Below are 461,373 nucleotides of genomic sequence, written 5' to 3'. Positions count from 1 at the left end.
TCTGTAAAAGGGATATTGGCTGTAGTCTGTAAAATAAACTTATCCGCAATAGTAGGAGTGGAATTGAAATTGGCAACACTGGTTACCGGTGAAGAAGCTGCCGGTTTATTTCCTGTGAAAGTTTCTGAATAAATATCAACACCAAGTGTAGCATTGATCTGGTTTCCATAAAATTTCAAAGGAGTAATATTGACTCCCACCGGGCTTACTTTCAGCCATGTATTATATTCTTCTGATATATTGAAAGGCTGCAGAAATGTATTCCAGGCCATTAAGGCATATTGCTGGAAATTCAGCTGTGTAGCCATTTGTTGATCTATAGTCTTGCAGAATTTTTCCTGCTGCTCTCTTAAGCTTTTTTCAACAATAGAGGTAATGGGAATCTGTATTCTTCCGTAATCTAGAACGGGTTTTGTTACCCACCTGAAGCCATTGGGCTGTGTATTGGTAGTAATGGTCCAGTTATTCTTAAAAGTAACGGTCGTATTGAATGACATTACAGTTTCGAAAGTAGTATTCTGATAAGTATATACTCCCAAAGTTCCGATTCCTTTTTCTGCCCATATTTTTAAAGGAACTTCAATCAGTAAATTTTGACTGGTTCCGCCAACAAGACGGATAGGTCTGGTTTTCCATACTTTTACTTTAAACTGATCATTGTTATTGTCAGTATAAGAGTCATCCTGATAAACAAGGTCTTTCACAGAAGCATTGATCATATTGCTCAGTTCAGAAAGAGGAATCGTCACAGGCATTGTAATACTGGATTTTATCTTTGGAAAATTATAGGCCGCCAGCTGATTATCAACACTGGTCTGACCAAAAGCGCTGATACCTGTTACTAAAAATAATATTTTAACGAATTTCAATTTGAATGTTTTTTAATGAACGAAAATAAGAATTTTAATTTTCCGGTTTAAAGCTCTTTTCCAGCTCAATGCTGGCACCTGTCATTTCTCCCTGCATAGGTGGAGCTGTTTTGGTGATTTTTAATTTAATATAATCAATCTGTGGAAAGCTGTTGTGAATTCTTGTGATGATTCTTCCGGCAACATGTTCCAGTAATTTGGATTTTATTTTCATTTCCTTATGAAGAATATCGTTGATGTCTGCATAGCTTATGGTGTCAAGCAAATCGTCAGATTCTGCTGCTTTCCACAGATCAGTATGAAGTTCTACATTCAGAATATAATACGTCCCGATAATATTTTCCTCAGGAAGTACACCATGGTACGCATATATTCGTACATCTTCAAGATATATTTTGCTCATTGCCTCATATTTTATGAAGCAAAAATCGTCTTAATTCTTCAAACTCTGAATTTATTTCTACAGTTTTTTTCTCCTTTTTCATGAGATGATTCAACGATTCAGGAATTTCAATCTGAGTATGAATGGCTTTTTCCACTGCATCTGGGAATTTTACCGGATGTGCAGTCCCCAGAATAAATCCTTTTTGACCAGGATTTTCTTGAAGATACTTTTCCATTGCAGCAAATGCAACAGCACTGTGGGGCTCCAGAACATATCCGTAATTCTTATGGACTTCTGTGATGGTATTCATTGTTTTGTCGTCATCAATGGAATACGCAGATATTTTATTCTTTAAAGCTTCAAACTGATGTCCGAAAAGTTCTAAAATCCTTACAAAATTGCTTGGATCTCCCACATCCATAGCATTAGATAAGGTAGCAACTGCTTTTTGCGGTTGGTAATTTTGGGTTTTAAAATAATCAGGAATTACCTGATTGGCATTACAGGCAGCAATAAAGTGGCTGGCAGGAAGACCTCTGAAATGAGCCAAAAGTCCGGCACAGATATTTCCGAAATTTCCACTCGGAACACAGATTACCGGTTGTTCATTATGATGTTGAATCCATTGTTTCAATGCTATTAAATAGTAAATCTGCTGGGGAAGCCATCTCGCAACATTGATAGAATTGGCTGAGGTCAGAAATAACTGACCATTGATTTCTTCATCTGAAAAAGCCTGTTTTACAAGGTTCTGGCAGTCGTCAAAACTGCCCTTTACCTCCAATGCGGAAATATTTTCTCCTAATGTGGTCAACTGTTTCTCCTGAACCGGGCTTACCCTGTTTTTAGGGTACAGAATTACTACATTAATTTGCGGAATTTTATAAAACCCATGGGCAACAGCGCCTCCGGTATCTCCGGAAGTGGCTACAAGAACAGTGACTTTCTTCTGCTGATCTTTCAGAAAATAGGACAGACAGCGGCTCATGAACCTCGCACCGATATCTTTAAAGGCAAGGGTAGGACCATGAAACAATTCCAATATGGAAATCTGTTCATTGATTTTTACCAGAGGGATTTCAAAACTGACGGTTTCAGCTACAATTTCCCTTAGTATCTCTGAAGGAATTTCATCTCCCACAAAATCTTTCATGCATTGGTACGCAATTTCTTCATGAGAATAATGATGAAGATTTTGAATAAATTCTTCATTAAGCTGTGGGATGTTTTCAGGGAAAAACAAGCCTTTCTCTTTTCCCTGACCTTTTATTGTTGCCTCTCTGAAATCATTTTTTTCCAGAGAATCTTTTAAGTTGTAATATTTCATTTCTGTTTTTTATAATTAAAATTCTTCAACGGTTTGAATTCCTGTTGGATTTATTTTTGAAACGTATATAAGATTTTCTATTTCAATTTCATCATACACAGATTTCATCATCTGAGCTATTTTTTCTGCCGTTTCTTTTTGTTCAGACAGCATAAAAATAGAAGGTCCTGAACCGGATATTCCTCCTCCCAAAGCACCTAATTGTAAGCTTTTTGCTTTGATTTCGTCAAATTTCGGAATCAGAATACTACGGATGGGTTCTATAATGACATCGTTAAGACTTCTGCCAATCAATGGAAAATCATTTTTCTGAATTCCTGCTACAAGGCCAGCTATATTTCCCCATTGTTCTACAGCACTTTTTAAACTAATATTTTTCTTTAAAATCTGTCTTGCATCTGAAGTTTTGACTTCCACCTGCGGATGTACTGCTGTTACAAATAAATCAGGACTGTTCAGCGGAATGATATCAATGGGATTGGTAGATTTTACCAGGGTAATTCCTCCATAGATACACGGAGCAATATTGTCTGCGTGACGTACTCCTGAAGCCAGCTCTTCTCCGAACATGGCAAAATAGACCATTTCTTCTTTTGATAATTTGTTTCCTAATAATATATTGGCTCCAAAGGCGGCTCCGGCGGCACTTGCCGCACTGGAGCCGAGCCCGCTTCCAGGTTTTATATGCTTACGGATAATCACTTCAAAGCCATTCTTCAGATTAAAATATTCCTGAATTTTTAATAGGACAACACCTGCAACATTTTTGGAAGCTTCTTCAGGAAGTCCAAAAGAGTCAATATGCTTTATAATGATTTCAGGAGTTTCCAGTAATTTAAATTCCATTTCATCATAGGGATCATGGACAGCCATTCCCAGAATGTCAAATCCGCAAACCAGATTGGCCACAGTAGCAGGGACTTTTAATTTTACTTTTTTCATAACTGTATTTTAAATAGAACGAATAATATCTGCAAAAACTCCGCTTGCTGTTACATCAGCTCCGGCCCCGGCTCCTTTTACGACCAAAGGCTGCTCGGAATATCTGAGGGTTTTAAAAATGACAATATTGTCTTTACCATAAAGATGAAACAGATCACTATCGGGAGCGATATGCTGTAAACCTACTTTTGCTTTTCCATCTTCAAATTTTGCAACGTATTTTAAAATTTTGCCTTCATTTTTAGCATTATTCAATAAGTTTTTAAAATGATCTTCATATGCTGTTAGCTTTTCATAAAAATCGCCAACGCTTCCCTGCATACATTCTTCAGGAAGAAAACCCATATTTTCAATTTCTTCAAATTGAAGTGGATATCCGGATTCTCTTGCCAGAATTAAAATTTTTCTTGCTACATCAGTTCCAGACAAATCGAGTCTTGGATCCGGTTCTGTATATCCTTCTTTCTGAGCCTGAGCTACTACTTCAGAGAATGTTCTGCTGCCATCATACTCATTAAAGACAAAATTCAGTGTTCCACTTAAAACGGCCTGAATGGATTGAATTTGATCTCCGCTTTTGATGAGGTCGTTGATGGTTCCTATCACTGGAAGTCCTGCTCCTACATTGGTTTCAAAATAGAAATTACAATTGTGATTCCTTGCTGCATTCTTTAAGGTTTTATACTTTTTAAAATCCGAAGAAGCCGCAATTTTATTACAAGCCACGATATTCACGCTTCTTTTTAATAAACTTTCATAAACTTCAGGTACATCAGGACTTGCAGTTACATCCACAAAAACAGAGTTTCTCAAGTTCCGGCGGATGATCTCTTCAGCAAATTCCCGTGCTGAAGATTTTTCTCCCTGCTGATTCCAGATAAGATAGTCTTCCTGTGATATTCCTTTATCTGAAAATATCATTTGACGGCTGTTGGAAATCCCTGCAATTCTCAGATTGATCAAGAAGTTTTCTTTTAAAAAAGCATTCTGGTCATAAATCTGTTGGATCAGTTTTGTTCCTACATTTCCGGTTCCACAGATATAGAGATGTATTTGCTTAATTTCAGATTCAAAAAATTCCTCGTGAAGTACATTTACTGCTTTTTTACTGTCCTTTTCCGAAATAACGATACTGATATTTCTTTCCGAAGATCCCTGCGCAATCGCTCTTATATTGATTCCGTTATTACCCAGACATCCAAACATTTTCGCGCTTACACCACTTCTGCTTTTCATACTTTCTCCAACTAAGGCTACAATAGAAAGTTCTGTTTCAATGTTTACAGGATATACTCTTTTCAGATTAATATCATCGGCAAAAGAAGAATTAATTGCATTTTCAGCGCGTAATGCTTCTTTCTCATCAATCGCAATGGTGATAGAATGTTCTGAAGATCCTTGGGTAATAAGGATTACATTTATTTTTTCATGACTTAAACATTGGAAAAGGTTTGCTGAAATCCCCGGAATTCCTACCATACCGCTTCCTTCCAATGTAAGCAGAGCAATATTATTCATATTTGAAATTCCTACTGCAATCTGCTTTTCGTTGTCTGAAGATTTCAGTTGGTGAGAAATTAAAGTTCCCTGTGCTTCAGGATCAAAAGTATTCTTGATGATCAGATCTATATTTTTTACCATGACAGGCTGAATGGAAGGCGGATAAAGCACTTTTGCCCCGAAATGAGAAAGTTCCATGGCTTCATGATAAGAAATTTCTGAAATAGGTTTCGCATTGGAAGCCAAACGTGGATCAGCAGTCATCATTCCGCTTACATCTGTCCAGATCTGGAGCTCTTCTGCATGAATAGAGGCTGCCACAATGGAGGCTGTGTAATCAGAACCGCCTCTTCCTAATGTTGTTGCGTTGTTTTTTTCATCATGGGCTACAAAACCCGGACCTATAATAATACGGCTCTGATTTTCATTCAGAAAATGAATAATATTCTTTTCGGTGGCAGCGAAATCTACTTTTGCGTTAGTGAAATTGCTGTCTGTTCTGATCAGTTCTGCGGAATTCATCCACACACAGTCTAGCCCTTCATGCTGAAGCCTTGCTGCAATAATTTTTGAAGACAGAAACTCTCCGTAAGAAGAAATTTTGTCTTTGATTCTGTTGGTAAGTTCACCAAGTACAGCGATTCCGTTGTAAAGATCTTCGATATCGTTAAAATATTTTTTAACAAAACTCAGCAGGGAACTTTGTTCTGTGATGGGGAAAAGATCTTTGACCAGACTGATATGTTTTTCTTCAAGATTCTGAATAATCTGAATATAATTTTCATCTTTAACGGAAGCATATTCTGCTGCTCTGATCAGTTGGTCAGTAACGCCATGAAGTGCTGATACAATAACAACTATTTTGCTTTTTAAAGATTCATCTTTTATGATTTTTTCTACCAAAAGGATATTTTGAGAGTGGGCGACTGATGTTCCGCCGAATTTTAAAACTTTCATCAATTATTTATTTGAAGTTGGATATAACGAAGTGGCTACTCTTTAAAAAAAGAGCACGGGTACCGGAAATAATATGTGAAAATTTACCCCGTTATGGGGTAGTTGTTGTAGTTGTGAATGTAGAAACAGAAGATATGCCTGAAATAGGTAATTTCAGGGCAGAAATATCAGATATGTTTCTTAATAAATTCATTGTAACAGAGCAAATGTACAATTTATTTTGAAACAGCCAAGCTTTTAACATAATAAAATATATTTCCTTTTTTAGAGATATATTTGTTGTAATTGATTAAAAATGTTACATTTATAACATTAACTAATAACGAAATAATCATGAAAAATCTAAAGAAATTGAACCGCCAAAACCTGAAATCTATCAGTGGAGGAAATGTAAACAATTGTTTTGAGAATTGTCCTGCCGGACCATACGGACCGGGTGAACCAAGATCATGTGCTGATTATCATGCTTTACCAGAATGTTGTAAAGGGAGAGTACTGGTAAGCATTGACTGCTTTGATCGTCCTTGAGTTTAAATAACGCAAACACAAAGAATATTCTTTATTTCTAATATTAAAATTAAGCGCTATGAAAACAATTAAGAAATTATCACGCGAAGAAAAGAAAAGCATCACCGGTGGGTTTACCGATATCCAGATTGAAGCCTGCGGTGGTGAGCAATTTGTATGTTTCCGCGGAGGGGGAAAATGGGGATGCTGGCTGAAACCGGGAGGAACCTGTTATGCACCAATGCTGTAAGTATTATTGCTTAGAAGATCAAATGAAAAAAAAACTTAATTTAAAAATTAAAACTACATGAGAAACTCTAAAAAATTAAACAGAGAAAATTTAAGATCGATTATTGGAGGTACGGGAGACAGTTGTGCTGTTGACCTTGATTGCGGACCGAAAGGATGTGCGGTATGTACAGATTTTAAAGGCCGTAAAGTTTGTCTTTACCTTTTCCCTTATGATCCATCAGTTCCGGGTAGCTGTCCAATTCTTGAAGCTCAGTAAAAAATATCAAAATCAAAATTTAATTTAAAACTACTATGAAAAATTTAAAGAAATTAAACAGAAAAGAACTTGAACAATTAAATGGAGCAGCAGGTCCGTCAAGATGTGCAGGATGCCCACAAAATGCTACATTCGGAGACGGTCCTGAATATCAGTATCCATGTTCTGCCTATCAAGGGCTGCCTGATTATTGTAAGATGTGTGTTCTGGTAAGTATGGAATGTGTGGATGGAGGAGTGTCTTAAGATTTTAAAAGTATGAAAACAATTAAAAGATTAAGCAGAAGAGATCTGGAACTAGTGAATGGAGCGGCTATTTCCAGATGTGACGGTTGCCCTACCCATCTTGTTTTTGGTCCGGGTTCATCCAATGATCCTTCATGTGAGGCCTATTGGAATCTGTCCGAAAACTGCAGAATGTGTGTTGTGGTAAGCATGGATTGCTTTGTTACAATTACTGCAGACTAAAATAAAAAAGCACTGTGAAAACAGTGCTTTAATTTTATTAACAATTATCTGGAATGTACATTCCTCTTGGTACACAGATCAATTCTCCATTGCATCCTGAACCACAGGTTTCGTGTATTTCGCAATTTAAGTTGCAGATACCACCGCCTCCGTTTACATTTTTAAGACTTCTTCGGTCTAATTTTTTTAGATTTTTCATATTTATTATTAGTTTGAATTCTAAATATAATAAATATTGAATAATAAAAAAAATTATTTTATGCTTTTAGAAAGGTCAAGCATGGCTTCAATAGGTTTCAATGCTTTTAACCTTAATTCTTCGTCGATAAGAATTTCAGGAAGTTCATATTTCATACATAAATACAGCTTTTCCATTGTATTACGTTTCATATAGAAACATTCCGAGCAGTTACAGCTTTCATCAAAAACCAATGCGGGAATCAATTCCTTGTGAGGAGCACGTTTTCTCATCTCGTGAAGAATTCCTTCTTCTGTAGCAATGATGAATTTCTGACAGTCATCTTTTTCTACATAATTCAACAGGGCAGAAGTAGAGCCAATAAAGTGTGCCAGTTTCAAAACAGCTTCTTCACTTTCTGGGTGTGCAATCAGCTTAGCATCTGGGTTATCTGCCAGCTGCTGAGCAATTCTTTCCATAGAAAATGCTTCGTGTACTATACAGCTTCCATCCCAAAGGATCATGTTACGGCCTGTTTTCTTAGATAAATATCTTCCCAGATTTTTGTCTGGTGCGAAGATAATCGGTCTGTCTTTCGGAAGTGCTTCTATTACGGTTTCAGCATTTGAACTGGTTACGATGATATCACTTTCTGCTTTAGTTTCTGCATTACAATTGATGTAAGTTGCAATTAAAGCATTCGGGTGCTGTTCACGCATTTTTCTTAACCCTTCTCCGGAACAACCGTCTGCCAGAGAGCACCCGGCCATGGTATCAGGAAGAACTACTTTTTTAGTTGGGTTCAGAATTTTAGCTGCTTCCGCCATGAAATGTACACCGCAGAATACAATCATGTCTGCATTCGTTTCTTTTGCCTGTCTTGCCAGCTGTAAGGAATCCCCCAGGAAATCAGCAATATCCTGAATCTCTCCCGGCTGGTAGTAATGGGCAAGAATAACAGCATTTTTTTCCTCTTTAAGTTTAAGTATGGCTTTTACCAATTCTTCTCCCTGAGGAATAGCTATATCTTTTATATCCAGAAATCCTCTGACAGGAATTGCAGATTTAGCTTTTTCTAATGTTTCGGTACTCATATCAACCTCAATTTTTTATTATCAGAAGCTAGAGGTTAGAAATTAGAAGTTAGATTTTGAGTGTAGTATTTTACTCCCATCCTCCTGCTTCCATCTTCCAGCCATTAATTACTGATAAAACTTTTTATTAAACTTTCTATTTCTTTTTTAGCTACATCAAGATCGGTATTAATAACGATCTTATCAAACTCGCTGGCGTAGGACATTTCTTCTTCTGCCTTTGCTACACGGGTTTTTATGGTTTCTGCATCATCTGTATTTCTTGAAATCAATCTTCGTTCCAATTCTTCAATGGAAGGGGGTTCTATAAAAATAGACAGGGCCTTTTCACCGAAATATTTTTTTAACGAAATACCTCCTTTTACATCTACATCAAAAATAACTACTTTTCCCTGATTCCAGATTTTTTCTACTTCAGATTTTAAAGTACCGTAATATTTATCAGTATATACTTCTTCATATTCTACAAAAGCACCTTCAGAAATTTTCTGTCTGAATTCATCAGGTGTCAGAAAATGATAATCTACTGCATGAACTTCACTTCCTCTGGGCTGTCTTGTGGTACATGAGATTGAAAAATTCAGTTCCGGAAATATTTCCAGTGAATGCTTTACCAATGTAGTTTTTCCGCTCCCTGATGGTGCTGAAAATATAATTACTTTATCCATTTTTTACAATTTCGGGTTACGGGTTTCGGGTTCTTTTCTTAGAAATGACAACCACGTATCTCGTTCTGCGTACCTACAATACGTTTAACGTTTGTTCTTTAATTTTTTCAAGGTCATCTTTCATCATCACTACCAGTTTCTGAATTTCTGCGTGATTAGCTTTAGACCCTAATGTATTAATCTCTCTTCCGATTTCCTGAGAAATAAAGCCCAGTTTTTTTCCGTTGAAAGATTCATTATCCATTACTTCTTTATAATATTTCAAGTGCTGGGTAAGTCTTACCTTTTCTTCAGAGATATCAAGCTTTTCAGTGAAATAGGCCATTTCCTGGTAAAAACGTGTTTCATCCACATTTTCAAATTCTTTCAAAGATTTCTGATAACGTTCTTTCACGCTTACAATTCTTTCTTCCTCAAAAGGAATCACTTCTCCAAGATATTTGTCAATATTCTGAATATTCCTGTTTAATTCTTCATGTAGAATGCTGCCTTCAGTTCTTCTGAATTCTTCAAATCTGTCCACGGCATTGTTAACAATCTTAGCCAAAGCTTCCCATTCGCCTTCCGTTAATTCATCAGGTCTTGACGAGATGGCATCAGGAAGTCTTACCGCCATTTTAAGGTATTCGAAATTGGGTCCGTCAGAAGCTATGTTTTTAAGTTCATTGATATAAGAGTCAATTAAGTTTTTATTAATTTTTACATCATTGGACTCTTCAAGATTCTCAATATTAACGTAGCAGTCTACTTTTCCACGGATAATTCTATCGTTAAGAATTTTTCTGATTTCAAATTCTTTTTCTTTATAACGTAAAGGAATTTTAATATTCAAATCAAAGCTCTTGCTGTTCAGAGATTTAATATCTATAGTAATTTTTTTTCCTTCAAAAACATCTTCGGCTCTACCGAATCCGGTCATTGATAAAATCATAGTTTTTTATTGTTCTACAAAGATAAACATTTAAGTCTATAGTTTTGCTAATGTTGAATGGCTGGAAGATGGAGGCGGGAAGCGGGAAGATTGTTGTGAATATAAATTATATCTAATTTTAACTTCCAGTCTCAGGCTTCCATCTTCCAACAAATTAAATAAACTCATTTTCGTAAATTAGCACGGTGAAAAAGAAAAATTTGATTTCTGTAGTAGGACCCACCGGAATTGGCAAAACGAGACTGGCAATTGATTTGGCTCAACATTTCAATACGGAGATTATTTCCTGTGATTCCCGTCAGTTTTTTAAGGAAATGAAAATAGGAACTGCTGCACCCTCAGAAGAAGAATTAGCCGGAGCACCTCATCATTTTATCGGAAATCTTTCAGTGGAAGAATATTATTCTATCGGCCAATACGAAGAAGATGCCCTTCAAAAACTCAACGAACTTTTTGCAACTCATGATACCGTCATTCTTGTCGGTGGAAGTATGATGTATGAAAAAGCAGTGATAGAAGGATTGCATGATCTGCCTGAAGCCAATACTGAAAATCAGGAAAAGCTTCAGACAATTATGGAGCAGGAGGGTATAGAAAAACTTCAGGAAATTCTACAGGAACTCGATCCTGAATATTTCAGTGTGGTGGATATTCACAATCACCGCAGGCTGTTGAGAGCCATTGATATTATCTGGCAAACAGATAAAAAGTATTCTGAACATATTTCGGTTTCCCAAAATGGCAGAGATTTTAATGTCATCAGAATAGGAATAGAAGCTCCAAGAGAGGAACTGTATGACAGAATCAACCGGAGGGTGGATATTATGATGGAAAACGGATTGCTGGATGAGGTAAAAGGTCTTGAGAAATTCAAAGAACTGACTGCTTTAAATACGGTAGGATATGCTGAGCTTTTTAAATATTTTGACGGAGAGTGGGATCTTGATTTTGCAGTTTCAGAAATTAAAAAGAACAGCCGCAGATATGCAAAACGTCAGCTGACATGGTACAGAAAGGCGGATGATATTCATTATTTACAATTGGGATATTCTGAAAAAGATTTTAAAGACTTGCTTCAATGGATAGCGGAGCAGTTTCAGAAATAAATAAATTTTACCTGAATTATTTTAAACCATGAAGGAGCTATTAAGATGTTAAGAATATTATGAAAGCTTCGCCTTATGAAGTATTGTCTTAAAAATCTATTTGATTTTTTTAATTAAGCTTAACAACTTAAATGTTCTTAATGGTTCAATGATTATTTATTTCATCAATAAAATCATAAAAAATGCGGCTCTAAAAAGAACCGCATCTTAAAACAAATATAATTTAATTTACTACTTCCAACCGCCGCCTAAAGCTCTGTATAAATCTACAATGCTGCTTAATCTCTGTCTTTTAATGGAAGCCAGATTCAACTCTGCCTGTAGGGAATTTCCCTGTGCTGTAATCACCTCCAGGTAATTGGCTGAACCTCCTTTGTAAAGAAGCTGTGCACTTTTAATTCCGTCTTTTAAAGTCGTTGCCTGTTCGGTAGCTTTTTGTTCCTGAGCTTTTAAGTTTTCATTAGATACCAAAGCATCTGAAACCTCACCTACAGCATTTAATACTGACTGGCGGAATGCCAGCACATTTTTCTCTCTTTGAATTTTAGCTACTTCCAGATCTGTTTTCAACTGTCTTTTCTGAAAAATAGGTTGGGTAAGTCCTCCCAGAACAGACCCGAATAACGAAGCCGGAATCTGAAACCAGTTATCAAACTTGAATGAATTTACCCCTCCATTAGCCGTAATTTTCAATGCCGGATACATATTGGCCTGAGCAATCCCAACGATAGCGTTCGATTCCAGTAAAACAAGTTCCTGCTGACGAACGTCCGGTCTTCTGCTTACCATGGCTGCAGGAAGCCCTGCAGTGATATTCTGAGGTAAGGAAGTATCAGACATTTCAATTGTTCTGTTTACTTTATTAGGCAGTTCTCCCACCAAAATGCTCAATGCATTTTCCTGAATAGCAATATTTTGTTCCAGTTGAGTAATCAGAAGTTCTGTTGCCTGTTTCTGTGCTGCGGCCTGCTGTACTCCTAAAGAGGTATTATCACCACTTTCCCACATTTTTTGTGTGATCATTAAGGTATTGCTGCTTAGCTCCAGATTAGATTTTGCAATAGCCAATTGTCTGTCAAGCATCAAGAGGTTATAATATCCCTGAGCAATAGCTGCTACTACCTGAGTCTGAACTGCTTTTGAACCTTCATAAGTATGAAGATACTGCATTCTTGAAACTTCCTGCTGGTTTTTAATTTTTCCCCAGATGTCAGCTTCCCATGAAAGGTTGAATGCTGCATTATAATCTTCAACATGGCTTGATCCTAGAAATAAATTTAAGCTTTGTCCGTTCATGCTGTTTTTGGAAGGTTTTGAGATCTGTCCGCTTACTCCGAAACCAACATCAGGATATTGCATATATTTTGCCTGTTTCAGCTTTTCCTGTGAAGCAGCAACCTGCTTTAGGGCAATCTGAAGGTCATAGTTATTTTTAATTCCTTTTTCAATCAATCCCTGTAAAATAGGGTCGCTGAAAAACTGTTTCCACTCCAGATTGGCTATACTGGCTGTGTCGGCAGTTGCTGTGTACTGGAATTTTTCCGGAAGAGGAAGCTCAGGCTCCGTGTATGCCAGTTTGGATACACATGAAACAGAGCCTATGGCCAGTACAAATGTTAGAATAATATTTTTTACTCTTTTCATAGTTTTTAAACTTTTATTGAATACAAAACTTAGAGAGGTTTCTGTGGATGCAAAAATTGTCTTTAGTAGGAGAAAATAGTTAGCTTTTTTAAACCATTAAGAACAGGCAGGAGAATAGTTAATCCTTTGTAGTCTTAAAATTTTCTCTAAGTTTTTGTAATTCATTTTTTTTATTAGTGAGTAGCAGCTAAAAGTTCTTCCTCCATTTGTTTTTTCAGAAGTCTTTTCTGTTTTCTGCTTGGCATTTTTTCATGCAGGTACTGGAAGATCACATACATTACCGGAATAATAAAAATCCCGAATATTACCCCTGTAAGCATTCCCCCTACGGTACTATATCCGATAGAATGATTTCCTTTTGAAGAGGCACCTTGTGTCCATACCAACGGAAGCATCCCCACGATGAATGCAAAAGAGGTCATTAAGATTGGTCTTAAACGTAATCTTGATGCCTGAAGTGCAGACTCAATCAAAGTTTTACCTGCTTTTCTTCTTTGTACGGCAAATTCTACAATCAGTATGGCATTCTTCGCCAATAGTCCTACAAGCATGATCAATCCTACCTGAACGTAAATGTTGTTATCAATTCCTGCCAGTCCTGTGAAGGCAAATACTCCGAAAATTCCTGTAGGAATGGTAAGAATAATGGCAAAAGGAAGTATATAACTTTCATATTGTGCAGCCAGTAAGAAGTAAACAAACAAGATACTTAAAAAGAAAATAAACGCAGTTTGTCCGCTTGTTTTAATTTCTTCACGGGTAATCCCTGTCCACTCATATCCATATCCTCTTGGTAATGACTGCTGAGCAACTTCTTCTACTGCTTTGATGGCATCTCCGGTACTGTAACCAGGTTTGGGAGTTCCATTTATTGTTACTGCATTGAAAAGGTTATTTCTTGTTACCGTTTCAGGACCGAAAGATCTTTTTAACGTCACCAGAGTTTTTGCAGGAACCATTTCTCCTGATTTATTTTTTACATAAATTCCTTCCAGTGAATTGACATCTGTACGGTAAGGAATGTCTGCCTGAGCCATTACTCTATAATATTTTCCGAATCTGTTGAAATCCGATACAAAGCTACTTCCGAAGTAGATCTGCATCGTCTGCATCAGTTCTGTTACAGAAACACCCAGCTGGTTGGCTTTATCAGTATCCACATCAATGGTGTACTGAGGATTTCCGGCAGCGTAAGTTGTAAAGGCGAAAGCAATTTCAGGTCTTTTCATCAACTCTCCAATGAATTGTTGAGTAGTTGTTCCCAACTGTTCAAAAGAACCATTTGTTTTATCCTGAAGCATGAATTCAAATCCGGAAACGTTACCGAAACCTTGTACAGTAGGGAAGTTGAAGAAGAATGCATTCGCATCTTTCACCTGGCTTACCTTACCTGTTAATGTTGCTGCAATCTGATCAGGATCTTTCATTTCACCACGCTTATCGTAATCTTTAAGCTTGATGAAGCCAGCAGAATATGGAGAAGCATTCGCATTACTGATGAAATTCATTCCATCTGCTACCCAAAGGTGGTTGGTTGCCTTTTCACCGTTGATAATTTTATCAATTTGTGCTGTCGCTCTGTGTGTTCTTTCAAGTGAACTTCCCGGAGGAGTATTCACTGCATACAATACGAATCCCTGGTCTTCTGTAGGAATAAATCCTGACGGTGCTTTTTTAATCAGGAAGATACTTGCCGCTGTAATGACTACAAGTCCTCCTATAGCAACCCATTTATTTTTAATTAAAAACTTAAGGCTGTAGATGTATTTTCTGGTCATGCTGTTGAAGCTTGCATTAAATGCATTGAAAAATCTCGCTCCAAAACCTGTTTTATGACCGTGTTCTCCATGTTCTCCCTGAGGATCATTTAAGAACATTGCACACAACGCCGGACTTAATGTCAATGCGTTTACTGCTGAAATTAAAATAGCAATTGCTAATGTAAATGCAAACTGTCTGTAGAAAACTCCAGCAGGTCCCTGCATGAAACCAACCGGAATAAACACGGCACACATTACGAGTGTAATGGAAATAATGGCCCCTGAGATTTCACTCATAGAGTTCATCGTAGCATGTTCTACAGGCATTCCTGTTTGTTCCATTTTAGAATGGACGGCTTCTACCACTACAATGGCATCATCCACTACAATACCAATGGCCAGAACCAATGCAAACAGCGTAAGCATATTGATACTGAAACCAAAGAGCTGAAGAAAGAAGAATGTTCCGATGATCGCAACTGGCACTGCAATAGCTGGAATTAATGTAGATCTGAAATCCTGAAGGAAAATATATACTACAATAAATACCAGAATGAAGGCAATAACTAAAGTTTCCACAACCTGATGGATTGATGCATCCAGGAAGTCTTTGGAATTATACATGATAATAGGCTTTACTCCTTTTGGAAGAGTAGTTTCCATTACTTTCACCTGCTGTTCAATTTCAGTCAGGATTTCATTCGCATTGGAACCTGCAGTCTGTAAAATAGCGAATCCGGCAACCGGTTTTCCGTCTACTCTGTTGGTGGCAGTATAAGTATAAGAACCGAATTCTACTCTTGCTACATCTTTTAATCGTAAGAAAGAACCGTCACTATTGGCTTTAATAGCAATGTTTTCATAGTCTTCATTCTTATTCAGTTTTCCTTTATACTTAAGGATATATTCGTAAGTTTCCTTACTTCCCTGTCCAAGACGGCCCGGAGCAGCTTCAAGGTTATGATCTTTAATAGCTGCTAAAACTTCCTGAGGAGAAAGATTGTTTGATGCCAGACGATCCGGTTTAAGCCAGATTCTCATAGAATAATCCCTTGTTCCGAATACCTGTGCCTGTGCTACTCCCGGGATACGCTGTATCTGAGGAATAACATTAATCTTCAGATAGTTTTGAAGGAATAATTCGTCATATTGCTTTTCATTTTCACTGGTCAATCCCATGAACATGATCATACTGTTCTGTACTTTCTGTGTTGAAATCCCGGCCTGTACTACCTCCTGAGGCAGCTGGCTCATAGCCTTCGATACACGGTTTTGTACGTTTACTGCTGCATTATCAGCATCAGCACCCTGTTTGAAGAAGACACTCAGTGTCATTGTACCGTCGTTACTGGAATTTGAGGTCATGTAAGTCATGTTCTCAACTCCGTTCACGGCCTCCTCAATAGGAGTGGCTACCGAACGTGCTACAACCTCTGCGTTAGCTCCCGGATAGAATGCTGTTACCTGCACACTCGGTGGGGCGATGTCCGGAAAGAGAGCAATCGGTAAATTAAAGAGAGACAGAGCTCCCAATAATAAGAGTATTATGGAGATGACCGTTGAAAGGACCGGTCTTTCTATAAATTGTTTTAACATAAGAAGTTTATTTTTTTAAGTCTTCTGTATTCGGAAAGGACTATAATGGTTTTGCTTTTAATAAGCTGTCAGAAGAAATGTTTTTCGGTCTGATAGATGCACCATCTTTCAAGCTTCCAATCCCTGTGAATACGATTTTTTCCCCAGGTGCAAGCCCTTCAGAAATAAAATAATAGCTATCCGTTTTTCCAGATATTTTGATTGGTCTACCGGTTACCTTCTGATCTTTACCCATTACATATACGTAAGTTTTATCCTGAATTTCGAAAGTGGATTCCTGTGGGATTACTACGGCATTCGATATCAGTTGCGGCATACGTACTCTTCCCGTGTTTCCGGTTCTTAAAGCTCCGTTGGCATTAGGGAATACAGCACGTACACTGATGGCTCCGGTAGTTTTATCAAACTGTCCGTCTACGATGCTCAGTCTTCCTTTTTCAGGATAAGTACTGTTGTCAGCAATTACCAATTCTACCATCGGCATATTTTTCAGTTTTTCTTCCAAAGTAGCACCAGGATACTTATTCTGAAAAGCGATAAAGTCTAGTTCACTCAAAGAGAAATAAGCATAAATTTCACTGATATCAGATAATAATGTCAATGGATTTGCGTCTGTTCTTGAGATCAGACTTCCTTTTTTGTATGGGATTCTTCCGATATAACCGCTTACAGGAGCTGTAATGGTTGTGAATCCTACATTGATTCTTGCGCTTCCTACAGAGGCTCTGGCTTGTGAAGCAGCAGCAACAGCGGCTTCATAATTGGCTTTTGCTGTTTTTAATTGTACATCAGAAACTACTTTGGCAGCAACCAATGGCTGAAGTCTGTCTACTTCTACTCTTGCCTTTTGTATATTTGCATTAGCAGCCTGTAGGTTAGCCTGAGCCATATTCATTTGTTCACCATAGCTTCTGGAGTCTATTTTAAATAATGGCTGTCCGGCTCTTACGTAAGCCCCTTCCTCTACATAGATTCTATCAAGATAACCATCTACCTGAGATCTTATTTCAACATTATTTTTCCCTTCTAAGGCAGTAGGGAATTCCTGATATGTAGTAGCGGGTGATGTGAGAACGGTATAAACCGGAAGTTCTGGAGCTGGCGGTGCGGCATTGGATCCTTCTGCAGCCTTGGTACAGCTCTGTAAAAGAATTATACTTGCAATAAGTACAATAAACCTTGTTTTTCCAGGTATTTTCATTGTGGTTTAATTTTTTTAATGAAGTGTTAGATTTAAATAAAGTTCTTTTTAATAAATGCTGTTTTTTTTCCTAACGGTGTTAATGGTTAGTTCAAAAAAAATTACAGAATTTTTAATGTTCGATGAAGTCGATTGTTTCCATAATTGAAAATTGTTTTTAATGTATTTAAGTGTATAATGATGGTGTAAGGTGTGTTAATTTTACTAACAGTGTTAATTGATGAGCAAAAAATGACTACATTTAACAACTGAATGATATGAATTGCTTCATAAATGGTTTTCATTTTTAATCAGGAATCACGGAATCATCTAAATTAATTCGGCGTTAAGTTTCCTAACGGTGTTAATTTTTAATTCAAAAAAAAATTACAAAGACTTAACAAAAGCCGAAACAGTTTCGTCCAATGTCGTCTTGTTCATTGTGGAAGGGATATCAGCAGTACGCATCATCATAATAGAGATCATTCCGTGAACGGCAGAAAACAGAGCATGAGACATATGACAGGCATTGTCCGGATTGGATCCGTTTTTCTTAATAATCTCATAGGTACATTCATAGATCAGTTCCTGGAATGATGAGAATTCTTTTTTCATCTGCCCTTTTCCACAGCATTGCATTCCAAGACCAAACATAAGCTGGTAATATTCCTTGTTTTTAAAAGCAAAGTTCCAGTATGCATCCACAATTGCAATGAGTTGCTCTTCCGGAGTGTCATGTTTTTGCTGAGCTTTTAATAATTCTATGTGTAACTTATGAAAGCCATCTAAAGAAATTTCAAATAGAATAGCTTCTTTATTTTCAAAATAATCATATACTACAGGTGCACTATACTCAATAGCATCAGCTATCTTACGCATAGACAGTGAACCCCAGCCTTCGGTTTTAGCCAAAGTAAAAGCAGCCTGCAAAATATTTGCACGGATGGATTCTTTTTCTCGTTGACGGCGTTCATGTAGACCCATGATATTTATTTACTAACAGCGTTAGCAAAACTACAAACTTTTTAATATAACTTCCAAAGGATATTATGAGTTTTATAGGTTTGCCGACTATTTAAAGGAAAATAAATCAAAGGCTGGAAGCTGGAAGAGTGGGGGCTGGAAGTTGTTTCGCGTTAAAAAAATACCATTAATAGAATTTGACTATAACTATTTTTGAGGTCTAAAAATCTTCCCTCCTCCAGCTTCCAGCTTCCTTCCTCTACTAAAAATAAAATGTCTGTTTCAGAACTCAGCCCAATTAATAAAAGAAATATCTATCTTTGCGGTAAAGAAAAAAGGATATGAATACTCCCTCAAATATGCTGGCATTAGGAACAAAAGCACCGTTTTTTGAACTTCCTAACCCGTCAAAAACGAATGAACTTCAGTCGTTGGACGAACTGAAAGGAGAAAAAGGAACTTTGGTGATCTTCATGTGCAACCACTGTCCGTTTGTTCTTCATGTGATCGACAAGATCAATGAATTATACGAAGATTATAACGAGCGTGGAATTGAATTCATTGCCATCAATGCTAATGATATTGAAAAATATCCGGCAGATTCTCCTGAAAAAATGATTGAATTTCAGATTGAAAGAAATTTTGATTTCCCTTATTTATTTGATGAAAGCCAGGCTGTAGCTAAAGCTTATGAGGCTGCTTGTACACCGGATTTTTATTTTTTTGATGATAAACTGGATCTTGTGTACAGAGGTCAGATGGATGATTCAAGACCTGGAAATAATAAAGATGTTACAGGTGAGGATCTGATTATTGCTTTTGAAAATCTTTTGGCTGGAGAAGCTCAGGAAGACATTCAAAGACCTAGCATGGGATGCAATATTAAATGGAAATAAATAATGATTAGTTGCTAGCTATTTAGTTATTGGTTTTTACTTATAATATAAAATATAAGCTGTTCTATTTAATTAGGACAGCTTTTTAATTTAAAGAATGTGAATTTTATTTACATTCAGGAAGTGATAATAGGTTGTTTTTTTCAGTACTATCTGCTTCCGTTTTTAGGTATTGGGTACCAGTACGGGTTTCAGCTGTAATAACTTTTACAGAATTTCCTTTATTATCTGTAACATAAGCTAAACCATTTTTATCCTTTATCCAAGAATAAATTTGTAGTCTGGTACTTTTCCCTGTTTCTCCTTTTTCGTTTATCCATCCTAAATGTGTAATTGCTAAATTAGGATTTTCATGATTTCCATTGTCTTTGTTGATGCAAGTAATTCTAATTGCCATGGTTTGTTATTTTAAATTGTTTTACGAAAGTAATTTATGTAAGTTGTTTAGCCTTACGGGTTTCCATAAACAGATCATTGATTAACAAAAAATTAAAAACTTGCCTTACTTTTAGTCTCCTTTTCAACCTTCAGATCTACATTGACTTTATTATGAGAATTATTCTTAATAAATTCTGAAGGCGTTTTCCCGGTATATTTTTTAAACATCCTATTGAAGTAGGTCACATTATTAAAACCGCATTGATAGCTGCATTCTGAAATAGACCTGTCCTGTGCCATCAGCAGGCAAGCCTTGTTGATTCTGTATCTATTTACAAATTCTGTAAAAGTGATCTGGGTTGCTTTTTTAAAAAAATTGCAGAAGGCAGGCAAAGTAAGATTGGCCAGCTTTGCAACGTCTTCAATATCAATTTCCTTGTCGTAATGATGTTCTACATACGTGAAGATATTTTCAAGACGGGTTTTATTTTTTGAAATAATGGTGTAGGGCATGATTTCTTTGTTCAGAAGATCATAATCCTCACATTTCGAAAGCTCAAAAAGAATTTCAAGCAACAGCAAATATCTCTTATATCCTTCCGACTCCAGCATAAGCTTCAGTTTGGGAAGCATTATTTTTTTTACTTTATGATGAAAATGAATCCCGTATTTTGAAAGTTCCAACAGGTTTTTGATAGATCTGGCTTCTACTTCCTGCTGAGGAAACTGCAGGATTTCTTCTTTGAACTGAAGTACAATTTCTTCATGCGGATCAATAGAATTCAGTCCAAATCCGGAGTGGGGAATATTGGACCCGATTAAAACCAGATCTCCATTCGTATAATTACTTTTATGATAGCCTACATGGCGGGTTCCGTTCCCGGAGATGACACATACCAGTTCAATTTCGGGATGATAATGATACTCCCATTTGAATTCTGAAATAGGGGAGTTGTTATGAATCGTGCGGAACGAGCTCTTTTCATTAGGGATGACCCTTTCAAAAGTAACTTTCATTTAATTAATCATATTTATTTACTAAAAATACTAATTATATTAATATAGTTCAAATATTGATTTACTGTGTTAAATTATCGTTAACACAAATGCTTCTATCTTAGCCAACAAGAAATAACCTGAATGAAAAATCTTAACATCAAGGCCGTTTTATTTTTAAACTATTTTGTCTTCGCAATTCTTCTGAATTCTGTAGGAACAGTCATTCTACAGGTACAGCAGAATTTTGGGATTTCAAAATCTTCGGCCAGTGTTTTGGAGGGGTTCAAAGATCTTCCCATTGCAATTTGCTCATTCATTCTGGCTTCATTTCTTCCCAAAATAGGGATCAAAAAATCAATGTTGATTGCCTTATTTCTGGTAAGCTGTATGTGTTTTGTAATGCCATTTACCAATACCTTTTGGGTTTTTAAATTATTATTTGCCACGGTGGGTGTTTCCTTTGCTTTAATCAAAATATCAGTTTTTACTTCTATTGGATTGGTTACGAATACAGACAAGGAACATTCCAGTTTTATGGGATTTCTGGAAGGATTTTTCATGATCGGGGTATTGGCAGGAAATGTTTTATTCAGCTTATATATTGATGATCATAATCCGGAATCTACCCGATGGCTGGATGTATATTGGGTTCTTGGAGGGCTTTCCACTTTATCTTTTTTGTTCTTATTCTTTTCAAAGCTGAACGAGCAGGAAGCGAAAAGTGAGAAAACAGACCTCTTGGGGGATTTAAAAAATAGTGTAAGCTTATTTAGCTATAAAAAAGTATTGTGCTTTTTATTATGCGCTTTCCTTTTTGTATTGGTAGAGCAGAGTTTTCAAACATGGACACCTACTTTTTATAAGGAAATTTTAAAAGTACCTACATCAATGAGTATCCAGGCGGGAGCAGTTTTGGCGGGGGCTTTTGCTTTAGGAAGATTTTTATCGGGATTCTTCTCTAAGAAATTCAGCTGGATCTATGTTGTTTCTTTTTGTGTGATTGGTTTTGCTATTAGTTTACTGTTGGTTTTACCTCTTACCCATAATATTCATATAGACACGAATACCAGTTGGATGAATGCTCCTTTGGTCGTCTATTTATTTCCTTTGATGGGAGGTTTGCTGGCACCTATTTATCCAAGTATTAATTCTGTAATTCTGGCATCTATTCCGAAATATTTACACAGTGCCATGTCAGGATTAATAGTTGTTTTCTCAGCAATTGGAGGAACTATAGGTTCTATCATTACTGGTTTTGTGTTTCAGGAATTCAGTGGGCAGCAGGCATTTTATCTTTCCCTGATTCCACTTTCCTTATTGATCACATCCGCGATTTTCATGAATAAATTAAAAATTAATCCTAAAAAATAACAATGAGTAATCAGCTTTACATAAACGAAATTCAAAGTCTGTTTGATGATGTGCAGAGATCTGAAATTTTTGAAGATCAGAAAATGATGACGGATGCAGTTCCTCTGTTTCCTATTGCAAAGATTAATGAGGATTATGAAAAATCAAAAAATACAGAAGGTTTTGATCTGAAAGATTTTGTGATGGCTCATTTTGATTTTTTAGGAGCAAGAGTTTCCGTTCAGAGAGAAGAGCATCTTCCAATCGGAGAGCATATTGAAAAGTTATGGGATGAACTTACCCGTACGGCTTATGAAGAAAAGGGAACACTTTTAAAATTACCAAAACCTTATATAGTTCCTGGAGGTCGTTTTAATGAGTTTTTCTATTGGGATAGTTATTTTATTATGCTTGGATTAAAAGCTTCAGACAGAATAGAAATGATGAAAAATATTGTTGAAAACTGCTCTTATCTGATTAAAAATGTAGGATTTGTTCCGAATGCGAGCAGAACACATTTCTTAAGTAGATCGCAGCCCCCTTATTTTTCATTAATGCTGGACCTCCTTTTTGAAACGATGCATAATGAAGGAATTTATACACAATACCACGAAACTTTGGAAAAAGAATATGCTTTCTGGATGGATGGCGAAGAATGGCTTGAAAACGGATCCAGTGTAAAAAGAGTGGTTAAAACAACAGACGGAGATATTCTGAACCGTTATTACGATGCAGAAAATTCACCACGCCCTGAAAGTTATCTGATCGACATTGAAGATCATGAGACCACTTCAGGAGATGAATTTTACAGAAATATAAGAAGTGCCTGTGAATCGGGCTGGGATTTTTCCAGCAGATGGTTCGCAGACGGAGAAAATATACAGACTATAGAAACACTGAATCTTGCACAAGTAGATCTGAATTGCCTCTTGTGGCATCTGGAAATGACTTTGGCAAAATCTTCAGCGCTTCAGAATCTGAGTGACAAAGAAAATTATTTTTCAGAAAGAGCAGCAAACCGAAGACAGATGATCAACAAATATTTCTGGGATAGAAATACTAACAATTATAAAGATTATCACACTAAAAAAAACACAAAAACACCGTCTGAACATATTGCTGCTCTTTACCCTTTATTCCTTGGAATTGCAGATCAGGAACAGGCAGAGGCGGTTGCTAAAGCTATAGGTGAAAAATTTCTTTACAAGGGAGGGTTGGTCACAACAACTAAAAACTCAGGTCAGCAATGGGATCTTCCCAATGCATGGGCCCCGTATCAGTGGCTGGGCTTTAAAGCAATGAAAAATTATGGCTTTGATAAACTGGCTGAGGAGATAAAAAATAATTGGTGTTCCAATGTAGAAAGAGTCTACAAGAATACCGGAAAACTAATGGAAAAATACAATGCATTAGACACAGAAACAATAGCAGGCGGCGGGGAGTACCCTAATCAGGATGGATTCGGTTGGACCAATGGAGTGTATTTACAATTACAACAAAACTGAAACTAACAATAAAAATAAGGCTATGAAAAAAAAATCAATCTTTTTAATCGCCGCAACAGCTACGTTATATTTTAATAATGCTTATGCCCAGGAAACTCCGCAGGATTCTGCAAAAGTTTCCTCTATCGATCAGATTGTTATCACAGGAAATTCAAATCCGAAGAAAAAAATAGAATCCAGCACAGCGATTTCCACATTCAGTTCCAAAGAAATCCAGAAGCAGAACCCGATTAGTGCCGCTGCTTTATTACAAAGAGTTCCCGGATTTGCGGTGGAAACTTCAGGAGGTGAAGTAGGAAATAACCTTTTTGCAAGAGGTATTCCTTCCGCAGGAGCTTATGAATTTGTGCAGGTACAGGAAGATGGTCTTCCGGTTTTTGAAGACGGAGCCCTTCAGTTTGCCAATGCGGATAACTTTTTTCGTGTAGACAATTCGGTAAACCGTATGGAAGCTTTGAGAGGGGGATCGGGATCTATTTTTGCAACCAATTCTCCCGGTGGTTTGATCAACTTTATTACCAGAGAAGGAACCAATGATTTCAGAGGTACGGCAAAATTGGAGACAAGTACATATGGATTAATGCGTACCGATGTGAATGTAGGGGGAGCTTTGGTTCAGGATAAATTGTTTTTCAATGTCGGAGGTTTTTACAGAACAGATGACGGGATCAGGAAAACAGGTTTCAAAGCTAATAATGGCGGACAAATCAGAATGAACCTGAAATACGTCTTTGATAAAGGCTACGTAAAAGTATATTACAAAAAACTGGATGACAGAAATACATTCTTCCTTCCTATTCCTTTGGTACAAAACGGTAACAAGCTGAAAGGATTCCAGAATTTTGATCCTAATTACGGAACATATAGTTACAGAGCAATCAGCCAGCTGAATATCCCACAGGCCGGAGGTGGATTTTTCAACAGAAATCTTGAAGACGGAATTCATCCGAAAGTAGATGTATTAGGAACAGAGTTTAAATATGATCTTGGAAATAATTTCACAGTTTTAAACAAAACCAGATACACAGATATCAATATGAATTATACAGGAATTTTTCCTGCAGGGCCACCCAAGGTAGCTTCTAAATATGCTACTGATGCTGTGAAAGACGGAGGACTTGGAATGAGCAACTATCAGTATTCTCTGGTAAGCAACGGAGCTGTTGTCAATCCTGAGAACGTACAGAAATTAGGATTCTGGGCCATCGACAAGCAAATGAATAACTTTGTGAATGATTTACAGTTCAATTATAAATTTGACAAAGGAAATGTTACAGCTGGTTTTTATAAATCCAACTGGAAATCTCAGCAATACTGGAACTGGAGCAATATTCTGGCCACTGCTACAGACAGACCTGAGCTTTTGAACCTAGTAAACCCTTCTATGAGTCCGTCTGATGATGGATACTCTAAAACCTACAATGGAGTAATGGATATGACATTCTTACAGAGAAGAACCCAGACTCAGGGAAGTTTGAATGATCTGTATGTAAACCTGGATTATAATATTACCGATGCTTTAAGTGTGAATGGAGGTCTTCGTTACAGCCACGATTATTACAAAGGAAATTTTGTCAATACAACAACTTCCAATTTAAATAATTCAGGGTTAACCACTGATGGAACTCACGGTTTCAATACAACAACCGCTGATGACAATATGAGTGTATTGGGAAATAAATATACCTACTGGAACTATAATGTGGATAAAGTTTCTTTTACATTAGCAGCGAATTATAAGATCAATAGAGAAAACGCAGTATACGCCCGTTTTTCCAATGGTTTCAGATCTCCTAACGAAGAAGCTTACTACAATTATTTCTCCAATCCAACCCCTGATAAACCTTTAAAATCAGTAACAACAAACCAATTGGAGGTTGGATATAAATATTACTCGCGTACTTTTGATGTAGCAGTGATTCCGTTCTATTCTACATTGAAAAACCTGTCATTTACAGATGTTTTCTCTGATGGGAAATCTGAAAATACCTTTGCCAATACACAAAACTATGGAGTTGAGGTGGAAGGTTTCGCCCGCTTATTTAATAATATTTTAGAAGTAACATTCAACGGAACCATTCAGAGTCCAAAATATAAAAACCTTGAGGCTGGAAGCGTTCTTGAAGGAAATGTGGTCAGAAGAATGCCTAAATTTTTCTTCAATATTTCCCCGGCAGTTAATATTACAAAAGCGTGGAGAACATATGTAAGCATGAATTACTACGGAAAACGTTTTCAGGATGAGAAGAATGTGCAGACATTGCCTTCATTCACCGAATTTGGAGCAGGAATGTCTTACCAATTAGGGAGAATACGTTTTGCAGTAGATGGAACCAATATCTTTAATACAATAGGAATCACAGAAGGTGACCCAAGAGCGGGTTCTCCAAACGGAGATGGAATCATTATGGCGAGACCTATTATGGGAGCTGCGGCCAGAGCGTCAATCACTTTGGATTTCTAAATTCTATTTCTTTATAACAGCAAAACCGTCAGTATTTTCAGACGGTTTTGTATTTTTTATATTCTCTCATATGTTAAGAAGTATCTGGCATACCTAAGTTTGAATCCAAACATTTACAGAACTCTCAAACTCTCTTACTTCAAAAACGGATTATACTGCTTTTCAAAACCAATCGAGGTAGGATTTCCATGTCCTGAGAAAACCTGTGTATCATGATCCAGGATGAAAAGCTTTGATTTGATACCATCAATCAGCTGTTCATAATTTCCTTTATATAAATCTGTTCTTCCGATGCTGCCTTCAAAAAGAACATCTCCTGAGATCATGAATTTCTGATTTTCATGGTGATAGACTACACTTCCCGGAGAGTGTCCCGGAACATGGTAAATTTTAAATTTTTCACCATCCAGATTCAGTTCATCCCCTTCTTTTATATATTCCACATCTACTTTTACAGGATCTACCTGCATTCCGAATCTCATCCCGCTTGCCTGCAGCATATTCAGAACTTCCTGATCTTCCTGATGCATCGTAACAGGTACTTTGAATGTATCAAAAGCCCATTGAAGCCCCAATACATGATCAATATGTGCGTGGGTAAGAAGAATTTTCTGAATTTTCAGTCCGTTTTCTGAAATAAAACTATCAATAGCCTGGGTTTCCTGCCCTTTCATATTTCCGGGATCAATTAACCATGCGTTTTTATTCTCGTTATAAATGATGTAAGTGTTTTCGCTCGCAAAGTTGAATACGAAACCTTGAATCTGAAGCATATCTGAATATTTTTTATTCAAAAATACGATATTATTAAGAAAATGGCTATTTTTCGTTATCTTCGTCATAATGAAAACTTTGCGAATACTCTTACTTTCTTTGAGCGGACTGGTTTTTGGACAAAATATCCAAAGTGTTCAGCTGTTCAACCCTCAGACCAATGATGAAACCCCGGTTATCAAGATTGGTGAACAGTTGGTTCTGGGCTTTGATGATCTTACAAATGGCAGTCAGATCTATAGATATACATTCAAACATTATGACAGAAACTGGAATGATGATAATCTGTTTTTTACAGAATTTGCTGCAGGAAGTATGAATGCGCTTCTGGATCAGTTTCAGTATTCTTTCAATACTTTACAGGCTTATACTCACTATAAACTTGTTTTTCCGAATGATAAAATCCAGCTGAAAATTTCAGGGAATTATGAACTGATTGTTTACAAAGATTCTGCAGATCAGCCTCTTTTCAAAAAAAGATTTTATCTGGTTGAAGATGCAACATCTCTAGGTTTAAATATTTCAAGATTTGCAGATGCAAAAAATCCTAACCTTAACCAAAGGGTAGAAGTGAATGTTACTCCGAAAGGAGGAGATATTTCTTCCAATGTCAATTCAATCACTATGAATGTGATGCAGAATAACAACCCAAATATGGTTATCTCTAATCTGAAACCAAGCAGTGTTTTAGGAAATCAGGTGCTTTTCCAACAGATGAATCTTACATTTCCTGGAGATAATGAGTTTTATTATTTCGATAATAAAAATATGAATATGGCCGCCGATATGGTACGTGTTACCGAAATAAAAGATGATGTTAACCAGACGTATCTGCATCCGGTATGGGCATTTCCTTTAAATTACCAATATCAGCCGGATGTCAACGGAGCATGGTATTACAGAAGAAATGATTTAGGTAGAGAAAGAGATGCAGAAAGAGAAGCTGACTATTCATGGGTACATTTCTACCTGGAGTCGGATCCGGTAGATAAAGAGATTTATGTATTGGGTGGATTTAATAATTTTAAGCCAGGCAAAGAAAATCAGATGCAGTATGATGCAGCTACCAAGCAGTATGTGGCTAGAATATTCCTGAAACAAGGGTTTTATAATTATGTCTTGGTGACAAAAGATGGAAACGGATTGAACTTCGGTGAAGTAAATGGTAATTTCTGGCAGACGGAAAATCTTTACCAGGCATTTCTTTATTATGCACCTTTCGGAAGAAATTATGATGGTTTGATGGGATATGGTGAATTCAGAACACCAATTGCCAATAAAAGATAAATCAGACTTGATATCTTCTGCATAAAAATATACCTATTATTTGGGACTGTCTCTTAAGATGGTCCTTATTTTTTTGCAATTTTGAAAATATCAGACTTTAAAATATCAAATTAGGATTAATTTTTTTTGATTATAATGCACTGCATAGTGAAAAAAAATAATTCACAAAATTTTGATTTTAATTAAATATTTTAATTTAAAAATTATATTGCAGAAAAATTATATTTAAATATTTTTCTTTGTTTTAAAATCATTATTATGTTTTATTTACTGATTAATAATATCTATTGAATTTTATTCATGGTTTATGTTGTTTTATTGAAGAAAGTTTATAAATTCGTCAACACAATCAACCAAATATTATTATGAATACGAAATTTATCTTAGTGGCAAGCGTTGCTGCCTGCTCTTTTGTTTTTGCACAAAACACACCATCCAAATTGATTCCGGGTAAAATCGGATTACATGCAGACTTTATGCGATTTGAAAAAAATGCACCTAGTTTCGAGGGAAGTCTTGTTTTATTTGACGAAGCGTCTCAGAGACTTTCTCCGGGGCAAGCTCGTAAACTGGGCTTGGAAAAAGATGCATTAGGCTTTGAAACTCAAAGATTTCAGCAGACCGTAAATGATATTCCTGTAGAATACGGAATGATGGCAGTACAGACAAAAGACGGTAAAATAGTAGGACAGTCAGGAAAATGGGTTCTTAAAGTTCCGAAAGGACTTGACAAAAATGCCAGCCTTGCTGAAAATGCTGCTTTACAGAGTGCTTTGGCATTTGTGGGAGCGGAATCCTATAAATGGAAAAATAAAGAAGAGGAAGATTTTCTTAAAAAAGAAACAGGTGATCCCAATGCAAGCTATGCTCCTAAAGGTGAATTAGTTTATTATTCAGATCCTGATGATGACAGGCTGAATGATTTAAGGCTAGCCTATAAATTTAATATCTATGCTGAAAAACCATTAAGCAGACAATATGTTTTTGTAGATGCAAAGAACGGAAAAGTATTGGGAGTAGATGCTATTATTCATGAGGTGAACAGCCCGGGGACGGCAACTACAGGATATAGCGGAACCCGTAATATAACTACAGATTCTTATAACGGAAGCTATCGTTTAAGAGAAACAGGAAGAAATGGGGGAACAGCCGTGGAAACTTATAACCTAAAAAAAGGAACCAGTTATGCTTCTGCTGTAGATTTTACAGATACAGACAATAACTGGAATAATGTCAATACCAATAAAGATCAATATGCTACAGATGCCCATTGGGGAGCAGAAATGACAGTGGATTATTTTTATACAAAATATGGACGTAAGAGTATTGATAATAATAATTTCGCTATTAAATCTTATGTTCATTATTCTACCAACTACTTTAATGCATTTTGGGATGGCTCCAGAATGACTTATGGTGATGGCAGCTCTACAACAAACGGCGGGAAACCTTTAACAGCAATAGACGTTTGTGGTCATGAAATTACGCACGGTCTAACTTCCAAAACGGCTAATCTTGCTTATCAGAGAGAATCAGGAGCTTTAAATGAAGGGTTCTCAGATATCTTCGGAAATACGATTGAACGCTGGGCAAGACCTACCCAGGCAAGCTGGACATTGGGAGAAGATTTCAATTATGTAATCAGAAACATGGCTAATCCTAATGCTTACAGCCAGCCTGATACTTACATGGGAACTTACTGGAAAACAACTACAACTTCAGGTTGTGTAACTCCAAGTCAATCTAATGATTATTGTGGGGTTCATACCAATTCAGGAGTACTTAATTTCTGGTATTATTTGTTAGTAACCGGAGGATCAGGTACGAATGATAAAGGATTTGCTTATAATGTTTCAGGAATCGGACTTGATAAGGCAGGTGCTATTGCTTACAGAACATTGACAACTTATCTGACTTCATCATCCAATTATGCAAACGCAAGAACCTATTCTCTACAGGCAGCAGCAGATCTGTATGGAGCTGGAAGCAATGAAGTAACACAGGTTACCAATGCATGGAATGCTGTAGGTGTAGGTGGCGGAACTTCAGCAGCAGGAAAAGTAGCTGCAACAGAAACACCACTTTATACTATAAGCCCAAATCCTGCAACTGACAGATTCACTGTAAACTTTGAAGGTAAAGCTGGAAAAGGAATTGTAGAACTGGTAAGTCTGACTGGTAAAAAAGAAATTTCAGAAAAGGTTGAGATGACAGATGGTATCAATAAGCTGAACATCCAATTGCCTTCCAATATGCTTCCAGGAGTATATGTGGTAACAGTAAACGGACAGAAAGCCGGAAACCTTATTAAAAAGTAAACACCAAATTTTTAATATATTCAACAAAAAGGCCGCAAGTTAATTCTTGTGGCCTTTTGTATATTTTGAGTAAAGTAAACTATACCAGATAAAAATCATTCAGTTTTTCTTCACAAAGTATTTTTACTACATCAATCCATCGGTCTTCATCATTCAGACAGGGAATATAATGGAAATTCTCTCCACCTCCGTGCATGAACTGTTCTTTTCCTTCTACAGAAATTTCTTCCAGAGTCTCAAGACAGTCAGAAACGAAAGCCGGGCACACAATGGCCAGGTTTTTTATTCCTTTTTTACCAATTGTTTCCAGTGTTTCATCGGTATATGGTTCAATCCATTTATCTTTTCCTAATCTTGACTGGAAAGAAACAATAGTTTTTTCTTTAGGCAGATTCAATTTATCAATGACAAGCTGTGTTGTTTTATAACATTGATGACGGTAGCAGAACTGATGACTTGGATTGTCTTCTCGGGAACAACAGTCATTAAGATTACAGGTCTTGGTAGGGTCTGTCTTATAAATATGTCTTTCCGGAACACCATGGTAAGAAAACTGCAGGGCATCAAAATTTTCAGGAAGTTTCTCTTTAATACTCTCTGCCAGGCAGTTGATATAAATATCCCTGTTATAGAAAGGCTGAATATAATTGATCTTTACTTTTGGAAATTTCTTCTTTCTAACTTCTTCTGCTTTTTCAATCACCGTTTCCGTTGTACTCATGGCATATTGAGGATATAAAGGAAAAAGAACGATTTCAGTGATTCCCTGATCTACCAGTTTCTGAATACCAGTTTCAATACTCGGTTCAGCATATCTCATTCCGATTTCCACCGGTACATCTACTACCTTTTGCAGTTTTTTCTGAATCTGTTCAGTAATAACAATCAGTGGAGAACCCTTATCTGTCCAGACTGTTTTATAGGCTTCAGCAGATTTTGCAGGTCTTGTTTTCAGGATGATTCCCTGTACAAGAAGAGCACGGAAGATCCAGCGGTAATCAATCACTCTTTCGTCCATCAAAAATTCATCAAGATATTCCTTTACGTCGTTTACGGAGGTTGATCTCGGCGATCCGAGGTTGACCAGTAAAATTCCTTTCTTATTCAATATTCTAATTTTTAATTATGAAACAGAGGTTGTAAAATCTGCTGCTAATTTTAATACTTTAGCAAAGGTATTACTTTCAAGTAAGCCATTGCTGTCAAATTTGCCTTTTATCCCTTTTATTAATGCCTGATGTTTATCATCCACTGCTGCGCCAAGAGTTTTTAAAATTAATAATAACTCTTCATGGCCCTTTTCTCCACTGGCTGAAGCAGTAATCACGGCTACAGGCTTTTCAGAAAACACGGTTGTAGAAACACACCATTCCAGCATATTTTTTAATCTGCCAGGAATGCTGAAAATATATTCGGGAGTAGAAAATATAACTCCTGATGAATTTTTAATATCTTCCCTCATCTTCAAGACCTCTTCAGGAGTATTCTCATCCGTTAAGGCAGTATCAAAATGAGGAAGAACAGAAAGATTATCATACATCTGAAAATCTGTATTTTCCATCTTTTCCAGAACCTGTTCCATCAGTCTCTGATTGCTGGAATTCTCTGAAGCACTTCCAATAATGACTACAATTTTCTTTCCCTGGGGCATTTCAGTTATTATTATCCGTTTACAGCTTCCACTCTTTCTACTAAATCAGGAACGAATTGTTTTAAAATATTTTCAATTCCGTTTTTCAAAGTAGCTGTAGAACTTGGGCAGCCTGAACAAGCCCCCTGTAGAAGCATTTTTGCGGTTTTGCTCTCCTGGTCATATTCCATCAATGAAATCTTTCCACCATCATTTTCCACTGCAGGAGCCACATATTCATTTAAAATGTCAGAAATTTTCTGCTCATCTTCCGTATAATCTCTGTTGATAATCTTTTCAACAGGATTTTCGTGTTTCTGTGGTTCTATTTTAGAGATTTCACCTCCGTTTTGAAGATACTCGGCAATAAGTGCACGAACAGTCATCATCACCTGGTGCCATTCTACAGAATTATCTCTGGTAACAGCTACAAAATTATCAGAAATGAAAACTTCTTTTGTAAATTCAAATTCTTTAAAGATTGCCTGTGCCAAAGGAACTTCCTCAGCAGCTTCAATAGATTTTACTTCCACAAAACCATCCATCAGTAACTTGCTTGATACAAATTTCATTACATTAGGATTCGGAGTCATTTCAGCATAGATCTGATACATTTCTTTTTTCTTTTGAAGGTAAATTCTTGGGTTGGCCAATAATTCATCCTCAATCACATTTTTCAGACTTTCAGCTACATGTTCCCATTCTATGGTATCCTGTTTTGCCACAGCTACAAAATTAGCCGTTATGAAAATTCTTTCCACAAATGGATAATTGAAAAGCTCCTGTGCCAAAGGAATTTCTGAAATATCTGAATTTCTGTCCAACTCTAAAGACCCCGGAATGAGATTGTAATCTGCAACAAATTTCATTACTTTCGGGTTTTCGGTAGGTTCTATAAGTACGGTACGCATTTTTTCGTTAAATTTGAGATACAAAAATACGCATTAGAAGTTAGAAGCTGAAAATTGAGAGTTAGATTTTTGCTATCACTGTAATTTAGAAGTTAGATACCAGAGATTGTAAGGCAGAAAATCATCATTTTCAATTGGGCATATTTTCAAATTTTCAAATTAATATTATGGCACTTATAAAAGAACTTTTAGGAAAAGCACCACAGATTGGAGAGAACACTTTTTTAGCAGAAACTGCTACCATTATTGGTGATGTTACGATGGGAAGAGACTGCAGCGTTTGGTATAATGCTGTGATCAGAGGCGATGTTCACTATATAAAAATGGGTGATAAGGTAAATGTTCAGGATAACGCAATGCTTCATTGTACCTATCAGAAACATCCGCTGAATATCGGAAATAATGTTTCTATTGGACATAACGCAATCGTTCATGGGTGTACCATTAAAGATAATGTTCTGATCGGGATGGGTGCTATTGTAATGGATGACTGTTTGGTGGAAGAAAATTCTATTGTAGGAGCAGGTTCTGTAGTAACTCAGGGAACTCATATCAAATCAGGAGAAGTCTGGGGTGGAGTTCCTGCAAAAAAGATCAAAGATATTAATGCTCAGTTACTGGAAGGAGAAGTAAACAGAATTGCAGATAACTATGTAAAATACTCATCGTGGTATAAGGAGAATGTAAAAGATCATCAATTCTAGCCTGTCAAGTGAATAGTCAATTTGCCGTGCTTGTCAATTTTTTTAATACAAAATTTACCATTCACTTGCGAAGCAAAATTCACTATTGACCCACTTTAAATGAATATAAAAGCTCCGTCCTGAGACAGAGCTTTTTTCGATTTGATATAGAACCTTTGTTTTATAGTTAATTAATGTCTGGAGTGATCAGTCTGATCTTTCCCTGAATACATTTTAAAGATGTAGGAGGTGTGATCATTACACAATCAGACATGATATTATATTTTTCATTAAAAGTTTTTACTTTTTCTGTATAATCGTTTACCCTCTGTAAGAAAGCAGTTTCTATTTTTTTTGGATAAGCAATATACTGCTGAGGTCCGCCACAGGATTTTGCTCCCATAGGAGCAAATGCCCATTCACTGGCATCTGTACATTTTTCTCCGGACACTTCAGACTCAATAGAAGCTTTTAATTTATCAAGCTGTGCCTGCTCATACTTCTGGCTGTCTTCATCAGGAGGTCTGTCTGCGATATCAACAGGAAGATTGGTATTTGCATTTTTGGATGTGTTACAGGAAACCAAAGTTAATGTAGTACATAATACTATTATCGGGAAACGTAAGAATAATTTTTTCACAATAAACTTTTTTCTTTTTAAGAATTTTCAAAACTTATGCCAAGGTAAGAAATTCAATTCATTTCCGTATTTTTGACAACGATGAACAATCATTTTTTTGACTTAATAGAATATACAAACAGAAGTGTTTTTCTGACCGGGAAAGCCGGAACAGGTAAAACGACGTTTCTCAATGATTTTGTAAGACGTACAAAGAAAAAACATATTGTAGTAGCTCCCACAGGAATTGCTGCAATCAATGCGGGAGGAGTTACAATTCACTCCATGTTTGGACTGCCGTTGAGAACTTTTCTTCCTACAACGGAAAGAATAGACACCAGTTTGGCTAATAATATTGCCGATCTGATGCCCCATTTCAAATACCGTAAAGATAAACTGAAACTTCTGAGAGAAGTTGAGATCATTATCATTGATGAGGTTTCAATGTTGAGGGCTGATGTTCTGGATATGATGGATTTTTCTTTAAGATTTATCAGAAGGAATAATCAAAGGTTCGGTGGTGTGCAGATGCTGTTCATTGGGGATTTGTTTCAACTGCCGCCTGTGGTAAGGGATGAGCATATTCTGAAAATGTATTACAATTCACCTTTCTTTTTTGACAGCCATGCCATCAAGGAAATCCCGATTGTTACCATTGAACTGACAAAAGTTTACAGACAGTCTGATCAGGAATTTCTTGCAATACTGAATGCTATCCGTGACGGTGATGTGGATAATATAGATTTTAACTACCTCAACGAAAGATACGATCCTGATTTTGATATGGGGAAAGAATCTTACGTATACCTGTGTTCTCACAACAAAATGGCTGATGAAATCAACCTGGAAAAACTGGCGGAGATAAAAGTAGACCCTCAAACTTATGAAGCTAAACTTGTAGGTGATTTTAAAGAAAACCAGTTTCCAAACGAACAGTTTTTAGAATTGAAAATTGGAGCTCAGATCATGTTTATCCGAAATGATATTTCCGGAGAAAAGAAATATTTCAACGGAAAATTGGGAGAGATCATTGGATTGGATGAAAATGAAATTCGTGTTGTTCTGGACGAAAGTGAAACGGAAATTGTGGTTAAAAGAGAAACCTGGGAACAGAAAAAATATTTCCTTGATACCGATAAAAATATCCAGGAAGAAGTATTGGGAAGTTTTGAACAATTTCCTATTAAGCTCGCTTGGGCTGTTACGATCCATAAAAGTCAGGGACTTACGTTTGATAAAGTAATTATTGATGCCGGAAAAAGTTTTACTGCCGGGCAGGTATATGTGGCTTTATCCCGTTGCAGAACATTGGAAGGAATTGTTTTAAAATCAAAAATTACCCCTGAAGTTATTTTCAAGGATAACAGGATTTTGCATTTTCATAGCGATACTATTGCCAATGACAACGTAGAAGCTATTCTGAATCAGGAAAAATATGACTACAGCATCAGAAAAGTACTTCGTACTCTTGATTGTACATGGTTTTTAAAAGAAGTAGAAGAGTGGAACAACCTGTCTATTGTGACCAAGAATATAGATCATGCCAAGACTAAACAGCTTTATCTTCAGTTGAAACATGAAGTGGTAAATCTTGGAAAAATCTTTGAAAAACTGGAACGAATCATTTTCCAGAAAATCAATAATTTTATTGAAAAGAAAGAAGACTGGTCCGAAATTGAAAGTAAAGCAAAGGGAGCAGTTAATTTCTTCTTTACAGAAACCAGAAATAAAATTTTCGATCCTTTGAAAGAGTTTTATGCTGAAATAAAAGGAGCGAAAGGCTTAAAGCAATATAACGAGGAATTCAAAAACTGGCTGGAAGATATTGAAGAATACCTGAATAGCTTAAGAGATATTTATCTTTTGGAAACTAAACTTTTAGATGAAAAAAATGATAAAGAAATCAATCTGAAAATAACTAAAGTTCCGTCTCAGGTTTTAACCTTTCAGTTGTTTGAGCAAGGAAAGACCATAGGAGAAATTGCTTTGGAAAGAGGTTTGGTGAAAGAAACGGTTATTGGCCATCTTGCCAAATTTGCAGAACAGGGATTGCTGGATATCTCAAGAGTGATTACTTCAGATAAGATCAAAGCTTTTGAAGATGAGTTTTACAAAAATCCTCATGAAACGCTGACTGAGTGGAAAAGCGCACTGCCTAGTCATTTTGAATTTAATGAAATCAGGATTCTGATCAATCATTATAATTATAAAAAAGAAAAGAACTCATAAGAGTTCTTTTTTTGATTGATAGGTAGTTCTTAAAATTAAGGATACATGGCATTGATGGTATTGATATCTCCGGTAGTAAATCCGGTTCTGTTATAAGTGAAATTGCTGTTATCAGCTCTGGTAATCGTTGGTAAACCATTTTTAGAATAAGAGGTCGGCCAATACATCATCACAGAATTAATATTAAACGGACCGATATCTGTTCCGGAATTATAAATATTGAAATTATAAGATTGTCCGTTTTGAATATTGTTCCACAGGATTTTTACATATTGATCTCTGTCTTTACGCGTATGCTCATGGTAAAGTCCTACTGTATGCCCCATTTCATGAATTACTGATCCTACAGAGATATATTGATCTAAAGAAACTGTCTGTTTTCCACCCTGATAGCCGATGTGAGCCCAGCCGTCTGATCCTGATGAACTTCCGAAAATAAATTCTACATAGTTAGACTGATTCGTGCGGTAAATCCATTGAGTATTGGTTTTATTGTTATACTCGCTGATTGCAGAATTGATTTTATTGACGTTGATAGAACCCATATTGCTGGCAATGGTGTAATAAATTTTACCACTTGGCCATCTTGAATAGCTGGCGCCGCCTTTATTAACTTCGTTACCTTCTGATAATTGTTTGTCGGTAAGAACAATATCTCCCTGGAAAAAATTCATTCCGTTTTTTCTTTCATAGGTGATTTCCTGGCCGTTCAATTGTCCTTTTTTTACATTCTCTGCGTTGAATGCATTGGTTTGAGCTTCAGAAGTAATTTCTTCATTGTTTTTACTGCAGGATGCTAAAGTTGCAGCAATAAGAAAACTTATAAAGACAGTTTTTCCTGTCAGCATCTGCTTGTAAAACAGGCTGTTTGTTTTTTTGTTCATATTAAAGTTTTTAAAAATTTGGTATACGAATATAATGAATATGTCTCTTTTTATTGAATTATTTTTGTTAAAATATACTTATTCGTATTGTTTATTTTAAAAATCACTTAAACGAAAACCTGTAAAATAAAAAAGGGTTCTGAAAATGTTCAAAACCCTTTTATTTTTATTCGTTTAGCATATCTTGATTGACTCTGTAACCAACGATTTTTATGTCCCCTTCTTTGTTCTTTTCTAAAGTAAAAGATTCTTCTGTTTTCTTAGTCCCTCTTTTTACATTGTACACAAAGAAGTATTGACTTCGTGCATTACTTCCCTTCACAACCATTGTTTCCCATTTGGCAAGATTATATTCTTCAACAGGACCAATCGCATTGACTGTATTCATAAGTTTTACAAGTTTTTCTTTATCGGTCACCTCAAAAAACTTTTCACCAAATAACTTATAAATATCATCCGGATTTTTTCCATAACGAAGTTCCCAATAAAATTTTATGGGAATTTTTTCACCATCTGTTTTGTCAGACTCTCTGTCTTTATAAAATTGATTGTAAGAACAGCTTATTAAAAGGAATGATAAAAGGAGCAAATAAATATTCTTCATTAAACTTTGGTATCTAAAATTAATTTTCTTCGGTTGTTATCATAAAAAGTAGCATGATAACTTTCGTCTCTGAATTCAGTTTCTGTATTTTCTATTTCATTAAATAAGTTTTTGTCTGTCTGGGAAAATTCAACAATTTCAAAATATTTTTCATCAATATAGTTGAAGTCTACAAGTTCCAGATAATCATTAATGGAACTTTTATCAATCATAATTTTTCCACCACCAAACTGGTGCCTGTTCTGACCATTTTTCTTAACGCCGGACACCCAATATTCTTCTCCCGTTTCTATATCAAAATGATTAGCATTGATTCCTGGCCTTTTGAGCTTTTTGAGTGCCTTGTTATCGAAATAAACAGTTTGCCCTGATTTTGAAAATTCAACAAAACCAATCCATGCCGGACCGTGATGTCCAGAGGATTTGTTTTCGATATACATTATTTTTGCTTTCATGGTTTTTTATGTTACGCAATTTACTCAAAAATCGTATAAATAAAATCAGATAAAGAAAAATTGAAATGCAATAGTTTTTCCCTGAATTAAGCGATCGGTTTTATTAATTACAAAAAGTAACTAATGCAGTTTTTATGTTTTAAATTTGTATGGTTTTTTGAGACCAACGAAAAATAAACATCTCAATATGAAAAATTTTGAAATTTCTGTTTTAGATCTTGCCCCCGTAAAGCAGGATAAAAGCATTCATGATACTTTTCAGGACAGCTTATCATTAGCTAATCACGCTGAAAATTTAAATTATAAAAGATTCTGGCTGGCCGAGCATCACAATATGGAAAGTATAGCAAGTTCTGCAACTTCAGTTTTAATTGGGTTTATTGCCAACGGAACGAAGAAAATCAGAGTAGGGTCAGGAGGAATTATGCTTCCCAACCACAGTTCTCTGATTATAGCAGAGCAGTTCGGTACTTTAGAATCACTTTTCCCGGGAAGAATAGATCTTGGTGTAGGAAGGGCACCTGGAACTGACGGATTGACGGCTCAGGCCTTGGGAAGAAATCCAGCTATTATTAATGAACAGTTTCCAAGACAGATTCTGGAACTTCAGCGTTATTTTTCTAAGGAAAATTCAGATGCTATGGTTCGTGCTATTCCCGGAGAAGGACTGGATATTCCAATCTATATTCTGGGATCAAGTACAGATAGCGCATGGCTTGCTGCGGAACTGGGTTTACCCTATGCGTTTGCAGGACATTTTGCTCCGGAACAGATGGAAATGGCTTTTAAAATATACAGAGAGCATTTTGAACCTTCACAATATCTGGATAAACCTTATGTCATTGCCTGTGTAAATGGTGTGGCAGCAGAAACTTTGGAGGAGGCTCACAAAATCTCTACGACTTTATTCCAGGCCTTCATCAACATCGTAAGAAATGACAGAAAACCTTTTGCACCACCTGTTGATGATATGGACGAAATCTGGTCACCAATGGAAAAATCCATGGTTTTACAAAAACTCAGATATACTTTTATCGGAGATCAGGCAGAAATTCAGGAAAAGCTTAAAAATTTCCAGGAAAAATTCCAGGTGGATGAACTGATGATCAACTCTCATATCTATGACCATCAGAAACGATTGAGATCTTACGAAATTTTCAGAGAGGCAGTTTACTCTTTATCCAAAGCGTAATAAACCCTTTATAATTAATTGGAAGATGCTTATTTTTATGAGTATCTTTGCAAAAATAAAAAGTAAAAATGTCCGATATTAAATTAAATACTATTCCAGAGGCTATAGAAGACCTTAAAAATGGTAAAATAATCATAGTAGTAGATGATGAAGACAGAGAAAATGAAGGAGATTTTCTTTGTGCAGCAGAGTTGACAACACCGGAAATTATCAATTTTATGGCTCTTCACGGAAGAGGGCTTATTTGTATGCCACTTCCTGAAAAAAGATGTGATGAGCTTGGACTTGAAGTGATGGTAAGCAGAAGCAGCGATCCTAAAGAAACAGCTTTTACGGTATCAGTTGACCTTTTAGGAAACGGAACATCTACAGGAATTTCTGCAGGAGACAGAGCAAAAACGATTTTAGCACTGATGGATGAAAAATCCAAACCTACAGACTTTATGAGACCTGGGCACATTTTCCCGCTTCGTGCAAGAAAAGGTGGAGTATTGAAAAGAGCCGGACATACTGAAGCTGCTATTGACCTTACCCATTTATCAGGTTTGAAAGAAGGAGGAGTGATCTGTGAGATCATGAATGAAGATGGTACCATGTCCCGTCTTCCTGAACTTCATGCATTTGCTCAAAAGCATGATATGAAGATTGTTTCCATTGAAGATCTGATCCATTATCAGCTTAAAAAAGGAAACCTGGTTGAAAGACTTGAAGAGAAGAAGGTAAAAACGCACTACGGCGATTTTGATTTTTATGCTTTCAGAGAAACTTCCAATGACCAGATCCACTTTGCCCTGACAAAAGGAGCATGGACAGTAGACGAGCCGGTTTTGGTGAGAGTACAGTCTTCAGATTCTTATTTTGATGTATTGACAAGATTGAACAACGGAGAAAAGCCATTATTGGAAAAAGTAACCGGTATGGTAAATGAAGCAGGAAAAGGAGCTATTATCTTCATCAATAACGTTTCTAATTCTGAAAATACACTGAGAAAACTTCAGCAGTTCCTGAACTATCAGGATGGTCAGGAGCAGCATCCTACTTTAGCATACAATTACAGAGACTACGGAATTGGAACACAGATCTTAAAGAATTTAGGAATCAACAAGTTCAAAGTAATCACTCAAAACCCTAATATTAAGCCTCAGGTTGGAGGATATGATGTAGAGGTTACTGAGATGGTACAACTATAATTAATGAATAGTCAAGGATAATTTTGACTGTTTACAAAATAAAAAAGGTTTAGAATTTTCTAAACCTTTTTTATTTATGATGATGTAAATTCTTTAGTTTAATGAGATTCCCTCAAAATTTCGGAAACCATTCAGAAAATCTTTCACAGTCATTCTTTTCTTACCTTCTAATTGAAGCTCCAGCGGGTAATACACTCCGTCCTGAGTATAAATTTTAAACTCATTCTTTGAAATATCTAAAGTTCCTGCAGGTTTCCCATGATCAGAAAGTTCAAATTTACCTCCGAATATTTTTAATCCTTTTTCTTCGTTTTCAATTTTTAAAGTAGTGAAGGCTGCAGGGTAAGGAGACATTCCCAGAATAAACTGATGAACGGTTTTTGAAGATTGATCCCACTTGATTCTGGTATCCTCCTTGAAAATTTTATAAGCATTTTTAGGGTGTTCTACCTGTGGCTGAGGTTTTTCTTCAATGGCATTTTCAGCCAGGCCATCTAATGTTTTAACCACTAGTCCAGCACCCACTTCCATAAGTCTGTCGTGAAGACTTCCTGCATTTTCATCAGGTAAGATTTCTAATTCCTGCTGAAGAAGAATATTTCCTTCGTCAATTTTTTCATTAATAAAAAAAGTAGTCGCACCTGATTTTTTTTCACCGTTGATTACTGCATAATTGATAGGTGCAGCTCCTCTGTAATCCGGTAGTAAAGAGGCATGAAGATTGAAGGTACCCATTTTAGGCATTTCAAAAAGAACTTTAGGCATCATTCTGAAAGCTACCACTACAAAAACATCAGCATCCAGTTTTCTAAGTTCTTCTAAGAACTCTGGATTTCTCAATTTTTCCGGCTGAAAAACAGGAATATTGTTTTCTTCCGCATAGATTTTTACAGGGGATTGATGTATTTTCTGCCCACGTCCACTTGCTTTATCAGCTACAGTTACAACGCCTACCACCTGATGGTGAGATTGATGGATTGCCTCCAAAGAAGTTTTTGCAAACTCAGGAGTCCCTAAAAAAACGACTTTCAATGATTTCATACTGCAAAGATAAGTTTTTGATCTGAGAGTCGGAAGGTGTTAGAGTTTGAGGATCGGAGAGCTTTTAGAGATAAGATTAGTGCATTTATTTTTTTATCTAAAAATCCCTTCTTGCCAGACTATGCTTATTATTACTTATTGCTCATTATTAATGATTCAACTCATACGTTCTGAAGTTCAGCATTCTTACCTTTCCGGAATCTAAAAGGAAAATAAGGTTTTCTAAGATATTTTCTTTAGAATGATAACTCAGCTGTATAGAAAGCTCTTCAATCGTTGCCGGTTTTTTAGCTAATAAATTAACGATCTGCTGAGAAATATTCTTACCAAACATAGACTGTTTATTTTTTTCACAAACAGAACACTGGCCACAGTTTTTTGATTTTTTTTCACCAAAATAAGATAGGATAAGTTTCATTTTACAGTATTCATTATTCTCTACATAAAATTTCATCTCTTCCCATTTCTGGATTTTATTTCTCTGAATATGTTCAAATAATTTCCAATAAGCACTATTCACTGCTCTCTCATCACGGGGTTTCAGGAATTTAATACTGGAAAGTGCACCATCAATATATTCAAGATAATTCTTTTGCTGTAGTTCCTTAAGACGTTCTTTGATCAAAGGGACACTGACATTGATTTTATTGCTTACCTGCTGCTCACTGAACATTACTTTGTGGGTGGTGATACCGGATACCGTACGGAAAAGAAGCTCCATGAAATAAGCATCTTTTTGTGGCAACTGATCTATTTCATCAGCTTTGATAAAAAGTTCGAGCGAAGACAGGCTTTTATTTTCATTGTAATAGATAATTTCCTGGTTGTGCAGAAAATTGAGTATGTTGTTGATTTTAGCTTTCGATAGTTTTGTAAAATTCTGTATACCAAGAGTATTGAGCTGAAATGTTTTTTCAGGAAGTTCAAATTCTGCTACCTGAAAAATAGAGTAGAGGTAGCTGATGATTTTTAAAAATTCTGCTTTGTTGGGAATTTGATTTTTTAAGATCTGATCAAAATTCAGGAGTTCCTGTTTATTCCAAAGCATGAAGGCAAAACTGTCTTTTCCATCTCTTCCGGCTCTTCCGATTTCCTGATAATAGTTTTCCAGAGAGGCGGCGGGGGAATAGTGGATTACAAATCGTACATTATCTTTATCTATACCCATTCCAAAGGCATTGGTAGAAATAAGGACATGATTGTCACTGTTGTTCCAAAGATTCTGTCTGGCGTTTTTTTCTTTGGTTGTTAAGCCTGCATGAAAATAATCTACATTTTTCAGTTGATTTTTTTTCAAAAATTCTGTCAGCAGTTCAGCTTCTTTTCTGGTTCTTACATATACGATTCCGGAATCGTTACTATATTTTAAAATATCAAAAACACGTTGGAATTTATCAGATACTTCATCTGTAAATATTTTGATATTCTCTCTCTTAAAACTTTTTTGGAAAACAAAAGGTTTCCTCAGTTCCAGTTTATTTTTGATTTCTTCCAGAACTTTTGGTGTTGCAGTTGCAGTCAGGGCAAGGCAGGGTATCTCAGGATTGTTACTTCTGAATCCTTTAATATTCTGATAACTTGGCCGGAAATCCTGTCCCCATTCTGAGATACAGTGAGCTTCATCAACTGCAATAAAGGATAACTGAATTTCCTGCATGTTCTGAATAAACTGAGTATTGGTAAGTCTTTCAGGAGAAACATAGAGTAATTTGGTAAGGCCTTCTTTGCAGCGGTCATAAATTGTTTCAGCATCATATTCATCCAGTTCAGAAGAAAGATACTCTGCTTCTATACCACGGGATTTAAGCTGGTTTACCTGATCTTTCATCAATGCAAGTAATGGAGAAACTACCAGGCAGGTTCCTTCTTTCAATAAAGCAGGCAACTGATAGCATAGCGATTTTCCTGCTCCTGTGGGTAACAGAACCAAGGTGTCTTTTTCATTAACGACAGCATTAATAATTTCTTCCTGAGCATCTCTGAATTCGGTATAACCCCAGAAATACTTTAGAGTATCATATTTGAGTTTTTGAAAATCCTGCGGCGAAATCATGTTGTAAAAATAAGGAAAGTATTATGACAAAAAAAGTCACGCCAAGCGTGACTTTCATATAATATAAATAAGTTTATTATTTAGCTTCGAAGTATACTCTTCTGTTGGCTCTGTTTTTCCATTCAGGGCACTTCGTTGCTGGTTCACACTCAGGGTATTTAAGGTCTTTTTCACCTCTTCCAATTGCCTGTAGTTTATCTGCTTGAACACCGTTTTTGATCAGATAGCTCTTAACGTTGTTTGCTCTTCTTTCAGATAGTTTTTGGTTGTAAGCGTCAGAAGCTCTAGTATCAGTAGCTCCGATTACACTATAAGAACCATTTGAAGAATTAATATAGTTTACAGCATTATTTAAGATTGGAGTGTTTGAAGGTAAAATTCTGTCAGAATTTAAATCAAATTCAATTCCTTCCAATTTAGTTTCTGTTTCTACTACAGGTCCTGTTGTTGCTACAGGACATCCGTTGTTTTCAACAGGTCCAGGAACAGTTACACACTTGTCGTAAAGGTCAATTACACCATCAAGGTCTGTATCAAGAGCAACTCCGGCACCATCCACTCTTGCTCCTGCAGGAGTGTCAAGTTGTCTGTCCCAATCATCACATACCCCGTCGTTATCAGCATCTCCTTTTTTACATACTTCGATATCCTGGTTTTTATTAGCCAGTACATCCAGTTTGTAATAGATTTCCTGAAGCGGATCATGCCACATTAGGTGAGATTCGTGTTTTCCTAATTTTACGGAAACCCCTAAAGTTGCATTGAAGAAGTTGTCAGAAACCTGCTCAGAACGCTTGTTGATAGCGCTGTAAGCATCACCGCCACCATCAAATTCATCATCACCGGTTACTACGTACATTAATCTACCTTCAATATCGATTCTTCTGTTCACTTTAAACTTCAGACCTGTACCAGCCTGCATGAACATAGATCCTAATTGGAAAGGCTTAACTTCTGTCATCAACCTCTGTTTGTTGCTTCCGTCTTTCTGGTATGCTCTGTAAGCGATAGTACCGATACCTGCATATCCATGAAGAGCCCATCTGTAAGGAGAATGATTATCAACTCTTCTTAATAAATTAGAAAAGTTAATGTCTCCTAAGATTGAGATAGCATCATACTGAGTTCTAGCTCCCACTGCTGTTGCATCAGGTGCTGCATTTTTAGTATTGAACCATCCTTGTCTGGTTTCACCTTTGTCATACTGTAGATTGATTCCGAAAGCATGAGTAATTGCTTTATCAATACTTAGATAGGCTGAATATCCAAAAAGGTTCTTACCGTTACCATTTTTGATTGAAGTCAAATCTGCTGACTGAAGAAGTGGAACTCCAACCCCTGCAGAGATAGACCAATCGTTAAATCTTTTAGATTGGCTGGTGAAAGGGGAAACATTAGCAGATCCCGAAGAAAATGTATTAGGGTATTCTCCTTTTGAAACTGCCGTTGAGTCTTGTGCATAAGTGGCAGAAGGAATTGCCAGAGCAAATGCTACAATTGCTAAACTTAATTTCATAGTGTTATTTTTTTAAGTTAAGTTATTTTAAATGATTTTTTACGCCAAAAAGCGATTTTTTGTTATTTTTTTTCAAATCAAACTAGTTGATTTTTAATGTGTTTCATACTACTATCCTGAAAATAATGATAAAGGTATGTAAAATAATTCGTAGTAGAAAAAAAATAAACCGAAAAGAAATAATTCTTTTCGGTTTTGGTGTATTATAAAAATTATTTCTTCTTTTTCTTAGCAGGTACTTTTTTTACTGCTTTTTTTACAGGCGCATCTTCATAGTCTTTCTTTTTGATGGAATCCCATTCTGACGTTTCTATAAATCTTACCGTAACTTTTCTATCTGCCATTCTTTCAGCATCTGAAGCAGATGCAGGAATAGTTGCTTCAGCAGAACCTACACCTCTTGATTTCAGTACATTTTCATTGATCCCTCTGGTTTCCAGAGCTCCTACAACAGCGGCGGCTCTTTCTTTAGACAGTCTTAAGTTGTAAGCTGCATTTCCTTTGATATCGGTATGTCCTGTTAACAAATAGTTACCTCCATTTTCTTTAATAATTGAAGCAGCCAGATCCAATTTTTCATTAGATTCAGGTCTGATAGTCGCTTTATTAAAATTGAAGTAAATATCTTTAAGGGTTTTCTCTATTTCTACAGCAGTTTCTTTATTGTCTTTTTTAACGATAGGACATCCGTTGTTTTCAACAGGTCCTGGAACCGTTACACATTTGTCGTAAAGATCGATTACACCATCAAGGTCAGCATCAAGCGCAACTCCGGCACCGTCCACTCTTGCTCCTGCGGGAGTGTCAAGCTGTCTGTCCCAATCGTCGCATACCCCGTCATTATCAGCATCTCCTTTTTTACATACTTCGATATCCTGATTTTTATTAGCCAGCACATCCAGTTTGTAATAGATCTCCTGAAGTGGGTCATGCCACATTAGGTGAGACTCATGTTTTCCTAATTTGAAAGAAAGACCTAAAGTTGCATTGAAGAAGTTGTCAGAAACCTGCTCAGAACGCTTATTGATAGCACTGTAAGCATCACCGCCGCCATCAAATTCGTCGTCACCAGTTACAACATACATTAATCTTCCTTCAATATCAATTCTTCTGTTCACTTTAAACTTCAGACCTGTACCAGCCTGCATGAACATAGAACCTAATTGGAAAGGTTTAACTTCTGTCATTAAGGCCTGCTTTCCGTTACCAGCTTTCTGGTATGCTCTGTACGCGATTGTACCAATACCAGCATATCCATGAAGAGCCCATCTGTAAGGAGAGTGGTTGTCAACTCTTCTTAATAGATTAGAGAAGTTGATGTCTCCTAAGATTGAAATTGCATCATACTGGGTTCTTGCTCCAACTGCTGATGCATCAGGTGCTGCATTTTTAGTATTGAACCATCCTTGTCTGGTTTCACCTTTGTCATATTGTAAATTGATTCCGAAAGCATGAGTAATTGCTTTATCAATACTTACATAGGCTGAATATCCAAAAAGGTTTTTACCGTTACCATTTTTGATTGAAGTCAAATCTGCTGACTGAAGAAGTGGAACTCCAGCTCCTACTGAAACAGACCAATCGTTGAATCTTTTAGACTGGTTGGTAAATGGGGAAACATTAGCAGATCCCGAAGAAAATGTATTAGGGTATTCTCCTTTTGAAACTGCCGTTGAGTCTTGTGCATAAGTAGCAGAAGGAATTGCCAAAGCAAATGCTACAATTGCTAAACTTAATTTCATCGTGTATTATTATTTGATTTCTTTTGAAAAAGAATTTTTAGACTTGTTAATTATTTGTTTGGACATCCGTTATTTTCAACAGGTCCTGGTACAGTTACACACTTATCATAAAGGTCAATAACTCCGTCAAGGTCCATATCTAAAGCAACTCCGGCACCATCTACTCTTGCTCCTGCAGGAGTGTCAAGCTGTCTGTCCCAATCATCACATACTCCATCATTATCAGCATCTCCTTTTTCGCAAACAACAAGATCTGTTGATGCATTTTCAAGAACACTGGTTCTGTAGTAAGCTTCCTGAAGTGGGTCATGCCATGCAAGGTGAGATAGCTGCTTTCCTAATTTGAAAGATAATCCTAAACTTACTGTCCAGGCATTATCTGATCTTCTTGAATTTAGCATGTTATATTTTGAACCTGGTGTAGAAGGATCATAATCATTAGGATCTGCCCATCCGCCACCATCGAACTCATCATCACCACTGATGATGTACATAGTTCTTGCTTCAACGTCAATAAGTTTTGAAACATTATATTTTATTCCTACACCTCCCTGATAAAAGATAGAATTGATATCGATATCCTGTTTAATGAATAAAGGGGCTCTTCTTGGAGTAGTGCTCCATCTGAATTCATCATTATCATGTAATGATGTTCTGAATCCTTGAACTCCAATTCCCATATATCCATGGAAAGCCCATCTGTATGGAGAATGGTTGTCTACTCTTCTGAATAAGTTTGAGAAGTTGATATCCCCTAATAAAGAGATGTTGTCAAATTGTGTTGTTGCAGTAGCTACTCCTGATTTTACACCTGCAGCACCGGGAAGCTGGGCTGTCTGTTTCGTTTCTCCTCTCATATACATAAGGCTTAGCCCGAATGCATGTGTGATTTGTTTGTCAACGCTTACATACGCATTGTAACCCCAATTAGTCTTATCCTTGCGGATAGATTTTAAATCGGAGTGAACCATAAATGCAGGACCTCCTCCGACAGAAATAGACCAGTCTCTGAAACGTCTGGCTTTATTGTCAAAGGGTTGTACATTAGCGGAGCCTGAGGAGAATGTATTAGGGTACTCTGTGGAAGAGTTTACTGTAGTGCTGCTATTCTGTGCGAAAGCTGCAATTGGCAATGTAGTAGCCAATAATAATAAACCTAATTTCATACAATATGTTTTATGTTTTAAATAAAATCTTTTAATAATACTCTGGAAAAATCCCTTTCAAAAAGATGTTTTTTATGAGGGATTTCTAATCTTTCTGATTGAAAATTTAATTCATTATACTTAATGATATCAATGTCTATTATCCTGTCAGTATAGCCTCCGGATACTTTTGAATCATTAATTCTTCCCATCTCAACTTCTATATTCTTAATACAATCAAGCAGTTGAATTGGTGAAAGATGTGTGAATATTATTGCTGCAATATTACAAAAAATATTGGAACTGGCAAATTCTACAGGCTCAGACATTAAATATTCGCTGATTTGTGAAATGTGATTTCCAGCATCTTTTAGCTTCTTTAATGCAAGCTCCACATTTTTTTTTTGCTCTCCTAAGTTACTTCCTAGTAACAAAACGACCTTATGTTGCGACATATTGGAAAATTGATTGATTTATGAGAAGTTTCTTCAAAAATGTTTTGGCAAATATAGTAGCAATTGTCATACTTTGCGCTTTATTTTTCATCTTTTTCATCATGATGCTTGTGTTCAGTTCTATGGGAAATGATAAGTCGGTGGCGGTGAAAAAGAACTCGGTTCTTACGATTAATTTAAAAACAAATATAATCGATAGTCCTACTGAAGAACAGATGGGATTGTTTGGTATAGGTGCCCAAAATAAAAGTGTTCTTTTATATGATGCATTGGAAGCTATCAATAAAGCAAAGACCGATGATAATATTAAAGGAATCAGTATTGAGGCAGATGATCTGAATGCAGGGCTGACTCAGATTGATGATCTTAGAAATGCTATTGAAGATTTTAAGAAGAGTGGAAAATTTGTGTATGCTTACGGAAACGGAGTATCACAATCAGCTTACTATCTGGGATCGGTGGCGGATAAATATTATCTGCATCCGGCTGGAGGTATTGAATTGAAGGGTCTTTCTACTGAAGTTACTTTCTTTAAGGATTTTGCTGATAAATATGGTATTGGAATTGAAGTGATCCGTCACGGTAAATTCAAATCTGCTGTAGAACCTTTTCTACGAAATGATATTTCTCCGGAAAATAAAGAGCAGCTAAGTACTCTTCTGAATGATCTTTGGAAAAATACTTCCAACAAAATGGCTGCTTCAAGAAAAATTGATACTGCTCAGTTCAGAACAATTACAGACAGCTTATACGGAATGATTCCTGAACAAAGCTTAAAATATAAACTTACAGATAAACTTATTCAGAAATCAGAATATGAAGATCTTCTTAAGACAAAACTGAATGTAAAAGAAAAAGAAAAGCTGAATAAGGTTTCTTTGACAAGCTATATCAGTTCTTATGCTGACGAAGATAAATCAGGTGAAAAAGTTGCAGTATTGTATGCTTCAGGGTCCATCAACAACGGAGATGAATATAATGACATCCATTCTGAGAAATATGTGAAGTATATTAAAAAACTACAGGATGATGATAAAGTGAAGGCAGTTGTTTTCAGAATTAACTCTCCTGGGGGAAGTGCCAATGCTTCGGATGAGATTTTATTTGAATTGCAGCAGCTGAAAAAGAAAAAGCCATTGGTGGTTTCTTTCGGTGATTATGCGGCTTCAGGAGGATATTATGTTGCCATGGCAGCTGATAAAATTTATTCAGAACCTAATACACTTACCGGCTCTATCGGAGTATTTGGGGTAATGCCTTATTATAAAGATATTGCAAGCAAAAACGGAATTCGTGCGGATATTGTTTCTACGAATGCCAACTCTATGTATTATTCAGGATTAAATGGAGTGACTCCTTATGGGGTGAATATGATGACAAGAAGTGTGGAAGGTACTTATAAGAGATTTGTACATTTTGTGACTCAGAACAGAAAGAAAACTTTTGAGCAGATTGATAATGTTGGAGGAGGTAGAGTATGGAGCGGAGTTCGTGCTAAAGAAATTGGTTTAGTAGACGAAATTGGTACATTGAATGATGCTGTGAAATTTGCTGCTCAGAAAGCAGGATTGAAATCTTACCAGGTAGATGCTTTTCCTAAGAGAATGTCACCGTTTGAGCAAATCTTCAAGGATCTGAATGAAGAAGATGTTTCTGCCAGAATTATTAAGAACAAGATTGGTAAATCCAACTATGAGATTCTACAGCAGATTACAGATAAAAAACTACAGTCTGAGGTAAAGATGGAAATGCCTTACCAGATCAGAATCAACAACTAACTAAATTTATATTGTATACAAAAATCCCGGATCTGAAATTTCAGATCCGGGATTTTATTTTTTATAAGCACTTATTAGCTCTTTTTGGTAGCCATTCCGTAAATCCAGAGGATGATTAAAGCTCCTCCGATTGAAAGAATCCAGCTTCTTGGATTCCAGAAGGAAGTGACATCTCCCCAATGTAGAACGTAAACTCCTATAGCTCCTCCTATAAATGCTCCCAGAATCCCCAGGATAATAGTGATTAGCCATCCTCCTCCCTGAGTTCCAGGCATGATCATTTTAGCGATTGCACCTGCAATAAGACCGAATAAGATCCATGTTAGTATTCCCATAGTTGCAAATTTTTTTAATTGTTAATATTTAAAATTGATTTGTTGCTAATATAAGGGAAAACATGATATAAATCATCTTTTCTTGAAGAATGAGTCTACAAATTCCGTACCATTAAAAAGCTGTAAATCCTGCATTTTTTCGCCTACACCGATATATTTAACCGGAATCTGGAACTGGTCAGAGATACCAATTACAACACCTCCTTTTGCTGTTCCGTCTAGTTTTGTAACGGCTAAAGCATTTACTTCCGTTGCTGCTGTAAACTGTTTTGCCTGTTCGAATGCATTCTGCCCGGTAGAACCGTCCAGAACCAGCAGGATCTCGTGAGGAGCATCAGGAATAACTTTTTGCATTACTCTTTTGATCTTAGAAAGTTCGTTCATCAGGTTGATCTTGTTGTGAAGTCTTCCTGCCGTATCAATGATTACAACGTCTGCGTTTTGTGCTACAGCACTTTGTACGGTATCAAATGCTACGGAAGCAGGATCAGATCCCATTTCCTGTTTTACGATAGGAACACCCACTCTTTCGCTCCAGATTACAAGCTGATCTACTGCAGCAGCTCTGAAGGTGTCAGCAGCTCCAAGAACTACTTTTTTGCCCTCTGATTTGAACTGATGAGCCAGTTTTCCTATTGTCGTTGTTTTTCCCACTCCATTCACTCCTACAACCATGATAACATAAGGTTTTTTGGAGATGTCAATATTTCCTGTATTGGCATGAGGATTTTCAAGCAGTAGCCCTGAGATCTCATCACGAAGAATTTTATCCAGTTCGTTTACGCTTACATATTTGTCTCTGGCAACACGTTCTTCAATTCTTCCTATGATTTTTATGGTGGTAGAGGCGCCTACATCGGATGCAATTAGTATTTCTTCCAGATCATCCAGTACTTCATCATCTACTTTGCTTTTACCGACTACGGCTTTCGTCATTTTTTCAAAGAATCCCTGGCTGGATTTTTCCAACCCTTTGTCTAAGGTTTCTTTTTCTTCCTTTTTGAAAATATTTTTAAACCAACTCATAGTTTTAGTTTATTCTTATTTATTTTTAATCACTGCTGTGGCTTCTACTTCTATAAGCACATCATCTCTGAAAAGCCTGCTCACTTCCACAAGGCTGCTTACAGGAGGGTTCTGAAGGTTGACATACAAATCCCTGACTTTTCTAAAATCAGGTGTTTTTTTGATATCTGTCGTAAAGATTCCCAGTTTGATAATATCTTTTCCTGTTCCTCCATATTCTTTCAGGATGCTTTCAATATTTTTGAAAACCTGATGCGTCTGCTCTTCTATAGTATTTCCCACAAGATTACCTTCCGGATCCAGAGGTACCTGCCCGGATAATAAAATCATTTTGGAACTCCCGCAGTCAATACTTACTGACTGTGACAGACCTTTTATGCTGAAGACTTTTGGCGAACTTTTATATTCTACAGGACTCATTGTTTTCTGACTGAATGAAAATAGAAAAGTTGCTGTGCAGGCCAGAACAAGTATCTTTTTCATACTTTACTGATTAATAATCTGGTGCACAAAGATAACAAAAAAACTACCCAAAATATGAGTAGTTTTTTATATTGTAAACAAAGTACTGATTATTTTTTCAAATAACCGTCTACTTCGTCAGCATTCATTACTTTTTCTTCGAAAACGTAAGCTCCTGATTTAGAAGACTTAACCATTTTCACCACTTTCGTCATTTTCTTAGACTGACCGCTTTGTAGGGTTGCTACTACTTTCTTTGCCATGGTAAGTTATTATTTATAAATTACTTAATTTCTTTGTGAAGGGTAGATCTCTTAAGAACAGGATTGTATTTTTTCAATTCCAATCTCTCTGTAGTGTTCTTTTTATTTTTTGTAGAAATGTATCTAGACATTCCTGGCATACCGCTTTCTTTGTGCTCTGTACATTCAAGGATTACTTGAACTCTATTTCCTTTTTTTGCCATGATTTATTAATTCTTTTTAATCAATCCGTTTCTAGTAGCTCTTTCAATAGCTTCCTCGATTCCAATCTTGTTAATCACTCTCAATCCATGAGCTGATACTTTCAGTGTTACGTGCTTATCTTGCTCTGGAAGGTAAAACTTCTTCTCTAATAAGTTAATTTCAAAACGACGCTTCGTTTTGTTATTAGCGTGAGAAACGTTGTTACCAACCATTGCACGCTTTCCTGTTATTTGGCAAATTCTTGACATATCTCGATGTTCTTATTTGTATAATATTTGAGAGTGCAAAATAACGAAGAATTTTTTAGATAGGCAAATCTTTTAGAAAATATTTGCAAATAAGTGACTGATTAATAATCATGAATTTTTAAAATAGTAGAATCCTTTGGATACAGCAGATAATCAGTGCTGATATATTTCATGCAGGCTTTTTTTCAGGCAAAGAATTTAATATTCTATCTTTGTTTTTAATTAATCTAAATAAAAACAAGTATGAAGAGGATTTATATTTTATGGTCTATGTTGCCCGTCAGTCTGATGGCTCAGAATTTTACTGAGGTACAGACCAGCATGAATAATTTTTATTATTCTGCGGCAGATATTGCAGATATAGACAACAATGGAACAATGGATATTGTGCTCAATGGAGCAATAGATTCTGATGGCGACGGAAATGTAGATAGTACTTATAATGAAGTGTATCAGAATAATGGAACTACATTATTACCCTATGCAGGACTAGGAGCTGATGTAACCCATCTTGGAGATATTAAATTCATTGATTATAATAATGACGGGCTGATGGATATTATTTCCACAGGGCTTAGCTATATGGATGTTGTGAATTATAGACAATACAGATTCAAAAATACAGGAACAGGGTTTGTAAAAGAGGCTGAACTTCCCGGGAAAATTTATGGATCAGTAGAGGTTTTTGATTTTAATCACGATGGAAAATCGGATTATGCTATCAACGGAACTCAATATGGCCATGGAGGAGGTTTCGGAAATACATTGGATTATTATAAAAATACGGGTGCCGGCTTTGATACAACAGAAAACTGGATTGACGGAACTCAAAACGGCAGTTTTAAGGTAGTAGATCTTAATAATGACAACCTTTTGGACCTTGTGATTATAGGGTCAGATATTAATGGAGTTCCGGTTTCTAAAGTATATATGAATCAGGCAGGAGTTCTTACTCATACACAGGATCTTGCTTCTGTAGCTGTGGGAAAAATAGATTTTGCAGATTTCAATGCGGATGGTTTTCAGGACCTTGTTGTAATCGGGAGAGATGGAAACGATGACGGATATTTTGCGGTTCTGATGAACGATGGCACAGGTAATCTGACTCCTCAAACGATTACTGGAACTGATATTTCAGATGTTTCGTTGAGTGTTGGTGACCTTAATAATGATGGTTATTATGACTTCATTATTTCGGGGAATGAAAACTATAATGCTGTTGTGAAAACGTATATTTATGATGTTTCCAATAATAAGTTTAATGAAGGAGCATTATCGGGTGTAACTGCACTGGGAGGTCCGGGGCTGATCAATCTATTTGATTTTAATAATGATCGTCATCTGGATATTTTATTGGGTGGATTCGACTGGGCCGCTTCTGATCTGCCTTCACTGACTAAAGTTTTTAAAAATAATTCTACAGCGGCAAACGCAAAGCCTGCAGCGCCTACTCAATTGAATCTGACTAAAAACGGAAACCGATTTAATTTTACATGGAGCGGTGCTTCAGATGACAAAACCCCGGTGAATGCATTACGTTATGAAATTACGGTAGGATCTACACAGGGAGCTCATGATATTGCCAGATATGTGGTGACAACACCATCATGGTTTCTGGATCTTGATCCGGCCATTCAGAATGTGTACTGGAGTGTGAAATCTATTGATGCTTCAAAAGTATATTCTGATGCTTCTACACAAAGTGTGCTGGGAACAGCAGAAATCAAATCTGATAAAAAAATTGTTATCTATCCGAATCCTGTATCAGATAAAGTCTATATCAAAGGAGAAAAGGTTTCAGAAGCTGAAATGTATTCTATGGATGGGAAGAGGTTGAATATCAGTGTGAATGGAGATCAGTCTATTGATGTATCTCATTTGCCTCAAGGAGTGTATCTATTAAAACTGAAGATAAAAAACGAAATAACCACACGGAAGCTTACGATTAAATAATTGAATCAATTCTATCTTCTATCAATGAGAAAAGCCAGACGTCCAGCTGGCTTTTCTCTTTTTTTATAGAATGAAAATCTGCGTAATCTGTAAGAAAATATAATGTTTGTAAATCCTGCAAATTGTGTGTTATTTGTGCAGAAATTTGTGTTTAAAAACAATTATGCTTTCTTCATTTTCTTTTTAAACCATTCAATCAGAAAATAAAACAGTAAAAAGCCTAATGCAAATATTGAAAACCTTGAAAGAATATCTCCTGCTCTGGTATAGAATGTCATGGTGTCATATAGGTTCACTTTCGCAAATAAAGCTGTTTTATCTCCATAGAAAGTATCAGCAGTCACTTCTCCTTTTGCATTGATATGTGCTGAAATTCCACTGTTAGCCGCACGGGCAATCTCTCTTCTGGTTTCAATGGCTCTTAACTTAGCGTAAGATAAAAGCTGTTTGTGGCCTTCTGTAACACCCCACCAGGAGTCATTGGTCATAATGGCTAAGAAATTAGCTCCTTTTTTTACATAGTCTGTTACAAACTCACCATAGATACTTTCATAGCAGATAATAGGTGCCAGTTTTCCTTTGTTGTAAGGGTTTGAAAAAGCAACTCTTTCTTTATCTGTACCCAACGAGGCTACAGTACCTCCCAGATTAAGCATAGCATCTCCTAAAAGCGGTTTTAAAACATTCATATAAGGAAATATTTCAACACCCGGTACCAGTTTCCCTTTGTGGTAAGCCTGTACTTTTTGATTAGGTACCAATTGAATGGCTGTATTATAGCTGCTCACCCAAACACCGCTATTGATCTGATACGCTTCTTTAGGTAAGTCAGCAGGGTTATAAAAAAAACGGTGTGAAGAAATTCCTGTCGCAAAAACAGATCCAGGGTGATTGGTTAAAAATCCTTTGATATTGTTGAGAAGTAAGCTCTTTTCAAAAGCTGTTTCAGAAATAGATCCTCTGCCGGGAAGGGCTGTTTCCGGAGCAATATAATAATCAATTTTGCCTGTTGAATTTTTTTCAGCAAGCGCTAATAGATCCTGTTCTATTGTCAGACTGTCTTTCGAATATTTTTCGGCATAAGGGTCAAGATCCGGCTGGAGCATCAGAATACTGACCTGTCCGGTTGCTTTTTCATCAAAATTATTGTATTTGATCACTGAAATAATCATTGGAAGAACAATAAGAGCTCCAACGATAGCTGAGTTTTTAATCAAATCTTTTCTCTTTCTTCCGGCTTCCCAGGTTCTTACTGTATAAAAAATCAGAACATTGATTAGAAGTATCCAGAAGCTTCCTCCGGTAGCTCCTAAAGTGTCATACCACTGGATCAGTTTTGGATAATCTGCGAATACATTCCCAAGGTTCAGCCACGGCCACGTAAGCTCCCATCCCAAATGAAATTTTTCAAAACTCATCCAGATCGCGATCAGGAATCCCAATCCCCAATAGGTTCCCTGAGCATTTTTGTACCAGTGATAACATTGGAATACTAAAGAATATAAAAGAGAATTGACCAATACCGGGAATACAACGGCCATCAGAGAATGGCTTCCGTCAGGATTTTTTGAGCCATACAGCCATCCTGTGGTTACAACATTCCATATCACAAAACATAGATAAGATAATCCGAAGACAATCCAGCTTTTCCTTTTGTAATCTGAAAATTTTGAAACTCCATGCTCCATCATCAGAAGAGGAACAAGGGCAAAAAATATAAAAAACGGAACTCCATAAGTTGGCCATGAAACCGACAGCAGCATTGCTGAAATAAGTGTAAGTAGAACGTATTTCATTAAATTATTTTAATACACAAATTTAATGTTTTTGAAATGAATATATTAGCAGTTCAATGTTAAAGAAAATATATAAAATCATTATTATTCCGTATACTTTGTTTTTGCTTTACCTGATGTTTTTGGGAATGGGCAGATTTCAGTATGAAGAAAATCTTATTACTTTAGAACCTGTTTTTTCTACAATAAAATTTATCCAGGGGCCCAATAAGATGATAGATATTGTGATGATTGTCTTAGGAAATATTATAATGTTTATTCCTTTTGGGTTTTTGGGCTGGATTTTTCCCGACCTTAAAAAACTAAGGCCATTGCTGTTTAGTTTTATCTCATGTATCGTTATTGTTGAAGCACTGCAATACTTTACAAGAATGGGAATATTTGAGGTAGACGATATCATCCTGAATACTTTTGGAGTGTATCTGGGATGGGAGTTTTGCAGAATGTTTGAAAAAAGATTTATTTATTAAGTTCTTTAGCGCGTTTTTCGGCATTCAGAATTCCTTGTTTCAGAATTTCTTTGAAATTGTTTTCTTCAAATGTTTTTAAAGCGGCTTCTGTAGTTCCGCCTTTAGAAGCAACATCTTTAATCAGTTCCTCAAGATTTTTGTCTGAATTATTAATTAAATGATAAGCTCCCAGCATCGTCTGTTTTACAAAAAGCTTGGAGAGGTTTTCTTCAATTCCCATTTCAATCCCAGCCTTAATCATTGCATCAATGATGTAATAGAAATAAGCGGGACCACTTCCTGAAAGTGCCGTAACACCATCCAGAAGTTCTTCTTCCTCCAGATAAACTGATCTTCCGGTGCTGTTCAGTAATCTTTCTATATTGATTAATTGACTGAAAGAAATCCCGCTGGCTGCAGTATAACCGGTAATTCCCATTCCCAGAAGGGTAGGAGAGTTCGGCATTGCTCTTACAACAAGCGGATGATGCAGTAATTTCTGAATTTTTTCAATATTAATTCCGGCCATAATGGATAAAACCATCTGGTTTTCTTTTAATGTAAACTGAATATTTTGGGCAACCGACTGAAAATCCTGAGGTTTTACAGCAATGATAATCAAATCAGCATCGAGTTCCTTAACTTCTTCAAAGGTGGAAATTTTAGATTTTGGGAATTCTTCAGTTAATTTAGATATTTTTTCCTGACTTCTGATAATGAGATGCAGATGTTCAGGTTTGATCAGTTCATATTTTAAAAATGATTTTGAGAAAGAAAGCCCCATATTTCCAGCTCCAAGAATAGCTATTTTCATTGCAGATTGTAAATTTTAAGCTAAAATAATGATTTTTTGGAATGTAGGAATAACTATAACTTGTAACTAGCTATTGTTGGAAAATGCAAAGGCGCGAGAAAATTGAAAATTTTCAGCAAGAACGAAGTGTCATAAAAGCCTGTAACACAAAATTTATGCAGCATTGAATTTTATTGCAGATAAAATCTTTGCGTATTAAAGTATAATGTATGTCAAAAAAATTAAGTCCTTGCGTTTACCAACCTATACATTTACGTCATATTCCCGGAAAATCAGTAATAAAAAAGGCTGTATTCCAATCGAATCAGCCTTTATATATTTTTAGATTAAATAATATTCACTTCCCGTTCAAGTTCTATCCCGAATTTTTCTTTCACTGAGTTGATGATTTCAGTAGAAAAATCAAAAATTTCTTTTCCAGTAGCATTTCCGGTAGCATTGATGATCACCAGAGACTGTAGTTTGTGTGAAGCTACATTTCCGATCTGCTTTCCTTTCCAGCCACATTGTTCAATCAGCCATCCGGCAGGAACTTTTACCATATCACCACTAGGGTAACCCTGGATGTTTTCAAACTTTTGTTTTAAATTTTCAAATTGGACTAAGGGGATAGTCGGGTTTTTGAAAAAGCTTCCGGCGTTTCCAATTACTTTAGGATCCGGCAGTTTGCTTTGTCTTATATTGATAACCGCTTTCGAAATATCCTGAATATTTGGATTTTCAATGCCAAGATTTTCCAGTTCAGATTTAATAGCACCATATTCTGTTTTGATGGCGTGGTCTTTGCGGGTAAGTTTAAAAGTGACCTCCAGAATAACATATCTGCCTTTTCCTTCCTGTTTGAAGATAGAATCTCTGTAACCGAATCTGCATTGTTCAAGATTGAAAGTTGTAAGCTCAAGATTTTCCAGATTCAATACCTGGCAGCTGACAAAAATATCTTTGATTTCCGTTCCGTAAGCTCCAATATTCTGCATAGGAGAAGTTCCTACATTTCCGGGAATTAAAGAAAGGTTTTCCAGTCCGCCAAAATTCTTTTGCAGGCAGTACATCACAAATTCATGCCAGTTTTCACCTGCTTTTGCTGTTACCAATACTTCATTTTTATTGGTGTTTTCTTCGGAAATTCCTTTTAAATTAAGTCTGATAGCAAGACCGTCAAAATCTTTTGTCAGAAGAATATTGCTCCCGCCTCCTAAAAACAGAAGCTGAAGAGACTGGGTCTTCGAGAAAATGAGTGCTTCTTTTAATTCATCAATAGTATTGACTTCAGTAAAATAGCGGGCTTTGGCTTCAACACCAAATGTGTTATAAGGTTTTAGTGAAAAATTTTCCTGCATGTTTTTATTGGTATTCTTTGGGAAGAATTTTGTCTAGTTGTTCTTTAAGTTGTTGTAACTGCTTGTAATGTAAAGTGTCCACATAAACATTCACATAGATATGCGATTTTTTCGGAGTCCGGATCTGGAAAGTCTCATCTGTTCCATCTACTGATTGCTGGCTGGGAGAACTTTTTATATGGTCGAGATCTACAATCCTGACCGATGATGTAAGCTGTTTCCATGTTTTGGAATTGATGGCAGACACCCATTTTTTATGGGTTTGATTGGCTGTCATTCCTTTTTCTGCAGAAACGGAATCTTTTGTGACTTTAATAATTCTGTAATTTCCAAGATGTCCTCCGATATCGGATACACTGATGAAAGTAATCTCGTGTGGATTTTTATAAGAAATAGTCTGTTCCGTTTTTTTGGAATCACAGGAGAAAAATGCCGACAGCAAAAGAATCGAAAACAGTATTTTCAGATATATTTTTTTTGTTGTCGGCATAGGATATATTTTACAGGCTGAATTCTTCTCTGTACTTCTTTAAAGCTTCTTTAAGAATTTCAGCACTTCTTTTTAAATCTTCTTCTTTCAGAACGTAGGCAATTCTTACCTGTTTCTTTCCTAATTCCGGATCACTGTAGAATCCTCCTGCAGGAGCTACCATGATGGTTTCGTTGTTAAGAGAATATTTTTCAAGCAGCCACTGTGCAAATTTTTCAGTATCATCTACCGGAAGTTCAGCAACACAGTAGAAAGCTCCTCTTGGTTTTGGGCAGATTACCCCTGGGATAGCATTCAAAAGGTCTACCAATACGTTTCTTCTGTGGGTGTATTCTTCTCTTACAGCTCTGATGTAAGCACCATCATTCTGGTGGGCAGCTGTTGCGGCAATCTGTCCTAAAAGAACCGGGCTCAATCTCGCCTGTGCAAAAAGCATGGCAGCATTACGGATTTTGCTGGAACGGGTAACCATACATCCGATTCTTACTCCACACATAGAATAACGCTTGGATTCTGAATCAATGATGATGCAGTTTTCAGCTAATTCAGGGAAATCAAACATTGAGATCTGCTGTTTTCCGTCATATACATATTCTCTGTATACTTCATCAGAAATGATTACAATATCATATTTCAAAGCAATGTCTGCAAGCTTCTGAAGCTCCTCACGGGTATACAGATATCCGGTAGGGTTTCCTGGGTTACAGATGATGATTGCTCTTGTTTTGTCTGTGATTTTTTTCTCGAATTCTTCAATAGGAGGCAAAGCAAAGCCAGTATCAATAGTAGAAGATACGGCTACTACATTCACATCAAATGTGCTGGTGAAACCATTGTAGTTGGCATAGTAAGGCTCAGGAATAATCACCTCGTCACCTTCGTCACATAAAGTAGAAATAGCAAAGTTCAGGGCTTCAGAACCTCCATTGGTAACAATGAAATTATCAGGGGTAAGATCTGAAAAACCTAATGAATGATAATATTCTGTAAGGGCTTTTCTGTATTCTATATTTCCTTCAGAAAGCGCATATTCCAATACTTTTAAATCGATGTTTTTTAAAGCATTTAAAGCTGTTTCCGGAGTTTCAATATCAGGCTGTCCGATATTAAGATGGTATACTTTTATTCCTTTCTGTTTTGCTTGTAATGCAAAGGGAACCAGTTTTCTTACCGGCGATGGCGGCATATGCAGCGCTCTGTTTGAAATATTCGGCATTGTTCAAAAAATTTGTATGACAAAAATAGGATTTAATTTCTCAATAATAAAATTAAGGATCAATTAGAAGTGGGTCAATATTTTTTTAATTCTAATAATTTTCATGATTTAAAATGTTGATATTTTGCTTGTTTTTGTTTTATCTTGATTTTTATTTAAAAAAAATCTTTTTGTATTGTTATTTTTACTAAATTTCGCCTCAAATGTGATTAAAATGGTAATAAATTTATTTTCTAGAGTGGTACCCGCTATCGCTCTCTTTTCAGCCAGTGTAATAATGGCTCAGAATTATCAAACTATGCCGGTTTCTTCAGGCTTTACAGCTGATGTGATTGCCAACGGGATAGGTTCTTCAACAATTACTACAAATAATGACGTAGACGGAGTTTCTTACGCTTTTGTAGCTAAAGATTTTCAGCTTACATCCACAAGTGCTGCTATTACGTATGGTATTCCTGTTGACGGAATTATTAATTCTGTAGTGGCAACAACTCCCGGATTGAAATTTCAGTTAGCAGATTTGAATGCTAACAATTCTTTGAGACTGGCTGCAACCAGTGATAATGGAACTTTGGCATTTACAACACCAAAGGCAGCGACCAAACTGTATATGCTTGCTGTAAGTGGAAGTGGTACTTCTACGGTAAGTGTAGTGGTAAATTTTACAGATGGCAGTTCACAGACGTTTTCAAGTATTAGTCTTGCAGACTGGTATAATGGATCTAATTTTGCCATTCAGGGAATAGGAAGGATTAAAAAGCCGGGAGCTACTCCTGCTGTAGGTGACGATGTTCCTTCTCCTGAGGGCGGAACCAATCCAAGATTATATCAGGCTGAACTGGCAATAGATGCAGCCAATCAGGCAAAACTAGTACAAAGTGTAACAGTAACCAAAGTAAGTGGCTCAGGGATACCCAATATTTTTGCTTTTTCAGCAGATGGCTATTCAGATTGTACGCCTCCTACCTTACAGGCAGTTTCAGGGATAACGGCTAATTCTGCATTAGTTTCATGGACAACTCCTACCAATGCTGTAAGTTATGATGTGTATCACAGTACTTCAAATACAATACCTGCAAGTACCGTAACACCTACTTATCCGGGAGTAACAGGTACAAGTACAACTATTGGAGGTCTTAATTCCAATACAACGTATTATTATTGGGTAAGAAGCAATTGCAGCACTGCAACAGGCCAAAGTGTATGGTCTTTTGCCGGTACGTTTAAAACAGCCTGCTCTACTTTCACTGTTCCATATACAGAAAACTTTGATACTACAAGTGTAGGATCTAATACAAATAATAATGCACCAAGCTGTTGGGCCTATTTAGAAAGTACGTCATTTGCAGGGTATGGATATGTAACAACAACGAATAACTATTCAGCACCTAATGCTTATTATTTATATAACTCTACTGCTACTACTGGCAGCCAAATGTTAGTTTCTCCTCCAACTGTAAACCTTTCAGATGGTACTAAACGGGTGAGATTTTACGCAAGATCCGGATCAAATGGGTATACATTATTAGTGGGTACTTTATCAAACCCTGCAGATCCTGCTTCTTTTACACCCATTGGTTCTCCTATTGCATTGACGACTACACACACAATATATACTGTTAATATTCCTGCGGGATCTGATTTGCAGTTAGCATTTAAGCATGGTTTAGGAGGTACAGGCCGTGGACTTTATATTGATAATATTACAGTTCAGAATATCCCTTCTTGTCTGGAGCCTACAGCAGTTACATCATCAAACGTAGCATCGAACACAGCAACGATCGGTTGGACGGAACCATCTCCAGTTCCTGCAGGCGGGTACGAAGTTTATTACAGCACAAGCAATACTGCACCTGATGCTTCTACTGTTTTAAACGCTACAAACTCTGCAACTTCTACAACAGTTTCTGCACCGTTAAGCGGACTGCAGCCCTCTACAACATATTATACATGGGTAAGATCTAGCTGTAGCGCATCTGATAAGAGCATCTGGAGTACTTCTACATCATTTACAACTCTTTGTGTTCCAATAACTACATTGCCTTGGAGTGAAAATTTTGATGCGATGGCAACTATAGGTTCTGCAATCATTCCGAACTGTTGGAAACAAACTCCGGGAGGAAGTTCATCTACCTATAACTTTACATCAGCAAATGCTTCCCAGCAAGCTTATAATGATCCTAAATCTGCTCCAAATTATGTGACGATCTATTATCCATATAGCAATGCAGCTTATTTATGGACACCTACATTTACTCTAACTGCAGGAAGTTCGTATGATTTTACATTCTATTGGGTAGGAGATGGCTATTCTGGTTGGCAGAATGAAGTATTGGTAAACAACGGACAAACAGCGATCGGAGCAACTAGCTTATCAACATTTATTACTGCTGATCAAACAGCTGCAGGGGGAGGTAACAGTGCTAATTATACTAAAGTTACCGTTACCTATATCCCAACGGCTACTGGTAACTATTCATTTGGAATTAAAGCTTTGAATACAACAACGGATCCATACTATATGGGATTTGATGACTTCTCTCTTACACAGTCTAATTTAGCTACTGCTGAAACATCTGTTAAGAAAAAAGAAGTGAATGTATATCCTAATCCTTTCAAAGATGTTCTGCATGTTGCTGATATCAAAAATGTTAAATCTGTAACAGTTACAGATGTAGCGGGAAGAGTAGTGAAAACTATTGACAATCCAACTACAGAACTTCAGTTAGGTGAATTAAATGCTGGTTTATACTTAGTGACGATGAACTTTAAAGATGGTTCAAAATCAACAGTAAAAGCCATTAAAAAATAAAAATTTTTTGAGTTAATAATTTCTGTAGGCAGTTGCATTCGTGTGGCTGCCTTTTTTATGATTTGTCTGAATAATAATCTGAAATACCAGGAAGTAAACCTCAATTTGGATAATTTTATAAAATAATCGTATTTTAGAAAAAATTAAAAAATGCAGATTCATTCAGTTTCTATAGAAGATTATATCTCAAAAATTCCTGAAGAAAGACAGGAAGCGTTTAAAAAACTTTTTGATACAGTGAATGACAATCTTCCTAAAGGTTTTGAAGAAGCCACGAATTATGGAATGATAGGCTGGGTGGTTCCATTGGCAACATTTCCTGCCGGATATCATTGTGCTCCCGGAACACCGCTGCCATTTATTAATCTTGCTTCCCAGAAGAATTTTATAGCACTTTATCATATGGGACTTTATTCAAAGCCTGAACTTCTCGACTGGTTTGTTGGGGAATATCCAAAATATTCCAAAAAGAAACTGGATATGGGTAAATCCTGTATCCGTTTCAAAAAAGTGGATGATATTCCTTTTGAACTGATTGCTGAACTGAGCCAGAAAATGACTCCTGATGATTGGATCGGAATTTACGAATCTCAGTATAAGAAATAAAAAAAGCTCTGAAATCTATCTGATTTCAGAGCTTTTTTTATGCTGGGAGCTGGAAGAATTGAAGCAGGAAGTAATATTTGTGTTTTTAGAATTACTAGGTGTCATTTGATAGGTATTTAATATTAAAAAGGTTAATAAAATGATCATATATTTACTCTTCAACTTCCAGAAACCTCCATCTCCCAGCTTCCCTCTTCCAACTAAAAATGAATATCCCAGATCCCTGCTTTCCTTTCAAGCTCAATTAAAGCAACTGCATTATCTGCAAGAGCCTGATAGTAATCTTTTCTTACATTGTTATAAGTTCTCTGGGCATTCAGAACTTCAAGGATAGAGCTTTCACCTCTTTTATAGCTGTATGTAATCCCTTCCAGAATGCTTTGTGCTTCTGACAGCATTCCATTATGGAATTGTCTGAGTTGTTTTTGTGTCGCTGTATATTGCTGATAAGCCTGCATTACTTCCGCCTTTATGCCTTGTTCAATCTGTTTGTATTCAACCTTAGCCTGGGAATGCACCATTTCTGCTATTTTCAATCCTGCATTTCTTCTGTTGGAAAATTTCAGAGGAATGCTAATACCCATTTTTACAGCATTTACGGTTGGGGAAGGGGCGATTTCATTGGTGGCTTCTGTGTGCCGTTCTGCTCCGGCGCTGATACCTAAATCTATCATACGATTGGCTTTTTCCAAATTGATCTGACTTTTGGCAACTTCTGTATTTTGTTTGGCTGCCAGTAAATCTGCTCTCTCGTTCAATGCCTGAAGAATCAGATCATCAATACTGAAATCCCTGTTAAAGGCATTGAAATCTCCTGCAACATCTCTTCCTGTTATTTTACTGTCTCCAAGAAATACTGATAAACTGGTGAGAGACTGTTCTTCTGCACTTTCAGCCTGATATACTTCATTAAGCAAAGAAGCTGCTTCCAACTTACTCTGTTTGGACGTGACTAATGATATAGTCCCCAATTTGTAGCGGATACTGTCGGATTTTGCCAACTGCTGCATATTTTTATAAGAATCCTGCTGTACTTCAAGCAAAGCTTTGGATTTTAGAGCATCAATATATCCTAAACTGGCATCTGCACGGAGATTCCTGAAAAAATCCTGTAATTGTATTTTGTTCAACTCTGATTGGTTTCTGGCGAGATTAACCCTGGCTTTTCTTTTGCCGCCAAGCTCAAGCGTCCAGCTGATGGAAGCACCGTAGACATACCCCATATCTTTACGCACTCCGTTGTTGGTGGTTTCCATTTCCAGTTGAGGATCAGGAAACATATTGGCAGTCTGGATGGAAGCTTCAGCTATACTTACATTGTATTTCTGAGAGGCGTACCCAAGATTTTTATTTCCGACAAGGCTCAGGTATTCTTCAAATTGTAAAAGTTCTTTTTCCTGTGCCTTCATACCTGTTATATTCAACAATACTACAGATAATATGATAATATGAACTTTAATTTTCATCTGATTCCAAATTTTGTTTTTCGTTGCGATATTCAGCCATAAAATAAATAGCCGGCAGCACGAATAGTGTTAAAATAGTAGAGAACATCAGTCCATAGACAATTACTGTTGCCAGTGGACGTTGTACATCCGAACCGATTCCTGTGGCCAATGATGCTGGGAATAATCCTATTACGGCAACCGTTGCGGTCATTAGAACAGGTCTGAAACGGTCTTTTGCACCTTTGATGGCAGCCTGTTTCAGCTCATATCCTTTTTTACGCAGATCATTGATATGAGAAATCATAATGACTCCGTTCTGGATAGCAACTCCGAAGAGTGCAATAAATCCTACTGCAGAAGACACATTCAGAGACATTCCTCTTATATTGAGTGCCAGCATTCCACCAAATAAAGCCAGTGGAACAATAGACATCAGAACCAAAGCCTGTCTGAAATCTCCGAATGCACCATACAATAACAGAAACATAATTGCCAATGCCAGCGGAACAATAAATGCTAACCTTGAATAAGCCCTGTTTTGATTTTCAAACTGTCCACCCCATTTGATCTGATACTTCTCATGATCGTATTTGATGTCTTTTTCAATTTTATCCTGTGCATTTTTTAGGAAAGAAGAAAGATCAGTACCTCTTAAATTCAGTTTTACGGTAAGATGGCGTTTGTTCATTTCTCTGGTAATGGTACTTTCACCGGTACTCAATTTTACTTCTGCAACCTGAGATAGAGGAATTTTCGCTCCGGAAGCTGAGGTCAGCATCAGATTTCCGATTTTATCAGGAGTGTCTCGGCTGTCTTCTGTATAGCGGCATGAAATGTCATACACTTTATTGCCGATAAAGATCTGGGAAATAGCTTTTCCTCCTAATGCCACTTCAATAAGGTCAGCTACATCTGCTACATTCAGTCCATACTGAGCGATTTTGTCTCTGTCTGCAATAATCTGCAGCTGAGGTAATGGAGGCTCCTGATCAATGGCAAGGTCTGCTGAACCCGGAATTGTGTTTAAAGTAGACAATATATTTTCGGCAATTCTTCTTGTCTCTTTAAAATCTTCTCCATAAACCTTAACTACCAATTCACTGTGAGCTCCTGAGATTTTATCCATTACCCCGTCAATCATTGGCTGTGAAAAACCTACGGTGAATCCTGGCATATCTTTATAATCTGCAACGAGTTCTTTGATGAGGTCTGCTTTTGTTTTTCCTGCCGGCCATTCGCTGTAAGGCTTTATTCCGACAGAAACTTCAAAGTGGGAAGCTGTCCATGGATCTGTACCGTCATCGTTCCGTCCTGCCTGTATCATCATATAAGTAATTTCAGGACGTTTCAAGGTACGGGCACGCAGTGTATCACTCATTTCTTTTGATTTGGCTAAAGAAATTCCCGGTGGCAGCTGTACCTGAAGCCATATAGAACCTTCATCCAGCTCGGGAAGGAAATCTTTTCCTACATTATAAGAGAGAATCCCGGTAGAAACTAAGACAATCATAATAGGAATAATAACTCTTTTAGGTGTCTGCATTATTTTTTCAATGCTCTTTCCATAGGCTGTGCTTAGTTTTTCAAGCCATTTATTGTGATAGATCTTCTGTGGTTTGCGATAGATCACATAAGCCAATCCAGGGATCAGAAGCAATGCTACAGCGAGGGCTCCCAATAGAGCGTATCCTACAGTAAAAGCCATGGGGGTAAATAATTTTTTCTCTACTCTTTCAAAAGCAAACAATGGCAGATAAGCGGTAATAATGATAATGGTTGAAAAGAAAATAGGCTTTGCCACTTCAATCACTCTCTGGGTAATCGTTTTTTCTTCTAGTGCTTCTTCCGAATTTTCTTCTCTTTTCTTCAGAATGGTTTCCAGCATGACGATGGCTCCGTCTACAATGATTCCAAAATCAATGGCTCCCAATGAAAGAAGGTTGGCCGGAATATTCGTAAAATGCATTAATATAAAAGCAAATAACAATGAAAGCGGAATGGTAATAGCCACTAATAATGCTCCCCGCCAGCTTCCAAGAAATACAATCAGTACAATAATAACCAATACAATTCCTTCGGTAAGGGTATGAGAAACTGTAGTAAGAGTTGTTTTTACAAGGTCTGTTCTGTCCAAAAAAGGATGGATTTTTACTCCGGTAGGAAGCGTTTCGTTATTCAGCTCTTCTATAGCTTCATGAACTCCTTCCAGCACTTGTGAAGGATTTTGTCCTCTTAATAAAAGTACAATTCCTTCTACACTTTCAGAATAATTACGTTTTCGGTCTGTGTAGCCGAGAATTCCTTTTCTTTCCAGGTTTCCGTATTTCAATGTTCCTACGTCATTCAAAAAAACAGGAACGCCATTTTGGGTTTTGACTACAATTTTTCCAAGATCGTTTAAGTCTTTTACCAAACCTATTCCGCGGATGACATAAGCGAGGTTTCCGCGGGGAAGCATACTCCCTCCGGCACTCATATTGTTTTTGGAGATCGTTTCTGTAACTTCTGACAGGGAAAGTCCATATTGTTCAAGTTTATGCGGATCCAGCTCGATCTGAAACTGCGTCGTAATTCCCCCGAAATTGGTAACATCAGCAATTCCCGAAACCTGTTTGATTCGTGGAATAATCACAAATTTTTGTAAATCTGTAAGTTCCCGGAGGCTGTGGTTGTTACTTTCGATAATATAACGATAGACTTCGCCAATGGGAGAGGTAAGAGGATCTAATCCGGGTTGTGCACCATAAGGAAGTTCCGCATCCGTCAGTCTTTCCTGAATTCGCTGTCTTGCCCAGTAATCGTCTATCCCATCATCGAAAACCATTGTAATAATGGACAGTCCGAAGGTACTTTTGCTTCGCATCACATGCATTCCCGGAAGTCCGTTCAGAGATCTCTCCAAAGGAATGGTGATTTGCTGTTCCACTTCTTCAGCGGCCAGTCCCGGGACCTGTGTTACCACCTGTGAGGTTACATCAGCAATGTCAGGATAAGCTTCTATGGATAGTCTGGTCCAGGAATAATATCCGAAGAATCCCAGTAAAAGAAAGAGAGCAAGCATGAGCCATCTCTTCTGTATAGAGATTGTTAATAATTTCTTCATAGTTCTTGATTTGTGTACAAAGTAAAAAGTAGGATGTACTAAGTATTGACTTTAAATAATACCAGGCATTTCACTCTCTTTACTATGTACATTTTAGATTATTTTGCATCCAGCATATAAATTCCTCCTTCAGTCATGATGGTCTCTCCGGGTTTTAAGCCGGAAATGATTCTTACTGTTTTCTGATCGGTTTCTCCCGTTGTCACAGAACGCTTTGTATATTGGCTCCTGCCTGTTTTTACCCATACATACTGGGAATTGTCCTGTTGCATCAATGCGGTTACGGGAAGCATAACAGTTTTTTCAGGAGTTGTTGAGAAGTTAACTGTAGCGTACATGCCCGGTTTTAATTTTCTGTCCGGATTATCGCATTCAATAAGAACTTTAATACTTCGGGTATCTTCGTCTACAATTTCATTGATGTGATATACTTTTCCGGTAATATTTCTGTCCGGATATGCACTTACTTTTACAGAAACCTGATCTCCGGGATGAACAAAGCGGATGTCTTTTTCCTTTACGTCACCGGAAATCCATACTTTGGATAATTCTGCAATGATCATTACCGGATCAGCATCTCCTTTCAGATATTGGCCGTTTACAATTTTGTTGGTAATGATTTCTCCGCTGATGGGAGCTCTTACAATAAGAGGACTTCCTATACTTCCGCCTTTACTGTTATAGACTTTCAAGGCAGAAGAAGCATTGGAGAGGGATGTTTTTTTATTTTTAAAATCGGTTTCCGCTTCATCCAGCTCCTTTTGAATACCAACCCCATGTTTTACGAGATCCTGCTGGCGTCTGTAGTTTTTGTCGGCAAGCTGTACATCATTCAGGGCGTCCGTATAATCCTTTTGAACCGAAAAATAATCTGAAGAAAGGATTTCAAAAAGAGGACTTCCGGCAGAAACATTTTGGCCAAGCTGAATAAATGATTTTGTAATTCTTCCGGAAAAAGGACTGGCAATTTCTGCATAATGATTAGGAATAGCCTGAATAGTTCCTGCTGAAATGACACCATCACTGTGTTCCTGCTCGGTTACAACCTGGGTTTTAATTTTCTTGAAAACGGGATTGTTTTCCGGAACGGTGACCTTGTTGCCATTTATCATTATTTCCGGTTCTTTGTTTTGTTGAGATGTATTGTCTTTACAGGAGGCTGCAAAGAGAATAATACTACTTAAGATTATCTTTTTCATGATCTTAATACAATTGAGTGCTATTGCTGATTTTTATTTTTTCGTTGTTGTTTTTCTTGGTACTGAACCGTTTTTTGCTCCTTGCTTCTTTCTGAGAAGATAATGAGGGTCTCAGGAATATATTGGTAGTGACAATGAAAAGAACTGTGATGAGGGCTTCTAAAGGATATCCCAAAGCACATAATGCACCTATGGCTGCAGAGCACCATAATGTGGCTGCCGTATTCAATCCTCTTACGGTAAGACCGTCTTTCATGATAACGCCGCCGCCCAGGAAACCGATTCCGCTGACAATATAAGAGGTGATTCTTCCGGCTGCATCGCCACCGATTCTGATGGCAATTAACACAAATGCTGCAGACCCGATACAAACCAAAGTGTTGGTTCTGAGACCTGCATTTTTTTGTCGCCACTGTCTCTCGAAACCTATACCGGCTCCCAGACAGAATGCAGTCAGTAAACGAAGGGTAAATTCAAATGTATTCATAACTTTTCCTGTTTTTTATAAAGCTTTTCAGCTGTACGGGAAAAGTGAGTACAACTAAAGCTTTTAAGATTGATAATTACTGTAAGGATCTGAGTCCATATGCTTTATTTTTTTTACAGTGCAAAAGTAGAAATGCCTGCCTTTTTTTACCGTTAGAAAAGCTTTAGAATGTTATTAGAAAATCATTAGAGAAAATATCTTCCTTTTTTTAAGCTGATGTTACAAGAAATATTATTCTTTAGATCCTATTAATAAGTGTCAACTGTACCCATTGTAAGAGATAAAATTTCAATACATTTGGAGCAGGTTTTTGTATGATGAATTTTACGATTTATCATACAAAATAAGAGTTTGTTTAGTCCCGGAAACTTCCTTCCAAAATCTTTTGAATTATATATTTTAGAAATGAAAAAATCAAACTTAGCGATACCAGCTACGCTTTTAGCGATTATCTGTGTGCAGGGAGGAGCCTCCATTGCAAAACAGCTATTTCCCGCTATCGGAGCTATAGGTACGGTTACTTTAAGAATTGTACTTTCTGCTGTTTTGCTTACTTTGATTAACCGTCCGAAATTTTTACAATTTAACAGACAGAAATGGAAATATTGTGCGATATACGGAATAGGTTTGGCAGCAATGAATCTTATTTTCTATATGGCGATTCAAAGAATTCCGCTAGGGCTGGCGGTTACTGTAGAGTTTGCGGGACCTTTATTTCTTGCATTGGCATTGTCCCGTAAACTGTTGGATGTCGTATGGGCATTATTGGCATGTGTGGGAATCCTGTTGATTGTTCCGTGGCAGAATGATCATGTTGATTTGATAGGGCTTGGACTTGCCTTTCTGGCAGGTATGTTCTGGGCTGTTTATATCATAATGGGTGGAAAGGTTTCGAAAATAATGGATGGAAAAGATGCCGTAACTACCGGGATGATATTTGCGAGTATGGTGATTATTCCTTTTACAATATGGGATGGCGCGGTTTTCAATCTTACCCCGACTATTTTTGTGAAAGGGTTGGGTGTAGCTATTCTATCGAGTGCTTTGCCATTTTCGTTAGAGATAATGGCTTTGAAAAAACTTCCTGCAAAAACTTTCAGTATTCTGATGAGCCTGGAACCTGCATTTGCTGCGCTTTCAGGATTGGTTTTTCTTGCTGAAGAATTATCTTTTTTACAGTGGATTTCTATTGCCTGTGTAATTGCGGCCAGTATTGGAACTACTGTTTTCAATAAGAAATCTCTTTCTCATGAGTAAAGAATGAGAAGTTAAATGATATCAAATATGACAGTAAAAACAGTCTCATTATGATCTGATACCACTGTGATTTTTGCGTGGTGAAGGAGAATAATTTTCTCAGTAAGGAAAAGACCTATTCCGTGTCCTTTCTCCTGTCTGGATGTTTCGCTTCTGTAAAAAGGTTTGAAAATATGTTCCAAATCTTTTTTAGGAATTATGTTTCCTGTATTGGCAAAACTAATCAAAAGAATCTTGGAATTGGTTCTGACATCTATAGAACAAATGTGTTCTGGCGAATATTTACAGGCATTATCAATAAGATTGTTAAAGGCCACCTGCAAAAGATATTCGTTCCCCTGGATGATAAGCTGATGCTCTTCCACGGAATCTTCTATGTTCAGAGAAACTTTATATCCTGAATTTTCCTTTGTGATTTTGGTGTAAGATTCCAAAAGAACTTCGTCAAGACGAACTTCGGAAAAGCTGATCTCGTTAGAATCATAGCTTGCTTTGGCGAGGTCCATTAAGCTATTGGAAAGCTTTACCATATTTCGTGCATCTTCCAGTGCATATTGGATGGTTTCCTGATATTCTGCTTTGGTTTTATCTTTTTCAGAAGCCAGTTCCAGTTCAGTAATAATGGCAGATAGAGGCGTTCTCAGTTCGTGTGAAATATTGGATACAAAATGTTTTTGTGAATCAAAAGAGTTCTCAAGTCTTTCCAGCATTCCATTGAAGCTCCGGGCAAGTTCATTAAGCTCATCTTTTTCCTTCGTTGTTTTCAGACGTAACTGTAATTTCCCGGCTGTGATTTTTTTAATCTGAGTGACCATTTCACTCAATGGGTTTAATGCTTTTTTGGAAAGAAATATTCCTGCCAGGTAAATCAATATTAAAATACTGAAGAACGAGATAATGCTGATGGTGAGAAGATGAGTGAGATATTCATATCCATATTGATCGTAAGCTGCAGCAGTTACCGCGTAAGTTTTTCCCTCATAATGATATACCATTCCGATCACCTGCAAATCGTTTAAAAAGAAATTGATTCTCTTTTCCCGGAATATCTGCGAAAGCATTTCCGGGGTTTCCTTTACATAATCTACTTTGGCATCGTCATGATAGACCAGTTGTTTATTAGCATCATAAATGGCGACCTGAACTTCATTAAGTGTTCTGGTATTGTTTTTATAAAGCTTGTGCATTTCCTGCTCCGGCAGTGAACTTCGGAAAAATAAATCTGCTTTGGCAATCGCTTCGTTCTGAAGTTCGCTGTAAAAAGACTTTTCTCTTGCTTCTTTGGATGAATAATAAATCGAAATGCTGTAAGCACTTAAAAGCATTGCAGTGATTAAGGTAAAAAGCAGCGTAAGTCTGGTTCTTATTTTCATCCGGATATTTTTTAGTTCATCTTAACGATTACTGTACAATGCCTGATTCGTAGTCTTTCTTCAGAATAAATCCCATACCGGCTTTGGTGTGGATAAGTTTGGCTTCAAAATCTTTATCAATCTTTTTTCGGAGATAATTAATGTATACATCAATAAAATTGGTTCCCGTGTCAAAGTGGGTTTCCCATACTTTCTCCGCAATTTCACTTCGGGAAAGAACTTTTTCAGAATTTTCCAGCATGAATTTTAAGAGATTAAATTCTTTCGGAGTCAGCTTTATCGGAGTATGATCCCTGCTCACTGTTTTCTGCTCCAGATTCATTTCAATTCCTTCATATTTAAGAACGGAAACTTTTTGCAGTCTCTGTTGTGAAAAACGTTTCAGGAGTACTCTAATCCTTGCTGTCAGCTCGCGCATTTCAAAGGGTTTGGTGAGATAATCATCAGCCCCGGCATCAAATCCTTCCAGTTTGTCATCAGTAGTTCCCAGCGCGGTCAGCATGATTACAGGAAGATTTGGTTGTAATGCTTTGATTTCATTACAAAATTCAAGGCCGTTTTTTTTAGGCAGGACAATATCTGTGACTATCAGATCAAAATCTTTCTGCAAAGCCAGTTTCAAACCTGTGATTCCGTCATAAGCTATAGTTACCTCAAATTCAGCTTCCTGAAATCCTTTTGCAATCAGTTTTGAAAGCCTGTCATCGTCTTCAACTAATAAAATATGTGGCATAAGAATCTTGAAAATGTTTGGGTTGGTGTGAAGAATAGATCAATATCTCCACAAATGTAATGAATTCTATTTTGTAATTTTGGCACTGAAAGTATAATAGAATGTCTGAATTTAAAATATTTTTTAGCAAAAGAATCAAAGAAATTATTGTTGTAGGAATTTTGTCCTTTTTAATGATTTTATTGGTTCAGTGTAATCACGCTTATCCAAGTAATGTACAATTCAAAAACGGAGATCTTCTTTTTGTTACGGCCAAAGAATCCGGGCTTTCCGGAGCGATCAATAATGTCACTCAAAAACAAAAGGCAGCTTCATTTGATCATATAGGAATTTTGGAAAAAAAAGGTAACCGTATATTTGTTCTACATGCTGCTCCCAAAGGCGGTTCTCAGAAACAGAATCTAAAAGACTTTATCAAAGATCAGAAAGAAGATGGGCAGGAAGTAATTGTTTACCGATTAAAACCGGAATATCAGAAAGCAATTCCTGAAGCAGTTAAAAAAGCAAATTCTATGCTTGGAAAGCCTTACAACTTCAATTATATTCTGGATGAAAATTCATATTACTGTTCTGATTTTGTAGAAAGAGCTTTTCGGGCAGAAAATATTTTCAAATTGGAACCCATGACGTTTATTGATCCAAAAACAGGTAAAACAAATACATTCTGGGAAGAATTTTATACCAAGAAAAATCTCAAAGTCCCTGAAGGAGCGCCTGGTTGTAATCCTAATGGACTTGCTGGTTCTGAGAAATTGGACAGAATAAATAAACTTTAAAAGAGAGAGAAGCTGATAAGGCTTCTTTTTTTATGTTAAATTTTAAAAAATATTAGTCCACTAATTTGGTGGACTAATATTTTTTTATATTTTTGTCACAGATTTAAGTGCAGAACGCAATATGATCTGATAATGTTTAACCCAAAAATGTTTAGCAATGATTACACCTAATCCCGGCCTGCAGGTTTTGCAAAATAAAATAAACCTGCCTAAAAAAGAATTGTTACTGGAAATAGAGTTGAATGGCAAAATGAAATTTGAACATTTGATGAATACGATCTATAATCAATTAGGCATCTGTCATAAAGTGTTATCTGCTAACGTAGAGTATGTGAACGGATATAGTTTTGGTTCAGTACAGTTATATATTAATGTCAATTCAGATGATTTTCAGCAGCTTGAAATCTATCTGAATAAAAATAAACTTATCAATACGACGGTAGAATATACCTGCAGAACATATTTTTAAGTGAGATTCATATAGTTTTAATTACCCAAAGTGTCTGGTTCTTTTACCGGGCACTTTTTATTTTGCATTAAAAGCAGATGATAAGAAATAATCAAATAAAAAAAGCGCTTAGAATACTCTGAACGCTTTTGTATTAAATAGAATAATTTTAAATTCTTTCGATATCGGCACCAATTGCTCTAAGTCTTCCATCGATATTCTCATATCCTCTGTCGATTTGCTCGATATTGTGGATAATAGATTTTCCTTCTGCTGAAAGTGCTGCAATAAGAAGAGCATTTCCGGCTCTAATATCCGGAGAAACCATCGTTGTACCTCTTAGCGGAGCTTCCTGGTTCAATCCGATTACAGTAGCTCTGTGTGGATCACATAAAATGATCTGAGCTCCCATGTCAATTAATTTATCAACAAAGAATAATCTGGATTCAAACATTTTCTGATGAACCAGAATACTTCCTTTCGCCTGAGTGGCAACCACTAAAATAATAGATAATAAATCCGGGGTAAATCCTGGCCAGGGAGCATCCGAAATAGTAAGGATAGACCCGTCAATAAATTTCTGGATTTTATAATGTTCCTGAGCAGGAATATAGATATCATCACCACTTTGCTCAAGTTCGATTCCTAATTTTCTGAATGTATTCGGGATGACACCAAGCTGGTTCCAGTTTACATTTTTGATGGTGATTTCAGATTTTGTCATTGCCGCAAGACCAATCCACGATCCTATTTCTACCATATCCGGAAGCATTGTATGCTCAGTTCCTCTCAGATAATCTACTCCTTCAATGGTAAGAAGGTTTGATCCGATTCCTGAGATATTGGCTCCCATTCTGTTCAGCATTTTGCATAATTGCTGAAGATAAGGTTCGCAGGCCGCGTTGTAGATTCTTGTTTTTCCTTTTGCCAAAGCTGCTGCCATTACAATGTTGGCTGTTCCGGTTACAGAAGCTTCTTCCAATAAGATGAATTTTCCTCTCAGTTCTTTAGCTTTTAAAGAATAGAAATATTCCTCTTCATCATAATTGAATTCAGCACCGAGTTCAACAAGCCCCTGGAAGTGGGTATCCAGTCTTCTTCTTCCGATTTTGTCGCCTCCCGGAGTCGGCATATAAGCTTCTCCGTAACGGGCAAGCATTGGGCCCATAAGCATAATAGATCCACGTAATTTTGCTCCGTCTTTTTTGAACTCGTTAGATTTTATGTAATCAAAATTTACCTGATCAGCCTTGAAAGTATAATCTCCCTGTCCGTTTTTAGTAATTTTTACTCCAAAATCTCCAAGAATTTCAATCAGTCTGTTAACATCGTGAATATCAGGGATATTTTTGATTCTTACCTCTTCGTCCGTAAGGAGTACCGCACATAAAATTTGTAGAGCCTCATTCTTGGCTCCTTGTGGAGTTATTTCGCCCTGCAGTTTTTTTCCTCCTCTTATTTGAAATGTTCCACTCATTATTTTCTGTTTTTATGATTGTTATTGTGCCTCCTCTTGTTAGGCTGGTTGCTGTTGCTGTTTTTATTACTGTTGCTATTCCTGTTGTTATTGTTATTATTCCTGTTGTTGTTACTGGTGTAATAGATTTTACTTTTTTCGAGAGAATCTATTCCGGTAAGATCAAGCCTGTTTTCAGACAGTTCTTTCAAGTGGCGGAAAATAACATCATCCGTCACATGTTCTTTATTATAGACATTATAAGATTTCTTCATATTGTTGGCAATTACCTCGATAAGGGCTTCTTTTTCATCACCCGTTTCAAGTTCAATTGCTTTTTCTATCAATTGAAGAATACTTTTTCCGTAAAACTTAAAGTCACCTTGAAGTTTTGGATATTCCATTCTTTTAGGTTTTTCTGCCAATTGTTCCGGAGTAGGGAACGGATATGGAGATTCTACATCCAGATCGTGATTAGCAAGAATAAAAAGATGGTCCCAAAGTTTATGTTTATAATTTTCCTCGTCGCGAAGTTGTGGGTTTCTCTGACCCATAAAATCGATGATTGCCATAGCCATTTCATTCCTTTCCTCTTTGGTAGGAAGTTCTTTGCAACGCTCAACCAACTGTTGTATAATTCTGCCGTATTCCGGCATATGAAGCTGAGTTTTTTGGGTATTGTATTCCATAGTATGCAAATATATGGATTAAAAGAAAAATTGTTTCGAGAATCTGAAAAATTTATGATTTTTTAATGAAAACTTTAAATGACTTTCTTCTTGATTTATTATTGAAAATTAAAATATTTCCCCTTCATTTGAATTTGTTTTCAATAAAATTGTATCTTGTTTAATAGATTGATAATTAATTTTTACGATGAAAAAAACATATTTTTTCCTTTCCCTATTGGCTTTAGCACTAGTTAGCTCTTGTCAGAACAGAGATGAATTGATTACGGAAACTTCCAGACAGGAAGAGGTTCATAACAAAACTGTGAATGTAACTCAGCATGACGGCCGGCCGTTCAGTACCGGAAATGATTCCGGGTCTATGCAGGGTAAGTTTATAGCGGGGCCAGGTGGAGGTGTACTGATGCAGGGCTTTTACTGGGATGTTCCTGAAGGAGGCAACTGGTGGAATACCGTTAAAGATAAATTAACCGCATGGTCTGATGCCGGAATTGGTGCCGTATGGCTGCCTCCTGCTTCAAAAGCGCAGAACGGGGCTTACTCTATGGGATATGATCCTACGGATTATTATGATTTTGGAAATTTTAATCAGAATGGAAGTGTGGAAACCCGCTTTGGATCAAGAACTGAACTTGAAGCATTGATTACAAAAGCGCATGCAGAAAGTATGCAGGTGTACGCAGATATTGTGATTAATCATAATAGTGGAGGACAATCTGAAGCTAATCCTTTTACCGGAACCAATACATGGACGGATTTTTCAGGTGTTGCTTCAGGAAAATTTCAGAGAAACTATAATGATTTTTATAAAAATGCCTACGGAAATAATGATGAAGGGGCTTTTGGCGGATTTCCGGATCTGTCTCATGCCAACCCTCATGTTCAGGACTGGCTTTGGGGAAGAGATGATTCTGTTGCAAAATATTATAAGAATGTGATGAAATTTGATGGCTGGAGGTTTGATTACGTTAAAGGTTTCGGACCTTGGGTTGTCAATACCTGGAATTCTAAAGTAGGTGGATTCTCTGTTGGTGAATTATGGGATTCCAACGTTAATACATTGGAATGGTGGGCAAATAATGCCAACAGTTCAGTATTTGATTTTGCCGCTTATTATAAAATGGATGAAGCTTTTGATAATGGGAATTTAAACGTTCTGAATGATGATATGATGTGGAAAAGAAATCCATACAAAGCAGTCACTTTTGTAGCCAATCATGACACGGATATTATTAACAACAAAATGCCTGCATATGCCTACATCTTAACCCATGAAGGATATCCTACCATTTTTTACAGAGATTATGAAGAATGGCTGAACAAAGAAAGGTTGAATAACCTGATCTGGATTCATAACAATAAAGCGACCGGAACAACTTCTATTCTTTATACTGATAATGATGAATATATTGCAAGACGTAACGGATACAATGGCAATCCCGGACTGGTTGTTTATATCAATACATCATCAAGCTGGCAGGAAAGATGGGTGGAAACCAATTGGAGCAGCCAGCAGATCAAAGATTTCACCGGACACTCAGGCTGGTATCCTACAACTCAGGGAGATAAATGGGTGAAAATCCAATGTCCTCCAAATTCTTATTCTGTGTGGTCACTGAATTTATAAATAATGGGTAATAAGGTAATAAGCGGGTGATAAAATTATTTTTTTATAATCAATCATTCATTCCAGCTTGTTTTGCTTATCCATCAGGCTTGCCATTCCGTAGGAATCTCTACAATCCATCATTTTTAATGTCAAATAGTATGAGTTTCTTACGGAGTGGTATTTTATATAAGTTGAAGAAAATTATGTGTAAGATAAATTACATCTGAATAAACTTTTTCTTCTGATGCTGGTCCGGTAAATAACACTTCTGATTAGCCAGTTTCATTCTGTTTCTGGAAATAATATCGTATACTTTATCGCTTAAAAAAGCAGGCATAATTTTTCCAATAAAGGAAAGTTTATAAACTCCTCCCAGTAAGTTAGCGATTTCCAGTACTGCCCTTGATTTGATCTGGTAGTATCTCCCTGGCTTCCATAGATACATGGTATTGAATACATCAGTTTCCAGGCCTCTTTCGGATAAAAATTGTTGCCCGAAATCAGACTGAAGAGAAGCGAACATGAATTGGTCTTTCTTGTCACGCTCCAAAATCCACTGCACCCAGAAATTACAGACACCGCAATCTCCGTCAAAAAATACAATATGTTTATTTTCCCAGTTTTCCACGACTTTATTTATTAAACATAATTCTTCTTTCTGTGTCTTCTTTTACTTTTTTGAAATAGTGGATAAGCTCTGCACGCTGTTCATCCGAGAGTTTGGCATTCTGATGTCCTATATAATAAGATTCAAGCGGCATTTCTTTTTTTTCAACCATTTCTATACATTCCTCCAGCTTATGAAGTTGTCTTTTAGACTCATATACTGCAAAGGTAGAAAAATTAAGATGTTTCCTGCCTTCATTAATATGATTTTTTACCCACCATGAAGCAGGGGAAATATTAGTATACCATGGATATGCTGTTTCATTGGAATGACAATCGTAACAAGACGTTCTAATGGTTCTGGCAATTTTTTCCGGAGTGTTTTTAATTTTCAGAAAATCCATGCCGGGTGTAGGAGGTGGATTTGTTTTGTCGATAGGAAAAAACTGAATGATGATAAAAGCAACAAGAATGATAACAATTATTTTTTTCATAGCAGATGTTTCATGTTTGGTAATGATAAAGGTAGTTAATTTATTTTTAGTGAGTTTAAGTTGGAAGCCGGAAGTTGGAAGCTGGAGGTACTTTTAGTAGTTCTTTGAATAGTGTGTTTTTTCATATTTTTTTAGGAATTGTTAATTTATTTTTCATGATGCTATTAAACTTGCTTCTCCTAGTTTCCTTCTTCCTTTTCCTACAAATTCTTACGTTGAGTAATTCTAAATTGAGTGGTATACTGCCGTTTTTATTTAAGTTAATTTGAAAAATTACTAACTTAATACCACAATTATGTCTTAGCTTTTTATGCTGTTGAAAAAGTTTGTTTATAGTTTTTAACTATCGTTGAAATAAAAATTAATAGATTGTATTTATCAATCAAACGTTGTAGGTTTGTCATATCATATAGCAGAAAATTTAAACTGTATTAATCAATATAAAAATAAAATAAACGACAATGGAAAAAGATTTGAATGACATCAGTAAATGCCCGTTTCATAACGGAACAATGAAGAAGAATGTAGCAGGTGGCGGAACCCAGAATTCTGATTGGTGGCCGGATCAGCTTAGAGTAGATCTTCTGCGCCAGCATTCTTCCCTTTCTGATCCTATGGACAAGGATTTCGACTATGCCAAAGCATTTGAAAGCCTTGATCTGGAGGCAGTAAAAAAAGATCTTCATGCATTAATGACAGATTCTCAGGACTGGTGGCCAGCAGACTTTGGTCATTACGGTCCACTATTTATCCGTATGGCCTGGCACAGTGCCGGAACGTATCGTGTAGGTGACGGAAGAGGTGGAGCAGGAGCTGGACAGCAGCGTTTTGCACCGTTAAACAGCTGGCCGGATAACGTAAGCCTTGATAAAGCAAGAAGATTATTATGGCCGATCAAACAAAAATATGGGAGAAACATTTCATGGGCAGACCTTTTGATTCTTACAGGAAATATTGCTCTTGAATCAATGGGGTTCAAAACATTCGGATTTGCAGGAGGACGTGCAGATGTTTGGGAACCGGATTCTGATGTCTATTGGGGATCAGAAAAAACATGGCTTGGAGGTGATTTACGTTATGCTCATGGTTCAGAAGGAGTAGTAGAAGGAAATTCAGCAGTTCTTCCTACCGATGATAATGCAGACGGAGATATTCATTCAAGAAACCTTGAAAATCCATTGGCAGCTGTACAAATGGGACTTATATATGTAAACCCAGAAGGTCCGGACGGAAATCCAGATCCTATTGCTGCCGCTAAAGATATCCGTGATACTTTCGGCCGTATGGCAATGAACGACGAAGAAACGGTTGCTTTGATTGCCGGAGGACATACCTTTGGTAAAACCCACGGAGCTGGCCCTGCAGATCATGTAGGCAAAGAACCTGAAGGAGCAGGAATTGAACTGCAGGGATTAGGATGGGCAAGCAGTTATAAATCCGGAAGCGGAAAAGATGCTATTTCCAGTGGTCTGGAAGTGACCTGGACAGAAACTCCGACTCAATGGAGTAATTATTTCTTTAAAAACCTTTTTGAAAATGAATGGGAATTAACAAAAAGCCCTGCCGGAGCCCACCAATGGGTAGCAAAGGATGGAGCTGATATTATTCCCGATGCATTCGATTCTTCTAAAAAGCATAAACCAACAATGCTTACAACAGACCTTTCATTGAGACTGGATCCTGTTTATGAAAAAATTTCAAGACATTTTTACGAAAATCCTGATGCGTTTGCCGATGCTTTTGCAAGAGCATGGTTTAAATTGACACACAGAGATATGGGACCACGTGCCCGTTATTTGGGACCGGATGTCCCACAGGAAGAACTGATCTGGCAGGATCCTATTCCTGAAGTAAATCATGAGTTGGTTGACGGAAATGATGTGGAGGCATTGAAATCAAAAATTTTAAATTCAGGATTAAGTAATGCTGAACTTATATCTACAGCTTGGGCTTCTGCTTCTACTTTTAGAGGAAGTGATAAACGTGGTGGAGCCAACGGAGCCAGAATAAGATTAGAGCCTCAAAGAAACTGGGAAGTGAACAATCCTTCACAGCTGAATAAAGTATTAGGAGTATTGGAAGGAATTCAGAAAGAATTCAACGATTCTCAAAATGGAGGTAAGAAAATCTCTTTAGCCGATTTGATTGTTTTGGCAGGTAATGCTGCAGTAGAAGTTGCTGCAAGAAATGCCGGACAGGATGTTAAAGTTCCTTTTGCCCCAGGAAGAATGGACGCTTCTCAGGAACAGACAGATGTAGAATCTATGGGATATCTTGAGCCTATTGCCGATGGATTCCGTAATTATCTGAAAAGAAGATTTACAGTATCTACAGAATCTTTACTGATAGATAAAGCCCAATTGTTGAGTCTTACAGCTCCGGAACTGACTGTATTAGTAGGAGGTATGCGTGCTTTGGATACAAACTTTGATGGTTCAAAACATGGTGTGTTTACCACCCGTCCGGGAGTTCTTACCAATGATTTCTTCGTAAATCTTTTAGATATGGGCACCCAATGGAAAGCAATGTCAGACGATAAACAACTTTACATGGGAACAGATCGTTCAACCGGTCAGCCAAAATGGACGGCAACCCGAGCTGATCTTGTTTTCGGCTCCAATTCTGAATTGAGAGCGATAGCTGAGGTATATGGAAGTGCAGATGCACAGGGTAAATTTGTAAAAGACTTTGTGGCAGCATGGACGAAGGTGATGAATCTGGACAGGTTTGATCTGGTTTAATAAATAAAAAATGAAAATAAAAACGGGCTGTCTTCCCAAAGACAGCCCGTTTTTTTATACTTATCGGTGATTTTGAAGGGTCAATAGAAACCTTGTTTATTTTATTGACCTCGTTTTAATGTAATAATTTCTTCTACTAATAGTGGATCATGTTTCTTGCCATAGCAATGAAATCCTGATCTTCTGGTCTTATTGAAATGAATTCTATATCATAATCTCTGTTTTCTTCTTCCCCAGTCATTATAAAACTGGATCCTGAATTAAAGTCTCTTCCTTCAATATAGGATTTCCATGGAGATTGGGTTGCTTTATTACATATTTCCATGATATTTTTTAATTCTAAATCTGTCATTTACTTAGTTTTAGTCGGATTTTTAATTAATTGTTGGATTAAATAATTTTTGGCCTGCTATGCCATTATTCCTGTTCTGGGTTAAATTTACAATTTAAGAATTATCATGAAGATTATAAAAGCAAAAACCATCCTTAAAAAAGGATGGTTTGTAGACTCACAGGATATAACATCTTACATTTGTTTACATTTTATTAAATAAATTTTATGCCTTGTATTGCTGGTTAATAGGTGGTTAAATTTTATTGGATGCAAATAAATTTAATTGCATTCAAAATTTACAGTGACCAAAATAGTGACCAAACTTGAAATATTCGTATATTTGTTATGCAGATATTTTTATTTTATGGCACAGTATAACAACGAAACAGGAAGCGTAAATTTCAGACTGAAAGAACCAAAAGCAGAAATCTCCCGAATAATGGGAAGATATTCGTTTAAGGGTTTACAGGCGGATTTTTCCACAGGTTTAAAAGTTGCTCCGAGCAGTTGGGATAGCGAGACTAAAACAGTGACTTCGGGAACAGATAAAAGAGAAATCAACCAAAAGTTAAGTAAATTCAAAACTTCCATTGTGGATGGTCATAAAAATTTCAATGAACATTACAACCGTGTACCAACAAAAGAAGAACTAAAGACAATTGTTGATAATGCAGTAGAGGGGAAAGAACTCAACACGGTACAAAAGAATAAGAAATCTTTTGATGATGTTTTTCAGGACTTCACGAAATTGATTGAGCTAAAAAACACCCGTGCTATTGCATCAGGACAAAAGCCAATGCACAAAACCTATATATCATCTTTTAACGTGATGTACAAAGATTTAAAAGATTTTGCAACTGATAACAGTATATTTTTAGATATTGATAAATTTGATGAAACACAGTGTTTGGAGTTCCAAAATTGGCTTATTGCTACGGAGAGGGTAAAAGAGCTAAGTACACTCAGAACACGGATCAAAAGACTGTCACAGGTGCTAAAACGTGCATTTGAAAAAGCTTACACACAAAACAGAAGTTACTTGCAGGACGAATTTAGCGTTAAAGTTCCTCCGAGTTTCCATACGGTGCTAACTGAGCCTGAAATCAAAATATTGTATGAGCATGATTTTTCTAATTCTCCGAGATTAGAAAGAGTTCGAGATTTGTTTGTTCTCGGCTGTCATTGCTCACTCAGGTTTGGAGATATTACACGAATTGAAAACGGACATATTGACATTAGCTCAGGAACTATAAGTATATTGTTAAATAAAGGTTCTCGTGTTGATAAGTACAAAACTGTAAATTTTCCAACCTTTGGATTTACGGAAGCTATTTTAAATAAGTATAACAATGATATTCAGGGTATTGCGATTTCTAATCAAAACACAAATGAGTACCTGAAGGAATTGTTTAGAGAAATTCCATACTTCAACGAAAAGGTAATAACCCGTGAACGTCCAACTAATGAGGGAGTTGTATTTGAAACAATCAATTTTGCGGATAAGGTAGCGTTTCACGATTCTAGGAGGAGCTTTTGTACTAACCGATATATTGAGGGTTGGGACTTATTGGAAATATGGCAGTATACAGGGCATACGGATGAATCTGTTTTCAAAACGTACTTCAAACCGACCTTTGAACACGAACAGGTAAGACAGGAGAGTATCAAGGCAAGAAACGAAAAATTACAAAGAGTTGATTTACAAGCAAAACAGATTGAAGATTTGCATAAAAGAATGCTAAAAATGCAGGAGCTTTATGAGAGTGGAAACATGGAGCAGTTGGCTGAAATCATTAATATTAACAAAAATGTTTCTTAAAGCCCGAAAATTAAAATTTTGGCACGGTATTTGATTTTGACTCAAAAGTTTTAAATCTGAAAAATAAGATATATCACTTGATAGTGATTAATGAGTAAGTAAGATGCGAAACGAGCGAAGTTGTTCTTTAAGATTATTTCAAGTAATTATATAAGTCTTCATTGGAGCGACCATACCTAGCGAAATGCTAAAGATTAGGGGAGCAGGAATTTCATTCAGAAGGATAATTACGCCAAAGATTGTATAATATAGTTTTTGAAGGTTGCGGGAAGCACTCCGAACTAAAATAACAGGCGCAGATTTATATTTCTATGGAGAAATTATATTTTATAACGAAATAATTATATTTAAACGTAACTAAAAAGACCAATTATTTTAAAGAATATCAAGGGGGAATCACCTATTAAAAAACGATATTGGCAAAAATCGAAAGTACCTAGAAAATAGGGACGTGGGATGCACACATTATAACGCAATTTCGGAAATTCAGGGAGAAGTTATATCCTGTCAATAAGTCGGAAGCGGTCAACACATACTGCACAAGGGGTTGCACCTTATAAAAAACGTATTCTGCGCTATGTCAGGGAATACTTATGCCTAAACAACAAAATTTTAACAACTATTAACAAACAAATATACAGACTCAACTCAAAAAGTTGGGTCTTTTTTTATGTCCGAATAACAACATCAGGAAATCTCGAAAGGGGTTTCCTTTTTTTATGCCTGTATGTCAGGTAATTGAACAAATAAATTAACAATATAAAAAACATACATTATGAACAGTAACAACAACAGTGACAACAGACCACTATTCCAACTTACAAAAGAAGAACTTATGCAGGATTTTGAGCAAATAGTTCGTAAAGTAGTCAACCAAATGCAGGTTGAGCAAGTTTCAAAAGATGAAAAAGAGTTTTACACCCGTAAAGAAACATCTGAACATTTAAATGTTAGCTATTCAACATTGCATAATTGGAATAAAAGCGGAGTTTTAACTCCTATTAAAATGGGTGCAAAAGTGTTTTACTCTAAAAGTGATGTTTCAGCCCGTTTAAACCCTTAAATTCTTTGTTTTACAGTATAGTAATAAAATCCCTTGTTAATCTATTTAAGCTCCTTAAAACCTGTTTTAAGAGTGTATTATAATGATTATGGATAAAAAACATCTTTTTCTTATTATATCGCACAACTCTGCGTACGCATGCCGTAAAAGCCTTATAAACGCCCAAAAAATCAACTAAAACATTCCGTATAACAAAATCTGAATGCATTGCTAAAATAGCCGTGTACAGCCCTTGTTATGTCCTTTTTATAACATTATTATGAGTGAATATTATGTATTAATACCCAAAAATCTAAATTTAGAACAAAGATTGTCTAAATTCCCGCCTGATTTTGAACTGAGCAAAGATTATTGTCATTATTTTATCTCCGAACTGATTAAAGAATCATGTAACCAAGATACAGACGAATTCGGCAGTTTTGAATCTATAATAGAGCATTATATTCCACGATGTGCAGGAATTAATCAATCTATTTACAGAAATTCTAAACAGCACATAGATTATCTTTATCAGGATTTCGGGGGTGAGGGGCGGATGCTTTGGAAACGAAATTACGATTCTGGTAGTTGCTATGCATATCATCTGCCTAAACATTACTGGGGTGATGGAGAATTGAAGCTGTATTCTATTACTGAAAAAACTTTTGCTGGTAAGGTCAAGAAGATTAATGAACCTCAGATTGACAATACAGTGCGAAAACGCTTTGATTTTACACGAGGGTATTTTGATGTTTCCCGCTTTGAATTAGACGCAGAATCAGCCTTAAATGAGCTTTATTTGGATTATTTGCAGACGGGAGACTATAACAAGTATCTTTTGAATGCTCAAAGAGTAGTAGATTTTAAAAATGGATGTTTTAACTTCTATAACAAGCCTGAAACGGACGGTAGATTACATACCGCTATAACATCATTTTCTAAAATATGCAGGAAGTATTTGAAATATGATGGTGAGAATCTGGCGGAAGTCGATTTGTCGTCCTCAATTCCATTCTTCTTGTCCTATATACTCTCTATTCCTACTACCTGCGGGGAGACTAAGGCGGGGATACTATGCACACAGCTATGTAGTCAGGATATACTCTATCATTATATGATAGTAGAATCTTTGGTAAAGCCTTCTGACAGGGAGATAGCGGATTTCAAGGAACTTGTGCTGAACAACCGACTTTATGAGCATTTTATGGACGGCTTTATGAACCTTCCAACCTTTGAATCAAGTTTTGAAATTATGTTTAGTAGGCAATTTGATGGCGATGAAGGCGACCTAAGAAAATATACTAAAAACAAATTTTTAGCTATGCTTTTTGCGCATCCTAAATATTACATTCAGGAACAAACTGTATTTTACAATCATTTTCCTAAAATATATGAGCTTACTAAAAAGTTCAAACGAGTGAAATTTGAGGGGGTTCTGCCGTCTGAAAGACATAAAAGACTTTCATATTTGCTGTTTCAATTAGAATCTCATTTTATGGTTCACACTATTGCTCGGGAGATAAACAATACTTTTAAAAGAAAGATTCCGTTTTTTACATTGCATGATTGCCTAGTCGTAAAAGAATCAGATTTAGACCAAGTTTATGAATTGATGCATGAAATATTTATTCGTGAGATTGGCTATGCTCCAAATATGACTAAAAAGATTTGGAATTAGAATAAACTCTTAGATGTTACTTGAATTATAAATGATATTCTTATATCCTGTTGTGTAGCTGATTTTGTGTTTAATAAACTTTTTTATTTTAGCTGATTTTACATGAATTTATGATAATGATGAGTACCTGAAATTTTAGGCGAATTCGTAGTTGAAATTATGTATATTAAATACCTCTTCTTAGTTTGGGAATTTTTCTCTCATCATCTGCTTTGGGATATTCATCAATAGAGATTTTAAGAAGAGGTATATTTAGATTATGGTGCTAATTGAATATAGCTCATTTTTGTTCTTCCAAGACTGTCAGAAGAATGTAGACGAGCAGTACCACCAGTACCACCAGTTGTACCATATGTAAAACGAGCTCCTAAATAATAAGTAGTAGGTCCAGTTACTGTTACTGTCATAGTTCCCATATTACCTCCTGAAATAGCTGTAGTTGAATTTATTGTTGGAGGTACTTGATAACCGCACACAAAAACAGCTGAATTAACTACCAGATTTCCAGGGCTTGGTGCTGTGGTCAACCACGCGACAACGGATGCTGTTGATGAAACAGTACTTGCTGTGAGATTAATCTGAGCATAAAGCTGATATTTAATTTCATAAGTTCCAGCAGCAGGTAAAGTAATATTTAATATGTTAAAGTTTTCCTGAAAAGGTAGTGGACCAGTTGGAATGAGATCATAGTTTCCATTAAGAACAGATTCTCCTGTTAAAGGAGTAAATTGTGTTTTAATAACATTTCCTGAAGCGTCTACACCTAAAATTGCCCCATTAGAAACAGGACTTGCAGAAGTAAGATTCGTGAATTTCAATCCTGAAACATTGTTAGTGCCTGAATTTAGCTCTAATTTTGAAGTCGGATTAGTAGTTCCTACTCCTACATCTCCATTACTTGTTACAGCAAAGTCATTTAATTGCTGAGCTGTATTAGGAACTCCTGTTGTGGGATTGTCTTTTTGTCCATCAACATGGAACATGGTTTGCGGATTTGGGGTGTTAATTCCTATTTGAGCAAATGTAGAATTTGCAAAAAAGAAAAATAAAATAATAAATGTAATTTTTTTCATGACTTAAATATGTTTAATATAATGCAAAATTAAAGTAAATATATTAAACAATTATGTTTTATTTTGAGTGTAATTTTAATAAATATGTTGTTTGTAATGTAAATTATTCAAAATAAATCATAAATCATAATTTAGAGAATTTTATTCCAATTCAGCATTATATTTTTAAGTTTGCTATTATAAAAGAATTTCTTGAACATGGTGAAATTTAAACATTCTCAAACATTTTTTGTTACTTATATAAAACTGCGCTACGTTTAATAAATATTAATTAATAATGTAGTTTGGGTGATTTATTTAAATAATTAATGTCAATTGTTTAAATATTCGTAATTTTATATAACATTAACATACACATGAAACAACTGAAAATAATTTATTACCATGAAACATTTACTTTTACTAACCGTTTTAGGGCTGATTGCCCTTACAGTAACAGCATGTAGACAGCCTGGCAAGGTGAAAGCCTTTACAGCTGAAAACTCGGTGAATACTGATAATATTGTTAAAAATGTTTATACTGATGATGAATTTGGGGAAGATAATATGGAAGTTACGATTAATCACAGTAAAAATACAGCAACTATTCATCTGGAAGGACAAACGTATCAACTTAAAAAAAGTAGTGATTTACCTAATTACACAGCTGAAAATGATGAATATAGATATACTGATATCAATGGTGAGATAACTCTTTTAAGAAAAGATTTTGATATGGTTGTTTTTCATCATGAGCGAGAGCCTGAAAGGCAAAAATCCAGTCATTTCACTTCTCAGTAATAACTATAGCTTTCCTTCTCGACAGTTCAAAATATTATCTTCACAAATCCTGTATACCATGTATTTACAATCTGTGGAGAAATCTAAACAGGTTTCATCCGTGAAATTTGCAGGATTAGCTTTGTACTCTTTCAAAAATCTTTCAAAATCCTCTGCTTTTGAAGGTGCTATAACAATCTCAAAGTACTTAAAAGTCAATAAGTCTTCTAAACTTTTCAGAATTTCTTTTTTGTGATTTACTGCCTGTTGATAATTCATAGTTTTGCTTTTAGTCATACTAATTTACAAAAATATATGGCTTATCATTATACATAAATCAATATTTTAATTATATATCGAGAATATTTTTAATTATATCTTGTAAATATTAATTATAATGTTTAAATTTGAAATACCCGATTAGAAATTAATATTGTTTATTTATTACCACAAGGAATTGTGGTAATTTTTTTAGTTAGATATTACTTATGAGAATTACTCTGATAGTTTTTCAACTCAATGTTGAAATTGTAATGAGTCTTAAAAATGTATAATAATCAGGTGTAAAATTTTATAGTAAATATCGAATTAGTATTATTTTTTTTTATTGGAATAATGAAATTCATGTGTTTTTCTGGCAAAATCTGAAAAATTGATATTTTGATTTGAATTTAAATAATAAATCGCATACTTTTGAAAAGAATTTAATTTTTTTTTCATCATTTGTGTTTTTAGGTCTCTCCTTTTGCGGGAAGACCTTTTTTTCTTATTAGGTTAGGATTTAAAATAAAGGAGGAATTTAAATTATGTTTTTCGACTTCTCATCTTCATCCTATATTACCATATAAAAAAGACTTTCTTTTAAGACAGCCCCCTAAAAAATATAAAGTTAGTTGTTTTTATTTTTTTTGAATTGAGCGGTAATAATTTGCAATATTGACTGCTACAGAGATTACAAGCCCTTTAATAAATGATAAAAGCAGTATTTTGTTTACATTACTCTTAGTATAGTCATTATCATTATAAAAATTAATATCCATAACAAATATAATAACAGTTAATGTTGAAGCAGCTAATAATATAATCCCTATCTTTTTACACTCATTTTTATTTTCAAAGTTAATTAATACAGTTGAAAAAACTTTACCTTTTTTGTTAAAAATAGTAAAACCACATATAATTTCTCCATATACCTCCTGATGGAGAAGTTTGAAAATATTGAATATAGAATTAAGAGAATCCGCGGGAAATAAAAAACAGTAAATCATCTAGCTAGTATTTGACCTAAGAAAGTATAACCTAGATACCACGGATTTGCTTGTAAGGAAGTTTCAGAGTTTGATTGGGGGTAGTAGAGGTGAGGGGTGATTGAGGGTGAAAAAGGACAAAATCAGTCTATATATTAAGAGTAATTTGTACTGTAAGATAAAAAATAACCTTGACCGTTTGGTTTGCGGTCAAGGCTGATTGTTTGAAAGTTATTGGATTAAATTTGTGATAATTCAATATATTAATATCATATTTTCTTTCTGTTCATGAGAACAATTATTAATAATATTACAAAAGAAATTGTTACTGATTTCAATAAAATTTTATTGAAGGTTTCTAAATTAATAGAAGGGTTATCTTCAAATTCTAAATATATATTTAAAAATAATCCTACAAAAGACATAGAAAGAAAAGCCGAAATTAAAATAATAACCTTTTGTTTTGTATTCATCGTTAAATTGATTTTATTAATCTGGCCAGATTGATGATAAAGCTCCTCCCGCTGCTACTGCAATAAAATATGTAGCTGGGGCAGCAGGACCAGAAGTAAAAGCTGCACCTATTGCCCATCCAATACTAGCTTGAGCAATACCATTACCATCTTTTTTAACCCACTTTGGAGTGGCTCTACTAGTACTTGAAGTTGTGTTTTCAGTTTCAACATACCAATAATGTGCTGAAGACTTACTAGTAGCAACAAATATTCTCAAAACTTGTTTATCAAAATCATCTTTAATCGATTCAATATTATTAGTATTGTTATTAAGAATGTTTATTACTGATTCATAACTAAAGCCAGAGTCAAGTTGATTATTAATATTTAAATATAATTCTTTGGCCTCAGTAGTATTAAGCTGATTTATAACGGTTGATATGTTTTTTTCGACATCACTATTCTCGTCAACAAATTTAAATACTTCATCTTTAGTATATGTGTCAAGACCAACTTCAGTATCACTTAAAGACTTGTAGATGTCTTCTTTAGATTCATAAAAATTTGTTTTAGAAACCTCAGATAACCTTCTTAAAATATTGTTGTGTTCATCTCCTAGCTTATTGGCGTCTAGGGTAAGGATTCTTTGAGTTTTATCATATCCCTCTCTAGCATAAATCTTAGAGTTACTGCTATTTGCGACATTTGGGGTTAGGCTTGATTCATTTTCAGTTCCTGTACAAGAATATAGGATACCAACAATTAGAAGCAAAAAGATAGAAAGTAAATTAATTTTTCTTGTCATAATGTAATATTTTTAATTGTTCAATTTGTGAGTAAAATATATAAAAAATTAAGCTCTGTAATGTTCTGAGTTTAATGTTATTTATAACTATTCAAGATTTTAAATCTTAAAGAGAAATTTTATAAAATTATGATTGGCTTGTTCAAAATACGCAAATAATTACCAAACCTTAAATTATTTGCTAGAATACTCTAGGATTTTCATGCTTATGTGTTTTTTTGACCAATTTAAAAATTTTGTGGATTAAATCAAAATTTATTTCTTTGTTTATTGATATTGCAAAGATATAGACTCAAAGCGACAAAACTTGACGTATTATATTTACATTTTTACCAAATCAAACCAAGTTCCGTTACTGTTATCTTTCCATTGTATGTGGGTTGCTGATACTTTCCTGAACTCAAAACTCTGTGTTGTGGTTGTGATGTTATATTTAACAGTAAAGTTATACTGCGCATTACTGTTAACGGTTTCGTCAACACTTCCACCGTTCGGACTTGATTTGATTGTTCCCGTCATACTCTGTTCGCTTACACCTGTTACAAGTAGTATAAAATCATCTGTTGTAAATTTGTATAGCTTGTTTGAGGTTGTTCCATTAGTCACGCCCCAAGTTCCCTGAATCCACGTGGGAGGGTGAAAATATTGAGTTGTTGAAGGGTTTGTTTGCTGTGTGTTGTTATCATCGTCATTGTTGCTCGAGCAATTTACGGTTACTAATAGAGTTGTTAACGATAATGCTAGGAATAATTGTTTTTTCATAATTGAAATTTTGATGTTAATTATAGTTTTGGTTATTTCTTTTCTGTTCCTCAACCCACATTTCATGCTCCATTTGTAACTGTCGAGCTTGTTCGTGTTCTTCGGGTGTAATGCTCTTCCATTCTCTGATAATCTGCTCCTTTTCTTCTTTGGTCAAGGTTTTTGGATTATTAGATACTGTGGTGTTATGGATTTTAGAGATTCGTTCCTTTTCCTGACTTGCTTCTGCGTAACTGTCAAATCTCATCATGTACCTTTCAAGAATGTTTTTGTCAAACAGATAGGCGTTGCACTTTGCCTGTGTATCGTCTAAAATCATGTATTCCTCATCAGTGCTAATAGTGTAGGGTGTGTTAAATATCCCTGTTACTATGACAGATTCTTTACCGAAATATTTGTCTTTTACCTTGAAGACTACAAATGAGTGTTTTACGGCTGTTTCGGGCGTGTTTTGAGGGATTGGTATATTTGGGTTGTTTAAGGCTGTTTTTGTGGTGTCTGTAACTGTTTTAGAGGTTGTGATTGGTTCTTGTTTAGTTTTGTCACAACTGATACCTAATATTGGCAGAATCAGAATCAAAACCTTTAGACGGTATCTTTTAAAAAACAGTGCGATGAGTGTGTATGCTAACCAAAACAACAGGAGATATTTGTAATCGCTAAAAACAGATTTTGCGTATAACACGCCTTTATTAGAGTAGCTCTTGAACTCAGAATCAAACAGTAGCTCACTACACATCATTCCATTTGTCGGTAAATCTATCTTTGTTCCAAAAGGCGTTGTTTGATACAATGCACCTACGGGTGTTATTCGGGTGTCGTATGTTCCGCTCAAAACAATCTTGTGTCCATAATCTATGGCGGGTTTACCAAGATTGGGGATGAATGAGAATGTACTAAAATGCTCGACTGCAAAAACTGATAAAAATGCCAATACAAAACCTGTCAGCACTGATTTTGGGATGTTTTTGTCAACCTGAATAGTTTTCTTTTCCATCGTACTATTGGTTTTTAAGTTGTGCAATCATTTCTAAAAATATCTCAAAGTAATCCGAGTTTTTCATGAATGTTTCTCGAGACATACCGTTGTAGATATTCTTACGATACATTTCGTAATGGGCTTCTGTACCGTATCTATGGTCTGCATAAGCTGAATTGATGCAAACCTGTCTCAGGCTGTTTTCGTCATAAACTTTTGATATGACTAGCGGTAAGACTTCCGTACCGTCTTTGAGTGTGATTTTATCAAGCCCGTAGCTTTTGAGTTCCTGATACTTGTTGAGATAATCTGTTTTAGAAAGATTGTTACAATCAAATTTTTCCTGAGAAAATGCGCTCACTGCCACGAGCAACATAGTAGAAATAAAGACTTTTTTCATAGTGATTTGTCAGCTCACTAATCCCGCAAAGTGAAAGGTTATTAATGCAGAAAGCACGGGATTAAACCATACTTGCTAAAGGAGGCTCTGACAAAGCCAAACAACACAAATAGGAATAACCCGTGCCCCTATAGCACGAGTCATAAACTATTTATTCTGTATTGTTTTTTTTGAAACTGTCAGATTTCCTTTAACAAAATAAAAGCTATGCTTCTGTTTTTTTCGATAAAATTGTAGCTACAAAAATATGAAATTTTACGAATCTTTTGGCTTTGCTTCAAAAACCTGTGAAATTTTTTTCAGTATTAAAGATTTTATCTTGGTTTTAGGTATGGTAAGCAATCTCTATGGTTTTATCAGAGGTTAAAAAATCAGTGATTTGAAAAGGTGTGATTTTGTCAATATATTATCTCTCTATTTACCCCAAATGCTCTACCGATCTTTGTAAATAATTATGAGTAGATGTGTTAACGGATAGTACCAATACACTATTAATATTTACCTCCCCTAATAATACGCTTCTAACTAATCTAAACTAATATTTCGGGAATCAATGGGGTGAACCCTTATCTGTTTTAAGAACTTCTGGGTTTATTGTTATAAGGTTGGCTGGCTGGCTGGGCAATATATATGCTCCCATTTACCCCACCGTATCAAATTTTCAATGTAAAAACGCCCCCCTGTACCCAATCTCAAAATTTTGAATATGTATCGGGTCTGTACCTACTATAACGTTTTGGGTATGGGTTATCTGACTTTTTTCGTAACGTCCCCTATGTTCGGATTTTGTTTTTCTCAGACTGTTTTTGTTTTCCTGCGCTCTGAGTGGTTAAAAAGTTTTTAACAACGGTTGATATTTTGGTTAAAAAGTGCTTGTAAAGCTGGTGGTTATCATGTTTTTGTCGTATATTTATACTGCTTATTTGAGCGACTTACTACCTTGTTTCTATGTGTACAAGGTTTCAGAAAAAACAAAAATGCCTAGAAGTATTGGCGTACTGCTAGGCGACATCAATAAATTTTAAATCTGACTTAAAATTATCGACTATGACAAAGTTAACAAATTGTCTTGATACGGCAAGTATCTATGTAGGAACGTACGCAAAGTACAACAACGGCTCATTATTTGGGAAATGGTTAAACCTTTCGGATTATTCCGACTATGATTCACTGCTCACCGCAATGTATGAGTTACACAGTGACGAATCCGACCCTGAATTTATGTTTCAGGACTATGAATGTCCTTTTCTTGAAAAAATGGGTTTGTTAAGTGAATGTCACATATCTAAAGATATTTACGAAATAATAGAACAAATCAACGATTCAGGTCATGACCTAGAAGTTTACGAAGCGTGTTTAGATTGTTTAGGTAAAATTGAGTTTCAAAGCCTTTATGAGTATGTAAACAATTTTTATTACGGCGAGTTTGAAAGTGATGAAGATTTTGTACAATGGCTTTACGAAGATGATACGTTTAATATTCCTAATTGGGTTGTGATTGATTGGAGCGCAACCGCACGGAGCATAATGTATGATTATTTTGAATCAGATGGACATTATTTCCGAGCTTAAAAATACAATCAGATTCAAATAAGTTCAATGATGTACACTCAAGGAGTTTTTTACAAAAACAGTGACCAAAATCGTGACCAAGTGACCGAAAGTGACCAAAATAAAAAAGCAACTTGCTGTAAATTAGCGAGTTGCTTTTGTTTGGTTGTAGACCCACAGGGATTCGAACCCCGACTGACGGTACCAAAAACCGGAGTGCTACCGTTACACTATAGGTCTGTTTCGATGATGCGAAATTATAGAATTTATTTTAAATATAAAAATCAAAATTAAAGATTAATTAACATAATAAGAATATAAAACGCTTTACTTATTGATATCCAAATAATTATTTTTTAATAAAAAATTAAAAAAAAGTCTGCTTCTACCCCATAAACAGCAGATTTATGAATATTGTCTGCTCAATTTGAAGAGTAAGGTTTATGCTAATTTATCCGATGGATAATAACTTCCAGCCTCCTTCTTCCAGCTTCCATCCTTAAAAGCCTCGTTAAATAATAAAATCTTATCTTTGCAAAAAATTGGGCTCCAAAAGTTGGAGTAACCCATTAATAACATATCCTGAGCATAAGCAGAAGGATTATTAAACATTTTTTATGTCAAATATTGTCGCAATCGTTGGACGTCCCAACGTAGGAAAATCCACGCTTTTTAATCGTTTATTAGAAAGAAGAGAAGCTATTGTAGATTCTACAGCTGGTGTTACCAGAGACCGTCACTACGGAAAATCTGACTGGAATGGAGTAGATTTTACTGTAATTGATACCGGAGGTTATGATGTAGGTACGGATGATATCTTTGAAGAAGAAATTCGTAAGCAGGTACAATTAGCCGTAGAAGAAGCTACTTCCATTATCTTTATGATGAATGTGGAGGAGGGACTTACTGATACAGATTACGAAATTTACAGATTACTAAGAAGATCCAATAAACCAATTTATATTGTTATCAATAAAGTAGATTCTGCCAAAGAAGAACTTCCGGCAACAGAATTCTACCAGTTAGGAATTGATAAATATTACACTCTTTCTTCCGCTACCGGTTCAGGAACAGGAGAAATCTTAGATGATATCGTTAGAGACTTCCCAACAACAGAATATAAAGATCCTTTTGAAGGATTACCTAAAATCACTATTGCGGGTCGTCCAAACGTAGGGAAATCTACGATGACAAATGCTTTACTGGATGTTGAAAGAAATATTGTAACTGATATTGCAGGAACTACAAGAGACAGTATCCAGACTTTATATAATAAATTCGGGCACGAGTTTGTATTGGTAGATACTGCAGGGATGAGAAGAAAATCTAAGGTAAGTGAAGATCTTGAATTCTATTCTGTAATGAGATCTATCCGTTCTATCGAGTATTCTGACGTAGTAATCATTATGGTAGATGCTACACAAGGTTGGGAATCTCAGGATATGAATATCTTTGGATTGGCTCAGAAAAACAGAAAAGGAATTGTAATCCTTGTTAATAAATGGGATTTGATCGAAGACAAGCAGACCAACACAATGCGTGATTTCGAAAAATCAATCAAAGACAAAATCGGTCAGTTCCAGGATATTCCAATCTTATTTGTTTCGGCTTTAACGAAGCAGAGAATCTTAAAAGCTGTAGAAGTAGCAATGGAGGTTTATGAAGACCGTAAGAAGAAGATCAAAACTTCAAAACTGAATGAAGTAATGCTTCCAATCTTCGAAAATACACCGCCACCAGCATTGAAAGGAAAATATATCAAGATCAAATATTGTGTGCAGCTTCCAACGCCGTCACCACAGTTTGTATTCTTCTGTAACCTTCCACAGTATGTAAAGGAACCTTATAAAAGATTTACTGAAAACCAGTTGAGAAAAGAATTCGGATTTACCGGAGTTCCGATTGAAGTGTATTTCAGACAAAAATAATAAGAACAATGTTCAAGAAAAATCCGGTAAGTTTGCTTGCCGGATTTTTTTTGATTTTAAATTAAAAACCTAGCGCTCATCCCTAAAATCAGACTTTTTATCATTAAATAATTATAATATATTGCATAGGTTTATTTTCATTAATATGCTTTATTTCTCCTCTGGCCCAATCTTTCAATTCGTTTTTTAGTTGTAATTTTGCAGGAATTAATATCAATTAACTGAAATTAAAAATAAAATTTTCATGCTTACTATTTTATCGCAAAACTTTTCTCTTGTCAATGAATGGATTAACGAACTTAGAAACGTTGACATTCAGCATGACCGAATGAGATTCAGAAGAAATATGGAAAGAATCGGAGAGATTGCCGCTTTTGAAATCAGTAAAGGACTGGAGTACAGAGAAGTTGAAATTCAAACTCCTTTAGATACAATAAAAAGCAGGGAAATTGCTGTACAGCCGGTTATTACCACTATTTTAAGAGCCGGAGTTCCATTGTTTGAAGGAATTCTGAACTATCTAGACAGGGCTGACTGCGGTTTTGTAGCTGCCTACAGAAAACACGATGCAAACGATTATTTCTCAATCAAACAGGATTATCTGACCTGCCCAAGCATCGAAGGCAGACCTTTGATTGTGGCAGACCCGATGCTGGCAACAGGAGCTTCTTTAATTGAAGCAATTAAAGACCTTTTAACCAATGGAAATCCAACCCAGCTTCATATTGTTGCAGCAATTGCTTCAAAACAAGGTGTTGAAACCATTCAGAATGCTTACCCCGAAGCTCACATCTGGGTAGGAGCGATAGATGAAGAATTAACATCAAAAGGTTATATTACTCCTGGTTTAGGAGATGCCGGAGATCTTAGTTACGGAGAAAAACTTCAAAGATAATTTAAGAAAGATTCCAAAAATCTTTTATTAAATTCAACAATAGACTTGGTCGTACTTTATCCAGTGGATGTTTTGTATCCGGAAGTACGGCCAATTTTGCATTCGGAAGACTTCTGTAAACTCTTGAACTCTCTTCAATAGTTACCATATTATCTTTATCTCCTACCATGATCTGAATAGGAATATTAATCATCGCAAGATTATTTTCCAACGGAGGATTTTTACCTAAATCAATCATCAGATCAGCAATAGCAGGAAGAAGCTGCTTCCATTTTGATCCGTGCTGTGATTCTAAAAGTAGGGCATACTGCGGAATTTTCTCAAGAATGATATCAGGATTAAGCATTTTACTTTCTTTGAAAGCCTGCTCCTCAGTCCAGTCAAACTTTGTTCCTAAAGTTATAATCGAGTTTACATTTTCAGGGCTTTTCATCGCATAACAAAGCGCTGTGTAACCTCCCATGCTGTGCCCGAAAATCGAAACATCTCTTAAGTTATTCACTTCGCAGTATTCTGATAATTCCTGAGTATACTTTTCAATACTAATACCCTCTGCCGGAAGTTCCTGGTTTCCATGTCCTGAAAACAAAGGAGTGTGTACCGTAAAATACTGGGAAAGAATGTTCAGATAAGGTGTGAAAATGTCGCTGTGACCTAAAGCTCCGTGTAATAAAAGCAGATTTGGCATAGTTGTTTAGTTTCCGGAAAATTAGGAAAAAGAATTGAACGATGAAAATAGATTGGGGAGGAGAGTTGGAGGACTTCAGAGTTTTGAGAGTATTTTTAAATATGATTTCCGTACCACACACCCCGAATTCCACCATCCCGAAACTGATCCCTCGCACCCCGTATCTCGAAAATCGCATCTCAATCAGATATCCACTGCCATCACCAAAACGCTCACTTTATTATTTCCTGCATTTAAAATCTCCCAGGCAACTGATGAAACTGTATTTCCTGTGGTGAAAACATCGTCAATCAGAAGAATATGCTTTCCTGTTACAGGTTGGGTGACGGAAAATGTATTAATAGATTCCAACCTATGTTTCTTATCTTTTAAAGCCTGAGCTTTTGAATAGTAATTTCGTTTAATTAATTGATGATCGAAAGGGATATTGTAAAATGAAGATAAAGTTTCAGTGAATAAATGGAGTTGATTATATCCGCGTTCCTTAAATTTCTTTGGATGAAGAGGTATGCTTACCAGTAAATCAGGTTTTTCGTGATCGAAATCCAGACGTTCTGTTGTCCAGTCTGCAATGATCTTTCCTGTTTTTTCCCGGCCTTTGTATTTCAGTTCATGGATAATCTTTCGGCTTAAGCTCTCCTCTTCAAATTGCAGTAAGGCAAAGGTGTTTTCAACAGGGAAAAACAAACTGCATTTTTCCTTAATCGGATTATTTTCAAAGTAGGAATAGTGGGTAAAATAAATCTGGCTAAAACAAAGATCACACACCAAAAGTTCAGGATCAATGATTCTGTTGCAGTGGATGCAACGGTTGGGAAATAATAAATCTAATATCATGACTGTGTTTTGCACTAAGATAGGAAATAAAAGTCAATGATGAATTTTGCTTCGTAAGTGAATAGTCAATATTGCAAAAAATTCATAAGCGAATAATTTAGAACAGTATAAAAATTGACAAGCGAAGCGAATGGACGATTCACCATTCACCTTTTTAACTCTCAAACCTCTTCCTTATTTTTTCAACAGAACTTTTCATGCTTAGATTGAAATGTTCCTTTTCCAGCCTTACCGGCGGTGCCTGTCTTACTTCGCAATCTGCAATGCTGCAGGATTCACAGGTAACTCCAACATTGATGGTTTTCAGAGAAGGAGATTTTATAAAACTTATTTTTTTGATTGTCTGTGAATTCAATAAAATGCCAAGGCAGTAACTTCTGTTGCTTCCATCTGAAAAAGGATTTTTTTGCGATGTGGAAATAACAAGATAGCTTATTCCCTGATCTTTATAATGAGATATTTGAGCATCAGTAAGGGTTTCATTTTCTTTTAAATGATCAAGATTTTTCACGGCAATCCATCTTCTGCAGTAGTGTTCGTTGGTTGCGTTGGCATGGGGAGCCTGCTGATGGTTCAGATGAAGTTCTTTTAAAATCTGAATCTTATCTGAATTTTTCTTTTTTACCAGACACAGATAGAATAAGTCCTTAATTCCCATTTCAGACGAAAGAATATTGGTCAGTCGGTAATAGAATGTTTCGGGGGAACGGGTAAAACTGTTGATAAGATTTTCAAAATTTACAGATTCCCATGTGTTGTGCTGGAAAAATTCTGATGTCTTTTCAATGACAGGCTCTTTTGAAATTAACAGAGCGCCTGCAAAATATGAAGCGTAAAAGTTGTTGAGAATTTCTTCAAAACTTCCGAAATCAAGCCATGAATACGTGTTGGGACGATTTTTTAATTCCAGTACATTAAAGCCGATTTCTTTAGCCAGAATAAATGTTTTCTGGTCTTTTTCCAGTTTTTGGTTCAGTAGTAATAGTTTTCTCTCCGGAATATAAAGCGAACGAAGGTTGTCCAGAGTCCCGTATTTTTCAAAATCTTCAGATTGAATCGTGTAACTGAATTTTTCTGCAAGAATTTTTTCCAGAATCTCAGACTTTAAATTTTTGCCGGGTTGTACCTGGTTTTCCAGAATAAACAGATTTACTTTTTCTTCAATTTCCGGAAAATAATTGTCATACAATTCCTGAAATGACCTTAATACAGCAAAATAAAATCTTTCTTTTCCAAGATTATAATTCTGAGAAATTTCTATCAGTGCATTGATGAAAGCCGTCACTTTCTTGGGAGCATCACTTATGATGCTGATAAGGTTGTTTTTGCTGATCCCGAACAGCTCCAATGGAACTTCCTTGAAAAAATCAGACTGCAGAATTTCATTGAAAGGCGCCAGGCTTTTATCAAGTTTGGTAGAAACCAGATCATCAAAAGTACAGCTTAGAGCTTCAGAAAGCTGAATAATCTTATCATGTTTGGGATATTTTTTTCCGTTTTCAATTTCGTTAAGGTAAGATTTTGATAATCCTGTCTTTACAGCAAGATCCTGCAGAGACCAGTTTTTCTTTTGTCTCTGCTGTTTCAGTTTTAGTCCGAAAACTGTTTTGATAAAGTCACTTTCTGAATTCATTACTCAAATATAAATAATTAGATGCGATTATTCGCATAATAATTTTTAAATAAATTTAGCGAACGTTCGCTATTTGTGAATATTTTTATTTATGTTTGTAATATCAAATCACAAAATCAATATGTTATGGAAACCAAGACTCAATTAGAAATAAAAGCTCAGAAGCAGTTTGAAGCAGTTTTTACTCCGGGTTTGGCAGATTTTCTGATTGCTCTTCATCAGAATTTCAATCACAAAAGACTTGAACTTTTAAAAGAGAGAAAAAATACACAGCAGAATTTTGATCATGGAAATCTTCCTGAATTTTTAAAAGAAACAGAAGAGATCCGAAATGGAAATTGGGTGTGTGCACCTTTGCCGGAAGATTTGTCAGACAGAAGAGTAGAAATTACAGGACCTGTAGACCGCAAGATGATTATCAATGCCTTGAATTCCGGAGCTTCTACGTTTATGGCAGATTTTGAAGACAGCAGCTCGCCGGTATGGGAAAACTGTATTCAGGGGCAGATTAATCTTTCTGATGCTATTAACCGTACTATTGATTTTGTAAACGAGACAGGAAAAGTCTATACGCTTAATGAAAAGCCTGCCGTTTTGCTGGTTCGTCCCCGCGGACTTCATCTTCCGGAAAAACATATTGAAATTAATGGTGAGAAAGCTTCCGGTTCACTGATTGATTTTGGACTGTATTTTTTCAGAAATGCCAAGTCGCTTTTAGAAAAGGAAAGTGGCCCTTATTTCTATCTTCCGAAACTGGAACATTATAAAGAAGCCCGCTGGTGGAATAATGTTTTTGTTTTTGCACAAAATTATCTGGGAATTCAACAGGGTACAATTAAAGCTACGGTTTTAATAGAAACCATTACAGCATCATTTCAGATTGATGAAATTTTATTTGAATTAAAAGAACACAGTGCGGGACTGAACTGTGGCAGATGGGATTATATTTTTTCCTATATCAAAAAATTCAGAAACCTTCCTGAGTTTATTGTACCGGACAGAGATCAGGTGACCATGACTTCTCCGTTTATGAGTGCTTATTCAAAAAGAGTCATTGAAATATGTCATAGAAGAAATGTACATGCGATAGGCGGAATGGCGGCTCAAATTCCGGTAAAGGACAATGATGAAGCTAATAACCTAGCTTTTGAAAAAGTAAGAAACGATAAGGAACGGGAAGTAAAAAACGGTCACGACGGAACCTGGGTAGCACATCCCTCATTAGTTTCGGTGGCAAAAGAAATTTTTGATCAGTATATGCCTTCCAGAAACCAGATCGACAAAAAATTTGAGTATCATATTACAGAAAGTAATCTGCTGGAAATTCCCAAAGGTGATATTACCGAAAAGGGAGTCAGAAAAAATATCAACGTAGGAATTCTTTATCTTGAAAGCTGGCTGATGGGAACTGGTGCTGCTGCCATTTATAACCTGATGGAAGATGCGGCTACTGCAGAGATATCAAGAACACAGATCTGGCAATGGCTGAAAAATGAAGCGGTGTTAAGTGATGACAGAACACTTACCCGCAATATGATTTTACAGTGGGAAAGCGAAGAAATGGACAATATTGAAAAGTATGTAGGAGAATCCCGTTTCAAAAACGGAAAATTCAATCTTGCCAAAGAACTTTTCAATGAATTGATCTTTTCAGAGAATTTTGAAGAATTTCTGACCCTTAAAGCGTATCCTTTTATTTAGGAGAATATTGGTTGCTAGTTTTATAGTTGCTGGTTGAAAATAAAATGATTGAATAACAACTAACAATGGAACTAGCATCCAGTAACAAAATTACTCTCAAAACCTAATCTAACAAAATCCAAATATTATGAAAACAAGACAAGAACAAATCCAGGCTATAGAACAAGACTGGCTGACAAACCCACGCTGGAACGGTGTAAAAAGACCATATACAGCAGAAGAAGTTTTGAAACTTCGTGGTTCTTATACCATAGAGTACACGATTGCTACGGAAATGTCAAAAAAATTCTGGAATAAATTAAATAACCAGGATTATGTGGCAGGACTTGGAGCTCTTACAGGTAATCAGGCAGTACAGGAAGTGGATGCCGGACTGGAAGCTATTTATCTTTCAGGATGGCAGGTGGCTGCAGATGCCAATTTATCAGGAGAAATGTATCCGGATCAGTCACTGTATCCTGCCAATTCAGTGCCTTCTGTAGTAAAAAAAATTAATAATGCCTTATTGAGGGCAGATCAGGTACAATCTGTGAGCGGAACCGGAGATAAAGAATATCTGGTACCCATTATTGCGGATGCAGAAGCTGGTTTTGGAGGTAACCTGAATGCTTTTGAACTGATGAAGCAGATGATAGAAGCGGGAGCTGCTGCTGTACACTTTGAAGATCAACTTTCATCCGCAAAAAAATGTGGGCATTTAGGTGGAAAAGTATTGGTGCCAACGCAGGAGGCGGTCAACAAACTGATTGCTGCACGTCTGGCTGCCGATGTACTGGGGGTTCCGAGTCTTATTATTGCAAGAACAGATGCGGATGCTGCAGATTTACTGACATCTGATATTGATGACAGAGATAAAAAATTCGTAACAGGAGAGAGAACTACTGAAGGATTTTATGTAGTAAGAAACGGTGTAGAACAGGGAATCGACAGAGGTTTGTCCTATGCACCATATGCAGATCTGATCTGGATGGAAACCTCAAATCCGGATTTGGAGCAGGCAAGAAGATTTGCAGAAGGAATTCATGCGAAATTTCCTGGGAAAATGCTTGCTTATAACTGTTCCCCTTCATTCAACTGGGCTGCAAGGCTGAGTGTGGAAGAGATGTCTACTTTCCGTGAAGAGCTGGCAAAAATGGGGTACAAGTTTCAGTTTATTACATTGGCTGGTTTCCATGCTTTGAATACGGCAATGTTTGAATTAGCCTTAGCCTATAAAGAAAGAGGAATGGCTGGATACTCAGAACTGCAGGAGCGTGAGTTTGCTCTGCAGCAGAAAGGATTCAGAGCGGTGAAGCATCAGTCTTTTGTAGGGACTGGGTATTTTGATGAAATACAGAATGTTGTTACAAACGGTTCTTCAGCTACTGTAGCAATGAAAGATTCTACAGAAACCGCACAATTCCATTAGTCATTTTTTTCATATTTTTTTGATGTTGAACCTTCCTTTTTAGGGAGGTTTTTCTTTGTTTAAAACGTTGTAAGCCCGTTTTTAGTTCATTCAAATCATAAAGTAGCAAAGGAGTAAATGTCATATGATAAGTAATTAAAATTTGAATTATATTTGGGGACGAAAAAATATTATTAAAAATGAATTTAATTAAAGTACTTTTTATTACATTAGGATTAACGCTTACTGCAAATGCTGCCAATGCTCAACAGAAGATTGGAAGTGTGAACACAGAAGATGTTTTTGCAAGTTTATCTGAAGTAAAAACTATAGGAACTACTATTGATAATCTGACTAAAACAAAACAGACTGAAATTGAAAAGCTGATCAATGATTATCAGACTAAATTGAAAGCGGCACAGGATAAAGAAAAAACTTTAAGTGAGGCTAATAAAGAAGCAGTAACTAAAGAACTGATTGCAGCACAAACAGAATTACAGGGTTTAGGTAAAAAAATAGAAGAAACAAGAGCGCAGGCTGCTAAAGATATTTCTGCTAAGCAAAATGAAATGCTTACTCCACTGCAAAAGAAAGTAAGAGATGTTATTTTTGCTGTAGCTAAAGAGAAAAACCTGAGCTATGTATTTGATACAGCAGCACAGGAATCTAATAACCTGCTTTATACTGACGGAAGTGAGGATATTACTGCAATTGTAAAAAGTAAATTAGGTGCTACGGCAACTGCTGCTAAGCCTGCAGGGAAAGCTAAATAAAAATTTCAATACTGAATATTGAACGGAATCAGAGATCATCTGATTCCGTTTTTTTTATTTAGAAAATAGAAGTTCTGTTTTAAAATGATAAATTTGAGTAAACTTTCATGAGCATGAATTTAATGTACGAAAAACAGATAAAGGTAACGGAAGAGCATATTGATCAGAACAATCATGTAAATAATGTACAATATGTACATTGGGTGGAAGAAGTGGCAGCAGAACACTGGGATCTTCTGAAACATCAAACCGAGTATGTAAATGATGCCTGGATGCTTCTGGATCACCATATCCAATATAAAAAACAGGTTTATCTGAATGATATGATCACAGTAAGAACCTATCCCATGACTCCTGAAGGAGCTAAACAGCCAAGAAAAGTCGAATTTTATTGCAATGATGAACTTGTGGTAGATTCAAGTACACTTTGGATTCTCTTCGATCCGGAAACAAAAAAGATCAAACGACTGGGAAGTGACTGGCTGGAGAAGTTTTTTTAGACAGGTAAAATAATTAAAATCAGAGTAGAAAATAGAACTTTTATTTTAATCTACAACATTCAATAAAAAACTAAATAACATGAAATTCTTTTATTTACTGGCTTTGCTGTTTCTTGGCATGGCAGGGTATGGTCAGGAAAATCCTTACTGGTTTACGGATGATATTAAGAGAAAGGTGGCAGACTCTACTCAAAGTCAATCATGGAGAAGCCAGATGGGGGCAACATATTACTCGATAAGCGGGCAATATAAACCAGCACTGGAAAGCTGGGATCAGACTTTCGGAAGAGTGAAAAAGCTAAATGCTGCCGATAGTCTGAAATTCACAAAATTAATTCCAGTCAATGCAAAAGAGTATATTCTGAAAAAAGCGGCCAATGAGAAAATAATCATCATCAATGAAGCTCATCACAATGCCAGCCATAGAACTTTTGCCACTTCTTTACTTCAGGGTTTATATGACAGAGGTTACAGATACTTAGGAATAGAAACATTAGCGAATGATTCTTTAAATACAGATAAATATGCCACTCTCACCAGCGGATATTATTCCAAAGAACCGGAATTTGGAAATTTTATTTACAATGCTCTGAAAATTGGATTCAGGCTTTTCTCCTACGAAGCAGAAGGAAACAATAAAGAAAGAGAAATTGGAGAAGCCAAAAATATTTTCAATTTTATGCAGCAGAATAAAGAGGGAAAATATCTGATTTATTGTGGTTATCAGCATGCTTATGAAGGAATCCATAAATCCTGGGAAAAAACGATGGCTGGACGACTTTCAGACTTAACAGGTGTCAATCCGTTTACAATTGACCAGACTCAGTTTTCAGAAAAAAGCTCCCTGAAGTATAACGAACCACTTTGAGATTGATAAACAATACCGTGCCTGTTGTTTTGAAAAGTGAAAACCAAATGATCTATAATGGTGAAGACAAAGAATTGTATACGGATATTAAAATCATTCACCCCGTTACAAAATACATTAAAGACAGACCAGATTGGATGCTGAAGGAAACCCGAAAGTTTTATAAAATTCCGGTTTCTAAAGTTTCAACATATCCGGTTATGGTTTTTGCTTACCGAAAAGGTGAATTTGAGCAAAAAGGAATTCCCGCAGATATCATTGAAATCAATACCTCTAAGGACAATCGTTTTTTAATCCTTGATAAGGGAAATTATGATATTGTTATTAAAGATAAAGAGTACAAAGTCATTAATAGATTCGAGAAAAGGATAAAATAAAGTTCAGCTGGAAATGTGTTGAATAAAAAATGAGTCAATGAAAAATAAGTTGAGAAAAATCATCATTAATAATAGTGAATATTTATATTCTGTAACAGACCAATTTCATGCTGAAACAGAAACCAATACTTTGACTGTGAAGGTTTTTTTAAGAGGGCAAAAGCAAACACCTTTAATCATCAAATTTATGACTGTTGATGATTATATGATGGGACAGCCTTTAAAATCAGGTGTTAAGTTGGTGAATAAAATTACAGGTTCAGAAGATGAGGTAAATCTCAATAAGCCACGATACATCAGGCGGTTTATTTTATTTGGATTAAAAAAAGGATGGTCGGGCTCCAATTCAATAGAAATACAAAGCGGACTTGATTATTTGAATGAATTAGGTTTTGAAACAGACAAATTGGTTCCCGGGAAATAACAGATTTTCTTCTCTTTATGTAATATAATAAGACCTACAATTGTTTTAATAGAGAAACATCAAACAAACATTACCATGAAACCATCTATTGTAACGATACTTTTTTTAGGCTTTTTCTTTACCGGTCATAGCCAGACAGCAGACCAGTCAAAAGCAATTGATAACTATATAAAAAAGGTTATTCAAATTAATGAGATACCAGGAATGGCCGTAGGAATCGTTAAGAATAATAAGGTAATTTTCCAGAAATACTATGGAACAGAAACCTTAGAGACTAATAAAAAAGTAGATGGCAATTCTATGTTCAGGATTTATTCTACTACAAAGTTGATGTCAAATGTTGGACTCTTTCAGCTTGTAGAGCAGGGGAAAGTATCTTTAGAAGATAAAATATCAAAATATATTGATAATGTACCGGCAGAGTGGCAAAATGTTCAGGTAAAAAATCTTTTATCTCATTCCTCAGGATTGCCAGACTGGATTCGTTTCAGTGATATTGCAGCAGATGCTACCAATGCTGAAGTGATTAGTCGATTATCAAAAGAAAAAATGGAATTTGAAACCGGAAGTGATTATAGGTACAATCAGACCAACTACATGCTGATTACGATGATCATTGAGAAAATAACAGGAGAGAAATTTGAAGATTATATCCTGAAGAATCAGTTTTCAGATTCTAAAAATCAGGTGGTGTTTTCATCCAATTCCATTGAGAAAATTCCTAACAGAATTGTAAAATATATCTACAACAAGAATACACATCAATACGATAAATCTACATTTGTAGAAGGAAGAAGGGCGCATTCAGCCAATGGTCTGGCCATTGCATTGCCTGCTTTCTTACAGTGGAGCATTCATTTGAGTAAGAATGATTTTCTAAAACCTGCCACACAGGAATTGATGTGGAAACCGTTTGAATACAAAAATAAAGACATCATCTTCACTCATGGTTGGGATATGGGAAATTTTAATAATATAAAGTCCTATCATTTTTCAGGTGGAAATGTAAGTGGCTATAAAATTTTTCCGGATAATAATATTGCTATTATATTGATGTATAATGGATATAAAGAGTTTCCGGTTTATTACCCAATGATTAATCAGATTGCAGGTATTATGGATAAACGTTTGCTGAATCCATACATGGTGGCAGAAGAATATACAAAGTCTGAACCTCTTGTTCATCCTGACCTAAAAAAAGAAATCTACGGCTACCGAACAGAAAAGGACAATATTATTTTTTCTTACCAATTTCCTGACAAACGAAGTGTAGAATATATCAAAAGTATTTCAGTTACAGGCTCATTTAATGATTGGAATCCTGATAGTCAGGCATATTATATGAATCTGAAAAAGAATAATACTTTTGAGTTGGTATTGCCAAAATCTCAGTTTGAAAAAGGAAAAAACCATCAATTCAAATTTGTTATGAATAAAAATGGCTGGCTTTCTGTACCTTACAATGCAATCAATGTTGATGGCTCACCGGATAATAATTTAACCTTTAAGATCGACTAAAAGTATATATTAATATCGCTGTAATAGAAACAGTCTTTTCTGTGTTAAGCGGTTTTATCATATCTTTGCAGTATGATACGTATTACAAAAATTTTTACATTTGAAACAGCTCATGTACTTTACAACTACGATGGGAAGTGTAAAAATATGCATGGACATTCCTATAAGCTGTTTGTGACAGTGAAAGGAAAACCGATCAATGATATTGAAAATCCTAAAAATGGAATGGTGGTAGATTTCGGAGATATCAAAAGTATCGTAAATTCCGAAATTGTAGATGTATGGGACCATGCGGTTCTTGTAAATGCTCTGTCTCCACACAAAGAATTGGGGGATGACCTGGAACAGAAAGGGCATAAAGTAATCTATTGCAGTTTCCAGCCAACCTGTGAAAACATGTTGTATGCTATTGCTGCTAAAATCAAATCAAAACTTCCTGAAGGAATTTCTTTAGCCTATCTTAAACTTCATGAGACAGAAAATTCTTATGGAGAATGGTTTGCAGAAGATAATCAATAATTTACCCCAAAACTCAGAAGGTGTTAAAAACGATAATTAATTTAGAACCTGGAAAAAAAGTATATTTCGCTTCAGATCAGCATTTTGGAGCACCCACTCCAAGTGAGAGCAAAGTGCGTGAAGAAAAATTTATACGTTGGTTGGATGAGATCAAAGAAGATGCTCAGGTTTTGTTTTTAATGGGTGATCTTTTTGACTTCTGGCATGAATGGAAACATGTGGTTCCCAAAGGATATATCAGGGTACTCGGAAAAATTGCAGAACTTAAAGACAGAGGAATTCATATCTATTTCTTTGTCGGAAACCATGATCTGTGGATGAAAGATTATCTTGAAGAGGAAATTGGCTGTACGGTATTTTATCAGAAACAATATTTCGAAATGGGTGGAAAGCAGTTTTTGCTGGCCCATGGAGACGGGCTGGGACCTGGTGACAAAGGATATAAAAGAATGAAAAAATTATTCACAAATCCGGTAGCACAATGGTTCTTCAAATGGCTTCACCCTGATATTGCAATGAAAATTGCATTATACCTTTCCCAAAAAAATAAAATGATCTCCGGAGAAGAAGACAAAGCATTTCTGGGAGAAGATAAAGAATTCCTGATCATTTATTCTAAAGAAAAGCTGAAGACTGAGAAGATAGACTATTTTATTTATGGACACAGACACCTGCCAATGGTACTTGATCTGGAACAGAATTCAAAGTATATCAACCTCGGAGACTGGATTTCCTATTTTACTTACGGGGTCTTTGAGAAAGATTTTGAACTGAAGACTTTTGAAAAATAAAGCAAAAAAATTACCCCTAAAAAGAGGTAACTTTCGAACGGGTTGAAACCCACTCTTGTTTTTAATCCATATTCCGTTCAGGTATGTGCAAGAAGCTTACCAAAAATAGAATTAGTAGATTAAAAAAATATTAAATGTCAATATTTTATTTTTATAATTGCTTTATACAGAAGTGGTAAGGTGTTTAAAAAGTTATGGAATTAAAAAATATATTCAATATACAGACTGAACAGGATTTCCTGAATGCATCATTGAAAACATTCCGTTATCAATATGAAAATGTTGAAATATACAGGAAGTTCATCGACTTTCTGAATGTTAATCCTGATGAGGTAGATAGTTTGGTGAAGATTCCGTTTTTACCTATTGAGATGTTCAAAAACCATCAGATTCTGGATAAAAATATAAGAACCGATCTGTTTTTTCAGAGTTCAGGAACAACACAGATGAATCTGTCAAAACATTTCATTGCAGATCCGGAACTTTATGAAGAAAGTATTTATAAAAGTTTTGAACAGTTTATTGGTAAGCCGGAAGATTTTATTTTTCTGGGCTTACTTCCAAGTTATCTGGAAAAACAGAATTCATCATTAATTTATATGGTAGATTATCTGATGAAGAAATCTGCCAAACCGGAAAACGGATATTTCCTTTATAACCATTCTGATCTTTTTGGGTTATTGAATAAACTTCAGGATAAAAAAGTCATTCTTTTCGGGGTTTCCTTTGCTCTTCTTGATTTTCTGGATTACTGTCATTCTGAAAGAAGCGGAGAATCTCTGGATTTTCTTGAAAATTTAGTAGTGATTGAAACCGGAGGAATGAAAGGCAGAAAAGAAGAAATGACCAAAGATGAATTGCTGAAAATCTTACAGGACGGCCTTAAGACAGATAAGATCTACTCAGAATACTCCATGACAGAGTTGCTTTCACAGGCGTACTCCCTTGGAAATAATGAATATAAATGCCCGAACTGGATGAGAATTATGGTTCGGAATGCAGAAGATCCTCTGGCCTATGAAAAAGAAGGAAGAACCGGAGCTATTAATATCATCGATCTGGCCAATACTCATTCCTGTTCTTTTATTGCGACACAGGATTTAGGTAAAATTGTAGGGGATAAATTTCAGGTATTGGGAAGAATAGATCATTCTGATATCAGAGGATGCAGTCTGTTAGTAAGCTAAAAGACTTAACGTAAAAGACAATTGTGAATAGCCAATTTATTACGCTTATCAATTTTGTATTTGTATGCCGGTATTATCATAAATACATTGTACAATTATATTCATGCTCAAAATAGAAGAACTTATACATGCCTATATCCATTCCCATTGCGATTTTGAAAAAGAAATTGTACTGACCAATTATTTTCAGGCCGATTGGGAAGCAGATATTCTGATCATAGATTCAGAAGGGGGAAGTCATGAAATCGAGATTAAGTTTTCGAAAAGTGATTTTAAAAATGATTTCAAAAAATCATATCTCAATAAAGATACCGGCGAAAAATTTCTGAAGCACGATAAAATTTCCTGCGGTGATTATATGTGTAATTCTTTTAGCTTTTTGCTTCCGATGGGAATGGTAGATCCTGCCCTTATCCCCGAACATTGCGGAATCATTGAGTTTTACCATAATGCAGACACCTGGAAAACCGAATTTTATCTGATCCGTCCACCCAAAAAACTTCACGAAGATTCTTACTGGAAGCTGAATGACAAAGACCTTTTTATAAGAAAAATGGCGCTCAATCTGCTTCAACGTAAAATGGAGATCAAAGGAAAACATGAAGAACTTATATTCAAGAACCCTTTTGATATCAAAAAACTGAAATAAAACCAGAAGAATCTGGTAAATAGAATAATATATTTTTAAGGCAAAGCTCTGTTTCCTATATTCAGATTTTGAGAAAGCAGAGAAGGATTCAATAAAATTGATTCTTACCAAGCAGCAGTATAGAGCTCAATCAACGACGCAGTCGTTATCACTTTGCTCCCCCTGAATAAAAAAACTCCTTCATAAAACCTTTGCGTTTCTAAAAAATTAAAAAATAATTTATTTCAAAATCAGAAAATAAAAAAATCCTGCCGCCTGACAGGATTTTATCATTGAATGTTATTTTAAAAATTAATCTGCAACTTCGGCAGTATCTCTCTGAAGTAAGAACTTGTAGATCAAACCTCCTACAACTCCTCCTAAAATAGGAGCTACCCAGAACAGCCAAAGCTGTGACATGGCAATTCCTCCCATAAAGACAGCCTGTGAAAGTGATCTTGCAGGGTTTACTGAAGTATTTGTAATAGGAATAGAAATCAGGTGAATCAAAGTAAGAGCAAGACCGATAGCAAGACCGGCAAATTTACCGTTGGCCCATTTATCTGTAGCTCCCATGATTACAATAAGGAAAAAGGCAGTTAATAAAAACTCAGCCAGAAACGCGGCTCCCATGCTGAAAGCTTTTCCGTTGTAAACGGCCTCTCCGTAAAAGTTCGTGGCAAAATCTCCGGGTTTTGAGAACTCTACTGCTCCCGCACCGTTTAGAATTGTATACAGACATCCTGCTGCTACAATGGCTCCCAGACACTGGGCTACGATGTAAGGAATAAGGTCTTTGGCAGGAAATCTTCCCCCTGCTAAAAGTCCAAAAGAAACTGCCGGATTAAAGTGCCCTCCTGAAATATGGCCTACAGCGTAAGCCATCGTAAGAACAGTAAGACCAAATGCCAAAGCAACTCCTAAAAGTCCGATGCCAATGTCGGGAACGCCAGCTGCGAAAACAGCGCTTCCACACCCTCCGAAAACAAGCCAAAATGTGCCGAAAAATTCAGCGAAAAGTTTTTTTATCATGTTGTTTATTATTTATGTATCTCAAATGTAAAATTTAAATCTTAAAGTAAAAAGTTAAAACTGAAAAAAAAACTCAAAAAAGAGTGAACAAAAAATTATAAAATTGATAATTTGGTGTAAAGTTTGTTTGGGATTTATTTATAGAGTATTATAGTCGGTTTTGAAAGATATAACATAAATGTTTTATCTTTCATTTGTAATTTAAAAGGATGGTGAATGAGAAAGTTTTTTTGTGTGGTCTTTGTACCCTTTATTTATAGTTTACATTATTCGCAGGCAGCAAAAAAGGCTTTTCCCTGCTATGATCTTACTACTGTATTGAAGGTTGAACCTACACCGCTTTACAAATCCCATCTTGATGCCTCAAAGAGTTTTGGAATACAGCTGCTGAAAGATTCCAAAACTGTTCAAAAATATATCAATAAAGGTAAATTCCATAAAATAAAAAAATCCGGTAAAGGATATCAGGTTCAGAGACTTGATTACAGCAGGGCTTATATGGTATCCAAGGCCAAAACTACCCTTGAGAAAATAGGTTCAAAGTTCAGTAAAGATACAAAAGGCGGTACCTTTACCGTTTCATCTATTACCAGAACTCTTGAAGACCAGTGCAGGCTGAGAAGAGTAAATTCTAACGCCTCACTAGGGATTAGTTCTCACAATTATGGTAACTCTTTTGACATTTCTTACGTAAGATTCAACAACGTTTTGAAGTACAATCCGAAAATGGAAATAGCTCTGGAGAAAGTTTTAAAGCATTATCAGAATGCCGGTAGAATATATTACATTAAAGAAAGACAACAGAGCTGTTATCATATTACAGTGAAAAATTATTAATTAAAATCTTACTTGCATAGCATGTTTAGTTTATATATTTTTATAGAACTAAAAACTATGCTTATGTCAACATTAAACATTGTAGACTATATGCTGCCTGTAGAAGAATGCAGAGCAGCGTCAAACGAATGGAAAGCGCACTTCTCTGACTTTTCTAAAATTCAAAAGCTGATTCCTACCAACTATGTTTTTAATATTTCCAGTGAGCACCTTGAGTGGATGAAGGGGTTCAAGGACTATAAAGACTTTTGTGCAGCAGTAGGAGTTTATAGAGATCGTCTGATTCTTATTTTTTATCCTATGAATAATGAAGGGGTAAAAATAGACGTCAAAGAATATCCGTACAGCTTCCTTACCGAACTTGACAGAGACTTGAGACTACAGGAGATTCAGGAATACACTGTTGTTAGAAATGCTGTCCTTTCTAAAAACCTCGAGAGCACGGAGAAGAATTCTAATATGGGATTCCCTGTTTCCAATGCACCGATTCTTGAGCAGGATATAGCTGTATCAGCTATAGAGCGTTGGAGAAATGAAGGTATGGAGTGGTTTTATAAAGAATGCAGAGAAAATGAGGGTATTGGAATTTTCAGAAAATTCTATGTTCCTACAGCAGATCTTTGCCTTACAGATGATGGTTTAGCAGGCATTACTTGTTCTTTTGGCCTTAAATACAATGATATCTATGGAAAGATGCTGGTAACTCTTATTTTTATCTCTTTCCGTGAAAATCTTAGAAATGCTGAACTGGGAGCAGATACCATTTCCAATACATATGACTGGGCAAAACCGTGTCCTCCTATCTGCCGTATTCCGGATGTAGATGTTGGAAGTGAATTTTAAAATGATAAACTGAGGAATGGCTGGACTTTATAAGGCAATTTTATTCCTGAATTATGCACTGCTTCTATCTGTTATACTGCTGGGAGCAGTAAAATACCGCATATTAAACCAAAAAGAAAAGCCGTATTTTCATTGTATTGCTTTTCTTTTTTTTATTGAACTGCTGAATCTTACGTTGCCATATATCTTCAGACTTAATGATACGTCATTTCTTTATCCCTTTTACATCGCAGGAGAATTTTTTTTGCTGACTGGTTTATTTATCAAAAAACTGGATTGGCCGAAATATACTCTAGGGCTTACAGGCTTGCTGGCGGGAGGTTTTATGATTTCGAAATATGGGTTTGATTATCCGTCTAATGCAGATATTGCAAAAGTAGTTTCCAATATTGTTATTATCTGCCTTTCCGGTTTTACCCTGCTCCGTGAGATTAAAAATACCTCTGCACAGAATCGTTTTATTCTGGTAGATGCCAGTATTTTTTTCTACTATTCCGTTTCGGTATTTATTTTTATCATCCAGCATCAGATTGCAAACCTGTCGGAAAATGATTATTATATTATTCTCAGTGCCAATAATATTCTTTCGAGTATTTTGTACTGCTCATTTTTATATACTTTTATCAGATTAAAGAAGTAACTTTAAATATCAATCTGCTGATCCTTATAATTGTTACCATAACAGTTATAGTATCCTTTATTCTGCTTGCCTACAGAGCTTTTATAACCAGAATTATTAAAGAGAAAAACGTGCAGCATGAGGCTGAAGTTCTTCATCAGAAAAAATTAGTGCTGGAAAACATCAAAGCGCAGGAAGAAGAAAGGAAGAGAATTGCAGTAATGATTCATGATGACATCGGAAACCGCCTCAATATTCTTTCTTTATGGTTGAATAACCTTGATACCCAAGGTGATGATCTGATTAAAAAAAATATCTACGGCCAGATGTCTTCCCTGATTGATGCTGCCAGAAGCATTTCTCATTCATTGTACCCTGTAAATCTGGAATCGGTAGGAATGGTTTTATACGTTGAAGAATTAATAGCCAACCTTTCCCATAAAATTAATATATCCCTGCAGGTGATGCCGGGATATGAAAAGAAAGATCTTTTCGTAGAAGTGCAGCTGTATCGGATTATTCAGGAATTTACCACCAATGTGATCAAGCATTCAGATGCAACAGATCTTTGGATCTATATTAAAGATTATCCTGAAAATATGGCTGTTATTATTTCTGATAACGGACAGGGTTTTGAATATGAAGAAGTGAAAAAAGGAATGGGAATAAAAAATATAGAATCCCGTATCAAATCAATGAATGCAACACACAAATGGAAAAAAACTTTTTCAAATAAAGGAAGTCGTTTAATTATAAAAATTCCAAAATATCATGAGTTCCCAAATCAAACTAGCACTGATTGATGATGAACAGCTGATCCTCGAAGGGGTAAGAATGTTGCTGTCCAATGAAAAAAATATATCGGTATGCCTTACCGCAGATAACGGCCCTGATTTTATAGAAGACCTCGGAAAACTTTCAGAAAATGAATTTCCTGATATTGCTCTTGTAGATGTTCAGATGAAACCTATGAACGGCTTTGAGCTGGTAGAAATCCTGAAGGAAAAATATCCCGAACTCAAAATCATTATCCTTTCATCCCATTATAAAACCTCTATCTTAGGATACATGGTCAAGCTGGGAGTATCGGCATTTCTTCCCAAAAATTCAAATAAAAAAACATTTATAGATGCCATCACAATGGTTGATAAAAATGGAGTTTTCTTCACTGCAGAAGACCATCAGATGCTGTTTACCTATATGAACGGTTCTGCCAAGAAAAATTCTCTTTTTGAAACAGAAGATGAGTTGTCTGAAAGAGAAAAAGATGTGGTAAAACTGATCTGTCAGGAGTTTACCAATAATGAAATAGGAGAAAAACTCTTTATCAGTCCAAGAACCGTAGAAAGCCACAGACAGCGTATTTTGGAGAAGATAGGAGCCAAAAATACTGTGGGAATAGTAATTTATGCTATTATAAACAATATTTATTCTCTTGAAAAAATGTAATCTGATTCCGTAGAAATACGGAATTTTTTAATTGGTACTTTTCACTCTACCTAACCTTGTTTTTCTTCTGTTATTTTGGAATGTCTCTTTTGGGGATGTTATTTGAAAAAAACACAAACAAGATCTGTAATAAAAAATTAAAGTAAAAACATGAATGATAGTAGAGTGATTTCTGTCGGGATTTTCTTTGACGGTACAGGAAACAATGGGGTCAATATTCTTTCACCGGATAAACCGCTGAACAACAATGAAAGTTATTATGGTACCTTCACCAATATCTATAAATTATACAGTTTATTTATTGGAGATGAAAAAATATATATCGAAGGAATTGGAACCGTAACGGGCAGTGAAGATAATAATTTTGCTATGGCAACATGTGCAAACCCACCGTATGGGAATGGATATTCTTCCGATGATAAACTTCAGAAAGCAGGGGATTTTGTAGAGCGGATTATTCATGATCAGACAAAAGAATATCATTTTTATATCTATGGATTCGGGAGAGGAGGAATGTTGGCAAGAACTTTCTGCAATCAGCTTTTAGCTCATTATTCTTCGGAAAATTTCAGAATAAGATTTTTAGGAGCTTTTGATACGGTAGAATCCAAACCTTTTAATAATTATAATCTGAATATTCCTGCCCAGGTAGAGAGTGCTTTGCATATCTGTGCAGTCAATGAGAGTCGGTTTTTCTTTCCGCTTACCGGTTTTTTTGAAAACTCAAAAATAATGGAGGATCAAAAATTGGAAAATACATCTTCTGTTTGGAAAGAAATCTTTGTGCCGGGTGATCATGCTGATATCGGAGGAGGATATCTTGAAGGGCCGCAGTCTGTTTATATTTCTACAGACTTCATTCATATTGATGATCTGCATCACTATGTTTCAGATATCAGGAATGAAAAAACCAATGCTGAAGGTAATAAAATCTGGGATGCTCTGCTTTCCGGATACGAAATTGAGACCGCCAATGGTCTTTCACAGGCATATGTGTGCCGGGATAAGGTATATAATGATCTTTCAAAAGTTTATGGAAAACTGATGCTGGAAGAAACTAATGCTAAAGTATCCATTTTCAGTACAGATAATGATGCATATTTTGGAACAGATTATAATAAGCATCCTTTTCTCAGTCGTTTTTATATCAAAATAAAAGAATATATAAAAGATCTTTCTGCGGGTAAAAAACCAATCTATGATTTTTGGAAATTTGCGGATTATACCCATATTTCAGCAAATTTCGGATTATATAGCAATAGCTTTCTGAAAAAATCCCAGCGGGAAATTAATATTGAATTGATTAATAACGGATTAAATGTTTCCAGCAGTACTTCTGTTGACCAGACCAGCCGGACAAGGCTTTCCGTTGATCTTCATCTGCCGGAAGACAGTTTTGTTGCAGATTTTCTTTACGGAACCAGTGTTCCTAATAATGACATATGGGATCGTTCCATTTTAAAAACACAGACAGCTATTACATTAAATGAAATTAAGAATTAGTGCCAACACTTCTCAGTTTTAAATTTAGGTTAGGGGACATCACTCAGGTGTCTCCTTTTTTTTTATAAGCTGTTTACGATCAATGAGTATAATTACTGAATCCTGAATTTAGTATAATATACTGTAGTTTTTGGATTTTAATTCTCGTTATTTTGAATTGTTCATTTCACGAAACTTCAACATCATAACGTGAACAAAGGCGTATTCTGAAAAGCCTAATATCAAAAGAGTAAGAACACCAAAGATTAAAACAATGGAAAAGACACTCATTCAAAAATTATGGACTACAATATTCTCAATTAATTTTGATTTTACCTCAAAGTATCAACAAGAGATTCTAAGATATCTGCAGATGAATAATTATAAATTGGTAGGATATAAAGGAGCATCAGGTCCCAATCAGATTTCTTCAGGGGTACCAGCTTGGTTTTCAATTTATTATACTGAGATGTTTGGGTATGAAGAAATTGATTGTGAACCAAAATATAAAGTATATGTTTATAATAAAGGGGTTATTGATATCAATACAACCATTCAAATGCAGGCAATATCGGCTGAAATTCCATTAGGTACAGCAGTAACTTTCCATCAGGATGGTTCTTTTTCTACCACTACAGGGGCCCCGGCGGAAGCTATCACTGTAAAAAATGAAAGAGGAGTTGGTACGTCAGATATTACAATAGGATTAGCTGCAGCAATAAAAGGAAGATTTCAGCCTTTCTGTGCTTTTACATGTGCTCCACAAGGAGAAGTGATCATGAAACCTAATGACAATATAGTTCTATTTGCTGTCCAGAAAGGTATTGTTCCAGGATCTGTTACTTGTTATACAGCAGGATCTGGATGTAATTTTATATTCAGTGCGCAGAATGATGTTTACGATTTGCAGATGATCCCGGGAACTTATGGTATTGAAAATGCACCAGGAAAAGCACCTGTAAAATCTATACTTCCGGGGACATTATTAGTAGAGCTTCTCAATATCTTATAAAAGAATCCCGGAAAATTATTTCAAATTAAATCACCAAAAACAAATAATTATGAAAGTTTCAGAATGGCTCAAAAAAGCAAATAAACTTTTAGACACTTGTGAATACCAAATCAGTATTAAAAATGGAAGTAAACCCATCACAATGTCTGAAGCTAAGACCTTGAACGAATTGCAGGTTGCAATAGGATCTAACCATGGGATCAAACAAGTGAAATATAAAGAAGCTGAAGCAACCCTTGTAGAAATGATTGCTATGGTAGAAGCAGGGCAGAAAACTCCACCGCTTACGCCTGGATAAATGTCTTACAAAATCAAGTACATTAAAGGAAAGAGCTGTCTGTTTTGGGCAGCTTTTTTTATTTCTGGGCTATTCATTTCTTTTTCCGTATTTTTGCACCCGAAAATTCATTATTCATTACTAATTATTAATTAAGATGCTTTCGGTTCAAAGTTTAGGATTACACCATTCAGGAAATTATTTATTTCAAAATGTCAATTTCACCATCAAAAAAGATGATAAAGTTGGTCTCGTAGGAAAAAATGGAGCGGGGAAATCCACTTTATTGAAAATGCTGTCCGGAGAAATTAATTTCTACGAAGGAGAGGTTGTGATGGAAGGAAGCGTTACCATTGGTTTCCTGAAGCAGGATCTTGATTTCGTAAAAGGAAGAACCGTTTGGGCTGAAACGATGCAGGCTTTTGAGCAGATTAATGCATGGAAGAATGAGCTTGAAGAAGTGAATCATCAGATGACCGTCCGAACAGATTACGAAAGTGACTCCTATACGGATTTGATTAACAAAATGACTGAACTGAATGACCTTTTGATGAACCATGATGCCTACAATCTTGAAGGTGATATGGAGAAAGTTTTGTTTGGTTTAGGATTTAAAGCAGATGATTTCCAAAAAATTACCGATGAATTTTCCGGAGGATGGAGAATGAGAATTGAATTGGCAAAATTACTTCTTCAGAAGAATGATATTATGCTTCTCGATGAGCCTACCAACCACCTGGATATGGAATCCATCATCTGGCTTGAAAACTTCCTGAAAGATTATCCGGGAGCTATTGTTCTTGTAAGTCACGATAAACAGTTTATGACTGCGGTTTGTAACCGTACTTTTGATATCAACAATAGAAAAGTTGACGACTATAAAGCCAACTATTCGAAATATCTGGTAATGAGAGAAGATCGCCGTGAAAAACTGATTCAGGCTAAAAAGAATCAGGATGCGGAGATCAAGCAGATGGAAGACAACATTAATAAGTTCCGTGCAAGTGCTACTAAAGCATCTTTTGCACAGTCACTTATTAAGAAATTAGATAAAATAGAACGTATCGAAGTTGATAATGAAGACGTTTCAAAATTCAATATCCGTTTCGTACAGTCTATGGTTCCTGGAAAGATCATCTTTGAAGCGGATCATTTAGGAAAAGCTTACGGACAAAAGCAGATTTTTGATGATGTAGACTTTATCGTTCAGAGAGGAGACAGAATTGCTCTTTTAGGGCAGAACGGACAGGGAAAAACAACTTTAGCTAAAATTTTAGCAGGAGATATTAAAGATTATTCCGGAACATGGAATCTTGGACATAATGTAAACATCGGATATTTTGCTCAGAATCAGGAAGAGGTTTTAACACCTAATAAAACGGTTCTGGAAGAAGCAGAAGATGCTGCAACAGAAGAGACAAGACCAAGAGTAAGAGACTTATTAGGATCTTTCCTTTTCCAGGGAGACGCTGTTACTAAGAAAACAAAAGTACTTTCCGGAGGAGAGAGAAACCGTCTGGCACTTTGTAAACTGTTGCTTCGTCCTTTCAACACATTGATCATGGACGAACCTACCAACCACTTGGATATCCAGTCTAAGGAGATTATCAAGCTGGCGTTGCAGAATTTTGAAGGAACTTTAATTGTAATCTCGCACGACAGGGAATTCCTTCAGGGACTTTGTGATAAGATCTACGAATTCCGTGATGGGAAAATGAAAGAATTCCTTGGAGATATCAACGAATATCTTGAATACAGACAGAAAGAAACTATCAGAGAGATTTCTGCAGAAAAGGCTAAACTTCACAGCGAAGTTAAGGTAGAACCTAAGAAAGTAGAAGAAAAACCTGTAGTAAGCAGCAGCCCATCTTCAAATATCGTTAGTAAAGAACAGAAAAATATACAGAATAAAATCAAAAAAGTAGAAGAGAGAATTTCTGAGCTTGAAATAAAAGTAGAGGAAATGGAAACTTCTTTTGCCAAAGAAAATCCTTCAGATGAAACCTTAGAGAAATACAATAAGGCTAAGGAAGAGCTGGATACAGCTTTGCAGGAGTGGGAATATCTTGGTACCCAACTTGATTAAATAAAATAGAAATGCTTCATCAACTAAAAATTGTGAAGCATTTTTTTTGTAACAAAACCCTTTTCATTTGTACCTATTATCAATAAGTCTAAGTAATTTAATAAAAGTTTAAGGAAACAATTAAATTATTTTCATAATTTTGAACTATGATTTTTAAAGAAAGCAGAAACCTAAAGAGTTTTATCTCCAAGCTATTGTTTGGAGTATATTTCCTCGCGCTGCTTTCTCAGAGCTTTCACCATCACGATGCTGTAGATTATTTTAAGGCTTTCAATCTTAAAAAAGTAGAGAATACGGTGACGAAAGCAGTTACTAAAGAGAAAGCTGGCGACTGTCTGGCCTGCCACTTTTTGGTTACCGGACATACATTAGCTCCTGAAGAATTCAGTTTTACTGTTGAGCATTACAGCCACGAGGTAAAACAAATCATCGCCATCCAGGAGAAAATCTGGTCTCAGACCAAATTCACGTTTCAGCTTCGGGGACCACCCGCAATTTCTTAATTTATAGATTCTATAGGGTTTAAAGTTTGACTTTAAGTTCAATGTTGAATGCTTCAAATTATTTGATGTTTAAAGTTTAGGGTTGTTGAAAAACAGCTGATAGGTGTAGTTGATATTTAAATAATGTTCAATTACTAACTACTAATTTCTAACCTCTAACTTCTCATTAGACATTTACAATTAAACAAACCCGTCCCACAAATTTTAACGAAAAATGTACCCTGATGAAAAGGGTACGCAATCAATCTATTTACAATGAAATTGATATATTGCCTGCTGCTGATCTTTTGCGGATCAGCATTTACAAGTGCACAAAAAACTTATACTGTAGAGGGAACCGTTCAGGATTTCCACGATAAAACATTGCTGGAAAATGCCGTGATTAAAGTCGGAAACTTTACAGCCAAAACAAACAAGAAAGGTCAATTTTCTTTTGACAAAATTCCTGCAGGAAAGTATACACTCATTGCTCAGCACCCTGATTGTGATGATTATACTGAAAATATAGGAGTTGATCAGGATGTTCATTTGGTGATCACGCTGGAGCATCACGTCAAAGATATCGAAACAGTGACCGTTCATGGAAGCCATAAGAACAATGGAAGCATGGTGGTGAAAACTATTGACAAAGCAATGATTTCAAGAAATGTCACCGAAAACTTAGGAAATTTACTAACGAATATTTCCGGTGTTAACGTTCTTAAGACAGGGAATAATATCGCAAAGCCTATTATCCACGGGCTTTATGGAAGTAGAGTTTCCATTCTTAATGATGGGGTAAAGCTGGCCGAACAGGAATGGGGAGTAGAGCATGCTCCCAATGTGGATGTCAATAATTTTGAACATATTGATGTGATCAAAGGAGCATCTGCCCTAAAGTACGGAAGTGGTGCAGTAGGTGGAGTAGTTGTTTTGCAGCCTCAGGTTTTGCCTAAGAAAGACACCATCATGGGAAATGTTTCTCTTTCCGGAATTTCTAACGGGAGAGGAGCTGATCTTAATGTAAAGCTGGCAAAAACCTGGGAGAATGGCTGGGCTATAAAAACCAATGGAAGTTATAAAAAACTGGGGGATCTTGAAGCTCCGGATTATGGCTTGATGAATACAGGACTCGAAAGCTCAGGATTTAATTTCGGAGTACAGAAAATGACATTTGAAAAAGGTTTTTCATTTGATTATTATCTGACTAAAAGCACAGTTGGAATTCTTAGAAGCTCTCACGTAGGGAACTCTGAAGATTTACGCACTGCTCTTACCTCTCCGGAACCCATTTATCAAAGAGATTTTAGTTATGATATTGATAATCCTAAACAGGAAATTGAGCATCATATTGCTAAAGTTTCGGCTTACAAAAGGTTTGAAAATTTTGGAAAAATAACGGCTACTTACAGTTTTCAGTACAATCATAGAAAAGAATATGATATCAGACGTACAGAAGCACTGAGCAAAAAGCCGGCACTGGATCTTGAACTGATTACCAATGATCTGAATGTAAATCACCTGATAGAAAGAGGAAACTGGAATCTTGAAACAGGGATTAATGCAGGGTATCAAAACAACTATTCCAATACGCAGACCGAGGCAAGGCGTCTTGTCCCGAATTATGACAGATATTATGCAGGAATTTATTCTGTATTAAAATATAAAATTGCTCCCCAATTGGATCTTGAACTGGGAGGCAGATATGATTATGATCATTATGATGTAACAAAATGGTATGATCTGAGCGACTGGAATAAGACCTATGCAGCAGATTATTCAAATTTTGTAGTAAGAATAAACCAAAACAGAATTCTTACCAATCCATCATTAACATATAATAATTTTTCAGTAAACGGCGGAATTGTTTATCATCCATCCGAATATTTTAACCTGAAATTTAATTATGCCAGAGTTTCCAGATCTCCGAATATTGCTGAGCTTTTTGCTGACGGACTTCACCACTCTGCAGCCATTATTGAAAGAGGAGATATGAGGATGAAAAGTGAAACAGGAAATCAGTTTAATTTAGTTGCAGATGTAAAAGCAAATGTTTTAAAAGGATTGAATATTTCCGTAAACCCATACTTCTTTTACACTCAGAATTTCATTAATCAGATTCCTACGGGATATCAGAATACCCAGTGGGGTGGAGCTTTTGTAGTATACAGTTATCAGCAGATCAATGCAAAAATGTATGGACTAGATATTGATGCTCAGCTTAAAATAACAGATAATCTAACCTATAAAGGAAGTGGATCTTATGTTTATGGGCAGGATACAACTCATGATGTGCCACTTATTCTTATGATGCCTCCGAATTTTAATAATTCATTGGAATTCAATAAAAAAGAATGGAAAAACTTCTATTTCACAGTAAGTAACAATACTTATCTGAAACAGACAAGATTTCCAACTTATAACGTTCCTATCAGATTATTCGATTCTGACGGAAATCCTTACAATGAAGAAGTAGATATCTCTACACCTCCAAACGGATATTCGCTTTGGAACCTTCAGACAGGGGTGAATCTGTCTAAAAACTTCGGAATTGATTTCTCAGTCCGAAATGTTTTCAATACGTCTTACAGAGATTATCTGAACAGACTTCGTTTCTTTTCCAACGAGATGGGAAGAAACTTTATTTTAACTCTTAAATATCAATTTTAATTACTTAAAATCAAAAAAATGAAAAATATTTTTAAAAATACAACACTTATATTAGGACTTTTATTCTTAGCTGTTTCTTTAAGCTTAACTTCATGTAACAGAAGCGATGATGAAGCAGACGATCTTCCTCAGGAAGAACTTTCAGACGTTCTCTTAAGAGTAACAGATGTCGCTACAGGAACTCCTGTGGTGTATGATTATCAGGTGAATAGCACAACGAATCCTAATGTTAAACTGATCAACGGCCATACTTATAATGTGGAAGTTATTTTTAAGAATGGTGATGAAGATGCTACTGAGGAAATTAAAGAGGCAAAAGATGCGCATTTCCTGGTATATAACTTTCCCAACTCAGATATTACTTTAACACGTACAGATGATTTCACAAGAGGAGATGGAAACCGTGTTGGATTGAAAACAAAATGGGTGGTAAATACTGCTGTAAAAAATGCATCTGCCCCTAGTCAGCTGGTTCTTACATTATTCCATGAATCAACATCAGTTTCCGAAGCTTCTGCTGTGAGTGGAAACGGAGTGATTTACGGAACTCATACAGGAGGTGAAACTGATGCACAAGCCAATTATAATATTATTAATTAATATACCTTTAATCTTGTTTGAACCACCGGAATTCTCCGGTGGTTTTTTATTTAACAATATTTGGCGTTATAAGTTGATTTTAAATGGGTGATTTTCATAAAAAATTCATATTTTTGCAACCTAAAATTTTAATCAATAATGAAGGTTACCGCACAAAACCATGATGACGTAAGTGCATTGCTTACAGTAACATTGGAAAAATCTGACTACAAAGAAAAAGTAGAGAAGCAGTTGATTAATTATGCTAAAAATGCGCAAGTTCCTGGATTCAGAAAAGGGAAAGTGCCTTTGAGTATGGTTAAAAAACAATATGAAGCAGGTATTGCATTCGAAGAAATCAACAGACAAGTTTCTGATGCTTTAAACAACTATGTTAATGAAAACAAATTAAGATTAGTTGGTCAGCCTGTTCCTCAGCCAGTAAACGAATTAGATTACAATGCTGATCAATTAGAAGTTGCTTTCGAAGTAGGATATGAGCCTGAATTCACTATAGATTTAGCTAAATATGAAGCGCCTCACTACAAAGTAGAAGCTTCTGACAAAGAAATCAGCAAGAGTATTGAAAACATGCAGAAGCGTTTCGCTGAGCAGGTTCCTCAAGATAAAATCACTAAAGATTCTTACATTGCTTTAGAAGTTTCTCAGGTTGTGGAAGAAGATGCTGAAGGAGAGCACCACCACCACCCAAAAAATCTTACCATTACAGCTGAAAACAAAGAAGCTTTCAAATTGGTAAAAGGTTTGAAAATGGAAGGTTCTGTAAAAGTAACGAAAGAAACTCTTGCAGGTGACGAAGAATTAGCTAAAGAATTAGGATTCAGCAAAGAAGAAGTTGAGCACCTGCACCACAATGAACTAGAAGTAAAAGTAAAAGACTTCTATTCATTAAACTTAGCTGAGCTTAACCAGGATCTATTCGACAAAGTATACGGAGAAGGAAACATCAAGACTGAAGAAGAGCTTAAAGATAAAGTGAAAACTGAATTAGACGAGTACTTCCAGCAAAATGCTGATGTTCACTTTGTGAATAAAGTATTAGAACAGGTAACTGATAAAGAAGAAGTAAAACTTCCTGAAACGTTCCTTGTGAAATGGTTATTATTCTCTAACCAGAACATCCAGTCTGAAGCTCAGGCTCAGGAAATTCTTGAAGCTGAGAAAAACCAGTTGAAATACCAGATCATCGAAGGTAAATTGATGACTGAAAATGAAATCAACCTTGACTATGCTGATGTATTGGCTCAGGCTGAGCAGTTAGTTAAGAACCAATTGGCAATCTACGGAATCCACCACCTTGGTGATGAAGAAATCCAAAAATATGCTGTTGAAATGTTGAAAGATCAGGAGCAGGTAAGACAAATTTCTTCTGAAGTAGCTATGGCTAAATTGAAAGATGTAATTCTTGAAAAAGCGAGCAAAAAAGAAACTAAAATTTCTCACGACGAATTTTTAGAAGAACTTAAGAAATAATTATACTCAGATATAAATATTTGAAAACCGTCAATTTTTTTGACGGTTTTTTTATTTCTGCTCCGGTATGTATGTCCGCCAATATTCATATATTTACTCTTTAAACTTTATTATAAATATGAAAAAGATCATCATTCCATTTTTCTGTGCTGTACTTTTTTCAGTACCGGCAGCCGCTCAGAAGAAAGGGGCTGCATCTGTTAAAACAGAAGCTGTAAAATCCAAACTGACCCCTAAAGAAGTTGTTGACAATTATTTCAAAGCATTAGGAGGAAAAGATAAATTGGAAGCTGTAAAATCTACCATTACTGATAACACGGTTTCCGTGCAGGGAATGGAAATTCAAATGACTACTAAGAAATTAGGAAATAAATTCAAATCTGTACAATCGCTGATGGGGAAAGAAATGGTTCAGCTTTTTGACGGCGAGAAAGGATACTTTGATCAGATGGGAAATAAAACAGATATTCCTGCAGACAAAATTGGTGAGCTGAAAAAAGGAAAACCAATTGATGCTTTAGCTTTTGATGCTTCTAATTTTCAAAATGTATCAACAGAAAAATTAGACGGAAAAGACTATAATGTATTGTCTTCAGACAAAGGCAAGTTTTATTTCGATGCAGGAACCGGACTTTTGTATAAAACAAATGCAGGAGAAGGAAATGCAACGATCAAAAGCTATATGACAGTAGATGGACTACAGTTCCCTGCTGAAGTAGATGCTGAAGGTGGAGGTCAGAAAATGACGATTAAAACTAACAAAGTGGTAATCAACTCTGGAGTTACAGATGCTGATTTTAAATAAAAAATCACTTTTTAAGATAAAAAAACCGGGAAATTCCCGGTTTTTTTAGTATATGAATAAATTTAACTCAAATTTAACTATAAAATGGATTTTATAATTTCCTTACTTTGTGAATAAATGGTAGTTTTAACCCGTAAATAAAATCAAATACCATGAAAAAAGTCTTATCTTCATTAGCGGTCATCTTTTTGATGTCGGCGAATACCTTTGGACAAAATATCCCTGTGGATCCTTCTGTAAGAATAGGTACCCTTTCCAACGGAATGAAGTACTACATCAAAAAAAACACTTTACCGGAGAAAAAAGTAGATTTCCGTCTGGCAATCAATGCCGGATCTATTCTTGAAGATGAAAATCAAAGAGGATTGGCTCACTTTATGGAGCACATGAACTTCAACGGAACCAAAAATTTTCCAGATAATAAATTAGTAGACTTTTTACAGTCCATCGGCGTAAAGTTTGGTCAGCACCTTAATGCTTACACAAGCTTTGACGAAACGGTTTATATGCTTCCTGTTCCATTGGATAAACCAGGAAATCTGGATGCCGGACTGAAAGTTATGGAGGACTGGGCATTCAACGCAACGCTTTCTGATGAACAGATCAATAAAGAGAGAGGAGTGGTATTGGAAGAGTTAAGGCTGGGTCTTGGAGCAGATAAGAGAATGATGGATAAATATCTGCCGAAGTTTTTATACAAATCCCAGTATGCAGACAGACTTCCGATAGGTAAAAAAGAAGTATTGGAGAACTTCAAACCGGATGTTATCAGAAAATTCCATCAGGACTGGTACAGACCGGATCTGATGGCGATCATCGTTGTAGGAGATATCAATGTGGATGAAATTGAAAAAAAGATTAAGGATAACTTCAGCAAATATAAAAATCCTTCAAAACCCAGAGAAAGAAAATCTTTTGATCTTCCGAATCATAAAGAAACACTGGTGGCAATTGAAACAGATCCTGATGCTACCAATTCTATGGTACAGTTTATCATGAAAGATGCTGATGCCTACAAGCCGGATGTGACGGTAGAACAGTACAATCAGAGTCTTGTAGAAAATCTTTCAACCACGATGCTGAATAACAGACTGAGAGAACTGATCAACTCTACAAATCCACCTTTCACTTTCGGATCAGTATATCACGGAGGAACATATGCAAGAAGCAAGGAAGCGTTTCAGGGATTTGCCATGGTGAAAGAAGGAAATCAGCTGAATGCCTTGAAAGTTTTATTGGAAGAGGTTGAAAGAGCAAAAAGATTTGGATTTACACAGTCTGAACTTGACAGAGCGAAATCTCAGGTGCTTTCTAATCTTGAAAGATCTTATAACAATAAAGATAAGACAGAAAGTGATATGCTGGTAGGTGAGTATGTAAGAAACTTCCTAGAGCAGGAACCAATACCTGGAATTGCATGGGAATATGAAGATACCAAGTCTTTCTTACCATCTGTTACCCTTGCGCAGACCAACGAAATCATCAAGAAAATGGTGAAAGATGACAGCAGGGTTATTGTAATCACAGGTCCTAAAAAAGATAATATCACCATGCCTACAGAAGCAATGGTTGTGAATACATTCGATGCTGTAAAGATGGCTGATTTAAAACCTTATGAAGAAAAGGCTACCATCAAAAATTTAGTAAAACCTTTCAAATCTGAAGGGAAAATTGCTAAAACAGAAACTGATGCCAAACTGGGAACAACAACCTGGACTTTAAGCAACGGTGCTAAAGTGACTTTCAAGAAAACTGACTTTAAAGATGACGAAATTGTATTTACTGCAAGAAGCTTAGGAGGAAGCTCTCTTATTCCGGATGCAGATTACAATAAGACACAGTTTGCTTTCTCTGCATTAACAGAAGCAGGAGTGGGCGGATTCTCTAAAGCAGATCTTACCAACTATCTTGCCGGTAAACAAGTGAATGTAAATCCAATGGTAACATCTCTTTTTGAAGGGGTTTCCGGAAGAACAAGCCAGAAAGATTTAGGAACAGCAATGGAGCTTATGTATGCTTATTTTACAAGCTTAAATTACAATCCGGCTTCCTTCAATGCATATAAAGAAAAACAGTCTGCAATGCTGAATAACCTGTTGTCTAACCCTCAGGCTTATTTCTCTAATGAGCATGCAAAATTTATGAACCAGAAGAATCCTAGATTTATTGGAGTATTCCCAATGGAAAAAGACTGGGCGAATACAGACTATAAAAAAGCATATGATATCTATAAAGATAAATTTGCCAACGCCGGAAACTTCCAGTTTTATTTCGTAGGAAATATTGACGAAGCGAAGTTTAAAAATGAAGTCCTTCAGTATATTGCAAGTTTACCATCATCAGGAAAAGCTACAATGTTCAAAGATACCGGATACAGAACAATCACCGGAGATTATACAAAAGTATATAAAAAAGGAAAAGATCCTAAGAGTATGGTATCTATCTCGTATAGTGGAGAAGCTCCTTACAACGAAAAAGAAGCTTTAGCGTTATCTGCTCTGGGAGAAGTAGCTACCATCAAGGTTATCGAAAAATTGAGAGAAGATGAAAGCGGTATCTACGGTGGTGGTGCAAGAGGAGGTATGAACAGAATTCCTTACGGTACTTACAGCTTCGGAATTAACTTCCCTTGTGGTCCGGAAAATGTAGACAAACTGACTAAAAGTGCTATTGCTGAACTTCAGAAGCTGATTGATAACGGTCCTGAGCAGAAAGATCTGGATAAGTATAAAGAAGGAGAATACAATGATAATAAAACAGAACTTAAAGATAATATGTTCTGGATGAATGCCATTGCCAAAAACCAGTTAGACGGAAGTGATAAATATGACATCCTGAATTACCAGGAGAAAGTAAAAGCACTTACAGTGAAAGATCTTCAGGATGTTGCTAAAAAATACCTTACAAAAGGTAGAATTGTAGCGACTTTGATGCCGGAAGATGGTTGGGAAAAGGCTAAAAAGGATGAAACTAAAAAAGCAGAAGTAACTGTAAAAGCAGGAGCAACTAATTAATCATACTTTTTACTTACAATAAGAAAACCGCAGAGAAATCTGCGGTTTTTGTTATTTAATTCAAATCCTGATCGGTTAAGAACCATATTCTTTTTTCCATTCTTCAGCGGCTTCACTTAGAACATTGTAAAACTCTTCTCCGTATTTTCTTGTCAATGGAGTTTTTAAAAACTTATAAACAGGAACCTGAAGTTCTTTTCCAAGTGTACACGCATCACTGCATACATTCCATTCATGATAATTCAAAGCAGTGAATGCAGAATATTCTGTAACACGAATAGGGTACAGATGGCAGGAAATTGGTTTTTGCCAGTCTACAGCACCATCTTCATAGGCTTTTTCAATACCACATTTGGTAATTCCTTTTTCGTCGAACGTTACATAAGCACATTCGCGGTTCTCCACCATAGGAGTAACATACATTCCGTCGTGCGGATCAGTAGTCCATGTTCCCTGTTCTTCAAGGGCTTTAATACCTTCCTGGGTAAGGTAAGGTTTTATTTTGTCAAAAATACTGTCCAATATCTCAAGCTCGTTTTTATCCAACGGAGCTCCTACATCTCCTTCCACACAACATGCACCTTTACATTTCGTAAGGTTGCAAACAAATTCTTCGGAAAAAATTTCCTCGGAAATCAATTTATCGTCTATCTGAATCATAATTTTTTAAAATAAATCAAAAACTGTACCTGCTTTAAAGGTCAGTAAGCTAATAATAATAAGCCATACACTGGCTTCACGCATCCAGTATTTAGGCAAAAATCGCATCATTCTGCTTAGGATAATACTTGAAGGAAATGCCAAAAGCAGCAGATATTCATAGCTCTTATTCATATACAGGATGATGGAAACAAGCTGCGCCATCGAAAAGACCAACAGGAAAGTATATTTATACCTGCTTATCGGGCTTTTCTTATTATAGTTTTTAAAATGGTCATATACTGCATAAATAAGCATCAGAACCACAGGAATCAATGGCAGAAGTTCCGTATAATCCATTACCGGCTTCATCTTTCCAAACGGAAAATAATCTATATTCCAGGATGTGAACTGAACGAAATACATCACAGAAAAATAGCTGAAAGCAATCAGTACGATCCCCAGCAGAAATCTGAAAAGATTCAACGTGATTTTGGCTGAGGTAGCAATTACGTGAATGATCACAAAAACAGCCGTTGGCCAGGTGGTAGGAAGAAAAATAAAGTTCAATGCCACAATAGATCCTACCAATACATACGACTTCTTTCTGATGTCTTCATCCGCACTTGTCAGAAGAAGGATAAGAAAGGAGTTTGTAAGCAGCGAAACAGCAATCCCTATATCCAGATTTCCGGGATACAGCCCGAAAATAAAAAAAGTATATAGAAATAATGGAAGATGTGTCTGATAATTAAGGGCAATACTGTGAAAACAAAAATATCCCAAAGCAATTCCCAGAAAAGTTATTCCGGCAACAATGGCTTCATAAGTATTGAAATTCAGTATGTTAAATATTATGACTACTAAAAGAAGAAAACCAATATAAACAGGAATTGAAAAAATATTGCTTTCTTTTGAAAGTAATTTAAACATTTTTTATAAATTTGTACAAAGTTAATTTAAAAAAGGAAAATAATGACGTCTTTCTTTCTATTCTTAAGTAAAGTTTTCAAATGGACTTTCGGTTTCTTTGATACTTTCGGTAATGTTTTAAACTGGATTTTATTTGCAGTTTGCTGTGTATTATTTACTTATTGGTGCTATGTGCTTGTAGTAACACTAGGTGGAGACAAAGACAAAGACTATTATTCTCCAACGGAAGGTAAGAATCCTTACTACGATCCGAATATCTACAAAAAAGAAGGTTAATTAATTGGTTATATAGTAAAAAACCGATCAAACAATATGCTTTGATCGGTTTTTTTATTACTAACGATTAAAATTTCTTTTTCTTAGTCGTGAATTGGAAGTACCAGAACAGGAATACTGGAACTTTTCGTAATTCCTTTGGTTAAACTTCCCACGAATACATCATAAATTCCGCTTCTGCCATGTGATCCCATCACAATATAATCTGCATTTTTTGCCTTTGCATATTCCAGAATAATATCTTTGGCGAGTCCTTGTTTTAAAAGGTGCTCACAGTCGATATCATGAGCGATGATTCTTTGCTCAATTTTATTAAGCTGCACCAACTCTTCTCTGATTTCATTGGCTTCCACTTCCGGAAAATATTGAAATCCCATATCGCCGATGGCAAAGCCAATATCTGATGGCGCTACATGGATAAGGTAAATTCTGCCGTTAAGCTGTTTTGCAAATTTTATGGCACCGTCTACCAATTGGTCTGTCTTGTCCCCAAAATCTACGGGTAATACAATATTTATCATAACCTTTAATTTTGTTACCTAAAGATATGAAAAATTTGTCAAATTCTGTGTTAAATACTTATAATATTCGGATGTCAAGAATTTTTTCATCTTCAAGATAAGCTTCCAGAATGTCATTTTCCTCTACCTTTCCAACTCCTTTTGGAGTTCCTGTGAAGATAAGATCACCTACTCTTAACGTAAAATACTGAGAAGCAAAAGCAATGATATCATCAAAATTAAACATCATGTCTTTTGTATTGCCATCCTGTACCTTCTCTTTGTTCTTTAATAATGAAAACTGAAGGCCGTCAAGATTAAGGCTGTCTTTTTTGAAGAAATTGCTTACCACTGCAGAACCGTCAAAACCTTTAGCAAGCTCCCATGGAAGTCCTTTTGATTTTAGCTCACTCTGAAGGTCTCTGGCTGTGAAATCTATTCCCAGACCTATTTCTTCATAATGTTTGTTTGCCGCTTCTTTCCGGATATACTTTCCTCCCTTGGAAATTTTTAATACGACTTCAAGTTCGTAGTGAATATCATTTGAGAATTCAGGGATATAAAAATCATTTCCTTTCAGAACCGCTGTATCCGGTTTCATAAAAATAACAGGATTCTCAGGAATTTCGTTTCCTAATTCTTTTGCATGCTCACTGTAGTTTCTTCCTATACAGATTATTTTCATAACTCTTTTTATTTATATTTTTGACCTCGTCATTGCGAGGAGTGAAGCAATCTTTTTGATGGATTAAAGACTATTAATTCCTAACAGGCTAATGAGTAAACTCATTCCCACAATAATAGCATTTGAATTTATGACTCGTCAGAAAAGAAATTCCAAAGAAGCTGGTTGCACTGTCGTCCCTGTAAATATGATTAGAACCACATTTTGGACATACAAAATCAAACTCAGGATTTTCAATGGTGTGTTCTACTTCCAACGAATATTGTTCATTGTCCTTATAATTCTGCAATATCTCTTTGGCTTTCTCAAGATCTTCTTCAAATACCTGAAGCTGTATCCCGCCTACAGCCTGTGACAGCAGCCAATCCGACTGGATTAGCTGCTCATTTGCAATGAAGCTGTTGATACCGTTTTCAGCCAATATCTGTTTGTCCCTGTTAGCTTCAAGGGCAGTTTCATAAAATTTAAAACGAACCAGATCAGACATATTTAAAATCTGCTTGAGAGTTGAATCTTTGTGAAAATCTTCTTGGTATACAGCGGAAAGTCAGCATTCTGAAGCCATCCGAAATACCCTAAATCTTTTTGAAATACTGCTTTCACACCCTGACCTTTATATTTTCCAAAGTTGAAAACTTCTTCCATTTTTTCGTTATATCCGATAAATCCGGCAAGATCTGCATTTTTATTATGGAATGTAAATTCGCTTAGTGGTGCTATTTCATTCGGAATATCATCATATTTTCCAACCTGAGCGTCCAGAACTTCAAATGTTGCCATTACATCAGCTTCTGCAGAATGGGCATTTTCCAGTGTTTTTCCACAGTAAAACTGGTAAGCTGCGCCTAAGTTTCTGGGTTCTTTCTTATGAAAAATAGTCTGTGCATCTACCAATCTGAACTTACTCAGATCAAAATCCATACCTACTCTTAAAAGTTCTTCAGCCAAAAGCGGAACATCAAATCTGTTGGAATTAAATCCACCCAAATCACTTCCGGTAATCATTTCCATAATTTTAGAAGCAATATCTCTGAAGGTAGGAGCATCCTTAACGTCTTCATCATAAATCCCGTGGATCTCACTGCTTTCTTTAGGAATAAGCATTTCCGGGTTGACGCGCCATGTTTTGCTTTCTCTGGAGGCATCAGGATTTACTTTTAAGATACAGATTTCAACAATTCTGTCTTTTCCGATATTGGTTCCTGTTGTTTCCAGGTCAAAAATACAAAGTGGTTTATGGAGTTTTAAATTCATGTTGATGATTAATAATTTGAAATGTGTTTTATTTAAATAAATTATTTTAATTGTCCCTGAAAAATAAGGGACACCAATATATAATAAATAACAAGCATCGGGATTCCTACTACATGAAATATGGCAAGAATAGCAATTCCTCCTACAAGCAATACTATTTTAGGATAGTTGTCTTTTAATTGTTTTGATTTGAATTTCATCGCCATCATCTTGATCGGGCTGATCAGAAGCCATGACGTAAGAAGAGTCAGGAGAATCAGCAGTAGCTCATTATTGAACAAAAAGCTAAAAGTTCCGGTTTCTTTGAACGCATAATAGAGGCCAAATAGTAAAACAGTATTGGTGGGTGTGTTTAATCCTTTAAAATAATAACGCTGCTCTTCATCAAGATTGAAGATGGCAAGCCTCAGGCAGGAAAATACAGTAACAATCAGTCCGAGATACTTGATTTCAAACGGAAAGTGAATTCCAAGAAGGTCTGTACCAAATGGTTCAAGAGCTTTATACATAGTAAGTCCGGGAATTACTCCAAAGCTTACCATATCCGCAAGAGAATCCAGCTGAAGTCCCAGATTGGAATTTGATTTTAAAGCTCTGGCTACAAAGCCATCGAAAAAATCGAAAATCGAAGAGAGAATAAGGCAGATTGCCGTAGTCTGATAATCTCCTAAAATTAGATGTATTGCTCCTATGCAGCCTGCAAATAAGTTAGCCAGGGTTAAGGCATTGGCCAGATTATTCTTTATAAAATTCATAACCACAAAATTACAGTTTTTACAAATTCTAACTCAAAATAATCTGCACTAAAAAATGCATTAAAGTGATTTTGATGTAAATTTGCCCCATGAAATTTTTAAAAGGATTTAGAAAACAGGAAGTTCTGGCATTGATTTACAGAATTTTTTTAGCCTATGTTTTTTATCAGATTGCCAGACTTTTATTCTGGTATTTTAATAAGGATCTGATTAAAGTTGACTCTGTCTCAGAATATATAAAGCTGGCCTTCCATGGTACAGCTTTCGATACCACTGCTATTTTATATGTCAATGCATTGTTTATACTCCTTAGCTTATTGCCTTTGGTAATCAATACAAAGAAAGTTTTTCAGAAAATTCTTTTCTGGCTGTATTTTATCACCAATGGCATTGCCTATGCCATGAATTTCGGGGATTTTATTTACTATAAATTCTCACAGGCAAGACTTACTTCTGCAGTATTTCAGGTAGCTGAACATGAATCCAACGTTTCCCAAACGCTGATGATTTCTGTGGGAGAACATCCTTTTGTGCTGGTTTGGTTTATTGTTTTAATGGGATTGTGGGTTTTCTTTTACAAAAGAGTAAAAGTGGAGGAGGTGAAGCCTTTGAAATTACTTCCTTATTTTCTTACTTCCATTGTTACGTTGTGTCTTACTGCTGTATTGGTGGTAGGAGGAATCAGAGGAGATTTTAAACACAGTACAAGACCTATTAACATGGTGGATGCTACCCGTTTTGTAACGAATCCACTGCAGGGAAATATGGTACTCAACAGTACATTCTCCTTTTTCAGAACTTTAAATACCAATAATTTTAAGGAAGTTCATTTCGTAGATCAAAAATATATTGAAGAAAATGTACAGCCTTATAAAGTATATGACAGAAAAGTTGAAAACCGTCCCAATATTGTTATTTTCATTGTAGAGTCTTTTGGGAGAGAATATTCCGGAGCTTTTAATAAAGATAAAAATATTAAGGATTATGTTTCTTATACTCCGTTTATGGACAGCCTGGCAACCCAGAGTCTTATTTTTCCCAATACTTTTGCGAATGGCAGGCAGTCTATTCATGGGATGAGCAGTGTTTTAGCAGGAATTCCGAGTCTTACCGATGCCTTTACCGGATCACCCTATTCTAACCAGAAAATTCAGTCTATTGTGTCTGTTTGTAATGATCTGGGATATGATACTTCTTTTTATCATGGAGCACCGAATGGTTCTATGGGATTCCTTGGATTCGGAAATATTTTAGGATTTAAACATTATTTTGGGAAAACAGAATACAATCATGATGAAGACTTCGATGGAATGTGGGCAATATGGGATGAACCTTTCCTGCAGTATTTTGCTAAAAATATCGGGAAGAAACAACCTTTCATGACCACAGTATTCACTGCTTCATCACACCATCCTTTTAAAGTACCTGAAAAATATAACGGTAAATTTAAAAAAGGGAAAATTGAAATACATGAGCCGATGCAGTATACGGATTATGCCATCAAACAATATTTTGAAACCGCAAAAAAACAGCCCTGGTATAACAACACTATTTTTGTTTTCACCGGAGATCACACCAATCAGGTGTATTATCAGGAATACGAAAGAGCGATGAACCGTTATGCAGTTCCATTGGTTTTCTATTCTCCGAATCCTGCTTATCAGTTAAAAGGAGTCAGTCAGGAAACAGCACAGCAGGCAGATATATATCCTACATTGGCCGACCTTATCGGATATAACAAGCCCATCAGAAGCTGGGGCAGAAGTTTGGTGAGTGATAAAAAATATCCTTTCATCGTAGTCAATTCAGATGGAAGCACAGATCAGTTCATGATCGGAAATTATATTTACCGTTTTGATGGAAAAGAAATCATTGGGGTATATGACAAATCAGATCTGAGCCTTGAAAAAAATCTTCTTAATGAAGTTAAAAACCCTGAAGTTGAAGCCGGAAAGAAAACAGCGAAAGCGTGGTATCAGGATTATATGGATAGAGTAATTAACAGGAAACTGTATTAAGATAAAAGGTAGAAATGTTAACGGAAGTGGGTTAATTTACAAATCGGTATTTTGGTAGTTTTACCATTTCATGAGCTCTTTATGCTTTGTATAATAAAAGTTTTTGTTTGTTGAAAATTAATTTATATTTTTATCAATACGTAGATAAGAATATTATATTAAAATTAAAACTATAAGAAATATGAAAAAAATATTGTTAACGTTTGCGCTTTCTCTATGTGGGGTACTCACATTTGCACAAATAGAAGGTAAGTGGAAAACGATAGATGATGAGACAAAACAGGCAAAATCTATTGTTGAAGTGTACAAAAAATCAGATGGGAAGTATTATGGAAAAGTTTCTCAGTTATTGATAAAACCAGCTGATCCAAACTGTACATCTTGTAAAGATGACAGAAAAGGGAAACCCATTTTAGGATTAGAGATCATCAGAGGATTGAAAAAAGACGGTGATGAGTTCACAGGAGGAACAATTACTGATCCTAAAACAGGAAAAACTTATAAATGTACCATTACAAGAAGCGGTGATAAACTGAACGTAAGAGGTTACTTAGGATTATCTTTATTAGGAAGAACCCAGGTTTGGGAGAAAGCTAATTAATATAAGTTTAAATAGAATTTTAGATGGCATTTCAGAAATGAGATGTCATTTTTTGTGGGCAAAAGAATTATTGTGAATTTCTTAGTAGCTTTAGAAAAACTGCAAATAAAAGAGCTATTACAAAGAAAAGCCGGTTTAAATAAAATTAATATTAAAGCTTTCCATTCAAATGAGATGGCTTTTTATTATGTGTATAATAAAAAAACACTATTTTTGTAGTCTAAATTTTTCAAGAAAATATGGCAGAATATACTTTTCGTGAGGTAATTGCACAGGCAATGAGCGAGGAAATGCGTAAAGACGAATCCATCTATCTGATGGGTGAGGAAGTTGCAGAATATAATGGTGCATATAAAGCTTCAAAAGGAATGCTGGATGAATTTGGTCCGAAAAGAGTAATCGATACACCGATTGCAGAACTTGGATTTACTGGAATCTCTGTGGGAGCGGCAATGAATGGTAACAGACCCATCGTAGAATTTATGACATTCAATTTCTCATTGGTAGGAATTGATCAGATTATCAATAATGCAGCAAAAATCCGCCAGATGAGTGGTGGACAGTGGAATTGTCCAATCGTTTTCCGCGGACCTACTGCTTCTGCAGGACAATTAGGGGCTACTCACTCTCAGGCTTTTGAAGGTTGGTTCGCCAACTGCCCGGGACTTAAAGTGGTAGTACCTTCTAATCCATACGATGCAAAAGGACTTTTGAAAACTGCAATCCAGGATAATGACCCGGTTATTTTCATGGAATCTGAGCAGATGTACGGAGATAAAATGGAAATTCCTGAAGAAGAATACTACTTGCCAATAGGAAAAGCAGATATCAAGAGAGCAGGTACAGACGTTACTTTGGTTTCTTTCGGAAAGATCATGAAGCTGGCTTTACAGGCTGCTGAAGATATGGCTAAAGAAGGAATCTCTGTAGAGGTTATTGACCTTAGAACAGTTCGTCCTCTTGATTTTGATACCGTTTTAGAATCTGTAAAGAAAACAAATAGATTGGTTATTTTGGAAGAAGCTTGGCCATTTGGTTCAATATCTTCAGAAATTACTTATATGGTACAGCAAAAAGCATTTGATTATTTAGATGCTCCTATCAAGAGAATTACAACTCCTGATGCACCTGCACCATACTCTGCAGCATTATTTGCAGAATGGTTCCCTAAGCTTGAAAAAGTAAAAGAGGAAATCAAAAAAGCGATGTACGTAAAATAGTTATAGAGAAAAACTTCCGAAAGGAAGTTTTTTCATTTATTATATTCATGAAGAAAAATTCTTGACGTCATAAAATTAGTATAAATTTGCGCCTTTAAAATAAATTAAGCTGATATGGCAGAAGTTACAGAAGATGGTTACCACTTCGACATAAAGAAACTTTCCTTTATTGGAGTTTTAGTGTCTCTAGGAATTGTTTTTGGAGATATTGGTACCTCTCCGCTTTACGTAATGAAAGCAATTGTGAATGCGAGATCCCAAGGGAGCAATATGCCTTTCAACGAATACATAGAGGGTGCTCTTTCATGTATTATTTGGACGCTTACCCTGCAGACCACAATAAAATATGTGATCATTGCTTTAAGAGCAGATAATAAAGGTGAAGGAGGTATTCTTGCTTTGTTTTCATTAGTAAGAAACCTTAAGAAAGGATGGTTGTATCTCATTGCTATTGTAGGGGCTGCCGCACTTATTGCAGACGGGGTAATTACGCCATCGCTTACCGTAATGTCGGCCATTGAAGGTCTTGAAATTTATAACCCCCACACTCCTGTCGTACCTATCACAATTGGAATTCTGATTGTTATTTTTGTAGTACAACAATTTGGGACCAGCTTTATTGGTAAGTTTTTTGGCCCTGTAATGGTTGTTTGGTTTCTTGTATTAGGTGGTTTGGGAGTAATGCACTTGAGCGAAAATTTTGAGATTTTAAGATCTTTCAATCCTTACTATGCTTACAAACTTATTGTCAACTCACCAAGTGCAATCGTTATTTTAGGTGCAGTTTTCCTTTGTACAACAGGAGCAGAAGCGCTTTATTCAGACTTGGGACACTGCGGTGCAAAAAATATCAGAGTAAGCTGGGGATTTGTTAAAGTTATGCTTATTCTAAACTATCTTGGACAGGGAGCATGGCTTTTGACTAATTACAACAAACCTGGATTTTCTGTAGTAAACCCGTTCTTTGGGATTATGGAAGAATGGATGATCATCCCGGGAGTAATTTTAGCAACAGCAGCAGCAATTATTGCCAGCCAGGCTTTGATTACAGGTTCTTTCACCATATTTTCAGAAGCAATGTCTCTTAACTTATGGCCGAATCAAAAAATTGATTATCCTTCCGGAGTTAAAGGACAGATGTATATTCCAAGAATCAACTGGGGACTTCTTATTCTGTGTATTATTGTTGTGCTGCATTTCAGGGAATCCGGAAAAATGGAAGCCGCTTATGGACTTTCCATTACAGTTACGATGCTGATGACAACAATCCTGCTGGTGTTCTGGTTATTAAAACAAAGAGTAAGCAAAATATTGATTTTATTTTTCGCATTTGTTTATATGGCTATTGAACTAGGCTTCTTCAGTGCCAATATTATCAAATTCCTGGAAGGAGGATGGATTACAGTTGTTTTAGCTGGTTCTATCGGACTTTCTATGTATGCATGGTATAACGGGCGATTGATCAAAACAAGATTTATCCAGTTTGTAAAAATAGAAAAATATGTGTCTATCCTTAAAGACATGAAACTGGATGAAACTATTCCGAAATATGCTACAAACCTGGCTTACCTGAGCAGAGCAAAAAGAAATGATGAAGTAGAATCAAAAATCATCTATTCCATCATCAAAAAGCAACCGAAAAGAGCAGATCATTACTTTATCCTGAGCATTGTAAACCAGGAAGATCCATATACTTTTAAATATACAGTAGACGAAATTCTTCCGGGAACAGTATATAAAATTAACTTCCTTTTAGGATTTAAAGTTGACCGAAGAATCAATGATTACTTCAATATGGTCCTTAAAGATTTAATGGCCGATGGAACCATTCCTTCAAGAAGCAGCCATCCTTCTTTAAGATCTCATGAGATACCGCCGGATCTTAAATATGTAATCATAGATAACACCTATATCAACGATATCCTTTTAACTGTTAAACAAAAGATTATTCTTAACATTTACAACTTTGTGAAGTATATCGGAAGCGATGACTTTAAGGCTTGGGGAGTATCTTCTCATAACGTTGAAGTAGAATCTGCGCCGATCACAGAATTAACAGTTTACGATAATAAGATAGAGCAGTCCGGATATTTCCGCCACAACTCGTAACCTACTAGTATTAACTATAATATCTATTTAAATAAAATTCAATAAATTTGTAGATAATTTTTTTAATGGATACAGTACAAAAAGAAAAGAATATAGCTTTGATAAAGGATGTTTTGAGAAACTACTTATTAGAAAAAGGGTTCAGAAACACACCTGAAAGATATACGATATTGGAAGAGATTTATAATATGGATCATCACTTCAACGTTGATGATCTGTATCTTCTGATGATGCAGAAAAAATATCATGTTTCCAAAGCAACCATTTACAACACTATTGAAATTTTCCTTGATGCAGGTTTGATCCGTAAGCATCAGTTTGGAGAAAAGACATTGACCTCTTCATCTTATGAGAAGTCTTATTTTGACAAACAGCATGACCACCTGGTGATCTACAAAAAAGACTCTGATAAAGAGATTGAAGAAATTATTGAATTCTGTGACCCAAGAATCCAAGGAATCAAAGAAGCCATTGAAGAAGCATTTGGCGTAAAAATTGATTCTCATTCGCTATATTTTTATGGCACTAAGAATGACTAATTAATGAGAATAATCCTTTTTCTGTTAATCTTTATTTCTACGCTAAGCCTTGCGCAGGATAAAACTCCTGTGAAGAGAGATCCCTATTTGCAGGCTCCTTCACCGGCTCAGCCCAAACAGGTGAGACCTGAGGATAAAGTAAAGATCATCCATGCGGACGAGATCAAGAAAAACCCTGAAAAATATGACGGGAATCAATATTTTACCGGAAATGTTCAGATTGAACATCAAGGCTCTATTCTTACAGCAGATGAAGTAGTTTTGTATAATGAAGAAAACTTTGTAAAAGCAATAGGCAATACAAGACTTCAAAATACAGATGGCTCTGTAATCACTGCAGGAGAAATGGAATATGATGCCAATACCCAGAAAGGTGTTGCCAGAAAAAATGTAGTCTTAACCGATCCCAAACAAACGATAAAAACAGATATTCTGTATTATGACAGACTGGCTAATCAGGCTTATTTTAATACAGGAGGAACAATCTCTGATGGCCAGAATGTAACCTATGCGAAAGTAGGAACATATTTTCTCAATACAAGAGTTGTAGATCTTACAGGAAATGTAAAAATTGAAACTCCACAATATACCATTGAAGGACCCAATATCAAACAGAATCAGAACACAAAAATTGCTGATTTCTTAGGTCCTACAACCATTACCAGCAAAACCAATCCCAGAAACAGAATCTACACAGAAAAAGGAACTTATAAAATGGATTCAAAGGAGGCTTATTTAACCAAAAACTCCAGAATCTTTTATAATGAAAAAATCCTTACCGGTGATGATATGTACTATAATCAGATTACAGGATTCGGTAAAGCAACAGGAAATGTAACCCTTGATGATCCAAAGGAAAGAAGATATATAAAAGGTGGCTACGGAGAGATCTTTGAGAAAAAAGACTCTGCAATGATGACGAAAAATCCTTATGCAGTAAAAGTGATGGAAAAAGATTCCATCTATTTTGCATCAGAAAAAATTATCTCTTATCAAAGACCGGATTCACTGGATATAAAAGTGAAGAAAAGCTATTTAAGAGCCTTTAAAAAAGCTCGTATTTATAAATCCAATGCACAGGGAAGAGCAGATTCCATTGCCTTCAATGAAACAGACGGAGTCATGCATATGTATACCAACCCGATTCTTTGGAGCGGCGAAAAACAGGTAACCGGCGATAAAGTAGAAGCTTATTTCAATACCAAAACAGAAGATATTGACTCATTAAAAGTTATTGGAAATGCTTTTGCTATTAGCAAAGTGGACTCCCTGAACCTGAAAGATGAATTCAATCAGGTGAAAGGAAAATTCATGACGGTTTACTATGAGAAAAATGATATTAAAGAAGCAAGAGTTGTTGGAAATGCCCAGTCTATTGTCTATGTAGATGATACCGATCAGGAGACCAAAAAACCGGAAAGAATAGGAATTACCCTTTCTACCTGCGGAATTATCGGAGCATTGTTTGAAGAAAGAGCCCTGCAGATTATTTCATGCAGTATTGGAGCCAATTCAGATACCTATCCGATGAGTAAAATCGAACCTTCAAGAAGAAAATTCCCTGATTTTAACTGGAATACCAAAGACCGGATCCGAAAATGGCAGGATATTCTTGTAGACACTCCGAATAACGAGGAAATACAATACACAGCTGATAGCGAACTCTTCGATAAAGCTCAGAAAGCTATAGACGACGAAAAAGCAAAAGAAGAAGCTAAAAAGCCTAAACGAACAAGAAAATAATATAAAAGACCAGTACTCGCTGGTCTTTTTTGTGGATTAATTTTAACGTTTAATGAATCTTTTATAGCTTTGCTGAAATTTTGGAGACAATGGAAATGCAAAAAGATTTTTTTATATATCAGGCTCAAACCACAAAATTTGCTGCAGGTTTTGAAGTTGAAAAAGCGGAAGGAAGCTATATTTACGGTAAAGACGGGAAAAAATATCTTGACTTTGTAGCAGGAGTTTCTGCCAATACACTGGGACATTCGCATCCTAAGGTTGTGAATGCGATCAAAGAACAGGCTGATAAGTACCTTCACGTAATGGTGTATGGTGAATATGCACAGGAGAAGCCCATCGCCTTGTGCAGGCTGCTTGCAGAAGCTACTCCGGAGCCTTTAGAAGTTACCTATCTTGTGAACAGCGGTGCTGAGGCTATTGATGGAAGTTTGAAGCTGGCAAAACGATATACAGGAAGAGAAGAAATTGTTTCCTTTAAAGACTCTTACCACGGGAATACGCATGGTGCTTTGAGTGTTTCAGGAAATGAAACCCATAAAAGAGAATTCCGTCCTTTATTGCCGATGGTTTCTTTCATTGAATTTAATAATGAAAAAGACTTCGATAAAATCACAGAGAAAACAGCTTGTGTGATCCTTGAAACCATCCAGGGAGCAGCAGGATTCCTGGTCCCTGATAAGGACTATCTGATCAAACTGAAAAGAAGATGTGAAGAAGTGGGAGCACTTTTGATTTTAGATGAAATTCAGCCTGGATTTGGGAGAACAGGGAAATTATTCTCTTTCGAACACTTTGGAATTGTTCCGGATATCCTGGTGATGGGTAAAGGAATGGGAGGAGGAGTTCCTGTAGGAGCTTTTATGAGTTCCAGAGAAATTATGGAAAGTTTATCACATTCACCAAAGCTGGGGCATATTACTACTTTCGGCGGAAATCCATTGATTGCTGCTGCAAGTTACGCTACTTTAAAGGAAGTGCTGGACAGCGGGCTGATGAATAATGTGGAAGAAAAAGAAAAACTGTTCAGAGAACTTTTAGTTCATCCTAAAATTAAAAATATCAATGGCAAAGGTTTAATGCTTGCTGTAAATCTAGGAACTCCTGAATATACGCTGGAAGTGGCAAAAAAATGTATGGAAAAAGGGCTTGTTGTTTTCTGGCAGCTATACAGAAATGAGTACCTGAGAATCTCCCCACCCCTTACATTATCTAAGGAAGAAATAAGAGAAGGATGTCAGATTATTCTTGATATACTGAACGAAAATTAAAGATAAAATCTCTCTGAAAAAGAGAGATTTTTTTATGCTTCACATGGCAATTTTAGTCATTAAAAATTAAATGAATAAGGATTCAAATCCTGTGATAAATATCATACTGATTCTTTAAAAAAGTAATTGTTTTTTTGCGTAATAAAAAAATTAATTTATATATTGCGGGACGATAAAACAAAGATTATATGGCGAAACATAAAGTCCATTACGAATTTCCAATGCACTGTTTATCAGAGATTTTGTATGAATATCTGGCGACTGCGGAGGGATTGTCTGAATGGTTTGCGGATGAGGTAACAGAGAAAGGCGATGATTTCTTTTTTAGCTGGGGTGGAGGACCTGCTGAGAAGGCCACTTTGATCAGATATAAGCCTGAAGGTTTCGTGCGTTTCAGATGGGAAGAAGATGAAGGAACAAAAAATTTCTTTGAAATGACTATCACAATTGATGATATTACAGAAGATCTGGCTTTAAATATTACAGACTTTTGTGAAGAAGGTGATGAAGAGGAAAATGCAATGTATTGGGAAAATCTTATTGAGAACCTGAGAATAAAATTAGGTGCGGCATAATACCGGGCTATATTAAATGATAAAACTGATGAACGATTTATCGTTCATTATTTTTTTGTAAATAAATCACATCAAAAATTGGAAAATCAATATTTTACATCAGACGAGTTAAATGTAAAGAACAGAGCCTTCCTTTGGGGCGACTCAGTAAAAGTTTCTTTCTTTGTAAGAAATGGTGGATTGATCATGGACGAAGAATGCTATTTTTTCTTGATGGCTTCCATGAGAAAGATGAGAATGAATATCCCTCTGACTTACACCCTGGAGTTTTTCCAGACACTTTTTCAAAAAGAAATTATTGAAGGTAAAGGAGTAAAGAACGGAATTATCAATTTCCAGGTGTTCAGGAATACTGACAGCATAACATTGGCAAAATCTTCTGTTTCCTATTTTTACGAAGTTTCAGAAATGGCAGATGTGCTGGCAGTTCATCAAAGACCTTTAGAATTGGATTTGATTAAAGAAATTAACGTTAATAATAACCTTTTGAGCAATATCAGGGTTCACTGTCCGGAAAATATCTATGGAGCGATCTATGCTCAGGAAAATGACCTTGATGACGTTATTCTTCTGAATCCAAACAAAAGAATAGCACGTACTACAGCAGGAAATCTTCTTTTTTTAGAAGGTGACATTATTAAAGTGCCAAAGCAGACTGAAGGGGCTTACATTTCTCCTTTGATGGAAAATTTTGTTACTTTTTTACATAAAAATAACCTTGCTGATATTCAGGAACACGAGATTATCGCATTTGAATCTCAGAAAGCTGAAGAGATTTTAATGATTTCTGAAGAGAAAGGTATATTTTCTGTAGGTAAAATAAGAAATAAGACTTTTGAAAACTCCCGTTTCACAGAATTGGTAGAAAGCTGGAAGAAAAGTTTTAATCAATAAAATTGACAAACCCGGTAAACAACAAAGTTCCAGAAGTCCTTTACCGGGTTTTATTCTGAGTAAATCAGAATTTGTTTTTTATTTAGTATTCGTTGATGATTTCAACAAATTTCTGTGCGATTTCTTTCTGCCCTTTTTCACTTGTTATATAATTCCTGTTTTCAGAATTATTGATGAACCCAAGTTCTACCAATACGGCAGGTGCTTTAGTTTCTCTTAAAATATGAAGATTGCTCTCAGATATTTTACGGGCATTGAATTTTTTGTAAATTTTTCCGGCTAATTCCTTTGAAACATCAGAATTCTGAACATATACCTCAAATCCGTTATCAGCTCTCTCTTTTTCAGGAGAATTATTTACATGAAGGGAAATGACCATTTCAGGGTTCAGTTTATTAATTTGATTCGTTCTCTCGGAAAGAGTAGGATAAATGTCAGAATCTCTGGTTAAAATAATCTCATACTTATCCTGATTTTCATTGATCTTCTGTATTTCCTTTGCAACGCTTAATGCAATATTTTTCTCAAGAACTTCACCATGGGTAGCCCCAAAATCATTTCCACCATGACCGGCATCTATGACAATGTATTTTTTGTTAATTGGGCTAAATGATAAAAATGCGGTAGAAAATATTGATAAAGCAAGTAATGTAATACCTTTCATATCAGTGATTTTAGTTTTTCAAAGAACGGAAAAACTTTCTTTAAAATTGGTTAAAGGAATCTTAAAGTTTGTTAATTGTCTGATTTACATGAAAATGATACTTAATTCAGCGAAATGTCCTCAGGTGAATTGGCCCAAAGAAGAAATTCTCCCCCAAGGTTCTGCATAATAGATTTCCAAAGAGTCTGATCATTTGGAAGCGTATAATCAAGATTATAAACATCCACTACCGTCCACATTTTTCTTTGAACTTCAGTATCAAGCTGGCCTGGAGACCATCCGGAATAACCTGAAAATATTTTGATATTCTCAATATCCAGTTCGCTGCTCAAAACAGCATTTATAATACGTTCAATATCTTCTGTAAGATAGTATTCATCTGTGATGTCTGTATAGATCTCAGTAACCCTTTTACCTTTTACAATAAAAAATACTTTGTCGTTTTCTACAGGACCTCCATCATACACTTCAATTTTAAAGTCAAAAAAATCTTTGAACTTGCTGCTCATCTGGCTGTTCTTTTTATTCAGTATCAGGCCAAATGCACCACTTTCATTATGTTCAATAACCAACACTACCGATCTTGAAAAAATATCGCCGGAAATGTCAGGTGTCGAGATTAATATTTTACCTTTGTATGAGTGATTCATACTCAAATTTAATAAAAAATATTTATGGAAAACCTGCACGACAAAAGAAAAGTGTACGAGAAATCCCAACTTATTGAAAGTGAGATAAAACAAAATCCAATTGAGCAGTTTAGAGACTGGTTTTTGGAGGCCAGTGAGAACCCGATGATCTCAGAATCCAATGCTATGGCTGTTTCCACAGTAGAGGAAGACGGATGTCCGAGAACAAGAATGGTCCTACTTAAGGCATATACCCATGAAGGATTTATTTTTTATACCAACTATAACAGCCGAAAAGGAAAAGCAATAGAAAGCAATCATAAAGCATGCCTGCATTTCTTCTGGCCCAATCTTGAAAGACAGATTATCATCAAAGCAGATCTTGAAAAACTGGCAGAAAACTTAAGTGATGGTTATTTCCATTCAAGACCGAAAGGAAGTCAGCTGGGAGCGGTAGTTTCTCCACAGAGCCAAGTGATTCCCAACAGAGAGTTTTTAGAGGGGAAATTAAAAGAACTGGAAAAGGAATATGAAAATACTGAGGTTCCAAGACCTTCCAATTGGGGTGGATATCTGGCAAGACCTTATGAAATTGAATTCTGGCAGGGAAGACCCAACCGTCTTCATGACAGGATTATTTATCAGCTTGAAGATCTTGATTGGAAAATTTCAAGACTGGCTCCATAATGAGAGTTTAGAAGCCAGAAGCTAGATGTTAGTGGTGATGTTTTTTTAAAATATGATACTGGTATCCTGAAAATATAAACTTGGTAAATATCATAGAAGCGGACTTTAGTCCGCTTATTTTATTATGTGCAATGATAGGGCTTTAGTCAAAACTTAATAAATCTTAACCGCTTAAAACTTCCTCATTAACGGTTTAATTTCTATCATTATTTCAAATAAAAAAAGCTGTTTCTAAGAAACAGCCCTTGAATTTTTTTAATCTGAATGATTATTTTTTCTTAGCACCTGAAACTGCATTTGATAAATCAGCTCCAGCTTTAAATTTAGCAACTTTTTTAGCAGCGATCTTGATCGGTTTTTTAGTTGCAGGGTTAATCCCTTGTCTAGCAGCTCTCTCAGCTACTGAGAAAGTACCGAAACCTACTAAAGACACTTTTCCGTCTTTTTTCTTTAAAGTAGTAGTTACGTTACCAATGAAAGATTCTAAAGCAGCTTTTGCTGCAACTTTAGTGATACCTGCATCTTTAGCGATTGCGTCGATTAATTCAGACTTGTTCATAATTTTTAATATTAAAGTTAGTTCGTAATTATAGCAAATATAATACTATTTTCTAATTGTGCAATTTTTTTATTAAAACTTGTAAAATTTTTTTGCTTTTAAGCTAAATTGGTTAAAATATGATAATTCCACTTTTCACAGAAAATCTACGTTACGCGTTACTAAAATCATGCCAAATGCTTATGTTTATTGACTTTAGCAAAAAGTTAATATTATTTTTTGTATTTATTAAATCCTAAATTAAGTGTAAACATTTAATTTTTTTAACCATATGATTATTAAATTTATAAGCAATTCTCAAAATCTTTGTATTTTATAAAATTAAACACCTGTGTTTGTGGGAGTTTTAAAATGATACTAAAGACCTGTTTTATTAATTTTTATTAATAAATTTGCATCATGCTAATAGAAGTTTTCAAGTCTAAGATTCATAGGGTGAGAGTAACAGCCTCTGACCTTAATTATATAGGAAGTATAACAATAGATGAAGATCTTATTGAGGCTGCCGGTCTGGTAGTAGGAGAAAGGGTCTATATTGTGAATGTGAACAACGGAGAACGTTTTGATACGTACGTTATCAAAGGAAAAAGAAAATCCGGAGAAGTATGTCTGAACGGGCCTGCAGCAAGAAAAGTACAGAAAGATGATATCATCATTATTATTGCTTATGCACAGATGACCCCGGAAGAGGCTAAAGACTTTCAGCCGAAGATCGTTTTCCCGGATGAAAAAACAAATCTTCTTACATAATACATGGAGAAAACATCAAAAAGTCCCGTAAAATCAATATTAACAATAGTAATATCGCTTGCTTTTGCAGGCTTTTTTTTATGGCTTGCCTTAAGAGGGCTTGATTTTAAAGTAATTCAGAAGTCACTGGCGAAAGCGAATTATTTATGGGTGCTGTTTGCATCCGTATTTGGCCTTCTTGCTTATTGGTTTAGGGCTATTCGCTGGAACCTGATGCTGGAACCCATGGGATACAAAATTTCAAATTCCAATTCCCTTTGGTCAATATCATTCGGATATCTGATGAACCTTACCATTCCGAGAAGTGGGGAAGTGGCAAGAGCTACGGCTCTGTATGGAGTAGAAAAAGTACCTGTAGACAAATCTTTTGGAACTATCATTTTGGAAAGAGTGGTAGACCTTATATGTATGCTCGGTTTTTTAGGATTGACTTTGTTGTTTAAATATGATGCAATTCTGTCATTCTATAAAAATTCCGGAATAAATATGAATCCTAATAAGATTTTATTAGTCCTTTCAATTCTGATTGCAGGAACAGTTTTATTTTTTGTATTCAAAAAGAAACTTTCACGAATTCCGTTTTTAGGAAAAATTGTCAACTTTATTGATGGAATTTTTCAGGGGATAACTTCCATCTTTAAATTAAAAGAGAAAGGAAAATTCATCTTTTATACACTGGGAATCTGGATTTGTTATTATTTAGCTGCTTATCTGGTTTGCTTTGCACTTCCTGAAACATCTGCATTTACCTTTGCAGACGGCTTCTTCATTATTGTTGTGGGAACATTGGGAATGATAATTCCCGCCAGTGGAGGTATCGGAGCTTATAACCTTGCTATGAAGTATGGTTTCATGGCTCTCTTTATTTCAGTAGGAAAAAGTGCTGATTTCGGAGGTGAAATGGGGCTTACCTATTCCTTTATTTCTTTACCGCTGCAGATTGTTATTATGCTGGTGATGGGGTTGATTTCCATTCCTATGCTGGCAAAAGCAAGAAATGCTGCCGTATCGGATAAGGAGTTTGAAAATTAATTTAATACTCTTTTTACAATACAGGGCCCAATTTTTTAATTGGGCCTTTTTTTTATGGTGATTTGTGACTTAAATAGCTTTAATCGGGCTCTATAGATCATTTTTTCCTAAATAAATTTGGTCAATTCATAAATCACTTCTATCTTAATGCGAAAAATAATCATAATATAAAACACTATGGCAATTAATCTACAGAAAGGACAAAAGATCGAGATAGGATTGACTAAAATGACGATTGGATTAGGCTGGGATCCTAATGAAGGAACCGGTTACGATTTTGACCTGGATGCTTCTGCAATCATGATTGATTCTGACAGAAAATTAGTAAGTGAAGAATACTTTGTTTTTTACAATAACCTGAATTCTCCGGACGGAGCTCTTACCCATACAGGAGATGATCCCAGTGGTAAAAACAGTGATGGTGACGATGATGAAGCAATCGTAATAGATCTGGATAAAGTAGATTCAAGAGTGGAAGAGATTCTTTTCGTAGTAACCATAGAAGATTTTGAAAGAAGAAGACAGAATTTCGGACAGGTAAGAAACTCTTATATCAGAGTTGTGGATAATCATTCAAACCAGGAAATTGCAAAATATGAGCTGGATGAAGATTTCTCCATTGAAACAGGGGTAGAGTTTGGAAGGCTGTACAAAAGAAATGGAAGCTGGAAGTTTGAAGCCTCAGGAATAGGGTACAGAGCAGATCTGGGCTTTTTTCTAGAGAAATACTATAAAGGACAAATCATCAAATAAAAACATCCAAATACACAAAAACGATAACTATGGCAATTAATTTACAGAAAGGACAAACGATTGATTTAAGAAAGAATGATCGCGGAGAAAGCGTCTATGATCTTTCAAAAGTAACCATTGGCTTAGGATGGGATGTAAGAAAACAAGGGAGTGGATTCTTTGGAAAACTCTTCAGTAAAGAAGCCGAATATGACCTTGATGCAGTGGCTTTCCTCTTGGATGGTAACGGAAAAGTAGCCAATCTTGGAAGAACGGTACAGACCAATGACGGAAGACAGATGGGGCTATATCAGGGAGATGTGGTTTTCTTCAATTCTATGCAGCATCCAAGCGGAAATGTATGGCTTACAGGTGATAACAGAACCGGAGCCGGAGATGGGGATGATGAGCAGATCATTGTAAAATTGGATCAGCTGGATCAAAGTTACCAGAAAATTGTATTCCTTGTTACCATTTATCAGGGAAAAACTAATAACCAGCATTTCGGAATGATCGAAAATGCATTTATCCGGGCTGTGGATGCTTCAGGAAAAGAAATTACAAAATACAGCCTTTCTGGCGATTCAAGTATGAACGGAATGTGTGCAATGGTTTTTGCAGAAGCATACCGTCATAACGGAGACTGGAAATTCCGTGCTGTGGGTGAGCCGCATCATACAGATAACTTTATAGATATTCTGAGACAGCAGTACGCTTATTCCAATTAGATTCTCAAATTTTATCAAACCAAAATAAAAGCCGGCGGAGGAAGTCTTCGACTTCCTCCGCCGGCTTCAGAATTAATATTTGTCATATAATGAGCAGGAGATTATTAGCTTATTTTTTATTAGATACCTCAGGTTCTATGAACGGTGAGCCCATTCAGGCACTGAATAATGGATTCAACGGATTGATCAGTATGCTTCGTGCAGATCCGCAGGCGATGGACAGTCTGCATCTAAGCGTCATTACCTTCGATAGAGAAGTTAAAAATATTATTCCTTTAACAGATCTGGCCAGTTTTTATCCCATGGAAATTACCTGTCCGGACAGTGGCCCAACACATACAGGAGCTGCATTGGAAATGGTTTCCGGATTGGTACAAAAAGAAATAGTAAAAGAATCAGCTGAAGCAAAAGGAGACTGGCAGCCATTACTTTTTATATTTACAGATGGAAAACCTTCAGATATCCAGAAGTACAGACAGATGATTCCTGTGATCAGGGGATTGGAGTTTGGTGCTATCGTAGGGTGCGCAGCAGGTCCGAAAGCTGATGAACAGTTTTTGAAGGAACTGACAGATCATGTGGTAAAACTTGATACTACAGACGCTATTACCCTTTCTTCCTTTTTCAAATGGGTGAGTTCTTCCATCACACAGGGAGGACATTCACAAAATACGGGAGAAAATATCACACTGCCTCCGCCGCCATCGGAGCTTAATATTATTATTTAAAAAATTGTCTTTACAACATGAGAAGACTGCCTATTTATTTTTTAGTAGACATCTCCGAATCTATGGTTGGAGAACCTATTGAGCAGGTACAGGAAGGTATCGCCAATATTATCAGGGAATTAAAAAAAGATCCGTATTCACTTGAAACCGTATATATTTCCGTGATAGGTTTTGCAGGAGAAGCAGAAGTGATTACTCCATTGCAGGATATTATCAGCTTTTATCCGCCTAAAATTCCAATCGGGAGCGGGACATCACTTTCCCAGGGTTTGATCAAAGTAATGGATTGTATCGACAGGGATATTGTGAAAACAACCTATGAAAGAAAAGGAGACTGGAAACCTATTGTTTTTCTGTTTACAGACGGAGTTCCCACTGATGATGCCACGAAAGCCATTGAGAGATGGAATAATAAGTACAGTGGGAAACCTAATACAATTGCCGTATCTATTGGTGAAAATACAAACTACAAACTTCTCGGCTCATTAGCCGATAATGTATTGCTGTTTAATAACTCTGATGAGAATTCCTATAAAGAATTTTTCAAATGGGTAACAGATTCTATTAAAACAACCAGCCAGAGTGTAACGGAAGCCAAAAAAGAAGGAATCAACCTTTCTAAGATTGATTCCCTTATTCTTGAAAAAGTAGACCCTGAGATGGAACAGAGATTCCCGGACAACAATTTTGTAGTATTGAACGGGAAATGCCAGGAAACGGAAAAGCTTTATCTGATGAAATTTAAAAAAGCATTTGCCGAATCAAGCATACCGGGAATGGCTACAAGATATTACAGACTGGACGGGGCTTATAAAATTGATGAACAAGCGTACTACAGACTTTCCTCAAATCAGAAAACCCACCTTAAAATTAATATAGAAGAACTGGACGGTGGAACTTCATGTCCTCACTGTGCCAATCCCATTGCATTAGCTACCTGTTCCTGCGGCGGTATTCACTGCCTGAGAGGAGAAGGATACAGCAAATGCCCATGGTGTGGAACTTCAGATTATTATGGGTTTTCCGGGGGTGGATTTGATATTAACAGAACCTTGGGATAACGATGGGGAAGTTTTTTCGGAAATCAGTCTCTGAATTTAAGCCAAAGACGATGGAACAAGCTGCTATTTATAGAGAAAAAGAAGAGTTCAAAGATGCTCATTGGCTATTGAAGAATGCCAGTGCAAAGCAGTTCTATGAATTCAGCCTTGACATGGAAGATTTTCCGAACATAAAAATTCAGAGTATCAGAAACCTGGAAGAAACAGGTCTTACTTTTGAAAATGGAAAGATTTCAGGAACTCCGGTTACCAACAATATCCATCATTTGGATGTTCAGTTTTATCACATTCATGATCGGAATCAAATTGAAACTAAAAAAATACAGCTCTTTGTAAACGCAGATCCGAAAGATTTATGGAAAAATATTCCAAGCGATAGAAATGCTGCTTTTTATAAGTCGGAAGAAGATTCATACAAAGGTTCTTTTTCAGATAAAAAAATTGTTGTTGCTTCCAAAAGAGGACGTTCTCATGCTCATGAAGGCAAATTCCGTGAAGATGATTTTGCCGTGAATAACCTTCCCAAAGACTGGAATATTGTCTCTGTTTCAGATGGAGCCGGCTCAGCAGTGGCTGCAAGAGAAGGTTCAAGATTGGCTACAGTAACAATCAATCAGTTTTTCAATTCGCAGGAGATTTTAAGCAGAATTGAAAATAATATCAACTGGATGTATAATGCTGATGCTTCCATTGAAGAACATTCAGAAGCAGAACAAAATATTAAAAATATTTTATTAGAAAGTGTTGCAGAAGTTTATCAGACATTAGAAAAAGCTGCAGCAGAAAATACTCTGTCCGTAACTGATCTGCATGCTACACTGATTTTTACATTACTTAAAAAATTCAGTTTCGGATATGTGATTCTTAGTTTTGGAGTGGGAGATTGCCCTATTAATCTCATTAATCCTGATTTTTCTGAAGTGAAACTTTTAAATCGGATGGATGTAGGAGAATTTAGCGGAGGTACCCGTTTTATCACTATGAAAGAAATTTTCAACGATCAGATGAGTTCCCGTTTCCAAATTACCTCTGTGGATGATTTTTCCTATCTTGTGCTGATGACGGATGGTATTTATGATCCTAAATTCATTACAGAAAATAAACTGGAAGATACTGAAAGCTGGAAATTACTTTTTGAAGACCTTGCCGGAAATAATGATGACCGGACGAAAGCAGATTTTATCAACGATGAAAAAATTGATGAAGAACTTTTAATTTGGAGCGATTTCTGGAGCAGGGGAAATCACGATGACCGTACATTGGCAATAATCTATTAATACCATGAAAAAGATCATTAAGGTTGTTTCTGTTCTGGACACAGCCAAATCCTATGAATATGTAGATGAAAACCCTATTCGGGGTGGCGTGAAAGATGTTTATTTTTCTCCCGATAAAGAGTATGTGGTGGCTTTTTACCGGAGTCCGCTGGATGAAGGACAGAAAGAAAGAATCATGAGAATTGTTTCCACCTATTTGCAGAGTATACAGAATGGAAATACTTCAGAATACTTTCTGAACGAAATATTCAGATGGCCTTATGATATTGTTGAAAGAAATAAACTCACAGGAATTGTAGTTCCTGTTTATCACAATAAATTTTATTTTGCCAAAGGATATATTGGCTCAGATAATATCCAGGGACAGGATAAAGTGGGGAAATGGTTTACAGCTCCTATGTTCCGAAATCAGCAATATCCGCTGAGACTGGATCAGTCAGAACTGGGAGACTGGCTGAGCTATTTTCAGATTGCAGTCAATATCAGCAGAGGAGTGAAAAAACTGCATCAGATGGGGTTGGCGCATTCCGATTTATCATATAACAATATTCTGGTAGATCCCGTAACGAAATCTGCATGCATTATTGATATTGACGGTCTTGTCGTTCCCAAACTCTTTCCGCCGGAAGTAATAGGAACAGCAGACTTTATTGCGCCTGAAGTGTTGAAAACAAAACACCTTAGCCTTCAGGATCCGGGCAGGCATTTACCCAATCAAAAAACAGATCTTCACGCTCTTGCTGTTCTGATTTATATGTATCTGCTAAGAAGACATCCGCTGCGTGGGGGAAAAATCTGGGATCTGGATTCCGAAAAAGATGAAATTCTGTCTATGGGAGAAAAAGCGATGTTTGTGGAAAACCCGGAAAATCCATCCAATCATGTAAAAGCAGATCATTTAAGAAAATGGGATGCATTCTGGGGAGATCCTCAAAAGATTCCATATACCATAACCGGACCCTATATTTCAGATCTTTTCAGAAAAACCTTTATAGATGGATTGCATGATCCTATCAGACGTCCCACAGCCAATGAATGGGAAGCAGCTCTGTTGAAAACCGTAGATCTTATACAACCTTGCCACAATTCCAATTGTACCGAAAAATGGTATGTCTTTGATAATACAAGCAGTCCAAAATGCCCTTTCTGCGGAACACCACATCAGGGGACATTACCTGTTTTAGACTTATATTTTAAATTTGATGATGAGGTATGGAAACCAGAAAATCACAGATTGATGGTTTATCATAATCAATACTTATTCAAATGGCATGTTTCCAGGAAAGTGATACGCAATGAAAATCTGACGATGCAGGATAAAATGCCTGTAGGGTATTTTACATTCCACCAGGGAAAGTGGGTATTGGTGAACCAAGGCTTATCAGGAATGAAAGATGTCACAGAACAAAAAGAAATTCCACCCGGTTCTATGGTAGAACTCACGGATGGTAAAAAAATACTGTTATCTGCAGAAGAAGGCGGAAGACTAATCTATGTGACTATGGCGAATCAGTAAACGGTCATTGCGAACGTAGTGAAGCAATCTCAGATTTTTCAGATCTCGCGGATGATTGTGATTATTTGTGCTCGCTTATTTTGTGATATCTGTGTTTAAATCAAAAAATAAATATAGATGCCAATGGCGCTTTAGCCAAAACTTAAATGATTTCAAATTACTGCCTTTCCGTTTCCATAAAATAAGAATACTGATCTTCATCCACGATTCTGAAACCCAGACTTTTATAAAGATGTTGTGCTTTATTGGTTTTTAAAACACTTAATGATACCGTTTTTCCTGCTAATGAAGCTTCCTCCAGAATATCAGACAAAATCTTTTTTCCAAGTCCTTTACCTTGCTGGCCGGGATCAATCTGAAGCTGCAGGACTTCAATGTTGGTAAACGTTCTGTCTAGCTTTAACAGTCCGATGGGTTGATTGTCTAAAAAAATAATATTGGCTTTTTCAAACTGATACAGAACTCTTTGCAGGGTTGTTTCCCTGTCAGTAGAAAGTCCTGAAGTTTCATAATGAGGATTCATGGTTTTCATTCTAAGATCGAGAAGAAAATCAATATCAGTTGCATCAGCTTTTTTGTAGTGCAGGTTAAGATTCATATTCAAAAATAAAAAATTAGAGTTTCTATTTTAATGCAATTTTCAGTCCCATTTCTTCTTTCATGTACAATAAAACCTCTGCATTTCCTAGGGCATCGTCTATAGGATTGTGGGTGTGTTCAGTCTTGCGGAGATGCTTCCATTGGGCAAAAGTATCTTTTTCCAGTCCGCAGTAAAGATCAGAAAGCCTTCTGGAAGAAAAGCCAAAAGGATTCCGTCCGATAAAATGATGAAAATACCAGCAGATAAACATCCAGTCGAAACCATTATTATCACTGATAAAAATAGGTCTGCCTTTGGAATTGGTCTTAATCCAGTCTTCAAAGGAAAGCATTACTTCCTCGGGATCATCAAATTTCATTGTTTCTTCCCTGCTGAAACCGGAAACTGCTAAAGCATCAGGATTGAATTTCTCTGAAACAGGTTTTAATTTTCCATAAAAAGTGGTGTCCAGTTCCTCTGTGACGAGTACTGCCCCGAAACAGACCATTGAAAAATCGCCGGGAATCGGGCCATCCGACTCTATGTCAACCATGATGTAGCTCATTGGAAATAGTTTTTAAGAGAACGAATATATTGAAATAAGCTGAATCATGAGTAGTGTTGAAGGCTGGAAGAATGAGGTTGGAAGTTGTTTTTGTATTGTAAAGAACTTTTACTTTTTTGATTCAACAAATGCTTTCAAAAATATTCCCATCAAAAAATTTCATCATTTCATCATCTTACAAAACTTCCATCCCCCAGCTCTCATCTTCCAGCTTTATATTAGCTCAAAGAAGCCTCTTTTCCCTATTTTTATTTTAGTTTGGGGGATTAGCTCAATTTCTTCATTTGAGTCCGTTATTTTGTTGGTATTGATTTGAATTCCTCCATTTTCAATTAACCTTCGGACTGCCGATTTACTGAGGTCACTTTTAAGCTGATGACAAAGTTCCACAAGGGATACTTTGTTTTGGATGCTCTTCAAAGAACCTATAGAAATAGGCTCATACACTTTCTTTTCAAAATTTTTATTCTGAAACTGATTGATAAAGAATTGTTCCGCATTTTCTGCTGAAGCTGCATCATGGTATTGGCTAATGATATTTTTGGCAATGATTTTTTTAATATTCATAGGATTTTCGTCTTCTGCCATTCTTGAAACAAGAATCGTTTTTTCTTCTATTGAAAAATCTGTGGTTAAGTTGATAAATTCTTCAATCAACGTATCCGGAATAGACATAGTTTTGCCAAACATTTCATTAGGCTCGTCCGTAAGTCCGATAATATTGTTCAGAGATTTACTCATTTTTTCTTTTCCGTCAAGGCCTCTTAGCAATGGCATACACATGACGATCTGTGCAGGCATTCCATGTACCTCCTGAAGCTGTCTTCCCATTGTACAGTTGAAAAGCTGATCTGTGCCGCCCATTTCGATATCACATTCAATTTTTACAGAATCAAACCCCTGAAGAATGGGGTACACAAGCTCATGCATGGCTATAGGAGTGTTTTCTGTAAATCTTTTATTAAAATCATTGCGGTGCATCAATTGAGCAACGGTAACTTTTGATAACAGTTGGATAACCTCTGAAAAGTCAAGTGCATCCAGCCAGTCAGAATTGAAAACAATCTTTGTTTTCTGAACATCAATCACTTTGGATAACTGGTTGATATAAGTCTGGGCATTATGCTGTACATCTTCAGCACTTAAAGGTTTTCGGGCTTTATTTTTTCCTGTAGGATCGCCAATTCTTGCCGTAAAGCTTCCTACCACTATAATGATCTGATGTCCCAGATCCTGAAATTGTTTCAGCTTTTTTAACACAACTGCATGTCCCAGATGCAGATCTGGAGCTGTTGGGTCAAATCCCAGTTTGATGGTGAGTTTTCTGTTTTCTTCTTTAGCTTGGACAAGTTTTTCCTCCAAGCCGTTTTCAGGCAGGATGATAGCTGCATTTTCTTGTAATAAATGAATCATGTTGAATAGTTTTAAAAATGAAAAGCCCGGACAGGTACTGTCCGGGCTCTATATATACGTTAGATTATTTTATTGAATTACAGATATAGAAAGTCTTCCCGAACGATAGCTCGGAGTGTAATATTCACTGAAGAATGGAAGACGTAATATACTGTTCAGATGTTTCATTGTAATGTAAATATACAGGGATTTCCTGAGAATCCAATATTTAAACCATTAAGACGCATTGCAGGGTTATAACAAGATCTGTTTTTAAGAAAAAACTTAACCATCCATCAATCTTAATGGCTTAAAATAATGGTTCAAAACAATTTTACTTGCGATTTTTGAAGCTAATTTCATGCCATAAATCCCTTAAAAGCAAAATACAGGATAAAGATGTAAAAACTATATTTTACAATTTTCTTTGTCAGCTTATAGGTGTTGATTGATAATGTGTTAATGGTCTGTTTATCAGTGTTTGTTTTCATTAATTGTTATTTAATAGTTAAGGACATGCTCAGAGTATAAGTTTTTAATTTGATCTTTCCAGATCTCAAAATCTTCGGAAGTAGCTTTATCTGCCTTATCAAAAAATAAATGTTTGATGATTTCCAGCCCGGAGTAGATAAAAATTCCGTTATCAGAGGTTAAAGTGAGTGCTTTATCCATCCCTGTTTTTTCATATTCTTCATGAGATTTTCCATGAGTGTTGATAATCACGGTCTTTTTATCTTTCAGAAGTCCTTTTTGTATACCCTGATCATAACGGTAAGCAAAACCATAACTGAAAACGCGGTCTATGTACCCTTTCATCATAGCAGGAAGCCCCGTCCACCAGATAGGATAAATGAAAGTGATCTGTTCTGCCCATGAAATATATTCCTGTTCAATTTTTACATCCTCAGATACTTTTCCCATGCGTTGCCCCTGCATATCAGTCAAAGAAAATACAGGATCAAAACTAATTTTATAAAGATTTCTCACTATGACCTCCTGATCATGGGACTGAAGTGTTTCAACAACAGTACTTAAAAGGTGATGATTTAAACTGTTTTCATTAGGGTGTGCGTAAATTATTAAATGTCTCATTGTCTTGATTGTTAAGATTAATGAGACAAAAGTAGTTTGGTATACTTTTCAAAAATTGTAAGAAAACGAAATGATCTATTTGGACTTTGGATTGCAGATGTCCTGCTGGAATTTTAAATACTGAGCAGGCGAAATGTTGATAAAATGTTTGAAATCATGAATAAGCTGGCTTTGATCATAATAACCGCACTCATCAATGATGCTAAACCATTTCACTTTACGCTGCTTTCCGGTTTCCTTTTCAATGATTTTTATTGCTTTTAAAAAGCGGTTGTAGCGGGTAAGTTCTTTCAGAGAATATCCAAATTGCTCTTTCTGTTTGCGCTGAATGTTTCTTTCCGTCTGTTGGGTTTGCTCTGCAATTACTTTAACAGGATTTAAAAGACCGTTATCAAAACTACTTAAAAGCTGGCCCGTGATATCCCGGTCTTGCAGATATGGTTTGCAGAAATCAAGGATATAATTCACCTGTTCTACGGTTGAATCTAATTGTGTAAGCTGATACCAAAGATCTGTAAAACAATTTTCCTCCAGCAGTTCGTCAGGATGTCTTACCGACTGTTCAATGGATATTTTTCCAAAAAATCTGAAGAATGCATCATCTTTAAAATTTGCTACAAGAATAGAACAGCCTGCCGGAAGTGTATATTCAAAAGATTGTCTCGCCGGACCAAATACCGTACATTTATCAACACTAATGATTGTTTTTTCCCGTGTAGACATCGTGGCACTTTTTCCAAAACAGAATAACAAAATAGTCTGATAAGTGGGTAAAAGGGTTTTGGTAACTGATGTTTCAGAAGTATTTTCAGCAAAATAAAAATGAGTAAATACATTTTCAAATTCCTGAGGAACTGAAATTCTAAACTCATTATATTCCGGTTGTAATTCCATTATTCAGAAATTAAGAGATGAGGTTTTTTGTCATTTTATAATTGGTAAGCATAATTTCTTTTACCTTGACAGTCTGTTCCTGAACAACTTGAAAGCCCTTTTTTTCAAAAAAGGTTCTGGCAGTTTTGCTTACATCCGCTGTGAGCAGTTTCTCATGTTGCTGAAGAGCTTCTTTTTCAATTGCATTATAAAGCGCAGATGCAATACCTTTATGCTGATGATCTTTATGTACAAAAAGCAGATCAATATAATTTCCTTCATCGAGAGTGCAAAAACCCACGATCTGATTTCCACCTTCAGCAATTAAAACATATTGACTGCTAATCACATTTATCCATCTCTCTTCATTCTTTGCACCGGATTTCCATGCTTCGAGCTGTTGGGAATTATAGTCTTTTTTACATACCTCATCTATAGTAGCTGTAAAAAGCTCCAGCATTTCAGGGAGATCTTTCCTTATCCCTTTTCTGATGGTAATACTTTGACTATTGGATATAATGTTTTTCATAAAGTTTTTGCTGTTCTTTATTGAGAAGCGGATAAAAAAGATTCATCTGAAGAAGCGTATAATGCTGTATTGCTTCTTTGGGACTGAGTTTTAAGATAAGTCTATTGTGGGTAAGCCAGTTGTCTGCAATAATGAAAATTTGTTCAGTAAGGCATTCTACGATAAAATGAGGAACGTCTTTCTGAAAAATATTACTCTTTTGAAGGTCTGAAAAGATGAGCTGAAATTCCTCTTTTCTACTGAAATTGATCCCTTCATACCTGGATTCTATTTCAGGAATCTGATTGAGTATATCTACAAAATTAATAAATACAAAACGATAAGAATAAAAGATTTCACAGGTAGAATAAGTAAACTGATAAAGATCATCCAGTGTTTTATTCTCCATTTTTTTCATGTGGTTCAGCAGTTCATCCATTTTCAGGGTAAGTTCTGAGAAAAGGATTTTAATAATGTCTTCAGAGTGGGTGAAATGATAATGCAGATTGCCCGCACTGATGCTGAGTTCAGCCGCAATATGCCTTGTGGTAATATTGTTATACCCTTTTTCATTAAATAACTCCAGTGCTTTGGACAGAATTTTATCCTTGGTCTTCATACCTCAAAGATAAGAATATAAGAGTGGATATAAATCATACATTCAAAATTAGAACAATTGTTCTAATTTAATATATTTGCAATATAAAATTATATGGAAATGGAAGGTAAGCAAAAATTCAATTATGAATCAGTAGAAAGCACAGAAAAAGAAAATAAAACAGATAATCAGGAAGTTATATCAAAAATACTGCAGGTAATTCTTGGAGTAATAATGGCAGTACTTCACATGTGATGAAAATAAGAATTTCATATTGGTTTCTGCTGGGACTGGCAGCCTGGGGAGTGATAGTTTTACTGAGACAACACGGAATTTATATTCCCGTTATCAATGATTATTTTGCAGATAGTATTACCGTCCCTATGTATTGTTATCTAATAGAATTTACGATGAATGCTATCTTAGGCTATCAATGGAAACCAGATTTGAAATTTGTATTGACATCAGTACTTTATCTGTGTTTTCTGTTTGAGGTTCTTTGTCCGAAACTATCTGTATACTTTACCGGAGATTTTTTTGATGTGCTGGCTTATTTTGTTGGAGGAATGATATATTATTTTGTTACAGTAAGGAATTTGGTTGTAAATAAATAAAAAGCCAACAGGTCACATCGTAAAGGAGACTGCTGGCTGTGGTATAGTTTTTATCCTGATTCAATAATGCTTACTAATCTCAGTTACTGTTTTCTCAACAGCTTTCTTTCGATTATGTATACAAGACAACTATTGAATCCGGAATGTTACATGAACAGATGAATATTTTTTAAACTAATAAATTTTAAAGTTTTCTTTTGGTAGCTTTGTAAAAGACTCAAAATTTTTACTTCGATGCATGACAAGCTTTTACAATACATCCGATCAGACCATAACTTTACCAGTGAAGAAACAGAAGCTGTCCAACAATATTTTGAGCCGGTGGTGTTTTCAAAAAACACTGTGATAGAAAAAGCAGGGAAGGTTCCTCATTATCTTTACTATATTGTTTCAGGCTATCTCAGACTTTTTTATAATGACCAGAACGGCAGTGAGATTACCACTCATATCAATTGTCCACCTGGATTTTTTACTTCATATTCAGATTTTATTAATGGTACAGTTTCTGAAAATAATGTGGAATGCATCACAGACGCTGAACTTTTGAGAATTTCAAAAGAAAACCTGGATTACCTCACTGCCAAAAGTCAGGCAATGAAAGATTTTAGTATTTCAGTTTTTCAACAATCAATTGCTTACAATGAGAACCGTTCGAGAGAATTGTCAGCTTTGAATGCCGAACAGCGCTACCTGAAACTCATGAAAGAATATCCGGAAATTATTCAGAATGTTCCTATTCAGTATATTGCTTCATTTTTAGGAATGAAACCTGAAAGTCTGAGCAGAATTCGGAGAAAAATAATTAACTAACAAAAGTCAAGTGGTTCCGGTTCTGGGAAGATGAACTTTGCAGCATTAAAATCAATGCAATGACAAAGAATCATTTAAGTCTTGTTTCCGGTGCAAATGGACATCTGGGAAATAATTTAGTCAGATTTTTACTGAAACAAGGACTGCCGGTGCGTGCCGCAGTAAGGAATACCAATAACAGAATGCCTTTTGAAGGACTGAATTGCGAGCTGGTACAGGCTGATATTACAGATAAAGCTTCTTTTGTAAAAGCCCTTCAGGGTGTGGAGACCTTCTATGCAGTAGGTGCCGCTTTTAAATTATGGGCAAAAGATCCAAAAAAAGAAATCTATGATGTGAATATCGCGGGAACCAGAAATACCATCGAAGCAGCAGCAGAAGCAGGAGTGAAGAAAATAGTATATGTAAGTTCTATTGCTGCTCTTGATTATACAACATTGCCAACAAGAGAAAGTAATGGCTATAATCCGGACCGTAGAGATATGTATTACAATTCTAAGAATGACGGTGAGAAACTGGCTTTTGATCTGGCTGCAAAATTGGGAATAGAACTTATTTCCGTAATGCCTTCTGCGATGATAGGCAGTGAAGCATTTTCTCCATTAAATGTTTCCTATGGAGTATTGAAGCTTATCCTGAACAAGAAAATTCCGGTAGATACCAAAATTACCCTGAACTGGATAGATGTGAAAGATGTGGCGGAAGGATGTTATCTGGCAGCAGAAAAAGGACGTTCTGGTGAACGTTATATTCTGGCCAATGAAAAATGTATGACCATTACTGATACCACTATTTTAGCCAATCAGCTTTATCCTAAATTGAAACTTGATATTCCCCGTTCCGTGCCTAAAGGAATTTTATTCAGTATTGCTGCCATTATGGAATTTACCGCAAAACTTAGTGGGAAAGCTCCGGTACTCACAAGAAAAGATATTAGCATGTTTTCCGGATTGCAGCAGGATTTTGATATTTCCAAAGCAAGAAAGGAGTTGGGATTTAATCCCAAAAGCCCTGAACAGGCAGTGAAAGAAGCATTGGATTATCTAATGAAAAACCCTGAAATTTTAAAAGAGGCCTGAAAAGTCTCTTTCTTTATTCCTGCTCGAGCTTGATAATGGGACCTTTATAAAATTTGGTCAGATCATACAGATCAGCAAAATGATGTTGAAGATCCGGAATGATTTTTCCATTAAATTCCTTAGAACCACATTGGTTTTCTGCCAGAAGATATAAAGATTGATTGTCAGGTTTCAGGTATTCACAAAGGATATTTTCCTGATGTTGGTCTTTATTGATAATTTCTGTGAGAAATATACCGTAGATAAGAAACTGATTGAAGTTTTTGGAGTCCACAATATAATTCATATCCTGCTTCAGAAGCTTTTCATAATCTGAAAGAATCTGAAGGAAGTTTTCGGCATGAATGGTCGTAGGTATTTCATAAAATAGATCAATACCATTGATGTAAAGCTGTGTTTTAGCCTCCTCATGATCTGAAGAGTATGCTTTGCTAAACCATTGAAAAATAAGCAGAAGTTCCTCCTGGGTAAGTTCTTCAACAGAATTCTGGACCTTTTTTTTAATATTCTCAAGCGTATCTTTTGCATCAGATGGCAGGAATTTTAGAATATTTTCCTCTTCACGTTCGAGTTTATTGTACAAATTAATTTTGGCAATAGTAGGGTTGGTTTTGATGAAATAAAGTTCTTCCGCCATAGGTATTTATCAGATAATCTTTTGTAAATGGTTATTGAAAGATACAAAATATGCATCAACTTTATTAAAAAAAATAATATGTATCAAATGGTATAACTATTTTACAGTTTCATGCAGTGCAATTCTGTTTCCTTCTGAGTCTTCCAAAATAAAATTTTATCTGTATTTAAAAAATAGATAGACTTATCTATTTTTTATTTAATTTTGTAAAAAATTTCACGATGAAAAAGGAAAAAGTACGCGAAAGGATTATCAGGGTAGCTTCAGATTTGTTTTATAAGCAAGGATACAATTCTACAGGAATTAACCAGATTATTGCAGAAGCTGATATCGCTATTGGTTCACTATACAACCATTTTTCATCTAAAAATGATCTTCTTCAGGCGTATCTTATCAAAGAAGAATTGGACTGGTTTGAGGGATTTGAAAATAGTACCTCTAAAATTTCAGACCCGAGAGAAAAACTTCTGACACTCATTGATTACAGAAAGAAATTGCAGCAGACTTCAAAGTTTGCAGGATGTCACTTCATTAAAATTGTCTCCGAAATAGGAGAGAGTAATTCTTCCGTTTCCGGTTTTGCAAAGCAGCATAAAGAAAAACAAAAAAATCTGATTAAAACACTCGTAACAGAATATGGAGTGCAGGGACAACTTACCGATGTCAATTTAACAGCAGAAAATATTTTCCTGTTAATAGAAGGGGCAGTTGTAACATCCACAATCAATAAGCAAAATGATTCTTTTGATCAGGTAAAAAAAATTGTTCAGGGATTACTTTCCTGATTTTTTTTTAATATTTAAAAATAGATATATCTATATAAAAATGAAACATAAGTATTTGAAATTATTGGTTATACTATTCGGTCAGTTGTTGACGATTATGGATATTTTTATCATTAATGTATCTATACCTTCCATACAGCGTGACCTTCATGCTTCCAATGGAGAAATGCAGTTTATGATTGCGGCTTACCTTATCGGTTTTGCTTCTTTGCTGATTACCGGAGGAAGATTGGGTGATCTGTACGGAAGAAAAAAGATTTATGTCATTGGATTAAAAGCTTTTATGGTGAGTTCTATTGCCTGCGGAATTTCTGCAGGAGCAGAACAACTTGTCATTTCAAGATTTGTACAGGGGATAAGTGGCGCAATGATGGCTCCGCAGGTACTTTCCATGATTCAGATTTTATTTACTGTTCACAGTGAACGTACAAAAGCAATGGGGTGGTACGGGATCACTATTGGAATAGGTACCATTTTGGGTCAGTTTCTTGGGGGATACTTTTCGTCTCTTACAATTATGGAAGAACCCTGGAGGCTTATTTTTCTGATGAATATTCCTATATGCCTGCCGGCAGTTTTCCTGAGCCTGAAATTATTGAACGAATCTAAAACTTCAGTAAGGCAGTCCTTTAATATTGGAGGTGTTGTAGCACTCTCTGCAGGATTATTCTGTGCTACCTATGCCCTGACGATGTCTGAGCATGAAGGTTTTCATTTCAAAAATGCCTCACTGATGTTCATTTCAGCCGGAATTATTTTCGGTTTTATAAAAAATCAAAAGAGGAGAATACAAAATGAACAATCTTATCTGATTGATTTTGAATTGTTCCGTTATAAAAATTTCAATCTGGGTATCGTAGCAGTTTCCTTCTTTTTTATTATGTTGGATTCTTATTTTTATATCCTGTCACTTTTTTTTCAGGATGGTTTAAAGATAAGTCCGTTAGAAGCCGGAAAAATTATTGTTTTTCAGGGGCTTGGGTTTATACTGGCATCCGCAGTTTCTGTAAAATTGATTTTGAGATATGGAAAAAAAGCCCTGATTGCAGGGCTCAGCTTTATTATTGTTATTCTTATTCTTCAGCTGTTTTTATTCAGAATGCAGACTGGTTTTCCGTTATTCTGGCTGCTGCTGTTTTTACATGGACTGGGAGTGGGGTCAATCATTCCATCGCTGGCCAATATTGCCCTGTCGGGAATGTCTGAAAAGCTGATTGGAAATGCATCCGGGGTTTATAATACCTTTCAGCAGATTGCTGCCATCATTGGAATTGTTGCTGTAGGAAGTGTTTTTTACTATTTTCTTGGAACGAAACCCACAGTACAACATTATCACCATGCGTTCTCAGTTGCAGTATTGATCAACATTATCTGTCTTATTTTTGTAATAGTTTCTGTTTTTAAAGTTCCGAATCATGTTCTCCCAGAAAAGAGGTGTAAAAAATAATTGGGATTATTTTATGGCTTTTTTGATGAGATTTTAATTTCACTCAGAGTCGCTTTCGCAATATTTCTGGTAACTTCAGTCGGAGAGTGGCAGTCGCAGTTGCTGAATCCTATCACATAGATATTTTCGCTGGGAATGTAAACACCCATGCTTTTAAATCCGAATACACTTCCGCCATGTTCCCGGTCAGGTGTTCCATTAATATCTTTCAGATGCCATCCATATCCGTAGGTAAATTCTTCACCATTGTTCAGTTTATATTTCTGAAACGCTTTTTGGGTTTCTTCTGGATTCAGCAGGGTATTCTGAAGTAAAGCCTGTTGCCATTTCAGCATATCATCTACGGTAGACATCAATGAGCCGGAAGAAAAAGGAACACTGAAACTGATAACAGTTTTATTGACGAATCCCTGTTCTTTTTTGTGATAACCATAGGCTCTTTGAGGGATCATTTTTCTGTCAGAAGCGTAATAAGAATGGATCATTCCTATTTTATCAAAAATATTTTTCTTAATAAAATCTTCATAAGAAGTTCCGGAAACCAGTTCAATGATATAGCCTAAAACTACGTATCCGGAATTGTTGTAATCAAACTTTTCTCCGGGAGCAAAATCTACAGGTTCATTTTTGAAAAAATCAACCATTTCCTCGGGCTTCATCTCTTTTTGGGCAATAGAAGAAATAGATTTCATTTTAGTAAAATCTTTAATTCCGGATGTGTGGGTCAGAAGATGATGAATGGTAATTTTGTCTCCGTTAGGATAATCTTTAAGATATCTGGAAACAGGGTCGCTGACATTAAGTTTACCTTGCTGTTCCAACATCAGAATAGCCACAGCAGTAAACTGTTTAGTCATAGATCCGATTTGGAAAACATTTTCCGGTATCATATTGACGTTGAGTTCAAGGTTAGCTTTTCCAAATGCTTTCCGATAGAGATTCTTTCCATTTTGAGTAATCAGGAAAACACCGCCAGGCTCATTTTCATTCCCGAATTCTGTCTGGATAATTCTGTCAATTTTCTTTTCATATCCTTTTGTATGGATTTGAGCATCAATTGTATTGCTTAAAAACAGGCACAATATCAGGAAGGAAATTAGTTTTTTAATAATCATATTTATTTACTTTGTTATACAAAGATATGATTAATTGTTATTACTATGTTATACAATATAGTAATTTATAATTTTATCCTAAAAGAAAGAATATTGATATTTTAAAAACTATTTTTCAACAGAGATTAGCAACATCATCGGTCTGCGGAGTTCTTCTTTCATTTCCGGGATTTCTTTCAACATTTCCTGGCTTGGTTGCGGTTCAATAATCTCTTTGATTTTAAAACCCTGTTTTAATAAAGTATTTAAATAAGACGTTAAAGTACGGTGGTATTTGATGACATTTTCTCCTAAAAAAGTTGTGTTTCTTTTTCCTTCCGTAAAATAACGGTCTACAGGCCAACAAGTTTTTTCACCGTTTTTATCATATACCCAGTCCTGACCGCCTTCTGCCGTGAAAACTGGATGTTCCACTGAAAATACAAAAGATCCTCCCGGGCTAAGCCATTTGTAAATATGCTGAGCAATAGTATCGAATGATTCTACATAATGTAATGTGAGTGAACTCAATATAACATCAAATTTTTCAGCGGGATAATCAATATCCTCCAGGGCTTTTCTTTCATATTGAATTCCTTCCAGATTATTGATTTCCTGAGCTTTTGCCAGCATTCTTTCCGAAAGATCAATTCCGATCACGGATTCTGCGCCATTTTCCATAGCATAACGGCAGTGCCATCCAAAACCGCAGCCGAGGTCAAGAATATTCTTTCCCTGAAAATCAGGCAGCATATTTTTCAGGGTATGCCATTCTCCGGCTCCCTCCAATCCTATCTGTGAGCGGAGCATTTTTTCATACTGGTCAAAAAATGACGGATTGTCGTATTTATTTTCTTTCATAGCATAAAGAAATTGATGGTTCTTTTTGATGTTTAACTAATATGTTTCAGACTTTGAAAACCTTTCAGTCAAAGGAATTTTATCATTCCAGTAATTTCTCCAATGAAAATAGGGGCTTATGTAAATTTACGACAATTATATCAGAACTCAAATGCTATTATTTATTACCAATGTTTGTATTGGGAATAGCTAAGTTACTTTTGGTTTTTGCGCATTGCTTTAATAAGTTTGTCATTTCGTTTATCTGCTCTTGCATTATTTAAAGAAAGTACAGCCCAGATTGCAGCAGGAAGCCATCCGATCAGAGTGATCTGTAAAATCAGGCAGATAATTCCGGTGAGAACTTTTCCACGGACCATGAAAGATAAGAAGGGAAGTAATATGGCTAGTAACATGATTTTAAAATTTTAATTGTACAGACTTTTAATGGGATTGAGGATCAAAATAAGCTTTAAAAGTAAGTGGATCTTCAATTGTATCTTCAGCTTCTTCAAGGTATTCTAAATACTCTTCCTGATGTTTCTCCATGTAAACAAGTACAATAGCCAGGTTTACAAACAGATTTTTATCTTTAGAACCTAAGTTTAAAGCCTTTTTTAGATACTCCAGAGCCGTTTCGTTTTCTCCCATATCGGAATAAACAGCACCCATATTAACTAAAGCTGAAGTATTTTCAGGCTCAATAAGTAAAATTTCATCTAATTCTTTGACTAATAAATCATTCAAAGTATCCCAATGGTCTTCATTTTCCCATCTTTTGGCCTGAAGTTTTTTTACGTTTTCTAATCTTAGTGGTATCGTACTCATTATTTAAAATTACAGAATGGATGCTTGCTTTGTATACTGTACAAATTTAGCTTTCTTAGAATAGATCTGCCAGTTTTTTATAAGTTAAAAGAATTTTATCCTTTAAGCCCGTCAAGGATGGCCGCTTTCAGGATTTCAATGTTGATATCTTTCAACGCTTTGAATTTAATGCAATATCCCGTTACGCTGGCTTTACCTATTCTGTCTCCATAGGTGGTAGTCAGATAGGTTTTATCATCAATGTTGAGAACATAAATTGAGATTCCGGTGGTATTGGCACTCATTCCAATCTGATAAAAATCTCTGGTTTTTCCATCGGTATATTGAATGGTATAGAATCCATATCCGATATTGGGGTTGGAAACTGTTTTATTTTCACTGTTTTTACCATCGAGAAACCAAAGCTGGCATTCCGGCATAAGTTCCAGGATGACGTGGTGCAGTTCCTGCATATCATTACGTTTCTTTTCAGGCTGACTGTTGATATAGTCTTGGATTTGTTCTTGGATGGTCATGTGTCAGGAATTCATTTCGAGATTATCAAACGACTAATTTAAAACAAAAAAGAACAGCAACTTGCTGTTCTTTCTCTATTTATTTTTCCTGATCTGTTGAATCAGTTTTTGTCATTTATCCAAAGGCTCTTTTCAATAAACTCTCTACTTTCGGTTCACTGCCTCTGAAACTCTTATAAAGTTCCATCGGATCTTTTGTCCCACCGGAAGAAAGCAATACTTTATACTTTGCCGCAATCTCAGGATTGAAGATTCCGTTTTCTTTGAAATACTGGAAAGCATCCGCATCCAGAACTTCTGCCCATTTATAAGAATAGTATCCGGCAGAATATCCGCCCTGGAAAATGTGGGAAAAACTTGGGCTCATTGCCGTTTCAGAATTGGAAGGATAAAGAGTTGTCGCTTTGGTATATTTATCCTCAAAATCCTTTATACTTTCATTTTCCAACTCTCCAACTTTTGTATGATAGTTCATATCAAGAAGTCCGAATCCTAGCTGTCTTAAGGTTTGATAACCTTCCATGAAATTTTTAGACTGTTCTATCTTTTCAATTTTTTCGTCAGGAAGTACTTCTCCTGTTTTATAATGCTTAGCGAATGTTTTTAAGAACTCAGGTTCATAACAGAAGTTTTCCAGAAACTGAGATGGAAGTTCCACAAAATCCCATTTTACAGAAGTTCCTGATAGTGTAGGATATTGGGTGTCTGCCATCATCCCGTGAAGAGCATGCCCGAATTCGTGGAATAAAGTAGTCACTTCCTGGAACGTGAGTAAGCTGGGAGTATCTTTTGTCGGTTTGCTGAAGTTGCAGACAATTGAAATATGCGGACGTGAATTTTCGCCGTTTTGCTTGTATTGGTTTTTGTAGCTGGTCATCCATGCACCGGCTCTTTTCCCTTTTCTTGGGAAATAATCAACGTATAACAGAGATTTGTAAATTCCGTTTTCTTTTACTTCATATACTTTTACATCTTCGTGGTATTTCGGAATATCATTTCTTTCCTCAAAAGTCAGCCCGAAAAGTTTTCCAGCCAGCCCGAATACAGCATCCTGTACCTGATTTAATGGGAAGTAAGGTTTTAATTCTTCATCATTAAGATCAAATTTCTGCTTACGAAGTTTTTCAGCATAGAAAGCGTGATCGTAACCTTGCATTTCGTCAATTCCGTCAGCTTTTGCCAAAGATTTCAATTCTTCAATTTCTTTATCAGCATAAGGCTTTGCCTTTGTTAAAAGTTCATTTAAAAAATCAAAAACTTTTACTGGAGATTTAGCCATTCTCTCTTCAAGAACAAAATCCGCATAGTTTTTATATCCGATAAGCTCAGCTTTCTGTTGTTTTAAATTCAGAAGTTCTTTGATCAGATTTTGATTGTCAAATTCCCCACCATCAAAAGACTTTTTACCATTTGCCAGTGCCAATTCCTTTCTTAGCTCACGGTTTTCAGCATAAGTCATGAAGGGAATATAGCTTGGATACTGTAAAGTTACTACCCAGCCTTCAAGGTTTCTTTCCTTAGCTTCTTCAGCATATTGATCGATGATGGCTTCCGGAATTCCTGCAAGATCTTCCTTATTGGTGATGTGTTTAAAATAAGCATTCGTAGAAGCCAGTACATTCTGTCCGAACTGTAAAGACTTTAAAGAAAGATCCATGCTGATTTTCTTTAATTTTTCTTTGTCTTCCTCATTCAGTAAAGCTCCGCTTCTTACAAAACCTTTGTAGGTTTCATTTAAAAGCATTTCCTGCTCTTCGTTAAGATTATAGTTTTCCTTTTCATCATATACTTTTTTGATTTTGTTGAAAAGGGCTTCGTTTTGAGATATTTTTGAAGAATATTCCGTTAAGATCGGAGAAACCTCTTGTGCAATCTGCTGAATTTCATCGCTGGTCTCTGCAGAATTTAAGTTGAAAAAAATATTTGAAACTACATCCAGCTGTTCCCCGGAATATGCCAATGCTTCAATAACATTTTCGAAAGTGGGTGTCTCAGTATTGTTGATAATAGCATCAATTTCGGCTTCGGATTTTTGAATCAGTTCTTTAAATGCCGGAAGATAATCTTCATTTTTAATGTTACTGAATGGAGCTGAATGATATGGAGTGGTAAATTTTTCTGTTAAAATATTCATTTTTTGATTTTTTATATAAGGTAAATGTAATGATTCATCGGGAATCACAGCTGAAATGCTCAAAAATAATGCCTTACTCACAAGTTATGACAAAAATACTTATCTTTAAATAATCTTGTCATATGGAAAGAGGGAGTGATGTGGGAATATTTAATTTTGAGAACAGATTTAAAAGTCATTATTAAAATAAATAACCTTAAATATATAGACTATGAAAACACTCTTAAAAATTATTGGTACTATCATCGTACTGATCATTATCTATGCTATAATTGCTATGCTGGCTTTCAGTAAAGATTACCATTATGAAAAATCTATTGTCATCAATGCACCAAAAGAAATAGTATGGCAACACACAAACTCTTTAAAAGCATATAATACATGGGATCCTTTTTCTAAAGAAATAAAAAATTTCTCTGTTACCTACTCAGGAGCAGGAGACCAGATAGGCGATTCTTATCACTGGACAGGTGATGACAGCGAAGGAGAGCAATCCATTACTGAAGTTGTAGCTGATGAAAAGCTGAGTACTCAGCTTCATTTCATAAAACCTTTTGAAGGCACAGCCAAAAGTAAGATTGTACTGACCCCTGAAGGTGGCGGAACAAAAGTAACCTGGATGATCGATAATGAACTGAATGCCATGATGAAGATCATGAAACCTATGATGGACAGTAATATGGATAAAATGTTCAGCCAGGGGCTCGGTGATCTGAAGAAACTTGCTGAAAAATAAAAATGAAAGCCTTGTAAATTTACAAGGCTTTTTATTACAATTCTTTCTTACCAATCTCGTTGATCGAGTTATAGTTTCCTTCGCCCTTAGGATTAGGTCCGTATTCATTTGGCCCGTGGTCGCTGTCTGCAAATAACATCCATAAGCCATACAAAGGAATTAATTGAAACCAGCCTGAATTTCCTCTGTCATGGCATCTTTTTGCTCCCTGTGCAATAAGGAACCAAAGAAAAGGAATCAATAAAAGAAAGAAAACTATAGTAACACCTCCTGATGGCTCGTTACTCTGAAAATAGATATTGAAAGGTACAGAAAATACCAGATATAGAAGATAGGACAATCCGTATTCTGTCCTTCTGATTCTCCCATCAAATGAAAATGGTGCTTTAAACATGGTTTTAGTTTTAAAAAAGGCAAAGCTAAAAATAATTTTTAATTATAATGAACTATTTTGCTGTCGTTTTTTTATGTTAAGTCGAAGAAATATTATTCTAAAAATATTATCTTTATATTAAAGAATAGATTGTATGGAGAAGATTGTATTTGAAAAAAGTCATATCAGAGACTTTGTGAAAACTACTATCGCAGAGAAAATTGAAAAGCTTAATAACTTTATCGAATTTACCCTGGAGGCCAGCCGTGACATCAAAAAAACTCCGAAATATGACAGCATGAGAGAAGAGATGCAGGAGGAGATTTATCAGATGCAGCGACAGCTGGGGGCTTTGAATGATCTTAAAAGAAATATGGCAAAAGTTCTGAATACCGCTACAGAAAGAGTACAGCTTGGCTCGCTGGTGATTACCAACAAGGCCCGGTTTTATATATCAGTGTCATTAGGGGAATTTTTTTTTGAAGGAGACCGGTTCTATGCAATCTCTCCCGAAAGTCCTATGGCCAAAAAAATGATGGGCATGAAATCAGGTGATGAGTTTACTTTAAATAAGATCCATCAGAAGGTTATAGAGGTTTTGTAAAAGTAAAAAGTAATTTTGATAAGCTTCCGGCATCTATCACACAGCCAAACATTAAACTTTCTACATTCCACTTCATGCTTCCATCTTTTTCGTAATTTTGTTACATGAATAAAGCATCCATTTTAAAAGAAATCATAGAGCAAAGAAGAAGTATTTTCCCAAAAGATTATACTGATACAGAAATTTCTCAGGAAGTTTTGGAAGAAATTTTAAACTCTGCCACATTTGCTCCCAATCATAAGCGTACAAAACCTTGGCGCTTCAAAATATTCAAAGGAGAAGAAAAAGTACAGCTGGCATCAGAAATGCAGGCAATCTATAAAGCAACTACATCTGAACAGATTTTCTTAGAGAAAAAATATAACGATATTGGTTTTAAAATCAATAAAGCTGATGCAGTAGTTTCCATTGTTGTCAATTTCAGCGGAATGGTCCCGGAATGGGAAGAAATAGCAGCTACCTCGATGGCCGTTCAGAATATGTATCTTACCTGCACTGCGAATAATATCGGATGCTACTGGAGTTCTCCCAAAATTGTAGATGAGTTGAAAGATTCTCTTACTATTGAAGAAAACCAGAAGTGTCTGGGATTATTTTATTTGGGTAATTTGTCTTAAAATAGCCCTGATCGAGCGGTATATTTGAGCTTTTTTCTTTGTGAAATAAAAAGCGGGTAGCGATAGCAGGTTTCCGGCTCCGGGGAAAAATAATTTGAATTTATAAAACTTTTTACTTGGAGCTTTTTACTTCAAACTTTTTTACTATCTTTGCACTCTTAAATATTTAACTGGGACGAGTTCCCGTAAAATTCAAACATTATGTCAGTAAAAATCAGATTACAAAGACACGGTAAAAAAGGAAAACCTTTTTTCCACATCGTGGTTGCAGATTCTAGAGCTAGAAGAGATGGTAGATTCATCGAAAAACTAGGAACTTACAACCCAATTACTAACCCGGCAACTATCGAATTGAACGTTGATTCCGCTGTACAGTGGTTAAACAACGGTGCTCAGCCTACTGATACTGCTAGAGCTATTCTATCTTACAAAGGTGCTCTTTACAAAAAACACTTACAAGGTGGTGTGGCTAAAGGTGCTTTTGACGAAGCTGAAGCTGAAAAAAGATTCAATGCTTGGGTAGAAGCTAAAGATTCTAAAGTACAAGGTAAAGTAGAAGGTTTAGCAACTGCTAAAGCTGATGCTAAGAAAGCTGCTTTAGAAGCTGAAGTAAAAGTAAACGAAGCTAGAGTTGCTGCTGCTGCACAAGCTGATGCTGATGCTAAAGCTGCTGAAGAAGCTGCAAACGCACCTGCTGAAGAAGTTGTTGCTGAAGCTACAGAAGGAGAAGCTCCTGCTGCTGAAACTGAAGAAAACACTGAAGCTTAAGACCAAACCCTGTTATGCGTAAAGAAGATTGCTATTTTTTAGGTAAAATCACACGCAGACATGGACTTGCGGGTAACGTAATCCTTAAATTGGATACCGATCAACCCGAGCTTTACAATAAATTGGAATCAATATTCGTTGAAATCAACGGATTATTGGTTCCATTTTTTATTGAAAAATCATCATGGAGCAAACTTGATGCTCTGAATCTTGCATTCAAAAACTCTTCTGAGGCTATAATAGATCAGGTGTTGGGTAAAAGTGTTTACCTTCCGCTTGCTTCTCTACCTAAACTTTCAGGAAAACAATTCTATTACCACGAAATCATCGGATTTGAAATTTTTGATCAAAATGATGACAACTGTGGAGTAATCAGATCTGTAAACGATCAGACGGCACAGGTGTATTTCATTACAAATCTGGATGGAAAAGAAGTGGTTATTCCTATGATAAAAGACTGGATTCTTGAAGTTGACAGGGAAGAAAGAATAATCAAAATGGAACTTCCTGAAGGTCTTATTGATGTATTCCTTGTTCCATCTAAGAAAGACGAATAATTTTTGCAATAAGCAATTCTTTCTCACTTTTCAATATTACTCATTACTAATTATTCATTACTCATCATTAAACTTGGTAAAAGGAATTCCTGTACCATTTTTTCGACTTGTGAGTGGGCATAAGGTTTATTGTAGGCCTGTGCGGTAATTACCATGACAACCGGTATTTTGGTGAAGATGATGATTTTGTTTCCACCATTTCCGCTGGATTGGAAAGCTTCATAACTGTTATTTCCCACCTTGTAAACCTTTCTCCAGAATAAATATCCATATCCTTCAAAATCAGGATTATCTGTGAAATAATTGGTGAAAGATTTCTTAATCCAATTCCTGGTCAATATAGTTTTACCCTCCCAAACTCCATTATTGCTATACAACTGTCCAAATTTTGCAAAATCTAGTGCTTTCATACGTAATCCTCCTGCCAGAGAAGGTTTTTGCTGTGGAGTAAACTGCCATTTATAATTTGTGATGCCAAGAGGGTGAAATAATTTTTTATCTGCATAATTTTTTAAGCCTTGCGGAACTGTTTTATCCAAAATATCTCCGGTTACCACAACTCCGGCTGTGAAGTAACTCCAGTTTTTTCCTGCTGCATTCTCTGTCATTGGCAGATCCAATGTGAAATTTACCCAATTTTCGGTAGGATACATGTTTTCCTCATTTCCGGCAGATTCAGAATTTTCATCGTTTCCGTCAAATCCGGAGCTCATAGTCAATAAACTTTTTATAGTAACATTCTCTTTTTGGGAAGAATAATTTTTAAATTGTTTCAGGTCATAAAAATCTTTCAGATTCTGATTTTCGTTTTTTAAATATCCCTCTTTGATCGCAATTCCCGTTAATGCCGAAGAAAACGATTTTCCTACAGAACGGGTATCTTGCAAAGAATCTCTTCCGGATCCGTTGAAATATTCTTCAAGAAGCAATTTTCCGTCTTTTACAATGACAACTCCGGTTATATTTTTAAACCTGTTTTCTGCAATTTTCTTATTCAGATTTCTGATGGTTTCCGTGTTTATCTTTTCCTTAGAAACCTTCCATCCGCTGTTGGGTTGGATGGACTGAACAGCGATCTGCTGCTCCGAAATATTTTGGGAAGGAACATTGAGGTTGATCTGTCCTTCTGCAATAACAGGTCCTGTCTTAATTGTAGAAGTATTGAGATACGGACGCATTTCAATTTTTAAAATATGATTGCCTTCCGCCAGAGCATCAATTCCGTTATGGGCCATATAGAAGCGCATCCATAGATATCTTCCCCATGAATCTTCGTTTTTACTGCTGAGAAGAGGAATTCGTAATGTGGTTTTGTTTTTTTTATGATCTGCAATGCCTGCACCTGTATTGAGGTTTTCTTTATAGATCAGCTTTTCGTCTACATAAAATGAGAATTGATAATTTCCATTTTTTAACAGTTCATCAACAGGCCAATTAGGTTCAAGCGGATGAAGGTAGTTAACAAGAGAATTATCAAAAAAAGCAAGAATACCAAGGTCTCCGTTTTCCTGAAATACAGAAGAAGTGAGAAAGTCCGAATCTTTCAAATTTTCAAGAGCAATGGCTTTGTTAAGGAAAATAATTTTTCCGGTATATTTTTTTTGAATCGGATTTTCAATTTTTTCAGGATTGATTATGTTTTTATTTTGTCCCTGATAAAGATAAAATGTAAAAATAAAGATCAATAATAGAACTGGTTTCATTGCAAGAAGTATTTAAACAAAAGTAATAAACTTCTTAATGGTAAAATAGAATGAAATTAACATCTGTATGGCCTGTCACCGAATTTAATTAAATAATTTTCTAAATTCTCCCGGAGACTGATTCGTCTTTTGTTTAAAGAGTTTACTGAAAGACTGCGGATGTTCAAATCCCAATTCATAAGCAATCTCACTTACAGATAAACTCGTAGTACTCAAACGTTCTTTGGCAGAATCAATGAGCTTATTCTGGATGTGCTGCTGTGTGTTTTGCTGCGTGTGAAGCCGTAGAAGTGTTCCCAGATAATTGGGCGAAATATTCATCTGTTCGGCAATGGTTTTTACCGATGGAATTCCGTTTTCAAGAAGATTTCCACTTTCGAAATATTGGGAAAGGATGTCTTCAAACTTGTATAATAATTCGTGACTTGATTTTTTTCTGGTGAAAAATTGACGTTCATAAAAACGATCAGAATAAACCAGTAATAATTCAATCTGGGCAATGATCAGTTCCTGCGTGAATCTATCTGTATTTGACTGATATTCCCGTTCAATATTTTTAAAAATATCAACAAGAATCTTCTCTTCCTTATCAGAAAGGAAAAGGGCTTCTTTTACCTTATAACTGAAGAAATCATAAGATTTTATTTTCCTGGTTAATGAAGTGTTCCACAGAAAATCGGGATGAATCAGCAATAAAAACCCCGTAGGCTCCACTTCTACATCCTGTCTTATTTCCAGACTCAAAAACTGTTGTGGAGAAACAAAGCATAATACACCCGAATCAAAATCATATTGCTGCTGCCCATAATTAAACTTTGGAGTGACATTCTTTTTCAAACCAATCGAATAAAAATTCTGGATCCATTTCAATTCGTCATTATCTACAACATAGCGGACTTTACTGTAATCTATCACACTGATCAGAGGATGCTCAGGATTCGGAAGACCACAGAAAGCATGAAAATCTGAAATAGAATTAAAATGAACGGGCTGTTTCATAAGAGCTAAGTTAGTTGTTTTTACAAAAAGTATAATACATTGATTCAAAAAGTCTTCGACTCTGATCAGGCTGACTTCGCTAAAGTTTTTATATTTAATTCATGTATATAAATTAAAACGAAGTAGTAGGAATGTCATCCTGAGCGGAGTCGAAGGATAGTATCAAATTAGATCGCAGTGGAAACAGTAAGACTTTCCCATTTCTCAGCGTCTTTCTTTAAAATATCAATTTTGTTATTCAGAAATTCCATCGTTCCTACACCTAATAATAAGTGTACTGGCGGATTTTTCTCTTTACTGATCTGAATCAGTATATCAGCTGCTTTTTCAGGATCATTAGGCTGATTTCCATTGATTTCATTAAGGTGGGCCTGTTCAGAATTTCTTGCTGCTTCATATGCCTGAATAGGATTGGTAGGGGTTTTCACAGAATCTTTATTCAAAAAGTCTGTACGGAAATATCCAGGATACACAACGGTAGCATGAATTCCGAAATCTTTTACTTCTTCAGCTAAAGCTTCAGTAAAGCCTGCAACAGCAAATTTTGTTGAACAGTAAATTCCCCAACCCGGAAAATTGGCAGAATATCCACCAACAGAAGAAATATTGAAGATATTTCCTGATCTTTGCTCACGCAGATAAGGCATGGCGTTTCTGATCACATTTAAGGTTCCGAAAACATTTACAGCGTAATTTTCTCTTGCCTCTTCATCGGTAAGTTCTTCCAGCGTTCCGATTTGTCCATAACCCGCATTATTGACAACCACATCAATTTGCCCGAAATGATCAACTGTTTTAGCAATGGCAGATTTGATGTCGTTATTGTCTGTAATGTTGACGCTGAGCGGAAGGAAGTTTTCTGAAGTTTCTCCGATGGTTGAGATCAGGGATTCAACGGTACGGCTTGTGGCTGCAACCTGAAATCCTTCGGATAATAATTTTTTTACCAACTCGAATCCTAAGCCTTTTGAAGCTCCTGTCACGAACCATACTTTTTTTGTTTCCATTTTTAAATATTTTTTTGTTTAAATGATGGTACAAAGATGAAAACTTATGAAAGGGGAAATGTATCCAAATCGGGGAATGATGTATCCAAATCGTGAATGGTGTTATTTCAAAAGTGTCATTCCGAATGAAATGAAATGTAATGAAGAATCTCAAACAATTGATAATTAATAAGATTCTTGGTTCTTCAGGATTACAAAAGCAAAATAATTTGACTTTCAGGCCAGTCTTTCTGAATTCGGACAGATTCTAATGATTTTTCAAAAGCTTCCTGTATTTAAGTGGGGTAATTCCTATATTTTCTCTGAAACAACGGATAAAATGGCTCTGGTCTGAAAAACCGCATTCCAAGGCGATATCCGTTAAAGAATTGGATAAAGTGAGAAGTTCAAGAGATTTATTAAGTTTTAATTTTCTGAGGTATTCACCCAGATTGCAATGGAAATATTTATGAAAATCCCTGCTTAAATGAATGGGATGAATGTTCAATGTTTTGGAAAGTTCCGTAAGACTGAGACTTTCCGTAAAGCTTTCGTGTAGAATTTCATTGATCTGACCTACCCATACAGGTTTTCTATCAACTATTTCCTTCTGATGGCTCAATTGACTGAAAAGATGTAATAGTAACTGATTGACAGCTATTTCAAAAGATAAATCATTGGTTTTGGTTTCCTTGAACATCTGATAAACCAAAAGTTTTAAGGCGGGATCTTGTATATTAAAACTGCCCTCCACTTTATTTTTCTGAATATCAAACCGATCAAACCAGCTTTGCGAAAGTTCGATGTGAAAACCTCTTGTAAAAACCTCCGGTTTAATATTGTAATGCGGATCTTCCCAGTGATGGTACAATAACGTTCCTGCAGAACAGCCATACGTCTCTTTTCTGTTTCCTTCTGTCATATTGCCCTGCAGAAGAAAAGTAAAGTAAGCATTTTCATGATAATGCCAGTCTACGTAAGGATGCGTATACTCCGTATCAGTGATGATCAATCCTTCTAAATTGACCATTTGATTGGTTTCTCCAAAATATTCGCCTTTACGAAGAGTATTCATGATAGATTTTGTTTTAATCGGTCAATCTGTTCATACATTTTATTAAAGAACATTTTCCTTTCCCGGTTTCCGGATTCGTTCAGTGATCTGGAATTCTTGATCTGATGCTCAAAATAGCTCAGAGAATCTTCACAGGTGATTTTATCATTGGTCATCATATATCCAAACATACTGAAAGGAACGAAAAAGGAACATTGCTGCTCATTTTTGAATAAAATGCTGTTGTTTAAAATTACTAAATCATTCACATAGATCTGAAAATTAGTTTTCTCCAGTGTTTTTATTTCGAGCCCCTCTAATAATTTTCTTAAGTCATCAAGAATAAGATCCACATCATTTTTCTTTAATAATCTCATCTCATAATAGAACGAGATTTGTCTCAAAGCACTCATAATGGTGGTGTCATTCCAGATTTCGGTTACATTTTGTTGATCATAAAGATTTTTCAGCATTTCATTTTTTACAGAATGATATTCCATATTAAACTCATGAAAAGGGCTTAAAAATTTATCCTGGTTCAGTAAATTCATCCAGACATAAAATTTGAAACGAGACAAAATGGAATCTGAAATAGTGTAAAAAAACGGGATGTCTTTTGCTGAATAAAATACTTTGGAATTGGTGATATTATGAAAAACATTCAAAATCTTCAAAGAGTTTTCGAAATAGTTTAAAAGATCCTCGGTGGTTCTTACCGGTTGGGTTCTTTTGACAACCAGCTGGTTTTCTGTTCCCAGGAACTGATCCAATGAAATCTGATAGTATTTGGCAAGCTCCAATGCTTCCTCAAAACTGAACTTGGCTTTCATAGAAGTCCTTCTGTGAGCTGCATCATAGCTGATATTAAGGATGTTGGCGATCTCATCATTTAAAGATTTTTCCCCGATTTTTCTTCGGATTTCCTTCAGTAGAGCTTCCTGGTGCATAGTTTTGTGATTTTCACAAATGTAGTATTTTTTGTGGAAAGAGCTGTTGGTTTTTGGGAGTAGAAATATTTACCGGGATTTGAATTTCTGTTTAGAAGGCATGAAGCTTGAAGCTGGGAGAAAGGAAGTATTGGAGGTCGAAAAAATAAATAACGATTTAACAATAATTTGACATTATAATGACTATTAATATTTATCACTGAAGTAACTTCCAACCTCCTTCTTCCTACTTCCAACCCCTGCTTGTATAAGTGAAAAATTTCATTCTTTTATCTACACATTTTGTGATTTTCGCAAACAGGGTGTTTTATTTAATTTTTTTTCACATTCGGAACTGAGTCTTCTGCTGATAATTTTGAACTGTAATTTTAAAATAATGAGTTATGAAAACACGAATTTTATTAATAGCAGTTCTTTTATGCAGTAGTCTGGCCTATGCATCAGACAGTCTAAAAGTTGATTCTTTGAAACCAAGATTGATCGCTGCTTCCCCCTCAAAGAATGTCAGAAATGTCAATGGGATTTTATTTAAATATTATGATGAGGAAGATCATTTTAAGCCTAAGAGAGTAAACGGGTTGGGCATGGGGTTCAATTTTATAGGTATTTTTCTGCCGCCATTGATGCTTTTCAACTTACAGCCACCGGGCAATTATGATTATGTAGTTGTTCCCCGTGAAAAGATGAATAAAATCAATGGACTTCAATTGTCCCTGATCAATATGGAACCTACAGTCACCAATGGTCTGGAAATCAATGTTTCGAGTAATATCAATACATATGCGGTGACCAACGGCATGTCTATTTCTCCGTTTTTTAATCTGCACCATGAAATGAAAGGAGTTTCTGTAGCGCCATTGGCTAATGTTGGTCAGAAATGCAGAGGAATACAGATAGGATTGTACAATAAATGCAGTGATTTCAGAGGAATACAGATTGGCGGATGGAATGAGAATGGAAAGAGAAAACTTCCTCTCATCAACTGGAATTTTAAAAAACCGAAAACGAGTAAGACATTATGAAAAAGTTAGCTTTAATAATTGCAATATTTCTTTGTGGTTTCCTGCAAGCCCAGTTTGAAGAGATCAAAGAGAAAAAATGGCTGGTCATTCTTCTCAGTACCAGAATTGAAGGGACTTCAATGGATAATAAAGCCTTTCTGTCAATAGGAACAAAACTTACTGATGGGGATAAGAATTACTACAGCTTAAGAGGTCATTTTAACTGGTGGGATGAAAGAAAACTACTGGTCATCCCAGAGTTTGATTATTTCAGAAAAGTTGTTTCGTTTCGGGATGATGCCGAGGTATCATCTTTATATGCCGGAGCAGGGGTTTCTCCTTATGCGGTTTCACCCAAAGCAGGAATCAGTTTTTACCATTTCTTTTGTGCAGAATTCGGGTACAACTTTGAATATAATACCTATAAACCTTTTCCTATTAAAGGATTCCGCTATGGTATGGGAATTAATCTTGTTTTTTAAATGATTTTAAACCATTAAACAATTCAATCATGAAAAATTATAAACTGATATTATTTTTACTAATGCTGTCCGCTCGTATTTTTTCGCAAAATACATCAAGCGATACATTGGACATCAAAACAGAAGTACCCTTTGATTATAAAAAATATTGCGACTGTGATTTTGGAGAAGGAAATGTTTTGATCGCCATTAAGAAAGGAAAAGAATTTACAGACCTTAAAGATTTAAGGAAATCCGGAAAAGGTTTTGCCATTAAAATGGAAGCAATCTACAGTATGGAATTTACGGATGGAAAAAGATATGAATCAAGTGTGGTAAAAAATATTACACAGGACAGTCTTTCGATCACGAATTTTTTCAATGAAAATACGGCCAGGCTGGCAGGACAGCCTTTTGAATTGATTAATTACCCTCTTTCCTCTTTGAAATATGTGCGCTTTATTGATGATCGGATGCTGTCTCTGTACAGCAAAAAGAATATTCAGAAGAATTTTGACCTGATTGTGAAAAAAATGGATCGGGCTAAAATGTGCCCGGCTGTTATTCAATTTAAAGATAAAAACGATGAGATGAAGGTTTGTCATTTCTACCTGACCTCTCAAGGGTATGATCTTCTTTACGAAGATAAGGGAAGAGTGTATTATATGGAAAGAAGGGTAGAATGGAAATGATTTTTGAAGAGAGTACAGTCTTCGTGTTGTACTCTCTTTTGTGAGTTCATCAGCGTTGGTTTTAATAAAATTATTCCCCATCCACGGAAAAAAGTAAAAGGATTGGTGCATCTACTGAAGAAAAATAATATTTTTGTAATATAGCTAGGATGAATGATGAAAATAAAATATTTACTACTATTTTTTATTATAGGGAATGTGTTTTTTCAGGCACAAATCAATCATGTAGAAAAAAATATTCTGGAAAGACTGACTTATAAAGAACTGGAAGAAGAATTCTATAAGGACCGTTCCGGAGATGTAAACAGTGCAAGAAGTATTGCAAATTATTATCTTAAAAAGGCGAAGTTTGAAAAAAATACGGATCAGATTGCTGAAGGGTATGTTATGCTTCATTTTGACGAAAGCTTACCCAATGCATTGCAATATCTTGACAGCCTACAGCATATCACCAAAAATTCCAAAGAAAACATTTATCCGGCAAGAACTTATCTGTTAAGAGGAATTTTATATTTTAAAAATGATAATCTTCAGTCTGCATTAAATAATTATATCTTAGGACTGAAATACGCAAAAGAAAAAGGAAATAAGAGGCAGATTGCCATGGCACATATTAATATTGCCTATCTCAACAATTATATCGGGAAGCATGAGGAAACAGCTAAAGTACTGAGACACTATGCTTACAATGCCGATTATATGAATGAGGATGAGAAGAATTCTCTCAAACTGAACCTGGCAGATGCTTATATAGAGATCAGTAAAATGGATTCTGCTTATATATTGATACAGGAAGGTTTACAAGATTCAAGGAAAAATAAAAATGTTTACCGTTATTATCAGAATCTTGGGCTTCTGGGATATTATAACCTGCACTCAAAAAATTATCAGAAAGCCATTGACGGTTTATTGGAGTGTGAAAAATATTTCTTTACAAACAATAATGGAAGTAAAAGGAACCAGCATTATACTCTTTTATATTTGGGAAAATCCTATGCCGGGCTTCATGAAAAAGAAAAAGCTGTAAATTTTTTCCGGAAGATAGATTCCATGGTCCTTAAAACAAATTATATCTATCCTGAGCTGAGAGATGTGTATACTTATCTGATTGATTATTATAAAGAAAACAATGCTAAAGAAAAACAACTGTATTATGTAGAGCGGTTTTTAAAGGTTGATCAGGTCCTGGATAGCCGGTTCAGGTATATTTCCAGAGAACTTCCGAGAAGGTATGATACTCCGGAACTACAGCAGGAGAAAGAAAACATTACCAATGAGCTTACAAAAAGGAAGAGCCTGTTTTATATCGTGTTGAGCCTTTTATTGGTATCCCATCTTCTATTTATCAATGTTTATTTTAAATACAAAAAATCCGAAAAGAATTATAAAAAGATTGCCCAGGACCTGATTCAGTCTGTTAATGAAAATAAAGGAAGCAGGGAGTCTGAAATCAAAAAAGAAATTCTGCCTGAAACTCTTCCGGTAGAAAACACAGAAGACAGAACACCCAGAACAATTTCTGAAGATATTGCCCAAACCATTTTAAAAGAACTTGACGTCTTTGAAAGCAAAGACCAGTTTTTGAATAAAGGAATTACATTGGGAAGTCTTGCCAAAAAAATAAAAACAAACTCTAAATATTTGTCGGAAATTATCAATACTTACAAAGGGAAAAATTTTGCAACGTATCTCAATGATCTCCGTATTGATTATGCCATCAACAGATTGGCCAATGACAAAAAATTCAGGTCCTATAAAATTCCTTTTATCGCAGAAGAATTAGGATATAATAATGAGCAGGCTTTCACTTTAGCCTTCAAAAAACGAACCGGAACACCTCTTTCTGTCTATCTGAAAGAAATTGAAAACATGAGGGTGAGTTAAATGTAATTAATTGATTTTCATTTTGTTTAAGTTTATAAATTCATGATTTTAGGTGTATAAATTTATGAATCTATGAACCATTTTCTTGTATCATTATTTTTCTTACTGCATCTTTGCTTCAGGTAAAAACACAATCATTTATTTTGTATGTGCACAATACAAGATATCAGTTTAAAACTGTTGATTCATTAAAAAGTAAAGTCAGAACTGTATATCAAAAATGAGAAACTAAGTTGGTTAAAATTATAAATGAATACCAGTAAAAAACGAAACATAAGTAATGAAATAATTTGTTCAGAAGTTTAGAAATATAAAAGAGTAGTGATCATTCAAAAAATCATAAAATAAGTAAAACAAATCCGCAGAATCTATCCACAGTGTTTAAAAGTATAGTATAGTTTAATAGATGGATTCATGACCTGTAGTTTACCATGAAATTATTGCTTAAAAACTAATAACCATTTTCAATAAATTAAAACTAATTCCATGAAAACTCAGAATAAAGTAAAATTTATTCTTTCTAAAAGGTGATAGTGTAAGGGTGCTCACTCCGGGTCAATGCGGATTTTATTGAAGTTCAGGACAATACTGAGTGGAAATGTAACCTTAAAATGAAGAGACATTTGAAGATGAAAAAGGTGAATTTCCTGAACTGAAAGTTTAAATGCTTGTTAAATGATTTTTAAAGACAGCGCAATCATCAAGTTGCGCTGTTTTTTTGTAACTTTGCAGACATTAATTTTTATATAAAAAATTTATCATCAACAAATGAAAAAGCAAACGATCAAAGAAGTCCTAAAGGATTACAAGAAAGTATTACATCATGACATTACAGTTTACGGATGGGTAAGATCATTCCGTGCTAATCGCTTTATAGCGCTTAATGATGGTTCTACGATTAATAATTTGCAGATAGTTGTTGATTTCGAAAATTTTGATGAAGCTATCATCAAGAATATCAGTACCGCTTCTTCCCTTAAAGTAGTAGGAGAAGTAGTGGAAAGCCAGGGAGCAGGACAATGTGTGGAAATTATCGCTAAAAAGATTATTGTTTTAGGAGATAACTTTACGGAAGAACTTCAGAGTACGATTCTTCAGCCTAAAAAGCACAGCCTTGAAAAGCTTCGTGAGCAGGCACACTTAAGATTCAGAACAAACCTTTTTGGAGCGGTGTTCAGAGTGCGTCATGCAGTAAGCTTTGCCGTTCATTCGTTCTTCAACCAGAATCAGTTTTTCTATATCAACACGCCGGTTATTACAGGAGCAGATGCAGAAGGAGCAGGTGAAATGTTTGGAGTAACAAACTTTGATCTGAACAACATGCCGAGAACTGAAGAAGGAGATATTGATTTTGCACAGGATTTCTTCGGTAAAAAAACAAACCTTACCGTTTCAGGACAGCTTGAAGGAGAAACTGCAGCAATGGGATTGGGAAGAATCTATACATTCGGACCTACTTTCCGTGCTGAAAACTCTAACACGACAAGACACCTTGCAGAGTTCTGGATGATTGAGCCGGAAGTTGCTTTCAACAACCTTGAAGACAATATCGACCTTGCGGAAGATTTCTTAAAATATGTAATCCAGTATGTATTGGATAACTGTAAAGATGATCTTGAGTTCTTAGACAACCGTTTTGCAGAAGAACAGAAAACAAAACCGGAAAAAGAAAGAGCAAAAGAAGGTCTTATCGAAAAACTTCAGAATGTTGTAGCGAAACGCTTCAAACGTGTAAGCTATACAGAAGCCATCGAAATCCTATTGAACTCGAAAGAAAACAAAAAAGGAAAATTTGCTTACCCGGTTGAAAAATGGGGAACAGACCTTCAGTCTGAGCATGAAAGATATCTTGTTGAAAAACATTTTGAAAGCCCGGTAGTATTATTTGACTATCCGAAAGAAATCAAAGCTTTCTATATGAAACTGAACGATGACAATAAAACCGTTGCTGCTATGGATGTTCTTTTCCCTGGTATCGGTGAGATCATCGGTGGATCTGAAAGAGAGGCAAGATTAGATGTTTTAAAACAGAAAATGGCAGATATGCATGTAGATGAACATGAGCTTTGGTGGTATCTTGATACCAGAAAATTTGGTTCTGTACCACATGCAGGCTTTGGTTTAGGATTGGAAAGACTAGTTCTTTTCGTAACAGGAATGACGAATATCAGAGACGTAATTCCTTTCCCAAGAACGCCGAAAAGCGCTGAATTCTAGAACAATAAAAAAAAGCCTTAATCACAAGTTAAGGCTTTTTTTATTTTTCAATAGTTTATTAAGATAGGATGTATAATGCAAAAATCATGCTAAATACGTTTTTTGTCAAATAAATTTATTAAATTCGTAGAATATGTTATGTTAAAACGCAAATAAGAATATGCTTAAACAACACTTACAACTCAAATTAGGACAAAAGCTGGCCCCTCAGCAAATCCAGTTGATGAAGCTTATTCAACTTCATACTCTTGAATTTGAAGAGGAGTTGGAGAGAGAGTTAGAAGAAAACCCGGCTTTGGAAATTGCGAAAGAAGATTCTAAGGAAGATGAATATTCTTCCCTGGAAGATGCTTATAAGGATGAGGGTACGGAAAGCATTGAAACAGATTTCGACGTCAATGAATATATCTATGACGATGAACCAAGCTATAAAACCGCATCCAGCAACTATTCTCCGGATGATGAAGAATTTGACAACGAAAGTCTTCTCACAGAGGGACAGTCCTTATATGACTATCTTACAGAACAGATTCACCTGATCAATATCAGTGATGAAGATCTTAAGATTGCAGAATACCTTATCGGGAACTTAGATACAGACGGATATCTTAGAAGAGAAATTAAATCTATTGTTGATGATCTTGCCTTCTCACAAGGAATTTACACAACTAAAGAAAGAGTTGAGGATATTCTGGAGAACTATGTTCAGAAACTGGATCCGTCCGGAGTGGGAGCAAGAGGCCTGCAGGAATGTTTATTGCTGCAAATTGAAAAGAAAGTAAGCTCAGATAAAGCAGTTTCGTTAGCTGCCAATATTTTGAGACATCAGTTTGATGCCTTGACGAATAAGCACTACAATAAGATCATTCAGAAATATGATATTGAAGAAGAAGATCTGAAAGACGCACTGGAAGAAATCTCAAAATTATCCCCAAAAGTAGGAGGGAACTTCGATACACAAACAATTACAATTAATCAGGAAATTATTCCGGATTTTGTGATTCAGGTAAAAGACGGTTTGGTGATTCCTATGCTCAACAGCAAAAATGCACCTACTTTAAGAGTTTCTGAAGAATATAAAGATATTCTTACTACTTATTCCCATGATAAAAATTCATCGGAACATAAACAGGCTGCATTATTTATCAAGCAGAAACTGGATGCGGCAAAATGGTATATAGATGCTATTAATCAGCGTCAGAATACCTTATTACAGACGATTACAGCGATTGTGAAGTTCCAGAAGGATTATTTCATTACCGGAGATGAAAAGTCTCTGAAACCAATGATCTTAAAGGACGTTGCAGATATTACAGGATTTGATATCTCTACTATTTCAAGAGTGGTAAAAAGTAAGTATGCGGATACGCCTAACGGTATTGTATATCTAAAAGACCTGTTTTCAGACAGCTTAACGAATGATGACGGAGAAGAAGTTTCTACCAAAGAAATCAAAACCCATCTTCAGGAAGTAATCAGCAAAGAAAATAAAAGAAAGCCGCTTACAGATGATGCATTAGTGGTCATTCTAAAAGAACAGGGTTATAATATTGCCAGAAGAACGATTGCAAAATATCGTGAACAGCTCAATATTCCTGTAGCAAGATTAAGAAAAGAACTTTAAAAATATAAAAAAAGCATTTCAAATTGAAATGCTTTTTTTATTATCAGTTGAGAGAAAAAAAGATCTCTTATTGCTCATCGTTTTTATTTGAAATTAATCTTTAAAACTACCTAATTCAAGTTCTTTCATAGAAATCTCCCGCATTTCTACTTTTCTTATTTTTCCGGAAATGGTCATAGGGAATTCATCTACAAATTTCCAGTATTTCGGTACTTTATAGTGGGCAATTCTTCCTTTGCAGTATTCCTGCAGTTCTTCAGCAGTGATGGTAAAACCTTTTCTCACTTTTACCCAGGCCATCACTTCTTCCCCGAATTTTTCACTAGGAACGCCAATGATCTGAACATCAAGAATGTTGGTGTAAGTATATAAAAAATCTTCAATTTCTTTAGGTGAAATATTTTCTCCACCACGGATGATAAGGTCTTTTATTCTTCCTGAAATGGTAATATATCCGTCTTTATCCATTACTGCCATATCTCCGGTATGCATCCAGCGGGCATTATCCAGTACTTTTTTAGTGTTTTCAGGATCATTCCAGTATTTCAGCATGACAGAATAGCCTCTTGTACAAAGTTCACCATGTTCCCCGCGTTTCAGAGTTCTGCCATTTTCATCAATGATTTTGATCTCAAGATGATCCTGGACAGTTCCCACAGTACTGACCTGTTTCTCCAGCGATGTTCCTATTAAAGTCTGGGTAGATACAGGTGAAGTTTCCGTCATTCCGTAGCAGATACTCATTTCTTTAATATTCATCAGACTCTCTACCTTTTTCATAATTTCCGGAGGACATACTGATCCTGCCATAACACCCGTTCTTAAGCTTGAAAAATCATACTTATTAAAATCTTTTACTGCCAGTTCAGCAATAAACATGGTAGGAACACCATACAAAGAAGTACATTTTTCGTCAGAAACGGCTTTTAAAGTAATTTCCGGATCAAAACTGTCATTGGGAATTACCATACATGCTCCGTGGGCTGTACAGCACATATTTCCGATAACCATACCAAAACAATGATAAAAAGGAACAGGGATACAGACACGGTCTTTCTCAGTATATTTTAATCTGATTCCGATAAAATACCCGTTGTTGAGTATGTTATGATGAGAAAGCGTAACGCCTTTCGGAAAACCTGTAGTTCCGGAAGTATATTGAATGTTAACAGGATCATCAAACTGTACATGTTCTTCAAAACTGTGAAGAACTTCATCTGAAATATCCTGGCCGTTATTGACAAATGCTTCCCAGTTTTCATCAAAGAATATCTCATGTTCAAGGGTAGGACATACTTCTTTGGCATACTCAACCATTTCTTTGTAGTTGCTGCTTTTAAAACTTAAAGAAGAAAAAATAAAACGAACTTCAGACTGATTAAGTACATAGGTGAGTTCATGAGTCCTGTAAGCCGGATTGATATTGACTAAAATGGTTCCTATTCTCGCAGTGGCATACTGCAAAAGAACCCACTCATAACGGTTGGAAGACCAGATTCCGATTCTGTCACCGGCTTTTGCTCCCAAAAGCAGTAAAGCTTTTGCAACAGCAGTGGTCTGGTTGTAAAATTCCTGGTAAGTAGCTCTGTAATTCTGATGAACACAGACTAATGCTTCCTGATGGGGGTATTTTTCGACAGTACTTTTAAGATTGGCTCCGATGGTCTGTCCTAATAATGGAATCTCAGAGGTTCCATATACATAAGATAAGGGCATAGTTTAAGATTTGGTGGGCTAAAATTAATAATTATATCCCGAAATATGCCTATGTATATTAACTTTCCTGAGAATCAATATCTTTTAATTGTTTTAAGTTTTTATCAAGCTTTCTCATAATGATGCCATATACCAGTTTGTAGTATAACCAGATTAAAAGAACAGCCAGTGCAGTACTGACAATTATTCCAGTGATAAAGCCTATAAGAGTAGAACTGGTCACTTCAATATGCTGAGTATTTAAAATATAAAATATAAAGACCGTAAAAATAGACGTAAATGCTATTAATAAAAGAATATTAATTAATATAAAGGCGTTTACTGTCTTCTTAAACTGAATAATTTTAAGGATAAATTTCTTTAAGTTTTCTTCAATTTTTATTTTCTTATAGTTCTGATAAAATTTATAAACAAAATAAGCGGTTATAGATAAACTTAAAACCTTCAATGCCACATATATATTGTCGAGAAAGCCTTCTAGCTCGGAGGTTTTCCTTGCTCCAAGCTTTTCCAGAATACTCAGAAAGCTGTTTGACTCTCTTCCCTGGATGATATAAAATAATCCAAAAAATGTAAAAAACAGAAATTCTATCACGCTGATCCAGAAAATATATTTCACATAATTGCGCGATTTACGGTTCAGCATCTGAAGGATTTCAGAGTTGTCGTATTTCTCTTGAACAGGCTGTTCCTGCCATGTTTTCTTAAAACTGTCTAAATCAAATTCAGGCATATTTTTCCATCTGTTCTTTAAGGGTTTTCTTTAATCTGTTCATTTTCACACGTGCATTTACTTCAGTAATCCCGAGGTTTTCTGCAATATCCTTGTAAGGCAAATCATCCAGATACATCATTACAATAGCTCTTTCCACATTAGGAAGAGTCTTTATTACAGTATACAAAAGTGATACCTGTTGCTGTTTTTCATCATCATCTTCCACAAAATCTTTGTGGTTGACATCCAGTTCGTTTGTAGGAAGACTTTTGCTTTTTTTTCTAAAGAGGGTAATGGCTGTATTGAGCGCTACACGGTACATCCATGTGGAAATCTTGGAATTTCCTTTAAAGGAATCATAACTTCTCCAGAGCTGTAACACGATTTCCTGGAAAAGATCCTCTTCATCTTCCAGAGAATTGGTATACAGGCGCGATACTTTGATAATCAATCCCTGATTATCTTTGATAAGCTGCGCAAATTCTTTTTCTCTGGAACCCATAGATATATAATGGCACGAAGATAATGATAAAGTGGTAAATTAGTAAAAATTATGATGTAAAATTGTAAAAATGTGAAAAAGAAAAAGTGAATTAAAAAATTAGATTTCTCGGCTAACTTAGCTTTCTCAGCTTTCTTTGTGAAATTTATGTATCTTTGCATCCGCGAGAAAATCGGCTTGTTGATTTCCCGTTTTACGGGAGGTAGGAAAGTCCGGACACCATAGAGCAGCAAAGCGGATAACATCCGTCACCCGTGAGGGTAGGACAAGTGCAACAGAAAGCAAGTACAGTTCGGCTGTAGTGAAACCAGGTAAACTCTTTGCGGTGCAATGGTAAGTATATCGGTTCTTTTCAGTAATGGAAATAGGGGCGGCTCGTCCTGAAAACCGAGGGGTAATCAGCTCAAGTGTTGCAGTAATGTAACACGTAGATAAATAACAGGCACTTCTTCGGGAGTACAGAATCCGGCTTATAGATTTTCTCGTTTTTTACAATATAATTTTTCTCAAATTTTATTCTTAAATCTAACCTCTTTTCATAACTACATGTGAAAGAGCATTGTTTTGTTTGAGTCTAATATAAGACCTGCGTAAAACCAAATAATACGAATTAAAGACTTTTATATTGTTCTGTTGTCACAAATTTGTATAAACAAATCAAAATGAGAACAGAAATCACATTACATTCAGTTCCTGAAGAAAAACCCGGATATATTCTTATTCTATTTTATATTGCCTTTGTATATGGGCTGTTTTGGGTAATTGATCAATGTCTGGCTTATTTTTTCAGTGATATTAGCAATGTTGTACTGATAAGGATTCTTAATAAGGTAGTGTGGATCGGGGTGATGTTTTTAAATTATTTGATCATAAAACATTTTCTTTATCTGATCAGAAAACAAAGAAAACGTCGGGTTATTTATCCTGCTTTAAATATCTCAAAAGAAGGGATAGCTTATTATCCGGAAAATAAAAAAGCCGGATGGGAAAATATTTCTGAAATACAGATTATAGACTCTATATTGTCTGTAACCGTAGATTTTGATTCTGGAAAAGATTTTAAACTTAACCTTTTCTATACAGATCTTCAGAAGCAAATGAAGCAGGATGATTTTGAAAAACTATTGGAATATTATTATAAAAAAGAAATTTATATTTATAGTACTCCATCATCCTGCGGTTGCGGTTGTTAATTTTAATACAGTAACATACAAAATGAAAACAGAAATTACCTTATATAAATCCAGACAAAGAAAACCGGGATATTTGACGATTATTTTCTTTATGCTCATATCACTTGCTTTACTGGCCGCTCTTTGCGCAATAATCTATCTTTTGCTAATAAGTAGTGATTTCTTTAAGTCTTTAATCTCGATTATTGTACTTGTACTTATATCAGTATTCTTTTATGGTTCAGTAAAAATCTTAATTGGATGCATTAAGGAGCAGAGAACTCCGGAAGAAGAAGCTGTTGAAATACTATCCATCAACAAAACAGGAATTTTTAACCATAAGGCAAAACAGCAATTGCTCTGGGACGAAATTTCTGAAATTCAGATTATTGATGCCGTTATTTCGGTGACAGTAGATTTGTATCCTGAAAAAGATTTTCAATTATATTTAGGGGATACAGATGTTTATACGGATATGACCAGAGATGATTTTGCGAAATTACTTCAATGTCATTATAAAAAAGAAATCTATACTTATAATAGTCCGGTATCCTGTGGATGCGGAGGCTAATTGAATTTATATTAATAACTGGAATTACCAATTAAAATGTTGACATCATGAAACCCGATTTTACTTCTGTTTTACTGGATAATACACAGCTAGATTATGACCAGAATCCCTTGTGGAAAAGAATTTCAGCGTATCAGATTGATCAGGCTGATGTTATCATCCCATTTTCCAGAAAATTAGCTCAGACTGAAGGTTGGACGAGAAGATTCTGTCTGCTTGCCATTGAAGAATATAAAAAGTTTGTTTATTTGTGCTGTGTCTCAAAAAACGGAGCCTCACCCTCAATCGCTGTAGATAAAGTATGGCATATGCATTTGCTTTATACCACGGAGTACTGGAAAGAATTCTGCCCGAAAACTCTGGAAAGAGAGCTGCATCATTTCCCAAACGTAGGTGGAATTAATGATTATCATAAACATCAGGACTGGTATCTGGAAACATTAAAACTTTACATCAATATTTTCAGACAAAATCCACCCGAAGTTTTGTGGCGCATTCCCAAGGAAATTATACCATTCCTATTACCGGAAAATGGGAATAAGATAAAAAGTGCCGAACAATTCACATGGAAAAAAACCTTTGAAAAACTACATTCAAAGGTCTTTAATTATATTCATCACAGATCGGTTTTGAAATAAACTATGAGTGATTATTCTTGCATTAATTGCTTTTTAGCCTGTTGAAGATCTTGCGTGTCTCTATCGGAAAGTGTAGGGTATTTGAGATTCATTTTTTCAAGAGTATCAATAATGATCTGGATAGCTGCTACTCTTGTAAACCATTTGCTGTCGGCAGGAAGTACATACCATGGAGCATGATCTTTCGATGTTTCATTGATGGCCGTTTCATAAGCTTCCATATATTGATCGAATAGTGCTCTTTCCGGAAGATCTCCTGCAGAGAATTTCCAGTTTTTTTCCTGTTCATTGATTCTGTCCAGAAGCCTTTTTTTCTGCTCATCCTTAGAAACATGTAAAAAGATCTTTACAACCGTTGTACCGTTCTGGGAAAGGTGTTTTTCAAAATTCCTGATACTTTCATATCTGTTTTCCCAGAATTTATTGTCGAAATCTTTTACTGAAGACCACGTTTTTTCACTTAAATTATATTCAGGATGTACTTTGCAAACCAGGACACTCTCATAATGGGACCGGTTGAAAATTCCGATCATCCCTTTTTGTGGTAATGCGAGATAATGTCTCCATAAAAAATCATGGGAATATTCTTTAGAACTTGGTGTTTTGAAACTCGTCACATTACATCCCTGCGGGTTTACTCCTCCGAAAACATGTTCTATCATACTGTCTTTTCCTGCTGCATCCATAGCCTGCAGTACAACCAGGAGAGACTGGCTTCCGTCAGCATATAATTTTTCCTGCAGTTCACGAAGCTTTTCTTTCTCCTGAATCAGCATTTGCTCTCCGTCTTCTTTGGTGAGCTTTCCCTTATAAGATGTTGAAGTTTTTTTTATTGAAAATGTTCCATTTACCTTAAAGTCATCTGAGAAATTGGTGTCCATATATTTTAAAGATTAAAAGATTAAAAGATTAAAAGATTAAAAGATGTTGTTATTAAAAATTCAATAGAGGTGGTTTAACCCACCTTTAAAAATAACAAGCAATCCAAAGGCCTCAGGCAAAATCTAAATAAATAATTAATAGATGTTAATGTTATTCCCTGCCACCTAAACAAACATAAATGTAATAAAAAAACCGCCTCTATGGAGACGGTTTCTTTATTTTTTTTGAGTAGAGATTACTTCGCAGCAGCCTTTTTAGCTAGTTTGGCAGCTTTTTTCTCAGCTTTAGCAGCTTCTTTCTGCTCTGCAGGAGTCAATACTTTTGGCTCGGCAGCAGGAGCATTAGCATCTACATTACCTTTAATGTAGATTACACTTCTACTGTTTGCAGGGTCATTAGAGAAAACCTCAATCATTTTGTTGAAAGGACCAGGAATAGCGGTGTTGTATCCAACTTTGATCTTAGCTGATTTCCCAGGCATGATCGGATCTTGGCTGAATTCAGGAGTTGTACATCCACAAGAAGGCTTTACATTTGAAAGAATCAAAGGCTTATCACCTGAATTCGTTACAGTAAAGAATCTCGTACCATCAGCACTAGGCTTAATAGTACCGTAATCGAAAGTTGTTTTATCAAATGTAATCGTTTGTGCAGATGCAATTGCAAATGTTCCGAATAATGCAATTCCTGCAATTAGTTTTTTCATATTCTTGAATGTTAATACGTTTGTTAGATAAATTTTGTGAAACAAAGTTAAAAATTATTTTAATTCATGCTTAAAAATTTTTTTCTTTAGACTATTTTTGCAAATTGCAAGCCAAAGAAATAGAATTTATGCAGATTTCAGAAAAGTACAATCCACAGGAAACAGAACAGAAATGGTACAATTACTGGTTGGAAAATAAATATTTCCACTCAGAGCCTAATGATAAACCACCATATACCGTGGTCATTCCTCCGCCAAACGTGACGGGGATATTACACATGGGACATATGTTGAACAATACCATTCAAGATGTTCTGGTCCGCCGTGCAAGAATGCGCGGGTTTAATGCTTGTTGGATTCCGGGAACAGATCACGCTTCAATTGCTACTGAAGCTAAAGTTGTTGCTAAACTGAAATCTGAGGGAGTTAATAAGTCAGATATTACCCGTGAAGAGTTTTTAACTCATGCATGGGACTGGACCAATAAATATGGAGGAACTATCCTTGAGCAGCTGAAAAAGTTGGGATGTTCATGTGATTGGGACAGAACCCGCTTCACTATGGAAGACAAACTTTCGCAGCAGGTTATCAAAAGTTTCGTAGACCTTTATAACAAAGGATTAATCTACAGAGGCTACAGAATGGTAAACTGGGATCCGGAAGCGAAAACCAATATTTCTGATGAAGAAGTAATATTTAAAGAACAAAACGGAAAATTATATTTTCTTAAATATAAAATCGAAGGATCTGAAGAATATCTTTCAGTTGCTACTACACGTCCGGAAACTATTTTCGGGGACACAGCAGTATGTATCAATCCGAATGATGAAAGATATGCTCACTTAAAAGGTAAAAATGTAATTGTACCAATCGTTGACAGAGTAATTCCAATCATTGAGGATGAATATGTAGATATTGAGTTCGGAACCGGAGCTTTGAAAATTACTCCTGCACATGATATCAATGACTATGAAATTGGACAGAAACATCAGTTAAAAATGATTGATGCTCTTGATGATGATGGAAATCTTAATGAACATGGTTTACATTATGCTGGGAAAAACAGATTCGACGTAAGAAAGCAGATTGCTAAAGAACTTGAAGAAAAAGATCTTTTGCTTAAAGCTGAAGATTATGTAAATAAAGTGGGAACTTCCGAGAGAACAGGTGCCGTTATTGAACCTAAAGTTTCAGTACAATGGTTCCTTAAAATGTCCGAAATTGCTAAACCAGCTTTGGATGTAGTAATGGATGATGAAGTAAAGTTCTACCCTGAAAAGTTTAAAAATACGTATAAGCACTGGATGGAAAACATCCGCGACTGGAATATCTCCCGTCAGCTTTGGTGGGGACAGCAGATTCCTGCTTATTACTATGGAGAAGGAGAAAATGATTTTGTAGTTGCAGAAACTAAGGAAGACGCCTTAGAACTGGCAAAACAAAAAACTGGAAATTCAAACCTGACTGCAGAAAACCTTAAACAGGATGATGATGCATTGGATACATGGTTCTCATCATGGTTATGGCCAATGTCTGTATTTGACGGATTACTTGATCCTGAAAATAAAGATATCAACTATTACTATCCAACATCTGACCTTGTTACAGGTCCGGATATTATTTTCTTCTGGGTAGCAAGAATGATCATGGCTGGATTGGAATACAGAAAAGAAGTTCCATTTAAAAATGTTTACTTCACAGGAATTGTAAGAGATAAGCAGAGAAGAAAGATGTCAAAATCTCTTGGAAACTCTCCTGATCCACTTGAATTAATGGACAAATACGGAGCAGATGGAGTACGTGTAGGTATTCTATTAAGCTCTGCAGCTGGAAATGACCTTCTTTTTGACGAAGATTTAATGCTTCAGGGAAGAAACTTCATGACGAAGATTTGGAATGCGTTCCGTCTGATCAATATGTGGAATCATGAAGACAAACCAGCTATTGCAACCGATAACCAGGCTATTGAGTGGTTTGAAAACAAATTGAATAAAACAATTGCGGAAATTAATGATCAGTTTGAGAAATTCAGAATTTCTGATGCTCTTCACCTGATCTATAAATTAATTTGGGATGATTTTTGCGGATGGTATCTTGAAGCAATTAAACCAAATTATGGAGAAGGAATTTCTAAGGAAGTGTATGACAGAACCATCCTGTTCTTTGAGGAATTGATGAAACTGCTTCATCCGTTTATGCCTTTCCAGTCAGAAGAATTGTGGCAGACGATCTCAGAAAGAAGTATTGATGAAGCTTTAGTTATAGCTCAACAGAAAGAAGCCGAAGCATTCGATGAAACGATTATTAAAAACTTTGAAACGGCAGCAGAATTAATTTCCGGAGTTAGAAACTACCGCCAGACAAAAGGAATTTCACCAAGAGAAGCTGCTGAGGTATATACCAATGCTTCTGAATTTGCAAATGAAGCTGTAGTAAGAAAATTAGCTAATATTTCTGAGATTCATTTTGGACAGAAAACAGATAAACCAAGCTTTACCTTCCTGGTAGGAGCAACTGAGGTTTCTATTCCTTTAAGTGAAAATTTAGACTTGGGAGAAGAAAAAGCAAAAACTGAAGAGGAATTGAAATATTTAAAAGGATTCTTAATTTCAGTAGATAAAAAACTTTCCAATGAAAAGTTTGTCGCCAATGCTAAACCTGAAGTTGTGGAAGTGGAGCGTAAGAAGCAGAAAGATGCTCAGGATAAAATTGCGATCCTTGAAGAGAAACTGAAAAGTTTGTAAAATATAGACAGTAAAGTTTGTCAAAATCTCAGGCTGGATACAGATGGAAAATTGTATCCAGCCTGATGGTTTAAAGAATAATAAAATGACACATATAGAAAACATAAAAAAACTATTCTCAAAGGATTTTGTAGAAAATCCATTGTTAGAAAGTTTTGAAGCAGGAAAGATCTATCTTTCCAGTGGAAAGCTGGTTGCCTGCGATCCATTAATCACCAATGATATGCTTCCTTTCACCACAGAATTTCCGAAGGGAGATTTTTCTGTGATGGTGCACAAAGAAAGAAACAGTAACTGTGTGGCTTATACCGAAATCATATTCAATAATTCTGAAATTAAAGAATGGAAACTGGCAACCACAGCGGGACAGAATATAAAAGATCTGGCAAAAGAAGAAATCTTTGGTTATCCTGTAGAAAGCGGGATGGGATGTTTTATGGATGTTGATACTCAAAACAGTCTCAACGAGCTTGAACAGAGATTATTCCAGAATAAAGGCGGAGATTTTATGGGAATCTACGAAGAGTTTTTCCATGAGTATTTCTTTGATGAAAACGGAGCTATTGACCAATATGCCTTCCTAAAACCTGCAAAAGAACATCCTGGAACTATATTTGCTTTTGAAACCGGATATGGTGAGGGATTTTATGCCAGTTATATAGCCTATGATCAAGATCAATTACCTGTGAAAATAATTACTGAATTTATAGAAATAAGTTAATTTAAAATTAGCTATTTTTGGAACACGATTTTGTCAGTTATAAATTTTAAAGCTAATACAAAACACAATGAATTTCTCATCAGAACAACCCCGAATTATTGTTGTGGGCAGCTCATCCATAGATTTGGTTCTTGAAACCGAAAAACTTCCTTCACCCAACGAAACGGTCTTAGCCGTTAAGTCAGATAGCTATTTTGGGGGCAAAGGAGCCAATCAGTCGGTAGGTACTGCCAGGCTGGGTGCAAGTGTATACTTTATAGGATGTGTGGGAATGGATCCCCTTGGGCAGCAGATTATGAGAAATCTGGTAAGTGAAAATGTGAATGTAGGTTTTGTACATGAAACAGATAAAGATGCTACAGGAACAGCTTATGTGACGACTTCTCACGGCAATGCGGCAATTGTTGTAGTGCCGGCAGCCAATAAACATCTTAGCAAATCACATATAGACGAAGCCGAAAGGTATTTTAATACTGCAGATCTCGTGCTGGTACAGCTTGAGGTTTCTATGGAGGTAGTAGAGCATACCGTTAAAAAAGCTAAGAAATATGGAAAAAAAGTAGGTTTGTATGCTTCTCCTGCAATGAGAGTCAGTGAAGAAATCTTAGAAAAGGTTGATTTTATTGTAGCTAAGAGCAACGAATTATACACCATTTTCGGAGAAGAAAAAAGGGAAGAGGTCCTTAAGAAATATTTCAATAAAGTTTTTGTAAGAGATGATACCAATTCCACCATTTATTTTGATGGTACAGAAATGAAATATTACAGAAACGACAAAGATGAGAAAGTTTATAAAATGGGAATGGGTGATGCATTTACCTCAGGATTTGCTATCGCACTTTGCCATGGAAATTCTATCGAAGAATGTGTGAAGTTTGGAAATGAAGTTTCATCAAGAGTTTCCGGAGGTAAAGGTTCTCAGACAGGGCTGCCAAGAATGTCAGATTTCTTTTCTTAAAACTATTTACGACATATCAAAAGTCTGAAACTTAACATAAAAATATAAGTAAAATGTCCACTTTTATAGTGGATTTTTTTCTTTTTATACTATGGAAAAACTAATACTTAGCACGGAAGATCATATTTCTTTGGGTGTCCATCTCTTTAAACCGGAAAAAAGTAATGGGAAACTATTGCTGATCAATTCGGCAACAGGAGTGAAACAGCAGGTGTACTTTTCTTTTGCCAGTTATTTTTCTGAACAGGGATTTACGGTGATTACGTACGATTACAGGGGAATAGGACTTTCCAAGCCGAAAGATATGAGAGGATTTCATGGTTCAATGAGATTGTGGGGGTCAAAAGATTATAAAGCTTTAACTGGATACATCAAAACACACTTTAAAGACCATAAAAAGTATTGCTTAGGCCATTCTGTAGGCGCATTGATTCTGGGAATGAATGAAGATTCGGAAATATTCGAAGAATTTGTTTTTGTAGGAACACAAAATGCTTTTGTAGGTAACCTTAAAGGAGTTACAAAAATTGAAGCCTATCTGGGGTTTGGAATTGCCCAGCCATTAACCACTTCATTATTAGGATATTTTCCGGCACATTGGTTTGGACTGGGAGAAAGTCTTCCAAAAAATTGCGCATATGACTGGAGAACCTTAATTTTAAACAAGAAATCAACCAACAGGCTGTTGGAGAAAATTGATAACTTTTCTAAAAATTTGACACAGAAAGTATTTGTAATCCGCGCAGAAGATGATATCTGGCTGACAGAAAGAGGCGTATTAAGCTTATTGAACAATACTTATCCTAATCTTAAACCAACTTACAGACTGATTGCTGTTTCAGAATCTGATAAAAAGGAAATCGGACATATCAATTTTTTTAGAAGCTACAACAGTAAACTCTGGGATATTATTTTAAATGAACTGAAAGATAAATGAAAAGTACGATTGACAACACGGTAGCATTTGTAAAAGAAAAATTAGAAGGAGCAGAGGCAGGACATGACTGGTTCCATATTGAAAGAGTATGGAAACTGGCTGCTCAGATAGCAGAAACAGAAAACTGTGATAAAGAGGTGGTAGAATTATCTGCCCTTCTCCATGATATTGCAGATCCTAAATTTCATAACGGTGATGAAACCATTGCACCCAAAATATCCAGAGCATTTCTTGAAGAGCAGAACGTCCCTGAAGAAACGATCCAGAAGGTTTTATTTGTAATTGAAAATATATCGTTTAAAAACAGAGATCAGGCTCCGGTAAATCCACCTATTGAACTGCAAATTGTGCAGGATGCAGACCGTATTGATGCAATAGGAGCTATTGGAATTGCCAGAACATTCAATTTTGGAGGTTTTAAGAATAATCTGATGTATCACCCGGATATGAAACCTAAACTGGGAATGTCAAAAGAAGAATATAAAAAGTCTGATGGAACAACCATCAATCATTTCTACGAAAAACTATTGCTTTTGAAAGATATGATGAATACCCAAAAAGGAAAAAAAATAGCCGAAGAAAGACACAATTATATGCTGAATTTCCTCGACCAGTTTTATAAGGAATGGAATGTAGACTAGAAGATAAACTGAGATTATGAATAAAGATTGGCAAAAGATTTTGTACTCATAACTTTATGGATATTAAACTTTACATTGATATATTTCCCAAACATAGCTATCCATCTCATGTTGTAAGATTTTCATGTGTCTGGATAGTTTTTTTATGTGATAAACTCGGTAAATACCAAAGAAATTAAGTGTCAAAAACGTGGGGTAAAATTAAAAAAGTAAACTCCGATATAGATAAAATAGAGATAAGAAGTATCTTTGTAAAATATGACACTCATTATTTTTATAATATTTCTGGCTTCTGTTCTTTCTTTGGTCCTGTTTAAGGTAAAATCAGGAAATATAGCAAAGTGGGCGAAGCTGTTTCGTATTGTAACAGTAGTTTTTTCAATTTCTGTTTTTACATATTGGTTTATCAAGAAAAGTGCTGTAGCATTTGTGGATAATTCTGTGGGGCTGCAGGTCATCAATAAGCTTCCTCAGGCATTGGATTTTTACCTGATCAATGTAAATAAAACCGATAAAAATACAAGCCTTGAGCCCAAACATATTGGTAAAATACGTCCGGAATACTACAGGATAGAATACCTGAAAATGGATAAGTCTGATGAATACTGGATCGTAGGCTATCTCGGAAAGAAAAACCTGGTGTACTTTTCCCAGCATTCCGTACCGAATAAAAATATTGATCAGATTGTAGAAGTTCAGAATTACATCAACCAAAGTATGAAACTTTCTGAATCGGCAAAAAAACAGGTAGATGCCTATAATTATGAGAACACAAAACTTGGGATCTGGATTACACTGGATTTCCTGCTTCTGTTTCTCAATCTGGTATTGCTTCTGAAGAAAAATAAATAAGAATAGAATGGGTAATGAGTCTTTTTATAGTACCCATTACCCATTATTATTTTTGCTTAAGGGTAATCCAGGATCTGCATAATTTGTTCCTTGAACTCCTCAGGGCAGAATCTGATAAGTTTGTCTTTATTCTGTTTACTGATTTCTTTTGGGGTAACCCATTCCGTTTTATTGGAATTAAGACTGTGATGATCATATACTCTTTTTATGGTATCGTTTTCATAAAAAGTATACTCATCACCAAGCCAGCTATTGGCAATACTGATTTTGCAAATTTCTTTTTCCATGATTTATGTTTTAAAGCATAATGTATTATGAAATACACTATACTCTAATTTATGAAATTTTTCGTTATGAAAAAAGAGTTTGCATAATCTTTTATTCTGTACCTGATTTATATTACCTAAAATAACGTTCCTGTACCTTCTGTTGCCATTTGTGGAATATGGATATCAGTTTTCCATTCTTCATTCAGTTTCTTGATAAAATAAGCGGATAATAGAGGAGAAGCTTTTTCAATATTCTGGTGTACGAAAAAGTAGAGATTCTGAAGACCTTCTTTCTTCCATTTCGTGAGATGTTTCAACCAGTCATCCAATCTTTCATAGTCACTTTCAGCATTGGCTCCTACATAACGGATAAATGCATTAGGCGTAGTAAGGCGCATATGAAGCATATCTCTTCTTCCGGCAGTATCTACGATGATATTGGTGATATTATGAGCTTCAAAGAGTTCACAGGTTGTATTAAGAATTTCCTCATCAGTAAACCATTCCGTATTCCTGAGCTCTATAGCTAAGGGAACTTCTTTAGGCCATTCTTTTACAAATTTTTCCAGTCTGTCATAATCTTTGGGCTTAAAATTGTCATGAAGCTGAAGAAAAGCCATACCCAGTTTTTCATCAAAATTGATCACTGCTGAAGCAAAATGAGTTACCGGATCAGTCACATCAATCAGTCTTCTGAAATGGGAAACCGTATTGGTAATCTTGGGAAAGAATTTAAAATTATCAGGAGTTTTTTCTTTCCATGTTTTTACCTGATCTGGGGTGGGCATTCCGTAGAAAGTAGCATTCAGTTCAATGGAATTAAACTGAGTGGCATAATAGGTCAGTTCATCTTTAGTTCCTTTAGGATAAAATCCTTTAAGATCCGTTTTATTCCATTTTGCACATCCGATAGAAATATTTTCCAGTCCTTTTTTATTAAGAGCCAGTATATCCTTGGTTTTAGGATGATCTTTTGGTAAAGTGAAATCTATTTTTGATGGGTCTTCTACTTGTCCGAATTTCATATCTGTAGTTTTGGTATTAAACAATAAACACAAATATAAACCAAAAAAATCATAGAATTTTCTATGATTTTTAATGGAAATAATTGTATCGAAAATACTTATTTTTTAATGATTTTTTTGGTAACCTGAGTTTTATCAGTAGTAATTTTTATGAGATAAACGGCAGTAGGATAGCCTGAAAGATCAATATTTATAATAGGCTGATTGAAGTTTCTGTCCAAAATAATTCTTTCTTGATAATCAATAAGTTTTATATTTTTTATAGAAGTATCGGAGCTTATCTGCAAGATATCTTTTACCGGATTAGGGAAAACTTTGACCTGTTTTATATTGAAGTTTGTGTTGTCACTCTTCAGGAAAGAATTGCTGCAGTTCGTAGTAAATGTGATATCAGGATACATTGTCTGAAGTTCATTAAGTTGAGCATCATCTACACAAACTGATAAATTAGAGTTGTTATTGGTGAAATCAACGAGATCTTCTATAGATCCATTTCTCAGATTAACAGAAGTGAGATTAGACATATTCCATAAGGTAACGGATTCCAGATGTGATGATGTGGAAAAATCATGCTGTGCAATCTGAGGGCAGGTATTAAAGTGTACATTCTTCAGATTAATATTATCGGAAGTGTTGACCTGGGTAAGCAAAGGCAGATTTGCCAATGTTAATGATTCTAAATTTGTATTATTTGATGTATTGACTGAAGCAAGGAGTTCATTGTAGGACAGACTCAATGATTGCAGAGAAACACAGTCTTTGGTATCCAGAGTGGATATTTTTGTATTGCTTACCACAATATCTTTAAGCCCGGTACATTGGGAGAGGTTGATCTCTTCTAAGTTAGAAAACATATACCCGATTGATAAATTCTGCAGCCCCGGACAGTTTTCTAAATCAAGTTTTCTTAAGTCGTTATTATTGTCGAATGCAAAATTCGTGAGTGCAATACAATTTTTAGTGAAAATGTTCTGAAGATTGTTTGCCCCTTGTGTTCCATTGGTCATAAAACGATCCGTTTTTAAGGTATGCAAATGAGAAAGATTATTGGTGTTTACCATATTCATATATCCGCAGGAATTGGTGAGATCAATGCTTTTCAATGCTTGTGCAGTACTGAAGTTTATAGTATTGGTGATCTTTTGATTGAAGGCCTTCAGGGTTTTTAGTTTTGGAAGACCTGCAAGGTTTAATGTATTCACATCCCCGAAATAAATTCCGGAGGTGGTAGAGTATATGTATCTGTTATAGAAAGAACAGTCTAATTCTTCAAGGTTAATCAGTCCTGCTGTACTGAAATCAATAGATGGAGCATTCAGTCCCATTATTTTTTTTAAAGAAGAGCAGCCATTAAGGTTTACTTTGGAGAAATATGATCCTGTTGATTCATAATGATCCGTATTTGCAATGATCTCCTGCAGATTTGTACAATTATTGGCGATCAGCTCAATATTTTGATTTGAATACCCTAAAGCGTTGAAACCTCCTGTTACTGAAATTTTTATTAAAGTATTCAGATTAGGAACGGCAATCTTTTCCAAAAATGTACAGGAATCAAATGTAAGTGTTTGAATATTGGAATTCTCAATATACAGTTCTCTAAGCTCTGCAGAACTAATAACTGCATTACTGTTGATTTGCTGACAGTTTTTTATCCTTAAGCTATTTTCATCAGGGTGCCACATATTCCCAGAGATTTGATAGGCAGTGATATCGGCAATATTCTGAATTCCTGAACAGTTATCAAAAGAAAGATTAATAGGAGAAGCCATATATTGACCTCCCTGTGTTAAGTCATAATAGAAAGGTCTTCCCTGTACTTTTTTGATTTTAGTATTATTTGTAAAGCTGATGTTGGCAGTCTTGGTATTCCAAAAATAAAGTTCCTCGAGATTGGAGAACAGCATGGCATCCGAAATCCCGTCCGGCAGATGGCTGTTATAGTAGGTGATATTGATATTGTTCGGATCAAATGGGCTACCATTAGGATCAATATACATCTGATCAGAATCTAACCTGATCGTTAGGACTTTCACCTGTTGGGCTTCTGAAAGCTGGATCTCTCCATCTCCGTTATTATCTATGGCAATAGAATTTCCATTAAAATCCTGTGCAATCTGGTTGGTAGTGTTTGAGCTTAGAAGTAAAGCTTTAAACTTTGTATCAGAAAAATTCAGATTCTGAGAGTAAGCGATAGAAAATCCGCTTACCCATAAGGTAAATAAAAGTTTTTTCATATTTGAGTTTTAGTTATCAGATAATGTTACAAATCCCTTTGTGTACAATCGAATGTTGTAAATATAATTTCTTTTTTTTGAAAAAAATCCATTTTAGGTGTATATAGACTTATTCCTTTATTTTAAGTAAAATTTATTAATAAAAATGTATTATGGGTTGTTTTTATTTGGAGAATATTGATTTTATATGCCGATTTTTAGTTTGGGATAAAAAAAATTCTTGATTTTTTTGGTATAAATGACCTGCAAAAGCTCTGATAAATAAAAAAAGCACACTAAAAAGTGTGCTTTTTAAAATATAGTGTGTTTATTACTTGGTCCTATGCCTCACAGCTTGAACATGATACGAAGTTGACCATCATTTCTTTTGAAACAGATGAACTTCTTTGGTAGTAAAGTGTTTTTACTCCTTTTTTCCAAGCTTCAATATAAAGATAGTTGACATCTTTTACAGGCATTGTAGAAGGAATCTGAAGATTCAGCGACTGTGCCTGGTCAATGTATTGCTGTCTCTGTGCTGCCTGAGAGATAATTTCCATTGGAGAAATTTCCTTGAATGTTTTGAATACTGCCTTTTCTTCAGGAGTAAGCTCATTCAGATGCTGTACAGATCCATGGTTGAGCATAATTGTTCTCCACGTTTCTTCGTTATCCAGCCCTTTTTCTTTCAATAATTTTGCCAGGTATTTGTTCTTACGCATAAAGTTTCCTTTAGCAAGACCTGCTTTATAATAGTTAGAAGAGAAAGGCTCGATTCCCGGAGATGTCTGTCCTAAGATGGCAGAACTTGAAGTGGTAGGAGCGATAGCCATTGTTGTGGTATTTCTTAATCCGTACCCTTTCAATACTTCCGGTTCTCCGTAGATGTTGGCAAGCTCTCTTGAAGCCTGCTCAGCCTGTTCTTTAATATGTCTGAATGCTCTTGCATTGAATTGAGTTGCCTCAAAGCTTTCAAACGGAATCATATTTTTCTGTAAATAAGAATGATACCCTAAAACTCCTAATCCAAGAGCTCTGTGACGCATTGCAAAATTTCTTGCTCCCTGTAGATAGTAGTTGCCTTCAGTTTTGTCAATAAACTCTGATAATACAGCATCAAGGAAGTATACTGCTAATTTTACAGCATCTGTATCTTTCCACTCATCATACAGTTCAAGGTTCATGGAAGACAGACAGCAGATGAAAGATTCTTCCATCGTAGACGGAAGCATGATTTCAGAGCAAAGATTACTTGCATTCACCGTCATTCCTAAATCTTTATAAACCTGAGGCTTGTTTCTGTTCACGTTGTCTGTGAAGAAAATATACGGAAGACCTTTTTGCTGGCGGCTTTCCAATACTCTTGCCCAAACCTTACGTTTTTCCATATCACCATCAATCATATCCTGCATCCAGTAATCTGGTACGCATACTCCGGTAAACAGGTTCTGAATAGGGCTACCGATATCTTTAATGGATAAAAACTCTTCAATATCTCCGTGGTCAATATCTAGGTAAGCAGCAAAAGCACCTCTTCTTACGCCTCCCTGAGAAACAACATCCATTGCAGTATCAAAAAGTTTCATGAATGAAACTGCTCCTGAAGACTTCCCGTTATCAGTTACGGCTGTTCCTCTGTTTCTCAATTCTCCAAAATATCCTGAAGTACCACCTCCAATTTTAGTCTGCATGATGACTTCACCCATTTTATGAGTAATCCCTTCGATGCTGTCCGGAATGTGAGCGTTGAAACATGAGATAGGAAGACCTCTTTCTGTTCCCATATTAGCCCATACAGGAGACGAGAAGCTGATCCATCCTTTTGTGATCATCTCTTTGAATGCCGGTTGAAGCTCTGGTTTGTATAACCTTTTTGCAGCGGCAGTGGTAATTCTGTCGATAGCACCGTCTACCGTTTCACCTTTCAACAGATATCCTCTGTTCAGCATCTGCTCAGACTCTTCATTGAGCCACCATATATTTGAATTTTGCTCTTCCATAGATGTTATATTTTCGAATTCCGGAATGAGAGAATCACTCCGGAATTTTGTTTTTTTATATTATTGATTGTAAAATTTCTACTTTGTGGGAACCGTTCAGCCCGCTTTCGTCTCTTAATCTCTGAAATTCTTTAAAAGACGGAACATTCAAAACTTCATGCTGAACTTCTTCGTTGATGTAGTTTGAATAATGTACAAAAGTAACACCATCTTCCTTTACAAAAACTTTGTATTCAAAAGTGGAAGTATCTAAATTTTTGAAATCTTCCAGAAACTTTTGGATATTGGTTTTATTGTTTGGAACAAATTCCGGGTTTATCGTATAGCTTACTATTACATTGATCATTTCTTCTGTATTTGTGCTTTATTAATGAACAGCAATTCCATTTATTAATCAGAAAAGGATAATCCTAATACTGACTGCTTTGACGCTCGCTTCGCTCGCGCCTCTGTATTAAAACAAATCGTTTGCTGTAATACTTTTATCGTGCTTCGTATAGTCTACAGGTCTTTTTGCAAAGAAATCATCTAATGAATTCGCGAAAACTTCCTCTTCGAACCATACCATTGGTTTGTATTGCTCTGGAGTGATGTTGTATCTTGTTTTCATATTGATTTTCTTCAAGCTGTCATCCACACGGTATTTCATGAAGTTCAACAGGTCTTCCTTGGAAACATTATCAATTTCTCCTAATTCAAATATCCAGCTAAGGATATCTCCTTCTCTTGCGATAGACTCATCTACTAAAGTGTAGATATCTTCAATATCGCTGTCTGTTAATAAGTCAGGTTGTTCCTCACGGATTTTATTGATCAGGTAGATTCCTGCATTAGCATGAATCTGCTCATCTACTGAAGTCCATGCGATGATATTGGAAACATTTTTCATGAATCCTTTGAATCTTGTGAAAGAAAGGATGATAGCAAACTGCGAGAAAAGAGAAACATTCTCCACTAAAATACTGAACAACAATAAAGCGGAAACATATTCTTTTGGAGTAGCAGAATTAGCATGCTTTAAAGCATTTCCTAAAAACTCGATTCTTCCTTTTACAGCAGGAATTTCGATCACGTTAAGGAATTCATCATTATATCCTAATACCTCTAATAAACGGGAATATGCTTCAGAATGGCGGAACTCGCATTCTGCAAAAGTAGATCCTAATCCATTGAATTCCGGCTTTGGAAGGTGGTTGTATAAATTTCCCCAGAATGTCTTTACAGACACCTCGATCTGTGCAATGGCTAACAGCGCATTTTTCACAGCGTGCTTTTCATGTGGTTCCAACTGCGAATGAAAATCCTGAACATCTGCAGTAAAGTCCACTTCCGAATGCACCCAGAACGATTTGTTGATTGCCTCTACAAATTGAAGAACCTCCGGGTATTCAAATGGCTTATAGCTTACTCTTTTATCAAAAATTCCCATATTAAATATCTTTATAATTAAATAATTTAGATCTCTGTGGATAACGTTCCGGAAATACTTAACTTTTTGTTTATCTGTAGGTTGTGAATTAAAGTTATTCACTTCCCCAAATTCATATTTCTTGTAAAGAACTAATAGCAAAGTTCGAAAAAAAGAACTGATTTTGAAAGGGGTAAATACTAATCGGCTGACTTTTAGCCTGAAAAGTTTTCCACATTTACATGAAACTGGCTAGAATAATAGGCTAGGCCACTATATTGAGGGTAAATACATGGAAATCTAAAGTTACAGTTAAACAAAAATATATAAAACATTATTAATAAAGGCTTAAATCATTAAACAAAAAAATATTTGAATAAATTTTTATTCTTGTAACAATTTGAAAATATCATCTACTTATTGGGTATAAAAACATACATCACTTAATGTTAGTAATTCAGGATTTAAATAAGTCATACGATACAGGGAAAAGCAAGCTTCATGTTCTCAAAGGAATTAATCTGAATATTTCTGAAGGGGAGTTTGTTTCTATTATGGGTAGTTCCGGTTCCGGAAAATCTACGCTTCTTAATATTATTGGGATTCTGGATGAAAAAGATTCAGGAACCTATGAATTGGATGGAGTTCCTATCGAACATTTATCTGAAATAAAAGCTGCGGAATACAGAAGCAGGTTTTTAGGATTTATTTTTCAGTCTTTTAACCTTATCAATTATAAAACAGCTTTAGAAAATGTAGCACTTCCTCTGTACTATCAGAATGTACCGAGAAAAGAACGAAATCAGAAAGCTATGGAATATCTGGAGAAAGTAGGACTGGCACAATGGGCAAACCATCTTCCGAGTGAACTTTCCGGAGGACAGAAACAAAGAGTGGCTATTGCCAGAGCTTTGATTACCAATCCAAAAGTAGTACTGGCAGATGAGCCTACCGGAGCATTGGACTCTAAAACTACTCATGATATTATGAAACTTCTTCAGGATATCAACAACGAAGGAAAAACAATCATCGTCGTAACCCACGAACCGGATGTTGCTGCACAAACCAAAAGAAATGTAATACTGAAGGACGGGGTTATTGAAAGTGATGAGTTTATTAAGCAGATAGTGCTTTAGCAATTTTAAAATAAGATAATTTGAAAATTTAACGATTCAATTTTAAATCTTTAAATTTTTCAATCTTTTAATACCAATAAAAAATGTTTGACCTAGATCGTTGGCAGGAAATATTCAGTTCTATCCGGAGTAATGTACTTAGGACGGTACTTTCAGGGTTTACAGTAGCCTTGGGACTGTTTATTTTTATTGTACTTTTTGGAATTGGAAAAGGGCTTCAGAATGCTTTCTCTGAAGGATTTGCCGGAGATGCTAAAAACCTTATTATTATTTCAACAGGAAAAGCCACTTTAGCTTATAAGGGCTTACAGTCTGATAGAAATGTTTCAATGAATAACGCAGACTATGATTTTTTGATTAATGCAGATAAGAAAAAAGCTGGTCCTTCAAGTCCTAGGTATAGCGCCAATTTAATGGTGAAATATGGGAAAGAGAGCGGTCTTTATCAGATCAATGGTGCTGAGCCGGGGGAGCAGGTTATTGAAAATAGAAAAATTATTGATGGTCGTTATGTGACATCTATGGATTTGACAAGGAAATTAAATGTTGCAGTAATTGGAAGAATGGTTCAGCGGGATTTGATCAAAAATGGAAATCCCATTGGAAAAGAGCTGGATATTAATGGAACGATGTATAAGGTGATCGGAGTCTTTTCAGATGATGGAGGAGACAGGGATGAAAGACATATTACAGTTCCTATTACGACCTTGCAGCAGATGAAAAAGGGTTCTGATACGGTGAATATAGCATATATCACATATAATGATAAGTTGACTCCGGATCAGGCCATAAAATACGGTGATGAGCTGCAAGATAAATTGAAAGCCAGGAAAAATGTTTCTCCTGATGATGAAAATGGAGTTCGTGTCTGGAATAATGCCAAAAACATGAATGATACATTTACGTTTATGGCAGTTCTTACAGCCATTGTTGGATTTATTGGTCTGGGGACATTGCTTGCGGGGATTATCGGGATCAGTAATATCATGGTGTATATCGTGAAAGAAAGAACCAAAGAAATCGGAGTACGAAAAGCCATTGGGGCAAAACCAAGTGGAATTGTAGGCCTAATTGTTCAGGAAAGCGTTGTAATTACAGTGGTATCCGGGCTTGTTGGAGTAGGAATTGGGGTTTTGACATTAAGTCTTATTGGTAATAGTCTTGAAGAGTTTTTCATCAAAAGTCCGAGCGTAGGCTGGGGAGCTATTATTATGGCATTTATTGCACTGATTTTTTCAGGATTGATTGCTGGATTTGTACCGGCATACAGAGCTTCAAGAATCAAACCGATTGAAGCATTGAGAACAGAGTAATCTGTGAAAAAAGATAAACGGATTAATGAAATTTATAATTTATAATTCAAAAAGGTGAATATCATATTTAAAAAAGATACTTGGCAGGAGATTTATTACTCATTGAGAAATAATAAACTCCGAACTTTTCTTACCATGATTGGCGTAGGATGGGGAATGTTTTTGTATGTAAGCCTTCTTGGAGCAGCAAAAGGAATGGAAAATGGTTTTGATAAACTGTTCTCAGGTTTTGCTACCAATTCAATATTCCTGTGGGCACAGAAAACATCAATTCCATATGAAGGATTTCCTAAAGGAAGAGAAGTTCACCTGAACTTAGCCGATATGGAAATGCTGAAAAGAAAAGTAACTGCCATAGATTATATCTCGCCACAAAATGCAAGAGGAAGCTTTACCGGAACACCAGGAGAAGCGATGTCCAGAAACGGGAAGAACGGAACGTATTCGCTTACCGGAGACTACTCTGTAGGAAATAAAATTTCAGAAAAGAAACTGACCTTCGGACGTTATATCAATGATGCTGATGTTTCAGGAAATAAAAATGTAGTGGTTATAGGAGAAGAAATTTACAAGAACTTCTTTGAGGCCAAGAAAAAAGAAAATCCTATAGGAAAATCGATCAATATTAAAGGATTGTTCTTTAATGTAATCGGAGTTTTCCGTGTGAAAAAAGGAGGCGGATTTGAAAATGACCGGACAGCTTTTATTCCACTTTCTACCTATACAAAAATGTATAATGCAGGAGACCAGATTGACATGTTTGCTATTGTAAGTAAGTCTAATGCCAATGTGAATTCCGTAGAAGAAGATGTAAAGCAGGTTTTAAAAACAAAAAATAAAGTTTCGCCTGAAGATACCAATGCTTTCGGAAGTTTTAACCTCGGAAAAGAGTTTAAAAAACTGACAGGCTTCCTTACGGGAATGCAGTTATTAACAATCATTGTTGGTACACTTACCATTCTTGCGGGAGTAATTGCCATTTCGAATATCCTGTTGATTACCGTAAAAGAAAGAACCAAAGAAATCGGGATCAGAAGAGCGCTGGGTGCAAAGCCGGCAGAAGTAAGAAATCAGATTTTGCTGGAAAGTGTTGTGATCACGCTCTCCTCGGGATTATTAGGCTTTATGTTTGGAATTTTTGTACTGATGATCCTTAATGCTGTTACACAGGGACAGGATTCATTTCCATTCTATAATCCGACAGTTAACTATGGAAACGTGTTTGCAGCGATGGCTGTAATGGTGATTCTAGGATTGATAATCGGGATGATTCCTGCGCAGAGAGCAGTAAAGATCAGACCTATTGAAGCATTAAGAACAGAGTAATTAATTTGAAAATAAAAATAATTTGAAAATTGTGATGATCAGGTCGTCAGTATGGCTGATTCTTCCTTTAAATTTTTTAAATCATTCAATCTTTTAATAAAAAATAAACTATACATATGAAAAAGAAATTCACCTGGAAAAAAGCCATTTATATTGTTTTGGGGCTTTTATTTGCAGTGGCATTGTTCTCTGGGCTTGGCTATCTTGTAAAATCTAACTCTAAAGAAGGTGAGGCTTTCCTTACCCGTAAGCCTACTGTTCAGAATATGGATGATAAGGTAATGGCTACGGGGAAAATTGTTCCAAAAGAAGAAATTGAAATCAAACCCAATATTGCAGGGATTATAGATAAGATCTTAGTAAAAGAAGGAGATAAAGTAGAGGTGGGACAACTGATTGCTACAGTGAAAATTGTTCCAAGCATCTCTGAAGTAAACGCTTCTCAGCAGGAAGTTCAGAATGCGCAGATCCAGATCAGCAACGCCCAGATGAATGTAGGAAATATGCAGAAGCAGTTTGAGATGCAGGAGAAACTATACAAGCAGGGAGTAGCTTCTAAACAGGAATACCTGAACTCTCAGCAACAGTTGTTTTCTCAGCAGCAGACTTTGAAAAATGCTCAGCAGCAATTGAATACCGCTCAAAAAAGATTGCAGATCGCTAAAACAGGAGCAACTCCTGAACTTAAAGGGCAAGGCTTAGCTACCACTGAAATCCGTTCCAAAGCTTCAGGTACTGTACTTGAAGTTCCTGTAAAAGCCGGAAGCCAGGTGATTGAAGCCAATAACTTCAACGCAGGTACTACAATCTGTTCAGTTGCAGATCTGAACGTTTTGATCTTTAAAGGTGAAATTGACGAAGCTCAAGCTGGAAAGCTAAGCGAAGGTATGAATATGAATATCGTAATCGGTGCATTACAAAACAAAACTTTCCCTGGAAAACTTACCATGATTGCGCCTAAAGGAAAAGATAATGCAGGAACTATTAAATTTCCGGTAGAAGGAAACGTAACTAATCCTAATAATGAGTATATTAGAGCAGGTTTTTCTGCAAACGGTGAAATTGTTTTGAGTTCTCAGAAAAATGCATTATTATTGGATGAATCTTTAGTTCAGTATGAAAAGAAACAAGGTAAAGACGTTCCTTTTGTAGAAGTGAAACAAAAAGATGGAAAATTCAAAAAAGTATATGTGAAACTGGGAGCAAGCGATGGTATCAACGTTCAGGTTCTTCCGGGATCAAATATTACAAAAGACACTGAAGTAAAAGTTTGGAACCCGTCTGACAAAGACAAAGAAGAACTGAAAGAAAAAGCGAATAAAAAATAATAAACTACACTATACACTTTTAAACTGTGAATCCCGGAGGAATTTTTTTCTCCGGGATTCTTTTTTATTAATTAATAGCAAGATTGTAACAAAAAGTAGTTTTAAAATGTCTTAATTTTAAATTTCAAACTATCATCCCATGAAAAAAGACTATTGGATTCTGGTTCTTTTTATTATTGCAAAGTTTGCTCTTCAATACTCGCTGATAAGTCCCGAGTATGAACTTCACAGGGATGAATACCTGCATCTTGATCAGGCGAATCATCTTGCATGGGGTTATCTCTCTGTTCCACCCGTTAACTCCTGGCTGGCCTGGATGATTAAAATACTTGGGAATTCCATCTTTTGGGTTAAATTTTTTCCAGCTTTGTTCGGAGCAGTGACAATTGCGCTCACCTGGAAAATTGTTGAAGAGCTCAATGGAAGTCTGTTTGCTAAAATATTGGCCTGTTTAGGAATATTATTTTCAGTGCTTCTTCGGGTAAATATGCTGTTTCAGCCTACGTCTTTAGAAATTTTTCTGTGGCTGTTCCTTTATTATAGTCTGATTAAATATTTTAATTCCCAAAAAGTAAAGTGGCTTTACATAGGAGCCATCATTTTCGGAATAGGAATATTAAATAAATACAATATTGCTTTTTCATTATTAGGGCTTATTCCTGCATTATTATTGACAGAGCAAAGGAAGATTTTTATGCAGTCTCATGTGTATTGGGCTGCACTTTTAGCTTTGATGATTATTTTTCCCAATCTTCTCTGGCAATATCAGAATCAGTTTCCGGTCATTCATCATATGAAAGAACTTTCTGAAAAGCAGCTTGTAAATGTAGACCGAATGGATTTTATGAAATCTCAGATTCTATTTTTCATAGGAGTCATCTTTGTGATTATTGCGGGCTGGGGAGCATTATTGCTGTACAAACCTTTTGAGAAATTCAGATTTTTCTTCTGGAGTTATATCATTACAATTACTCTGTTTTTATTTTTTAAAGCAAAAGACTACTACGCAATAGGACTTTATCCGGTGTATATTGCTTTTGGCTCCGTTTTCCTTAGTCATTTATTTGAAAAAGGATGGAAGAGATTTTTGAAACCGATCAGTATTCTCATTCCGATACTTTTATTTCTTCCTTTATATAATGTAGCCTTTCCGAATAAAAGTCCTGCATATATAGAATCCCATCAGGATCAATACAGAAAATTCGGACTGCTTCGGTGGGAAGATGGAAAAAATCATCCGTTACCTCAGGATTTTGCCGATATGCAGGGCTGGAAAGAATTGGCTCAAAAAGTTGATAAAGAATATTCCCGACTGTCAAAGTCAGGAAATACCATGGTTCTGTGTGACAACTACGGACAGACAGGAGCTATAAATTATTATTCCAAGGCCGGCGTTGTAGCCATGTCATTTCATGCAGACTATATCAATTGGATAGATTTAAGCAAAAAATATAAAAATGTTATCAGAGTCAAAGATGCCCCCGAAGCAGGAAAAGAGCTTGAAGAATCCGGTTCTTTTTTTGAAGTTGCAAAATTAAAAGATTCCATTACCAATTCGTATGCGAGAGAAAAAGGTACTGCAATTTTCAGTTTACAGGGAGCAAAAATAGATATCAATAAAAGAATTCAGGACGAAATTGTTGAAGTTAAAAGTGAATGGAAATAGTTTTTCAATTGGGAAACCATGATTTGTTAACAGAATAAAGTTAATAGATAAAAAATATTATCGCAACAATATTGCATTAATGAAATTTAACTTACCTTTGCACTATCAACCATCAACCATCAACCATCAACCATCAACCATCAACCATCAACTATCAACTGAACTATGGAAAATAAAAACTTTGATGTTATTATAATAGGAGGGAGTTATTCCGGATTATCAGCAGGTATGTCTTTAGGAAGGTCTTTAAGAAACGTTCTGATTATTGACAACGGAAAACCTTGTAACAGACAGACTCCGCATTCTCACAATTTTGTTACTCACGACGGGAAAACACCTGCAGAGATTGCTAAGCTGGCAAAAGAAGATGTACAAAAGTATGATACCGTTCAATTTTATAACGGAACAGTCGTAAAAACAACAAAAAAAGCTGATGGTTTTGAAATTGAAACGACATCTGGTGAAAAATTCAATACTAAAAAGCTGATCCTTGCTTCAGGAGTGAAGGACCTGATACCGGACATTCCGGGATTTGCAGAATGCTGGGGGATTTCTGTTATACATTGTCCATACTGTCATGGCTATGAAGTGAAAAATGAGATTACCGGAATTCTTTCCAATGGAGATATGGCTTACGAGTTTTCAAAACTGATCTTTAATCTGACTAAAAATCTTACCCTGTTTACTAATGGAAAAGCTTTTCTTACTGATGAACAAATTGAAAAACTAAAGCAGAATAAAATCATCCTTAATGAAGATGAAATTGAAGAAATCAAACATGAAAATGGATCTATTCAAAAAATTGTTTTCAAAAACGGAAAAGAAGTTTCTTTACAGGCTTTATATGCTAAAATTCCTTTTGAACAAAATCTCAATGTGTCAGATGATCTGGGATGTGAACTGACGGAACAGGGATTTATTAAGGTAGATATGATGCAGAAAACAAATGTTCCCGGAGTTTTTGCATGTGGTGACAATGTAACTATGATGCGTTCCGTAGCTAATGCAATATCACAGGGAAATTTTGCTGGTGCTGTGGTTAATAAAGAACTTGTGGATGAAGAATTTTAAAAGCTTTTAGGAGAAATAAAACATCTATCTTTTCATTTTTTAGTGTTTAAAATCATTTTTTCAATAGAGAAATCTCGATGAAAATTCCGTACATTTGGGGTGGAAATTTCAAAAACTAAAAGTAAAATGGATATTATTTTCGACCTGATTGAAAAGGAAAGACAAAGACAAACTCACGGATTAGAGCTTATCGCATCAGAAAATTTTGTTTCTGAAAACGTGATGAAAGCAATGGGAAGTGTACTGACAAATAAATATGCTGAAGGATATCCCGGAAAAAGATATTACGGAGGATGTGAAGTTGTAGATGAGGTTGAAACATTGGCTATCAACAGAGCAAAAGAACTTTTCGGAGTAGACTATGTGAATGTTCAGCCACATTCCGGTTCTCAGGCGAATGCAGCCATTTATCTTGCAGTTTTGAAACCAGGTGACAAAATCATGGGGATGGATCTTTCAATGGGAGGACACCTTACTCACGGTTCTGCAGTGAATTTTTCTGGTATTCAGTATAACGTGGTTTCTTACGGAGTTCAGCAGGAAACAGGTCTTATTGATTATGACCAAATGAGAGAAGTAGCGTTGAGAGAAAAACCTAAAATGCTTATCGCAGGTTTCTCAGCGTATTCAAGAGATTTAGATTATGCTAAATTCAGAGAAGTGGCAGATGAAGTGGGAGCTACCCTTTGGGCAGATATCGCTCACCCGGCTGGTTTAGTAGCAAAAGGATTATTAAACTCACCATTTGAACACTGTCATGTAGTAACTACCACTACTCATAAAACCCTAAGAGGTCCAAGAGGAGGGATGATCATGATGGGTAAAGATTTTGAAAATACATATGGCCACAAAACTCCAAAAGGAGAAATCAAAATGATGAGCCAGGTACTGGACGGAGCTGTATTCCCAGGTATTCAGGGAGGGCCGCTTGAGCATGTGATCGCTGGTAAAGCAGTAGCTTTCGGTGAAGCTTTGGACGGACAGTTCGAAACGTATGCAAAACAGGTTAAAGCCAATGCTCAGGCATTATCAAAAGCAATGATCGACAGAGGATTTGATATTGTAAGTGGTGGTACAGATAACCACTTGATGTTGGTAGACCTTAGAAACAAAGGAGTAAACGGTAAAGAAACTGAAAAAGCATTAGTACTTGCTGATATCACTTGTAACAAAAATATGGTTCCTTTTGATGATAAGTCTCCATTTACCACATCAGGTATCAGACTAGGAACTGCTGCCATTACAACAAGAGGATTGAAAGAAAATGATATGGATACTATCGCAGGATTAATTTCTGAAGTAGTGGATAACATCAAAAATGAAGAAGTTCTTACATCCGTAAGAAAGAAAGTTAACGAATTAATGGAAGGAAAAGCTTTGTTTAATTACTAACAGGCATTTCAATATCATATAAAGAATGGGCAAACTGCTCATTCTTTTTTTATTCAAATGGAAAAGAAATCTTATACTTTTGAGGAAATCAAACAGAAACTGGTTAATTACTGTGTTTACCAGGACCGCTGCCATGCAGAAGTGGAACAGAAGATGAGAGAGTTTCTGCTTATTGATGAAGCTAAAGAAGAAATTATTTTATACCTCCTGAAAGAAAACTATCTGAATGAAGAAAGGTTTACACGAAGCTATATCAGAGGTAAATTTTACATCAAACACTGGGGTAAGACCAAAATAAAAATGAATCTGAAGCAAAAACAGATTTCAGAAAGATTGATCAATTCATGTTTTGATGAGATAGATGAGTCTGATTATGAGAAGACTATCAGAAAAATTTTTGAAGGGTATTATTCGAAACAAAATGGTTTGAAAGAATATCAAAAAAAAACCAAAACTATAAAATATTTGATGAGCAAAGGTTTTGAATATGAGAAAATAATTGATATTTTTGAATAATATATTAATGAATTAAAAAAACTTGAAATATGACTTTTAACAAAAAAACAATCAGTTCATTGAAAGAGATTGATACATAAAGGTTTAATAATTATTTAAAAGATAAAACAGCTGAAATAAAGAACTTTTATAGATAAATATCGCCTTTATATGACTTTTATATGGTATGATTTTTGTCTGTGAGTTTAGCTGTATTGAATGAAATTATTAGATTTCATAAATATAACATCAAATTTATTTTTGATTTCAACATATTGAAATAAAATTATTTTATTTTTGCATGATTGTATCGGAATTATCTTTGATCAGATGATCAGATATTACACCTTAATTAAATATGAACACCAATATAGACAATGTACGATTCTCTTAGAAAAACAATATTTGGAGGGGATAATGTTGTCAATCTCTCAGACGTAAGATATCTTCCTAGATGGATAATTCTTGTAATAGACATTATTATTCTGGTTATATCTTTATTTCTTTCCACTTACATTATCGAAAAAATTACCAAGCAGGAATTTATATACCATGAAGATAAAAGCTTGATCTTTGCTTTTATTATTCTGGTGAATACTGTTTTTATGTATCTCTTTAAGACCTATGCCGGTATTATTCGACATTCAACATTTATAGATTTATTTAAGCTTCTGATATCCTGTTTTTGCACAATGCTGGCTATTGGAACGATCAATATTCTTTATTTCTGGACTACAGGAGCTAAGTTTATACTTACTCCTTATCTGATGCTTTATTTTGTAATTTCATTTATGGGATTATTCCTTTTCAGATTATATGTGAAAGAGTTTTTCCATATTGTAAGGGAATACAGAAGAAGTGCATTGAAAAAAAGAATTTTGGTATTGGGAATTGATGAACAATCAATTGCAATTGCACGTGCTATTCTGGATAATCCGAGCCTGCCTTATCAGGTAGTAGGCTTTTTAACCCAAAGAACAGATTCTAAAAGGGCATCTCTACTGGGAAAACCCATCTACGGAAAACAAAAAATAGAAGAAAACACGAAAGAAGATCTTATTATTGATGGAATTCTCATTGTGAAAGAGATGATGGCCAGAGATGAGATGAATACGTGGGTGAATTTATTTTTAGAGAAAGATCTTAATGTCTTCAAAGCACCGTCAGTACAAAAACTGAGAGACAGTGATTTGGGTGGATCTATCAGAAATCTTCAAATTGAGGACTTGTTAAATAGAAAACCTATCAAAATTCAAAACGAAAAAGTTAAGAGCAGGCATTTTGATAAAACAGTATTAGTAACTGGAGGTGCAGGATCCATAGGAAGTGAAATTGTAAGACAGGTTGCTCACTTTAATCCTTCTTTAATTGTAGTTCTGGATCAGGCAGAGACCCCTCTTTATGAAATTGAACTCGAAATGAGAGATAAGTTTCCTCATATTGCTTTCAAATTTGTTTTAGGAGATGTTTCTAATCATCACAGAATGGAATCTCTGTTCCAAACATATAACTTCTCAATGGTGTACCATGCTGCTGCTTATAAGCACGTACCTTTGGTAGAAGAAAATCCGCATGAAGCAATTTTTGTTAATATATTAGGTTCAAAGATTGTTGCAAAATTATCCAGCAAGTATAAAGTAAACAGGTTCGTAATGGTATCTACAGATAAAGCTGTAAATCCCACCAACGTTATGGGAGCTTCAAAACGAGCTGCTGAGCTTTTTGTACAGTCTCTTCAAAATGTAGAGGGTAATGTTACCAAGTTTATTACAACAAGATTTGGAAACGTATTAGGATCCAACGGTTCTGTAATTCCCCATTTTAAAAAACAGATTGAAGCAGGGGGTCCGGTAACCATCACTCACCCGGAAATTGTAAGATATTTCATGACTATTCCGGAGGCATGTGAACTTGTACTTCAGGCAGGAACAATGGGAGAAGGAGGTGAAATTTTTGTCTTTGATATGGGTGAACCTGTTAAAATTCTTGACCTTGCGAAAAGAATGATCAAACTATCAGGATTCGAACCTAATATTGATATTAAGATCATTTATACAGGATTAAGGCCTGGGGAAAAGCTTTATGAAGAGCTTTTAAGTGATGATGCCAAAACACTCCCGACTCATAATGACAAAATTATGATCTCTAAAGACCCTTCTACGGGATTTGAAGAAATAGATACACTTACTAAACAAATTACTAAAGCTTCTCTTAGAAGAGATAAAGTAGAAGTAGTAAGGATTCTTAAAACAATAGTGCCGGAATTCCGAAGCAATAATTCTATCTATGAGGCTCTGGATAAATAGAAAAAATATAAATGTATATTTGCATAATTTAACAACATAATGAAAGGAAAAATATTAGCAGTAATTTTGGTGTCTTCTTTAGCGGTTTCCTGTAAAGTCAATCCCAATGCTAAGAATGATTTAAATTATATGCAGAATATAGAACAAGTTGCAATCAATGCCTCTGCTAAAAATTCAGCAAATACAATCCAGACGGGTGATCAGTTGATTATTCTGATCACGGCAAAGGATATGGATGTTGTAAAACCTTTTAATCAGAATTATTCTTCCTCAGAACTTATCCAGACAAATGCTATAGCAGGAGGAAATACTCCTAATCAGGGAGCAACAATACTCTCAGGCCCAACATACATTGTAGATGCTAATGGAGATATTGACTTTCCAATATTAGGAAAACTGAATACATCAAATAAAAGTTTGACCACTTTTAAAGATGATTTAAGGGAAAAAATGACGAAATATGTTATTAATCCAACAATTAATGTGAGGCTTTCCAATTTTAAGGTCACTGTACTAGGAGAAGTAAATAGACAGGGCGACTATACTATTGCAAATGGGCAGGCAACTATTTTAAACGCTTTAGGGTTAGCTGGCGATTTAACTCAATATGGAAAAAGAGAAGATATATTGGTAGTCAGAACAGAAAATGGGGTTGTTTCTCACGGCCGTATTAATCTTCAGGATGCTAATTTAATTAATTCTCCATATTATAACCTGAAGCAAGGAGATGCTATTATTGTTTCTTCAAACAATACAAAAGATGTTATAGCAAAACAGAATCCCAACACTGGACTTTATCTGACCGCCATTTCTATTGCGGTTACAGCAGTTGCCGTAGTAGTAAGTTTATTTAATAAGAAATAAAATTAATGGATAACCAGCGAACGTCACAATTTTCAGAAGAAGAAAAAAATTCAAGTAAAATTAATTTTAGTGAAATAATCAAACCATATTTAAGGAGATGGCCATGGTTTATTTTTTGTGCTATGGTAGCTTTAACCATAGGTTATTTTGCAATAAAATTTATGACTCCGGTCTATTATGTAGAAACTACATTGCTTATAAAAGATTCCAAAAATTCTTCTTCAAATAATGATTTAGGAGTCCTTTCTGATTTATCAGGATTGGGAGGAATGAAAACTAATAGTATTTCCAATGAAATTGAAGTCCTGAAATCAAAAAAACTGATGAGGGATGTAGTTATCAATAAAAATCTTCAGACCAATATCATTGTTAAAGGAAAAGTAAGCCGTGCTGAACTTTATAAAGAATCTTCTCCTATTGAAGTAAAAATTGTAAATGAAAAAGCATCTAAAAGTGCCAATAATCTGATTAATGTAGAATTAAAAGGAGAAGAAATTTCAATACATTATGAAGGGCTGAAAAAAGATATTGTTTCTGGTTATGGAAGAATGATAAGTCTTCCTTTTGCTAATATTATCATTACTAAAAATACAGGATATAACCCTAAAGCATCACCAACTGTAGATAAAAAGAACTTAGAATTAATTATATCATCAGTTGAAGCAAAAGTTAATTCGTTAAGAGGAGCTCTTAGTGTCAATTTAGCAAACAAAGAAGCTACTGTCCTTAAACTTTCAATGAATTACCCGGTAATTTCAAAAGCAGAAGACATTCTTAATTCATTAGTTGTTGCTTATAATAACGATGCTATCCTGGATAAAAACCAAGAGTCTAAAAAGACATTGGATTTTATTGAAGACAGAGTAAGAAAACTTTCAGTAGAACTAGGACAGGTTGAGAATGAAAAAGAAAGTTTTAAATCAAAAAATAACCTTACCGATCTTGAAACGGAAGCTAAAATAGATCTTGAAAGTTCTGCGACGGCTCGTGGTAAGCAGCTGGAGCTTGATGCTCAAATAGAATTGACAAATTCTTTGCTTTCTTTCATGTCGAAGCAAGGACAATATCAGGTTTTACCAATAAATATTGGATTAAATAATCCAGAGGCTGTTTCAGGGATTACATCCTATAACCAATTAATACTGCAAAGAGCGAGATTGCTGGAATCTGCAACTCCAGAAAACCCTATAGTTGTTGAGACGAGTAAGCAAATAAATGCAATGCGTGGTTCAGTTGTTCAAACTCTGCAAAGAAATAAGACGGGATTAGAACTTGCCAGAAATGAATATGTAGGAGAGCAAAATAAAGTAACTGGGAAAATAGCGAGAATTCCTTCTATGGAAAAAATATTTAGGGGAATAGAAAGACAGCAGCAAATTAAAGAAAACTTATACCTGTTATTATTACAGAAAAGAGAAGAAACAGCTGTTGCACAATCTATTACAGCACCGAAAGCAAGAGTAATTGATGCGGCTTATGCTTTTGCAAATCCTATTGCACCAAAGACCCAGGCTATCTTATTTGCTTCTCTATTTCTAGGATTGTTAATTCCTTTTATTATTATTTATATGTTGCAATTATTTAATAATAAAGTTATTACTAAACATGATCTTGAAAAGCTTGTACATGCTCCTATTATTGCAGAATTACCAAGTCTTGAAAATGGGGATTCTGAAATAGTAAAAATGAATGATATTACCCCTATGGCGGAAGCATTTAGAATTCTTATTACCAATATGAATTTCATGCTTTCAAAAGAGAAAAAAGGGAAAGTTGTATTTGTTACTTCAACAGTAAAAGGGGAAGGAAAAACCTTTACTTCTGTCAATTTAGCTTTAACATTGGCTAACCCTAAGAAAAAAGCAATTATCATAGGATCCGATATCAGAAATCCTCAACTTCAAAGATATAATCCTGCAAGAAAGGGACTTACCGGACTTACAGAGTATCTTTATAATGACGATACTAAACTTGAAGATATCGTTCATGTATCATCTTTTAATCCTTACCTGGATGTAATTTATTCAGGAATGATTCCTCCGAACCCAACAGAATTATTATCCAACGGTCGTTATGAAATCCTTCTAAGCGAATTGAAAGATAAATATGAATATATTATCTTAGATACTGCACCATTGCTTCTTGTTACAGATACATTCCTTATTGCTGAACTTTCTGATGTCACAATTTATGTATCCAGATCTAAATACACAGAAAAGGCATTATTAGAATTTGCAAATAGCAATATTGATCAGAAAAAAATCAAAAATGTTGGATTCGTACTTAATGACGTAAGCAGAGAAAATTTAGGATATAGCAACAAGTATGGTTATGGCTATAACCAGCATACAGAACAATCTTGGTTTCAAAAAATAAAAAATAAACTTAGTTAATGATAACAACATATAAAATAGCGGTTATAGGCCAGGGTTATGTGGGCCTTCCTTTGTCTCTTGAATTTGCAGATCACTATCCTGTTTTTGGATTTGATATTAATACACAGCGTGTTGATCAGCTTAATGAGGGAAAGGATATAACGCTTGAAGCAGATGTTGATAAATTAAATAACGGACTGAAAAAATATAATGAATCTAATGGTTCTTTAGGCTATAAAGCAACAAGTCTGTTGTCTGATATTTCTGAAGCTAATGTATTCATTGTAACAGTTCCTACCCCTATTGATAAATATAATGCTCCCGATTTAAATCCATTGATTTCTGCCTCAAAAATGTTGGGAGAAATTATAAAAAAAGGAGATATTATTATCTATGAATCTACAGTTTTTCCTGGATGTACAGAAGAAGAATGTGTACCAGTTCTTGAAAAATATTCGGGACTTCAGTTTAACGAAGACTTTTTTGTAGGATACTCTCCGGAAAGAATTAATCCGGGAGATAAAGTGAATACTCTTACCAGTGTAAAAAAAGTAACTTCAGGCTCTACGGAAAAAATTGCCGAAGAAGTTGATAATCTATATAAGAAAATCATTACAGCTGGAACGCACAAAGCACCCAGCATTAAAGTAGCAGAAGCCTCAAAAGCTATTGAAAACGCACAAAGAGATGTTAATATTTCTTTTGTTAACGAATTAGCTTTAATTTTCGATAGAGTAGGAATCGATACCAATGATGTATTGGAAGCTGCTGGTACAAAATATAACTTTCTTAAATATAAACCAGGATTAGTAGGAGGACATTGTATCTCCGTAGATCCTTATTACCTTGCACACAAGGCAGTGCAATTAGGTTACCACCCGGATGTTATTTTATCAGGAAGACGTGTAAACGATTCTATTGCAAAGTTTGTTGCAGCTAAAGTAGTGAAGCTTCTTATTGCAAAAGGTGGAGTGATCAAAAATTCTAATGCCTTGATTTTAGGAGTTACATTCAAAGAAAACTGTCCGGATGTCAGAAATACTAAAGTAGTTGATATTTACAGAGAACTTGCTGATTATGGAGTAAATGTGGATATCTATGATCCATGGGCTAGCAAAGAGGAAGTAAAACATGAATATGGAATTGATATTCTGGATGCTCTTCAGGAAGGGAAAAAGTATGATTCTTTAGTTATTGCAGTGTCTCATAATGAGTTTCTGGAAATGGATCTGGATCAGCTTAAAAAAGAAAATGCTGTGGTTTTTGATACCAAAGCATGTTTAGACAAAAATCTGGTGGATGCAAGACTGTAATAGATCATGAACTATGATATTATAATCATTGGTGCAGGTTTGGTAGGATTGGCTACAGCCTATCAGACTAAGCTGAAAAATCCTGATTCTAAAATTTTAATTTTAGAAAAAGAAAACGATGTTGCATTGCACCAATCGGGACACAATAGTGGAGTAATCCATAGTGGGATTTATTATAAACCAGGCAGCCTTAAGGCAAAAAACTGTATCGAAGGTTATAACTCAGTCATTAATTTTGCCGAGAAACACGGAATAAGATACGACCTTTGCGGCAAAATAATTGTAGCTACCTCACAGGAAGAATTACCCCTTTTAGATAATATTTATAAAAGAGGTATTGAAAACGGTCTGCAAAACTTAAAATATCTTTCAAGAGAAGAATTCCGTGAAATTGAACCTCACTGTGAAGGTGTAAAAGCAATAAAAGTGCCACAAACCGGAATTATTGATTATCCGGGAATAGCAAAAAAAATAAAAGAACTTTTTGAAGAATTGAGAGGAGAAGTAAGATTCAACAATGAAGTAAAAAACATCATTGATAAAGGATCTGAAATTATTGTAAACACCAACGTTTCCGAATTTAAAACCAAAAAGCTGATTTCCTGCGCAGGACTTTATTCTGATAAGATCACCAAAATGACCAACGAAAAAAACGATGTGGTCATTATTCCGTTCAGAGGAGAATATTATAAAATTAAGGATGAAAAAAAATATTTGGTAAAACATCTTATTTACCCGGTTCCTGACCCTAGTTTTCCGTTTCTTGGAGTACATTTTACCAGAATGATTGATGGTAATATCGAAGCTGGTCCTAATGCTGTTTTGGCTTTCAAGAAGGAAGGATACCATTTTTTCGATTTCAATTTCAACGAAACAATGCAGACCATGCTATGGCCTGGATTTAGGAAAATTGTAGCGAAATACGGAAAAACAGGAATGGGAGAAATGCACCGTTCACTTTCCAAATCCGCGTTTACAAAAGCCTTACAGAAACTTTTACCGGAAATACAGGAAAATGACCTCGTAGCAGGAGGTTCAGGTGTAAGAGCTCAGGCTTGCGACAGAAATGGAGGATTGATTGATGATTTTGATATCGTGAAAAACGGAAATATCATTCACGTAAGAAATGCACCCTCTCCGGCAGCCACTTCCTGTCTTTCTATAGGAAATAAGATCAGTGAGCTTATCGTGAATTAAAAATGCACCTCTACGTGCACTCAAAAAACTAAAGATATGAAAATTCAAATGGTTGACCTTAAAGGTCAATACCTGAAAATAAAAGAAGACGTAGATGCCGGTATCCAGGAATGTATAGACAATACAGCATTTATTAATGGTCCTGCTGTAAAAGAATTTCAACAGGATTTCGAAAAATATTTAGGTGTAAAACATGTTATCCCGTGTGCTAACGGAACAGATGCACTTCAAATTGCCATGATGGCACTTGATCTGCAGCCTGGTGACGAAATTATCTGCCCGGCTTTCACTTATGTCGCTACAGCTGAAGTTATTGGTCTTTTAGGATTAAAACCAATAATGGTAGATGTAAACGAAGATACTTTTGATATTGAACTTGAGGATTTACAAAAATATCTGACACCTAAAACCAAAGCAATTGTTCCTGTCCATTTATATGGCCAAAGTGCTAATATGGAAAAGATTCTTGAATTTGCAGAAAAGCACAATCTTTTTGTTATAGAAGATAATGCTCAGGCAATGGGTTCCGATTATACTTTTTCTGATGGAACCGTCAAAAAAACAGGAACTATCGGCCATATCGGGTGTACCTCATTTTTTCCGTCAAAAAACCTTGGTTGCTACGGTGATGGAGGTGCGTTAATGACGAATGATGATGACCTGGCTTCAAAAATCAGAATGATAACTAACCATGGCCAGGAAAAGAAATACTATCATAAAGTTTTAGGCTGTAATTCCAGATTAGATACAATTCAGGCAGCCGTTTTAAAAGTTAAGCTAAAATATTTGGACGAATACTCAGCTGCCAGAAACAGGATGGCTGACTATTATGATAAAAATCTTTCTGGTATTACCGAAATTCAAACACCCAAAAGAGCTGAAAACTCTACCCATGTATTCCATCAGTATACCCTTAGGGTGAAGAATGGGAAAAGAGATGAACTACAAAAATACTTGGCAGAAAAGAACATTCCAAGTATGATTTATTATCCTTTACCCCTTTACAAACAAGAAGCTTTTCTTCAATATGTGGAAGAAAGTTTTAGTCTTCCTGTTACAGAGCAGCTTTGCGCCGAAGTGATTTCCCTTCCTATACATACAGAATTTGATCAGGAAGTATTGGATGTTATTGTTACAGAAATTAAGAATTATTTTAATTAATATAAAGCAGATATGTCAGATTTTTTTGCACACGAAACAGCTGTTATTGATGAAGGTTGCCAGATAGGGACCGGAACCAAAATTTGGCATTTTTCACACCTTATGACCGGCTGCGTTTTGGGAGAAAAATGTAATATAGGACAAAACGTTGTTATTTCTCCAAAAGTAGTTTTAGGAAAGAATGTAAAAGTTCAGAATAATGTTTCTATCTATGAAGGAGTAACATGTGATGATGATGTCTTTTTAGGCCCTTCAATGGTTTTTACCAACGTAATAAATCCAAGAAGTGCTGTAAACAGAAAGAATGAATATCTGAAAACACATGTGGGAAAAGGTGCATCTATAGGAGCTAATGCAACTATTGTCTGTGGACACAATATAGGTCAGTATGCCTTTATTGGAGCAGGAGCAGTAGTTACAAAAGAAGTGCCGGATTATGCATTGGTGGTAGGAAATCCTGCCAGACAAATGGGGTGGATGAGTGAATTTGGGCAAAGACTTCAATTTGATGCAGAAAATATTGCCGTTTGTGAAGAAAGTGGAGAAAAATACAAATTAGAAAACAATAAAGTTTCAAAAATTTAAAAACATACAAATGAGTGAAAAAATAAAATTTGCAGTCGTTGGCTGCGGGCATATCGGAAAAAGACATGCCGAAATGATCTCAAGAAATGAGGAATGCGAATTGGTTGGATTAATCGATGTTAAAGATAAATCTGTACTGGGCATTGAAAATTATGAAGTTCCCTTTTTTGCTTCACTAGATGAGTTTCTGGCTTCCGGGATTGAAGTGGATGTTATTAATATTGCATCCCCAAACGGATTCCATTTTGAGCAATCTTATAAAGTGATAGATGCAGGAAAGCACGTTGTGGTAGAAAAACCAATGGCTCTGAAAAAACAGCATGCTGAAAAACTTATTTTTCAGGCTTTGCACAAGCATAAACAAGTTTTTGCAGTGATGCAAAACAGATACTCACCACCTTCTGCATGGGTAAAAGAAATGGTAGAGAGCGGAAAACTTGGAAAAATATTTATGGTTCAGCTTAATTGCTACTGGAACCGTGATGACCGATATTATAAGCCGGAATCATGGCATGGAAAAAAAGATCTGGATGGAGGAACTTTATTTACACAGTTTTCTCATTTTATAGATATTATGTACTGGTTATTCGGTGATATTACCAATATTCAGGCAAAATTTGCAGATTTCAATCATGAAACACTTACTGATTTTGAAGATTCAGGTTTTGTTAGCTTTGATTTTGTAGACGGTGGAATGGGTTCCTTAAATTATTCTACTTCAGTCTGGAATCAGAATCTTGAAAGTTCTATGACAATCATTGCAGAACATGGAGCAGTGAAAATCGGAGGACAATACATGGATAAAGTAGAAGTTTGTAATATAAAAGACTATGTAATGCCGGAATTAGCTCCAACAAATCCTGGAAATGATTATGGTGCTTACAAAGGATCTGCGGCCAATCACCACTACATCATTGAAAATGTTGTGGATGTACTGAAAGGAAGAAATACTATCACTACTAATGCTTTGGAAGGGCTGAAAGTGGTGGATATTATAGAAAGGATTTATAATCTTAAGTAATTATTATTTAGTAGCCGTCTTGACACACTTCTAAAAATGAATAATTAATTAAGGGAAATTCCCAAATTTTAAACCGATATTTTGCAAGAGAAACTTTTACGTATATTCAAAGATAATTTTTTGAGAGGAGTCACAACACTGGCTTCAGGGACTATAATTGGACAAATTTTAGTTATTATTGCCTCTCCTTTTTTATCTAGAATTTATCCGGTAGAGTCTTTTGGAAATTTAGCAATATTTACAAGTGTTACTGCCTTTTTAGCTGTTGTTTCTACAGGAAGATACGAGTTAGCTGTTGGATTGCCAAAATCAAAAGAAGATTCATACAAGATTATCAAACTGATTGTAATTATTGGATTTGCGGTTTCTTCTATTTATCTGTTGCTGATAATAGTTCTGAAATATATATTGAAAGTTTTAGATAAAGACTTATTTTTATCTCAGAACATCTATTATCTGGCACCTTTTTACATTTTTTCTGTTGCCGTTTTTTCAGCATTAAATTATTGGAAACAAAGACAAAAAGCATATAAAACCATTACGATAGCTACAACTTTACAGATCATAAGTACAACATTGACAAGTCTAATATTAGGGTTTTTCAATGTGAAATCTGGACTTATACTATCTCTGATGATTGGTATTTTGGTTGGGATACTCTATCATGTATTGACTGAACGTACAATAGTGAAAAATGTTATCAAACAAAATGAAGTGAAGAGTGTAGCATTGCAATATTCTTCTTTTCCAAAATATATGACATTTTCAGACTTGTCTTTAGTAGCTAGCCAACAATTTATACCAATTATATTTTCTTTATTATACAGTACCACTATTGTAGGTTTTTTTTCTATGGCAAATAGAATAATAAGAATTCCAAATATCGTTATAACCAGCGCAATAAGTAATGTTTTTAGAAATGAGGCAATAGATGCAATCAGGATAAACGGAAACTGTAAAGACTTATACCTTTCTACAATGAAGAAGTTGATATTTCTTTCATTGCCTGCATATTTATTCCTATTTTTAACGAGCAAATTTTTATTTAGCTGGATTTTTGGTAAGCAATGGTATGTGGCTGGTGAATATTCACAAATTATTTCAGTTTTTTTGTTTTTTGAATTTATCGCTACACCCCTTAGTTCAATCTATTATATAAGAGGTAAGCAAAAGTTGCTTATGAAACTTCAATTACTGAATGCAGTTTTGGGCTTCATAATGATTGTGACAGGTTATTTAATTTTTTCAGATGCATACATGTCATTAGTGTTTTTCGCTATTTCTGCTTCTGTTTTTAACATAATACTAATTTTTAATTCATACAAAATTTCAAAAACTAATGATTCAGTATAAACTAGAAACAAATTTAATTTTTATTAAAAAATAAATATAATTAAGAAGTATGTCATTATTTACAGACAAGTTTACATTTTTTAAAGTATTCATTTATTTTATTTTTGTTTTTTCGGGATCTCTAAAGTGGTTACCTATTCCAATGGATTTGACCCTATTGTCTCTTTTGCTTTGTTTTGTAGTAATGGTTTCTGAATTGCGTACAATAGTTCCACTAAAAGTAAAGGATCGTCATATTGTTATTTTGATTTTAATACTGAGTCTTATTTTTCTTGTTTCTAATGTTTATTCAATATCTAGTATTTATGCCGAATCTAAATCTCTAGCGGTAATTTTAAATATTTTTACAGTAATATATCCCATTATTGTATTTAAGAAATCTATTTTTCCCGAATTGAAATTATTGATGTATCTTATTGGTGGATTAATGATTGCAGGATTGTTTTATCTGTATTTTAATAATATGTTTATTATATTCCATGATTCTGAATTGTTAGTAGATAAAGTTCCTACATATTTAGTTATTGGAATCATGCTGTGCGCATGTTTTATTTTCTCTCTGGCAAGCAAATTAACATGGTATGTAGCGGTTTACAGATTATCGATATTATTTTTATTATTTCAACTTGGAGGAAGAGGGCCTATCATTAATCTGATACTGTCTTTAATTGTTTTCTTTACTTTGAATCTTAAAAATTATAAAATAAATTATAAAACAGGGTTTGCAATAGGTGCATTATTTTTTACCATACTTATTTTTGGAGAGAATATTTATACTTTTGCATTTCAAAATGTAGACTTTGAACGATTTAACATCTTTAAATCTTATAATGACGATGCGAGTTTATCTTTAAGGGGAAATTTTCTTGAGATTGGGTTGCAGTCAATATTAGATCATCCTTTTTTTGGATTAGGAATTGGAAGTTCTGGATTTATACTTGATGGAGCTGATGTGAGTAATTATCCACATAATCTGTTCGTTGAGTCAATGATGGAATTGGGAATACTAGGAGGCTTATTATACCTATCGACATATGTATTATTCTTCCTTAGAAATTATTCTATTTCCAAGAACAATAAGGATATGCTGATTTTATTTATTATTGTTTTGTTATTTTATCTGGAAGACAATAAAAGTAACTCTTTTGATTCCTGGAGATGCAGTATTATATGGATTATGTTTTTTATATCTGAGAAGAGATACAAAGTTGGAATAACTAATTAAAAATTCACTTGAAATAATGTATAATATTAATTTAAAAAAACTTGATTATACTTATATAAGTTCCTATAAATATTATTTAATTTAAAAAAAAGAAAAAAACAAATGTGTGGAATTTTTGGTGTCGTATCGAACACCAGTATTAATAAACAGAAGTTTCAAACTCTGGTAAAGCATTCCGAACAAAGAGGAGTAGACTCTAGCGGTTTGATTTATTATCAAAATAACCAATATAAGATAAACAGAGCTGATTACAGCATTGAAAAATTACTGAACAAGGTAAAACCATATGATAACAATATTGTTTTAGGACATAGCAGATTGATTACAAACGGACTGGGAGATAACCAGCCGGTAATCAGAGGAAATATATGTGCAATACACAATGGAATTATTGTAAACGAAGAAGAAGTCTGGAGCAAGTTATCAGTAAGCAGACAATTAAAAATTGATTCTGAAGCTATTGTTGCTATCGCAGAAGAATTTCTTAATAACAATGACAATAAAATAGAAGATCTTCCTAAAAAGATACTTTCTTTATGTCAGGGAGTTATTGCCTGTGCTCTTGCTCTGCCGGAAAAAGGAAAACTGCTTCTTTTTTCAAATAATGGCAGTTTATATGTAGGATATAGCGAGGACAAAACTTATTTTGCATCAGAAAGCTATGGGCTTAGAATTATTGGATGCGAAAATATAACCCAGATAAAAGAAGAGTCTTTGATTCTGGATATTCCTGTTTCCCAAGAAAACCTTACAGTGACAGATGAAAAAAGCAGGGTAGAAGACCTGATCCCTGAGTTTAAATTTAATACTATTGAAGAAGGCCTGCTGGAATATAAGAAACTAAACATCAAAAGATGTACCAAATGTATCCTTCCGGAGACAATGCCTTTCATAAAATTTGATGAAGCTGGGGTATGTAATTATTGTAAAAACTACAAACCAAGAAATAATCCAAAACCGAAAGAAGAATTATTTAAGCTTGTAGAACCTTACAGAAGAAAAGGTAAGGAGTTGGATTGTATTGTTCCTTTTTCAGGAGGCAGAGACAGCTGTTACGGGTTACACCTTATTGTAAAGGAACTGGAAATGAAACCAGTTACCTATACTTATGATTGGGGAATGGTAACAGACCTTGGCCGAAGAAATATCAGCCGTATGTGTGCAGATCTTGGGGTAGAAAACATTATTGTAGCTGCAGATATTTCATTGAAAAGAAAGAATATCAGGATGAACCTTGAAGCATGGCTGAAATCACCACATTTAGGGATGATGGCAATGCTTACAGCAGGAGATAAGCACTTCTTCAGACATGTAGAAGATATCAAGAAGCAGACAGGAATTAATCTTAATCTATGGGGAGTAAATCCATTAGAAGTAACTCACTTTAAAACAGGATTTTTAGATATTGAACCAGATTTTGAAGAAAAAAGAGTGTACAGTCATGGTGCTATGAAACAGCTGAGATATCACTCTAAAAGATTCAGAGCGATGATGCAGAGCCCGGGGTATTTCAATAGTTCACTTTGGGATACTCTGTCAGGAGAATACTATCGCAGCTTCACTGAAAAGCAGGACTACTACCATATTTTTGATTATTGGAGATGGGATGAAGAGCAGGTAGATAACACCCTTTTAAATGATTATAACTGGGAAAAAGCAATAGACACTACTACTACCTGGAGAATTGGTGATGGTACAGCGGCTTTTTACAATTATGTATATTACACGGTAGCCGGCTTTACAGAACACGACACGTTCAGAAGTAATCAGATCAGAGAGGGGCAAATGACAAGAGAGAGAGCTTTAGAACTTGTTGAAATAGAAAATACTCCACGTTATCAGAATATCAGATGGTACTTAGATACCTTAGGATTAGATTTTGAAAGAGTAATTAAAATCGTGAATAAAATTCCGAAATTGTATACTGAAAAATAAATTAAATTTTTGTTCGTAAATGAAAAGCTCTACAGTGATTTTTAAGGTTACATTACTATTTATCTATTTGTTTTATAGTAGTTCTTTCTGTTTGGCTATGCCTACTTTTAAGAGTGTAGAGCAGACACAAAATAAAAAGATATTTATATCAGATAACCCCATATTTACGAACAAAAACTTAAGCGTTAAGGAAATTTCTAAACTCTTGGATTTTTATACTGATGTGTTTAGTTCAGAATCTCAGCTGGCCAAGTGGTACAGTGCTGTCTATGATAGTTCTGCACTTTTGTATATTCCTATACAATATGCTTATGATACCCAAAATCAGGAGTTAATAAATAAACTACAAAAACTGTTTACTTACAATACCTTACTTATCGTAAAAAAGAATTCTCAGGCAGATGATTTGGCTAAAAGAACCTTTTACTTTACTGTTTCAGAATATTTAAGAAGAAATGGAATTAAAGGCAATGCCGAAAATACCAAAATGTATAATTTCATAAAAAGAGAAGTATTATATTATTGGAATAATAATCCTGCAAACATTTGGGAATCAGAATCAAATAAATTCTATGGTGTAAGACAAAGGATAGATTATATCTTAAGTGGGGATTTTAATGGTAATTTAAGTTACTACAGAGCAATTACCGATTTTGAACTCTATGTTATGGGAACAGGTGTAAGTCTTTTACTCATTGAAAAAGATGCAAAGCAAACTGTGACCCCTGATTTAGTCTCTATTAAAGATAGATTCTATCAGGTATTGAAGAAAGAAGTAAGGATTAAAGATAATAAAGCATGGTATCTGCAGCCCAATATATGGCGTGATCATCCGGATTTTAAGGATGTGGCTCTTGAAAAAAGTCAGAATGTAAATTGGGATGCCTCTCATTTTTCAAGAATGTCTGCTTACCTGCATCTGTTGAAACTTAATTTCCAGGATGATAAACCAAAATACAGCTATTTGGAAAAACTTACCACATTACTTTCAAACCAGCTGATCACTAATATTGCAAGCTATGATTCCAGTAATAGTATATACATTTTCAATAATTATATAGACGGTAATAACAGTAATTTTCGAAGTGATATTAAGGATGGGAAAAAAGGCATACAGCCATCTAAAAATTTTGAACATATTTTTGTTGGATGGTGGAAAATGTTGAATACAAATGAAGTTGATATCATGTATGAAAGAATAGCAAAACAATTCCCTTATTATTCTGAACAGAGTGCTTATATCGCTCATGATAAAGGGTTCTTTCAGGAAATTGTAAATCTGAAATAATTTGATATAGCATTGTTGAATCTCAAGTTATGTATAAAGTTCTGCAGGATTCAGTAGGAGAACCAAAAAAATTAAGAAATAAAACATAACCAATGTTTAACAGGAAAATTGAAAACTTTCCAAAACCCAATTAATGAATAAAAAATACGGATTTCACGTCTGCCATCTCACGAGTGTTCATCCAAGAAATGATTCTAGAATATTTCATAAGATGTGTAAAAGTCTGGCATCTAAGGATGTTAAGATAACTTTGGTAGTTGCTGATGGTAAAGGTAATGAGACAGTAGACAACGTAGAAATTATAGATATTGGAGCCCCAGCTGGCAGATTGAAAAGAATTACACAAACTACAACTCAAATCTTTAATAAAGCTAAAGAACTCAACGCAGATGTATTTCATCTTCACGATCCTGAACTGCTTTTAATAGCAAAGAAACTGAAAAAATTAAATAAAAAAGTAATCTTTGATTCCCACGAAGATACGGTAAACACTATTTTAGTTTCACCCTATTTAAAATCTCCTGTTTCAAATATAATCTCTATATTATATGAGAATTTTGAACGCTACACCTGTAAAAAGATAGATGGTGTGATTGGTGCTACACCTCATATTGAAAAGTATTTTAAAAAGTTTGCCAAACAAACTGAAAATATCAATAACTATCCTATCTTATCTGATAAGAAACTGGAACAAATTTCCTGGGATCAAAAACAGAATGAAGTATGCTATGTGGGATCTATTGACGATACAAGAGGAATTAAAGATCTGATGAATTCATTGGAGCTCACAAAATCACAGGCCAGACTGAATCTGGCAGGTATGTATTCTTCTCTCACCTTGGAAAAAGAGATAAAAGAACATAAAGATTACCACCTTATCAATGATTTCGGATATGTAAATTCCGAAGAAGTAGAAAATATTTATAATCGTTCCTTAGTAGGTGTAGTTACTTTGCACCCTATTCCAACATTTTTAGTGAGTCTGCCTATAAAAATGTTTGAATACATGGTTGCAGGAATTCCTTTTATTGCCTCAGATTTTCCATACTGGAGAAGTTTATTGAAAGGAAATGAATGTTGTATTTTTGTAGATCCTCAAAAACCTAAAGAAATTGCTGATGCTATTGATTACTTTATGCTTAATAAGGAAACAGCAAAACAAATGGGTGAAGTGGGACGAAAATTAGTCTTTGAAAATTTTTCATGGGAAAGCCAGTCCGAAAAATTATTAACGTTTTATCAAAAAGTTTTATCAAACTAATATGTGCGGAATAACAGGAGCAATAGAATTTAAAAGATCACAAAACCTTGATTTTAAAGAAGGAGGTGATTTACATAATTATATACGGAGAAGAGGACCGGATTACTATGGCGTTGAAAAAGCAGAATTCGCTGATTGGTCGGTAACCTTGGCTCACTCAAGGCTGGCGATTATAGACCTGTCAGTAGCATCTAATCAACCTATGATCTCTGATAATGAAAGATATAGTATCACTTATAATGGAGAAATATATAACTATAAGGAAATCAGAGAAGAATTAATATCCAATGGTTTTACCTTCAGAACAAAAGGAGATACTGAAGTTCTTTTAAGAGCCTGGGAGTGCTGGGGAGAAGCTTGTTTGAATAAGCTGAATGGCATGTTTGTTTTCGGATTATTTGATAAGATAAAAGGAGAGTTCTACCTGATAAGGGATAGATTTGGAATTAAACCGTTAATTTATGCCTTTTTTGATGGTCAATTATTATTCTCTTCTTCCATAGCCTCTGTAGCTAAACAAATAAATCAGGAGATAGATCTGGAATATTGTTCCAGTGGGATAAGATTCGGTTTTTTCGAAGGATATGAAGACAGAACTCCTTTCAAAAATGTAAAATATCTTTTACCAGGATCATTCATGAAATGTAAACTGGAAGGAGAGCTGAAAATAGAGACTAAAACCTGGTATTCTCTGGAAGAGCAGGTTGCAAAAAAAAGAAAAGAACTAGAGGCGTTAAGCTCGGAAGAACTAATTTCCCAAGGGAAAGCCCTGTTGGAAAACTCAACCAAAATACGTCTGAGAAGTGATGTTCCTCTGGCAATTTCTTTGAGTGGGGGAGTAGATTCTTCCTCTATAGCAGCAATTGCTTCAAAAGAAGTAGATCATCTGATGGCTTTCAGTTATGGAGCTCCCGATCACCCGAAATCAGAAGGCCCCATTATTAATAAGTTTGCAAAAGATAAAAATATTAATGTTGAATATATTCACCATTCTTACACAGCACAAGAGATGGGGAATATTTATGACCAAACTATGGAGGCCCAGGAATCTCCATTTCTGGGACTTAGTATTATAGCACAGCATGAAGTATACAAGCAGGTAAAAGCAAGAAACATTAAAGTATTATTAGGTGGCCAGGGAGGTGATGAAATTTTTGCCGGATACAGAAAATTTTTCATTGTAGCATTGCGAAAGGCAATAGAAAATAAAGAAGTTTTGCCAGGCTTACAATATTTTCACTCATTAGCTCTGATGTTGGTATTTGAAGCAAAACAAATAAAAACATATTGGAATGAGAAAAACAGATATCTGAAGACAACAGGGAAAGATACATCATTCCTGGATTGCTTACCGGAAATTTCTTTAAATCTGTTTGAAAATTCATCTTTATCAAGAAGGCAGATTTCAGATATCCAAAAATATAGTATACCTTCCCTTTTAAGATATGAAGACAGAAATTCAATGTATTTTTCTATTGAGAGCAGGCTGCCTTTTATGGACTATAGATTGGTAGAGTTTGCTTTAGCATTACCAGATTTGCTTAAAATTAAAAACGGTTACGGAAAATGGATATTACGTGAAATGATGAAAAAAGACGTGCCGGGATATATCCTTAAAAACCGTCTGAAAAGAGGCTTTGATGTCACACAGAATTGGGTGAATGATGGTGTGGGAGAGAGAATAAAATCAAATATTTTGGAAAATAAATCTAAAGCAAAAGATTTTGTATCAGACTTCAGTCAACTTGAAAACAGTCTCACAATTGAGAATCTTAATAACAGTAATATTCTGAATGAAGCAATCATGCTTGATTTCCTAATTGATCCAATTAAAAAACCAACCCTGCACTAATGAAAAAAAATATCTGGTTAATTTCCAAATATGCTTCACCACCACAATATGCAAAAGCTCCATCGCGCTTATTTTATCTGGCGAGAGAGTTTAAAAAAATGGGAAATGAAGCTTTATTAATAACATCAGATGCAAATCATTTTACGAATTGTCCTGAAACTGATAAAATCTATAATGATGAAGAACAGGATGGGGTGGCAATAAGATGGATTAAAACAAAGAAATATACTAAAACCGCATCTATAGACAGAATTTTGTCATGGCTTGATTTTGAAAGAAAGTTATTTCTGATGAAACTTTCCAATATGGAAAAACCAGATGCAGTTATTATTTCGTCACTTTCTATTTTTACCATCATATATGGTTACTATCTGAAAAAGAAGTTTGGTAGCTTTTTAGTTTTTGAAATTCGTGATATCTGGCCTTTAACGATGACAGAGGAAGCTGGTTTTTCAAAATGGCATCCTCTTGTTTTACTGATAGGGTTTATAGAAAAATTTGGATATAAAAAGGCTGATTTGGTTGCAGGAACAATGCCAAGGCTGGATTTACACGTAGAAGAATTACTGGGATATAAAAAACCTTTTCATTGTTCACCATTAGGATTTGATCCTGAAAATTATTCTGAAGAATTCCTGAAAGAAAAAAATCCGTTTTTAGAAATAGTACCGTCAGGTAAAGTAATTATTGGCTATGCGGGAAGTATGGGGGTTACGAATGCATTGGAACCTTTTATTGAAACAATACAAATGATGAAAGAGAACACTGATATCCATTTTTTATTAGTTGGAAGTGGTGATCTTAGAGCATCTTACGAAGAACAGTTAAAAGATTGTACGAATGTAACATTTTTACAAAGAATTCAGCAAAATGAAGTTAAATACTTTCTTCAGGTTTGTGATATTCTATACTTATCTACCAAAGATTCAAAAGTATGGGACTATGGGCAATCTATGAACAAAGTGGTAGAATATATGTTGGCCGCAAAACCAATTATTGCTTCTTATACCGGATATCCTTCTATGATTAATGAAGCTGATTGCGGTAGGTTTATCAACAGTACATCTGCAGAGGATATTAAAGATGCAATTTTATTTTATGCCAATATGAGCTCGGAAGAAAGAATTGCGATAGGTGGAAAAGGCCGAAAATGGATTTTTGAAAACAGAACGTATCCGGTGTTGGGAAAAAAATATATGGATGCTATTTTATCTCATCCCGTAAAGCAAAAGAAGTAGCTTTGCACTTGTTGAAATAAAAATAGGCTTTATTTTGAAAATTACTATTAATAATAATTTCATTTATAAACTATTCCTGTTATCTGTTATGGTGGGAAATACTATTGCCATTTCTTTTGCAAAGCCACTTGAAATGAATCCCAGAAATTTTTCCATACCATATAGAATCTTTATCATTGTTTTCTCTTTATTTATAATATATAGAGAAAGAAGAAATATTAATCTTAAAAATATTTCAATAATAAGTCTTGTTGGATTTTGGATTTTTTACATCATCAAGCTTATTTATTCTTTTAATAGCTATTCTTTTAATCAGGAGGTAATACGATCTGAGAATGAAGATATTTTCAGAATCTTATTTTTGGTACTTTTACCAAGTATAGCACTATTGTGTATCAATTATAGTAAAATAGATTTTAAAAGTATAGCAAAATATAGTGTTACTATTCTCTGTGGTCTTCTCGTTGTAAATTACATATATGGTTATATAAAATTAGATCATATTTTTAGTACTTATTATATTATGTATGGGCATATAGGTGCCTCTTTATTTATCATATCGTTATTTTTGCTTTTGTTTTGTAAAAAAGATTATAACTCATTTTTTTTATTCTTCTGTCTTTTTTTGGGTCTTTTTAATGTGATTCAATCTATGGCGAGAAGTCCGTTATTAGCAGTTTTTGTATGTTCTTTTTACATGGTTCTTTTAAAAGGAAATAAAAAATATCTGTTATATATAATTACATTGATTTTGTTATTTATAGGCTTGGTTATTTTACATCAACATTATGGAAATGAGCAAATAACAAGCTTCAACAGAATGTATAAGTGGATAGCACACGGAGATACATCAAGCAGAGGACCATTATTCAGTAAAGCTATCGAAATATTTAATTCAAATCCTTTATTTGGAGGAAGGATATTGTTTGAAGATGGCGTTCATCCACATAACATTTTTTTAGAGCTTTTAATGGCTACGGGTATTTTAGGATTAATTATTTATTTCTTAAAGTTTTTGCCCGTAGTAAAAAATGCTGCCTTATTTTGGAATATTCAAAAGGGAAATATATACTATAAACTGATTTTTGCGTTATTTTTGCAATACTTTACTTTGGTACAGACTTCCTGCAATCTTTTCAATATACCGGAATTTTTGTACTTTAGCTCAATGATTATAGGTATTGGTTATACAGCAAAAACACAGGAAGTTTAAAAAAGATATTGATAAAAAGCATATGATGATTGATACACCTAATTTCTAAAAATGTACAAAAATTATTTAAAGAGGATTTTCGACTTTGTAATTGCTCTCATTGGAATTACTTTTCTACTTCCAATTTTTCTTATTGTGATGGTTGGATTATTTCTTTCCAATAATGGTAAACCCTTTTTCTTTCAACAGAGACCAGGTAAAAACGGTAAGATATTTAAAATTATAAAGTTTAAAACAATGAATGATAAAAAGGATTCTAATGGAAACCTTTTATCAGATGCAGAAAGATTAACAGCAATAGGTTCTTTCGTCCGTAAAACATCTTTGGATGAAATTCCACAATTAATCAATGTCCTGAAGGGAGATATGTCACTTATTGGACCAAGACCTCTTTTGGTTCAATATTTACCTTTATATAATGAACACCAGGCGAGAAGACATGACGTGAGACCCGGAATCACAGGTTGGGCACAAGTAAATGGTAGAAATGCAATATCATGGAATCAAAAATTTGATTATGATGTATGGTATGTAGAAAATATATCATTGATGTTAGACGTGAAAATCTTCTTTTTAACCGCTAAGAAAGTTTTTATAAGAGAAGGAGTTTCTGCTGATGGACATGTAACCATAGAACCCTTTCAGGGAAATTAATTGATCATTATGTATTTATTTGGAGCAAGTGGACACGGAAAAGTAATTGCAGACATTGCAACGGCTAATGACATAAAGATTAAGGCATTCATAGATCAGGATATTACTAAAAATGAATGCTATGGCTTTCCTGTATTAAATAATTTACCTGACGATAAGGAAAAAATGATTATTTCAATCGGAAATAATTTTACTCGTAAAAAAATATCGGAACAAATTAAAAATGAGATAGGCATCTTAATACACCCAAAATCTATAATTTCGGACTCTGTAAAGATTGAACCGGGAACAGTAGTAATGGGTGGAGTTGTAATCAATGCTGATACCACCATTGGTAAGCACTGTATCATCAATACCAATGCATCTGTAGATCATGATTGTGTGATTGAAGACTTTGTTCATATTTCACCTAATGTGGCACTCGCCGGGACTGTTGAAGTAGGTGAAGGCACTCATATTGGAATTGGGGCATCAGTAATACAGGGAATTAAAGTAGGAAAATGGTGTGTAATAGGTGCCGGAGCGGTAATTATTAATGATATTCCCGATTATTCAGTTGTAGTAGGGAATCCAGGTAAAATCATTAAAAAAAATATTATATAAACAAGTTACAAATCAATATTATGAATACTAAAATCTGGTTGTCCTCACCCCATATGGGAGGTAACGAACAAAAATATATCAACGAAGCATTTGAAGAAAACTGGGTAGCGCCATTGGGACCTAATGTTGACGGATTAGAAAAAGATCTGGAGCAGTTTTTGGGTGAAAATGCAAAAGTTGCCGTTCTTTCTGCTGGTACCGCAGCATTACACCTTGCGCTTATTGAATGCGGAGTACAGCATGGTGATGAGGTTATCTGCCAGTCAATGACTTTCTCAGCATCAGCCAATCCTATTGCTTACTGTGGAGGAACTCCTGTTTTTGTAGACAGCGAACCTGATACCTGGAATATGTGTCCAAAAGCTTTAAGAGAAGCCGTTGAAGACAGAATTCAAAAAGGAACAAAGCCCAAAGCTATTATTGTAGTTCATTTGTATGGTATGCCTGCAAAAATGGACGAAATTACAGCTATTGCTCAGGAATTCCAGATTCCTGTTATAGAAGATGCTGCAGAAGCTCTTGGTTCTACTTACAAAGGACAGGCTTGTGGAACATTTGGACGTTTTGGAGTATTAAGTTTTAACGGGAACAAAATTATTACCACATCCGGAGGAGGAGCTTTGGTTTGCCACACTCAGGAAGATAAAGATAAAACCGTTTTCCTTTCTACTCAGGCAAGAGATAATGCCCCTCACTATCAGCATTCACATATTGGTTTCAACTACAGAATGAGCAATATTGTTGCAGGAATAGGAAGAGGGCAGATGGAAGTTCTTAAAGATAGAGTGGCAGCCCGTAGAGCAATGCATGATTTCTATTTTGAAATTTTTAAAAATATTGAAGGGGTGACTGTATTTTCAGAGCCTGGAAAGGATTTTTATTCCAATCACTGGTTATCTGCCATTATTGTTGATCCGCAGGTTACAGGGAAAAATAGAGAAGGCTTAAGACTTGCATTTTTAGAAGATAATATTGAATCAAGACCGCTTTGGAAGCCTATGCACCTACAGCCGGTTTTTGAATCTTCTCCTTATTACGGAGGAAAAATTTCCGAAAATCTTTTTGATAACGGACTGTGTCTTCCGTCAGGGTCCAACTTGTCAGATGATGACAGAGAAAGAATAGCAAACGTAATCCGTAACTATTTCGGAGTTTAATATCATTGAGTTTAATGAATCAGTATAAATATTGGAAAGTGGTTTTCGACTTTATCTTAGCGGTAATACTGACCCTCTTTCTTATGCCGGTACTGCTTATTTTATTTGTGATTGCAAGTCTCGATACATCTTCTAATGGGATTTTTTTTCAGACCCGAATAGGACAGTATGGAAAGCCATTTACCATATTTAAATTTAAAACAATTCATGATAGCAAAAGAGTATGCTCCAGAATCGGGCAGACACTCAGGAAATTTAAATTTGATGAATTTCCCCAATTATTTAATATTTTAAAGGGCGATATGAGTTTTGTGGGTCCCAGACCTGACATTGAAGGGTATTACGATAAATTGACCGGAGCAGATAGAAAAGTTCTGGAATTAAAGCCGGGATTAACCTGTGAAGCGAGTATTAAATACAGAGACGAAGAAAATCTTCTGAATAGCCAGAAAAATCCTTTGGTATATAATGATGAAATATTATTTCCGAATAAAGTAAAAATGAATCTTGACTATTTTGAAAATATGTCTTTCAAAAATGATACGAAGATTTTATTTAAAACAATAATAACCATATTGAAATAGAGTTTTTTTACTATTATGAAAATTAAAGAAACCCCGCTTAAAGATTGCTATATCATAGAGCCTACCATATTTGAAGATGAGAGAGGCTACTTCTTTGAAAAGTTCAACGAAAAAAAATTCGAAGAATTGACAGGGATGAACGGCCACTTTGTACAGGATAATATTTCCAGATCATCTTATGGAGTATTAAGAGGACTGCATCTTCAGAAAGGTGAGCATGCACAGGCAAAATTGGTATCATGCCTTGAAGGCAGTGTGTGGGATGTTGCCGTGGATCTTAGAGGAGATTCTCCTACTTTCGGGGAATGGTTCGGAATAGAGCTTACCGCAGAAAATAAACTACAGCTTTACGTGCCAAGAGGTTTTGGACATGGATTTGCCGTACTAAGTACCCATGCTGTATTTTCCTATAAATGTGATAACTTTTATAACAAAGAATCAGAAGGCAGTGTAAGATTCAATGATCCGGATCTTGATATTGATTGGAAAGTTGATGAAAAAGACGCCATACTTTCGGAAAAAGATCAGAACGCCCCTGGATTTAAAGACAAAAACTTTTAAATTATATCCCTGAAAACCACTTTATAAAAGTGGTTTTTATTTTTTTAATCCTTAACTCTTCAATATTTTGTATCTTTGCAGACTCAAAATCAAAACGATGCGTACAAAATCTGTAGGGAAGAAGAAAATCAATGTAGTCACTCTTGGGTGTTCCAAGAATGTATATGATTCTGAAGTATTAATGAGCCAGCTGAAAGCTAATGGCAAAGAAGTGGTTCATGAAGACCGTGGTGACATTGTTGTAATCAATACCTGCGGATTTATTGATAATGCTAAAGAAGAATCTATTAATACCATCCTTGATTATGTTGAAGCTAAGAATAGAGGAGAGGTTGAAAAAGTATTCGTTACAGGATGTTTATCAGAAAGATATAAACCGGATTTGATAAAAGAAATTCCGGATGTAGACCAATATTTCGGAACAAGAGACCTGCCGATGCTTTTAAAACATCTTGGAGCAGATTATAAACACGAACTGGTAGGAGAGAGACTTACAACGACTCCAAAACATTATGCCTACCTTAAAATCTCAGAAGGCTGTGACAGACCATGTTCTTTCTGTGCGATCCCTTTGATGAGAGGAGGCCATATGTCAACCCCCATCGAAAAACTGGTTTTAGAAGCTCAGAAACTGGCAAAAAAAGGGACAAAAGAATTAATTCTTATCGCACAGGATCTTACTTACTATGGTCTTGATCTTTATAAGAAAAGAGCGTTAGGAGATCTTTTAAAAGAATTGGTGAAGGTAGAAGGTGTAGAATGGATTCGTCTTCATTATGCCTTCCCAAGCGGTTTTCCGGAAGATGTTCTCGATATTATCCGTGAAGAACCTAAAGTATGTAACTATATAGATATTCCTCTTCAGCATATTAATTCCGATTTGTTGAAATCAATGAAGAGAGGAACTACCCATGAGAAAACAGATGCTCTTTTAGGAAAGTTCAGAGAAAAAGTTCCTGATATGGCGATCAGAACAACTCTTATTGTTGGATATCCTGGTGAAACAGAAGAAAGATTCCAGGAGCTTAAAGACTGGGTAAGAGAACAGAAGTTTGACAGATTAGGATGCTTTACTTATTCTCATGAAGAGAATACTACGGCTTATGTATTGGAAGATGATATTTCGCAAGAGGTAAAAGAGGCAAGAGTAGAAGAAATCATGGAATTGCAGTCTCAGATTTCGTGGGAAAAGAATCAGGAAAAAGTAGGAAAAATATTCAGATGTATTTTTGACCGTAAAGAAGGGAACTATTTTATTGGAAGAACGGAGTATGATTCACCAGATGTGGATAATACAGTTTTGGTTTCTGCTGAAGATACCTATATCTCTATAGGTGAATTTGCAGATGTTAAAATTACCTCAGCCGAAGAGTTTGATTTATACGGAGAATTAGTCTAGCTAAATGCTTACTAATCAGTTTAAAATAAGATTTATGAAATTAAGCTATTAACGAAAATTAACATAGAATTTTCTCGGTGATTTGTTTTTATTTTATTGATAATCAATTTGTTAATATTTTGCATAATTAAGATTTATCAAATTTCTTTTATAAAGTATATAAATTCAAAAATTATGTCTTAAATTTGCGCAATAAGCAATATTTTTAAATAATATGCTTTCAATGAGTTAAATCGTTTAAATGAAGCTAAAATGAAATTAAAATAATATTTTAACTTGTTCGCTTCAATATGATGTTCACAAGTTGGGATGCATCTACCATTTTGGAAATATTGATGAAAAAAAATGTAATTAAAAATCTTTAAAAACTTATGAAAAAATTTTTATTAACAGCAATTATGCTTGTTGGCCTTTCGGCCCTTTCTAAGGCTCAGCAGGGGCGAGTGGGGATTAACACAACCACACCTGCCGCAACGCTAGATGTAGTAGCAAATACTACTGACAATGCTAGACCTGATGCCTTATTAGTCCCTCGTATGACAAGAGCACAATTATTAGCTAAAGATGCAGCTTATACTGCTGCTCAAAATGGAGCGCTTGCTTTCGTTACAACGATTGACGGTACAGCAACTCCCAAAACTACGAACGTTACAGCAGTAGGTTTTTACTACTATGACGGCCAGACTACGAACACTTGGATCGCTGTAGGTGGTGGAAGCGTTGCTCCTGCTGGAATGACAGTAAGAGCACAGACAGCTTCTACGATCTCTGATACAGACTTGAATAATGCAGTTCTAGTTACATCAAATGTTACATTTAACTTAGCTACATTGACAAAAACCAACGGTAAAACTATTACATTTATAGATGCAACCAATGGAGCTTTTTTTAGTGTAACAGGAGTTCATAGTACAGCTTCAACGACACCTCTTCAATCTGGAGGATCATTATCCTATATTTGTGATGGTACGAACTGGTATAGCTATAATTCATTCTAATAACAAAACACAATTATGAAAGTATATTTAACATCAGCATTGTTTGCCATTGTTGCGGCATCAAGCACGTTTTTCGCTCAATTAAGATCAAACGGTACTGTGAGTGCTACAGTAGCTACACAGTCTGTATTTTTAGATGCTTCTGCAAATGGATTTACAACATCAAATAGTAATGGTAAAGGATTAGCATTTCCTAGAACAAATTTAACTTCGTTTACTTTTGTTACACCAGTGACTAGTGCTCTGAACTTCCCTACTGCATATGACGGGATGATTGTTTATAACTCTACTGCTGGTACTACTCCTGCTACAGGTTCTGGTATTGGTGGTCAAACTGTAGATGTTGGTTTTTACTATTTTAGTAATCCTACTCCAACACCTGCTTTCTCTTCAGCATCAGGTAGATGGTTGCCACTAGGTTCAGCGGCAAAAGAAAATATTCTTACAACTGAAACAGTTACAAACAGACAAGTAAACAACGCTCAGATTTATGGTGTAAAAGGAACTTTTGCAGCGAGTGGAACTTCTACTGCGGTAACAATTCCTGCTCCTGCTGGAATAACTTCAATGTATGGAATCACTATCTATAAAGCAGGTACAAATACTGTATATTCTAGAGAATTATATTCTTATGATACAGCTACCGGAGCTGCAGTTACAGGATCTCCAAGTATTTCTGTAGTGTATCCTAACGGTACATACGATTATGTATTAGAATATTTAAAATAGAGAATTAATTTAATTACATAAATAAAAACCAATGAGAGATCATTGGTTTTTTTACTTTTAAAAGAGAAGAGATTTATGTATTTATTGGATATTAAAAACAATATTTTAAGCAATTGGTGTTGATATTTAATGAATAAGGAATCAATCTATAAATTTTAACAGAATATAAAGCTGTTAAAATCTGCTTCGGAAATATGATATTATAAGGGTAAGCGTGTTCTATAAGCAGTTTTTTTTAAAATCTGGTTTTAAGATATTTAATTTTTAAAGATCATTTTTTAATTCAGACCTTAACATTGTATGAATTTTAATTAATTGATTATCAGTTGTTTTTGAAATTGTCTTTTTTAAATTATGCACAAATTAGTTAATTATGTTAACTTTTTAAGTCTTTTTTTAACACTTTTTAACAGTGTAGTCTAAAACCCCTATTCATAGGGTATTGCAGGGTTGATTAAGATTTATTTAAGGTTTTGTTAACTGTTTTTAACATATGAGATAGGGTTTTATAAAGATTCCTGATACTTTTGTCCCGTCAAAACCAATAAAAGTTCAAAATGATGAAAAGATTCATTCTCGTAATCATAATGATGATTTCAACCTTAGGTATTTATTCTTTTACGAGTAATGCCTTAGATGCGAAAAAAACAAGTTATGCATCGTACTACCACGATAAATTTAACGGTAGAAAAACTGCTAGCGGAGAAATCTTTGATAACTCAAAGTTTACTGCAGCAAACAGAACGCTTCCATTTGGAACAAACGTTAAGGTTACTAACCTTAAAAATGGTAAAGAGGTAATAGTGAGAATTAATGACAGAGGGCCTTACCATTCATCAAGATCTTTAGACATGTCTAAAGCTGCGTTCGATGAGATCGGAGATATCAGTCATGGTACAATTCCGGTCGAATATGAAATTGTCGATTAATTTTATGATTTAAATTAAAAAAAAGCCAGCTGACTCAGCTGGCTTTTTGTATGGCACATATTAAACTTCTATACATCCAATTCCAATAAAGCAGGACAATGGTCAGAATGTACTGCTTCTTTTAAAATAACTGCTCTGGAGAGCTTATCCTTTAAACTGTAAGAGGTGAAGTTGTAATCCAGTCTCCATCCTTTGTTTCTGGCTCTGGAATTTTGTCTGTAGCTCCACCATGTATAATTGTCCGGATCATTATTAAAAAACCTGAAACTGTCTATCAGTTCACATTCGTTGATGAAGTTGGTCATCCATTCCCTTTCCATGGGAAGAAACCCGGAAACATTCTTTAAACCAACAGGATTGTGAATATCAATCTCTTCATGGCAAATATTAAAATCACCGGATATAATCAGATTGGGAATTTCTTTCTTTAAATTTTTGATATACTCCAGGAAATCATGGCAGAACTGCATTTTAAAATCCAGTCTCTCAATATTAGACGCAGAAGGAACGTATACAGAAATAGCTGAAAAGCCATCAAAATCTGCACGGATGATTCTACCCTCATTATCATAGCTTTCAATACCGCATCCGTACTCTACATGATTGGGTTTGATTTTTGAGGCAATTCCGACCCCGCTATAGCCTTTTCTTACTGCTGAGTGCCAATAACTGTGATAACCTAATTTTTCAAGACTTTCGATGTCTATCTGATCGTTTCCGGCCTTACTCTCCTGAATACAGATGATATCCGGATCAGCAGTCTTTAGCCAGCCCAGAAAATCTTTTGTAAAAGCAGCTCTGATTCCATTGACGTTGTATGTGATTAATTTCATTAGTCTTCTATAAAAAGTTTAAAATTTTCATTGTATTTTGAAGGGAGAAATTCCGTGATGTCATAATCTGCTATCTGATGAATATAAAAAGGATCTTCAGAAATGATCTGTTCAATTTCACTTTTAGATTCTGCATTGGCTATGATGATACCTCCCGTTCTGGGTTCTTTTCTTCCCGAAGCAATAAACTGTCCGGATTCATAATGCTTATTAAGGAAAATATTATGTTGGGGAATAAAGCGTTCTACATTTTCAATAGAACTCTTGTAGGTAAGCGAAATAATAAACATGATTTATTTTTTACGAAGATATGAACTATAAAAAAGAAGCGGAAAAAATCATTCGATTTTTTCCGCTTTAAACCCAAAATTAAATAAACTACGAAAAAAACTACTTGGGTTCTAAAATGCTGATAGGAATAATACACTCTTCCAGTGAAATTCCTCCATGCTGGTAGGTTTCTTTATAGTAATTAACGAAATGATTGTAATTTTTAGGATAAGCAAGGAATATATTGTTTTTAGCAAAAATATATTTCGAGCTTAAGTTTCCTTTTGGAAGGAAAAGTTTTTCAGGATTGGTAATCGCCCATACATCACTGTCGTCATACGTTAAACTTTTACCTGTTTTATATCTGATATTAGTAGAAGTTTCTCTGTCTCCTACCACTTTACTTGGCTTTTTAACATATACCGTTCCGTGGTCCGTAGTGATGACCAGTTTATAGCCGTTTTCGGCCGCTGTTTTTATAATCTTCAGCAAAGAAGAGTTTTCAAACCAGTTGAAGGTAAGAGAGCGGAAGGTCTTATCATCACGGATCAGCTGATCTACGATGTGGTTGTCTGTTTTCGCGTGGGAAAGAATATCAATGAAGTTGTATACGATGACCAGCAGATCATTATTTTTATGCTGGTTGAAGTCATCATAGATCTTCCTTTCAAAATCGGCATTCAATACCTTAAGATACTTCATAGATTTTGAGCCCAAGCCTATTCTCTTCATTTGATCTTCCAGGAAGTCACGCTCAAATTCATTTTTGTTTCCTTCTTCATTATCATTAAACCATTTATCCGGGAAACGTTTTTCAATTTCAGACGGCATTAATCCCGCAAAGAAAGAGTTTCTTGCATACTGAGTAGCGGTAGGAAGGATACTGTAGTAATAATCTTCCGAAATTTTATTGTAATATTTTGTAAATAAGGGTTCAATCACTTTCCACTGGTCGTAACGAAGATTGTCTACCATTAGCAAAAGAACTTTTTCTTTTTCAACTTCAGGTTTTACTTTTTCTTTGAAAAGTGTGTGGCTCATTAGAGGTTTGTCAGAATCAACCAGCCAGTCCGTGTAATTTTTTTCAATAAACTTGGCAAACTGAATATTGGCTTCTTCTTTCTGAGATTGCAGAAGATCTGCAAATTCATTATCTGCTACCTTATCAAATTTGATCTCCCAGCTAAGGATTTTTTTATAATATTCTGCCCATTCCTGATAGGTTCTCAGGTATGAAAGTTCCATAGAGAGGTTTCTGAATTCCTGCTGGTACTGCAAAATAGTTTTTTGCTCAACAAGATTGTCCTCCTGAAGGTTTTTCTTTAAGGAAAGTAATATCTGGTTAGGATTTACAGGCTTCAATATATAATCGGCAATCTGAGATCCGATAGCCTCTTCCATAATGTGTTCTTCTTCGCTTTTTGTAACCATCACAATCTTTAAGGAGTTATCTTTTTCCTTAATCATAGGAATGGCTTCAAGTCCGGAAATACCCGGCATATTTTCATCAATTAATGTTAAAGCAAATTTCTCTGAATCCATAAGTTCCAAAGCCTCATTCACATTATTTACAGGGGTTACCTGGTAACCCTTTTTTTCTAAAAATACAATATGAGGTTTAAGTAAATCTATTTCATCATCGATCCATAATATCTTTTCTGACATAATTTATTTTTTACATGGTTATTCTATCAAAATGTTGACCAAATCCTTCTAAAATCTCACAAAATAGAAAGATTAAAAGTTAAATATAAGTTAAATGAAAATACCATTTGATATTTCACATTTTTGTTTCATTCAATCAGTGTTTTTTATATACTCCAAAGCCATTTCCAGAACTTCATCTTTTCCGTTTTTAAGGCCTTTCACAGTCGGTTTTATAAGAATGTCAGGAGTGATGCCTATTCTTTGTGTTTCCCTTCCGTCGGGATAATAAGCTCCAAGTCCTGTAAACCGGGTATCAAGATCTGCAATTTTAAACATAATAATATCTCCGTTGGCTCCCGAAGTATTGCTTCCGAAGATTTTAGCATTCGGATGCTGCTTGAACATCATTGTGGTTGTCTCTGCCTGGCTTTGAGTATTCTCATCTATTAAAACGATTACATTCCCTTTATAGTATCCGGGATTCTTCCTGCCAATACTACTTTTCCTGCTGTAAAATTTTCCGGGATAGCTGGTGTCCGGGAAGGTAAACTGATAATAAACTGAAGACTCCGGAAGCAGAAGATAACTTAAAGGTTCTATGGTTTGCTTAGGATAATTTCTAAGATCAAAGATAATAGACTTTGCAGATTGTAAACTGTTGTACATTTCATTCAGATCTTTCTTCTCTATAATTCCCATATTGACATAGCCGATTTTCTTTTCATAATCGATGAATTTCCATTTTTGGGGAGTCGTTATTTTTTCCTGAATAATATCTTTGGCAAAATAAGTTTTGGTTTTTATTTCCAGATTTTGGCCTTCTCTTTCAATTTTTACAGAAATAGAATCGCTGTTGCTGAACAGAAGTTTGCTTTTTGCTTTGTTGAATTTACCCCAGGAATTGGAGGCTGGAATATATTTTCCAAAGCTGTTGACTATTTGCGGAATCGTTTTACCTTCAATATCATAAATAACATCTCCTACCTGAAGCGGACTTTTATCCTCGAATCTTGTAGCATTAATTTTTGTAATCACAAGTTTTCCTTCTGCATAAGAATACTCTGCTGGCACTCTTCGGTTTCCATATTGGTGATGCTGAATTTCCTTTGATGAAAGATAGGCATGGGAGTCATCTGTTTTGGTAACCAGTTCCGCCAAAGTTAAATGATAACTTTCATCATGATCAATCATAAGGAATTTGGGAATCATTTCTGTAAGAACATCGTTCCAGTTCTGATCTGTTTCATATTTATAAGGAAAAAAATACTCTACATAATTCCAGTACCTGAAGAGCTCCAATAAGCTGATGGTCTTGGAAGTGAATTTTGAACTGTAGGACTTTTCATTTCTGAAATATATTTTCCTTCCGCCTTTTCCGAAATAATGATTATCTCCAAGATTCCGGTTATTTTCAATATAATGAAGTTTTTGAGACAGGCCTCTGGAGAAAATTTGACGATTGTCTATCCAGCTCAGATCAAAATTCTTAAGAAAATATACTTTATCTTCCTTTACTGAGCATTTTTTGCAGGGTGCAACTTCTCCGAGACTTGCGATCCAGTCAGAATAAAAATTATTTAACGCCTGCTTATCATTAATAGAGTCAAGTTCATCAATCTTTTGAAAAAGTTGTTTATCCCAGTTCAGGTTTCCTTTTGCTACATGTGGATGGTAATATTTTAAAAATCCCCATATTCTGCAGAGGGATTCCAGTTTTTGGTTTTCAGTTATAATTTGTGCAGAAAAATTTAAACTTAAAAGTAATAAAAGGAAAAGAGAATACTTTCTCATTAAGGGTTATCGTGTTTTCTCTCAAAGGTAGTCCTTTGCCACAACAACTGCAAAAGGTTTTCAAAAAAATATGAATTAAAAATAAAAATGAGCCGGAGAGATTTTCAATAGTATTGAAAAGGTATTATTTGTGAAAAATATGAATGATATCAGTTTTTAAACTCCATCTTTTAATAGTAATTTAATAAAAGCCTAAACTTTAAAATGCCTAACTTTGTTTGCTAATATTGACGTTTCAATGCAGAATAAGCTAAAAATCATCAACGATCCTGTTCATGGATTCATCAAGATTCCCCACGAAATTTTATTTGATATCATTGAGCATCCTTACTTTCAGAGATTAAGAAGAATCGGGCAGACCGGACTTCTGAACCTGATATTTCCGGGAGCCACTCATACAAGATTTCATCATGCTTTGGGAGCAATGCATCTGATGTTTACTGCATTGGAAACACTAAAGCAGAAAGGGGTGAGAATTTCTGAAGAAGAGGAAAAAGGAGCGATGCTGGCTATTCTGATGCATGATATTGGTCATGGTCCGTTTTCTCATGCACTGGAAAGTATGCTGATGGATGACTGGCATCATGAAAATCTTTCTTTACTCCTAATGAATAAGCTAAATGAGGAGTTTGATGGCCAGTTATCTATGGCTATCGAAATGTTTCGGGGGAAATATCATAGAAAATTTTTCAACCAATTGATCTCTTCCCAGCTGGATGTTGACCGATTGGATTATCTGAAAAGAGATAGCTTTTTTACCGGTGTGTCGGAAGGAAATATTAATACCCAGAGAATTATTTCTATGATGAATGTCTGTGAAGAAGGTGAACTGGTGATTGATGCAAAAGGAATTTATTCCATTGAAAATTTTCTGACAGCCAGAATGTTTATGTACTGGCAGGTGTATTACCATAAAACTTCAGCATTGGCAGAATTTCTTTTGGTTAAGATCCTTGAAAGAGCAAAATATCTGATTTCCCAGGGAACAGAGCTTCCTGCAGCAGAAAATCTGAAATATTTTTTATACCGCGAAAAGAGTGCCGCAACGGATGAAGATATAGAGAGATTTACGAGTCTTGATGATAATGATGTGATCCAGGCGATGAAAGAGTGGCAGAATACGGATGATTTTGTGTTGTCATATTGGTGTAAATGTGTAATTCAGAGAAATTTACCTAAAACAATTATTTCATCACACCAATTTGGAAAGGAAATAATTGATGAAAAAGTAAAAAATACCAATGAATTTTTCAAAATCAACAATGGAAAAGAATTGGTTCATGAAATAAAAAGAAAACTTTTACCCTATCATGCGGAGAAGCAGCCAATCTATTTACTGCATAAAAATGGTAAGAGAACGAGGCTTCATGAGTCGGAAGATCAGCTTTTATCAGGATTAATTGTAAATAAGACGACCCGCTATATCCTTATGTTTCCAAGAGATATCTCCGGGCTAGACTCTTAAATAATATTAAAATTTACGATCTGAAACCAAAAAATGTTTGCAAATTCTAGAATTTCTTATCTTTGCAGAATATGGAATTTACAGCTTCGCAAATTGCAAGTTTTATTGACGGAAAAATAATAGGTGACGAGAATGCACTTATTACAGGGGTTTCACCAATTGAAAATGGGGAATCAGGACATCTTTCTTTTATAGCACAAGATAGATTTTCTCATTTCTTGGATACCTCACGATGCTCTGTTATCATCATTTCGGAAAAACTTCTGGAGAAAAATAATTATAACCCTACCTTAATTGTTGTAAAAGATGCCTATCTTTCTTTTCAGATTCTGATGAATTTATATCAGGAAATGCAGGGAAGAAAAGAAGGTATAGAAAATGGTTCTTCCATTCATGATACAGCCGTTATAGGAGATAAAGCCTATATCGGAGCATTTACTTATGTTTCTGAGAAAGCTAAAATCGGGGAAGGGGCACAGATTTATCCACATGTATATATAGGAAAAGGAGTGAAAATTGGTAAAAACTGCAAGATAGACAGTGGAGCCAGAATTTACGACTACTGTATTATTGGGGATAACTGTGTGATTCATTCCAATACGGTAATTGGAGGTGACGGTTTTGGTTTCCAGCCAACAGCCGAAGGTTTCAAAAAGATACCGCAGCTTGGAAATGTAATTATTGAAGACGATGTTGAGATTGGCTCAAACTGTAGTATTGACAGAGCAACAATAGGCTCTACCATTATAGGAAAAGGAACCAAAATTGATAACCTGATTCAGATTGCCCATAATGTGAAAATAGGTCAGAACAATGTAATTGCAGCACAAGCGGGAATTGCAGGTTCTACTACAATTGGCGACTGGAACCAGATTGGAGGGCAGGTAGGAGTCGTAGGACATATCAAAATAGGAAATCAGGTGAAGATTCAGGCTCAGAGTGGTGTGAATTCCAGTGTTAATGACAGAGAAACATTGTATGGCTCACCTGCCATCAGTTATAATGACTATTTGAGGAGTTATGTTCATTTCAGGAATCTGCCTGGAATAGTAAATAGAATAAATAATCTTGAGAATAACTCAAAAGATAATACTAATGAGTGATATGCAAAAAACACTTCAGCAAGAGGTAACTCTTTCTGGAATTGGTCTTCACACTGGAGAAGTAAAACTTACCATTAAACCTGCTAAAGAAAATACAGGTTTTGTATTTGTAAGAACAGACTTGGAGGGACATCCTCAGGTAGAAGCAGATGTAAATTATGTTGTAGCAACAGAAAGAGGAACTACATTAGAAAAGTTAGGGGTAAAAATTACCACATGCGAACACCTTTTAGCAGCTCTTGTGGGGTGTGATATTGATAACGCAATCTTAGAAATGGATGCCTCTGAACCACCTATTATGGATGGATCTTCTAAATACTTTGTTGAAGCTATTGAAAGCGTTGGTGTTGCAGAACAGGGCGTAGCGAGAGAATATCTGGTTGTAAAAGAAGTTCTTACTTACAGTGACCCGGCAACAGGTTCGGAAATCACAATTATTCCTTCAGATACTTACGAAGTAACAACAATGGTAGATTTTGGGACTAAAGTATTAGGTACTCAGAACGCCACTCTTAAAAATATTTCAGAATTTAAAGACGAAATCTCATCAGCAAGAACATTCAGTTTCCTGCATGAATTGGAAATGCTTCTGGATCATGGTTTGATCAAAGGTGGAGATATTTCCAATGCCATTGTATATGTAGATAAAGATCTTACCCCTGAAACTACAGAAAAATTAAAGAAAGCCTTTGGAAAAGACAATGTATCTATCAGACCAAACGGTATTCTTGACAATCTTAATTTAAACTATCCTAACGAAGCCGCAAGACACAAATTATTAGATGTAATTGGTGACCTGGCTTTGGCAGGAGTAAAAATAAAAGGTAAAGTTATTGCCAACAAACCGGGACACTTTGTGAATACTCAGTTTGCGAAAAAACTAAACCGCCAGTGGAAATTGCAGAAAAAGAAAAACGTTCCGGATTTTGACCTGACAAAAGAACCAGTATTCGATATCAACGGAATAATGAAGCTTATGCCTCACAGACCTCCGTTCTTATTGATTGATAAAGTTCTTGAACTTTCAGACTCTCACGTAGTAGGTTTGAAAAACGTGACAATGAATGAACCTTTCTTCGTTGGACACTTCCCTAAAGAACCAGTAATGCCTGGAGTGCTTCAGGTAGAAGCATTAGCACAGACAGGAGGTATCCTGGTACTGGCCAGCGTTCCGGATCCTGAAAACTATTCTACTTATTTCATCAAAATTGATAAGGTGAAATTCAAGAGAAAAGTAATTCCTGGAGATACGCTTATATTTAAAATTGAATTGATAGAGCCTATCAGAAGAGGAATTGTTCATATGCAGGGGTATGGATACGTAGGAGATACAGTAGCAGTAGAAGCAGAGCTTATGGCTCAAGTTGCAAAAAATAAAGTTGATTAAATGATTCATCAATTAGCAGCCGTAGATAAACGCGCGAAAATCAGCAAAAATGTAATCGTAGAACCATTTACTACCATTGCAGGGGACGTAGAAATTGGAGAAGGAACCTGGATTGGTCCTAACGTTACCATTATGGATGGTGCAAGAATAGGAAAAAACTGTAGGATTTTTCCCGGGACTGTAATCTCTGCAATTCCTCAGGATCTGAAATTTGATGGTGAAGATACTCAGGTAATTATCGGTGATGATACAACAATCAGAGAGTGTGTTACAGTAAACAGAGGTACAAAGGCTCTAGGATATACTAAAATAGGAGCGAGCTGTCTTATTATGGCTACTTCGCACATTGCCCATGATTGCGTTATCGGAGATCACGTTATCATCGTAAACGGTTGTGGTATTGCAGGACATGTGGAGATTGGAGATTATACGGTAATGGGAGGTTTATCAGCGGTTCACCAATTTGGTAAAATCGGAAAACACGTCATGATTTCCGGTGGTACTTTGGTAAGAAAAGATATTCCGCCTTACGTAAAGGTAGCAAGAGAGCCTATGTCTTATGCAGGTATCAATTCTGTTGGATTAAGAAGAAGAGGATTTACAAATGAGAAAATCTTTGAAATTCAGAAAATTTACAGAGCAATCTTCCAGATGAAGATGAACGTTTCTCAGGCTATTTCCCATATTGAAAAAGAAATGCTTCCAACGGCTGAAAGAGATGAAATCTTACAGTTTATTCAAAACTCGCCTAGAGGTATCGTAAAAGGATATGGTACCGGAAAGGAAAGAGATTAATTTAATTATAAATACTATCAGACAATGAAAAGTTTAATCGTACTTATTGCGCTTTCTGCAACTTCTTTTTTGTTTGCACAACAAACGGAAAAGTCTGAAACTGGAAAAAAGGAAAAACCTTTTACCATAGAAAGAAAACTTTCCGAAGTATCTAATGATAGTATTGCCAAGAATAACTTAAATAGTATTCTGAAACAGAAAAATACCGGAAGTTCAATTTTAGGAACAACCGATCAATATAAAACTGATCTTCAGATGAATGTAAACAGATTGAATAATAATGTGAATACGTTCAATAATAATACATTTAACAGAATGATGCCGCAAGGGCAAGGAATACAGTTTAATAAAAGAAAATAAATATTTACAAAATTAATGGCAACAAGTAACGATATCAGAAAAGGTCTTTGCATTGAATATAGCAATGATATTTTTAAAGTAATCGAATTCCTTCACGTAAAACCAGGAAAAGGACCTGCTTTCGTAAGAACAAAATTAAAGTCAGTGACTAACGGTAAAGTAATAGATAATACTTTCTCTGCAGGACACAAAATTGATGAAGTAAAAGTAATCACTAGAAAGTTCCAGTATCTGTATGATGATGAGAACGGATTCCACTTCATGAACAATGATGACTTCTCTCAATTATACATCAATAAAGAAATGATTGAAAACGCCCAGTTCATGAAAGCTGGTGAAGAAGTAACAATCATTTTGAAAGAAGCTGATGAAACTCCACTTTCTGCTGAACTTCCACAGTCAGTATATCTGGATGTTATTGAAGCTGATCCGGGTGTAAAAGGAAACACGGCAACTAACGCTCTTAAAAACGCAATCGTTGAAACAGGAGCAAGAGTAATGGTGCCTTTGTTCATTGAACCGGGAGACAGAATTAAAGTAAGCACTGAAGACGGCAGCTACTTAGAAAGAGTGAAATAATAAATAAAATTTACATAAATTCGGTTTGCATTAGCAGTCCGAATTTTGTTTTATAAGAAAATCTATTGTTATGAGATTCCATTCTCCGCAAAAGCTTAAAACGATTGCAGATTTAATAGGCGCAGCATTTGTTGGCCCGGAAGACTTTGAAGTATTGGGAACCAATGAAATTCACATGGTGAAGCCAGGTGATATCGTTTTTGTGAACCATCCTAAATATTATGACAAAGCATTAAACTCTGCAGCAACTATTATTTTAATTGATAAAGAAGTAGAATGCCCGGAAGGCAAAGCGCTTTTAGTTTCTGATGATCCTTTCAGAGACTTTAATAAAATTAATACTCATTTTACCAGAATATATAATTTTACAGAAGTACTTCACGATGTTGAAATAGGAGAGGGTACAAGGATTCACTCTTCAGCAGTAATCGGAAACAATGTGAAAATCGGAAAAAACACCCTTATTTTCCCTAATGTAGTGATCGGTGATCGTACGGAAATCGGAGATAATGTTATTATTCAGTCCAACACCGTTTTAGGAGGTGACGCGTTTTATTACAGAAAATTAAATGGAAACTTTGACCGTCTGATTTCTGTAGGAAATGTTGTTATTGAAAACAATGTGGAGATCGGAAATGGCTGTACCATTGACAGAGGTGTTACGGATTCTACCATCATTGGAGAAGGTTCTGTTTTGGATAACCAGATTCAGATCGGGCATGATACCGTTATCGGGAAAAAATGTCTTATTGCTTCTCAGGTAGGAATTGCAGGATGCTGTATCATTGGAGATGAGGTGACATTATGGGGACAGGTAGGAATCGCTTCCGGCAATAAAATTGAGGCAGGATCTGTAATTTTAGGAAAAACAGGAGTAAACAGGGATCTGGAAAAAGGTACCTATATTGGGATGTTTGCAGAAGATTTCAAAACTTATCTGAAAAAAGAAGTAAAGCTGAGAAATCTCAAATAAACTATTCCAAAGGTTTTATCCAAAATCAAAGAAATTTAAGTAAATTTGTGAGCATTAATAAAATAATAAATAAATTAAAACAACAATAAAATGTCAATTTTAGTAAACAAAGATTCTAAAGTAATTGTACAAGGATTTACAGGGAACGAAGGAACTTTCCACGCTGGTCAGATGATTGAATACGGAACAAATGTAGTAGGTGGTGTTACTCCAGGAAAAGGAGGCAGCGAGCACTTAGGAAAACCGGTATTTAATACAGTGGCTGATGCTGTTGAAAAAGCAGGCGCAAACGTAAGTATCATTTTCGTACCACCGGCATTTGCAGCAGATGCTATCATGGAAGCTGCTGAAGCAGGTATCAAAGTGATTGTATGTATTACTGAAGGTATTCCTGTAGCTGATATGGTAAAAGTAAAATCTTATATTGCTGACAGAGACTGCAGATTAATCGGACCAAACTGCCCTGGAATCATTACTTCTGAAGAAGCTAAAATTGGTATTATGCCAGGTTTCGTTTTCAAAAAAGGTAAAGTAGGTATTGTTTCAAAATCAGGTACCCTTACTTACGAAGCTGCTGACCAGGTAGTAAGAGCAGGTTACGGTATTTCTACTGCTATCGGTATCGGTGGTGACCCAATCATTGGAACAACTACAAGAGAAGCATTAGAATTATTCATTAATGACCCTGAAACTGAAGCTGTTGTAATGATCGGTGAAATCGGTGGAGGTCTTGAAGCTGAAGCTGCAAGATGGTACAAAGCAAGTGGTTCTAATAAACCGGTTGTAGGATTCATCGCTGGACAAACAGCTCCAAAAGGAAGAACAATGGGACACGCAGGTGCTATCGTAGGTGGTGCTGAAGATACAGCTCAGGCAAAAATGGAAATCATGAGAGAAAACGGTATCAACGTTGTAGACTCTCCTGCTGATATTGGTGCTACTGTAGCAAAAATTCTAGGATAATATAAAACCACATCATATGAAAAAACTTTTATTAGCCTCAGCTTTGACTCTTTCTGCATTATCTTTTGCACAGGTGCAATGGAACAATACAAGATTCGGTCTTACAGCAGGTTTAAACTACTCAAGAGTAGCAAATGCCCACAATCCCTCTGGCCCAAGATTTACCTTCCAAGGTGGAGCTTTGGCTTTGATCCCCGTAGGGAAGGCAAACCAATTCTTTATTCAACCCGAAGTTTTGTACTATGGTGCAGGAGAAACCGGGAAAGATAAAGATGCTAAAGGAAAAGATGGTTATGATGCAGTATATGCAAATAACTATCTGAGTGTACCTCTTTATTTCAAAGGATATTTTTCAGAAGCTGAATCGGAATTCTTTGGATTGATTGGACCTAGATTTAACTTTTTAGTAAGTCAGGACGTAAAAAATGCTCCTATAAGCAGACCTTATTATGATCCGGACGTTACTGATCCTACACAACCAGGAGTAGACGGAAAAGCAAAAAGCTTTAACTGGGGACTTGGACTAGGCGTAGGATATAGCTATAAGAGACAACTCGAAGTAGCTTTAAAATATGATTTAGGACTTTCTGATACTTACCCTGGTCTTGCAAAAGAAAAAGGAGGTAGTGATAAGAAAAAATCAGAACAGGTAATTGCACTTACCTTAAGCTATATATTCAAATAGAATAGCTCAATATAAAAAAATCCCGGAAACTTTAGTTCCCGGGATTTTTTTATTATAAATTATAAATAAGCTAATCTGTAATCTTTACTTTTCAGCCTTTTCATTTACTATCCTTTAATCCACTTCCAAAGCTCTTTTAAAGTAGCTTTATTACCGTACATCAAAATACCTACACGATAGATTTTTCCGGCCAGAAAGATCATAAAAATAGTTGTTGCCAGCAATAATGTAATAGACAATGCAATCTGCCATGCAGGAACTCCAAATGGGATTCTTGCAATCATCGCAACTGGTGAGGTAAACGGAATAATTGACAGCCAGAAGCCTAATGGTCCGTCCGGATTGTTCATCAGGGTAAAACTTCCATACATCCCCAATGTTAATGGTAAAATTGCAAATAAAGTAAATTGCTGTGTTTCTGTTTCGTTATCTACTGCAGAACCAATTGCTGCATAAATAGAACTGTAAAAAATATATCCTAAAAGGAAGAAAACGATGAATACAAAAATGATTAGTGGGAAATTCAGTTCCAACAAACTGTGAGAGATCTGGGTAGCAAGCTGTCCCACATCCAGTTTACTTGCAATCTCATCATTTCCGCCCGGAATATTTTTCTGAAGAGGTGAGAAACCTGTATTCAGAACTAATGCTCCGATGACAGACATCGTGATCCAGATCAGAAACTGTGTCAGTGCAACCATGGTTACCCCCAGAATCTTACCCATCATCAGCTCAAAAGGTTTTACAGAAGAAATGATGATTTCCACAACACGGTTGTTCTTTTCCTCAAGTACACTTCGCATTACCCTTACACCATATATAATGATAAACATAAACGTGACATACATCAGGATCATACTCAGTCCTGACTTAACTCCAAAAGCAAGATCAGAATCCTCTTTATTGTTATCCGTAACATTAATGGTCTTTAATGTGAAGCTTTTATCAAGATCAATTAACTGAGTCTCCTGAATGCCCAATTGTTTAATTTTTTCTTTTTTAACAACATTGCTGATGTCAGAAACAATTTGCTGCTTTGTATCAAATCCTATTTTGCTGTTGATGACCAGTCTTGTCTCCTTTTCAAGCGCATCGAAATTCTGATTTTTCAATTCCGGAAGAATCAAAATACCATCCAGGGATTCATTTCCTTTTAAATTGTTGATCTTGGATTTTTCATCTGCAGCAGAAACAAAAACGTAATTTAATTTGTCATTAGATTTCAGCTGATTCATAAACAATCCGCTCTTATCAACCACTTCTATAATACTGTGTGACTCATTTGCCTTAAACATTAATCCAACTACTGCTCCAAAAGCAATAATCATTATGGGTGCCAGCAGCGTTAGTATGATGAAGGATTTTTTCTTAACCTGTGTAAGAAATTCTCTCTTGGTAATTAAAAAAATATTATTCATAAAATTTAAGGATGGTTACTTACAGCATTAATAAACACTTCATTCATGCTAGGAATTCTTTCATCGAACGATCTCACTTTACCCACTTGTACAAGATCAAGAAGAACATTATTCTGACTCTCTTCATTTTTCAGGTCAAAAGAAACAAGATTATTTTCATTCGATAAATTGAAGATGTCATACTTACTCTTGAAATGGTCAAACTGATCGCTGCTGACTTCAGAAAGTGTAACTCCAAAAATATTTTTCTTGAATTTTTCCCTTACGTCAAAAACCCTTCCGTCAATGATTTTTTTAGAATTGTTGATCAAAGCAACATAATCACACATTTCTTCCACACTTTCCATTCTGTGGGTAGAAAGAATGATGGTTGTTCCGTTATTTTTAAGATCAATAATCTGATCTTTGATTAAGTTGGCATTTACAGGATCAAAACCTGAAAAAGGTTCATCAAGAATCAAAAGATGTGGTCTGTGAAGAACCGTTACTACAAACTGGATCTTTTGTGCCATTCCTTTAGAAAGTTCGGAGAGCTTTTTCTTCCACCATTGGTCGATATTCAGTTTTTCAAACCATTTTTTGGCTTCATTCAGGGCATCACTTTTACTCATTCCCTTCAGTTCCCCGAAATATAAGATCTGATCACCAACACTCATGTTTTTGTACAATCCTCTTTCTTCGGGCATATAGCCGATGTCTTTAATATGATCGGGGTTCAGTTTTTGTCCGTTGATGAAGATATCTCCGGAGTCTGCCTGAGTAATCTGATTAATGATGCGGATAAAAGACGTTTTTCCGGCTCCGTTGGGTCCTAAAAGGCCGTAAATACTACCTTTGGGAACATGGATGCTGAAATCATCCAGGGCGACCTTTTTTCCGGCATTGTAGGTCTTTTTAATATGTTCAGCTTTTAGCATTAAAATTATTCTTTTTACAATTAGTATAAAAAGATTCCGAAAGTTACGGAAATATTAAAACAGAATTAATGTAAAAGAAAAAATCCTGATGATTATCAGGATTGTAATTTATTGTTTCACGATTTGAGTAACTTTCTGCGTGTTGTCACTTAAAATATAACGGATCATATACTTTCCGGGTTTCAATTTTTCAATATTAATCTCACCGGAATTCATATTCACTGTATAATTAGCGACCTGCATACCCAAAATAGAATAAAAAGTCACACTTTTGATTCTTAAAGAAGAATCTTTTGCCTTAATGATAAGGAAATCCTTTGCAGGATTTGGATAAGCAAGCAACACCCCATCATCCGCTTTCTGAGTGATGGAACTCGGCTCTCTAAGCTGAGCTTTTAAATTGTTGGAAAATCCAACAAAAGTGCCTACAAATAGAAATAAAAGTAAAAGTTTTTTCATCAAATTTATAATTTCTCGGATATATATAACAAATGTAATACATTCTACAATTTCATACAATAGTTTTTTGTAGAACTTATATTAAATTTGTAGAAACTTATTCAAAAAGTATTCCAAAATGATACATTCAAGAAATAGAAGACTTAGAGTTAATGAATCTATCAGAAGTCTGGTAAGAGAAAATGTGCTTACAACTGATGATTTTGTAATGCCGATCTTCGTAATGGAGGGCGAAAACAAGCAGGAGGCAATCCCGTCTATGCCGGGAATTTTTAGGCGGAGTATAGATTTAACGGTAAAGGAATGTAAGGAATTATTTTCTTTAGGAGTAAAAGCTGTCAATTTGTACATGAAAGTGTCAGAACATCTGAAAGACAATACAGGCAAAGAAGCCTGGAATAAAGACGGACTGATGCAGCGCACAATCAAAGCAATCAAAGATGCCGTTCCGGGGATGATCGTTATGCCTGATGTAGCTTTAGATCCTTATTCAATTTACGGACATGACGGAATCATTGAGAACGGAAAAGTTTTAAATGATGCAACCAATGATGCTCTGGCAAGAATGTCAGTATCCCATGCTGAAGCAGGAGCAGATCTTGTGGCACCAAGTGATATGATGGACGGAAGAGTACAGGTCATTCGTGAAGCGTTGGAAGAAAGCGGTTTTACAGACGTAGGAATTGTAAGCTATGCTGCCAAATATGCGAGTTCTTTCTATGGACCTTTCAGAAGTGCTCTAGACAGCGCTCCGAAAGATGATATGGAAATTCCGAAAGATAAAAAAACATATCAGATGGATTTCCACAATACCCGTGAAGCATTAAATGAAGTATTTAAAGATATTGACGAAGGTGCCGATGTTATCATGATCAAACCAGGACTTCCTTATCTGGATATCGTTTCCAAAGTACGTGAAGCCATTGATCTTCCGATCGCAGTATACAATGTAAGTGGAGAATATGCGATGGTAAAAGCGGCGGCTCAGAACGGCTGGCTTGACAATGACAAAACGATCATTGAAAGTCTGACTTGCTTCAAAAGAGCAGGAGCAGACATGATCTTTACTTATTTTGCAAAAGAAGCTGCTATCCTGTTGAACAAATAATGGTATAGAATCATTGATCCGGACACCAACGTTAATGTTATGTTAATGGTCTGAATGGAAGACTTTCGAGTAAATAAAAAAATTACTTTTGATCAAAGCTAATTTCGAGAAACGAAAATAATTAAAACATCAAAAGAATTTATTTATGAGAAATCTTAAAAAGATTGAAAGAAATCAATTGAAGGAAATCAAAGGAGGAGAAGTGATTATTGATGATCCAAATTGTGGAACATGGTGCAAGGGAATCTGGCATCCATGTACAATTAATCATTTAGCTTGTCCGCCAGATTAATCATTTCAGTATAAAAAATAAAACAGGCTGTTCAGATGAGAACAGCCTGTTTTATTTTCAAAAGAATAGGTGGTTTATCATTTTATAACCAACCTTTTTTTCCGTAGACGTAAGTATCATCAAACTGCTTATCGCTCATGAAAAGATATAAAATACCTTCAATAAAAGGGATGACAGATGCTGCTCCTAAAGTAACAACATTCAGAACCAGCTGAATGATTCCCTCTTTCGTATATCCCAGATAGAATTTATTTAACGCGAGCCATCCTACAAGAATTCCCAATAAAGCCGCAGGAATTTTCTTTTCCGAACGGTAAGGAACGTTGCTTTGCTGATTTTGTGCATTTTCTGTTTTTGTGTAACCGTAATTTTCCATTTCTTAATGATTGTAATTGATTGAGATGTTTTACGATAAGTAGTTTAAAATGATAAAAAGTTACAACGATTTGGAAGTGAATAAGTTTACATTTAAATAAACAAGTTGATATTAACATATAAGTGAAGTTTATATTTTTGATATATTTGCCCTATGATTTTACGAGGAGAAAACTTAATCAAGGAATACGGTCCTAAAAAAGTTGTAAAAGGCGTTTCTGTACAGGTTCAACAGGGAGAAATTGTTGGTTTGCTGGGTCCTAACGGAGCAGGAAAAACCACATCGTTTTATATGATCGTAGGGTTGGTTAAGCCCACTTCAGGAAAAATTTTCCTGGATAAACAGGAGATTACTACCGATGCAATGTACCGAAGAGCCCAAAAAGGAATCGGATATCTTGCTCAGGAAGCTTCCGTTTTCAGAAAACTTTCCGTGGAAGAAAACATTATGGGAGTATTGCAGCTGACCAAGCTTTCAAAGCGTGAGCAGCAGATCAAATGTGATGAACTGATTGAAGAATTTTCTTTACAGCACGTCCGTAAAAACAGAGGAGACCTTCTTTCAGGAGGAGAAAGACGTAGAACAGAAATTGCTCGTTGTCTTGCTACAAGCCCGAATTTCATTCTTCTGGATGAACCTTTCGCAGGGGTAGACCCGATTGCCGTTGAAGATATCCAGAAAATTGTAAGAAGTCTTGTAGATAAAAATATCGGAATTCTGATTACCGACCACAACGTACAGCAGACGTTGGCTATTACCAACAAAACCTATATTATGTTTGAAGGAAAGATTCTGAAAGAAGGTCTTCCGGAAGATCTTGCAAATGATCCGCAGGTAAGAGAAGCTTATCTTGGTGAAAACTTCGTGTATCAAAGCATTTTGGACAAATCTAAAAAGAAAAAATACGCTTATAATATCTGGGCGGGTAATTTTGATTCAAAAGCGCAACTGCAGGGATTTGTAAATGAAAATTTCAGTCAGTTTGATGATCTGAGACTGATGTATGGTTTTGAAGACATCAGCTTTGCTTCATTAGCGAACTCTGAAATTGAACATATCTTTAATGATGTTGTAGATAAGAATGCCAACAATTCGTTTGTTTTCCAGAAAAAAGAAATCAATTCTCAATATTCTTTAGAGCAGGCAGAAGCAGAATCTAAAGAGGCCGGCAGAAAAGAGCTGCATTACCTTACGACTTATATGTTTGAGGGATAAAATATAAAAGCATTTATTTGCTGCACATAATAATAAAACGTACCTTTTTCTTTTGAAAGCGGTACGTTTTTCATTTAAAAATGATTTCTATGGCCAAACCTTTTAACAGAACAGTCACCTTGTTCGGAATTTATAAACAGCTTGTCCCTTTTATCAGACCTTACCGATTAATGATTTATGGAACGCTGTTTCTTACTTTTCTGGGAGCTCTCGCAGCACAGGTAAACCCGATTGTTTTGAAATACACGGTGGATGAGGTCACTAAGTTAACCCATCTTCCACATCCAATGACAGAGGGTATCCATATTCTTGTCATTATTTCAATTATTTTGCTGGGAAAAGAACTTCTGAATATTTTTATCAATTTCGGACAGAAGTTTTATGGCGAAAAGATCAGGATCAATGTAAGTTCTGTGTTGGCTCAGTCAGCTATTGATAAAATTTTAACCTATAGAGTTGCTTATTTTAATGATGAAAACCATGAATCTGGGAAATTACAGATCAGAATAGACCGTGGTATAGAAAGCTTAACCAAGCTGGTGCAGAATTTTTTTATTGATATTCTTCCGCTTTTTTCCAACGCCATTATTGCATTGATCATTATGTATATGCAGAATGTCTATGTAGGACTTGTTTCAACGATCATTGTTCCGATTTATTTTTATATCAGTTCTCTGCAGGCCAAAAAACTCGGAGGAGTGCGTCGCCAGCTTAGAAATCAGAGAGAAAAAAAGACCTCAGGACTTCTGAATCTGATCAATTCTATTATGGTGATTAAAAGTTTTGTCCGAGAAAAATTTGAAGGGAAAAAACAATATGATCTTCAGATGGAACTGATGGAAAGCCAGATGATCACAAGAAGAACCAACTTTATTTATGATGGTTTAAAAACATTTTTAGAACAGTTTGGAGTGGTTTTGATTATCCTTTTAACCGTTTATCTTGTGCTTGATCAGCAAATGACCATCGGTGCAATCATGCTTCATATCATGCTTTTCAACAATGTCTCTGCACCTATCCGCCAGCTGCACAGAATTTATGATGATATGAATGATGCTATGATCTATGCTGAAGGCTATTTCGATATTCTGAATGCAGATAATGAGACAGAATCAAATGGAAATTTTGTAGAAAAAGAAATCAAAGGAACTTTTGAATTGAAAAATGTTGATTTTACTTATCCTAACGGTACAAAGGCTTTACATGATGTTTCCATGAAAATTGAAAACGGAAAAACTACGGCTTTGGTAGGGCTGAGTGGTGCAGGAAAGTCAACGGTTATTAATCTTTTGTGCAAATTTTATTTCCCGGATTCCGGAGAGATTCTTCTGGATGGAGTAAATCTTAATGAATTTGACAATACTTTTCTGAGAAGTGATCTTGGACTGGTACTTCAGAGAAATCACATCTTTCAGGGAAGTATAGAAGATAATATCCGCTATGGAGATATGAATGCAAGTTTTGAAGAAATTCAGGAAGCCGCCAAGAAAGCTTATCTGCATGAACAGATTATCGATCTTCCGGATCAGTACCAGCATGATGCTACTCAGCTTTCCGGAGGACAGCAGCAGAGAATTGCCATTGCAAGGTTGTTTCTTAAAAACCCTCCGATCATCTTTCTGGATGAACCTACAGCCAGTCTTGATGCCATTGCTACCGAACAGATCAAGAATTCTTTGGATGCCATAAAAGAAGGAAGAACTGTTGTCATCATTTCTCATTCCCTGTCGCAGATTCTGGATTCCGATATCATTTATGTGATGAAAAAAGGAAGAGTAGTAGAAAATGGAACTCATGATGAACTTTACAGTAAAGAAGGCACTTACCGAGAGATCTTTGATGCATCAGCCCGCAGTCTGAATCTCGATAAGCTGGTGAATACTTTTAAAGAAAACTAAATAAAAAAACTCAGCGGACAAGCTGAGTTTTTTATCTTCATATCAATTGTTTAATTTGCTTTTTCAGGAACCTGATAAGTACCTACATCTGCCCCGAAAGCAATATTAATTCTGTTGTAGCTGTTGATGGCAATAACTGCCATTGTTAAATCTACTATTTCAGTTTCAGAAAAGTAATGACTTACCTTAGCATAAATTTCATCATTCACTTCTTTACCATTTAAGGCCGTTAAAGTTTCAGCCCATAGCAGTCCTGCCTTTTCTTTATCTGTATAAAACGAGCATTCTCTCCAGGCACTTACCAGAAATATTCTCTGTTCAGTTTCACCTTTCGCTCTTAATTCTTTGGAATGCATATCCAGGCAAAAAGCACATCCGTTCATTTGTGAAACCCTGAAATACATCAGTTCAAGAAATGAATTGTCCAGTGATGAATTCTGTACCTGAAATCCCATGTTGTGAAGGGCATTTACAGCCTTGTTTCCGATCGCGAATGCATTGATTCTTTGTGACATAATATTTGTTTTTTTGATTAATTATGTGACAAATGTAGAACTGTATTTTTCTGATTTTTTTTACAAAAGATAAATTTTATAAGGAAAGATTTTTAAAAGCTGGATGCTAGAAGTTAGAAGCTGGAAGTTACTGTTAGGTAGATGATATATATATATCCGGTCTTCAATAACTTCCCTCTTCCAGCCTCCAGCTTCCTTTCTAAAACTTCTGTGCTCTGATTCTGCTTAAAGAAACCTGAGTGATCCCGATATAGTCTGCCAGATCTCCAAGACTGATGCGCTGGATAAGATCAGGTCTTTGTTTCATGAAATTGTGATAACGTTTTTTTCCGTCGTCTTCCAGCATCTCACTGATCCTTCCCATCATATTCACGGGAGCTTTTGAATAAAGCTTGCTGAAAAGTGTTTCCGCAGTGTGATATTTCTTACATAATCCTTCAATAACATCTCTGTGTATGCGAAGAACCTCAGTAGGTTCCAGGGCAACGATCATATATTTTGAGGGTTGTCCGGTAAGAAAACCGCTCAGTTCAGCAAAAAAAGCATTTTCAGCAAAAAATGTCATGATAAAATCTTTGTCACCATTGTCAAAAAAAAGTTTGACAAGTCCCTTTTCGATAAAATAAAAATACCTGCAGGTTTCATCAGCCTTTAGCAGAAAATCTCCTTTTCTGTAAGTTTTGGATTCCAGATGGGAAACAAGCTCGTCCATGACTGCTTGCTCTGGTTTTAAAACTTTTTCAATAGACTGAACAAAATGAGTATGACGCATAAAAAAGAAACTGTTTTGTGAAAAATAAAATTAATAAAAAAAGCAGTCCCATTGATAAGACATACTTCGAAAAAGAATTTTAGCTTTGCTACATAATGAATGATCACTATCTTAAAAAACTCGATCGGGTAACGGCTATCCTTACCCAATTACAGTCTAAACCTGTTGTACGGGCACAGGATCTGGCTGAAAAGTTCGATGTAAGTATCAGAACCATTTATCGTGATGTAAAAACCCTGGAAAATGCAGGTATTCCTATTGTGGGTGAAGCAGGTAACGGCTATTCTTTAATGGACGGGTACAAACTTCCTCCCATTATGTTTACCAAAGAAGAAGTCTTAAGTTTCATTACCGCCGAAAAGCTGATGCAGAAATTTTCTCACCAAAGTTTAGGAAGCCATTATCAGGCAGCCATGGAAAAAGTGCGCTCAGTATTGCGGAATTCTGATAAAAATCTGATTCAGAATATTGAAAAACAGATTGATGTTTTTAGTTTTCATACCGATTCCGGAGATTCTCTCAAAAATGTGATTCCTATTATTTTAGAAAGCATTGCAGACAAAACCCAATTGAATATAAGATATCAGACGGTAGATGGAAGAGTGGATAACAGAACTATTGAAACTGTCGGGATGTTCTTTGAGTTTAATTTTTGGTACATCATGGCATTCTGTACGTTGAGAAAAGATTTCAGACAATTTCGGATAGACCGGATTTTAGAGATTTCAAAAACTCAGAATCCCTTTTTACAGGAATATGGACAGGTGAATGATTACCGGAAAAAGTCAAACGGAAATAAAGTCAGAGCCAAACTGTTGGTAGACAAAAAAATAATGTCTCATCTGGTGAATTCTAAAAAATATTATGGACTAATAGAAGAAGTGGAGACTGAAAATGGGGTAGAACTCACTTTTGAAACAGAATGGATCAGTGATGGATTCCCTCGCTGGCTCATCACTTTTGCAGATTATGCTACCGTCCTGGAACCGGAAAGTCTCCGCGCCAGACTGAACGAACTGCTTGTAAAAATGATAGAAAGACATCAATAAAAAACCCCAACAAGACAGTTGTTGAGGTTTAAAGACTTAATTGAGGCAAATAAATGAAATGGTTAATAAGCCAGAGGCAAGATCGCAAAAAAGCTAAATTTGTTTTGTCGCAAAAAATGATATAGGTTATTTAGATTGAGGAAAATCACTATTAATAAATGACATTGCAGATGTAATTTTTCTCAGGATTTCCGCCTTTTTGCAATTTTACCCCTTCGCTTTTATTAAAATCTTTCCCAGAAGAAAGGCGGTTCAATTCCCAAAGCTCTCAGATAAACATATCCTTGCCCACGGTGGTGAACCTCATTGTCTACAAAATAAAGGATGTTCTGATATACCGGGAATTCATATTCTCCAAACAAATTGAAGGTTTCCTGAAAACGTTCCTCAGAAATCATATTAAAATAATGGTTGATTACTTCTGTTTCTTCATCCCATTTTTTTAAAATTTCTTCTTTTGTTTTTGGATTAAAACCTTCTTCGCTATAAGCTTCCATGGTACCTTCTACTATTCCTTTTAAAGCGGGTCCGCCAATACCAATCAGCTCTACTGCCAGTTTTGCAAACGGTCTCATTCCGCCTATTGAAAATTCAAATAAATCTTTTTCAGGAAAAGATTCAATTACTCTTCTCGTCAGATTTCTGTGTCCCTGCCAGTCGTTTAATAGCTGTTCAGAAGTCATGAATTGTTTAGTGGCTGTAGCTGTAGTTGTCATAATGTTTTGTTTTTGTTTGTTGTTGATACAAAGGTAAGACAGGGTTATGACAACAGTTTGTCAGCAGGATTTTTGATATTGAAAAAATATTTTTTTCTTTGCTAAAATATCCTGCCCTACTTTTGCGTTAGAAGGAAGGATATTAATAACAAAAATCGCTATTATTAGAATTATGAAGAAGTATATTTTGCCTGTTGTCACCGCTTTTTTATTAGTATCATGCAATAAGATTGAGGAAAAAATTGATCAGACTGTTCAAAAAACAACAGAAACTGTGCAGCAGAAAGCACAGCAGGCTGTAGAAGAAACAGTGAAGAAAACGGTCAATGAATCCATCAATACAATAACTAATTCCCAGGATGTGAAATTCAATGAGGTTTTCCCCGGTACAGGGGCTGCCATTGTTTCTGAAGAAAAAGGGAAAAAAATTAAAATTCCGGGAAGATCAGAAGGTTACATTTTTAAATACAAAGCAGACATTGCCGTATTGCTCCCATTTTTAGAAGGCCAGCCTACTTCTGATGAAAGTAAATCAGAAAAGAAAGCCCGTAAGATTGATGGGCAAAACATCATTGATAAAATAAGTCTTTTATCAAAATTTCTTCCCGATAATACCTTTGATACAAGTATTCTGGAGGATATAAAATCCGATAAAAACATTCAATACTATAAATTGAAAAGGTTTCCCAACAGTAGTACAATTATCTACAACCCAAAAAATCAGACCATCATACAATACGTAGAGGTAAATAAATAATTTGGATATGGCCGTTTCAACGGCCATTTTTTGTATACAGCCATTGCGAGCTATAGATGAAGTAATCTCAAGCTACGAAAACTACTTATCAGAAATAATGAAATTATATTTATTTCCTGATGTAAGTTAATCACTTTTTCAGATGTAATTAGGAAATTATTACTACGTTTCTTTTCAGATTGTTAATAAATTACTTGATGTTTGTAAATTTACTGCTGTTTTGTAAATAAATACTATTTGTGTATTTATGGAATATTATTCATATCATATGATTTATTTTTATATTTAATATTAATATTTTTACTAGATTTATTGAATAATTATCAATTATATGAAAAAGGAACTATTTAATAAAAAAATCTGTGCATTAGTATTAAGTGGAGCTGGTGCAATGGGGTATGCTCAGGACAGCATAAAACAAAATAAAATAGATGAAGTTGTGGTTACAACGGGTAGAACTAAGCCCAGAACCATCATTACCTCAGCAATTCCTATTGATAATATTTCTGCTGTACAATTAAAATCCACAGGGCAAACTACTTTTGATAAAGCTTTAACCTATGCTGTTCCATCTTTTAATTCATCACAGCAAACAGTCTCTGATGCAACGGCTCATTTTGATCCTGCAGATTTAAGAGGATTAGGGCCATCCAGAACATTAGTGTTAGTCAATAATAAAAGAAAAAATCAAAGTGCTCTCATTTATGTCAATGATACACCGGGAAAAGGTGAGGTAGGTACGGATCTGAAAAGTATTCCATCTGCCGCCTTACAGAATGTAGAGGTATTGAGAGATGGTGCATCTGCACAATATGGCTCCGATGCTATTGCAGGAGTAATCAATATTATTCTTAAGAACAGCGTTGGAAAAAGCACGGTCAATCTTTTTTCAGGTATTACTTCAAAAGGAGATGGCTTTAATATCGGAGCAGATTTTAATACAGGAATCAAAGTTGCAAAAAACGGAAGCCTGAATCTTACACTAGGATTTTCATCCCAAAATAAGACTAACCGCGCAGGTTCTGTTACAAAAGATGAACTTTTTGGTGTGGATAATGCCTGGACGCAGGCTAATCCTGGTTTAGGAATGATCATTGGGCAGCCGGAGACAAAAGTTGCTAATATGTTTGTAAATTTTGAATTGCCAACAAGTGAAACAGGTAAATTTTATGCTTTTGGGGGTACAACTTACAGGAATGGGACCAGTTATGGTTTGTATAGAACACCTTATTGGGTACCTTCAGATTTTGGTTTGTTAACTCCAAAAGGACAACCTTACAATGGATTTCAGCCGGAATTTAAAACAGATGTTTATGATTATAATTTAACCTCCGGGTGGAAAGGAATGTTTGGAAAATGGAATTTTGATGGGAGTGCAACTTTTGGCTCTAATGCAGTAGATTATGTTGTAGGAAATACCATTAATGTTTCTTTGGGTGCCAATTCACCAACCCGTTTTAAAGCAGGCGGCCACCAGTTCAGTAATATTATAGGAAATATAGATATCAGCCGGGATTTTGGTGCACTTGTTTTAGGAGCTGGAGCAGAAGTGCGTAATGAAAACTATCAGGCGAAAGCAGGAGAAGAGTCATCTTATATAGGAAGTGGTGCAGAATCATTTCCAGGACTGCAGTCTCAAAACGAAGTTAATAAAAATCGTCAGAATATTGGAGCTTATATAAATGCAGAATGGGATGTTACGAAAAACCTGTTATTGGGAGGAACTGTGAGATATGAAAATTTCAGTGATTTTGGAAATAATGTTTCCTGGAAAGGAAATGCAAGATATAAGTTTCTGGATGATAAATTGGTTTTCCGTGGGTCTGTTTCTACAGGATTTAGAGCACCTTCATTACACCAGATTTATTATTCCAATGTTCAAACCAAAATTACAGGGAATACTGTAGCTAATCAGGGGACCTTTAATAATGACTCCCAAATTGTAAGATCTGATCTTGGCGTACCAAAATTAAATGCTGAAAAAGCCTTTAACATTACTGGAGGATTTGCCGTAAAACCCTTTAAAAACTTGACTATTACAGCAGATTATTATAGAATAAAAATTAAAGACCGGGTACTTTTCTCAGGAGATATTGGTTATAAAACAGGTGCTCCGGGGAGTCCGGATTTAACAAACCCTGTGGAAGTAATATTAGACAATAATAAAATAACTTCCCTGAAGTTTTTCACCAATGCTGTAAATACAGTTACTCAAGGGGTAGATTTCGTCGCAAATTATTATACTTCCGCTATTGGCAAAGGAAGATTGGGAGTTATTGCTGCTTTCAATTATAACGAAACTAAAATAGTAGATAATATTGCCGTTCCGAATATTTTGGCTGAAAATGGGTACTCAGAGAACTTTTTTGACAGAAAAGAACAATCCAGAATTACCTCTGCAAGACCCAAAACAAAAACTATTCTTAGTCTTTCATATGATATTTCAAAATTTAATTTTAACCTTAATAATACTTACTTTGGTTCTGTTACCTGGCAGCATGCAACTGATCCAGCCAAAGATCAGACATTTTCTGGTAAGGTAATTACTGACATCGTTTTAACCTATAAAATCACGAAAGATCTCAAAGTTTCCGGAGTTGTAAATAATTTGCTTAATATTTATCCGGATGTAATAGATAGCAAAGGAGATGTAGTAACAGATCTTGGAGGAAGATTCAAATATCCTTGGGAGGTAAACCAGTTTGGATTTAACGGAACAACTTTTCAGCTCAATGTTAATTATACTTTCTAAATAAAAGAATTAGCATTTGCTTTTTCATGCTTAACAAAGGGAAAGTAATCCTAAAAGATATAAAAACCCGTTTACACAAATATTAACTGACATTAATTTCTAATGTCAGTTTTATTTTTTCAGATAGAATGGGAAGTTATTACTACATTTTACTTTTTACATTCTACAAAAAGAGGTATTTTAGTACTATGAAAATTTATACAAAGACAGGAGATAAAGGTCAGACGGCATTATATGGCGGAACGAGAGTTTCTAAAGCCAGTGCCAGAGTAGACAGTTATGGAAATATAGACGAGCTGAATTCATTCATCGGGATTGCCAAAAGTCATATTGAAGATGAGAAAGTATTGAGACAACTTAAGAAAATACAGTTTGATTTGTTTACCGTAGGTTCTGAAGCTGCTACACCAGTAGATAAACTGATGCTGGCCAATGGGAAATCACGCCTTCCGATCATTATTTCAGAAACAGAAATTGAAGAACTGGAACAATGGATGGATTCTTTTGATGAAAAGCTGGAACCGCTTCAGTATTTTATCCTTCCCGGAGGTGGAAAATCCGCAACTTTTTTACACGCTGCAAGAACCATCTGCAGAAGAGCAGAACGTTCATTGGTTTTTTTGAATGAATCAGAAGAAGTACGTCCTGAATTGATTAAATATTTAAACAGGCTTTCAGATTATCTTTTTGTGTTGGCAAGATATATTTCAAAACTGAACAACGAACCGGAAGAATACTGGAATCCGAATGAGAGATAAAACATTACTTTTCATCAACGGAGATGCTCCCCAATCTTTCCCTGATCTTGATCATTATGACTTGATCGCCTGTACAGACGGTGCGTTTCACTATTTAAAAAAAATGGGCTTCCCAATGGACAGGCTGGATTTTATATCCGGTGATTTTGATTCGCATTCCGGATCAGATGAAGATATGTATCAGGAAAAATTTATCCTTACATTGGATCAGGAAAAAACAGATTTTCACAAAGCGTTGGAAATCATTTTGGAAAAAGGATTTTCGGAGATTGATGTTTTCGGAGGAAGTGGAGGCGAGCAGGATCATTTTCTTGGAAACCTTACCGTTGCTTATACATTCAAAGATCAAATGGAAATTAAATTTTATGATGAATTTTCAGAATACTACTTCATTCCCAATCATTTTAGATTGGAAGGTGCAAAGAATAGAATGATTTCTCTCTATCCATTTCCATCAGTGAATAATATTACAACGAAAGGACTCAACTGGCCTTTGACGAATGAAACTCTAAGCATTACTTCAAGAATAGGAACCCGAAACTTTGCCGTTGAAGATGAAATTTCCGTAGAATATGAATCAGGTGATGTCTTATTATTTGTAGGAATCAGCGAAATAGAATATCCAACAATTTATTAAAGAATCAATTGTCAATAGAAGGGGGCTTTAGCCCATTTAATAAAAAATAGACGAATCCACTTGCTTTAGCCCAAACTTATTAAAAATATTGAATAAACTAATCAAAATATCAGTTTTCACCATTTCATTATGCAGTATTGTTTCATGCAAAACACAGCATTTTGAAACACCTGAATATGGTAAAAATGAAACTGAAAAAGTAATTCATGTTAAGAAAGTAACCAACTTCCGGACGGTAGGAAATATTAAAAATAGAGACGGAAGAACTTTAAAAGAGGGAAGGTTCTACAGAAGTGCACATCTTCATAAGCTTAAAAAGAAATCTTTTGATGATATAGATAAGCTGGGAATAAAAGAAATAATTGATCTTAGAAATTCTAAAGAAATCTCTCAGAAACCGGATCAGCTTCCTGCATCGGTAACCTATAAAAAATATTCAGCGTTTGAAGATGAAGGAGATCAGCTGGCCCAGGCAAAAAAACTGGTTCTGAAAGGTAAGGTAAATGCTTCTGATGCAGACAAAAGAATGATAGATTTCTATCGTGAATACGTTACAGAAAACCCGGAAGTCATAAAGAAAATCATCACTGAGATCCTGGAATCTGAAGATCCTGTTTTGTACCACTGTACTGCAGGAAAAGATAGAACAGGAATTACCACAGCGCTTATCTTAACTATACTGAAGTTTGATAAAGAGATTATTTATAATGAATATCTTCTATCCAACAACTACAGAAAAGATATGATTCAGAAAAGACTTCGTCTTGCCAACAGCTTACATTTCATCTATCCAAAGATGGATTTACAGGTGCTGGAAAAACTGAGCTGGGTAGAAAAAAAATACCTTGATGCTGCTTTTGGGGAGATTGATAAAAAGTATGGCTCCACAGATGCCTATATTCAGCAGGTATTAGGGATTTCAGATATCAAAAGAAAAGAGTATATTCAAAAGTTTACCTATTGATTATCAGAGATAAATTTTTGCAGGATACAATATTGGATCTTTATTTAAAATTATAATAATTTTAACACCCTAAAATCAAACTTTTTTAGCAATTTTGCATTTCTTAATTCACTTGTTTAGAAATGAAAATAAAGTACTCGGAACTTATTGATCAGACATTATATTTTCCTACGGAGGAATTTAATGTATCTGAGAACAATTTGTTGTTTCACGACGTTCCATTGATGGATGTAGTTGAACAATTTGGCACTCCGCTAAAGATTAGCTATCTGCCGAGAATTTCTCAAAATATTCAGAAGGCCAAAAGCTGGTTTAAAGAAGCTTTTGAAAAAACCGGATATAAAAAGAATTATACCTACTGCTATTGCACAAAATCCAGTCATTTCAATTTTGTATTGGAAGAAGCTCTGAAGAATGACATTTCGATAGAAACCTCTTCTGCTTATGACATGGATATTGTAAAATCTCTTTACGAAAAAGGGAAAGTAGATAAAAACATTGAAGTAATCTGTAATGGCTTCAAAACGGATGATTATCTGACAAATATTTCAGATATGATCAACAACGGTTTTGAAAATATTACCCCGATTCTTGATAATTACAGAGAATTGGATAAACTTACAGAAAGCATTGATTCTACTTTTAATATCGGAATCAGAATAGCATCGGAGGAAGAACCGAAGTTCGAGTTCTATACCTCAAGATTAGGAATCGGATATAAAGATATTATTCCTTATTACAGCCAGAAGATTGCCGAACACCCGAATGCAAGATTGAAAATGCTTCACTTCTTCATCAATACCGGAATCAAAGATACTTCTTACTACTGGAATGAATTGTACAAATGTCTTCGTGTATATGCACGTTTGAAAAAAATCGCTCCGGAAGTAAATTCATTGAATATCGGAGGTGGTTTCCCAATCAAAACTTCTTTGAACTTTGATTATGACTATCAGTATATGGTAGAAGAGATTGTTTCTCAGATTAAAAAATTCTGTGAAGAAGAAGGAGTAGAAGAACCTAATATCTATACAGAATTCGGAAGCTTTACTGTAGGAGAAAGCGGTGCGAATCTTTATAAGATCATTTCTCAGAAACGCCAGAATGACAGAGAAAAATGGAATATGATTGACTCTTCTTTCATGACCACCCTTCCTGATACATGGGCAATTTCAAGACACTTTATCATGCTTCCGCTAAACCGTTGGGAAGATTCTTATGAAAGGGTATTCTTAGGAGGACTGACTTGTGATTCAGATGACTATTATAACTCTGAACAGCATACCAACGCCATTTATTTACCGGTTTTCAGTGACACTAAACCATTGTATATTGGATTCTTCCATACTGGAGCTTATCAGGAAACAATCGGAGGATACGGCGGAGTACACCACTGTCTGATGCCTCAGCCGAGACACGTCCTGATTCAAAAAGATGAAAACGGTGAATTGCAATATGAAATTTTCCGTGAGAAGCAGGAACCGGAAGATATATTGAAAATTCTTGGTTATAAATAATAATTTAATCTGTCATTGCGAGGAACGAAAGTGACGAAGCAATCTCTCCTTAATAATCTTAATTACTCAATGAATCTTAATGTTTTTAAAAATTAACCATTAAGTTTTTTATTAAGGCTTAAGGGTCTTCACTTCGTTCAGATGACAAAGTACATACAAAACAAAGCTCTCAGATTTTTCTGAGAGCTTTGTTATTTAAAAATATTTTGAAATTTTATCCAGTTCTAATTCTTCATAATCAGTAACTACAGTATCTGCCAGCGTATAATCCTGATTTTTTGAATGAGGACTTCTGTAAGCTGCACAGAAAATTTTGGCCCTATGTGCGGCAAGAATTCCGTTGGTAGAATCCTCAATCACCATACAGTTTTCAACTGGTTCACCAGCCATTTCTGCAGCCAGTAAAAAAACTTCGGGATGAGGTTTTGATTCTTTTAAATCGGCACCACTGATCTTTCCGCTGAAATATTTTTCCAACCCGAATTTTTCAAAAACCATATTGATCGTTACCATGGTAGCCGAAGAAGCCAGAATAAGTTTTATTCCATTTTCATGATAATGTTCAATCAGTTTTCTTACTCCCGGAATCAAATCAAATTCATCATCATTATAAAAATAATCTTTGAAATGAGACCTTTTGATTCCTGCAATTGCTTCGTAAGTCTGATTTAAATTAAATTCATTGATCAAAGTTTCAGAAACTCTTTTGGTTGATGCTCCGGTAAAAGAGGTATACAACTCTTCGGAAACAGCAATTTCCAATTCATCAAACGTTTTGAAATAAGCTTTTCTATGCAATGGCTCTGTATCTACAATCACTCCATCCATATCGAAAAGAACAGCTTTTAAAGGCATATAATGAGTTTTGTACAAAAATAACTATTTGATTTGAGAATGGAAAATGAATAAAGGGAATAGGGAATAGATGATATGTAGCAAGTATCAAGAGAGAGTCTGTAACTCACAAACTCTCCGACACTCTTACTCTCCAACTCGTAAACTCTTCGTATCTTTGTGGAATCTTATAATTTTTCAATCATTTAATTTTTTAATTAATAATTATATATGAAAACATACGCAGGAATTCCCGAGGAAAACGCAACGCTAGAGAATTCGAAAGTAATGTTGGTAACTGTTCCTTATGATGGAACTTCAACATGGGGAAAAGGCGCTGATAAAGGCCCTGAATTATTCTTAAACGCTTCTGAAAACATGGAGCTTTATGATATTGAAACCCAAACAGAACCTTATCTTCAGGGAGTATACCTGGCAGGAGAAGTTTCTGAAAATTCAAGCCCGGAAGCAATGACAGAAGCTGTTTACCAGAAAACAAAAGAACTTTTGAACAATGAAGGGAAAGTATTTACTTTATTTGGAGGTGAACACTCTGTGTCTATCGGTTCTATCCGTGCAGTAGGAGAGAAATTTGAGAACCTTACCGTTCTTCAGTTAGATGCTCATACAGATTTACGTCCTGAGTTCCATGGTTCTACTTCTAATCACGCTTGTGCTGTGTTTGAAGCTAACCAGAAACATAACTTAGTTCAGGTGGGAATTCGTTCTATGGACGTTGAAGAAGCTCAATATTTACCGGAAGGAAGAGTATTCTTTGCTCACGAAATTGCGAATAACGAAAACTGGGTCAATGATGTATTGGAAAAAGTATCTGGAAACGTTTATATCACTATTGATTTAGATGCTTTTGATCCTTCCATTGCTCCTTCTACAGGAACTCCTGAACCAGGTGGATTACAATGGTATCCAACACTGGAATTATTAAGAAAAGTATTTGAGAAATGTAACGTAGTGGCATTTGATATTGTAGAATTAATGGATTCTCCAATGGCTAAACCAACAGCTTTCCTTGCCGCTAAGTTATATTATAAAATGCTTGCTTATAACGATATTTATAACAACAACTAATATTCCGCAAGAATCGGATTTTTTCTGCCGTGTATTCTTTGGAAATTTGTGAGGTAAAATAACAATACAATGTCCACACAAAATCAGATAGATTATAACAGAATTGCTAAAGCGATAGAATATATCCAGAGCAATTTCAGGCTTCAGCCAAGTTTGGAGGAAGTGGCAGAGAATATTCATTTAAGTCCCGCCCATTTTCAGAAAATCTTTACAGATTGGGCGGGAACAAGTCCGAAAAAGTTTTTGCAGTTCATCAGTCTTGAACATGCTAAAAATTTATTGAAGGAAGAAAGAGCAAGTTTGTTTGATACTGCTTACGAGACAGGATTTTCCAGTACCAGCAGGCTTCATGACCTGTTTGTAAAGGTAGAAGGAATGTCTCCGGCAGAATATAAAAATGGCGGAAAAAGCCTTAGTATTCATTACAGTTTTTCTGAAAGCCCTTTCGGAAATATAATAGTAGCTTCTACAGAAAAAGGAATCTGCTATATGGCTTTTGAAGACAATAAAGAAACAGCATTAGGGGAGCTGAAACAAAAGTTCCCCAATGCTACTTTTACTGAACTGCAAGATGTTCTTCAAAAGAATGCACTGTCCATATTTGATAAAGACTGGACAAAACTCAATACTATAAAATTACATTTAAAAGGAACCGATTTTCAGCTTAAAGTCTGGGAAAGCCTATTGACAATTCCCATGGGAAAATTGTCTACTTATGGCAGCCTGGCAGAAAAAATAGGAAATCCTAAGGCATCCAGAGCAGTAGGAACAGCTATTGGTAGTAATCCTGTTGCATTTCTTATCCCATGTCACCGTGTGATTCAGTCTACGGGACATCTCGGTGGATATCGATGGGGAAATGAAAGAAAACAGATGATTGTGGGCTGGGAAGGTTCACATATTTATTCCTGAAATAAAACATATTGATAAGTTTTGGCTAAAGCCAAAGGATTAACCTTCTTTTTTATTAAACGGACTAAAGTCCGTTTCTATTGATGCAAAAGATATGGTGTTATTTGTGAAAATATTGGTGTAATTTATGTTTAATTATTAAGATCATAAATACATTTTACATTGTACCTTTTGCAAAATAAAGCATTTAAATTAAAAAAGCTATGATGAGTCTCTTTGAAGAAATATCAGACTATCCCTTAAACATACTTCCGCATGACGGAACCGTTCATTATTACGGAAAGGTTTTTTCTAAAGAGCTTTCCGATTCTTTTTATACCTATTTGCTGAACCAGATTCCATGGGAAAATGATGAAGCAATTATCTTTGGAAAATTGATTTTAACCAAAAGAAAAGTGGCCTGGTTTGGAGAAAAACCTTTTGAATATACGTATTCTAAACGGACAAAATATGCAAAATTCTGGACTCCGGAATTACTGGAACTGAAGAAAAAATGTGAAGAAGTTTCAGGAGAAACCTACAATTCATGTCTGCTCAATTTATATCATGACGGAAGTGAAGGAATGGCTTACCACAGTGATGGCGAAACGGATCTGAAGAAACACGGTGCAATTGCTTCTCTGACTTTTGGGGCAGAAAGAAAATTTTTATTTAAACATAAAACAACCAAAGAAAAGGTAGAAATATTCCTGGAAAACGGAAGTTTATTAATCATGAAAGGAACTACTCAGGACAACTGGCTTCACAGGCTTCCTCCCACTACAAAAGTGAAAACTCCCAGAGTAAACCTGACGTTCAGAACCATTGAAGAATAAAAAATCTTGCAGATTTACGAGAGACTATAAAAAAAGCTGTTCAAACGAACAGCTTTTTCAGTTTATTTTAAAACTTCAGCTTCAATGGAGCTGTCATCATATATTTTAATAAATGCCTTGGTATAGTCCTCTTTGTTGGCAAAATTCGGATTGTCCATAAATTTCTGTGGATTGATGGCGAAAAGCGGGAACCACGTACTGCTGATCTGAATCTGAATTTTATGTCCTTTTTTGAATGTGTGAACCACATCCTGGAGTCTGAAATTAACAGCCGTTTTCTGATTAGGAACCAAAGCCTCTCCCTTTTCTCTCGTATTTCTGAATCTGGCAGGCATTATTTCACTTCTTACCATCTGATGATAGTTACCATAGATAACACCATCTTTCTTTTCTGCAGGTTTAAAATCTTCAGGGTAAACGTCAATTAGTTTTACCGCAAAATCGGCATCTGTAGAAGTGGATGCAATATTCAGTTTGGCCATGATCTCTCCGGCAAATGCAATATCTTCTGTCAGAACATCTGTTGTGAAAGTCAGTACATCAGGTCTTCCTACTGCAAATCTCTGGTCTTCCGACATATAATTTCTTGGAGTAAAGCCGTTGAAATCCTTCAAATGATCTGAGCTTAAAACAGGATTGTTGGGATCACTGTAATATTCAGAATATCCCTGTCCGGAGGTTTTTTTCAAGGTTTTATCAGCTAAATAAAAATTAATTTTCTGAGCATTTTTAGGAGGATAAGAAGCAAATTCTTTCCATTCTTTAGCGCCTGTATCATACATCAGCGCTTCAGGAAGTCCGGCATCTTCTTTGGTGTTGCCTTTCAGGTAATGATTGAAGAATCTGGTTTCAATATTTTTCTGATAGTAGGTTGCAATACTGTCACCAAAATACGTTTCGCTGTGGAAATGCTTCCCTTGTTCCTGAGACCAGCCGCCATGAGAGAAAGGCCCCATTACAATTGTATTTTTAGCTTTCGGACTTGTTTTTTCAATGGTTTTATAAATATTCAAAGGACCGGAAAGATCTTCTGCATCAAACCATCCTCCAACAGTCATTACAGCGTGGTTGATATTCTTCAGATGAGGAAGAAGCCCTCTTTTTTGCCAGAACTCATCATAGTTGGTATGATTCATAATTTCTGTCATGAAGAAATTATTCTTGTAATATTTTTCATATCCATCTTTCAGGGTACCCATATCTCTGTAGAACTTCAGACCGTCTTCAGAAGTCTGCTTGATGAATGAATCCATATACCAGGCCTGTTTTTCAGGCTGTGTTTTCTGAACTCCAAAAACTGGAAATGTTCTGAAATAGCCCAGCATAAATCTTCCGTTGTGAAGGAAATCATCATTCCAGAAATCAGAAATAGGAGCCTGAGGCGAGGATGCTACTAAAGCAGGGTGTTGTGACAACGTTCCTACAGCAGTATAGAACCCAGGATAAGATGTCCCGAACTGACCGGCTTTTCCATTATTATCCTTGATGTTTTTCAAAAGCCATTCAATAGTATCATAAGTATCTGTACTTTCATCAACATCTTTTTTTGTTTTTCGCTCTACCTGCGGGGTCATATTGGTAAAAGTACCTTCACTCATATATCTTCCGCGTACATCCTGGTACACAAAAATATACTTGTCTTTCATAAGGTAAGTGTTGGGACCTACCTTTGTTTTATATTCACTCTCTCCGTAAGGAGCAATGCTATAGCAGGTTCTCTGCATCAGAAACGGATACTTGTTCTTATTTGATATATCTTTCGGGATATATACGGCTGTGAAAAGTTTTACTCCATCACGCATCGGAATATAAAATTCTTTCTTGGTGAAATTGTCTTTAACGAAAGTATCTTTCTGTTCCGTCTTCTGAGCTTTTCCAAGAATGAAAAAAAGAATACATAATACTGAAATATGGATTTTCATAAAAAAAATTTACCGCTAATTTAAAAATAAAAACAGGTTTATTGATACATCTTGGTTGTATTCATAAAAATAGCCGGAAAGATCCGGCCATTATCAAAAATATATATATAAAAGTATGGTGTAGTGTTATTACATTTTTTTACCTGCAAACTTATTCAGTTTCATGCTGATAGAGAACATAATGTATCGTTTCAGAATCAGGTCTTCACGGTCTTCAAAATAAGAATCTGTGATGGTTCTTCTCACGCTTTGATTTTGATTTAATACATCATAGATCTTCACTTTTGCTGTAAACTGTTTTTTATAGAATGAGTATCCAAGGCTGGTATTCCAGAAGTAGAAATCCTTTTTAAAGCCTGGAGCAATATTGGAATTGGTATTGTATTCAAAATCATTTCCAAAAACGAATCTTCCCTTCAGCATATAATTGGTCAGTTCAAGTTTCAATGACTGGTTGGCTGTATTTATACTTTTTAAATTATAATTAGTATAATTTGAGAAGCTGTATCCAAGTCGGTAAGAAGGTTTTATGGTCATTTTATCTTTGATCTCATACACAAGATTAAGGCCAGGATTAAGATTGTATGAGCTGCTGGTAAAAGATTGTCCGTCAACAAAACCATTATTGTAATTATAATTCATGTTGAATGTTGGGTTAATGGTCAGTTTGTCATTTTTCCATTTCAGGTTTTTACTGAAGCCCCCGCCGGCGTTAATGCTTTTATTTCCGCTTACGTTGTTATAAGTCACCACCTGTTTTCCTGCGTTATCATAAGTAGAAAAATTGATGATGTCATTATTTCTGTAAGTAAAACCAATATTGAAATAGTAACTGAGGTTTTTTACTTTATTATAATTATTGAAATACAGATAAAGATTGTTGACCCAGGTATTTTTCAAATTGGGGTTTCCTTGATAGGTAATCAAAGGATTGGATTCATCTTTATAAGGAGTCAGCTGTTCTGCAGTCGGAATGTTGAAGTTAGAGTAATTATAGATACTTAAGATTTTACCTTCTCCAAGCTGATAGTAAAGGTTGAGATTATATTCAGGCAATACGAAATTTTTCTGCAGATCATATTGCTGCCCGTTATAGATAGAGTTTACTTTCATATCAGAAATATCAAGATTCACTGAAGCCCAGAAGTTGAGTTTATTTTTATTAATCTGATAGCTCAATTCAGGAGAAATCTGATTGATTCTTTGCTTCATATTATTTGATAAAAGTTGGTTGAATTTAGTATAATCTCCGGTAGCATTATCAAAATCGTTTACATTCCTTACATCCCTCGCTGATCTCGCTTCATATTTTATTTTAAAATTTACACTGGACGAATCGGAAATGGGTTCTGAATATCCTGCGCTGAAATTGAATGAGCTGTTCTGATTTTTATTTTTAGCTAATTGATCACGATTGTCTTTTATTATCCCGTTTTCATCATAAAACGTATTCTGGGATTGGCTTAGATTATCTCTTTTAGATTCAGAAATTGAACTGTTCATATTGGCTGAAAGCACACGCCCTTTTTTCTTGAATTTTCTTGAAAAATAGATGTAAGGATTAAATGAATTGCTTTCAGAATCATTACTTGAATAGGATTTACTTTCATTCAGAAGACTGCCATTCTTTAAAGTAGATGATTGTAAATTATTGAAACTAAAACTGCTGTTTTTAGTGAATCTCGGGGAAAGATAAACACTTGTCATAGAATCCAGCTTGATTTTGACTGAAGTATCAAAACTGTACTGTTTAGATTCATTTTCTCCATTACTTTCAGAATTGGTCTGAAGCGTATAATTGGGTAAAAGGGTAGATCTTGAAACCTTGGATCTTGTCTCCGTGTTAGAATCCGAATGCATCAGACTGAAAGAATCCAGATCAGCATTTTTCCCCATTTTATCACTGTAATTCAATCCAATGGTTGTAGACCGCTGAATTCCTCTTGTACCGCCTCCCTGGTTGTAATACGTCACATTTCCTACTGTTGAGACAGATCCGCCCTGCATCATCCAGGCATTCCGGCCGTTCCCCATACTGTCAAAAACCTCATCCCTGGAAAATCCCTGTGAATTGATATTATTGGAAGAAGCAAGGATACTTACTTTGGTATCGCCTTTAAAATAACTGGCCAGTCCGCTTGCCTCATACCGCTTGTCTGAACCATAACCTACCGTAAGTCTTGTCAGTAAACCTTTATTTTTCTTTTCATCAATATTAAAGTTGATGGTGGTATTCTGAGATTTGGCTGTTGTCCCGCTAAGTTCTTCTTCCTTTGTCTTGGTTGTTGTAAACTGAATATTCTTGATAATATCTGCGGGTAAGTTTTGAAGGGCAATTTTGCCGTCTTTATCGAAGAAAGGTTTCCCGTTGATCATGATCTGATCCACTTCCTTCCCGTTCACTGTAATTTTTCCATCATTGCTGATCTCTACACCGGGAATCTGCTTCAGAAGTTCCTCTATTTTACTGTCAGGTCTTACTTTAATCGCTGCTGCACTGAACTCAATGGTATCTTTTTTAATCTTTACCGGTGATGCCGTGATTTTTACCTCATCAATGTTGTTGACAATACTTGGTTTTTCAAGCTGGATATCTCCTAAGGATAATACCTGATCTATTTTATCAAATTTTTTTGAATAGGAAGATAATTTATCAGCGTCAATTTTAAGAATGGAAGGTTCTTTTACATCGTCAATCTTCAGAGAAAATTTTCCTTCTTTATTGGTGGCTGTGTAATTGATAATGGATGAATCTTTTTCTTTCAAAAGATAAACGGTGGCATTTTCTATCGCTTTCTTTTCAGAATCAGATATTTTTCCGTCAATGTGTAGTTTTTGAGCGTGCAGAATAAGGGCTGTGAACATCAAAGCCAATAGCAACAGAGTTTTCTTCATTAGTTTTTTTTTCAGAGCGGTAAAAATATAAAAACATCCCAAAGTTGGGATGTTTCTATGCTTTTTTTGTGAAAATTTATTATTTTTTAATAAAAATTATGCTCTTAAATATCTTGAATAAGCATATCCTTCCTGACCGTCATCAGTTTTCACTTTCCACCAGTCATCAGAAGTTTGTTCAATTAGAGTAACAGAAGAACCTTTAGCCGCTTTACCTACTACAGCTGCTTCAGTAGAAGGTTCCTGTCTGATATTCAGGTTAGAATCTTCCGTTGCTACTGTTAAAGAAGCTCCTGAAGTAAGACCTGCAACCTGTACATCAATGTTGATATCTGAAGCAGAATAAGTAGAATCAATAGCTCCTAAAGCATTCCATACAGCATCTTTAGCCGCAGTATTGGAAGCATTTCCGGAAACATAAAGAATTCCGTCCTGCTCCTGAACCTGAAGATTTGAGATCCCCGCAGACTGTGCCGCTGAAACTACGCTTGAATATTTATCTTGTAATTCGCTCATCTTAAATTATTTTACGATTAGGTTGTTGTTATACTTTCCGATTTTCAAAGCATCTACAGATTCTTTGATTTTTCTAGCCTGCAGGCCGGAAACATTTCCTGTAAGAGTAAGCTGTCCGTTTACAACTTCTACTTTTACAGAAGGGAAATCCTTCACCGCATCCTGAACTTTTTTCTGAACAGCAGGATCTACAGCAGAAGCAGTTTCAACAGGTGCTGGTGCGGGAGCAGCTGCTACAGTAGACATATCCATTACGTCTTTTACTCCGTTGATCGCTTTTAATTTTGCAATCATCGCGTCTTTAGACTGCTGATCTGCGAAAGTACCGCTTAAGTGAGCTACACCTTCTTTTACTTCAACAGAAGCATTGGGATTAGAAGTTACTACCGTTGTAGCCTGAGTCTGAAGGTCGGCATCAGAAACTTTCTTTTTACAAGAAATAGCACCGAAAGATACAGCTACAGCTAATGCAGCCATTGCAATAGTTTTTTTCATATTGTATATTTATTAATGTTGTTATACAATCAAATGTAATAATAAAATTTGTACCAAAAGAATAAAAATTCAATAAATGTTTCTTAATTTTTTTAGAATATTTTCTAAACCAGGCTTTTAATTTTTAGGTATTAAAACTTAATGTAAAATTAATCCTCATTGAAGAAAATCTTCTGCCAATTGAAAAACCATTATATTTGCGCAAATTGAACTATATATATGAAAGGACAGAATAAACTTTTTATAGCAATTATCATTGCCCTTCTTGTGGGAGTTGGAATTGGAGGTATTGTACACGTGAAATATCCTGAGAATGCAGAACCTTTTTCCAAGAACATAAAACTGTTGGGAACAGTTTTTATCAGATTGGTACAGATGATTATTGCTCCATTGGTTTTTACGACATTAGTAGTGGGGATTGCCAAAATGAGTGATATCAAAATGATTGGAAGAGTAGGAACAAAAGCAATGCTTTGGTTTATTTCCGCTTCTCTGATTTCCCTTTTCATCGGGTTGATTCTCGTTAACTGGCTGGAGCCGGGACATGTCACAAAACTACCGATTCAGGACGTATCTTCTGCTGATGAACTTCTTAAAAGCAGTAAAAGTTTTTCCATGGAAGACTTTGTCAAGCATATGATTCCTAAAAGTTTATTTGAGGCCTTTGCTACCAATGAAGTATTGCAGATCGTGATATTTGCTGTGATGTTTGGAGTTGCACTTGCGAATTTAGGAGAAGAATATTCTAAGCCTGTAGTGAAGCTTTTTGATATCATTGCTCATGCGATTCTTAAAATGGTAGGGTATATCATGTGGTTTGCCCCGCTGGGAGTATTGGGAGCTATTGCAGCAGTAGTGGCAACCAATGGTTTTGAAATCTTTAAAGTATATGCTATTTATCTGAGAGACTTTTTCTTTGCTATAGGAGTTCTTTGGCTGGTACTTTTACTGGTAGGATATTTTATCTTAGGAAACCGTCTTTTTGACCTGTTAAAAAGAATTAAGGAGCCGTTACTGATCGCTTTCTCTACAACGAGTTCAGAAGCAGTGTTCCCGAAATTGGTGGAAGAGCTTGAAAAATTCGGGTGTAACAGCAGAGTAGTATCCTTTATTTTACCTTTAGGATATTCATTCAACCTGGATGGAAGTATGATGTATATGACATTTGCTTCAATCTTTATTGCACAGATCTACGGTATCGAAATGAGCCTTGGACAGCAGATTACAATGCTATTGGTATTAATGCTTACCTCAAAAGGAATTGCGGGGGTTCCGAGAGCTTCTTTGGTAATTATTGTGGCAACGTGTTCCATGTTCGGCATTCCACCGGAAGGAATTGCTTTGATCTTACCAATTGACCATTTCTGTGATATGGGAAGAAGTATGACCAACGTATTAGGAAATACATTGGCCACTTCAGCGGTTTCGAAATGGGAAGGACAATTGACAGAGCCATTAGACAAAATTTAAATATATCAATGAGTTTAAATAACTTAAAAGACAATAAAAGCCATATTCTTGAATATGGCTTTGCTGTTATCAATAATGTGTTTTCACAGAAAGAACTTGAAGAAATAAACCATGTTCTGCAACATATAGATACCTCAAAAGAGAATTTCAGAAAGTCTGAAGACCTTTTCGCCATAAGACAGTTTTTAAAAGAAGTCCCGGAAATCAAAGACCTGGTTTTTAATGAAAACATTCGGAAAGTGGTGAAAGAAATTTTCGGGGAAAAATATTTTGTGGTTAAAAGTATTTATTTTGATAAACCTGAAGCCTCCAACTGGTATGTTGCCTATCATCAGGATCTGACTATTTCTGTTGATAAAAAACTGGACCTGCCTGGTTTTGGTCCATGGACAACTAAAAAGAATCAGTTTGCGGTACAGCCTCCACTAAACATTTTGGAAAATATATATACTATCAGAATCCATCTGGATGATACCAATGAAAATAACGGCGCTTTGAAAGTAGTTCCCACATCTCATGCAAAAGGGATTTACAGACCGGAAACTATCGACTGGACGATAGAAACAGAAGAAATCTGCAACGTAGAAAAAGGCGGAATCATGATGATGAAACCGTTAACTCTTCACGGTTCAAACCGGACAACCAACGGAAAGAAAAGAAGAGTAATCCATATCGAATTTTCTGATATGGAACTTCCTGAAGTTTTGCAATGGTCTGAAAGAATGAATTGATAAAAAATCGGCCTTCGAATTTCCGAAGGCCGATTTTTTATAGTTGGAAGCTGGATGCTGGAAGAAGGAAGTTTTTAAAGTCTACAGATAAATCTAAGTCTATTTTATTGACTTTTTTAAGTTTGAACTTCTACTAAGCGACTTTAAGAAGTAATTCGTCAAATAGAAACTTCCATCTTCCTTACTTTATACCAATCTCATCAATAAAAATGTAAGCATCACCTCCAGCTCCCTGATGCCATTCCGGAAGTTTTCCAAAGTAGTAAGCTTTTACTTTGACATACCGGGCTTCAGTAGGAAGAATTTCTGTAGAAAAGTCTTTGGTCTGTACTTTCTCATCCTTAGGATCAATATCATTGTCAACGGTCTTCAGAAGGATAAAATCTTTTCCGTTCATGGAAGCGTAATATTCTACTTTTTTAGGCATCAGTATCCATGCTCTGCTGTCCTGAAGGTAAGTGGAAGATAAAGATTTAACGTTCTGAGGAGATTTAAGATCAATAATTGCTTCAAAATTTTGCCCCTGATATCCATGCCATTCTCCTTTTCTCCAGTTGACATCCCCTCTGATTCCGTCAATAAGAGCAAGATTTCCTGTAGCGCTGTACTGTGGAGTCACTTTTGATAGAATATTAATATCCCAATAATTAGGTCTTCTGTTGAAATTGGCAGTGGTGACAGAACTTTTTTCTCCATTTCTTTCGGCATAAGCCATTACCTGAGTGGTTTTGGTGATGGAGAATGGTCCTTTATAAGTAGAGAATGTCTTTCTTTTGTTGTGGTCGCTTTCATCCATGGTCATATAATATACCTTGTCATTTGAATTCAATGGAGTGATCTCAACTTTGGTGGAAAAATCAAAGATTCTGTCTGCCGAAATTACAGGTGAAGCTGTCTGTTCTGCATATTTAAAGTCTTTAACAGGTTTCACATTTTCGAAACCAAGTTTCTTAAGCTCTGCTCTACTGGTATTTTTGGTAATTGTTTTTGTAGTACCGTCTTCAAGGTGAATTTTAATTTCATCAAAATAAGGTGTTGTCGTTTCCCATTCCGGTAATCCTGGGGTTACAGAATAAATTCCTATGGAACTTAGAATATACCACGCACTCATTTGTCCGCAGTCCTCATTTCCGATCAGCCCGTCAGGTGTATTTTTATAAAAATTATTGAGGATGTATTTAATTTTGGCATCTGTTTTTTCAGGCTTATCTACAAAATTGTACAGGTAAGCAATGTGGTGGCTTGGCTCATTGCCCTGAGCATATTGTCCCATCAATCCTGTGATGTCTACCTGCTCTCTTCCTGTTGTTTTATCCGGAGCGGTAAAGATGGCATCAATGAACTGTTCAAATTTTTCTTTTCCGCCATGAGCAGCAATAAGGCCCGGAATATCCTGCTGTACAGAATAAGAATAATGCCATGAATTCCCTTCTGTATAATTGTTGTTGACTTCTCTCGGATCAAATGGTTCATACCAGTTTCCATTCTTTCTTGGCTGCATAAATCCAGTTTTAGGATTGTAAAGATTTTTCCAGTTTTGAGAACGTTTCATGAAATACTGATAGTCTTCTTTTTTGCCTAAAATTTTTGCCATTTGAGCAATGCACCAGTCATCATAAGCATATTCCACGGTTTTGGAAACACTTTCATGCTCGTCATCTATACTGATATAATTATTCTGTTTATAAGCATTCAATCCGAAAATATCCTGCATTGCCGAACTTTTTACAGCCTGAAATGCCTTTTCATAATCAAATCCCTGAATTCCTTTAGTCATAGCATCTGCAATCACAGAAACGGAGTGATAACCAATCATACATTCTGTTTCATTGGAAGCCAGCTCCCATACCGGAAGTTTTCCGCCCTGTTCGTATTGTTTGATGAATGTATTGATAAAATCTGCAGTTCTTTTTCGGTCAATTAAAGTCATCAGCGGATGAGCCCCTCTGAAGGTGTCCCAAAGTGAGAATACGGTATAATAATCAAAGCCATTTGCATTATATAGCTTGTTGTCTCTGCCTCTGTATTTTCCGTCAACATCCATATTGATGTTCGGTTGTGTGAAAACATGATAAAGAGCGGTATAAAAAACGGCTAGTTTATTTTTATCATCAGACTTCACTTCAATTTTTGAAAGATCTTTGTCCCAATTGGCTTTTGCCTGTTTTCTTACAGCCTCAAAATCCTTTGACTGTCCCTCTGCCAGCATATTTTTGCCTGCTCCTTCATATCCTGTGGGAGAGATAGAAACTTTTACATTGATCTTTTCTCCTTTTTTAACATTGGTTGAAAAAGCCAGCGCAAGCTTTGTTCCGGTAAAAAGATTCTTTTCCTGTTTTCCGTTGACTTCTTTTTTTGAAATTTTCATAGGTTTTGAAAATTCAATTCTGGCGTAGATGTATTGATTGGTAGCCCATGCCTCACTTCTTCGGAAAACTTCAATGGTTTTATCATCAATGATTTTTACTTCTCCTTCCAGAAGTTTATCTCTGTGGTTGAGGTCTAAAATGATATTGGCATCACCTGCATTGTTAAAAGTGTATTCATGATAACCGACTCTTTTTGTCGTTGTCAGGCGTACTCCAATATTATGTTTATCTAATTTAACAGTATAATATCCGGCAGCTGCCTTTTCATTTTTATGCGAAAATTTTGAAGAATAATCTTTACTGTTCAGACTTGGATTTCCCATTGTGGGCATCAGCATAATGTCTCCATAATCTGAAACTCCGGTCCCGTTCAGATGGGTATGAGAAAAACCATAGATAACAGAATCTGAATAATGATAACCGCTGCATCCGTCCCAGCTTCCGTCTATTCTTGTATCAGGAGAAAGCTGCACCATCCCGAACGGAACGGTAGCACCGGGAAAAGTATGGCCATGGCCACCGGTTCCTATAAACGGATTGACATATTGAGAATAATTCTGTGCGGAAATGATCTGAGTAATAAATATAGAAAATGCTATAAGCCCTTTTTTCATGTTCTGATTTTATAAAAGCGAAGATATTGAAAAACAGTAAAACAGAGCTAACTAATCATTTGCATTTAAATCACAAAAAAGATCTAATACTTGAGTTCTTTTTATAATTCATGCTATTCTGAATGAAACAGAGTGAAATGAAGAATCTCTTCCTCTTATGAGATTCTTCCATCGTCAGAATGACAATGCATAAATATTACACTTCTCCTTCAAAGAAATCATCGAGATATTTCTCTTTGTCTTTTTCTACCCGTCCGGAGCCAAGATATTTTTTCCAGGACTGAGATTCATGATAAACAATACCCATTTCCCAAACACAGTAAGTCGGGAGGTGGGTTTTGCTTCTGTCCCATATTTCAAAGTTGCCGGAACCGTCATAATAAACACTTTCCCATAATTCATTTTCATTTCGCCACGTACATACCAGGAGAAGATAATTCTTTCCACAACGATGCATAATGATAAATCCCAGATCATCAGTATTTTGAAAGTCTTCTTCTGCATATTCAACACATAACCGGGCATTATGGATGTCCTGTGGAGAGATTTCTGCCGGATCATCGGCCAGATCATACCATTTGAAATTCGTTTTTCCAACTGTGAAAATTCCTTTTGGCTGTGCATATTTGGAAGGGTAGGAAGTCGTTTTCATATCAATTGTTTTTCTCGGGTTGGGTATGTTATCAGATAAAAAAACAGAATAAGAAATTTTTAATGATCTGATTTATCACCTGATATTATAGATTTTATTGATTCTAAATTACCGAAAAAAAGCGTAAATTTGTAAACAATTTATATTTATATGTTGACGAAAGAAAAGGTTCAGGATTTCCTTAAAGAAATAGAAGTAGACGATTTGGTGAATAATCTTCAGATTATGGGTAATGATGTTTATATTGACATGACTGCTCATTCGCCTGCAATGCACGAAAAGAAAAAACTGGAGGCTGCAATGAAACAGGCTTTTGCCAGTGAGTTTGGAGAAGAAGTTCATTTAAAACTTAAGATCGTTTCTCCGGAGCCTAGTGAAATTCAGCAAAGTCAGATCAAAGGAAAACAAATTCCGGGTATTCAAAATATTATCGCTATTGCTTCCGGTAAAGGAGGAGTAGGAAAATCTACAGTTTCTGCAAATATGGCAGTAACATTGGCAAAAATGGGCTTCAAAGTAGGATTATTAGATGCTGATATCTATGGCCCTTCAGTTCCTACCATGTTTGATACAGAAGGTGAAAAACCAATTTCTGTAGAAGTAAATGGAAAGAGCATGATGAAACCTATTGAGAATTATGGAGTGAAAATGCTTTCAATCGGATATTTCTCAGGAGCTAATCAGGCGGTAGTGTGGAGAGGGCCTATGGCTTCAAAAGCACTAAACCAGATGATCAGAGATGCTGCATGGGGAGAACTGGATTTCTTGTTAATAGATCTTCCTCCGGGAACAGGTGATATTCACTTATCAATTATTCAGGAAGTACCGGTAACAGGTGCAGTGATTGTAAGTACACCTCAGCATGTTGCATTGGCAGATGTTAGAAAGGGTATTGCTATGTTCCAGATGGAAAGTATCAATATTCCGGTTCTTGGATTGATAGAAAATATGGCGTATTTTACACCGGAAGAACTTCCTGAAAATAAATATTATATCTTTGGAAACCAGGGAGCACAATATTTGGCTGAAGATCTTGGAATTCCTGTATTAGGAGAAATTCCATTGATTCAAAGCATCAGAGAAGCAGGAGATGTGGGAAGACCGGCTGCGCTTCAGGAAGGATCTAAAATTGCAGATATCTACACAGAAACGGCCAGAAAAATGGTAGAAAGCTTAGTGGAAAGAAATAAAAGTCTTCCTCCTACTGAAGCAGTGAAAATTTCAACAATGGCAGGATGCTCACCAAAAGCAAAATAATAATAACTTTCAATAAAATTTGAAAGGACCAAATTGAACTGAAAAATATGGAAACAAACATAACGCACGAAGATACAGTAACAAGAGTAATGGAAGCTCTGGAAAGCATCAGACCGTTTTTGAATAAAGACGGTGGTGATATTGAGCTTATTGATGTGAAAAATAATCAGGTGTTTGTGAAACTTTTGGGTAACTGTTCCGGATGTTCGTTGAATTTTTCAACCCTGAAACTAGGTGTTGAAAATACCATCAAACAACATGCGCCGGAAATCGAAAAGGTAATCAATGTAGAGTAAAATTATATCTGAGATATTTTTAAAAAGACAGGCTTTTTTAAGGCCTGTCTTTTTTTGTTTTAATATTTTTAAGAGTCTGGAAATGAGTTTACTGTTTTACAACTTTATTTTCCACTCCGGTAATGGAAACGTCTGGTTTTCCGGATTTCGTTCCGGAAGTTCGGTAGTAGACCATATTGCCACCGCCTTCCATGGATATTTTGTCAACTTTATCGATGTATACTTTATTACCTGTCCCCGAAACAGTAATTGTTTTAGCACTTCCTTTTACCGTTAATGTGTTATCACCACCTTCTACCTCAACAGTTCCTCCATTAAGAGCATAATTGAGTGTATGACCTACACCTTCTACATGTATCATCTTATTACCTTCTGTTTTTTCTACCCCTTTTGCAGATTCTGTTTTTGTGGATTGTGAGAAAGCTGTTCCTGTTCCGAGTAAAAGAATTGCCAGAATTCCTGCTTTTTTAATATTTTTCATTGTGAATTTGGTTTTGTTGGAGGTAAATATAGAAATAAAATGATCTTTTCAGGTATTTCAAAAGTTAAATCATCTTAAATCGTGAGTTTTTTATTTAATTGACTTCAAATTTATCAACAGCAAAAAAGCTCCGGAAAACCCGAAGCTTTAAATAGAATGGTATACTGTAATTTATGTTTACTTTACAATGACTCTTTTGATCTGCCCTTCTGACGTTTTTATAAGATAAACTCCGGTAGAAAGATTGGATGTGCTTATTGTTAAAGCATTCTTTTCCTTTCCGATTAACTTTCCGGACATATCATACAATTCGTAATCCTGTTTTCTGTTAAAATAAAGTGTATTTCCTTTGTTGACAGGATTGGGGAATACGTTGAAAGTCACCTGTTCAGTTTTTATCTCACCTGTTCCAAGTGTAGCTGGCACTGCCACTTCATACATGGATAGAGTTCCACTGATTTCATTGGCAACAATCACATAACCTTTATTGGTGGTTGTATTTTCAGGAGCGATGTAGATAATTCCTTCAGGGCCGTTGTCACCTCCGTAAGCTGAAGTAGAGCGGGAATGTTTATAATCGGTGAAAGTAGGGTTGTTAGGGTCTGTGATATTATACACCATAACCCCTCCGGTTCTTTCTAATGTGATGAAAGCATACGTCTGCCCGTTGATATTTCCCAGTGCTACACCTTCCGGTTCAGGGCCTTTTGCACGGCTTCTGTTTTTAACGGCATTGGATTCATTATCTGTATTAAAAATTAACGGATGATAGGCTGCAATATATCTTTCAAACTGATCTCCACTGTCGTACACAATCTGTTTAGTATCAGTACTGAAAATAGAGAACGAACGTGCTCCTAAAGCGGCTATTTCTTCAAATTCTGCATCTCCATCTGTATTTCCTGTGGCAGATGAAACCCTGAATCTTCCCAGATTATAGGAAGCCTTTAAAATACTGGAATTCGGGAACAATACAGGATCTAAAGTATAGTTGTTAGCTCCCACAGTCGTTCTTTCACTGTATCCTGAAAGATCTTTTTCGTCACCTTCATTGGCTGTTACGATATAATTTGTGCTACCTACCTTATAATTCTGTACTGCATCCGGAACGTAATAAGTTTTTACCGGCCAATTGGCAATTAAAACCTCTCCATTATTGTCTGAAGCATCAAAGCCATTGCCGGGAAGGCTCATATCTTTTTTTCCTAATCCCCAGATTCCTGTGATGGTTTTAGTGGCCAGATTAATCTCAGCAACGGCATTATTTTCCTGCAGTGTTACCCATGCTTTCTGACTGTCTGCACTGATGGTTACATATTCAGGTTCCAGATCCTGAGAAAGTGTATTGTTAGTTCTTACTTTTCTTAAACCTGTAGCCGTTAACGTTGCTAGCTGAGAATCAAAACTGTTGAAATTAAGAGTCGTTACATTACTTTGCGTAAGGTTTCCAATACCGCCGGAGATGTCAATAATACTGATTGTTCCTTCAGGATCTACGGTGTAAGCGTCATTAGGCTCTCCTTCATTTGCTGTAACAACTTTTGTTCCGTCAGGGGAGAAGGTAATCATATCCGGTAATGCTCCTACGTTTATCTGTTTCAGGAAGTTTCCGTTTATATCAAAGAACACTACAGAACCGTTTTGCTGAGGATCAGTATTGGGAGAAGCGGCTGCAATGATTCCATTTTTCACGGCAATACTTGTGATACCGCCATAAGGTGCCATATTCACTGTTTTTACTACTGATGGAATTGCCGGGTTACTGAAATCAATAATGTCAAAAACATCTGTAATGGAGCTTATTGTGAATAAGCGCTGAGTTGATGCATCATGAACCACAATTTCTGTAGAACTATTATTATTTCCTGAAGGATCAAAACTTCCTAGATAATTCAGTTGGATCTGATGAGATGGAACCGGTGCCGGTTTATCATTATCTATAATAAAAACAGTTGCAGAATTATCTCCTGAAATAGCTGCTCCTGCAGGATTTTCAAGGCTTACAACAAAATATTCAGCCTGCTGTTCTGCCACTGTGTCATCAATAATAGGAATGTTAACTGTATAACTTGTTGTAGATGGAGTGATGTTAATAGTTTGGTTGGCTAAAGTAAAATCATTAGCATCAGCTGTACTGAATGGTGCCGGTTTTACCACAAGATTTACTGTAGCTGTTGAAGGATTGGTGATATTGATTTTGAATGCAAGGTTTCCTGCATTTTCATTAACCTTAATAAAGTTTTTTTCCAAAGAAATTGTTGTTCCGGCTGTAGTAAAAGTACTGGATGTAGCGTCAATAACCCCATTATCACTAAAGTCTTCTACTGTGTTGGGTTTAAGCGCAATATAATAAGTTTGTCCCGGTACCAGCCCTGAAGTTGGAGTCACGGTAATGGTATTGTTGCTGAAAGTTGTTGTAAAAGGAATTTGTGCGCCTGCGGCATTCCCCAGGCGGAGCTCTATAAGATTTTGAGCATTAGAATTATTGATCGCGGAATTATCTGTTAATCTTATATTTTCATTAAAAGATAATGTAGGATTTACAGTAGTTGAAGCGTTATTGGTATTATTAGCAGGAAGATAAGTAACGGTTGGTGGAGTGATATCAGGACCACCGGCAGGAGTTGCATCTACCGTAAAGTTATCAAAACGGTTGTTTCCTCCTGTTCCACCTCCTGCTGCTGAGAATTCAACTTTTAATTTAAAGTTGGGATTGTTATTGGCTCCCTGTATGTTAGAAAAGTCAAGACTAATCAGCTGAGGATTGGCATCCTGAGGATTCACAGTCTGAAACTGCACAAAAGTAGTTCCGTCTGTTGAATAAGACCATGTCTGGGTACCTGCTCCCTGGCCGGATCTTCTGGTAGTAAATTTAACAATGACATTATTGTATCCTGTTGTAGGCAGATTAAACTGTAACCCTCCTCCGATCGGATTATTGAACCTTAAATGGGTTCCGGATGCATCTCCATTTCTGGCATTTAAATTTTCCTCACTAAAATTCTGCCCGGTACCACCTGCAAAATCTATTACACTTGTACCACCTGCTATAGCCGTAAGAGAACCGTTCACCATAGTAGAAGCAGGTGTAGTGACTGTGACAGCAGAAGTGTTGTTGTTAAAATTCCAGTAATGAATCAGTGTCTGTCCGAAAAGACCGCTCTGAAAAAAGAATGCGGCAATCACAGACCCTTTTAATAAGTAGTTGTTGATCATTTTTACTTTAATTAGGTAAATGCAAAAATGAACTTTATGTTTCGCAACTATCTTAATGGAATTTTAAGAAATGTTTAAAAAATAGGTTTGTTTCCGATAAAAGATAAAATAATGTTCGAGTGAGGGCTTGTAGGATGTATTTATTTTCCTGATTTTCCTGAAAAATTTAAAATTGTTCCAGACTTATTCCCTTCCAATGGATGTTTCTGCATATAAAAATATCCTGAAACAGCAGTCACAAGCAAGAGTACAAAAATAACCAGAATAATCCTTCTTAACATGTCTCTCATATCGATAAATTTTTAATATCTCTAATTTCTAAAGCAGATGTAGGGTACCCTTTTTGTGTCACATTGATCATTGCTCTACCCACTTCCTGTAAAGTTAATGATTTTGATTGAAAAAAAATAGGAAAAATCCAAATAAAAGGTTTAAAAAACCATTTTACATTCAATTGACCGTCAATAGGTTTCATGAATCCGGGACGGAAATTATAAGCCCCTTTGAAATTCATCTTTTTCAGATCATTTTCAGTTTTGCCTTTTACTCTTGCCCACATCATTTTTCCACTCTCTGTGCTGTCTGTGCTTGCCCCTGAAACATAATTGAAAACCATATCCGGATTTTGGTTCAAAACAGCTTTTGCAAAGTGTAAGGTTGTATCGTAAGTAATTCTGGTGTAATCTTCTTCATTCATGCCTATACTGCTGATTCCTGCACAGAAAAAACAGGCATCATAGCCTTTCAGTTTTTCATCATGAATGTCTATGGATAAAAAGTCCGGGACAAGGTATTCTTTCAGCTTGTGATGCGATTTTCCACAAGGTTTTCTGCTTATGCTGAGGATTTCGGAAACATTGGGATTCTCAAGACATTCCATTAAAACGCCTTCTCCTACCATCCCTGTAGCTCCTGTAAGAATTATTTTGATTGAATTCATTGCTTTGCTATTGATATTGGTATGACGAATGGGGATGAGGTTTTACTTTAAAATTTGGAAAAGTTTTTATTAAAAAGTAAAAAGAGACTGTTGTTAAAATTCAATAGGGCTTTAGTCTGTCTGACAATACATTAATCTTCCACTGGCTTTAGCCAAAATAGAGTTTGCTTCATCACGTTGTTCCTCGCAATGACAAAATACAGCGGAAAGCTGAAAACAGCTTCCAAAAATAAAACCAGCTCAATGGCTGGCTTACAAAATTGTTATTTGTTGTTACTTTTTGTGCTGTAACTGACTGTAAATATTATGGATCAATCCGTCTGCCACAGATATTTTAGGGACAAAAATCCTGTTGATATCAGACCATGACATCACATTGTTGAAGATACTCAGGGCATGTACCAATACATCGGCACGGTCTTCTCTAAGGTTGTAATTGGTCATCCTTTCTTCCACAGACAACTCATTGAATTCTTTATAGACCTTTTTCAGGTGAGATAAAGACATTGGTTTTCCGTCTTTGGTTTTGCTCATGGAGAACACTTTGTTGATGTTTCCTCCTGATCCAATGGCTACAATTGGTTTTTTACTGACGATATTTTTATTGATCTCGTCCTTCATCTCTTTCCAGTTATCCATCGTAACCAGGTTGTTGAGAAGACGAATCGTTCCGATATTGAATGATTTTTCGTAAACCATTTTACCGTTTTCATAGAAGGTAAGTTCTGTAGAACCTCCACCAACGTCGATGTATAAGTAGGCGAATTCTTTATCAAGACCTTCTGCAACATGATTTTCATAGACCAGGGTAGCTTCTTCATCACCGGAAATGATTTCGATGTTGATTCCAGATGTTTCTTTTACGAGGCTGATAATTTCATTACCATTGGCAGCATCACGCATAGCGCTGGTAGCACAGGCTCTGTAATGATCCACTTTATATATTTTCATCAGGTCACTGAAGATTTTCATGGAATCAATGACCATTTTTTCTCTTTCGGGACCTATTTTTCCGATGGTAAAAACATCCATTCCCAGTCTCAGAGGAATTCTGAGAAGATTGAGTTTGATGAATTCAGGTTTTCTGTTATTAATCTTAACTTCATTGATAAGAAGGCGGGCTGCATTACTCCCTATGTCTATCGCTGCTATCTTCATTTTTTGCTTGTTTTAGCTTTTAAATATTTATAGGTTTCTATTTGGGAACGGCATTCTTTTTTATCATTTCTTATGTATTCATTGCTGAGTTTTTTATCCAGAATTCTGGCTTTTACATTATCCCTAAGCTGAATGTCAAGAATATCTTTTAATTCTTTCTTAAGGTTTTTATCAGTGATTTTAGCGGCGGCTTCAATCCTGTAATCCAGGTTTCTAGTCATCCAGTCAGCGGAAGAAATGTATATGTCTTCTGTTCCTTTATTGTAGAAATACATTACTCTGGCGTGCTCCAGGTATTCGTCTACAATACTTATGGCTTTTATTTTTTCTTTAAATTCTTTTTGGTTTACGGCACAATAGATTCCTCTTACGATGAGCCTGATTACCACACCTGCTTTGGCTGCATCATATAGTTTTTCTATCAGCAGTCTGTCACTCATAGAATTTACCTTGATGATGATCTCTGCTTTTCGGCCTGCTTTGGCTTCTTCGATTTCTTTATCAATATGGTGAACAATCTTTTCACGCATAAATTGAGGGCAAACTAATAAATTTTTACAAGTTTTCAAAATCGGAATAAAATCATCCTTTGGTTTTTTCAGTACATTGAATACTTTATTGATATCTGCCATGATGCCGCGATCGGCTGTAAGGAGCAGATGATCACCATATATTCTTGCCGTTTTTTCATTGAAATTTCCGGTACTTACAAATCCATATTGGATGGTTTTATTATGTGCTCTCTTTTTGATAACACATAGTTTAGCATGTACTTTTTTGTTGGGAATTCCCACCAGAACTGTAATTCCCTCCGGTTCAAGCATATCTTTCCATTTCAAATTGGATTCTTCATCAAACCTTGCCTGAAGTTCCAGCATTACAGTCACTTCTTTACCATTTCTGGCAGCATAGATGAGCGCGTTGATGATTTTTGAACTGCTTGCCATACGGTAAGCGGTGATCTGTATAGATTTTACATCCGGATCCATTGCTGCTTCACGGAGAAGATCAATCACTGGATTATATTTGTGATAAGGAAAACTAAGAAGCACATCTTCTTTTAAGATAACATCTGTCACCCTTTCACCGTGTTCAAATGCCTGATGAGTAAAAGAGCTTCTTTCCACAGGTCTTTCATAGGCTTCAAAAACGTCTGGGAAATCCATGAAATGCTTGAAGTTATGAATTTTTCCTCCTGGAATAATGCTGTCTTTTTTCGTTAAATTCAGTTTTCTGATAAGGAGTTCCAGCAGTGCTTTATCCATATCTTTATCAAAAACGAAACGGGTAGGTTTTCCCTTTCTTCTGTTTTTGAGTCCTTTTTCTATTTTTTCTGCAAAGTTGGTTTTGATGTCATTATCCAGATCCAGCTCTGCATCTTTTGTTACTTTAAAAGCATTGGCTGAAAATTCATCATATCCGAAATAAGAGAATATGTGCGGAAGATTGAAAGTGATCACATCCTCCAGAAGCATTACGTTTTTCTCTTCCGGATCTTCTGTTGGAAGCAATACAAATCTCCCTACAAAACGAGAAGGAATCTCAATAATAGCATAATTGCTGGAATACTGCCAGTCTTTTTTTCTCATTGCTACCCCCAGATAAAGACTTTTGTCTCTTAAATAGGGCATTGGCGTATTTTCATGAAGAAGAATAGGAATTACATTGGATTCTACCACTTCATCAAAATATTGTCTGACAAATTCTTTTTGTCCTGCTGTCAGGTTTTTGGAATTTTTAATGAAAACTTTCTGATCAACCATTTCGGTTTGGATCTTTTTCCAGGTTTTATCGAAATTCAGCTGCTGTTTCATGACAACTTCATTGATTCTCTGAAGGATCTTGGAGGGTGGCTGGTAGAAAGACTCAGCAATCACTTTTTCCTTAAAATCCATGGCACGCTTTAATCCGGCAACACGTACTCTGAAAAATTCATCTAAATTGTTGGAGAAAATTCCGAGAAAACGTATTCTTAAATGCAAGGGAACTTTTTCGTCCATAGCCTCCTGTAAAACTCTTTCATTAAAGGCAAGCCATGTAATATCTCGTGGATTAAAGTGTAATGACATTCTAAATGTGTATATTTTATCAAAAATAATAATTCGCGAAGATTCTGCCTCTATTTCTTAGATTAAACTTTGATTAATTTTTAAAGGATGGTGAATTAAATTGCTTTGCTGATAACAAGGAATTTGGTAATCAATTGATTTAATTAAATTTAGAGTTACAATAGTTTTACTGTAAATTACTCATTTATTCCATGATCTTGTTGCAGGAATAGTTATATTTGCCGACTGCTTATAATATTTATATGAAAAAAGTTTTATTATTGACAGCCGGCTTTCTGATGGCTAATGTATTTGGTCAGAGAGAATGTGCTACTGATTTGAAAATGAAGGAATTTTATGCAAGGAATCCACAGGCTTTGGCAAAAAAAGAAGATTTACGAAATTATTTAACCAGTAAAAATGCTGCTGCTAATACAATGGCTAAAAATGGTCAGACTGTGATTACGATTCCTGTTGTAGTGCATGTTCTTTATGGAAGTGCTGCGCAGAATATTTCCGATGCTCAGATTGCATCACAGATTGCTATTTTAAATAATGATTTCAGAAAATTGAATCCTAATTTTAGTTCTGTAGTTCCTGATGTCTTCAAACCTTATGCTGCAGATATGGAGCTGACATTCTGTATGGCAACAAAAACGCCTACAGGAGCTTCTACTACAGGAATAGAAAGAAAATCAGTGGCTTCAAATTTTGATTTTGCTAACCAATATTATTTATCAACTGGCCTTACAGCCTGGGATCCTACTAAATATCTAAATATATGGGTAGGGGATATGCCTAATCCTTATTTGGGCTGGGCTTACCTGCCTGATGCAGCAGGATTTCCGGAGGACGGACTTGCCATTGGCTATAAATACTTCGGAACTACAGGAGCTGCTGTGTCTCCTTATAATGGAGGACGAACTGCAACGCATGAAATAGGACATTATTTCGGATTGCTTCACCCATGGGGAGAAGATGGCAGTGCATGTGGAACACCGGATAATGATGATGGCTGTGCAGATACTCCTGCTATTAATGATGCCCATTATGGGGGTAATGTTTTTCCAGATAACGGTTTTATGTGTAATCCTACTGCAAACGGTGCCATGTTCATGAATTTTATGGATTATGTGACAGATACAGAAATGGCATTTTTTACTAATGATCAGAAAACAATCAAGATCAATACTATGGCTGGTCCGAGAGCGAGCCTACTTAATTCCAATGCTTGTGCTTTCTTATCAGTAAATGAAGTGGAAAAAGTAAACTCTATTAATCTTTTCCCTAATCCTACTACACAGTATATTTCCATTGCTTCTCCATTGGCACCTATTAATGAAGTGGAGATTTTCAACGCTGAAGGAAGACTTGTAAAAAAAGCATTTATTAAAAATGAGACAGATAAAATTGATGTGAAAAATTTTGTCAGTGGTGTTTATTATGTAAGAACTTATAATGGCAAAGACTTCGTAAAATCAATGAAGTTTATCAAAAAATAATGAAAATATTTCCATATTAAATTATACAAAGCCTCGATTTTATCGGGGTTTTTATTTTTATTGTGTCATTTTGTCATATTTCTTTGAATGGTACAGATATTGAGAAATTGAGAGTGTAAATTAAATTAAAAATAGAAAAAAATATAAAATATTATGAGTAAAATAATTGGAATTGACTTAGGAACAACCAACTCTTGTGTTGCTGTAATGGAGGGAAAAGACCCTGTTGTTATTCCTAACGCAGAAGGTAAAAGAACTACTCCTTCTATCGTAGCTTTTACAGAAGACGGAGAAAGAAAAGTAGGTGATCCTGCAAAAAGACAGGCTGTAACGAATCCAACAAAAACTGTTTACTCTATCAAAAGATTTATCGGAACACACTTTAAAGATGATGCTTCTGAAATCACAAGAGTACCTTATAAAGTGGTTGCCGGACCAAACGATACTGTAAAAGTAAAAATCGACGATAGAGAATATACACCACAGGAAATTTCTGCAATGACACTTCAGAAAATGAAGAAAACTGCTGAAGATTATCTTGGACAGGAAGTAACAAGAGCGGTAATCACTGTTCCTGCATACTTCAACGATGCACAGAGACAAGCTACCAAAGAAGCTGGTGAAATCGCAGGTCTTAAAGTAGAAAGAATTATCAACGAACCTACAGCTGCAGCGTTAGCTTACGGTCTTGATAAAAACCATAAAGATCAGAAAATCGCAGTATATGACCTTGGTGGTGGTACTTTCGATATCTCTATCCTTGATTTAGGAGATGGTGTATTCGAAGTATTATCTACAAATGGTGATACTCACTTAGGAGGTGATGACTTTGATGATGTGATCATCAACTGGATGGCTGATGAGTTCAAAGCTGAAGAAGGTGTTGAATTAAAATCCGATGCAATTGCATTACAAAGATTGAAAGAAGCAGCTGAAAAAGCTAAAATTGAATTATCTTCTTCTCCTCAGACTGAGATCAACTTACCTTATATCACAGCTACTGCTACAGGTCCAAAACACTTAGTGAAGACTTTAACAAAAGCTAAATTCGAGCAATTATCTGCTGATCTTGTAAGAAGATCTATGGAGCCTGTTGCTAAAGCATTAAAAGATGCTGGTCTGTCAACTTCTGATATTGACGAAGTAATCTTGGTAGGTGGTTCTACAAGAATCCCGATCATCCAGGAGGAAGTAGAAAAATTCTTCGGTAAAAAACCATCTAAAGGAGTGAACCCGGATGAGGTTGTAGCTATTGGTGCAGCTATCCAGGGAGGTGTATTGACAGGTGATGTAAAAGACGTATTGCTACTTGACGTTACTCCACTTTCTTTAGGTATCGAAACAATGGGTTCTGTATTCACAAAATTAATTGAAGCGAATACTACGATCCCAACTAAAAAATCTGAAGTATTCTCTACAGCTTCTGACAACCAGCCGGCTGTAAGCATCAGAGTAGGACAGGGTGAAAGATCTATGTTCAACGATAACAAAGAAATCGGTAGATTCGATCTTCAGGATATTCCACCAGCACCAAGAGGAGTTCCTCAAATTGAAGTAACATTCGATATTGATGCTAACGGTATCCTAAGTGTATCTGCTAAAGATAAAGGAACTGGTAAAGAGCAGTCTATCAAAATTCAGGCATCTTCAGGTCTTTCTGACGAAGAAATCGAAAGAATGAAGAAAGAAGCTCAGGAAAACTCTGCAGCAGATGCTAAGAGAAAAGAAGAAGTTGAAATCTTCAACAAAGCTGACGGATTGATCTTCCAGACTGAAAAACAATTGAAAGAATTCGGTGAAAAACTTTCTGCTGACAAAAAAGCAGCAATCGAAGCAGCTCACACAGAATTAAAAACAGCTTTTGAAGCTAAAAATGTTGATGATGTAAAAGCTAAAACTGAAGCTTTAGACGCAGCATGGATGGCAGCTTCTGAAGAATTATATGCAGCTGGTCAACAGCCGGGTGCTGATGCAGGTGCAGGAGCTCAGAACGCTGGTGGAAACGCTGGTGCTGAAGATGTACAGGATGCAGACTTCGAAGAAGTAAAATAATTGTTGATTCAGAACAATTAATAACATATAGAAAAACCCCATAAACATTGTTTATGGGGTTTTTCTTTTTTTAGCGTTTTTATCAAGCTTTCCTATAGAGAAATACGCTTTATTTAGTAATATCTCCGATTGGCTGATAATCTGATACTCCTAACTGCCACAGTGCGAACGCAAAAATATCTCCAATATTAGCGTATCGCTGTGCTGTTGGTATATCGCCTCCGTGGCCTCCGGCATAATCTATTTTCAATAAAATAGGATTGTTGGAAGAATTATTCGCTAATAATTTGGCGACAAATTTTGCAGGTATCCAAGGAGACACTCTGGGATCGTTGATTCCGGATGTGATTAGAGTTGCGGGATATTTTACTCCTTTTTTAATATGATGGTAAGCATCCATTTCCAATAGCCCTTTAAAATCAGCAGAATTATTTAGATTACCATATTCTTGAGCCGCAGATTTTCCTACGCCTCCAAACTCGTTTCTCAAAGTATTTAGAACTCCTGATTCTATAATTACCGCACCGAAAAGGTCTGGCCTTTCGGTCATTGCTCTTCCCATTAATATTCCGCCTGCGCTTCCTCCTAGGATGGCTACTTTCTTTGGGGATGTATAATTTTTATTAATTAAGTATTCAGTACAGGCAATCAAGTCTTTCCACGAATTTGATTTTTTAGATTTTTGTCCATCAATATGCCATTGTTCTCCTTTTTCTCCACCACCTCTTACGTGCGGAACAGCAACAATTCCTCCTTGATTTGCCCACAATAGGTAACTAATAGAAAAGTATGGAGAATATGATTCTGCGTACGCACCATAACCATTCATAAGAATTGGAATCTCCCCATTCTTTTTAATGTTTTTATTGTAAATTAAAGATAATGGAACTTCTACGCCATCATGAGACTTTACCGTAATTTCCTCAACTACAATATCTTTGAATTCTGGATAATCAATGATCGGCGCAATATTTTCTGGGGTAAATTCACTCTTTCGCAGGTTATATTTAAATCTCTGCTCATCATTTGCCCAGCCTGAACAGCTAATCCATATATCCGAAAAATCTTTGCCTTTCGCTTCCAGATATATATTTCCGGATACAAATGGGGTTTTTATATTGTGTTCTTTGCCATCTTTGTACAAATATAATTTTGCTTCTACCCCGTTTTTTGTTCTTGTATAATATATTCCATCTTTCGTTACAGCATATCCTGTAATCACTTCATCTGCCATTTCAGGCACCAATACTTGCGGATTTTTGAAATTTGGATTCTTAGCGCTGGTCTTACAGAGTTTGTAATTCAAAGTATTATTATAGCCGGATAAAAAATAGATATCATCTCCAGCTAACCGCATAGATGGTATTTTATCTTCTTTCGTATATAAAGGTTTCCAATTTTTTTTACCATTTAATAAGTCTTGCTTACTGATAATAAATGTTCTCCTAAAGTCTTCTGAATCTACCAAATTTCCTACATAATACTTGTCATCGGCATTAAATGCCATAATAGCCGGGTATGTATTTTCCTCTATATTTAGATTAGGATTATTAGATCTGGAAAATACATTATTCAGCTTTTTTGGATCTTCACCTATTCTATATAAGATTGTCTGAACATTTTTTACATAATCTTTAGAATTACTGTCAATTACAGGATAATAAACATAAAAAAAACCCGAATTATCCTGTAACCATTTAATACCTCCAATGCTGGAAGGATTGGTATTAGTTACGACTTCTGGGTGAACATATTTATTCTCAACATCTATTACAATAACTTGAGAGATTTCTTTGCCATCTTCAGTCAATGAGATAGCCAATCTGCTTCCGTCCCAACTGGGACTTAATAGATTGACTAAAAATTGATGTTTAGATTTACCTGAAGAATCTTTAAAAGAGGATATGAAACTATCAGGATCATACAGTAACTGTTCCGTCCCGTTAAAACCATTTCGATAGTAAACTTTTGCAGTTCTCTCTTCAGAACTTTTTTTCAGATAAAAATATTTATCATTATCAGTTATTTCTAAATCAGATACTGAATACCCCTGCCTTTTGTCAAATTCTAAGCGTTTTTTAAGGTAATAATCTCTATTAGGGATTTTATTAATCAAAAAATTGGCGTAATCTGTCTGCGATTTCATCCATTGAGCGGTTGCAGAGTCCTTTAAATTTTCTAGATTTCTGTAATCATCAATGATTTTAGTGCCAAAATAATGATCAGTAGCAGATACAGAAGGGGCTAAATTTGTTTTTTGCGCACCTAAGGATAGTGAAAGAAAAATAAATATATATATTTTCATTTGATATTAGGATAAACAACCTCGGGGCAAGCCCACTGGGTATTACTGGAAATAATTTTTTATTTCGAAGAAAAGCGCTATGTCTTTTCAAATCTTAACTCTTCTTCCCCGAGGTAAAATTCAAGAATTTTTTGATTAAATTTTGATTGGCTGCTGTGGATCCTTACTAGCATTATCTGGAAAAGCACAAGTCCTAATCTTTTCTTCTAAACCTTTTCCTCCTTTGATAGAATTTAAATTGATAATTTTTGAGATTTTTACTTTGTTAAGCGAAAGCTTTTTCTCATTAATGTTCTTCTTCATTTTGAAATTTTTAACTTATTTAATTCTGCAAATAAAATGATATTTTTCGAATCCTGCTGGAACTAGAACTATAAATTTATAAATCTATAGTTTTTTATTGATAAAGATTTGAGTATTGTAAATTGATTTTTTTTTTGGAATGATAACTTTAATTATAGCATTAAAAAATAAATTTCACTTATAATAGTAAAATTAGTTTTTATTATATTACTTGTGATCAATAAAATGGATATTTTTGTACCGCATACTTTAGTTTATGAAAAGCCTAAAATATTTTTTCTTTCTTTTATTAGCATATAACCAATATTATTCTCAAAATAAAGTTTTAATTGATACTTTGTCTAAATATGACTATTTAGAATTAGAAGAAAAATTCTACAATTACAAGGATAATAACAAAATTAAAGAATCTAAAATAATTGCTGAATACTACTTGAAAAAGGCCAAGAAAGAAATGATCATCAATAATATTGCTGAAGGGTATGTATTCATGCAGTATAATCAGAACTTAGCCGCCTCCCTAAAATACATAGATAGTTTAGAATCCATTAGTAATAAACTGCATGATAATAGATATCCTGCCCGTATCTATCTGCTAAGAGGCAAACTGTATTTTGATTATGATAACGAAAAATTAGCGTTGGATAATTTTGTAATCGCGTTAAGCCATGCCAAGGAAAATAACAACAAACGACAGATTGCTATCGCTGATCTTCAAATTGCTTATCTCAATGGATATATTGGAAAACATAAAGAGACCGTAAAGGTTCTGGAATACTATTACGGACATCCTGAATTTTTAACTCCCCAAGATATTGAACACATTCAAATAAGTTTGGCAGATGCATATATTGACATTTATGAGTATGATAAAGCATTAAAACTCATAAAAGATGGACTAAATGATGCATCAAAAAATAAGGCAGAAATAAGATATAACAAGTATTTAATCTTGTTGGGCAGATATAATTTTGAAACTAAAAATTACCACAATGCTATATCAAACTTAGAAATCTGTAAAAAATATTTTTTAAAGAATAATCTTGATTTTGATGCTAATTATACCATGTTGTATTTAGGAGAATCATATTTAAAATCAAATAAAAAAGATGAAGCTGTAGAAAATTTCGTTAAAATTGATTCTATTATTCAAAAAACAAATAATACTTTTCCTGAGCTTCGTGATGTTTACACTTATCTTGTAGATTATTACAAAGAGAAAAAAGACAAGGAAAAACAACTTTATTATATTGAAAGATTCCTGACCGTTGATAAGATTCTTGATTCTCAGTTTAAATACGTATCGCGAGAACTGCCAAGAAAATACGATGCCCCCAAACTCTTAAAAGAAAAAGAAAATATTATCAATGATTTAGAAAAAAAGAAATATTTTTTGTTTTCCGGTTTAGGCATTTTACTATTGGCTCTCATTGCTGTAGGCTTTTTCTTTTATAAATCTAAAAAATCAGAAAAGAAATATCGAAAAATAGCGCAGGATTTAATAAAATCTATTAATGAAAAGAAATCAGAAATAGAGGAAAAAGAAGAAAGGAAAGATTTTATTCCTTCTAAAATTGAGACCGCTTCAAAAATTGAGAAATCTGTTATTAGAAATATATCAGAGAATACTGTACAAAAGATTCTGAAGGAATTAGAACGATTTGAGAACAACGAATTATTTTTACAAAAAGGAATTACTTTAAGCAGTCTTGCAAAAGATTTTAAAACAAATTCTGCATACTTATCCGATGTGGTGAATACTTATAAAGAAAAGAACTTTGCTTCTTATCTTAATGATCTTCGAATAGACTATGCTTTGAACAGATTAGTACAGGATAAAAAATTCCGTTCTTATAAGTTAACTGTTGTTGCCGAAGAATTAGGTTACAATAATGAGCAGGCTTTTGCTTCCGCTTTCCGAAAAAAAACAGGAACCATTTTGAGGACTTATATCAAAGAAATTGATCAATCTCAGGAATAACTCATCATTTTTATCTTTTAAAAGTTTCTTTTTTCTTGTAAATGATATTCTTTTGTTGATATCATGTGTTTTTTTATTTTATCTAATTGAAAATCAATATAATGATTAATTTTTTGTTAGCTGATTTTAATGAATTATAGCCATTGTAAGGTATAGATTTATATATCAAATCTATAAATTTATAAATCTATATTTAAGTTTTTTTGTTCCTGATTATAACTGTGTATGTTTGCAATCGAAACGAGTAAACATGACACAAGCAAAATTCTACACTATCCTTCTTCTCTTTTTAATTTTAGGATTTTTTCATGCACAATCTTTGAAGTTAAAAATTGTAGATTCAGAAAGCGGAAATCCAGTTCCACACGCAAGGATTATTTTATCAAACACGGTGTTATATAGCAATGATGATGGTTTCATTTTGCTGCCTGAAAATTCAAACAATCTGGAGGTTTCAGCCTCAGGTTATCAAACGGAAAAATTGGCCAATTATAATTCAACTATAAAATTAAAACCATTATATAAAGATATTGAAGAGGTTAAAATAATCAATATTGATATCAAGAAGATCTTTTCAGATGTTTTAAAAAATTATGAGAAACGATATTATGATCAGCGCTCTCTATATGATGTGCTTTACAGACAAAAAAACAGCGATGATGATAATTTAAGCTTCCTTCTGATAACCAATGGTAAACTTTGGATGGAATCCAATACCTACAATTATAAGGACGCATTCAATAAAAGGTTTGATAATTTCATCCAAATGGAAATAGATTCTGTAAAATATTTCAAATCCACTATTTCCGAAAATGATTTTTGCAAAGGACAATCTTTGAATCAGTCCAAAGATTTTGTTGGGAATATTTTTTTCAACTACGAACTAGCCCGGGTTAATTATTATTTCAAGACAAAAGATGCAAAGTTTTCAGGCAGAATTGTTGATGATTCTAATGATGAACAGACTATTGTATATAAAATAAGTAACCCGGAAATAGAGGTGACAGGAACAATTGTGTATCAAAAAATGGATAAAACCATTATTCATTATGAGCTGCAATATGATCAAAGCAAGTATCCATCTTATAAAGTAAAAACTAAAAATGGATTAGAGTACGAATTCAAAGTCGGAAACGGTGTTACCTACTATGATTTTTACAAAATAAACGGCAAGTATGTTCCTTCTATTTCAGGAACCAAAGGTTTTAGTTATTGTACATATGATGGAAAGAAGCAAAAAAATAGCTTTAGCAGAGAAATAATCTTTCAAAAGTTTACTCAGACAGAAACAACCGGTCTTGAGAAAAAGATTGACTTAACTAAAAGAATATGGGAGAACATTCCTAAGCTGGAAAAGCAAAACAACAGCATTTTATTATCAGAAGAAGAACAAAAATTTATAAATGAAAAATCATATCAGGAATAGTTTTTTATTAATGTTATTATCATTTTTTTTCGCCAATTCTCAAACACAAAGGTTTGTATATGATGTTGAATACAAAAAGGACTCAACTTCAAATCTTACCACAAAAGAGAATTATCTTTTAGACATTAATAAAAGTGAAGTGCTGTATTATACAAGAGACTTTTTTATTGCAGACTCTTTAATCAACAATAATATCCCTTTTCCAAAAAATATGAAGTTAAATACTTCAACCATTATCACCCATAGAATTGGAGACAATAATTATGATGAATATGACTTATTGGAAAATACGATTCTAAAATTACAAACAAAAGATTTCCAAAACTGGAAATTGACTGCTGAAAAAAAGAAAATAAAAGAATTGCTTTTGCAAAAGGCCATAACTAATTGGGGAGGGAGAACCTGGACAGCTTGGTTTACGACAGAAATCCCTTTTCAGGAAGGTCCATATAAATTTCATGGATTACCTGGTTTAATTGTGGAGCTCCATGATGATAAGGGGAATTATAGATTTGAATTGGTAAAGTCTGAAAAATACAATGGAAAAAAAGAAAATCAATTTATAGAAATATCCAAGCAACAGGCAGTTGCTGTTGAATGGGAGAAATACAAAAGTACAAAGATCAAATTTTATGAATCCCCGGTAAATTTTATTCAAAATAGTGTTGGTGATTCTAAAAATGAAGAATTCTTTTTGAATGATGGTACAAAAGTCAATGCTGTAAATATGAGGGAAATCAATGAATCTTTACGAAGAAATATAAAGAAATACAATAACCCTGTTGAGCTCAATCGAGTAATTGTATATCCTAATTAAATTTATCCGGATCAAATAACTATATAAAGTCGACTTTAATTATTAAAATTAACAATTAAATTTTCACATTATGAAACAAAAATTAAAATTAAACAAAGAGAAAGTTAGCAAATTGACAGATCTTCAATCTTCCAGTATAAAAGGTGGGAAGGAACTAGCAGTAAGTACAAGACATAATTTTACTTGTGGACTTTGTACTGGAGGTGATGGTACAAAAGATTCTTGGAATACTTGTGCTGTATCTGAATGCTTTGCTTGTAGCTAATTATAGAATTTAAAAACTAGAACTATTAAATTTTTTATCATGAAACAAAAAAAATTATCATTAAACAAAGAGAGAGTTGTAAAATTAACAAAAGAACAGTCTGCTTCTATTAACGGAGGTAAAGCTTCTGCAAGCAGCTCTTGGAATGATTTTACTTGTTGTTGGTGTACTAATGGAGGTGATGGACCTTCAAAAACTAACAACTGTATAGAGCCTGCAAACTAAACACGGGATAAAAACTATTAACCAACAAGCTCTATAATTTTATAGAGCTTGTATTATAAAAGCGTAATGATTATAGAGAATAAATTATTAGAGATAGAAAGTGTAATAAACCAAAACTGGCATAAAGAACCTTATATTTCAGATCTTTCTTTACTTACAGGAATTAGTGGTATTCCTATCTTCTATTATGTGTTATATAAACATACTAACGACCCAAAATATTTGACTAAAATAGAAGAGGTACTTAATGTTATTTTTGAAAAACTAAATGAAGGTGAAGAGACCATTCCTAAAACTTATTGCTTGGGACTTGCAGGAATAGCATATATGTTGAATTTTTTAGAAAAGTCTGGAGATATCAATATTGATTTTTCCGAAGCTCTTGAAACATTCGATGAAATATTATTAGATACTGTTGATCATTTTCTCTCCTACATAGATAATATCGAAAGTGACTACATCATGGAGCAGGTAGATTTTCTTCATGGAGTTTCCGGTCTTGCCCATTATTTTCTTTCCAGAGAAAAGAAAGAAATCTATTCAGAAAAAATTATAATCTTATTTGAAAAACTATCAGAAATAGTAGAACGGGATTATAGAAAAGCATTAGAAGTTAAAGATATTGAGCAAGCTTCAACAGATTTGCACAAAACAAATCTTGGCCTTGCACACGGACATATTTCATTTATTTTATTATTTTCAAAGTTTTTAGAAGTTTTCCCCGATAACAAGAAAGTAAAGCACGCTTTAGAAAGCAGTGTAAAGACAGTTTTATTGTTTAAAAATGAACAGGAAGACGGATTTTGCTTATTTCCCAGCATAGCGGTGAACAAAAAAACGGCACTTTACAATATTCATTTAGGCTGGTGCTATGGAGATCAATCAGTCTCTTATGGACTTTATAAAGCCGGAAAGACATTAAATGATGAAAGTTTAATTAATATTTCTAAGGAAATAGCTTTATCCACATTGAAGAGAGATTCGCTTGGGACAGCGTTATTACATGAAGAAAGTTGTGATCCGGGATTTTGTCACGGAACCATTTCCGTAGCTTATTATCATAAAAAATGGCACTTAATAACTGAAGATAGCAGATTTTTGGAATTATATAAAAAATTTACTCAACTCACTTTGTCTCTTTCTACTGAAGAGAAAGGGCTGGCTGGTTATTTAAAGAATACAGGTACAGGTGATAAGCAACCTGCTTTAGGACTTTTAGATGGAATAGCAGGAATAGGAGTCTTTTTTGCCGATAGCTTATTAAACAACAGTTCTTCAATACAATGGGATTCCATTTTCCTATTAGAATAAAAGTTAACATTGATTATGAAAAAGTCAAAATATCTTCCTTTTGAAAAGTTCGTATTAAGAACACCTCTTTTATCATTAGATTTTTTTAAAAATCTAACATCTGCAGAAATCATATCCGATCAACAATTGATTGATACTTGTAAAAATGAAACGATTCGTGAGGCCATATTTTTAGCATCTCCTTCTCTTTCTTCTCAAATTGACAGATGGATGAGTGGTGAAATTACTGATGCTGAGAAAAAAATAAAATTAAAACACAGCGTTTTAAAATATCTTTCAAGAATGTCTTCCAGATGTACTCCGTATGGATTATTTGCAGGCTGTTCCGTTGGAAGTTTTTCTGACCAAACCCAAATAATACTTGATGGCCCAACAAACCATAAACGCCATACCAGACTGGATATGAATTATGCAGTTGCTTTATCTGATAAGTTGTTAGATATCAATAAAATAAGAGATTGCTTGAAATTCTACCCTAATTCCAGTATTTACAGAATTGGAGGCAAGTTAAGATATATTGAATACTTTTATAAAGACAATATCAGACATTATGACATTGTAGCTGTTGATTTTTCAGAATATCTAGAGGAAATTATAACTATTTCTAAAAAGGGATTATATATTAGTGAGATTATTGAAAATCTGGTTGAGGAAGATATCGACTATGAAGAAGCAAAGGATTTTGTAGAAGAATTAATTGAAAACCAAATTCTTGTTAGTGAAATTGAACCGTCCGTATGCGGACTTGAATATATTAATCAGCTCACTAATGTATTAAAAGAAAGATTTAAATCTCAGAATGAATATCTCACATTTATAGATTCAATTGAGAAAGAATTGGAGAGTATAGACCAGGTAATTGGAAACTCATTAAAAAAATATATTGATATAAGTAATAAGATTGGGGAAAAAGAAATTCCTTTTGATCTTAAATACCTTTTTCAATGCGATTTAGTGCTTTCAACCCAACATAATTCTATTGATAAAAAAATTTTAAAAGATATTGAACAGGCTATCAGATTCGTGAATCGGTTAAGAAAAAATAAGGCTAAAAATTATTTAGATCAATTTAAAGAAGGCTTTTATGAAAGATATGAAGACCATGAAATGCCCATCTCTAAAGTTTTAGATCCGGAAATAGGTATCGGGTATGGCCTTAATACACAATCCAATGATGACAATCCTTTAATTGATGATTTATTGATCCTGCAGCCGGACAAGGATATAAAGGATCCAAAAGAAATAAAGTGGACAGTAATAGATGATGTCATTCAGAAGAAGATAATAAGTGCTATCCAAAAAAATCTTTTAATAATAACATTAGAAGATAAGGATTTTTCCTTTCTGCCGGAAGTTACGTATGAAGATTTACCTGAAACAATATCTCTAATGATTGAAATTGTTGAAGAAAACAATATTTCTAAGATAAAATTCTCAGGAGGTGGAGGTGGAAGCGGAGCCAATTTATTAGCAAGATTTTGCCACAGTGATGAAAATATAAATGAATTGGTCAACGAGATCATTCACTTTGAAACAGATTATAACTCGGAAAAAATTATTGCAGAAATAGTTCACCTTCCGGAAGCAAGAGTTGGAAACATCTTATCCAGACCAGATTTTAGAGATTTTGAAATTCCATATTTGGCTCGTTCTAACAAACCTTTGGACAAGCAGATAAGTTTAGACGATATCATGGTGTCTGTGAGAAATAATAAAATTGTTTTGCGATCCAAAGCTCATAATAAAGAGATATTGCCAAGATTAACGAATGCCCATAATTATTCCAACAGTAATACTCTTCCAATCTATCATTTTTTAAGTGATATGCAATTGAATAATTATTCTGCATTATATATCGATGTAAGTAATTTTGATCACTTATATAAATTTATTCCCAGAATAGAATATAAAAATATCATTCTTTCCTATGCTTCGTGGAATTTCAGTATTGATGATATAAAATCTTTAATTGAGGGGAAAAAGCAAAATGATCTGCAAAAAAAGGTGGAAAATTTCAAACAGCAATTTTCTCTTCCTGATTTAATTCTTCTAAGTGAGGGTGATAATGAGTTGCTTATCAATTTAAACAACCTGACCTCTGTGGAGATGTTTATTGAAACGGTCAAAACCAGACCAAATTTTAAGTTGACTGAATTTATTTTTAATCAAGACAAACAAGTAGTCAAAGATTCTTTTGGGCATAACTTTTCCAATGAAATTATAATGTCATTTTACAAAAATTAATAGTGTATACAACAATATGAGAGCATATAACATACCTGGGGGCAATTGGATTTACTATAAGTTGTATATGGGGACAAAATCTGCAGATGAAATACTTATAGATAAGATTAAACCTCTTGCAGATCAATTAATGGCAGAAAATGTTATAGATCAATGGTTTTTTATTCGGTACAATGATCCAAAATATCACTTACGCATAAGATTCAAATGTACTGATCCCATTCTTGTCCATGAAATTACTTCAAGAATGCACAATATTTTATTGCCTTTAATTGAAGAATTTATTATTTGGAAGGTTCAGCTGGATACCTATAATAAAGAAATAGAAAGATATGGTCTTAAAACAATGGAAGTTTCAGAGCAGTTGTTTTTTTTCGATAGTGTGATGACTGTAAATTATTTGGAAAACTTTAAGGACGAAAATCTAAGATGGCTATTCGGTTTAAGGGCAATTGATGACTTTTTGAATCTATTCCAGTATCAATTGTCTGATAAAAAGAATTTTATGGAGCAGTTAAGCATTGCTTTTAAAACAGAATTTGGAAAAACAAAAATTTTGAATTCTAATCTGAGCGATAAATTCAGAGCCAACAGGCAAGTTATTTCAGATACAATTGAAGGTAAAAACACAAATAATATTTATGGAATAATTAATGAGAGAAATGAGAGAATTATAAATTTAAGCGATGAAATTTTAGCATTGCATCATTCAAAATCTTTAGATGTTAATATCAATAGCCTTATGGCAAGTCATATTCATATGATGATGAATCGTTTGTTCAAATCTAAAAATAGAGCACATGAGATGGTTTGTTATGATTTTCTGTTCAGATATTACAAATCAAAGTATGCCATAGAAAATAGTGTGAAAACATTTCCATAAATCATTCCCATGTTTCCTTCATATAAACAACCGGACTTCAAAGACTGTGGTCCTACCTGTTTGCGAATTATCAGCAAATATTATGGTAAGGACATTCCACTCCAGCAAATAAGAAATTTATCAGAAACAACAAGAGAAGGCAGCAGTTTACTGGGGCTAAGCAATGCTGCAGAAAACTTAGGACTTAAAAGTCTTGGAATAAAAACTGATTTCCAGACATTTGCGGAGGAAATCCCTCTGCCATGCATTGTCCACTGGAATAAAGTTCATTTTGTAGTTGTGTACAAAATTGACAAATTAGGAAAGATATATGTTTCTGATCCAAGCTATGGTTTAATAACCTATGAAAAAGAAGAATTCATTAAATTCTGGATAGGTGAAAATGCGAATGAAAATACGGAAGAGGGTGTTGCATTACTTTTGGATACTACCCCCGCTTTTTATCAGAATGAATTTGATGAAACTAAGAGCAAAACCAGTTTTAGCTTTTTATCCAGATATTTACTGAAGTATAAATCGCTGATATTTCAGCTGTCTGTTGGATTGTTGGGGGGGAGCTTATTATCATTGATTCTGCCTTTTCTTACTCAAAGCATTGTAGATGTAGGGATTCAGAATCAGGATCTTAATTTCATTTATTTGGTTTTACTGGCTCAGATTATGGTATTTTTGGGGAGGACGGGTATCGAAGTTATTAGAAGCTGGATTTTACTTCATCTTTCTACAAGGATCAATATTTCCATCATTTCCGATTTTTTTATCAAGCTGATGAAACTTCCTATCAGTTTTTTTGATACAAGAATGACCGGAGATATTATGCAGAGAATCAACGATCATCACAGGATTGAGCAATTGTTAACTACTTCTTCACTCAATACATTATTTTCGTTAGTTAATCTGATTATTTACAGTATTGTTTTACTGTTTTATGATTATAAATTGTTCTTGGTTTATTTGGCTGGTGCTGTTTTATATATTGGCTGGATTACTTTTTTTCTCAAAAAAAGAAAAGAGCTGGATTACAAAAGATTTTCTCAGGTTTCGCAGGAACAAAGCAAAGTTATTGAACTCATTAATGGAATGCAAGAAATCAAAATGCATAATGCTGAAAAGCAAAAACGCTGGGACTGGGAGTTTCTGCAGATCAAATTATTTAAAATCCAGATCAAATCACTATCCTTAGAGCAATGGCAATCCGTTGGCGGGAACTTTATTAATCAGATGAAAGATATTTTGGTAAGCTTTCTTTCGGCTAAATTAGTGTTGAGTGGAAATCTGACCCTTGGAATGATGCTTTCGGTTCAATATATTATCGGACAGCTGAACAGTCCGCTATTTCAATTAGTAGATTTCATCCGTCAGACTCAGGACGCTAAAATTTCGCTTGAAAGATTGGGTGAAATCCACGATAAAGAAGATGAAGAAATTACTGATGAACAATACATAACAGAAATTCCTCAAAAAGATTTGGAAATCCAGGATGTTTCTTTCCGGTATATTGGTTCTAATTCCTTTGTTTTTGAAAATCTTGATTTAACGATTCCTTATCAAAAAACTACTGCCATCGTGGGAGCCAGTGGAAGCGGGAAAACAACTTTACTAAAGTTATTAATGAAATTTTATGAACCCAATTCAGGAGATATCAAAATCGGAAATACTGATTTAAAAAATATATCTCCAAGATTTTGGAGAGACCATTGTGGAGTTGTCATGCAGGAAGGTTATGTTTTCAATGATACGATTGCTAATAATATCGCCATTGGTGAAGATTATATTGACAAATCAAAATTAAGAATGGCTGTTGAGATTGCCAATATCAAAGATTTTGTGGAAAGCCTCCCGCTAAGCTATAATACCAAAATTGGCAACGAAGGTATTGGGATTTCAGGCGGACAAAAGCAAAGGCTTTTCATAGCAAGAGCGGTTTATAAATCTCCTGAATATATCTTTTTTGATGAAGCAACTTCCGCTTTGGATGCCAATAATGAAAAAGTCATTATGGAAAACCTGGAACAATTCTTCAAAGGAAAGACAGCAATTGTTATCGCACACCGTCTCTCAACTGTAAAACACGCAGATAAAATTATTGTTTTGGATAAAGGGAAAGTAGTGGAAGAAGGGAATCACACAGAATTGGTTGCCCTGAAAGGTGAATATTACAGACTCGTTAAAAATCAACTGGAACTTGGAAACTAAAAAAGACATATTAGATAATATTGAACTGCGGTCAGAGAGCGTTCAGGATATTCTGACGCAGCCGCCACACTGGATGATCCGTTGGGGAAATTCTGTTATTTTCATCATTCTTATAATGGTTTTGATAATGAGTTGGTTTATCAAATATCCGGAATTTGTTCCGGCCCCGATTATTGTAACCTCAAAAGAACCACCAGAAAAGCTTCAGGCAAGAATTAATTCTAAGATCGAAAAAATTTTAATTAAAGACCATCAGGAAGTAAGGAAAAATGAAGTTTTAATGATTTTGCAATCTACGGCTAATTATCAGGATGTTCTGAAACTTAGAAAATTGATGGATTCCACTGCTCCAGATCAGGTATTTTCTTTTCCGATAGGTGAAACATCCGGTTTTAGATTAGGTGAACTGCAGGGCGATTATAACCAATTTTTAAAAGCTTTTCAGGATGAAAAATTGTTTACAAGACTACAGCCTTATGCTCCGGAAAATCTAGCAGCTAACCAGAGCTTATCTGAATATAAAAGCAGAATTGCCACTTTACAGCAGCAGATAAATCTTGAAAAGGTAAAATATGAACTAACAAAGAAAAACTATCAGCGCTCGCAAAGCTTATACGATCAGGGCGTGATTGCCGCAATGGAACTGGAAAATGAAAAGATCAAATTTTTGCAGGAAGAACAGAATGTAAAAAATATCAGTATTTCTTTATCACAGTTACAGGAAGGTATTTCTAATCTTAACAAAACCAAAAGCGTTGCAAATATCAGTTCTGAAAAGGATAAGAGCAATTATTCTTCCCAAATGGCGCAGCTTTTTGAACAGCTTAGAAAATCCTTAAAACAATGGGAACAAAACTATCTCATTATTTCTTCCACCGATGGGATGGTAAGTTTTCAGCAGTTCTTTGGGGAAAATCAGTTTGTGAAATCCGGAGAAGTCATTGTGACAGTTTTACCTAAGAATAAAGAAGCATTGGTCGGAAGAATGCAGATTCCTTCTGTCAATTCAGGCAAAGTTGCTTCAGGCGAAAAAGTGCTGATAAAACTGGATAACTACCGTTTTCAGGAATATGGCATTGTGGAAGGTAATGTACAGAATATCTCTATTTCTCCCGACGAAAATGGTAATTATTATGTTGATATTACCCTTCCAAAAGGGTTAAAAACATCTTACAATAAAAAACTTCCTTTTGACAAAGAACTTAGAGGCAACGCAGAAATTGTTACAGAAGATCTCAGATTGATTGAACGTTTTTTTTACCAGATTAGAAAACTGTTAGGTTATCAGTTATAGTGAATTATCTGCGGCTTAAAAAAATATGTGCTGGTATCTAATATGATTAAAATTTATACTGAAGTTTTTAAGTGATATTTTTTTGTAAAATTGTAATCTAATTATAAGTAGTAAATGAATTTGAAATTATCCTTTATTTTGGTTATATTTTTTGTAACCATGAGTGCACAATCAAAAAATGATTTAAATTCTGAAGAGAAAGAATATATTTCAAAGTTTATATATCCCATAAAAACTTTTAATCCGGATGAAAGAGACAATAGTGATTTGCTCATCTTAAATAAACTCATTGGAAATTCTAAAATAGTTGGATTAGGAGAATCTACTCACGGTTCTAGTGAAGTATATCAAATGAAATATAGAATAAGTGAATATTTGATCGCTCAGAAAAATTTCAATGTCTTTTCGCTCGAAGCCAATATGCCTGAAAGCTTTTTAATGAATCAGTATATTCAGGAAAAAAAAGGAAATCCCAAAGATATTTTAAAAGGAATGTATTTTTGGCTGTGGCAAACAGAAGAAACTTTAGCTTTTGTTGAATGGTTAAAAAAATACAATGAAAATAATGATTCAAAAGTTTTTTTTGATGGTTTTGATATGCAGTATGCTACAGGAGCAATAGATCAAATAAGAAAAACATATCAGGAAAATAAGTTGCCTGAGCAAGAGATTAATGATCTGGAAGCAGCTTTAAAAGAAAATAACAGAGGTTTCAGAACGTATTCTCAAAAAAGTCAGAAAATTTTATCAGAGTATCTGGTTTTAATAAAAGAAAAAAGTACATCAATAAAAAATCCAGATGAAAAATTGCGCTTCCTGCAAAATGTAGATATTATTAGACAATATATTCAGCAAAATTTTATCAGGAGAGACAAATTCATGGCTGAGAATGTTAAATGGTTAAAAGAAAATTATTTGAATTCTAAAGTAATTGTCTCGGCTCATAATTATCACATTGCAAAATTAAATTCAGACAGAATGGGGTATTGGGTAAATGAAATGTATGGTCAAGATTTTGTGAATTTTGGATTTGCCTTTTATGAAGGTACTTATTCTGCAAGTATTGATGGGAAGCTTGGTACCTATACTTCAGAAACAGCCGGTTCCGGAACATTAGAATATAAGCTTAACTCACTCAACATTCCAATTTTTATTTTGGATTTGAAAGCCATAAGGAAGGATGACAACAAACTTGGTAATTGGATATTGAAAGATATTCTATTTCGTAAAACAGGATCAGGTACAAATAAAAATGAATTTATAAAAACCAATGTTGCTAAATCCTTTGATTATTTGATATTCATAAATAAGTCAACAAATTCAAAACTTTTAAATGGTAACCCCAAATAAATAGGTTACAGCAAACGGGACATCCGTAATATATTCTGTACATTCAAATATATAATTGTCTGAAGTGATCCTGCCATTTCCCTTAAATCGAAAATTTTAAGAAGAAAAAGCATAAATTAATTCTAATCAAAATATTATAAATTAACCCGCAGCAAACTTTGTTTGCTGCGGGTTTTTATTTTCTTTAGACTGATATTCAGATTTAATACACTTTTTTACTTTCTAAAATAGTTTTGCCCCAATCATTAATGTGATCCAGCAAAGGGATAAATGATAATCCTGAATCTGATAGGCTGTATACAACTTTTACAGGAGGTTTTGTTCCAAATACGGTTCGGGTTATTAACCGATCCCTTTCTAGTTGTCTCAGCTGAATACTTAAGGTTGTTTCTGTAATAAAAGAAAGCTCTTTTTTTAGTTCACCAAACCTTTTATCACCATTTTTTAAGTGGCAGAGAATTACCCCTTTCCATCTTCCTCCAATGAGATCCATGACAAAACTTACTGCACAGGGATAAGATTTTTGATCTACATTGATGTATGAGGTCTCACATATTTTTTTCATTTTTTAATAGTATCTATATTGATAGTTATTTTATGCTAATAGTACAGGATTTATTTTTACACAATATAATCCGAATTAAAGAAATAAAAAAATGTATCAACTAGCACAAATTAATGTTGCCCGAATGAAAGGAATTAACATAGAAGATCCTGTAATGAATGAGTTTGTCAGCCATTTTGATTTGGTAAACCAATTGGCGGAAGAAAGTGAGGGGTTCATCTGGAGGTTGAAAGATGATGAAAATAATGCTACAAGCTTTAATCCATTTAATGATGAACAAATTATTATCAATTTATCAGTATGGAGAAATATAGAATCATTGGAAGACTATACCTATAAAACATTTCATGTTGATTTTCTGAGAAGAAGAAGAGAATGGTTTCAAAAATATGGAAAAGCCTATTATGCTCTGTGGTGGATTAAAGAAGGTAACTATCCAAATATAGAGGAAGCAGTAAGACGATTAGAGTATTTACAGGAAAATGGCCCATCTTCCTATGCATTTAGTTTTCAGTCTGCTTTTCAAAAGCCATAGCTAGATATATCATAATGTAAAGAGAATTGAAATATTTCATGTAAGAGTAATATCCCGTGTATTTAATGAAAATATATGGGATATTCAATTTATATAGTAAAGCGTATATTTTTATGAGAAGGGTATTCTTGTTATATGTTGTGGTTTTGTTATTTATGTAGTGGATTGTATGCGTATATTATTTTATTTTAACTTAAAATAACTTTAAGGATTTTAAAAACTTTCTTTTTATTTAGAATAATTATAATTAATTTTGCCGTCTAAATATTTTAAGGGTGAAAGTATCGTTATTAGTTGGTGCTGTTTTTTTAACAGTAGGCGGATTCTTGTCTGCTCAAAAAGTAGAGTTTTATCATAATGGGCAACTCAAAAAAGGAGAACTTGTTAATGGTGGTTTGAAAGAGTGTAAAGAGCTTCATAAGAAAGATAATTCTATGGTTCTTAAAGGAAAATGTCAGATCGTCTTCCTGAATTCCAACAATAGAGAAGAAACTATTATAATAAAAGAGGGAGAGGAGATACAGCTTCAGATCCTGTCATCTAAAAATTCATCCCGTGAAAAATCAGAAATCAGAATCGAAGGTGTACAGCTTACTGCAAAAAAGAAACAGTTTTCAGAAATTTCAATTCAGCAGGAAGCTCTTCAGAATCTCCAGTCTTTCTCTCTTGGAGATGTGCTGCAACAGTTACCAGGTCAATATGTACAGCAGTTTGACAATACCCAGTTTAAAAATATTGTTTTCAGAACAGCCAGCGGTCCTTCAGTAACCAGTTCCGGAAATATTCCCGGTGGTGACGATTTTGGGAACAGGGCATTTGGAGTACAGCTAATGGTTAACGATATTGCCTTATCTAATAACGAAAATATGCAGAGCTATGATTCTGCAAATAGCGGTCCTTTTGGGATAAGTTTTAATGCTACAACCAATGGTGGAAACTTAACGCCTAGTCAACCGAATTATGGAGTCGATTTAAGAGAAATCCCTACTGAAAATATCGAAAGTATTGAAGTCATACAGGGAGTTCCGGATGCTAAATACGGAGATCTGACATCCGGGCTTATTAAAGTAACAACCATTGCCAAAGCATCACCGCTTCGATTGGATGCATCTCTCAGAGAAGGAACTTATCAGGTAGGTCTTACCAAAGGCTTTAAGCTTAAGAACAACAACGCTCTGAATGTGTCTGTAGATTATATGAATTCTCTTTCAGATCCCAGAACTAGCCTGGTAGGATATGACAGAACTAATGTGAATTTCCTATGGTCATCAAGAAGTAAAAACGGATTTAGCAATAAACTTTCAGCATCATTTTCTAACAATACCAGTAAAGGAAAGAAAGATCCGGATGACCTTGACGGAATAATTATCAATGTGGATAACAAGAGCTTTTCATTAGGAAATAACATCAGTTATAATTTTAACCGAAACGGAAGTAAACCATTTTTCAAAACGATAAGCGCAGATGTAGGAATCAGCTATTCAACACAGCTTACAGAGAGAAGATTCTGGCTGAACCAAGGTGCGCGTCCTTATGGAAACTCAACAACAGATGGTGTTTATTACGCTCCTTATACACCACCAAGTTATGAGAATCAGGCCTTTTCGGATGGAAAGCCTCTTAATATTTTCACTGATCTAAGTGTGAATGGGAGCAAAATGACCGCATCCAAATGGGTTCATATGTACAGCATTGGAGCTAATTTCAGATATGGAAATAATTTTGGAAAAGGCCGTTACGGAACAGCAGGACAGTTCACAACGATTAATGCCTCAGGTCAGGGATCAAATGGAATGAGAGATTTTAATTACCGTGATAATGTTTTTGCCACCAAGCAGTATGCATTTTATATCCAGGATAATATTACGAAAGCTTTCGCCAACAAACATATCTTAAGAACCAATCTTGGACTTCGCTATGATCTGCAGAATTCATATTCTACCTATTCACCAAGGGTTAATACCTCATATCAAATGGGTAAATTTTCTGTAAGAGGAGGTTTTGGACTCACTTCTAAAGCACCTTCATTGAATCAAATCTATACAGCACCAAGATATTTTGATTTCCTTCTTGGGGATTATCGTTTGCCTGGATATTATTCAGCAGCCATTATGCAAACAGTAGTAACTCCGGGAGATAATGCCAATCTGAAACCATCACGAAGCTGGAAAACTGAAATAGGAGTAGATTACAGATTCCCTTTTGCAACGGTTAACGTTACTGCTTATTACAATAGATTATTTGATGGTTTTACAACAATGAGTGTTCATAAGATCATGGATAAAGCCAAAGTTAATGTCAACATATCGGGAACAAATGTACCTACTTTCGAAATTGTAGGAACTGAAAAATTTAATTACCTCCAGAACAGGATTATTAATGGGTATCAGTCTGTAGATAAAGGATTGGAGGTGATGGCCAGTTTCAAAAAAATAGAAGCCCTTAATCTTGTTATTGGTTTTAATGCCAGTTATGTAGAAACTTCAGGACACAAAGATGAAGGGCTTTATAAAATCAGTGCACCAGCGATCATGGATAAGGATTTCCAATATGGGATTTATAACGATATTAAAAATAAAAGATCCATGGCCAGAGCAAGTTTCAGTTTCGACTATCACCTGCCTTCATCAGGATTAATCATTGGCCTGAGAACAGATCATTTTCTTTCAGACAGATCCTTGGCAGGAATGAATGACATTTATCCGATAGGGTATATCAAACATGATGGAGAAATGCAGATGATTTCTGAAAACGATCGTACCAATCCAAAATATCAGGGATTGTTCCTGAAACCTTCAGATGAAAAGCTTTCAGGTTTATATAACAAAACGCTGCATAATGTACATTTAAGAGTTACAAAGGATTTCTTAAGCGGTTTCAGATTGTCAATATACGTAAGCAATGTTTTCAATTTAAAGGCATATGACGAAAGAGGAAGTGTGTATGGCAACTTTACTTCTACTTCGTTTGGAGGAAATATTTCATACAGATTTTAATAATACTAAAAATAAAAATAATGAAACGATTAATACTATTGCTAATGATTCCTGTTCTTATCCTTGTTGGATGCAACAGAGATGATGACTTTGGAGGAAATAACGAGATTAAGCCTGTTCCGTTTACCGTAAATATTAAATATGATGCTTCCAAATATCCTTCCGCTGCAGACAAAGGTGTTGCAAATGTAACCGTTATCCTGAAAAATACAGTAACAGAAGATCGGATTATTGGAAAAACAGATGCAAACGGTGACCTGATATTGGATGCTGTCCTACCGGGAACTTACAGTGTTCAGGCAGAACTGCAGCTAAAGCAACATGAATATGAACAGCAGATTGGAGAAGAAACCAGCTATGAAATTGTACACTTTGGAGGTTTCGATGAAAAAGTGGTCATTAATGCCAATACTCCTTCAAAATTGATCAGAATCACCAGTGGGAACCTTGGAGATCTTGTGATCAAACAATATTATTATGCAGGTTCAGATAACAAATTAGGAGCCAATTTCAGAGATCAGTTTATTGAGATTCACAACAATTCAGATCAGACTATTTATGCTGATGGCTTATACCTGGTATTCCTGGAAGGAAATATAAATAGTAATGTGACCACTTATACCTTATCTAATGGACAGTATGACTGGAGCAAAACTGCCGGTGGTGGTTCTGCTGCAAATACAGACTATGTGTATTCCAATATATTCATTAAAATACCTGGAAGTGGAAGCCAATATCCAATTTTACCGGGAAAAAGCATTGTTATAGCCCAAACAGCCATTAACCATAAAATGCCTTTTGATGATATCAACGGTACTGGAGTCGCCATTCAGGAGCCGGACAGAACGGTAGACTTAAGCCATGCAGACTTTGAAACCTATATGGGAGACTACAATACAAGCATCGGGAAGAAGCCTTTTGCATGGGATATCCAGAATATTATGGTGCCGGATATGCTGGTATCTTACTGGAGTATTGCCTCTAATGACTTAATTCTTAACGTAAATTCTATGCTAGGTTTAGGGATTCTGAGAGCTACTGATACCGAAGTGGCAACATGGAAAAAAGTGGCTGCTCCAAAGGCGCCAACTGGAACGCTGTTCCTGCAAATTCCCAAAAACTATATCATAGACGGAATTGATATTACAGACAAAGAGCAAAAAGCACCTAAAGATTTCCCTGCAGACATAGACGCATCAAGAACTTTTATTGTGAATGCAGTGGGACAGGCTGAAGGTACTTTTACCGGACTTTCAGTAATCCGTAAAACGAAGGAGATTATCAATGGACGCGTGGTATTGCAGGATACGAATAATTCTGCCAATGATTTTGTAACGATTAAAGCAAACCCTCGAGGATATGCACAATAATAAGAATAAGACAGTTAAAGTTTTTCAATACAATATGTTAGTATTAGCTGCATTAGGCAGTCAGTTCTTTCATGCACAGGCAACTCAGTTAGACAGTATTAATATAAGTTCTGTAGAAAAGAATATCAGGATTAATGATCCTTATATTGCATTTTTCCAGCCTTTGGACTTTTCACGCACAACTTTTCAGTATTCTTCCGTAAAGCAGAATTTTAAAAGAGTACAGACCGCGGGAGAAACAGGAAGTTTTAGTTTTCAGTCAGAAGGAGTCTATAAACTCAATGATAAAATTGCATTATCAGGAAGGCTTAAAGCAGACAAAACTACCGAAGAGGATGTTCCTTATATTCTAAGTGATGAGAGAACTACCAATTCTTCTTTTATTTATAACCCTTCTTATTACTGGGTTTCCCGCTCGGCAAGATGGCAGAAACAAACCTATTTCATCAATGGGCAGTTGGCCTATAATCCTGTAAAACCAGTTATTCTTCAAATAGGAGGAGAAGGAGTTTATGCTAAATCTTACCGTCAGAATGCAGATCCAAGACCAAAAATAGATGATTACAAATACAAAGCTTTTGCAAAATTAGGGTTAAAATGGAAACAGCATGCCATTTTCGGAAAACTGAGCTATGTACACCATTATAAGGGAAACGATATCATGTTTGTGAATATGAAAGGAAATGTGCCTGCGAATGACAGTATTTATATCCGTTATAATGAAGGTTACGGTAATCAGTATATCGGAAATACCCAGTACAAAACTTCCGAATATAAAATGGGAGGTTATATCTGGGGTGGTGAATATGCATTTAACAGCGCGGATACCCATTTCTCTGCCGGATACGATTATAAAAACCTGATTGAACGTTTCTACAGAGTTTTTGAATATCAGGATGCTAGCTTTAACTGGCAGAAAGACTATACAAAATATTCCGGTCTGAAAACAGATCTGCACAGTTTCTATCTTAATTTTATTGGAAATTATAATGGTAAAAAATGGGCTTCCATGATGAGGTACCAGGATCAACTGGATACCAATTACAACTATCCTTTGGAGTACACATCATACCGTCTGGAGCAGAAAAATCTTTTCTGGCAGAATAATGTAGTTTGGTTTAATCATAAAAATGAAGCATTCAAAGTACTTTTTGACGCAGCATATGGGAAAAACCATGTGAAAGATTTATCAGTAGTAATGGATAGAAAACTTTCCTTTTTCAATTACCGTCTGGGAGCGGAAAAGGAATTTGCTTTAAAACCTTCACATAAATTAGCTGTTGGCCTTTCGCAAAACCTGTATATTCCACTAGAAAAAGAATTCAATTATCAGCCTTATCAAAGCACAAAAGAGAATATCTTTGCAACTAAAATCGCTCAGCCGGACTTTGCTTATGATGCAACGCCTAAAATTGGTCTTAATTTTAACGCAAGTTATATTTTTGATCAGAATAAAATCAGGTATGAGCTGTTTGGAAGTTTTTCACAAACCTGGCTGATGAACAGTACCTATAAAAATCAAGTGAACTACAACGGCAAAGCTAATCATGTTGCCTTAGTAGGATTGAATGTTTATTATTAAAAAATAAATGAAAGACAGATATCTCGCTTTTCTGGCCATTGCCGGAATAGTATGTTTATTAAGTTATACTTCAAATGACCCTACGGGATATACCGTAGAAGAGCTTCGTACTTTATACAGCAGCGGGGATCAGAATAAATGGCCGGCTGCTCACTTATTTGATGAAGCGAGAGAAGGATTTCAGGATATAGGACCTTTGTCTAAAATGAAATTTCCTGAAGATAATCCTTATTCCGAAGATAAAATGGAGCTGGGCAAAATGTTGTTTTTTGATCCGAGACTTTCCAAAAGCGGGCAGATCTCCTGTACTAACTGTCATAATCCTGAAATTGGCTGGTCAGACGGGAGTAGAGTTTCCTTTGGCCATGACAGGCAGACTGGAACTCGAAATGCTCCGACTTTAGTAAACATTGGTTATGCAAAAACGTTTTTCTGGGATGGCCGTTCAGCGACTTTGGAAGAGCAGGTGAAAGCCCCTATCGAAAATCCGGTAGAAATGAATCTTCATATGTCAATGGCCACAAAGAATATCAGAAAGATTAAAGGCTATAAAACTTTCTTTGTAAAAGCTTTCGGGAATGGGGAAGTGACAGAAGAGAAAATTGCAAAAGCCATTGCAACATTTGAACGCTCTCTGATAAGTCCGCCATCAAAGTTTGACAAATTCGTTACCGGAAAAAAGGATGCTTTAACGGATTCTGAGATCAACGGGCTTCATTTATTCCGTACTAAAGCGAATTGCATCAATTGTCACAACACACCTTATTTTTCTGACCAGAAGTTCCACAATCTGGGACTTACGTACTACGGAAAGAAATATGAAGATCTGGGAAGATATATTGTTACCAAAAAGAACGAAGATGTAGGAAAGTTTAAAACACCTACGCTGAGAGAAGTTTCTGAGAATAAGCCTTATATGCACAACGGATTATTTCCTGAATTAGCCAATATTGTCATGATGTACAATGCAGGAATGGGTAGAGAAACTCCAAAAGGGGATCAAGTCAATGATCCTAAATTTCCCCACAAATCCGGAATGGTAGAAAAGCTAAACCTGACGGACGACGAAGTTTTTGATATCGTAGCATTTTTAAAAACCCTGAATAGTTACAAATACAAAATGCGTCCACCAGAATTACCAAAATCATAACAATTATAGTAAAAACTCTTCCTGCTGGAAGAGTTTTTTTATGTATGAGATTAATTATTTCATTTTTATTTCAAGGGTAAATGATAGGATAAAATATGGGTGGATATTTATTCGTAATGATCTTTAATTTGAATTTAAACGTTTGATTATTAATTTTTTATAAAAATTGGTTGACGGATTATAAGAAGTAGTTTTAATTTGTATATTTGATTTTTATTTAGAATAAATAAAAATATTATTTAAGAAAATAATAATGAATACAATTTTATCCATCTAATGCACAATTTTCACTAAAAAACTATGGAACAACAAAACAAAAGAATCCTCACGCTGGATTTAATAAAAGGTATAAGTGTTATAGGAATGATCATAATACATACTTTGCTGGTGTATGCCAATGTAAAATCACAGTATGAAACAGCAATTGGCAGTTTTATTGTCTTTCTGGGCAGAGGAACCTCAATCTTTTTAATCTGTATGGGAATTACCTTCATGACTTCCAGTCATCAAAGTCTTAAGAGTGCATTGAAACGGGGTGTTTTACTTGTATTTGCAGGCCTGTTCATGAATTTCATGAAGTTTATGATCCCTGTGATTTTTAATTTTGCACCCGATAATTTTATGCAAAAATATGGGTGGCATGCGCCCATAGAACAGCAGTACATATATTTGGTACAGCTGGGAGATATTTTACAGCTGGCAGGGATGTCTTTGTTGTTTGTTGGGTTTATCAGAGAGTATGTTAAAAATAAATATATTATGCTGGCTATAGGTTTATTCGTTGCACTGATATCCAGAGAAGTGAGTGGGATTAATCTGGACTATCCTGTGATCAATTATGTTCTGGATCTTCTTTTCAATACTGATTATCCGGCATATGTCTATTTCCCTGTTTTCCCATGGATGGCTTTTATTATCATCGGAATGTTTTTCGGTAAATGGTTTCAGGAACTGAACTACAATATCAAACAGATATTTAGAAATATGCTGTACATGGGGCTGTTGTTCATTGCCATAGGAGCACCGCTGGTTTTTCTGTATGGTGATTATAATTACAATGGTTTTTATCACATGGGACCTGGAGGGGTTATTTATTTTGCAGGCTGGACATTACTGTTTCTATGGCTGATCAATACAATTACTGCTAACGTTAAAGAAAACGGCTTTATGCGTGTCCTAAAATACTGTAGTAAAAATTTAACCTCAATGTACATGATCCAATGGATACTGATCTCGTGGGGAAAAGGTATTTTCGGCTACAGACAGCATGAAATTGGCTATGTGTCAGTACTGATTGTGTTGTATATTATTCTCACTTTTTCAGTGCAGACTTTGGTAGATCTTATAAGAAAGAAAAAAGCATTAATCGTTTTCAGACCAATATCATCAGATAAAACTGCTTTGAAATAATTCCAATTCTATCTTTTAAAATTTTAAAACCACAGTAAAAAGAATACTGTGGTTTTGTTTTGTCAATGGTTTAAAGAATTTCCACTTCTTCCGGTATCACAAAAAGAATTGTACAACCCTTTTCAGATGTCACAGAATGTTTGAAATTCGGAGGAGTATACAAATAATCTCCTTTTTCAAGTCGGGCACCAGCAATAGCAGCATCACCTTCCATGATAAACAGTTCTTCACCTGCAGGATGATTGTGATAAGGATAGCTGGCTCCCGGTTCAAATTTTAAAAGGATGCTGGTAGAGCGGTTTTTCTCCGGATCAAATTTTAAAGATTTTACAAAAATACCTTCATAATGAATCCCTTTTTCAATTAAAGGCTGCCATTCTTTCTGTTCTGTTTTTACGATGTAATCGTGGATGTTGGTGTTCATGATATATATATTTAAATTGTTATTGATGTAAAAATTGGTCTAAACTCCATGGGTAGTGGGAGAAAGTACTCAGGAGAAAAGCCCCGGCACTGAATGCGAAGACAGAATAATCCAAAGGCTCTTTAATTCCAAAAGAAATACTCATTGCAACCGCAAAAAATAAAGTTAGAACAGAGGCGCAGCGTGCTGTTCCTTTTATCTGATAGCCTACAAGAAGCAGAATACCGAATGATAATTCAGCAGCAGTGGACAATACGGCAATAGTGGAAGCCCATGACTGTGGTAAAAATGAATTTGTTTCAGCAGTATAATCAACAAACTTTTTCCAGCCTGAAGATTGAGCTCCCCAAAGATTGAGTCTGCTTGCTACAGCAGATAAAAATCCGCATGCCAAAGCTATCCTTAATAAAAAAACGGCAGTGCCCTGTTGAGTTTTCATACTTATAATTTTTAGGTCTTAATTACAGGTACAAAGTTCAGCGAAAACCGTTGCCTAAAGAATAGACAATTCTGGAAAAAGCATATAATATTTGAGGGAAGAAAGAAGAGGGGAGTTGGAAGCTGGAAGTTAATAGGAGACTGATAATTTTTTCTTCAAAATAAAACTTTTCAGAATTCTTTTAAATTTCCTTTACCGTCTTTTGATAATCTTTAGGAGAACGTGAAGTATGTTTTTTAAAGAAATTTGAAAAGTAGAAAGGATCATTGAAGCCAAGCAGGTAAGCAATTTCTTTCACCGTTAGTTTTTCATAGAGCAAAAGTCTCTTCGCTTCAGAAATAATAAGGCTGTAGATAACATTCTGAGCGGTTTTGCTGGTGTGGAGTTTTGAAACCTCATTCAGTTTGGCTTCAGTGGTTCCAAGGATATCGGCAAAATGAGAGACCTGATAATTATTTTTGAAATTGTTTCTGACACTTTCAAGGAATTTTAAGAATAAGGCATCCGGTTTCCATATTTCATCACCATTGGCAATTTTACTGCGGTTGATCTCTACCAATAGCAATTCTACCAGAGAATGTGTAGAAATCAGATATTGGTAAGGCTGCTCCAGAATTTCTTTTTCAATGGTGTTCAATGTTTCAGTGAAAAATGCAGGATGCTGTACGGTGATCATTTCATTCATTCCAAAATGACAAAAAAGTCCGTTGTGAAAAATAAGTTCAATATCACTGTCACTTTTACAGAAGAAATCCAGCGTAAACTCTAATGAAATAAGCTCTCCTTCCACTGATTGTAATTGATGAAACTGTCCTGAAGTAATGGTTACCGTCTGTCCTGTTTTCAGGATGAAAATATTTTCGTCAATCAGGATTTCAGCACTTCCATGATCACACCAGAATAATGTGTATCTGATGACCCGTCTGGGTTCAGGATGTCCTGCCTGATTAGAATATTTTTTTATTTCAATCATTTTTAAATCTGTTAAATAATAGAAGATTCCGTTTTGTATAAAGTGCTAGAAAACAAATTTATTCTGGACCAATTTACAAAATGTTTAATTAAATTGATTAGCTCCAAAATTATATTGTCAAAGAAAAATACCTAAATTCGTGTAGATTTAAACAAAAATTCAGAATGAAATACTCTAAAATTATTATCGTTGTTACTCTGTTTCTATTTCAGTTAGGAGCAGCACAGGAAAAGGCAGATGTTGTGTTAAATAAGGCTTTTACAGAAGCTAAAGCAGGTAAGAAAAATGTTTTACTGGTATTCCATGCTTCATGGTGCAAATGGTGTAAGATGATGGAAAAAAATATAGATCTTCCCGAGACCAAACCTATTTTTGATAAAAGATTTGTAACTGCTTATGTAGATGTTCAGGAAAGAGGCGAGAAGAAAAGCCTTGAAAATCCCGGCGGACAGGAATTAATGAATAAATATAAAGGTGAAAATGCCGGCCTCCCTTTCTGGCTGATTCTAAATCCAAAAGGAGAAGTTTTAGCTGATTCATTTGATGCCAAAGGAGAAAATCTTGGCTCACCTGCAACACCGGAAGAAGTAACTGCTTTCATTGCCAAGTTAGGGAAGGCCTCAAAACTGAGTAATGAAGAAGCACAGACAATAGAGAAAGTGTTTGTGAAGAAATAAAAGACAGGAAAAACTAATCCCCCAAAATATTTTTATTTTGGGGGATATTTTTTATCATAGTAATTTATTATGATTACAGCTTTTTATAATAGTACTCAATATTACTCCATAAAACCTGATCATCAGATTTTGTCATATCGGATGGAGTGATAAAAAGGCTTCCAAACATATTTTCATATTGAGTGGTACCGAAAGAGGTATTCTGAACAATGGTCAATCCGTCACCTTTATTTCTTGATTCACGTTTCATATATTGCAACGTTCTCTTCAAAGTAAAAGTAGAGTTCTCTTTATTGAAGTCACCGATATAACTTGGCTTACTGCTGTTATCATTAACTAATACTGAATCATTGACGATTTTAATATTATACGTAATATCAGCTGAGTTTCCGGCTGCTAGGTGTATAGAATTGCTTTTCAGATCAAGAACTATTTTCTTCCATGCCGGCTCCTTATACATGCTCCAGAATTTGCTTAAATAAGATTCATCAGGATTAGATTTACTTCCAAATGATCCTGTGTAAAGAGTAGTTCCTTTTACCGCATAACTTTTGAATTCAAACTGATACATTTCTTTGTCAATAGGCTTCGGATCGTCAATTGTGTTATCATTATTTCCACATGAGATCAGCGAAAGGGATATCATTGCAGCATAAAAAGGGTACTTCATCGTTATTTTTTTGCAAAAATAGAGGTTTTACACGTATTGGTACAATAGAAGAGGGTGTGATTTGTCAGTAATAGAATGCAAAAGCAAAAAGACAAATAATTGAATTGCCCTTTTGCTTTTTGTTTTACATGTTATTTTCCAAAATATATCATATCCTGCTTCTGCTGTTCATTATAAATGATCTGGAAGCTTACAGGCATATATTGATAAAGGAGTTTCCAATGTTGAATCTTTGCGTGTTTTTTGAAACTTTCGAAAGATCTTACAAACAGATTTTCAATCATGGTTCTTACATAAGAATCCCCATTTTTATAGATCGAGTCCATCAGTTTAAGGTGATGGGCAATAATACTGATTTTAGATTCCTGCAAAAGCTTCTTCAGATAATTCACGGTAGCCTGCATGATCCCAGCGAAATTGTCCTGAACAGACAACTGTGTGATTTCATTGCGAAGTGGCGGATAGAAAAATTTTAAGTATTCAACAGCTATTTTTTGATTAATAGTTTGCATTTGTACTTTCATCATAATTAAGATTTTTCAAACACTTTGTATTGCAGCGAAATGTATACCAAAATTTAAAGGCAGGCTGCAAAAATAAATACAGATACTATCACAGCAATGTGAGTGAGTAATATCTCTGTATTGTGTCTGTTAGTCGTAGTTTTCCAGGTTTTCCAGTCTGAAACTCTTCTTATTTTATTTTTCATAATCTATTGATTGTGAGTTATTTTTAATTTTGTTTAATTTAAACACTTTGTAATGAAACGGATAAAAAATGTAATAAAACCTTTATATACCGTGACTGTAAATTTGTCTTGAATATACCTTCTGAAGGTTGGTAGAAATGTGACTAAAAATCACTTTTCTGTATTCTTCACTGCAGAAAGCGGTACAATTGTCCAAAGAATAAATGAAAGTAGTCTCAATAGCATTTTTTAATATGGTATCTCCGTCAGTATAAATTTTGTCCATTTTCTGTAAACTTCTGAACAGCAGATTTCTGTCATTCTGGCGGATCATACTCTTAATACGTTCTGTGAAAGTACGGATGATGCTGTATGAGTTTTGAATTTTGATTTCCTTTACTTCTTGTTCAAAATCGGGAACCACGTCTGTGATTTCCTTTACGGCTTGTAGATAGTTCATAATATTATATTTTAATGGTGATTTTGTTCCAGCATTCTGATGATGGCGCCAAAGATGAAAATGGTTAAAAAAGCCAAAAAGAGCAGGTGATAAGGCTTCAGCCATTTGGGAGTCTCAGGCCCTCTGCTTTTTAATCTTCTCAACTTGTCTATTCTGTTTAAGGTTTTTAAGTCCATTTTTCTATGTTTTCAAATCATGATGCCAATGGTATTCCGTTGAAAGTAGGTTTTATTTAAAATTCTGATATTTAATATGTTGTGTTTTTGTTGTTGAGCTTTTTAAACAAAAAAGCATGTCAAAATGATAAGGGTTTTATCAATTTGATTATATAATGGAATTTGTATGTTTATTGGTTTTTTTTTATATTGCTATTAATAACCGTAAATAACTCAAAAATGGCAAAAAAGGAAAAAGAAAAATTTTTTAACTTCTTTATTTTAAATGTAAAACTAAAAAATAGACACACAAATAAACATTTAAATGAGGATGATTATATCAGACTATTTAAAGATTTATTCAAGGCAAAAATTCATAAAGCCTCATCAAATCAAAAACATTGTATTATTCAAAATTTATTTCCTCAAAAAGATGGAGGTTATATAAAATATTTTCAAGGTGTATTGGCTCAATTTACCTTTCATGAAAATGAAAAATGGTTTAACTTAGAGCAATTAGATGTAGATGAGAATTTTTCTATACCTGATAATTATTTTCCAGATGCAAAAAGGACACATTTTTTATTTATTCCAAAAACACACAGGTTTGTATATATATCGAATAGTGAATTCTCGGCGAATCCATATACAATAAAAAGATATTTAAATTCTGCACTTGATGAAGTTATTAAAAATAATGAATTAGTTGATGTAGATGTTGAAAGTGATGCTTCTACCTTAGATAAAATTTTAAAAGCACCTGTAATTAGAAAATTAACAATTGAAGTAAATTACTCTAACCCTGACAATACTTCTGATATCCAAAAATTTTTCGACGAAGATATTAAAGACGCAAATGTAGGACGTGCAAAAATCGAAGCCACTAGAAAAGATGGAAGTTCGATTGATTTAAAAAGTAGTAAAATATTATTTGGTGCAGCGCAATCATCTTTAAGCAATGGTGAAACTCTTGCTAAAATTGAAGATAATGATGGAAGAGTAATAGATTTGAATACTCAAAAATTTCCCCTTAAAGAAAAAGTATTTGGCTTGCCTGCAAGAATGAGCGAATTAATTTATGAAAAAATAGCTAATTTATTTAAACGATGAGTACACAACATACATTAGAAAGCCTAAAGGAAACATCTATTCTAGGATTCAAAGGTATTTTAAAAATCTTGGGTTACAAGAAAATATTCTTTTCAACATGGGTGGAGCTAGTTTCGTTGTTTTTATCAATAGTTATTTGTGCTATTTGTTTTATTTTTAAGGTAAATTATTATGATATTCTAGTTGATTTTAAAACTATTATGATAAATTTTTTACCAACAATTATAGGTTTTACATTAGCTGGATATTCTTTAGTTGTAGGATTTGTACAGGCAGGAATGTTAAATAAGATAACTGAGCCAACAAAAAAGGATATTGACAATTTTAGCTTATACCAAAAGATGTCCGCGGGTTTTGGAATGAATATTATTTTACAAACAGTGGCTCTAGTTATAGCCTTTCTAGTTCATTTTATAATTTTTATTGATGACAAGAATTATACATTTACTATTGATGATGAGCTTTATATTGCCATTATTAATTTTATTGGTGTATTCATTATTTCATATTGTTTTTTTCTTTCACTATTTTTGACAATTCAAACCGTTTTGAATATTTTTGGATTTAGCCAATTACATCAATATTTAATTAATAAAGAGAAAATTAATACAGAAGATAAATGAGTATAAATAATATAAATTACTATAATTCAGCAATTTCAAATTTTATAGTACATAGAGTGAAAAATGGACAATTATTACTTTCTGATAAAGAAACTGAAATAGTAAATGAAGAGGATAAGGATGTTTTAATAGAATATTCCTTTTCTTCCTTTAAATTTGATATCAAATTTAAATTTAATAATTATAGTAGTGGAATATTTCAAACTGTAAAGGATTTTTTTAATAATAGTTCGGACTTTGTCGAATTTAGTCATACTATTTCTGAATTAATGTTTGAATCATCTAATGATGCGAAAGCAAATGATGGTGATATTATTATTATAAATTTTAAAAATGTTATAATATCAGGTGAAAATGAAGTTGATTGTCTTGGAATTTTCAAAGCAGAAAATTTAGATTATTTTCTTAAACTTAGATTTGATGGTAATAATGTTTATGAGTTATTAAGTGAGAGGGGAATAAATATGGCTAAAATAGATAGAGGCTGTTTGATTTTTAATACAGAAAGTGAAAATGGTTATGTTATTTCAGTTATAGATAATAGAAACAAATCAAAAAGTTTTTGGTATGATGATTTTTTACAGGTTTCACAAATTACTGATCAGTATTTCCACACGCAGGAAGCTTTGATGGTTTATAAAGACTATATCACAAAACAGCTTCCTCAGGAATTTGAAGTTTCTAAAGCAGATCAGGCAGATTTCCTTAATAAATCCATCAATTTCTTCAAAGAAAAAGAAGAATTTAAACTGGATGAATTTGCCAGCGAAGTATTGGGTGATGAGCATGTGATTGAAAGTTTCGTGAACTTTAAAACAGATTACGAACAGGATATGCAGGTGAATATTGCCGAAGAATTCCCGATCAGTGAAGCCGCGGTAAAAAAGACCCAGAGACATTTTAAAAGTATTATTAAACTGGATAAAAACTTCCATATCTACATCCACGGAGACAGGCAGAAAATCGAAATGGGTGAAGATGATAAAGGAAAATATTACAGACTTTATTTCGAAAAAGAGGTATAAAAACATGTCTCCCGTTCAATAATAATATCATAACTTTATTGCTGATTACAAAATAGCAGCTATGAAATTTATGATCATTTTCTGGGGGATTTTTCTCTTTTTTTTCTGCGTTCCTTTTCCGATTTTCATTTATATGATGAGTGAGGAACTCGCAACAGAACCGAGAAATTCATTAGCTGTGAGCTATGGATATCTCGGTTTTTCTTTGCTCATATGGCTGTACGTGATTTTCTTCTTCATCAATATCCTTTTTATAAAAACCTTTAAAGAGAAGAATACTATTCAGTCTATACTACAGAACGGAATTCCCAAAGAAGCAAAAATTACCAGCTACAAACTCCTGAAGTATATTCCGAAAACCAATATGAATATCATTCAGGTTGTACTTTCGTTTCCTAATCTCAGAAATACATTGATTGAACATGAAATGATGTTTCACGACTCCAAGCCACAGGAAAAAAGGTTTGATGTCGGACATAAGGTAAAAGTACTGCTAAATCCCAAAGTATCACAGGAACCTTATTTTATTTTAAGTGATCAGAAAGTTGGGTTCAATATCTCTGGCATCGTTTTAAGAATTGTGTTTGCTGTATTGATGATTGCCTATATAATCGGACTTTACTATTATTTCTATAAGCGGGAATCCTTTGATTTTGGCTGGAGATTTCTGACTTTCATGCACCCGATCATTTTCAGTGGAGTAATGACCCTTATTTATGTGTTGGTTTTTCAGTTACTGATCAGCAAACTTTTTAAAAATAAAAAAGAAGAACGCATCCTCTTTTCGGGAAGAAGTGCTGAAGCCAATATCATCAGTGTAAGTCAGACAGGTCTTCTTGTAAATGATCAGCCGCAAATTATGTTTCAGGTAAGCTTTAAAGATTTCAGAGGAGCTGAACATATTGCTGTTTACAAAAAAATTGTCAGTCTTTTGAATCTCTCTTCTGTCCCTAAATACGGAACTATTGAGATTATGTATGATGAGAATGATCCGAAGAAGATTATGATACCTAAAGGGTTTTAGGGCAAAATGAAAGAAACATAAAAACGCTAAATTTGATAATGCTGGACCAGAATAATTAAACAACCTTTAGATGTAAAAATTTCTCTTTGAAATTAATTATTTAACATAAATAAAAAATAATAAAAAGTATTTTTTAATAAATGCTTTTTTGTTTAAGTAATATGATAAAACCAATTCAATTTTATACAAAAAAAAATTAAGTAAAAAATATGTTTTTCCCAGATAAACAACTACTTAACATAATGAAAAACATCCTGTAGATATGAGTTAGTTGTATATATTTGAGGTCTAATTAAAAAACATATTTTATGAAAAAATTTAAAAAAATGACGCGTGAAGATCTTAAAATGGTAAAAGGCGGTCAAGTTTGGATTGCTGAAACTAGGTGTGGTATAACTGCTATAACTACTCAAGATTGGACTCCGCAACAAGCTAGCGAATGGCGTGACAGGGTTGAAGCAATTAATTGTCCAACACCAACTCATAGTGGTCCTAGTCAAAACTTAGCCTAATTAATCTAAATTTATGCACTTATGGTCAATAACCTTCACTATAAGTGCAGTTTTATTTTTATAATGAAAAACCCTATGCATTACCATAAAAAAATACTTCAACTATTCATCTTATTTTATAGTGCTATATTCTTTACCCAATCATACAAACAGGATACTTTATGTGGTGAGTTTACTTATCAGTTAAAAGCTAAATTTGATATACGAACTGATTATAGACATGAAGAGTTTTTTACATTATTAATAGGGGAAAATCGTGCATTTTTTGCTAGTAAGAATTCTCTTAAAAGGGATTCTGTATTAGATAATTCAAGAGTAACCACACATAATTCAGACGGAAGCATTACCCTTGGTATTAAAAATGGAACATCAACTCCTGAAACTAATTTTCACTTTACTGTAATACAATCCAATGAAACTATACAATATTTTGCACCAGTTGTCATGTCTTTACTTACTTATAAAGAGCCCATAATAAAGAATTGGAAACTTATTAATGAATCTAAAATAATTAATACAATCAATTGTAAAAGAGCTGAAGTTACTTTTAAAGGAAGAAACTGGATTGCTTGGTATTCCCCCGAAATTCCGTTACCCTATGGTCCATATAAATTCAGCGGATTACCAGGTTTAATTGTTAAAATAACGGATGAAAAAGGAGATTATGATTTTGAATTGGTAAAATCCGTATCTGATTCTAAATTGAAAGGTAAATTAATTACCATTAGGAAAAGCCGATATAATGAAGCAATCGAAACCACACAGCAAAAATTAAAACAAGCATTAAGAAATGCTGATGCCAATTCTGCTGCTATACTCGCAAGTTATGGAACAACAATTATAAAAGGTCAGGAAATGGTACGACAGAGAGAAAAGGAAAGAGAAGAAAACAAAAAATATGAAAACCCGATAGAATTAGAAAAAGATTAGTAATCTTTTTTCGTATACTGATCAGATTGTAACTCAAACAAACATTCAAGAATCTGAAATCTTGTTTTGTTAAAAAATAGATTATTCTTATTCAAGAATCAACAATGCTTTTGCCGTATTTGCTATCTTTGCTTCTTAGCCTAAATCATATGAAAACAAGAATTGTTGATCTGACAAAACCCATTCAATACAATGCAGGAGATCCTTGGTTTATGAGGGTGAAAATCAAACATAAAGCACACCGGAAATCGCATTGGCTGATTCGTCTGGCGCTAAGACTTCCAGCGAGGCTTTTTCCTAAAAACTGGACAGGCTGGGCAGATGATACTATCAAAAATATGGGACTTCATGCCACCACTCATATTGATGCTCCATGGCATTATGGCCCTGTAGTAGAAGGTAAACCGGCTAAAACCATAGATCAGATTCCTTTGGAATGGTGCTTTGGAGATGGAATTGTGATCAATTGTACTCATAAAGAAGATTTTGTGACTATCACAGTTGATGATCTTAAAAAAGACCTTGATAAAAACGGAATCACGATACAGCAAGGAAATATTGTACTGATCAGAACAGACCGTGATAAAATGATGGGGACCTCAGATTTTGTAGAAAAAGGAACGGGAATGAGCAAAGAAGCGACAGAATGGCTGATTGATCAGGGCGTAAAAGTGATGGGAATTGATCAGTGGGGTTGGGATCTTCCTTTAAGATATATGGCTAAAAAAGCCAAATAACTCAATGATCCAGAATTCTTTTGGGAAGGGCACCGTGTAGGAATTGAAAAAGAATATTTACACATTGAGCAGCTTACCAATCTTGGAGCATTGCCTCCATCCGGATTTAAAATCTGTGTATTTCCGTTAAAGATTGTTGGCGGTTCTGCAGCTCCGGCAAGGGTAGTGGCCATGATGAACGAATAGAAAGTAATTAAAAAAAGAAAGGGCAAACCTGCATTGGCAAATTACCCTTTCAAACATTATCATTTTTAGCGTTCTTCGTTTGTGTATCTAAGCTTTTTTCCTGAAAAATAAGGCTCTGCTGTACTCAAAATTCATTCTGGCGATATTGAGTACGGAAATTCCTTGCGGACATTCCACTTCACAGGCTTCTGTATTGGAGCAGTGTCCGAATAATTCAGTGTCCATCTGAGCTACCATATCCAGAACCCTTTTGCTTCGTTCTTCTTTCCCCTGAGGAAGAAGTGCCATATGGGTGATTTTTGCGGAGGTAAATAATGCTGCACTTCCGTTTTTACAGGTAGCAACACAAGCTCCACATCCGATACAGGCTGCGGAATCAAAAGCTTCTTCAGCAGTCTGATGAGTTACCGGAATGGCGGTGGCATCAGGAGCCTGACCTGTATTTACAGATACAAAACCTCCCGAAGATATAATTCTGTCAAAAGCAGAGCGGTCTACTTTTAAATCTTTCTTTACAGGAAAAGCTTCAGCACGGAAAGGTTCTATCAGAATCGTTTCCCCATCTTTAAAAGACCGTAAATGAAGCTGACAGGTAGTTGTGTTTTTCAGAGGACCATGGGCAATCCCGTTGATCATCATACCACATTGCCCACAGATCCCTTCACGGCAGTCATGATCAAATTCTACAGGCTCGTCACCTTCAATGATCAATTTTTCGTTTAGTGTATCCAGCATTTCCAGGAAAGACATATGAGAATTCAATCCTTTCAAGTCATAACTTACCAGTTTTCCTTCACTTTTTCTGTCTTTCTGTCTCCATATCTTAAGATGTAAATCCATAATTTTCTGTTTTTTATTTGTAACTTCTTACCGTTGGCTGAATTTCTTCAAAGGTTAAAGGCTCCTTAATCAGTTCAGGTTCACTATTTTCACCAGCCCATGCCCATGCGGAGATAAATTGGTATTCAGCATCATTTCTCATGGCTTCTCCGTCCGGAGTCTGGAATTCTTCCCGGAAATGAGCCCCGCAGGATTCGTTGCGGGTTAAGGCATCATAGCACATCAGTTCTCCTATTTCGAAATAGTCGGCAACACGGCCTGCTTTTTCCAGTTCGGTATTCATTTTGTCTCCCTGCCCGGAAACTCTTACATCTTTATAGAATTCCTGTTTTAGTTTTCTGATTTCCTGAATGGCATACTTCAGTCCTTCTTCGTTTCTGGCCAATCCGCAATAATCGTACAGGAGTTTTCCTAGTGTTTTGTGGAAATAATCAACGGTTTTAGTTCCTTTGATATTGATAAAATCGCGAATCTGTTCTTTAATGGCATTTTCTGCCTGTTCAAATTCAGGCGTATCCGGTGAAATTTTTCCGGTGTGAATTTCATCAGCCAAATAGTTTGCAATGGTGTAAGGTGCGATGAAATAGCCATCTACGGAAGCTTGTAAAAGAGAGTTGGCTCCTAATCTGTTGGCTCCGTGATCCGCAAAATTAGCTTCACCTAAAGCAAACAATCCGGGAACAGTAGTCATCAGCTCATAATCTACCCAAAGTCCGCCCATTGAGAAGTGTGCTGACGGGGAGATCATCATGGGTTCTTTATACGCATCATATCCTGTTATTTTAAGATACATATCGAATAAGTTCCCATATTTTTCCTTAATCTTATCTTTTCCCTGTTCCTGTATTGCTTTTGAAAAATCAAGATATACTGCATTTTTCAACGGCCCGATTCCAAAACCAGCATCAATTCTTTCCTTGGCTGCACGGGACGAAATATCTCTCGGAGCAAGATTTCCGAACGCCGGATATCTTCTTTCAAGGTAATAATCTCTTTCATTTTCAGGAATATCATTGGGAGGTCTGTTTTCACCTTCTTTCAGTGGCACCCAGATACGTCCGTCATTACGTAATGATTCAGACATTAAGGTCAGTTTAGACTGATAATCTCCGGATTGTGGAAGAGAAGTAGGGTGTACCTGAATCCAGCTTGGAGAAGCCATTAACGCTCCTTTTTTATGGGCTCTCCAGATTGCAGAGCCATTGCAACCCATAGCAAGTGTGGACAGATAATAAATTTTTCCGTAACCTCCCGTTGCCAATACTACAGCATGGGCTGCATGTCTTTCAATTTCTCCTGTGTCTAAATTCCTTACGATAATTCCTCTGGCTTTCCCGTCAATAGTGACCAGATCAAGCATTTCATGCCTTGAAAATAATTGTACAGAACCTTTTCCAACTTGTCTCATCAAAGCCTGATAAGCTCCCAGAAGCAGCTGTTGTCCTGTTTGTCCTCTTGCATAGAAAGTACGGCTCACCTGAACCCCTCCGAAGGAACGGTTGTTCAGATATCCTCCATATTCCCTGCCGAAAGGCACACCTTGAGCTACAGCCTGGTCGATGAGGTTCAGAGAACATTCTGCCATTCTGTATACATTGGCTTCACGGGCTCTGAAGTCTCCTCCTTTCAAGGTGTCTACAAACATTCTGTACACACTGTCGCCATCGTTTTTATAATTTTTGGCTGCATTCACACCTCCTTGGGCTGCCACAGAGTGCGCTCTTCTCGGGCTGTCCTGGAAACAGAATGATTTGACATTATATCCCATTTCTCCCAAAGAAGCAGCAATTGAACTTCCCGCCAATCCCGTTCCTACAACAATTACATCCAGTTTTTTACGGTTGGCAGGATTTACGAGTCTCGCTTTCTTTTTATAATTTTCCCATTTATGTTCCAATGGGCCTTGTGGTATTTTTGAATCTAAAATCATGACCGTTCTGTTTAATGATAAGTAAAGAATACATACACCGGCATCAATGCAAAACCTACACAGATAATGATTGAATAAGCAATTCCGATAGTTTTGAACCATTGCACGAACTTAGGATGATATAATCCCAGAGTTCTTACTGCACTGTGTATCCCATGAATCAGGTGATAGCACAATGCGATCATTGATAAAATATAAATGATAACGTACCACCATTCTTTAAAGACATTCACTACCAGAATGTATAAATCTTTATTTCCGTTTTCATCCAAAGGCGGATTCCCGAATTTGTAGATATACCAGAAATTTTGAAAATGGATCACCAGGAAAATCAGGATTAATGTTCCGAGGATTCCCATATTTCTGGAAGCCCATTTACTGGCTCTTCCACGTCTGTCCGACTGATAACCGCCACCGGTTTTTTTATTTTTTAAAGTAATAATCAGCCCGTCTACGGCGTGTAGAATGATGCTGGCATACAAAACATAAGAAACTATTTTGATAATAATATTTCCTGATAAAAAATGCGAATACGCATTAAATTGCAGGTGTGCCTGTTCTTGTGGAAGAAAAAGCTGAAGATTTCCGAGAAAATGAATCAACAGGAAGAATCCCAAAAAGAGTCCTGTAAGGCACATCAGCATTTTTCTTGACAATGTTGATAACATATTTTTGATTTAAAAATTAATAATATCCTAAGACTTTCATCCACAATCCTCCTACAACCATGTAAATGATCAATAGAACGATTCCTATTTCAAGACCTCTGACCCACCAGGCTTTGAGATCTACATATCCGCTTCCAAAAAATACCGGAGCCGGACCGTGTCCGTAATGGGTAAGTACACCATAAATGGAACCCATGAAACCTAGCATCATCGCTAATAGCATTGGAGGAATTCCCAAAGAAACCCCTACACCCAATAATGCTGCATACATGGCTGCTACGTGAGCTGTTGCACTTGCAAAAATATAGTGACTGAAGAAATAGACTACAATAATAACCGGGAAGGCTACCTGCCAGCTCAGACCTCCAATTTGTACTTTGATAAGGTTACTGAACCAACCAATGAATCCCAATTCATTTAAAGAACTTGCCATCATCACCAGTACTGCGAACCAAACGATAGTATCCCACGCTCCTTTTTCACCTTTTACATCTTCCCAGGTTAATACTGAAGTTAACAGCAATAATGTTAATCCGATGAATGCCGTAGTAGTAGCATCAATAGAAAGTGCTCCGCCAAATATCCAAAGAGCTAACAGAATGAAAAATGCAAGCAGCATCAGCCATTCGTTTCTGGAAATAGGTCCCATTTCTTTTAATTTTTGAGCTGCCATTTTCGGAGCATCACCTGTTTTTTTCAGTTCGGGCGGATATAATTTGTACAGTACCAAAGGAACAACAAAAAATGCTACTGCGCCGGGAATGAAACCTGCTGCAGCCCATGACATCCATGTAATATCAATACCAAGGTTGGCGGCAAATTTCTGACACATCGGGTTACTTGCTGTCCCGGTAAGGAACATAGAAGAAGCGATGAGGTTCATATAGTAACTGTTCAAAGTAAGAAATGATCCTAATTTTCTATGCGTTTCCGGCTTCTCAGGAACAGAATCAAAACTTATCGCCATGGATTTCATGATAGGATAGATAATCCCACCACCTCTTGCTGTATTACTCGGAATGGCAGGTGCCAGACAAACATCGGCCAATCCTAATCCGTAAGCCAATCCCAATGAACTTTTACCAAAAACCCTGATGAATAGAAAGGCAATACGGTTTCCAAGTCCCGTTTTAATAAATCCTCTGGCAATAAAGAATGAGATCCCGATCAGCCAGATTACTTTGTCTCCAAAACCGGAAAGAGCTTTGGTAATGGATTTCCCTGCGTCTCCCGGAGCTACTACCTGTGTAAGGGCTGTAAAACCAATGGCCATCATACACATTGTGCCCATAGGAGCTGCTTTAAGAATAATGCCTAAAATGGTTGCCGCAAAGATGGCGAACAGATGCCAGGCATTCTCAGCCACACCCTCCGGAGCAGGGATGAACCATATTATTAACGCAACAACAAATGTAATCGCTACGTTTTTGATATTAATTTCTTTCATGATACTAACTATTTAATCGTTTAAAACCTACTTTGTACCTGGACAATGAATAGATTGTTATTGTATTGTGATGTGTTTTCCACCTGATATTTGTAACGGTCAAACTGAACTCCCAATTGAATTCTTGCTCCATAATTTTTCAGAAATTCCAATCCGAACATAGGAGTGATCGTTTGTCTTGGGTTGGAAGCCATTCTGAAATTGGTATCAAGGTATTCGTAACGGCAGGATAATTCGAAGGCACTGAGATTTTTATGGTTGATCTCATATCTTAGATTTGGAAGGAAATAAGCTCCTCGGATCAGATACTGATCTGGATTCTCAGGTCGCAATTCAGGGGCAATGGAGTTGTACAGAACATGGTTGGTGGCTTGTTTGGCTTCCAGCTGCATGTCAAGACTCCATTTTGGATCAAATTGAATCAATGAGCTCAGATCTACTCCCAGTGCGTATACTTTTTTGCTGAAAACTTCCCCAATACCTCCGTTCAGACCTACATTGAAATTGTATTTTTTGGATAATCCGAAGACAAGGCGGGTAGAATACTGCTTTCCGTTATCATTATCATTGATCTGGTTTTTTCCATTTCCGTTGACTACCGAAACAGCATATTGGAAAGGAATTTCTCCCAACTGAAGCTGTCCTGTGGCAGACATTCCGATCTGGAAACTTGTCCAGCCCAGTTTTCCGAATTCCGTATACTGATTAGACCAGTCTAAAGATTTAATAATATCAATAGGATAAGTTTCTTCAATACCGAACCAAGGTCTGAATTGCCCTACGGTAATGGCTAATTTGGGATTGAAAGTATACTTCAGATAAGCGTTTTCAAGAACTCTGCTTTTAGGATCATTTTTAAAGTCCGCAAGGTTGGCTAAGACAACTACTTCTGTGCGTTTACTGATCTGCGCCCGAACCTGAACCCTCATGTATTTGAGCATGAAATTATTATCAGTTCCGGAACCATCGGTATGATGAAGTCCGTTGACATCAACATCCCTGGACATCCCTACCAGATAACGTGCCTGAAAAAGGCCTTTGATCTGCAGCTGCGGATATTTTACATTGTCTTCTTCCTGTGGAGGAGGTGTGGTTTTCAGAGAATCCTGATTTTGTGCATAAGCTGATAATCCACAGGCCAGCATGCACAGGATCAGGCTTTTCTTTTTAATCGAAAAAAAGGCCATATCTATTTTTGTTTTTTTATTGTAAACTTTATTTTACCACTATTGCTAAACCACCCCGTCAAATCTTTGATTTGCCACCCCTCCAGAGAAGGGGAATGGTCACCCATTGAATCATAGTGCGGCATACTTAGGTCCTTTCATCTGCAAGGGCAGATTATTTTACTTAAGCGTATAAATGTTTTGTGGTGAAATATTTATTTTAATCCTAAGAATGTAAACGGTGCAGATTCCTTAAATTCGGTATTGGATTTACCGTTATAGGTACGATTGTTACTCAGATCCAGCTTCATCACTTTTCCTTTAGGGCTCAGATCGAAATCTTTAAGATCTACCCAAAAAGTATTCGGTGTGAAAACCGTTTCAAAATAATACACAAGGTTTTTCTGATCTGAGACAGAACGCCATCTTGTTGACGAAATATTAGGTTCCGTTGCTGAAGTGATTCCGTAAGGAACAGAGCAGTTTCTGATCACACTGAAAACACTGGCTACCGCTGTACGGGTATCCGCAGTCTGCGGAATTGCATTGATGTAATACGAAGCTCTTACAAAACGGTCGGCAGCGCGGTTGGTTCCCGGAAGCATAACCGTTCCCGGAATTCCTTTCCAGTAATTGTTAAGGGCCAGCTGTTCTTCAAAAACAGGAGAATTGGTCATTACGGTATAAGACGGATCATGATGAATGACCAGTTTACCGTCAATATATTCAAATACAGCATTGTCTCCTGAAGCATCTGAAATGGAAAGATGGATTGTCGTAAATCTTTCTGTTCCCGGAATATAATCACTTACAATAACGAATGGTTCTTTTCGTGAAAATTCTACTGCTTCTTTTACTGTAGCAAAATTATCGAGATAATATTGTGCCCATAATGATATGGCAAGTCCCTTTTTACTTCCTTTTCCATCAAACTTCGGATACTGGGATTCTCCTAACCAAAGCAGGTTGGCAACCAGTCCTTTTTCGTTCATTCCGTCTGCTGAAGCAATATCCCAGGAAGAGCTGATGAGGCTTCCGTATTTGGAAGTCCATTTTACAGATTTAGAGCCTACCAGTCCGTTGCGGTCTATTCCTTTTGAGAAAACCCACAGGTTGGCAGGGATCTCGTCCCGCCAGTCCATAGAACGTGCTGTAATAATGGTATTCTGAGGCCCTTTGTAAACTACCCTTGTACATGCTTCTGATGGATTCCATAATCCTATAGAGAGGATCAGAGAAAATAAAATTAATGGGAACTTTTTCATAATAGTATTATTTGAATTTAAATTTTTTATTGAATTTATTGTGAATAATTCAATTAATTTTGATCATATTCATTGTTTGGTGATATAAATTTAGATAAAATTGTTTAAATAAAACAATTATTAAGGTTAATAATGTGTAATTCATGTTATGAATCATAGTTAAAGAGTGAAAAACATGGTTATTGGATTTTTTTTCGTATCTTATAAAGATATCTCATAAAAATGAGATGAAAATGAAGAATAGTGTAATGTCTTTTTACTTTGGTTTTCATAGAGATATACTTTACAAATTATTGGGTAAAGAACTTTGAAATTAGGTACCACAAAATAGAAAGCTGTTCCAAAAAACGCTATATTTGATTGATAGACTGAAGAGATATATGAATTTTATAGAATGCCATGAAGAACCTATCCATATTCCGGGTTCTATACAAAGTTTTGGTTATTTGATTGGCATTGATGCGGAGTCCCGTACCATTACTTTTTTTAGCAGGAATATTTCGGATATATTTAAGATCGGGAGTTCAGAGAAACTATTCGGAAGAAAGCTTACTGACTTTCCGGAAAGTTTTCAAAGCATTATTGATTCAGAAATCTATACTTCGCTGGATAAATTTACCAGACGGAAGAATGAAACTTATTTTGATAAGATTTTTATTGATGATACAGAGTACCATTTTTCTGTTTTCAGAAGTGAACTCTATATTTTCATGGAATTTGAAGAAGTTTTGATTAATCCCAATAAAAGGATTTCAAATAAATATGATAACTTCTATATCATCGATAATGAAAAAGAGCTTTGGAATCATCTTCTGGAAACCCTGTCGAAGGTGGTTAACTATGACCGGATGATGGTCTATAAATTCATGATGGATGGTTCAGGAAAAGTAATTGCCGAAAAGAAAAATGAGAATATGGAAAGTTTTCTGGGTCTTCATTATCCGGAATCTGATATTCCAAAACAGGCACGTGAGCTTTATCTGAAAAAAAGAAAAAGAATCTTCAGCAATGTATATGCGGAGACGGTTCCTATTTTAAGCAGAAGTCCTGAAAATATTGACCTCACTTTTTCAGCATCCAGAGGAATGTCACCTATTCATGGGCAATATCTTAAAAATTCAGGAGCAGCTTCAAGCTTCAGTGTTTCAATTATTATTGATGATCATCTTTGGGGACTGGTAACCTGTCAGAATGTAGAACCTAAGCATATTGACCTTGAGGACAGAGTACAGGCCGGAATTTTCACTGCTCTGGCTGCTAATGCTTATTCATCTTTTAAATCCAAGAGCGAGCTGAACTACCGTTTGGAACTGAATGAGAAAGTGTCTCAGCTTAAAACGGAGTTTTTAAAACATAATAACCTGTTCGATTCTCTTGTTGAATGTAAAACGGAGATCAGAAACTTACCGGAGGCAGACGGACTTGCTATTGTTTCAGATGAAAGCATCATAACAGACGGCAGTACTCCCAATCCGGAAAGTCTCAGCAGAATTGTACAATGGGCGCTTGAGAATACGAATGAACAGATCTTTGTGAGTCGTAGTTTCCTTAAGGATCACGATGAGAAACTGGACCTGCCTAAAAATGCAGCAGGTATCATTATTTATTTTATTGAAAGAGATAAGAATGAAATGCTGATCTGGTTCCGAAAAGAGTTTGATGAACATATCAACTGGGCCGGGAATCCTGAGAAAAAGATCGGTGTATTTTCTCAAAACGGAGAGGAAAGGCAGATGATATCGCCGAGAACTTCCTTCCGTATTTTTACAGAAAATATCAAAGGGAATTCTAAAAGATGGAATTCCAGAAATATAAGTGCTGTACAGGCTGTAAGGGATTTGATTTTAGAAACCTCTCACAAAAATTATAATGCGATCAAAAGGCTTAATGATGAGCTTAAGAAAGTGAATGAAGAGCTTGACAGTTTTTCATATACCATTTCTCATGATTTAGGAACTCCACTGACGGTGATGAAACTAAATGCCCAGATGCTGCTGGGAAATCTTACCAGTGATTCTATAAAAAGCAAAATCAAGATCAATACGATTATTGAGGAAATAGATAATATGGCGGAAATGATGCATGATGTACTGCAGCTCAGCCGTGCCAAGCATAGTGAAATACAGCTTGAAAGTCTGAAAACGGCTCATACTATTGAGAAAATCTCTCAAAATGCCAAGATGACCTATGGCAGTCCAAACAGTGAAATTATCATTAAGGAATGCCCGGATGTACTGGCTGATAAAACGATGCTTCATCAGGTATTCCTTAATATTATCAATAATGCCGTGAAATATTCTTCTCACAAAGATCTTCCGAAAGTGGAAATTGAAGGAAAAGAAGATGGGCAGACTATTATTTACAGGGTTTCAGACAACGGTATTGGCATTCCTGAAGAGGAGAAGCATAAGATGTTTAAAATTTTCAACAGGATGGATAACGCCAAGCAATTTAAAGGAAACGGAGTAGGGCTGTCTATTGTATACCGTATTATGAAAAGAATAGGAGGAAATGTGGATTATGAAAGCAGCAGTGAGGGAACGTCCTTTATTTTAACGTTCAAAAAGCCTTATATTTGAGAAACTTTTAAACGTTATTTATGGTATCAGAATATCTTAAACAGAATACAGCAGATTATCACGATGCGGCAGAGAAACTTTTTAATTCTGAAAAGATTTTTAACAAGACTTTCACCTTAGAGGATTATAAAAAAATCATCCATACTAATTACCTGATGCTTCTTCACAGTGAAGATAAAATCTTCAGCAGCCTTTCTGATAAGTATGCAGAAAAACTTCAGCTTGATGCAAGAAAAAAACTTTTCCTTATTGAAGAAGACCTGAAAAGCCTTTCTCTGGAAAATCAGTCCGCTTCCCACAATCTTGAATTCAGCAATGAGCATGAAGCGCTTGGCGCGATGTATGTGATTGAAGGTTCTACGCTTGGTGGGAATGTAATTGCCAAACAGCTTTCTAAAACGGAAGGATTTGATGAGGTTACTTTCAACTTTTTCGGATGTTATCAGGAAAATACAGGCCCTATGTGGAAAAATTTTAAGGAAGTTCTGGATACGGAAGTAGCTGAGGAAAACTACCATGAAGTACTTTCTGGTGCGAAAAAGCTGTACACGTTTTTACTGAACGTCAACTAATTTATTTTAATTCTAATTAAATTCCTGAAAAATTGCGCATTTTTTCAGGAATTATTAAATTTGGGGAGTTTCAAATTTAAACTTAACTAACAAAAAATAATTTTAAAAAGTAACAATATGAAAGTAACTGTAGTAGGTGCAGGCGCTGTAGGAGCAAGCTGTGCGGAATACATCGCAATGAAGAACTTCTGTTCAGAAGTAGTTTTGGTAGACATTAAAGAGGGGTTTGCTGAAGGTAAAGCAATGGATTTGATGCAGACAGCATCTCTTAACGGATTTGATACAAAAATTACGGGTACAACAGGAGATTACAGCAAAACTGCAGGTTCTCATGTAGCAGTAATCACTTCAGGGATCCCAAGAAAACCTGGAATGACAAGAGAAGAATTGATCGGTATCAATGCTGGTATCGTGAAAGACGTTACTGAAAACTTAGTAAAACATTCTCCGGAAGTAATCATTATTGTGGTTTCTAACCCAATGGATACTATGGCTTACCTTGTTCACAAAACTTCAGGTCTTCCTAAGCACAAAATCATCGGAATGGGTGGTGCATTAGACTCTGCAAGATTCAAATACAGATTGGCTGAAGCATTAGAAGCTCCAATTTCTGATGTAGACGGAATGGTAATTGCTGCTCACAGTGATACAGGTATGCTTCCATTATTGAGCAAAGCTACAAGAAATGGAGTTCCTGTAACTGAATTCTTAAGTGAAGATCAACAAAAATATGTAATCGAAGAAACTAAAGTAGGAGGAGCTACTCTTACGAAATTATTAGGAACTTCTGCTTGGTATGCTCCAGGTGCAGCAGTTTCTGTAATGGTTCAGGCGATTGCATGTGACCAAAAGAAAATGATCCCATGTTCTTTAATGCTTGAAGGTGAGTACGGACAAAACGATATCTGTTTAGGAGTTCCTGCTATCATCGGAGCAAACGGAGTAGAATCAATCGTAAATGTAACATTGACTGCTGAAGAGCAATTGAAATTCGCTGAAGCTGCTAATGCAGTAAGAGAGGTGAACGGAGATCTTAAATTTTAATGATTATCCGGCTTTTAAGCAGGAATTAATAGATAATAACAGGCTGTTTCAATTTGAGACAGCCTGTTTTGTTTTAATGAATATTTGAATGTTGGGAAAGTTTCGGCGCGGCCAAAGGCCGCGCCGAAACTTTTAATTATAAAATTGCTAATACAATATCACTTTGTTGTTTTCACAAAATTGGTAACAGCGTTTACAAAGTCTTTATTTTTCTCGTAATACAGAAGATGTCCCCCATCAATGGAAACTACTTTTTGATTGGGAAATCTGAAGGTTTTGTAGTGCTGAGTTCCCACTGCTTTATCCTTTTTTCCCGTAATGATAAGGACAGGAACATGAATATCTTTTGTGATGGGAGCATAATCAGCATAATATTCCGGAAAATCTTTAGGTTTTGAAATGACGGCCATTCCGAAGTCGATGATACGGGGATGAAGAGAATCTATTTTATCTGTCTCTTTTATGGTTTCGATATCTTCAGTAAGGAATTTATATCCGATCCTTTTTTTTCTTAGTGCACTGCTTATTTTTGAAAGTTCTGAAGAAAGGCTGTCTTTAGGAACCGCTCTGTTTTTTGTCTGTAAAAGACTGCTTCCATATTCAATCTGTTCTTTGAGAGATTCATCATTCAAAAAATGAAGTGTGACATTGGCAAGAATGAGTCCTTTGGTATGCTGGGGATATTTTTTTGCATAACTGACTGCAATGATTCCGCCAAAGGAATGAGCCAGCAGGAAAACTCTTTTTAATTTGAGATGCTGTCTCAGTTCTTCAATATCCTGAACCATTTTATCAAGATGATAATTTTCGGAAGTACTGGATTCCCCGGAACCCCGCTGATCCATATAAACCATCTGCATGTTTTTTTCCAGACTGTTTCCACCCATCAATTCAAAAGATGGATATCCCTGCCCGGGACCTCCGGGAATATAGATACAGGCTTCTCCTTTTCCGGAGACTTTATATTTGATCTTTACATGATCTGAGGTTTCATAAAAGCCTTCAGAATGATGATTCTGAGCAGAAACGACAGTCAGAGAAACGAAAAAGAAGAGGAAGAGAGCAATTGTTTTCATATCATTATAACAATTGTAAAGGGGGATTTATTACTAGAATAACAAATTATCAATGTTTACCCATATGAATGAGGCTTTGACAGCACATCAGATACATCTAGTCATTTGATCACATATATTCATTTGAAGATGCAAAATCTGCTTTTTCTCATCTTGAAAAGGGAGCAACAGAAAAAATTGTGATAAAGTATTAGTTTATTTTGGAAGGAGGTTCTTTTATATTGACAAAAACCACTGCTTTTGCAGTGGCTTTTCTGTTTTTATTCATGGACACGAGCGAGGACGCTCGCGCCAGTGAGGGAACTTCAAAAAGAAAGAAGTCGACTCAATGAAATGAGACGGCTTCTTTTTATTTAATATTGATTTTTTAGTTTATCAAAAATATTATCCCGAAGTTTTTCTACTGACTCTTTACGATCAGACCAAGCTTTAGAATTTAATACATAATTATCAGCTTCAGTAATTTTTAATTTAAATTTTAAAACTAATGACATTGTTGATTGCATCATAGATAAATTATCTTCTAATTTCATTTTTAATATTAAATCTTCAATATTAGTGATTGTGTAATCTTTATATTTTTCCAATAACTCTGTATTATTCATATTTTATAATTTAAAAAGTTGATCGAATATATGACCAGGATTCTTTGCTGAACTGTTAGCTGCTCTCTCAAATTGAAGTCTTAAATGTGTAAATCCATTTTCCCTTGCATAGTTTTGGAGTACTTTAAGACTTTGAATCATTTGCCTATTTCCAAATTGATTAGCCATTTCGTTTTTAATAGCACCTCTAGGGTAAAAGGCCATTTCTGTTATTTCTAATGTACTTCCTTTAGCATTATGATATCCTAAAAAATCTATTATTTCCCCACTAGCATATTTAAATTCTCCACCAATCATATTACCTTCTACTCTGGAAAGTAATTGGGGAAGTCCACAATCATTATGTACCTAAATCCCTTTCTCATAAACATAATAATTATGATTGCCTTCTACTTCAAAGTTAAAGGAGAGTTATCCTTTAAATAGCATAACTCTCCTTTAAGATTATTTATAAAATCCAGAAATTATATTTTCCTCTGTTTTTAAAGATTGAAGCTTATCTACTATATCACTTTTGGTAATATTTTTCAAAAGTAAAAATCTGTTTAAAACGAAAGCAATTTCATTAGGATAATAATCAAAATATATATCTTGAGATCTTTTATTGGATGTCTCAATTAAATAATCCATTGTTGAATATGTCCAGTAATATTTATTATTGCTCTCTTTCACAATAGCTTCGATCATTATAATATCCAGATCTTCTTTATCAATTTCATAGTTTGCATAAAATTGAAAATTCTCATTCTCTATTAATAGAAATTTATTTTTTAATTTAAAGAAAAACATTCCATTTTCATTAATCTCTGTTGGACTATAAAGTATTAAATTTTCATCTTCATATTTATAATAGTGTCCTTCTTTTTCATATATCAATAAATCGCATACAAGTTGATCTAAATATTTATAGCCTTTTATTAAAGAATTTCCCTCTAAAAAACTTGTAAATTCATAAGGCTGAAAGCCAAAAAGTTCTTTGTTTTTATTTATTACCATATTTATTATTATCTAGTATAAGGATGCAAACTTCTAATGCTTGTTCCTGTTTCATTCATCCAAATTCTTACTTGGCTTGTTGTTCCTGATTCATTAATTGTTCTTCCAAAATCTAATATTATTTGTCTTGCTCCTTGCGCTGATGTTCCAATAGTCCCTTTACCCTTCCCAATACGCAAGGCAGCTTCTCCTAATATATCTTTGTACGATAATCCCTTTTGAAACATTTGTGATAATTGCCTGCCTCCAATATTAATTTCACCTGCAAAAAAATGCTCTGAGATGTGTCTTGTTACACCTGATGAAGCATTTTCTAACGTATTTGTAATTGCGCTTGTCCATTCACAATTATTATGCTCCAAAATCCCTTTCTCAGAAACATAATAATTATGGTTGCCTTCTATTTCAAAGTTATAGGCTTTTACTTTTAAATAACAAAAGAGACTGATCGTTGGTCAATCTCTTTGTTTATTGCTTATTTAAATATTTCTATTTATAAATTCCTACTCGGATTTAAAAACCATCTTCCTTCTTTCTTATACAATAATACATTACAGATTAACATTTTAGAAAAAAAAGCGGGATAATAAGAATCTATTATCGCTAATAACTTTGATTTATTGGTCTTTTCAATACATATAAAATTAGTTTTAGGATGCTGATTATTCTCTTTTTTATAATTAAATTTTTCATAATCATTACATAATCCTTCAAAATCTTTAGAGTAGACCTCGTCATAATTATCATCTATTATCGAAATAACCCTTTCAGTTGTAACTAATAAATATGAATTATTTAGGCTACAATCTAAAATAGGTAATTCATTTTTTTCTAATGAAACAAATTTGGATTCATAGCTATCATCTAATAATTGAGTATTTATTTGATCATTAAAAGTAAGCCAGTCTTCTGGTGCTTTATCTACACATTTAAGACTAATCTCGATCGCTTTGTCTTTAAATTCTTTTATATTCATAATTATTAATGTAAAACTTTTTCCCAAAAAACGGTATCACCCTCTCTGCTAAAAAAATAACCATACTCTCTTGCCCAAAGGGAATTATGTTTGAGGTTTTGATTCATTACCATATTAAATTGTATTCTTACTTCACTCATACCATATTTTCTTGCCATGCTTTCAGCTCCTTCTGTTAATGCTTTAAATACTGCATTTTTCGGCGCGCTATTAGCCCTTACAATACCATTAACCTGTACTTCCATTATGTCACCAGTTAGCCACCCCATATTTACACTACCATCAAAAACCTGAGCATATTTTCCAACATAACCCAAAAGTTCATTTGTAAAGTGGCAATCATTATGCACCAAAATCCCTTTCTCAGAAACATAATAATTATGGTTGCCTTCTACTTCAAAGTTATAGACTTTTACTTTTTCATCCAAGAATTTAATAGATTCTACAGGAGAAGTTTTCCCATCTAAAGTAGTAAGGGCCATTCCTTTTACAAGGTCTTTAGCTTCTACCCAGTTTCCGTTTACATAGAAAGGGTGTTCAGGTGTACAGGTAATTTCAGCCCCGTTTAAGGAGATCTTTACTAATGAGGAAGAAGTATTGCGGGATAGTTCTACTACTTTTTTCAGTTCTTTTTTTCCAGTCTTCTCATTGTAGCTCTATACAAGATCTCCTACTTTAATATCCTCTATTTTTTTGCTTCCTTTTTCTACCGCTACTAAGGTACCTTCCGTAAAGCAAATCTTAATAAGACCATTGGTAAGCCTTGCTGCAGAGCGACAGATAAGCCTGCTCATTCCGGCTGCTTTCCATCCAGCGGCTAAAAGCTCTCCACCAACCATAGAAGCAGGTAATTCTAAAAACAGGAAGTTTTCAGCGGCAGATACGGATTGGCCTACTTTGGTATTTTCTATGGCGTCATACAGTAAAGATCTGCTTTGGCTTAGGTTCCATGCCAATCTTGCATTGTCTGCTTTAACTTCCATCATGAAGCTATTGTATGAACCTTCTGCAAAGCCTTTACCCTTCCTTCCGGTAATAATAACTTCCGGAATATGGATTAGCATTTCACCACCGCCGCCTTCACCACCATGAGAAAGACCAACACTCTGCATAAGCATACGTGTGTAGTCTATTCCCCAGGTAATCCTGTTTCCATCATAGTCCATAGAACCTCCCTGATCATTGGTAAAACCCATCCCCGTATTGTACCATGTTGTGCCTGAAGGAGCAGACAGCATTCCCTTAATAAAAGACTCCGTAATTCTTCCATCCGGGTCTATAAACATTATCGGGTTGTTGTTTCCATAATGATAAGGTGTAAAACTTCTGGATGCTTCAGCCAATGGGTCAATAACTCCTCATCTTCCTAAGTCCGGCATGTACATTCTTGCTCCATAATCATACATCCCGGTCTCCTGTAATTCCTTACCATTATATTTATAATTATAGCTTGGGTTTCCTACAGAAGGGTTAGATATTCCATGTTTTAAACCAAATGGATAATAATTATTTTCTTCAAGGATTTCTATTCCGGTTTCATTTTTATATTAACTTAATCTTATATTTCCCAGATGGTCTGTATAATTGTAAATGTACTTATTATTTTCAAAATTGAAATACCCTTCTGAAGTCTGAACAAATTTTATGCTTCCTTCCGTATATTGAAACCCATCAAGATAATCAATGTTTGATCCTGCTGGTCCTGATTTCTTAATTTTAACTCCATCTGCCCTGTAATAATAGTTAATGACTTTAGAGTTTTGTGTAATCTGCTTAGTTAGATTTAAATAATTATATTGAATGGAAGAAATTCCTTTATCCAGCTGGTTAACCATATTTCCATTATTATCATAACCAATCTGATTTCCTCCTGTTGGATAACCATTAAAATTCTGTGTGACATCAGAAGCTGAAATAAGCCTGTTTCCTGAATAGGTATAATAAATGTTGTCTATATATTCTGCAGTATTACTACTTCCTTTCATATTTCTCTGAAGGCGGGTAATATTCCCGTTAAGGTCATATGCTATTTCTTCATTATAGAAGTTATTAGCAGGAACCGAAGTTGTAGGTTCATGATAATATCCGGCTGTAAGTCTGTTTAAGACATCATAATTATAGATATATCTTTTCAGTACACCATCAACAGAAGTTTTCCAGTCGGTCTCAGAAACATTACCGTTGAATTTTGTATAGGAAATATTATCAGGGTTTTGATATTTCAATTCAGAACCAAAAAGTCTTCCGTTGCTGCTTATCTCTTTGGATAGAGCTTCCCGTAATAAGATATTGCTGGTCGATTGTTGTGGTAACTTGGCTTAATAAAGTGTCTTCAGATTAAATTTTTATTGAACAATTTTCAACGTTCTGCAATTTTTTCAAACAATTTGGGATAGCTGATGACTAATCCTTCATCATCTACTGAAATCTCTGCTTTAAAATCATTTTCGATATTTTCATACAGATACTTATTGGATGCTGTCTTTGTATATTGTTGCTGGACAGGTCTGACATGCTGGTTAAGCACATCAATATAAATCACATCGATTTTTTTGGAGCTGTTATCTTTTAATTGTAAATTGTTAATTGGGAGTGTGTTGGTAAATGGAGTCAAAGAAATATCAATAAATTTAAAATCATTAAATTCAGGATTGATAACGTTGTTGATTTCCCATTGGTCTTGATGCCTTTTTCCTTCTAATGTTGTTTTAACCTTATTGATCTCAGATTTGATCAGAAAATTCTGAACGATCCAGTTTTTATTAATGAGAATACTGTAATCTACAGCATAAATTTTATCTTCATAACAGCCTATAATTTTTGATTCTACAATATAGTTTTCATCTTTGATCTGCTCATTAAAATATTCAATAGATTGATAAAGAACTCCCTGCCAGATTAATGTTTTCATATAATATTGTTTTTAACGTAAGGTGATACTGTTTAATGGAAAAGGTGTTAACGGGAAATTCTCCGTTTCCGGATTCTGCTTAATGTTTCTCTTGCTACGCCCAAAAATGAGGCCAGCTGGGTGAGAGATATGCGTTGCAGCATTTCAGGATATTTAGTTTCAAAATATTCCAGTCTTTCCTGTGCAGTATAGAGTTTGAATAGATTTGAAAATTCTTCCTGCCTGCATGCAAACTGACGGATGCAATGACGCCCTAATGTTTCAATTTCCGGATTCTTTCCGGTAGCTTCAAATAATTTGATTTTATCAAAAACTACCGTATAAAGCTCTTCACAAGCAATGATATTGAATTCAGATGGGTGCCCGCTTCCAAAACTGTTGATATTGGTTGCTATTTCATTCTCAAAGAAAAATCCGGTGTTTTTTATAACTCCGTTTATTTCGTAATAACTTTTGCAAAACCCTTTATCAATGTAAAATAAAGACTGGCAGATTTCACCTTCCTGCAGCATCAATTCATTTTTCTTGTAATGTCTTTCTGATAAGGCGGGTTGAAGCATCATCCAGCTTTCGTCAGAAAATGAGGTAAGGGATCTGATGTATTTCAGAAGATTTTGCATAATATTGAGTGATCCTGTTTCTGCGAAAGTAATAAAATCAACGGAGATTATTTGTCTGAGTACGTTTTTCCAGAAGTAAAAAATAAAAAGAGCGGTAAAAACCGCCCCCCACAAGATTTTATCTAACAAAATATTTTACATATAAACGCATCCGCAACCGGTTTCCCATTCCTGGCAAAGGCGCATAGGTTCATTACAGCCGGGGTTGCCACCGCCACCACCGGAAACTCTGTAACAGGTACCATCGCTGCAATAGTATGAGCCTATTGTTGGTGGGCAATTACCATTCATGTCACAAATTGCATAGGGAGTGTCACCACCACTTATCAGCACAAGCTGATTTCTCTTTAGCTTTTTTAAATTTTTCATAGTAATCATGTTTTAATTTGTTGATTACTAATGTATAGAAAAATTAGCACACCGACAAGTGTTTTAATTAAAGAAGACTAAAATATTTATAATAATACCATATCATAGATTTACTCCACATCTAAGGTCATAAAAAGAGCAATTTCTTCCGTATTATTATATAATCTTGTATTCAGGCCGGTAATATTGAATCCCATTCTTCTGTAAAACTGGATAGCAGGGTAGTTGGTATTCTGTGTTTCTAGTTCAATAACTCTGCAGTTTAATTTCCTGGCTTCTTTAATGGCGCTTTTAATCAGCATAATCCCGATTCCCTGCCGTCTGTGTTTTTCATTGATAAGAATATTTTCAATGTAAAAACTGTTATTCCATGATCTTTGCTCACAGATAATCCAGCCTGCAAGCTCTTCATTCACATAAGCACCGAAAGAATTCCCCTGTTCAATAATAGTATTGAGTTCTTCCAGATCTTCAGAAGTGGTTTCCCAGATTTTGGTATAAGGTAAAGCCTTTTCTTTTAAACTAAATTCAAAAGAACCTCCAAATTCGATAGAAGAAACTGAATATATTCTGTCTGTTGTATAGCCGTTATGTCCCCATTCTAAGCTTGGGTTAGAGATTAACTTTTGTAATTTTCTTATTTCCACATCAGATATTTTTAAATTTATTGAATTTCAGTACAAATTTCTACCAGATAATTGTTGGGATCTATGATGTAAGCTGTTTTTTGTCCCCATGGTTTTACCGTAATATCTTCATAAAGAACAGCTCCGTTTTCTATTGCTTTTTTTACTAAAGCTTCTACATCATCAGTTATGAATCCCAGTTCCATCCCGAAAGGTTTGTCGTCTGTTTTGGCCGTTACAAATCCTTTTTTAATATTGGAGGCAGCAAGGCTTACAGAGGCGAATGACAGACTGGTTTCCCCGGTCAGTAATTCGCCGTAATCTTTTTCGGGGGTGATAAATTTTATTTCAGTATCAAAAGTATTTTTATAAAAATTCATGGACTGTTCTACATCTTCAACGTACAGAATGACATATTTGAGTTTGATCATAGTATTGAATTAAATAGTGTTATTTTTATTTAAAATATACTCTTCATCCACCATCAGTTCTACATGAGGCCCCTGTAAAGGATACTCTTTGAAGGTTCCGAAATGACCGAAATGAAGAGGGTATTTTTGAGTAAGTTGTCGTACTTTGCTTCCAAAAGAATTGATATCAATCTTTTGAACGGACTCTTTATTCTGTCTGCCATTGGTGAAAAAAAGCATCAGATTACAGTGATTTTTAAAATCAAAGTCATTATAGTAAAAAACTTTGATGTTTTCTTGCCTGCAAATCTGAACCAGATCATTAATAAGCTTTTTTTTATCCAGTATAGGCAGGTTACAGTCGATTCTTATGGAATAATTCTCTGCATTACTTTTCTTGAAATCCGAGCCGACCATCTGAATGAACCGGTGCTCAATACTTTTGAATTCTTCTCTTTCCGGAGTATAACTTTTGCTGGATTGAATAGTAAAAGGAGTATTTGAATCCAGTAATACTGCATTTTCACAGATCAATAGCTCTTCAATTTCTTTAGCAAACTGAAAATGAAAATCAAAAAGCATATAGTCTCCAATATTGATGATCAGTTGATTTTCATTGATATTCAAGTGCAAATAGATTTTCTTGAAATGTTCTTTCAATTTGTCCAGTTTTCCGATAAAATCATTTGTATCTTCAACTTGCACTCTGGTAGTCAATTCAGCAGGATTATCAGCATGCCCTCCATATCCTGGAAAAAATTTGAAAAACTGAAAATCATATAAATGATCTGGAAATTTGAAATACCAGTATACGCCTAAAATCATAGAAGATTGATTGATAATTGTACAATAATCAAATTTAAATAAAATTTCACACTCCAAAACTTTCAAAACCCTTAAATTTGTAGCCAATAAAAATTTACTTGGATGCTTAGGAACATTTCAATTGCGGCAGCTACTTTTTTGTCCGTAGTTACAATCAATGCGCAGAAGAACAGAAATACCCAACTTGAGAGACCAAAATTAGTGGTAGGTCTTGTAGTAGACCAGATGCGGTGGGACTATTTATACCGTTTTTATGGTAAGTATGGAAATGATGGTTTCAAAAGACTTCTGAATACCGGATATTCTCTGAATAATGTACATATTCCTTATGTTCCTACCATTACCGCTTTGGGACACACATGTATCTATACAGGCTCTGTACCGGCTATTCACGGAATTGCAGGAAATGACTGGACGGATAAGGAAACCGGGAAAGGAGTTTACTGTACTGCTGACGAGAGTGTTCTTCCAGTGGGAACTACCAATACAAAAACCGGAAGCCATTCTCCGAAAAACCTTTGGTCTACTACGGTGACTGACGAATTGAGATTAGCAACCAACTTCCAGGGAAAAGTAATCGGAGTTTCTTTGAAAGACCGAGCTTCTATTCTTCCTGCAGGGCACACTCCAAACGGAGCTTTCTGGTTTGATGACAGCACAGGAAATTTCATTACCAGTACATGGTATATGAATGATCTTCCTCAGTGGGTAAAATCATTCAACTCTCAGAATCTTCCTAAAAAATTAGTAGCAAACGGTTGGAATACCTTACTTCCGATCAACCAGTATACAGAAAGTACACCGGACAATTCTTCATGGGAAGGCCTGCTGGGAAGTGCCAAAACGCCTACATTCCCTTACAGCAACTTAGCAAAGGATTATCAGACTAAAAAAGACAATATCCGTTATACACCTTTCGGAAATACGCTGACACTGAAGTTAGCAGAAGCTTCTGTAGAAGGTGAAAAACTGGGTGGGGATAATATTACAGACTTTTTAGCTATCAACCTGGCTTCTACAGATTATGCAGGCCATAAATTCGGACCGAATTCTATTGAAGTAGAAGATGTTTATATCAGATTAGACCAGGATTTAGCTGAGTTCTTCAATTATTTGGATTCAAAAGTAGGAAAAGGAGAGTACACCGTTTTCCTTTCTGCAGACCATGGTGGAGCACATTCTGTAGGATTCCTTAAAGAACATAAAATCCCGACAGGTTTCTTCGGAGAAGATGCTGAAAAAAATCTGAACCAAAAGCTGAAAGATAAATTCGGAGCAGATAAACTTATCAACGCAATTGATAATTATCAGATTTATTTCGACAGAAAAGTATTGGCAGACAACAAGCTTGAATTGGATGATGTAAGAAACTTTGCCGTAAAAGAAATTGAGAAAGATCCTACCGTTTTATATGCTGTTTCTGTAGATAAAGTTCAGGAGTCAAGCATTCCGGAGCCAATCAAGCAAAGAATTATCAATGGAATCAACAGACAGAGAAGTGGAGATATTCAGTTGATTTCTCATGATTCTATGCTTCCTCCATACTCTAAAACAGGAACTACACACAGTGTATGGAATTCTTACGATTCACATATTCCATTGATCTTCATGGGATGGGGAGTGAAACAGGGAGAAAGCAATAAAGAATATCACATGACAGATATTGCTCCTACCGTATCTTCCTTACTGAAAATTCAGTTCCCAAGTGGAAATGTAGGAAATCCAATTACAGAAGTTATTGGTAAATAAACTCAAATTTATATAGTATAAAAAAAACATTCCAATTTGGAATGTTTTTTTGTTTTCATAGCTTATGATGTTCTTATCATTTGCTGTATCTCTTTATGAAAATTCTTATTTTGTTTTCTGATTTTTATAATAGAATATAAAAGGATAACTATAAAAATACCTCCCAGCAGAACAGAACCAATTTTAATGTAACGATAATAAGATTTCAGTTTTTCACTTTTTAAAGCGGTTTCTTTATTATGATTGTCAATAACCTGGTTAATGGATTGCAGTTCATTCTGTTTTCTTTTAAAGCGCATTTCCAGATATTTTTTATTATAATGCTGATAAAAGTTCTGTTGTCCCATAGCAAGATAATTCTCTGCCAATTCCTTATAGATTCCTTCATTCAGGATGATGTCTCCTGTATTTTTACAAAGATTTTCTGCATTTAACAAAAGGTTTATAGCAGATTGATTTTCATGTTTTTTCTTATGTATTTCGGCAATTCCTTTTAAGGCAAAAGCTTCCAGACTTTTAGAATGATTCTTCCGGGCATAGTTTACAGATTGCTCAAAAGCTCCCTGTGCTTTATCAATTTGATTGAGATTAAGATAGCAATACCCAATATTGTAGAAGACTATACTCATGTTGGGATTGGTAGTTTTCTTTACAGGTACTTTTTCAAAATTCTGGATTGAAATTAAAAACTTTTCCAATGCAATTTCTGAATTGGACTGGCTCTTGTAAATCATTCCTCTTATGGCATAGCTTGTAGCGGTTTCAACATATTTCAAGGTATTTTTGTCCGGGATTTTAGCGATATATTGATCCGCTTCGTTCAGTGTTTCGAGGCTCTTGCTGAAAAGCTCCATCTGCTGATACTGTATTGCGACTGAAATAAGAACTTCTGCATGGCTCCTGGGATCATTGGTTTTCTGGGAAAGTTCCTTTGCTTTCAAAATATATTTTAATGATTCCTCAAAGTTTCTTTTGGCAATATTAGCTGTGGAAAGAAGCTTATAAAGATTGATAGATGTTTTGACATCATGAGATTTTTTTAATAACTGTTTTACAATTTTAATCGTATTATCAGGATTATCATAAATCTCAAGTTGGGCCTTTTTGATTAAGACACTGTCTGGTGTCTTTTGAGCTTTTGTGAAAATATAAATGGATAACAGGAGCAGTGGCAATATTTTTAAAAGTAGTTTCATACGGCTTTGGTTTTACTGATTTCCTGAATATAAGCATTGGGAGACATTCCGGTGACGGACTTGAAAACGGTTGTAAAGGCACTGTGCGATGAGAACCCTGAATATTCTGCAAGATAGCTTACTTTATAATTAAGAAAGGTAGAATCATTTCTTAATTGCTGTACAATATGATTGATCCTTAGCTTATTAATGTATCCGTTGAAGTTTTTCTCTTTGTTATTGATGACTTCAGAAAGGTATTTTGTGTTAATTTCCATTTGAGAGGAAAGCATAGATAAGGACATGTTTTTATTCAGATAACTGTTGGATTTTTCAAACTCTTCAAGTTTCTGAAGGATTTCATCTTCTTTTTCCCGCGATATTTTAGTGGAAACGGAATCTTTTGCTGTTGCAGAAGATTTATTTAATAAGGCAGGTTGCGATTTCTCAGTACTTTGTTTTTCAAAGAAATCAAATTGTTTTTTTAAATCTTTATTTTTGCTTTTAATAACTAAAAAATAGGTAGACAGGCCAATAATAATCAGGAATAGAGTGAGAACCAGAGATAAGAAGGACTCAAAGAACATTAGTTTTTGAAATTCAATATTTTTATTCTGATTGGTTTCAACAAGTTTTACGATATACCGTATTCCTTCTTTCGAGCTTGCATCGGTTTTTGTTTTTAAATCATTGTAGAGTTTATTATATTGATGGTATTTTATATCATCATGAAGCGCATAGTAGTTGCGGGATAATGATTCGTAAATTTTAATTTTTAAATTATTAAAAGGATAATTTTCAATCAAAAAAAGTCCAGCCTTCAGCTTTTCAACTGATGTTGTGTAATCCTGTTTCAAAAAATAATATTGGGACAGATTCTCATAAGCTAAACCTAAAAGAAATGGTTGATTTTTCTGGTGCTTAAGATCAAAAATGATACTATCTATAAGCGCTTTATATTCAATCAGTCTGTTTTGTTTCAGGAGATAAGCAGAACGGAAAATTCTGTTTTCCGTTTTTAATATTCTGTTTTCTTCATTATGATCGCTGAGGTACTGGTTACTTTTATCAAGGTTTTTGAATGCTGCAGGATAATCTCTATTGATTCCTGAGTTCAAAGCTTGCAGTTGGTACAGCTTTGCTGTGGTTATCCGTAATGCAGGATCATTACTTTTAAGAAGCTTTTGATCAGATAAAAGATGGGTAATAATTCTTTTTGACTGATTGTACAGACCCAGGTTTTGATACTGATCAGCAAGATTATAATCACTGAAAATCTGCATAAAATAAGAAAGCTCGTTTTTGGGATCGGCATCTTCTTTCTGAGCAAAAATATTCACAGATTGTACGTAATCGCCTTTCATGGCAAAAGCTTGTGAAATAATGTTCTGCAGTACAATTTTATGTTCTGTATTTTGATCGCTTACCAGGATTCCCTGAGTATAGCTGATACATTCGTCAGAATTCTGATACAATTTCAGAAATGCCTTATCTGCCAGAATATTAAAGTCCGGACCAGACTGTCCACTGGTAATAAAAGAACAGCAAATGAAAAGAAACAGCAGGATTCTTCTGCTTTTTTGAAATAATTTTTGCCTTGATAACTTGTTTTTTGTGTTTTTTTGAATAGTTCGGGTAAAATCCATATTCAAAATGATGTTTTGTATCTATTTGATTATTATTTGTTTAAAAATTAAACTCTTTTAAAATTCACGAATTATGAAAGCCTATTTCTTTGAATAGGGTAAATATTGTATTAATATTGTTTCTACCAATTCGAAACACTAAATATAATAAAATATGAAAAATTTTTACAGAATGTCAATGAAAATATTGACAGCTTGTCTTTTTCTTAAATTTGGTTTTGCAGAAGCACAGCTTACCGTAATAGGTTTGGGAAATTATAATGTAGGTGCAGTTTCAGATAATGGAGTAGTAAGTATGCATACAAGTGCAGGTGGAATATATAAATGGAATGCAGCAGGCGGACTTGTACAGATAGGTTCAATATCAAATGGATATCCGGCTGCAGGGAGAACTATTGTTTCGAATGACGGAACCAAAATATCATCTTCTGTCACAAATTCTGCAACAGGATTTAATGAAATATCTACTTATGATGTAGCTACTTCCACATGGGTAAACAGAGGCGGGCTGGTTCCTACCGGTTGGGACGGCAGCGTAAGTTCCACATGGGGAATGTCACCTAACGGAAATACTATTGTAGGACTAGGATTCCTGACTGCTGCGAACGCGCATGCTGTGAAATGGGATGAAGTAAACGGAATGGTTGATCTTGGAAGTATAGTTCCCGGACGGAGCTCCAGGGCAAATGCAATCAGTGCGGCAGGAACAGTGATTGTAGGGTGGCAGGATGAGCCAACTGGCACAAGAAGCGGCGCAAAATGGCAGGATGGAGTAGAAAGTTTTATTACAGATAATAATGGGAATAATGTAGGAGAAGCAGGAGGAATTTCTGCAGACGGAAATACAATTATAGGAACTTCAAATCCTAATCCCTATGTCTGGAATGCTACAAGCGGACTTACTTATATAACGCATCCTAATGCTTCGTTTAGTTTCAAAGGAGGAGCTACAGGAATTTCTGCAGACGGAACAAAAGTTATTGGATATTACAGAGCATTTGGAGCACCTCCGATGTCGGGAGAAGGCTTTATCTGGACTTCAGCTGCTGGAAGAGTCAACCTGAATGACTATGCAGTATCCTTAGGAATTGCAACCAATGGAGTAACAATGGGTCTTCCTCTGGCAATTTCTCAGGATGGGAAAAAAATTGCAGGAATGGGCACTAATGCTTCCAATCAAACAGTGGCTTTTTATTTGGATACTTCTGAATTTTTATCAGTAAATGATACAGTGAAAGAGAAAAACAGTGTTGGTATTTATCCGAATCCTGTAACTGATGTGCTCTATTTTAAAGGAGCAGGAAAAATAGAAAAGGCAGAAATCTATAATATGGTTGGGCAAAGGGTAAAATCATTCGGAGTTATAGACGGTCAGATCGATGTTTCATCTTTATCAAAAGGAGATTATATTCTGCAATACTCTGTGAAGGGAGAAAAACAACAGACTTATAAATTTATAAAAAATTAAAACATATATAAATAGTAAAAGTAGTGGGATGAATGGCCGTTTTCAATATTGAAAGCGGCTGTTCTTTTTCGTTTACCTGATCAGGGAGATAGGTTTTTTTAAAGCATAAGCCCGGTTTTGGGCGAATACATATAAAAAACTATCTTTGCAAAAATTTTGGTTTCCAGTATTTTGGAATGAAAAGGGAATCGGGTGTAACTCCCGGACTGTCCCCGCAACTGTAAATCGCAATAAAAGTTTCTGCAAAAAGCCACTGTTTAAAACGGGAAGGAGCAGAATGCGAAAGTCAGGAGACCTGCCGGAATTATAATAAAAAAAACATATTGCTTTCGGAGGAAAAGTAAAAAAGTATGGATATAAAAAGATCTTTAGTACTGCTTTTTTCATCTTATGGCTGTTTTCTTTTTGGACAAGAGAAAACCATTGACACTATTTATGTCTTCGATAACCAGATGAATAGGGTGAAACTTTTTCATCCCGTAAAAACAATTTCGGCAGAAGAGGCCGAGAAAAATTCCAGTAATCTTTCGGAACTCCTGAGATTTCAGTCACAGGTTTTTATCAAAGAAAATGGCCGTGGGGCTGTTTCTTCACCCTCTTTCCGAGGAACTACCGCTCAGCAGACCGCCTTTGTATGGAATGGAATTAATATCAACTCCAGTTTTTTAGGACAGGGAGATATCAATAATATTGCTTTGTTCGGCTATGATCAGATCGGCATAAAAGCTGGTGGTGGAAGTGTAGTGTACGGAAGTGGTGCTATCGGGGGAAGTATTCACCTGAATAATACCCTTGATTTTAATAAAGGGTTCCATGGTTCTTTATTTTCTGAGGTTGCTTCCTTTAATACCTATAATAATTTTGTAAAAGGTTCTTACAGTAATGATAAGTTCAGTTTTAAAGCTTCCGGAAATTATTCTGTGAGTGAAAATAATTATGAGGTAAGTGATCTGAACTATATCAACAGAAATGGGAATTACTACAATACCACATTCAATGCAGGTGCATCCTATAAAATAACCAACGATCATAAAATTTCGTGGCAGAGCCAGTTTTTCGATTCTTCACAGCATTATCCTGTATATGAAGAAACGGGAACAAAAACAAAGTATAAAACTCAAAGTATAAGAAGCCTTCTTTCCTGGGACTGGAATAAAACAAAGTTCAGCAACTCTTTTAAAGCCGCCTATACAGAAGAAAACTTTCAGTATTTCGGTTCGTTAAATCTGCCTAAATCAAGCGGAGGAACAGGGAGAAATTATATCTTTAAAAATGATTTCAACTATTTCCTGAATTCTAAGTGGAATTTTAATCTTATCGGAGAATTTCAGGTCAATAAAGGTGAAGGATACCTAAACGGAATATCCAGTGTCAGTAGAAATATTGGCTCTGTTTCAGGATTGCTAAGGTATTTTGCTACTAAAGACCTACGTTTTGAGGGTGGATTTAAGAAAGATTTTGTGGAAGATGTGAAGTCTCCGTTTATGTATTCATTCTCCGGAAAATGGAGTGCTGCAAAATGGTATGATGTAAGCATTAATGTATCAAAAAACTTCAGATATCCTTCATTTAATGATATTTATTATGAACCGGGAGGAAATAAAGATCTGAAACCGGAAACGTCTACCCAGTTTGATATGGTAAATGAGTTCAAAGTGGGGGATTTCAAACTTACTTTGTCTCCATATTATATGAATGTGACAGATCTTATTGTATGGCTGCCTACTGCTTTTGGATATTGGCAGGCATTTAATGTCAATAAATCTGAATCTTACGGATTAGAATCTCAGTTGTCTTTCAGTAAACAATTGGGGAATCATAAAATTCGTGCGAATGCCGGGTACTATTATGCAAAATCTATTGATAAGGAAACGAAGATGCAAAGACCTTATGTTCCTATGCACAGAGGGAATGCCAATATAGATTATGAATATAGTTTCTTTAAGTTTTTTGCACAGGGACTGCTGAATGGTGTTACCTACACTACAAGTGATGAAAAAAGATCAGAAGCAATAGATCCTTATTTCCTTTTAAATATGGGAGTTTCGGCAACGCTGGCAAAAAAATATACTTTAGGATTTAAAGTGAATAATCTAACGGATACTTATTATAAAACGGTTTCTTTCTATCCTTTACCGAAAAGAAACTATAGCGTGTATGCAGCAATAAATTTTTAAAAAATTAAATTGAATAAATTATGAAAATAACTAAACTTTTAACTGTATTATTTGCAGTGGTTTTATTGTTTAACATGTCTTCATGTACAAGTGACTCTGCGGAGTTTGAAATGTCTCCAATCACTTATCAGAACGGATATTTTATTTCTAATGAAGGGAACTTCAACAGCCAGGGAGCTAAAGTAACATTCCTGACAAGAGATTTAAGTCTGAAGCAGGATGATGTATATGGGTATAACAATAATAAAGAAATACTGGGTGATGTTCTTCAGACCATTGGTCTTAACGGAAACAAGGCTTATCTTGTGATCAATAACTCGAACAAAATTGTTGTAGTAGACCGTTACACATTCAAGAAACTAGGAGTAATTACAGAGCAGATTGATAATCCAAGAGGAATTGCTTTTGCGAATGACTTTATCTATGTTGCCAACCTGAATTTCTCTACGAATGCAACAAGTGTAACGAAATATAAAGTTTCTGACTATTCATTTGTAAGCAAAATCACTATGACAGGCGGAGCTGATAAAACAGTAGAGGCAGGTGGAAATGTTTTTGTACAGAATGCTACATCAGGATTCGGGAATATGATTACTTATATTAATACTTCTAATGACAGTAAGGCTGAAATTACTGTTCCGAATGGTAAGATTAACAGTACTGTTTCATACAAATCTAATGTTTATACAATTTCTTCTACAGCTACAGATTCTTATATCTACAAGATTACAAGTACAGGAGCAATGACACCGGTAATTACACTTACAGGAATTCCAAGTGCTACCAATCTTCAGATTGATAATGATAAAATCTACTTCAGCTCTGCTAATAAAGTATATACAACAGGTTTAGCTACTCCAACGGTTCCTTCCAGCCCATTATTAACAGCTGCGGATGGAGGTCCTTACCTTACTCTTTACGGATTTAACGTTATTGATGGAAGAATCTTTGCATCAGATGTTCATCAATTTACAGCAGAAAGTGAAATGGTAATATATTCAGCAGCTACAGGCAGCAAAATGGGATCTATTAAAACAGGAGGTCTTGGTGCTAATGGAACTTTCCTGAATCCGTAATGATGTATTACTCCTAAAAATATAATTTTTTATTTTTTCATCATTTGTGTTTTTTTCCGGCCGGTTTCTTTTGAAACCGGCCGGCTTTGTTTTATATCTGTGTACGAAAAAGCCCGGCGGGATGGAACATCCCGCCGGGCTTTTTAATATTATCTATAGATTAAACTAGATTGTTAATCCCAGTTTTTCAGCTTCAGCAATGACAAATTTTGTGGCTTCCTCTTTTTCATTTGGAATTTCACCTTCCAGAATGGCTTCTTTTACTTTCTCTTTCAGAATACCAATTTCACGGCCGGGCTTAAGATTAAACATTTCCATAATCTCTTCACCTGTAATAGGCGGCTGGAAGTTTCTTACCTGATCTTTTTCTTCCACTTCTTTGATCTTCACCGCTACATATTCAAAATTTCTTTTGAATTTCTCCTGCTTTTTAGAGTTTTTAGTGGTAATATCTGCTTTACAAAGGGTGAAAAGATCTTCAAGGTTTTCACCGGCATCAAATAAAAGTCTTCTCAATGCCGCATCTGAAGCATCATCAGTGATCAGAGCAATAGGTCTTGATGAAAGTTTCACCATTTTCTGAACGTATTTCATATCACTTCCCAAAGGTAACTTCAATCTCTGGAAAAGGGTTTTTACCATTTTTGAACCTAAAAATTCATGTCCGTGAAATGTCCATCCCGTTCCTTCTACAAACTTTTTTGTAGGAGCTTTCCCAATATCATGGAGTAAGGCAGCCCAGCGAAGCCAAAGATTATCCGTATTCACGGAAATATTATCTACAACTTCCAGCGTATGGTAAAAGTTATCCTTGTGGGTTTGTCCTTCCACTTCTTCCACTCCCTTCAGTTCTATCAGTTCCGGAATAATCAGCTTCATAAGACCGGTTTGCTCCATTAGTCTCAATCCGACAGACGGTTTTTCAGAAAGCATAATTTTGTTAAATTCTACCATGATTCTTTCCATAGAAACAATCTTGATTCTTTCCGCTTCCTGCTGAATAGCCTGCAGAGAGTTTTCCTCAATTTTAAAATTTAAAGTTGAAGCAAAACGTACCGCTCTCATCATTCTCAACGGATCATCAGAATAGGTTTGAGCCGGTTCTAAAGGAGTCCTTAAAATTTCATTCTCAAGATCCTCAACCCCATTGAACGGATCTACTAGTTCTCCGAAGTTCTCTTTATTTAAAGAAATAGCCATCGCATTGATGGTGAAATCTCTTCTTTTCTGATCATCTTCAAGGCTTCCACCTTCTACTTCCGGTTTTCGGCTGTTTTCGGTATAGCTTTCCTTTCTTGCTCCCACAAATTCAAGCTCAAGTTCTTTATACTTAATCATAGCCGTTCCATAAGTTTTGAATACAGAAACCTTTAACTTAGGATCTATATCCTGAGCTACGTTCTGGGCAAGCTCTATACCACTTTGTTCTGTTACAAAGTCTATATCTGTAGAAGCTTTTCTGTTCATCAGAAGGTCGCGTACATAACCCCCCACAATATATACGGATTGGTTGTTCCTTTCTGCTGCTTCAGAAATTATTTTAAAAAGTTTTAAATTCTTATTTTGATTAAGATTAATTTTCATCGTTAATAATAGTGACAATTTCTACCCATGTAACTCATTAATCATAATGAGCATACATTTTACTAATTTTTCCATCTTCATTAAAAAACATGACTTCAACAGCATGTTTATCCATAATCGACTTATAAAATAATGCTACTGAATCTACTCCCGCTGTAGAATGAATAAGATCAAAATGGAGATTTGGAAACTTGTCCAAGGCTTTTCTCCAATATTCGCGGACGGCTTCTTTTCCCTTTAAAGAACTTTCTTTACCACCTGTAGCCATCGCAATCATGGGAGTTGTAATCTCAATATCATCCGAGTAATGGGTAAGAATAGTCTCCAAATCATGAGAATTCCATGCATTAACCCACATTTGAGCAAATTCCTGATGATTCATAGCAAATAATTTATGAGTTGAGTTTGCAAAGATAGAATTAAAAAAAAGAAATCCTGCCGATATGAACTGACAAGACTCTAAAAAATAAACAAAAAGGTTCAGAATTTCTATTCCCGGAGAACCTTTATTCTGTTATCATTCCATATTTTGATTACTGAAGAACCTGAATATTTTGAAACCTTTTCTCTGTCTTCTTCAACCGCATAATCTACAAGGCTGATCATCTCTTCAGAAATATCAGAGAATTTCAACGGGCTTTTCTCGCCACTGAAATTGGCAGAGGTAGACACCAAAGGTTTATTCAGTTTTGTAATCAGTTTTTTGCAGAAATCATTTTTTACAAGACGTATTCCTATGCTTCCATCCTCCGCAAGAAGTTCTTTGGGCAGGCCTCTTGGGTTTTCATAAACAATGGTTACCGGTTTTTCACTAAGATCAATAATTTCCCAGGCTATTTCAGGAACATCCACCAGGTCCTGAAGTCTTTTTTCAGATTCCACAAGGATAATCATGGATTTATTTTTTTCGCGCTTTTTGATGTCAAAAATTTTATTGACAGCTTCTATATTGGTAGCATCACAACCTATTCCCCAGATGGTATCTGTAGGGTAAAGAATTGTTCCGCCGGATTTTAATATTTCAATAATATGTTCCATAATTGTATATGAGTTCAAAGAGGGGATAAAGGTAAAAAATCTATGAATTTTAGGCAAAAAAAATGGGGTGTAAATGTGGTTTATTGACTTGATTATTACCATAAGACATAAAGATTATAATCCGTGAAAAAATGAATTGAAATAATTGGTTCGCTTAATTGGTTCGATATATTCCGGATGTAGTATTTTTTTGAAATCCCTTTTGGTAAGATGTTGTGAAAGTAAAACAGGAAAATTTGATCGTGATCCTTCTTTAATAAGTGTATAAAGTATGGTATTGTCTTTAAAGAAAACAACTGTGGTTTGTTCATAATGTTTTCCAAAGCTATAGAAATCTGCAGTCTCATTTAGAAAAATCAAATTGCCCGAAACCTTGGTGATTCTATAATTATTTTTTTTTCCGTATTCAATAATTCTTTTTTTAGCTTCTTGTTTATGAATGTCAAATGTAATTTCCTTTAAATATTTTTCGGTGGATTTACAGTATAATACGTACACACTAAAGATCAGTGAACATGTAATGATAAAATATTCTAAGCTATTGTTTGGCGAAGGCTCTATTTCTCCAAAACAAAGTATTGAAATTCCTGCCAATGCTAAGGAACCGAAATAAATTGAGATCGTATCAAACTTATCGTATGAACTTTCTTCAAAAACTAATTTTCTAGATTGAATACTTTCAGTGATTCTTAAATTTTTTAGAGATCTCATGGGACATCAGGATGATAGTTTATGATTGGTAAGTTTAGATTTTATGAATAAATATAATGAGCCAGCTGTTAAAAATATTATAGAAGCTATCCATAAAAAATAACCTGTTTCCAAACTTATATTCTTCCCATTCTTCCGTTTTCTGCAACTAAAATTTCCTTCCAGAAAAAAAATGTTTCTGCAATTAAGAAAGCTATTGCAGCTAATAGAGCAGAAATTACAAAATATTTTTTATAGCAGAATATAACCGAAATAAAGAACCAGATATTAGCTGTCCATACCAGAAATTCAAATAATCCACCACCCAAAAAACTAATTGGACCTATGAGGAAAGTTTCCCATGATTTGTAATCTTTAATCTCTCTCATATCTTCAACTTTAAAAGCTGTAAAACAAAGAGAGATTACGAATATTAACAGGCTGAATATGATAATTCGTTTTCTTACATCCATCCCAATTTCGATAAATACCTCTCCTCAATAATATTCAGGTGATGATAATTGTGTCCTACAATTAGTTTTCCGATGGTTTCTACAGTAATTTCATGGCCATTGGCTGTACCGGTATTTTGTAAAGCGGAAGGATGAAGTGTTTCTAATAGAATCTGAGAAGATTTTCTTACCAGTTTGTATTCATCTAAAAGAGATCCCAGGCTTCTTTCGTCTGCAAAAGATTGATCAGCATATTGATTTTCATCAAATCCCGGAAGGTTGTTTTTCTCTCCTCTCGCGAAAGCTAATATTCTATATTGGAAAACTCTTTCTGTATCTGATAAATGGAGCAGAAGTCCTTTTAATGTCCATTTTCCTTCTGCATAAGCGAAATGAGACTGTTCTTCGGTAAGGTTAGAATAAATTCCTGTTGTTTTGTCTGCTGATATCTGCAGTTCGTTTAACCAGTTTCCTGATGGAATCTGATCTAAATATCTTTGAATATATTTTTGAAAATCGGTCATGTTATTTTTTTGTTTTTAGTGGTATTTTGGGGTACAAGTTTTCGGGATTTGAGGTAGTAAGTATAATGTGTAAATTATTTATTATTCATTGCTTATTACTCATTAACTATTATTCTCTATTGGTCCATTCGTAGAAATTCACAGAATCATACAGTTCAAATCCACAGGCTGGATACAGCTGATTCCCGATATCATTGCTTTTTCCTGTTTCTAAAAGAATACCGCACGCTTTCGATGTACGGCAGTGTTCTTTGGATTCTTCAATTAATTCTTTAGAAAAGCCTTTTCCTCTATGGTTTTCATTCACGTAGAGATCATTCAGCAGCCAGTAACGCTGCATTCTTGTAGACGAAAATATCGGGTATAATTGTACGAAGCCTGTTAGTTTACTATTTTCTTCTGCAACAAAAATTTCAGAATCTTTATTTTCAAGTCTTTCCTGGAGAAAGCTTGTTGCAGTGGGAATATCCGAGGTCTTATGATAAAATATTCTGTACTGATCAAATAGTTCAGCCAGCTGAGACAAGTCGGAAATGACTGCTTTTCTTGTGTTTTTCATATTATTAGTGATGGTTATAATAAAATGAGAAGGATTTAATAACCCCTCTCATTTCAGTTTATGGTATGTTAAGAAAAAGCTTTCTCTAAATCTGCAATAAGATCCTCAGCATCCTCAATACCTACGCTTAAACGAACAAGGTCATCAGTGATTCCCAATTCAGCACGTTTTTCTGCCGGGATTGAAGCGTGAGTCATCAGAGCAGGGTGGTTAGCTAAAGATTCCACTCCTCCTAAAGATTCTGCAAGTGTGAATACTCTTACTTTCTCTAAGAATTTGATTGCATCTTCTTTCTTTCCTGATTTGAACGTGAATGAAACCATTCCTCCTGATTCCTTCATCTGAGATTTTGCCAATTCATACTGCGGGTGAGATTCCAATCCTGGATAAATTACTTTATCTACAGCTGGATGATTTTCAAGATATTGTGCTACAGCAAGTCCATTGTCAGAATGTCTCTGCATTCTTAATGCCAGTGTTTTGATCCCTCTCAATACAAGGTAAGAATCGTGAGGTCCTAAAATACCACCGCTTGCAAACTGAATAAAGTGAAGTTTTTCCCCCAGTTCAGCATCTTTAGCGATAAGAGCTCCGGCAATCACATCAGAGTGTCCTCCTAAGTATTTCGTTGCAGAGTGCATCACGATATCAGCTCCCAAATCAATTGGTCTCTGGATATAAGGTGTTGCAAAAGTATTGTCTACTGCTACTAAAATATCTTTTCCTTTCGCAATATCTACAACCGCTTTGATGTCTACTAATTTCATCAACGGATTGGTAGGCGTTTCTACCCAGATCAGTTTCGTTTTATCTGTGATAACATCAGCTATTTTAGAAACATCATCAAAATTAACGAACGTAAACTTCAGTTGATATTTTTCGAAAAGTCTTGTGAACATTCTGTAAGTACCTCCATAAAGGTCATCTACAGCAATTACTTCATCACCAGGGTTTAATAATTTCAAAACACAGTCGATGGCAGCAAGACCAGAACCGAAAGCTAAACCTCTCGCTCCATTTTCAATACTTGCCAAAGAATCTTCCAATGCCTGTCTTGTAGGGTTGGCTGCTCTTGAATATTCATATCCGGAATGTACTCCAGGGCTTTTTTGTGCAAACGTAGAGGTCAAAAATACAGGAACATTTACAGAACCTGTTGCAGACTCATGGTGCTGCCCTCCGTGAATTACTTTTGTATTAAAATTCATAATTTTTTGCTTTAGACTTGAGCATTAAGCAATAGAATTTATTACTTAAGCCCATTGTTTTTTATTAAATTTGCTCTAGCTGAATACAAAAAGCTTACCGCTTACCATCCCCAGCTTATCACAATTGTATTTTTTTACTTAATAGCAGATTTTACAGCAAACTCTTCTGCAATTTCTTCCATCCACTGCGCTACATCCTCTTCACCTGTTGCTCTCTGATAAGTACTTCCTAAAGATATTAAAATCTGGTGGATAAACATCTTCATTTGATCTACAGGCATTTCTTTAGTCCAAAGATCAATTCTTAATGCCTCTCTTGTTTTCTCATCCCAAACAGAAATCATCGTTGCTTTAGTATCTTGTTTGTCAATACCTCCGTCCTGAGCGTTCCATGTAATATTTTCAGGCACATGATTTTCATCAAGCTCAACATCTATCGTAATCTGAGTCTTTCTCATTTTTTCTATTTTTTTCTAAATTCTAAATTTTCTATTGTTTAAGTTTCGGTTTATAACCGGATTCATTAAAAATGGTGGTTGCATCCATTTTCAGGAAAGCTGTAAGTTTTGTCTCAGGCTTTTCCTTAAGGTATGTCTTACAGATCTGCCATCCTGTAAAAATCCCGATTTGTGGTGAAGATTCATTGTCAATCTCCGTATAAAATTTCGAGAATGGTCCAGGTGATATGAAACGTTCTCCCAATCTTGGATCATCTCCGAAGATCAGGTTGCTTTCTACAAAATAATTCCAGATATTGGCCTCATTACCCGTTGCCCATTCATACTGCTTTTTGGTATAATTTATTTTCAGATAATCAGGAGTATCCGGAAGAAAAGCGTCCTGAAGAATCATTACTTTTCCGTTCAGAATGATCTGATCAATGAATTTCTGATGATCAGGGGATTCCGTTACAATATTTTCAGCAAAAAGTTGTGATACCTTAGGAACAATATTCTGCGGGTTCATTGATTTTTGAAAATAGAGTTCCAGTCCCTTATAATTAGGATTTCCGTCTCCCATAAAACCGGTAACATCTATGAATAGGAGGTTTCCTTTCTGATCATAAAATATCGGATCCTGAATCATCTGTAATGCCGATGAAAATAAATATACTTTAGGGCTTTTGAACTGTGGAAAGTAATACTTGATATGCGAAAATAAACTCTTCAGCTCCGTTTGTAATGTAGCCTGATTTATTTTTCCAATAGCTTCCTTGTAGATTTTGATCTCTTCAGCATCCATTCTCCTTTTTTCGAAATCTGCATCTGAAACACTTCCCTGAAACCATGGGAACTGAGTTTTAAACTGCTCCAGCGGAACATTCGGATTGTAAAATTCTTTGGAAATATCTGTTACATCAACTTTTTCGGTAGTTTCTTTAACTTCTACCTTCCATTGATTTTCAGTTTCTTTTTTGCAGGAAACAAGTCCGGCAGCTAAAATAGAAGAAAGCGCAATATATCTAAAAATCTTCATTATTTTTACATGGAATTTAAGTTTACAAAAATAAGGATTAAATACACAATTCATGATGAAAATTAAAATAATTACAACCCTTTGCCTTATTTTGGGACTTTCTTTTTTTTATGGTCAAAAGCTTGAATTTAAAGATAAAAATTTTGAAAAAGCAGTACTTGAAAACTTTGATCTGAATAAAAACAGCATACTTGAACCCCTGGAAGCCGGAGCAGTTACGAATCTGTTCCTGGTTCAGAAAAGAATTACTTCCACAGAAGATCTGCACTTTTTTAAAAATGTGAAAATGATTGTCCTGGATGATAATGCGATTCCGTATATTGTATTAAACAATCTGGATCAACTGGAATTGTTTTCCTGTACAGGATGTGGAATTTCTTCATTCAAAACAGAAAATTTGAAAAATTTAAGTTCTTTATACCTGGATAATAATCTGTTGGAAGACATTTCGCTGGGAGGCATTCCAAAAATTGACCAATTAACATTATCTTTAAATCAATTAAAAACAATTGATCTGATTCAGTTTAAAGCATTGAGAAAACTGAATTTAGAACATAATAAGCTTCAAAAAATTGATATTTCCGGTAATCCTGTTTTACAAACCCTGAACATAATGGGAAATAAAATAAAGGAAACGGATATCAAAAAAGGCATAAAAACAGATGTTACCATTTTTGGAGCTGGAGAGTAAAAAAACTAATGATTATGAAAATAGAAACAAAACGGCTGATTTTAAGAAAGCTTGAAGATACAGATGTTGAACGCCTTTTTCTTTTGGATTCCAATCCTGAAGTGATGAAGTATATCGGGGTACCTGTATTGACAGATATCAGTGAATCCAGAAATGTTATCAGCATGATTCAGAAACAGTATGAGGAAAATGGAGTAGGAAGACTTGGTGTGGTGGAAAAAGAAAGCGGACAGCTGATAGGATGGAGCGGATTAAAATTACTTACCCATGAAACAAATGGCTATAACAACGTACTGGAACTTGGATATCGCTTCCTGCCTGAATCTTGGGGCAAGGGGTATGCAATGGAGGCCGGAATAGCCTCTCTCGATTATGGTTTTAATGACCTGAATGCAGAAGTTATTTATGCCTATGCTCATTCCGAACATGAGGTTTCCAATCATATTTTAAGAAAATTGGGATTTGAAAAAACCGGTGAGTTTGAAGAACCAGACGGAATCTGTTTCTGGTATGAGCTGAAGCGTGAAAAATATACACAAAAATGATTACAATAAGACAGGAAGAGAAAAAAGATCATCACCAGGTCTTTCAGCTTACGGAAGAGGCTTTTAGGGAAATGGAACACAGTGATCATCAGGAGCAGTTTCTGGTGGGAAAACTGAGAGAATCTAAAGCATTTATCCCGGAATTATCATTAGTGGCAGAAGATGAAAACGGAACAATTGCCGGACATATTCTGTTTACAAAAATTAAAATTGTCAATGACAGCGAATCGTTTGATGCCCTTGCGTTGGCACCTATTTCCGTAAAACCTGAGTTTCAAAATCAGGGAATCGGAGCGAAATTGATTCTTCAGGGACATCATATTGCCCAAGAGCTGGGATATGAATCGGTAATACTTATCGGACATGAAAATTATTATCCGCGCTTTGGTTACAAAAAAACAAGTAATTTTGGGATCTCATTTCCATTCGATATTCCGGAAGAAAACGGAATGGCTTTAGAATTGGTAAAAGACGGATTAAAAGATAAAAGAGGAGTGGTGAAATACCCTCCGGAATTTGGAATAGACTAAAAAATATAAACGATGCAGACACAAAAAGTAATAGATCACATTGTAAACTGGTTAAAGGATTATGCTACAAATGCTAAAGTAAACGGATATGTAATTGGAGTTTCCGGAGGAGTAGATTCCGGAGTAGTTTCTACTTTAGCAGCAATGACAGGCATGAAAACATTACTGATCGGAATGCCGATCCGCCAGAAAGCTGATCAGGTAGATCGTGCACAGGATCATATGAATGACCTTAAATCCAGATTTCCCAATGTAGAAACAATATCCGTTAATCTTACGCCGGCTTTTGAAGAGATCTATAAAACCTTCCATGTAAATGATGAGGTATACCCAAATGAGAATTTGACCTTTGCCAACACAAGAGCACGTCTTAGAATGCTTACACTTTATTATTATGGCCAGCTGAACGGACTCCTTGTTTGCGGAACAGGAAATAAAGTAGAAGATTTCGGTATCGGGTTTTATACGAAATATGGAGATGGCGGAGTAGATGTTTCCCCAATTGCAGACCTTTATAAAACTGAAGTATACGAACTTGCGAAAGGATTAAATCTTATCAAAAGTATTCAGGAAGCAATTCCTACTGATGGGCTTTGGGATACGGAAAGAACAGATGAGCAGCAGATTGGTGCTACGTATCCGGAACTGGAAAAAATCCAGAAAGAATATGGAACTAAAACGGCTGACGATTACGAAGGACGAGATAAAGAAGTATTCCTGATCTTCGACAGAATGCATAAAGCCGCGAAACATAAAATTGACCCTATTCCGGTTTGTGATATTCCTGAAGATTGGAGATCATAATAAAATGTACCAGTTCAGCAATGTAATCATTTAACAATAAACGATACGTTGCTTGATAGGTAAATTGTCACATTAATACAACTATTGTTATGAACGGTAAAATAAGATCCTTGTTTTTTATATGTCTTGGACTCCTTTTCGGGATGGGTGTAATGTATGTTTACAGAAACTTTATTGAAGATAAGAAAGGGCAGCCGGGTTCGAAAACAGAAACAGTGAGTTATGGCAGTACCTCTTCGGATGGAAATTCATCTGCTCAGGTTTCTATAGAACAGCTTACGGAAGAGAAAACGGTGATCAGTTATGTGAAGCAAAATCATAAACTTCCGGATTATTATATCACTAAAAATGAAGCCAGAAAACAAGGATGGAATCCTTCCAAAGGAAATCTTTGTGACATACTTCCAGGAAAAGCTATTGGTGGAGATAAGTTCGGAAACAGAGAAGGTCGTTTGCCTGATGGAGAAAAATATTTTGAAGCAGATGTAAACTATCATTGCGGAGGAAGAAATGCTGATCGTATTATCTACACTCAAAATGGTGATGTATACCTTACCAAAAACCATTATAAAAGTTTTGAAAAACAGTAATGTATAAATAAGACCCAGTCATTGCGAGGAACGAAGTGACGAAGCAATCTCTAAAATAATCACACGTGAAAGCAGGTTTTGTCTACATCATGACAAATAAAAATCACACAACTCTTTATACAGGAGTTACTTCAAATCTGCCTAAACGTGTTCAGCAGCATAAAGAATCATATTATTCTCAAAGTTTTACCTCAAGATATAATTTGTATATACTTGTGTATTGGGAATCCTTTCAGGAAATTGGAGATGCTATATTTAGGGAAAAACAAATAAAAGCAGGTTCCCGACAAAAGAAACTGGATTTAATTAATAATATAAATCCTGATTGGAAAGACCTTACAGATGACATTGAGAATATCATGGATGTTTTTTGAGATTGCTTCGTCGCAGAGCTCCTCGCAATGACTAATGTATAATTTGCATTGTAATTATTATAAATCTTAATTTTGAAAAATTATAACCTTTTTTACTTTACCATCATTTTATTTCTGATGCTTTCATGTTCGGAAAAGAAAAGTGTGGTAAAGGAAAAGGAAGAGAAACAAGCCATAACAATACTCATACAGCCGTTTAAAGATATTAAGGAGGAAACTGTAGTAAAAGTAACCGAAGGAATAAAAAATGTATATCCCAATGTAAAAGTTCTGGATGCCATAGATTTTCCGGCAAATACTTATTATAAAGAGAGAAACCGATATAGAGCAGATTCAATCATTAAATTTTTGAATAAGGAAACAAAAGACGGTTTTGTTATAATTGGACTTACTACAAAAGATATCAGTGCCACCAGAGGAAAGATCAAGGATTTTGGGATCATGGGGTTGGGGTATAGACCAGGAAAGGCTTGTGTAGCTTCAAATTTCAGACTGAGTAAAGAAAACCAGGATGAGCAGTTTTACAAAATAGCCATTCATGAGCTGGGACATACGCAGGGGCTGCCGCATTGCCCTGAAAAAATGTGTTTTATGAGAGATGCAGAAGGCAAAAATCCTACTAATGAAGAAACGGATTTCTGCAAAAAATGTAAAACTTTTTTAATCAATAAAAATTGGAAATTTAATTCAATATGAAGACAGTATATATAGATTTTACAGACATAGGTGATTATGAAGATTTTTATACCCAGTTAAAAGAAAAAGTTCAGCTTCCTGAGCATTTTGGGGATAATCTTGATGCACTTTTTGATACCATCACCGGTGATCTGGAAATGCCGCTCCATTTAGAATTCGTAAACATGACTGTAGATCAGCTTGAGATTTTTGAAGATTTGCTGACTACTCTGGAAGATGCCGAAGAAGAAGTTGAAGACTTTAGCTTTAGCTATTATCTGGAACAGTACGAAGACGAAGATGATGATGTAGAATCTGAAGAAGAGTAAAAAAATAAGGCTGTTTCAAATTATGAGACAGCCTTGTTTGTACTGAAACGTGAAGATTGTTGCTATTACATCATATCAAGATTTTAAACCTTGATATGGATTAGAAATCTCGCGTTTTTGTAAATCTGTCCTTTTATTTTTCTTTACAAAAACGTAGAATCAAAATAAAAAGGAAGCAGATCCTTCACTGCATGTACTTTTACAACCTCCTCATTCATACTTGAGAAATAAAGATCAATATTCTCATCCTGTTTGGTTTCATACTCAATTAAACTCTGGCGGCAGGCTCCACAAGGAGGAATCGGAGGGTTCTTTTCATGAAATTCTTTAGGACCACCCACAACGAAGATCTTTTTTATTTTCACATTCGGAAAGTTGGCGGCTACCCAAAAAACAGTCGTTCTTTCTGCACATAGTCCAGACGGATAAGCTGCATTTTCCTGATTGTTTCCGGAATAGATTTCTCCGTTTTCCAATAATACGGAACATCCTACCAAAAATTGAGAATATGGTGCATAGGCATTCTCACGAGCCTCTTTGGCTCTTTCAAATAATTTATTTTCTATATCGCTCAGTTCACTGCTATTTTTAAAATATTCGTAACTGATCTGTATGTCTTTTTTCATATATTGTCAACTAAAAAAGGGGGGTAAAATTAGTTCTTTTTAATGAAGTGAGCAATATTTTATTCTTCCAGTGAAAAGTTCAATTTTTTAAAGAATAAAAATGTTATACACGCCAATAAAATTCAGAAATGTAGAATTAAAAAACAGATGGGTAATGTCTCCTATGTGTATGTATTCATGTGAAAACGGAGAAGCTAACGACTTCTATTTTGTACACTACGGAAGCAGATCGCAAGGTGGTACAGGACTATTGATTGTAGAAGCCACGGGAGTAGAACCCAAAGGAAGAATTACCAATCACTGCATGGGAATCTGGAATGATGAACAGGCAGAGAAGCTGCAGAGAATTGTAGAATTTGTACATAAGAATTCAGAAAGTAAAATAGGGATTCAACTGGCTCATGCCGGAAGAAAAGGATCAACATGGAATAACCTGCAGATTTCTCTGGAAGAAGGCTGGGAAACCGTTGCTCCAAGCCCTATTCCTTATCACCCTACAGAAAGAATTCCGCATACATTAACGACAGATGAGGTTAAGGAACAGGTTCAGAATTTTAAAAAAGCGGCCCAAAGAGCAGTGAAAGCTGGTTTTGATATTATTGAAATTCATGGAGCACACGGATATCTCATCCATCAGTTCCTGTCACCACTATCCAATATCAGGACAGACGAATACGGTGGAAGCTTTGAAAACAGAATCAGGTTTCTGATCGAAATTGTAGATGCTATTAATGAAGAACTGGATGAGAATACGGCATTATTTGTAAGGATTTCAGGAACAGAATATGCAGAAAATGGCTGGGACATTCAAAGCAGTGTTGAGCTGGCAAAAATTTTAAAACAACACGCTGTAGACCTTATTGATGTATCCAGCGGCGGAAATATTCATGGTGCAAAAATTTCGGTTTTTGATGGCTACCAGGTTCCTTTTTCATCACAGGTGAGAAATGAAGCTGAAGTGAAAACCGGAGCGGTGGGCTTAATTACCAAAGTGGAGCAGGCTGAGGAAATTCTTCAGAAAGGTGATGCAGACCTGATTTTTGTAGCAAGGGAGATTTTAAGAAATCCATATATTGCTGTTCAGGGATCTTTTGAAATGAAAGAAGACTGCTTTTTCCCACATCAGTATACCAGAGCCAAAATCTCTTCTTAGATAATGAAAAATTCATAAAAACTCAGAAATGGATATCAGTGATTTCATGCTTACCTGTCCCAGTAAAAAATTCCTGGGAGTGGAATGCTTGGGTTGCGGTGCCCAACGGGCAATCATATTGGTATTTGAAGGGAAATTTTCAGAAGCTTTTCAAATGTATCCTGCTGTATATACCTTATTGTTATTTTTTTTGATTCTTGGTGTAAGTTTTATCGATAAAAAAAGAAAATACGGGAATATTTTAATGATTTTGATTTTCGTTAATCTCATTATTATGGTAGCTGGGTATCTGTATAAGCATTATTAGCTAATAAAGAAAAGAATGACTAAACTTTTGATTTTGAATATTATTCTGTGTTTTGGTTATATTCCTATGTCGATCAACAGGTGATTGTGTAGAAAAATTTCAATAAAAAATAAAATTTACTAGATTAAAATTCCTGTATTATTTTGTTGTGTAGAATTTTTAAAATGTCGTAGAACTACTACAATTTCTGAAACAGTGCTCTAAAAACTTTTTAAATTAGAACATGAAGTCTATCTTTGTTATATAAATCCTATTATCTGGGAACAGTTGTTAATGATTAAAATTTAAGAATATGGCAGGAAATTCAAGAGGAATCTTAAAATTCAATGGAGGAGAAGGTCAGAAGTTATTAAAGCTTAACTACAGCGTATCAAGATCTACAGACATTTCAGGACGTGTAGCATCTGATCCGTCAAACGCACTTATTAAAGTAACTATTGAAGCAACAGAAAAATCTGATGTTTTAGAAAGTTTACTGAACAGCAAATATAAACCTACAAACGGAGAAATAAACTTCAATAAATCTCACGAAGAAGGAACATTGATCTCTTTGAAGTGGGAAAACGGATATGTTATCCAGCATGAAGTAGACTTTGATGCAGTGGATAGCAACAATATGCTGATCAGCTTTGTAGTAAGCGCTGAAAGTATTACATATGGAAATTCATCTTATGACGGACTTTGGCCAATGAGCTAAGTCTTTCATGAGTAAAAAATAAAAGACTGTCCTTAATAAGACGGTCTTTTTTTACCTTAGACTATATTCAGTGGAACTTTTGTTTTTATTTTTAAATTCCCGTCCTGTTGAATAATCGTTTAGAAAACTAATCAAATCACTAAAAAATATGTCAAATACACCCGGAAAATCACAAGCGACGTCTTTTCGTCCTACGCAGAATGCAGATGGTATTTCCGAAAACCATCATACAGGTATCAACCGTCTGGTAAAACTTTCTCTTGTCATAGAAGGGAAAATTATCAAGTACTATAAGCATTTTAAGCTTAAACAAAGCACCAGACGACACCACGAATTTACGCTGACACTGGCACATGATACCCTGGGAGACAGACAGACCCATTCATTGGAAGAGGCCAATAAGTTTCTTGGAAAACGTCTTACAGCTGTTATTTCCTATAAAGATATAGACAACAGCCCCGAAAGAACCTTTGTAGGAGTAATTACCGGAGTAGGATTCAGCCAGGAACAAATGAGCTTAGGAAATATTGTTCTTACCGGATACAGCCCTACCATTCTCCTTGACGGAGCGCCACATATCCAGAGTTTTGGAGGTGCGCAGTCTGTAAATGTAGGAATCATTGCAGAAGAAGTGATCAAACAGGGAATTGACAAAAGCCGTTTTGATATCAGGGTAGATGCTAATAACTTTTCCCAGATCATCTACAGCAGCCAGTATGATGAAACCCATTACAACTATCTGGCAAGAATGGCTGAAGCTTATGGTGAACAGTTCTACTATGACGGTGAAGTCTTACACTTCGGAAAACTTCCTGCTCAGAATAAACCAATAACCCTTACTTACGGAAGCAGCGCCAATGATATAAAAGTGGAATTGAAAGCTGTACATACCAAGCCGCAGTTCTACGGTTACAACAGTAATAAAAATGAAAGACTGACTTCCGGTTCAACACCGATCAAACATGTGAGTGATCTGGCAAAAACAGCATACAGCCATAACGAATCTATTTATAAAACTCCGTCTTTACAGATAGCTCCCATCAAAGCTGCCACACATCTTGACGTTGAATATTCTCAGAAAAGTGCATCTGGAAGCGAAGCTGTTAACGTTTTTTCCATTTCAGGAAATACAACAGTTCCTTTCCTGCATCCAGGTTGTGTAGCAGATGTGCAGATGCGTAAACAGGATTCTAATGAAACCTCCTATTTTACCAGAATAATGATTACAGAAGCAGAACATGAAATTGACACAATAGGTCATTACAATGGAAGCTTCATAGGAATAGCTGCAGACACAGGCTTTCTTCCAAAACCGGAATATACCCTTCCAAAAGCTGAACCACAGACTGCAACGGTAATTTCCAATACAGATCCCGAAGGACAGGGAAGAATACAGGTAAGATTTGACTGGCAGACCAATGATACCACTCACTTTATCCGTATGATGAGCCCTGATGCAGGAGGAACAGATCAGATTACCCAAAACCGTGGGTATGTAGCCATTCCTGAAGTGGGAGATCAGGTAATGGTCAATTTTGTTCACAGCCATCCGGACAGGCCCTTCGTAATGGGAGGAATGTTCCATGGAGGAATTGCTTTAGGAGGTGGTGTAAACAATCACCTGAAATCCATACAAACAAGAAGCGGGATCAGAATTTTAATGAATGATGAAGAAGGAAGCGTAACGATTCTTGATCCAAGTGGAAATACTTATTTCATGGACGGACAGGGCAATATCAGTATGAAAGCACCTAAAAACTTTACTTTAAATGCAGGTGACAATATCAATATCACCGCAGGAAAAGAAATTTCAATAGGAGCAGGGGCAAGTATTACCAGTACAGCGAATGATAATATTATTTCTATTGCAGGAAAAGACATGAAACTTACGGCTTCAGGAGATATTACAGAAACTTCGGATACCAGAACGGAAATGATTGAAAAAGAATTCAAAAGACAATCTGAAACATCCAACGAGATAGCAGGTGAAATTTCTATGTTCAGCGAACTTGAAAATATGACCATGCAGAGTGGAAAGATTGTAGAATTCAACAGTGCTGAAAAATCAAAACTTTTCTAATATGGCCATCATAAAAACAGCAACCAATCTACGCATCACAGTTAAAGATTCTTACCATCTGAGCGTAGGAAAAAAGGTTGAAAAAATAGCAAAGAAAATCAATGTGGAAGCACATAAAGCAAATCTGGTTTTAGCAAGTAACAAGAAGATTATGTCCCATGGTCATAAGTAAATATAACCTGCTGATTCTTTTTATATGGTGTTTTGCATTAACGAATTGTCAGAATAAAAAAATGGAAGAAAAATACAGTTGGCTGGGAACCGTTTCTGCCCCACAGGAATATCCGATGGAAGTGTATGAAGGAGCTATTGTTGCTGATGGTTTTACTTACAGCTTTGATGCCATTTGGGGAACACAGAATACAGGATGGGGAAAAGAAGGTGGAACTATGAACGTAAACACCGAAAGAATGGATGCTCCCCATGAGCTGGAATTCACATGGTACTCTCTGGTAGAAAATAAATTCTACACCGGAAAATGGAATCTGGATAAAGAAAAGATAAAACGCCTTTTTGATGAAGGATTTATAGATCAGGATACGAAAAAGAAATCTACCTACAGCTCATTTGTCGTAGGATTGGCTCCGCAGGGAAGAGTAGTGCTTTGGATGAAAGGAGCAGGAAATCAGAAAGAAGTAGGTGCTTTTCAGGCCCATGATACCATTATTACCAAAGAAAAAGCATACGATAACGCACAGTATATGCTGAAAGAAGGATTTGCAGACAGAATGCTGAAAGATCCCTCTTATAAGACATTCAAACCGGAAGTTCGGGAGAAAATTGAAAAAGAAGGATATCCTGCAGCTGATATTTATAACGTATACAGAGAAAAATATAACTGGAAACCTTCAGTGATTCTTCCGGAAGGTGCAACATGGATAGATTTCGGTTTTACCAATTATAATGGAGAACAGGAAAATCTTTTTGATCAGAGTTTGAAAGATAATACCTACAAAAGCAGAGCTGTTCCGGGATTCTGTGGTTTTTACTGGAAAGATAAAAATAATAACAGATATGCGGTATGGATAGACTCTTTTGATGACAAAGAAATATTTGATCTGTTTCAAAAATTAGGTAAGGATAAAAACATTGATCTTACCATTAAAGTCAATGAAGACAATACTAAAGTTTCAGTGTCCTTAGAATCTGAAAAAGAAAAACTGGCAGTTACCAAAGCAAAAATCAGGGTATCCCGAAAGATAGAATGATAATATTCACTCAGTCAATTTAAAAACAAGAACTATGCACAACAATCAATTTGGAAGTTATACACCATCTGTATCCAAAGAGGAAGTACTGGATATTACCATTGGGATTTTTTTTGACGGAACCCTGAATAATAAAACCAATACAGACGAAAGAAAAAAAGGAACGGAGGCTCATAAAAAACATGGCGGAAAAGCTGAAGACAATACCAGTTACAACAATGACTGGAGTAATGTAGCCCGTATGTGGGATAATTATGATAAAAACTTCGGTATTTATATAGAAGGTATCGGTACACAGGATAAAGAAGGAGATGCTACGTTGGGATATGCTTTCGGAACAGGAGAAACCGGGATCAGGTCTAAGGTGAGAAAAGGCTGTGAAGAAATCGTAAAAAAGGTGAAGACCATTAAAGCAGAAAAGAAAGCTGATAAAATTGCTGTTCTTACTTTCGATGTATTCGGATTTAGCCGTGGAGCAGCTGCTGCCCGTAACTTTGTATACGAAATTGGAAAATCAAAATATAAAGCCACTTCACGCACAGTTGCCAATGAAGCTGTTTCGGTGACTACCTATTCAGATGATGACGGAAAAGGTGTTGCCTCGGAAGAACTTCCAAAATGGGGACATCTTGGCCTTAAACTCGAAGAAGCAGGATTAAAGGTGGATGTTTTGAAAGTAAGGTTTCTGGGAATTTACGATACCGTTTCTTCCTATTCAAAATACCTGTCGCCAGTACCCAACTTCAGCAATGATGTAGAAGAATTAAGCTTGAATGAAATTGGAAAAGCTCAGACAGTAGTTCACTTTATCGCAGAAAACGAGCACAGAGAAAACTTTGACCTGACAAGAGTACACATCGGAACTGAAAAAACATTCCCAGGTGTACACTGCGACGTAGGCGGAGCCTATGAAAATGGGGAGGAAACATGGGAAGAAGTTGAAACATCATGGACCACCAGTACCAAATTAAAGGCATTAAAAACAGAGCTTGAAACAGAAGGATGGTATGAAAAAGACCAGCTTACCATTACTCCCGGATTTTATCTTTCATTAAGAGGATCGCGCTATCTGGTGAAGACTTTCAGCTATATTCCTTTACATTTTATGGCAGAATACGGGATTGATAAAAATCTTCCTATTACCATAAAAAAACTGACAGACGATAAATATTCCATTATGGATGATCAATTTTTAATAGGAATAAAAGATCGTCTCAGAACTTACGTAATGGGAGATGGCAAACCTTATTCTTTCAGACATTATAAAGAGCTGAGGGATGCTTATGGAGGAAACGAAATTCCGGAAAACCGTCAGGCAGCTTATCAGAAAGAAGTAAAAGAACAGGATGATTTAAGATTCCTTCGTCTTCATTACCTTCACTGGTCAGCAAGAAGAGAAAAAATCGGGATGGATCCGAGACCAAACAGAACAAGAGTTATCCATTAGAATTAAATTTTTAATAAAAAGAGATCATACAAAGAAAGAAATTGAAGTAGGAACATTTTATGCAGAAATATAACATACATACCGTTCAGAAAGATGAAACTTTAAAAAGTATAGCCGCGCTGTACGGGTTGGATAAAGATGCATTAAAACTCTTCCATAATAATCATTGTGCTGTTAAGGATATGATTCTGATCAACCTTAACGGGCAGAAAGAACTTTTTATTCCGAGAACGGCAGTTGCAGATAAAAACCGTCTGGTAAAATTCGGAAGAGGAAACAACCTTATTTTTCAGCCGGAAACTTCAGTGCGGAAATACAGTGTTGTCATTACCATTGAAAAAGGAGAAGCTCAAAGTGAATTAAAATATGAAACATCAGTTCGCTGGCTGAAAACAGAAAAAGGACATCACTTTTTTGAGATAGACAGGACCACCAACCTTTACCTTAATGAAGAAGAAGTCAATGAAATTGCAGATCTGCTGGCGTACAGAACATCTAAAATTTTATACCCTCTACAGATTAGTACAGATGAAAAGGGAAAATTTGAAACAGTGGAGAATGCTGAGGTATTTATCAAAAGATGGCCGGCTGTTAAAGAAGAACTGTATAAAGAATTTGAAGGCGAAACCGTAGACGAATACTGCGGAAAGATTGAAAAAGTGATCAGCCAGCCTGAAGCAATAGATCTTTACCTTAAAAATGATTATTTCATCCGTGCTTTGTTCTTTGGAATATATCAGAGCTTCGGAAAGGAATATAGAACAGAAATCACAGCAACCTTTCCGGTAGTGGATAATGCAATTGAACCCAGATATAAGATAACACTGCAAACAGATCCGCTAAAAGGAGAAACAGGCCTGATCACTGTAGAAGGATCAGGAAAATTATATGAAGAAAGAGATATTGATGATTTTATAAGAAGATCACCTTTTTCATTGATTATAGAAGACGAACCCGTGATGAATGAAGAAGGAACTTTCAGAATAATAAGCTATATGAAAGGAGAAACTTCACTTCCGGAATCTCTTTATCTGGAATGCAGTATTATGCTGCAGGAAGAGAAAAAGATTTCAGTATCAGTTTCAGGAATTGATGAAAACTAAATTACCATTTCACTAAAGATAAAATTAATATGGCAGAAAAACATATTGTAGTACAGGGCGCCATGTGCAAATGCCAGTTCGGGCAGGCTCCGGACAAGCTGAAAGTACTTACACACCAAAAAGAATATGCCAATGATAAAAGCGCTTCCAAAAAACTGATCGTTACTACAAAAGAAATAGGAGCAGCTACATTTGAAAAAAACACATTCGGAAACTGTACCAAAATGGGAGTTCCGCCGCCACCTTGCAAGATCATGGTTACAGAATGGCAGAAGTTTTATGATAAAGTGCAGCTCAGCAATGGCGGATATATCATTGTAGAAGACAGCAAAGCCGTATGTGCTGTTGCCGGAACTCCATGCATTGAGATTATAGATCACGGGCAGAGAGCAGAAGCCAGCCAGCAGAATTTTAAAAATGCAGATAAAGACGTTCAGCAGCAGATCAATCCGTTGGTGGATTCCGAGGAAATGTATAACGAACAGCCTTCGGGAGGAGGTCAGGATGGTGCAATCTAAATGATACAAAAATGGCAAAAGGCGTAAAGAAAATAAAAGTTGTAAGTGGGCTTTATTACCCTAAAATGTCTGTATTGGGGCAAAGGGTTACGATAAAGCCTGATCAGTGGGTGCAGTTTGGTGTTGATGATTGGCTGCCGGGCACTACAGATGCAGACAAAAAGAAACCTCTTATCTGGATGAGGCAGAACAGCAGCAGAAAAATTATTATCAATCAGGTATCCTCCGCAGGCGGGTACAAATTTTTAATAGATAAACAATACTGTGGAAGCTATCATTTTTATATCGAAGCAAGTCTTTCAGGAGTAAGAGATACTAAGAATAATACAGGATTATATGTGAAAGGCTGGTGCGATCCCAAAATTGTAAGCAGTAAGTGGTCCACACAAAAAAACAGCAAAAGCATAAAAAACAATAAAAAGATAGAGTATATTTCCTACGGACATATTGTTCACCTGAACCTGATGACAGAAGGTCTGAATGGAAATACAGTCAGTATTGAACTATGGAACCAGCAGTCTGCAAAAAAAGATAAACTGGTGCATACATACAACAATGTAGAAGTAATTGACGGAGAAATAAATCTGAAAATAGAAAATACTTTTGCCTGGATGGCATATGTAGACAACATTCAGAACGTAGAAGAATTCTATGTTAAAGTAAAAGATACAGCATCAAAACAATACATCAAAGATAAGCTGGGTGATGATCTTCATGGCATCTATCTGAATGTAAAAAATAAAATAATTACTACCAATACCAACGGAGCCCAGAATCAGACACCTACCAAAGTATATAAGCCGGATGCAAATTCTGTAAGGCTTGAGCCGTGTAAATTTGAAGTCATCAAAATCACAGAAAGTGAAATAAAAGATGGCAAAGCCAACAATACAATAGCTACAGTCTTTAAAAACGGAGACGGTGTAAAACAGATAAAATCCGCTGCATTACAGGAGCATATTCAGAGAACTATCTTTTACAAATTTGATTCAACAGTAATTGATAAAGATGGAGTAGCAGTACTGAATAATGTACTCAAGTTCCTTCTCGAGCACAAAGATGCCACCATGAATCTCAGTGGTTATGCCTGTGTTATAGGAAAAGAAAATTATAACAAAGGACTTTCGCAAAGAAGGGCGGATGTTGTCAAAAAATTCTTTGCAGACGGTGGATTAGATCCCAGAAGAATTATCTCTGTAGGAAAAGGAGAAGTAGATCCTACTGATGATAAAATGGGAAGAGATAATATTAAATATAAAAATGAGAAGGACTATGAAAACAACCGAAGAGTAGACATCTCATTCGTATTCAATGCTCATGATGCCCAGACCATCCACTATGCTGTTGTAGCTCCTACATCAGCTACAAAAAAAGAACTTATTATTGATGTTACAGGCTTTGATACCAACAGCTGTTTCAGAGACACCAAAAACAAACATAAAAAAGAAATTTATATTGTAGACGTAGGGCAGGCAATAGATAAAGGAGATACAAAGAAAAGCTTTCAAACACCATCATTCCCTTATGAAGTGTATTCTCCGCTGGACAGATATAATTTTGGAGGAGGAGTTGGATTTGATGCCCAATCCATGACCCTCATGCAATATATATGGCCTGCATCTACCAGTCCCAATCAGTTTCATATGCATGTACACACTTGCAGATATTACAGCAATGAGAAAAGAACTACTGTATTAATAAAAGCATATCCGGATATAAAATGGAGATTTGCCTTTTTTATCAACCTGAGCAACAGCTTAAGTATAAAATGGCAGAAAATGACTCCTGACAAGCATAAAGAACTTAGAAGCAAAGCATTGAGTCTTGCCAATGAAGAAAAAGGAAAATACACAGATGTAGAATTTGGAGTAGAGCTTAAAGCCTCTTATGACAAACAGAAAGATGGAAGCTACCACAGTAAACCGGAGCTTACCCTGAAATATAAAGATAAGATCAGTAAACTTTTCTCCATTATTTCTTCCGTTAAAAAAATGTCTCAGGGGATAACATCACAAACAAAGGGTGTGGTATCCAAAGGAGTAGGAAGAAAGTTACCATTTGAAATTAAATTAAATGCTCCCGCATTATATTTTGGAGCAGAATGGGAAGCAGATGTGAATGAAGCACATTCTGACATAGGAACCAAGCTGATGCTTTTCATTGAGGCTAAACCATTGGTTGAGCTCGCTATTGTTTTTGACCTTCTTGCTTTAATTGTTCAGGCAGGGGTTGCGGTAGCTACAGCCGGAACAGGAAATGTTCTTGCTCTTGAAATCTTCAATATGGTCAGAGAATGGGCCAGCAAAGGATATGAAACAGAACATGTAGTCATCAACTTTAAAATGTACATTGATCTTGAAGTAAAAGGAAAAGTAGACGGTGTAATAGACGGTTCATTCAGTACCGTTAAAGGTGATAAGGAAGTTAATTTTGATCTAAGCTCAAACATCACAGTCGAATTAAAATCAGGACTTGAATTAAAGGGAATGTTTGTTGTTATCGGAACAACAAAAAAACCAGAGCTGGAAGGACATATTGAAGGAAAATTAACAGCAGGAGCTACTATGGGCATTACTTCAGGTCATAAATTAAAATATGATTCTACCGCAGGAATTTATTATATCCCGAGTTTAAGTATAGACCCATGTGTGGGAACTGTAGTAGTAATGGTAAAAGCCGGATTTACCTATAAAAAAGTAAGCTCAGACTGGACTCCGGTGAATTACAACAGAACCCGTACATTTTTTGACGGATTTAATATCATGAAATATTTAGCAGAATTAGCAGGCTATGACAATAAAATATTACTTTGGGAAAAAAAGAAAAATTAAAAATATGTTTCTACTTTTAATCATGTCTCTGTTTATATCTTGCAGTACCGCAAAAGAAGACTTATCCAATGTTCTTTTTCCTGTGAAAAAAGAAAAGATTTTAAATGGACTTGACTATACAGAGAAGAAGTCTGCATTGGATGAAAATCTTATCGCCTATCAGGTAAAAGATATGAATACTTTTAGCTTATATGGACAGTATTTTGCCAATGAAATTAAAAGTAATTCAGCAACATATGCCGGGAAAAATTATCTTGAGCTTTTAGGAAATTCAAAAGATATAAACGGTTATAAAATCCATCTGTATACCCGGAAGGAAAGTGAAAAACTGGAAAAACTCCTTCTTGGAAAACTGGGAAAGCCAGCCTTTGATAAAGGAAACGAAACAGAAAGGAACATCATTTGGGAAACTTCCGGAAAGCTATACATTCTGAATAGCGGAAATGCCGAAATACAAGGAGAAAAAACAAAAGAATCGGATCTGTTGTGTTTAAATACTAATTTTACCACGCTGATCATTAATGCTACTCAGGCTACACAATATTCTGAGTACTTAAAATTCAGGATGAAAAACAATAAGAAGGTAGAAAATTACCCTTATAGTGTATACAATAAAGAAGAAAATTAAATAAAAAGTTGAATGAAAAAGATCGTTATATGCCAAATCGCTTTGAGCTTTGTTCTCATGAACTGTCAGAAAAAAGGAACAGACAAATCAGCTTCCCAGACAACCAATACCATCGTTACCAATAAAACAGAAAACAGCACACAGGGAAAAATGGATTTTAAAGATCTGAAATTCGGAACCAATGGAGAAAACCTGCTTAAAGGAATTGGATTAAGTGTTAATGACAATGCTTCAGGTGATTTTAATACCTCGGTGGATTATGTTGAATTTCAATTTCCAAAGGATAAAAATCTGAACCTGTCTTTATTTAATAACACCCTGCAATCTGCTACAGATGACATTTCCATTTTTTATTCAAAGAACGATAAAAAAGTATGGTGCTACGAAATGGTACTGCAGAATAATCCGAATACAGATGCCATTCTGAGCGCTATTGAAAAAAAAGCAGGACATAAAGCTGACTTTTCAGATAAAAAAGTAAATACAAAAGAAAGACCCATTTTCCTTGATGAAAACGGAGAATTCAAAACAGATCATATAGAAGAAACAATACAGGTTTGGGAGGATAAAGAAGCTAAAACAACCTTCTTCACCATTCACACCGTGAATCTTTCTAAGAAACCTAATGAAAATACATTGAAGATCTTTGCTTTAGATAAAACAAGCCCAAAATACAAAGAATGGGTTTCTTACCGCAGTCTCGATATGTTTTATAATAAATAATAACAATAATGGCTAAAGAACCTTACTATACCATTGATTTTACTGCTGTTTATTGCAAATTTGAAGTTCTGGTGAATGACATCCCTGTCATTGCCATGGAAACAGAAGGACAAATGTCTCCCAATGTTCCTGTTAATTTCGGAATAAGCAGTTCCGGTGAGCAGAAAATTGAGATTAAGCTTCTGCCGGTTGCAGGAGAACAGCATATAGATTCCAGAACAGCATTTCAATATACTGTCAAATTATTTGATGTTTTTAATGATAAATTTGTCCATGAAAAAGATTGTGGCAATTTTCAGTTTTCAGAAAAGGAAACCGCAAAGAAACTGCCTTCATTAAGCCATAAATCATCCTTTCAGGCTGAAATTCCCTATGAAATGATGAGTTGGGAACAAAGTCGTGACCTGCTGTCTATTTCAAAAGATAATTCTTACCTTGGTACCAAATTGGATTCAGCATACAAAAAAATAAGCGGTCTTATCAGCTCAAAACAATATGAATCTTACTTTGAAATGATAAAAAATCGTGAAAAAAATATGGCTTTATCCATGTATTTAAGCGATGCAGATACAAAAGCAAGGCTCAACAGCTTATTGGAAGATTTTAATAATGGCTTTAAAATGATGCCGCTGCCGGAAGACAGGATTTTAAAGATCTATGGTAATGGAAAACTGGCAACCTATAAAAAAATAAACGGAGAACCTGCGTTTTTCCTTTATAAAGACCAAACCGGTGAGGAGCTGATGCTGGAACTGATGTTTCATATTCCACAGGGAAAAGAAGAATTTGAAGTCATTTAAAAAAAAAGAAATACTGGAATAATATTCAGATATTTCTATCGGGTTTTAGAATAGAATAGATGGGAGTGAAAAAAGGAAGACCGTACATTATATATAGTATTTTAGGAATAATAGCTGCATGCTTTATTTATTTTATTCTGTGGGTTATTTTTAAAGATAAAATGCCGCTGCATGAATATGCTTTTGAAATTGCCAATAACTATGACAGCTATGCAGAAAAAGCAATAATTATTATTCCTTTAGTGGTTTTTGTTCTGATATTTATCACTTTAATGAAACCTAGTGCTGGAAAACGTTTTTTACGTTTACAGTCGTCTCTTCCAACTTCAAAAATCCATTCAGTAGCCAAAGGGCTGGTAGAAATTGAAGGGACCCTAATCATGAAGAATCCTTTGTTTTCACCAGTGAAGAATGAAGTCTGTATCGGATATTATTATACCATAGAAAATATAGACAGAGATTCGGATGGTAAAGAAACATACCGTACCATTCACAGGGAAACCCAATGCAATGCTTTTCAGGTAAAAGATGATACCGGAATCATAGAAGTAGAAGCTGAAGGGATAGAGCTGATTTTGTTGGGAGAAACCAATATAAGCAGCCACGGTGGCAAAAGATATCAAGAAACCCTTTTGAAAGATGGTCAGAAAATGCTTTTGGTGGGATATGCCGATTCCAAAAACGGGGTTTCTTTCATAAGAAAAGATGATTATTATAAAATCCTGGGGATTACTTCATCATCAGGAATCACCGTATGGAATAAATATCAGCCACTACTGAAGTCATTTATGTTTACCTGCTCTGTGATCCTTTTAATAATTATTTATATACTCATACAATAATGAATCAGACTGTCGCAATAATATTACTTATCCTTTTAGGAGTAGTTATCATCAGTTTTTTTATCAATCTGTATAACAAACTGGTCATGCTCAAATTTAACGTTGAAAAAGCTTACGGGAATATTGATGTGGTGCTGAAACAACGCGCAGATGAAATTCCCAATCTCGTAACCGTAGCCAAACACTTTATGAATTACGAGGAAAAACTGCTTACACATCTTACAGAGCTGAGAACATTTTATAATAACACTACGGATGCAGACCAAAGAACAGCCTTAGCTAATGAGACTTCAAAAGCTTTGTCTTCTTTCTTTGCCGTTTCTGAGAACTATCCTGAGCTGAAATCTAATAATAATTTTCTGGAGCTCCAGAAAAGAGTTTCCGAATTGGAGAACAGAATAGCAGACAGGAGAGAATTTTTTAATGACAGTGTTAACCTTTATAACATAGGAATCCATGAATTTCCCAATGTTATATTAGCAAAAATGCTTGCATATAAAGACAAAACATTATTGGAAATAACAGATGCTGAAAAACAATATAATGGAGTTCAGTTTTAATACCTTTTTCGGGTTGGAAAGCAAAATGGCAGACTATCCGGAAGTCACCATATTCGGGGCTATGTTTCTGCCTCTGTTATTATTTATTCCAATTGCATTAATAGGCTGGATATTCAGAAAGCTTAAATTCAATATGTACATCATTCATGTGCTGATGTATACATTGCTATTTACATTTATATTGGGAGCCATCACCATATTTGTACTTTTCTTTATTACAGACAAAAATGGAGTGAAACTGGCATATTGCTGGCTTACGGTCTTTACCGGAATGTTCATTTTCAGTTTAATCAATGCCAATACGATTACTAAAATGTTTACCGATTGGTCTAAAATAATTAAAGAAAAACAGAATCAGTAATTTTAGAAAGAAGCATTTAATATAATGGGAAAATCAAAAGTTCTGATGTTGATTTTTGTAGTATTGGTCAACATCTGTTGTGGAAATAAATCATTTGACCTGTCATCGGTTTCCTTAGCTGACGATGCCAAAAAGTATGACCTTGAAAACAAAGATTTGTTTCTGAAAGATGAGGCAAAACCAGATATTATTCAATATTATGCTGATGAAAATAAAGGATTATCATATGGAAATATTCCACTAGATAATACTATGGGCACCAGAATTACAGTGTATAAAGGGAAAGTAGGAGCTATTGATACCAATGCTGCCGAAAAATATTCTCTGGAATTTGTTGAAAAAATAATGAAAAAACAGGGAAAGCCTACCGCTGTCATTACAGATAAAGCAACTGTAGTTCCCCAACTCATAAAACCAATTTTTGAAAAGCTTGAAAAAGTTTCTCCTGAGAAAGTTTCCTGGAATAAAAATGAGAAAAATTCATTTACATATCCAACCTCTTTCTTCTGGGACGATGGGAAAAATTACTACATATTAAGCATTGCCATTGAAAATGACGGAAGAATAAGAAATAAATATATTTCCGTAACCAAAGAGGCTTATCGTAATAATGCCGTTTTTGGATTACAATATCCCACACCTCAAGGGTCGCCGTGGTATAAGTATATGAATTAAAATATGGATTAAGAGATGATAATAGGAAAATGACAAATAAAAAACAGATTCCGGATACTTGAATCTCTTTTTTTCTGTTTTATTATTGATAACCGCATACTAACACTAACATTATGAAAAGATTGAAATACATAGTAATACCAATGATCTGTTGGGGACTAGCTTCATGTGGCCATCAGAAAAATAAAGAAACTGAGTCTTTGGTTGAAACAGAGGGAAGTACCCAGACAGAGCCCTTTAATCTTGCCAAAATTACTGTAGGTCAAAATATTAATGAAATTTTAAAATCTGCCGGAGCTACAGCCAAAGAAGCAGTACGTACCAGTGAAGTTACCCTGATTGGAAACGAAAAGCTAGCTTTTTCATCAAAAGAACTGTTACACTTCAACGGAATAGATCTGGAAGGAAAGAATAATAAAAATACCAATAAAGTAATTTTACACTTCGGAAAGGTTGATGAGGAAATAGGTCCCCTAGCCAATGAAAAAGAAGACGAATTGGGAATGTATCAGCTTGATATCTATACAGAGCAGGAAAAAACTGCACTACTGGATAATCTGAACAAAACACTTCTGAAACCGAGCTTTGATACCATACGTGAAGGTTTTGAATCAGAAGTTAGAGATAATGAAATCATCCAGACGCATAACAAACTCACACAGGAAGTAGCGATCTGGAGAAGCAAAGATATTCTATATTACTACTGCGAAACCAAAATAGATAACAGACCGGACGAATACCGTTGCAATCTCTTTGTATTCAAAAATAAAGAATGGAAAGACCTCCTGAAAGGATCTGGATATCCGGATCTGGATAAAATCTCTTTGAACTAAGATAAAACATTAGAAAAATAAAACCTCTGCGTTAAAAAATCTGCTCAATCAGAAAATCTCCGAGAGTTTAAAGAACATAAAATGCCGGTCTAAAAAGACCGGCATTTTTTATATTTAATCAGTATTTGAATTATTTTACAAGGAACTGCATTGTAACCTGATCCAGTTTCAAAATATAAACTCCCTGACCAAGACTTATGGTTTTAATAGAATTTCCATTTCTGAAGGGCTGGTTAATCGTCTGAAGAACTTTCCCCTGAAGAGTATAAATCTCAGCTTTTTTTACCTTCTGAAGATCTCCTTTTACAAAAATCTCCTGGTTGGTAATAGGATTAGGAGAGATTTTAAAACTGTTAGAGGCAATTTCTGCAGAGGTATCTTGAGCCATTCTTGCACTTGATCCGGAATAGCATGTCCATGCAAGGTCATCAATAGCAACTCTGTTACTTGTTGAATTATTAACCAGACTTACCACTACATTCCCGGAAATGTTGATATTGTTGATGGTAGTTGTTGTAGATGAAGTACTGTAAGGAATAGTTCCTACCGTTGTTCCGTTTACTTTTACATCAAAAGTGCCATTTGTTCCTGAGAATTTAAGCTGTGTAGTTACAGTTAAAGAGCCAATACCGTTCGCTGAACTGCTGGAAGTTAAAGAACCGTTTCTTACTGTAATAGCTTTATTGTTAAGAGTCTGATCAGTTCTTGCATCCGTTGCTGTCCAGGAAATACCACCGTTGCTCCATGTTTTGGTTGAATAAGTAGAGCTGGCTGCAGGAATTGTTTCAAAACTTTCATTAGCACAGTTAGTACCTGGAGTTGTATTTCCTGAATCGGTAGTACCGGAAACTGTTGAACTGTTTGATGATGAATTTCCTGCCGCATCTTTCGCTACAACATAAAAGCTGTAAGTAGTAGAAGGAGTGAGGCCTGAAATAGTTGTTGAGATTGAGCTTACCGTAGTTTTCAGATTTCCGTCCATATAAACATTATAAGCTGTGACTCCTACATTATCCGTAGAGGCATTCCATGCAAGAGAAATGCTGCTGGAAGTTTTTCCTGAAACATTTAGTCCTGTCGCTGCAGTTGGTGCCTGAGTATCACCTGAAGGCTGTTGAGAGCCCCAGATAAGATTTACGTAATTCGGATTATCAATAAATGGATTTCTGTTACCCTGGAAAGTATAAGATGCATTATTTCTTTTGATCTCAGCCTGGGAAACCGGATCCTGATTGTGCCATGCAAGAAGAACATTCAGTTCCCATGTCTGCAATCCTGGGAATGTAGAACTTCCTAACATATTTCCTGATGAAAAAGTAGAAAGTTTACTCTGGTAACGGGTTACAAAATAAAAAATCATACGTGCCACATCTCCCTTAAACTCATCAATCGGCTCAAAAACCGTCCCCGCATATCCTGAAGAAACTGATGTTCCAAGCTTTGAACCATTCTGTGAAGTAAAAGAAGCACTTCCTACCTTTCCGAAAGGATAATTACTTCTCATTCCGTTTACTTTTCCGTCTGTCGCTCTGATAAAGTGAATATCAGCAACCATCGGAGAAGCTTGATTGAAGAGACTTTGAGGAACAATATGCTCTCTGTTATAACAATTTCCTTCAGTAGAATACGTTCCACACTGGTTGGTTCCTGGAGTATATTTATAAGGATCTGTGCCTACAGGTTTTTCAGAATAGATATCAAGAATAGAACCATCATTTTCATAATCCTTATCAATGTCAGTGGTTTTATACGCGGTCCACAGTCCGCTGTAACCTTTGTCCGTATGACCGTTGGTTATAATGCTGCTTAATTCAGTTTTCAGCGCTGCACCACTCAGTCCGTTGGCAGAATTGTAGTATCCTGCAGGAGCCTGGGCGTGGGCAAGTCCTGCAAATACAGAAAATAAAATAATTTTTTTCATATTAATAGAAGTTTCAGCAAGAATACTACATTTTTTGTAAATAAAGAATTACAAAATCGTTAATTTTAATGCACTGCATGTAATACGTAATGAGCGATGAGTTTTGTATTTCGTGTTTAGAGATCCGGGTTTAGAATTTTATATTTTCTATACTCAATATTCAATAGGAGTGGGCTTTAGCTCACTTATCAAATAATCAATCATTCATCTGGCTTTAGTCAAAACTTAAAACCTAATACTCCAATTCATAAAAATCCAAAGAACATCATCTGTGAAACTCTGTCTTGTCTGTGGGAAAAACAGAATAATTGCCCCAAAAAAAGCCAGTACAAAAATACCGGCTTATATAATGGATGATTTAAATTTTATTTTCTTTGTGGCGGATAATTTTTCATAATCTCAGCCATGATTTCCGGAATTTGTCTCTGTTTCGCTTTTGGAGAATCTACAGAAATTCCGCTTCCGATACCCTGCCAAACCAATTTGTTGGTTTTTGCATCAATAAGATCCACAATCAGTGCACCTTCATTATAATTTGAGGTCCACGTTCTGCTCATTCCAACGCCCCATCCGAATGGTCCGCCCCATCCCCACATTCCGTAAGGTGAAGAAGAATTGATATCGGTAACCTTTTTATGATTCGCTTTTACGTTGATAATCAGATCAGGGTTTTCTCCAGACTGAAGTCCTTTGCTTTGAAGCTGTCTCGACAGTTCATTCAGCACTCTGTCTTTATCAATATCATTCAATTTTAGATCATCAATTCTTATTTTATAAGTTTTGAAAGAATTGAAATTGGCGGTTTCAGCATAATCTGAACGTACCTGAAAAGGGCTACAAGAAGTTAAACCTAAAGTAGCAGATGCCAACAAAATAAAAATATATTTTTTCATTTTATTTATTTTTTTTATCATTTTTAATGAATGTATCAGTCTTTTTATCGTACCCGTAAGGACAGTGTCTGCAGCCGCTTTTACAGCAATAACCTCTTTTCAGATGAAATTTTTCTGTAAAAACCTTGTACCCCTGTTCATTATAGTAGAAGTCTTCACCTTCTTTGATGTCATAATGGGCCATAAGTTAAATGCTAGTCAAAAAACTTTTTATATTTGTTACTATGATAATTGTATGCCAAAAGCCTTTAAAAAAATTAAAAATTAATGGCATTGCTCTCTTTCCCTTTATCTTCATTAGGAAACCCGAAGATAAGGAAAATAATGTTTTGATCAATCACGAAAAAATCCATTTACGCCAACAATTGGAAATGCTTATTATTTTCTTCTATATTTTCTATGTCATTGAATACTATTACTGGTTTTTCAAGCTGAAAGACGGCTATCTGGCTTACAGGAGAATCTCATTTGAAAGAGAAGCTTATACTCATGAAAATAATCCGAATTATCTGAAGAAAAGAAAATTCTGGAACTTCAGGAAATATCTTTGAAATGATGAATAATGAATTTCGAGATTCAGGTTATGATTTTCAAAATTCTTTATATTCACAATAGAAATGGGCTTTAGTCCACTTATAATAAACCAAAATATATAAGGCTTTAGCCAAAACCTAAAAAATTAATATCCCATCATACGAAATTCGTACATTATCTAAACAATCATCCGTGAAAAATCCGTGTCATTTGTGGGAAAAAACAAATGAACTACAATTCATAAAAATTTGAAATCACCACAACATTAAATCTTTTCCTACTTTTGTAAAGAATAAACCTTGAGTAGTAAAACTGAAATGCTATTACAACTTCCCACAAAACCTGTATCCATTCAGGAAATTTCCATTCATAAAAACGTAAAACTCTTCATTAAAAGGGAAGACCAGATTCATCCGCTGATTTCAGGCAATAAGTATTGGAAACTGTTTTATAATGTCAACCACTATCTGGAAAGAAATCCAGACAAGCCTTATATCATTACTTTTGGAGGTGCTTTTTCCAACCATATAGCTGCGGTCTCAGCAGTAGGAAATCTGGCAGGTGTTCCAACATTGGGTATCATCAGAGGAGAAGAACTGCAGCATAAGTGGCGTGATAACCCTACTTTACTTTTTGCGAAAAGAAATGGAATGAACCTGAAATTTGTCACCCGCGAAGAATACCGCCATAAAGAAAAACTGACAGAATTCCTTCATCAGGAGTTTCCAGATGCACTGATAGTACCCGAAGGAGGCACCAATGAAGAGGCTGTGGAGGGGGTGAAAATGATGCTCAATGAACAAACAAAAGATTTTGACTATCTTTGCACCGCAGTTGGAACCGGAGGAACCATTGCAGGAATTTCAAAATTTAGTGAAGATAATCAGAAAGTTATAGGATTTAAGGTTGTAGATGATGCTTCACTGGAAAATAAAATTTTTGAATTAACTTTGAGACAGAATTTTAATCTAATAGATTCATGTTTTGGAGGTTACGGTAAAATAAATGATGGAAACATCCGTTTTATCAATGATTTCAAAGAGAAGTATGGTATTCCTTTAGAACCGATATATACAGGAAAAATGATGGAGAAAGTTTTTGAACTGATTGAAGATGATTATTTTCCTGAAAACAGCAGGATTTTGTGCTTTCATACTGGTGGATTACAGGGGATTGAAGGAGCTAATCTGCTTTTAGAAAAACAGAATAGAAATTTAATTATATAAGTAAAATTGAAAAACATGAAAAGACTTTTCCTATCCATAAGCCTTTTAGTTTTATCAAAATTTTCTGCCCAGACTTGGGCAACCGAAGATCAGTATATTCAGAAGTTTGCTAAATATGCCGTAGAAGAAATGGAAAAATATAAAATTCCAGCTTCTATTACCCTTGCCCAGGGACTATTGGAAACCGGGGGCGGGCAGAGCAGATTGGCACAGGAAGGTAAAAACCACTTCGGTATAAAATGTAAAGAAGACTGGACCGGTAGAACGATGAAACATACCGATGATGCACCCAATGAATGCTTCCGTGTGTATGACGATCCAAGACAGTCTTATGAAGACCATTCTATATTCTTATCCACAAGAAAATATTACGCAAACCTCTTCAAACTGGATATGAAAGATTACAGAGCGTGGGCAACCGGTTTAAAAAAAGCGGGCTACGCTACCAATCCACGTTATGCTTCAATTCTTATTACCAAAATTGAAAAGTACAAGCTATATGAATTCGACAATACCAGTTCTAATGAGGTATTGTATGCCGTACTTAAAATGTATCCGGATCTGAAAGACGACAGAACTTTCATGGCACAGCTGGAACCTTCAAAAGCAACCAGAAAACCTAAAGACCCGGTTACTGTAGAAGTTCCGTATAAACAAACTTCTTACGCACAACAGCAAAAAAGAGTGGAAAGAATCAAAACGAAAGCTGAAATTCTTAATTCCATTCTTATCAAAAGCCATCCGAATGACGGCCTGAAATATATCGTAATTCCTGAAGATACTGATGTGAAATTCATCGCCAATAAATTCAAAGTCAGTGAAAGCAGGCTGATAAAGTGGAATGAATTGGAAGGTGAAACCTTAAAGAAAAATGATATTGTTTTTCTGGAATCAAAAAATTCTACAGGAAATACAGCTACTTATAAAGCAGAATCCGGGGAAGATATGCATGATATCGCTCAGAAATTCGGAATCAAATTAAATAAACTTTATGCTAAAAACAGAATGGATGAAGGACAGCAACCATCTGCGGGACAGCTGATTTATTTAATAGACAAAAAACCACGAAACTAATTTAATTTTTTTGTTGAGAGTTTACCGTTGACAGTTAAATGCCAACCAGCAACTGCCAACAGCAACTAAGTATATATGAAGTATCAAAGAAGTTCGGCTTTGTTTGATGAAGCCTACAAATACATTCCGGGAGGAGTAAACTCTCCGGTGAGAGCATTCAAATCCGTAGGAGGAGTTCCTGTTTTTATGAAATCGGCAAAAGGTGCTTACCTTACCGATGCAGATAACAATACTTACATCGATTATATCAATTCATGGGGCCCGGCCATTTTGGGACATACACATCCTGAAGTACTGGAAGAACTGAAGATCCAGGCAGAGAAAGGATTCTCTTTCGGAGCTCCTACAGAACTGGAAACAGAAATCGCAAAATTCATTATTGATAACGTCCAGAATATTGACCAGATCAGAATGGTTTCTTCAGGAACAGAAGCATGTATGAGTGCAGTAAGACTGGCAAGAGGATATACAGGAAGAGATAAAATTGTAAAATTTGAAGGCTGTTATCACGGGCATTCAGACTCATTTCTGATCAAAGCAGGAAGTGGTGCGGCAACTTTCGGAAATCCAAATTCTCCGGGAGTGACAGCAGGTACCGCTAAAGATACATTATTGGCCCGTTATAACGATTTTGAACAGGTTGAGGATTTATTCCGTCACAATCAGGGAGAAATTGCAGCGGTAATTATAGAACCTGTTGCAGGAAATATGGGGTGTGTACTGCCAGAAAACAACTTCTTACAAAACCTGAGAAAGATCTGTGACGAAAACGGAGCTTTATTAATTTTTGATGAGGTAATGACCGGTTTCAGATTGGCTTTTGGAGGAGCTCAGGAACTTTTCAATGTAAAAGCAGACTTGGTGACTTACGGAAAAGTAATCGGTGGAGGTCTTCCGGTAGGAGCTTTCGCTGGTAGAAACGAAATTATGGATCACCTGGCTCCAAAAGGAGGAGTATATCAGGCAGGTACATTAAGTGGAAACCCCTTAGCCATGAGAGCCGGATTAAAAACCCTTCAGCTTATTAAAAACGATCCTGAATTTTTCAACAGATTACATAAGACAACAGAAACATTAGATTTTGAAATCGGAAAAATTTTAAATGAAAAAGGAATTGCTCATAAAATTAACAGAAAAGGTTCTATGATGTCTGTTTTCTTCCATATCAACAGGGTTTCAAATTTTGATGAGGCTCAGGAAGCTAATCATTCATTGTTCAATAACTTCTTCCACCAGATGTTGCAGAATGGAGTATATCTTCCCCCAAGCGGTTACGAAACGTACTTCATCAGTGATGCCATCAAGGATAAAGAAATTGATATGACACTGGAAGCAGTAAAAAAATTTGAATATTCAAATAAATAAATATAAACAAGACCGGATTTTAGATCCGGTTTTTTTTGTAAAAGAAAATGATTTCAAGAGTTGGGATTAAAAAATGTTTATTGGAATCTTTGTCAATCTCTCAGGTTCTCAGTAACATAAAAACAGCATGATTTGGATTTCTACGGAATGACAATTGTTGTGAATATCTTCTTATTATAGTATAGAAAAGGTAAATTAATTATATGGTAAGGTATTCCAACAAGTTATCAACACAAAGCATAAATCATACAGATTTTGTAATAAACCATACACCTTGTTCAGAGTACTTCTTTTTAATTTTGTATTAAATAGATTGGAAATGAAGACTTCTGACAATACCATCTCCCGCAAAGATTTTATCCGGAATTCAGCTTTGGCTGTGGCGGGATTAACTTTAATACCCAATATCATGACTGCATCACCTTTCCTGGATGAAAATAATAGTTCTGCAAAAGGAAAAATGAGCCTTAAAAATGTTCGTCTGGAAACAGGTTTTGAATATCAGGATGGAGAAGTAGCCTCTACCAAAACTGATCTGTTCTATGTAGAAGTTGAAAACGGAAAGATTACAAAGATTAGCCCAAACCAGCCTAACGCTAAAGCGGTAGATGCAAAGGGACTGCTGATGCTTCCTGCATTTAAGGATATGCACATTCACCTTGATAAAACCTTTTATGGAGATCAATGGCAGGCTGTTAGAAAAAGAACCGGGGGGATCAAAGGAATGATAGAGCTGGAACAGAAAATGCTTCCTGAAATGCTGAAAAACTCAACCTTTAAGGCTGAAAAACTGATCGAATTGTTACAGTCGAAAGGAACTTCATATGCGAGAAGCCACGTAAATATTGAACCAACTTCCAAACTTCAGTCCTTAAAAAATCTGCAGAAAGCTTTAGAAAATAAAAAGAAAGGTTTTGGAGCCGAATTGGTAGCCTTTCCACAGCATGGCGTGTTCTATACGGATTCTGTGCCTTATCTGAAAGAAGCTGCAAAGATGGATATTGATTTCATCGGTGGTGTAGACCCATTCAATATCGATGGAGATATCGAAAAAGTGGTAGATTTCACTGTTCAGCTTGCTTTGGACAATAAAAAAGGAATAGATATTCACCTGCATGAAACCGGAGATTCCGGATTAAAAACTGTAGAATATCTGATTAAAAAAGTAAATGAAAATCCTGCTCTGAAAGGAAAAACCTATTTAAGCCACTGCTTTATCCTGGCAAAATTAGAAGCTGCAAAACAGGAAGAAATCGCTGAAAAATTAAGTGAAGCACAGATTGGAATTGTTTCTACAATCCCTTTTGGAAGACTGATCATGCCAATACCAACGCTTTACAAACATAATGTAACCATTCTGACAGGAAATGACAGCATCATAGACCATTGGAATACTTTCGGAACTGGAAGCGTGCTTCAGAAAGCCAACTTAATGGCTCAGCTTTACGGATATTCAACAGAATTTTTATTGTCAAGAAGCTTAAAACTGGCAACGGGAAATATTCTTCCACTGGATGATAAAGGAATTCAGCAATGGCCAAAATCTGGTGATAAAGCAGACTTTGTCCTGATGAGCGCAAGCTGTTCCGCAGAAGCTGTATCAAGAGTTTCAGAAGTGGAATCATTGGTACATGATGGAAATGTTGTTTTTTAAACTTAAGTGAAAAGCTAAAAAATCTTGTTGGACAAGCTTTCAACAATATAATTGCTTACAAATTTATATATATAATTTAGTTGTGTTTTTTAAACCACAAAGGGTATAAAAGTCTTCCTAAGGGAAAGCCAGGGAATGTATTATTGATTTTCGGAAATAACCACTGAATGCAGATAGAAACAGAAGTAGAAGTGGTGTGGTAAAGCTTTTGTCCCTTTTGTGGTTATTTTAGTTTTTTCTCTCACAATTTTTAGTAATTTTAAGAGAAAATCAGGCAGAGTGGGTTACCATACAGATCATTTTCCAATTTTAGGAATTCAGGAATTTAGTGAGAATCAGCTGAAGGGCTGTAATCTGTTGTTTAATGAACTTTATGGAGCACGTTCCATTGATGATCCCCATAAGCATGATTTTTTCATCATTAATCTTTTTGAGCATGGAGTAGGCTCACATACTATAGATTTTACAGAATATCCGGTAAAAGACCATCAGATCCATCTTGTTTTTCCGGATCAGGTACATCAATGGGTAATCGAGAAAGAAACCATCGGTTATCAGCTGATGATCAGCCGGGACTGGTTTGAAAGCTTTCTGCCATCGTTAAGATTTTCGGCATCTTATTATCAGAATCATCCGGTGATCAATCTTTCCCAGGAAATTTTTAAAACTTTTCTATATGAATTTCAATCTATCCAGAAAGAACTGAGTGGAGAAAAAGTATTTTGGGAGCTTATTCAAAAAAGGAGTGAATTAATTGGGCTGTTGGTAAGTAAATCTGTGGAAGGGGCTTTTAAAGACTTTGAAGTCTATAACTCAAACCCTATTATTTCAAAATTTCTCCATCTTATTGATGAACATTTTAAAACAGAAAGATCTGTTTCTTTTTATGCAGATAAACTGAATATTTCTGCCAACTACCTGAATATTGTCTGCAAAAAAAATCTCAATGCTTCGGCTTCATCTCTTATTCAGGATCGTATTTTACTGGAAGCCAAAAGGCTTTTAAAGGTTTCCGAAATGTCAGTTAAAGACATTGTGTATGATCTCGGTTTCTATGATCATGCCAGCTTTTCCAAATTTTTTAAAGCACAGACGGGAATGACTCCTTCGCAATTCAAAGAATAATCTGTACAAAACAAGACATAATTGATACACCGGTTTTACCCTGAAGCCGGACTAATTTTGTATGGTTAAAATTTTAAATCATGCAATTTCCATATCAATTAACTGCAAAAGGAAAATATTCCCTTAAAAATGTCCGCCTGGAAACAGGTTTTGAATACGAAAATGAAGAGGTTGTCGGAACAAAAACTGACCTTTTCAGTATTGAAATTGAAGCCGGAAAGATCAAATCAATACAAACAAATGATTCTGCTTCTAAAGCGATTGATGCCAAAGGATATCTGATGCTGCCGGCATTCAGAGATATGCACATCCACCTGGATAAAACTTTGTACGGTCTTCCATGGCAGGCGCTTTCCCCGAAAAGAAGAACAGTGAAAGATATGATTGCCTATGAACAGAAAATCATTCCTGAGCTGTTGAAAACTTCCGTAAGCAGAGCGGAACAGTTGATAAGTCTGCAGCAGCATTATGGGACTCATTTTGCAAGAACCCATTTCAATATTGATCCTACGTCAGGTTTGAAATCTCTGGAACATCTTGAGCAGGCCCTTGAAAATAAAAAAGATTCTTTTAAAGCTGAACTGGTTGCCTTTCCACAACATGGAGTATATTACACAGAATCTGCTCCTCTGATGAAAGAAGCTGCCCAACTGAAAAGTGTAGGATTTATCGGTGGGCTGGATCCTTTGAGCATTGACGGAAGTATTGAGAAAGTAATGGATTTTACTGTTCAGCTTGCCTTAGATCACAATAAAGGAATTGATATTCACCTGCATGAAACAGGAGAGCCCGGAATGAAAACCATTAATTATCTGATTGATAAAGCAATCGAAAATCCGGCACTCCAAGGGAAAACATTTGTAAGCCATGCATTTGCCTTAGCTCATCTTTCACCAAAAGAAACAGAGCAGATTGCAGAAAGGCTGGCTGCAGGAAAAGTGGGAATCGCTTCTTCTGTACCTTTTAAAGGAACGGTAATGCCCATTCCAACTCTGAAAAAATACGGGGTCAATGTATTAATCGGGAATGATAATGTACAGGACTACTGGAGTACTTTCGGGTCCGGAAGTATGCTGCAGAAAGCCAATCTGATTGCAGAATTGTATGGTTATGCCACAGAATATGCATTATCAAGAGCTTTGCAGTTTGCAACTCAGAGTATCCTTCCTCTGGATGAAAAAGGAAAGCAGCAGTGGCCTAAAGCCGGTGATGAAGCTGCCATTGTACTGACAGACGCTTCATGTTCCGCAGAAGCAGTTTCCAGAATGTCTGAAATAAAAGCCCTGATGAATAACGGGAATTTATTTTGGAGAAATTAATCTGAAGTATATATTTTTTATACACTTGTTTTTTTGTGAATGCCGTCGGGAATTTTCCTGGTGGCATTTTTTTAATTATGAATTTTTGGGTTGTGAATTTCAATATTTGTTATATTCAATAGGAAAGAACCAGAACTCATTTACGTTTGTTACATTAATATTTAAAAATCTCGTCAAACTAAAGAAACACCTGTTCAAATTGCCATTTTCAATTTTTACAATGTGAACACCTGTTCATATTCGGAATTCCTAATATTTGTAATATCCGGTAATAACTATAAAAAAAGCCCTCGGAAAATACTTCCGAAGGCCTTCTATTTGAAATTAAATCTAAGTACTTATATAATATTATAAGTTGAAGTTTGTCCATCCTGCATACCAGGTATCTGTAGCATCTTTTACAGCACCTTTGTAAGTTACCTGTGTAAACCAAGTAGCTAATTTAGGATTAGTAAACGCTCCTCCGGTTAATAATGGAGAACCTGCACTAGGAGTGAAGTTTGGTGTAGTTCCTGCAGGAGCCCATGCACCAGCAAGTTTTACATCAGCAGTAGAAGCAAGGATTGTGTTTCCTTTAGCATTAAACCAAGTCGTAAGATCGTTTAATGTATAAGTTGTCGGAGTAGAAGTAGATGGTCCGAATTTTAAAGGAGTTGGGCTTCCTGCTATAACGTTGTTTTCAAAGAACAGCTTATTTCCTACAATATTGTTATCTGTTGGAGCACCTTTTGTAGCATCAATGAATAAACCAACAGGGAATCCTGTAAATACAGAGTTGAATACTGAGATAGAAGAGTTTCTTCTGATCTGTAATGCATTCTGGAATAATGCGTTGATTGATCCTGGAGCCGCAGAGTTGATTGGGCCTATGATCGTCATGTTAGAGAATGTAGCTGAAGTCTGAGGCGTTAAAGTAGAACCGTTAGCATCATTATCAGACTCAAATGCATTAGAACCTGAAACGTCAGCTACCTGGCTGTCTCTTACTGCAATACCAAACTGAATATTTCCTGAGAAACCATTGTCAGTATCGAAATCATCATCAAGACCTTTGTAAGAAATAAGGTGAGAGCAGTTTACTGTTCCTCCGAACCATTCAAAACTGTCATCATTAGCATAAGCAACTTCTACGTAATCTACTGTAGTTCCGCTACCTACACCACCGAACGTAAGTCCGTTGATCTCTTTATCCGGTAAGAATGCATATCCTGCATATTCTATTCTTACATATTTTAACACACCACTGTTATCAGCAGCATTATTTCCACCGTAAAGACCAAGACCTTCAGAGTTGTTAATCCCTCCTTCAATCTCTCCAACTCCGTTTGCTCCACCGAAAGAAGCATTAGTAGGTGCATTTCCTAAGATTACTACACCTGCCCAGTCTCCTCTTTTAGGACTTGGTTTTTCAGAAGTGAAGATAATTGGGTTGGCAGCAGTACCTTCTGCCATGATTTTACTTCCTTTTGTAATGATTAAAGCTCCGTTTTTATCAGCTTCACCTACAATCTTTGTACCTGGCTCGATAGTTAAAGTAGCTCCGTTAGTTACATATACTAGTCCTCTTAGCTTATAGATTTTATTTGCTTTAAGCGTAAGGCTGGAAGTGATCTTTCCTGAAAGAATAAGGTTTTCAGTTTCTCCGTTTCCGTTACCTCCATTTTGAATAATGGTAGGTCCATCTTCTTCTATATTTCTACATGCGGTAGTTGATACTAGAGCGCCAAGCATTAAAGAATATAAAACGAACTTTTTCATGTTATAAAGAATTAAATTATTTATTAGATTATTTGTTGAGTGAATTAAAAATTGTATCCCAGTGTTAAACTGATATTGGTTCCCATAAGTCTTTCAATAGCAAGAGCGTCCTTGTTATCATACTTACCGTTGTCGTTCAGGTCATGGTAGAATTTAGCACGACGGTTCAGAATATCTGAAACATTCAGCTTGATTTCTCCTTTATTGCTCCATATTTTTTTAGCAAGCTGGAAATCTAAAAGAGGTCTTGGTGCTTCCCAGATTGGTGGTACCTGATCGTTTCCTACATAAAGGATTCTTCTTCCGATCATGTTGAATAATACTGTAGAAGACCATCCTGATTTTTCAGTATCATACTGAAGACTTACGTTGACAGTATATGGAGATTGCCCCTGCATTGGTCTGTCAATCTTAGTAGCTTCGTCTGTTACTTTGTTTTTAATTAAAGCAACGTTTCCACCCAGTGTAAAGTTTTTAAGAGCACTTACAAAATCCAGCTTTTTTCTTACTTCCAATTCCACCCCGTAAGCATCAGCTTTATCTACGTTAAGGTAGTTGAAGGTATTACTGGTTCCTACCCCAGACTGGTTGAAGTATAATTCGATAGGTTTTTTAAAGTTTTTATAGAAACCTGCCACGGATATAATCTCTCCGTTTCTTGGGTAATATTCCCAACGAACATCGGCACTCGTGATTTTAGTTCTTTCAATAGATTTGTTACCGATTACAGTGGCTCCAAGATCAAAATCATAATATGCTAAAGGAGAAACTTCTCTAAATTCTGGTCTTACAACAGTTTGTGAACCTGCAACACGGATGTTCATTTTAGGATTTACCTTGAATGTCAAGTTTACAGCAGGTAAAAAGTCTGTAACACGGGTGTTTACAAAACGGTCGTCACTTTTCTTCGTGCTTCCTACCAATTGGTCAAAGTTTTCAACTCTTAATCCCCAAACAGCTCTTAGCCATGGTGTAAAGTTGTTGTCAAACTGTAAATATCCTGCGTTAAGAATCGTGTTGGCAATATATCTGTACTGATTTCCTGCAATTTCATCAAATGTAAATCCACCGTTACCTCCAAAGTTCCCTGGATTGAAGATAGTTTCAAAAGGCTGAGAAAGTAACCCCTGGTTGAATTTTTCAAGTCTTACAGAGAACGGTCTTGAGTTGTATATTCTGTCTTTTACCTGGAATAAATAACCTCCTTTGATCGTTTGTTTTTGACCAAACATTGTAAATGTTTTGGAGATATCACCTCCTGCATTATACAGATAGTCGCTTAGGGTAGAATAAAATACACTTCCTGATTTTTGAGAAAGACCATTGGAAATTAATGCTAAATAAGGGCTTCCTGTCATGTTTGTGTATTGGTTATACTGCAAACGCTGTAGTAAAGGAATATACTGATCCAGGATTCCGAAGCTTCCGTACCAGTTTACAGTAAGGCCGCCAAGAACATCAATTTTGTGGTTACCGGTAAGGGTAGAATTATAGAAAGTAGTTTCTTTAAATCCAATTTCCCTTGCCATAATATTTGTTCCGTTGATCGGATCAAATTCAAAGTCCTTTCCTGTTCTGAAGGACATGTGGTTCACTGTATTATTAGTGATGATATTCTTTAAGGAAATTTTATTGTTGCTGTTCAGCTTTAAAGCTAGGTTCAACATTCCTCCTAAAATAATATCGTTGCTGTATTTTTCTGTAAAATAATCGAAGTTGGTATCAGCAAGTTCGTTGTTGATGGTAAAGAAACGGTTGGTAGATTCAGTTCTTCTCTTGTTGTTACTGTAGTTTAAAACAGCAATTACCCCTAAATCTTTTCCAAATAGTTTGGTATTGAAACCTCCGTCTAACTGCAAACTGATATTTTCAGGATAACCAATACTGTTGTATCCTAAGTTCTTTGTATATCCTTTACCAATCTCTGTTTTCTGAGCTTCAGTCAGAATGCTGAAAGCATTTTTTGCAGGCATATTGGTAGGAAGCTTTCTGTAACCGTCATCAATTCCTAAAAAGTCCCATTTTCCTCCTTTCTGCATATGGAATTCCTGTCCCATCGTAGCAGTGTTTCCTCCTACACCTACCTGTACGTTGAAGAAATTTTTATTGGGAATATCCTTAGTATTTACTTGAATCAAAGCTCCTCCCCATTCACCTGTATATTCTGGAATGAAAGTTTTGTTGATGACAAGGGTTTCGATAACGTTAGCCGGGAATAGGTCAAAAGAGAAAGTCTTTCTGTCAGGCTCCGTACTGGATAGCTGAATACCATTCAGCATTGCCTGGTTATAACGGTCTGATAAACCTCTTACTACAATATATTTTCCTTCAGATAAACTCACCCCGGAAACTCTCTTCAGAACTTCACCTGTGTTTCTGTCCGGACTTCTTTTAATAGCTTCAACTCCGATAACCTGAGAAACTACACCAGCGTTCTTCTGTAAACCGATTGTAGAGGCTATGGTTTCTTTTCTTGCGTTTGATTTTATGACAACTCCCTCAATTTCTTTTTCCTTGGTAGAGGGCTTGTCCATTACGATATCAAGATGAGTATTACCTTCATTTTTGATAATTACCTCACTGATCTCTTTTCTGTTATACCCATTGGAGCTTACCGTTACAATGTAATTGGTGCCGGGGGACAGGTTGATAGAGTAGTATCCGGAAATGTCAGTCGTTACTTCCTGTCCATTTACTTTTACCTTTACCCCTTCTATAGGAGTGTTATCTTTCTCGTCCAATACCCTACCTTCCAAAATCTGACTTTGTGCAAAAGCATAGCCAGCAGAAAACAAGGCAAGTAGCATGATGCTCTTGTGGAGTTGTTTTTTCATTTTACTTCTTTTACTTCTTTTTCAAGGGCAAAATAAAGGCTAAGTTTTTAAGAAAACTTTAGGAGAATCTTAATTAATTGTGAAGTTTGTATTAACGGATGTATGAAATTTACAGTTATTGATGTTTAATTTATATAATTACAATTTTTGTTTTAATTTTAAATATTATTCCTTATATTTGATTTATGTGTATTTATTATTTAATTTTTTTATTGATTTTATAATTTTCTACTGCAATGCGTTTTTTTAATAATTAGTTAACATTTGGCAGATAGATGAAATCAATTGAAATAATTAATTTTGTGGGAATTCTTAAACTAGAAGATGAGCAAAAAAATTCTTTTAATAGACGATGAACTGGACATTTTAGAGATTCTGTCTTACAATTTGGAAAAGGAAGGGTATGATATCTATACAGCTACCAATGGTAATGAAGGTATAGAAAAAGCAAAGGAGATTGTTCCGGACCTTATCTTATTAGATGTCATGATGCCTGAAAAAGATGGTATAGAAACCTGTCAGGAACTTCGTAAAGTGAAAGAACTTCAAAAAACACTTATCGTGTTTCTTTCTGCAAGAAGCGAAGAATTTTCTCAGTTAGCAGGTTTTCAGGCGGGTGCCAATGACTACATTGTAAAACTGATCAAACCGAAAATCCTTATCTCTAAGGTGAATGCATTATTACAGCTGACCTCGCAGGTTTCTGATAATGCAAAACTAATCGAAATCGGAGACCTTGTTATCGACAAAGATAATTTCAGAGTTTCCAAAAGCGGACAGCAATTTCTTCTTCCTAAAAAAGAATTTGACTTGCTTTACCTTTTGGCTTCCAATACTGAAAAGGTTTTCAAAAGAGAAGAAATTCTTGAAAAGGTTTGGGGGAATGATGTGATTGTTGGTGAAAGAACGATCGATGTACATATCAGAAGGTTGAGAGAAAAACTAGGAATCAATACGATTCAGACATTAAAAGGGATTGGGTATAAACTGATCGTTTAATTATTTAGAAATCTTACCTTTACGTTCAATCATTAAAACGTTGTAAAATTGAAATTTTACAGACTTACTCTCGTTGCCTCCTGTCTGCTGACACTGGTAATGCTCCTTTTAGTAGTCGTATTCGATTCACTGAAAGATATCTATTATAAGACCCCTTTGTTCAAAACGGGTCTTTTCATCTGTATTATCCTGATCTTTCTGATAAACTGTGTAGTGCTGGAACTCCTTTTCAATTACTACAGCAGAAAACAGGTAAAAGGTCTTTCCGGATTCCTTCCGCAGGAAATAGTGCAGAATCATGACGAAAATATCACCATCAAAGAATTAGGAGAAAGGTTTTCAGATCTCAATCAGCAGCAGATATCAGAAATTGATATGATGAAAGAGATGGAAAGCTACCGTAAAGAATATATAGGTAATGTGTCTCACGAACTGAAAACGCCCTTGTTTTCTATCCAGGGATATGTAGAAACCTTAAGAGACGGTGGAGTAGACAATCTTACTATCCGGGATAAATACCTGGAAAGAATTGATAAATCTGTCGAGAGACTTATTGCCATTGTAACAGATCTTGATATGATCAACAGGCTGGAGGCAGGCGAAATCAATCTTACCGTTTCGAAATTTGATGTCAATCTTCTGATCAAAGAGATTTTCGATCTGCTTGATCTTGAAGCTGAAAAAAGAAATACAACATTACAGATCCAGACCCTTCATCCACAAATTTTTGTAGAGGCTGATAAACAGAAAATTTCCCAGGTTTTCATTAATCTTATTTCCAATGCGATTCATTATGCCAACAGACAGGAAGCAAAAGTGATCGTAAAGACCAGTATCCTGAAAAATAAGGTGCTGATAGAAGTGATAGATAACGGGATGGGAATCAAGTCTGAGATTCTTCCAAGGATTTTCGAAAGATTTTATCGTGTAGAAACCAGCAGAAGCAGGAGAGAAGGAGGCTCAGGACTGGGATTAGCCATTGTTAAACATATTCTTGAAGCACATAACGAAAATATTACCGTTGAAAGTGTGTACCTTGAAGGCACAAAGTTTAGTTTTATGCTCGAAAAAAGTAAATAATTCCGGCAAAATGTAAGGAAAAAAAATATTTTAAAAAATCCTGAAATATTTTTTTGTCACATGTCATTTATTATATATTTGCACCAGAGATTTATCATAATTATAAAGGCAAAAAAAGTAATTTAAGAAACTGATATGGTTTACAAAATCCGCGTAATATTAGATGCGAAAGAAGATATTTTCCGTGATATCGAAGTTAAGGGAAAACAAACGTTATGGAACTTACATTTAGGAATTAAAAGTGCATTCAGCCTGCAGGGAGATGAGCTTTCTACTTTTAATCTGTTAGAAGATGACGGAACAATTGTAAAAAGTGTCCCATTGGAAGATATGAGTGATGATGGTGATGGTGAGATTATGTCAGATGTTTACATTGATGAAGCTTTTGAAAGTGTAGGCGACAAGGCACAGTTCCAATACGGGCTTCTTGACCTTTGGGAATTCTTCTGTGAACTTGTAGAAGTAATTGAAGAAACAAAAGGGGTTAATTATCCTATCACAGTATACAGATTCGGAAACGTTCCGTTGAAGGCACCTAGCAAAAACGGAAGTGCCGGAGGATCTAAAAAGAAATCAGCAATGCCTTTGGCAGATGATGAGTTTGGTTTCGATGAAGATTTTGGATCAGGAGGAAACTTTGCTGATGAAGACGACAGCTTTGATGATGAGGAAGAAGACGACTACAATGACGATGTCTTTGATGATGAAGATGACAATGATGACGAAAGATAGTCAACACAATATACTGGCCCTGGATTTTGATCCGGGGCTTTTTTTTGCAAAAGTGCGAGGTTAAAACAGCATCATTTGAGGTTCAGGATATATCGTTTGAGGTTTTAGAAGTCTATTTTGAGGTCTTGAAATGCTCATGTAAGGTCTTAAGGTTCGGCTTACAGGTTCGGGATGCCAAATTTCCGGTTGAGGAACCCCAAAAGAAGGGTTATCAATAGATTCGGATGAGTTTATAACCTCGAAAGTATATTCTGATACCATAAAAGGAGGTTCATATTAAAAGACAGTATAGTGTTTCCCCATAACAGTTGAGTTTTTTGAAAGATTTTAAAATAAAAAAGAAAATCCCCTGATACCATCAAAAAGTCTGTTCATCTGTCCTTAAATTTTGCCTTTTCCCAAAAAACAATCCTTACTTTTGTTAAAAATAGTTTAATGAAAAAATTAATTTTGTTAGCTGTAATTGGTCTGGGAATTGTTTCCTGTACCACTCGAAAAAATACCAGGAAAATGACAGAACTGCCAAAAGATTGGAAACATAATACAAATATCTACGAAGTAAACATAAGACAATATACTCAGGAAGGAACTTTCAAAGCATTTGCAAAAGAAATGCCCCGTCTGAAATCTATGGGAATAAAAACCCTTTGGTTTATGCCCATCACACCAATTGCCCAGCAGAATAAAAAAGGTAGTATGGGGAGCCCGTATGCAGCAGCAGATTATACTTCCATCAATCCTGAATTCGGAACGCTGCAGGATTTTAAAGATATGGTGAATGAGGCACACAGATTGGGATTCAAAGTAATTATAGACTGGGTAGCCAATCATACAGGCTGGGATCATGTATGGACAAAAACACATCCTGAATTTTATCTGAAAGATCCAGATGGAAAATTCCATATCGCTTCCGGAATGGATGATATTATTGAACTTGACTATAAAAACCAGGAGATGCGTCAAGCAATGATTGATGCCATGAAATTCTGGGTACAGGAAACTGATATTGATGGTTTCCGTTGTGACCTTGCTTCATGGGTAGAAGTAGATTTCTGGGTGCAGGCCCGCCCCGAAGTAGAAAAAGTAAAACCTCTTTTCTGGCTGGGAGAATTTGATGAGTTGGAAAGCCCTGAGTATGGGAAAGTTTTTGATGCCAGCTATTCCTGGAAATGGATGCACAAATCTGCCGACTATTACAAAAACAATGAACCTCTTCAGGAATTAAAAGATCTTCTGAAACAATATTCAAATATCGGAGACAATTCAATGAGAGCATGGTTTACTACAAATCACGACGAAAATTCTTGGAACGGAACCGAATATGAAAAATATGGAGTCATCACAAAACCTATGGCAGTATTCTCTGCAACATGGAATGGTGTTCCGTTACTTTATTCAGGACAGGAACTTCCGAATATGAAAAGACTCGAATTCTTCGAAAAAGATGTAATCAAGTGGAGCAATACCTATCAGGCAGCCGACTTCTATAAAACATTATTAGATTTAAAAGTATTCAACCCTGCTTTAAGAGGTGGAGATGCTAACGTCACAACGTACCTTCTGAATACTACAGCAAATGATAAAATTCTTGCTTATGTAAGGAAAAATGGAAAAGATGAAGTATTAGTAGTTTTGAATATGTCAAAAGAACCTGTTAACTTTTCAATTGAAGACGACCATGTATCAGGAACATTCAGGAATATTTTTGATAAAACCAAAAGAGATTTCAATAACGGAAAAGAATTCAGCTTCAAAATTTCTGATTATGCCGTATTTGAAAAATAAATAGCAAAGCCTTTGAAACACCTGCTGAAACTGTAAAATTTTAACGATTAGTCTTTAAAGGTACTTAATTCCCCTCCACCGGAGGGTGTCAAAATCATAGATTTTGACAGGGTGGTTGACCACTCACAATAAAAAATCCCAGTGTTACCATGAACAAACAGGAAATAATCAATATAATTAAAGCAAAAATAACCGACAAAATTCAGTATTTTGAAAACCTTATCGCAGAAACAAGGGCTTCCAATAACGATACGAAAAGCTCTATGGGGGACAAATATGAAACCGGAAGAGAAATGCTTCAGCAGGAAATTAATAATCTGCAGAGACAGCTTAACGAAGTTTTGAATCAGCAGGCTGTATTGCAGAAAATAACTTCCGATCCTTCTGAAAAAGTTCAGAACGGTGCATTGGTGAAAACCAATAAAGGACTGTTCTATATCTCTGCTTCAATGGGTGAACTTGTCTTTGAAAATCAGAAAATCATGACTGTATCTGCAGAATCTCCCCTGGTAAAAGTGATGTATGGTAAAAAAACAGGAGAATCATTTACAGTAAATAGCATTCATCAGACAATTGAAAATATATGGTAATTTTAATATATGTTAGATTGCAGATATACAGTTGTTTAATAGAAAATAGACATCAGACCTATAAAAAGCATTCATAAAAATGAGTGCTTTTTTTGATGGTTTTTACTAAATTTGGAACTTAAAATCTCATTCAAAATGCAAAACTACCTGGACCTTTTACAGCATATTTTAGATAACGGAACGGATAAAACCGATAGAACGGGCACTGGAACAAGAAGTGTTTTCGGATATCAGCTGAGATATGATCTGTCTAAAGGATTTCCTTTGGTAACAACCAAAAAAGTGCATTTGAAATCTATTATTTATGAGTTGCTTTGGTTCCTGAAAGGAGATACCAACATCAAGTACCTTAAAGATAACGGAGTAAGCATCTGGGATGAATGGGCAAATGAAAATGGAGATTTGGGACCGGTTTACGGAGCACAATGGAGAAGCTGGAGTGGTGCAGATGGAAAAGTTGTAGATCAGATCACAGAAGTCATTGACCAGATTAAAAAGAATCCGGATTCCAGAAGACTGATTGTTTCCGCCTGGAACGTTGCAGAAATACCCAATATGGCTTTGGCACCCTGTCATGCCCTGTTCCAGTTTTATGTAGCAGATGGTAAACTTTCCTTACAGCTGTACCAGAGAAGTGCTGATGTTTTCCTTGGAGTACCGTTCAATATTGCAAGCTATGCATTGCTCTTGATGATGGTAGCGCAGGTTTGTGATCTGGAAGTGGGAGATTATGTTCACAGTTTTGGAGATGTTCATATCTACAATAATCATTTTGAACAGGTAAACAGACAACTGGGACGAGAGCCGAGAGCACTACCTACGATGAAACTGAATCCGGAAGTTAAAAATATCTTTGATTTTGATTTTGAAGACTTCAGCCTGGAAAATTATGATCCGCATCCGGGAATTAAAGCTCCTGTGGCCATTTAATATCCTGTAATATCTATCTGATATCTTTTTTGATTAATATATTTCTATTATTTACACATTAGTAGAGAGGATTGCTTTTGTTATATATGACCTGCAAAATAGTCTATGCTGCAAATTATCTTGAGATAAACCCTTAGGCACACTTTCTTTTGGCAATTGTTTCTTAAATTTGAAAGAACAACCCAGACTCATTTAATCCTTTTAAAAAAAAGAGTGATGATTGGGTTACAGATCATAAATTTCAAATGCTTAAAAATAAATCATGAAGTATTTAAAAGTTAATATTGAAGAAAACGCAGATATTGAAGCGCTGAAAAACGCTGTATTTCAATTAAAGGGAGTCGCTTCAGCAGAAATAGTGGATGACGAAAATCCGGAAAGCGAACTGAAAAAAGCTTTTGCAAAAACCAAAGAACAACTTCAAAAAGGGGACTATGAAACCTTAGTCAATGATATTTTCGATATAATCATTAAAAAATAATTCTAAAAATAATAACGTAGACAGATGAGAAAGGCCATTTTATCAATTGCTATACTCGGGATTTTATTTTCCGCAAATGTATCAGCACAAACCGAAACTTCAGGAAGGGAAAAAGTATACAGGGCTACTCCTGCCAAGGTGACGGAACTTAAACACACAAAGCTGAAAGTGAATTTCGATTATCAGAAAGAACAGATGAATGGGGAAGAATGGCTTACTGCCTCGCCTTATTTTTATGCTGCAAATGAACTTACACTTGATGCAAAAGGTATGCTGATTCATGAGGTAGCTCTTGATAATAACGGGAAAAAATCTCCTTTGAAATATGAGTACAAAGATGATGTTCTGAAAATCAATCTTGATAAAACATACCAGAAAAATCAGGAGTATACAGTATACATCAAATACACATCCCGCCCGAATGAGGTAAAACAGCAGGGAAGTATGGCGATCAATGATGCAAAAGGACTTTATTTTATCAATCCTCAGGGAACAGATCCGGATATGCCTACACAAATCTGGACACAGGGTGAAACAGAATCTTCTTCCGCTTGGTTTCCAACTATAGATAAACCCAACCAAAAGACAACACAGGAAATCTATATGACAGTTCCTGATAAATATGTAACCCTTTCCAATGGCCTTCTGAAAGAATCAAAAAAAGAATCCAACGGACTTAGGACAGATCACTGGGTGATGGATAAAAGACACTCCACCTATCTTTTCTTTATGGGGGTAGGAGAATATGCCATTGTAAAAGACAAATGGAAAAATATTCCGGTTGATTATTATATCGAAAAAGAATACGAACCTTACGCTAAGCAGATCTATGGAAATACTCCGGAAATGATCGACTTTTTCTCCAAAAAACTGAACTATGATTATCCATGGGCAAAATATGCTCAGATTTCCGGAAGAGATTATGTAAGTGGAGCAATGGAAAATACCACGGCAACCCTTCATGGAAGTGATATTCTTCAGAAACCGGGCCAGCTTATTGACGAAAATACATGGGAAGATACCATTGCTCACGAATTGTTCCATCACTGGTTTGGAGATCTGGTTACAGCAGAAAGCTGGAGTAATCTTACAGTCAACGAATCCTTCGCCAATTATTCCGAATACCTTTGGAATGAATATAAATATGGAAAAGATCAGGCAGATTATCACCTGATGACCGATGTGAATAACTACCTTCACAACCCGTCCGATTTTAATAAAAATTTGGTTAGGTTCAATTATGAATCCCGTGAAGATGTTTTTGATCTGGTAACGTATCAGAAAGGAGGAGGAATTTTGAATATGCTGAGAAACTACCTCGGAGATGATGCCTTCTTTGCCGGAATGAATGATTACCTGAAAACTAACGAATACCAGAATGCAGAAGCTCATCAGTTGAGGCTATCTTTTGAAAAAGTATCAGGGAAAGACTTAAACTGGTTCTTCAATCAATGGTATTTTGGAAGCGGAAACCCGAAAATTAATTACTCATTTACATTTGAACCTGTAAAAAAACAGGTGGCGGTAACTATTGCTCAAACTCAGGAAAAACCATTTGAATTTCCTCTGGCTATAGATGTATATGACAACGGAAAACCTAAAAGATACAATGTCTGGGTAAATGCAGAGGCAAAAAATACATTTAGCTTTGATGTTTCCAAGACCCCTGACCTGGTTAATATCAATGCAGACGGAGTTTTACTGGCAGATATTACTGAGACCAAAACTCCTGAACAAAACCTGATGCAGTTTACAAACTCTAAAGAGTTTAAAAGCAGATATCTGGCTTTAACCGGAATCAAAGATCAGGCTGGAAAAAGCCCTGCTGCTGTAAAATTATTGGTGGCGGCATTGAAAGACCCTTTCTTCAGAGTAAGAATAAAAGCTTTGAATTTAATAGATCTTACCAATCCTGAACAAATGAAGGCGCTAGGTACTGAAGTCGAAAAACTGGCTTCCAATGATCCTAAAACATTAACGCAGGCGGCGGCTATTACTGCTTTAGGAAAAACAAAAGACAAAAAATACCTTCCATTATTTGAAAAAGGGATAGGTACTGTTTCAAATGCTGTAAAAGGGAGCTCAATGAGTGCACTTCTTTCTATTGATCCGTCAAGAGCAAATAGCCTGGCTGATAAAATTGATATGAAAGGAGCATCAGATGCCCTGCAGGCTCAGTTGCTTCCGATTATTGTAAAGAACAAAATTACTTCTCAGATAGAGAATATTGCCCCTCTTGCTACTTTTTATCCATTCATTAAATTCCAGAATCCGGAATTAGGAAAAGCAGCAGAAGATGGTTTCAACTGGATTATGACTTCCGATAATCTGAAAGCAACGGAAAGCATTACAAAAATAGCAGGGTATGCCAAGAATCAGATGGCAGGCAATCCACAGGCTAAAATGATGATTGTTCAGATGCTGAAAGATGGCTTAAGCAAAAAAATGGAACTGCTGAAACAGAATCCACAAAATGCTGCAAGTATTAATAAGCAGATTGATGTGATCAATAAAGCAATTGAAAACTATAAATAATAAAGAAAGCCGGCAAATCTGCCGGCTTTCTTTTATCATGACTGAATACCAATCTGTCGAAATATAATATAAAGTAGATTGATTTTTAATAATATTATAAAAATCAGCATTTTTTACCACTGTTTTTTGCAGTATCTTTCATAAATTCGTTTAAAATTTAGACAATTATGAGTTTTGGAATTGAAGCAGCGGGCTATTATGTGCCTGGTTTATATTTGGAGATTAAGGATTTAGCAGAAAAAAGAGGAATAGAACCGGCGAAATTGGAAAAAGGCTTGGGTCTTCATAAAATGGGGCTTTCTGATGTTCACGAAGATGCAGCAACCTTTGCCGCAGAAGCATTACTGAAGCTTATACAAGATTATAATATCAATCCTAAGGAAATAGCAAGAGTATATCTGGGAACGGAAAGTGCAGTGGACGCAGCAAAACCTACAGCTTCCTATGCTGTACAAATGGTAGAAAAAGTTTTGGAAGAAGCATTTGGAGAAAGATGTTTCAGAAACTGTGATGTGCTGGATATGACATTTGCCTGTGTAGGTGGAGTAGATGCATTGCATAATGCCCTTGATTTTGTAAGGGTGAATCCTGATAAAAAAGCAGTAGTGATTGCCAGTGACTATGCAAAATATGAATTGGCTTCTTCAGGTGAATATACACAGGGAGGAGGAGCGGTAGCTCTTTTGATTTCTTCACAGCCGGACCTTCTTGAAATTGAAAATAACTGGGGAGTAGCTTCTGAAAGTGTCTTTGATTTTTTCAAACCAAGAAGAACCTATAATAAAGAAGACCTGAATGGTGCTCCGGAAACATATCCTGAAAAAATTGAAATTTTTACGGATGAACCTGTTTTTGACGGACAATATTCTAACCAATGCTATCAGGACAGAATAAAAGAAGCTTACAATCATTATAAAGAAATAACAGGACAGGAAAAACCTTATGAAAACTGGAAATATATTATTTTTCATCTTCCATATGCCTTCCATGGAAAAAGAGTTTTTACTGAAATCTACAGTCTTGAGAATGGTCTTTCCTATGAAACTGCAGAAGAACAGAAAGCTGTTGCAAAATCTGAAGACTATTTAAAATTAATCAATGATAAAATAGAAAAGACGCAGAGAGCTTCTTCCGAAATAGGAAATATGTACACTGCTTCTGTCTTTATGGCATTTCTTTCTGCATTACAAACTTCTTTTAATGAAAATGAAGAACTGTCAGGAGAGGAAATTGGCTTTGTAGGCTATGGAAGTGGTTCAAAATCAAAAGTGTTTGCTGGAAAAGTTTCTGGGAACTGGAAAAAAGTAGTAGAAAAATGGAATTTATTTGAAAGTTTGAACCAAAGAACTGTTGTAAATTTTGAGACTTATGAAAAGCTTCACAGAAAACAATTGAAGGAATCTGTAAACAATCAATATAAAGGCTTTGGCCTTATTTCTATTGAAGCTGAAAATCCGGTTTTGATCGGAGCCAGATATTACAGTTATCAGAAGTAAAATTATCTCGAATGTACAATATCAAGCACCTCATATTTCTGGGGTGCTTTACTTTTTATCAATGTTAAAAACGGTATGAACTTTTGACTTTTTTGCGGCTGAATTATTTTTAAGTTAAATGGCAAAACGGTTAAAAAAATACAGTAAATATTAATATAAATTTTGCAGGCATTAACCGAATTCTGAATATAGTATATTAAAGGTTTTTTAATCTTAATTTCAACGAGACTATCTTAAAACAGGGGTTATCTGCTCGTAAAGGTGTATTTTTTTTATAAAATTTAAGAAAATAAGGCGTTTTTTTCTCCATTTTTCTAAAAATTAGCAATTGATTTATTTTATTTTTTTCGTTAATAATAATATTTTAAGTTTATTTTTTCAATCATTTTCTTTAAATGAATTGAAATTGATTTTAATTTTAAAATTTATTAAAATTCCGTTAATGTTTAAATTGACTTATTTTTTGTTAATTTTTTAAATACAATTAAAATGATTCTACATCATTTTTTTAGTATGGATGTGAATCTGCCCTTTCTGGAAGCCTATTTTCAGAGTTTAATGAATTGATGTTACAGATATTTATTGACATATTTGTCCCTTGAATATATTAAAATCTGTTAATATGAATGTGAAATTAAGCGTTTTGACAGTCGGTGTTCTGTTTTTTACAGGACAGACTGTACTAGCTCAGGAAAAGGACTCTAAGAACAGTAAGGACAAAGAGACAAAACTTGAGGAAGTTGTTGTTTTAGGTTATAGCAAGACTGCTACTAAAGCTAAAACTACCACATCTTCGGTGACAGTTGGTTCTGAAAGCTTAGAAAACAGACCTAATATCTCGGTACTGAACTCAATTCAGGGTACCGCTCCCGGGATAGTAGTGAATTCAGCATCTGGATCTCCAGGTTCTGGAAAATTCAACATTTTAATCAGAGGTGCGAGTTCCCTTAATGGTTCTACAGATCCTTTGTATGTTGTGGATGGAGTAATTACTTCCGGTTCTCAGTTCAGAAACCTGAACTCTTATGATATCGATACGTTCAGTATCCTGAAAGATGCTCAGGCAACTGCGATCTATGGTAACAGAGCTGCGAATGGGGTTGTGGTAATTACAACTAAAGGAGGAAAATTCAACTCTGGACTGAAGGTTTCTTACGATGCATTAACTTCGTTCAGTAAATTACCTACTTCTGATTATAACATGTCAGACGGTAGACAACTTTTACAGCTTCAAAAGAATTTGCAAACTGGTAAAGGTAAAACTTTATCGCAACAAGAAATTGATAATTGGGGTACCAATACAGACTGGAGTAAGCAATTTACCCGTATCGGTATTTCTCAGCAACACAACCTTTCAATTACAGGTGGTGGGGAAAATATTAATAACTTCTTATCTCTAGGATATCTTGATAGCGAAGGAACTGTAAAATCTACAGACTTCAAGAGATTTACAATGAGAAATAACCTTAATGGTAAGTCTAAAGACGGAAAATTATCTTTCGGTGCTATCATGGGGTTAGGATATTCCAGAAGAAATCAGCTGGATGACGAAACGAATACAGGTATTTCAAACAATACACTTCAGAATCCTTTATTCGGAAGTGTTCTTTCATTACCATATGCAGCACCTTCTCCATATGCAAACGGACTGGAGCTGTATAATGCTATTAAAGGAGATGCTACTAATAACAGACACTGGATCCTTCAGGATAATATCAATGGGGGAATCAGAAACAGATTTACAGAATTAAGTATTTCTGCCAATGCTAACGTAAACTATAAAATTACAGATTATTTAAGCGTTGGAAACAGAACAGGTATTGAATACAAGCAATACGAAAGAAATTTTGCAAGATCACCACTAGGATACCTTGCTATCAGTGTTGCTAAAGGAGATGGGTCTACATACGGTGGGTTCGAAGATTTCTCAACAACAAGAGATCTTACTTTCAACAGTATTACGAATATTACATTCAATAAATCTTTTGGAGATCATACGATTAGTGCTGGTGCATATATTGACTATATTAAGGCTCATGTGACGTCAAATACTCAAAGGCAAAATGGTCTGAACCCATTACAGTGGGAATTCGGTGCAGGAACTGGTTATATTCCATTTAACCCGGATACACCCAATATCTACAGACCTTCTAACAGTGCTACAAAAGTAACTGCCGGTACGTTAGCATATTTTGCAACAGCAGACTATGATTACAAAGATAAGTATGGAGTAAGTGGTGTTGTAAGAAGAGATGGTTCTTACCGCTTCCTTCCTACCAACAGATGGGAGACTTTCTGGTCGGTAGCAGCAAGATGGAATATCGACAAAGAAGAATTCATGGCTAATTCAGGATTCAGATTACTTAAGTTAAGAGCTTCGATCGGTACTACAGGTAACCAGAACTTAGGAATTGCTAGTGATAACCAAAACCCATTAGCGCTTCTTCCTAACAACTTCCTTGATCTTTACAACGGTTTCTCAGGATACCAGAATTTATTAGGATATAACTTTGTTAACTTATCAAACCCTTACTTAGAGTGGGAGCAGGTAAAACAAAGCAACATCGGATTGGATTTCAACTATAAAGGATTGGTTGAAGGTAGTGTTGATTACTATCAGAAAAGAACATCAAGAATGTTCAATGACCTTCAAAAATCATCAGTTACGGGTTATTACTCAATCAGAGGGAACGACGGAGTTCTTGATAACAAAGGTATTGAAGGGATGATCAAGTATAACGTAATCAGAAATGAAAATACAAGATTCTCTGTTTTTGTTAACGGTGCATACAACTCTAATAAGATTGTTTCTATGAACAGTGAAAATCTTGCAGGAGATGTAGTGAATGCTGTCGGAGGACCTGCTGGTCAGTATCAGCTATATTCATATGTTGGTGTAAACCGTGACAACGGAAACTTACAGTTCCTTGACAAAAACGGAAACATCACAGAAGCTCCAACATCTGCAGACAGAGTGTTGACTGGAAAATCAAGATATGCTAAGTTTACAGGAGGTTTCGGATTCAATTTACAACACAAAGGTTGGTTCCTTGATACATTATTCTCTTTCCAACAAGGAGGATGGATCTATGACAACTTACAATCATGGATTATGGACCCAAGTGCAGCTGCTACAAGAAACCTTTCGGCTGACTTATTAAACGCTTGGACTCCTGATAACAGAGATACTGATATACCTGCATTAAAAGCAAGTAACCTAAGTCTAGGCTCTTCAGACAGATTCTTACACAGATCAGACTTTATCAGACTTAAGAATATTTCTGTAGGATATAACTTTAGCAAAAGTCAGTTAGGTAAACTGCCGGTAAAAGGAATCAAAGTATTTGTTCAGGCAGAAAACCTTTATACCTGGACAGATTGGAAAGGATTTGATCCGGAGCCGATTACTTCGTATTCACTAAATGTTTACCCTAACCCTAAAACCGTATCTGTAGGTTTAAATGTTGATTTTTAATAGAGAAAAATTATGAAAAGAATTATAAATACGATATTAGTTGTAGCAACCCTATCATCTGCAGCATTTACGCTGAACAGCTGCCAGGATGCACTTGATATAAAGCAGGCAGGAGAATTACAGGAGCAAGACCTGTATACAAGTGTTGCGAACCTTAATGAAGTTTTAAACGGGTCTGTATACGCTCAGTTAGACCCAATTGATGAGATCTATTTCACAGCAGTATTTACAGACGAAGTAAAACCAGGATCTGGTAGTGGAGGACAGGAATATACTCTACACAGACATTTCCTTGATCCGTCTAGCCCTGTTATTACAGGAGGTACAGTAGGTACAGTTGCTAGTGATGGAATCTGGATGAATAACTATAAAGTAATCAACAGAGTTAACAGACTTCTTGAAGGAGCAAAGAGAATTACACCTACTTCCGTTGATGAGAAGAATACATACAATGCTATTCTTGCACAGGCTAGAGCAATCAGAGCGTATTGCTATGTACAGCTAGAAGCTTATTTCTCTAGTGATATGAAGAATCCTAATGCTTTGGGAGTTATTCTTTTGAAGGATGTTCCTTCTACAGAAGCGCAATTGCCAAGAGCGAAAAATCAGGATGTTTATGACTTCATCAATGCTGATTTAGATTATGCAAGAAGTATCTTAGGAAACTCTACAACTCCAAGAAGATATAAGGTAGATAAGAATTTTGTAAACGCCCTTGCTGCTCGTTTTAACCTTTACAGAGGGGAAATGGCGCTAGCTAAGCAAAATGCAGAATTAGTAATCAACGGTTCTGGTCTTTCCCTTACAGTTGCATCACCAATCACAGGTAACAATGCAGCAGTTCCTGTAACTGAAGCTGATGGTTCTGTGTTCCAATCCGGACCTTTCACTGAAGATCCTACTTCTAAGTGGAAAATTGCATTCTATGGAGGAACTGATGAGAGCAATGGAAATGGTATCGCAGGAGGTTCTTTCAATCCATATAGAAGAATGTGGGCGGATACTGAGAATGGAGAAACTATTTTCTCTCTTAACAGACTTCCATTAGGAGCAGGTGCTGCTATTGGAGGAAAATGGAATACAAACCAGTCTAACCTTACCGGAGCGCCAATGTGGTTCTGGGGAAGAAACTTATATAACATATTTAAAAATACTCCAGGAGATATCAGAAAATATGCTTACGTAGATCCTTCATCAAAACCAAATCCAGATTATGCTTCTGCAACAGCTGGAAATACAAGAACTGATGGGTTGGTTATTGACAAATATCCTGGTAAAACAAGTACAGCTACTAGAAATGATGTAAAAGTTTTCAGATTATCAGAAATGTACTTTATTATAGCTGAAGCTGAGGTAGCAGCAGGAAATCTTACAGCCGCTCATGATAAAATTCAGCAAGTAAGGGAAGCAAGAAACTTCCAGGGAGCAGCAACAACGCCTACTTATTCAAGCACACAAGCAGCTTATGCTGATATCTTGAAAGAGCGTAGAGTGGAATTAGCACTTGAAGGGCACCGTTTCATCGACCTTAAGAGACTTGCTGTAGCAGCTAATGTATCTATGGACAGAAACTCTACGGATGATATTATTGATGTGAAAAACCTTCCGAATGGTGATTACAGATATACATTACCTATTCCAATTAGAGAAATCTCTGCTAACCCGAACGTTAAGCAGAATGACAAGTATTAAGATTTAATTTTAATATATTTTTTAAGGAGAGTCCCAGTAATGGGGCTCTTTTTTTATAGAAATTTGTAAATAGATTATCTCAGAACCATTCTGTCCTGATAACTTTTTGGAGTTACTCCTTCCAGTTGTTTAAATACTCTCGTGAAATAGTTTGTATCTGAAAACCCGGTCTGAAAAGCAGTTTCCTTAATGCTCGTCTGGCTGGCTAATAGTTCTTTCGCACGGGTGATTCTTTCCTGAAGAATAAAATCATTCGGGGAAGTTCCCAGCTCATCTTTGAACATTTTAAAGAAATTGGATTTACTTACATAAGCCAGTTTAGCAATACTGTCAATGGATAGTTTCTGATGCAGATTTCTTTTAATATAATCCACAACAAAGCCTATTCTGGATTTATTTTTAACAATATTTTTTTCTACCATGCTTCTTGCCTGCGTCTGCATCAGTCTTATCAGAAGCTCTTTCAATGCAAAATCAGCCATGATATCCTTTTGAGAATTATCATCCATAGCAATTCTCATAATATTGTTGGTGGCAGAAGCAAGCGCTTTATTGTTAAACAGAAAATATTCATCCAGCTGAATGTTCCATTGTGAAGTTTCATCCACTTTGGGAAGATGATAATTGAGATAATTAAGAGAATCTTCTATAAAATCAGGATTAAGGCTCAAAGAAATACATTGGGTAGGTGTTTCATCAGCCTCAGGAAAATCAATAACCATTGTTTCCCCAGGAGCTACCAGAATACTTTCTCCCGGGTAATAATCAAAATAATTGGTCTTATTATCCAGCTTCATATGTTTCTTACCTCTCAGCATTGCTGTAAATGCAATGTTTTCAAAATGAAGTTTTACATCAAAAGCAGTCTTATGAGTCTCGTAAATACTGAATTCACAATTGTTTAGATTGAATTTCGTCTGGTTTTCAACAAGACTCAATAGTTGGCTTTCCTTACGTAATTCAGGAGTATTTAATAAAATCTTACTATTGTTATTCATTTCTAAATTTTTTTGAAAAGGAGGTAACTCAAATATAGAGAATTTGAGAGTACGTTGCTGTTAATAAAATACTAAAATTGAACCCTTTGCATTATTTTACACTTTTTTTATAGGATTGTGCTATACTCTTTTGGACATCTCAGTGTAATTTGGCTTTATCGAAAAAATAAAAACAAGACTAATATGAGCACTATTACAGAACCAAGATCAGCGACGCTTTTACAGCGCCCGGAGTTTAAAAGCAGATATGATAACTATATTGACGGGAAATTCACACCACCTGTTAAAGGACAGTATTTTGATGTAGTCTCTCCCGTGGATGGGAAAAACTTTACCCAGGTTGCCCATTCCTCCAAAGAAGATTTGGAGCTGGCCGTAGATGCAGCAGAAAAAGCATTCCGTACCTGGAAAAATACTTCCTCTACAGAAAGAAGCATTATCCTGAACAAAATTGCAGACAGAATAGAACAGAATTTAGAATATCTGGCGACAGTAGAAACCATTGATAATGGTAAAGCAGTGAGAGAAACACTGGCGGCAGATTTACCTTTAGCAATTGATCACTTCAGATACTTTGCTTCCGTGATTCGTGCTGACGAAGGATCTCATAACGAACTGGATAAAGATACCGTATCTCTGATCGTTCACGAACCTCTGGGAGTAATCGCGCAAATCATCCCATGGAATTTCCCGATACTTATGGCTGTCTGGAAACTGGCTCCGGCATTGGCAGCAGGAAACTGTGTGGTTTTGAAACCTGCAGAAAGTACTCCTGTTTCTATCATGGTTTTGATGGAGCTTATTGGAGATCTTTTGCCCGCAGGCGTTATCAATATTGTTAATGGATTTGGTGCAGAACTTGGAAGAGCCTTGGTAACCAATCCAAAAGTAGCAAAAGCAGCATTTACCGGTTCTACTGCTACAGGGCGCATGGTAATGCAGTACGCAACTGAAAACATAATTCCGGTAACCCTTGAATTGGGAGGGAAATCACCAAACGTTTTCTTTAACTCTGTAATGGATGCTGATGATGAGTTTTTAGATAAAGCAATAGAAGGAGCTGTACTTTTTGCCCTTAACCAGGGAGAAATTTGTACATGCCCTTCAAGATTACTCGTTCAGGAAGATATTGCAGATGCCTTTATTGAAAAGGTGATTGAAAGAGTAAAAGCCATTAAAGTAGGAAATCCACTGGACAAAACCGTGATGATGGGAGCGCAGGCTTCAAAGATTCAGAAAGATAAAATCCTATCCTATATCCAGTTGGGAATAGAAGAAGGAGCTGAAGTTCTGGTAGGAGGAGAAGTTAACCATCTTGGAGAAGATCTGGAAGACGGATACTACATTCAGCCGACTATTTTCAAAGGAAATAACAGAATGAGAATCTTTCAGGAAGAAATTTTCGGTCCGGTACTGGCATTTACTACCTTCAAAGATGAAGAAGATGCAGTAAAAATTGCCAATGATACTATCTATGGACTTGGTGCAGGAGTCTGGACAAGAGATGCACACCAGCTGTACAATATTCCTCGTCAGATAGAAGCGGGAAGAGTGTGGGTGAACCAATATCACTCTTACCCTGCCGGAGCACCTTTCGGGGGCTACAAGCAATCAGGAATCGGAAGAGAAAATCATAAAATGATGCTCGACCATTACCGTCAAACCAAAAACATGCTGATTTCTTATAACAAGAATAAGTTAGGTTTCTTTTAATATTATTTAGGACGTGCCCGATTGCCTTGGCTTTATCCAGGGCAAAACGGTCGGGCTATGCAGGGCTGCACTTCGTTTCGGTGCTCCATTAGATTCCGCACCGGCTCGTTCCTCGCCGCCCTTACTATCCCTCACGCAGAGAGCTATCAGCCTTTTGATATATATATTCTATATAATTATTGACTTATAAAAGTAACATAGTGATTTACAGCTGATGATAAAAACTAATAACCAAAAAATAACTCCATCCAAAAAATAAAATATGATCCCAAAAACAATGAAAGCGGCAGTAGTTCAAGGCTACGGCCAGCCTCTGAAAATTGAAGAAGTTCCCGTAAGAGAACCCGGAAGATACGAAGTCCTTGTCAAGGTAATAGCCTGCGGGGTCTGTCATACAGATTTACATGCTGTAGATGGAGATTGGCCTGCAAAACCTAAGATGCCTCTTATTCCTGGACATGAAGGAGTAGGCATCGTGGTAGCCTGCGGACCTGAGGCTTTTGTAAAAGAAGGTGATGCAGTAGGAGTTCCCTGGTTGTACAGTGCTTGCGGCTGTTGTGATTATTGTATCACAGGGTGGGAAACTCTTTGTGAAGCACAGAAAAACGGAGGTTACAGTGTAGATGGCGGTTTTGCAGAATATGTTATTGCAGACTCAAGATATGTAGGTCATTTAAAGTCCAATGTAAACTTTTTGGAAATTGCTCCTATTTTATGTGCCGGAGTAACTGTTTATAAAGGATTAAAGGAAACAGAAACAAAACCCGGAGAATGGGTAGCCATTTCAGGAATTGGTGGGCTGGGGCATGTAGCGGTTCAGTATGCCAAAGCAATGGGAATGCATGTAGCTGCCATTGATGTAGCAGATGATAAGCTCGAACTGGCAAAAAAACTCGGTGCAGACCTTGTAGTCAATGCAAAAAACACAGATCCTGGAGAATATTTGCATAAAGAAGTCGGCGGAATGCACGGCGCATTGATTACAGCAGTTTCTCCTATTGCTTTCAAACAGGGAATAGATGTTTTAAGAAGAAAAGGAACGATTGCTCTGAATGGTCTTCCTCCCGGTTCTTTTGAACTTCCTATTTTTGAAACGGTTTTAAAAAGAATCACCGTAAGAGGTTCTATTGTGGGAACCCGAAAAGACATGCAGGAAGCGTTGGATTTTGCTAATGAAGGATTGGTAAAAGCCACAGTTACTCCCGCAAAACTGGAAGATATCAATGATGTATTCGATAAAATGAAAAAAGGACAGATTGACGGCAGAATCGTTTTGGATATTGCCGGTTCAAATTAATTGATGATGTGTTACTGATCCCGGTTAGATTTACTTGCCGGGATCTTTTATAACAATAAGATTCGCCGTAAGCTAAAATAAAAACAATGGAAGCAAAAATATCCAGGCTCTCCGCAACAGATCAGGCACTTGAAGTGATCCGGAAACTTGAAGATCAATATGGACCACTCATGTTTTATCAGGCAGGAGGATGTTGTGAAGGCACGCAGCCACAATGTTTTGAAAAAGGAGGATTTTTTCCCCGGATGAATGATGCAATGATCGGAACTATTAATGGATATGAATTCTGGATAGACCGTGACCTGTTTGAATACTGGAAATATTCACATTTTACATTAGATGTTACAGACGGTTTCGGACCTGGTGGCTTCTCTTTGGAAACTCCTTTAGGAAAAACATTTAAAGTTCATTACAGGCTTTTCACTCCGGATGAATATGAAAATCTGGAACCAATAAAACGCAGTGAATAGAATTTTAGGTCTAAGATAGGCTTAAGGTTTTTGGGTAATATAAATAAGCTCTTTTTCAAATTCATATTTGCCTTTTGAAATAGCTCTTTTTAAAATGAAATATTGAGAAGCGGCTATTATTGAAGCCACTGCAAGAAACATGAGGTTTTGCCGATCTCCTCCTATATTGGCAAAAATTGCAATTAAGCAGAAACATAAAATGAAAATCAAATTAAAAATCTGAAAACCAGAAGGATAAAATTCTAATGAGACTGATGATTTTCCATTTTCATCAGAAATAGTTCCATGAAATACCGGATTGTTAATATTGATATCAAATAAACGTTTTCTTCTTTTGATAACTATTTTCTTTAATCATTCCTCTGTACTCAAATCTCGTAGGAATGGTTGAATCTTTTTCCAATGAGATAAAGGATGTATTCGTTTTGTAAGTGATTTTCCACAACCTTTGAATCAATTCGGATTTACTGATATTGACTTCTACAATGGAGCTGTCATATAGCCCAATGTTTTAAAAAAATAAGTTCATCTTGCCGCAAAAAATCACTAAAAGTTAAAATCAGACTTTTACAAATCGGTTGACAAACATGGCTGCCACTATATCTCCTACAGCATTCAATACTGTGGCTAAAGGATCTACAAGAGTTCCGATAATCATCACAGCAGGAATAGCTTCCTGAGGCAATTTATACACAGAGATCATCAGCATTTCCCCAATATATCCGCCATTAGGAATTCCACCAGCCACAATGCTGACAAATACAGTAATTCCCAAAGCCAAAAGCAGGTTGGCCGGATCAAAGAAATCTTTTCCAATAATTAAGAATGCTACATAGATCTTGATGATAGAAGACATGGAAGATCCGTTTTTATGCAGGGTAGTCCCGATAGGAATCACCAGATTGGCAATAGAGTTCGGAATTCCAATCTTTGATGCTGCCTGTAAATTAGCAGGCATGGTTGCAAAACTGCTGCAGGTACTTATTGCGGTAAGAGTAGGGTAGATAGCGTTAGTCCAGAAACTTTTGACTCCTTTCTGCCCGTTCGCCATAAAAGCATAAATAGAAAAGAAGACCAAAAAGTAAATGATTCCTGCAATATAATACAATCCTAAAGGTTTTGCGTAAAATCCAAAAAGCTGTGGTCCTAAAGTCGCCACCTGATAAGCAAAGTAAGCACCCAAACCAATGGGGGCCAGTTTCATAACCAATAATAGAAGTTCTTTCATCACTTCATATCCGGAAGCAATAAAAACCCGGAAAGGCTGCCCTTTTTCACCTGTTTTTCTGGCTGCAAATCCTGTCAGAAATGCAAATACCAGAAGAGCCAGCATATTCCTTCTCGAGAAAAGTTCAGTAAATTCGCCTACAGTAAAGAAACTTACAATCCTGTTGCCCCATGTATCGTCATTTGCAGCTTCCGTAATCATATCAGAACTCCCCGAGACTCCTGAAACCGGAAAAAGATACACAGCACAGATGGTAAAAATAGCTGCCGTGAGAATAAAGAATAAAAAGGTAAGAGACATCACAAGAATGATTTTTCCAAATTTAGACTGTTGCTCCAGAGAAGAAATAGAATTGGATACGGCAAAAAATACCAACGGAACTACACTCACAAAAAGAAGATTAAGAAAAATATCTCCCAAAGGTTTTATATATTCCACAAAACCGGGGGCAACAATTCCAATGATGCTTCCAATAGTGATTCCCAAAAGTAAAAATATGATTCCGGAGTAGTTTTTCAGTACCTCTTTCATGTGGTGCTTTTTATCAAAGATAGGTTTATTTTTAACATTTTGTTATACAATTTTCAGACCTAAATTTCATAAATTTGGGTAAACCTCATTTCTATGGCTTATATAGATTACTATAAAATTTTAGGCGTAGATAAAAGCGCAACACAGGATGATATCAAAAAGGCCTACCGGAAACAGGCCAGGAAACTTCATCCCGATTTGAATCCTGATGATAAGGAAGCAGAAAGACAGTTCAAAGAATTGAATGAAGCCAACGAAGTGCTCAGCAATCCGGAAAACAGATCTAAATACGACAAGTATGGTGAACACTGGAAACATGGCGAAGAATACGAAAAAGCACAACAGCAGCAGCAAAGACAATATCAACAACAAAATTATGGCGGTGGATTCTCCGGCGCTGATTTTGGTGAAGGGGAAGACTTTTCAGATTTCTTCCAGAATATGTTCGGTGGAGCAGGTGGTGGATTTGGTAAAAGCTCCCGAGGAAGAGCTTCCGGAAAATTTAAAGGACAGGATATCAAAGCAGAATTGAATCTGAATCTAAGAGATGCTGCAAAAACCCACCCGCAAACTTTTGATATCAATGGGAAGAAAGTCAGAATCACAATTCCGGCAGGAGTATATGACGGGCAGCAGATCAAACTGAAAGGACATGGAAATCCGGGTGTCAATGGCGGCCCTCACGGAGATTTGTATATCACCTTTATTATCCCAGACGATCCGAATTTTGAAAGAATCGGGGATGATCTGAAAACTAAGGTAACAATTGATCTGTATACCGCTGTTTTAGGCGGAGAAGTGAATGTAAATACCCTGGAAGGAAGTGTAAAGCTTAAAGTAAAACCGGAAACCCAAACAGGAATCACTGTAAGACTGAAAGGAAAAGGTTTTCCTGTCTATAAAAAAGAAGGAGAACATGGAGATCTTTTTGTAACCTATGAAGTGAAACTGCCGACGAACCTTACCGAGAAGCAGAAAGAACTTTTTGAACAATTAAAAAATTCCTAAGCTATGAGTGAAAGAATATCACGGGAAGAACTCGTAAGAATTTATAATATAGAAATCACTTTTTTTGATGAGCTTGTAGACTATGGGCTATTGAATATACAGGTTGAAGACAATATCCATTATCTGATGTATGAGGATCTGCCTGATCTGGAAAAATTTGCCAACTGGTATTATGATCTTGAAATCAATCTTCCCGGTCTTGAAGTGATTCATAATATGCTGAAAAAACTGGATGCGCTGAACCGTAGAAACAGAGAGCTGATGAATAAACTTTCTGCAATAAGTAATCAATATGAAGATATTTAGTTTAGTTTTGTAGCTTTTTAAAGCAAACTCTATAATTATGAATGAAGAAAAGGTGATTACACTAAAACCGGACAGAAAGATTTTTGAAGATATTTATTTTAGCGGTAATCAGGGAAGTCTGCTTTTTTCACCTACAACGAAAAGTAAAACCATTGCCACCATTGCAGCAGCAATCATTGTTTTTATTGTTTTTCTGTTGAAGAATAATCTGAGCAAAGAAAGTGTAGGTATTTTATACTTTTTGAGTTTTATATTTTTGCTTTGTGCTGTTTTTCTGTCTGTAAGTGTCAATAAAGTTTCAAGCTGGAAAAAACAGGTAACCCATTATTTAAATGTTCTGGAAAAATGTAAAGTGTATGAAATCAGATTTGATCATAATTTTTTCACTGTGAATATTGATGGCGAAAAAGAAACCAGTGAGTGGAAAGATTTTGAATATTTTGACAGCAATAATGAATTTATTTCCCTTGAAGGAAAATACAGCTATATGTTTCCCAGAAAAGCAATGAGTGAGAAAGAATACAGTTTTCTCAAAAATAAATTAAAAGAAAATATCAAACAATAAAAATAAAAAACGGAACAAAATTTTGCTCCGTTTTTTATTTATCTGTAAAATGGCTTATTAACCTTCTTTACTTTCTTCCAGCCATCCCATTTCTTTCATCCATTCGTCATTATAGATCTTTCCTACATATCTTGAACCATGGTCATGAAGTAAAACTACAATTACATCATCTTTAGTAAACTGATCTTTCATTTGGATCAAAGAAGCAATTGCGCTTCCGGCAGAATATCCACAGAAAATTCCTTCTTCCTTAGCCAGTTTTCTGGCATAGATAGCACCGTCTTTATCAGTTACCTTTTCAAAATGATCAATTACAGACATGTCATAATTTTCAGGAATAATATCCTCCCCGATACCTTCTGTAATATATGTATAAGCGTGGTCGTAGTGCAGTTCTCCGGTCTCGTGGAATTCCTTTAGAATAGAACCATATGTATCAACACCGATTACTTTGATGTTCGGATTTTTTTCTTTGAAGAAAGTTCCGCACCCTGTGATTGTACCTCCTGTTCCGGCTCCTACCACAAAATGAGTCAGGTTTCCTTCTGTCTGTTCCCAGATCTCAGGAGCTGTAGATTCATAATGAGCAGCCCTGTTGGATAAGTTGTCATATTGGTTCACATACCATCCGTTTTCTGTTTCTTTTGCCAGTCTTTTTGAAACTGAATAATAAGAACGCGGGTCAGTAGGTTTTACATCGGTAGGACAAACAATTACTTCAGCACCTACAGCACGAAGAATATCACACTTTTCTTTTGACTGCTTAGAGTTGGTTACAAAAATACATTTGTAGCCTTTGATGATTGCTGCCAATGCCAGTCCCATTCCTGTATTTCCTGAAGTACCTTCGATAATAGTACCTCCAGGTTTTAATCTGCCGTCTTTTTCGGCATCTTCTATCATTTTAAGAGCCATTCTGTCCTTTACTGAGTTTCCAGGATTGAAGGTCTCTACTTTTGCTAATACTAATGCCGGGAAATCTTCACCTAATACTTTGTTAAGCTTTACCAGCGGTGTGTTACCTATAGTTTCAAGGATATTTTTTGCGTATTTCATAAATGTTTTATATGCGGTGCAAAGATAAGGCTTTTAAAATTATCTGCGCTGTGGATAACGTGTGGATAAGTTGTGGATAAAGTTAAAAACCCCTGAAAGAAAATGAATAAATATCAATTATAAGGTTAGTTGTATTTAATCGCTTTCACCGGCGAAATCTTACTGATCAGGTAACTAGGGATAATCAATGCCAGTCCTGAGATAATAAGAATCCCTACTGAGATAGAAATAATTGCAATAGGATTAAGGTCTACCGGAACCGTACTTACATAATAGTTTTCCGGATTAAGTTTGATTACCCCAAAGAATTTCTGGATTAAAATAAGTCCCAAACCGATAGCATTTCCATACAAAAGTCCCGGAATCATAATAATCAGGGTGTAATTGATGAAAGTAGCTCTTATCTGTGAATTGCTTGCGCCTAATGTTTTAAGAAGACCAATGGAATTGGTTCTTTCAATAATAAGAATCAGAAGAACCATAATGATATTAATAACCACTACAATCAGCATGATGATGATAATCAAAGCTATATTGGTATCAAAAATACTGATCCAGTCTGTAATCTGTGGGAATTTTTCAGTCGCTTTTTCAGCGTAGTTTTTATAACCAATCAGTTTTTCAATATCAGGAAAATCTTTGTCAATGTCATTCACATTTTTCAGGAAGATATCAATTCCGCCAATTTCATCAGGTTTCATATCCTGAATTTTTCTTGCATGATTGATTCCTCCGATAACAAACTGTTCGTCGATCAACTTAATATCAGTTCTGTAGATGCCAATAATCTTGAATTTACGATAAAGTGGTTTTTGATCAGCCTTTAGAAATACAGTGACAATACTGTCATTCACCTTAAGATGAAGGTCATTGGCTACTTTTTGCGAAATAGCAACATCATTGTTGAAGCCCTTCTCAGTAACTTTCGGAGTAGTACCTGCAATAAGGAATTTTTTAAATCTTAAACTGTCAAAATCTTTTCCGATTCCCTTAAATATGATCCCTGCAAAATTGTGTTCATTACGCATAATGCCGGTAACCATCACATATTTTTGAATACTTTCCACATCGGGAAGTTCTTTTATCTTTGCAATATTGAGGCCCTGATTATCAAGTACAGAAGTATTATAAGAGGAGTTTGATCGCGTTGATCTTACAGTAATATGTCCGCTGAAATCTGCCAGCCTCTCTTTGATAGCTTTTTTTGAACCAAAACCGGTGGCTACAGTAATTAAGGAAACAATAATTCCCAATGCTACGGAAAGCCTGCCAATGAAGATGATAACCCTTGAAAGGTTATTTTTGTTATCTTTGGAAAATGCTATTTTTCTAGAGAAATATAAAGGAAATTTCAAGCTTATGAATTTAGATTTCAAAATTAAAAATTTACTTCTGATTTGCCTAATTTTTTTAGGAGTATTCAATCAATATTATTCTCAGACTCAAGTTCAATCGGATTTTAAAACTGGGGCAGACCAGCCTGAAATGTATTTACCACTCTTAAAAGGCAAAACAATAGGGGTGGTGACGAACCAGACGGGTTTGATGAGTGATAAAACTCATTTGGTAGATTTTCTGGTAAAAAACGGAATAAAGATCAAATCTATTTTTGCCCCTGAGCATGGTTTCAGAGGAGATGCAGACGCAGGTGCAAAAGTGAAAAATGGTGTAGATATAAAAACAGGAATCCCGATTGTTTCCCTGTATGGCAATAATAAAAAACCCAAACCGGAACAGCTGGCCGGAATTGATATTGTTATTTTTGATATCCAGGATGTTGGGGTGAGATTTTATACCTATATTTCTACTCTGTCTTATCTGATGGAAGCAGGGGCTGAAAATAACGTCGAGATAATGGTATTGGACCGCCCTAATCCACATGATGGATATACCGATGGACCTGTATTGGGAAAAAAATGGGCCAGTTTTGTAGGAATGCATGAAGTTCCTGTAGTATACGGGCTTACGATAGGAGAGTATGGAAAAATGGTGAATGGTGAAAAATGGCTGAAAAATGGAGTCCAGGCTAAATATACGCTTATTCAGATGAAGAATTATCATAAAAAACAACGCTATCCGATGCTTGATAAACCTTCTCCGAATTTACCCAATGATAAAGCAATCAATTTATATCCAAGTCTGTGCTTTTTTGAAGGAACTCAGGTTTCTGTAGGAAGAGGAACAGATCTTCCTTTCCAGATTTATGGTTCTCCTTGGACGGAAAGTCTTCCTTACCAGTTTACGCCAAAGCCAAGCTATGGTGCTAAAGATCCATTCCTAAACGGGAAGCTATGTTATGGTGAAAACCTTTCCAATTATCCTAATGATTTAAGAGAATTGAATCTTGAATGGGTAATCAAAGCTTATCAGAATTATAAAAATCCCCAGCAGGATTTCTTCCTGAAAAACCTTTGGTTTGATACCCTGTCCGGAACTGATAATTTCAGAAAACAGATTATTGCCGGAAAATCAATTCAGGAAATTAAAGATTCCTGGAAAAAAGATCTGGAAAGTTTCGAAAAGATCAGAACCCGGTATGTGGTATATGAAAATTAATTAATCAAAATTTTGGGGCGGACTTTTATCATTTCTGCCCTTATTTAATATAAAGAGCCCAATTGTTAATCCAACAACTCCTGCAAAAGCAGTTAATAAAGCTCTCTGCAGTTTATCAGGCAGATCGTTGCCGATATAGTTCATTAAAAAAAGAATCACAAAAGTGATCACTAAAATGATAATATGATTTTTTCCGAATAGCTTCATTGTCTTATTTCAATTTGTAAGAAATCATTACCCCTCCTCTGTATGGGATGATTTCACCGCTTTTGTTAAATTTTTCTGCATGATCATAACGTCTTCCTGTGGTACGGTCATATCCTTTGTAAAATCCTTGTGATGTTCCTACTGTTCCATAAATGTCAAGATTCCATCGTTCAGATAACTGGAATTGATATCCTGCTGTAACACCCAGCATAATAGAGAATCCTCTTTGATACAGATTAGAGTTGCGGAGAGTTTCTCCATTCCAGTTTTCAAAAGTATCATCATTCCAGTAATTCCATTTTGAAGCATTGTAGGCCGCAAAACCTATGTTGGCTCCTACATACCAGTGCTTGAAAGCTTCATTAAAATAGTATCTTCCTTCTGCAGATACAGAATAAAACTGTAATTCATGTCCTGAGAAAGATTTCCATGGCGAAATGAAAACATCTCCCTGAAGCGTATATCTTGAACTTAGTTGTTTTTCTATTCCAAGGTTTAAAATCCCTATCGGGGCAAATAAAGCATTTCCTTTTATGTATAAACTTTTTTCCTGTCCTCCTTGTTCCTGTTCCTGAGCACTTACTGTGCCTGCTGACAGGAAAGCTAAAATGCCTGCTGCTAATAATTTATATTTCATCCGGTATGTAATGTTTATTTTATTTGCTTTAGTAATTCATCTGCTAGTTGAGAATCTTTATTGCCCTGAGCTGCCATGTTTTTAGACATTTCAGCATAATTTTTTGCTATTTCTTTATTTCCGGTAAGATAATAGAGCTTAGCAAGAATATAAGTGTTTTCTGAAGTTTCGCTTCTCATGACAGATTTTTCTGCCCATTCTGTAGCTTTCTTTAATGAAGATGGTGTTTTCACATGATCTGCAAATATCCAGGCAGCTCTTAAAAGTTCATTAGGATCAAATGAGTCAGAATCTTTGTAATAATCTAAAGCGGCTTTTTCGTATTCAGGAAAATTACTGTTCTGTTCATAATAACTGAGCTTAGTCTGATTCAGTTTTTTAAGTGCAGCTTCTTTTCCTACCAATGGTTCAGCTGTCTTTAAAAAATAGTCATCGTTGATCTTTTTATTTTTATCATCAATAGACTGTTCTACTATTTTTCCTAATTTCAGCTGAGCATTAAATTCGTTGTAAGTTTCTTCAGGAAGAAATTTAACGATCTCTGCTTTTCTGGATGCGAAAACATTATAATTGGTATCTTCTGATGATTTTACAAAATAGAGTAGAAAGCCAATTTCATCTTTTGTAAGTTCTTCGGTTTTCTTTTTATTCTGAAAATATCTTTCGGAAGCCTTTTTGGCAAAATCATAATCTGTGTTGGCATTCAGCTTCATAATGTTGATCAGGAATTCCGGATCTTTTTCACCGCTGGCAAAACGTTCTTTCAGAGATCCCTTTTTGTTTCCTGGTGAATTGATATCCTGAGCCATAGCCACAAACATGCTCTCTTCCATATAACCTGTATTTCTGGAAACAAGCTCTCCTTCACCGTTCAGGAAAAGATAAGTAGGATAAGACCGCACTCCGAATTTAGAAGCTATGTCTCTGCCTTCTCCTTTTTCCATATCAAATCTTGCATTGATGAAATTGGTATTGTAATAATCACTCACGGATTTCTGGGTGAAAACATTTTTCTCCATCATTTTACATGGGCCACACCATGATGCATAGGCATCAATAAAAACCAATTTCTTTTCTTTCTTGGCTTTGGCAATAATATCTTTGAATGGGAGTTCCTGAAACTGAATTGTTTCCTGAGCTGAGATAGCGATGGTACAAAAAATAGATATCCCGGAGATGATCTTCTTCATTTTCAAATAAGATTTGTAGGCGAAGATAATTAATTTTCAAAATATAGAGTGCTGAATCTGTTGTTAGAATGATGATATTAACTAACTTTAAGACTTAGTCAGATGATTACTGTGATTTTTCAGTGAAGGAATAACGGTCTTGATTATGGCTTTATATTCTTAAAAAAGACATGGAACTTCTATTGTATTCCTTTCCTGAAAAAGAAGAAAATATGCCAATAATAAAAAAACAGTCGTTGTTTCCATTAAAAAGACTCTCAATTATTGCGTGATATTGCTTGTTTAAAAAAAGACAACATCTAAATTTAATTCACTTTATGGTACTGAAATCTTTGTTATATCTTTGCAAACGAATTATTTATATGTAGGAGAATAACAATTCAGAGAATCTTGAGTATTAATTTTAAACACGCCTTATCCCAAAAATACATTTACGTCACCGCTTTATCTGCCTGCTTGATTGCAGTGGCAGCATTCGCTGTTCTGAGCCTTTTAATTACTGAAGACAGCCGTAAGAACACTGATGATTTTGCAAAGAAAACCTTCTTTCGTAAATATGAATCTATAGAACATGAATTCAGAAATATTGAGGACTATCAATTTCTTCTTCGTGCATTGATTCAGAAAGACGGTCTGAAGAATTATAAAGATTATTCTTTGGTTTTAAATGATTTAAACAAAAAAAGAAATCTGCTGCCTTACAGCTGGTATTATTATGAAAATACTGCTTCAGGAAAAACAGAAAGTAATAATCCATTATCTGATATTTTCAGAAAGACAGAACATAAGGAAAAACTTATTGCTTTAAAAAACAACGGGTCCGGACATTTCAGGGATCTTTTGATTACCAAAAAAGACAGTATGTATTGGGTGAGTTATGATTCTCTGGTACTGCCTGATAAAAATAAACTGTATTATGGTTCTACCGTAAGCCTGGACGATCTCCATCAGTACTTTATCAATGTAGACAAAAGTTCTAATACTTACGCGTATGTCTTTACCAAAGAAGGAATTTGTATTACCCATCCTGAGAAAAAATACATCGGAAAGAATATTTTCGAGTTTACAGATATTAAGGCGAAAGATACGCTGTCCAGCAGAACTGAAGCTGGATACACCAAAGGAACAGCGGTCTCAGAATATCTTGGTGTTGAGGTAACACGCTTTATAAAACCATTGAAGACTGATAATTTTGACGGATATACGGTTGTAAACCATGTTAATTTCATTATTGATGAAAATATAAGCAAGATAAAAACCTATACTGTGTATATTTTTCTGGCAGCTCTTTTTCTTATTGTAGCGGTTTTTATCTTATTCCAGAGGGCAACTAATCTGGCTTATCAGGAAAAAGAAAAAATACAGTCTGAAAAAAATTTATTGTTAGTAGAGAACGAAAAGATGCACAAAGCAGAAGTGATCAACCAGCTTCAGCAGCTTAAAAATAATATCAATCCGCATTTTCTTTTCAATTCTCTGAACTCTCTTTATATGCTGATTGGGATCAATAAAGAAAATGCCCGGAAGTTTACCATGAATCTTTCTAAGATCTACAGATATCTGATTGTACCTCCGAAAGAAAATATTGTTCCGGTTTCGCAGGAAATCAAATTTATACAGCAGTATATGGAGCTTCTGAAAAGCAGGTTTGATGAAGAAATAAGATTTGAAATGATTATTAATAATCCTGAAAGTCTGGAAAAACGCATTCCGTATTTATCCCTTCAGATTGTCACGGAGAATGCTGTAAAGCACAATATTGCCACAATAGATCAACCTCTGGAAATTATCATTATTGTTGATGCGGAAGGTGTCACAGTAAAGAATACCTGGCAGCCTAAAACAGAACCGGTGCAGGGAGAGAAATTCGGAATTGATTATTTGAATCAAGTTTATGAGTATTTTAAGAATAATCTTCTTCATATTTCTGTAGATGGTGAATATTTCATATGTTTTTTGCCATTAATGAAGTGAAAATAAAAATCCATTCACTCCCGAAAAAGCACCATTCACTCCCTAATATTATATATATGATTCACGATACCTATAGCTTTGCTTACTGAAACTAAGATATTTACTATTTGGAATGAATCGGACTATTTTAATGAAGAATTACAGGCTGGCACTGTATTTAGGTCTTGCTATGGCCTCACCAATGGCAATAGCACAGAAAAAAGATACAGTGAAGGTCAACAAAGACAAAACTGATAAGACAGAGACTTCCTCATCAAAGAAAACAAAGAAAATTGAAGATCTGATCAAAAAAGGGACTTATAAAAAAGGGCTTTTTAATACGATACAGGTAAAAACGGATATTTATTTTGAAATTCCTGACAGTTTGATGGGACGTCAGTTTTTGGTGGTGAACAAACTTTCTCAGGTGCCAATGCAGGTGAATGAGGCAGGTTTGAATAAAGGAATGAATTATGAAAATAAGGTCATCTCTTTTCACCGCGATCCCGTAGCTAAAAAAGTATGGGTAAAAACGGTGGTTCCTAAGGTGTCATCCCCAAAAAATGATGCAATTACAAAATCTGTGAAAGACAACTTTTCAGAATCTGTCATTGAAGTCTTTGATATTGAAGCACAAAACACTGATTCTACAGCTATAGCCATTAAAGTGAATAAAGTTTTTGATGGAAATCAGAAGAGCTTTAATGATGTGCTGGCCAACGTAGGATTAGGAGGATCTGTGAAATCAAGTCTTTCTTATATAGAAGGAGTGAAGACATTTCCCAAGAACCTTGTTGTGAAGTCTCAGTTGTCTACTTCTGTAAATGAAGGTGGTGTAGATCTGCCGGTAACCCTTGGTGTTACTACGAATCTTGTACTTCTTTCTAAAATACCGATGAAACCGAGAGTCGCCGATTCAAGAGTAGGATTTTTCTCTGAAAAACACTGGTCGTTTAATGACAATCAGCAGAAAATGGATGAAAAATTCTTCATTACCAAATGGAATCTTGAACCCAAAGATGAAGATAAAGAAAAATACTTAAGAGGTGAGCTGGTAGAGCCTAAGAAGCCTATTGTTTATTATATAGACCCGGCAACCCCAAAACAATGGCGTGAGAAAATCATTGCCGGAGTACATGACTGGCAGGTGGCGTTTGAGCAGGCAGGATTCAAAAATGCAGTGATTGCGAAAATGCCGGATGAAAAAGATGAAGATTTTGATATTGATGATGTAAGATATTCTGTGATTACTTACGCCGCTTCGCCAAAGTCAAATGCAATGGGACCATCAGTAGTAGACCCGAGAAGTGGTGAAATTATCGAAGCAGATATCATCTGGTGGCATAATGTAATGACTTCTCTTCATGACTGGATGAGAATTCAGACAGGACCTATTGACCCAAAAGCAAGAGGAAATAAATTCAGTGATGAACATATGGGGGAAGCGATCCGTTTTGTTTCATCTCATGAAGTAGGGCATACTTTCGGATTGAAGCACAATATGGGAGCATCCTTTGCATTCCCTGTAGAGTCGCTTCGCTCCAAAGAATTTACAGACAAAATGGGCGGTACAGCACCTTCCATTATGGATTATGCGCGTTACAATTACGTAGCTCAGCCGGAAGATGGGGTTACAGCCATCACTCCGAAAATCGGTCTTTACGATAAATATGCCATAGAGTGGGGTTACCGTTGGTATCCGGATGAATTTGTTGAGAAAAAAGCGCTGAAAAACTTAATTGAAAAACACGAGGATGACCCAATGTATTTCTATGGCGAGCAGCAGAGCTACCTGGAAACTATCGATCCACGTTCGCAGTCTGAAGATTTAGGAGATGATGCCATGAAAGCCAGTGAGTATGGGATGAAAAACCTGAAAGTTGTCATCAATAATCTCTTAAAATGGACTTATGAAGACGGTAAAGAATATACGGATGCCGGAAAACTTTATATGGGAGCTATCGGACAATGGGATCTGTACACAGGTCATGTGATGGCGAATGTGGGAGGAATTTATCTGAACAATACTGTTTTTGGGAACAAGAAGAAAGCTTATGAAGCAGTTCCTGAAGCAGTACAGAGAAGAGCAGTTGATTATCTTGTTAAAAATGCGATCAACCTTCCGGAGTGGTTATTCTTTAATCCAATTACAGAAAAAACATACCCGGTTAAAGATTCACCAATGGGACCATTTGAGCAGACGCCATATACCATGGCAAGAGGAATGCAGTATGCGAATATCTACTCCCTGTTTATGGATGACAGACTGTTGAGGCTGCTTGAAAATGAGCTGAAACATCAGATGTCAGGTTCTAAAGAAGAGATCTATACCGTTGAAAAATTATTTGATCAGGTGAGAACAGCTGTTTTCAGTAAAAAAGGAAGCCTTACGATGCTTGAAAAAATGACTCAGAAAAACTATGTGGATGCCCTGATTGTTTCAGTGAACAAATTGTTTGAAAAAACAGCAGTGAAAGGATTAAAAGTAGATAATACTCTGAATATCCCAACCATCTGTAATTTCCATGAAGATGATCACGGGTTGAGGAATATCAATTATTCATCCATGAAGAGAGTATCTGAAGTCACCACTTACAAAAGAGCAGAACTTCAGAAGGTTATGGACTTACTGAACAGAACAAGATACAGAGGTGATGATGCTTCCAGAGCTCATTACACAGATTTAATCATTCGTATACAAGAGGCTTTAAACAAATAAACGGCAATGAAAAAAACTCTAATACTTTTACCTCTTTTAGCTGCTAATATCGCAATGGCTCAGCAAAAGAAAACCATCACTGGGAAAATAGAAGATGGAAATACTTCTCATATCATTACCGGTGCATCTATAAAAATTGAGACACAATCGGTCTCTACAAAAACGGAATTAGAAGGAATCATCGAAAGTGTATCAGTAGGTACAGTAACCGATAAGGACGGAAAATTTATATTGGAAATTCCTGCCGATACAAAAACTGTATTGGTAAGTTATCCAGGTTATGAATCCAGAGCCATTCAGCTTAATGAAGGGCAGACTAATTATACCATCAGGTTGGTTTCTGAGGTTTCAGATAAAAATAAAATCCAGGAAGTAATCATCACCGGTTACCAGAAAATTGAAAAACGTAAGCAGACCTCAGCGGTTTCTACAGTAAAAATGGACAACATCAGTCAGGCTGGTGTTGCCAGTGTAGACCAGATGTTAGCAGGACAGATAGCCGGTGTGGCAGTAACTCCTGAAACAGGAGCTCCGGGAAGCCCGGCGAAGATCAGAATCAGAGGTACAGCTTCTCTTTCCGGTCCTCAGGATCCGCTATGGGTAATCGACGGTCTTCCGTTAGAAGGAAATGATGTTCCGAACTTTACAGATAAAGACAATATTGACCAGCTTCAGAACTTCTCTATTGCAGGGCTGAATCCTAATGATATTGAAGATATTACCATTCTTAAAGATGCAGCTGCAACCGCCATTTATGGAGCAAGAGCAGCAAACGGAGTAATCTCTATTACAACCAAAAAAGGAAAAAAAGGAAGTCTGAAACTGAACTTCTCAGCAGATACTTTCGTTACCTCACGTCCTGATTTTGAGAAATTGAATCTTCTGAATGCTTCTGAAAAAGTAGATCTTGAACTGATGCTTGCAAAGCGTGCAGATCTTACTTACCGCGCAGATAAAGGAGAAGTGATGAGAATTCTGACTCAGAATAACCAGCTTGATGCTTTCAGAAACGGAGGTTTTGATGCGCTGAATTCATTGACACGCCAACAGATCAATGGTCTAAGGAATAACAATACAGACTGGGGTAAACTGTTGTACAGAAATGCCATCAACAAACAATACGGATTAAGTGTTTCCGGAGGAAGTGATCGTGCAGATTATTATTTTTCCCTGGGATATTATGATGAAGAAGGAACAACTATCGGTACAGGTTTTAAACGTTATAACCTGACTTTAAAAAACAATTATAAATTAAGCGATAAGTTAAATGCAGGAATCTCTATTTTCGGAACGCAAAGTGAACGTACATCTTTTGTAACGGATGCTGATGCTTCTATCAACCCTGTTAATTATTCAAGAAACGCCAATCCTTATCTGAAACCTTTCAATGCAGACGGAAGCTACAATTATGATAAAGATATGGATGGGTATGCAGATCGTTATGTTCCTTTCAATTTCCTTGAAGAAAGAGAGAATACAAACTATTCACTGAAAAATAACTCTTTGAAAGCGATTTTTGATTTAGAATATAAAGCTTCCAAAAGTTTAAGATTTACCTCTCAGTTAGGTCTTCAGTATGATGCCAACAAAACAGAGAAATTTGCTGCAGAGAATACCTACTTCACCAGAAAAATGAAAGAAAGTTCCCGTTACTACAAAGACGGTAAATATAATTATTTTCTACCTGCTGGTGCTGTAAAACAAAACTGGGATAACGATTTCTTTCAGTACAACTGGAAATTGCAGGCAGCATACAGCACGAAGATCAGTTCAAAACATGAAATTGATTTGATGGCAGGAACGGAAATCCGAAAGACAGAGGATAATACTACCATTACAAGAGCTTTTGGGTTTGATCCAAAAACCAGAACAGCTACAGCCATTGTTTTCCCGAATTCAGGTTTTGCAGCAGATAAAAGATATGAAACATACCGTGAGGCAGCTCCTATAGAAAATGCTTATGCATCTATGTTTGCTACAGCATCTTATACTTACGATCAGAAATATACTTTCTTCGGAAGTGTGAGATATGACGGAACCAATCTTTTCGGAGTTAATAAAAAATATAAATACCTTCCAATATGGGCAGTTTCAGGATCATGGTTGGTAACGAAGGAAGATTTCATGAAAAATATTTCTGCAGTCTCTAACCTTAGATTGAGAGCTTCTTATGGTCTGCAGGGAAATATCGACAGAAATACATCGCCATTCTTTATTGGTGAATACAATGATGCAACAATTCTTCCGGGAATAAAAGAAGGAGTCATCAATGTTATCAGCCCACCAAATGATAAATTAAGATGGGAAAAAACAACTAACACCAACTTAGGACTTGATTTAGGATTGTTCAATAACCGTGTTAGCCTTACCGCTGATGTGTACAGCAGAAAAGGAACAGATATGATCAGTATGAGAGAAACTCCTCTTGAAACAGGGTTTGAATACACGATGATGAACTGGGGAAGTTTGACCAATAAAGGTTTTGAATTGGCAATATCCACCAGAAACATCAATCATGATAATTTCAAATGGACTACTACGATCAACTTCGCACATAACAAGAGTAGAGTATTGAGCGAACAGCCCCGTGAAAATGCTTTCCTTCCTTCAAGAGAAGGTTTGCCTGTAAATGCAGTTTTTGCTTTGAAAACCGCAGGAATGGATGAACAAGGAAACCCATTGTTCTGGAAAGGGGATCAAAAGATTTCCGCAACAGAATTCTTTAAATTATATGATGTGTATGCAGATTTTCTTCCGGGACAGCTTGTGAATACAAAACTTTCAAACGCTGAGATGAGAAGTCTATTTACGTACGTTGGAGATAGAGATCCGAAATTTACGGGAGGTATTATCAACACATTTAAAGTAAGTGATTTTGATCTTACCATCTCTGCAACATTCAATCTGAAGCAGACGGTAATGAGAACACCTTCTTATCGTGGTATGGATCTGGATAGAGGAAGAAACTACACAAGAGATATCTATGAAGCAGGAGGTTCGCTTCCGGGAATTACAAGTCCTGAAATGGATGCTAATCCGGACGGATGGATGGCGAATAAGTGGTTTGCCAGCAATCGCTCAAGCGCATACAATCTGCTTGATGTATGGGCAAAAGAGATCAGCTATATCAGAATCAGCAGCATCCGTTTAGGCTATACACTTCCTAAAGAACTTACAAATCCTATGGGGATCTCCAGTCTGAGACTGAGTGTTGAAGGACGTAACCTTTTTGTATTCAGTAACGGATATAAAGGATATTTCGATCCGGAAACGTATGGTAATATTTATGCACAGCCTATCACCAAATCGGTGACTGTAGGATTTAATGTTTCTTTTTAAAACTTGAGAAAAATGAGAAAAATTACAACAATCATAGCGCTTACAGCAATCAGTCTTATCAATATAGGCTGTGACAGATTTTTAGATATTCAGCCTGAAGGAAAAATCATTCCTGTTACAGCTGAAGATTACCGAAAAGTACTTACATCAGCGTATTCAAAATATCCGGTTCACAAATCTATGGTAGCACTTCGTACCGATGAGACAAGTATTGATGATAATGGAGTAGATTTTATTTCTAATCGTGAAATGGCAATGTGGAAAGATTCGAACTATGATTCGAACTCTGTGGAGCTTCCTTGGTTAAGCTTTTATAACGTAAACTTCTATCTGAATCAGATCATCAATGAAGGAAGCAAAACAATACAGGATTCTCCGGAGAAGAATCAGATTTTAGCGGAAGCTTATGCTCTTCGTGCCTACCTGTATTTTGACTTGGTGAATTTATATGGAAAACCTTACAACAGTGCTACAGCTTCAACAGACAGAGGAGTTCCAATTAATCTTGAAATTGATCTTGAGGAGGTATTGAAACCGTCTTCTGTACAGGAGGTGTATGACCAGGTTCATGCGGATATTAAAAAAGCAGAAGGTCTGATGGTAGAACAAACGCAGGCATTAGGAGCTAATTACAGATTTTCAAAAACAGCTTTGCTGGCTTTTGAGGCAAGAACAGCTTTGTATGAAAGTGACTGGGATAAAGCTTTGAATTATGCAAATCAGGTACTGGCAGTAAAAAGTGATTTGAGCAATTTGAATACCGCAAATACTGTCCCTAACCATTATGCTTCCCCGGAATCTATTATG

At 35.5% G+C, this 461,373-nt stretch carries 434 protein-coding genes, 1 tRNA gene, 1 other RNA gene, 2 pseudogenes and 1 riboswitch (2 of these 439 only partly in view); of the genes and pseudogenes, 255 read left to right on the top strand and 183 right to left on the bottom strand.

Annotated features, from left to right (window positions below; all coding sequences use genetic code 11):
* The 5 genes in view from KIK00_RS11540 to thrA are tightly spaced (at most 34 nt apart) and all read right to left on the bottom strand, a layout consistent with a single transcriptional unit that may run on beyond the window.
* Positions 1-869 carry the 5' portion of a DUF4403 family protein gene (locus KIK00_RS11540; RefSeq protein ID WP_255812560.1) on the bottom strand. The gene continues 496 nt to the left of window position 1, outside the view, so 869 of the gene's 1,365 nt are visible here — the first part of the coding sequence; its start codon is at positions 867-869; its stop codon lies off the left edge, out of view.
* Positions 870-903: 34 nt separating this feature from the next.
* Positions 904-1,272: a dihydroneopterin aldolase gene (gene folB, locus KIK00_RS11535; RefSeq protein ID WP_255812559.1), complete on the bottom strand. Its 369-nt coding sequence runs from the start codon at positions 1,270-1,272 to the stop codon at positions 904-906.
* 4 nt (positions 1,273-1,276) lie between these two features.
* Positions 1,277-2,581: a threonine synthase gene (thrC, locus tag KIK00_RS11530; RefSeq protein WP_255812558.1), complete on the bottom strand. Its 1,305-nt coding sequence runs from the start codon at positions 2,579-2,581 to the stop codon at positions 1,277-1,279.
* A gap of 15 nt (positions 2,582-2,596) precedes the next feature.
* On the bottom strand, positions 2,597-3,523 hold the full coding sequence (locus KIK00_RS11525; protein WP_255812557.1) for a homoserine kinase: 927 nt from the start codon (positions 3,521-3,523) through the stop codon (positions 2,597-2,599).
* 9 nt (positions 3,524-3,532) lie between these two features.
* Positions 3,533-5,980 carry a bifunctional aspartate kinase/homoserine dehydrogenase I gene (gene thrA, locus KIK00_RS11520; RefSeq protein ID WP_255812556.1) on the bottom strand — a complete coding sequence of 816 codons (2,448 nt, stop codon included), beginning with the start codon at positions 5,978-5,980 and terminating at the stop codon, positions 3,533-3,535.
* A 333-nt stretch (positions 5,981-6,313) separates the two neighbouring features.
* On the opposite strand from thrA, the gene KIK00_RS11515 reads away from it, so the two are divergent.
* The 5 genes from KIK00_RS11515 to KIK00_RS11495 are packed head-to-tail and all read left to right on the top strand — an operon-like array spanning position 6,314 to position 7,462.
* Positions 6,314-6,508 (top strand): hypothetical protein, encoded by a 195-nt coding sequence (locus KIK00_RS11515; RefSeq protein WP_255812555.1) that lies wholly within the window; start codon positions 6,314-6,316, stop codon positions 6,506-6,508.
* A gap of 58 nt (positions 6,509-6,566) precedes the next feature.
* Entirely contained in the window at positions 6,567-6,737 is a 171-nt protein-coding gene (locus tag KIK00_RS11510; RefSeq protein WP_156118488.1) for a hypothetical protein, read from the top strand.
* 57 nt (positions 6,738-6,794) lie between these two features.
* Entirely contained in the window at positions 6,795-6,995 is a 201-nt protein-coding gene (locus KIK00_RS11505) for a hypothetical protein (RefSeq protein WP_255812554.1), read from the top strand.
* A 35-nt stretch (positions 6,996-7,030) separates the two neighbouring features.
* Entirely contained in the window at positions 7,031-7,240 is a 210-nt protein-coding gene (locus KIK00_RS11500; RefSeq protein WP_255812553.1) for a hypothetical protein, read from the top strand.
* A 12-nt stretch (positions 7,241-7,252) separates the two neighbouring features.
* Positions 7,253-7,462: a hypothetical protein gene (locus tag KIK00_RS11495; protein ID WP_255812552.1), complete on the top strand. Its 210-nt coding sequence runs from the start codon at positions 7,253-7,255 to the stop codon at positions 7,460-7,462.
* Between the two features lie 37 nt (positions 7,463-7,499).
* On the opposite strand, the gene KIK00_RS11490 is transcribed toward KIK00_RS11495, so the two are convergent.
* The 4 genes from KIK00_RS11490 to KIK00_RS11475 all read right to left on the bottom strand — a co-directional run bounded on the left by KIK00_RS11490 (position 7,500) and on the right by KIK00_RS11475 (position 10,333).
* Complete coding sequence (locus tag KIK00_RS11490; RefSeq protein ID WP_255812551.1) at positions 7,500-7,661, bottom strand: hypothetical protein; 162 nt, start codon at positions 7,659-7,661, stop codon at positions 7,500-7,502.
* Between the two features lie 53 nt (positions 7,662-7,714).
* Positions 7,715-8,734 carry a quinolinate synthase NadA gene (nadA, locus tag KIK00_RS11485; protein ID WP_255812550.1) on the bottom strand — a complete coding sequence of 340 codons (1,020 nt, stop codon included), beginning with the start codon at positions 8,732-8,734 and terminating at the stop codon, positions 7,715-7,717.
* Positions 8,735-8,838: 104 nt separating this feature from the next.
* Positions 8,839-9,402: a guanylate kinase gene (gene gmk / locus KIK00_RS11480; RefSeq protein WP_255812549.1), complete on the bottom strand. Its 564-nt coding sequence runs from the start codon at positions 9,400-9,402 to the stop codon at positions 8,839-8,841.
* A 73-nt stretch (positions 9,403-9,475) separates the two neighbouring features.
* Positions 9,476-10,333, bottom strand: a complete 858-nt coding sequence (locus KIK00_RS11475; RefSeq protein ID WP_255812548.1) for a YicC family protein — start codon at positions 10,331-10,333, stop codon at positions 9,476-9,478.
* A 185-nt stretch (positions 10,334-10,518) separates the two neighbouring features.
* Between KIK00_RS11475 and miaA the strand changes: the two genes are divergently transcribed.
* Positions 10,519-11,439 carry a tRNA (adenosine(37)-N6)-dimethylallyltransferase MiaA gene (miaA, locus tag KIK00_RS11470; RefSeq protein ID WP_255812547.1) on the top strand — a complete coding sequence of 307 codons (921 nt, stop codon included), beginning with the start codon at positions 10,519-10,521 and terminating at the stop codon, positions 11,437-11,439.
* A 231-nt stretch (positions 11,440-11,670) separates the two neighbouring features.
* Here miaA and KIK00_RS11465 read toward each other — a convergent pair whose 3' ends face one another.
* The 4 genes from KIK00_RS11465 to KIK00_RS11450 all read right to left on the bottom strand — a co-directional run bounded on the left by KIK00_RS11465 (position 11,671) and on the right by KIK00_RS11450 (position 18,603).
* The gene (locus KIK00_RS11465; RefSeq protein ID WP_255812546.1) at positions 11,671-13,083 is read right to left on the bottom strand and encodes an efflux transporter outer membrane subunit; all 1,413 of its coding nucleotides are present in this window, start codon (positions 13,081-13,083) and stop codon (positions 11,671-11,673) included.
* A 173-nt stretch (positions 13,084-13,256) separates the two neighbouring features.
* Complete coding sequence (locus tag KIK00_RS11460; RefSeq protein ID WP_255812545.1) at positions 13,257-16,439, bottom strand: efflux RND transporter permease subunit; 3,183 nt, start codon at positions 16,437-16,439, stop codon at positions 13,257-13,259.
* A gap of 40 nt (positions 16,440-16,479) precedes the next feature.
* On the bottom strand, positions 16,480-17,640 hold the full coding sequence (locus KIK00_RS11455; RefSeq protein ID WP_255812544.1) for an efflux RND transporter periplasmic adaptor subunit: 1,161 nt from the start codon (positions 17,638-17,640) through the stop codon (positions 16,480-16,482).
* Between the two features lie 366 nt (positions 17,641-18,006).
* Positions 18,007-18,603, bottom strand: coding sequence for a TetR/AcrR family transcriptional regulator (locus KIK00_RS11450; protein WP_255812543.1), 597 nt, complete (start codon positions 18,601-18,603; stop codon positions 18,007-18,009).
* 320 nt (positions 18,604-18,923) lie between these two features.
* Between KIK00_RS11450 and KIK00_RS11445 the strand changes: the two genes are divergently transcribed.
* Positions 18,924-19,478 (top strand): thioredoxin family protein, encoded by a 555-nt coding sequence (locus tag KIK00_RS11445; RefSeq protein WP_255812542.1) that lies wholly within the window; start codon positions 18,924-18,926, stop codon positions 19,476-19,478.
* Between the two features lie 106 nt (positions 19,479-19,584).
* On the opposite strand, the gene KIK00_RS11440 is transcribed toward KIK00_RS11445, so the two are convergent.
* On the bottom strand, positions 19,585-19,875 hold the full coding sequence (locus KIK00_RS11440) for a DUF3892 domain-containing protein (RefSeq protein WP_255812541.1): 291 nt from the start codon (positions 19,873-19,875) through the stop codon (positions 19,585-19,587).
* Positions 19,876-19,967: 92 nt separating this feature from the next.
* Entirely contained in the window at positions 19,968-20,873 is a 906-nt protein-coding gene (locus KIK00_RS11435) for an AraC family transcriptional regulator (RefSeq protein ID WP_255812540.1), read from the bottom strand.
* A 123-nt stretch (positions 20,874-20,996) separates the two neighbouring features.
* On the opposite strand from KIK00_RS11435, the gene KIK00_RS11430 reads away from it, so the two are divergent.
* From KIK00_RS11430 to KIK00_RS11420, 3 genes are read left to right on the top strand one after another with little or no spacing between them, the layout of a single operon-like run.
* Entirely contained in the window at positions 20,997-22,226 is a 1,230-nt protein-coding gene (locus KIK00_RS11430; RefSeq protein ID WP_255812539.1) for a sugar MFS transporter, read from the top strand.
* A gap of 2 nt (positions 22,227-22,228) precedes the next feature.
* A complete protein-coding gene (locus tag KIK00_RS11425) occupies positions 22,229-23,710 on the top strand; it encodes a trehalase family glycosidase (protein WP_255812538.1) in 1,482 nt (493 codons plus the stop codon).
* A gap of 22 nt (positions 23,711-23,732) precedes the next feature.
* Complete coding sequence (locus tag KIK00_RS11420; RefSeq protein ID WP_255812537.1) at positions 23,733-26,174, top strand: TonB-dependent receptor; 2,442 nt, start codon at positions 23,733-23,735, stop codon at positions 26,172-26,174.
* A 134-nt stretch (positions 26,175-26,308) separates the two neighbouring features.
* On the opposite strand, the gene KIK00_RS11415 is transcribed toward KIK00_RS11420, so the two are convergent.
* The gene (locus KIK00_RS11415; RefSeq protein WP_255816668.1) at positions 26,309-26,947 is read right to left on the bottom strand and encodes an MBL fold metallo-hydrolase; all 639 of its coding nucleotides are present in this window, start codon (positions 26,945-26,947) and stop codon (positions 26,309-26,311) included.
* A gap of 70 nt (positions 26,948-27,017) precedes the next feature.
* On the opposite strand from KIK00_RS11415, the gene KIK00_RS11410 reads away from it, so the two are divergent.
* Both KIK00_RS11410 and KIK00_RS11405 read left to right on the top strand, forming a co-directional pair.
* Positions 27,018-28,235 carry a type IX secretion system plug protein domain-containing protein gene (locus KIK00_RS11410; RefSeq protein WP_255812536.1) on the top strand — a complete coding sequence of 406 codons (1,218 nt, stop codon included), beginning with the start codon at positions 27,018-27,020 and terminating at the stop codon, positions 28,233-28,235.
* 365 nt (positions 28,236-28,600) lie between these two features.
* Positions 28,601-30,553: a M4 family metallopeptidase gene (locus tag KIK00_RS11405; protein WP_255812535.1), complete on the top strand. Its 1,953-nt coding sequence runs from the start codon at positions 28,601-28,603 to the stop codon at positions 30,551-30,553.
* Positions 30,554-30,632: 79 nt separating this feature from the next.
* On the opposite strand, the gene hemH is transcribed toward KIK00_RS11405, so the two are convergent.
* From hemH to KIK00_RS11390, 3 genes are read right to left on the bottom strand one after another with little or no spacing between them, the layout of a single operon-like run.
* Positions 30,633-31,661 (bottom strand): ferrochelatase, encoded by a 1,029-nt coding sequence (hemH, locus tag KIK00_RS11400; RefSeq protein ID WP_255812534.1) that lies wholly within the window; start codon positions 31,659-31,661, stop codon positions 30,633-30,635.
* A 15-nt stretch (positions 31,662-31,676) separates the two neighbouring features.
* Positions 31,677-32,204 (bottom strand): NADPH-dependent FMN reductase, encoded by a 528-nt coding sequence (locus tag KIK00_RS11395; protein WP_255812533.1) that lies wholly within the window; start codon positions 32,202-32,204, stop codon positions 31,677-31,679.
* Between the two features lie 11 nt (positions 32,205-32,215).
* Positions 32,216-33,094 carry a NifU family protein gene (locus KIK00_RS11390; RefSeq protein WP_255812532.1) on the bottom strand — a complete coding sequence of 293 codons (879 nt, stop codon included), beginning with the start codon at positions 33,092-33,094 and terminating at the stop codon, positions 32,216-32,218.
* A 167-nt stretch (positions 33,095-33,261) separates the two neighbouring features.
* On the opposite strand from KIK00_RS11390, the gene KIK00_RS11385 reads away from it, so the two are divergent.
* Positions 33,262-33,798, top strand: a complete 537-nt coding sequence (locus KIK00_RS11385) for a gamma carbonic anhydrase family protein (RefSeq protein WP_047378983.1) — start codon at positions 33,262-33,264, stop codon at positions 33,796-33,798.
* Positions 33,799-33,964: 166 nt separating this feature from the next.
* Here the strand turns inward: KIK00_RS11385 and KIK00_RS11380 are convergent, their stop codons facing one another.
* Positions 33,965-34,417: a hypothetical protein gene (locus KIK00_RS11380; RefSeq protein ID WP_255812531.1), complete on the bottom strand. Its 453-nt coding sequence runs from the start codon at positions 34,415-34,417 to the stop codon at positions 33,965-33,967.
* Between the two features lie 81 nt (positions 34,418-34,498).
* Between KIK00_RS11380 and KIK00_RS11375 the strand changes: the two genes are divergently transcribed.
* On the top strand, positions 34,499-36,625 hold the full coding sequence (locus tag KIK00_RS11375; RefSeq protein ID WP_255812530.1) for a helix-turn-helix domain-containing protein: 2,127 nt from the start codon (positions 34,499-34,501) through the stop codon (positions 36,623-36,625).
* Between the two features lie 35 nt (positions 36,626-36,660).
* Here the strand turns inward: KIK00_RS11375 and KIK00_RS11370 are convergent, their stop codons facing one another.
* From KIK00_RS11370 to KIK00_RS11360, 3 genes are all read right to left on the bottom strand, one after another.
* Positions 36,661-37,509: a M12 family metallopeptidase gene (locus tag KIK00_RS11370; protein WP_255812529.1), complete on the bottom strand. Its 849-nt coding sequence runs from the start codon at positions 37,507-37,509 to the stop codon at positions 36,661-36,663.
* 166 nt (positions 37,510-37,675) lie between these two features.
* Positions 37,676-38,113, bottom strand: a complete 438-nt coding sequence (locus tag KIK00_RS11365; protein ID WP_255812528.1) for a hypothetical protein — start codon at positions 38,111-38,113, stop codon at positions 37,676-37,678.
* Entirely contained in the window at positions 38,113-38,568 is a 456-nt protein-coding gene (locus tag KIK00_RS11360) for a hypothetical protein (RefSeq protein WP_255812527.1), read from the bottom strand. Before KIK00_RS11360 ends, KIK00_RS11365 begins: the two co-directional genes overlap by 1 nt.
* A gap of 187 nt (positions 38,569-38,755) precedes the next feature.
* Here KIK00_RS11360 and KIK00_RS11355 point away from each other — a divergent pair, with 187 nt between their 5' ends.
* Complete coding sequence (locus tag KIK00_RS11355) at positions 38,756-39,760, top strand: LLM class flavin-dependent oxidoreductase (protein ID WP_255816645.1); 1,005 nt, start codon at positions 38,756-38,758, stop codon at positions 39,758-39,760.
* Between the two features lie 68 nt (positions 39,761-39,828).
* A complete protein-coding gene (ribB, locus tag KIK00_RS11350; RefSeq protein ID WP_255816644.1) occupies positions 39,829-40,950 on the top strand; it encodes a 3,4-dihydroxy-2-butanone-4-phosphate synthase in 1,122 nt (373 codons plus the stop codon).
* 93 nt (positions 40,951-41,043) lie between these two features.
* Here ribB and fmt read toward each other — a convergent pair whose 3' ends face one another.
* From fmt to folK, 6 genes are all read right to left on the bottom strand, one after another.
* Positions 41,044-41,991: a methionyl-tRNA formyltransferase gene (fmt, locus tag KIK00_RS11345; RefSeq protein ID WP_255816643.1), complete on the bottom strand. Its 948-nt coding sequence runs from the start codon at positions 41,989-41,991 to the stop codon at positions 41,044-41,046.
* A gap of 148 nt (positions 41,992-42,139) precedes the next feature.
* On the bottom strand, positions 42,140-44,044 hold the full coding sequence (locus KIK00_RS11340; RefSeq protein WP_255816642.1) for an ATP-dependent DNA helicase RecQ: 1,905 nt from the start codon (positions 44,042-44,044) through the stop codon (positions 42,140-42,142).
* A gap of 76 nt (positions 44,045-44,120) precedes the next feature.
* Positions 44,121-45,560 (bottom strand): OmpA family protein, encoded by a 1,440-nt coding sequence (locus KIK00_RS11335; RefSeq protein WP_255816641.1) that lies wholly within the window; start codon positions 45,558-45,560, stop codon positions 44,121-44,123.
* Between the two features lie 212 nt (positions 45,561-45,772).
* The gene (locus tag KIK00_RS11330; RefSeq protein ID WP_255816640.1) at positions 45,773-47,302 is read right to left on the bottom strand and encodes an OmpA family protein; all 1,530 of its coding nucleotides are present in this window, start codon (positions 47,300-47,302) and stop codon (positions 45,773-45,775) included.
* A 50-nt stretch (positions 47,303-47,352) separates the two neighbouring features.
* Positions 47,353-48,468, bottom strand: coding sequence for an OmpA family protein (locus KIK00_RS11325; RefSeq protein WP_255816639.1), 1,116 nt, complete (start codon positions 48,466-48,468; stop codon positions 47,353-47,355).
* 17 nt (positions 48,469-48,485) lie between these two features.
* Complete coding sequence (gene folK / locus KIK00_RS11320) at positions 48,486-48,902, bottom strand: 2-amino-4-hydroxy-6-hydroxymethyldihydropteridine diphosphokinase (protein WP_255816638.1); 417 nt, start codon at positions 48,900-48,902, stop codon at positions 48,486-48,488.
* A 20-nt stretch (positions 48,903-48,922) separates the two neighbouring features.
* Between folK and sppA the strand changes: the two genes are divergently transcribed.
* Positions 48,923-50,680 carry a signal peptide peptidase SppA gene (gene sppA / locus KIK00_RS11315; RefSeq protein WP_255816637.1) on the top strand — a complete coding sequence of 586 codons (1,758 nt, stop codon included), beginning with the start codon at positions 48,923-48,925 and terminating at the stop codon, positions 50,678-50,680.
* A 74-nt stretch (positions 50,681-50,754) separates the two neighbouring features.
* Here the strand turns inward: sppA and KIK00_RS11310 are convergent, their stop codons facing one another.
* The 6 genes from KIK00_RS11310 to rpmB form a co-directional block, all read right to left on the bottom strand.
* Positions 50,755-51,015 (bottom strand): GlsB/YeaQ/YmgE family stress response membrane protein, encoded by a 261-nt coding sequence (locus KIK00_RS11310; RefSeq protein WP_047386491.1) that lies wholly within the window; start codon positions 51,013-51,015, stop codon positions 50,755-50,757.
* 72 nt (positions 51,016-51,087) lie between these two features.
* Positions 51,088-52,041, bottom strand: a complete 954-nt coding sequence (gene ftsY / locus KIK00_RS11305) for a signal recognition particle-docking protein FtsY (protein WP_255816636.1) — start codon at positions 52,039-52,041, stop codon at positions 51,088-51,090.
* A 15-nt stretch (positions 52,042-52,056) separates the two neighbouring features.
* Positions 52,057-52,524, bottom strand: coding sequence for a RidA family protein (locus tag KIK00_RS11300; protein ID WP_255816635.1), 468 nt, complete (start codon positions 52,522-52,524; stop codon positions 52,057-52,059).
* Between the two features lie 89 nt (positions 52,525-52,613).
* Positions 52,614-52,766: a DUF4295 domain-containing protein gene (locus KIK00_RS11295; protein WP_002976755.1), complete on the bottom strand. Its 153-nt coding sequence runs from the start codon at positions 52,764-52,766 to the stop codon at positions 52,614-52,616.
* Positions 52,767-52,786: 20 nt separating this feature from the next.
* On the bottom strand, positions 52,787-52,969 hold the full coding sequence (gene rpmG, locus KIK00_RS11290; RefSeq protein WP_027373683.1) for a 50S ribosomal protein L33: 183 nt from the start codon (positions 52,967-52,969) through the stop codon (positions 52,787-52,789).
* A 6-nt stretch (positions 52,970-52,975) separates the two neighbouring features.
* Entirely contained in the window at positions 52,976-53,218 is a 243-nt protein-coding gene (gene rpmB, locus KIK00_RS11285) for a 50S ribosomal protein L28 (protein ID WP_002976757.1), read from the bottom strand.
* 243 nt (positions 53,219-53,461) lie between these two features.
* Between rpmB and KIK00_RS11280 the strand changes: the two genes are divergently transcribed.
* Positions 53,462-55,171 (top strand): T9SS type A sorting domain-containing protein, encoded by a 1,710-nt coding sequence (locus tag KIK00_RS11280; RefSeq protein WP_255816634.1) that lies wholly within the window; start codon positions 53,462-53,464, stop codon positions 55,169-55,171.
* 161 nt (positions 55,172-55,332) lie between these two features.
* Here KIK00_RS11280 and lnt read toward each other — a convergent pair whose 3' ends face one another.
* Positions 55,333-56,967, bottom strand: coding sequence for an apolipoprotein N-acyltransferase (lnt, locus tag KIK00_RS11275; RefSeq protein WP_255816633.1), 1,635 nt, complete (start codon positions 56,965-56,967; stop codon positions 55,333-55,335).
* 56 nt (positions 56,968-57,023) lie between these two features.
* On the opposite strand from lnt, the gene KIK00_RS11270 reads away from it, so the two are divergent.
* Positions 57,024-57,437 (top strand): VanZ family protein, encoded by a 414-nt coding sequence (locus KIK00_RS11270; protein ID WP_255816632.1) that lies wholly within the window; start codon positions 57,024-57,026, stop codon positions 57,435-57,437.
* Here KIK00_RS11270 and proC read toward each other — a convergent pair.
* From proC to KIK00_RS11250, 4 genes are all read right to left on the bottom strand, one after another.
* Positions 57,427-58,230 carry a pyrroline-5-carboxylate reductase gene (gene proC, locus KIK00_RS11265; protein WP_255816631.1) on the bottom strand — a complete coding sequence of 268 codons (804 nt, stop codon included), beginning with the start codon at positions 58,228-58,230 and terminating at the stop codon, positions 57,427-57,429. The two genes, KIK00_RS11270 and proC, sit on opposite strands and share 11 nt — an antisense overlap.
* Positions 58,231-58,556: 326 nt before the next feature.
* On the bottom strand, positions 58,557-59,570 hold the full coding sequence (murB, locus tag KIK00_RS11260) for a UDP-N-acetylmuramate dehydrogenase (protein WP_255816630.1): 1,014 nt from the start codon (positions 59,568-59,570) through the stop codon (positions 58,557-58,559).
* 4 nt (positions 59,571-59,574) lie between these two features.
* Positions 59,575-60,060 carry a hypothetical protein gene (locus KIK00_RS11255; protein ID WP_255816629.1) on the bottom strand — a complete coding sequence of 162 codons (486 nt, stop codon included), beginning with the start codon at positions 60,058-60,060 and terminating at the stop codon, positions 59,575-59,577.
* A 10-nt stretch (positions 60,061-60,070) separates the two neighbouring features.
* The gene (locus KIK00_RS11250) at positions 60,071-61,276 is read right to left on the bottom strand and encodes a pyridoxal phosphate-dependent aminotransferase (protein WP_047378951.1); all 1,206 of its coding nucleotides are present in this window, start codon (positions 61,274-61,276) and stop codon (positions 60,071-60,073) included.
* 214 nt (positions 61,277-61,490) lie between these two features.
* Between KIK00_RS11250 and KIK00_RS11245 the strand changes: the two genes are divergently transcribed.
* Both KIK00_RS11245 and KIK00_RS11240 read left to right on the top strand, forming a co-directional pair.
* Positions 61,491-64,088: a fibronectin type III domain-containing protein gene (locus KIK00_RS11245; protein ID WP_255816628.1), complete on the top strand. Its 2,598-nt coding sequence runs from the start codon at positions 61,491-61,493 to the stop codon at positions 64,086-64,088.
* Positions 64,089-64,238: 150 nt separating this feature from the next.
* Positions 64,239-64,694 (top strand): DUF1801 domain-containing protein, encoded by a 456-nt coding sequence (locus tag KIK00_RS11240; protein ID WP_255816627.1) that lies wholly within the window; start codon positions 64,239-64,241, stop codon positions 64,692-64,694.
* Between the two features lie 200 nt (positions 64,695-64,894).
* Here the strand turns inward: KIK00_RS11240 and KIK00_RS11235 are convergent, their stop codons facing one another.
* The 4 genes and pseudogenes from KIK00_RS11235 to KIK00_RS11220 all read right to left on the bottom strand — a co-directional run.
* Complete coding sequence (locus KIK00_RS11235) at positions 64,895-66,160, bottom strand: TolC family protein (RefSeq protein ID WP_255816626.1); 1,266 nt, start codon at positions 66,158-66,160, stop codon at positions 64,895-64,897.
* A complete protein-coding gene (locus tag KIK00_RS11230; RefSeq protein ID WP_255816625.1) occupies positions 66,150-69,245 on the bottom strand; it encodes an efflux RND transporter permease subunit in 3,096 nt (1,031 codons plus the stop codon). Before KIK00_RS11230 ends, KIK00_RS11235 begins: the two co-directional genes overlap by 11 nt.
* 98 nt (positions 69,246-69,343) lie before the next feature.
* Positions 69,344-70,444 carry an efflux RND transporter periplasmic adaptor subunit gene (locus KIK00_RS11225; RefSeq protein WP_255816624.1) on the bottom strand — a complete coding sequence of 367 codons (1,101 nt, stop codon included), beginning with the start codon at positions 70,442-70,444 and terminating at the stop codon, positions 69,344-69,346.
* Positions 70,445-70,550: 106 nt separating this feature from the next.
* Positions 70,551-70,931, bottom strand: a pseudogene (locus KIK00_RS11220) (MgtC/SapB family protein); the annotation flags it as partial.
* 405 nt (positions 70,932-71,336) lie between these two features.
* On the opposite strand from KIK00_RS11220, the gene KIK00_RS11215 reads away from it, so the two are divergent.
* On the top strand, positions 71,337-72,188 hold the full coding sequence (locus tag KIK00_RS11215) for a DMT family transporter (RefSeq protein ID WP_255816622.1): 852 nt from the start codon (positions 71,337-71,339) through the stop codon (positions 72,186-72,188).
* 11 nt (positions 72,189-72,199) lie between these two features.
* Here the strand turns inward: KIK00_RS11215 and KIK00_RS11210 are convergent, their stop codons facing one another.
* Together KIK00_RS11210 and KIK00_RS11205 are read right to left on the bottom strand one after the other, a co-directional pair.
* A complete protein-coding gene (locus KIK00_RS11210) occupies positions 72,200-73,561 on the bottom strand; it encodes an ATP-binding protein (protein ID WP_255816621.1) in 1,362 nt (453 codons plus the stop codon).
* A gap of 28 nt (positions 73,562-73,589) precedes the next feature.
* Entirely contained in the window at positions 73,590-74,294 is a 705-nt protein-coding gene (locus tag KIK00_RS11205; protein ID WP_255816620.1) for a response regulator transcription factor, read from the bottom strand.
* 101 nt (positions 74,295-74,395) lie between these two features.
* Here KIK00_RS11205 and KIK00_RS11200 point away from each other — a divergent pair, with 101 nt between their 5' ends.
* Entirely contained in the window at positions 74,396-75,070 is a 675-nt protein-coding gene (locus KIK00_RS11200; protein WP_255816619.1) for a YiiX/YebB-like N1pC/P60 family cysteine hydrolase, read from the top strand.
* A 157-nt stretch (positions 75,071-75,227) separates the two neighbouring features.
* The gene (locus tag KIK00_RS11195; protein ID WP_255816618.1) at positions 75,228-75,539 is read left to right on the top strand and encodes an NIL domain-containing protein; all 312 of its coding nucleotides are present in this window, start codon (positions 75,228-75,230) and stop codon (positions 75,537-75,539) included.
* Between the two features lie 148 nt (positions 75,540-75,687).
* On the opposite strand, the gene murA is transcribed toward KIK00_RS11195, so the two are convergent.
* Together murA and KIK00_RS11185 are read right to left on the bottom strand one after the other, a co-directional pair.
* The gene (gene murA / locus KIK00_RS11190) at positions 75,688-76,995 is read right to left on the bottom strand and encodes a UDP-N-acetylglucosamine 1-carboxyvinyltransferase (protein ID WP_047378939.1); all 1,308 of its coding nucleotides are present in this window, start codon (positions 76,993-76,995) and stop codon (positions 75,688-75,690) included.
* Entirely contained in the window at positions 76,995-77,663 is a 669-nt protein-coding gene (locus KIK00_RS11185) for a DUF4290 domain-containing protein (protein WP_255816617.1), read from the bottom strand. Before KIK00_RS11185 ends, murA begins: the two co-directional genes overlap by 1 nt.
* Positions 77,664-77,850: 187 nt before the next feature.
* Between KIK00_RS11185 and KIK00_RS11180 the strand changes: the two genes are divergently transcribed.
* On the top strand, positions 77,851-79,290 hold the full coding sequence (locus KIK00_RS11180) for an alpha-amylase (protein WP_255816616.1): 1,440 nt from the start codon (positions 77,851-77,853) through the stop codon (positions 79,288-79,290).
* A 199-nt stretch (positions 79,291-79,489) separates the two neighbouring features.
* Here KIK00_RS11180 and KIK00_RS11175 read toward each other — a convergent pair whose 3' ends face one another.
* Together KIK00_RS11175 and KIK00_RS11170 are read right to left on the bottom strand one after the other, a co-directional pair.
* The gene (locus KIK00_RS11175) at positions 79,490-79,900 is read right to left on the bottom strand and encodes a thiol-disulfide oxidoreductase DCC family protein (protein ID WP_255816615.1); all 411 of its coding nucleotides are present in this window, start codon (positions 79,898-79,900) and stop codon (positions 79,490-79,492) included.
* A gap of 4 nt (positions 79,901-79,904) precedes the next feature.
* A complete protein-coding gene (locus KIK00_RS11170; RefSeq protein WP_255816614.1) occupies positions 79,905-80,372 on the bottom strand; it encodes a heme-binding domain-containing protein in 468 nt (155 codons plus the stop codon).
* Positions 80,373-80,833: 461 nt separating this feature from the next.
* On the opposite strand from KIK00_RS11170, the gene katG reads away from it, so the two are divergent.
* Positions 80,834-83,113 carry a catalase/peroxidase HPI gene (katG, locus tag KIK00_RS11165; protein WP_304664996.1) on the top strand — a complete coding sequence of 760 codons (2,280 nt, stop codon included), beginning with the start codon at positions 80,834-80,836 and terminating at the stop codon, positions 83,111-83,113.
* Positions 83,114-83,249: 136 nt separating this feature from the next.
* Here the strand turns inward: katG and KIK00_RS11160 are convergent, their stop codons facing one another.
* Positions 83,250-83,465, bottom strand: a complete 216-nt coding sequence (locus tag KIK00_RS11160) for a hypothetical protein (protein WP_255816613.1) — start codon at positions 83,463-83,465, stop codon at positions 83,250-83,252.
* Between the two features lie 346 nt (positions 83,466-83,811).
* Here KIK00_RS11160 and KIK00_RS11155 point away from each other — a divergent pair, with 346 nt between their 5' ends.
* From KIK00_RS11155 to KIK00_RS11145, 3 genes are all read left to right on the top strand, one after another.
* Positions 83,812-85,266, top strand: a complete 1,455-nt coding sequence (locus tag KIK00_RS11155; protein WP_255816612.1) for a tyrosine-type recombinase/integrase — start codon at positions 83,812-83,814, stop codon at positions 85,264-85,266.
* Positions 85,267-86,041: 775 nt separating this feature from the next.
* Positions 86,042-86,329, top strand: a complete 288-nt coding sequence (locus KIK00_RS11150) for a helix-turn-helix domain-containing protein (RefSeq protein WP_255816611.1) — start codon at positions 86,042-86,044, stop codon at positions 86,327-86,329.
* A 259-nt stretch (positions 86,330-86,588) separates the two neighbouring features.
* Complete coding sequence (locus tag KIK00_RS11145) at positions 86,589-87,986, top strand: hypothetical protein (RefSeq protein WP_255816610.1); 1,398 nt, start codon at positions 86,589-86,591, stop codon at positions 87,984-87,986.
* 257 nt (positions 87,987-88,243) lie between these two features.
* On the opposite strand, the gene KIK00_RS11140 is transcribed toward KIK00_RS11145, so the two are convergent.
* Positions 88,244-89,059 carry a hypothetical protein gene (locus KIK00_RS11140; RefSeq protein ID WP_255816609.1) on the bottom strand — a complete coding sequence of 272 codons (816 nt, stop codon included), beginning with the start codon at positions 89,057-89,059 and terminating at the stop codon, positions 88,244-88,246.
* Positions 89,060-89,443: 384 nt separating this feature from the next.
* Between KIK00_RS11140 and KIK00_RS11135 the strand changes: the two genes are divergently transcribed.
* The gene (locus tag KIK00_RS11135) at positions 89,444-89,839 is read left to right on the top strand and encodes a hypothetical protein (protein WP_255816608.1); all 396 of its coding nucleotides are present in this window, start codon (positions 89,444-89,446) and stop codon (positions 89,837-89,839) included.
* 3 nt (positions 89,840-89,842) lie between these two features.
* Here KIK00_RS11135 and KIK00_RS11130 read toward each other — a convergent pair whose 3' ends face one another.
* The 6 genes from KIK00_RS11130 to KIK00_RS11105 form a co-directional block, all read right to left on the bottom strand.
* Entirely contained in the window at positions 89,843-90,097 is a 255-nt protein-coding gene (locus KIK00_RS11130; protein WP_255816607.1) for a hypothetical protein, read from the bottom strand.
* Between the two features lie 620 nt (positions 90,098-90,717).
* Entirely contained in the window at positions 90,718-91,086 is a 369-nt protein-coding gene (locus tag KIK00_RS11125; protein WP_255816606.1) for a hypothetical protein, read from the bottom strand.
* Between the two features lie 468 nt (positions 91,087-91,554).
* A complete protein-coding gene (locus KIK00_RS11120) occupies positions 91,555-92,325 on the bottom strand; it encodes a hypothetical protein (RefSeq protein ID WP_255816605.1) in 771 nt (256 codons plus the stop codon).
* A 321-nt stretch (positions 92,326-92,646) separates the two neighbouring features.
* Complete coding sequence (locus KIK00_RS11115) at positions 92,647-93,087, bottom strand: hypothetical protein (RefSeq protein ID WP_255816604.1); 441 nt, start codon at positions 93,085-93,087, stop codon at positions 92,647-92,649.
* 16 nt (positions 93,088-93,103) lie between these two features.
* The gene (locus KIK00_RS11110) at positions 93,104-94,084 is read right to left on the bottom strand and encodes a hypothetical protein (RefSeq protein WP_255816603.1); all 981 of its coding nucleotides are present in this window, start codon (positions 94,082-94,084) and stop codon (positions 93,104-93,106) included.
* Between the two features lie 4 nt (positions 94,085-94,088).
* The gene (locus KIK00_RS11105; protein ID WP_255816602.1) at positions 94,089-94,466 is read right to left on the bottom strand and encodes a hypothetical protein; all 378 of its coding nucleotides are present in this window, start codon (positions 94,464-94,466) and stop codon (positions 94,089-94,091) included.
* Positions 94,467-95,513: 1,047 nt separating this feature from the next.
* Between KIK00_RS11105 and KIK00_RS11100 the strand changes: the two genes are divergently transcribed.
* Positions 95,514-96,038 carry an antirestriction protein ArdA gene (locus tag KIK00_RS11100; RefSeq protein WP_255816601.1) on the top strand — a complete coding sequence of 175 codons (525 nt, stop codon included), beginning with the start codon at positions 95,514-95,516 and terminating at the stop codon, positions 96,036-96,038.
* 148 nt (positions 96,039-96,186) lie between these two features.
* Here KIK00_RS11100 and KIK00_RS11095 read toward each other — a convergent pair.
* Positions 96,187-96,257 (bottom strand) — tRNA-Gln (locus KIK00_RS11095).
* 377 nt (positions 96,258-96,634) lie between these two features.
* On the opposite strand from KIK00_RS11095, the gene der reads away from it, so the two are divergent.
* Both der and upp read left to right on the top strand, forming a co-directional pair.
* Positions 96,635-97,945, top strand: a complete 1,311-nt coding sequence (gene der, locus KIK00_RS11090) for a ribosome biogenesis GTPase Der (RefSeq protein ID WP_047378925.1) — start codon at positions 96,635-96,637, stop codon at positions 97,943-97,945.
* Positions 97,946-98,189: 244 nt separating this feature from the next.
* A complete protein-coding gene (gene upp, locus KIK00_RS11085; protein WP_255816600.1) occupies positions 98,190-98,840 on the top strand; it encodes a uracil phosphoribosyltransferase in 651 nt (216 codons plus the stop codon).
* Position 98,841: 1 nt separating this feature from the next.
* Here the strand turns inward: upp and KIK00_RS11080 are convergent, their stop codons facing one another.
* The 3 genes from KIK00_RS11080 to KIK00_RS11070 all read right to left on the bottom strand — a co-directional run bounded on the left by KIK00_RS11080 (position 98,842) and on the right by KIK00_RS11070 (position 101,998).
* Complete coding sequence (locus tag KIK00_RS11080) at positions 98,842-99,528, bottom strand: alpha/beta fold hydrolase (protein WP_255816599.1); 687 nt, start codon at positions 99,526-99,528, stop codon at positions 98,842-98,844.
* Between the two features lie 183 nt (positions 99,529-99,711).
* The gene (locus KIK00_RS11075) at positions 99,712-100,365 is read right to left on the bottom strand and encodes a ComF family protein (protein ID WP_255816598.1); all 654 of its coding nucleotides are present in this window, start codon (positions 100,363-100,365) and stop codon (positions 99,712-99,714) included.
* Positions 100,366-100,519: 154 nt separating this feature from the next.
* Positions 100,520-101,998 carry a helix-turn-helix domain-containing protein gene (locus tag KIK00_RS11070; protein ID WP_255816597.1) on the bottom strand — a complete coding sequence of 493 codons (1,479 nt, stop codon included), beginning with the start codon at positions 101,996-101,998 and terminating at the stop codon, positions 100,520-100,522.
* A 126-nt stretch (positions 101,999-102,124) separates the two neighbouring features.
* Here KIK00_RS11070 and aceB point away from each other — a divergent pair, with 126 nt between their 5' ends.
* The 12 genes from aceB to KIK00_RS11010 all read left to right on the top strand — a co-directional run bounded on the left by aceB (position 102,125) and on the right by KIK00_RS11010 (position 112,692).
* Positions 102,125-103,699: a malate synthase A gene (gene aceB, locus KIK00_RS11065; RefSeq protein WP_255816596.1), complete on the top strand. Its 1,575-nt coding sequence runs from the start codon at positions 102,125-102,127 to the stop codon at positions 103,697-103,699.
* A gap of 127 nt (positions 103,700-103,826) precedes the next feature.
* A complete protein-coding gene (gene aceA, locus KIK00_RS11060; RefSeq protein WP_255816595.1) occupies positions 103,827-105,107 on the top strand; it encodes an isocitrate lyase in 1,281 nt (426 codons plus the stop codon).
* A 179-nt stretch (positions 105,108-105,286) separates the two neighbouring features.
* Positions 105,287-105,859, top strand: a complete 573-nt coding sequence (locus KIK00_RS11055) for an OmpH family outer membrane protein (protein ID WP_255816594.1) — start codon at positions 105,287-105,289, stop codon at positions 105,857-105,859.
* Positions 105,860-105,972: 113 nt separating this feature from the next.
* Positions 105,973-106,359 carry a thioesterase family protein gene (locus KIK00_RS11050; protein WP_255816593.1) on the top strand — a complete coding sequence of 129 codons (387 nt, stop codon included), beginning with the start codon at positions 105,973-105,975 and terminating at the stop codon, positions 106,357-106,359.
* 79 nt (positions 106,360-106,438) lie between these two features.
* Positions 106,439-107,227 carry a hypothetical protein gene (locus tag KIK00_RS11045; protein WP_255816592.1) on the top strand — a complete coding sequence of 263 codons (789 nt, stop codon included), beginning with the start codon at positions 106,439-106,441 and terminating at the stop codon, positions 107,225-107,227.
* Between the two features lie 2 nt (positions 107,228-107,229).
* The gene (locus tag KIK00_RS11040; protein ID WP_255816591.1) at positions 107,230-107,604 is read left to right on the top strand and encodes a hypothetical protein; all 375 of its coding nucleotides are present in this window, start codon (positions 107,230-107,232) and stop codon (positions 107,602-107,604) included.
* A gap of 37 nt (positions 107,605-107,641) precedes the next feature.
* Positions 107,642-108,028, top strand: a complete 387-nt coding sequence (locus KIK00_RS11035; protein WP_255816590.1) for a hypothetical protein — start codon at positions 107,642-107,644, stop codon at positions 108,026-108,028.
* A gap of 75 nt (positions 108,029-108,103) precedes the next feature.
* On the top strand, positions 108,104-109,546 hold the full coding sequence (locus KIK00_RS11030; RefSeq protein ID WP_255816589.1) for a serine hydrolase: 1,443 nt from the start codon (positions 108,104-108,106) through the stop codon (positions 109,544-109,546).
* 72 nt (positions 109,547-109,618) lie between these two features.
* Positions 109,619-110,065: a 6-carboxytetrahydropterin synthase gene (locus KIK00_RS11025; protein ID WP_047378909.1), complete on the top strand. Its 447-nt coding sequence runs from the start codon at positions 109,619-109,621 to the stop codon at positions 110,063-110,065.
* Positions 110,066-110,085: 20 nt separating this feature from the next.
* Entirely contained in the window at positions 110,086-110,856 is a 771-nt protein-coding gene (locus tag KIK00_RS11020) for a UDP-2,3-diacylglucosamine diphosphatase (RefSeq protein ID WP_255816588.1), read from the top strand.
* Positions 110,857-111,050: 194 nt separating this feature from the next.
* A complete protein-coding gene (locus KIK00_RS11015; RefSeq protein WP_255816587.1) occupies positions 111,051-112,043 on the top strand; it encodes an acyl transferase in 993 nt (330 codons plus the stop codon).
* A 103-nt stretch (positions 112,044-112,146) separates the two neighbouring features.
* Positions 112,147-112,692 (top strand): hypothetical protein, encoded by a 546-nt coding sequence (locus KIK00_RS11010; RefSeq protein ID WP_255816586.1) that lies wholly within the window; start codon positions 112,147-112,149, stop codon positions 112,690-112,692.
* A gap of 291 nt (positions 112,693-112,983) precedes the next feature.
* Here KIK00_RS11010 and aqpZ read toward each other — a convergent pair whose 3' ends face one another.
* Positions 112,984-113,700 (bottom strand): aquaporin Z, encoded by a 717-nt coding sequence (gene aqpZ, locus KIK00_RS11005; RefSeq protein WP_047379563.1) that lies wholly within the window; start codon positions 113,698-113,700, stop codon positions 112,984-112,986.
* Positions 113,701-113,919: 219 nt separating this feature from the next.
* Between aqpZ and KIK00_RS11000 the strand changes: the two genes are divergently transcribed.
* The 15 genes from KIK00_RS11000 to KIK00_RS10930 all read left to right on the top strand — a co-directional run bounded on the left by KIK00_RS11000 (position 113,920) and on the right by KIK00_RS10930 (position 131,352).
* On the top strand, positions 113,920-114,540 hold the full coding sequence (locus KIK00_RS11000) for a DUF5715 family protein (protein ID WP_255816585.1): 621 nt from the start codon (positions 113,920-113,922) through the stop codon (positions 114,538-114,540).
* A gap of 63 nt (positions 114,541-114,603) precedes the next feature.
* Positions 114,604-115,383, top strand: a complete 780-nt coding sequence (locus KIK00_RS10995) for a hypothetical protein (RefSeq protein WP_255816584.1) — start codon at positions 114,604-114,606, stop codon at positions 115,381-115,383.
* 16 nt (positions 115,384-115,399) lie between these two features.
* Positions 115,400-116,023, top strand: a complete 624-nt coding sequence (locus KIK00_RS10990) for a hypothetical protein (RefSeq protein WP_255816583.1) — start codon at positions 115,400-115,402, stop codon at positions 116,021-116,023.
* A 110-nt stretch (positions 116,024-116,133) separates the two neighbouring features.
* Positions 116,134-116,805, top strand: a complete 672-nt coding sequence (locus KIK00_RS10985) for a sensor histidine kinase (RefSeq protein ID WP_255816582.1) — start codon at positions 116,134-116,136, stop codon at positions 116,803-116,805.
* On the top strand, positions 116,774-117,451 hold the full coding sequence (locus tag KIK00_RS10980; protein WP_255816581.1) for a response regulator: 678 nt from the start codon (positions 116,774-116,776) through the stop codon (positions 117,449-117,451). Before KIK00_RS10985 ends, KIK00_RS10980 begins: the two co-directional genes overlap by 32 nt.
* Before the next feature lie 150 nt (positions 117,452-117,601).
* The gene (locus KIK00_RS10975; RefSeq protein WP_255816580.1) at positions 117,602-118,954 is read left to right on the top strand and encodes a DUF2235 domain-containing protein; all 1,353 of its coding nucleotides are present in this window, start codon (positions 117,602-117,604) and stop codon (positions 118,952-118,954) included.
* Positions 118,955-119,207: 253 nt separating this feature from the next.
* Positions 119,208-119,945 carry a hypothetical protein gene (locus KIK00_RS10970; protein ID WP_255816579.1) on the top strand — a complete coding sequence of 246 codons (738 nt, stop codon included), beginning with the start codon at positions 119,208-119,210 and terminating at the stop codon, positions 119,943-119,945.
* A gap of 49 nt (positions 119,946-119,994) precedes the next feature.
* On the top strand, positions 119,995-120,243 hold the full coding sequence (locus KIK00_RS10965; RefSeq protein ID WP_077419135.1) for a hypothetical protein: 249 nt from the start codon (positions 119,995-119,997) through the stop codon (positions 120,241-120,243).
* Between the two features lie 136 nt (positions 120,244-120,379).
* A complete protein-coding gene (locus KIK00_RS10960) occupies positions 120,380-122,308 on the top strand; it encodes an ABC-F family ATP-binding cassette domain-containing protein (protein WP_255816578.1) in 1,929 nt (642 codons plus the stop codon).
* A 146-nt stretch (positions 122,309-122,454) separates the two neighbouring features.
* Positions 122,455-122,811 (top strand): hypothetical protein, encoded by a 357-nt coding sequence (locus KIK00_RS10955; protein WP_255816577.1) that lies wholly within the window; start codon positions 122,455-122,457, stop codon positions 122,809-122,811.
* A gap of 255 nt (positions 122,812-123,066) precedes the next feature.
* Entirely contained in the window at positions 123,067-125,460 is a 2,394-nt protein-coding gene (locus KIK00_RS10950) for a TonB-dependent receptor (protein ID WP_255816576.1), read from the top strand.
* Positions 125,461-125,478: 18 nt separating this feature from the next.
* Positions 125,479-126,060 (top strand): hypothetical protein, encoded by a 582-nt coding sequence (locus KIK00_RS10945; protein ID WP_255816575.1) that lies wholly within the window; start codon positions 125,479-125,481, stop codon positions 126,058-126,060.
* A gap of 138 nt (positions 126,061-126,198) precedes the next feature.
* The gene (locus KIK00_RS10940; RefSeq protein ID WP_047378895.1) at positions 126,199-127,533 is read left to right on the top strand and encodes a trigger factor; all 1,335 of its coding nucleotides are present in this window, start codon (positions 126,199-126,201) and stop codon (positions 127,531-127,533) included.
* Positions 127,534-127,651: 118 nt separating this feature from the next.
* The gene (locus KIK00_RS10935) at positions 127,652-128,338 is read left to right on the top strand and encodes a hypothetical protein (RefSeq protein ID WP_255816574.1); all 687 of its coding nucleotides are present in this window, start codon (positions 127,652-127,654) and stop codon (positions 128,336-128,338) included.
* Positions 128,339-128,490: 152 nt separating this feature from the next.
* Positions 128,491-131,352: a pitrilysin family protein gene (locus KIK00_RS10930; RefSeq protein WP_255816573.1), complete on the top strand. Its 2,862-nt coding sequence runs from the start codon at positions 128,491-128,493 to the stop codon at positions 131,350-131,352.
* A 75-nt stretch (positions 131,353-131,427) separates the two neighbouring features.
* Here KIK00_RS10930 and KIK00_RS10925 read toward each other — a convergent pair whose 3' ends face one another.
* Positions 131,428-132,012 carry a DUF3109 family protein gene (locus KIK00_RS10925; protein ID WP_149833409.1) on the bottom strand — a complete coding sequence of 195 codons (585 nt, stop codon included), beginning with the start codon at positions 132,010-132,012 and terminating at the stop codon, positions 131,428-131,430.
* Positions 132,013-132,018: 6 nt separating this feature from the next.
* Complete coding sequence (locus tag KIK00_RS10920; protein ID WP_255816572.1) at positions 132,019-132,924, bottom strand: DUF6427 family protein; 906 nt, start codon at positions 132,922-132,924, stop codon at positions 132,019-132,021.
* Positions 132,925-132,966: 42 nt separating this feature from the next.
* On the opposite strand from KIK00_RS10920, the gene KIK00_RS10915 reads away from it, so the two are divergent.
* Positions 132,967-133,200 (top strand): hypothetical protein, encoded by a 234-nt coding sequence (locus tag KIK00_RS10915; protein WP_047386641.1) that lies wholly within the window; start codon positions 132,967-132,969, stop codon positions 133,198-133,200.
* Between the two features lie 83 nt (positions 133,201-133,283).
* On the opposite strand, the gene KIK00_RS10910 is transcribed toward KIK00_RS10915, so the two are convergent.
* From KIK00_RS10910 to KIK00_RS10890, 5 genes are all read right to left on the bottom strand, one after another.
* Complete coding sequence (locus KIK00_RS10910; RefSeq protein ID WP_105701127.1) at positions 133,284-133,721, bottom strand: universal stress protein; 438 nt, start codon at positions 133,719-133,721, stop codon at positions 133,284-133,286.
* 58 nt (positions 133,722-133,779) lie between these two features.
* Positions 133,780-134,385, bottom strand: a complete 606-nt coding sequence (locus tag KIK00_RS10905) for a fumarylacetoacetate hydrolase family protein (RefSeq protein WP_255816571.1) — start codon at positions 134,383-134,385, stop codon at positions 133,780-133,782.
* A gap of 88 nt (positions 134,386-134,473) precedes the next feature.
* Positions 134,474-134,872: a DUF2007 domain-containing protein gene (locus KIK00_RS10900; protein ID WP_255816570.1), complete on the bottom strand. Its 399-nt coding sequence runs from the start codon at positions 134,870-134,872 to the stop codon at positions 134,474-134,476.
* A gap of 2 nt (positions 134,873-134,874) precedes the next feature.
* The gene (locus tag KIK00_RS10895) at positions 134,875-135,639 is read right to left on the bottom strand and encodes a 3'-5' exonuclease (protein WP_047434759.1); all 765 of its coding nucleotides are present in this window, start codon (positions 135,637-135,639) and stop codon (positions 134,875-134,877) included.
* A gap of 41 nt (positions 135,640-135,680) precedes the next feature.
* Positions 135,681-136,394, bottom strand: a complete 714-nt coding sequence (locus KIK00_RS10890; RefSeq protein WP_255816569.1) for a phosphatidylcholine/phosphatidylserine synthase — start codon at positions 136,392-136,394, stop codon at positions 135,681-135,683.
* Positions 136,395-136,483: 89 nt separating this feature from the next.
* On the opposite strand from KIK00_RS10890, the gene KIK00_RS10885 reads away from it, so the two are divergent.
* The 9 genes from KIK00_RS10885 to KIK00_RS10845 all read left to right on the top strand — a co-directional run bounded on the left by KIK00_RS10885 (position 136,484) and on the right by KIK00_RS10845 (position 147,364).
* On the top strand, positions 136,484-138,412 hold the full coding sequence (locus KIK00_RS10885) for an LTA synthase family protein (RefSeq protein ID WP_255816568.1): 1,929 nt from the start codon (positions 136,484-136,486) through the stop codon (positions 138,410-138,412).
* 181 nt (positions 138,413-138,593) lie between these two features.
* Complete coding sequence (locus tag KIK00_RS10880; RefSeq protein WP_255816567.1) at positions 138,594-139,013, top strand: DUF2147 domain-containing protein; 420 nt, start codon at positions 138,594-138,596, stop codon at positions 139,011-139,013.
* Between the two features lie 239 nt (positions 139,014-139,252).
* Positions 139,253-140,233 (top strand): pyruvate dehydrogenase complex E1 component subunit beta, encoded by a 981-nt coding sequence (locus tag KIK00_RS10875; RefSeq protein ID WP_255816566.1) that lies wholly within the window; start codon positions 139,253-139,255, stop codon positions 140,231-140,233.
* Between the two features lie 114 nt (positions 140,234-140,347).
* Positions 140,348-142,342, top strand: a complete 1,995-nt coding sequence (locus KIK00_RS10870; RefSeq protein WP_255816565.1) for a KUP/HAK/KT family potassium transporter — start codon at positions 140,348-140,350, stop codon at positions 142,340-142,342.
* 65 nt (positions 142,343-142,407) lie between these two features.
* On the top strand, positions 142,408-142,881 hold the full coding sequence (locus KIK00_RS10865; RefSeq protein ID WP_027374694.1) for a Fur family transcriptional regulator: 474 nt from the start codon (positions 142,408-142,410) through the stop codon (positions 142,879-142,881).
* Between the two features lie 3 nt (positions 142,882-142,884).
* Positions 142,885-144,624: an OstA-like protein gene (locus KIK00_RS10860; protein ID WP_255816564.1), complete on the top strand. Its 1,740-nt coding sequence runs from the start codon at positions 142,885-142,887 to the stop codon at positions 144,622-144,624.
* A 95-nt stretch (positions 144,625-144,719) separates the two neighbouring features.
* The gene (locus tag KIK00_RS10855; RefSeq protein ID WP_255816666.1) at positions 144,720-145,895 is read left to right on the top strand and encodes an aspartate aminotransferase family protein; all 1,176 of its coding nucleotides are present in this window, start codon (positions 144,720-144,722) and stop codon (positions 145,893-145,895) included.
* Positions 145,896-146,083: 188 nt separating this feature from the next.
* Positions 146,084-146,470 (top strand): START-like domain-containing protein, encoded by a 387-nt coding sequence (locus tag KIK00_RS10850; protein ID WP_034696870.1) that lies wholly within the window; start codon positions 146,084-146,086, stop codon positions 146,468-146,470.
* 78 nt (positions 146,471-146,548) lie between these two features.
* On the top strand, positions 146,549-147,364 hold the full coding sequence (locus tag KIK00_RS10845) for an aminotransferase class IV (RefSeq protein WP_255816563.1): 816 nt from the start codon (positions 146,549-146,551) through the stop codon (positions 147,362-147,364).
* Between the two features lie 82 nt (positions 147,365-147,446).
* Here KIK00_RS10845 and KIK00_RS10840 read toward each other — a convergent pair whose 3' ends face one another.
* Both KIK00_RS10840 and KIK00_RS10835 read right to left on the bottom strand, forming a co-directional pair.
* Positions 147,447-148,028 (bottom strand): N-acetylmuramoyl-L-alanine amidase, encoded by a 582-nt coding sequence (locus tag KIK00_RS10840; protein ID WP_255816562.1) that lies wholly within the window; start codon positions 148,026-148,028, stop codon positions 147,447-147,449.
* A gap of 101 nt (positions 148,029-148,129) precedes the next feature.
* Positions 148,130-148,678 (bottom strand): YqgE/AlgH family protein, encoded by a 549-nt coding sequence (locus tag KIK00_RS10835; RefSeq protein WP_047378875.1) that lies wholly within the window; start codon positions 148,676-148,678, stop codon positions 148,130-148,132.
* Positions 148,679-148,702: 24 nt separating this feature from the next.
* Between KIK00_RS10835 and pdxH the strand changes: the two genes are divergently transcribed.
* Entirely contained in the window at positions 148,703-149,344 is a 642-nt protein-coding gene (pdxH, locus tag KIK00_RS10830) for a pyridoxamine 5'-phosphate oxidase (RefSeq protein WP_255816561.1), read from the top strand.
* A gap of 268 nt (positions 149,345-149,612) precedes the next feature.
* Here the strand turns inward: pdxH and KIK00_RS10825 are convergent, their stop codons facing one another.
* Complete coding sequence (locus tag KIK00_RS10825; protein ID WP_002976900.1) at positions 149,613-149,903, bottom strand: HU family DNA-binding protein; 291 nt, start codon at positions 149,901-149,903, stop codon at positions 149,613-149,615.
* A 399-nt stretch (positions 149,904-150,302) separates the two neighbouring features.
* On the opposite strand from KIK00_RS10825, the gene panD reads away from it, so the two are divergent.
* The 8 genes from panD (at position 150,303) to KIK00_RS10785 (ending at position 157,727) form a co-directional block, all read left to right on the top strand.
* Positions 150,303-150,653, top strand: coding sequence for an aspartate 1-decarboxylase (panD, locus tag KIK00_RS10820; RefSeq protein ID WP_002976902.1), 351 nt, complete (start codon positions 150,303-150,305; stop codon positions 150,651-150,653).
* 3 nt (positions 150,654-150,656) lie between these two features.
* The gene (locus KIK00_RS10815) at positions 150,657-151,685 is read left to right on the top strand and encodes a lysylphosphatidylglycerol synthase transmembrane domain-containing protein (RefSeq protein ID WP_255816560.1); all 1,029 of its coding nucleotides are present in this window, start codon (positions 150,657-150,659) and stop codon (positions 151,683-151,685) included.
* Positions 151,686-151,862: 177 nt separating this feature from the next.
* Positions 151,863-152,438: a TerD family protein gene (locus KIK00_RS10810; protein WP_103232447.1), complete on the top strand. Its 576-nt coding sequence runs from the start codon at positions 151,863-151,865 to the stop codon at positions 152,436-152,438.
* 29 nt (positions 152,439-152,467) lie between these two features.
* Positions 152,468-153,145 (top strand): TerD family protein, encoded by a 678-nt coding sequence (locus tag KIK00_RS10805; RefSeq protein WP_255816559.1) that lies wholly within the window; start codon positions 152,468-152,470, stop codon positions 153,143-153,145.
* A gap of 89 nt (positions 153,146-153,234) precedes the next feature.
* Entirely contained in the window at positions 153,235-153,873 is a 639-nt protein-coding gene (locus tag KIK00_RS10800) for a VWA domain-containing protein (RefSeq protein ID WP_255816558.1), read from the top strand.
* Between the two features lie 17 nt (positions 153,874-153,890).
* Positions 153,891-154,934, top strand: a complete 1,044-nt coding sequence (locus KIK00_RS10795; protein ID WP_255816557.1) for a TerY-C metal binding domain-containing protein — start codon at positions 153,891-153,893, stop codon at positions 154,932-154,934.
* A 50-nt stretch (positions 154,935-154,984) separates the two neighbouring features.
* On the top strand, positions 154,985-156,211 hold the full coding sequence (locus tag KIK00_RS10790) for a PP2C family serine/threonine-protein phosphatase (protein WP_255816556.1): 1,227 nt from the start codon (positions 154,985-154,987) through the stop codon (positions 156,209-156,211).
* A 4-nt stretch (positions 156,212-156,215) separates the two neighbouring features.
* Complete coding sequence (locus tag KIK00_RS10785) at positions 156,216-157,727, top strand: helix-hairpin-helix domain-containing protein (RefSeq protein ID WP_255816555.1); 1,512 nt, start codon at positions 156,216-156,218, stop codon at positions 157,725-157,727.
* Between the two features lie 157 nt (positions 157,728-157,884).
* Here KIK00_RS10785 and KIK00_RS10780 read toward each other — a convergent pair whose 3' ends face one another.
* The 7 genes from KIK00_RS10780 to KIK00_RS10750 all read right to left on the bottom strand — a co-directional run bounded on the left by KIK00_RS10780 (position 157,885) and on the right by KIK00_RS10750 (position 163,356).
* Positions 157,885-158,325: an N-acetyltransferase gene (locus KIK00_RS10780; protein WP_255816554.1), complete on the bottom strand. Its 441-nt coding sequence runs from the start codon at positions 158,323-158,325 to the stop codon at positions 157,885-157,887.
* A gap of 25 nt (positions 158,326-158,350) precedes the next feature.
* Entirely contained in the window at positions 158,351-158,872 is a 522-nt protein-coding gene (locus tag KIK00_RS10775) for a 3'-5' exoribonuclease domain-containing protein (RefSeq protein ID WP_255816553.1), read from the bottom strand.
* A 213-nt stretch (positions 158,873-159,085) separates the two neighbouring features.
* Positions 159,086-160,285 (bottom strand): tyrosine--tRNA ligase, encoded by a 1,200-nt coding sequence (gene tyrS / locus KIK00_RS10770; RefSeq protein WP_255816552.1) that lies wholly within the window; start codon positions 160,283-160,285, stop codon positions 159,086-159,088.
* 480 nt (positions 160,286-160,765) lie between these two features.
* Positions 160,766-161,356, bottom strand: a complete 591-nt coding sequence (locus tag KIK00_RS10765; protein WP_255816551.1) for an NAD(P)H-dependent oxidoreductase — start codon at positions 161,354-161,356, stop codon at positions 160,766-160,768.
* 75 nt (positions 161,357-161,431) lie between these two features.
* On the bottom strand, positions 161,432-162,250 hold the full coding sequence (locus KIK00_RS10760; RefSeq protein ID WP_255816550.1) for an AraC family transcriptional regulator: 819 nt from the start codon (positions 162,248-162,250) through the stop codon (positions 161,432-161,434).
* Positions 162,251-162,260: 10 nt separating this feature from the next.
* Positions 162,261-162,758, bottom strand: coding sequence for a GNAT family N-acetyltransferase (locus KIK00_RS10755; RefSeq protein ID WP_255816549.1), 498 nt, complete (start codon positions 162,756-162,758; stop codon positions 162,261-162,263).
* A complete protein-coding gene (locus KIK00_RS10750) occupies positions 162,736-163,356 on the bottom strand; it encodes a TetR/AcrR family transcriptional regulator (protein WP_255816548.1) in 621 nt (206 codons plus the stop codon). Before KIK00_RS10750 ends, KIK00_RS10755 begins: the two co-directional genes overlap by 23 nt.
* A gap of 99 nt (positions 163,357-163,455) precedes the next feature.
* On the opposite strand from KIK00_RS10750, the gene KIK00_RS10745 reads away from it, so the two are divergent.
* From KIK00_RS10745 to KIK00_RS10730, 4 genes are all read left to right on the top strand, one after another.
* Positions 163,456-163,590 carry a hypothetical protein gene (locus KIK00_RS10745; protein ID WP_255816547.1) on the top strand — a complete coding sequence of 45 codons (135 nt, stop codon included), beginning with the start codon at positions 163,456-163,458 and terminating at the stop codon, positions 163,588-163,590.
* A complete protein-coding gene (locus KIK00_RS10740) occupies positions 163,590-163,949 on the top strand; it encodes a hypothetical protein (RefSeq protein ID WP_255816546.1) in 360 nt (119 codons plus the stop codon). Before KIK00_RS10745 ends, KIK00_RS10740 begins: the two co-directional genes overlap by 1 nt.
* A gap of 234 nt (positions 163,950-164,183) precedes the next feature.
* Positions 164,184-164,759: a Crp/Fnr family transcriptional regulator gene (locus tag KIK00_RS10735; RefSeq protein ID WP_255816545.1), complete on the top strand. Its 576-nt coding sequence runs from the start codon at positions 164,184-164,186 to the stop codon at positions 164,757-164,759.
* A 59-nt stretch (positions 164,760-164,818) separates the two neighbouring features.
* Positions 164,819-165,838 carry an NAD-dependent epimerase/dehydratase family protein gene (locus KIK00_RS10730; RefSeq protein ID WP_255816544.1) on the top strand — a complete coding sequence of 340 codons (1,020 nt, stop codon included), beginning with the start codon at positions 164,819-164,821 and terminating at the stop codon, positions 165,836-165,838.
* A gap of 13 nt (positions 165,839-165,851) precedes the next feature.
* Here KIK00_RS10730 and KIK00_RS10725 read toward each other — a convergent pair whose 3' ends face one another.
* A complete protein-coding gene (locus KIK00_RS10725; RefSeq protein ID WP_255816543.1) occupies positions 165,852-166,475 on the bottom strand; it encodes a hypothetical protein in 624 nt (207 codons plus the stop codon).
* A 221-nt stretch (positions 166,476-166,696) separates the two neighbouring features.
* Between KIK00_RS10725 and KIK00_RS10720 the strand changes: the two genes are divergently transcribed.
* Entirely contained in the window at positions 166,697-167,260 is a 564-nt protein-coding gene (locus KIK00_RS10720) for a TetR/AcrR family transcriptional regulator (RefSeq protein WP_255816542.1), read from the top strand.
* A 40-nt stretch (positions 167,261-167,300) separates the two neighbouring features.
* Positions 167,301-168,707 carry an MFS transporter gene (locus tag KIK00_RS10715; protein WP_255816541.1) on the top strand — a complete coding sequence of 469 codons (1,407 nt, stop codon included), beginning with the start codon at positions 167,301-167,303 and terminating at the stop codon, positions 168,705-168,707.
* Positions 168,708-168,718: 11 nt separating this feature from the next.
* On the opposite strand, the gene KIK00_RS10710 is transcribed toward KIK00_RS10715, so the two are convergent.
* The 6 genes from KIK00_RS10710 to KIK00_RS10685 form a co-directional block, all read right to left on the bottom strand.
* Positions 168,719-169,822, bottom strand: a complete 1,104-nt coding sequence (locus tag KIK00_RS10710) for a serine hydrolase (protein ID WP_255816540.1) — start codon at positions 169,820-169,822, stop codon at positions 168,719-168,721.
* A gap of 108 nt (positions 169,823-169,930) precedes the next feature.
* Complete coding sequence (locus KIK00_RS10705; protein WP_255816539.1) at positions 169,931-170,662, bottom strand: bifunctional 2-polyprenyl-6-hydroxyphenol methylase/3-demethylubiquinol 3-O-methyltransferase UbiG; 732 nt, start codon at positions 170,660-170,662, stop codon at positions 169,931-169,933.
* A 194-nt stretch (positions 170,663-170,856) separates the two neighbouring features.
* Positions 170,857-171,057: a YqaE/Pmp3 family membrane protein gene (locus tag KIK00_RS10700; RefSeq protein WP_255816538.1), complete on the bottom strand. Its 201-nt coding sequence runs from the start codon at positions 171,055-171,057 to the stop codon at positions 170,857-170,859.
* Between the two features lie 28 nt (positions 171,058-171,085).
* A complete protein-coding gene (locus tag KIK00_RS10695) occupies positions 171,086-171,469 on the bottom strand; it encodes a tetratricopeptide repeat protein (RefSeq protein WP_255816537.1) in 384 nt (127 codons plus the stop codon).
* A 95-nt stretch (positions 171,470-171,564) separates the two neighbouring features.
* Positions 171,565-171,984, bottom strand: coding sequence for a DUF1801 domain-containing protein (locus tag KIK00_RS10690; RefSeq protein WP_255816536.1), 420 nt, complete (start codon positions 171,982-171,984; stop codon positions 171,565-171,567).
* Between the two features lie 115 nt (positions 171,985-172,099).
* Positions 172,100-174,118 (bottom strand): M3 family metallopeptidase, encoded by a 2,019-nt coding sequence (locus KIK00_RS10685; protein ID WP_255816535.1) that lies wholly within the window; start codon positions 174,116-174,118, stop codon positions 172,100-172,102.
* Between the two features lie 211 nt (positions 174,119-174,329).
* Between KIK00_RS10685 and KIK00_RS10680 the strand changes: the two genes are divergently transcribed.
* Complete coding sequence (locus tag KIK00_RS10680) at positions 174,330-174,854, top strand: SRPBCC family protein (RefSeq protein WP_255816534.1); 525 nt, start codon at positions 174,330-174,332, stop codon at positions 174,852-174,854.
* Positions 174,855-174,888: 34 nt separating this feature from the next.
* Here KIK00_RS10680 and KIK00_RS10675 read toward each other — a convergent pair whose 3' ends face one another.
* Positions 174,889-175,248 carry a DUF805 domain-containing protein gene (locus KIK00_RS10675; protein ID WP_255816533.1) on the bottom strand — a complete coding sequence of 120 codons (360 nt, stop codon included), beginning with the start codon at positions 175,246-175,248 and terminating at the stop codon, positions 174,889-174,891.
* Between the two features lie 133 nt (positions 175,249-175,381).
* Between KIK00_RS10675 and KIK00_RS10670 the strand changes: the two genes are divergently transcribed.
* From KIK00_RS10670 to rimM, 4 genes are all read left to right on the top strand, one after another.
* Positions 175,382-175,831 (top strand): GreA/GreB family elongation factor, encoded by a 450-nt coding sequence (locus tag KIK00_RS10670; RefSeq protein ID WP_255816532.1) that lies wholly within the window; start codon positions 175,382-175,384, stop codon positions 175,829-175,831.
* Positions 175,832-175,935: 104 nt separating this feature from the next.
* Positions 175,936-176,448 carry a nitroreductase gene (locus KIK00_RS10665; RefSeq protein WP_255816531.1) on the top strand — a complete coding sequence of 171 codons (513 nt, stop codon included), beginning with the start codon at positions 175,936-175,938 and terminating at the stop codon, positions 176,446-176,448.
* 201 nt (positions 176,449-176,649) lie between these two features.
* Positions 176,650-177,216 (top strand): 30S ribosomal protein S16, encoded by a 567-nt coding sequence (locus KIK00_RS10660; RefSeq protein WP_255816530.1) that lies wholly within the window; start codon positions 176,650-176,652, stop codon positions 177,214-177,216.
* Positions 177,217-177,230: 14 nt separating this feature from the next.
* Positions 177,231-177,773: a ribosome maturation factor RimM gene (gene rimM / locus KIK00_RS10655; RefSeq protein ID WP_255816529.1), complete on the top strand. Its 543-nt coding sequence runs from the start codon at positions 177,231-177,233 to the stop codon at positions 177,771-177,773.
* A 50-nt stretch (positions 177,774-177,823) separates the two neighbouring features.
* Here rimM and KIK00_RS10650 read toward each other — a convergent pair whose 3' ends face one another.
* From KIK00_RS10650 to KIK00_RS10630, 5 genes are all read right to left on the bottom strand, one after another.
* Positions 177,824-179,476 (bottom strand): serine hydrolase, encoded by a 1,653-nt coding sequence (locus KIK00_RS10650; RefSeq protein WP_255816528.1) that lies wholly within the window; start codon positions 179,474-179,476, stop codon positions 177,824-177,826.
* An 84-nt stretch (positions 179,477-179,560) separates the two neighbouring features.
* The gene (locus KIK00_RS10645) at positions 179,561-180,475 is read right to left on the bottom strand and encodes an AraC family transcriptional regulator (RefSeq protein ID WP_255816527.1); all 915 of its coding nucleotides are present in this window, start codon (positions 180,473-180,475) and stop codon (positions 179,561-179,563) included.
* A gap of 167 nt (positions 180,476-180,642) precedes the next feature.
* Complete coding sequence (locus tag KIK00_RS10640; RefSeq protein ID WP_255816526.1) at positions 180,643-181,482, bottom strand: SDR family NAD(P)-dependent oxidoreductase; 840 nt, start codon at positions 181,480-181,482, stop codon at positions 180,643-180,645.
* A gap of 247 nt (positions 181,483-181,729) precedes the next feature.
* The gene (locus KIK00_RS10635) at positions 181,730-182,536 is read right to left on the bottom strand and encodes an AraC family transcriptional regulator (RefSeq protein ID WP_255816525.1); all 807 of its coding nucleotides are present in this window, start codon (positions 182,534-182,536) and stop codon (positions 181,730-181,732) included.
* A complete protein-coding gene (locus KIK00_RS10630; RefSeq protein ID WP_255816524.1) occupies positions 182,533-183,462 on the bottom strand; it encodes a helix-turn-helix domain-containing protein in 930 nt (309 codons plus the stop codon). Before KIK00_RS10630 ends, KIK00_RS10635 begins: the two co-directional genes overlap by 4 nt.
* A 383-nt stretch (positions 183,463-183,845) precedes the next feature.
* Here KIK00_RS10630 and KIK00_RS10625 point away from each other — a divergent pair, with 383 nt between their 5' ends.
* The 6 genes from KIK00_RS10625 to rpoN all read left to right on the top strand — a co-directional run bounded on the left by KIK00_RS10625 (position 183,846) and on the right by rpoN (position 191,341).
* Complete coding sequence (locus KIK00_RS10625; protein ID WP_255816523.1) at positions 183,846-184,484, top strand: LA_2272 family surface repeat-containing protein; 639 nt, start codon at positions 183,846-183,848, stop codon at positions 184,482-184,484.
* Positions 184,481-184,945, top strand: a complete 465-nt coding sequence (locus KIK00_RS10620; RefSeq protein ID WP_255816522.1) for a hypothetical protein — start codon at positions 184,481-184,483, stop codon at positions 184,943-184,945. The genes KIK00_RS10625 and KIK00_RS10620 overlap by 4 nt, the downstream gene beginning before the upstream one ends.
* A gap of 29 nt (positions 184,946-184,974) precedes the next feature.
* Complete coding sequence (locus KIK00_RS10615) at positions 184,975-185,616, top strand: hypothetical protein (RefSeq protein WP_255816521.1); 642 nt, start codon at positions 184,975-184,977, stop codon at positions 185,614-185,616.
* Between the two features lie 153 nt (positions 185,617-185,769).
* Complete coding sequence (locus KIK00_RS10610) at positions 185,770-187,500, top strand: helix-turn-helix domain-containing protein (RefSeq protein ID WP_255816520.1); 1,731 nt, start codon at positions 185,770-185,772, stop codon at positions 187,498-187,500.
* Positions 187,501-188,268: 768 nt separating this feature from the next.
* Positions 188,269-189,717 (top strand): asparagine--tRNA ligase, encoded by a 1,449-nt coding sequence (asnS, locus tag KIK00_RS10605; protein ID WP_255816519.1) that lies wholly within the window; start codon positions 188,269-188,271, stop codon positions 189,715-189,717.
* Between the two features lie 160 nt (positions 189,718-189,877).
* Positions 189,878-191,341, top strand: a complete 1,464-nt coding sequence (gene rpoN / locus KIK00_RS10600) for an RNA polymerase factor sigma-54 (RefSeq protein WP_255816518.1) — start codon at positions 189,878-189,880, stop codon at positions 191,339-191,341.
* A gap of 93 nt (positions 191,342-191,434) precedes the next feature.
* Here the strand turns inward: rpoN and KIK00_RS10595 are convergent, their stop codons facing one another.
* The 3 genes from KIK00_RS10595 to KIK00_RS10585 are packed head-to-tail and all read right to left on the bottom strand — an operon-like array spanning position 191,435 to position 194,274.
* Complete coding sequence (locus tag KIK00_RS10595; protein ID WP_255816517.1) at positions 191,435-193,057, bottom strand: AMP-binding protein; 1,623 nt, start codon at positions 193,055-193,057, stop codon at positions 191,435-191,437.
* Between the two features lie 58 nt (positions 193,058-193,115).
* Positions 193,116-193,790, bottom strand: a complete 675-nt coding sequence (locus KIK00_RS10590) for a beta-carotene 15,15'-monooxygenase (protein ID WP_255816516.1) — start codon at positions 193,788-193,790, stop codon at positions 193,116-193,118.
* Entirely contained in the window at positions 193,783-194,274 is a 492-nt protein-coding gene (locus tag KIK00_RS10585; RefSeq protein ID WP_255816515.1) for an RNA polymerase sigma factor, read from the bottom strand. Before KIK00_RS10585 ends, KIK00_RS10590 begins: the two co-directional genes overlap by 8 nt.
* Positions 194,275-194,438: 164 nt before the next feature.
* On the opposite strand from KIK00_RS10585, the gene rnpB reads away from it, so the two are divergent.
* The 4 genes from rnpB to KIK00_RS10565 all read left to right on the top strand — a co-directional run bounded on the left by rnpB (position 194,439) and on the right by KIK00_RS10565 (position 196,655).
* Positions 194,439-194,763, top strand: an RNA gene (gene rnpB, locus KIK00_RS10580) — RNase P RNA component class A.
* Between the two features lie 173 nt (positions 194,764-194,936).
* Positions 194,937-195,467, top strand: a complete 531-nt coding sequence (locus tag KIK00_RS10575; RefSeq protein WP_255816514.1) for a hypothetical protein — start codon at positions 194,937-194,939, stop codon at positions 195,465-195,467.
* A 22-nt stretch (positions 195,468-195,489) separates the two neighbouring features.
* Positions 195,490-196,017, top strand: coding sequence for a hypothetical protein (locus KIK00_RS10570; RefSeq protein ID WP_255816513.1), 528 nt, complete (start codon positions 195,490-195,492; stop codon positions 196,015-196,017).
* 47 nt (positions 196,018-196,064) lie between these two features.
* Positions 196,065-196,655, top strand: coding sequence for a hypothetical protein (locus tag KIK00_RS10565; RefSeq protein ID WP_255816512.1), 591 nt, complete (start codon positions 196,065-196,067; stop codon positions 196,653-196,655).
* Positions 196,656-196,666: 11 nt separating this feature from the next.
* Here KIK00_RS10565 and KIK00_RS10560 read toward each other — a convergent pair whose 3' ends face one another.
* Together KIK00_RS10560 and KIK00_RS10555 are read right to left on the bottom strand one after the other, a co-directional pair.
* Complete coding sequence (locus KIK00_RS10560) at positions 196,667-197,536, bottom strand: polyphosphate kinase 2 family protein (RefSeq protein WP_255816511.1); 870 nt, start codon at positions 197,534-197,536, stop codon at positions 196,667-196,669.
* A 236-nt stretch (positions 197,537-197,772) separates the two neighbouring features.
* Complete coding sequence (locus tag KIK00_RS10555) at positions 197,773-198,243, bottom strand: DUF1573 domain-containing protein (protein WP_255816510.1); 471 nt, start codon at positions 198,241-198,243, stop codon at positions 197,773-197,775.
* 128 nt (positions 198,244-198,371) lie between these two features.
* Between KIK00_RS10555 and KIK00_RS10550 the strand changes: the two genes are divergently transcribed.
* From KIK00_RS10550 to KIK00_RS10525, 6 genes are all read left to right on the top strand, one after another.
* Positions 198,372-200,987: a valine--tRNA ligase gene (locus KIK00_RS10550; RefSeq protein ID WP_255816509.1), complete on the top strand. Its 2,616-nt coding sequence runs from the start codon at positions 198,372-198,374 to the stop codon at positions 200,985-200,987.
* Between the two features lie 85 nt (positions 200,988-201,072).
* Positions 201,073-201,708, top strand: coding sequence for a DUF4241 domain-containing protein (locus tag KIK00_RS10545; protein ID WP_255816508.1), 636 nt, complete (start codon positions 201,073-201,075; stop codon positions 201,706-201,708).
* A 67-nt stretch (positions 201,709-201,775) separates the two neighbouring features.
* Positions 201,776-202,666, top strand: a complete 891-nt coding sequence (locus KIK00_RS10540) for a ribokinase (RefSeq protein WP_255816507.1) — start codon at positions 201,776-201,778, stop codon at positions 202,664-202,666.
* Between the two features lie 91 nt (positions 202,667-202,757).
* Positions 202,758-203,603 (top strand): alpha/beta fold hydrolase, encoded by an 846-nt coding sequence (locus KIK00_RS10535; protein ID WP_255816506.1) that lies wholly within the window; start codon positions 202,758-202,760, stop codon positions 203,601-203,603.
* The gene (locus tag KIK00_RS10530) at positions 203,600-204,244 is read left to right on the top strand and encodes an HD domain-containing protein (protein ID WP_255816505.1); all 645 of its coding nucleotides are present in this window, start codon (positions 203,600-203,602) and stop codon (positions 204,242-204,244) included. Before KIK00_RS10535 ends, KIK00_RS10530 begins: the two co-directional genes overlap by 4 nt.
* A gap of 258 nt (positions 204,245-204,502) precedes the next feature.
* Positions 204,503-205,096, top strand: a complete 594-nt coding sequence (locus tag KIK00_RS10525) for a hypothetical protein (RefSeq protein WP_255816504.1) — start codon at positions 204,503-204,505, stop codon at positions 205,094-205,096.
* A 56-nt stretch (positions 205,097-205,152) separates the two neighbouring features.
* On the opposite strand, the gene KIK00_RS10520 is transcribed toward KIK00_RS10525, so the two are convergent.
* The 6 genes from KIK00_RS10520 to KIK00_RS10495 form a co-directional block, all read right to left on the bottom strand.
* Entirely contained in the window at positions 205,153-205,383 is a 231-nt protein-coding gene (locus tag KIK00_RS10520; RefSeq protein WP_255816503.1) for a hypothetical protein, read from the bottom strand.
* Between the two features lie 116 nt (positions 205,384-205,499).
* Entirely contained in the window at positions 205,500-206,390 is an 891-nt protein-coding gene (locus tag KIK00_RS10515; protein WP_255816502.1) for a DUF72 domain-containing protein, read from the bottom strand.
* A 98-nt stretch (positions 206,391-206,488) separates the two neighbouring features.
* Positions 206,489-208,627: a T9SS type A sorting domain-containing protein gene (locus tag KIK00_RS10510; protein ID WP_255816501.1), complete on the bottom strand. Its 2,139-nt coding sequence runs from the start codon at positions 208,625-208,627 to the stop codon at positions 206,489-206,491.
* 320 nt (positions 208,628-208,947) lie between these two features.
* A complete protein-coding gene (locus KIK00_RS10505; RefSeq protein ID WP_047378798.1) occupies positions 208,948-210,606 on the bottom strand; it encodes a ribonucleoside-diphosphate reductase subunit alpha in 1,659 nt (552 codons plus the stop codon).
* A gap of 55 nt (positions 210,607-210,661) precedes the next feature.
* Positions 210,662-210,952, bottom strand: a complete 291-nt coding sequence (locus tag KIK00_RS10500) for a hypothetical protein (protein WP_255816500.1) — start codon at positions 210,950-210,952, stop codon at positions 210,662-210,664.
* Positions 210,953-211,060: 108 nt separating this feature from the next.
* Complete coding sequence (locus tag KIK00_RS10495; RefSeq protein WP_047378790.1) at positions 211,061-212,035, bottom strand: ribonucleotide-diphosphate reductase subunit beta; 975 nt, start codon at positions 212,033-212,035, stop codon at positions 211,061-211,063.
* A 425-nt stretch (positions 212,036-212,460) separates the two neighbouring features.
* On the opposite strand from KIK00_RS10495, the gene KIK00_RS10490 reads away from it, so the two are divergent.
* The 33 genes from KIK00_RS10490 to KIK00_RS10330 all read left to right on the top strand — a co-directional run bounded on the left by KIK00_RS10490 (position 212,461) and on the right by KIK00_RS10330 (position 251,542).
* A complete protein-coding gene (locus KIK00_RS10490; protein ID WP_047378789.1) occupies positions 212,461-213,150 on the top strand; it encodes an ABC transporter ATP-binding protein in 690 nt (229 codons plus the stop codon).
* A gap of 83 nt (positions 213,151-213,233) precedes the next feature.
* Positions 213,234-214,463, top strand: coding sequence for an ABC transporter permease (locus KIK00_RS10485; protein WP_255816499.1), 1,230 nt, complete (start codon positions 213,234-213,236; stop codon positions 214,461-214,463).
* 54 nt (positions 214,464-214,517) lie between these two features.
* On the top strand, positions 214,518-215,789 hold the full coding sequence (locus tag KIK00_RS10480; protein WP_255816498.1) for an ABC transporter permease: 1,272 nt from the start codon (positions 214,518-214,520) through the stop codon (positions 215,787-215,789).
* Positions 215,790-215,905: 116 nt separating this feature from the next.
* Positions 215,906-217,117 (top strand): efflux RND transporter periplasmic adaptor subunit, encoded by a 1,212-nt coding sequence (locus tag KIK00_RS10475; RefSeq protein ID WP_255816497.1) that lies wholly within the window; start codon positions 215,906-215,908, stop codon positions 217,115-217,117.
* Positions 217,118-217,256: 139 nt separating this feature from the next.
* Positions 217,257-218,783, top strand: coding sequence for a glycosyltransferase family 39 protein (locus tag KIK00_RS10470; RefSeq protein ID WP_255816496.1), 1,527 nt, complete (start codon positions 217,257-217,259; stop codon positions 218,781-218,783).
* 165 nt (positions 218,784-218,948) lie between these two features.
* The gene (locus tag KIK00_RS10465; RefSeq protein WP_255816495.1) at positions 218,949-219,854 is read left to right on the top strand and encodes an NAD(P)/FAD-dependent oxidoreductase; all 906 of its coding nucleotides are present in this window, start codon (positions 218,949-218,951) and stop codon (positions 219,852-219,854) included.
* Between the two features lie 126 nt (positions 219,855-219,980).
* Complete coding sequence (gene glyA, locus KIK00_RS10460; RefSeq protein WP_255816494.1) at positions 219,981-221,246, top strand: serine hydroxymethyltransferase; 1,266 nt, start codon at positions 219,981-219,983, stop codon at positions 221,244-221,246.
* Positions 221,247-221,303: 57 nt separating this feature from the next.
* A complete protein-coding gene (locus tag KIK00_RS10455; RefSeq protein WP_255816493.1) occupies positions 221,304-221,762 on the top strand; it encodes a regulatory protein RecX in 459 nt (152 codons plus the stop codon).
* Between the two features lie 356 nt (positions 221,763-222,118).
* Positions 222,119-224,047 carry a nucleoside-diphosphate sugar epimerase/dehydratase gene (locus KIK00_RS10450; protein ID WP_255816492.1) on the top strand — a complete coding sequence of 643 codons (1,929 nt, stop codon included), beginning with the start codon at positions 222,119-222,121 and terminating at the stop codon, positions 224,045-224,047.
* Positions 224,048-224,086: 39 nt separating this feature from the next.
* On the top strand, positions 224,087-224,911 hold the full coding sequence (locus KIK00_RS10445; RefSeq protein WP_255816491.1) for a polysaccharide biosynthesis/export family protein: 825 nt from the start codon (positions 224,087-224,089) through the stop codon (positions 224,909-224,911).
* 5 nt (positions 224,912-224,916) lie between these two features.
* Positions 224,917-227,304: a tyrosine-protein kinase gene (locus tag KIK00_RS10440; RefSeq protein ID WP_255816490.1), complete on the top strand. Its 2,388-nt coding sequence runs from the start codon at positions 224,917-224,919 to the stop codon at positions 227,302-227,304.
* On the top strand, positions 227,304-228,599 hold the full coding sequence (locus tag KIK00_RS10435; RefSeq protein WP_255816489.1) for a nucleotide sugar dehydrogenase: 1,296 nt from the start codon (positions 227,304-227,306) through the stop codon (positions 228,597-228,599). Before KIK00_RS10440 ends, KIK00_RS10435 begins: the two co-directional genes overlap by 1 nt.
* 6 nt (positions 228,600-228,605) lie before the next feature.
* On the top strand, positions 228,606-229,796 hold the full coding sequence (lhgO, locus tag KIK00_RS10430) for an L-2-hydroxyglutarate oxidase (RefSeq protein WP_255816488.1): 1,191 nt from the start codon (positions 228,606-228,608) through the stop codon (positions 229,794-229,796).
* 36 nt (positions 229,797-229,832) lie between these two features.
* On the top strand, positions 229,833-230,957 hold the full coding sequence (locus tag KIK00_RS10425) for a DegT/DnrJ/EryC1/StrS aminotransferase family protein (RefSeq protein WP_255816487.1): 1,125 nt from the start codon (positions 229,833-229,835) through the stop codon (positions 230,955-230,957).
* A gap of 12 nt (positions 230,958-230,969) precedes the next feature.
* A complete protein-coding gene (locus KIK00_RS10420; protein ID WP_255816486.1) occupies positions 230,970-231,542 on the top strand; it encodes an acyltransferase in 573 nt (190 codons plus the stop codon).
* Positions 231,543-231,552: 10 nt separating this feature from the next.
* Positions 231,553-232,563, top strand: coding sequence for a Gfo/Idh/MocA family protein (locus KIK00_RS10415; protein WP_255816485.1), 1,011 nt, complete (start codon positions 231,553-231,555; stop codon positions 232,561-232,563).
* Between the two features lie 81 nt (positions 232,564-232,644).
* Positions 232,645-233,916 (top strand): lipopolysaccharide biosynthesis protein, encoded by a 1,272-nt coding sequence (locus KIK00_RS10410; RefSeq protein WP_255816483.1) that lies wholly within the window; start codon positions 232,645-232,647, stop codon positions 233,914-233,916.
* A 49-nt stretch (positions 233,917-233,965) separates the two neighbouring features.
* Positions 233,966-235,141: an O-antigen ligase gene (locus KIK00_RS10405; RefSeq protein ID WP_255816482.1), complete on the top strand. Its 1,176-nt coding sequence runs from the start codon at positions 233,966-233,968 to the stop codon at positions 235,139-235,141.
* A 102-nt stretch (positions 235,142-235,243) separates the two neighbouring features.
* Complete coding sequence (locus KIK00_RS10400) at positions 235,244-237,076, top strand: hypothetical protein (RefSeq protein ID WP_255816481.1); 1,833 nt, start codon at positions 235,244-235,246, stop codon at positions 237,074-237,076.
* Between the two features lie 205 nt (positions 237,077-237,281).
* The gene (locus KIK00_RS10395; protein ID WP_255816480.1) at positions 237,282-238,364 is read left to right on the top strand and encodes a hypothetical protein; all 1,083 of its coding nucleotides are present in this window, start codon (positions 237,282-237,284) and stop codon (positions 238,362-238,364) included.
* Positions 238,365-238,497: 133 nt separating this feature from the next.
* On the top strand, positions 238,498-239,625 hold the full coding sequence (locus tag KIK00_RS10390; protein ID WP_255816479.1) for a glycosyltransferase: 1,128 nt from the start codon (positions 238,498-238,500) through the stop codon (positions 239,623-239,625).
* Position 239,626: 1 nt separating this feature from the next.
* Positions 239,627-241,477, top strand: a complete 1,851-nt coding sequence (gene asnB, locus KIK00_RS10385) for an asparagine synthase (glutamine-hydrolyzing) (RefSeq protein WP_255816478.1) — start codon at positions 239,627-239,629, stop codon at positions 241,475-241,477.
* Complete coding sequence (locus tag KIK00_RS10380; protein ID WP_255816477.1) at positions 241,477-242,715, top strand: glycosyltransferase family 4 protein; 1,239 nt, start codon at positions 241,477-241,479, stop codon at positions 242,713-242,715. The genes asnB and KIK00_RS10380 overlap by 1 nt, the downstream gene beginning before the upstream one ends.
* A 34-nt stretch (positions 242,716-242,749) precedes the next feature.
* Complete coding sequence (locus tag KIK00_RS10375) at positions 242,750-243,928, top strand: O-antigen ligase family protein (protein ID WP_255816476.1); 1,179 nt, start codon at positions 242,750-242,752, stop codon at positions 243,926-243,928.
* A 51-nt stretch (positions 243,929-243,979) separates the two neighbouring features.
* Positions 243,980-244,582, top strand: coding sequence for a sugar transferase (locus KIK00_RS10370; protein ID WP_255816474.1), 603 nt, complete (start codon positions 243,980-243,982; stop codon positions 244,580-244,582).
* Between the two features lie 9 nt (positions 244,583-244,591).
* A complete protein-coding gene (locus KIK00_RS10365) occupies positions 244,592-245,185 on the top strand; it encodes an acetyltransferase (RefSeq protein ID WP_255816473.1) in 594 nt (197 codons plus the stop codon).
* A gap of 20 nt (positions 245,186-245,205) precedes the next feature.
* Complete coding sequence (locus KIK00_RS10360) at positions 245,206-246,342, top strand: aminotransferase class I/II-fold pyridoxal phosphate-dependent enzyme (protein WP_255816472.1); 1,137 nt, start codon at positions 245,206-245,208, stop codon at positions 246,340-246,342.
* A 14-nt stretch (positions 246,343-246,356) separates the two neighbouring features.
* Entirely contained in the window at positions 246,357-246,926 is a 570-nt protein-coding gene (locus KIK00_RS10355; protein ID WP_255816471.1) for a sugar transferase, read from the top strand.
* Positions 246,927-246,941: 15 nt separating this feature from the next.
* Positions 246,942-247,487: a dTDP-4-dehydrorhamnose 3,5-epimerase gene (rfbC, locus tag KIK00_RS10350; protein ID WP_255816470.1), complete on the top strand. Its 546-nt coding sequence runs from the start codon at positions 246,942-246,944 to the stop codon at positions 247,485-247,487.
* A 97-nt stretch (positions 247,488-247,584) separates the two neighbouring features.
* On the top strand, positions 247,585-248,886 hold the full coding sequence (rimO, locus tag KIK00_RS10345; protein WP_255816468.1) for a 30S ribosomal protein S12 methylthiotransferase RimO: 1,302 nt from the start codon (positions 247,585-247,587) through the stop codon (positions 248,884-248,886).
* Between the two features lie 398 nt (positions 248,887-249,284).
* Entirely contained in the window at positions 249,285-249,884 is a 600-nt protein-coding gene (locus tag KIK00_RS10340; protein WP_255816467.1) for a hypothetical protein, read from the top strand.
* A gap of 15 nt (positions 249,885-249,899) precedes the next feature.
* Complete coding sequence (locus tag KIK00_RS10335; protein ID WP_255816466.1) at positions 249,900-250,613, top strand: hypothetical protein; 714 nt, start codon at positions 249,900-249,902, stop codon at positions 250,611-250,613.
* 557 nt (positions 250,614-251,170) lie between these two features.
* Positions 251,171-251,542 (top strand): septal ring lytic transglycosylase RlpA family protein, encoded by a 372-nt coding sequence (locus tag KIK00_RS10330; protein WP_149833308.1) that lies wholly within the window; start codon positions 251,171-251,173, stop codon positions 251,540-251,542.
* A gap of 68 nt (positions 251,543-251,610) precedes the next feature.
* Here KIK00_RS10330 and KIK00_RS10325 read toward each other — a convergent pair whose 3' ends face one another.
* The 4 genes from KIK00_RS10325 to KIK00_RS10310 all read right to left on the bottom strand — a co-directional run bounded on the left by KIK00_RS10325 (position 251,611) and on the right by KIK00_RS10310 (position 256,083).
* Entirely contained in the window at positions 251,611-252,375 is a 765-nt protein-coding gene (locus tag KIK00_RS10325; RefSeq protein WP_255816465.1) for an exodeoxyribonuclease III, read from the bottom strand.
* On the bottom strand, positions 252,375-252,665 hold the full coding sequence (locus KIK00_RS10320) for a YciI family protein (RefSeq protein ID WP_255816464.1): 291 nt from the start codon (positions 252,663-252,665) through the stop codon (positions 252,375-252,377). The genes KIK00_RS10325 and KIK00_RS10320 overlap by 1 nt, the downstream gene beginning before the upstream one ends.
* 100 nt (positions 252,666-252,765) lie before the next feature.
* Positions 252,766-254,310, bottom strand: a complete 1,545-nt coding sequence (locus KIK00_RS10315; RefSeq protein WP_047378748.1) for a bifunctional response regulator/alkaline phosphatase family protein — start codon at positions 254,308-254,310, stop codon at positions 252,766-252,768.
* 132 nt (positions 254,311-254,442) lie between these two features.
* The gene (locus tag KIK00_RS10310) at positions 254,443-256,083 is read right to left on the bottom strand and encodes a S41 family peptidase (RefSeq protein ID WP_255816463.1); all 1,641 of its coding nucleotides are present in this window, start codon (positions 256,081-256,083) and stop codon (positions 254,443-254,445) included.
* A gap of 238 nt (positions 256,084-256,321) precedes the next feature.
* On the opposite strand from KIK00_RS10310, the gene KIK00_RS10305 reads away from it, so the two are divergent.
* The 9 genes from KIK00_RS10305 (at position 256,322) to KIK00_RS10265 (ending at position 264,393) form a co-directional block, all read left to right on the top strand.
* Complete coding sequence (locus tag KIK00_RS10305; protein ID WP_255816462.1) at positions 256,322-257,548, top strand: HD domain-containing protein; 1,227 nt, start codon at positions 256,322-256,324, stop codon at positions 257,546-257,548.
* A gap of 71 nt (positions 257,549-257,619) precedes the next feature.
* Positions 257,620-258,651, top strand: coding sequence for a UDP-3-O-(3-hydroxymyristoyl)glucosamine N-acyltransferase (gene lpxD / locus KIK00_RS10300; protein WP_255816461.1), 1,032 nt, complete (start codon positions 257,620-257,622; stop codon positions 258,649-258,651).
* Positions 258,644-260,038: a bifunctional UDP-3-O-[3-hydroxymyristoyl] N-acetylglucosamine deacetylase/3-hydroxyacyl-ACP dehydratase gene (locus KIK00_RS10295; protein WP_255816460.1), complete on the top strand. Its 1,395-nt coding sequence runs from the start codon at positions 258,644-258,646 to the stop codon at positions 260,036-260,038. Before lpxD ends, KIK00_RS10295 begins: the two co-directional genes overlap by 8 nt.
* Positions 260,039-260,833: an acyl-ACP--UDP-N-acetylglucosamine O-acyltransferase gene (gene lpxA / locus KIK00_RS10290; protein ID WP_255816459.1), complete on the top strand. Its 795-nt coding sequence runs from the start codon at positions 260,039-260,041 to the stop codon at positions 260,831-260,833. It abuts the gene before it with no gap.
* Positions 260,834-260,857: 24 nt separating this feature from the next.
* Positions 260,858-261,193: a hypothetical protein gene (locus KIK00_RS10285; protein WP_255816457.1), complete on the top strand. Its 336-nt coding sequence runs from the start codon at positions 260,858-260,860 to the stop codon at positions 261,191-261,193.
* 15 nt (positions 261,194-261,208) lie between these two features.
* A complete protein-coding gene (efp, locus tag KIK00_RS10280; RefSeq protein ID WP_047378738.1) occupies positions 261,209-261,772 on the top strand; it encodes an elongation factor P in 564 nt (187 codons plus the stop codon).
* Between the two features lie 70 nt (positions 261,773-261,842).
* Complete coding sequence (locus KIK00_RS10275) at positions 261,843-262,745, top strand: LpxD N-terminal domain-containing protein (RefSeq protein WP_255816455.1); 903 nt, start codon at positions 261,843-261,845, stop codon at positions 262,743-262,745.
* Positions 262,746-262,835: 90 nt separating this feature from the next.
* The gene (gene sucD / locus KIK00_RS10270; protein ID WP_047378735.1) at positions 262,836-263,708 is read left to right on the top strand and encodes a succinate--CoA ligase subunit alpha; all 873 of its coding nucleotides are present in this window, start codon (positions 262,836-262,838) and stop codon (positions 263,706-263,708) included.
* A 16-nt stretch (positions 263,709-263,724) separates the two neighbouring features.
* Entirely contained in the window at positions 263,725-264,393 is a 669-nt protein-coding gene (locus tag KIK00_RS10265) for a porin family protein (RefSeq protein ID WP_047378734.1), read from the top strand.
* A 107-nt stretch (positions 264,394-264,500) separates the two neighbouring features.
* Here KIK00_RS10265 and KIK00_RS10260 read toward each other — a convergent pair whose 3' ends face one another.
* From KIK00_RS10260 to KIK00_RS10250, 3 genes are all read right to left on the bottom strand, one after another.
* The gene (locus KIK00_RS10260; protein ID WP_255816454.1) at positions 264,501-265,811 is read right to left on the bottom strand and encodes an ABC transporter permease; all 1,311 of its coding nucleotides are present in this window, start codon (positions 265,809-265,811) and stop codon (positions 264,501-264,503) included.
* A gap of 5 nt (positions 265,812-265,816) precedes the next feature.
* On the bottom strand, positions 265,817-266,728 hold the full coding sequence (locus KIK00_RS10255) for an ABC transporter ATP-binding protein (protein ID WP_047386977.1): 912 nt from the start codon (positions 266,726-266,728) through the stop codon (positions 265,817-265,819).
* Positions 266,729-266,836: 108 nt separating this feature from the next.
* Positions 266,837-267,187 carry a T9SS type A sorting domain-containing protein gene (locus KIK00_RS10250; RefSeq protein ID WP_047378731.1) on the bottom strand — a complete coding sequence of 117 codons (351 nt, stop codon included), beginning with the start codon at positions 267,185-267,187 and terminating at the stop codon, positions 266,837-266,839.
* Positions 267,188-267,305: 118 nt separating this feature from the next.
* On the opposite strand from KIK00_RS10250, the gene hemB reads away from it, so the two are divergent.
* Positions 267,306-268,295, top strand: a complete 990-nt coding sequence (gene hemB / locus KIK00_RS10245) for a porphobilinogen synthase (RefSeq protein WP_255816453.1) — start codon at positions 267,306-267,308, stop codon at positions 268,293-268,295.
* Positions 268,296-268,440: 145 nt separating this feature from the next.
* Complete coding sequence (locus KIK00_RS10240) at positions 268,441-268,587, top strand: hypothetical protein (protein ID WP_156118482.1); 147 nt, start codon at positions 268,441-268,443, stop codon at positions 268,585-268,587.
* Between the two features lie 82 nt (positions 268,588-268,669).
* Here the strand turns inward: KIK00_RS10240 and KIK00_RS10235 are convergent, their stop codons facing one another.
* Complete coding sequence (locus tag KIK00_RS10235; RefSeq protein ID WP_255816452.1) at positions 268,670-268,963, bottom strand: TM2 domain-containing protein; 294 nt, start codon at positions 268,961-268,963, stop codon at positions 268,670-268,672.
* A gap of 153 nt (positions 268,964-269,116) precedes the next feature.
* Between KIK00_RS10235 and lptB the strand changes: the two are divergent.
* Together lptB and KIK00_RS10225 are read left to right on the top strand one after the other, a co-directional pair.
* A pseudogene (gene lptB, locus KIK00_RS10230) lies at positions 269,117-269,842 on the top strand (LPS export ABC transporter ATP-binding protein); the annotation flags it as partial.
* Between the two features lie 506 nt (positions 269,843-270,348).
* A complete protein-coding gene (locus KIK00_RS10225; protein WP_255816665.1) occupies positions 270,349-272,076 on the top strand; it encodes an ABC transporter ATP-binding protein in 1,728 nt (575 codons plus the stop codon).
* 50 nt (positions 272,077-272,126) lie between these two features.
* Here the strand turns inward: KIK00_RS10225 and KIK00_RS10220 are convergent, their stop codons facing one another.
* Both KIK00_RS10220 and KIK00_RS10215 read right to left on the bottom strand, forming a co-directional pair.
* Positions 272,127-272,591: a carboxymuconolactone decarboxylase family protein gene (locus tag KIK00_RS10220; RefSeq protein ID WP_255816450.1), complete on the bottom strand. Its 465-nt coding sequence runs from the start codon at positions 272,589-272,591 to the stop codon at positions 272,127-272,129.
* Positions 272,592-272,790: 199 nt separating this feature from the next.
* Positions 272,791-273,363, bottom strand: coding sequence for a Crp/Fnr family transcriptional regulator (locus KIK00_RS10215; RefSeq protein ID WP_255816449.1), 573 nt, complete (start codon positions 273,361-273,363; stop codon positions 272,791-272,793).
* 95 nt (positions 273,364-273,458) lie between these two features.
* Here KIK00_RS10215 and KIK00_RS10210 point away from each other — a divergent pair, with 95 nt between their 5' ends.
* Complete coding sequence (locus tag KIK00_RS10210; protein ID WP_255816448.1) at positions 273,459-274,412, top strand: YafY family protein; 954 nt, start codon at positions 273,459-273,461, stop codon at positions 274,410-274,412.
* 224 nt (positions 274,413-274,636) lie between these two features.
* On the opposite strand, the gene KIK00_RS10205 is transcribed toward KIK00_RS10210, so the two are convergent.
* Positions 274,637-275,128 carry a DinB family protein gene (locus KIK00_RS10205; RefSeq protein ID WP_255816447.1) on the bottom strand — a complete coding sequence of 164 codons (492 nt, stop codon included), beginning with the start codon at positions 275,126-275,128 and terminating at the stop codon, positions 274,637-274,639.
* A gap of 172 nt (positions 275,129-275,300) precedes the next feature.
* On the opposite strand from KIK00_RS10205, the gene KIK00_RS10200 reads away from it, so the two are divergent.
* The 6 genes from KIK00_RS10200 (at position 275,301) to KIK00_RS10175 (ending at position 282,513) form a co-directional block, all read left to right on the top strand.
* Positions 275,301-275,885 (top strand): hypothetical protein, encoded by a 585-nt coding sequence (locus KIK00_RS10200; protein ID WP_255816446.1) that lies wholly within the window; start codon positions 275,301-275,303, stop codon positions 275,883-275,885.
* 331 nt (positions 275,886-276,216) lie between these two features.
* Entirely contained in the window at positions 276,217-278,637 is a 2,421-nt protein-coding gene (locus KIK00_RS10195) for a TonB-dependent siderophore receptor (RefSeq protein ID WP_255816444.1), read from the top strand.
* A 188-nt stretch (positions 278,638-278,825) separates the two neighbouring features.
* Entirely contained in the window at positions 278,826-279,395 is a 570-nt protein-coding gene (locus KIK00_RS10190) for a cob(I)yrinic acid a,c-diamide adenosyltransferase (RefSeq protein ID WP_255816443.1), read from the top strand.
* The gene (locus KIK00_RS10185; RefSeq protein ID WP_255816441.1) at positions 279,385-280,032 is read left to right on the top strand and encodes a thiamine diphosphokinase; all 648 of its coding nucleotides are present in this window, start codon (positions 279,385-279,387) and stop codon (positions 280,030-280,032) included. Before KIK00_RS10190 ends, KIK00_RS10185 begins: the two co-directional genes overlap by 11 nt.
* An 88-nt stretch (positions 280,033-280,120) precedes the next feature.
* Positions 280,121-280,996 (top strand): tyrosine-protein phosphatase, encoded by an 876-nt coding sequence (locus tag KIK00_RS10180; RefSeq protein WP_255816440.1) that lies wholly within the window; start codon positions 280,121-280,123, stop codon positions 280,994-280,996.
* 122 nt (positions 280,997-281,118) lie between these two features.
* Positions 281,119-282,513 carry a decarboxylase gene (locus KIK00_RS10175; protein WP_047378719.1) on the top strand — a complete coding sequence of 465 codons (1,395 nt, stop codon included), beginning with the start codon at positions 281,119-281,121 and terminating at the stop codon, positions 282,511-282,513.
* A 195-nt stretch (positions 282,514-282,708) separates the two neighbouring features.
* On the opposite strand, the gene KIK00_RS10170 is transcribed toward KIK00_RS10175, so the two are convergent.
* Positions 282,709-283,368 (bottom strand): HAD family phosphatase, encoded by a 660-nt coding sequence (locus KIK00_RS10170; RefSeq protein ID WP_255816439.1) that lies wholly within the window; start codon positions 283,366-283,368, stop codon positions 282,709-282,711.
* A gap of 210 nt (positions 283,369-283,578) precedes the next feature.
* Here KIK00_RS10170 and speB point away from each other — a divergent pair, with 210 nt between their 5' ends.
* The 3 genes from speB to KIK00_RS10155 all read left to right on the top strand — a co-directional run bounded on the left by speB (position 283,579) and on the right by KIK00_RS10155 (position 286,163).
* Positions 283,579-284,436, top strand: coding sequence for an agmatinase (gene speB / locus KIK00_RS10165; RefSeq protein ID WP_255816438.1), 858 nt, complete (start codon positions 283,579-283,581; stop codon positions 284,434-284,436).
* 69 nt (positions 284,437-284,505) lie between these two features.
* A complete protein-coding gene (locus KIK00_RS10160) occupies positions 284,506-285,348 on the top strand; it encodes a methylated-DNA--[protein]-cysteine S-methyltransferase (protein WP_255816437.1) in 843 nt (280 codons plus the stop codon).
* Positions 285,349-285,554: 206 nt separating this feature from the next.
* On the top strand, positions 285,555-286,163 hold the full coding sequence (locus KIK00_RS10155; protein WP_255816664.1) for an alpha-ketoglutarate-dependent dioxygenase AlkB: 609 nt from the start codon (positions 285,555-285,557) through the stop codon (positions 286,161-286,163).
* Between the two features lie 62 nt (positions 286,164-286,225).
* Here the strand turns inward: KIK00_RS10155 and KIK00_RS10150 are convergent, their stop codons facing one another.
* The 4 genes from KIK00_RS10150 to KIK00_RS10135 form a co-directional block, all read right to left on the bottom strand.
* A complete protein-coding gene (locus KIK00_RS10150; RefSeq protein WP_255816436.1) occupies positions 286,226-288,085 on the bottom strand; it encodes a CocE/NonD family hydrolase in 1,860 nt (619 codons plus the stop codon).
* A gap of 129 nt (positions 288,086-288,214) precedes the next feature.
* Positions 288,215-290,980: a TonB-dependent receptor gene (locus KIK00_RS10145; RefSeq protein WP_255816435.1), complete on the bottom strand. Its 2,766-nt coding sequence runs from the start codon at positions 290,978-290,980 to the stop codon at positions 288,215-288,217.
* Between the two features lie 96 nt (positions 290,981-291,076).
* Positions 291,077-291,496, bottom strand: coding sequence for an SH3 domain-containing protein (locus KIK00_RS10140; protein ID WP_047420872.1), 420 nt, complete (start codon positions 291,494-291,496; stop codon positions 291,077-291,079).
* A 6-nt stretch (positions 291,497-291,502) separates the two neighbouring features.
* Positions 291,503-291,991, bottom strand: coding sequence for a BON domain-containing protein (locus KIK00_RS10135; protein WP_149833280.1), 489 nt, complete (start codon positions 291,989-291,991; stop codon positions 291,503-291,505).
* A 219-nt stretch (positions 291,992-292,210) separates the two neighbouring features.
* Between KIK00_RS10135 and KIK00_RS10130 the strand changes: the two genes are divergently transcribed.
* Together KIK00_RS10130 and KIK00_RS10125 are read left to right on the top strand one after the other, a co-directional pair.
* Positions 292,211-293,461 carry a dicarboxylate/amino acid:cation symporter gene (locus KIK00_RS10130; RefSeq protein WP_047378712.1) on the top strand — a complete coding sequence of 417 codons (1,251 nt, stop codon included), beginning with the start codon at positions 292,211-292,213 and terminating at the stop codon, positions 293,459-293,461.
* Positions 293,462-293,469: 8 nt separating this feature from the next.
* Entirely contained in the window at positions 293,470-294,192 is a 723-nt protein-coding gene (locus tag KIK00_RS10125) for a phytanoyl-CoA dioxygenase family protein (protein WP_255816434.1), read from the top strand.
* 181 nt (positions 294,193-294,373) lie between these two features.
* On the opposite strand, the gene KIK00_RS10120 is transcribed toward KIK00_RS10125, so the two are convergent.
* Both KIK00_RS10120 and KIK00_RS10115 read right to left on the bottom strand, forming a co-directional pair.
* The gene (locus KIK00_RS10120; RefSeq protein WP_255816433.1) at positions 294,374-297,175 is read right to left on the bottom strand and encodes a GH92 family glycosyl hydrolase; all 2,802 of its coding nucleotides are present in this window, start codon (positions 297,173-297,175) and stop codon (positions 294,374-294,376) included.
* A gap of 196 nt (positions 297,176-297,371) precedes the next feature.
* Positions 297,372-297,827, bottom strand: coding sequence for a hypothetical protein (locus tag KIK00_RS10115; protein WP_255816432.1), 456 nt, complete (start codon positions 297,825-297,827; stop codon positions 297,372-297,374).
* Between the two features lie 150 nt (positions 297,828-297,977).
* On the opposite strand from KIK00_RS10115, the gene KIK00_RS10110 reads away from it, so the two are divergent.
* Positions 297,978-299,084 carry an Mrp/NBP35 family ATP-binding protein gene (locus KIK00_RS10110; RefSeq protein WP_255816431.1) on the top strand — a complete coding sequence of 369 codons (1,107 nt, stop codon included), beginning with the start codon at positions 297,978-297,980 and terminating at the stop codon, positions 299,082-299,084.
* A gap of 47 nt (positions 299,085-299,131) precedes the next feature.
* Entirely contained in the window at positions 299,132-299,380 is a 249-nt protein-coding gene (locus KIK00_RS10105; RefSeq protein WP_255816430.1) for a NifU family protein, read from the top strand.
* 88 nt (positions 299,381-299,468) lie between these two features.
* On the opposite strand, the gene KIK00_RS10100 is transcribed toward KIK00_RS10105, so the two are convergent.
* From KIK00_RS10100 to ppk1, 6 genes are all read right to left on the bottom strand, one after another.
* Positions 299,469-299,861, bottom strand: a complete 393-nt coding sequence (locus tag KIK00_RS10100; RefSeq protein WP_255816429.1) for a DUF3060 domain-containing protein — start codon at positions 299,859-299,861, stop codon at positions 299,469-299,471.
* Between the two features lie 177 nt (positions 299,862-300,038).
* Positions 300,039-303,077: a choice-of-anchor I family protein gene (locus KIK00_RS10095; protein WP_255816428.1), complete on the bottom strand. Its 3,039-nt coding sequence runs from the start codon at positions 303,075-303,077 to the stop codon at positions 300,039-300,041.
* Between the two features lie 140 nt (positions 303,078-303,217).
* On the bottom strand, positions 303,218-303,367 hold the full coding sequence (locus KIK00_RS10090) for a hypothetical protein (protein WP_156118480.1): 150 nt from the start codon (positions 303,365-303,367) through the stop codon (positions 303,218-303,220).
* Positions 303,364-304,017, bottom strand: coding sequence for an NAD-dependent epimerase/dehydratase family protein (locus tag KIK00_RS10085; protein WP_255816426.1), 654 nt, complete (start codon positions 304,015-304,017; stop codon positions 303,364-303,366). The genes KIK00_RS10090 and KIK00_RS10085 overlap by 4 nt, the downstream gene beginning before the upstream one ends.
* Positions 304,018-304,290: 273 nt before the next feature.
* A complete protein-coding gene (locus KIK00_RS10080; protein ID WP_255816425.1) occupies positions 304,291-305,175 on the bottom strand; it encodes an exopolyphosphatase in 885 nt (294 codons plus the stop codon).
* Positions 305,172-307,244, bottom strand: a complete 2,073-nt coding sequence (gene ppk1, locus KIK00_RS10075) for a polyphosphate kinase 1 (RefSeq protein WP_255816424.1) — start codon at positions 307,242-307,244, stop codon at positions 305,172-305,174. Before ppk1 ends, KIK00_RS10080 begins: the two co-directional genes overlap by 4 nt.
* A 242-nt stretch (positions 307,245-307,486) precedes the next feature.
* On the opposite strand from ppk1, the gene KIK00_RS10070 reads away from it, so the two are divergent.
* Positions 307,487-308,725, top strand: a complete 1,239-nt coding sequence (locus KIK00_RS10070) for a T9SS type A sorting domain-containing protein (protein ID WP_255816423.1) — start codon at positions 307,487-307,489, stop codon at positions 308,723-308,725.
* A 153-nt stretch (positions 308,726-308,878) separates the two neighbouring features.
* Positions 308,879-310,777, top strand: coding sequence for a molecular chaperone DnaK (gene dnaK / locus KIK00_RS10065; RefSeq protein ID WP_255816422.1), 1,899 nt, complete (start codon positions 308,879-308,881; stop codon positions 310,775-310,777).
* A 109-nt stretch (positions 310,778-310,886) separates the two neighbouring features.
* Here dnaK and KIK00_RS10060 read toward each other — a convergent pair whose 3' ends face one another.
* On the bottom strand, positions 310,887-313,082 hold the full coding sequence (locus KIK00_RS10060) for a prolyl oligopeptidase family serine peptidase (protein ID WP_255816421.1): 2,196 nt from the start codon (positions 313,080-313,082) through the stop codon (positions 310,887-310,889).
* A gap of 135 nt (positions 313,083-313,217) precedes the next feature.
* Positions 313,218-313,385, bottom strand: coding sequence for a hypothetical protein (locus KIK00_RS10055; RefSeq protein ID WP_255816420.1), 168 nt, complete (start codon positions 313,383-313,385; stop codon positions 313,218-313,220).
* Between the two features lie 256 nt (positions 313,386-313,641).
* Here KIK00_RS10055 and KIK00_RS10050 point away from each other — a divergent pair, with 256 nt between their 5' ends.
* From KIK00_RS10050 to KIK00_RS10000, 11 genes are all read left to right on the top strand, one after another.
* Entirely contained in the window at positions 313,642-315,366 is a 1,725-nt protein-coding gene (locus KIK00_RS10050; RefSeq protein ID WP_255816419.1) for an AraC family transcriptional regulator, read from the top strand.
* Between the two features lie 250 nt (positions 315,367-315,616).
* Positions 315,617-316,792: a carboxypeptidase-like regulatory domain-containing protein gene (locus tag KIK00_RS10045; RefSeq protein WP_255816418.1), complete on the top strand. Its 1,176-nt coding sequence runs from the start codon at positions 315,617-315,619 to the stop codon at positions 316,790-316,792.
* Positions 316,770-317,609, top strand: coding sequence for a GLPGLI family protein (locus KIK00_RS10040; protein WP_255816417.1), 840 nt, complete (start codon positions 316,770-316,772; stop codon positions 317,607-317,609). Before KIK00_RS10045 ends, KIK00_RS10040 begins: the two co-directional genes overlap by 23 nt.
* Positions 317,610-317,679: 70 nt before the next feature.
* Complete coding sequence (locus KIK00_RS10035; RefSeq protein WP_255816416.1) at positions 317,680-317,874, top strand: class I lanthipeptide; 195 nt, start codon at positions 317,680-317,682, stop codon at positions 317,872-317,874.
* Positions 317,875-317,913: 39 nt separating this feature from the next.
* Complete coding sequence (locus KIK00_RS10030) at positions 317,914-318,099, top strand: class I lanthipeptide (RefSeq protein WP_255816415.1); 186 nt, start codon at positions 317,914-317,916, stop codon at positions 318,097-318,099.
* Between the two features lie 66 nt (positions 318,100-318,165).
* The gene (locus KIK00_RS10025) at positions 318,166-319,410 is read left to right on the top strand and encodes a lanthionine synthetase LanC family protein (RefSeq protein WP_255816414.1); all 1,245 of its coding nucleotides are present in this window, start codon (positions 318,166-318,168) and stop codon (positions 319,408-319,410) included.
* A gap of 15 nt (positions 319,411-319,425) precedes the next feature.
* Positions 319,426-321,654 carry a lantibiotic dehydratase family protein gene (locus tag KIK00_RS10020; protein WP_255816413.1) on the top strand — a complete coding sequence of 743 codons (2,229 nt, stop codon included), beginning with the start codon at positions 319,426-319,428 and terminating at the stop codon, positions 321,652-321,654.
* 16 nt (positions 321,655-321,670) lie between these two features.
* Positions 321,671-322,537 carry a thiopeptide-type bacteriocin biosynthesis protein gene (locus KIK00_RS10015; RefSeq protein WP_255816412.1) on the top strand — a complete coding sequence of 289 codons (867 nt, stop codon included), beginning with the start codon at positions 321,671-321,673 and terminating at the stop codon, positions 322,535-322,537.
* 3 nt (positions 322,538-322,540) lie between these two features.
* Positions 322,541-324,733, top strand: a complete 2,193-nt coding sequence (locus KIK00_RS10010; protein ID WP_255816663.1) for a peptidase domain-containing ABC transporter — start codon at positions 322,541-322,543, stop codon at positions 324,731-324,733.
* Entirely contained in the window at positions 324,723-326,027 is a 1,305-nt protein-coding gene (locus KIK00_RS10005; RefSeq protein WP_255816411.1) for an HlyD family secretion protein, read from the top strand. Before KIK00_RS10010 ends, KIK00_RS10005 begins: the two co-directional genes overlap by 11 nt.
* A 159-nt stretch (positions 326,028-326,186) precedes the next feature.
* Positions 326,187-327,377: an erythromycin esterase family protein gene (locus KIK00_RS10000; RefSeq protein ID WP_255816410.1), complete on the top strand. Its 1,191-nt coding sequence runs from the start codon at positions 326,187-326,189 to the stop codon at positions 327,375-327,377.
* A gap of 202 nt (positions 327,378-327,579) precedes the next feature.
* Here the strand turns inward: KIK00_RS10000 and KIK00_RS09995 are convergent, their stop codons facing one another.
* Complete coding sequence (locus KIK00_RS09995) at positions 327,580-327,942, bottom strand: helix-turn-helix domain-containing protein (protein WP_255816409.1); 363 nt, start codon at positions 327,940-327,942, stop codon at positions 327,580-327,582.
* Between the two features lie 124 nt (positions 327,943-328,066).
* On the opposite strand from KIK00_RS09995, the gene KIK00_RS09990 reads away from it, so the two are divergent.
* The 6 genes from KIK00_RS09990 to KIK00_RS09965 all read left to right on the top strand — a co-directional run bounded on the left by KIK00_RS09990 (position 328,067) and on the right by KIK00_RS09965 (position 336,985).
* A complete protein-coding gene (locus tag KIK00_RS09990) occupies positions 328,067-328,477 on the top strand; it encodes a DUF3291 domain-containing protein (RefSeq protein WP_255816408.1) in 411 nt (136 codons plus the stop codon).
* 275 nt (positions 328,478-328,752) lie between these two features.
* Positions 328,753-331,473, top strand: coding sequence for a TonB-dependent siderophore receptor (locus KIK00_RS09985; protein WP_255816407.1), 2,721 nt, complete (start codon positions 328,753-328,755; stop codon positions 331,471-331,473).
* Between the two features lie 20 nt (positions 331,474-331,493).
* Positions 331,494-332,843: a DUF4876 domain-containing protein gene (locus KIK00_RS09980; protein WP_255816406.1), complete on the top strand. Its 1,350-nt coding sequence runs from the start codon at positions 331,494-331,496 to the stop codon at positions 332,841-332,843.
* A 34-nt stretch (positions 332,844-332,877) separates the two neighbouring features.
* Positions 332,878-334,425 (top strand): DUF6850 family outer membrane beta-barrel protein, encoded by a 1,548-nt coding sequence (locus KIK00_RS09975; RefSeq protein ID WP_255816404.1) that lies wholly within the window; start codon positions 332,878-332,880, stop codon positions 334,423-334,425.
* Between the two features lie 7 nt (positions 334,426-334,432).
* Positions 334,433-335,575, top strand: coding sequence for a cytochrome-c peroxidase (locus KIK00_RS09970; protein ID WP_255816403.1), 1,143 nt, complete (start codon positions 334,433-334,435; stop codon positions 335,573-335,575).
* 300 nt (positions 335,576-335,875) lie between these two features.
* Positions 335,876-336,985, top strand: coding sequence for a heparan-alpha-glucosaminide N-acetyltransferase domain-containing protein (locus tag KIK00_RS09965; RefSeq protein ID WP_255816402.1), 1,110 nt, complete (start codon positions 335,876-335,878; stop codon positions 336,983-336,985).
* Positions 336,986-337,055: 70 nt separating this feature from the next.
* Here KIK00_RS09965 and KIK00_RS09960 read toward each other — a convergent pair whose 3' ends face one another.
* The 3 genes from KIK00_RS09960 to KIK00_RS09950 form a co-directional block, all read right to left on the bottom strand.
* Positions 337,056-337,409 carry a cupin domain-containing protein gene (locus tag KIK00_RS09960; protein ID WP_255816400.1) on the bottom strand — a complete coding sequence of 118 codons (354 nt, stop codon included), beginning with the start codon at positions 337,407-337,409 and terminating at the stop codon, positions 337,056-337,058.
* A 19-nt stretch (positions 337,410-337,428) separates the two neighbouring features.
* Entirely contained in the window at positions 337,429-337,848 is a 420-nt protein-coding gene (locus KIK00_RS09955) for a DoxX family membrane protein (protein ID WP_255816399.1), read from the bottom strand.
* A gap of 181 nt (positions 337,849-338,029) precedes the next feature.
* The gene (locus KIK00_RS09950) at positions 338,030-338,821 is read right to left on the bottom strand and encodes an AraC family transcriptional regulator (protein WP_255816398.1); all 792 of its coding nucleotides are present in this window, start codon (positions 338,819-338,821) and stop codon (positions 338,030-338,032) included.
* A gap of 164 nt (positions 338,822-338,985) precedes the next feature.
* On the opposite strand from KIK00_RS09950, the gene KIK00_RS09945 reads away from it, so the two are divergent.
* Positions 338,986-339,498, top strand: a complete 513-nt coding sequence (locus tag KIK00_RS09945; protein WP_255816397.1) for a thioredoxin family protein — start codon at positions 338,986-338,988, stop codon at positions 339,496-339,498.
* A 73-nt stretch (positions 339,499-339,571) separates the two neighbouring features.
* On the opposite strand, the gene KIK00_RS09940 is transcribed toward KIK00_RS09945, so the two are convergent.
* The 5 genes from KIK00_RS09940 to KIK00_RS09920 form a co-directional block, all read right to left on the bottom strand.
* Positions 339,572-340,168 (bottom strand): hypothetical protein, encoded by a 597-nt coding sequence (locus KIK00_RS09940; RefSeq protein WP_255816396.1) that lies wholly within the window; start codon positions 340,166-340,168, stop codon positions 339,572-339,574.
* 131 nt (positions 340,169-340,299) lie between these two features.
* Positions 340,300-340,695: a hypothetical protein gene (locus tag KIK00_RS09935; protein ID WP_047420913.1), complete on the bottom strand. Its 396-nt coding sequence runs from the start codon at positions 340,693-340,695 to the stop codon at positions 340,300-340,302.
* A gap of 50 nt (positions 340,696-340,745) precedes the next feature.
* Positions 340,746-340,877 (bottom strand): hypothetical protein, encoded by a 132-nt coding sequence (locus tag KIK00_RS09930; protein ID WP_255816395.1) that lies wholly within the window; start codon positions 340,875-340,877, stop codon positions 340,746-340,748.
* A gap of 82 nt (positions 340,878-340,959) precedes the next feature.
* Positions 340,960-341,316 (bottom strand): hypothetical protein, encoded by a 357-nt coding sequence (locus KIK00_RS09925; RefSeq protein WP_255816394.1) that lies wholly within the window; start codon positions 341,314-341,316, stop codon positions 340,960-340,962.
* 11 nt (positions 341,317-341,327) lie between these two features.
* Positions 341,328-341,492: a hypothetical protein gene (locus tag KIK00_RS09920; RefSeq protein ID WP_255816393.1), complete on the bottom strand. Its 165-nt coding sequence runs from the start codon at positions 341,490-341,492 to the stop codon at positions 341,328-341,330.
* A gap of 219 nt (positions 341,493-341,711) precedes the next feature.
* On the opposite strand from KIK00_RS09920, the gene KIK00_RS09915 reads away from it, so the two are divergent.
* The 7 genes from KIK00_RS09915 to KIK00_RS09885 all read left to right on the top strand — a co-directional run bounded on the left by KIK00_RS09915 (position 341,712) and on the right by KIK00_RS09885 (position 347,432).
* Positions 341,712-342,581, top strand: a complete 870-nt coding sequence (locus tag KIK00_RS09915) for a DUF4747 family protein (RefSeq protein ID WP_255816392.1) — start codon at positions 341,712-341,714, stop codon at positions 342,579-342,581.
* Positions 342,578-343,204, top strand: coding sequence for a hypothetical protein (locus KIK00_RS09910; RefSeq protein ID WP_255816391.1), 627 nt, complete (start codon positions 342,578-342,580; stop codon positions 343,202-343,204). Before KIK00_RS09915 ends, KIK00_RS09910 begins: the two co-directional genes overlap by 4 nt.
* The gene (locus tag KIK00_RS09905; protein WP_255816390.1) at positions 343,201-344,229 is read left to right on the top strand and encodes a nucleoid-associated protein; all 1,029 of its coding nucleotides are present in this window, start codon (positions 343,201-343,203) and stop codon (positions 344,227-344,229) included. The genes KIK00_RS09910 and KIK00_RS09905 overlap by 4 nt, the downstream gene beginning before the upstream one ends.
* Positions 344,230-344,290: 61 nt before the next feature.
* Positions 344,291-345,253, top strand: coding sequence for a hypothetical protein (locus KIK00_RS09900; RefSeq protein ID WP_255816389.1), 963 nt, complete (start codon positions 344,291-344,293; stop codon positions 345,251-345,253).
* A 308-nt stretch (positions 345,254-345,561) separates the two neighbouring features.
* On the top strand, positions 345,562-345,765 hold the full coding sequence (locus tag KIK00_RS09895; protein WP_255816388.1) for a hypothetical protein: 204 nt from the start codon (positions 345,562-345,564) through the stop codon (positions 345,763-345,765).
* Positions 345,766-345,840: 75 nt separating this feature from the next.
* Positions 345,841-346,695, top strand: coding sequence for a GLPGLI family protein (locus KIK00_RS09890; RefSeq protein WP_255816387.1), 855 nt, complete (start codon positions 345,841-345,843; stop codon positions 346,693-346,695).
* Positions 346,696-346,844: 149 nt separating this feature from the next.
* A complete protein-coding gene (locus KIK00_RS09885) occupies positions 346,845-347,432 on the top strand; it encodes a cyclase family protein (protein ID WP_255816386.1) in 588 nt (195 codons plus the stop codon).
* Between the two features lie 273 nt (positions 347,433-347,705).
* On the opposite strand, the gene KIK00_RS09880 is transcribed toward KIK00_RS09885, so the two are convergent.
* The 6 genes from KIK00_RS09880 to KIK00_RS09855 form a co-directional block, all read right to left on the bottom strand.
* Positions 347,706-348,458 carry a succinate dehydrogenase/fumarate reductase iron-sulfur subunit gene (locus tag KIK00_RS09880; protein WP_255816385.1) on the bottom strand — a complete coding sequence of 251 codons (753 nt, stop codon included), beginning with the start codon at positions 348,456-348,458 and terminating at the stop codon, positions 347,706-347,708.
* A 13-nt stretch (positions 348,459-348,471) separates the two neighbouring features.
* On the bottom strand, positions 348,472-350,388 hold the full coding sequence (locus tag KIK00_RS09875) for a fumarate reductase/succinate dehydrogenase flavoprotein subunit (protein ID WP_255816384.1): 1,917 nt from the start codon (positions 350,386-350,388) through the stop codon (positions 348,472-348,474).
* Between the two features lie 11 nt (positions 350,389-350,399).
* Positions 350,400-351,056, bottom strand: coding sequence for a succinate dehydrogenase cytochrome b subunit (locus KIK00_RS09870; protein WP_255816383.1), 657 nt, complete (start codon positions 351,054-351,056; stop codon positions 350,400-350,402).
* Between the two features lie 16 nt (positions 351,057-351,072).
* Positions 351,073-352,503, bottom strand: a complete 1,431-nt coding sequence (locus tag KIK00_RS09865) for an anion permease (RefSeq protein ID WP_114822595.1) — start codon at positions 352,501-352,503, stop codon at positions 351,073-351,075.
* Between the two features lie 20 nt (positions 352,504-352,523).
* Positions 352,524-353,690, bottom strand: coding sequence for a porin (locus tag KIK00_RS09860; RefSeq protein WP_255816382.1), 1,167 nt, complete (start codon positions 353,688-353,690; stop codon positions 352,524-352,526).
* 194 nt (positions 353,691-353,884) lie between these two features.
* Entirely contained in the window at positions 353,885-354,934 is a 1,050-nt protein-coding gene (locus tag KIK00_RS09855) for a linear amide C-N hydrolase (RefSeq protein WP_255816381.1), read from the bottom strand.
* A 380-nt stretch (positions 354,935-355,314) separates the two neighbouring features.
* Here KIK00_RS09855 and KIK00_RS09850 point away from each other — a divergent pair, with 380 nt between their 5' ends.
* From KIK00_RS09850 to KIK00_RS09840, 3 genes are all read left to right on the top strand, one after another.
* Entirely contained in the window at positions 355,315-357,513 is a 2,199-nt protein-coding gene (locus tag KIK00_RS09850; protein ID WP_255816380.1) for an ATP-binding protein, read from the top strand.
* Positions 357,514-357,533: 20 nt separating this feature from the next.
* Positions 357,534-358,085: a biliverdin-producing heme oxygenase gene (locus KIK00_RS09845; protein WP_255816379.1), complete on the top strand. Its 552-nt coding sequence runs from the start codon at positions 357,534-357,536 to the stop codon at positions 358,083-358,085.
* Between the two features lie 117 nt (positions 358,086-358,202).
* Positions 358,203-359,129: a malate dehydrogenase gene (locus KIK00_RS09840; RefSeq protein ID WP_047420928.1), complete on the top strand. Its 927-nt coding sequence runs from the start codon at positions 358,203-358,205 to the stop codon at positions 359,127-359,129.
* A 158-nt stretch (positions 359,130-359,287) separates the two neighbouring features.
* On the opposite strand, the gene KIK00_RS09835 is transcribed toward KIK00_RS09840, so the two are convergent.
* The 14 genes from KIK00_RS09835 to KIK00_RS09775 all read right to left on the bottom strand — a co-directional run bounded on the left by KIK00_RS09835 (position 359,288) and on the right by KIK00_RS09775 (position 368,543).
* A complete protein-coding gene (locus KIK00_RS09835) occupies positions 359,288-360,205 on the bottom strand; it encodes an alpha/beta fold hydrolase (RefSeq protein WP_255816378.1) in 918 nt (305 codons plus the stop codon).
* 353 nt (positions 360,206-360,558) lie between these two features.
* Entirely contained in the window at positions 360,559-360,810 is a 252-nt protein-coding gene (locus KIK00_RS09830) for a hypothetical protein (RefSeq protein ID WP_255816376.1), read from the bottom strand.
* Between the two features lie 3 nt (positions 360,811-360,813).
* A complete protein-coding gene (locus KIK00_RS09825) occupies positions 360,814-361,107 on the bottom strand; it encodes a hypothetical protein (protein ID WP_255816375.1) in 294 nt (97 codons plus the stop codon).
* 147 nt (positions 361,108-361,254) lie between these two features.
* Positions 361,255-361,806 (bottom strand): hypothetical protein, encoded by a 552-nt coding sequence (locus KIK00_RS09820; protein WP_255816374.1) that lies wholly within the window; start codon positions 361,804-361,806, stop codon positions 361,255-361,257.
* Positions 361,807-361,814: 8 nt separating this feature from the next.
* The gene (locus KIK00_RS09815) at positions 361,815-362,168 is read right to left on the bottom strand and encodes a hypothetical protein (protein WP_255816373.1); all 354 of its coding nucleotides are present in this window, start codon (positions 362,166-362,168) and stop codon (positions 361,815-361,817) included.
* Between the two features lie 131 nt (positions 362,169-362,299).
* Complete coding sequence (locus KIK00_RS09810; RefSeq protein WP_255816372.1) at positions 362,300-362,782, bottom strand: hypothetical protein; 483 nt, start codon at positions 362,780-362,782, stop codon at positions 362,300-362,302.
* Positions 362,783-362,787: 5 nt separating this feature from the next.
* Positions 362,788-363,408 (bottom strand): polymorphic toxin-type HINT domain-containing protein, encoded by a 621-nt coding sequence (locus KIK00_RS09805; RefSeq protein ID WP_255816662.1) that lies wholly within the window; start codon positions 363,406-363,408, stop codon positions 362,788-362,790.
* A 30-nt stretch (positions 363,409-363,438) separates the two neighbouring features.
* Positions 363,439-364,125, bottom strand: coding sequence for a hypothetical protein (locus KIK00_RS22915; protein WP_370647741.1), 687 nt, complete (start codon positions 364,123-364,125; stop codon positions 363,439-363,441).
* Between the two features lie 204 nt (positions 364,126-364,329).
* Positions 364,330-365,007 (bottom strand): hypothetical protein, encoded by a 678-nt coding sequence (locus KIK00_RS09800; RefSeq protein WP_370647740.1) that lies wholly within the window; start codon positions 365,005-365,007, stop codon positions 364,330-364,332.
* Positions 365,008-365,141: 134 nt separating this feature from the next.
* The gene (locus KIK00_RS09795; protein WP_255816371.1) at positions 365,142-365,693 is read right to left on the bottom strand and encodes a putative glycolipid-binding domain-containing protein; all 552 of its coding nucleotides are present in this window, start codon (positions 365,691-365,693) and stop codon (positions 365,142-365,144) included.
* Between the two features lie 47 nt (positions 365,694-365,740).
* Complete coding sequence (locus KIK00_RS09790; RefSeq protein WP_255816370.1) at positions 365,741-366,313, bottom strand: Crp/Fnr family transcriptional regulator; 573 nt, start codon at positions 366,311-366,313, stop codon at positions 365,741-365,743.
* 479 nt (positions 366,314-366,792) lie between these two features.
* The gene (locus KIK00_RS09785) at positions 366,793-367,329 is read right to left on the bottom strand and encodes an N-acetyltransferase (RefSeq protein WP_255816369.1); all 537 of its coding nucleotides are present in this window, start codon (positions 367,327-367,329) and stop codon (positions 366,793-366,795) included.
* A 17-nt stretch (positions 367,330-367,346) separates the two neighbouring features.
* Positions 367,347-367,739, bottom strand: a complete 393-nt coding sequence (locus KIK00_RS09780; protein WP_255816368.1) for a VOC family protein — start codon at positions 367,737-367,739, stop codon at positions 367,347-367,349.
* Positions 367,740-367,748: 9 nt separating this feature from the next.
* Entirely contained in the window at positions 367,749-368,543 is a 795-nt protein-coding gene (locus KIK00_RS09775; protein ID WP_255816367.1) for a hypothetical protein, read from the bottom strand.
* Positions 368,544-368,645: 102 nt separating this feature from the next.
* On the opposite strand from KIK00_RS09775, the gene pafA reads away from it, so the two are divergent.
* A complete protein-coding gene (gene pafA / locus KIK00_RS09770) occupies positions 368,646-370,292 on the top strand; it encodes an alkaline phosphatase PafA (protein WP_255816366.1) in 1,647 nt (548 codons plus the stop codon).
* A gap of 62 nt (positions 370,293-370,354) precedes the next feature.
* Here the strand turns inward: pafA and KIK00_RS09765 are convergent, their stop codons facing one another.
* Both KIK00_RS09765 and KIK00_RS09760 read right to left on the bottom strand, forming a co-directional pair.
* Positions 370,355-371,488 carry a tetratricopeptide repeat protein gene (locus tag KIK00_RS09765; protein WP_255816364.1) on the bottom strand — a complete coding sequence of 378 codons (1,134 nt, stop codon included), beginning with the start codon at positions 371,486-371,488 and terminating at the stop codon, positions 370,355-370,357.
* Positions 371,485-373,113 carry a helix-turn-helix domain-containing protein gene (locus KIK00_RS09760; protein ID WP_255816363.1) on the bottom strand — a complete coding sequence of 543 codons (1,629 nt, stop codon included), beginning with the start codon at positions 373,111-373,113 and terminating at the stop codon, positions 371,485-371,487. Before KIK00_RS09760 ends, KIK00_RS09765 begins: the two co-directional genes overlap by 4 nt.
* Before the next feature lie 154 nt (positions 373,114-373,267).
* Here KIK00_RS09760 and KIK00_RS09755 point away from each other — a divergent pair, with 154 nt between their 5' ends.
* From KIK00_RS09755 to KIK00_RS09745, 3 genes are all read left to right on the top strand, one after another.
* On the top strand, positions 373,268-374,581 hold the full coding sequence (locus tag KIK00_RS09755) for a T9SS type A sorting domain-containing protein (protein WP_255816362.1): 1,314 nt from the start codon (positions 373,268-373,270) through the stop codon (positions 374,579-374,581).
* Between the two features lie 140 nt (positions 374,582-374,721).
* A riboswitch (cobalamin riboswitch) is annotated at positions 374,722-374,899 on the top strand.
* A gap of 32 nt (positions 374,900-374,931) precedes the next feature.
* Positions 374,932-376,758, top strand: coding sequence for a TonB-dependent siderophore receptor (locus tag KIK00_RS09750; RefSeq protein ID WP_255816360.1), 1,827 nt, complete (start codon positions 374,932-374,934; stop codon positions 376,756-376,758).
* 20 nt (positions 376,759-376,778) lie between these two features.
* Complete coding sequence (locus tag KIK00_RS09745; protein WP_255816358.1) at positions 376,779-377,834, top strand: YncE family protein; 1,056 nt, start codon at positions 376,779-376,781, stop codon at positions 377,832-377,834.
* 165 nt (positions 377,835-377,999) lie between these two features.
* Here the strand turns inward: KIK00_RS09745 and KIK00_RS09740 are convergent, their stop codons facing one another.
* From KIK00_RS09740 to KIK00_RS09695, 10 genes are all read right to left on the bottom strand, one after another.
* Positions 378,000-379,418 (bottom strand): CCA tRNA nucleotidyltransferase, encoded by a 1,419-nt coding sequence (locus KIK00_RS09740; protein ID WP_255816357.1) that lies wholly within the window; start codon positions 379,416-379,418, stop codon positions 378,000-378,002.
* Positions 379,419-379,455: 37 nt separating this feature from the next.
* Positions 379,456-379,800 (bottom strand): nuclear transport factor 2 family protein, encoded by a 345-nt coding sequence (locus KIK00_RS09735; protein ID WP_255816356.1) that lies wholly within the window; start codon positions 379,798-379,800, stop codon positions 379,456-379,458.
* Positions 379,801-379,907: 107 nt separating this feature from the next.
* Positions 379,908-380,456, bottom strand: coding sequence for an L-threonylcarbamoyladenylate synthase (locus tag KIK00_RS09730; RefSeq protein ID WP_255816355.1), 549 nt, complete (start codon positions 380,454-380,456; stop codon positions 379,908-379,910).
* Between the two features lie 114 nt (positions 380,457-380,570).
* Positions 380,571-381,167 carry a hypothetical protein gene (locus KIK00_RS09725; RefSeq protein WP_255816354.1) on the bottom strand — a complete coding sequence of 199 codons (597 nt, stop codon included), beginning with the start codon at positions 381,165-381,167 and terminating at the stop codon, positions 380,571-380,573.
* A gap of 116 nt (positions 381,168-381,283) precedes the next feature.
* The gene (locus KIK00_RS09720; RefSeq protein ID WP_255816353.1) at positions 381,284-381,619 is read right to left on the bottom strand and encodes a hypothetical protein; all 336 of its coding nucleotides are present in this window, start codon (positions 381,617-381,619) and stop codon (positions 381,284-381,286) included.
* Positions 381,610-382,122 (bottom strand): DinB family protein, encoded by a 513-nt coding sequence (locus tag KIK00_RS09715; protein ID WP_255816352.1) that lies wholly within the window; start codon positions 382,120-382,122, stop codon positions 381,610-381,612. The genes KIK00_RS09720 and KIK00_RS09715 overlap by 10 nt, the downstream gene beginning before the upstream one ends.
* Positions 382,123-382,231: 109 nt before the next feature.
* Complete coding sequence (locus KIK00_RS09710) at positions 382,232-382,681, bottom strand: GNAT family N-acetyltransferase (RefSeq protein ID WP_255816351.1); 450 nt, start codon at positions 382,679-382,681, stop codon at positions 382,232-382,234.
* Positions 382,682-382,749: 68 nt separating this feature from the next.
* Positions 382,750-383,889, bottom strand: coding sequence for a cystathionine gamma-synthase (locus tag KIK00_RS09705; protein WP_255816350.1), 1,140 nt, complete (start codon positions 383,887-383,889; stop codon positions 382,750-382,752).
* Between the two features lie 134 nt (positions 383,890-384,023).
* Positions 384,024-384,347: a gliding motility protein GldC gene (gene gldC / locus KIK00_RS09700; RefSeq protein WP_184556526.1), complete on the bottom strand. Its 324-nt coding sequence runs from the start codon at positions 384,345-384,347 to the stop codon at positions 384,024-384,026.
* Between the two features lie 31 nt (positions 384,348-384,378).
* The gene (locus KIK00_RS09695) at positions 384,379-385,365 is read right to left on the bottom strand and encodes a gliding motility protein GldB (protein ID WP_255816349.1); all 987 of its coding nucleotides are present in this window, start codon (positions 385,363-385,365) and stop codon (positions 384,379-384,381) included.
* Between the two features lie 52 nt (positions 385,366-385,417).
* Here KIK00_RS09695 and KIK00_RS09690 point away from each other — a divergent pair, with 52 nt between their 5' ends.
* The 8 genes from KIK00_RS09690 (at position 385,418) to KIK00_RS09655 (ending at position 389,903) form a co-directional block, all read left to right on the top strand.
* Complete coding sequence (locus KIK00_RS09690) at positions 385,418-386,056, top strand: leucine-rich repeat domain-containing protein (RefSeq protein WP_255816348.1); 639 nt, start codon at positions 385,418-385,420, stop codon at positions 386,054-386,056.
* A 14-nt stretch (positions 386,057-386,070) separates the two neighbouring features.
* Positions 386,071-386,601, top strand: a complete 531-nt coding sequence (locus KIK00_RS09685; protein ID WP_255816347.1) for a GNAT family N-acetyltransferase — start codon at positions 386,071-386,073, stop codon at positions 386,599-386,601.
* Positions 386,598-387,131, top strand: coding sequence for a GNAT family N-acetyltransferase (locus tag KIK00_RS09680; protein ID WP_255816346.1), 534 nt, complete (start codon positions 386,598-386,600; stop codon positions 387,129-387,131). Before KIK00_RS09685 ends, KIK00_RS09680 begins: the two co-directional genes overlap by 4 nt.
* A 12-nt stretch (positions 387,132-387,143) precedes the next feature.
* The gene (nadE, locus tag KIK00_RS09675; protein WP_255816345.1) at positions 387,144-387,935 is read left to right on the top strand and encodes an NAD(+) synthase; all 792 of its coding nucleotides are present in this window, start codon (positions 387,144-387,146) and stop codon (positions 387,933-387,935) included.
* An 89-nt stretch (positions 387,936-388,024) separates the two neighbouring features.
* Positions 388,025-388,525, top strand: coding sequence for a ribonuclease domain-containing protein (locus KIK00_RS09670; protein WP_255816344.1), 501 nt, complete (start codon positions 388,025-388,027; stop codon positions 388,523-388,525).
* Between the two features lie 65 nt (positions 388,526-388,590).
* Entirely contained in the window at positions 388,591-388,899 is a 309-nt protein-coding gene (locus KIK00_RS09665) for a GIY-YIG nuclease family protein (protein WP_255816343.1), read from the top strand.
* Positions 388,900-388,971: 72 nt separating this feature from the next.
* Positions 388,972-389,595 carry a Zn-dependent protease gene (locus KIK00_RS09660; protein WP_255816342.1) on the top strand — a complete coding sequence of 208 codons (624 nt, stop codon included), beginning with the start codon at positions 388,972-388,974 and terminating at the stop codon, positions 389,593-389,595.
* Entirely contained in the window at positions 389,592-389,903 is a 312-nt protein-coding gene (locus KIK00_RS09655) for a barstar family protein (protein WP_255816341.1), read from the top strand. Before KIK00_RS09660 ends, KIK00_RS09655 begins: the two co-directional genes overlap by 4 nt.
* Positions 389,904-390,046: 143 nt before the next feature.
* On the opposite strand, the gene KIK00_RS09650 is transcribed toward KIK00_RS09655, so the two are convergent.
* Positions 390,047-390,529: a cytidine deaminase gene (locus KIK00_RS09650; protein ID WP_255816340.1), complete on the bottom strand. Its 483-nt coding sequence runs from the start codon at positions 390,527-390,529 to the stop codon at positions 390,047-390,049.
* 100 nt (positions 390,530-390,629) lie between these two features.
* On the opposite strand from KIK00_RS09650, the gene namA reads away from it, so the two are divergent.
* From namA to KIK00_RS09560, 18 genes are all read left to right on the top strand, one after another.
* A complete protein-coding gene (gene namA / locus KIK00_RS09645; RefSeq protein WP_255816339.1) occupies positions 390,630-391,682 on the top strand; it encodes an NADPH dehydrogenase NamA in 1,053 nt (350 codons plus the stop codon).
* Positions 391,683-391,710: 28 nt separating this feature from the next.
* A complete protein-coding gene (locus KIK00_RS09640) occupies positions 391,711-391,989 on the top strand; it encodes a DUF2752 domain-containing protein (protein WP_370647739.1) in 279 nt (92 codons plus the stop codon).
* 292 nt (positions 391,990-392,281) lie between these two features.
* Positions 392,282-392,686 carry a type VI secretion system tube protein TssD gene (gene tssD / locus KIK00_RS09635; protein WP_047378640.1) on the top strand — a complete coding sequence of 135 codons (405 nt, stop codon included), beginning with the start codon at positions 392,282-392,284 and terminating at the stop codon, positions 392,684-392,686.
* 148 nt (positions 392,687-392,834) lie between these two features.
* Positions 392,835-394,766, top strand: coding sequence for a type VI secretion system Vgr family protein (locus KIK00_RS09630; protein ID WP_255816338.1), 1,932 nt, complete (start codon positions 392,835-392,837; stop codon positions 394,764-394,766).
* 1 nt (position 394,767) lies between these two features.
* Positions 394,768-394,938, top strand: a complete 171-nt coding sequence (locus KIK00_RS09625) for a hypothetical protein (RefSeq protein ID WP_184558220.1) — start codon at positions 394,768-394,770, stop codon at positions 394,936-394,938.
* Positions 394,939-394,999: 61 nt separating this feature from the next.
* The gene (locus KIK00_RS09620; protein ID WP_255816337.1) at positions 395,000-395,974 is read left to right on the top strand and encodes a DUF2931 family protein; all 975 of its coding nucleotides are present in this window, start codon (positions 395,000-395,002) and stop codon (positions 395,972-395,974) included.
* Positions 395,975-396,008: 34 nt separating this feature from the next.
* Positions 396,009-397,421 (top strand): DUF2235 domain-containing protein, encoded by a 1,413-nt coding sequence (locus tag KIK00_RS09615; RefSeq protein ID WP_255816336.1) that lies wholly within the window; start codon positions 396,009-396,011, stop codon positions 397,419-397,421.
* A gap of 59 nt (positions 397,422-397,480) precedes the next feature.
* Complete coding sequence (locus tag KIK00_RS09610; protein WP_255816335.1) at positions 397,481-398,524, top strand: hypothetical protein; 1,044 nt, start codon at positions 397,481-397,483, stop codon at positions 398,522-398,524.
* Between the two features lie 29 nt (positions 398,525-398,553).
* Positions 398,554-399,042: a DUF4280 domain-containing protein gene (locus KIK00_RS09605; RefSeq protein WP_047378635.1), complete on the top strand. Its 489-nt coding sequence runs from the start codon at positions 398,554-398,556 to the stop codon at positions 399,040-399,042.
* 11 nt (positions 399,043-399,053) lie between these two features.
* Entirely contained in the window at positions 399,054-401,873 is a 2,820-nt protein-coding gene (locus KIK00_RS09600) for an OmpA family protein (RefSeq protein WP_255816334.1), read from the top strand.
* 4 nt (positions 401,874-401,877) lie between these two features.
* Positions 401,878-402,501, top strand: a complete 624-nt coding sequence (locus tag KIK00_RS09595) for a hypothetical protein (protein WP_255816333.1) — start codon at positions 401,878-401,880, stop codon at positions 402,499-402,501.
* A 12-nt stretch (positions 402,502-402,513) separates the two neighbouring features.
* Positions 402,514-403,224, top strand: coding sequence for a hypothetical protein (locus tag KIK00_RS09590; protein ID WP_255816331.1), 711 nt, complete (start codon positions 402,514-402,516; stop codon positions 403,222-403,224).
* Positions 403,225-403,232: 8 nt separating this feature from the next.
* Positions 403,233-404,024: a hypothetical protein gene (locus tag KIK00_RS09585; protein WP_255816330.1), complete on the top strand. Its 792-nt coding sequence runs from the start codon at positions 403,233-403,235 to the stop codon at positions 404,022-404,024.
* Positions 404,025-404,089: 65 nt separating this feature from the next.
* Complete coding sequence (locus KIK00_RS09580; RefSeq protein WP_255816328.1) at positions 404,090-404,866, top strand: hypothetical protein; 777 nt, start codon at positions 404,090-404,092, stop codon at positions 404,864-404,866.
* Positions 404,866-405,426: a LemA family protein gene (locus KIK00_RS09575; RefSeq protein WP_255816327.1), complete on the top strand. Its 561-nt coding sequence runs from the start codon at positions 404,866-404,868 to the stop codon at positions 405,424-405,426. Before KIK00_RS09580 ends, KIK00_RS09575 begins: the two co-directional genes overlap by 1 nt.
* Entirely contained in the window at positions 405,410-405,787 is a 378-nt protein-coding gene (locus tag KIK00_RS09570; RefSeq protein WP_255816326.1) for a hypothetical protein, read from the top strand. The genes KIK00_RS09575 and KIK00_RS09570 overlap by 17 nt, the downstream gene beginning before the upstream one ends.
* Before the next feature lie 24 nt (positions 405,788-405,811).
* Positions 405,812-406,462 carry a hypothetical protein gene (locus KIK00_RS09565; protein ID WP_255816325.1) on the top strand — a complete coding sequence of 217 codons (651 nt, stop codon included), beginning with the start codon at positions 405,812-405,814 and terminating at the stop codon, positions 406,460-406,462.
* 113 nt (positions 406,463-406,575) lie between these two features.
* A complete protein-coding gene (locus KIK00_RS09560; RefSeq protein ID WP_255816324.1) occupies positions 406,576-407,295 on the top strand; it encodes a hypothetical protein in 720 nt (239 codons plus the stop codon).
* 130 nt (positions 407,296-407,425) lie between these two features.
* Here KIK00_RS09560 and KIK00_RS09555 read toward each other — a convergent pair whose 3' ends face one another.
* The 3 genes from KIK00_RS09555 to KIK00_RS09545 all read right to left on the bottom strand — a co-directional run bounded on the left by KIK00_RS09555 (position 407,426) and on the right by KIK00_RS09545 (position 410,293).
* On the bottom strand, positions 407,426-409,216 hold the full coding sequence (locus KIK00_RS09555) for an endonuclease (protein WP_255816323.1): 1,791 nt from the start codon (positions 409,214-409,216) through the stop codon (positions 407,426-407,428).
* Between the two features lie 365 nt (positions 409,217-409,581).
* The gene (locus tag KIK00_RS09550; protein ID WP_047420971.1) at positions 409,582-410,109 is read right to left on the bottom strand and encodes a DUF4136 domain-containing protein; all 528 of its coding nucleotides are present in this window, start codon (positions 410,107-410,109) and stop codon (positions 409,582-409,584) included.
* Between the two features lies 1 nt (position 410,110).
* On the bottom strand, positions 410,111-410,293 hold the full coding sequence (locus tag KIK00_RS09545) for a DUF5522 domain-containing protein (protein WP_007842321.1): 183 nt from the start codon (positions 410,291-410,293) through the stop codon (positions 410,111-410,113).
* A gap of 40 nt (positions 410,294-410,333) precedes the next feature.
* Here KIK00_RS09545 and KIK00_RS09540 point away from each other — a divergent pair, with 40 nt between their 5' ends.
* The 7 genes from KIK00_RS09540 (at position 410,334) to KIK00_RS09510 (ending at position 418,406) form a co-directional block, all read left to right on the top strand.
* Positions 410,334-410,660, top strand: a complete 327-nt coding sequence (locus tag KIK00_RS09540; RefSeq protein ID WP_255816320.1) for a hypothetical protein — start codon at positions 410,334-410,336, stop codon at positions 410,658-410,660.
* 300 nt (positions 410,661-410,960) lie between these two features.
* Positions 410,961-411,869 (top strand): 1-aminocyclopropane-1-carboxylate deaminase/D-cysteine desulfhydrase, encoded by a 909-nt coding sequence (locus KIK00_RS09535; protein WP_255816319.1) that lies wholly within the window; start codon positions 410,961-410,963, stop codon positions 411,867-411,869.
* A gap of 15 nt (positions 411,870-411,884) precedes the next feature.
* A complete protein-coding gene (locus tag KIK00_RS09530; RefSeq protein ID WP_255816318.1) occupies positions 411,885-412,943 on the top strand; it encodes a glucosaminidase domain-containing protein in 1,059 nt (352 codons plus the stop codon).
* A gap of 75 nt (positions 412,944-413,018) precedes the next feature.
* On the top strand, positions 413,019-414,308 hold the full coding sequence (gene hemL / locus KIK00_RS09525) for a glutamate-1-semialdehyde 2,1-aminomutase (protein WP_255816317.1): 1,290 nt from the start codon (positions 413,019-413,021) through the stop codon (positions 414,306-414,308).
* Between the two features lie 319 nt (positions 414,309-414,627).
* Complete coding sequence (locus tag KIK00_RS09520) at positions 414,628-415,962, top strand: amidohydrolase (RefSeq protein ID WP_255816315.1); 1,335 nt, start codon at positions 414,628-414,630, stop codon at positions 415,960-415,962.
* A 279-nt stretch (positions 415,963-416,241) separates the two neighbouring features.
* A complete protein-coding gene (locus KIK00_RS09515) occupies positions 416,242-417,087 on the top strand; it encodes a helix-turn-helix domain-containing protein (protein ID WP_255816314.1) in 846 nt (281 codons plus the stop codon).
* An 80-nt stretch (positions 417,088-417,167) separates the two neighbouring features.
* Positions 417,168-418,406 (top strand): amidohydrolase, encoded by a 1,239-nt coding sequence (locus tag KIK00_RS09510; RefSeq protein WP_255816312.1) that lies wholly within the window; start codon positions 417,168-417,170, stop codon positions 418,404-418,406.
* Between the two features lie 348 nt (positions 418,407-418,754).
* On the opposite strand, the gene KIK00_RS09505 is transcribed toward KIK00_RS09510, so the two are convergent.
* Entirely contained in the window at positions 418,755-420,164 is a 1,410-nt protein-coding gene (locus tag KIK00_RS09505) for a hypothetical protein (protein ID WP_255816311.1), read from the bottom strand.
* A gap of 44 nt (positions 420,165-420,208) precedes the next feature.
* Positions 420,209-422,998, bottom strand: coding sequence for a TonB-dependent receptor domain-containing protein (locus KIK00_RS09500; protein ID WP_255816310.1), 2,790 nt, complete (start codon positions 422,996-422,998; stop codon positions 420,209-420,211).
* A gap of 324 nt (positions 422,999-423,322) precedes the next feature.
* On the opposite strand from KIK00_RS09500, the gene KIK00_RS09495 reads away from it, so the two are divergent.
* The 11 genes from KIK00_RS09495 to KIK00_RS09445 all read left to right on the top strand — a co-directional run bounded on the left by KIK00_RS09495 (position 423,323) and on the right by KIK00_RS09445 (position 438,793).
* Positions 423,323-423,997, top strand: coding sequence for a response regulator (locus KIK00_RS09495; RefSeq protein WP_002977493.1), 675 nt, complete (start codon positions 423,323-423,325; stop codon positions 423,995-423,997).
* Positions 423,998-424,045: 48 nt separating this feature from the next.
* A complete protein-coding gene (locus tag KIK00_RS09490) occupies positions 424,046-425,077 on the top strand; it encodes a cell wall metabolism sensor histidine kinase WalK (protein ID WP_255816309.1) in 1,032 nt (343 codons plus the stop codon).
* 135 nt (positions 425,078-425,212) lie between these two features.
* On the top strand, positions 425,213-425,809 hold the full coding sequence (locus tag KIK00_RS09485; protein WP_255816308.1) for a plasmid pRiA4b ORF-3 family protein: 597 nt from the start codon (positions 425,213-425,215) through the stop codon (positions 425,807-425,809).
* Positions 425,810-426,244: 435 nt separating this feature from the next.
* Entirely contained in the window at positions 426,245-427,594 is a 1,350-nt protein-coding gene (locus KIK00_RS09480; protein ID WP_255816307.1) for an alpha-amylase family glycosyl hydrolase, read from the top strand.
* A gap of 149 nt (positions 427,595-427,743) precedes the next feature.
* Complete coding sequence (locus tag KIK00_RS09475; RefSeq protein ID WP_255816306.1) at positions 427,744-428,184, top strand: hypothetical protein; 441 nt, start codon at positions 427,744-427,746, stop codon at positions 428,182-428,184.
* Positions 428,185-428,319: 135 nt separating this feature from the next.
* Positions 428,320-429,114: a thymidylate synthase gene (locus KIK00_RS09470; RefSeq protein ID WP_047378610.1), complete on the top strand. Its 795-nt coding sequence runs from the start codon at positions 428,320-428,322 to the stop codon at positions 429,112-429,114.
* Positions 429,115-429,376: 262 nt separating this feature from the next.
* The gene (locus KIK00_RS09465) at positions 429,377-429,595 is read left to right on the top strand and encodes a hypothetical protein (RefSeq protein ID WP_255816305.1); all 219 of its coding nucleotides are present in this window, start codon (positions 429,377-429,379) and stop codon (positions 429,593-429,595) included.
* A gap of 24 nt (positions 429,596-429,619) precedes the next feature.
* Positions 429,620-432,130, top strand: coding sequence for a M1 family metallopeptidase (locus tag KIK00_RS09460; RefSeq protein WP_255816304.1), 2,511 nt, complete (start codon positions 429,620-429,622; stop codon positions 432,128-432,130).
* 167 nt (positions 432,131-432,297) lie between these two features.
* Positions 432,298-433,626, top strand: coding sequence for a hydroxymethylglutaryl-CoA synthase family protein (locus KIK00_RS09455; protein WP_255816303.1), 1,329 nt, complete (start codon positions 432,298-432,300; stop codon positions 433,624-433,626).
* A 622-nt stretch (positions 433,627-434,248) separates the two neighbouring features.
* Entirely contained in the window at positions 434,249-437,101 is a 2,853-nt protein-coding gene (locus KIK00_RS09450; protein WP_255816302.1) for a SusC/RagA family TonB-linked outer membrane protein, read from the top strand.
* A gap of 12 nt (positions 437,102-437,113) precedes the next feature.
* Entirely contained in the window at positions 437,114-438,793 is a 1,680-nt protein-coding gene (locus KIK00_RS09445; RefSeq protein ID WP_255816301.1) for a RagB/SusD family nutrient uptake outer membrane protein, read from the top strand.
* A 74-nt stretch (positions 438,794-438,867) separates the two neighbouring features.
* Here KIK00_RS09445 and KIK00_RS09440 read toward each other — a convergent pair whose 3' ends face one another.
* Positions 438,868-439,791: a helix-turn-helix domain-containing protein gene (locus KIK00_RS09440; protein ID WP_255816300.1), complete on the bottom strand. Its 924-nt coding sequence runs from the start codon at positions 439,789-439,791 to the stop codon at positions 438,868-438,870.
* A gap of 183 nt (positions 439,792-439,974) precedes the next feature.
* Here KIK00_RS09440 and KIK00_RS09435 point away from each other — a divergent pair, with 183 nt between their 5' ends.
* From KIK00_RS09435 to KIK00_RS09425, 3 genes are all read left to right on the top strand, one after another.
* Positions 439,975-441,504: an aldehyde dehydrogenase family protein gene (locus KIK00_RS09435; RefSeq protein ID WP_047378604.1), complete on the top strand. Its 1,530-nt coding sequence runs from the start codon at positions 439,975-439,977 to the stop codon at positions 441,502-441,504.
* Between the two features lie 262 nt (positions 441,505-441,766).
* Positions 441,767-442,801 carry an alcohol dehydrogenase AdhP gene (adhP, locus tag KIK00_RS09430; protein WP_255816298.1) on the top strand — a complete coding sequence of 345 codons (1,035 nt, stop codon included), beginning with the start codon at positions 441,767-441,769 and terminating at the stop codon, positions 442,799-442,801.
* A gap of 86 nt (positions 442,802-442,887) precedes the next feature.
* A complete protein-coding gene (locus tag KIK00_RS09425) occupies positions 442,888-443,271 on the top strand; it encodes a DUF779 domain-containing protein (RefSeq protein ID WP_255816296.1) in 384 nt (127 codons plus the stop codon).
* A 559-nt stretch (positions 443,272-443,830) separates the two neighbouring features.
* Here the strand turns inward: KIK00_RS09425 and KIK00_RS09420 are convergent.
* Positions 443,831-445,030: a dicarboxylate/amino acid:cation symporter gene (locus KIK00_RS09420; RefSeq protein ID WP_255816295.1), complete on the bottom strand. Its 1,200-nt coding sequence runs from the start codon at positions 445,028-445,030 to the stop codon at positions 443,831-443,833.
* A gap of 93 nt (positions 445,031-445,123) precedes the next feature.
* Between KIK00_RS09420 and KIK00_RS09415 the strand changes: the two genes are divergently transcribed.
* Genes KIK00_RS09415 through KIK00_RS09405 form a run of 3 tightly spaced genes read left to right on the top strand, consistent with a single transcriptional unit; the run spans position 445,124 to position 446,909 of the window.
* Positions 445,124-446,038 (top strand): DnaJ C-terminal domain-containing protein, encoded by a 915-nt coding sequence (locus tag KIK00_RS09415; RefSeq protein WP_255816294.1) that lies wholly within the window; start codon positions 445,124-445,126, stop codon positions 446,036-446,038.
* 3 nt (positions 446,039-446,041) lie between these two features.
* Complete coding sequence (locus tag KIK00_RS09410; protein ID WP_255816293.1) at positions 446,042-446,344, top strand: chaperone modulator CbpM; 303 nt, start codon at positions 446,042-446,044, stop codon at positions 446,342-446,344.
* 37 nt (positions 446,345-446,381) lie between these two features.
* Positions 446,382-446,909, top strand: a complete 528-nt coding sequence (locus KIK00_RS09405; RefSeq protein WP_255816292.1) for a hypothetical protein — start codon at positions 446,382-446,384, stop codon at positions 446,907-446,909.
* Positions 446,910-446,966: 57 nt separating this feature from the next.
* Here KIK00_RS09405 and KIK00_RS09400 read toward each other — a convergent pair whose 3' ends face one another.
* Complete coding sequence (locus KIK00_RS09400) at positions 446,967-447,965, bottom strand: PLP-dependent cysteine synthase family protein (RefSeq protein WP_255816291.1); 999 nt, start codon at positions 447,963-447,965, stop codon at positions 446,967-446,969.
* Between the two features lie 125 nt (positions 447,966-448,090).
* Positions 448,091-449,320 carry an ABC transporter permease gene (locus KIK00_RS09395; RefSeq protein WP_255816290.1) on the bottom strand — a complete coding sequence of 410 codons (1,230 nt, stop codon included), beginning with the start codon at positions 449,318-449,320 and terminating at the stop codon, positions 448,091-448,093.
* Between the two features lie 4 nt (positions 449,321-449,324).
* On the opposite strand from KIK00_RS09395, the gene KIK00_RS09390 reads away from it, so the two are divergent.
* Complete coding sequence (locus KIK00_RS09390; protein WP_255816289.1) at positions 449,325-450,521, top strand: exo-beta-N-acetylmuramidase NamZ domain-containing protein; 1,197 nt, start codon at positions 449,325-449,327, stop codon at positions 450,519-450,521.
* A 211-nt stretch (positions 450,522-450,732) separates the two neighbouring features.
* Here the strand turns inward: KIK00_RS09390 and KIK00_RS09385 are convergent, their stop codons facing one another.
* The gene (locus tag KIK00_RS09385) at positions 450,733-451,365 is read right to left on the bottom strand and encodes a DUF3575 domain-containing protein (RefSeq protein WP_255816288.1); all 633 of its coding nucleotides are present in this window, start codon (positions 451,363-451,365) and stop codon (positions 450,733-450,735) included.
* A gap of 14 nt (positions 451,366-451,379) precedes the next feature.
* Positions 451,380-452,555, bottom strand: a complete 1,176-nt coding sequence (locus KIK00_RS09380; RefSeq protein WP_255816287.1) for a thioredoxin fold domain-containing protein — start codon at positions 452,553-452,555, stop codon at positions 451,380-451,382.
* Positions 452,556-452,945: 390 nt separating this feature from the next.
* On the opposite strand from KIK00_RS09380, the gene KIK00_RS09375 reads away from it, so the two are divergent.
* The 4 genes from KIK00_RS09375 to KIK00_RS09360 form a co-directional block, all read left to right on the top strand.
* Positions 452,946-454,529: a histidine kinase gene (locus KIK00_RS09375; RefSeq protein ID WP_255816286.1), complete on the top strand. Its 1,584-nt coding sequence runs from the start codon at positions 452,946-452,948 to the stop codon at positions 454,527-454,529.
* Positions 454,530-454,641: 112 nt separating this feature from the next.
* On the top strand, positions 454,642-457,227 hold the full coding sequence (locus KIK00_RS09370) for a zinc-dependent metalloprotease (RefSeq protein WP_370647738.1): 2,586 nt from the start codon (positions 454,642-454,644) through the stop codon (positions 457,225-457,227).
* A gap of 6 nt (positions 457,228-457,233) precedes the next feature.
* Positions 457,234-460,566, top strand: a complete 3,333-nt coding sequence (locus tag KIK00_RS09365) for a SusC/RagA family TonB-linked outer membrane protein (protein ID WP_255816285.1) — start codon at positions 457,234-457,236, stop codon at positions 460,564-460,566.
* Between the two features lie 12 nt (positions 460,567-460,578).
* Positions 460,579-461,373, top strand: the 5' portion of a protein-coding gene (locus KIK00_RS09360) for a RagB/SusD family nutrient uptake outer membrane protein (protein WP_255816284.1). The gene runs 525 nt beyond the window's last position; only the first 795 of its 1,320 coding nucleotides appear in the window; it begins with the start codon at positions 460,579-460,581; its stop codon lies off the right edge, out of view.

Source organism: Chryseobacterium sp. MA9, from assembly GCF_024399315.1.
Classification (GTDB): Bacteria; Bacteroidota; Bacteroidia; order Flavobacteriales; family Weeksellaceae; genus Chryseobacterium.
The sequence above is the reverse complement of the archived record's forward strand: the minus strand, read 5'-3'. Positions and strand labels throughout refer to the sequence as shown.

What these genes read in the sequence shown, in the direction of transcription:
- KIK00_RS10885 (WP_255816568.1), top strand. Translation starts at nt 136,484, where the DNA reads ATGAAATTTTTAAAAGGATTTAGAAAACAGGAAGTTCTGGCATTGATT.
- KIK00_RS10675 (WP_255816533.1), bottom strand. Translation starts at nt 175,248, where the DNA reads ATGTTTAAAGCACCATTTTCATTTGATGGGAGAATCAGAAGGACAGAA.
- KIK00_RS09725 (WP_255816354.1), bottom strand. Translation starts at nt 381,167, where the DNA reads ATGAGATCTCTAAAAAATTTAAGAATCACTGAAAGTATTCAATCTAGA.
- fmt (WP_255816643.1), bottom strand. Translation starts at nt 41,991, where the DNA reads ATGAAATCATTGAAAGTCGTTTTTTTAGGGACTCCTGAGTTTGCAAAA.
- KIK00_RS10240 (WP_156118482.1), top strand. Translation starts at nt 268,441, where the DNA reads ATGAGAAATCTTAAAAAGATTGAAAGAAATCAATTGAAGGAAATCAAA.
- KIK00_RS09585 (WP_255816330.1), top strand. Translation starts at nt 403,233, where the DNA reads ATGGCTAAAGAACCTTACTATACCATTGATTTTACTGCTGTTTATTGC.
- KIK00_RS09715 (WP_255816352.1), bottom strand. Translation starts at nt 382,122, where the DNA reads ATGACCGATTTTCAAAAATATATTCAAAGATATTTAGATCAGATTCCA.
- KIK00_RS11515 (WP_255812555.1), top strand. Translation starts at nt 6,314, where the DNA reads ATGAAAAATCTAAAGAAATTGAACCGCCAAAACCTGAAATCTATCAGT.
- rpmB (WP_002976757.1), bottom strand. Translation starts at nt 53,218, where the DNA reads ATGTCAAGAATTTGCCAAATAACAGGAAAGCGTGCAATGGTTGGTAAC.
- KIK00_RS10310 (WP_255816463.1), bottom strand. Translation starts at nt 256,083, where the DNA reads ATGAGAAAGTATTCTCTTTTCCTTTTATTACTTTTAAGTTTAAATTTT.
- KIK00_RS11430 (WP_255812539.1), top strand. Translation starts at nt 20,997, where the DNA reads ATGAAAAATCTTAACATCAAGGCCGTTTTATTTTTAAACTATTTTGTC.
- KIK00_RS10850 (WP_034696870.1), top strand. Translation starts at nt 146,084, where the DNA reads ATGGCGAAACATAAAGTCCATTACGAATTTCCAATGCACTGTTTATCA.
- KIK00_RS10440 (WP_255816490.1), top strand. Translation starts at nt 224,917, where the DNA reads ATGGATAACCAGCGAACGTCACAATTTTCAGAAGAAGAAAAAAATTCA.
- KIK00_RS11130 (WP_255816607.1), bottom strand. Translation starts at nt 90,097, where the DNA reads ATGAATTATCAACAGGCAGTAAATCACAAAAAAGAAATTCTGAAAAGT.
- KIK00_RS10710 (WP_255816540.1), bottom strand. Translation starts at nt 169,822, where the DNA reads ATGATTATTAAAAAACTAATTTCCTTCCTGATATTGTGCCTGTTTTTA.
- rfbC (WP_255816470.1), top strand. Translation starts at nt 246,942, where the DNA reads ATGAAAATTAAAGAAACCCCGCTTAAAGATTGCTATATCATAGAGCCT.
- KIK00_RS10720 (WP_255816542.1), top strand. Translation starts at nt 166,697, where the DNA reads ATGAAAAAGGAAAAAGTACGCGAAAGGATTATCAGGGTAGCTTCAGAT.
- KIK00_RS10215 (WP_255816449.1), bottom strand. Translation starts at nt 273,363, where the DNA reads ATGCGTCATACTCATTTTGTTCAGTCTATTGAAAAAGTTTTAAAACCA.
- KIK00_RS11425 (WP_255812538.1), top strand. Translation starts at nt 22,229, where the DNA reads ATGAGTAATCAGCTTTACATAAACGAAATTCAAAGTCTGTTTGATGAT.
- KIK00_RS11155 (WP_255816612.1), top strand. Translation starts at nt 83,812, where the DNA reads ATGGCACAGTATAACAACGAAACAGGAAGCGTAAATTTCAGACTGAAA.
- KIK00_RS10530 (WP_255816505.1), top strand. Translation starts at nt 203,600, where the DNA reads ATGAAAAGTACGATTGACAACACGGTAGCATTTGTAAAAGAAAAATTA.
- asnB (WP_255816478.1), top strand. Translation starts at nt 239,627, where the DNA reads ATGTGCGGAATAACAGGAGCAATAGAATTTAAAAGATCACAAAACCTT.
- KIK00_RS10780 (WP_255816554.1), bottom strand. Translation starts at nt 158,325, where the DNA reads ATGAATCTTAACCTGCACTACAAAAAAGCTGATGCAACTGATATTGAT.
- KIK00_RS09790 (WP_255816370.1), bottom strand. Translation starts at nt 366,313, where the DNA reads ATGCAAAATCTTCTGAAATACATCAGATCCCTTACCTCATTTTCTGAC.
- KIK00_RS10035 (WP_255816416.1), top strand. Translation starts at nt 317,680, where the DNA reads ATGAAACAAAAATTAAAATTAAACAAAGAGAAAGTTAGCAAATTGACA.
- KIK00_RS11025 (WP_047378909.1), top strand. Translation starts at nt 109,619, where the DNA reads ATGATACGTATTACAAAAATTTTTACATTTGAAACAGCTCATGTACTT.
- KIK00_RS09720 (WP_255816353.1), bottom strand. Translation starts at nt 381,619, where the DNA reads ATGGATGTAAGAAAACGAATTATCATATTCAGCCTGTTAATATTCGTA.
- thrA (WP_255812556.1), bottom strand. Translation starts at nt 5,980, where the DNA reads ATGAAAGTTTTAAAATTCGGCGGAACATCAGTCGCCCACTCTCAAAAT.
- KIK00_RS09950 (WP_255816398.1), bottom strand. Translation starts at nt 338,821, where the DNA reads ATGATTGAAATAAAAAAATATTCTAATCAGGCAGGACATCCTGAACCC.
- proC (WP_255816631.1), bottom strand. Translation starts at nt 58,230, where the DNA reads ATGAAAATAGCTATTCTTGGAGCTGGAAATATGGGGCTTTCTTTCTCA.
- KIK00_RS10080 (WP_255816425.1), bottom strand. Translation starts at nt 305,175, where the DNA reads ATGAAGATAGCAGCGATAGACATAGGGAGTAATGCAGCCCGCCTTCTT.
- KIK00_RS09590 (WP_255816331.1), top strand. Translation starts at nt 402,514, where the DNA reads ATGAAAAAGATCGTTATATGCCAAATCGCTTTGAGCTTTGTTCTCATG.
- KIK00_RS11230 (WP_255816625.1), bottom strand. Translation starts at nt 69,245, where the DNA reads ATGAAGAAATTATTAACAATCTCTATACAGAAGAGATGGCTCATGCTT.
- KIK00_RS11460 (WP_255812545.1), bottom strand. Translation starts at nt 16,439, where the DNA reads ATGTTAAAACAATTTATAGAAAGACCGGTCCTTTCAACGGTCATCTCC.
- aceA (WP_255816595.1), top strand. Translation starts at nt 103,827, where the DNA reads ATGAAAACAAGACAAGAACAAATCCAGGCTATAGAACAAGACTGGCTG.
- sucD (WP_047378735.1), top strand. Translation starts at nt 262,836, where the DNA reads ATGTCAATTTTAGTAAACAAAGATTCTAAAGTAATTGTACAAGGATTT.
- KIK00_RS09605 (WP_047378635.1), top strand. Translation starts at nt 398,554, where the DNA reads ATGGCAGAAAAACATATTGTAGTACAGGGCGCCATGTGCAAATGCCAG.
- KIK00_RS11105 (WP_255816602.1), bottom strand. Translation starts at nt 94,466, where the DNA reads ATGAAAAAAGTCTTTATTTCTACTATGTTGCTCGTGGCAGTGAGCGCA.
- rimO (WP_255816468.1), top strand. Translation starts at nt 247,585, where the DNA reads ATGCGTACAAAATCTGTAGGGAAGAAGAAAATCAATGTAGTCACTCTT.
- KIK00_RS10940 (WP_047378895.1), top strand. Translation starts at nt 126,199, where the DNA reads ATGAAGGTTACCGCACAAAACCATGATGACGTAAGTGCATTGCTTACA.
- KIK00_RS10870 (WP_255816565.1), top strand. Translation starts at nt 140,348, where the DNA reads ATGGCAGAAGTTACAGAAGATGGTTACCACTTCGACATAAAGAAACTT.
- KIK00_RS09550 (WP_047420971.1), bottom strand. Translation starts at nt 410,109, where the DNA reads ATGAAAAAATATATTTTTATTTTGTTGGCATCTGCTACTTTAGGTTTA.
- KIK00_RS10110 (WP_255816431.1), top strand. Translation starts at nt 297,978, where the DNA reads ATGTTGACGAAAGAAAAGGTTCAGGATTTCCTTAAAGAAATAGAAGTA.
- KIK00_RS10190 (WP_255816443.1), top strand. Translation starts at nt 278,826, where the DNA reads ATGAAAATTTATACAAAGACAGGAGATAAAGGTCAGACGGCATTATAT.
- KIK00_RS10170 (WP_255816439.1), bottom strand. Translation starts at nt 283,368, where the DNA reads ATGCCTTTAAAAGCTGTTCTTTTCGATATGGATGGAGTGATTGTAGAT.
- KIK00_RS10575 (WP_255816514.1), top strand. Translation starts at nt 194,937, where the DNA reads ATGAGAACAGAAATCACATTACATTCAGTTCCTGAAGAAAAACCCGGA.
- KIK00_RS10250 (WP_047378731.1), bottom strand. Translation starts at nt 267,187, where the DNA reads ATGAAAAAACTTTTACTTTTATTTCTATTTGTAGGCACTTTTGTTGGA.
- KIK00_RS10525 (WP_255816504.1), top strand. Translation starts at nt 204,503, where the DNA reads ATGACACTCATTATTTTTATAATATTTCTGGCTTCTGTTCTTTCTTTG.
- KIK00_RS10550 (WP_255816509.1), top strand. Translation starts at nt 198,372, where the DNA reads ATGCAGATTTCAGAAAAGTACAATCCACAGGAAACAGAACAGAAATGG.
- ppk1 (WP_255816424.1), bottom strand. Translation starts at nt 307,244, where the DNA reads ATGTCATTACACTTTAATCCACGAGATATTACATGGCTTGCCTTTAAT.
- KIK00_RS10700 (WP_255816538.1), bottom strand. Translation starts at nt 171,057, where the DNA reads ATGTTACTAGCCATATTACTTCCCTTCTTATCTTTCATGGTCCGTGGA.
- KIK00_RS10295 (WP_255816460.1), top strand. Translation starts at nt 258,644, where the DNA reads ATGAGTGATATGCAAAAAACACTTCAGCAAGAGGTAACTCTTTCTGGA.
- KIK00_RS11300 (WP_255816635.1), bottom strand. Translation starts at nt 52,524, where the DNA reads ATGAAAAAGATACTTGTTCTGGCCTGCACAGCAACTTTTCTATTTTCA.
- KIK00_RS09960 (WP_255816400.1), bottom strand. Translation starts at nt 337,409, where the DNA reads ATGAACACCAACATCCACGATTACATCGTAAAAACAGAACAGAAAGAA.
- KIK00_RS11235 (WP_255816626.1), bottom strand. Translation starts at nt 66,160, where the DNA reads ATGAAAATTAAAGTTCATATTATCATATTATCTGTAGTATTGTTGAAT.
- KIK00_RS10515 (WP_255816502.1), bottom strand. Translation starts at nt 206,390, where the DNA reads ATGAAATTCGGACAAGTAGAAGACCCATCAAAAATAGATTTCACTTTA.
- KIK00_RS09995 (WP_255816409.1), bottom strand. Translation starts at nt 327,942, where the DNA reads ATGAAAAAAATATGTGAGACCTCATACATCAATGTAGATCAAAAATCT.
- KIK00_RS09600 (WP_255816334.1), top strand. Translation starts at nt 399,054, where the DNA reads ATGGCAAAAGGCGTAAAGAAAATAAAAGTTGTAAGTGGGCTTTATTAC.
- KIK00_RS10715 (WP_255816541.1), top strand. Translation starts at nt 167,301, where the DNA reads ATGAAACATAAGTATTTGAAATTATTGGTTATACTATTCGGTCAGTTG.
- KIK00_RS11135 (WP_255816608.1), top strand. Translation starts at nt 89,444, where the DNA reads ATGAAACATTTACTTTTACTAACCGTTTTAGGGCTGATTGCCCTTACA.
- KIK00_RS11240 (WP_255816627.1), top strand. Translation starts at nt 64,239, where the DNA reads ATGCAGATTCATTCAGTTTCTATAGAAGATTATATCTCAAAAATTCCT.
- aceB (WP_255816596.1), top strand. Translation starts at nt 102,125, where the DNA reads ATGGAAACCAAGACTCAATTAGAAATAAAAGCTCAGAAGCAGTTTGAA.
- KIK00_RS10680 (WP_255816534.1), top strand. Translation starts at nt 174,330, where the DNA reads ATGAAAACACTCTTAAAAATTATTGGTACTATCATCGTACTGATCATT.
- KIK00_RS10425 (WP_255816487.1), top strand. Translation starts at nt 229,833, where the DNA reads ATGAAAATTCAAATGGTTGACCTTAAAGGTCAATACCTGAAAATAAAA.
- KIK00_RS09925 (WP_255816394.1), bottom strand. Translation starts at nt 341,316, where the DNA reads ATGAACTATCTACAAGCCGTAAAGGAAATCACAGACGTGGTTCCCGAT.
- KIK00_RS09865 (WP_114822595.1), bottom strand. Translation starts at nt 352,503, where the DNA reads ATGAAAGAAATTAATATCAAAAACGTAGCGATTACATTTGTTGTTGCG.
- KIK00_RS10630 (WP_255816524.1), bottom strand. Translation starts at nt 183,462, where the DNA reads ATGCACCAGGAAGCTCTACTGAAGGAAATCCGAAGAAAAATCGGGGAA.
- KIK00_RS10155 (WP_255816664.1), top strand. Translation starts at nt 285,555, where the DNA reads ATGAGTCTCTTTGAAGAAATATCAGACTATCCCTTAAACATACTTCCG.
- KIK00_RS10610 (WP_255816520.1), top strand. Translation starts at nt 185,770, where the DNA reads ATGATGAAAATAAAATATTTACTACTATTTTTTATTATAGGGAATGTG.
- KIK00_RS10875 (WP_255816566.1), top strand. Translation starts at nt 139,253, where the DNA reads ATGGCAGAATATACTTTTCGTGAGGTAATTGCACAGGCAATGAGCGAG.
- KIK00_RS10265 (WP_047378734.1), top strand. Translation starts at nt 263,725, where the DNA reads ATGAAAAAACTTTTATTAGCCTCAGCTTTGACTCTTTCTGCATTATCT.
- KIK00_RS10705 (WP_255816539.1), bottom strand. Translation starts at nt 170,662, where the DNA reads ATGAAAGAAAATAAATACGACAATCCGTCATTTTTTGACCAGTATGAA.
- KIK00_RS11180 (WP_255816616.1), top strand. Translation starts at nt 77,851, where the DNA reads ATGAAAAAAACATATTTTTTCCTTTCCCTATTGGCTTTAGCACTAGTT.
- KIK00_RS10695 (WP_255816537.1), bottom strand. Translation starts at nt 171,469, where the DNA reads ATGAGTACGATACCACTAAGATTAGAAAACGTAAAAAAACTTCAGGCC.
- tssD (WP_047378640.1), top strand. Translation starts at nt 392,282, where the DNA reads ATGGCAGGAAATTCAAGAGGAATCTTAAAATTCAATGGAGGAGAAGGT.
- KIK00_RS11120 (WP_255816605.1), bottom strand. Translation starts at nt 92,325, where the DNA reads ATGACAAGAAAAATTAATTTACTTTCTATCTTTTTGCTTCTAATTGTT.
- KIK00_RS10030 (WP_255816415.1), top strand. Translation starts at nt 317,914, where the DNA reads ATGAAACAAAAAAAATTATCATTAAACAAAGAGAGAGTTGTAAAATTA.
- KIK00_RS11310 (WP_047386491.1), bottom strand. Translation starts at nt 51,015, where the DNA reads ATGGGAATACTAACATGGATCTTATTCGGTCTTATTGCAGGTGCAATC.
- KIK00_RS09565 (WP_255816325.1), top strand. Translation starts at nt 405,812, where the DNA reads ATGGGAAAATCAAAAGTTCTGATGTTGATTTTTGTAGTATTGGTCAAC.
- KIK00_RS10045 (WP_255816418.1), top strand. Translation starts at nt 315,617, where the DNA reads ATGACACAAGCAAAATTCTACACTATCCTTCTTCTCTTTTTAATTTTA.
- lpxD (WP_255816461.1), top strand. Translation starts at nt 257,620, where the DNA reads ATGGAATTTACAGCTTCGCAAATTGCAAGTTTTATTGACGGAAAAATA.
- KIK00_RS09840 (WP_047420928.1), top strand. Translation starts at nt 358,203, where the DNA reads ATGAAAGTAACTGTAGTAGGTGCAGGCGCTGTAGGAGCAAGCTGTGCG.
- KIK00_RS10145 (WP_255816435.1), bottom strand. Translation starts at nt 290,980, where the DNA reads ATGAAGAAAACTCTGTTGCTATTGGCTTTGATGTTCACAGCCCTTATT.
- KIK00_RS10400 (WP_255816481.1), top strand. Translation starts at nt 235,244, where the DNA reads ATGTGTGGAATTTTTGGTGTCGTATCGAACACCAGTATTAATAAACAG.
- KIK00_RS09480 (WP_255816307.1), top strand. Translation starts at nt 426,245, where the DNA reads ATGAAAAAATTAATTTTGTTAGCTGTAATTGGTCTGGGAATTGTTTCC.
- KIK00_RS11170 (WP_255816614.1), bottom strand. Translation starts at nt 80,372, where the DNA reads ATGAAAAAAATAATTGTTATCATTCTTGTTGCTTTTATCATCATTCAG.
- KIK00_RS11035 (WP_255816590.1), top strand. Translation starts at nt 107,642, where the DNA reads ATGAAAAATAAGTTGAGAAAAATCATCATTAATAATAGTGAATATTTA.
- KIK00_RS10150 (WP_255816436.1), bottom strand. Translation starts at nt 288,085, where the DNA reads ATGAAAATCCATATTTCAGTATTATGTATTCTTTTTTTCATTCTTGGA.
- KIK00_RS09535 (WP_255816319.1), top strand. Translation starts at nt 410,961, where the DNA reads ATGCTATTACAACTTCCCACAAAACCTGTATCCATTCAGGAAATTTCC.
- KIK00_RS10285 (WP_255816457.1), top strand. Translation starts at nt 260,858, where the DNA reads ATGAAAAGTTTAATCGTACTTATTGCGCTTTCTGCAACTTCTTTTTTG.
- KIK00_RS10950 (WP_255816576.1), top strand. Translation starts at nt 123,067, where the DNA reads ATGAAATTGATATATTGCCTGCTGCTGATCTTTTGCGGATCAGCATTT.
- KIK00_RS09775 (WP_255816367.1), bottom strand. Translation starts at nt 368,543, where the DNA reads ATGATTTTAGGCGTATACTGGTATTTCAAATTTCCAGATCATTTATAT.
- KIK00_RS10500 (WP_255816500.1), bottom strand. Translation starts at nt 210,952, where the DNA reads ATGATCAATGTAATAGTAAGCTATACGATAAACCCGGAATTTGTTCCA.
- KIK00_RS11075 (WP_255816598.1), bottom strand. Translation starts at nt 100,365, where the DNA reads ATGATATTAGATTTATTATTTCCCAACCGTTGCATCCACTGCAACAGA.
- KIK00_RS10855 (WP_255816666.1), top strand. Translation starts at nt 144,720, where the DNA reads ATGCAAAAAGATTTTTTTATATATCAGGCTCAAACCACAAAATTTGCT.
- KIK00_RS09450 (WP_255816302.1), top strand. Translation starts at nt 434,249, where the DNA reads ATGAATGTGAAATTAAGCGTTTTGACAGTCGGTGTTCTGTTTTTTACA.
- KIK00_RS09510 (WP_255816312.1), top strand. Translation starts at nt 417,168, where the DNA reads ATGCAATTTCCATATCAATTAACTGCAAAAGGAAAATATTCCCTTAAA.
- hemB (WP_255816453.1), top strand. Translation starts at nt 267,306, where the DNA reads ATGATACATTCAAGAAATAGAAGACTTAGAGTTAATGAATCTATCAGA.
- KIK00_RS09845 (WP_255816379.1), top strand. Translation starts at nt 357,534, where the DNA reads ATGGTATCAGAATATCTTAAACAGAATACAGCAGATTATCACGATGCG.
- rpmG (WP_027373683.1), bottom strand. Translation starts at nt 52,969, where the DNA reads ATGGCAAAAAAAGGAAATAGAGTTCAAGTAATCCTTGAATGTACAGAG.
- KIK00_RS10640 (WP_255816526.1), bottom strand. Translation starts at nt 181,482, where the DNA reads ATGGAAACAAAAAAAGTATGGTTCGTGACAGGAGCTTCAAAAGGCTTA.
- sppA (WP_255816637.1), top strand. Translation starts at nt 48,923, where the DNA reads ATGAGAAGTTTCTTCAAAAATGTTTTGGCAAATATAGTAGCAATTGTC.
- KIK00_RS11490 (WP_255812551.1), bottom strand. Translation starts at nt 7,661, where the DNA reads ATGAAAAATCTAAAAAAATTAGACCGAAGAAGTCTTAAAAATGTAAAC.
- speB (WP_255816438.1), top strand. Translation starts at nt 283,579, where the DNA reads ATGAAAACATACGCAGGAATTCCCGAGGAAAACGCAACGCTAGAGAAT.
- KIK00_RS10370 (WP_255816474.1), top strand. Translation starts at nt 243,980, where the DNA reads ATGTACAAAAATTATTTAAAGAGGATTTTCGACTTTGTAATTGCTCTC.
- KIK00_RS11420 (WP_255812537.1), top strand. Translation starts at nt 23,733, where the DNA reads ATGAAAAAAAAATCAATCTTTTTAATCGCCGCAACAGCTACGTTATAT.
- KIK00_RS10995 (WP_255816584.1), top strand. Translation starts at nt 114,604, where the DNA reads ATGTCAACATTAAACATTGTAGACTATATGCTGCCTGTAGAAGAATGC.
- KIK00_RS09795 (WP_255816371.1), bottom strand. Translation starts at nt 365,693, where the DNA reads ATGAAAACATTAATCTGGCAGGGAGTTCTTTATCAATCTATTGAATAT.
- KIK00_RS10765 (WP_255816551.1), bottom strand. Translation starts at nt 161,356, where the DNA reads ATGAGACATTTAATAATTTACGCACACCCTAATGAAAACAGTTTAAAT.
- KIK00_RS10650 (WP_255816528.1), bottom strand. Translation starts at nt 179,476, where the DNA reads ATGAAACCAGTTCTATTATTGATCTTTATTTTTACATTTTATCTTTAT.
- KIK00_RS09520 (WP_255816315.1), top strand. Translation starts at nt 414,628, where the DNA reads ATGAAGACTTCTGACAATACCATCTCCCGCAAAGATTTTATCCGGAAT.
- KIK00_RS09455 (WP_255816303.1), top strand. Translation starts at nt 432,298, where the DNA reads ATGAGTTTTGGAATTGAAGCAGCGGGCTATTATGTGCCTGGTTTATAT.
- KIK00_RS10195 (WP_255816444.1), top strand. Translation starts at nt 276,217, where the DNA reads ATGAAAAAGGAACTATTTAATAAAAAAATCTGTGCATTAGTATTAAGT.
- gmk (WP_255812549.1), bottom strand. Translation starts at nt 9,402, where the DNA reads ATGGATAAAGTAATTATATTTTCAGCACCATCAGGGAGCGGAAAAACT.
- KIK00_RS10335 (WP_255816466.1), top strand. Translation starts at nt 249,900, where the DNA reads ATGAAAGTATATTTAACATCAGCATTGTTTGCCATTGTTGCGGCATCA.
- KIK00_RS11495 (WP_255812552.1), top strand. Translation starts at nt 7,253, where the DNA reads ATGAAAACAATTAAAAGATTAAGCAGAAGAGATCTGGAACTAGTGAAT.
- KIK00_RS09810 (WP_255816372.1), bottom strand. Translation starts at nt 362,782, where the DNA reads ATGAATATAAAAGAATTTAAAGACAAAGCGATCGAGATTAGTCTTAAA.
- KIK00_RS09685 (WP_255816347.1), top strand. Translation starts at nt 386,071, where the DNA reads ATGAAAATAGAAACAAAACGGCTGATTTTAAGAAAGCTTGAAGATACA.
- KIK00_RS11410 (WP_255812536.1), top strand. Translation starts at nt 27,018, where the DNA reads ATGAAAACTTTGCGAATACTCTTACTTTCTTTGAGCGGACTGGTTTTT.
- KIK00_RS10865 (WP_027374694.1), top strand. Translation starts at nt 142,408, where the DNA reads ATGGATACAGTACAAAAAGAAAAGAATATAGCTTTGATAAAGGATGTT.
- KIK00_RS10185 (WP_255816441.1), top strand. Translation starts at nt 279,385, where the DNA reads ATGAGAGATAAAACATTACTTTTCATCAACGGAGATGCTCCCCAATCT.
- KIK00_RS10340 (WP_255816467.1), top strand. Translation starts at nt 249,285, where the DNA reads ATGCTTGTTGGCCTTTCGGCCCTTTCTAAGGCTCAGCAGGGGCGAGTG.
- katG (WP_304664996.1), top strand. Translation starts at nt 80,834, where the DNA reads ATGGAAAAAGATTTGAATGACATCAGTAAATGCCCGTTTCATAACGGA.
- KIK00_RS11140 (WP_255816609.1), bottom strand. Translation starts at nt 89,059, where the DNA reads ATGAAAAAAATTACATTTATTATTTTATTTTTCTTTTTTGCAAATTCT.
- KIK00_RS10100 (WP_255816429.1), bottom strand. Translation starts at nt 299,861, where the DNA reads ATGAAAAATATTAAAAAAGCAGGAATTCTGGCAATTCTTTTACTCGGA.
- glyA (WP_255816494.1), top strand. Translation starts at nt 219,981, where the DNA reads ATGGATATTATTTTCGACCTGATTGAAAAGGAAAGACAAAGACAAACT.
- KIK00_RS09425 (WP_255816296.1), top strand. Translation starts at nt 442,888, where the DNA reads ATGGAAGCAAAAATATCCAGGCTCTCCGCAACAGATCAGGCACTTGAA.
- KIK00_RS09555 (WP_255816323.1), bottom strand. Translation starts at nt 409,216, where the DNA reads ATGAAAAAAATTATTTTATTTTCTGTATTTGCAGGACTTGCCCACGCC.
- KIK00_RS11370 (WP_255812529.1), bottom strand. Translation starts at nt 37,509, where the DNA reads ATGAACAAAAAAACAAACAGCCTGTTTTACAAGCAGATGCTGACAGGA.
- KIK00_RS10860 (WP_255816564.1), top strand. Translation starts at nt 142,885, where the DNA reads ATGAGAATAATCCTTTTTCTGTTAATCTTTATTTCTACGCTAAGCCTT.
- KIK00_RS10090 (WP_156118480.1), bottom strand. Translation starts at nt 303,367, where the DNA reads ATGAGAGACATGTTAAGAAGGATTATTCTGGTTATTTTTGTACTCTTG.
- KIK00_RS10495 (WP_047378790.1), bottom strand. Translation starts at nt 212,035, where the DNA reads ATGGGAATTTTTGATAAAAGAGTAAGCTATAAGCCATTTGAATACCCG.
- KIK00_RS09680 (WP_255816346.1), top strand. Translation starts at nt 386,598, where the DNA reads ATGATTACAATAAGACAGGAAGAGAAAAAAGATCATCACCAGGTCTTT.
- KIK00_RS09880 (WP_255816385.1), bottom strand. Translation starts at nt 348,458, where the DNA reads ATGGATTTACATCTTAAGATATGGAGACAGAAAGACAGAAAAAGTGAA.
- KIK00_RS09920 (WP_255816393.1), bottom strand. Translation starts at nt 341,492, where the DNA reads ATGGACTTAAAAACCTTAAACAGAATAGACAAGTTGAGAAGATTAAAA.
- KIK00_RS10360 (WP_255816472.1), top strand. Translation starts at nt 245,206, where the DNA reads ATGAATACTAAAATCTGGTTGTCCTCACCCCATATGGGAGGTAACGAA.
- pafA (WP_255816366.1), top strand. Translation starts at nt 368,646, where the DNA reads ATGCTTAGGAACATTTCAATTGCGGCAGCTACTTTTTTGTCCGTAGTT.
- KIK00_RS10420 (WP_255816486.1), top strand. Translation starts at nt 230,970, where the DNA reads ATGTCAGATTTTTTTGCACACGAAACAGCTGTTATTGATGAAGGTTGC.
- KIK00_RS11295 (WP_002976755.1), bottom strand. Translation starts at nt 52,766, where the DNA reads ATGGCAAAGAAAGTAGTAGCAACCCTACAAAGCGGTCAGTCTAAGAAA.
- KIK00_RS09630 (WP_255816338.1), top strand. Translation starts at nt 392,835, where the DNA reads ATGTCAAATACACCCGGAAAATCACAAGCGACGTCTTTTCGTCCTACG.
- KIK00_RS11415 (WP_255816668.1), bottom strand. Translation starts at nt 26,947, where the DNA reads ATGCTTCAGATTCAAGGTTTCGTATTCAACTTTGCGAGCGAAAACACT.
- KIK00_RS09505 (WP_255816311.1), bottom strand. Translation starts at nt 420,164, where the DNA reads ATGAAAAAGTTCGTTTTATATTCTTTAATGCTTGGCGCTCTAGTATCA.
- KIK00_RS10810 (WP_103232447.1), top strand. Translation starts at nt 151,863, where the DNA reads ATGGCAATTAATCTACAGAAAGGACAAAAGATCGAGATAGGATTGACT.
- KIK00_RS11200 (WP_255816619.1), top strand. Translation starts at nt 74,396, where the DNA reads ATGTCTGAATTTAAAATATTTTTTAGCAAAAGAATCAAAGAAATTATT.
- KIK00_RS10025 (WP_255816414.1), top strand. Translation starts at nt 318,166, where the DNA reads ATGATTATAGAGAATAAATTATTAGAGATAGAAAGTGTAATAAACCAA.
- KIK00_RS11505 (WP_255812554.1), top strand. Translation starts at nt 6,795, where the DNA reads ATGAGAAACTCTAAAAAATTAAACAGAGAAAATTTAAGATCGATTATT.
- lhgO (WP_255816488.1), top strand. Translation starts at nt 228,606, where the DNA reads ATGAACTATGATATTATAATCATTGGTGCAGGTTTGGTAGGATTGGCT.
- KIK00_RS10015 (WP_255816412.1), top strand. Translation starts at nt 321,671, where the DNA reads ATGAGAGCATATAACATACCTGGGGGCAATTGGATTTACTATAAGTTG.
- KIK00_RS10620 (WP_255816522.1), top strand. Translation starts at nt 184,481, where the DNA reads ATGAAAAAGTTAGCTTTAATAATTGCAATATTTCTTTGTGGTTTCCTG.
- KIK00_RS11115 (WP_255816604.1), bottom strand. Translation starts at nt 93,087, where the DNA reads ATGAAAAAACAATTATTCCTAGCATTATCGTTAACAACTCTATTAGTA.
- KIK00_RS11195 (WP_255816618.1), top strand. Translation starts at nt 75,228, where the DNA reads ATGATTACACCTAATCCCGGCCTGCAGGTTTTGCAAAATAAAATAAAC.
- KIK00_RS10130 (WP_047378712.1), top strand. Translation starts at nt 292,211, where the DNA reads ATGAAAGGACAGAATAAACTTTTTATAGCAATTATCATTGCCCTTCTT.
- KIK00_RS10660 (WP_255816530.1), top strand. Translation starts at nt 176,650, where the DNA reads ATGTCAGTAAAAATCAGATTACAAAGACACGGTAAAAAAGGAAAACCT.
- KIK00_RS10255 (WP_047386977.1), bottom strand. Translation starts at nt 266,728, where the DNA reads ATGCTAAAAGCTGAACATATTAAAAAGACCTACAATGCCGGAAAAAAG.
- panD (WP_002976902.1), top strand. Translation starts at nt 150,303, where the DNA reads ATGCTAATAGAAGTTTTCAAGTCTAAGATTCATAGGGTGAGAGTAACA.
- folB (WP_255812559.1), bottom strand. Translation starts at nt 1,272, where the DNA reads ATGAGCAAAATATATCTTGAAGATGTACGAATATATGCGTACCATGGT.
- KIK00_RS10085 (WP_255816426.1), bottom strand. Translation starts at nt 304,017, where the DNA reads ATGAATTCAATCAAAATAATTCTTACAGGAGCTACAGGGATGGTAGGA.
- KIK00_RS10895 (WP_047434759.1), bottom strand. Translation starts at nt 135,639, where the DNA reads ATGAATTTAAAACTCCATAAACCACTTTGTATTTTTGACCTGGAAACA.
- KIK00_RS09980 (WP_255816406.1), top strand. Translation starts at nt 331,494, where the DNA reads ATGAAACGATTAATACTATTGCTAATGATTCCTGTTCTTATCCTTGTT.
- KIK00_RS09780 (WP_255816368.1), bottom strand. Translation starts at nt 367,739, where the DNA reads ATGATCAAACTCAAATATGTCATTCTGTACGTTGAAGATGTAGAACAG.
- KIK00_RS10125 (WP_255816434.1), top strand. Translation starts at nt 293,470, where the DNA reads ATGAGTTTAAATAACTTAAAAGACAATAAAAGCCATATTCTTGAATAT.
- KIK00_RS09475 (WP_255816306.1), top strand. Translation starts at nt 427,744, where the DNA reads ATGAACAAACAGGAAATAATCAATATAATTAAAGCAAAAATAACCGAC.
- KIK00_RS10315 (WP_047378748.1), bottom strand. Translation starts at nt 254,310, where the DNA reads ATGTCAGAAAAGATATTATGGATCGATGATGAAATAGATTTACTTAAA.
- KIK00_RS10210 (WP_255816448.1), top strand. Translation starts at nt 273,459, where the DNA reads ATGAATGATCACTATCTTAAAAAACTCGATCGGGTAACGGCTATCCTT.
- KIK00_RS09500 (WP_255816310.1), bottom strand. Translation starts at nt 422,998, where the DNA reads ATGAAAAAACAACTCCACAAGAGCATCATGCTACTTGCCTTGTTTTCT.
- KIK00_RS11185 (WP_255816617.1), bottom strand. Translation starts at nt 77,663, where the DNA reads ATGGAATACAATACCCAAAAAACTCAGCTTCATATGCCGGAATACGGC.
- KIK00_RS09615 (WP_255816336.1), top strand. Translation starts at nt 396,009, where the DNA reads ATGCACAACAATCAATTTGGAAGTTATACACCATCTGTATCCAAAGAG.
- KIK00_RS09420 (WP_255816295.1), bottom strand. Translation starts at nt 445,030, where the DNA reads ATGAAAGAGGTACTGAAAAACTACTCCGGAATCATATTTTTACTTTTG.
- namA (WP_255816339.1), top strand. Translation starts at nt 390,630, where the DNA reads ATGTTATACACGCCAATAAAATTCAGAAATGTAGAATTAAAAAACAGA.
- KIK00_RS10685 (WP_255816535.1), bottom strand. Translation starts at nt 174,118, where the DNA reads ATGAATATTTTAACAGAAAAATTTACCACTCCATATCATTCAGCTCCA.
- KIK00_RS10920 (WP_255816572.1), bottom strand. Translation starts at nt 132,924, where the DNA reads ATGTTTAAATTACTTTCAAAAGAAAGCAATATTTTTTCAATTCCTGTT.
- KIK00_RS09855 (WP_255816381.1), bottom strand. Translation starts at nt 354,934, where the DNA reads ATGAAAAAGTTCCCATTAATTTTATTTTCTCTGATCCTCTCTATAGGA.
- KIK00_RS09740 (WP_255816357.1), bottom strand. Translation starts at nt 379,418, where the DNA reads ATGAAAATTAATCTTAATCAAAATAAGAATTTAAAACTTTTTAAAATA.
- KIK00_RS10380 (WP_255816477.1), top strand. Translation starts at nt 241,477, where the DNA reads ATGAAAAAAAATATCTGGTTAATTTCCAAATATGCTTCACCACCACAA.
- KIK00_RS11450 (WP_255812543.1), bottom strand. Translation starts at nt 18,603, where the DNA reads ATGGGTCTACATGAACGCCGTCAACGAGAAAAAGAATCCATCCGTGCA.
- KIK00_RS10760 (WP_255816550.1), bottom strand. Translation starts at nt 162,250, where the DNA reads ATGGAATTACAACCGGAATATAATGAGTTTAGAATTTCAGTTCCTCAG.
- KIK00_RS09915 (WP_255816392.1), top strand. Translation starts at nt 341,712, where the DNA reads ATGGCAAAAAAGGAAAAAGAAAAATTTTTTAACTTCTTTATTTTAAAT.
- KIK00_RS10485 (WP_255816499.1), top strand. Translation starts at nt 213,234, where the DNA reads ATGTTTGACCTAGATCGTTGGCAGGAAATATTCAGTTCTATCCGGAGT.
- KIK00_RS10220 (WP_255816450.1), bottom strand. Translation starts at nt 272,591, where the DNA reads ATGTCACAAAGAATCAATGCATTCGCGATCGGAAACAAGGCTGTAAAT.
- KIK00_RS10260 (WP_255816454.1), bottom strand. Translation starts at nt 265,811, where the DNA reads ATGAATAATATTTTTTTAATTACCAAGAGAGAATTTCTTACACAGGTT.
- KIK00_RS10040 (WP_255816417.1), top strand. Translation starts at nt 316,770, where the DNA reads ATGAAAAATCATATCAGGAATAGTTTTTTATTAATGTTATTATCATTT.
- lpxA (WP_255816459.1), top strand. Translation starts at nt 260,039, where the DNA reads ATGATTCATCAATTAGCAGCCGTAGATAAACGCGCGAAAATCAGCAAA.
- KIK00_RS09945 (WP_255816397.1), top strand. Translation starts at nt 338,986, where the DNA reads ATGAAATACTCTAAAATTATTATCGTTGTTACTCTGTTTCTATTTCAG.
- KIK00_RS11045 (WP_255816592.1), top strand. Translation starts at nt 106,439, where the DNA reads ATGAAATTCTTTTATTTACTGGCTTTGCTGTTTCTTGGCATGGCAGGG.
- KIK00_RS09460 (WP_255816304.1), top strand. Translation starts at nt 429,620, where the DNA reads ATGAGAAAGGCCATTTTATCAATTGCTATACTCGGGATTTTATTTTCC.
- upp (WP_255816600.1), top strand. Translation starts at nt 98,190, where the DNA reads ATGCTTACTATTTTATCGCAAAACTTTTCTCTTGTCAATGAATGGATT.
- KIK00_RS11000 (WP_255816585.1), top strand. Translation starts at nt 113,920, where the DNA reads ATGAGAAAGTTTTTTTGTGTGGTCTTTGTACCCTTTATTTATAGTTTA.
- KIK00_RS10900 (WP_255816570.1), bottom strand. Translation starts at nt 134,872, where the DNA reads ATGTCTGATCTGGTTCGTTTTAAATTTTATGAAACTGCCCTTGAAGCT.
- KIK00_RS10465 (WP_255816495.1), top strand. Translation starts at nt 218,949, where the DNA reads ATGGAAAATAAAAACTTTGATGTTATTATAATAGGAGGGAGTTATTCC.
- KIK00_RS10355 (WP_255816471.1), top strand. Translation starts at nt 246,357, where the DNA reads ATGAATCAGTATAAATATTGGAAAGTGGTTTTCGACTTTATCTTAGCG.
- KIK00_RS10490 (WP_047378789.1), top strand. Translation starts at nt 212,461, where the DNA reads ATGTTAGTAATTCAGGATTTAAATAAGTCATACGATACAGGGAAAAGC.
- hemL (WP_255816317.1), top strand. Translation starts at nt 413,019, where the DNA reads ATGAAGTATCAAAGAAGTTCGGCTTTGTTTGATGAAGCCTACAAATAC.
- KIK00_RS10935 (WP_255816574.1), top strand. Translation starts at nt 127,652, where the DNA reads ATGAAAAAGATCATCATTCCATTTTTCTGTGCTGTACTTTTTTCAGTA.
- KIK00_RS11270 (WP_255816632.1), top strand. Translation starts at nt 57,024, where the DNA reads ATGTTAAAGAAAATATATAAAATCATTATTATTCCGTATACTTTGTTT.
- KIK00_RS11510 (WP_156118488.1), top strand. Translation starts at nt 6,567, where the DNA reads ATGAAAACAATTAAGAAATTATCACGCGAAGAAAAGAAAAGCATCACC.
- KIK00_RS09655 (WP_255816341.1), top strand. Translation starts at nt 389,592, where the DNA reads ATGAAGACAGTATATATAGATTTTACAGACATAGGTGATTATGAAGAT.
- KIK00_RS09560 (WP_255816324.1), top strand. Translation starts at nt 406,576, where the DNA reads ATGAAAAGATTGAAATACATAGTAATACCAATGATCTGTTGGGGACTA.
- KIK00_RS10990 (WP_255816583.1), top strand. Translation starts at nt 115,400, where the DNA reads ATGGCTGGACTTTATAAGGCAATTTTATTCCTGAATTATGCACTGCTT.
- KIK00_RS09445 (WP_255816301.1), top strand. Translation starts at nt 437,114, where the DNA reads ATGAAAAGAATTATAAATACGATATTAGTTGTAGCAACCCTATCATCT.
- KIK00_RS09975 (WP_255816404.1), top strand. Translation starts at nt 332,878, where the DNA reads ATGTTAGTATTAGCTGCATTAGGCAGTCAGTTCTTTCATGCACAGGCA.
- KIK00_RS11395 (WP_255812533.1), bottom strand. Translation starts at nt 32,204, where the DNA reads ATGCCCCAGGGAAAGAAAATTGTAGTCATTATTGGAAGTGCTTCAGAG.
- KIK00_RS09895 (WP_255816388.1), top strand. Translation starts at nt 345,562, where the DNA reads ATGAAAAAATTTAAAAAAATGACGCGTGAAGATCTTAAAATGGTAAAA.
- KIK00_RS09485 (WP_255816308.1), top strand. Translation starts at nt 425,213, where the DNA reads ATGGTTTACAAAATCCGCGTAATATTAGATGCGAAAGAAGATATTTTC.
- adhP (WP_255816298.1), top strand. Translation starts at nt 441,767, where the DNA reads ATGATCCCAAAAACAATGAAAGCGGCAGTAGTTCAAGGCTACGGCCAG.
- KIK00_RS11255 (WP_255816629.1), bottom strand. Translation starts at nt 60,060, where the DNA reads ATGCCGACAACAAAAAAAATATATCTGAAAATACTGTTTTCGATTCTT.
- KIK00_RS09835 (WP_255816378.1), bottom strand. Translation starts at nt 360,205, where the DNA reads ATGAAAACAATTGCTCTCTTCCTCTTCTTTTTCGTTTCTCTGACTGTC.
- KIK00_RS11280 (WP_255816634.1), top strand. Translation starts at nt 53,462, where the DNA reads ATGAAGAGGATTTATATTTTATGGTCTATGTTGCCCGTCAGTCTGATG.
- KIK00_RS11160 (WP_255816613.1), bottom strand. Translation starts at nt 83,465, where the DNA reads ATGACAGATTTAGAATTAAAAAATATCATGGAAATATGTAATAAAGCA.
- KIK00_RS10590 (WP_255816516.1), bottom strand. Translation starts at nt 193,790, where the DNA reads ATGCCTGAATTTGATTTAGACAGTTTTAAGAAAACATGGCAGGAACAG.
- KIK00_RS11455 (WP_255812544.1), bottom strand. Translation starts at nt 17,640, where the DNA reads ATGAAAATACCTGGAAAAACAAGGTTTATTGTACTTATTGCAAGTATA.
- KIK00_RS09625 (WP_184558220.1), top strand. Translation starts at nt 394,768, where the DNA reads ATGGCCATCATAAAAACAGCAACCAATCTACGCATCACAGTTAAAGAT.
- KIK00_RS09620 (WP_255816337.1), top strand. Translation starts at nt 395,000, where the DNA reads ATGGAAGAAAAATACAGTTGGCTGGGAACCGTTTCTGCCCCACAGGAA.
- KIK00_RS09890 (WP_255816387.1), top strand. Translation starts at nt 345,841, where the DNA reads ATGCATTACCATAAAAAAATACTTCAACTATTCATCTTATTTTATAGT.
- KIK00_RS09750 (WP_255816360.1), top strand. Translation starts at nt 374,932, where the DNA reads ATGGATATAAAAAGATCTTTAGTACTGCTTTTTTCATCTTATGGCTGT.
- KIK00_RS09970 (WP_255816403.1), top strand. Translation starts at nt 334,433, where the DNA reads ATGAAAGACAGATATCTCGCTTTTCTGGCCATTGCCGGAATAGTATGT.
- KIK00_RS10735 (WP_255816545.1), top strand. Translation starts at nt 164,184, where the DNA reads ATGCATGACAAGCTTTTACAATACATCCGATCAGACCATAACTTTACC.
- KIK00_RS09830 (WP_255816376.1), bottom strand. Translation starts at nt 360,810, where the DNA reads ATGAATAATACAGAGTTATTGGAAAAATATAAAGATTACACAATCACT.
- KIK00_RS09435 (WP_047378604.1), top strand. Translation starts at nt 439,975, where the DNA reads ATGAGCACTATTACAGAACCAAGATCAGCGACGCTTTTACAGCGCCCG.
- KIK00_RS10275 (WP_255816455.1), top strand. Translation starts at nt 261,843, where the DNA reads ATGAGATTCCATTCTCCGCAAAAGCTTAAAACGATTGCAGATTTAATA.
- rimM (WP_255816529.1), top strand. Translation starts at nt 177,231, where the DNA reads ATGCGTAAAGAAGATTGCTATTTTTTAGGTAAAATCACACGCAGACAT.
- KIK00_RS09705 (WP_255816350.1), bottom strand. Translation starts at nt 383,889, where the DNA reads ATGAATTTTAATACAAAAGTAATTCACGGAGGGCAGCACCATGAGTCT.
- KIK00_RS10120 (WP_255816433.1), bottom strand. Translation starts at nt 297,175, where the DNA reads ATGAAAAAAGGGCTTATAGCATTTTCTATATTTATTACTCAGATCATT.
- KIK00_RS10390 (WP_255816479.1), top strand. Translation starts at nt 238,498, where the DNA reads ATGAATAAAAAATACGGATTTCACGTCTGCCATCTCACGAGTGTTCAT.
- KIK00_RS10115 (WP_255816432.1), bottom strand. Translation starts at nt 297,827, where the DNA reads ATGAAAACGACTTCCTACCCTTCCAAATATGCACAGCCAAAAGGAATT.
- KIK00_RS11225 (WP_255816624.1), bottom strand. Translation starts at nt 70,444, where the DNA reads ATGAAAAAGATAATCTTAAGTAGTATTATTCTCTTTGCAGCCTCCTGT.
- KIK00_RS11125 (WP_255816606.1), bottom strand. Translation starts at nt 91,086, where the DNA reads ATGATTTACTGTTTTTTATTTCCCGCGGATTCTCTTAATTCTATATTC.
- KIK00_RS10520 (WP_255816503.1), bottom strand. Translation starts at nt 205,383, where the DNA reads ATGGAAAAAGAAATTTGCAAAATCAGTATTGCCAATAGCTGGCTTGGT.
- KIK00_RS11145 (WP_255816610.1), top strand. Translation starts at nt 86,589, where the DNA reads ATGAGTGAATATTATGTATTAATACCCAAAAATCTAAATTTAGAACAA.
- KIK00_RS10890 (WP_255816569.1), bottom strand. Translation starts at nt 136,394, where the DNA reads ATGAATTTTATAAAGAATAATCTGGCCAATGCCTTAACCCTGGCTAAC.
- KIK00_RS10445 (WP_255816491.1), top strand. Translation starts at nt 224,087, where the DNA reads ATGAAAGGAAAAATATTAGCAGTAATTTTGGTGTCTTCTTTAGCGGTT.
- KIK00_RS09850 (WP_255816380.1), top strand. Translation starts at nt 355,315, where the DNA reads ATGAATTTTATAGAATGCCATGAAGAACCTATCCATATTCCGGGTTCT.
- KIK00_RS10615 (WP_255816521.1), top strand. Translation starts at nt 184,975, where the DNA reads ATGAAAAATTATAAACTGATATTATTTTTACTAATGCTGTCCGCTCGT.
- KIK00_RS10205 (WP_255816447.1), bottom strand. Translation starts at nt 275,128, where the DNA reads ATGACAACTACAGCTACAGCCACTAAACAATTCATGACTTCTGAACAG.
- KIK00_RS09900 (WP_255816389.1), top strand. Translation starts at nt 344,291, where the DNA reads ATGAAATTTATGATCATTTTCTGGGGGATTTTTCTCTTTTTTTTCTGC.
- KIK00_RS09465 (WP_255816305.1), top strand. Translation starts at nt 429,377, where the DNA reads ATGAAGTATTTAAAAGTTAATATTGAAGAAAACGCAGATATTGAAGCG.
- KIK00_RS09470 (WP_047378610.1), top strand. Translation starts at nt 428,320, where the DNA reads ATGCAAAACTACCTGGACCTTTTACAGCATATTTTAGATAACGGAACG.
- KIK00_RS09440 (WP_255816300.1), bottom strand. Translation starts at nt 439,791, where the DNA reads ATGAATAACAATAGTAAGATTTTATTAAATACTCCTGAATTACGTAAG.
- pdxH (WP_255816561.1), top strand. Translation starts at nt 148,703, where the DNA reads ATGGAAAACCTGCACGACAAAAGAAAAGTGTACGAGAAATCCCAACTT.
- KIK00_RS11405 (WP_255812535.1), top strand. Translation starts at nt 28,601, where the DNA reads ATGAATACGAAATTTATCTTAGTGGCAAGCGTTGCTGCCTGCTCTTTT.
- KIK00_RS11210 (WP_255816621.1), bottom strand. Translation starts at nt 73,561, where the DNA reads ATGAAAATAAGAACCAGACTTACGCTGCTTTTTACCTTAATCACTGCA.
- KIK00_RS11015 (WP_255816587.1), top strand. Translation starts at nt 111,051, where the DNA reads ATGGAATTAAAAAATATATTCAATATACAGACTGAACAGGATTTCCTG.
- KIK00_RS11245 (WP_255816628.1), top strand. Translation starts at nt 61,491, where the DNA reads ATGGTAATAAATTTATTTTCTAGAGTGGTACCCGCTATCGCTCTCTTT.
- KIK00_RS11385 (WP_047378983.1), top strand. Translation starts at nt 33,262, where the DNA reads ATGGCACTTATAAAAGAACTTTTAGGAAAAGCACCACAGATTGGAGAG.
- KIK00_RS09385 (WP_255816288.1), bottom strand. Translation starts at nt 451,365, where the DNA reads ATGAAATATAAATTATTAGCAGCAGGCATTTTAGCTTTCCTGTCAGCA.
- KIK00_RS10555 (WP_255816510.1), bottom strand. Translation starts at nt 198,243, where the DNA reads ATGAAAAAACTAATTGCAGGAATTGCATTATTCGGAACATTTGCAATT.
- KIK00_RS10140 (WP_047420872.1), bottom strand. Translation starts at nt 291,496, where the DNA reads ATGAGCGAATTACAAGATAAATATTCAAGCGTAGTTTCAGCGGCACAG.
- KIK00_RS11525 (WP_255812557.1), bottom strand. Translation starts at nt 3,523, where the DNA reads ATGAAAAAAGTAAAATTAAAAGTCCCTGCTACTGTGGCCAATCTGGTT.
- KIK00_RS10585 (WP_255816515.1), bottom strand. Translation starts at nt 194,274, where the DNA reads ATGGGTTCCAGAGAAAAAGAATTTGCGCAGCTTATCAAAGATAATCAG.
- KIK00_RS10160 (WP_255816437.1), top strand. Translation starts at nt 284,506, where the DNA reads ATGTCCACACAAAATCAGATAGATTATAACAGAATTGCTAAAGCGATA.
- KIK00_RS09820 (WP_255816374.1), bottom strand. Translation starts at nt 361,806, where the DNA reads ATGGTAATAAATAAAAACAAAGAACTTTTTGGCTTTCAGCCTTATGAA.
- KIK00_RS10665 (WP_255816531.1), top strand. Translation starts at nt 175,936, where the DNA reads ATGAATAAAGCATCCATTTTAAAAGAAATCATAGAGCAAAGAAGAAGT.
- KIK00_RS10795 (WP_255816557.1), top strand. Translation starts at nt 153,891, where the DNA reads ATGAGAAGACTGCCTATTTATTTTTTAGTAGACATCTCCGAATCTATG.
- KIK00_RS09595 (WP_255816333.1), top strand. Translation starts at nt 401,878, where the DNA reads ATGTTTCTACTTTTAATCATGTCTCTGTTTATATCTTGCAGTACCGCA.
- KIK00_RS10975 (WP_255816580.1), top strand. Translation starts at nt 117,602, where the DNA reads ATGAATGATAGTAGAGTGATTTCTGTCGGGATTTTCTTTGACGGTACA.
- KIK00_RS10925 (WP_149833409.1), bottom strand. Translation starts at nt 132,012, where the DNA reads ATGATTCAGATAGACGATAAATTGATTTCCGAGGAAATTTTTTCCGAA.
- KIK00_RS11375 (WP_255812530.1), top strand. Translation starts at nt 34,499, where the DNA reads ATGAACAATCATTTTTTTGACTTAATAGAATATACAAACAGAAGTGTT.
- KIK00_RS09545 (WP_007842321.1), bottom strand. Translation starts at nt 410,293, where the DNA reads ATGGCCCATTATGACATCAAAGAAGGTGAAGACTTCTACTATAATGAA.
- KIK00_RS11110 (WP_255816603.1), bottom strand. Translation starts at nt 94,084, where the DNA reads ATGGAAAAGAAAACTATTCAGGTTGACAAAAACATCCCAAAATCAGTG.
- KIK00_RS10320 (WP_255816464.1), bottom strand. Translation starts at nt 252,665, where the DNA reads ATGTTTATTATTTCGCTTACCTACAAGAGTTCTATTGAAAATGTAGAA.
- KIK00_RS10000 (WP_255816410.1), top strand. Translation starts at nt 326,187, where the DNA reads ATGAGTGCACAATCAAAAAATGATTTAAATTCTGAAGAGAAAGAATAT.
- KIK00_RS09965 (WP_255816402.1), top strand. Translation starts at nt 335,876, where the DNA reads ATGGAACAACAAAACAAAAGAATCCTCACGCTGGATTTAATAAAAGGT.
- KIK00_RS11030 (WP_255816589.1), top strand. Translation starts at nt 108,104, where the DNA reads ATGAAACCATCTATTGTAACGATACTTTTTTTAGGCTTTTTCTTTACC.
- KIK00_RS09910 (WP_255816391.1), top strand. Translation starts at nt 342,578, where the DNA reads ATGAGTACACAACATACATTAGAAAGCCTAAAGGAAACATCTATTCTA.
- KIK00_RS09530 (WP_255816318.1), top strand. Translation starts at nt 411,885, where the DNA reads ATGAAAAGACTTTTCCTATCCATAAGCCTTTTAGTTTTATCAAAATTT.
- KIK00_RS10945 (WP_255816575.1), top strand. Translation starts at nt 125,479, where the DNA reads ATGAAAAATATTTTTAAAAATACAACACTTATATTAGGACTTTTATTC.
- lnt (WP_255816633.1), bottom strand. Translation starts at nt 56,967, where the DNA reads ATGAAATACGTTCTACTTACACTTATTTCAGCAATGCTGCTGTCGGTT.
- KIK00_RS10930 (WP_255816573.1), top strand. Translation starts at nt 128,491, where the DNA reads ATGAAAAAAGTCTTATCTTCATTAGCGGTCATCTTTTTGATGTCGGCG.
- KIK00_RS11500 (WP_255812553.1), top strand. Translation starts at nt 7,031, where the DNA reads ATGAAAAATTTAAAGAAATTAAACAGAAAAGAACTTGAACAATTAAAT.
- KIK00_RS11390 (WP_255812532.1), bottom strand. Translation starts at nt 33,094, where the DNA reads ATGCGTACCGTACTTATAGAACCTACCGAAAACCCGAAAGTAATGAAA.
- KIK00_RS10135 (WP_149833280.1), bottom strand. Translation starts at nt 291,991, where the DNA reads ATGAAAAAAACTATTGCAATGGCTGCATTAGCTGTAGCTGTATCTTTC.
- KIK00_RS09415 (WP_255816294.1), top strand. Translation starts at nt 445,124, where the DNA reads ATGGCTTATATAGATTACTATAAAATTTTAGGCGTAGATAAAAGCGCA.
- KIK00_RS09745 (WP_255816358.1), top strand. Translation starts at nt 376,779, where the DNA reads ATGAAAATAACTAAACTTTTAACTGTATTATTTGCAGTGGTTTTATTG.
- KIK00_RS11325 (WP_255816639.1), bottom strand. Translation starts at nt 48,468, where the DNA reads ATGAAATTAGGTTTATTATTATTGGCTACTACATTGCCAATTGCAGCT.
- KIK00_RS11330 (WP_255816640.1), bottom strand. Translation starts at nt 47,302, where the DNA reads ATGAAATTAAGTTTAGCAATTGTAGCATTTGCTTTGGCAATTCCTTCT.
- dnaK (WP_255816422.1), top strand. Translation starts at nt 308,879, where the DNA reads ATGAGTAAAATAATTGGAATTGACTTAGGAACAACCAACTCTTGTGTT.
- KIK00_RS10750 (WP_255816548.1), bottom strand. Translation starts at nt 163,356, where the DNA reads ATGAAGACCAAGGATAAAATTCTGTCCAAAGCACTGGAGTTATTTAAT.
- KIK00_RS09670 (WP_255816344.1), top strand. Translation starts at nt 388,025, where the DNA reads ATGAACGGTAAAATAAGATCCTTGTTTTTTATATGTCTTGGACTCCTT.
- KIK00_RS10835 (WP_047378875.1), bottom strand. Translation starts at nt 148,678, where the DNA reads ATGAATCACTCATACAAAGGTAAAATATTAATCTCGACACCTGACATT.
- KIK00_RS09540 (WP_255816320.1), top strand. Translation starts at nt 410,334, where the DNA reads ATGATAATTGTATGCCAAAAGCCTTTAAAAAAATTAAAAATTAATGGC.
- KIK00_RS09765 (WP_255816364.1), bottom strand. Translation starts at nt 371,488, where the DNA reads ATGAAACTACTTTTAAAAATATTGCCACTGCTCCTGTTATCCATTTAT.
- thrC (WP_255812558.1), bottom strand. Translation starts at nt 2,581, where the DNA reads ATGAAATATTACAACTTAAAAGATTCTCTGGAAAAAAATGATTTCAGA.
- KIK00_RS09755 (WP_255816362.1), top strand. Translation starts at nt 373,268, where the DNA reads ATGAAAAATTTTTACAGAATGTCAATGAAAATATTGACAGCTTGTCTT.
- ribB (WP_255816644.1), top strand. Translation starts at nt 39,829, where the DNA reads ATGTCCGATATTAAATTAAATACTATTCCAGAGGCTATAGAAGACCTT.
- KIK00_RS10910 (WP_105701127.1), bottom strand. Translation starts at nt 133,721, where the DNA reads ATGATAAATATTGTATTACCCGTAGATTTTGGGGACAAGACAGACCAA.
- KIK00_RS10540 (WP_255816507.1), top strand. Translation starts at nt 201,776, where the DNA reads ATGAATTTCTCATCAGAACAACCCCGAATTATTGTTGTGGGCAGCTCA.
- KIK00_RS10235 (WP_255816452.1), bottom strand. Translation starts at nt 268,963, where the DNA reads ATGGAAAATTACGGTTACACAAAAACAGAAAATGCACAAAATCAGCAA.
- nadA (WP_255812550.1), bottom strand. Translation starts at nt 8,734, where the DNA reads ATGAGTACCGAAACATTAGAAAAAGCTAAATCTGCAATTCCTGTCAGA.
- KIK00_RS10645 (WP_255816527.1), bottom strand. Translation starts at nt 180,475, where the DNA reads ATGAAACAGCCCGTTCATTTTAATTCTATTTCAGATTTTCATGCTTTC.
- KIK00_RS10880 (WP_255816567.1), top strand. Translation starts at nt 138,594, where the DNA reads ATGAAAAAAATATTGTTAACGTTTGCGCTTTCTCTATGTGGGGTACTC.
- KIK00_RS09760 (WP_255816363.1), bottom strand. Translation starts at nt 373,113, where the DNA reads ATGGATTTTACCCGAACTATTCAAAAAAACACAAAAAACAAGTTATCA.
- KIK00_RS10785 (WP_255816555.1), top strand. Translation starts at nt 156,216, where the DNA reads ATGAAAAAGATCATTAAGGTTGTTTCTGTTCTGGACACAGCCAAATCC.
- KIK00_RS11445 (WP_255812542.1), top strand. Translation starts at nt 18,924, where the DNA reads ATGAATACTCCCTCAAATATGCTGGCATTAGGAACAAAAGCACCGTTT.
- KIK00_RS10050 (WP_255816419.1), top strand. Translation starts at nt 313,642, where the DNA reads ATGAAAAGCCTAAAATATTTTTTCTTTCTTTTATTAGCATATAACCAA.
- KIK00_RS10305 (WP_255816462.1), top strand. Translation starts at nt 256,322, where the DNA reads ATGCAGAATAAGCTAAAAATCATCAACGATCCTGTTCATGGATTCATC.
- KIK00_RS11070 (WP_255816597.1), bottom strand. Translation starts at nt 101,998, where the DNA reads ATGAATTCAGAAAGTGACTTTATCAAAACAGTTTTCGGACTAAAACTG.
- KIK00_RS10625 (WP_255816523.1), top strand. Translation starts at nt 183,846, where the DNA reads ATGAAAACACGAATTTTATTAATAGCAGTTCTTTTATGCAGTAGTCTG.
- KIK00_RS10635 (WP_255816525.1), bottom strand. Translation starts at nt 182,536, where the DNA reads ATGAATACTCTTCGTAAAGGCGAATATTTTGGAGAAACCAATCAAATG.
- KIK00_RS10905 (WP_255816571.1), bottom strand. Translation starts at nt 134,385, where the DNA reads ATGAAAATAATCTGTATAGGAAGAAACTACAGTGAGCATGCAAAAGAA.
- KIK00_RS11250 (WP_047378951.1), bottom strand. Translation starts at nt 61,276, where the DNA reads ATGCCGAATATTTCAAACAGAGCGCTGCATATGCCGCCATCGCCGGTA.
- KIK00_RS11465 (WP_255812546.1), bottom strand. Translation starts at nt 13,083, where the DNA reads ATGAAAAGAGTAAAAAATATTATTCTAACATTTGTACTGGCCATAGGC.
- KIK00_RS10980 (WP_255816581.1), top strand. Translation starts at nt 116,774, where the DNA reads ATGAGTTCCCAAATCAAACTAGCACTGATTGATGATGAACAGCTGATC.
- KIK00_RS10570 (WP_255816513.1), top strand. Translation starts at nt 195,490, where the DNA reads ATGAAAACAGAAATTACCTTATATAAATCCAGACAAAGAAAACCGGGA.
- KIK00_RS10915 (WP_047386641.1), top strand. Translation starts at nt 132,967, where the DNA reads ATGACGTCTTTCTTTCTATTCTTAAGTAAAGTTTTCAAATGGACTTTC.
- KIK00_RS10670 (WP_255816532.1), top strand. Translation starts at nt 175,382, where the DNA reads ATGGAGAAGATTGTATTTGAAAAAAGTCATATCAGAGACTTTGTGAAA.
- nadE (WP_255816345.1), top strand. Translation starts at nt 387,144, where the DNA reads ATGCAGACACAAAAAGTAATAGATCACATTGTAAACTGGTTAAAGGAT.
- KIK00_RS10840 (WP_255816562.1), bottom strand. Translation starts at nt 148,028, where the DNA reads ATGAAAGGTATTACATTACTTGCTTTATCAATATTTTCTACCGCATTT.
- KIK00_RS10510 (WP_255816501.1), bottom strand. Translation starts at nt 208,627, where the DNA reads ATGAAAAAACTTTTATTTACCTTATGGGTAAGCGGATTTTCTATCGCT.
- KIK00_RS09870 (WP_255816383.1), bottom strand. Translation starts at nt 351,056, where the DNA reads ATGTTATCAACATTGTCAAGAAAAATGCTGATGTGCCTTACAGGACTC.
- KIK00_RS10565 (WP_255816512.1), top strand. Translation starts at nt 196,065, where the DNA reads ATGAAACCCGATTTTACTTCTGTTTTACTGGATAATACACAGCTAGAT.
- KIK00_RS10455 (WP_255816493.1), top strand. Translation starts at nt 221,304, where the DNA reads ATGGAAAAGAAATCTTATACTTTTGAGGAAATCAAACAGAAACTGGTT.
- KIK00_RS11365 (WP_255812528.1), bottom strand. Translation starts at nt 38,113, where the DNA reads ATGAAGAATATTTATTTGCTCCTTTTATCATTCCTTTTAATAAGCTGT.
- KIK00_RS09610 (WP_255816335.1), top strand. Translation starts at nt 397,481, where the DNA reads ATGCAGAAATATAACATACATACCGTTCAGAAAGATGAAACTTTAAAA.
- tyrS (WP_255816552.1), bottom strand. Translation starts at nt 160,285, where the DNA reads ATGATTCATTTATTACAAGAAAATGCAGCTATCATCCTGCCTGAAAAC.
- KIK00_RS10330 (WP_149833308.1), top strand. Translation starts at nt 251,171, where the DNA reads ATGATGAAAAGATTCATTCTCGTAATCATAATGATGATTTCAACCTTA.
- KIK00_RS09380 (WP_255816287.1), bottom strand. Translation starts at nt 452,555, where the DNA reads ATGAAGAAGATCATCTCCGGGATATCTATTTTTTGTACCATCGCTATC.
- KIK00_RS10535 (WP_255816506.1), top strand. Translation starts at nt 202,758, where the DNA reads ATGGAAAAACTAATACTTAGCACGGAAGATCATATTTCTTTGGGTGTC.
- KIK00_RS09405 (WP_255816292.1), top strand. Translation starts at nt 446,382, where the DNA reads ATGAATGAAGAAAAGGTGATTACACTAAAACCGGACAGAAAGATTTTT.
- KIK00_RS10020 (WP_255816413.1), top strand. Translation starts at nt 319,426, where the DNA reads ATGAAAAAGTCAAAATATCTTCCTTTTGAAAAGTTCGTATTAAGAACA.
- KIK00_RS10365 (WP_255816473.1), top strand. Translation starts at nt 244,592, where the DNA reads ATGTATTTATTTGGAGCAAGTGGACACGGAAAAGTAATTGCAGACATT.
- KIK00_RS10055 (WP_255816420.1), bottom strand. Translation starts at nt 313,385, where the DNA reads ATGAAGAAGAACATTAATGAGAAAAAGCTTTCGCTTAACAAAGTAAAA.
- KIK00_RS10450 (WP_255816492.1), top strand. Translation starts at nt 222,119, where the DNA reads ATGTACGATTCTCTTAGAAAAACAATATTTGGAGGGGATAATGTTGTC.
- KIK00_RS10825 (WP_002976900.1), bottom strand. Translation starts at nt 149,903, where the DNA reads ATGAACAAGTCTGAATTAATCGACGCAATCGCTAAAGATGCAGGTATC.
- KIK00_RS11010 (WP_255816586.1), top strand. Translation starts at nt 112,147, where the DNA reads ATGCTCAAAATAGAAGAACTTATACATGCCTATATCCATTCCCATTGC.
- KIK00_RS10970 (WP_255816579.1), top strand. Translation starts at nt 119,208, where the DNA reads ATGGAAAAGACACTCATTCAAAAATTATGGACTACAATATTCTCAATT.
- KIK00_RS09935 (WP_047420913.1), bottom strand. Translation starts at nt 340,695, where the DNA reads ATGATGAAAGTACAAATGCAAACTATTAATCAAAAAATAGCTGTTGAA.
- KIK00_RS10595 (WP_255816517.1), bottom strand. Translation starts at nt 193,057, where the DNA reads ATGCCCTTATCTTATGTATATGGAACCTCTGAGATTCCATTATTAGGA.
- KIK00_RS11150 (WP_255816611.1), top strand. Translation starts at nt 86,042, where the DNA reads ATGAACAGTAACAACAACAGTGACAACAGACCACTATTCCAACTTACA.
- KIK00_RS11100 (WP_255816601.1), top strand. Translation starts at nt 95,514, where the DNA reads ATGACAAAGTTAACAAATTGTCTTGATACGGCAAGTATCTATGTAGGA.
- KIK00_RS09690 (WP_255816348.1), top strand. Translation starts at nt 385,418, where the DNA reads ATGATGAAAATTAAAATAATTACAACCCTTTGCCTTATTTTGGGACTT.
- KIK00_RS10560 (WP_255816511.1), bottom strand. Translation starts at nt 197,536, where the DNA reads ATGGACACCAATTTCTCAGATGACTTTAAGGTAAATGGAACATTTTCA.
- KIK00_RS10175 (WP_047378719.1), top strand. Translation starts at nt 281,119, where the DNA reads ATGAAAATAAAGTACTCGGAACTTATTGATCAGACATTATATTTTCCT.
- KIK00_RS10800 (WP_255816558.1), top strand. Translation starts at nt 153,235, where the DNA reads ATGAGCAGGAGATTATTAGCTTATTTTTTATTAGATACCTCAGGTTCT.
- KIK00_RS11055 (WP_255816594.1), top strand. Translation starts at nt 105,287, where the DNA reads ATGAATTTAATTAAAGTACTTTTTATTACATTAGGATTAACGCTTACT.
- KIK00_RS09730 (WP_255816355.1), bottom strand. Translation starts at nt 380,456, where the DNA reads ATGGAACATATTATTGAAATATTAAAATCCGGCGGAACAATTCTTTAC.
- KIK00_RS10105 (WP_255816430.1), top strand. Translation starts at nt 299,132, where the DNA reads ATGGAAACAAACATAACGCACGAAGATACAGTAACAAGAGTAATGGAA.
- KIK00_RS10755 (WP_255816549.1), bottom strand. Translation starts at nt 162,758, where the DNA reads ATGAAAAACATTATATCCAATAGTCAAAGTATTACCATCAGAAAAGGG.
- KIK00_RS09695 (WP_255816349.1), bottom strand. Translation starts at nt 385,365, where the DNA reads ATGAAGATTTTTAGATATATTGCGCTTTCTTCTATTTTAGCTGCCGGA.
- KIK00_RS11340 (WP_255816642.1), bottom strand. Translation starts at nt 44,044, where the DNA reads ATGATTTCGCCGCAGGATTTTCAAAAACTCAAATATGATACTCTAAAG.
- KIK00_RS10775 (WP_255816553.1), bottom strand. Translation starts at nt 158,872, where the DNA reads ATGAGCTACATCATGGTTGACATAGAGTCGGATGGCCCGATTCCCGGC.
- KIK00_RS10690 (WP_255816536.1), bottom strand. Translation starts at nt 171,984, where the DNA reads ATGACCATCCAAGAACAAATCCAAGACTATATCAACAGTCAGCCTGAA.
- KIK00_RS11335 (WP_255816641.1), bottom strand. Translation starts at nt 45,560, where the DNA reads ATGAAATTAAGTTTAGCAATTGTAGCATTTGCTCTGGCAATTCCTTCT.
- KIK00_RS09410 (WP_255816293.1), top strand. Translation starts at nt 446,042, where the DNA reads ATGAGTGAAAGAATATCACGGGAAGAACTCGTAAGAATTTATAATATA.
- KIK00_RS10325 (WP_255816465.1), bottom strand. Translation starts at nt 252,375, where the DNA reads ATGAAATTAATCACATACAACGTCAATGGAATCAGAGCTGCTTTTACA.
- KIK00_RS10730 (WP_255816544.1), top strand. Translation starts at nt 164,819, where the DNA reads ATGACAAAGAATCATTTAAGTCTTGTTTCCGGTGCAAATGGACATCTG.
- KIK00_RS09735 (WP_255816356.1), bottom strand. Translation starts at nt 379,800, where the DNA reads ATGAATCATCAGGAATTTGCTCAAATGTGGGTTAATGCATGGAATTCT.
- KIK00_RS10070 (WP_255816423.1), top strand. Translation starts at nt 307,487, where the DNA reads ATGAAAAAAGTTTTATTATTGACAGCCGGCTTTCTGATGGCTAATGTA.
- KIK00_RS10955 (WP_255816577.1), top strand. Translation starts at nt 122,455, where the DNA reads ATGATTTTTAAAGAAAGCAGAAACCTAAAGAGTTTTATCTCCAAGCTA.
- asnS (WP_255816519.1), top strand. Translation starts at nt 188,269, where the DNA reads ATGAAAAAGCAAACGATCAAAGAAGTCCTAAAGGATTACAAGAAAGTA.
- KIK00_RS09365 (WP_255816285.1), top strand. Translation starts at nt 457,234, where the DNA reads ATGAAAAAAACTCTAATACTTTTACCTCTTTTAGCTGCTAATATCGCA.
- KIK00_RS09860 (WP_255816382.1), bottom strand. Translation starts at nt 353,690, where the DNA reads ATGGCCTTTTTTTCGATTAAAAAGAAAAGCCTGATCCTGTGCATGCTG.
- KIK00_RS09825 (WP_255816375.1), bottom strand. Translation starts at nt 361,107, where the DNA reads ATGATTGGTGGAGAATTTAAATATGCTAGTGGGGAAATAATAGATTTT.
- KIK00_RS09955 (WP_255816399.1), bottom strand. Translation starts at nt 337,848, where the DNA reads ATGAAAACTCAACAGGGCACTGCCGTTTTTTTATTAAGGATAGCTTTG.
- KIK00_RS11050 (WP_255816593.1), top strand. Translation starts at nt 105,973, where the DNA reads ATGAATTTAATGTACGAAAAACAGATAAAGGTAACGGAAGAGCATATT.
- KIK00_RS09495 (WP_002977493.1), top strand. Translation starts at nt 423,323, where the DNA reads ATGAGCAAAAAAATTCTTTTAATAGACGATGAACTGGACATTTTAGAG.
- KIK00_RS10435 (WP_255816489.1), top strand. Translation starts at nt 227,304, where the DNA reads ATGATAACAACATATAAAATAGCGGTTATAGGCCAGGGTTATGTGGGC.
- KIK00_RS09570 (WP_255816326.1), top strand. Translation starts at nt 405,410, where the DNA reads ATGGAGTTCAGTTTTAATACCTTTTTCGGGTTGGAAAGCAAAATGGCA.
- KIK00_RS10405 (WP_255816482.1), top strand. Translation starts at nt 233,966, where the DNA reads ATGTCATTATTTACAGACAAGTTTACATTTTTTAAAGTATTCATTTAT.
- der (WP_047378925.1), top strand. Translation starts at nt 96,635, where the DNA reads ATGTCAAATATTGTCGCAATCGTTGGACGTCCCAACGTAGGAAAATCC.
- KIK00_RS10805 (WP_255816559.1), top strand. Translation starts at nt 152,468, where the DNA reads ATGGCAATTAATTTACAGAAAGGACAAACGATTGATTTAAGAAAGAAT.
- KIK00_RS09885 (WP_255816386.1), top strand. Translation starts at nt 346,845, where the DNA reads ATGAAAACAAGAATTGTTGATCTGACAAAACCCATTCAATACAATGCA.
- murB (WP_255816630.1), bottom strand. Translation starts at nt 59,570, where the DNA reads ATGCAGGAAAATTTTTCACTAAAACCTTATAACACATTTGGTGTTGAA.
- efp (WP_047378738.1), top strand. Translation starts at nt 261,209, where the DNA reads ATGGCAACAAGTAACGATATCAGAAAAGGTCTTTGCATTGAATATAGC.
- KIK00_RS09875 (WP_255816384.1), bottom strand. Translation starts at nt 350,388, where the DNA reads ATGATTTTAGATTCAAAAATACCACAAGGCCCATTGGAACATAAATGG.
- KIK00_RS10200 (WP_255816446.1), top strand. Translation starts at nt 275,301, where the DNA reads ATGAAGAAGTATATTTTGCCTGTTGTCACCGCTTTTTTATTAGTATCA.
- KIK00_RS10740 (WP_255816546.1), top strand. Translation starts at nt 163,590, where the DNA reads ATGAAAATAAGAATTTCATATTGGTTTCTGCTGGGACTGGCAGCCTGG.
- KIK00_RS10725 (WP_255816543.1), bottom strand. Translation starts at nt 166,475, where the DNA reads ATGGCGGAAGAACTTTATTTCATCAAAACCAACCCTACTATTGCCAAA.
- KIK00_RS10505 (WP_047378798.1), bottom strand. Translation starts at nt 210,606, where the DNA reads ATGGAAGAGCAAAATTCAAATATATGGTGGCTCAATGAAGAGTCTGAG.
- KIK00_RS10225 (WP_255816665.1), top strand. Translation starts at nt 270,349, where the DNA reads ATGATTTATGGAACGCTGTTTCTTACTTTTCTGGGAGCTCTCGCAGCA.
- KIK00_RS09575 (WP_255816327.1), top strand. Translation starts at nt 404,866, where the DNA reads ATGAATCAGACTGTCGCAATAATATTACTTATCCTTTTAGGAGTAGTT.
- KIK00_RS09390 (WP_255816289.1), top strand. Translation starts at nt 449,325, where the DNA reads ATGAATTTAGATTTCAAAATTAAAAATTTACTTCTGATTTGCCTAATT.
- KIK00_RS09990 (WP_255816408.1), top strand. Translation starts at nt 328,067, where the DNA reads ATGAAAGGAATTAACATAGAAGATCCTGTAATGAATGAGTTTGTCAGC.
- KIK00_RS09930 (WP_255816395.1), bottom strand. Translation starts at nt 340,877, where the DNA reads ATGAAAAATAAAATAAGAAGAGTTTCAGACTGGAAAACCTGGAAAACT.
- KIK00_RS09710 (WP_255816351.1), bottom strand. Translation starts at nt 382,681, where the DNA reads ATGAAAAACACAAGAAAAGCAGTCATTTCCGACTTGTCTCAGCTGGCT.
- KIK00_RS11360 (WP_255812527.1), bottom strand. Translation starts at nt 38,568, where the DNA reads ATGAAAGCAAAAATAATGTATATCGAAAACAAATCCTCTGGACATCAC.
- KIK00_RS10545 (WP_255816508.1), top strand. Translation starts at nt 201,073, where the DNA reads ATGACACATATAGAAAACATAAAAAAACTATTCTCAAAGGATTTTGTA.
- KIK00_RS11080 (WP_255816599.1), bottom strand. Translation starts at nt 99,528, where the DNA reads ATGCCAAATCTGCTTTTATTACACGGAGCTTTAGGTCACAGCGACATT.
- KIK00_RS11440 (WP_255812541.1), bottom strand. Translation starts at nt 19,875, where the DNA reads ATGGCAATTAGAATTACTTGCATCAACAAAGACAATGGAAATCATGAA.
- KIK00_RS09640 (WP_370647739.1), top strand. Translation starts at nt 391,711, where the DNA reads ATGGATATCAGTGATTTCATGCTTACCTGTCCCAGTAAAAAATTCCTG.
- KIK00_RS10815 (WP_255816560.1), top strand. Translation starts at nt 150,657, where the DNA reads ATGGAGAAAACATCAAAAAGTCCCGTAAAATCAATATTAACAATAGTA.
- folK (WP_255816638.1), bottom strand. Translation starts at nt 48,902, where the DNA reads ATGTCGCAACATAAGGTCGTTTTGTTACTAGGAAGTAACTTAGGAGAG.
- KIK00_RS09400 (WP_255816291.1), bottom strand. Translation starts at nt 447,965, where the DNA reads ATGAAATACGCAAAAAATATCCTTGAAACTATAGGTAACACACCGCTG.
- KIK00_RS09650 (WP_255816340.1), bottom strand. Translation starts at nt 390,529, where the DNA reads ATGAAAAAAGACATACAGATCAGTTACGAATATTTTAAAAATAGCAGT.
- KIK00_RS10060 (WP_255816421.1), bottom strand. Translation starts at nt 313,082, where the DNA reads ATGAAAATATATATATTTATTTTTCTTTCACTATCCTTAGGTGCGCAA.
- KIK00_RS10960 (WP_255816578.1), top strand. Translation starts at nt 120,380, where the DNA reads ATGCTTTCGGTTCAAAGTTTAGGATTACACCATTCAGGAAATTATTTA.
- KIK00_RS10095 (WP_255816428.1), bottom strand. Translation starts at nt 303,077, where the DNA reads ATGATCAACAACTACTTATTAAAAGGGTCTGTGATTGCCGCATTCTTT.
- KIK00_RS10965 (WP_077419135.1), top strand. Translation starts at nt 119,995, where the DNA reads ATGAAAGTTTCAGAATGGCTCAAAAAAGCAAATAAACTTTTAGACACT.
- KIK00_RS11215 (WP_255816622.1), top strand. Translation starts at nt 71,337, where the DNA reads ATGAAAAAATCAAACTTAGCGATACCAGCTACGCTTTTAGCGATTATC.
- KIK00_RS11475 (WP_255812548.1), bottom strand. Translation starts at nt 10,333, where the DNA reads ATGATTTTATCAATGACCGGATTCGGTAGAGCCGAAGATGTTTTTGAA.
- KIK00_RS09940 (WP_255816396.1), bottom strand. Translation starts at nt 340,168, where the DNA reads ATGAAGTACCCTTTTTATGCTGCAATGATATCCCTTTCGCTGATCTCA.
- KIK00_RS11435 (WP_255812540.1), bottom strand. Translation starts at nt 20,873, where the DNA reads ATGAAAGTTACTTTTGAAAGGGTCATCCCTAATGAAAAGAGCTCGTTC.
- KIK00_RS10470 (WP_255816496.1), top strand. Translation starts at nt 217,257, where the DNA reads ATGAAAAAAGACTATTGGATTCTGGTTCTTTTTATTATTGCAAAGTTT.
- KIK00_RS09370 (WP_370647738.1), top strand. Translation starts at nt 454,642, where the DNA reads ATGAATCGGACTATTTTAATGAAGAATTACAGGCTGGCACTGTATTTA.
- gldC (WP_184556526.1), bottom strand. Translation starts at nt 384,347, where the DNA reads ATGAGAAAGACTCAGATTACGATAGATGTTGAGCTTGATGAAAATCAT.
- KIK00_RS11205 (WP_255816620.1), bottom strand. Translation starts at nt 74,294, where the DNA reads ATGCCACATATTTTATTAGTTGAAGACGATGACAGGCTTTCAAAACTG.
- KIK00_RS10745 (WP_255816547.1), top strand. Translation starts at nt 163,456, where the DNA reads ATGGAAGGTAAGCAAAAATTCAATTATGAATCAGTAGAAAGCACAGAA.
- ftsY (WP_255816636.1), bottom strand. Translation starts at nt 52,041, where the DNA reads ATGAGTTGGTTTAAAAATATTTTCAAAAAGGAAGAAAAAGAAACCTTA.
- KIK00_RS10415 (WP_255816485.1), top strand. Translation starts at nt 231,553, where the DNA reads ATGAGTGAAAAAATAAAATTTGCAGTCGTTGGCTGCGGGCATATCGGA.
- rpoN (WP_255816518.1), top strand. Translation starts at nt 189,878, where the DNA reads ATGCTTAAACAACACTTACAACTCAAATTAGGACAAAAGCTGGCCCCT.
- KIK00_RS10475 (WP_255816497.1), top strand. Translation starts at nt 215,906, where the DNA reads ATGAAAAAGAAATTCACCTGGAAAAAAGCCATTTATATTGTTTTGGGG.
- murA (WP_047378939.1), bottom strand. Translation starts at nt 76,995, where the DNA reads ATGAGTGGAACATTTCAAATAAGAGGAGGAAAAAAACTGCAGGGCGAA.
- KIK00_RS09905 (WP_255816390.1), top strand. Translation starts at nt 343,201, where the DNA reads ATGAGTATAAATAATATAAATTACTATAATTCAGCAATTTCAAATTTT.
- KIK00_RS10790 (WP_255816556.1), top strand. Translation starts at nt 154,985, where the DNA reads ATGGAACAAGCTGCTATTTATAGAGAAAAAGAAGAGTTCAAAGATGCT.
- KIK00_RS11355 (WP_255816645.1), top strand. Translation starts at nt 38,756, where the DNA reads ATGAAAAATTTTGAAATTTCTGTTTTAGATCTTGCCCCCGTAAAGCAG.